Origin of the sequence: Leclercia adecarboxylata, from assembly GCF_006874705.1 — a bacterium.
GTDB lineage: Bacteria > Pseudomonadota > Gammaproteobacteria > Enterobacterales > Enterobacteriaceae > Enterobacter > Enterobacter adecarboxylatus_C.
In genome coordinates this window covers 170,646-632,018 of sequence record NZ_CP035382.1, presented here as the reverse complement: position 1 = coordinate 632,018, position 461,373 = coordinate 170,646, and the positions used below count along the sequence as shown (strand labels likewise).

Below are 461,373 nucleotides of genomic sequence, written 5' to 3'. Positions count from 1 at the left end.
CCGATAACCCGCGCTTCCTGTTTGAGCTCGATTATCTACATAAACTCACCGGCCAGCCGGTGGCGAAACGCCTCGCCATGCTTACCGAGCGAGAGAAAGTGGCGCTGAAGCGCGATGATTTGACCGCGGAACTGCTGAGCCTGTGGAACGGTTCCGGGCGCTACGACGCTGCGGCGCAGGTGCTTCAGGCGCGTCAGTTCCATCCGTGGGAAGGCGGCGAAGGTAAGGTGACCGGGCAGTATCTGCTCAACCAGCAGCACCGCGCGTTGCAGCACATCGCCCGTGGCGAGTTCCGTGAGGCGATGGCCCTGCTGCAGGCGGCGCTGCACTATCCGCATAACCTGGGGGAGGGGCGTCTGCCCGGGCAGACCGATAACGATATCTGGTATCTGCTGGGCTACTGCCATGCCCGCAGCGATGCGCATGCCGAGGCGCAGCGCTGTTTTACCCGGGCAGCACAGGGGGGCTCGACCCTCGATGCCGGGCGCTACTACAACGATCAGCCTGCGGATTACCTGTTCTGGCAGGGGATAGCTCTGCGCCAACTGGGTGACAGCGCCGCGGCGGAGCGCCACTTCCAGGGGTTCCTGGCCTGGGTGGAGGCGCATCGTGACGACGTCCCGGAAGCCGATTTCTTTGCGGTCTCGCTGCCGGATCTGGTGGTGCTGGATACCCCAGCCGGTCAGCAGCATCAGCAGCACTGCCTGTTTATTGAGGCGCTGGGCCATGCCGGGCTGGGTGACCTGGCGGCCTGCAAACGCCAGCTGGGTGCCTTACTGGCGCTCCATCCGGCTCATGACAAAGCGCATCTGATCCAGCATGCGCAAGCCACCGGTATTTTCCATTAACTGACCTGCAGGTGGGGAGACCCACCTGTTAACCCTCTGTACCCTGCGTTTCCCTTAAAGAGGAATCAACATGAATAATAGTGCGCAGACACAACTGAAAATGGGCTACGTCTGGACAATTTGTCTGGTCGCCGCCTGCGGTGGTTTACTGTTCGGCTACGACTGGGTGGTGATTGGCGGGGCCAAGCCCTTCTATGAAGCCTGGTTCTCGATCACCGATCCGGCGCAGTCCGGCTGGGCGATGAGTTCGGCGCTGGTGGGCTGTATCTTCGGGGCGCTGGTTTCCGGCTGGTGTGCCGATAAATTTGGCCGCAAATGGCCGCTGATCCTCTCGGCGGTGCTGTTCAGCGCCTCGGCGTGGGGCACGGCGGTGGCGAGCAGCTTTGACATGTTCGTGGTCTATCGTATCGTCGGCGGGGTCGGGATTGGCATCGCCTCCGCGCTCAGCCCGCTCTATATCGCCGAGGTCAGCCCGGCGGATAAGCGCGGTCGCTTCGTGGCCATCAACCAGTTGACCATCGTCGTGGGTGTGCTGGCGGCGCAGCTGATTAACCTGATGATCGCCGAGCCGGTGGCGCCTGGGGCGACCCAGGAGGCCATCGTCCAGACCTGGAACGGACAAACCGGCTGGCGCTGGATGTTCGGTGCCGAGCTGGTTCCGGCCCTGGCATTCCTGGTGCTGATGTTCTTTGTTCCTGAATCCCCGCGCTGGCTGATGAAGGCCGGTAAGCCGGATCGTGCCCGCGCCATGCTGGAGCGTATTGGCACCCCGGAATACGCCAGCCAGACTTTAAAAGAGATCGCCCACACCCTGGAAAAAGACACCCAGAAAGTGGCGTTCTCCACCCTGCTGCAGCCGCAGGTCAAACCGATTGTGATCATCGGCATGGTGCTGGCGATGTTCCAGCAGTGGTGCGGGATCAACGTCATCTTCAACTATGCCCAGGAGATCTTCGCCTCCGCCGGGTTTGATATCAACGATACCCTGAAGTCGATTGTGGCGACCGGCATTATCAACCTGGTCTTTACCCTGGCGGCGCTGCCGCTGGTGGACAAGATTGGCCGCCGCAAGCTGATGCTGCTGGGCGCATCTGGCTTGACCATCATCTACGTGCTGATTGCCAGCGCCTACGCGATGAACATCATGGGTTGGCCGGTTCTGCTGCTGGTGCTGGCGGCGATTGCCATCTATGCCCTGACGCTGGCCCCGGTGACCTGGGTGTTGCTGTCGGAGATCTTCCCCAACCGTGTGCGCGGTCTGGCGATGTCGATGGGGACGCTGGCGCTATGGATCGCCTGCTTCCTGCTGACCTACACCTTCCCGCTGCTCAATGCCGGGCTGGGTGCGGCGGGGAGCTTCCTGCTTTATGGGGTGATCTGCGCCGCCGGGTATCTCTACATCCTGCGTAAGGTCCCGGAAACCAAAGGCGTAACGCTGGAGGCGCTGGAGGAGCAGCTGGAGAAACAGCACAGCAAAGTGACCGCGACGGCGGATGCCGGGCGCGCGCACTGATGGCGACGCTGTTGATAGAAAACGCGCATCTGCGGATGCGCGTCAATCCGCAGGGCGGCGGGTTGCAGGAGCTCTTCTCACACACGCATGGGCAGCCCGTGCTGTGGGACGAGGTGGACAGCGCGCTGTTTCCGATGGTGCCGCTGGCTAACCGGGTGGCAGGCAATCGCTTTGCCTTTCAGGGACAGGAGATCGTTTTGCCGCAAAGCCCGGTGGACGAGCGTTTCTTCTTGCACGGGGATGGCTGGCAGGCACTCTGGCAGGTGGAGTCACGCACGGAGACGGAGTGTGTGCTCACCCTGCGCCGCCAGCATGCGTGCGGCTTTGATTATCAGGCGGTGCTGCGCTATCAGCTGCGCGGAAACGTGCTGTGGGCGGAACTGATGCTCACCCATCTCGGCACGCAGCCGATGCTGTATGGCCTGGGCTTTCACCCGTGGTTTTACTTTGATGCCCGCAGCCGCCTGCAATTTTCCGCCAGCGGCTACTGGCCGGAAGGGGAGCACCATTTACCCCTGGCGTGGCAGAGCCCTGTCCCGCCGGATATCGATTTCAGCACGGCGCAGCAGGGGAGCGATGGCTGGCTGAATGTCGGCTATTCCGGCTGGAACGGCGTGGCGACCATTCAACGTGATGTGATGAGTATCACAATTACCGCGCAAACTCCCTGGCTGATGCTGTTCAGAATGTCGGGTAAATCATTCTTATGCCTCGAGCCGCAGAGCCATCCGGTCAACGCCCACAACATGCCCGGACAGCCTGGGCTGGTGGTTTTACGCCCCGGCGACAGCACCCAGTTTGCGATGAAGATTGCCGTCGAAAGCGCCGTCGGTGGTTGTTAATAAGCGGTTAATACCCGCTTGCGCCAGTCAGTTTTTACCGCCAGACTATCGCCTCCAAAACGGGAGGGATTCATGGTTTTGCATTCCACACGCTGGCTGGCGCTCAGCTACTTCACCTACTTTTTTAGCTACGGTATTTTTCTGCCTTTCTGGAGCGTCTGGCTCAAGGGAATCGGCCTCACCCCGGAGATGATAGGCGTCCTGCTGGGCTCGGGCCTGGTGGCGCGTTTTCTCGGTAGCCTGCTTATTGCGCCGCGCGTCAGCGATCCCTCCCTGTTAATCAAAGCCGTGCGCGTGCTGGCCCTGCTCACCCTGGTGTTTATGGCGGGATTCTGGGTCAGCCAGCAGTTTGCCTGGCTGGTGGTGGTGATGGTGGGCTTCAACCTCTTCTTCTCGCCGCTGGTGCCGCTGACCGACGCGCTGGCCAATACCTGGCAGAAGCAGATCACCATGGATTATGGCCGGGTGCGGCTGTGGGGCTCGATCGCCTTTGTGATTGGCTCGGCGCTGGTGGGCAAGCTGGTGAGCCTGTACGACTATCGCGCCATTCTGGCTCTGTTGAGCCTGGGCATTATGTCGATGCTGCTCGGAATGCTGCTGCGCCCATCGGTGATGCCGCAGGGCGAAAGCCGTCAGCAGGAGAGCGCAGGCTGGCCGGCATGGCGCTCGCTGGTGGCCCAGAGCTGGCGTTTCCTCGCCTGCGTCTGCCTGTTGCAGGGGGCGCATGCCGCCTACTACGGCTTCAGCGCGATTTACTGGCAGGGGGCCGGGTATTCGGCTTCGGCGGTCGGTTATCTCTGGTCGCTTGGCGTGGTGGCAGAAGTAATCATCTTTGCCCTCAGTAACCGGCTGTTCCGCCGCTTTGGCGCCCGGGATCTGCTCCTGCTCTCCGCCGTCTGCGGTATCGCCCGCTGGGGGATCATGGGCTGGACCACCGAACTGCCGTGGCTGATTGTCGCCCAGATCCTGCACTGCGGCACCTTCACGGTGTGCCATCTGGCGGCGATGCGCTATATCTCGGCGCGCGAAGGCAGCGATGTGATCCGCCTCCAGGCGGTCTACTCGGCGGTGGCAATGGGGGGCAGTATTGCGATCATGACCGTCTTCGCCGGCTTCCTGTACCAGCATCTCGGTCACGGCGTATTCTGGGTGATGGCGCTGGTGGCGCTGCCCGCGGTTCTGCTGCGTCCGCGGGTAGCAGCGCGCTAAGATTCCAGCATGGCGCGAATATGTTCCTGCTGCTGCGCATTCAACGCCTCGACGGCGTGGATGAGCGGCGGCGAGAACAGGGGCAGGGCGGTGGTATAGGGCGTGACCACCAGGGCGGCCTCGCGCGGGGCCCCCTCCTTCTGAAAGGCCTGTAGCGTCACATAGCGAATGTTCAGCGGCAGCAGGGTCAGCTCCCGCAGCTGCTGTTCAATCAACTCCTCGCAGGCTTTATCCTCCCCGGTCAGTAACACCACCTGCTTTTCATGCAGATCGTTCTCCTGCATCAGCCAGGCGCCAAAGATCACCGCCACCAGGCTCGACTCCTCCTCAGAAAACCGCAGGCCAAACTCCGCCTCCAGCTCGAACAGCACCTCGCGGGTGGTACGCATCAGGCGCGGATAGAGGCGATGGATCTCTTCGGGCAGGCTGTTGTCGATGCCGATGCCAAACAGCGAGCGGTCAAGAGCCTGCGCCAGATGAATATAGAGCTGATCGATAAGCCCCTGCTCGTCGCTGAACTGCATGCCGGTTTGCCCATGAAAGCGGGCGATCATGCGGGTGATGGTGCGACGCAGACGGTCATCTTCCAGGTGCGTATCGCGAAGGGGATCCGGCGTGCGGAGCATCATAAACAGCAGCGCCAGAAAAGGTTGCTCATCGGCGTGAGGCGCCTGCGCCACGCGGCGCTGCCAGTGGCGAATAATCTCCTGCGCCATCAGATATTCGCTGCGCGACTGGGTCCAGTTACGCTGAACCACCGAAAATTCGGGGCTCTGGCCCAGCTGGTGCTGGAGCAGACAGTACTGCAAATAGAGCTGCAAAAACTGCGTGTCCCGGCATTCAAACTGGCGCTGCAGGCGGCGGGAGCAAAAGTTAATCAGCGCCCGCAGGTTGGTATCGTCATATAAAGTGCGGGCGATGCCGAGCTGCTTTAGCGCGATTTTCAGAGATGGGGTAAACTGCTGCGCGACGAAGTGGGGGCAGAGGCGTAACGCCCGGCGCAACCAGTGCAGCAGGCACAAGCGTTGGTTCAGGTGGCTACCTTCCAGCAGGTAGCAGCCATCATGCTGTGTCGCAATGTCGAGCTGGTGATAGCGCTGGATCTCCATGCGCATCTCGTCGATATCCTGCCGGCAGAGGGCATCATCGACACCGTTGATTTCACCGATGCTTTGCAGGGTGGCGCGAAAGCCTGGCACATAGAGCATCAACAGAACCTGGCAGCGGCGCTGCGAACTGGAAAGTGCAGATGGCATTTCGAGAGTCGTCATCATCTGTCGGGTTCCAGTGAGTGTGTTTGATAAGAATAGCTAAAGGATGTACGCCATAGCACGTGATGCCGGGCTTTCCTTCAGGAATGCGGGTGAACATCACAGAATTTTTGACGTGAGGATGAGATGCAAACAGTGAAACGCAGCGCAACGACGCTTTTTTTGGCGGTTTTGTCTTTTACCGCCGCCGCGCACCCTCACAGCTTTATCACCCTGAAAACGCAGATCATGGTGAAAGACAACCAGCTTACCGGGCTGAAGATGCGCTGGGCGATGGATGAGCTGACCTCCGCCGATCTGCTTTACGATGCCGGAAACGCAAAGCCGGGGGATGAGATCTGGAAAAAGCTGGCGGCGGAAGTCATGGCCAACGTGCTCGGTCAGCACTACTTTACCGAGTTCTGGCATAACGGGCAGAAGGTGAAATTCCTCAACCGGCCGACCCAGTACGGCATGACCCGTCAGGAGCATCAGGCGGTGCTGACCTTTATTTTGCCGCTGGCGGAGCCTCAGCCGCTGGCCGGACAAAAATATACCTTCTCCACCTTCGATCCCTCCTATTACGTGGACATGAGCTACGCCGAGGATGACGATGTGTCGCTGCCTGCTGAGCTGCAAAAAAGCTGTTCCGTCAGCGTGGACACCCCGGAGCCCAGCGATGAGACGCTGAACTTTGCCAGCTCGCTGGATAAAGACGATGCGCCCCCGGAAGACATGGATCTCGGCAAACAGTTTGCCCAGACGGTGACCCTGCAATGTCAGTAGTACGCGCGCGGCGCGGGTGGGATCTCTGGCCGCTGGGGCTGTTTCTGGTTGCGGCGGTGGCGGGCGCTGTCTGGCTCTGGCAGGCGTGGCCGCAGGTGATGCGCCAGAGCATTCTCTGGCAGCGGGACGTCAACCAGCAGATGAGCGGCCTGCTGAAGGCGGTGGCCGACAATCCGACGGCGGCGGGTGGGTCGCTGCTGCTATTCAGCTTTGTATACGGCGTGTTGCACGCCCTGGGGCCGGGCCACGGCAAAATTGTCATCGCCACCTGGCTTGCCACCCATCCCTCAAAACTGAAATCGAGTATCGGCTTAACCCTGGCCTCCTCTTTGTTACAGGGAGTGGTGGCGATCGCCCTGGTGGTAAGCGTGTTAACGCTGCTGCAGCTCCCGGCGCGGGATCTGCATATGAGCAGCTTCTGGCTGGAGAAGGGAAGCTATGCCCTGGTGGGCGTGCTGGGGCTGATGCTCTGCTGGCGGGCGCTGAAAAAACTGCGCGGCCTGCTGCGTAAACCGACCTTTAAAGCCTTTACTCCGCATCACGTCCACGATGCAAACTGCGGCTGCGGCCATCAGCATCTGCCGAGCCCGACGCAGATCCAGCGCGCTGACGACTGGCGGGCGCGGATGATGATTATCCTGTCCATGGGCATGCGACCCTGTTCCGGGGCGATTATGGTGCTGCTGTTCAGTAAGGTGATCGGCGTGTTCAGCTGGGGCGTGGCTTCGGCGCTGGCGATGGCGGCGGGAACGGGATTAACCATCTCTTCGCTGGCGCTGCTGGTGCACGGCTTTCGTCAGCTGGCGGTCAGGCTTAGCGGCAACAAAGCGCCGGTACTGTGGCGACAGATCGGATGGACAACGCTGGCATTAGCGGGTGGAGTGGTATTGCTGGTAGCGGCGGTGATGATGTGGATCAGTGCGGTGCCGGTGGGCAGGGGAATGCGGCCGTTTTAAAATGCCGGGCGGCACTTCGTTGGCCCGGCCTACGGTCTTGTAGGCCCGGTAAGCGCGAGCGCCACCGGGCAAGACAACCAGAATTAACGCTTCAGCGCTTCACTCAGTTCGTCACGCATGTTCGCCAGCATCGCTTTCACAACGCGTGGGTTACCTGCAACGATGTTGCCGGACAGCATGTAGTTGTGGCCACCGGTGAAATCGCACACCAGGGCACCCGCTTCACGGGCAATCAGTTCGCCAGCAGCGAAGTCCCACGGCTTCAGGCCAATTTCAAAGTAACCGTCCACGCGGCCAGCGGCAACGTAGGCCAGGTCCAGCGCAGCGGAACCGGTGCGGCGGAAGTCAGCGCACTCGGTAAACAGTTTGCCCAGAATTTTCATGTAGGCAGGTGCGTGCTGTTTGGCTTTGAACGGGAAACCGGTCGCCAGAATGGTGCCGTCGAGGTCGCGAGCGTTGGTGCCGCGCAGACGGTAGCCGTTCAGCTGTGCGCCCTGACCACGGGTTGCGGTGAAGAGTTCGTTACGCATTGGATCGTAAACCACAGCCACTTCAGTACGGCCTTTGATGCGTACGGCGATAGAGACAGCGAAGTGTGGCAGACGTTTAACGAAGTTGGTGGTGCCATCCAGAGGATCGATAACCCACTGAACATCCTGATCTTCGCCTGCATGCTCACCGCTTTCTTCGGTGATGATGGTGTGCTGCGGGTAAGATTTGCGAATGGTTTCGATAATAATCGCTTCTGCGGCTTTATCGACGTTAGTCACAAAGTCATTGCTGCCTTTCTGGCTGGTTTCTACGGAATCTGGGGTCTCGTAGTGTTTGGCAATTACATTACCCGCCTTGCGCGCTGCGCGCACGGCGATGGTCAACATAGGATGTTGCATCGGTTACTCTCACTGGATGTTAAAGAACGGGGATACGAAAACGGCGCAGAGTATAGCAGTGGGATCGGAATATGTCTTCCGTTTATGATAACATCACCGAATATTCTCCAGACTCAGAAAAATTATGCTGCAAAATATCCGAATCGTGCTGGTCGAAACATCGCATACCGGCAATATGGGCTCCGTGGCCCGTGCTATGAAAACCATGGGCTTAACCAATCTCTGGCTGGTTAACCCGCTGGTCAAACCCGACTCGCAGGCCATTGCGCTCGCCGCAGGTGCCAGCGACGTGATTGGCAATGCGCAGATCGTCGATACCCTGGATGAAGCCTTAGCCGGTTGCAGTCTGGTAGTCGGAACCAGCGCGCGTTCGCGCACCCTGCCGTGGCCGATGCTGGATCCGCGTGAATGCGGGCTGAAAAGCGTTTCCGAAGGCCAGCATGCGCCGGTGGCGCTGGTGTTTGGCCGTGAGCGCGTGGGGCTGACCAACGACGAGCTGCAGAAGTGTCATTATCACGTCGCCATTGCCGCTAACCCGGAGTACAGCTCGCTGAACCTGGCGATGGCCGTGCAGGTTATTGCCTACGAAGTGCGGATGGCGTGGCTGGCAACGCAGGAGAAAGAGACTTACGCTGCGCCGGAAGAGACCCCGTATCCGCTGGTGGATGACCTGGAGCGTTTCTATGGCCATCTGGAGCAGACCCTGCTCGCCACCGGCTTTATCCGCGCCGGGCATCCGGGGCAGGTGATGAACCGACTGCGCCGCCTCTTTACCCGCGCGCGTCCGGAGAGCCAGGAGCTGAACATCCTGCGCGGTATTCTGGCGTCGATTGAGCAGAAGAATAAAGAGTAGTGCCGTTTGCTTGCCGGGTGGCGCTGCGCTTACCCGGCCTACAAGACCGTAGGCCCGTGCAAGCGAAGCGCCGCCGGGCAAAACTCATGAGCGCACAGAAGGTTAAATACCTGACTAAAACAGTCAAGTAAATAGTTGACCAAATTAGTCGGGAATGTCAGACTTGGCCCTGCTATGCAATACCCCCACTTTACAATAAAAAACCCCGGGCAGGGGCGAGTTTGAGGTTAAGTAAGACATGAGACTGACATCTAAAGGGCGTTATGCCGTGACCGCGATGCTGGACGTTGCGCTCAACTCCGAATCGGGCCCGGTTCCGTTGGCTGATATTTCTGAACGTCAGGGAATTTCCCTCTCTTATCTGGAACAGCTGTTCTCCCGACTGCGTAAAAATGGCCTGGTTTCCAGCGTCCGCGGTCCTGGCGGCGGATATCTGTTAGGTAAAGACGCGGGCAGTATTGCCGTTGGCGAAGTCATTAGCGCAGTTGACGAATCCGTCGACGCGACCCGTTGCCAGGGTAAAGGCGGCTGTCAGGGCGGCGATAAATGTCTGACTCACGCGCTGTGGCGCGATCTGAGCGACCGTCTGACCGGCTTCCTGAATAACATCACCATTGGTGAACTGGTTAACAACCAGGAAGTGCTGGACGTCTCAGGTCGTCAGCACTCGCACGAGTCCCATCGTAATACCCGCACGCAAGACGCTATCGACGTTAAACTGCGCGCGTAATAAAAAACGATAAGTATTTTAGAATCAGGCCGGGGCGTTCGCGCGCCCCGATGACCCGGTCGTACATCCAGCCGGTTGCCTGGTTCCTTGCATTGAAGCGATGTACGGAGTTTAAAGAGCAATGAAATTACCTATCTATCTCGATTACTCCGCAACCACGCCGGTGGACCCGCGTGTTGCCGAGAAAATGATGCAGTGTCTGACCCTGGACGGAAACTTCGGTAACCCGGCTTCCCGCTCCCACCGTTTTGGCTGGCATGCTGAAGAGGCGGTAGATATCGCCCGTAATCAGATTGCCGAGCTGGTTGGCGCCGATCCGCGTGAAATTGTTTTCACCTCAGGCGCGACCGAATCCGATAACCTGGCGATCAAAGGTGCGGCCAATTTCTATCAGAAAAAAGGCAAGCACATCATCACCAGCAAAACCGAACACAAAGCCGTGCTGGACACCTGTCGCCAGCTGGAGCGTGAAGGGTTTGAAGTGACCTACCTCGCGCCGCAGCGCAACGGTATCATCGACCTGAAAGAGCTCGAAGCGGCAATGCGTGATGACACCATTCTGGTCTCCATCATGCACGTCAACAACGAAATCGGCGTGGTGCAGGATATCGCCACTATCGGCGAACTGTGCCGTGCGCGCGGTATCATCTACCACGTTGATGCGACCCAGAGCGTGGGCAAACTGCCTATCGACCTGAGCCAGCTGAAAGTGGACCTGATGTCCTTCTCCGGCCACAAAATCTATGGCCCGAAAGGCATTGGCGCGCTGTACGTGCGTCGTAAGCCACGTATCCGTATCGAATCCCAGATGCACGGCGGCGGTCACGAGCGCGGCATGCGTTCCGGTACTCTGCCTGTTCACCAGATCGTGGGTATGGGTGAAGCCTACCGTATCGCCAAAGAAGAGATGGAAACCGAGATGGCGCGCCTGCGTACGCTGCGCAACCGTCTGTGGGAAGGCGTGAAGGATATGGAAGAGGTCTACCTGAACGGCGATCTCGAGCAGGGCGCACCGAACATTCTTAACGTCAGCTTCAACTATGTTGAAGGCGAGTCGCTGATCATGGCCCTGAAAGATCTGGCCGTCTCTTCCGGTTCTGCGTGTACTTCCGCAAGCCTGGAGCCGTCCTACGTACTGCGTGCGCTGGGCATGACCGACGAACTGGCACACAGCTCTATCCGCTTCTCTTTAGGTCGTTTCACTACCGATGAAGAGATTGACTACACCATCAAACTGGTTCGCAACTCCATTGGCCGTCTGCGTGAACTCTCTCCACTGTGGGAAATGTTCAAAGAAGGCGTGGATCTGAACAGCATTGAATGGTCACATCACTAATCGGTTTGTAAGGAGAATTCAACATGGCATACAGCGAAAAAGTTATCGATCATTACGAGAATCCACGTAACGTGGGCTCCTTCGACAACAGCGACGACAGCGTAGGCAGCGGCATGGTGGGTGCACCGGCCTGTGGCGACGTGATGAAGTTGCAGATTAAAGTCAACAATGAAGGTATCATTGAAGACGCGCGCTTCAAGACTTACGGTTGCGGTTCCGCAATCGCCTCCAGCTCCCTGGTCACCGAGTGGGTGAAGGGCAAATCTCTGGACGAAGCGCAGGCGATTAAAAATACCGATATTGCTGACGAACTCGAACTGCCGCCGGTGAAAATTCACTGCTCTATCCTGGCGGAAGATGCGATTAAAGCTGCAATCGCGGATTACAAAAGCAAACGTGAAGCAAAATAATTAGTTGAGGTTGTTATGTCGATTACCCTTAGCGACAGCGCTGCCGCGCGAGTAAGCTCCTTCCTGGCAAACCGTGGCAAAGGCTTCGGCCTGCGACTGGGTGTACGCACCTCCGGCTGTTCCGGTATGGCGTATGTACTGGAATTTGTTGACGAACCTGCGGCGGAAGATACCGTATTCGAAGACAAAGGCGTGAAGGTGGTGGTCGATGGTAAAAGCCTGCAGTTCCTGAACGGCACTCAGCTGGACTTTGTAAAAGAAGGCCTCAACGAAGGGTTTAAATTTACTAACCCGAACGTTAAAGACGAGTGCGGCTGCGGCGAAAGCTTCCACGTTTAATTGCGTATCACCTGCTAACCCCACCGCAGCCAGACTGTGTGTGGGGTTTGTTTTAATCAGCTAACCCTGAGATTGTTATGGATTACTTCACCCTCTTTGGGTTACCAGCCGGGTATGAAATTGATACTCAGGCGCTGGCGGCCCGTTTCCAGGATCTGCAACGTCAGTATCACCCGGATAAGTTCGCCAGCGGTACGCAGGCGGAACAGCTGGCGGCGGTGCAGCACTCTGCGACCATCAATCAGGCGTGGCAAACCCTGCGCAATCCGCTGAGTCGGGCAGAATATCTGCTTTCGCGCCACGGGTTTGATCTCTCCAGCGAGCAACACACCGTCCGCGACACCGCCTTCCTGATGGAACAGCTGGAGCTGCGTGAAGAGCTGGATGAGATCGAACAGGCCAAAGACGAAGCCCGTCTTGAGCGCTTTATTAAGCGCGTAAAAGGGATGTTCGATACCCGCCATCAACAGATGGTTGACCAATTGAATAACGAGACGTGGGACGTGGCGGCGGACAGCGTTCGCAAGCTGCGTTTTCTCGATAAACTGCGAAGCAGTGCTGAACAACTCGAAGAAAAGCTGCTCGATTTTTAATTTCGGAAGCAATTATGGCCTTATTACAAATTAGTGAGCCGGGCTTAAGTGCCGCACCGCACCAGCGTCGTCTGGCGGTAGGCATCGACTTAGGCACCACCAACTCGCTGGTGGCGACCGTGCGCAGCGGCCAGGCTGAGACGCTGGCGGATGCGCAGGGTCAACACCTGCTGCCCTCTGTGGTCCACTATCAGCCCCAGGGCCACAGCGTGGGCTTTGATGCCCGCGCCAACGCAGCCCAGGATCCGGCCAACACCATCAGCTCGGTAAAACGCATGATGGGCCGCTCGCTGGCAGACATCCAGAGCCGTTATCCGCATCTGCCGTATCAGCTGCAGGCAAGTGAAAATGGCCTGCCGATGATCGCCACCGCCGCGGGTTTACTGAACCCGATCCGCGTCTCTGCCGATATCCTTAAGGCGCTGGCCGCCCGCGCAACCGCGACCCTGGAAGGCGAGCTGGATGGCGTAGTGATCACCGTTCCGGCCTATTTCGATGACGCCCAGCGTCAGGGCACCAAAGACGCGGCGCGTCTGGCGGGCCTGCACGTGCTGCGTCTGCTTAACGAGCCGACGGCTGCCGCCATTGCCTATGGCCTCGACTCCGGTCAGGAAGGGGTGATTGCGGTCTTCGATCTCGGCGGCGGGACCTTTGATATTTCGATTCTGCGCTTAAGCCGCGGGGTGTTTGAAGTGCTGGCGACCGGCGGCGACTCTGCCCTCGGTGGCGACGACTTTGACCATCTGCTGGCGGATCACATCTGCGAGCAGGCGGGGATATCCGATCGCAGTGACGCGCGTCTGCAACGTCAGCTGCTGGACGCGGCCATTGCCGCCAAAATCGCCCTCAGCGATGCTGCCTCCGTGACCGTTGAGGTCGCGGGCTGGAAAGGCGACATCAGCCGTGAACAGTTCAATGCGCTGATCGCCCCGCTGGTGAAACGCACCCTGCTGGCCTGCCGTCGCGCGCTGAAAGATGCGGGCGTGGAAGCAGAAGAGGTGCTGGACGTTGTCATGGTCGGCGGTTCGACCCGCGTTCCACTGGTACGCGAACGCGTGGGCGAATTCTTTGGCCGCACGCCATTAACCTCTATCGATCCGGATAAAGTGGTCGCCATTGGCGCCGCCATCCAGGCCGATATCCTGGTCGGTAACAAGCCGGACAGCGAAATGCTGCTGCTGGACGTGATCCCGCTGTCCCTCGGGTTAGAAACCATGGGCGGCCTGGTGGAGAAAGTGATCCCGCGTAACACCACCATTCCGGTGGCGCGCGCGCAGGAGTTCACCACCTTTAAAGACGGCCAGACCGCGATGTCGATCCACGTGCTGCAGGGCGAGCGCGAGCTGGTCCAGGACTGCCGTTCGCTGGCGCGTTTCGCGCTGCGCGGGATCCCGGCACTGCCTGCGGGCGGGGCGCATATCCGCGTCACCTTCCAGGTGGATGCAGATGGCCTGCTGAGCGTCACGGCGATGGAAAAATCGACCGGTGTCGAATCCTCCATCCAGGTGAAACCGTCCTACGGTCTGACCGATGGCGAAATCGCCACCATGATTCAGGACTCAATGAGTTTTGCTGCGCAGGATGTGAAGGCGCGTATGCTGGCGGAACAGAAAGTTGAAGCCGCACGCGTGCTGGAAAGCCTGAACAGCGCACTCACTGCTGATGCCGCGCTGTTAAGCGCCGCAGAACGTCAGGCCATTGACGACGCCGTCGCGCAACTGAGCGCGGTGGCGGTTGGCAATGACGCTGACGCCATAGAACAAGCGATTAAAAACGTTGATAAGCAAACCCAGGAGTTCGCCGCTCGCCGCATGGACCAGTCTGTCCGTACCGCGCTGAAAGGCCACTCCGTGGACGAGGTTTAATATGCCAAAGATTGTTATTTTGCCTCATGCGGACCTCTGTCCGGATGGCGCAGTTCTGGAAGCTGAGACCGGCGAAACCATCCTTAACGTTGCCCTGCGTAACGGTATCGAAGTGGAACACGCCTGTGAAAAATCCTGTGCCTGCACGACCTGCCACTGCATCGTCCGCGAGGGTTTTGACTCTCTTGCGGAGAGCACAGAAGATGAAGACGACATGCTGGATAAAGCATGGGGTCTGGAGCCGGAAAGCCGTCTGAGCTGTCAGGCGCGCGTCACCGATGAAGATCTGGTGGTCGAACTTCCGCGTTATACGCTTAACCACGCACGCGAGCATTAATATGGGACTGAAGTGGACTGACAGCCGTGAAATCGGCGAGGCGCTGTACGACGCTAATCCGGATCTCGATCCGAAGACCGTACGCTTCACCGATATGCATCAGTGGATTTGCGATCTGGAAGAGTTTGACGACGATCCCAACGCATCCAATGAAAAAATTCTGGAGGCGATTCTGTTAGTCTGGCTGGACGAAGCAGAATAAAAACGTAACGGGCTGCCTTCAGGCGGCCCGTTTGCTTGTTGCTAATAAGGATAAATAAAAATGACCGAAGCGATGAAGATTACGCTCTCTACTCAGCCTGCCGATGCGCGCTGGGGTGAAAAAGCCACTTACAGCATCAACAATGACGGTATTACCCTGCACCTGAACGGCAGCGACGATGTCGGTCTGATCCAGCGCGCGGCGCGGAAAATTGACGGCCTGGGCATTAAACATGTGTGTCTCGACGGCGAAGGCTGGGACACCGATCGCAGCTGGGCATTCTGGGCGGGCTATAAAGGTCCAAAAGGCACCCGTAAGATTGAGTGGGCGAACCTCGACGACGCAGGAAAGACAGAGCTGGAAAGCCGTCTGACCATCATCGACTGGGTGCGCGATACCATCAACGCCCCGGCGGAAGAGTTAGGCCCGGAACAGCTGGCGCAGCGCGCGGTGGATCTGCTGAGCAAAGTCGCTGGCGACAAGATGTCTTACCGCATCACCAAAGGCGAAGATCTGCGCGAGCAGAACTACATGGGCATCCACACCGTTGGCCGCGGCTCCGAGCGTCCTCCTGTGCTGCTGGCGCTGGATTACAACCCAACCGGTGATAAAGCGGCACCGGTATTCGCCTGCCTGGTCGGGAAAGGTATCACTTTCGATACCGGCGGTTACAGCCTGAAGCAGAGCGCGTTCATGGACTCGATGAAGTCCGACATGGGCGGCGCGGCTACCATTACCGGCGCGCTGGCTTTTGCCATCACCCGCGGCCTGAATAAACGCGTGAAGCTGTACCTGTGCTGCGCCGACAACATGGTCAGCGGTAACGCCTTCAAGCTGGGCGACATCATTCGCTACCGCAACGGCAAGAACGTCGAAGTGATGAACACCGACGCCGAAGGCCGTCTGGTGCTGGCCGATGGCCTGATTGACGCTTGTGCGCAAAAACCAGAGCTGATCATAGATATGGCAACCCTGACCGGGGCGGCGAAAACCGCGCTGGGCAACGACTACCACGCGCTGTTCAGCTTTGACGACAAGCTGGCGAACCGTGTGCTGGCAAGCGCTGCCGCCGAGAACGAACCGTTCTGGCGTCTGCCGCTGGCCGAGTTCCACCGCAGCCAGCTGCCGTCGAACTTCGCCGAACTGAACAACACCGCCAGCGCGGCCTACCCGGCAGGGGCGAGCACCGCCGCCGGTTTCCTGTCGCACTTCGTTGAGAACTATCGTGAAGGCTGGCTGCATATCGACTGCTCCGCTACCTACCGCAAAGCGGCGGTTGAGCAGTGGTCCGCCGGTGCGACCGGTCTGGGTGTGCGGACCATCGCGAACCTGTTGACCGCAGAGTAATTGACTTGCCCGGCGGCGCTGCGCTTGCCGGGCCTACAGATTACCGTCTTGCCGGGTGGCGCTGCGCTTACCCGGCCTACAAAACCCGTAGGCCCGTGCAAGCATAGCGCCGCCGGGCGATTTTGAAGTAACGAAACTATGTCAGAAACCAAAAACGAATTAGAAACTTTGCTGGAAAAAGCGGCCACCGAGCCTGCCCATCGTCCGGCATTTTTCCGCACGCTGCTGGAGTCCACCGTCTGGGTGCCTGGCACCGCCGCGGAAGGTGAGCAGGTTGTTGAGGACAGCGCCCTGGATCTGCTGCACTGGGAAAAAGATGACGGCACCTCGGTGATCCCGTTCTTCTCCTCCCTTGAAGCCTTACAGGAAGCGGTTGAAGATGAGCAGGCGTTCGTGGTGATGCCGGTGCGCACCCTGTTTGAGATGACGCTGGGCGAAACCCTGTTTCTGAACGCCAAACTGCCGACCGGGAAAGAGTTCACCCCGCGCGAAATCAGCCACCTGATTGGCGAAGAGGGTAACCCGCTCAGCACCCAGGAGGTGCTGGAGGGCGGTGAGTCGCTGCTGCTGTCGGAAGTGGCCGAGCCACCGGCACAGATGATCGACTCCCTGACCACCCTGTTCAAAACCATCAAACCGGTCAAGCGCGCGTTTCTCTGCTCGATCAAAGAGCAGGCCGACGAACAGCCGGTACTGCTGATTGGCATTGAGGCGGATGGCGAGATCGACGACATCATCCAGGCCGCGGGCAGCGTGGCGACCGACACCCTGCCGGGCGACGAGCCCATCGATATCTGCCGGGTAGTAAAAGGCGAGAAGGGCATCAGCCACTTTATCACCGAGCACATCACGCCCTTCTATGAGCGCCGCTGGGGTGGCTTCCTGCGCGATTTCAAAAACAACCGTATTATCTGAGCCTTTGCGGGGTGAACACTCACCCCGTTGCCTCCAGCAGCAGTAAATCCATCAGCAGCACCAGGTTCGACTCAAACGATGTCACTCCTGCGGCCTCGGCAGCGAAATGCACCGCTTCGTCGTATAAGGCAAAATGCAGATCCGCCATCCCCGCCAGGGTATTCGCCGACGCCCGGGTAAAAGCCACCACCGTCATCCCCACGTTCTGCGCGATCCGCGCCTTATCCAGCACCTGCTCCGTTTCCCCGCTGCGCGAGACCGCGATGAACACCTGATAGCGCGAGGCGTTGCTGAGAAAGATGTTGCGGCTGTCGCCAGGGCCGGAGATAAATGCCGTCTTGCCCAGCACCTGCAGTTTCTTGGTCAGGTACTCGGCAAACAGATAGGAGAAGCCCGCGCCGTAGAGGAAAAAGCTCTCCTTGTCGCGCAGCAGCCCGGCAAACCGGCGGCGTTTCTCCGCCGTTGCCCACTGAAAGGTCTGCTGATAATTGGCGATAAACTGATTAAACAGGGCGGGTAATTCCGCAGGTTGCCGGGTTTCGGCGGCAATGTGCGGGGTATCGCTCAACAGCTGCTTGCAGTGCCAGATAAACTCGCTAAAGCCGCTGAACCCCAGCTTGCGGCACAGGCGCATAATAGTGGCGGTGGAGACAAAGGTCGCCTGAGCCAGCTCCCGTACGGTGATCTGGCCCACCAGCAGCGGATGCTCGGTGAGATGGGCCAGCACGCGATACTCTGCGCGGGTCAGAGACTCCCCGCGCGTTAACAGTGTCGCCAGACGGTTATCCATTACCGGGACGGTTCAACCGGCAGATCGTCCCGGGCACCCCATTCACTCCACGCGCCGTCGTACAGCGTGACGTCGGTTTTGCCGAGGGTCGCCAGCGCCAGAATAACGACACAGGCGGTGACGCCGGAGCCGCAGCTGGCAACGACCGGCTGATGCAGATCCACGCCCTGGCGAGAGAAAATTTCACGCAGCTCGTCGGTGGTTTTCAGTTCACCCTCAAACACCAGATCGCCCCAGGGCACGTTACGCGCGCCAGGGATATGGCCGCGCTTAAGGCCCGGGCGCGGCTCGTCGGCTTCCGCGTTAAAGCGCGGGGCCGGGCGGGCATCGACAATCTGCGCGGTCTGCTCGTGGCTTGCCAGCAGCACGTCGGTGACACGCTTGATCGCCCCGGCATCGAAGGTGGCTTCAAAGTCGCCGTCCGGCAGGGAGACATCGCCCTGCTGGAGAGGTAACTCGGCCCGCTGCCAGCCGGCAAGACCGCCTGCCAGAATCGACACCTTTTCCACGCCGAAGGTTTTCAGCATCCACCACGCCCGTGGAGCGGAGAAGAGATTCCCTTCATCGTAAATCACCAGATGCTTGTCGTGGCTGACGCCCAGCTCGCGCATTGCCACCGCAAAAGCTTCCGGGCGCGGCATCATGTGCGGCAGGGGAGAGGTATGATCGGAGAGGGCTTCAATATCAAAAAATACCGCCCCCGGCAGATGCCCGGCGCGGTATTCGGCAGAAACGTCACGATGCTCCTGGCCAGGCGGCGCCATGCGCGCGTCGAGGATCTGGACTTCAGGGTCATCACTGTGCTCAATCAGCCAGTCGGCTGCGACAAAATATGAGGTGGACATGGGTGCCTCCATAAATGAATCCATTGATGGATTGTCGGTGTTTTTTCTGACACCGACAAGCGAACCACGTTCAACTCGGGAGCAAGCCCTTATTTTTTCACCGCTTCCCCATCCTGCCAGGCTTTTTGCAGCGCAGGCCAGTATTCCCGGTTGGCCTCAATCATCTCATCCAGAATCGCTTTGGCATGTTCCATGGTTGGCACGGTGCGGTTCAGGGTGAACGCCTGTAAGGCTTTCTCATAGCTGCCTTCGATGGTGGCTTCCACCAGCAGCTGCTCCGAGGCCAGCTGCTGTTGCAGCAGAGTCTGGTGGAACAGCGGCACCCGGCCGATGCGGATCGGCTCTGGACCTTCGCTTGTAATATAGGCCGGGACCTCAACCATCGCGTCGTACGGCAGGTTGACGATCGCCCCCCGGTTTTCCACCATCACCAGATGGCGCTGGCGCAGGTTAAACGCCAGCGAGCGGGCCACATCCACGATAAACTCGCCGTGCACCCCCACGTGGAATGCATCCGGCAGGATCCCGGTCTGTTTATACTCTTGTGCGGCGGCAAACAGCTTTTTCTCGCGACCGTTCATCACTTCGTTGGCGCGGGTATAGTCCGGATTCTGGTGATCCACGATCTGATTCGGCATCAGGTAGTACTGCAGATACGGGTTCGGCAGATACTCCGGGAAGTTATCCATGATCGGTTTGATGTTGCGCCAGGTTTTCACCCACGACGGATCCGAGTGCTGCGGGTCAGTTTTGGCCGCATCTTCGGTCAGCAGACCAAATTTTGCGACATGGCGACGCAGCTCCGGCAGTTTATCCTCGCCGTCCACCAGCACGCGGGTAAACCAGCCGAAATGGTTCAGACCGAAGTAGTCCACCTCCAGCTTGTGGCGATCCACACCCAGAATGGCCCCCATGTTACGCATCGCCGCTACCGGCATATCGCAAATGTTCAGTACCCGGGCGTCCGGACGCAGGCGACGTACGCCCTCGGCGACGATGGCCGCCGGATTGGAGTAGTTGACGATCCACGCCTTCTCATGGGCATAGCGGTCAACCATGTCGATCAGCTCAACCATCGGCAGGATAGTACGCAGGCCATAGGCCAGCCCGCCCGGGCCGCAGGTCTCCTGACCGACCACCCCATGACGCAAGGGGATCTTCTCATCCTGCTCGCGCATTTTGTACTGGCCGACGCGCATCTGGGCGAAGACGAAATGGGCCCCGCTGAACGCCACTTCCGGGTCGCTGGTAACGGTAAATTTGATGCTCTGGCTGTGATCGCGAATGACCTTCTCCACCACCGGCGCGATGGTGTTTTGCCGCGCGGCATCAATGTCGTAGAGGCGAATTTCCGCCAGCGGGAATTTATCCAGCTGTACCATCAGGCTTTTCACAATCCCGGGCGTATAGGTGCTGCCGCCACCGGCGATAGAGAGAATAAATGGGGGTGTAATCATGTTTATCTCCTTCAGAGAACCGTCTCGACCGCTTCTCGCATTTTTTTGACATGCAGCCCGTAGACCACCTGAACGTTGTTACCTTGCTTGATAATGCCTTTCGCGCCCGTCGCCTTAAGCCGTGGCTCGTCGATGATGGCAACGTCTTTCACCGTGACGCGAAGACGGGTGTAGCAGTTATCCACCACCTCGATGTTTTCGCGTCCGCCGAGGCCGACCACAATCGCCTCGCCCAGACCATCATTGCTGCCTTTCGCCTGGTACTCCTGCTTGCTGTACAGACGGGTCTCCTGATCCTCTTCTTCGCGTCCCGGCGTCTTCATGCGGAAATGCAGGATCAGGAAGCGGAAGATCGCGAAGTAGAGGGCGAACATGATCAGCCCGACCAGGATGTACATCGGCCAGTTGGATTTTTCGGTGCCCAGCGGCAGGTTATAAAGAATGAAATCGATGATGCCGTTGGCCCCGATGGCGTGCACCCCCAGCAGATAAAAGAGCATCATGCCGATCCCGGTCAGCACCGCGTGCACCACAAACAGCAGCGGGGCGACGAACAGGAAGGAGAACTCGATCGGCTCGGTCACCCCCACCAGCAGGGAGGTGAGCGCCGCCGGGATCAGAATCGCTTTCGCTGCGGCTTTACGCTCCGGTTTGGCGGTGACATACATCGCCAGCGCGGCGGCAGGCAGGCCAAACATTTTGCTGATGCCGCGGGCATCCCACACCGCGGTGCTGCTGAGCTGCTTCACCTCCGGGCAGGCCATCTCGGCAAAGTAGATATTGCGCGCGCCCTGATAGGTTGCGCCGCAGACCTCCTGGGTGCCGCCCAGCTCGGTATAGAGGAATGGGGTGTAGACCAGATGGTGCAGGCCGGTCGGCACCAGGATGCGCTCAAGGAAGCCGTAAATCGCTACCCCAAACGCCCCGGAGCCTTTAATGGCTAAGGCCATGGCGCTGATCCCGTTCTGGGCAAACGGCCATAGCTCACTCATCACCACCCCCAGCAGCATGGAGACCGGGAGCATAATGATGGCGACGAAGCAGTGCCCCGAGTAGATCGCCATCGCGCCGTTGAACTGCACGCCGGAGTATTTGTTATACAGATAGCCCGACAGCGCCCCGGTGAGGATCCCGGCAAACACGCCCATCTCCAGCACCTGCACGCCTAACACCATGCTCTGTCCGGCGGCTTTCATCTGGTCCGCCGGGGCCAGCGCGCCCTGCAAATTCAGGGTCACGTTCATGGCGTTAATAAACACCACGAAGGTCACCAGGCCTATCAGCGCCGCGTAACCTTTGTCACGCGTTGCCAGACCGATGGGGATGCCCACGGCAAACACCAGCGCCAGGTTCACCAGCACCGAGACGGCGGATTTTGAAATCAGCTGGCCGATGCTCTGGATCAGCGGATGGCCGAGGAACGGCAGATAACCGGCAAGGGCGCCGTTACCCAACACATTACCAAAAGCAATGAAAAGACCGACAATAGGCAGGATAAGTACCGGTCCGTACAGTGATTTTCCGAAATTTTGTAGGGCGTTCACGGCTCGTTTCATGACGTTCTCTCTTATTGAACCGCGCACTCAGGGTGCGTCATAACGTTAAAATTAGCAGGGCAAACGCGAACTTAGCCAGCTATCTTGTTGTTTTAAAAACAAATGACGTTAAAGGTTACATGTAACCTTTAACGCTGTGATCGCGCCAGCAGCCAGAATGTTATCCACGCAGAAAACTTTGCGAGACGCTGTCCAGAATTGAAATCGACACTTTTGTATTAATGAAACTTGCGGATAATACTTATCCCGACGACGACCAACAGGCCCGCAAGGCCAGGGATAAAGGATGAAACCGTTTCGCCTTGCCGCGCTGTCATTAGCGCTGCTTACCACCATCACGCTTGTCGGCTGTGATGACAGTGACGACAAGACCTCTTCAGCGGCACCCGCCACAGCTACCGCTTCCACCTCTACGCCAGCGCCTGCCTCTGCGCCGGCAAAGCCGGACAACGCCACGCTGGAGAAACTGGCCGCGCAAAGCATGGGTAAAACGCTGACCCTGCTGGATGCGTCTGAGATCCAGCTGGACGGGGCCGCTGCCCTGGTGCTGACCTTCTCGGTGCCGCTCGATCCATCGCAGGATTTCGCCCGGACGGTGCACGTGGTCGACAAAAAAAGCGGCAAGGTTGATGGCGCCTGGGAGCTGGCGCCGAATCTGAAAGAGCTGCGCCTGCGCCATCTGGAGCCGAACCGCAACCTGGTGGTCACCGTCGAGCGCGATCTGCTGGCGCTGAACAAAAACACCTTTGGCAGCGACGTCGAAAAAGCCATTACCACCCGCGACATTGAGCCGAGCGTCGGTTTTGCCAGCCGCGGCTCGCTGCTGCCGGGTAAGGTGGTGGAAGGGCTGCCGGTGATGGCGCTGAACGTGAATAACGTCGATGTGAATTTCTACCGGGTTAAACCTGAATCATTAGCCGCCTTTGTCAGCCAGTGGGAGTACCGCAACTCGCTCACCAACTGGGAGTCCGACAATCTGCTGAAGATGGCGGATCTGGTCTACACCGGCCGTTTCGACCTTAACCCGGCGCGTAATACCCGTGAAAAACTGCTCCTGCCGCTGGCGGATATCAAGCCGTTACAGCAGGCGGGCGTCTATATCGCGGTGATGAATCAGGCCGGGCATTACAACTACAGTAACGCCGCCACCCTGTTTACCCTCAGCGATATTGGTCTCTCCGCACACCGCTACCATAACCGGCTGGATATCTTTACCCAGAGCCTGGAGAACGGTGCGGCGCAATCGGCAATCGAAGTGCAGCTGCTCAACGATAAAGGGCAGACGCTGGCGCAGGCCACCAGTGACGCTGACGGCCACGCGACGCTGCAGACCGACAAAGAGGCGGCGCTGCTCCTCGCCCGCAAGGACGGGCAGACCACGCTGCTGGATCTCACTCTTCCGGCGCTGGATCTGGCGGAGTTTGCCATCTCCGGCGCGCCTGGCTTCACTAAACAGTTCTTTATGTTTGGCCCGCGGGATCTCTACCGCCCGGGCGAAACGGTGATCCTCAACGGCCTGCTGCGCGACAGCGACGGCAAACCGCTCCCCGACCAGCCGGTGAAGCTGGAGGTGCTGCGCCCGGACGGCCAGGTGGCGCGCACCCTGGTCAGCCAGCCTGCAAACGGCCTTTACCGCTTTGACTATCAGCTTGATAGCGGGGCGCAAACCGGGATGTGGCATGTCCGCGCCAGCACCGGGGATAACCAGCAGCGGATGTGGGATTTCCACGTCGAAGACTTTATGCCAGAGCGCATGGCGCTCAATATTGCCGGGCAAAAAACGCCGGTTTCACCGCAGGATCCTGTCGCGTTCGATGTGACGGGGTATTACCTGTACGGTGCGCCCGCCAACGGCAACAGCCTGCAGGGGCAGCTCTTCCTGCGTCCGCTACGGGAAGCCGTGGCCGCCCTGCCGGGCTTCCAGTTCGGGGATATTGCCGAAGAGAACCTGAGCCGCAGCCTCGATGAAGTGCAGCTGACCCTCAACGATCGGGGGCGCGGGCAGGTGAGCAGCGACAGCCAGTGGAAAGAGACTCACTCCCCGTTGCAGGTGGTTTTGCAGGCCAGCCTGCTGGAGTCCGGCGGCCGACCTGTCACCCGACGGGCGGAGCAGGCCGTCTGGCCAGCGGCGACCCTGCCGGGCATCCGTCCGCAGTTCGCCAGCAAAGCGGTCTATGACTACCGCACCGATACCACCGTCAACCAGCCGATTGTCGAGGAGAACAGCCAGGCCGGGTTCGATATTGTTTATGCCGATGCCAGCGGGGCGAAAAAAGCGGTCTCTGGCCTGCAGGTGCGCCTGATCCGTGAGCGCCGCGACTACTCCTGGAACTGGTCCGAGAGCGACGGCTGGCAGTCGCAGTTTGATCAAAAAGATCTGATTGAGGGCGAACAGGCGCTGGACCTGGCCGCCGACGAGACCGGAAAAGTGAGCTTCCCGGTGGAGTGGGGCTCCTATCGTCTGGAGGTGAAAGCCCCGGATGAGGCGATCAGCAGCGTGCGCTTCTGGGCAGGCTACAGCTGGCAGGACAACAGTGACGGCACCGGGGCGGCACGTCCGGACCGGGTGACGATGAAGCTGGATAAACCGGCCTATCAGCCCGGGGAGACCATCAAGCTGCACATTGCCGCTCCGGCGGCAGGGAAAGGCTATGCGATGATCGAATCCAGCGAAGGGCCGCTGTGGTGGAAGGAGATCGACGTCCCGGCTGAGGGGCTGGATATGACCATCCCGGTGGATAAAGCCTGGAAACGTCACGATCTCTATCTTTCCACGCTGGTGGTTCGCCCTGGCGATAAATCCAAATCGGCCACGCCAAAACGGGCGGTGGGCCTGCTGCATCTGCCGATGGGCGATGAGAGCCGTCGCCTGAGTATTGCCCTGGACAACCCGCAAAAAATGCGGCCAAACCAGACCCTTGCGGTCAAAGTGAAAGCCAGCGTGAAAGAGGGGGCGACCCCGCAGAAAATCAACGTGCTGGTCTCGGCGGTGGACAGCGGCGTACTCAACATTACCGATTACGTCACCCCCGATCCGTGGCAGGCATTCTTTGGTCAGAAGCGCTATGGCGCGGACATCTACGATATCTACGGCCAGGTAATTGAAGGTCAGGGGCGGCTGGCATCGCTGCGCTTTGGCGGTGATGGCGATGAGCTCAAACGTGGCGGTAAACCGCCGGTCAACCATGTCACCATCATCGCCCAGCAGGCACAGCCGGTGGAGCTGGACGCCAATGGCGAGGGCACCGTTTCGTTGCCGATTGGCGACTTTAACGGCGAGCTGCGTCTGATGGCCCAGGCCTGGACCGATGACGATTTCGGCAGCAGTGAGAGCAAAGTGGTCGTTGCCGCACCCGTGATTACCGAGCTGAATACCCCGCGCTTCCTTGCCAGCGGCGATAACGCCAGGCTGACGCTGGATCTGACCAACCTTACCGATCGCCCTCAGACCCTGAACGTGGCGCTGACCGCCGGCGGCAATCTGGCGCTGGAAGGCGCCCAGCCGCAGCCGGTGCAGCTGGCGGCCGGTGAACGCACGACGCTGTTTATTCCGGTGCGGGCGCTGGAGGGTTACGGCGAGGGCGAAGTCGCCGCCCAGGTCAGCGGCCTGACGCTCCCGGGTGAAACCTTTGCGCCACAGCAGAAGAGCTGGAAAATCGGCGTGCGTCCGGCGTTCCCGGCGCAAACGGTGAATACCGGTACGATGCTCAAACCGGGTGAAAGCTGGCACGCGCCGGAACAGCATCTCGCTAATTTCTCACCGGTGACGTTACAGGGGCAGCTTATGCTCAGCGGCAAGCCGCCGCTCAACCTGGCCCGTTACATTCGTGAACTGCAGGCCTATCCGTATGGCTGTCTGGAGCAGACCGCCAGCGGCCTGTTCCCGTCGCTCTATACCAGTGCCGCACAGCTGAACGCGCTGGGTATTAAGGGCGACAGCGACGAGAAGCGTCGGGCAGCCATTGAGATCGGCATCTCCCGCCTGCTGCAGATGCAGCGTAACGACGGCGGCTTCGCCCTGTGGGATAACGAGGGGCCGGAAGAGTACTGGCTCACCGCCTACGTCACCGATTTCCTGGTGCGCGCGGGTGAGCAGGGCTACAGCGTGCCGGCGGATGCCGTTAACAATGCCAACAACCGCCTGCTGCGCTACCTGCAGGATCCGGGCATGATGGCGGTCCGCTACAGCGACGATATTCAGGGCAGCAAGTTTGCGATCCAGGCCTATGCTGCGCTGGTGCTGGCACGTCAGCAGAAAGCCCCTCTCGGGGCATTGCGCGAAATCTGGGAGCGTCGTGCGCAGGCAAAATCGGGCCTGCCGCTGATGCAGCTGGGGCTGGCGCTGAAGCTGATGGGCGATGCGCCGCGCAGCCAGCAGGCGCTGGATCTGGCCCTCAAAACACCGCGCAGCGAAACGCAGAGCTGGATGGCCGATTACGGGAGTCCACTGCGTGATAACGCGATGATGCTGAGCCTGCTGGAAGAGTACAACCTGCTGCCGGATGCCCAGAGCACGCTGCTGAACGTCCTGTCTCAGCAGGCGTTCAGCCAGCGCTGGCTCTCTACCCAGGAGAGCAATGCCCTGTTCCTGGCGGGTCGTTCCCTGCAGACTCTTTCCGGGGCGTGGCAGGCCACTACCACGCTGGCGGAAGGCAACGTCCGTGGTGACAAACCGCAGGTGCAGAACCTCGATGCCGATCGGCTGGCCGCCCTGCAGGTTACCAATACCGGCACTGCGCCGCTGTGGGTGCGCCTGGACAGCAGCGGCTATCCACAATACGCGCCGCAGCCTGCTTCTAACGTGCTGAAAATTGAACGTCAGATTCTGGCGACCGATGGCAGCAGTAAATCCCTCTCCTCCCTGAAGAGCGGCGAGCTGGTGCTGGTCTGGCTGAACGTGACCGCCAGCCAGAACGTGCCGGATGCCCTGGTAGTTGACCTGTTGCCTGCCGGGCTGGAGCTGGAAAACCAGAACCTGGCCAGCAGCAGCGCCAGCCTGCAGGAGAGCGGCAGCGAGGTGCAAAACCTGCTCAGCCAGATGCAGCAGGCCGACATTCAGCATATGGAGTTCCGCGACGATCGCTTTGTCGCCGCCGTGCCGGTCAATGAAGGCCAGCCGGTGACGCTGGTCTATCTGGCCCGCGCCGTCACGCCGGGAACCTATGCGGTGCCCGTGCCGCTGGTGGAATCGATGTACGTGCCGCAGTGGCGGGCAACGGGTGCGGCCAGCGGCCCGCTGATCGTCGTTCCGTAACGTGCAGTATCGGAAATGGACAGGCTCCCGCTGGCTATGGCTGGCGGGGGCGATACTTCTGCTGTGGGGCGGCGTCATTGCTGCCGATCGCCTGTGGCCACTGCCGCTACACGAGGTCAATCCCGCCCGGGTGGTAGTGGATGAAAAGGGGATCCCGCTGTGGCGATTTGCCGATCGCGACGGGATCTGGCGCTATCCGGTCACCATCGAAGAGGTCTCGCCGCGCTATCTCGAGGCCCTGATCCAGTATGAAGATCGCTGGTTCTGGGATCATCCTGGCGTTAACCCGTTCTCGGTGCTGCGTGCCGCCTGGCAGGATCTGACTGCCGGGAAGGTGGTGTCGGGCGGCAGTACGCTGACCATGCAGGTAGCCCGCCTGCTGGATCCCCATCCCCGCACCCTGGGCGGCAAAGTGCGTCAGCTCTGGCGCGCGCTCCAGCTGGAGTGGCACCTCTCCAAACGTGAAATCCTGACCCTCTATCTGAACCGCGCCCCCTTTGGCGGCACGCTGCAGGGGGTGGGAGCCGCCAGCTGGGCCTACCTGGGGAAAGCCCCTGCGCAGCTGAGCTATTCCGAAGCCGCGCTGCTTGCCGTCCTGCCGCAGGCCCCGAGCCGTTTGCGCCCGGATCGCTGGCCGGAGCGCGCCGAGGCGGCACGTAATAAAGTCCTCAAACGCATGGCCTCGCAGGGCGTCTGGCCCGCGCGTCAGGTAAGCGAGTCGCAGGAGGAGCCGGTATGGCTGGCCCCCCGGCAAATGCCGCAGCTGGCGCCGCTGTTCTCACGCATGATGCTCGGCAAAAGCCGTGACACCAAAGTGGTGACAACCCTTGATGCCACGCTGCAGCGCCAACTGGAGGAGCTGGCGCTGAACTGGAAATCCCGGCTACCGCCCCGCAGTTCGCTGGCAATGATCGTTGTCGATCACAGCGATATGAAGGTGCGCGGCTGGGTTGGATCAGTCGACATTACCGACGACAGCCGTTTCAGCCATGTGGATATGATCTCGGCGATCCGATCTCCGGGATCGGTGCTTAAGCCTTTTGTCTACGGCCTGGCGATGGACGATGGGCTGATCCACCCGGCCTCGCTGCTGCAGGATGTTCCGCGCCGCACCGGCGATTATCGTCCCGGGAATTTTGACAGCGGTTTTCATGGCCCGATCAGCATGAGCGAGGCGCTGGTGCGATCCCTTAACCTGCCCGCCGTGCAGGTGCTGGAAGCCTACGGGCCGAAAAAGTTTGCCGGAATGTTGCGCAATGCCGGATTACCGCTGCTGCTTCCCGCAGGCGCTCAGCCGAACCTCTCCCTGATCCTGGGCGGCGCCGGGGCACGTCTGGAAGATATCGCCGCGGCATACAGCGCCTTTGCCCGTCAGGGACGGGCAGGAAGACTGCGCATGCAGCCGGGCGACCCGCTGGTTGAACGGCCCCTGCTGTCGCCCGGTGCGGCGTGGATCATCCGCCGTATTCTGGCCAACGAGGCACAGCCGCTGCCGGACAGCGCGCTTGCCCAGGTGGTGCCTCTGGCGATAAAAACCGGTACCAGCTATGGCTACCGCGATGCCTGGGCGATAGGGCTGAATGCGCGCTACGTGATCGGCATCTGGACCGGCAGACCGGACGGCACGCCGGTGGCCGGGCAGTTTGGTTTTGCCAGCGCGGTTCCGGTGTTAAATCAGGTCAACAACCTGCTGCAGTCGCGCTCGGCGCTGGATGAGGCGCGCCTGCCGCGCGATCCGCGTCCGGCCTCGGTGAGCCGCGGCGTGATTTGCTGGCCGGGCGGGCAGTCCCTGCCTGACGGGGACAGCAACTGTCGCCGCCGCCTCGCGACCTGGCTGCTTGAGGGGAGCCAGCCGCCGACGCTGTTGCTGCCGGAGCAGGAGGGCATCCGCGGGATTCGGTTCCCTGTCTGGCTGGATAACAGCGGTCAACGCGTGGCGGCGGATTGCCCGCAGGCACAGGAACGCACCCTCGACGTCTGGCCGCTGCCGCTGGAGCCGTGGCTACCGCAGGCGGAACGGCGGTCTGCGCGTATCCCGGCGGCATCTGCAACCTGCCCGCCGCTCGGCCAGGCCTTCCCGGCACCGCTGATCCTTTCAGGCATTCGCCAGGGAGCGGTGATTAAGCGTCTGCCGGGGGAGGCGCGCGTGTCCTTACCGCTGCAGGCCAGTGGAAGCGACGGGGCCCGCTGGTGGTTCCTCAATGGTGAACCGCTGAATGCGCAGGGGCGGACGTACACACTGCATCTTGAAAATGCAGGTGATTATCAACTGCTGGTGATGGATGAGGCGGGGCAGGTGGCAACCGTAGATTTTACGTTGCAGTAAATAAAACAGGTTTTAGCCACGATCTGTTGTTAAAACTCGTCTTATTTTAAAAAAATGTTACATGCATCCATAGGCAATGGCGTGAATGCTCATTATAATCCGCGCCATATATTTCGCATGAATGCAAAACAACAGAACAAATCACAGAGGTAATCATGGCTATTGAACGTACTTTTTCCATCATCAAACCAAACGCGGTGGCAAAAAACGTTATTGGCAGCATCTTTGCTCGCTTTGAAGCGGCAGGGTTCAAAATCGTTGGTACCAAAATGCTGCATCTGACCGTTGAGCAGGCTCGCGGTTTCTATGCTGAGCACGAAGGTCGCCCATTCTTCGACGGCCTGGTTGAGTTCATGACCTCTGGCCCAATCGTGGTTTCCGTACTGGAAGGCGAAAATGCCGTTCAGCGTCACCGCGATCTGCTGGGTGCAACCAACCCGGACAACGCTCTGGCGGGTACTCTGCGCGCCGATTACGCTGACAGCTTCACCGAGAACGGCACCCACGGTTCCGACTCCGTAGAATCTGCTGCGCGCGAAATCGCGTTCTTCTTCGCAGAAGGCGAAGTGTGTCCGCGTACCCGTTAATTTAACGGTTTCGTTTACACATTATTTTCGTAAATGCCGCGTGCAGACGTGGCATCCCTGCGCCAGACTTTGTACAATGCAACGCCCCGGATGAGCAGACTGCTTGCCGGGGCGTTTCTTTTTAACCCTCCACGGGCCATAACGTGTAACAACGAGGCCGGAATATATTATGTCTGAACTAGTTAATACCTCCGAAGTCGCCGTTCCTGCGGTTCCAAATAAAAATGGAAAAATCAACCTGCTGGACCTGAACCGTCAGCAGATGCGCGAGTTCTTCAAAGAGATGGGCGAGAAGCCGTTTCGTGCCGACCAGGTTATGAAATGGATGTATCACTATTGCAGCGATAACTTTGATGACATGACAGACATCAACAAGGTCCTGCGCAACAAACTCAAAGAAGTAGCCGAAATCCGCGCCCCGGAAGTGGTGGAAGAGCAGCGTTCAGCTGACGGCACCATCAAATGGGCGATTGCCGTAGGCGATCAGCGCGTTGAAACGGTCTATATCCCGGAAGATGACCGCGCCACGCTGTGCGTCTCTTCCCAGGTCGGTTGTGCGCTGGAGTGCAAGTTCTGCTCCACGGCGCAGCAGGGCTTTAACCGTAACCTGCGCGTGTCGGAAATCATCGGCCAGGTCTGGCGTGCGGCGAAGATCGTCGGCGCGGCAAAAGTGACCGGCACCCGTCCTATCACTAACGTGGTGATGATGGGGATGGGCGAACCGCTGCTGAACCTCACTAATGTGGTTCCGGCGATGGAAATCATGCTCGATGACTTCGGTTTTGGCCTGTCCAAACGTCGCGTGACGCTCTCCACCTCAGGTGTTGTACCTGCGCTGGACAAGCTCGGCGATATGATTGACGTTGCGCTGGCGATTTCGCTGCATGCGCCGAACGATGCCATCCGTGATGAGATCGTGCCAATCAACAAGAAGTACAATATCGAAACCTTCCTGAACTCGGTGCGGGGCTACATTTCGAAGTCCAACGCTAACCAGGGACGCGTCACCATTGAGTACGTCATGCTGGACCACGTCAACGACGGCACCGAGCATGCGCACGAGCTGGCGGCACTGCTGAAAGATACGCCATGCAAGATCAACCTGATCCCATGGAACCCGTTCCCGGGCGCGCCGTATGGCCGTAGCTCAAACAGCCGTATCGACCGTTTCTCCAAGGTACTGATGGAGTACGGCTTCACCACTATCGTGCGTAAAACCCGCGGTGACGATATTGATGCCGCCTGTGGTCAGCTGGCCGGTGATGTTATCGACCGCACCAAGCGCACGCTGCGTAAACGTATGCAGGGCGAAGCTATCGACGTTAAGGCCGTGTAATTATTACGCTGCCACGGCGCATTATCTGCGCCGTGGCAGCGTAAGATGCGAATAAACAGTCATTGCACCAGTGTATGGGTAATAATTACGGTGCGTTTTATATGACTTTAAGGCAGTATGTAACGACGCAACAACAGTTTAGCCTCACTAACAAGCCGCTTCTGTCAACGAAAACCTGACAGTATTGTGCTGTCTTACTAAGGTTAACTGACCAGAAGTTTCGCGGTGCGGGTGGCATTGTGACACCGGCGCCAGGATCCTCAATTTTCACGTACCAGTAGTTGTAGCGAATGAATACTGAAGCCACTCACGACCAAAATGCAGCACTTTCCACTGGCGTTCGTCTTCGCAACGCCCGTGAACAACTCGGACTAAGCCAGCAAACCGTTGCGGAACGCTTATGTCTGAAGGTTTCCACGGTCCGCGATATTGAAGAAGATAAGGCACCTGCCGATCTTGCTTCAACGTTTCTGCGTGGTTATATCCGCTCCTATGCGAAACTGGTGCATATCCCTGAAGACGAACTGCTGCCGATGATGGAAAAACAGGCACCGGTCAGAGCGGCGAAAGTCGCGCCGATGCAGAGTTTTTCGCTGGGCAAACGTCGTAAAAAACGTGATGGCTGGCTGATGAGCTTTACCTGGCTGGTCTTGTTTGTGGTTATCGGCCTGACGGGCGCCTGGTGGTGGCAGAACCACAAAGCGCAGCAGGAAGAGATCACCACCATGGCCGATCAGTCCTCCGCCGAGCTGAATAACTCAGCGGGCGAGGGCGCTCAGAGCATCCCACTGAATACCGACGCCTCAGCAAACGCCAGCGAACCGCAGGCCCCTGCTGCTGGCACCACGGATGTGGCAACGGCGCAGGCAACTGCGCCAGTGGCTAATCAAACAGCCCAGGCTCCGGCTGACAGTGCCGTCGTTTCGCCTTCCCAGGCGAACGTCGAGACTGCCCTGGCAGCCACCGCGGATAACGCGGTTCAGCCCCTGCCATCCGATCCGGCTGGCGTCGCGGCGGCACCGGCCGACCCAAACGCGCTGGTGATGAACTTCAGCGCCGACTGCTGGCTGGAAGTGACCGACGCGACCGGCAAAAAGCTGTTCAGCGGACTGCAGCGTAAGGACGGCACGTTAAATCTGGCAGGCCAGGCGCCCTATAAGCTCAAGATTGGTGCTCCGGCAGCGGTCCAGATCCAGTTCCAGGGTAAACCTGTCGATCTGAGCCGTTTTATCAGAACTAACCAGGTTGCGCGTCTGACCCTCAATGCCGAACAATCAGCAGCACAGTAAGTAACAGACAGGCAACGCGGGAGATTTTCCATGCATAACCAGGCTCCTATTCCACGTAGAAAATCGAAACGTATTTACGTCGGGAATGTGCCAATTGGCGATGGTGCTCCCATCGCCGTTCAGTCGATGACCAACACCCGTACCACCGATGTGGCGGCAACGGTCAATCAGATCAAAGCGTTAGAACGTGTGGGCGCAGACATTGTCCGCGTTTCCGTGCCGACAATGGATGCGGCAGAAGCGTTTAAACTCATCAAACAGCAGGTCTCCGTTCCGCTGGTTGCCGATATTCACTTCGATTACCGTATCGCGCTGAAAGTAGCGGAATACGGCGTCGATTGCCTGCGTATCAACCCTGGCAACATCGGTAGCGAAGAGCGCATCCGCGCGGTCGTTGATTGCGCCCGCGACAAAAACATCCCCATCCGTATCGGCGTGAATGCCGGTTCGCTGGAAAAAGATCTGCAGGAAAAATACGGTGAACCGACCCCGCAGGCGCTGCTCGAATCGGCCATGCGTCATGTGGACCATCTCGATCGTCTGAACTTCGATCAGTTCAAAGTCAGCGTGAAAGCCTCGGACGTTTTCCTCGCCGTTGAATCCTATCGTCTGCTGGCGAAGCAGATCGATCAGCCGCTGCACCTCGGGATCACCGAAGCCGGCGGCGCGCGCAGCGGTGCGGTAAAATCAGCGATTGGCCTTGGTCTGCTGCTGAACGAAGGCATTGGCGACACTCTGCGTGTCTCGCTGGCCGCCGATCCGGTGGAAGAGATCAAAGTCGGTTTCGATATCCTGAAGTCACTGCGTATTCGTTCCCGCGGCATCAACTTTATCGCCTGTCCGACCTGTTCGCGTCAGGAGTTCGACGTCATCGGTACGGTGAATGCGCTCGAGCAGCGTCTGGAAGATATCATCACCCCGATGGACGTTTCGATTATCGGTTGTGTGGTGAACGGTCCGGGTGAGGCGCTGGTGTCGACGTTGGGCGTTACGGGTGGTAACAAGAAAAGTGGTCTCTATGAAGATGGCGTCCGCAAAGATCGTCTGGATAATAACGACATGATCGATCAGCTTGAAGCCCGCATCCGCGCCAAAGCCACCATGCTGGATGAAGCGCAGCGCATTAGCGTGCTACAGGTAGAAAAATAACGAGATGGGAAGCGGTTCGCTTCCTGTGTATGATTGAACCCTTCGGTTATGAACCCCAGGGTTCATTTTTGTCTATAGAAAGAGAACAAACGTGGCAAAGAACATTCAAGCCATTCGCGGCATGAACGATTATCTGCCTGCCGAGACCGCCATCTGGCAGCGCATTGAAGGCACCCTCAAGCAGGTGCTCGGCAGCTACGGTTACAGTGAAATCCGTTTGCCGATTGTAGAGCAGACCCCGTTATTCAAACGCGCTATCGGTGAAGTCACCGATGTGGTTGAAAAAGAGATGTACACCTTTGAGGATCGTAACGGCGACAGCCTGACCTTACGTCCGGAAGGTACGGCGGGATGTGTACGCGCCGGCATCGAGCATGGTCTCCTGTACAATCAGGAGCAGCGCCTGTGGTATATCGGCCCAATGTTCCGTCACGAACGTCCTCAGAAAGGTCGCTACCGTCAGTTTAACCAGCTGGGTGTCGAAGCCTTTGGTCTGCAGGGCCCGGATATCGATGCGGAGCTGATTATGCTCACCGCCCGCTGGTGGCGCGCGCTGGGTATTGCCGATCACGTCTCCCTGGAGCTGAACTCCATCGGTTCTCTTGAAGCGCGTGCAAACTACCGCGATGCGCTGGTGGCCTTCCTCGAGCAGCATAAAGAGAAGCTGGACGAAGACTGCAAGCGTCGTATGTACAGCAACCCGCTGCGCGTGCTGGATTCCAAAAACCCGGACGTGCAGGCCCTGCTGAACGACGCGCCTGCCCTGGGCGATTATCTGGACGAAGATTCCCGCGAACACTTTGCCGGTCTGTGCAAACTGCTGGAAGCTGCCGGTATTGCTTACACCGTTAACCAGCGCCTGGTACGCGGTCTGGACTACTACAACCGTACCGTGTTTGAGTGGGTTACCACCAGCCTCGGTTCACAGGGAACGGTCTGTGCGGGCGGTCGTTACGACGGTCTGGTGGAGCAGTTAGGTGGTCGTCCTGCACCGGCAGTAGGCTTCGCCATGGGTCTTGAGCGACTTGTTTTGTTAGTTCAGGCAGTTAATCCGGAATTTAAAGCCGATCCTGTTGTCGATATATACCTGGTGGCCTCAGGCGCGGAAACGCAGTCTGCGGCAATGCAGCTTGCCGAACGCGTGCGCGATGCGCTGCCAGCGGCTAAGCTGATGACCAACCACGGCGGCGGCAACTTTAAGAAACAGTTCGCCCGTGCCGATAAGTGGGGCGCGCGTATTGCACTGGTACTTGGCGAGTCAGAAGTGGCTAACGGCGAAGTGGTGGTGAAGGATCTGCGCTCTGGTGAGCAAACAACGGTAACGCAGGACGGCGTTGCGGCGCACTTGCGCACTCTACTGGGCTAAGGAGAAGGACTGCGTGGAAATGTACGAGAACGAAAACGACCAGGTTGATGCGATTAAACGCTTCTTTGCTGAAAACGGCAAAGCGCTGGCTGTTGGGGTCATTTTAGGTGTTGGTGCCCTGGTGGGCTGGCGTTACTGGAACAATCATCAGGTCGATTCCGCGCGTGGCTCCTCCTTACAGTATGAAAATACCGTGAGCGCCATTCAGGCCGATCGGCCGGAAACCCTGGCGGCAGCAGAGAAATTTGCCGCCGACAATAAAAATACCTATGGCGCGCTGGCGTCATTGGAAGTGGCTCAGCAGTTCGTTGATAAAGGCGAGCTGGACAAAGCGGCAGCTCAGCTGCAGCAGGGTCTGGCAGCCGCAGGCAACGATAACCTGAAAGCGCTCATCAATCTGCGTCTTGCCCGTATTCAGGTGCAGCAGAAGAAAACAGACGAAGCGCTGAAAACCCTCGACTCTGTTAAGGGTGAAGGTTTTGCCTCGATTGTTGCTGACCTGCGTGGTGAAGCACTGCTGAGTAAAGGTGACAAACAAGGCGCGCGCAGCGCATGGGAAGCGGGCGTGAAAAGCAACGCCTCGCCAGCGCTGAGCGAAATGATGCAGATGAAAATAAATAATTTGTCCGTCTGAGAGGGACCCGATGCAATTGCGTAAATTACTTCTGCCAGGACTGCTTTCCGTTACGTTATTGAGCGGCTGTTCACTGTTCAGCGGCGAAGAAGATGTTGTCACCATGTCTCCACTGCCAACGGTTGAAAACCAGTTTGCGCCGTCTACCGCATGGAGCACTTCCGTCGGTGACGGTATTGGCGACTTCTACTCCAACCTGCATCCGGCTTCTGCGGACGGCGTTGTCTATGCGGCTGACCGCAAAGGCATCGTCAAAGCCGTAAACGCCGATGATGGCAAAGAGGTGTGGTCGATTAATCTGGCAGAAAAAAGCGGCTGGCTGTCACGCACGCCGGCTCTGCTGTCAGGCGGTGTGACGGTTGCCGGTGGTCATGTCTATATCGGCAGCGAGAAGGCCCAGGTCTACGCCCTTAACGCCAGCGACGGCTCCATCGCATGGCAGACCCGTGTCGCGGGCGAAGCGCTCTCCCGTCCGGTGGTCAGCGACGGCATGGTGCTGGTGCATACCGCCAACGGTCAGCTGCAGGCGCTGAATGAAGCTGACGGTGCGGTGAAGTGGACGGTTAACCTCGATATGCCGGCGCTCTCCCTGCGCGGTGAATCTGCGCCAGCCACTGCCTTTGGCGCGGCTATTGTCGGCGGTGATAATGGTCGCGTTAGTGCCGTATTGATGCAGCAGGGCCAGATGATTTGGCAGCAGCGTATCTCTCAGGCAACCGGTCCGACCGAAATCGACCGCCTGAGCGATGTGGACACCACGCCGGTCATCGTCAATGGCGTGGTTTACGCTCTGGCCTATAACGGCAACCTGACTGCGATGGATCTGCGTAGCGGCCAGGTGATGTGGAAACGCGAGCTGGGCTCCGTGAATGATTTCGTGGTGGACGGCAACCGCATCTACCTGGTCGATCAGAACGATCGCCTGCTGGCGCTGAGCACCGAGGGTGGCGTGACGCTGTGGACGCAGAGCGATCTGCTGCACCGTCTGCTGACCGCACCGGCGCTGTATAACGGCAGCCTGGTGGTAGGTGATAGCGAAGGCTATATGCACTGGATTGACCCGAGCAACGGTCGTTTTGTCGCCCAGGAGAAAGTCGACGGTTCCGGTTTTCTGACCGAGCCGGTGGTGGCTGACGGCAAACTGCTGATCCAGGCAAAAGACGGTACGCTGTACGCGATCACGCGTTAATCACCGCGGTTGTAGTATACTCAACGGCTCCTGTTGCTTCAGGGGCCGTTTTGATTTTTTAAAAAACGCCGCAAACGCGACGTGATATCGAATTTTATGAGGCTTTAAACATGGTACCTGTGGTCGCGCTTGTCGGGCGCCCGAACGTTGGAAAATCCACTCTTTTTAACCGTTTAACACGCACCCGTGATGCGCTGGTTGCGGATTTCCCGGGGCTCACGCGTGACCGTAAGTACGGTCGTGCAGAAGTGGAAGGTCGTGAGTTTATCTGTATCGATACCGGTGGTATCGACGGGACAGAAGACGGCGTTGAAACTCGCATGGCGGAACAATCTCTGCTGGCGATTGAAGAAGCGGACATCGTGCTGTTTATGGTTGATGCGCGCGCGGGCCTGATGCCTGCCGACGTTGCCATCGCTAAGCACCTGCGCTCACGTGAAAAATCCACCTTCCTGGTGGCGAACAAAACGGACGGTATCGATCCCGATCAGGCGATGGCCGATTTCTGGTCATTAGGTCTGGGCGATATCTACCCGATCGCCGCCTCTCACGGTCGTGGCGTGACCAGCCTGCTGGAAACCGCGCTGCTGCCGTACGTTGACGAGATCAACCCGCCGGAAGAGGTCGACGAAGACGCCGAGTACTGGGCGCAGTTTGAAGAAGGCGAAGAGGGTGAAGAGGAGCCGGAAGACGACTTTAACCCGCAGGATCTGCCGATCAAGCTGGCCATTGTCGGTCGTCCGAACGTCGGTAAGTCAACGCTTACTAACCGCATCCTCGGTGAAGACCGCGTGGTGGTGTATGACATGCCGGGCACCACCCGCGACAGCATCTACATCCCGATGGAGCGTGACGAGCGTGAATACGTTCTGATCGACACCGCGGGCGTGCGTAAGCGCGGGAAAATCACTGATGTGGTCGAGAAATTCTCGGTCATCAAAACCCTGCAGGCGATTGAAGACGCCAACGTGGTGATGCTGGTTATTGATGCCCGCGAAGGCATCTCCGATCAGGATCTCTCCCTGCTCGGCTTTATCCTTAACAGCGGTCGCTCGCTGGTTATCGTCGTCAACAAGTGGGACGGCCTGAGCAACGAAGTGCGTGAGCAGGTCAAAGAGATGCTGGACTTCCGTCTGGGCTTCATCGACTTTGCCCGCGTCCACTTTATCTCTGCCCTGCACGGCAGCGGCGTCGGCAACCTGTTCGAATCCGTGCGTGAAGCCTACGACTGCTCAACGCGTCGTGTCGGTACCGCAATGCTGACCCGTATCATGACCATGGCGGCAGAAGACCATCAGCCACCGCTGGTGCGCGGTCGTCGCGTGAAGCTGAAATATGCCCACGCCGGCGGTTACAACCCGCCTATCGTGGTTATCCACGGTAACCAGGTGAAGGATCTGCCGGATTCTTACAAACGCTACCTGATGAACTACTTCCGTAAATCGCTGGAAGTGATGGGTACGCCGATCCGTATCCAGTTCAAGGAAGGGGATAACCCGTTTGCCAACAAACGTAACACCCTGACGCCAAACCAGATGCGTAAGCGTAAGCGTTTGATTAAACACATCAAGAAAAGCAAATAATCCTTGCTGCTCTGCCGAAAAACCCGCGCCTGTCGCGGGTTTTTTTATGCCTGAAAGGAACGAATAATTATTGATGTGATGTCAATCACTATTCATGTTTATCCAACATAAAATCTAAGAAATAAGACGATTGTCGAACTTTCATCTTTTGGTGGTGGGGTGGGGGCTGGACAAAAGTTGCCTCAGGTTATCAAATGGTTAAATAACATTTCGCTGGATGTAAAAAAGCCGCCCGATTGCTAACCGGGCGGCGGGCTTCCGGTGTTTACAAGTAAGACAACACATCATCTCGGGAGAATTATGCAATCCTCTGTTAATAAAAACGAAAGCCGAACTTTCTTCGGCCATCCTTATCCACTCGGCGCGCTGTTCTTCACGGAGATGTGGGAGCGCTTCTCGTTTTACGGTATTCGTCCACTCCTGATCCTGTTTATGGCGGCCACGGTGTATGACGGCGGCATGGGGCTGGCGCGTGAAAATGCCTCCGCTATTGTTGGTATCTTCGCCGGAACTATGTATCTGGCGGCGCTGCCTGGTGGCTGGCTGGCGGATAACTGGCTCGGCCAGCAGAAAGCGGTCTGGTACGGTTCGATTCTGATTGCACTGGGCCACCTGTCAATTGCGCTGTCGGCGGTGATGGGTAACAACCTGTTCTTTATCGGTCTGATGTTTATCGTCCTGGGCTCGGGCCTGTTCAAAACCTGTATCTCGGTGATGGTGGGCACGCTGTATAAGAAAGGCGATGCACGTCGCGACGGCGGCTTCTCGCTGTTCTATATGGGCATCAACATGGGGTCCTTTATCGCGCCGCTGATCTCCGGCTGGCTGATTAAATCCCACGGCTGGCACTGGGGCTTTGGTATCGGCGGTATCGGGATGCTGGTGGCGCTGGTCATCTTCCGCCTGTTTGCCGTGCCGTCGATGAAGCGCTATGACAGCGAAGTGGGGCTGGATTCAACCTGGAACAGCCCGGTCGCGAAGAAAAACGGCGTCGGCGGCTGGTTACTGACGCTGGCGGCGGGTATCGCCATTATCGTTACCCTGATCGCGCAGGGCGTGATTGTCATTAACCCGGTCGCGGTGGCCAGCGTGCTGGTATACGTGATTGCCGCCTCGGTGGCGCTCTACTTCATCTGGCTGTTTATGTTTGCCGGCCTGAACCGCAAAGAGCGCGCCAGACTGCTGGTCTGCTTTATCCTGCTGGTGTCTGCGGCCTTCTTCTGGTCTGCATTTGAACAAAAGCCAACCTCGTTCAACCTGTTTGCCAACGATTACACCAACCGCATGATCGGTGATTTTGAAATCCCGGCGGTATGGTTCCAGTCAATTAACGCCCTGTTTATTATCCTGCTGGCACCGGTCTTTAGCTGGGCCTGGCCGAAGCTGGCGAGCAACAACATTCGCCCGAGCAGCATCACCAAGTTCGTGATCGGCATTCTGTGTGCGGCAGGGGGCTTTGGCCTGATGATGCTGGCGGCGCAGAATGTCCTGAGTAACGGCGGGGCGGGCGTGTCGCCGTTCTGGCTGGTGGGCAGTATCCTGATGCTGACCCTCGGCGAACTGTGCCTGAGCCCGATTGGTCTGGCGACCATGACGCTGCTGGCCCCGGAAAGAATGCGCGGCCAGATGATGGGCCTGTGGTTCTGCGCCAGTGCCCTCGGCAACCTGGCGGCGGGTCTGATTGGCGGTCATGTGAAGGCCGATCAGCTGGATATGCTGCCGGATCTCTTCGCACGCTGCTCCATCGCGCTGCTGATTTGTGCCGCCGTTCTGACGGTGCTCATTGTTCCGGTGCGTCGTATGCTGGAAAATACGCAGACGAAAAACGAGCCGAAACCGGTAACCAACGCCTGATATCAGCCTGAGCTGGCCGGAGCGTGCGTTACGCTCCGGCCTTGCCAAAACAGAGGTGATATATGCAGATTGGGTTTGTTGGACTTGGCGCGGTGGTTGAAACCGCCTACTTACCCGCACTACAAAACACCTTCGGCGCTTCTCTCCGCTGTCTGGGCTTTGATATCCAGGCGACAAGAACACTGGATGGAATCACCCGCTGCTCAACGCTTGCCGATCTCCTCGCCCAACCCCTCGATACGCTGTTTATCACCACCGCATCGCTGCAGCACCTTGAGGTGCTTGAGCTGGCGCTGGCGTCCTCCATCCCGCGCATTGTGGTTGAAAAGCCGATTGTCGCCACCCTTGCCCAAATCGCCAGGCTGAAAACGCTGCTGGCGAAACCGGAGGCGGCCGCCCGGGTGCTGGCGCTCGATCACTGGATGGCACGCATTAACCTGGTGTCGCTGGGGTTGTTCGAGGCCTTTTCGGATATCGTCCGCATTGAGGGCTTTTTACAGGAGCCGAGCGGGTTTAACGCGGCGGGGGAGCCCATCGCGCTCAACTTTGCCACCGGGGAACCCGATACCCGAACGCTGCGTCATCCTGACGGGGTGATCCTGGATATCGGCACGCACGTGCTGGCGATGATGCGCGAAACGGTGCGCTACCTGGGAGGCAATGGCGATATTGCCTTGCAGGTTGTAACGGCTAAAGACCGTCTGGGGCGCGATATCGCCAAAGGCGATCTGACCACGGCGGAAGGCGAGGCGCATCTTCAGGGGCAGATCGGCGGTGTGCCGGTGAATATCTGGCTCAACAAATATGCCGGGCCGTCCGGGGGGCAAAAAGGGCTGCGGCTGCATCTGCGGGACGGTCGCGTCATCAGCCACGACCGGCGTGGGGCAGAGGATGTGCTTGACCTGATCGATGGCGATAAAATTCAGTCCTGGCGTTTTGGCGGCACGATCTACGAACGCTGTCTGGCGGAGCATATTCTGGGGGAGCAAAGCCTGTTTACACGCGATCCGGACGAGGTGAGCCGCACGACGCAGCGCAGGCTGGAAGAGGTGGAGATCCTGCTGACGTTACAGCAACAGCTACGTGGCCCCCACTAAACGCATCGTGTTAATATCAGGGCAGAACTGAATGTCCTTTGAAGGAGTCATCATGTCGATTACCTGCCCGGATTGCCATGCGGAGATTGAACCGCAAAACGGTGTGGCGCACTGCGAGAATTGCCACAAAGATATCGCCCTGGAAGCGCGCTGCCCGGAATGCCATCAGCCACTTCAGGTGTTAAAAGCCTGCGGTGCGGTGGACTATTTCTGCCAGAACGGCCACGGTCTGATCTCGAAGAAGCGCGTGGAGTTCGTCAGGACTGACGCTTAATCGCATACGCAGCCTTCGCCTTTTTGCCAGAGCTCGACCAACGACTCTGGCGCTTCCTGCTCGGGAACCAGCACAATGATGTCGGTGTATTGCGCCTGATTGTGCCGGGTCCAGATTATCTGGATGCGAAAATAGCGCTGGTCGCCGCCGCCGGGTGACGAGCGCTGGCCGGGCGGCTCTCCCCGCGGAATAGCCTGCTCCAGTATATTTACCACGCGCTGGCGCTGGGCGCTGTTAAGCGTCGAGAGCGCAATTCGCCGCAATCCGCTGAGATGGGGAATATAGGCCACGCCGCCTTCACGCGCCAGCTCGACCACCGCGTCATCCGTCAGTTCCGGAACCTGCATTTACAACACTCCCACCTGTTTCCAGGCTTGCTCAATGGCTGCTGCGACGTCGCCACCCGATCGCTTTTCACCGTGCGCCACCGTCAGTTTCGCAAAGGCGTCAAAATCTGCATCTTGCGCCAGCTGTCGATCGCAAACCGTGTCATACCAGGCATAACCGGCTTTCTCCCAGGCATGGCCACCAATGGCCGTCGCGGCAAGATAAAACGCGCGATTAGGAATACCCGAATTAAGATGCACGCCGCCGTTATCTTCGCGCGTTTTGATAAAGTCTTTCATATGCCCGGGCTGCGGATCTTTGCCGAGCAGGGGATCGTCATAGGCGGTTCCGGGTTCTGACATCGATCGCAGCCCTTTGCCATTAATCCCCTTAGCCAGCAGCCCTTCACCAATCAGCCAGTCGGCTTTATCGGCCGTTTGCTTCAGGTGATACTGTTTCACCAGCGAGCCGAAAACGTCAGATAAAGACTCATTCAGCGCACCCGATTGTTCAAAGTAGATAAGCCCGGCTTCGGTTTCGGTCACCCCATGGCTAAGTTCATGTGCCACAACGTCGATGGCAATAGTGAAGCGGTTAAATATCTCGCCATCACCATCGCCAAATACCATCTGCTGACCATTCCAGAAAGCGTTCTGATATTCCCGCCCATAATGAACGGTGCCCGTCAGTATCAGCCCTTTATTATCCAGCGAGTCGCGATGATAATTTTTCCAGAAAAAATCATGGGTGATACCTAAATAATCATAGGCTTCATCAACAGCAATATCCCTGTTTGACGCCTGTCCCTCATAACGCACCTGGGTGCCCGGCAGTTCCTGGGTCTGTTTTGCATCATAAATATCACGCTCCAGCTGCCCGGCTTTATTAACGTGCGGCGCAGCGGGTTTACCTGGCATATGTGCCATCAGCGTTTGTACATGCGTCAGCGTCTGGCGGGCGCAACGCTGCTGCGGCTCAGAGCCACTCTCAATAATACGACGAAGAATATAGGGCGGGATCACGCTAAAGGTTCGGGTCATGCGTCTCTCCTGTTATGGCAATGCCGAAAAAAGAAACACTTTGAGTGTAAATGATGAAGCCGGGAGCGGGGAGAAGTCAGAGTATTCGTACCGGTAAAAACTGGCACAACGCCTGCTCAGCGTTTAGGTTTTTACTGCGGGTAAAAAGAGGGGCGTAATGAACAGACCGATTGCACTGGGTATAACCGGGTTCTCATTAATCGCGGTGACTTACGGCATGGCGAGATTTTCCTGGGGGCTGATGTTGCCCGATATTCGTCAGGCCATCCCTTTCTCGCCCCAGGTTGCCGGGGGGATTGCAGCCTGTAGCTATGCGGCTTATTGCCTGTCAGTCCTCTTTGCCTCTTTCCTCACTTACCGTTTCGGCTCCCGCGTACCGGCTTTGCTGGCAGCCGTCACGGCAGCAAGCGGGCTGTTTATTCTGGCATTCTCGTCGCTGCCGCTCACCCTTGCGACAGGATTATTTATTGCCGGATTAAGTTCGGGGCTGGCCTCACCCGCGCTTGCCGGAGCCGTAGATGACACCATTGCGCCAGATCGCCAGACCCTGGTGAATACCGTCATTAATGCCGGAACAAGCGCCGGGATTATCCTCTCGGTGCCGGTTCTGTTTTTTATGCCGGGCGGCTGGCGTGCGGCCTGTATCGTCTTTGCCCTCCTGGCACTGCTCTGCCTGCTGGCAGCGTGGCGTTATCTGCCGGGTCGGGCTACGCGCAAGCGTGAACGAACACCCTCCTGGCGCGATTTGCTTCGCAAGACGGGTATGTGCCGTCTGTTAATGATTACTTTCGTGAGCGGCATTGCCAGCGCCGCCTGGTGGAGTTTTGGCCCGGTGTTGCTAACGAGCCATACCGGGCTTGATAGCGCCGTGACGCGGGTTCTGTGGCTGGTGAGCGGCGGGGCAGGGATCGTCGCCGTGTTTACCGGAAGTGCGGCAAAACGTATCGGGATGCGCGGCGTTTATCGAGTTTCGCAGATTTTCATGGCCGCCTCGCTGCTGGCCCTTGCGCTAACAGAAGGGTTTGCCTGGTGGCTGGTCCCGGTGGTGGCGATGAGCGGGGCGGGATACGTGATTTTGTCCGGCGTACTGCTGGTGCAGGGCGCGGTTATCACCCATCCGTCACCTGCTGTGGGTGTCAGTATGGCTTTTCTGATGCTGGCAGCCGGACAGGTTGTCGGCTCCGTAGCGTTTGGCCTGTTACTGGGAATGGCAGGCGCAGCGGTAGCGCTGGTCATTTTTTCCGGGCTGTCCTGGGGGCTGCTTGCCGTCACGCCTGACGGCAAACCATGATCACGCTTTTTTGCGGGCGCGCGTTTTCTTCACTGGCGTCACGCCTTTCACTTCGCTTTCCACCCAGCCGTCTGACAACCGGGTGGTGAGCACATCCCCGGCTTTGACCTGTTTGGTCTGCTTCAGCACTTTGCCATCGTTCGCGGTGGTCACGCTGTAACCGCGAGCCAGCGTCGAGAGCGGACTGACGGCTTCCAGATGGGTGACCGCCTTACCGAAGCGCTCGCGGGTGCTGCTCAGTTGCGCGCGCAGGTTTTCCGCGAGGCGATACTCCAGCTGCTGAATACGCGTTTGCGCGCGCCAGATGCGCGGCTGCGGGTTGTGCTGGTTCAGGCGCTGAGTAGTGCGCTGCTGGCGCTGCACCGCCCGTTTAAGCTGACTGTCCACCGCGAGGTTCATCCGCTGGCGCAGACGTTCCAGTACGGTTTGCTGACGGGCCAGACGCAGCTGCGGGTGCTGCTGCTGCAGGCGATGATGCAGCTGGGTAAAACGACGGGTGCGGTTGGCGAGGAAATAGTCCATCGCCATCTCGAGGCGCTGTTGGCCGTTTTGCATCTGGCGCAGCAGCTCGAGCTGGTTACGGCTCACCACTTCTGCCGCGGCAGACGGCGTCGGCGCCCGCAGGTCGGCGACAAAATCCGCAATGGTGACGTCGGTTTCGTGCCCGACGGCGCTAACCACCGGGATCTGGCTGGCAAAAATTGCCCGCGCCACGCGTTCGTCGTTAAAGCTCCAGAGATCTTCCAGCGAACCGCCTCCGCGCCCGACGATCAGCACATCACACTCCTGACGGGCGTTGGCAAGCTGAATGGCGCGGACAATCTGCCCGGGCGCATCGTCACCCTGCACTGCGGTCGGGTAGATAATGACCGGCAGGGAAGGGTCGCGGCGTTTCAGGACGTGCAGAATGTCATGCAGCGCGGCGCCGGTTTTCGAGGTAATCACCCCTACGCAGTGGGCAGGGGAGGGGAGCGGCTGTTTATATTGCTGATCGAACAGCCCTTCCGCCGAAAGCGTGGCTTTCAGCTGCTCATATTTCTGCTGGAGAAGCCCTTCACCCGCTGGCTGCATGCTCTCAACGATAATCTGATAATCACCGCGCGGTTCGTACAGGGTGATACTGGCGCGAACCAGCACCTGCTGCCCGTGCTGTGGCCGGAAGGTCACCCGACGGTTGCTGTTGCGGAACATCGCGCAGCGCACCTGAGCGGTATTGTCCTTCAGGGTGAAGTACCAGTGACCAGATGCCGGCTGGGTGAAATTGGAGATCTCTCCGCTAATCCACACCTGGCCAATTTCCTGCTCAAGCAGTAAACGGACCGTCTGATTCAGGCGGCTAACGGTATAAATTGAGGGGGATTGAGAGGATAACATGTGAGCGGGATCAAATTCTAAATCAGCAAGTTATTCAGTCGATAGTAACCTGATAAGAGGCAATCGCAAGCATTTTTTATAAAAAAGTGTAGATGCAATCGGTTACGCTCTGTATAATGCCACGGCAATATTTAACCACCCAGGTCAGAGATATTGCCCATGCTACGTATCGCTAAAGAAGCACTGACGTTTGACGACGTCCTCCTCGTTCCCGCTCATTCCACCGTTCTGCCGAATACTGCCGACCTCAGCACGCAGTTGACCAAAACCATTCGCCTGAACATTCCTATGCTCTCCGCGGCAATGGACACCGTGACTGAAGCGCGCCTGGCTATCGCCCTGGCTCAGGAAGGCGGCATTGGCTTTATTCATAAAAACATGTCTATCGAGCGTCAGGCGGAAGAAGTTCGCCGCGTGAAGAAACATGAATCTGGCATCGTTACCGATCCACAGAGCGTTCTGCCAACCACCACCCTGCACGAAGTGAAAGCGCTGACCGAGCGTAACGGCTTTGCAGGCTACCCGGTTGTGACCTCCGATAACGAACTGGTGGGTATCATCACCGGTCGTGACGTGCGTTTCGTCACCGACCTGAACCAGCCGGTCAGCGTCTACATGACCCCGAAAGAGCGTCTGGTTACCGTGCGTGAAGGCGAGTCCCGCGACGTGGTCTTCGCAAAAATGCACGAAAAACGCGTTGAAAAAGCGCTGGTTGTGGACGACAGCTTCCACCTGCTCGGCATGATCACCGTTAAAGACTTCCAGAAAGCAGAACGTAAACCGAACGCCTGTAAAGACGAGCATGGCCGTCTGCGCGTCGGTGCTGCGGTTGGCGCGGGCGCAGGCAACGAAGAGCGCGTTGATGCGCTGGTTGCTGCCGGCGTTGACGTGCTGCTGATCGACTCCTCTCACGGCCACTCCGAAGGCGTGCTGCAGCGTATTCGCGAAACCCGTGCAAAATATCCTGATCTGCAAATTATTGGTGGCAACGTGGCCACCGGCGCAGGCGCTCGTGCCCTGGCTGAAGCGGGTTGCAGCGCGGTGAAAGTGGGCATTGGCCCAGGCTCCATCTGTACCACCCGTATCGTCACTGGCGTGGGTGTTCCGCAGATCACCGCGGTATCCGACGCGGTAGAAGCGCTGGAAGGTACCGGTATTCCGGTTATCGCTGACGGCGGTATCCGCTTCTCCGGCGACATCGCCAAAGCCATCGCGGCCGGTGCGGCAGCGGTAATGGTTGGCTCCATGCTGGCCGGTACCGAAGAGTCCCCGGGCGAAATCGAACTGTTCCAGGGCCGCTCTTACAAATCTTACCGCGGCATGGGTTCTCTGGGCGCGATGTCCAAAGGCTCCTCCGACCGTTACTTCCAGACCGATAACGCTGCCGACAAACTGGTGCCGGAAGGTATCGAAGGTCGCGTGGCCTATAAAGGCTACCTGAAAGAGATCATTCACCAGCAGATGGGCGGCCTGCGCTCCTGTATGGGTCTGACCGGCTGTGGTACCATTGACCTGCTGCGTACTAAAGCGGAATTCGTGCGTATCAGCGGTGCAGGTATCCAGGAAAGCCACGTTCACGACGTGACGATCACCAAAGAGTCTCCGAACTACCGTATGGGCTCCTGATTAATTTCCGCGCCCGGCTTTGAGCCGGGCGCTCTGTTTTTGTTTCACTTGCCTCGGAATTAGCGTCAATGACGGAAAATATTCATAAACATCGCATTCTCATCCTCGATTTCGGTTCTCAATACACTCAGCTGGTGGCGCGTCGCGTGCGTGAGCTGGGCGTTTACTGCGAACTGTGGGCGTGGGATGTTACGGAAGCTCAGATTCGCGAGTTCAACCCAAGCGGTATCATCCTTTCCGGTGGTCCGGAAAGCACCACCGAAGATAACAGCCCGCGTGCACCGCAGTACGTGTTCGAAGCCGGCGTGCCGGTGTTCGGCGTCTGCTACGGCATGCAGACCATGGCGATGCAGCTGGGTGGTCACGTTGAAGGTTCTAACGAGCGTGAATTCGGCTACGCGCAGGTTGAAGTGCAGACCGACAGCGCCCTGATCCGCGGTATCGAAGACTCCCTGACCGCCGACGGCAAAGCGCTGCTCGACGTGTGGATGAGCCATGGCGACAAAGTCACCGCTATCCCATCCGACTTCGTGACCGTTGCCAGCACCGAGAGCTGCCCGTTCGCCATCATGGCTAACGAAGAAAAACGCTTCTACGGCGTGCAGTTCCACCCGGAAGTGACCCACACCCGTCAGGGCCTGCGCATGCTGGAGCGTTTTGTCATCGACATCTGCCAGTGTGAAGCCCTGTGGACGCCAGCAAAAATCATCGACGATGCGGTTGAGCGTATTCGCCAGCAGGTCGGTGATGACAAAGTGATCCTCGGCCTGTCCGGCGGCGTGGACTCCTCCGTGACCGCAATGCTGCTGCACCGTGCCATCGGCAAAAACCTCACCTGTGTCTTCGTGGACAACGGTCTGCTGCGTCTGAACGAAGCCCAGCAGGTTATGGACATGTTCGGTGACCACTTCGGTCTGAACATTGTTCACGTGGAAGGCGAGAAGCGCTTCCTGGACGCGCTGGAAGGCGAAAACGATCCAGAAGCAAAACGTAAAATCATCGGCCGCGTCTTCGTAGAAGTTTTCGATGAAGAAGCGCTGAAGCTGGAAGACGTGAAGTGGCTGGCACAGGGCACCATCTACCCTGACGTGATCGAGTCCGCGGCTTCTGCCACCGGTAAAGCACACGTCATCAAATCTCACCACAACGTGGGCGGCCTGCCGAAAGAGATGAAGATGGGTCTCGTTGAACCGCTGCGTGAGCTGTTCAAAGACGAAGTGCGTAAGATCGGTCTGGAGCTGGGTCTGCCGTACGATATGCTCTACCGTCACCCGTTCCCGGGTCCGGGTCTGGGCGTACGCGTGCTGGGCGAAGTGAAGAAAGAGTACTGCGATCTGCTGCGTCGTGCCGATGCGATCTTCATCGAAGAGCTGCACAAAGCGGATCTGTACAACAAAGTGAGCCAGGCGTTCACCGTCTTCCTGCCGGTTCGCTCTGTCGGCGTAATGGGCGATGGCCGTAAGTACGACTGGGTTGTCTCCCTGCGTGCGGTTGAGACCATCGACTTTATGACTGCCCACTGGGCACACCTGCCGTATGACTTCTTAGGCCGCGTGTCTAACCGCATCATCAACGAAGTTAACGGTATTTCTCGCGTGGTGTATGACATCAGCGGGAAGCCACCGGCTACGATTGAGTGGGAATAATCCCCGCCCGTTAATCGTTCTCTATTCAAGCCCGCATCCTGCGGGCTTTTTATTGCCTGTTTCACTTCACCGCTTGCTCAATCACCCGGGCAATCTCCTCCGGCTGGCTCACCATCGACACATGGCTTGCCGCTACCTCCGTTGTTTTGGCATTAATCGCCTTCGCCATCGCACGCTCAAGATCCGGGTTGATCATCCGGTCATTCTTGCTGACCACATACCAGCTTGGCTTATCGTGCCAGGCCGCATGGGTGATCTTTTCCGCAAAGGCGTCGGCGCGGATCGGGCCCTGAGTGACGGTCAGCGTGCTTTGCTCACCTGCCTTAATATCTGGTGCAAAATCCTGGCGTACCGATTTGGATGGCAAATAGAGAAAACCGTCTGCGGTTTTGGCGATACCTGCGCTGCCCGGCGGGGCGGGATAGCTCCCCGCCAGATCCGCCGTTGACTGGCCCGAGTCCGGGGCAAACGCCGCCACGTAAACCAGCGATTTTACCCGCGCATCGTTGCCCGCTTCGCTAATCACCGTCCCGCCCCAGGAGTGGCCCACCAGCACCACATCCCCGTGAGTCCGGGCGATGGCGCGCTGAGTCGCGGCGACATCCTCTTTTAACGAGGTGAGCGGCAGCTGAACGGCAATAACCTCGGTATGCTGGCGTTGCAGTTTGTCGATCACCCGGTTCCAGCTGCTGCCGTCGGCAAAAGCGCCGTGCACCAGTACCACGGTTTTACTGTTCGCCAGCGCCGTGCCGCTGGCGGCGGCCAGCAGCAGACCCGCCGCTAAGGTATGGATAGACAGTTTTTTCATGGTTACGCCTCAACGATAAATATCCGCAGTGCCTGACAGGGTGTTATTTCCCCCGGCGGAGGTAATGCGAAACGCGCTGGCTCCCGCTTCGGCGGCTTTGGCCTGCAGTTTCGCCTCCAGATCCGCGAGCGACCTTGTGCCGCTGCTGTCGGAAACGGTGCCAATTTTTTGCAGCCCCTGAGGCTGGTTAACTTCCTGGGCGGCGAAAGCGGAAGAGGCCATTGCAGCAGTAAAGGTCAGTACAGCAATCAGTAATGTTCTCATGGTTTAAATCCTTAAAAATAAGTGAGTGGCTGCGTTCAGTGCGTAACCGCGGCATGCGGCGGCACGGTGAATTCGATGGTTTTACGGTCAACAGGTTTATGGGTTGGGTCGGCGAGAATAAGAGTCACTTTGTGAGGGCCTGCGGGCAGCCCCACCAGAATGACCGGCTCGCCGCTGGCATCGGCCCAGTGCCAGGGATTGTCATCCACGATGACGTGGATATGGCCGATGCGCGGCGTTACTTTGAGCGCCTCGGGCCCGAATACGGGTTCAATGCGCATGTTCTCGGTGCGGTATTGAATAAAGACTGCGCCTTTACTCAGCGGGCCCGCCAGCGGCGGATCCACAATCAGCCTGGCCGGGGGCTGAGGCTGATCGAGCGGTGCAACGGCGGCCGGGCCGTTAACATCTGCGGCACTGAGCCCGCTTAACGGTGCGGCCCAGGTGCAGCCAGATGTCAGCGCGAACAGAGTGAGCAGTAAATGTCGACGCATCATTCGGGTATCTCCTCTTCAGGTCATCAATGGCGACAGATACAGAAAACCATTTTTATGTATCGGGTCTGTTTGCTGCGGGTGGCTTTTTTGTATGGCTGCGTAAGCAGGGCGGCGTGGATACAGTGCGATACATTCCACGCATGCGCGGGGCTGTTTCTGCTGGCATGGTGTCTGCCTGGGCACCCGGGTGGGTGCTGAAGCTAACAGGAGAATGACCATCATGAATTACGAAAAAGTAGCGTTAGTTTTCGGCGGCGCGCGCGGTATCGGGGCGGCCATTGCGGCGCGACTGGCGCACGACGGCTATCGGGTTGCCGTCACCTGGGTATCACGCCCGGACCGGGCGCAGGCGCTGGTCTCAATGATTGAGCAACAGGGCGGACAGGCGACAGCCATTGAAGCCGACAGCGCAGACGCGAAGGCTATCCAGAGGGCGGTAGATAAAACATTGCAGCAGTTTGGCAGGCTGGATGTCGCGGTGGTAAATGCGGGCGTGCTTCGGCTCGGGACTATTGAGCAATATTCGCTGGACGATCTGGATGCTACCCTGGCCGTCAACGTGCGCGGCGTCTTCCTTGCTATTCAGGCGGCGGTTAAGCCGATGGCTGAAGGGGGGCGCGTGATCACCATCGGCAGCAATACGGCGGTGCGTACCGGGCATGCAGGCAGCAGCGTTTATGCCATGAGTAAAGCGGCAGTCGCCTCGATGGTGCAAAACCTCGCGCTGGACCTGGCGCCACGCCGCATCACCATTAACAACATTCAGCCAGGACCTATCGCCACCGATATGACTGCCGGAATGGCGGAGCAGATCGTCGGTAGCATTCCGCTGCAGCGGATGGGCGAGCCGGATGAGATCGCCTCGCTGGCGGCATGGCTTGCTGGTGAATCGTCTGGCTATATGACGGGTTCAAGCCTGACCATTGACGGCGGATTCGTACTTTAGTCGCTAAGGGCAGGGATGCCCTGACTGTGATGCGAAGCCTGACCCTTCACGATAGCCATCGCCAGCCCGGCAATCACCAGCGTCAGCCCCCACGACAGCCACATCGCACCGAGGGTCCCGAACGCCCGGTTCAACCACGCATAAGCCAGCGGGGAGGCCGCCGCCATCAGCTGGGCCGGGATCAGCAGTACCCCGGTGCGCCTGGCGTACTCTTCAGGGGCAAACAGCTGCAAGGGCAGGGTGGCTTTCACAATGGTCACCAGCCCGTTTATCGCCCCGTAGCCCAGCACAAAACCGGCGGCAGACCAGAGGAAGAGCGAACTGCTCAGCCCGAGCATAAAGCACACCGGCATGGCAAGGGCGGTGAGCAGCGTCAGGCGCAGCGGGGTGAGTCTCGCCCCGGCAACTACCTCCAGGAACCGCGCCCCGGTCTGCCCAATCCCCCATAGCATGCCGATGGTAACCGGCAGGCCGACGCTGGCGATAAATTCCGGCAGGTGCGTGGAGGTGCCGTTAGAGACAAAGGTGATCAGCGCAATAAAGGCGGCATACAGCCAGCCGTTGCGGCGATCCTGTCCACCGGCAGGCGGGTTGGGTTGCTTTACTGGCGGGAGGGTTTGATTGGGTAATGACAGGGTTAACGCGGCGCTCAGCAAGCCGAACAGAGCATAAACCAGCAGCGCGCTCCGCCAGGTCATAATCGTCAGCAACGCCTCTCCCAGCGGCCAGAACACCACCGAGGCCAGCCCGCCCGCCAGCGTCACGCGGGAAATGGTTCCCCGCGCCTGCTGGCCGTAGAGATTGACCAGCGCCGCGAACAGCGCGTCGTACAGCGACAGGCGCATGCCGATGCCGGTCACCATCCATGCGGCATACCAGACGACAAGCGATTGGGCATAAGCCATCACCACGCAGCTGGCGGAAATCAGCAGCGATCCGAGCATCACCACCCGTTGCCCACCCGCCCGCGCCAGCAGCTTAGCGACAAACGGCGAGAGGGCGGCCATCACCAGCATGGCCAGCGTCAGGCCCGAATAGATCGCCGGTGAAGACCAGCCGCTGTCCGCCGTGATTGCCCGGGCGAACGTGCCCGGCATATAAAAGGAGATCCCCCAGTTGATAAGCTGGTTACAGCCGGTAGTCAGGGGGAGCGCGCGGGGCATGGCCAGGTTTTTCATTATCATTCATTCCTTCAGACAGTTATCCTGAGCATATCCCGCGCATCAGGATGCTGGCAGGCCGGTGCGTTTATGGCTTCTATAAGAGAAACTTTGTGATGACGACGCTGAATCTGGGACAGCTGGCAACCTTTCGACTGGTCGTGCAGCGGGGCAGTTTTTCTGCGGCAGCGGATGTGCTTGGGCTTTCACAGCCCGCAGTAAGTTTGCAGATCCGCCAGCTGGAGCAGTTTCTGCAGGCGCGATTAATCGAGCGTACCGGAAGGGGCGTCAAAGCCACGCCGGCCGGGCTGGCGTTGTTGACCCACGGCGAGCGGATAGAGCAGGCGGTAGACGAGACGATCCGGGCGGTGGCCGCGTTCAGCCATGAGGTGAGCGGAACGATCACTGTCGGGATGGGGGCTACGGCCTGTATCCATCTTTTGCCGCCGCTGTTGCAGCAGCTGCGTCAGGATCACCCCCTGCTGCGGGTCGGCGTCACCACCGGCAATACCCTGGAGATTGTTCGCGCCATAGAAGAGAACCGTCTCGACCTGGGACTGGTGACCTTACCCGCTGCGGGCTCGGCGCTGGCGATCGCGCCGGTGCTGGATGAAGAGTTTGTGTTTATTGCCGCAGAGGATCAGCAGGGGCTGTTTACCACGCTGACCGCCACTGCGCTACAGGCCCACCCCTTTATCGCCTTTGGTGCCGGGAGCAGCACCAGGGCGGTGATCGACGCCTGGTTCCAGGCCAGCGGTGTGGACGTTGAGCCGGTAATGCAGTCGGGCAGTATCGAAGCCATCAAACGTATGGTTCGCGTCGGGCTGGGGTACAGCATTATTCCCCGCATGGCGGTGGATTGTACGGAAGACAGGCAGGGGTTATGCGTGCGATCGCTTACGCCGGTTTTACAGCGTCAGCTGGCCATCGTTATGCGTCAGGATAAAGTGCTGAGTAAAGGCATCAGCGAAATTATTCGATTATTACAAACGGCGAAATAATTTAATTAGCCCATAAAAACAACAGGATTAATTAATTGTTGTGGAGGAACGTTCGACGTATTCGCCAGAGAGGCTGGATTGTTGCGCCTGCTTTTTTTCCTGGTGGTGATACCAGGCACCAATGGAGGAGTAAACGAAGCGGCCCACAAAAAAGAATAAGCTGATAAGGAGTATGATACGCGTCATCCGAGTGTTAAACCGATGTCGTTTTCGCATACGTGTAGCCTGACTCACTGTCGTTTTCCTGAAAATACCCTGCGGGCGATGTGCCATTAAGGCATACGGGGCAACAGGGGTCAATTATTCGGAATGTAAAATTCTGTCAACGATTAAGCCGCCAGATGTTATATATAATAATTAGTTTATTTACGCCATTGATAATTAGCACAAAAGTAGGGTTAAAAAATGTGAATATTCTTTTCTGGAATTAATCTGTTTGATTTAAGTCAAATCTTGCTCGCCATGGCTTACTAAAATCTTTGCTCCTTTCGTGCAAACGTTATTTCGTCTGCACGGCAACGTCGTCAGGTTGGATGCCTGTCAGAACTGCCCCTGGATGAGCGGGTTAACCATGGCATCTATGACTATTTTCTCGTTATACAAAAAATATAAAGACCGCTGGTGGGCGCTGCCGTTGATTTTGCCGGTCGTTCTGCTGCCCGTCGCGCGCCTTGCCACTACCTACACCCAGGTTCAGGGGAATATGGTGGTGCTCTATTACATGCCGCTGGCTTTTTTATTATCGCTGATGCTCTTTTACGGCATGGCGGCGGTGCCGGGCATTGTGCTTGCGCTCTTTGTTCGCTACTACCCTTCGGTGGGCGGTTACGAGACCGCCGTGGCGATTGGCCATTTTTTGATCCCGATAACCCTCAGCTGGGGCGGATATCGGGTTTTTGCCCCTCGCCGCAATAAAGTCTCCTATGGTGACGCACGGTTAATGGCGCAACGGATGTTCTGGCAGATGTTCTGTCCAGCCACGATTTTCCTGCTGCTGTTCCAGTTTGCCATCTATCTTGGCGTCTATAAGACACGCTTTGACCTGGCGGGTATCAGCATCCCCGGGATCCGCTCGCTGATTAACTATCAGGGATTACTGGTCGGGTGCCTGACGGGCGTGCCGTTCTGCTACCTGATCATCCGTACCCTCCGCCATCCCCGCTATTTACGAAGCCTGCTGTCGCAGATTTGGTGCCAGATCGACCGTAAAGTGACGGCGTCGGAGGTGGCTATCTGGCTGGTAGCAACCAGCGCATTGCTGGCTTTGCTTCTGTGGCCCATCACCGAAAACAGCACCATCTTCAGCACTAACTACACGCTGTCGCTGTTGATGCCGGTGATGCTGTGGGGATCGATGCGCTTCGGCTATAAGCTGATGTCCCTGATCTGGACCCCGGTGCTGATTGTCTCAATTCACTTTTTTGACAGCTACATCCCCCGGGCGCAGGGCTATGACATTCAGCTCACCATCACCTCCTCCAGCTATCTGGTCTTTACCTTCGTGGTGGTTTACATGTCGATGCTGGCGACGCGTCAGCGGGCGATCAATATTCGCGCCAGACGACTGGCATTTCTCGATCCGGTGGTGCATATCCCCAACCTGCGGGCGCTCAACCGCGCCCTGGGGAAAAAACCCTGGTCGGTGCTCTGTTTCCTGCGTATCCCGGAGCTGGAAGTGTTAGGGCGTAACTACGGCGTCTTGCTGCGTATCCAGTACAAACAGAAACTGGCCGCGTGGATTAACGGCTATTTGCAGCCGGATGAGTGCGTGTATCAGCTGTCCGGGCACGATCTGGTGCTGCGTCTGAATACCGAGTCGCATCAGTCCCGGATTGACGAGCTGGATTTGCATATCAAGCGCTTTCGCTTCCTCTGGGACGGGATGCCGCTCCAGCCGCAGGTGGGGGTCAGCTATTGCTATGTGCGCTCACCGGTAGTGCATCTTTATCTGCTGCTGGGCGAGCTGAGTACCATCGCCGATCTCTCTCTGGCGACCAATCACCCGGAAAACCTGCAGCAGCGGGGCGCCATCAATCTGCAACGCGGCCTGAAAGACAAAGTCGCGATGATGAACCGCCTGCAGCGTGCGCTTGAAAAGGATGAATTTACTCTGCTGGCGCAGCCCGTGCAGGGGATCCGTGGCGATGACTATCACGAGGTACTGCTCCGGCTACAAAACGATGGCGCCGAGCTGATTTCGCCCGATGAATTTCTGCCCGTCGCGCAGGAGTTTGGCCTCTCCTCGCGTATTGATCTGCTGGTGCTGGAGAAGACGCTGCAGTTTATGGCCGACAACCGGGAGAGTCTGCCGGGACAGCGGTTTGCTATCAACCTGTCGCCCTCATCCGTTTGCCGTGCGCAGCTGCCGCTTGAGGTGAGCCACATGCTGCAAACCTATGCTATTGAGAGCTGGCAGCTGATATTCGAGATCACCGAGAGCAGCAGTTTTGGCAACGCCGGGCTGGCCATGCAGACCATGAACCATTTGCAGGAGATGGGATGCCGGGTCGCCATTGATGATTTTGGCACTGGCTATGCCAGTTACGCCCGTTTAAAAAGCGTGGATGCCGACATCCTTAAGATCGACGGCAGCTTTATTCGTAATATCGTCAGTAACAGCCTGGATTATCAGATAGTGGCCTCGATTTGCCATCTGGCGCGGATGAAGAAAATGCTGGTGGTGGCGGAATATGTCGAGAGCGAAGAGATTCGTTGCGCCGCAGAGGCGCTGGGGATTGATTATTTCCAGGGTTATTTAATCGGTAAACCCGTACCGCTGGACGCTTTACTGCCTCTTCAGGCGCTCACGAAGAGCGCCTGAAGAGGAGATTACGCGGCAACGTTTGGAGAGTGCTCTTCCTCAATTTTCAGGCACCAGCCGGTGACGGCGCTCCAGTACTGCTGCTCTCTTTCCAGATCCAGTAGCACCAGGGCATTCTGGCTAAACCAGTCGTGCGGGAAGCTCAGCGTCCAGTGATTATCATCCGTGGTGAGCGTCAGAGTTGGCGGTGTGGTTGTCGCCTGACGCTGGTTGTTGAGCAGCACACCCAGACGTAACAGCTGGATCAGCGGCAGGAACTGTTTTTTCTTGAACAGCGTAAAGCGCGGCAACTCGTCCAGCTTAACGGCTTTGCGATGATAGCGTACCAGCGAAGCCATCATGGTCTGCTGCTCCTGATTAAAGCCTGGCAGATCGCTGTTTTGCAGAATGTAGGCCGAATGGCGGTGCATCCCGCTGTGATTGATGTTCAGCCCGACTTCGTGCAGCATCGCCGCCCACTTCAGCAGGGCCGCCAGCTGCGGATGCGCCAGTTTGGGGTTCTGGGTTTCCCACTGCTCATACATATGGGTAGTGGTTTCCAGGACCCGCTTCGCCTGCTCGCGGTCGATGTTGTACTGATTCGCCAGGCTCTGTGCGGTACGGCTGCGAATATCCTGGTGGCGGAATCGGCCTTCCATCTCATACAGCACGCCTTCGCGCAGCGCACCGTCAGACAGGCGCAGCTCGCGAATGGCCAGCGCATCGAACACGCCGCACAGGATCGCCAGACCCGGAACAAACACCGCTTTGCGCTCTTCGGACAGGCCAGGCAGGCTCAGAGCTTCAAAGCTCTTATGCTTGATCACCTCTTCCATCAGCATCGACAGACGCTCCGGGGTGATAAAGCCATCTTTTTCGCCCATCTCCACCAGCACTTCATGTGCGGCTTTAATCGTACCCGAGGCGCCAAGCGCCACGTTCCAGCCCTGCAGTCGGTACTGCCAGGCGAGCGACTCCAGCTTCTGCACCGCGGCCATGCGCGCACGCTGGAAGTTTTCCCGGCTGATTGTTCCGCCCGGGAAGTAGATCTGGGCGAAACTGACGCAGCCCATCCGGCGGCTTTCGACCAGATGCGGCTCAAAGTTTTCGCCAATCACCAGTTCGGTAGAGCCACCGCCGATATCGATCACCAGCTTGCGGCCTTTTTCCGGCTGAGTATGTTCCACACCCATGAAGATCAGACGGGCTTCTTCATTCCCCGAAATGATCTCGATAGGGTAGGGGATCACCTGCTCCGCGCGCTTTAAAAAGTCCGTGGCGTTCGCCGCCTGGCGAAGGGTGTGGGTTCCGACAATGCAGACGCTCGACGGGGTGAAGCCCTGCAGGCGTTCGGCAAACAGCGACAGGCAGTTCAGCCCGCGCTCCATCGCCTCTTCGCTGAGCATGTTGTCGGCGCCCAGGCCGTCAGCCAGGTGGACGCGCTGTTTCAGTCGACCGATGATCTGCATTGCGCCATCAACCTCACGGGCAATGACCATGTGGAAGCTGTTAGAACCAAGGTCGACCGCAGCAAACTCCTGCGGTCGTGGGGTCTTATCGTTTATCGGCATAGGTTAATCGGGTTGCTCGAGTGATTTGATATAGTCGTAAATCGCCAGCTGTGACCGCACCTTACGGCGATTGCCGCGCGGCACATAGCGGTTACTCAGTTCTTTATCGATATAGCGTGCTTTTACGGTATCGTTTAACAGTAAATCAATAATATCAAGTACTTGTTGCTTAAGCCGCGGATCGAGCAGCGGCGTCGCTACCTCGATGCGATAGTCGATGTTGCGCGTCATCCAGTCGGCGGAAGAGAGGTAGACCTGTTTATCGCCACCGTTCTCAAAAATATAGGTGCGATCGTGCTCGAGGTAACGGTCAACGATGCTGATGACGCGAATATTTTCGCTGATACCCTCCAGTTCGGGGATCAGGGAGCACATGCCGCGGATCAGCAGATTGACCGGAACGCCTGAGCCGGAGGCGGCATACAGGCGATCCACCAGCCCTTTATCGACCAGGTTGTTGAGCTTCAGCGTAATGCCGGAAGGCAGGCCTTTCTGCGCATTAGCGATCTCACGGTCGATCATGTCATACAGCAGGCGACGGGAGTTCTGCGGCGACACCAGCAGATAGTCGAAGCTGACCGGACGGTACGGGTTCTCAATGAAGTTGAATACCCGGCGCACCTCGTTGGTGATGCGCGCATCGGCGGTGAGCAGCGAGTAGTCGGTGTAAATTCGCGCGGTCTTCTCGTTGAAGTTGCCGGTGCCGATATGGGCATAACGCACCACGTCATCACCCTCTTTACGGGAGATGAGGAACAGCTTGGCGTGGATCTTCAGCCCCGGGGCCGAGAAGATCACGTGTACGCCCGCCTCGGTCAGACGGCGGGCCCAGTGGATGTTCGCCTCTTCGTCGAAACGCGCCTGCAGCTCTACCACCACGGTCACTTTCTTGCCGTTATGGGCGGCATGGATCATCGCATCGATAATGCGGGAGTCTTTCGCCACGCGGTAGATGTTGATTTTGATCGCCAGCACGTTAGGGTCGAACGACGCCTGACGCATCAGCTCCAGCACGTGCTCAAAGGTGTGGTACGGATAGTAGAGCAGGACGTCGCGCTCGCGGATTGCGTCGAAGCCGTTGCGGAACTTATCGAACCAGATATGGCGCAGACGCGGCAGCGGCTTGTTCACCAGGTTGGCCTTGCCGACGTTCGGGAAGCCGATAAAGTCTTTGAAGTTGTGATAGCGACCGCCCGGCACGATGGAGTCGTAGCGGGAGATGGTCAGCTTTTCACGCAGCATCTCGACCATCGCGTCCGGCATATCGCGCTGATAGACAAAGCGCACCGGCTCGGCGGTCAGACGCTGCTTAAGGCTGGAGGACATCAGCTCCATCAGGCTGGCCTCCATCTCGTGCACCAGGTCGTACTCGGCGTCACGGGTCATCTTCATCGAATAGGCGTTCAGGGCATCGTAATCGAAGAAGCCCTTGAAGATGTCGTCCAGGCAGTAGCGCAGGATGTTATCCAGCAGGATCATCGGCTTGCGACGGCGCGGCGTTTCCGGCGGCAGGTTGACGAAGCGCGGCACCTTGTCGGACGGGATCTCCAGCAGCGCATAGCGAATGCTGTCGCCGCGGATAATCTCCACCGCCAGATAGGTGTAGTCGTCCTTCAGGAACTGCACCAGATCGGTTTCACGGTTAATCAGAATAGGGGTGATGTGCTGGCGCAGATACTGTTTGAAATAGTGGCGCAGCCAGCTCTGCTGGTTGACCGAGAGCTGTCGCTCGTTGATCAGGAAGATTTGGTTGCGCGCCATCTCCAGCAGCAGTTCGTTATACAGGCTGTCAAATTCCTGATCGGCTTTCAGGACCCGGGACTGGATCTTGCCCAGCAGATGACGCGAATTCGAGTTTAAACCCTGCTCTTCGCTAATGATGATTCGACGCTTCAGTTCAGCAAAGCGAACTTTATAGAACTCGTCCAGGTTATTGGAGTAAATCCCCAGAAAACGCATGCGCTCAATCAGCGGGTTACTTTTATCCGCCGCTTCCTGAAGCACGCGCTCGTTGAATGCTAACCAGCTTAGCTCTTTCTCGATGTATAACTTTTCCTGACCCATTACTACTCACACTCCAGTTCAATCACAGGACGTGGTAAATCCGTCTCGCCTTTATTATGGCGAGCATTTCCACTATATGTCCAACTGTGTCAGAAAAGTATGACAGTTAAATTTATTCTTGAGGGATAATAGAGGGTTGAAGCGATGGTGCAACGGCTGTCGGGTGGCGCTATCGCTTACCCGACCTACGTACCGTAGGCCCGTGCAAGCGTAGCGCCGCCGGGCAAAAAACTACTCTTCCGCCGCATGTCCTTGCGGAGGTAACGGCGCGCCGTCCAGCCAGGCGGCGCCGTCGCGCATTTCCAGGCGGCCATCAACAAACCAGCTCACCACCAGCGGGTAGATAGCATGCTCCTGGGCCTGAACCCGGGCGGTGACGTCATCTTCGCTGTCGCCTGCAAACACCGGCACTTTCGCCTGCAGGATCACCGGGCCGCCGTCCAGTTCGTCGGTGACGAAATGGACCGAGGTGCCGTGCTCCTCGTCGCCGTTATCCAGCACCTGACGGTGGGTATTCAGGCCGGGATATTTTGGCAGCAGGGAAGGGTGGATGTTCAGCAGACGTCCGGCATAGTGCGCCACAAACGCCGGGCTGAGGATCCGCATATAGCCCGCCAGCACCACCACATCCGGGGCGTAGGCGTCGATCTCCTGCACCAGCTCGCGGTCAAAGGCCTCGCGGCTGGCAAACTGGGAGGCGCTGAGCGCATGGGCGGCAATGCCCGCCTCGCGGGCACGCTCAAGGCCGAAAGCGTCGGCCTTGTTACTGAATACTGCGCGGAGGGTGCCGTTGATTTTCTTCTGTTTGCAGGCATCGATGATAGCCTGCAAATTACTTCCGTTACCGGAAATGAGCACCACTATGTTTTTCATTCAATGACCACACGCTGTTCGGAATCAGACGCTTTGATGATACCGATTTTCCACGCGTTTTCACCTTTCGCCTGCAGCAGCGCCAGGGCATTGTCCACTTCGCTGGCCGGCAGGGCGATCAGCATCCCTACGCCGCAATTGAAGGTGCGATACATTTCGTGATCGCTGACGTTACCGGCATCCTGCAGCCAGTTGAACACCGCCGGCCACTGCCAGGATGACTCGTCGATCACGGCCTGGGTGTTGTCCGGCAGCACGCGCGGAATGTTTTCCCAGAAGCCGCCGCCGGTCAGGTGGGCGATAGCGTGAACGTCCACGTTCTCGATCAGTTCCAGAATGGATTTCACATAGATGCGGGTCGGTTCGAGCAGATGATCGGCCAGCGGTTTGCCTTCCAGCTCGGTCGTCAGCGGGTCACAGCCGCTCACTTCGACAATTTTACGCACCAGTGAATAACCGTTGGAGTGCGGACCGCTGGAACCCAGTGCAATCAGCACGTCGCCGTCGGTCACTTTGCTGCCGTCAATGATCTCTGATTTTTCGACAACGCCCACGCAGAAGCCGGCGACGTCGTAATCTTCGCCGTGATACATCCCCGGCATTTCAGCGGTTTCACCGCCGACCAGCGCACAGCCAGACTGCAGGCAGCCTTCCGCGATACCGCTGATCACGCTGGCTGCGGTGTCAACGTCCAGCTTGCCGGTCGCGTAGTAGTCGAGGAAGAACAGCGGCTCAGCGCCCTGAACCACCAGGTCGTTAACGCACATGGCGACCAGGTCAACACCGATGGTGTCGTGGCGTTTCAGATCCATTGCCAGACGCAGCTTGGTGCCCACGCCGTCGGTGCCCGAGACCAGAACCGGTTCACGGTATTTTTGCGGCAGCGCGCACAGGGCGCCGAATCCTCCCAGCCCACCCATGACTTCCGGGCGGCGGGTTTTTTTAACTACCCCTTTGATACGGTCAACCAGCGCATTACCTGCGTCAATATCCACACCGGCATCTTTGTAGCTGAGAGAAGTTTTGTTGGTCACGGCTCAAGTCCCCACGCGATTGCATTGCGATAGTAAGAAAAATCGGCGCAATTCTAACAGTCCAGGCAAACGTTTGCGAGCCCATTCTGCAACAGAAAAAAGCGCCTCTGAAAATCCAGAGAAAATCGCACTCTGGCGCACAAACTTGAACCCGTTCACGAAAATGAAACCGGGTACATTCTTATTCTTGCAACCCCTTCGCTGAATGCACATCATTTCACTGAAACCGGTTTCTGTACTCTTTTTTGCCGATAATTAACGCTGAATGAGGGATATCGCATGTCAGGATTCAAAGAGGGTTTTCTGTGGGGCGGCGCGGTGGCGGCGCATCAACTTGAAGGCGGCTGGCAGGAGGGCGGGAAGGGCCCGAGCGTCGCAGACGTAATGACCGCAGGCGCGCACGGCGTTCCGCGCGAAATCACCGATGGCGTGCTGCCGGGCAAAAATTACCCCAACCATGAAGCCATCGATTTCTATCACCGGTACAAAGAAGATATCCAGCTGTTCGCGGAAATGGGCTTTAAATGCTTCCGTACCTCGATAGCCTGGACGCGGATTTTCCCCAAAGGCGATGAACAGCAGCCCAACGAAGCGGGCCTGCAGTTTTACGACGATCTGTTTGACGAGTGCCTGAAGCACGGCATCGAGCCGGTTATTACCCTCTCGCATTTCGAAATGCCTTATCACCTGGTGAGCGAATACGGCGGCTGGCGTAACCGCAAACTGATCGACTTCTTTGTGCGCTTTGCCAGCGTGGTGTTTAAGCGTTATCAGCACAAAGTGAAGTACTGGATGACCTTCAACGAGATCAACAACCAGGCCAACTTCCACGAAGATTTCGCCCCGTTCACCAACTCCGGCCTGAAATATCAGCCGGGCGAAGATCGCGAGCCGGTGATGTTCCAGGCGGCGCACTACGAGCTGGTAGCCAGTGCTCTGGCGGTAAAAGCCGGGCGTGATATTAATCCGTCCCTGCGAATCGGCTGCATGATTGCCATGTGCCCGATCTACCCGCTGACCTGCGCCCCGGACGACATGATGATGGCGATGAACGCCATGCATCGCCGCTACTGGTTCACCGACGTACACGTCCGCGGCGCCTATCCGCAGCACCTGCTGAACTACTTCGCCCGTCGCGGTTTTGATCTTGATATCACCGAAGAGGATAAAGCGGCGCTGAAACAGGGCTGTGTGGATTACATCGGCTTCAGCTACTACATGTCGTTTGCCACCAAAGCGACGGCGGATAATCCGCAGCTGGATTACGACGAAAGCAAAAGCCTGGTCTCCAACCCCTACGTGCAGAAATCAGACTGGGGCTGGCAGATTGACCCCGTTGGGCTGCGCTACTCCCTGAACTGGTTCTGGGATCACTATCAGCTGCCGCTGTTTATTGTTGAGAACGGTTTTGGCGCCATCGACGTGCAGGAGAGCGACGGCACGGTGAACGACCAGTACCGCATTGACTACCTCAGCGCCCATATCCGTGAGATGAAGAAAGCGGTGGTGGAAGACGGCGTGGATCTGATGGGCTACACCCCATGGGGTTGTATCGATCTGGTCTCTGCCGGCACCGGCGAAATGAAAAAACGCTATGGCTTTATCTATGTTGATAAAGATAACGAAGGCAACGGTACGCTGAATCGCAGCAAGAAAAAGTCGTTCGCCTGGTATCAGAAGGTGATCGCCAGTAACGGCGAGTCGCTTTAATTTCTTATTGCCGGGTGGCGGCTTCGCCTTACCCGGCCTACAAAATCGTAGGCCCGTGCAAGCGCAGCGCCGCCGGGCACAAAATCCGCCGCTCCCCCTCCAGATTTATTTGTCTGTTTTATAATCTGTAACGGTCTGTTATTCACTTTGGTTGATCCCGGTCAAGCAAGATGGGTATGGCGCTGTCCGAAAAAAGCGGTATAATCCGGCGATTTTTTTTGTGGCTGCCACCCGAAGGAGAAAGAGAATGAAGATTGTGGAAGTGAAACACCCACTCGTTAAACACAAGCTGGGCCTGATGCGTGAGCATGACATCAGCACTAAGCGCTTTCGTGAACTTGCCTCTGAAGTTGGCAGCTTACTGACCTATGAAGCAACCTCCGATCTGGAAACTGAAACTGTCACCATTGAAGGCTGGAACGGCCCGGTACAGGTTGAGCAGATCAAAGGTAAAAAAATTACCGTTGTGCCAATCCTGCGTGCGGGTCTGGGCATGATGGAAGGCGTGCTGGAGCACGTTCCGAGCGCGCGTATCAGCGTGGTCGGTATCTACCGTAACGAAGAAACTCTGGAGCCAGTACCGTACTTCCAGAAGCTGGTGTCCAACATCGACGAGCGTATGGCGCTGGTCGTTGACCCGATGCTGGCGACCGGTGGTTCGATGATCGCCACTATCGACCTGCTGAAAAATGCCGGCTGCAGCAGCATCAAGGTGCTGGTACTGGTTGCCGCGCCTGAAGGCATCGCCGCGCTGGAAAAAGCGCACCCGGACGTTGAGCTGTACACCGCCTCTGTCGATCAGGGGCTGAACGAGCACGGGTATATCATCCCGGGCCTCGGCGATGCCGGCGATAAGATTTTTGGTACTAAGTAATCGCATAACGATAAAGAAGCCGACTTTGATAGTCGGCTTTTTTTTGAATAAAACACACACAACCAATAATACTCAGAGGAAAACATTATGACGCGCCGTGCTATCGGGGTGAGTGAAAGACCGCCGCTTTTACAGACTATCCCGCTTAGTTTGCAGCACCTGTTTGCGATGTTTGGCGCAACCGTGCTGGTGCCAATCCTGTTCCACATTAACCCGGCCACCGTGCTGCTGTTTAACGGTATCGGGACGCTGCTGTACCTCTTCATCTGTAAAGGTAAAATCCCGGCCTATCTGGGCTCAAGCTTTGCCTTTATCTCCCCGGTACTGCTGCTGCTGCCGTTAGGCTACGAAGTGGCGCTGGGCGGTTTTATCATGTGCGGCGTGCTGTTCTGCCTGGTGGCCTTCATTGTGAAGAAAGCGGGTACCGGCTGGCTGGATGTGATGTTCCCGCCTGCGGCAATGGGCGCAATCGTTGCCGTTATCGGTCTTGAGTTAGCCGGTGTTGCGGCGAACATGGCAGGCCTGCTGCCTGCCGACGGTCAGTCGCCGGATACCAAAACCATTATCATCTCGCTGGTAACGCTGGGCGTGACGGTCTTTGGCTCCGTGCTGTTCCGTGGCTTTATGGCGATTATCCCGATCCTGATTGGCGTGCTGGCGGGCTATGCGCTCTCCTTCGCGATGGGCGTTGTCGATACTACCCCGATCGCGCAGGCCCACTGGTTTGCCCTGCCAACCTTCTATACCCCGCGCTTTGAGTGGTTTGCGATTTTCACCATTCTGCCTGCGGCACTGGTGGTGATTGCCGAGCACGTTGGCCATCTGGTCGTCACCGCGAACATCGTCAAGCGCGACCTGATTCGTGACCCGGGTCTGCACCGCTCGATGTTTGCTAACGGCTTCTCGACCATTATCTCCGGTTTCTTTGGCTCCACGCCAAACACCACCTACGGTGAGAACATCGGCGTGATGGCGATTACCCGCGTTTACAGTACCTGGGTTATCGGCGGCGCAGCGATTATCGCTATCCTGCTCTCCTGCGTCGGTAAACTGGCGGCAGCCATCCAGATCATCCCGGTGCCGGTGATGGGCGGCGTTTCGCTGCTGCTGTACGGGGTGATTGGTGCTTCCGGTATCCGCGTCCTGATCGAATCAAAAGTCGATTACAGCAAAGCGCAGAACCTGATCCTGACCTCGGTGATCCTGATTATCGGCGTCAGCGGCGCCAAAGTTCATATTGGCGCAGCAGAGCTGAAAGGCATGGCGCTGGCGACCATCGTTGGTATCGGCCTGGCGCTGATCTTCAAACTGATCTCTGTCCTGCGTCCGGAAGAAGTTGTACTGGACGCCGAAGAGAGCGAAAAAATCTCTCATTGATCGTCCAACCGGGCGGTCGATCCGCCCGGTTCTCTCCCCGCTTGTTCCGTGTTAAACTCTGGGCCGATTCTGAGTAAGACCTGGTTGAGGTATTTCTGAACGCACCGGCACAGCTCTCTTTGCCACTCTATCTTCCCGACGACGAAACTTTCGCGAGTTTCTGGCCGGGTGATAACCCCTCTTTACTGGCTGCACTGCAAAACGTGTTGCGCCAGGAGCACAGCGGTTACATCTATATCTGGTCACGCGAGGGCGCGGGGCGTAGCCATCTGCTCCATGCTGCCTGCGCCGAACTCTCACTGCGCGGGGATGCGGTCGGCTATGTGCCGCTGGACAAGCGCACCTGGTTTGTGCCGGAAGTACTCGATGGGATGGAACAGCTGTCGTTGGTCTGCATCGACAATATCGAATGCGTGGCAGGGGATGAGCTGTGGGAAATGGCGATTTTTGATCTCTATAACCGCATTCTGGAGTCCGGTAAAACCCGGCTGCTGATCACCGGTGATCGTCCACCGCGCCAGCTGAATCTGGGGCTTGCCGATCTGGCTTCACGTCTCGACTGGGGACAAATCTACAAGTTACAGCCGCTTTCCGATGAAGATAAACTCCAGGCTTTGCAGCTGCGGGCGCGGTTGCGGGGGTTTGAACTGCCGGAAGACGTGGGGCGCTTTCTGTTAAAGCGGCTGGATCGCGAGATGCGCACGCTGTTTATGACTCTCGATCAGCTGGATCGGGCATCCATCACCGCCCAGCGGAAACTCACCATTCCCTTTGTAAAAGATATTCTTAATCTTTAGGCCCGGCACAGGCAGACTACCGGGCCACTTCACGCTTACTTCACAATCTCCAGCACCTGTTCAGGCGGACGGCCAATACGCGCTTTGCCGTTTGCCACCACAATCGGGCGCTCGATCAGCTTCGGATTATCCACCATCGCCTGAATTAACGCGTCTTCACCGAGCGCGCTGTCAGCCAGGCCCAATTCTTTGTAAAGCTCCTCTTTCTGGCGCATTAACTCTCTGGCGCTGGCCATTCCCAGCTGGCTTAACAGCGTGCGAAGGGTGTCCGCATCCGGCGGCGTATCCAGATAAAGCACCACCTGCGGCTCAATGCCGTTGGTTTTCAGCAGGGTCAGGGTTTCGCGGCTCTTTGAGCAGCGAGGGTTATGGTAGATCGTAACCGCGTCAGACATCTCTTCTCCTTTTACATCTTTTCATACGGGCGGTAGCGCTGCTGCAGCTGGCGCAGCTGATCGATGCGGGCATCGTAACGGGCCTGCTGCAGGCTACCGAGTTTCACCTGCGAGCTGGCGCTGCTCAGCAGGGAGATGGCCTGGTCCAGGCGTCCGGCCAGGGCGTAGCCTTCGGCGCGGGCCGCCAGCTCCTGATCGCGATGGCCAAGCGCGGCTTCTACCTGGGCCAGCAGATCCCAGCCGTTAGGATCATCTTTATTATTAAAGGTGTAGCGGTTGAGAATGGGGGCGGCTTCCTGCGGCTGTCCACTTTGTAAGTAAGCATTCGCCAGGTTGAGTTGCAGCACCGGATTGGTGCGCAATTCCCGGGCACCTTTCAGACGGTTGATCGCATCCTGGCCTTTTTTCTGGCCTAAATCGATGTCGGTGGCCAGATCGAGATACCAGGCATTGTTCGCCTCTGCGGTCAGCAGCGGCTGCAGATTTTTTCGGGCCTCATCATAGTTGCTGGCCTCCATCGCCTGTAACGCCCGGCCATACTGGGCCGCACGCTGTTCACGCACGTTGCCTTTGGCCAGCGCGTCCAGCAGATCGTTGGTCAGCTGGTTGCGCCCGGAATTGTACATGCCGAGGGTTCTGACCTTCGCCATATAGAAATCTTCCGAGGACTGCACCACCACCGGACGCATCTGGTTGGCGCGGTTGCGGGCATCCGAGAGGCGGCTTTCCGGCAGGGGGTGAGTCAGCAGAATTTCCGGCGGACGCGAAGAGTAGCGCGCCCGGTCGAGTAACTTTTCGAGGAAGTTCGGCATCGCCTGCGGGTCGAACCCGGAGCGTTGCAGTACCTGAATACCGATGCGGTCCGCTTCCTGTTCATTTTGTTGGGTAAAGCTGATCATCCCCTGACGCGTGCCCGCCAGCGTACCGGTCAGCGCCGCCATGCCCGCCTGCGGACTGGCCATCGCCAGCAGAATGGAGCCCAGTGCGCCCACCCAGGTCAGCGGGGCGCTGCGCTTCTGATCTTCCATTGCCCGCGCCAGATGTCGCTGGGTAACGTGAGAAATCTCGTGCGCCATCACCGAGGCAAGCTGGCTTTCGTTATCGGCATAGCGGAATAACGCCGAGTGCAACACCACATTGCCGCCGAAGAAGGCGAAGGCGTTGATCTCATCGTTATTGATTAAAAAGAAGTGGAAAGGGGTCTTCACCGAATCTGCATGGGAGACAAGACGCATCCCCAGGGAATTGATGTACTGCACCAGCAGCGGATCGTTAATCAGCGGCGCACTGCCGCGCAGCTGGCGCACATAATAGTCGCCCATTTGCATCTCCTGACCAATGGAGAGCGTGCTGCCTGCCGAGGTGCCCATGTCCGGCAATGATTCTGCAGAGTCAGCGAACGCGGGCATCATCTGGCCGGCGGTCAGCGCAGCGATGAGCGTCGCAACCAACGTTTTTTTCAACTGCCTGAACATAACCTCTGTCCTGTCTGGTGAGTGTGCTAATTTGACCGAAGAACCCGCATATCGTTCATCTGCGGCTGCTCTGCGAGTGTAGCCGCGTCAGGGCGATAAGAAAATCCCTCTTTTCAGGCTTTTGCGTTTTGTGACAGAGCAAGAAAAAGCGAAAGTCTTTTCATTGACTCTCCGATACAATTCACCCTTTACGTCCAGCCATCATCTTCAGGGAAGGGTTGCATGCTCGAGTTATTAATGCAGTGGTACCGCCGACGCTTTAGCGATCCCGAGGCCATTGCTTTGCTGGTTATTCTGGTTGCCGGTTTTGGCATCCTTTTCTTCTTTAGCGGGCTGCTGGCCCCGCTGCTGGTGGCGATTGTGCTCGCCTATCTGCTGGAGTGGCCGACGGTGCGGCTGGAAAATATCGGCTGTTCCCGCCGCTGGGCCAGCATCATCGTGCTGGTCTTTTTTGTCGGTATCCTGCTGGTGATGTCCTTTGTGGTGCTGCCGATCGCCTGGCAGCAGGGGATCTACCTGATTCGCGACATGCCCGGCATGCTCAGCAAGCTCTCTGATTTTGCCGCTACCCTGCCGCGCCGTTATCCGGCCCTGATGGATGCGGGCATTATTGATGCGATGGCGGAAAACATGCGTACCCGCATCATGACCATGGGGGACACGGTGGTGAAATTCTCCCTCGCATCGCTGGTGGGTCTGCTGACGCTGGCGGTTTATCTGGTGCTGGTGCCGCTGATGGTCTTCTTCCTGGTCAAGGACAAAGAGCAGATGCTGAACGCGGTGCGCCGCGTGCTGCCGCGTAACCGTGGCCTGGCAGGGCAGGTGTGGAAGGAGATGAACCAGCAGATCACCAACTATATCCGTGGCAAAGTGCTGGAGATGATCGTCGTCGGGGTCGCCACCTGGATTGGCTTCTTTATCTTCGGCCTGAACTATTCGCTACTGCTGGCGGTCCTGGTGGGCTTCTCGGTGCTGATCCCCTACATCGGGGCCTTTGTGGTCACCATTCCGGTGGTGTGCGTGGCGCTGTTCCAGTTTGGACTGGGCACCGAGTTCTGGAGCTGTTTTGTCGTCTATCTGATTATTCAGGGGCTGGACGGTAACCTGCTGGTGCCGGTGCTGTTCTCGGAAGCGGTGAACCTGCACCCCATCGTCATTATTCTGTCGGTGGTGATTTTTGGCGGGTTATGGGGATTCTGGGGCGTGTTCTTTGCCATCCCGCTGGCCACGCTGATTAAAGCGGTGGTGCATGCCTGGCCGGATGTGCCGGCGGTTGAGGAGTAATTTTTTCGCCGGGTGGCGCTTCGCTTACCCGGCCTACAAATCCTGTAGGCCCGTGCAAGCGTAGCGCCGCCGGGCGGCAAGCCGAATCAGGCGTTCTCTTTCACCCAGTTCAATACCACGTCGTGGTGATTGCTGGTTTTGAAGTCGTCAAACACGTGTTCAACCTTACCTTCGGCATCGATCAGGAAACTGATGCGGTGGATACCGTCGTAGGTTTTGCCCATAAAGGTTTTTTCACCCCAGATACCAAACTCGCTGCAGACCTGATGGTCTTCGTCGGAGAGCAACGTGAAGTTGAGCAGCTCTTTTTCGGCAAAACGAGACAGCTTTTCAGGCTTATCGGTACTGATACCCAGCACTTCTACACCTGCGTTTTTCAATTCGTCCATGTTATCGCGTAGACCGCACGCTTGTACGGTACAGCCTGGCGTCATGGCTTTCGGGTAGAAATAGACCAGAACACGCTGTCCCTGGAAGTCGGTTAAATTTACTTGCTCACCGTCTTGATCGGGCAAGCTAAATTTCGGTGCGATGTCACCGGCTTTCAGTGGATTCATTACTCAACTCCGTCTTGTTCATGCTGGGAATAATTGACGACGTTTATACTGCCTTGCGCATTTAATTCTGTACAGAGGGCTTTGAACGCTTGCTCGATATTTGACGCATCCTGAGAGGCCGGGCTGTGCGCGGTGATCTGGATGAACAGTTTAGGGATGGTGTCGCCTTCACCCGGCTGGGTACGGGAGACCAGTTCGGCAATGTTCATCTGATGGCTATCAAACAGGGCGGTAAAGCGTTCGATTAAGTGCGGGGAGTCAGTCACTTCCACCTGAACCCAGACGGTTGCCGGCAGGGCCGGCTGCGGGCGCGCGGTGGTGCGCTTCATCACGATCAGCAGATCCAGCTCTGCGCCTTTTAACGGCAGGGTCGATTCAATTAAGGTAATCGCATTCCACGACCCGGAAAGCAGCATGATGAAGGTGAACTCTTCTCCGAGCATTGCCAGGCGGCTGTCTTCAATGTTGCAGCCGCAGCTACTGACGTGGCGGGTGATGGTATTCACGATCCCCGGCCTGTCGGCACCCAGCGCAGTGATAACCAGGTAATGTTGTGATGAGGTTGTCAAACCTGTTCTTCCTTTGCGTGGTTTAGTCTTTCTAAGGAAAGCATAAAAAAAACCGGCATACAATAACCTGGAGGCCTCATGTCCCTTGCTTTTATTACAGCACCAAACGTACCATTGAGACTCTTGTACGCACAGAGGATGGCCCATGTTCACGGGAAGTATTGTCGCGCTTGTTACACCGATGGATGAGAAAGGTAATGTCTGCCGGTCAAGCCTGAAGAAACTGATTGATTATCATGTCGCCAGCGGAACCTCGGCGATTGTTTCGGTAGGGACTACCGGTGAATCTGCTACGCTGAGCCATGAAGAGCATGGTGAAGTGGTCATGATGACCCTCGAACTGGCTGACGGGCGTATCCCGGTTATTGCCGGTACGGGCGCCAATGCGACTGCGGAAGCCATCAGTCTGACCCAGCGTTTTAACGATAGCGGCGTAGTGGGTTGCCTGACGGTAACGCCGTACTACAACCGTCCGACCCAGGAAGGTCTGTTCCAGCATTTCAAAGCCATCGCTGAACATACTGACTTGCCACAAATCCTGTATAATGTGCCGTCGCGCACTGGCTGCGATATGCTGCCAGAAACGGTTGGCCGCCTCGCGAAAGTAAAAAATATTATCGGTATTAAAGAGGCGACCGGGAACTTAAGCCGTGTTCATCAGATCAAAGAGCTGGTTTCAGACGACTTTATTCTGCTGAGCGGTGATGATGCGACCTCGCTGGACTTCATGCAGCTCGGCGGCCACGGCGTAATTTCCGTGACCTCCAACGTTGCAGCCCGCGATATGGCTGAAATGTGTAAACTGGCAGCTGCCGGTCACTACCAGGAAGCGCGCGTGATTAACCAGCGTCTGATGCCGCTGCACAACAAATTATTTGTCGAACCCAATCCGATCCCAGTGAAATGGGCATGTAAGGAGTTGGGACTTGTAGCGACCGATACGCTGCGTCTGCCGATGACCCCGATTACCGACCACGGTCGCGAAACGGTCACCAGCGCGCTGAAGCATGCCGGTCTGCTGTAAAGTTTAGGGAGATTTGATGGCTTACTCAGTACAGAAGTCGCGCCTGGTGAAGGTTGCGGGTGTTTCGCTTGTTATGCTGCTCGCGGCCTGTAGCTCAGATTCACGCTACAAGCGCCAGGTGAGCGGTGACGAATCCTATCTGGATGCTGCGCCGCTTGCTGAACTTCATGCGCCCGCTGGCATGATCCTGCCGATTCAGAATGGCGACTACAATATTCCGGTCACCAACGGGAGCGGCGCGGTAGGCAAAGCGCTTGATATCCGTCCACCAGCACAGCCTCTGGCGCTGGTGAGCGGGGCGCGTACTCAGTTCACCGGCGATACCGCGACGCTGCAGGTTGAGAGCGCGCGTAATGCCACGCTGTGGCCGCAGGTTGTCAGCGTGATTCAGTCGAAGAACTACACAATCACGCAACGCGACGACGCCAGCCAGACGCTGTCGACAGACTGGATCGAATGGACCCGTCTGGATGAAGATCAACAGTACCGTGGACGTTATCAAGTCTCTGTTAAACCTCAGGGTTACCAGCAGGCGGTCGTGGTTAAGCTGCTGAACCTGGAGCAGGCGGGCAAGCCAGTCTCAGATGCCGCGTCCTTGCAGCGCTACAGCACCGAGATGCTTAACACCATCGCTGCGGGCCTCGACAAAAACGCAACCGACGCTGCCAATGCTGCCCAGAGCCGCAATGGCGCAACCTTCGACGTGCAGAGCGCTGCCGACGATACCGGTCTGCCAATGCTTGTCGTACGTGGTCCGTTCAACCAGGTCTGGCAGCGTCTGCCTGCAACGCTTGAGCGCGTCGGCATGAAAGTGACCGACAGCACCCGCTCAACCGGCAGCATGGCGGTGACCTACAAGCCGCTGTCTGACAGCAGCTGGGAAGAGCTGGGCGCACGCGACCCGGGTCTGGCTTCCGGCGACTACAAACTTCAGGTCGGCGACCTGGACAACCGTAGCAGCCTGCAGTTTATCGATCCGAAAGGTCACACCCTGACTCAGTCGCAGAACGATGCGCTGGTGGCTGTCTTCCAGGCAGCATTCAGCAAATAAAAAAGAGGGCTGGTTAATCCAGCCCTTTTTATTTTAGTGCTACGCAAACGTGTGCGTGGCATAATATCTCCAGTTTTGAACACAAATCATCACACCAGGAGTAATGAAGATGCAGAAGCAAGCTGAGTTGTATCGTGGCAAAGCGAAAACCGTATACAGCACGGAAAACCCGGATCTGTTGGTGCTCGAGTTCCGCAATGATACGTCAGCAGGAGATGGCGCGCGCATTGAACAGTTCGATCGTAAAGGGATGGTGAACAACAAGTTCAACCACTTCATTATGAGCAAGCTGGAAGAAGCGGGTATCCCGACGCAGATGGAAGCGTTGCTGTCCGATACCGAATGTCTGGTGAAAAAGCTGGATATGGTGCCGGTGGAATGTGTCGTCCGTAACCGCGCCGCAGGCTCCCTGGTGAAGCGTCTGGGTATTGAAGAGGGCATCGAGCTCAACCCGCCGCTGTTCGACCTGTTCCTGAAAAACGACGCCATGCACGATCCGATGGTCAACGAATCTTACTGCGAAACCTTTGGCTGGGTAAGCAAAGAGAACCTGGCGCGTATGCAGGAGCTGACCTTTAAAGCCAACGACGTGCTGAAGAAGCTGTTTGATGACGCGGGCCTGATCCTTGTCGATTTCAAACTGGAATTCGGATTGTTTAAAGGTGAGGTGGTTCTGGGTGATGAATTCTCCCCGGACGGCAGCCGCCTGTGGGACAAAGAGACTCTGGATAAAATGGACAAAGACCGCTTCCGCCAAAGCCTGGGCGGTCTGATCGAAGCGTACGAAGCCGTAGCCCACCGTCTGGGCGTCAAACTCGATTAATACCGCCTTACCGCCAGGGGAACCTCTGTTCCTCTGGCATCTCACCCCTGTTTGCAGTGGTAATCTTGCCCCGAACCGCCTACGATCATACTTATTATCAAGATGATATTTTCGAGGTGGTTATGCGCTGGCAAGGGCGTCGTGAAAGTGACAATGTGGATGACAGACGCAGTAGCGGGGGCCCATCGATGGGCGGCCCGGGATTTCGCCTGCCGGGAGGCAAGGGCGGCATCATTATTCTGCTGGTAGTGGTGGTGGCCGGCTACTACGGCGTCGACCTGAGCGGATTGCTGACCGGGCAACCGATGCAGCAGCAGCAGTATCAGTCGCCGCGCTCCATCAGCCCGAATGAAGATGAAGCGGCGAAATTTACCTCAGTGATCCTCGCTACCACGGAAGATACCTGGGGCCAGCTGTTTGATAAAATGGGCCGGACCTACCAACAGCCGAAGCTGGTGATGTACCGCGGCGCCACGCGTACCGGCTGCGGGACCGGGCAGTCGGTAATGGGACCGTTCTACTGTCCTGCCGATTCGACCGTCTATATCGATCTCTCCTTCTACGATGACATGAAACGCAAGCTGGGCGCCGATGGCGACTTTGCTCAGGGCTACGTTATCGCCCATGAAGTGGGCCACCACGTACAGAAACTGCTTGGCATCGAGCCTAAAGTCCGTCAGCTGCAGCAGAACGCCAGCGAGAAAGAGGTTAATGCGCTGTCGGTGCGTATGGAGTTACAGGCCGACTGTTTTGCCGGCGTCTGGGGCCACAATATGCAGCAGGAGGGCGTGCTGGAAGCAGGCGATCTGGAAGAGGCCCTCAACGCCGCCCACGCCATTGGCGATGACCGTTTGCAACAGCAAAGCCAGGGGCACGTTGTACCGGACAGCTTTACACACGGAACCTCGGAACAGCGCTATAGCTGGTTCAAAAAAGGTTTTGACGGCGGCGATCCGGCACAATGCAACACCTTCGGTAAGGCCATGTAATTCTCAATGTCAGGGATGAATTTATCAGGATTGCCTGAACAACTGGCGCGAAAAGGGCACCGGCGATTGCTGGTGCTGAGCGGTGACGAGGCGTGGACACAGCAGCAGGCGCTGCTGCTGAAGGGGGATTATCCTGGCGACTGGCTGTGGGTAGGCGACGATGCCCCACAGCTCCCCTCATGTTCGCCCCAGGCGCTGAATCAGCTGCTGGGCCGCGAGTTTCTCCATGTCATCTTCGATGCCCGTCACGGCTTCGACGTCTCGGCCTTTGCGGCCGTAGGCGGCACGCTGCGTGCCGGAAGCCTGCTGGTATTACTTACGCCAGCCCTGGAACATTGGCCGGAGAAAGCCGACCAGGATTCGCTGCGCTGGAGCGACAGCCCAGACCCGATCCCCACGCCACGCTTTATCGAACATTTTTGCCGCCACGTTTCGCGCGATCCGCAGGTTATATGCTGGCAGCAGGGCGCACCTTTTCCTCATCTGCGCAATGCATATGCCCCCGACTGGCACCCGGCCAGCGGTGAGCCGCAGCGCGAGCAGGCCGGGATTCTCCATTATCTGACAACGATGCCAGAAGGGGTGGCCGCCGTGACCGCAGCGCGCGGACGCGGAAAGTCGGCGCTGGCGGGCATGCTGCTGCAACGCATTACCGATCATGCCATTGTGACGGCCCCCGCCAGAGCGGCGACGGAGGTTATCGCCCGCTTCGGTGGCGACCGCTATCACTTTATGGCTCCTGACGCGCTGCTGGCCTCTGACCAGCGCGCCGACTGGCTGATCGTCGATGAGGCGGCGGCGATCCCCGGCCCGCTGCTGGCGCGGTTGGTGACGCGCTTCCCCCGGGTGCTGCTGACTACCACCGTGCAGGGGTATGAGGGCACCGGCAGGGGATTCCTGCTGAAATTCTGCGCCCGTTTTAGCGGGCTGCGATACTTTACCCTCAGCGAACCGGTGCGCTGGGCGGCGGGCTGTCCGCTGGAGCGCATTATTGCAGAGGTACTGCTGTTTGATGATGCGCCCGACGACAGCCTCCCGCAGGGGGAGATCGTATGTACGCCGCTGGAGCAGGAGGCCTGGAGCCGCGACCCTGAACTGCCGGCGGTGGTCTATAAACTGCTCTGCGCCGCTCACTACCGGACCTCACCCCTCGACCTGCGGCGCATGATGGACGCTCCCGGGCAGCATTTTTCCGTGGCCCGGGCCGGCGAGCGCGTCTGCGGCGCGCTGTGGCTGGTGGAGGAGGGCGGTCTGAGCCCGGCGCTCAGTCAGGCGGTGTGGGCGGGCTATCGCCGCCCACGCGGCAATCTGGTGGCGCAGTCGCTGGCGGCCCACGGCGGCTCACCGCAGGCCGCCACCCTTACCGCCCGACGAGTGACGCGCGTTGCCGTCCAACCTGCCCGCCAGCGCGAAGGCATTGGCCGGGCGCTGGTTGCCGCTGCCAGCCAGCAGGTGAACATTGACTACCTTTCCGTCAGCTTCGGCTACACCGAAGAGCTCTGGCGCTTCTGGCAGCACTGTGGCTTTGTGCTGGTGCGCATGGGAAGCCACCGCGAGGCCAGCAGCGGCTGCTACACGGCGATGGCGATCCTGCCCCTCAGCGCGGCGGGGCAGGCGCTGTGCCAGCGCGAGCATCAGCGGCTCTGTCGTGATGCGCCGATCGTTGAACGCTGGAACGGTGAAAAGATCCCGGTAGTGCCAGCAGGTGGGGCTACCCTTAATGATGATGACTGGCTGGATCTGGGCGGGTTTGCCTTTGCGCATCGCCCCCTTCCTGCGGCGATGGCCAGCCTGACGCGGCTGCTGCAGGCGACGGATCTGCCGCTGGCAGGACTGCGGGGCAGGATTGAGCAGGGGCTGGACGATAGCGCCCTGAGTCGCGCGTTGTGTCTTAGCGGGCGCAAAGCCTTGCTGAACCATCTGCGTACCGAGACGGGCCAGGCGCTGACGCAGCTGGACAACGAACGTTGTCAGAGGCTGAAGCACCGCGTTTTGCAATGGCAATTTTTTCAATGACTTCATCAGTAAACCGGCATGTTCATTCTGCCTGTCAGGCGTAGAATCCCGCTTATCAATCAAGGAGACTGCCATGAAACATGACCATTTTGTTGTCCAGAGCCCCGATCGCCCGGCTAAACAGCTGTTGCTGCTGTTTCATGGCGTCGGCGATAACCCGGCTAATATGGCGCAGATTGGCAGCTGGTTTGCGCCTCTGTTTCCCGATGCCCTGGTGGTGAGCGTGGGCGGCGTTGAGCCGTGCGGTCCGAATGGCCGTCAGTGGTTTTCGGTGCAGGGCGTGACCGAAGAGAACCGTCAGGAGCGTGTGGATGCGATCATGCCGACCTTTGTTGACACGGTGCGTTACTGGCAGCAGCAAAGCGGTGTCGGGGCAAATGCCACCGCGCTGATCGGTTTTTCTCAGGGCGCGATCATGGCGCTGGAGAGCGTGAAGGCCGAGGCGGGATTAGCCTCCCGGGTGATTGCATTCAATGGCCGCTATGCGACCCTGCCCGAGCGGGCGACCACCGAGACCACTATCCATCTTATCCACGGCGGAGAAGATCGCGTAATTGAGCTGTCTCATGCGGTTGCCGGTCAGGAGGCGCTGATCCGCGCGGGCGGCGATGTGACGCTGGATATTGTCGACGATCTGGGACATGCCATTGACGACCGCAGCATTCAGTTCGCGCTGGACCATCTGCGTTTTACCGTGCCGAAACACTATTTCGATGAAGCGCTCAGCGGCGGCAAGCCGAACGACGACGGTATTGTCGAGTTTTTCTGAGGATAACCCTCTCCCCGTAAGGAGAGGGTAAAAGCGTTACTTCTTCTGGTCCTTTTTCGGCCAGTCGTCTTCGTCGTCCCACTTGTCGTTAAAGTCACGATGCGGAGGGAGGTCAGGTTTGTTGGCGAGGAATTTCTTGTGGTCAACGCGCTTGAGATCCTTGATCACGTTCAGCAGCACGCCTACCAGAAAAACCAGTACCAGGATCCACCAATATTTAGCCAGCCAGTCCATTCGCTTATCCTTCTTGGGGCAACCGTCAGGCGACGAGCTGCTCCATGATTCGTTGATACATACGGGCCAGCAGCTGCAAATCAGCGGCATTCACGCATTCATTGATTTTATGAATCGTGGCATTTACCGGCCCAAGTTCCACCACCTGCGCACCCATACGGGCAATAAAACGTCCGTCGGATGTGCCGCCCGTGGTCAGCAGTTGCGGTTTAATTTCATTATAGTGCGCGATAGCGTTAACCACCGCATCCACCAGCTTACCGCGTCCGGTCAGGAACGGCTGACCGGAGATCCACCAGTCCACGCTGTAGCGCAGCTGGTGTTTCTCCAGCAGTGCCGCGACGCGGGCTTTAATCATCTCGTCCGTCAGCTCGGTGCTGAAGCGGAAGTTAAACTGCACAAACAGATCGCCGGGGATGACGTTGTTGCTGCCGGTGCCGGCCTGGATATTGGCAATCTGCATACTGGTTGGCGGGAAATAGTCGTTGCCCTTGTCCCACTCGATACCCACCAGCTCGTTGAGCATCGGCGCGGCGCGGTGCACCGGGTTATCTGCCAGATGCGGATAGGCTACGTGGCCCTGAACGCCGTGAATAGTGAGGTTACAGGTCATGGAGCCGCGACGGCCATTTTTGACCACGTCACCCACCACTTCGGTGCTGGACGGTTCGCCCACCAGGCAGTAATCCAGGCGTTCGTTACGCGCCATCAGCGTTTCTACCACCTTCACGGTGCCGTTTTTGGCACTGGCCTCTTCATCAGAGGTGATCAAAAACGCCAGACGGCCTTTATGATTCGGGTATTGCGCCACGAAACGTTCGGCGGCAACCACCATCGCTGCCAGAGAACCTTTCATGTCCGCCGCGCCGCGACCAAACAGCATGCCGTCGCGGATCGTCGGTTCGAAAGGAGGATTGATCCAGCGGTCAGCGTCACCGGCTGGCACCACATCAGTATGTCCGGCAAACGCCAGCGTTTCGCCCTGACCACGCCAGGCCCAGAAATTTTGCGTATCGCCAAAATCCATAGGTTCGACGGTAAAACCAATCGCCCGCAGGCGTTCGATCATCAGCGCCTGACAACCCGCATCGTCCGGGCTCAGGGAGGGGCGGCGAATAAGCTGCTGAGTCAGCTCAATGACCGGGCATGACATAGACTACACCTCAATAAAATAGGTTTGGTATTGGTTTTCGTTGAAACCCAGCAGCATAGGCTTACCGGGCGCCCAGAGCAATGGGCGTTTAATGATTGCTGGCATTTCAACCATTAAGGCGGCGGCGCTGGCGGCATTGTCGATGCTGGCGCGCAGGCTCTCATCCAGTTTGCGCCAGGTGGTACCGCGGGTGTTCAGCAGGGCTTCCCAGCCCAGTTCCGCGATGAATTTCTGCATTAAATCCGCATCAAGACCGTCGGCGCGATAGTCGTGAAAACGGTAATCAACTTTGTTTGCCTCCAGCCAGCGGCGGGCCTTTTTGATGGTGTCGCAATTTTTGATGCCGTAAAGGGTAATCATGGTGAATCCTTTTGTCTTAACAGGGAGCGATTGCTCAGTATTTTCGATGTTTAAGCGATTGCGAAAATATAACACATTTGTTTTATTACTTAATTTTATATTGAGGGGTGGTATAAATAATGTACAGCGCATGAATATTATTTCACCTTTATCGCATAGAAGTCCAGGTGCTAAAAAGTCGTGTAAGAACAGCCGCTAATTATTTTTTTCGTCGTTAATTAAGGTTATTTCAAAATATTGCAGTTGGTCACATAAAATTTATCGGACTGGACCCATATTATCTACAAGCCAGTCGTACCAACGGGGGTAGAGCAGTATCACTGATTAAAAAGTCTTCACAATGATGATATATTCTCGTAGAATGGCCATAATAATAAGAGAGGTAGTTATGATTGAACGTGAACTGGGGAACTGGAAAGATTTTATCGAAGGCATGCTTCGTAAATGACATTCAGGAAGAACTGCAAGAGCACTTAATTAGCTAAATAACAATAATGTGAAAATAAACACATAAAAAAGGCGGCCGGTAAGGACGCCTTTTTCATTTTCAATATCTTATTTCTGTTTTTCCTTTAGCGGGAAACGTCGGCGGACCAGCACAAAGAACAGCGGAACAAAGTAAATGGCGAGGATGGTGGCGGAGATCATCCCGCCCATTACCCCGGTTCCCACCGCGTGCTGGCTGCTCGATCCCGCCCCAGAGCTGGTGGCCATCGGCAGCACGCCGAAGACAAACGCCAGCGAGGTCATCAGGATCGGACGCAGGCGCTGGCGACAGGCGTCAAGGGTCGCAGCCATCAGCTCCTGGCCTTTCTCATTCATCTCGTTAGCAAACTCGACGATGAGAATGGCGTTCTTCGCGGAGAGGCCAATGACCGTTAACAGCCCGACCTGGAAGTAGACGTCATTCTCCAGCCCGCGCATCCAGGTGGCGAGCAGGGCACCGATTACCCCCAGCGGCACCACCAGCATGACCGAGAACGGCACTGACCAGCTCTCATACAGGGCGGCCAGACAGAGGAACACCACCAGCAGCGACAACGCATAGAGCGCCGGCGCCTGGGCACCGGAGAGGCGCTCCTGATAGGACATCGCGGTCCACTCAAGGCCAAACCCGGCAGGCAGCTGCCGCACCAGATTTTCCATCACGTCCATGGCGGTGCCGGTACTGACCCCCGGCGCGGCCTCACCGACAATCTCTACCGCTGAATAGCCGTTGTAGCGTTCCATACGCGGAGATCCGGTCTCCCAGCGCGAGGTGGCGAAGGCCGAGAAGGGCACCATGCCGCCGTCTTTGTTGCGCACGTACCACATGTTGATATCGTCCGGCAGCATGCGGTATTTGGCTGCCGCCTGCACGTAGACCTTTTTCACGCGGCCCCGATCCATAAAGTCGTTCACGTAGCTCGAGCCCCAGGCGGTTTGCAGGGTGTCATTGATATCGTCAATGTCCACGCCCAGCGCCTGCGCCTTACGCTGATCAATATCAATCTGCAGCTGCGGGCTGTCATCCAGACCGTTGTGGCGCACGCGCGTGAGGGAAGGATCCTCCCCGGCCAGCTCCAGCAGTCGGTCGCGGGCGGCCATCAGCGCCACATGCCCGGCTCCGGCGTGATCCTGCAGCTCCATATCAAAACCTGCCGAACTGCCGAGCCCGCTGATGGCCGGTGGGCTGCTGGCGAAGACCCGCGCCTCTTTGATGTGGCTGAAGGCTTTGGTGGCGCGCTCGATGATGGCGAACGAACTGCCGGTTTTGGCATCGCGCTCATCCCAGTCTTTCAGGCGCACGAACATACGCGCCACGTTCTGCCCGTTCCCGCCAGGGCCAGAGCCCACGGTAGCAAACACCGACAGCACGTTGTCTTTCTCTTTGGTGAAGAAGTAGGACTCCACCTGCTGAACCACCTTCAGGGTCTGCTGCTGGGTAGAGCCGCTGGGCAACTGCACCGAGGTGATAAACATGCCCCGGTCTTCAAGGGGCAGGAACGAGGTCGGCAGACGCAGGAACAGGAACACCATACCGCCCAGCAGAAGGACGTAGATCAGCACCCAGCGCAGGCTGCGGTGCAGGATCCGCCCGACGCCCGCCTCATAGCGCGCGGCGTTGCGGTTAAACATGCGGTTGAACCAGCCAAAGAACCCTTTCTGGCCGTGCTGTTCGCCCTTATGCAGCGGTTTAAGCAGAGTGGCGCAGAGGGCCGGGGTGAGGATCATCGCCACCAGTACCGACAGCACCATGGCTGAGACGATGGTAATGGAGAACTGGCGGTAGATTGCGCCGGTGGTACCGCCAAAGAAGGCCATCGGCACGAATACCGCAGACAGCACCATGGCAATACCTACCAGCGCCCCCTGAATCTGTTTCATCGATTTTCGTGTCGCTTCGCGCGGGGAAAGCCCCTCTTCGCTCATGATACGCTCGACGTTCTCCACCACCACGATGGCGTCATCCACCAGCAGGCCTATCGCCAGCACCATGGCAAACATGGTGAGGGTGTTGATGCTATAGCCAAAGGCGTAGAGCACCGTAAAGGTGCCCATCAGTACCACCGGCACGGCGATGGTCGGGATCAGCGTGGCGCGGAAATTTTGCAGGAACAGGTACATCACCAGGAACACCAAAGCGATGGCTTCCAGCAGGGTTTTCACCACATCTTCAATCGAGGCCTTCACGAAGGAGGTGGTTTCATAGGCGATTTTGTACTCGAGCCCGTGAGGGAAATAGTGCGACAGCTCATCGAGGCGGTTAATGACCAGTTCTGCCGTGGCCATCTCGTTGGCGCCGGAGGCCAGCTTTACCCCCAGGCCGGAGGCCGCTTTGCCGTTAAAGCGGCTCAGGTAATCGTACTTCTCGGCGCCCATTTCGACGGTGGCGACATCGCCCAGCCGCACTTCCGAACCATCCTGGTTGACGCGCAGGGTGATATCGCGGAACTGCTCCGGGGTCTGTAACAGCGACTGGGAGTTAATGGTGGCGTTCAGCGCCTGCTTATCAATGGACGGCGTACCGCCCAGCTGGCCGACCGCAATCTGCGCATTTTGTGATTCGATGGCGTCGGTAACATCTTTCGCCGTCATCTGAAAACTGTTCAGCTTCGCCGGGTCGAGCCAGATGCGCATCGAGTATTGTGAGCCGTAGGCGTCGATATCCCCCACGCCGTTGATGCGGCTGAGCGGATCCTGAATATTACTGGCGACATAGTCAGCGATATCCTGCTTATCCATCGATCCGTCATTGGAGACAAAGGCGATGGTCAGAATGTTGGTATCGCCGGTTTTACGCACCGTCACGCCCTGATTCTGCACCGCCTGCGGCAGCTTACGCAGCGCGGACTGCAGCTGGTTTTGCACCTGCTGCACCGCTTCATCCGGGTCAGCGCCCGCGGTAAAGCTCAGCGTAACCGTCGCCTGCCCGGTGGCGCTGCTCTGGGAAGACATGTACATCAGGTTGTCGAGGCCGGTCATGTTCTGCTCGATCACCTGGGTGACGGTGTTCTCCAGAGTTTGCGCGGATGCCCCCGGATAGTTAGCCGTGATCCGCACGTTAGGCGGGGCCAGATCCGGGTACTGCTCAACAGGAAGGGAAAAAATGGCCAGCGTGCCGGTCAGGCACAACAAAATTGCCAGCACCCAGGCAAAAATGGGGCGATCGATGAAAAAATTCGCCATTAAAATAAGACCTCGTTTTGCTGCGCGTCGTCATTGTACATTGCCCGCATAACTCTAGCGGCAAGGCGGATGCCAAACGTGGAGAAATAAAGGAGATAATGTAAATTATCATGCGCTTTATTCGCGTCGTTGCCCGTTGTGAAGCGGTGAGTATTGTCTATCCGCATGGCTGACTGGTGACATTCCCCCCCGTTTTTACCGTTATTTACCCTCGGTAGCGGCTGACGAGCGGAAACAGACGCTGACCTGCGTCCCTCCGCCGGGCGGCTGCGAGAAGTGCAGGGTGCCCCCCAGCCTGTCGGCGCGCTCGCGCATGATGTTCAGACCGTAGTGACCCGGCGGCTCGCTGGCGTCGCCAATCCCGATACCGTTGTCGCAAATGTTCACCCTATGGCTACCGTCCGGGGCGGTAACGCAACTGACCTCAATGTCGCTGGCCTGGGCGTGCTTGATGGCGTTTAGCACCGCCTCGCGCACAATTTGCAGCAGGTGGACCTGCATCTGGGCGTCCAGCGCCAGGGAGGAGAGCTGGCAGTCGAGGCGCAGTGTTGCGCCGGTCTGCTTCTGGAGATCCTCCAGAGTCTCCTGTAGCGCAGCGGGCAGGTTGGCCTGGTTCAGCGTCAGGCGGAAGGTGGTAAGCAGCTCGCGCAGCTGACGGTATGCGGCATTCAGCGCCCGGGAGAAATCGGTAATGATCGCCTGCGCTGCCTCGTTTTCCTCCGGCACCGCATGTTTAAGCAGCGTCAGCTGAATGCGCAGATACGACAGCACCTGCGCCAGCGAGTCGTGCAGCTCGCGGGCGATGGTGGCGCGCTCCTCCATCAGCAGCAGCTGGTGGTAGTGCTTTTGCGCCTGGTTGGAAAAGAGGCCGCGCCCGAGCATGGTGGCGACGCTTTTCATCAGCGGGATCGGCACGGCGCGCTGCTCGCTTTGCCAGCGTAGCTCACCGAACCGGGTCTCCAGCATAATGACCGGCAGCACCTGCGTCTCCAGGTGCTCGGCGGCCTCGCCCTCCTGCATTTTCCAGCCGTCGCTGGTATGCAGCGCCAGCCAGGCGATCCCGGTGTATTCGCGCACGGTTTGCAGGATATGACGGAAGCAGTGGCTGTCGATCTTGCTGGTGTTCATCTCCTGTGAGCAGGTAAACAGCATCTCCAGCTGCTGGTGGGCCTCGTGCAGATGGTGCGTCTTCTCTTCAACCGAAATTTCCAGAGAGCGGTACAGGGTGTGCAGCTCGGCGGCCATATGGTTAAAGGTGCGGGAAAGCAGGCCAAGCTCGTTCGGCAGATCGGTATCCGGCACCGGGATATCAAACCGGCCCTGTTCGATGTGCAGGCTGGAGGCGACCAGACGATTGAGCGGGGCGACCACCTGCTGGCGGATCCGCCGCAGCGTGCTGAGCGCCAGCAGAATGATGCCGATCGCGCCGGCAAAGGAGATGGCGAACACCAGCTGGATTTTATGTTCGGCGTAATGCTGCAGGGAGAGAACAAAGGCGTCGATACGCGCCACATACTCATCCATATGGTTCTGATACCAGGCGTAATCACCCTGATCGAGTTTCTCGTTAACACCCTGCCACGCGAGCTGCAGCAGGTGATAACGCTGTTGAACCTCATCCGGCACGTACCAGCTTTTCAGGGTGAGCAGGGCGGGGGCATTCAGCGTTTGCTGCCAGGCCTGTCGATGAGGCAGCAGATCGGCGCTGCCCCGTTGTATATCGTAACCCAGGCGATAGCTCTGCATCCGCAGTGACCCCGCCAGGTTGATCGCTTCGGCGTCGCGCTGGCTGCTGGCGAGGGTAAACAGCGCAATGGCGCTCGTCAGCAGCGACAGGGCAATGATGGCGAAAAAGGCCCGGGCAAGGCTGCGTGAAACCGGTTGTTTAACTATCACAAATCGCGTCCTGAGCTAATACGAAACAGACCTGAACAACGTTTCCGTAGGGGGAATGAAACGTAATTTCATCAGGAATGAAATTAATTGATCTGACACAGGTTCAGGCGAAATAGTTCGCGTTCCTGGGCAATTGAACATTGCCTCAACCCGTTGCGGTGGGTAAATACATTATTCATACAAAGAATAAGGTTATTTGGGCCAGCAGGGGAACCGTGATGAATCATTTTATTATGGCTAATAGCCAGTTATGCATTGGATGTCGAGCCTGCGAAGTGGCGTGCGTCATGGCGCATCATAATGAACAGCATGCCCTCAGCGCGCGCCATTTTACCCCCCGTATCACCGTGGTGAAAGAGGGCAATAAGCACAGCGCTGTTACCTGCCACCACTGTGAAAACGCCCCCTGTCTACAAAGCTGCCCGAATGGCGCCATCAGTCGGATGCGCGACAGCGTGCAGGTTGATGAGCAGAAGTGTATCGGCTGTAAAGCCTGCGTGGTGGCTTGCCCGTTTGGCACTATGGAGGTGGTCACCGGGGCGCAGTCGGCCACCGCGCAGAAGTGCGATCTCTGCCTGGATCGCCCCGAGGGGCCGGCCTGCGTGGCGAACTGCCCGGCGGATGCCTTATCAAGGGTCACGCCCGATACCCTGAATCAGCTGACCCGTACGCGGCAGGTGCGCACGGCGCGCCATGAGGCGCAGCCGTGGCAGACCGGGGCGGCGGTGACTCCCCGGACGATCGGCAAGCGCGAGCGGATGTATGCCCTGGCCGCGCGCGGCGAGCCGGATAAACTCTCCCCCGAGGCGCGGGCGGGTAATTTCGACGAAATCTATCTGCCGTTCCGTCCGGCGCAGGCGCAGCGTGAAGCCGACCGCTGCCTGACCTGCGGGGAACATTCGGTATGCGAATGGACCTGCCCGCTGCACAACCACATTCCCCAGTGGATTGAGTGCGTCAAGGCCGGGGATATCGACGCTGCGGTGGAGTTATCCCATCAGACCAACTGCCTGCCGGAGATAACCGGCCGGGTCTGTCCCCAGGACAAACTGTGCGAAGGGGCCTGCACGGTGCGCGACGTTGCCGGGTCGGTGACCATCGGCAACATCGAACGCTATATCTCCGACCAGGCGCTGGCCAAAGGCTGGCGGCCCGATCTGAGCCAGGTCACGCCCGTCAATAAGCAGGTCGCCATCATCGGGGCCGGGCCCGCCGGACTGGCCTGCGCCGATGCGTTAATCCGCCGCGGCGTTAGCGTCACGGTCTTTGACCGCCACCCGGAGATCGGCGGCCTGCTTACCTTCGGCATTCCGGCCTTTAAGCTGGATAAATCGCTGCTGGCCCGCCGTCGGGAGATCTTCACGGCGATGGGCATCCGCTTCGAGCTGAACTGCGAGGTGGGTAAAGATCTCCCGCTGGCGCAGCTGCTTAGCGAATACGATGCTCTGTTTGTTGGCGTGGGCACTTACCGTTCGATGAAGGCGGGCATTCCCCATGAGGATGCGCCCGGGGTCTACGATGCCCTGCCGTTCCTGGTGGGCAACACCCGGCAGCTGATGGGGCTGGCCCCGTCGGTAGAGGAGCCCTTTGTCGATACCGCCGGGCTGAACGTGGTGGTGCTGGGCGGCGGCGATACGGCGATGGACTGCGTGCGCACCGCGCTGCGTCACGGGGCCGCCAGCGTCACCTGCGCCTACCGCCGGGATGAAGCCAACATGCCGGGCTCGAAAAAAGAGGTCAAAAACGCCCGGGAAGAGGGGGCCGCCTTTGAGTTTAACGTGCAGCCGGTGGAGCTGACCCTCGACGAGACCGGGCGGGTTAACGGCATTCGCCTCCTGCGCACCCGGCTGGGCGAGCCTGATGCCCAGGGCCGCCGCCGTCCGGTGCCTGTCGAGGGTAGCGAGTTTGTCATGCCTGCCGATGCGGTGATCATGGCCTTTGGCTTCAACCCGCATGCCATGCCCTGGCTGCAGGCCCAGGGGGTCGAGGTGGATGACTGGGGGCGGATCGCCGCCAGCGTCGAGACGCGCTACCGCTATCAGACCAGCAACCCGCAGATCTTTGCCGGTGGCGACGCGGTGCGCGGCGCCGATCTGGTGGTCACGGCAATGGCGGAAGGGCGGCATGCCGCCAAGGGCATCGCTGACTGGCTTGGGGTCGAGGCACCCGCCCCGCATTAACCTGACGGACGACAACGCGGGCTTCTCAGCGTAGTATGACCAGCATGACGCGTAACGGAGCCCGTATAAACTTGAAAATTGAACTGATTAAAGACAAGTGCCTCTCGGATAACTATTTCATTCTGCGCAACCTGACCTACGATCTGACGCGGCGTAACGGCGAAGTGGTGCGCCACAAACGTGAAGTCTACGATCGGGGTAACGGCGCTACTGTCCTGCTCTACAACACTGAGAAGCAGAGCGTGGTGCTGATCCGCCAGTTCCGCATCGCCACCTGGGTGAACGGCAATCCCGACGGGCGACTGATCGAAACCTGCGCCGGGCTGCTGGATAACGATGAGCCGGAAGTCTGCATTCGCAAAGAGGCGATCGAAGAGACCGGTTTTGTCGTCGGTAACGCGCGCAAGGTGTTTGAGCTGTACATGTCCCCCGGCGGCGTGACGGAAATCGTCCATTTCTTCGTGGCGGAATACAGTGACGCCCAGCGCGCAGGCAAGGGCGGTGGGATAGAGGACGAAGAGATCGAGGTCCTGGAGCTGCCCTTCAGCGAGGCGTTATTGATGGTTCAATCGGGTGAAATACGGGACGGCAAAACGGTGATACTCTTACAGTATTTGCGCAGCTCCGGGTTAATGGATTGATATTATTATTCTTAATAAGATGTATTTCATATAAATCTATCCGATAAATCTGATTGAGTAACCCCGGCCTGAGCAGGAAGATACGGTCTGTTTGTCTGTCTTTGCTTCCGGGATCCTGCTATTCATGCGTCACAGCCTTTTTCTTATCTTTATGCTCAGCGTGCTGCCCGCGGCTCTGGTTCAGGCGGCACCTGCACAGCAGTCGTTTACTGACTGGCAGGTGACCTGCAACAACCAGAACTTTTGTATCGCGCGCAATACCGGTGAGCATAACGGGCTGGTGATGACGCTGAGCCGCAGCGCCGGGGCAAAAACCGATGCGGTGCTGCGCATCGATCTCGGCGGGCTGGCCACGCCCGACCCTAAACAGCCCGCTATCGCGCCCCGCCTTATGCTTGACGGCGAGCCGCTGCAGCTTGCTCCACCGCACTGGCAGGTGACTCCCTGGCGTCTGACCACCGATCATGCCGCCACTATTACTGCTCTGTTGACCACGCTTCAGCAGAAAAAGGCCATCACCCTGGCGGATGGCAAGCAGGTCATCTCCCTGGATGGTCTGAAAGAGGCCCTGCAGTTTATCGATGCCCAGCAAAAGCGTGGCGGGAGTGAAACCGCGTGGATCAACAAAGGCGCGCAACCGCCGCTGAGCGTACCGCCCGCACCGGCGCTGAAAGAGGTTGCCGTAGTCAACCCGACCCCCACGCCGTTAACCCGCGAAGAGCGCAGCGATCTGACCGACTATGGCACCTGGCGCATCAACAACAGCCAGTGCTCACTCGACCCGGCGCGTCGTGAAGTGCGGGTCACCGCCTTAACCGATGACAAAGCGCTGCTGATGATTAGCTGTGAGGCCGGGGCCTATAACACCGTCGATCTGGCCTGGCTGGTGTCGCGTAAGAAGCCGTTTGCCTCCCATGCGGTGCGCCTGCGCCTGCCGTTTGTGCCGTCGAGCGACAGCAGCGAGATGGAGTTGATGAACGCCAGCTTCGATGAGAAGAGCCGCGAGCTGACCACCCTCGCGCTGGGACGCGGCATTGCCGATTGCGGGATCCAGACGCGCTGGCGCTTTACCGGACAGCGTTTCCGTCTGGTGCGTTATGCGGAAGAGCCGAGCTGCGATAACTGGCATGGACCCGATTCCTGGCCCACGTTGTGGATCACAAGATAAAAGCAAAACGGTAACCATAAGGTTACCGTTTTTTGGTTTTGTAGGCCCGTGCAAGCGTAGCGCCGCCGGGCAAGGCTCTTACAGTAAGGCCTGCGCCTTCTCTACCACGTTCTCAACCGTAAAGCCGAAGAACGGGAACAGCTTGTCGGCAGGCGCCGATTCACCATAGCCGGTCATCCCGACAATCTTCCCTTTCAGCCCGACATACTTGTACCAGTAGTCCGCAATACCCGCTTCGACCGCCACGCGCGCCGTAACGTCCGACGGCAGCACCGACTCGCGGTACGCCTCATCCTGAGCATCAAAAATATCCGTTGAAGGCAGGGACACCACCCGCACCGCGTGGCCTTCCGCGGTCAGCTTCTCCGCCGCCTTGACGGTGATCTCCATCTCCGATCCGGTGGCAATCAGAATAATATCCGGCTTGCCGCCGCTGTCTTTCAGGATGTATCCCCCGCGGGCAATATTTTTTACCTGGTCCGGGGTACGCTCGATCTGCGCCAGGTTCTGACGGGAGAGGATCAATGCCGTCGGGCCGTTGTGCCGCTCTATTGCCAGCTTCCAGCCCACCGCGGCTTCAACCTGATCGCACGGACGCCAGGTGCTGAAGTTCGGCGTCAGACGCAGGCTGGCCAGCTGCTCCACCGCCTGGTGGGTCGGGCCATCTTCCCCCAGCCCGATGGAGTCGTGAGTATAGACCATGATCTGCCGGGCCTTCATCAGCGCCGCCATACGCGCGGCGTTACGCGCATACTCCACGAACATCAGGAAGGTGGCGGTATAGGGCACAAATCCGCCGTGATGGGCGATACCGTTGGCAATGGCGGTCATGCCGAACTCGCGCACCCCGTAGTGGATGTAGTTCCCGGCGATATCTTCTTTAAGCGAGGTTGAGCCCGACCATATGGTCAGGTTGCTCGGGGCCAGATCCGCCGAGCCGCCCAGCAGCTCCGGCAGGATCGGGCCAATGGCGTTGAGGGTATTCTGCGAGGCCTTACGGGTGGCGATCTTCGCCGGGTTGGCCTGCAGGTTTTCGATCAGCGCTTGGGTAGTCTCTTCCCAGTTCTCGGGAAGCCCGCCGCTCATGCGACGGCTAAACTCGGCCGCCAGCTCCGGGTGCGCTTTCTGGTAGGCAGCAAATTTGTCGTTCCAGGCCGCCTGCGCTTTTTCGCCCTCTTCGCGGGCATCCCAGGCTTTGTAGATCTCTTTCGGGATCTCAAAGGCCGGGTATTTCCAGCCCAGCTTCTGGCGGGTCAGGGCCACTTCCTCTTCGCCCAGCGCGGCGCCGTGCGACTCCTCTTTACCGGCTTTGTTCGGGGAACCAAATCCGATGACCGTGCGACAGATAATCAGCGACGGTTTATCGGTCACGCTTTGCGCTTCCTGGATGGCCGCCTTCAGCGCCTCAGGATCGTGACCGTCAATCTCATGCACCACATGCCAGTGGTAGGCTTCAAAGCGTTTTGCCGTGTCGTCAGTGAACCAGCCCTCGGTCTCGCCGTCGATGGAGATACCGTTGTGATCGTAGAAACCAATCAGCTTGCCCAGCCCCAGCGTGCCCGCCAGGGAGCAGACCTCGTGGGAGATCCCCTCCATCAGACAGCCGTCGCCCATAAACACATAAGTATTGTGATCGACAATCTCATGTCCCGGCTGGTTAAACTGCGCCGCCAGCGTGCGCTCGGCAATCGCCAGCCCGACCGCATTCGCCAGCCCCTGACCCAGCGGGCCGGTAGTGGTCTCCACCCCAGGGGTGTAACCCAGCTCCGGGTGACCCGGGGTTTTCGAGTGCAGCTGGCGGAAGTTTTTCAGCTCCTCAAGCGGCAGGTTATAGCCGGAGAGGTGCAGCAGGCTGTAGAGCAGCATCGACGCGTGACCGTTAGAGAGAATAAAGCGGTCGCGGTCGTACCACGTCGGATCGTTGGGGTTGTGCTTCAGGAAATCATTCCATAACACTTCTGCGATATCGGCCATACCCATTGGTGCGCCTGGATGACCGGAATTGGCTTTTTGCACGGCATCCATGCTGAGGGCGCGAATGGCATTGGCTAACTCTTTACGGGACATAGTTCACTCCATGGCAAGGTTACAGTTTGGCGGCGAGCAGATCTTCGAGTTTGCGTTGGTCGACCGCGAAAAGACGGATCCCTTCTGACAGCTTATCGACCGCCATGGCGTCCTGATTATGCTCCCAGCGGAATTCGGCTTCGGTCATTGGTTTTGGTTTTGGCAACACCGTTGAAGAAGGCACCAGGCGACGGACCACCTCTTCCTCTTTCTCCTGTAACTCCTGCAGCAGGTTAGGGGAGATGGTCAGGCGGTCGCAGCCGGTAAGGGCAAGGATCTGCTCGGTGCGGCGGAAGCTGGCGCCCATCACGATGGTTTCGTAGCGGTGCTGCTTATAGTAGTCGTAGATATTGCGAACGGATTTTACGCCCGGATCTTCCTCTACTACGTAGGGGTCCATCGGCTGGCGGGCCTGATACCAGTCGTAAATACGCCCGACGAACGGTGACACCAGGAACACCCCGGCTTCGGCGCAGGCGCGTGCCTGAGCAAAGGAGAACAGCAGCGTCAGGTTGCAGTTAATTCCCTCTTTCTCCAGCACTTCGGCGGCGCGGATCCCCTCCCAGGTGGAGGCCAGCTTGATCAGAATGCGCGATTTTTCGACGTCCTGCTCCTCGTAGAGCTTCACCAGATGGCGCGCTTTGGCGATGCTTTTCTCCTGGTCAAAGGAGAGGCGTGCGTCCACTTCGGTAGAGACCCGTCCCGGAATGCTTTTCAGAATTTCGCTACCAATATTGACCGCCAGCTTATCGCTGGCCTCAGCGACCTGTTGCTCTTTGGTTTTCCCCCGTCCTTTACCGTACGCAATGGCGTCGTCAATCAGGTGCGAGAAGTGCGAGAGCCCGGCGGCTTTCAGCAGCAGCGATGGGTTGGTGGTCGCATCCTGTGGCTGGTAGTGGCGGATGGATTCGATATCACCGCTGTCAGCAACGACCGTGGTGAATTGTTTGATGCCGTTTAGTTGGTTCATAAGTAATGACTCCTTGAAAATAAAAGAGTTGGTGGAGTGTGTTAGATCACACTTCTGTGAAATTCGCGATGTACTTAACAAAAAAGCATAGCAGACGGACATGGTCTTGCTTTGATGGGCAGGTAACATGATTGTTATAAATTGATAACAATTTTTGTTTTTTGATGGTGAGAGTTTGGCAGCCTTCAAAGTTTGAGCGGCGGGCAGCAGCGATACTATCCGCCATCCAGGGTGAACTCAGACCATAACAACATCACCCATTTTGAACGATACGTGAAAGGAACCTTACAATGGACGAGCAGTTACGACAGAGTGCCCTCGATTTTCATGAATTCCCCGTACCTGGCAAAATTCAGGTCTCTCCGACCAAACCCCTCGCCACCCAGCGCGACCTGGCGTTAGCCTATTCGCCGGGCGTGGCCGCGCCCTGTCTCGAAATCGAAAAAGATCCGCTGGCGGCCTACAAATACACCGCCCGCGGCAATCTGGTGGCGGTGATCTCCAACGGCACTGCGGTGCTGGGGCTGGGCAATATCGGGGCGCTGGCCGGTAAACCGGTAATGGAAGGCAAGGGCGTGCTGTTCAAGAAGTTCGCCGGTATCGACGTGTTTGATATTGAAGTGGATGAACTCGACCCGGACAAATTCATCAACGTGGTGGCCGCGCTGGAGCCGACCTTTGGCGGCATCAACCTCGAAGACATTAAAGCGCCGGAATGTTTTTATATCGAGCAGAAGCTGCGCGAGCGAATGAACATTCCCGTGTTCCACGATGACCAGCACGGAACGGCGATCATCAGCACCGCCGCTATTCTGAACGGCCTGCGGGTGGTGGAGAAGAACCTCTCTGACGTGCGGATGGTGGTCTCCGGCGCGGGCGCGGCAGCCATCGCCTGTATGAACCTGCTGGTGGCGCTGGGGATGCAGAAGCACAACATCGTGGTCTGCGACTCCAAAGGGGTGATTTATAAAGGCCGCGAAGCCAATATGGCGGAGACCAAAGCTGCCTACGCCGTGGACGACGACGGCAAGCGCAGCCTGGCGGATGTGATGGACGGGGCGGATATCTTCCTCGGCTGTTCGGGCCCGAAAGTGCTGAACGAAGAGATGGTGATGAAGATGGCGCGCGCGCCGCTGATCCTCGCCCTGGCGAACCCGGAGCCTGAGATCCTGCCGCCGCTGGCAAAAGCGGTCCGCCCGGATGCGATTATCTGTACCGGCCGTTCCGATTACCCGAACCAGGTGAACAACGTCCTCTGCTTCCCGTTCATTTTCCGCGGAGCGCTGGACGTCGGCGCGACCGCCATTAACGAAGAGATGAAGCTGGCGGCGGTTCACGCCATTGCCGAGCTGGCCCATGCCGAGCAGAGCGAAGTGGTGGCTTCCGCCTATGGCGATCAGGATCTGAGCTTCGGCCCGGACTACATTATTCCGAAACCGTTCGATCCGCGTCTGATTGTCAAAATCGCCCCGGCGGTCGCCAAAGCGGCGATGGACTCCGGCGTGGCGACGCGGCCTATCACCGACTTCGATGCCTATGTCGATAAGCTGACCGAGTTTGTCTATAAAACCAACCTGTTCATGAAGCCGATCTTCTCCCAGGCGCGCACGGACGCCAAACGTGTGGTGATGGCAGAAGGGGAGGAGGCGCGCGTCCTGCACGCCACTCAGGAGCTGGTGAGCCTGGGGCTGGCGAAGCCGATCCTGATTGGTCGTCCGAGCGTGATCGAGATGCGTATCCAGAAGCTGGGGCTGCAAATTAAGCCGGGCGTGGACTTCGAGATCGTCAACAATGAGTCCGATCCGCGCTTTAAGGAGTACTGGAACGAATACTATGCCATCATGAAGCGCCGGGGGATCACCCAGGAGCAGGCCCAGCGGGCGGTGATCGGCAACACCACGGTGATCGGGGCGATCATGGTTCACCGCGGTGAAGCCGACGCGCTAATCTGCGGCACCATTGGAGACTATCACGAGCATTTCAGCGTGGTGCAGGAGATCTTCGGCTATCGCGAGGGGGTACATACCGCCGGGGCGATGAATGCCCTGCTGCTGCCAAGCGGCAACACCTTTATTGCCGATACCTACGTCAACGACGATCCTACCCCGGAGCAGCTGGCGGAGATCACGGTGATGGCAGCGGAAACGGTGCGTCGCTTCGGTATCGAACCGAAGGTGGCGCTACTGTCGCACTCCAACTTTGGCTCCTCCAAATCGGCGGCCGCGTGCAAAATGCGCCAGACCCTGGAGCTGGTGCGCGCGCGCGCGCCGGAGCTGATGATCGACGGAGAGATGCACGGCGACGCCGCGCTGGTGGAGAGCATTCGTAACGAGCGGATGCCGGACAGCCCGCTGAAAGGCTCTGCCAACGTGCTGATCATGCCGAACGTCGAAGCGGCGCGTATCAGCTACAACCTGCTGCGCGTCTCCAGTTCGGAAGGGGTGACCGTTGGGCCGGTACTGATGGGCGTGGCGAAACCGGTGCATGTGTTAACCCCGATTGCGTCCGTGCGTCGTATTGTGAACATGGTGGCGCTGGCGGTGGTAGAGGCGCAGACCCAGCCGCTGTAATGGGGATGTGTCGGGTGGCGCTTTCGCTTATCCGACCTACAGGTTTTGTAGGCCGGGCAAGCGAAAGCGCCGCCCGGCAATTAAATCCAGTCCCGAACCTTAATAAACTCCTTCAGGGCAGCCTCGCGGCTGCCTTCTTTCGGATCAAAGTTATACTCCCAGCGCACCAGCGGCGGCATCGACATCAGAATCGACTCCGTGCGCCCGCCGGTCTGCAGGCCGAACAGCGTGCCGCGGTCCCACACCAGATTGAACTCCACGTAACGCCCCCGACGATAGAGCTGGAACTCGCGCTCGCGCACGCCGTAATCGTGGCTTTTACGCCGCTCGACAATGGGTAAATAAGCGTCGGTATAGCCGTTGCCCACCGCCTGCATAAAGCTAAAGGCGGTATCAAAATCCGGGGTGTTCAGATCGTCAAAGAACAGCCCGCCAATGCCGCGCTGCTCGTCACGGTGCTTCAGATAAAAGTACTCATCGCACCATTTCTTGTATTTCGCGTAGACGTCCTCACCAAAGGGCTGGCACAGGTCGTGCGCGGTCTGGTGCCAGTGGATTGCGTCTTCCTCAAACCCGTAGAAAGGCGTTAAGTCGAAGCCGCCGCCAAACCACCACACCGGATCGGCACCCGGTTTTTCGGCGATAAAAAAGCGCACGTTGGCATGGCTGGTGGGCACCCAGGGGTTATGGGGATGCACCACCAGCGAGACCCCCATCGCTTCGAAGCTGCGGCCCGCCAGCTCCGGGCGGTGCGCGGTGGCCGAAGCGGGCATGGCATCGCCGTGAACGTGGGAAAAGTTAACCCCGGCCTGCTCGAACACGCCGCCGTTACGCAGCACGCGGCTGCGCCCGCCGCCGCCGGCTTCGCGCTGCCACTCATCCTGCTGAAATTCACCGCCATCGACGGCACTCAGTTTCTGGCAAATTTCATCCTGCAACTGCAGCAGAAAGGTTTTGACCAGCTGTGCATTGGGTTTCATTAACGTTTCCTGGAGTGCGCTTTCTGGTTATCGAACCAGTTGAAGTAACTGATGATCCCGGAGGCGATGGCGTTGGCGATCTTCTGGCGAAACGCCCTGGTGCCCAGCAATCGCTCTTCTTCCGGGTTGGTGATAAAGGAGGTTTCCACCAGCACAGAGGGAATCGACGGGGATTTCAGCACCACAAACGCCGCCTGCTCGGTACCCTTGCTGTGCAGACGGTGCACCGGCTTAATCTTCTTCAGAATATGCGAGCCGAGGGTCAGGCTATTCTTGATGGTGTCGGTTTGCACCAGGTCAAACAGCACCTGCTGGAGCAGATGATCTTTGTCGGTGGTCTTCTTTCCGGCAACTTCATCCGCACGGTTTTCACGGTCGGAGAGGTATTTTGCCATGGCGCTACTGGCGCCACGATTGGAAAGGGCAAATACCGAAGCACCCGCCGCCGAGGGGTTAGTAAAGCCGTCAGCGTGGATCGACATAAACAGATCGGCGCCGTGCTGGTGGGCAATCTCCACCCGGTCGTACAGCGGAATAAAGGTGTCGCCGGAGCGGGTCAGGCGGGCGTCAATGCCGTTGCTGCGTAAAATCGCCCGAACGTTTTTTGCAATCGCCAGCACGACATGTTTTTCTTTAGAGCCGTTACGGCCTATGGCGCCGGTATCGATGCCGCCGTGGCCCGGATCGAGCATCACCAGACGCTTCGCACCGGGTTTTTTAGTTTTCGGCTTGCTGTGTCCGTTACTGGTTTTAAGGGTGCTTTCGTCTTTTGCCTGAGCCTGCTTTGCAATGCCCGTTAACGTTAAGGCCGCCAGCCCCGCTTTGAGAACCTGACGACGCGATGTGAGTGCTTTTAATGGTTTGAATGTGCTCATGCGGCCTGAATTGTAAAAATTGGGGTCCTGGTGTTATATCGTATCGTCTTTTCCGTTACGACAGTCCATGTGGCGAATTGTTTTACTTTTCATTTCAATACGTGACAAAGTGCCATTATGCCAAATTTCCTGACCTTTTTCGCTGGATATTGGCGAAAGAGGGCGTTCGCGTCATAATCACTGTTTTTAAACCCAAAAAGGCGGTTAATACCATGGAGATACGCGTTTTTCGCCAGGCAGACTTCGAAGAGGTGATCACCCTTTGGGAGCGCTGCGATCTACTGCGACCGTGGAACGATCCGGAGATGGACATCGAGCGCAAGCTCAACCATGACGTCAGTCTGTTTCTGGTCGCGGAAGTGAATGGCGAAGTAGTGGGCACGGTGATGGGCGGCTACGACGGGCATCGTGGTTCGGCGTACTACCTGGGGGTTCACCCGGAGTTTCGCGGGCGTGGCATTGCCAACGCGCTGCTCAATCGTCTGGAAAAGAAACTGATCGCCCGGGGCTGTCCGAAGATTCAGATCATGGTGCGTGAAGATAATGACGTGGTGCTGGGTATGTACGAGCGTCTCAACTATGAACATGCCGACGTGCTGACGCTGGGCAAACGCCTGATAGAAGATGAAGAGTATTGATTTTCACCCCGGGGACTATGACAGCCACGGTCGGGTTCGCCTGCCGTTTCTGTTCTGGTGCGTGCTGCTGCTTCAGGCGCGCACCTGGGTATTGTTCGTGCTGGCCGGGGCCTCCCGCGATCAGGGCAATACCCTGCTGAACCTGTTTTATCCCGATCACGATAACTTCTGGCTCGGGCTGCTGCCGGGGATCCCGGCGGTGCTGGCCTTTTTACTGAGCGGGCGGCGCCATCTCGTGCCGCGCCTGTGGCGCGCGCTGCGCTGGCTGTTGATCCTCGCCCAGGGCGTGCTGCTGGGCTGGCAACCCCTGCTGTGGCTCAACGGTGAGGCCGTGAGTGGGCCGGGCATTGCGCTGCTGGTAGCCGATATCGTGGCGCTGCTGTGGCTGCTGACCCATCCCCGCCTGCGCGCCTGTTTTACGCCTGAAAAAGATTAAACGGCACTTTTTAGCGATGCTGCACTCCAACAAGCGTCAAATTAACCAGAAAGGATCTCCCGATGAAATCGCTGCGTTTACTGTTATGCGCGCTCCCCGTTGTCCTGACGGGCTGTTCAACGCTCTCCGCCGTGAACTGGTCTGCGGCCTACCCCTGGAACTGGTTCGGTTCATCCACGGAGGTGACCGAGCAGGGCGTGGGGAATCTCACTGCCGCTACGGCGCTGGAACAGAGCGCCATCGAATCGGCGTTAGGCGGCGATTACCGTCTGCGTAGCGGCATGAAAACGCAGAACGGTACCATCGTGCACTACTTTGAAGCGATGAAAGATGACCAGCTGGCGCTGGTGATTAACGGTGATAAATCCACTGTCGGGCGCATTGAGGTGCTGGACAGCGAGATCGAAACCGACAATGGCGTGAAGATCGGGACCCCGTTCAGCGACCTGTATCAGAAAGCCTACGGCAACTGCGTCAGCGTGGCGGGTGATGACAGCGTGACGGTGGAGTGTAAGGCCGACGGCAGCCAGCATATCAGCTACCAGTTCAGCGGAACCTGGAGCGGCCCGGAGGGGTTGATGCCGTCTGACGACACGCTGAAGAACTGGAAAATCAGCAAAATTATCTGGCAGCAGTAAATTGCGCCTGGACAAGCCGCCTCGCTGAAAAAGCGGGTATAATCGCCGCCAACAATGCCACGACGTCGTGGCATCTTTTTTTCAGGAGGAGCGATGTCTCAGGTTCAGAGTGGCATTTTGCCAGAACATTGCCGCGCGGCGATTTGGATTGAAGCCAATGTCAAAGGGGATATTGATGCCCTGCGTGCGGCCAGCAAAGTTTTTATCGATAAACTGGCCACCTTCCAGGTCAAATTCCCGGATGCCCACTGCGGCGCGGTGGTGGCGTTCGGCCACAACGTCTGGCGTCAGCTGAGCGGTGGGGAAGGGGCCGAAGAGCTGAAAGACTTTGTCCCTTACGGCAAAGGTCTGGCCCCGGCCACCCAGTATGACGTGCTGATCCATATTCTCTCCCTGCGTCACGATGTGAACTTCTCCATTGCCCAGGCCGCGATGGCCGCCTTTGGCGATTGCGTCGAAGTGAAAGAAGAGATCCACGGTTTCCGCTGGGTGGAAGAGCGCGATCTGAGCGGCTTCGTTGACGGCACCGAAAACCCGGCAGGGGATGAGGTCCGTCGTGACGTGGCGGTTATTAAAGAGGGCGTGGACGCCGGCGGCAGCTACGTTTTCGTCCAGCGCTGGGAGCACAACCTCAAACAGCTTAACCGTATGAGCGTACACGATCAGGAGATGATGATTGGCCGCACCAAAGAGGCCAACGAGGAGATCGACGGCGATGACCGTCCGGCGACCTCGCACCTGAGCCGTGTGGATCTCAAAGAAGACGGCAAAGGGCTGAAGATTGTGCGCCAGAGCCTGCCGTACGGCACCGCCAGCGGTACGCACGGTCTCTACTTCTGCGCCTACTGTGCGCGTCTGTATAACATCGAACAGCAGCTGCTGAGCATGTTCGGGGATACCGACGGCAAGCGTGACGCCATGCTGCGCTTCACTAAGCCGGTCACCGGCGGCTACTACTTTGCGCCGTCCGTTGAGCGTCTGCTTGCACTGTAATTCCCTCAGCCTGACCCTCTCCCCACAGGGGAGAGGGGAGTAATGCCTTATTCCCTTTTCTGCTTCTAAATCACCAAACGGTATATAAAACCGTTACTCCTTTAGTACTCGTTATAAATATGATGACCCTAAGAAAATCATCACAACTCTTAGGGTGCGCAATGGCCGTTACTGTACTGAAAAAAGGATCTCTGGTGCTGGCAGCTTCAGTGTTGCTGGTCGCTCAGGCGCAGGCAACCGAGCTGCTGAACAGCTCTTACGACGTCTCCCGCGAGCTGTTTGCCGCCCTGAACCCGCCGTTTGAACAGCAGTGGGCGAAGGATAATAACGGCGACAAGCTGACCATCAAACAGTCTCACGCCGGTTCGTCCAAACAGGCGCTGGCGATCCTGCAGGGGCTGAAAGCGGATGTGGTGACCTACAACCAGATTACCGACGTGCAGATCCTGCACGACAAAGGCAAGCTGCTCCCGGCCGACTGGCAGAGCCGTCTGCCCAATAACAGCTCGCCGTTCTACTCCACCATGGGCTTCCTGGTGCGTAAGGGAAACCCGAAGAACATTCATGACTGGAACGACCTCGTGCGTTCTGACGTGAAGCTGATTTTCCCGAACCCCAAAACCTCCGGCAACGCCCGCTATACCTATCTGGCCGCCTGGGGGGCTGCGGATAAAGCTGACGGTGATGATAAAGCCAAAACCGAGCAGTTCATGACCCAGTTCCTGAAAAACGTCGAAGTGTTTGATACCGGCGGACGCGGCGCGACCACCACCTTCGCCGAGCGCGGTCTGGGCGATGTGCTGATCAGCTTTGAATCGGAAGTGAACAACATTCGCAAACAGTATGAAGCGCAGGGCTTCGAAGTGGTTATCCCAAAAACCAACGTGCTGGCGGAGTTCCCGGTCGCCTGGGTGGATAAAAACGTGCAGGCAAACGGCACTGAGAAGGCGGCAAAAGCCTATCTCAACTATCTCTACAGCCCGCAGGCGCAGACCGTGATCACCGATTACTACTATCGCGTGAATAACCCGGACGTGATGAACAAGCTGAAAGATAAGTTCCCGCAGACCGAGCTGTTCCGCGTGGAAGACCATTTTGGCTCCTGGCCTGAGGTGATGAAAACGCACTTCGCCAGCGGCGGTGAGTTGGACAAATTGTTGGCGGCGGGGCGTAAGTAATGTTTGCAGTTTCCTCCAGACGTGTGCTGCCGGGCTTTACCTTAAGCCTCGGGACCAGCCTGCTGTTCGTCTGTCTGATTTTGTTGTTACCGCTCAGTGCGCTGGTGGTCCAGCTCTCTGAGATGAGCTGGTCCCAGTACTGGGAGGTGATCAGCAACCCGCAGGTGGTGGCGGCCTATAAGGTGACGCTGCTGTCGGCGTTTGTCGCCTCCATCTTCAACGGCGTGTTCGGCCTGCTGATGGCGTGGATCTTAACCCGCTACCGCTTCCCGGGCCGCACGCTGCTGGATGCGCTGATGGATCTGCCGTTTGCGCTGCCTACCGCCGTGGCCGGTTTAACCCTGGCCTCGCTGTTCTCGGTGAACGGGCTTTACGGCGAGTGGCTGGCGAAGTTTGATATCAAAGTGACCTATACCTGGCTCGGCATTGCGGTGGCGATGGCCTTTACCAGCATCCCGTTTGTGGTGCGTACCGTGCAGCCGGTGCTGGAGGAGTTGGGTCCGGAATACGAAGAGGCGGCAGAAACCCTCGGCGCGACGCGCTGGCAGAGCTTCTGCAAAGTGGTCATGCCGGAGCTCTCTCCCGCGCTGCTGGCGGGCGTAGCGCTGTCGTTTACCCGCAGCCTCGGTGAATTTGGCGCGGTAATTTTTATCGCCGGTAATATCGCGTGGAAAACGGAAGTCACCTCGTTGATGATTTTTATCCGGTTGCAGGAGTTTGATTACCCGGCGGCAAGCGCGATTGCCTCGGTGATCCTGGCGGCCTCGCTGCTGCTGCTGTTCTCAATTAACACTCTGCAAAGTCGCTTTGGTCGACGCGTGGTAGGTCACTGATGGCGGAAGTTACTGAATTGAAACGCTACGACGCGCCCCGTATTAACTGGGGGAAATGGTTCCTGATAGGGACGGGCGTGCTGGTGTCCGCCTTTATTCTCGTTGTGCCTATGGTGTACATCTTTGTCCAGGCGTTCAGCAAAGGGATCATGCCCGCGCTGCAAAATCTGGCCGATCCGGACATGCTGCATGCCATCTGGCTGACGGTAATGATTGCCCTGATTACCGTGCCGGTGAACCTGGTTTTCGGCGTTTTGCTGGCCTGGCTGGTGACGCGCTTTAACTTCCCGGGCCGCCAGCTGCTGCTGACCCTGCTGGATATTCCGTTTGCGGTGTCGCCGGTGGTGGCCGGTCTGGTCTATCTGCTGTTCTACGGCTCCAACGGTCCGCTGGGCGGCTGGCTGGATGAACATAACTTACAGATCATGTTCGCCTGGCCGGGCATGGTGCTGGTGACGGTGTTTGTGACCTGTCCGTTTGTGGTGCGCGAGCTGGTGCCGGTGATGCTCAGCCAGGGCAGCCATGAAGACGAAGCGGCGGTACTGCTGGGCGCATCCGGCTGGCAGATGTTCCGTCGCGTGACGCTGCCCAACATCCGCTGGGCGCTGCTGTATGGCGTGGTGCTGACTAACGCCCGCGCGATTGGTGAGTTTGGCGCGGTGTCGGTGGTTTCCGGCTCGATCCGCGGCGAAACCCTGTCGCTGCCGTTACAAATTGAATTGCTGGAGCAGGACTATAACACCGTCGGTTCCTTTACCGCCGCAGCCCTGCTGACGCTGATGGCTATTTTGACCCTGTTTTTAAAGAGTATGGTGCAGTGGCGTTTAGAGAATCAGGCCAAACGCCAGCATCAGGAGGGAAATCATGAGCATTGAGATTGCCAATATTAAGAAGTCCTTTGGTCGCACCCAGGTGCTGAACGATATCTCGCTGGATATCCCTTCCGGACAAATGGTGGCGCTGCTGGGGCCGTCTGGCTCCGGTAAAACCACGCTACTGCGTATTATTGCCGGTCTGGAGCATCAGACCAGCGGGCATATTCGCTTCCACGGTACCGACGTCAGCCGCCTGCATGCGCGCGATCGTAAGGTGGGCTTCGTGTTCCAGCATTACGCCCTGTTCCGCCATATGACGGTGTTCGACAACATCGCCTTCGGCCTGACGGTACTGCCGCGTCGTGAACGTCCGAACGCCGCCACCATCAAAGCGAAAGTGACCAAACTGTTGGAGATGGTGCAGTTGGCACACCTGGCGGACCGTTATCCGGCCCAGCTCTCCGGTGGACAGAAACAGCGCGTGGCGCTGGCCCGTGCCCTGGCGGTTGAGCCGCAGATCCTGCTGCTGGATGAGCCCTTCGGCGCACTGGATGCACAGGTGCGTAAAGAGCTGCGTCGCTGGCTGCGTCAGCTGCATGAAGAGCTGAAATTCACCAGCGTCTTCGTCACCCACGATCAGGAAGAGGCGATGGAAGTTGCCGACCGGGTAGTGGTAATGAGCCAGGGGAATATCGAACAGGTTGATGAGCCAGAGCACCTCTGGCGCGAACCGGCTACCCGCTTTGTGCTGGAGTTTATGGGCGAAGTGAACCGTCTGCACGGCCATATTCGCGGCGGTCAGTTCCACGTTGGCGCCCATCGCTGGCCGCTGGGTTACACGCCTGGCTATCAGGGGCCGGTGGATCTCTTCCTGCGCCCGTGGGAAGTGGACGTCAGCCGTCGCACCAGTCTGGATTCCCCGCTGCCGGTACAGGTGCTGGAAGCCAGTCCAAAAGGCCACTACACCCAGCTGGTCGTGCAGCCGCTGGGCTGGTACAACGAACCGTTGACGGTGGTCATGCGCGACGAGGAGCCGCCATACCGCGGCGAACGTCTGTTTGTCGGGCTGCAACATGCGCGCATTTATCACGATAAGGATCGTATCGAGACGCGTGGAGATCTTGCTCTGGCGGAATCTGCCTGATAGGTTAAGCCCACGTAGTTTTGCCGGGTGGCGCTGCGCTTACCCGGCCTACCATATGCTCTCTGTAGGCCCGGTAAGCGTAAGCGCCACCGGGCTTTTTATTGGACAGCGATCATGAATACATTAGAACAAACCATCGGCAACACCCCTCTGATCAAACTGCAGCGCATGGGACCGGACAACGGCAGCGAAATCTGGATCAAACTGGAAGGCAATAATCCGGCGGGATCGGTCAAAGACCGCGCCGCGCTGTCGATGATCGTTCAGGCGGAAAAGCGCGGCGAAATAAAACCCGGCGATGTGCTGATCGAGGCGACCAGCGGTAACACCGGCATTGCGCTGGCGATGATTGCTGCTCTCAAAGGCTACCGCATGAAGCTTCTGATGCCAGATAACATGAGCCAGGAGCGCCGTGCCGCAATGCTGGCCTATGGCGCCGAGTTAATTCTGGTCAGTAAAGAGCAGGGGATGGAGGGGGCCCGCGATCTGGCCCTCGAGATGGCGAACCGGGGCGAAGGCAGGCTGCTGGATCAGTTCAACAACCCCGATAACCCTTATGCGCACTACACCACCACCGGCCCGGAAATCTGGCAGCAGACCGGGGGCCGCATCACCCATTTCGTCTCCAGTATGGGCACCACCGGCACCATCACCGGCGTCTCCCGCTTTCTGCGCGAGCAGGAAAAGGCGGTCACTATTGTTGGTTTGCAGCCCGAAGAGGGCAGCAGCATTCCGGGTATTCGCCGCTGGCCTGCGGAGTACATGCCGGGCATTTTTAATGCCTCGCTTGTGGACCAGGTGCTGGATATTCATCAGCGCGAGGCGGAAAATACCATGCGTGAACTGGCCGTGCGCGAAGGGGTTTTCTGCGGCGTCAGTTCTGGCGGCGCGGTAGCCGGCGCTCTGCGGGTAGCCGCGGCAACGCCGGGGGCAGTGGTGGTGGCGATTATTTGCGATCGCGGCGATCGCTATCTGTCTACCGGCGTCTTTGGTGAGGAGAGCTATGCGCAGGGCGCAGGGATCTAAACGCTATGGAAATGATTTTATTCCGGGACAAAACCCGGGCGCAGCAGACCGACATTGTGGCGGTGCAGTCGCAGGTGGTGTACGGCAGCGTCGGTAACAGCATTGCGGTGCCCAATATTCGCCAGCATCACCTCAACGTGACGGCGATACCGACGGTGCTGTTCAGCAATACCCCGCACTACGACACTTTTTATGGCGGGGTGATACCCGACGAGTGGTTCAGCGGCTACCTGAAAGCGCTGGGCGAGCGCGATGTGTTGCGTGAGCTGAAAGCGGTCACTACCGGCTATATGGGCAGCGCGAGCCAGATTGCTCTGCTGGCGGAGTGGCTGGGTGCGGTCAAGGCGCAGCATCCCGATCTGCTGATCCTGGTGGACCCGGTGATTGGTGACACCGACAGCGGAACCTACGTCAAACCAGAGATACCGGAAGCTTACCGCCAGCACCTGCTACCGCTGGCGCAGGGAATTACGCCGAACGTCTACGAACTGGAAGTTCTCAGCGGCAAGTCGTGCCGGGACAATGCCAGCGCCATTGCCGCCGCCAAAGGCCTGTTATCCGATACGCTACAGTGGGTGGCGATCACCAGCGCGCCGGTTGTCGGTGATGCTGACAGCATCCACGTGGTGCTGGTTTCACACGACAACGTGACGGTCAGCGCCCACCCGCGCATTAAAGCCGATCTGAAAGGTACCGGAGATCTGTTCTGCTCTGAGCTGGTGAGCGCCCTGGTGCAGCGCGAAAGCGTGGCCGCAGCGATAAGCCGGGCAGGTGATCGGGTAACGCAGGTGATGCAGCACACCCAGGAGAAAGGGTACGACGAGCTGGTTCTGCCGGCCTGACAAACAAAAATGGCGCCCGAAGGCGCCATTTTTCTGTGCGGCAAGAAATTACTTCTTGATGCGGATAACCGGGGTTTCACCCACGGTAACGCTGCCGGACAGTTTGATCAGTTCTTTGATTTCGTCCATGTTGGAGATAACAACCGGAGTCAGGGTAGACTTGGCTTTCTCTTCCAGCAGTGGCAGATCGAATTCAATAACCGGGTCGCCAACTTTAACGCGCTGGCCTTCTTCAGCGATACGCTTGAAGCCTTCGCCTTTCAGCTCGACGGTGTCGATACCGAAGTGAACGAACAGCTCAATACCGCTATCAGATTCGATAGAAAATGCGTGGTTGGTTTCAAAAATCTTACCGATGGTACCATCAACCGGCGCAACCATTTTGTTACCGGTCGGTTTGATAGCAATGCCATCACCAACAATTTTCTCTGCAAACACGACATCCGGCACGTCTTCGATGTTGACGATTTCACCAGACAGCGGAGCAACAATCTCAATAGTTCCGGTGTCGCTGTTGCCTTTGTCACCGAACAGTTTACTAAATAACCCCATTAGCCATCTCTCCTAAGCAGTAAATTGGGCCGCATCTCGTGGATTAGCAGATTGTTTTTTCTTCAATGAACTTGTTAACCAGCGTCATTAACTCGTCCGTTGTCGGTTGAGCAAGAGCCTGCTCTGCTAATACCTTCGCATCTTCGAAGTTCGTGTTACGGATAATCTTCTTGATGCGCGGGATGGAAATGGCGCTCATAGAGAACTCGTCCAGACCCATACCCAGCAACAGAAGTGTAGCACGTTCGTCGCCTGCAAGCTCACCACACATGCCAGTCCATTTGCCTTCGGCATGAGAAGCATCAATAACTTGCTTGATAAGCGTCAGCACGGACGGTGACATTGGCTGGTAAAGATGTGAAATCATATCATTACCACGGTCAACTGCCAGAGTGTACTGGGTTAAATCGTTGGTACCAATACTAAAGAAATCGACTTCTTTCGCTAAGTGACGGGCAATCGTCGCTGCGGCTGGGGTTTCCACCATGACGCCAACTTCGATAGCTTCGTCGAAGGCTTTACCTTCGTCGCGCAGTTCCTGTTTGTAGATTTCGATCTCTTTCTTCAGTGCACGCACTTCTTCAACAGAGATGATCATTGGGAACATGATGCGCAGTTTACCGAAAGCGGAAGCACGCAGGATGGCGCGAACCTGGTCGCGCAGGATCTCTTTACGATCCATGGCGATACGCACTGCACGCCAGCCCAGGAACGGGTTCTCTTCTTTCGGGAAGTTCATGTACGGCAGCTCTTTGTCGCCGCCGATGTCCATGGTACGGACGATAACCGCCTGTGAGCCACAGGCTTCAGCTACCGCTTTGTAAGCAGCAAACTGCTCTTCTTCGGTTGGCAGGGCGTCACGGTCCATGAACAGGAATTCGGTACGGTACAGGCCTACACCTTCCGCGCCGTTGCGCTCTGCGCCATCAACGTCGCGTACGGTGCCGATGTTGGCACAAACTTCAACCTGATGACCATCCAGCGTAATTGCCGGCAGATCTTTCAGTTTTGCCAGTTCGGCTTTCTCGGTCGCAACCTGTTCCTGAACGGCACGCAGCTGTTCAATTTGGTCGTTGGTTGGGTTGACGTAAACCAGATTGTTTACGGCATCCAGAATCAGATAGTCGTCGTTTTTAACCTGTGCGGTCACGCTACCGGTACCCACGATGGCAGGCAGTTCCAGAGAACGCGCCATGATAGAGGTGTGGGAGGTACGGCCGCCGGCGTCAGTGATGAAACCCAGCACCTTGTTCAGGTTCAGCTGTGCGGTTTCTGACGGGGTCAGGTCAGCAGCAACCAGGATCACTTCGTCCTGAATCGCGCTCAGATCGATGATGGCCAGGCCGAGGATGTTGCGCAGCAGGCGCTTACCGATATCACGCACGTCAGCCGCACGTTCTTTCAGGTACTCATCGTCCAGCTCTTCCAGGGCAGTCGCCTGACCTTCGATAACTTCATGTGCAGCCGCATCGGCCGTCATGCCTTTATCTTTAATCAGGGCTATGATTTCCTGCTCCAGCTCCTCATCTTCGAGCAACATGATGTGCCCTTCGAAGATGGCTTCTTTTTCTTCACCGAAAGTTTCGCCAGCTTTAGTTTTGATCGTTTCCAGCTGCGCAGATGCTTTTGCACGGCCACTCAGAAAACGCTCAACTTCCTGATTTACCTTATCAGCAGAAATTTTTTTCCGGTCGATGACGATCTCGTCTTCTTTCAGCAGCAGTGCTTTGCCGAAAGCGATACCCGGGGATGCTAAAATGCCTGAAATCATAACCCTACCTTACTTGTGACTGATTTTTACAAAGAACCCGGAAACTTACTCGAGCTCAGCCATCAGTTTTACCAGATGCTCAACTGCTTTCTGCTCGTCTTCGCCTTCAGCGGAGATGGTCACAACAGTGCCCTGAGTCAGACCCAGAGTCTGCAGTTTGAACAGGCTTTTTGCGCTGGCGCTTTTGCCGTTGGAAGTCACAGTGATCTCAGAAGTGAAGCCTTTCGCTTCTTTAACAAACTGAGCAGCAGGGCGGGTGTGCAGACCGTTCGGAGCGGTAATGGTAACTTCTTGCTGGAACATTGTATTTCCCCAACTTATTGGTTTAGTGTTGTGGAACTAAAGTCTAGCCTGGCGGCAGGACTTTAGCCTGTATTGTTAGCACCGGCTTAACGGCACGAGGCACAGATGTGTCAAACGTATTTTCGGTACTGGCATGTCAGGCTGCTGACGTCTCGTTCGACATTAAACATTATGCCGCGAAAGCAAGACTTGAACCAAATCATAAAATCGATTCAGCAGCGGGAATTCGTGTATCGATTAATTTCGAGCTTCAAAATAATTGTCAGCTTAAATACCAGAGCTAACAGGGTGAAGCAATGCCAGACGAGATAAAACTTTGAAGCAGGCCACAAAAAAGCACCCGGATGGGTGCTTTTTTACGCGATATTTACATTCTGGCACTACTGTTGCAGTTCTTTCTCTGTGAAGAGATCGGCAAACAGTGCAGTACTTAAATAACGCTCACCCGACGATGGAAGAATAACCACGATATTCTTATTGGTAAAGGTTTCATCTTCGAGTAATTGCAGCGCCGCGGCTACAGCAGCACCGGAAGAGATACCAGCCAGAATACCTTCTTCTTCCATCAGACGACGGGCGGTAGAGATGGCTTCATCGTTGGTGATAGCCACCACTTTATCAATCAGTTTCAGATCCAGGTTGCCCGGAATGAAGCCTGCGCCGATACCCTGAATTTTATGCGGGCCTGGTTTCAGCTCTTCACCTGCCAGCGCCTGGGCAATCACCGGGGAGTCTGTTGGCTCAACGGCAACGGTAATCAGATCTTTTTTACCTTTTGTGCCTTTAATATAGCGAGACACGCCGGTGAGCGTACCGCCGGTACCCACACCTGAAATAAAGACATCAACCTGACCGTCAGTATCTTCCCAGATCTCCGGGCCGGTGGTCTTCTCGTGAATTTCCGGGTTAGCCGGGTTGCTGAACTGCTGGAGCAGCAGATATTTAGCCGGATCGCTGGCAACAATCTCTTCAGCTTTCTGGATAGCGCCCTTCATCCCTTTTGCGCCTTCAGTTAACACCAGGTTCGCACCCAGCGCCTTCAGCAGCTTGCGACGTTCAATACTCATGGTTTCCGGCATGGTCAGCGTCAGCTTGTAACCGCGCGCGGCGGCCACGTAGGCCAGAGCAATACCGGTGTTACCGCTGGTTGGCTCAACCAGCTCAACGCCAGGTTTCAACACGCCACGCTTTTCCGCATCCCAAATCATATTGGCACCGATACGGCATTTTACGCTGAAGCTTGGGTTACGAGATTCTACCTTCGCCAGGATGCGTCCATTACCGATACGGTTCAGTCGAACCAGGGGCGTGTGACCGATAGTCAGCGAGTTGTCTTCAAAAATCTTACTCATGGCCTGTCCTTAACTGTTTGAAATTGGGATACCGACCCAGCATACCTGTTGAATAAGTATGGGGAAGTAAGGAATTCGCATATCTATATGCTGCGTGGAAATAATGGGGATCAGTATGGAATAAGGGATGGCATAAGCCATCCCTCGTTTACACATTTTTGCATTATTTCCATAACGCGTGTTTATCACGGTAACAGTCAACCCACATCGCCGTTGCGCCGCAAACCGCAACCGGCATGATGAACAGGTTCAGGAACGGGATCATGGTGAACAGGCTGGTCAGCGCGCCAAACTGCATATTGGTCATTTTGCGGGCACGCAGGGCGGTACGCATCTCTTTGAACGGGACTTTGTGGTTATCGAACGGGTAGTCGCAATACTGGATCGCCAGCATCCACGCGCTGAACAGGAACCATAGCACCGGGGCAACCGTCTGCCCGATCCCCGGAATAAAGTAGAGGATCAGCAGCACGATAGCGCGGGGCAGGTACCAGGCGAACTTCTGCCATTCACGTTTCATAATGCGCGGCAGATCTTTCATGATGCCCAGAACGCCGGTGTCCGGCGGCGTAGCGCCCGTCAGACGCGCTTCAAGCTGTTCAGCCAGCAGGCCGTTAAAGGGCGCGGCTATCCAGTTAGCCAGGGTTGAGAAAAAGTAGCCAAACACCAGCAGCACCGAAACGATCGCCACGGGCCACAGGAGATAGCTCAGCCACTGCAGCCAGTCGGGAACGTGGCTCATGAGCGCCGGGATCCAGGTGTCCAGGCGGGTAAACAGCCACCAGAAGGCACCCCCCATCAGCAAAATGTTAATCAGCAGCGGGAGGATCACAAAGCGCCGGATACCCGGCAGCGAAACCAGTTTCCAGCCCTGAGAAAAGTACCAGACGCCGCTGCGGGGAGGGGAAGATGTTGATGAAACCATAACCAGGTTGAGCTCCTTTTATCACAACCAGTGAAATTGCCTGCCTATATTAGCCAGTTGCGGCGCGTTGACCAGTTCGGAAATGTTCGAAAAAACAGCATAAAGCACGATTTAGTTCATCTTTATGCTGCGAATGCTCCCCATACACTTGCACTTGACGTAATCGGCAAATACTCTTAGTGAGTAAATGTTTGCCGTGGTGGCAAGGTGTTAGAACAACAGAGAATATAATGATGCAGGATTTGCGTCTGATATTAATCATTGTTGGCGCGATCGCCATAATCGCTTTACTGGTACATGGTTTCTGGACCAGCCGTAAAGAGCGCTCTTCTATGTTTCGCGATCGCCCACTGAAGCGCATGAAGTCTACTCGTGACGACGATAGCGATGACGATATCGAAGAAACGGAAGACGAGGGTGTGGGTGAAGTACGCGTTCATCGGGCCAATACTGCGCCCGGCGCAGGCCATGGGGAGCAAGAAGCGCCTCGTCAGCCTCCGCAGCATCAGTACCAGCCGCCTTACGCATCTGCTCAGCCACGTCCTGCTGCACCGCAGCCGGTGGTCGAGCCGGTACACCAGCCGCAACCGCAGCAGCATGAGCCTGTGCGCCAGCAACCTGTGCAGCAACCCCAGTATGCCGCTCAGCCTGAACCGCAGCCGGTGGTGCAGCAGGCACCTCAGCCTGTCGCACCAGCGCCGCAACCGCAGCCGGCCCCTGCACCTGCACCTGTTGTCGAGCCGGAACCGGTAGTTGAAGCTGCGCCAGTGGTTGAAAAGCCGCAGCGCAAAGAGACGGTTATTGTCATGAGCGTGGCGGCCCACCAGGGCACGACCATCAATGGCGAAGTGCTGCTTAACAGCATCCACCAGGCGGGCTTCAAATATGGCGATATGAACATCTTCCATCGCCATCTGAGCCCGGACGGAAGCGGCCCATCGCTGTTCAGCCTGGCGAATATGGTTAACCCTGGAACCTTTGATCCGGAGATGACCGGTGATTTCACTACCCCGGGCATTACCATCTTTATGCAGGTGCCGTCTTATGGCGATGAACTGCAAAACTTCAAGCTGATGCTGCAGTCTGCCCAGCATATCGCGGACGAAGTCGGTGGTATGGTGCTCGACGATCAGCGTCGAATGATGACGCCGCAGAAACTGCGCGAGTATCAGGACCGCATCCGCGAAGTTAAAGAAGCTAACGCGTAAATTTCCGCGTTTTGTTTCACACCTCTTCAACCCCCGCATGTCGGGGGTTTTTCTCATTAATGGTGCGACACATGGACTCAATCGAACAACAACTTACCGAACTGCGAACCACGCTTCGCCACCATGAATATCTTTATCATGTGATGGATGCGCCCGAAGTGCCGGACGCGGAATATGACCGTTTGATGCGTGAACTGCGCGAGCTTGAAGCGCAGCGTCCCGATTTAATTACCCCGGACTCACCGACTCAGCGTGTCGGCGCCGCGCCGCTGGCCTTTTTCAGCCAGGTGCGTCATGAAGTGCCGATGCTGTCGCTGGATAACGTGTTCGACGAAGAGAGCTTCCTCGCCTTCAACAAACGCGTCCAGGATCGCCTGAAGCAGACCGATGCCCTGAGCTGGTGCTGCGAGCTGAAGCTGGATGGTCTTGCCGTCAGCATTCTGTATGAAAACGGTGTGATGACCCGGGCCGCCACTCGCGGCGACGGCACCACCGGCGAGGACATTACCACCAACGTGCGCACCATCCGCGCTATCCCGCTTAAGCTGCATGGTGAAAACATTCCGGCACGTCTGGAAGTGCGCGGGGAAGTGTTCCTGCCGCAGGCGGGCTTTGAAAAAATTAACGAAGAGGCGCGCCGCACCGGTGGCAAAATCTTCGCCAACCCACGCAATGCTGCGGCAGGATCGTTGCGCCAGCTGGATCCGCGCATTACCGCAAAACGCCCGCTGACCTTCTTCTGCTATGGCGTAGGTATCCTGGAGGGGGGCGAGCTGCCCGATACCCATCTGGGCCGCCTGCTGCAGTTTAAGGCATGGGGGCTGCCGGTGAGTAACCGTGTGCAGTTGTGCGACTCACCGGAAGCGGTACTGGCGTTTTATCGGCAGGTCGAAGCAGATCGTCCGACGCTGGGCTTTGATATCGACGGGGTGGTGATCAAAGTTAACTCCCTCGCGCTTCAGGAACAGCTGGGCTTTGTCGCCCGTGCACCGCGCTGGGCGGTAGCCTTTAAGTTCCCGGCGCAGGAGCAGATGACCTTTGTGCGCGACGTGGAGTTCCAGGTGGGTCGTACCGGGGCAATAACGCCGGTTGCGCGTCTGGAGCCCGTTCAGGTGGCAGGGGTGCTGGTCAGCAACGCGACCCTGCATAACGCCGATGAGATCGACCGTCTGGGGCTGCGTATTGGCGATAAGGTGGTTATCCGCCGTGCCGGGGACGTGATCCCGCAGGTGGTGAACGTGGTGGAGTCAGAACGTCCTGAAGATACGCGCGCGGTTGAATTCCCAACCCACTGTCCGGTGTGCGGTTCAGACGTTGAACGCGTTGAAGGCGAGGCTGTGGCCCGCTGTACCGGCGGTTTAGTCTGCGGCGCTCAGCGCAAAGAGTCGCTGAAGCACTTCGTCTCTCGTCGGGCGATGGACGTTGACGGCATGGGTGACAAAATCATCGATCAGCTGGTTGAGAAAGAGTACGTTCATACGCCGGCTGACCTGTTCCGCCTGACGCCGGGTAAGCTGACCGGACTGGATCGGATGGGGCCGAAATCCGCGCAGAACGTGGCCGACGCGCTGGAAAAATCCAAAGACACCACCTTTGCCCGTTTCCTCTATGCACTGGGTATCCGTGAAGTGGGCGAGGCGACCGCGGCGGGGCTGGCAGCGTATTTTGGTACGCTGGAGGCGCTTGAAAAGGCCACGATTGACGAACTGCAAAAGGTGCCGGACGTCGGCATTGTGGTCGCCACTCACGTCTTTAATTTCTTCTCGGAAGAGAGCAACCGCGAGGTGATCGGTCAGCTGCTTAACGAAGGCATTCGCTGGCCGGCGCCGCAGGTGATCAATGCCGAAGAGATCGACAGCCCGTTCGCCGGGAAAACCGTCGTGCTAACCGGTAGCCTGAGCCAGCTTTCTCGCGATGATGCCAAAGCGCGTCTGACGGCGCTGGGGGCTAAAGTGGCCGGCAGCGTGTCGAAGAAAACTGACCTGGTGATTGCCGGGGAAGCGGCGGGCTCCAAGCTGGCAAAGGCTCAGGAGCTGGGTATTGACGTGATTGATGAAGCAGAGATGCTGCGTCTGTTGGGAGAGTAACGTGGATAAAGCGCAGCTTATCGAGATAGCCAATACCGAAATGCCCTTCGGGAAGTATAAAGGCCGTCGACTGATTGATGTGCCGGAAGAGTATCTGCTGTGGTTTGCCCGTAAGGATGAGTTTCCTGCCGGGCATCTTGGCGAGCTGATGGCGCTCACGTTGCTGATTAAAACCGAAGGGCTGACCCAGCTGGTTCAGCCCCTGCGTCGTCCTTAAACTTTTGCCGTGCGGGCCTGCTCCTGGGCCTGCAACTCGTCGGTCTGGCGTTTGTAGCGACGCGCCATGACCGCGCAAATCATCAGCTGTAGCTGGTGGAAGATCATCAGCGGCAGCACCATCATCCCAATCACCGAGGTTGGAAACAGAATATTGGCCATCGGGATCCCGTTTGCCAGGCTCTTTTTCGAACCGCAGAAGACAATGGTGATCTCATCGGCTTTGTTAAACCCGAAGCGGCGCGCGGCAAACACGTTGATACCAATAATAATTGCCAGCAGCACCAGGCTGACCACCACGATAAACAGCAGCGATCCGATCCCGACTTTATGCCAGATGCCATTGACTACGGCTTCGCTGAAGGCGGAGTAAACCACCAGCAGAATCGATGACTGATCGGTTTTGGCAATCCACTTCTTATGCTTCGCCACAAAGGCTCCGATCCACGGACGGGAAAGATGTCCCAGCACAAACGGCAGCAGCAGCTGCAGCATGATTTTGCCCACCTGCTCCAGACTGCCTTCCGCCCCGTGCATGTCCATCACCAGGCCAACCAGCAGCGGCGAGAGGAAAATCCCCAGCAGGCTGGAGGCGGACGCCGAGCAGACGGCCGCCGCCACGTTGCCACCCGCCATTGAGGTAAAGGCGATGGCTGACTGCACCGTAGCCGGCAAAATACAGAGATACAGGAAGCCGGTATAGAGTGCCGGATCGACATTGACCGGCGCCCACCAGGCAAAGAGCACGCCCAGCACCGGGAAAACGACAAAGGTGCTGCACATTACCCACAGATGCAGTCGCCAGTGGCTACCGCCGGAGATAATTGCTTCCCGGGAGAGCTTTGCCCCGTGCATAAAAAACAGCAGCGCGATGGCGGCGGTGGTAAGGCCTTCAAAAAACGGCACAAAGCCACCCTCGGCGGGGAAGAAGGAGGCGAGCAGGACAACCACGATAAGGGTGATGGTGAACGGATCGAGAATGCGGAAAAGTTTCATAAACACTCCTGAAAACAGATAGCGCTATTGTGCTTTCTTCCTTTTGAGAAATAAAATTGATTTATTGCATCAATTCATGAGTAAAACAGATGAATTACTCGTTACGACAGTTGCGTGTTTTTGTTACCGTCGCGCAGGCGAAAAGTTTTAGCCGTGCAGGGGAAATTATCGGCCTGAGCCAGTCGGCGGTCAGCCACAGCGTGAAAGAGCTGGAGCAGCAGACCGGCGTGCGGCTGATCGACAGAACCACCCGAGAAGTGATGCTGACCGAGGCGGGTCATCAGCTGGCGGCCCGGCTGGAAAGGATCCTCGATGAACTCTCCAGCACTTTGCGGGACGTGGGCCGGGTAGGGCAGCAGCTCTCCGGGACGGTGCGCGTCGCTGCCAGCCAGACCATTTCGGCACATCTCATTCCTCACTGCATCGCGCAGAGTAATCAGCAATATCCGGATATCAATTTTGTGCTGCACGACCGACCGCAGCAGTGGGTACTGGAGAGCATCCGTCAGGGGGAAGTAGATTTCGGCATCGTTATCGATCCGGGGCCGGTCAGCGACCTCGAGTGCGAAGAGGTGCTCTCGGAGCCCTTCTTACTGCTCTGCCGTGACGACGATCCTCTTGCCGCTCATGAGCAGGTCACCTGGCAGGCGCTACAGGGGGCAAAGCTGGTGTTACAGGATTACGCCTCTGGCAGCCGGCCCCTTATTGATGCAGCCCTTGCAGAACAGCAGGTAAAGGCGACGATTGTGCAGGAGATCGGCCATCCCGCCACGCTCTTTCCGATGGTGGAAGCCGGGATTGGCATCAGCGTACTTCCTGCACTGGCGCTGCCGTTGCCCCAGGGGAGCCGGTTAACGGTCAAACGTTTCACGCCGATTGTCGAGCGTAAGCTGATGCTGGTACGGCGTAAGAACCGTTCTTTGTCAGGGGCGGCACAGGCACTGTGGGAGGTGGTTCGTATGCAGGCGCAGCGGCTGACCGAGGCCCGCATACGGGATCCACTGTTTACTGCCGGGGAGCATTAAACGTAGATATCAATCTGGTGATCGGCAGAAGGGGTATTAATCCCTTCCGCTTTGGCCTGATTTTGTTCTTGTTTCTGTTGTGCTTCTTCAGCCTGACGATGTTGCAGTTGGGCCAGCTGCGCCTCCAGCATGGCGATCTGATTCTGAATAAGCTCTTGCTGTTTCTTTTTTTCCTCAGCGCTACCGCTTCCATCGGCAAGTTCTTTGAGCTGCTGGGTCAGTTTAGTTATCTGGGCCGTGATGCGGCTGATCTGAGAAGCGATATCGTTGCCGCCGGAACTGCTGCTGCCACTGCTTTGAGTTTGTATGGAAGGTGTGGAGGCCTGGATGGTGGTCATGCGTATTTCCTCTGCCAAAGAAAGAGATATCGGCAGGGAATAGAAGGACTTGAGTGAAACTACCTGTATTGGCAGAAATCGCAGATAGCAAAAAAGCGCCTTTAGGGCGCTTTTTTACATTGGTGGGTCGTGCAGGATGACTCGCTTCGCTCGCCCTTCGGGCCGTCGCCGTACGGCTCCGGTGCCTCACTGTGTTCGGCTCGAACCTGCTGCAGGTTCGAATCGTCTATATCGCAGACAGCAAAAAAGCGCCTTTAGAGCGCTTTTTTACATTGGTGGGTCGTGCAGGATTCGAACCTGCGACCAATTGATTAAAAGTCAACTGCTCTACCAACTGAGCTAACGACCCGAAATGGTGGGCGATGACGGGCTCGAACCGCCGACCCCCTCCGTGTAAAGGAGATGCTCTACCAACTGAGCTAATCGCCCATTTCGGAACTGCTATCGATAAAGTGAGAATGGTGGGCGATGACGGGCTCGAACCGCCGACCCCCTCCGTGTAAAGGAGATGCTCTACCAACTGAGCTAATCGCCCATTCTCAATTCTTATCTACACTGCGGCATCTATCGAAGTAGATGGTGGGTGATGACGGGCTCGAACCGCCGACCCCCTCCGTGTAAAGGAGATGCTCTACCAACTGAGCTAATCACCCCCGCTGTGTGGAGTCGCATTATAGGGAGAGTTGAAAATGAGTCAACGGCTTTTCTAAAGATTTTGTTCGTTCGTCGTAAAATTAAACAAAACGATCGCGAAACCACCAGTGATGCATGATTTCTAAACAAAAACGGCTATGAATAAGGATCTGACAGCAACAAGATTGAGGAATCAGGCGGGAGTGATAGAATATTGCCCACTTTAGTTTCCAGGATATGCCGGTTGTCGGCATCTTTATCACTGTAAGGCCACTTCATGAAAATCAAAACTCGCTTCGCGCCAAGCCCGACCGGCTATCTGCACGTCGGCGGCGCGCGTACTGCTCTCTATTCCTGGCTGTTTGCTCGCAACCAGGGCGGTGAGTTTGTGCTGCGTATCGAAGACACCGATCTCGAACGCTCCACGCCGGAAGCAATCGAAGCCATTATGGATGGTATGAACTGGCTTAACCTGGAGTGGGATGAAGGCCCATATTTCCAGACCAAACGTTTTGATCGCTATAACGCGGTTATTGATGAGATGCTTGAAGCGGGCACGGCGTATAAGTGCTACTGCTCGAAAGAGCGTCTGGAAGCCCTGCGTGAAGAGCAGATGGCAAATAATGAAAAGCCGCGTTACGACGGTCGCTGCCGCCACGATCACCAACATCACGCCGCGGACGAGCCATGCGTGGTGCGTTTCGCAAACCCGCAGGAAGGTTCGGTCATTTTTGACGATCAGATCCGCGGCCCGATCGAATTCAGCAACCAGGAGCTGGACGATCTGATTATCCGCCGTACCGACGGTTCTCCAACCTATAACTTCTGCGTCGTGGTCGATGACTGGGATATGGCGATCACCCACGTGGTGCGTGGCGAAGACCATATCAACAACACCCCACGTCAGATCAACATCCTTAAAGCGCTGAATGCCCCGGTTCCGGTTTACGCGCACGTGTCGATGATCAACGGCGACGACGGTAAAAAACTGTCCAAACGCCATGGTGCAGTCAGCGTGATGCAGTACCGTGACGACGGCTATCTGCCGGAAGCCCTGCTCAACTATCTGGTGCGTCTGGGCTGGTCCCACGGCGATCAGGAGATCTTCAGCCGTGAAGAGATGATCCAGCTCTTCACCCTGAGTGCGGTGGGTAAGTCTGCCAGTGCGTTCAATACCGATAAACTGCTGTGGCTGAACCATCACTACATCAATACTCTGCCACCAGAGTACGTTGCGACCCAGCTGCAGTGGCACATCGAGCAGGCAAACATCGATACCCGCAACGGTCCTCAACTGGCCGACCTGATTAAACTGCTGGGTGAACGTTGTAAGACCCTGAAAGAGATCGCGGAAAACTGCCGCTACTTCTATGAAGAGTATGACGAGTTCGATGCCGACGCCGCGAAGAAACACCTGCGTCCGGTTGCGCGTCAGCCGCTGGAAGTGGTTCGCGACAAGCTGGCCGCCATTACCGACTGGAGCGCTGAGAATGTGCATCATGCTATTCAGGCGACAGCGGATGAGCTGGAAGTCGGAATGGGTAAAGTTGGCATGCCGCTGCGCGTAGCCGTTACCGGTGCCGGTCAGTCTCCTGCTCTGGACGTTACGGTACACGCGATTGGTAAAACCCGCAGCGTGGCGCGTATTAACAGAGCGCTCGACTTTATTGCTGAGCGCGAAAGCCAGCAGTAATCAGGAAGTAAAAAATAAAACGGCAGGTTTCCCTGCCGTTTTTTAATTCTCAGGCTGATGAATGCTCAGCCGCACGAGAAAACCTTGTATCCCTTCCCGTGTAAGCAGCGTTTCAAGCCGCTCCTGTTCCGTTAAGGTCATATTCTCCAGCGCGTTGATGATCCCAGGAAGCACGGCAACCGGCTTGGCGTCACCGTAGCTGGCCGTGCTCTCTGCCAGCTGGTAGAGGGCCTGTCGTTTACGAATGGCGGGAATATTCATGATGTGCGCACGCACCTGCGCATCAATATAGATAAGGCGCGCCCGCCCACCTTTTACGCCATTGATCCCTTCCGTCTTCCAGTCATTTTTGCGCACCCAGCGGTTTACGGTCTGTCTGGCGACGCCCAGCGTATCCGCCAGCTCCTCGGTGGTCATTTTGCTACGTAATCTTTTCATATCAGTTCTGATCGCGAATCCCTAAGCGTTGCAACAATCCGGTGATCCCTTCCCGGAGTAATAAAGAGGTAAGTTGTTTCTGTTCTGTCGGTGTCATTTCGTTGGCCAGCGTGATCAGCAGGGCCTGCAGCGAGTTATCCGGGGTTGCTTCCAGTAAGGTCGCCACATCCGGGGCTCGACGCGCATTGCGAATAAATTCCCGTACTTTCTCATTAACATGGACCAGACGCGCTTTACCGCCCTGAACACCAGGTTTTGGCGATGTGGACCATCCCTCTTTACGCACCCATTTATTGATGGTCTGTCGGCTATAGCCAGTGAGCCGGGCCAACTCTTCTGGCGTCATTCGTTCCTTGATCATGCAATTTCCTGAGTAAGAGTGTGGGTAATGAGTGGTTCATTTTATAACACCGTTTTACTGGAAAACGTGACAAGATTAACTCATGACTGCGAGCATTCTCGCAATGTGATTCATTTGCATGAATTTTCAGCGGTTGAACGCCAGAGTGATAATTTGCCGTTGACACTCAGCAAGGGAATTCATATTATGCCGCCCGTCAACACGACACGCTTTACGCGATGGGGCTATAGCTCAGCTGGGAGAGCGCTTGCATGGCATGCAAGAGGTCAGCGGTTCGATCCCGCTTAGCTCCACCAAACTCTGAACCCAACAGAGTCTGGCGCGTAAACAAAATTGTGGGGCTATAGCTCAGCTGGGAGAGCGCTTGCATGGCATGCAAGAGGTCAGCGGTTCGATCCCGCTTAGCTCCACCAAAATTTGAACCCTCGCCGAATGGCGGGGGTTTTTTTATGCCTGCAATAAATCCTTTACTATCACCACGTTGACAAATACATCGCTTTTTTGGGTAAAAACTTTACTTTATGTAATGACTTTTCCTGGCCTGGAATGTTGAATCACGGTTTTAAAGAATCTATTATTAATATGGATTTAATTTCGCCAGGTAAACAGTTAAATAAAATTAATGAAAAACATAATTGATATTAACGGAAAGAGCTTCCTGCTTGCTCTGGCGTTATGCATGATTGTCGTGCCTTTTTCCCGCCTTATTTCACCCAAATCTGTTGTCGATGGCTTTGAGGTTTATCTTGCTTGGATGCCGCTGAGCGTCATGCTGGCGATCGTATTATTATTTGGTCGTCAGGCCATCCTGCCGATTATTATCAGCTTTGCCATCCTTAACGAATGGAATTTACAGCTGTCGGCAAAGCAGGATCTTATCCTGCTTTTTTGCCAGGTATTTAGTACTTTAGCGGTATGCGCCATACTCCGCTGGCAGGTGGGGTCGCGCTGGCGCTACCATGTTCCCAGCCGGTTCATGGCGGCGCGCATTGCGTGGCTGGGGTTTGTTCTGCCGCTGGCAATAAAACTGTCGATGTACCTGGCAGGCTATATTTGCGATTTTCCCGTTACCCTCGCCAATTTCACCGACCGGGGCTCAGTAATATATCATGTTGTCGATGTTCAGAGCCTGGTTTGCGCCGTTATCATCTTTACCATGCTGTTCTATTATCCGTTAAGAATGATTATTAATCCGAATTATGCGCGCGCCTTCTGGCGAAGAAATATACATAATTCCTTTTCGTCCCGAAACCAGTTATTTACATCTGCATTACTTATTTGCCTTATTGTTGGGCTTCTTCTGCTCTGTTTACCCTTTACGTCAGATATTATTGCCGGCTATCTGGTGCCTGTTATTTTCATTTTATTTACAATTGGCATCAGTCGATTTCGCTATCCGCTGATAATCCTGGGTTGGGCGTTGAGCGCATTGATGCTGCTGACCTATAACAGCAATTTTTTGCAGGGCGTGCAGAATGGTTACTCGCTGGCGTTTGTGCTGTCGGTACTTATCTCATTCGCCATCTGTCTGGCTTATATGTCGCGCATTTATCAGCGCAGCGAATGGCTTAAGCGTGGCTGGCAGGAGAGGGCGCTGGTCGATCCGCTGACCGGCTTGCGTAACCTGCGCGCCCTGGAGTCCTTTCTGACTGACAACAAGGGCATCACCCTCTGCTGTTTGCGAATGGATAACCTGGAGTTTCTGAGTCGTCATTATGGCCTGATGATGCGGGTGCAGTGTAAACGCGCCATCATTCGTGAGTTGCAGCCGTTGCTGATGCCTAATGAATATGTTTTCCAGATCCCCGGTAATGAACTGGTGGTGGTGCTCAGCGGCCCGGAAACGGGGGCGCGGTTACAGCACATTGTTGATCATCTGAATAGCCGTAAAATCTACTGGAACAACACCGGGCTGGATATTGAGTTTGGCGGCGCCTGGGGAGGCGTGGAGTACAAATGCGGTGAAAGTCTTTACCATACGCTGGGTCAGCTCAGCTGGCTGGCCGAAAAGTCCTGCCCGGCGCATCAGGTTCTGTCGCTGAATAACAGTCTGGAGACGGTCTCAGGGCAGACGACGGAGCGCGTGCTAATGCTCAGCCGGGTCAAACGGGCGCTGGATGAGGGCGACTTACGCCTGTATGCGCAGCCCATCCAGAGAGGCGATGGCGTGGGCTACCACGAAATCCTTTCGCGTCTGGAGAGCGAAGGGGAGATCCTGACCCCCGATAAGTTTCTGCCGCTGGTGGCGCAATTTAACCTGAGTCGGCGCTTCGATATCAGCGTGGTGGAGGCGTTGCTGGCATGGCTGCGGGATCATCCCTCGGAAAATTGCTGTGCGCGTTTCTCGGTGAACCTGATGCCCTTGACGCTGATGCAGAAAGAGGTCGCGACGGAGATCATTGCCCTGTTTGAACGCTACGGGATAAGGCCGCAGACGGTGATCATCGAGGTGACCGAAGAGCAGGCGTTCTCTAATTCGGAAGTCAGTATCGCCAACATTCAGCAGCTGCGTCACTACGGCTTCAAGCTTGCCATCGACGATTTCGGTACCGGTTACGCCAATTATGAACGTCTCAAGCGCCTGCAGGCGGATGTCATCAAAATTGATGGCTGCTTCGTGAAGGATATTTGTAGTGACAGTATGGATGCGATGATCGTGAAGTCCATCTGTAACCTGGCGAAGACCCGGTCCCTGTGTGTGGTGGCGGAGTATGTCGAAACGGAGGAGCAGCGCGAGATGTTGCTCGCCTCGGGGGTAGATTATCTTCAGGGGTATTTAGTGGGCAAACCGCGCCCGCTCAATGAATTACAGGCGTAAAAAAACCGGGGAGGATAAGTCCCCGGTTTTTTTAGCTGATTACAGAACCAGTGCAGCGATAGACGCAGACAGGACGCTGACCAGCGTGGAGCCGTAAACCAGTTTCAGACCGAAGCGGGAAACCACGTTACCCTGCTCTTCGTTCAGGCCTTTAATCGCACCGGCGATAATACCGATAGAAGAGAAGTTGGCGAAGGAGACCAGGAAGACGGAGAGAATGCCTTCGGCGCGCGGGGAGAGGGAACCGGCGATTTTCTGCAGATCCATCATCGCGACGAATTCGTTAGAAACCAGTTTGGTTGCCATAATACTGCCCACCTGCAGCGCTTCGCTTGCCGGCACACCCATTACCCAGGCTACCGGGTAGAAGATGTAACCCAGAATGCCCTGGAAGGAGATGCCCAGCACGGCAGCAAACAGGGCGTTCAGCGCGGAGATCAGGGCGATAAAGCCGATCAGCATCGCCGCAACGATAACCGCTACCTTGAAGCCTGCCAGGATGTATTCACCCAGCATTTCGAAGAAGCTCTGACCTTCATGCAGGTTAGCCATCTGCAGGTTCTCTTCACTCTCATCCACGCGGTACGGGTTGATCAGTGACAGAACGATAAAGGTGCTGAACATGTTCAGAACCAGCGCAGCAACCACGTATTTTGGCTCAAGCATGGTCATGTACGCGCCCACGATAGACATGGAAACGGTGGACATTGCCGTGGCCGCCATGGTGTACATGCGATTGCGGGACATTTTGCCGAGGATGTCTTTATAGGCGATAAAGTTCTCAGACTGACCAAGGATCAGGGAACTTACGGCGTTGAAAGATTCCAGTTTGCCCATGCCGTTCACTTTAGACAGCACGGTACCGATAGCGCGGATCACAATTGGCAGAATGCGAATGTGCTGCAAAATACCGATCAGGGCAGAGATGAAGACGATAGGGCACAGCACCTTCAGGAAGAAGAATGCCAGACCTTCATCGTTCATTTTACCGAACACGAAGTTGGTCCCTTCGTTAGCGAATCCGAGCAGTTTTTCGAACATCTCGGAGAAGCCTTTCACAAAGCCCAGCCCCACGTCTGAGTTCAGGAAGAACCAGGCGAGCAATACTTCAATAACCAGTAACTGAACAACATAGCGAATGCGGATCTTTTTGCGATCGCTGCTGACCAGCAACGCAAGCACGGCAACAACAACGAGTGCCAGGACAAAATGTAGGACGCGGTCCATATTTGCTCCAAATATGAGGCAGGTTTAATTTCGCTGCACATTCTATGAAACAAGCGTAAAGAAAACGAGATCAAAGCCACACTATAGTCACGTCCTGTGACGAGACTCAAAAATAGTGACATACGATACATTTTCGTTATGTTGTGTAAATGAATTAAAAGTTAAGTTTCTGTGCTACGCTTCACAAAGGTTGCGTGCATTTTTTGCCCGTCAGCCTATCCACGAGTCCAGCCTGCTTATTGTTCTTCGCTATCACTGTAATCAATACAAACAAACTAAATGAACTTGATAATCATTCGCATTTTGATAGCATTAAACATAGCAAAGGCTATATTTCTGAGGCAAAAATGACCAATAGTCGCGTTGATGAGAGTAGCAGTGGCAGAGCAGCACGCAAAATGCGGTTTGCATTAATGGGACCTGCGTTTATTGCCGCCATTGGCTATATCGATCCCGGTAATTTTGCGACCAACATCCAGGCCGGGGCCAGCTTCGGCTATAAGCTGCTGTGGGTGGTGGTGTGGGCCAACCTGATGGCGATGATGATCCAGGTGCTGTCGGCCAAACTGGGCATTGCCACCGGTAAAAACCTCGCAGAACAGATCCGCGACCACTATCCGCGTCCGCTGGTCTGGTTTTACTGGGTGCAGGCCGAGATAATCGCCATGGCGACCGACCTTGCAGAATTCATCGGAGCCGCGATCGGCTTTAAGCTGATTCTGGGCGTATCGCTGCTGCAGGGCGCGGTTTTAACCGGTATCGCCACCTTCCTGATCCTGATGCTGCAACGACGCGGGCAGAAGCCGCTCGAAAAGGTGATTGGTGGCCTGCTGCTGTTCGTAGCGGCGGCCTATATTGTTGAGCTGATTTTCTCCCAGCCTGACTTCGTACAGTTAGGTAAAGGGATGGCGATCCCGAGCCTGCCCACCACCGAAGCGGTCTTCCTGGCGGCCGGGGTTCTGGGGGCGACGATTATGCCGCACGTGATTTACCTGCACTCCTCGCTGACCCAAAACCTGCACGAAGGGTCGCGCCATGAACGTTACTCTGCAACCAAATGGGACGTGGCGATCGCCATGACTATCGCCGGTTTTGTTAACCTGGCGATGATGGCCACCGCTGCGGCGGCATTCCACTTCAACGGCCATACCGGTGTTGCCGATCTCGATCAGGCCTATCTGACGCTGGAACCTTTACTCAGCCACGCGGCGGCCACCATTTTTGGCCTGAGCCTGGTGGCGGCGGGACTCTCGTCGACGGTGGTCGGAACCCTGGCGGGGCAGGTTGTGATGCAGGGATTTGTGCGCTTCCATATTCCCTTATGGGTGCGTCGCGCCGTCACTATGCTGCCGTCCTTTATTGTGATCCTGATGGGGCTGGATCCAACCCGCATTCTGGTCATGAGTCAGGTGCTGCTGAGTTTTGGTATTGCGCTGGCGCTGGTGCCGCTGCTGGTGTTTACCAGCGACAAGACGTTGATGGGCGATCTGGTGAACAGTGCATTGGTCAAACGGGCAGGGTGGGCGATAGTGGTGCTGGTGGTAGCCCTGAACCTGTGGCTGCTTATCGGCACGGCGTTGGGGTTATAAAAAAAGGCGCCGCGAGGCGCCTTTTTTATATTAGTGACGATGACCGTGTCCGTGACCTTTGCGGCCGCGATGGTCATCACGATCCCGCCAGCCTTCGCGGTAGCCGCGCTCATAGGCGTTACGTTTATCCCAGCCACGATGGTAGCCGTTGTCATGTTTGTGCCAGCGTTTGCCACGCCATTCATAATTACGATGCCAGTAGCCGCGGTCACGCCAGCCGCCACCGTCCCAGTAGTTACCGTAATTATCGCGATCGCCAATTTGTAATTTTACTGATGGCAACAGGGTGATTTCGCCAGCATTAGCGACCAGCGGAGCTGAAGCCATTAATACTGCTGCCAGAATCAGGGACCTGAACATTATTATTCTCCTTCACGATCGGAGCCGTAATCGGCTTGTTAACGCAATATTAAGGGGCGGTAAAGCCCCGGATAATCGCTTTAACTCCTAATTCAGAAGGCATAGCACTTTTTGCTAAAAGTGCTTTTAATTCGCGCTGCTCAGGATAGATTCTATTTCGTTCAGTTCCTCAGGCGTGAAGTGACGATTCGCCAGCATACCTACGGCGTCGTCGATTTGCGCCGTTTTGCTGGCACCAATCAGCACTGAGGTGATAGCTTCGTGATGTAATACCCAGGCCAGCGCCATCTGCGACAATTTCTGATTACGGCGTTCGGCCAGCGCATTGAGTTTACGGACCTTCACCAGCTTTTCTTCCGTGATCTGATCCGGGTTCAGGAAGCGGCTGCCGCTGGCCGCGCGGGAATCTGCCGGGATCCCGTTCAGATAACGGTCGGTCAGCTGGCCACCTGCGAGCGGCGAAAATGCGATGCATCCCACCCCCTTCTGCTTAAGCACATCCAGTAATCCCTCCTCAGGCGCGCGTTCCAGCATCGAAAATTTAGGCTGGTGGATCAGGCAGGGGGTGCCTAAATCATCGAGGATCTCGATAGCCTGTTGGGCCAGCTCTGCCGGGTAGTTGGACAGCCCGACATACAGCGCCTTGCCCTGACGCACGACGTGGTCCAACGCTTTCATCGTCTCCTGCAACGGCGTTTCCGGATCCGGGCGATGATGATAGAAGATGTCGACATACTCCAGTCCCATCCGTTTCAGGCTTTGGTCGAGGCTGGCAATCAGGTATTTACGCGAGCCCCAGTCGCCGTAAGGCCCGTCCCACATGGTATAGCCCGCTTTGCTGGAGATGATCAGCTCATCGCGCAGGGCGCTGAAATCTTCCTGCAGGATCCGCCCGAAGTTACGCTCTGCCGATCCCGGCGGCGGACCGTAGTTGTTGGCAAGGTCGAAATGGGTAATGCCCAGATCGAAGGCACGATGTAAAAGTTGACGGCTGTTTTCAATCAGGGTGGCGTCGCCAAAGTTGTGCCACAGCCCGAGGGAGATGGCGGGCAGCTTAAGACCACTTTGCCCACATCGTTGATACACCATTGATTGATAACGGTTTTGATCTGCCTGGTAACCCATGAGTTTTTCCCTCTGCGTCAGAAAGTCATTCAGTGTATACGTTTACACCACGACCGAAGCAAACAGATTACCGCGCAAAAATACGTAAAGCATGGTTTCCACGCTCTGATTATAACCATTCCTGGACAGCTATCACGCTTCTTCAATACTCAAAGTGAAGTCAACATTATAAGGATAATAGTCATGCTTACCCCCTACACCGTCGCCGATTACCTGCTGGACCGCCTTACAGATTGTGGTGCCGATCATCTGTTTGGTGTGCCAGGCGACTACAACTTACAGTTCCTCGATAACGTTATCGCCAGCCCGGATATTGGCTGGGTGGGTTGTGCTAACGAATTGAACGCCGCCTACGCCGCGGATGGCTACGCGCGCTGCAAAGGGTTTGCCGCGCTGCTGACCACCTTTGGAGTGGGCGAGCTTAGCGCCATGAACGGTATCGCGGGCAGTTTCGCCGAGCACGTACCGGTTCTGCATATCGTGGGTGCGCCGGGAAGCGCCTCGCAAAAAAGAGGGGAGTTGCTGCACCATACCCTCGGTGACGGCGAGTTTCGTCACTTCTATAAAATGAGTGAGCCCGTGACCGTCGCGCAGGCGCACCTCACCGAACAAAATGCCTGCTATGAAATCGACCGGGTATTGACCGAAATGCTCCGGGAGCGCCGTCCCGGCTACATCATGCTACCTGCTGATGTGGCCAAAAAACCTGCCAGTCCGCCTGTAAGCGCTCTCATTGACCGTCTTTATGAAAGCGACAGCTTCCGCCTCGATGCCTTCCGCCAGGCGGCAGAGAAACGGCTGGCTGCGAGCGACCGCACCGCGCTGCTGGCCGATTTCCTGGTCCTGCGCTACGGTCTGAAAAACCAGCTCCAGCGCTGGGTGGAGCAGACGCCAATGGCGCACGCCACCCTGCTGATGGGGAAAGGAATTTTTGACGAGCGCAAACCGGGCTTCGCGGGCACCTATAGCGGTTCTGCCAGTGCGGGCGACGTCAACGAGGCCATTGAAGGCGCCGATACGGTGATCTGCGTGGGGACACGATTTACCGATACGCTTACCGCCGGGTTCACCCATAAGCTTACGCATCAGCAGACGATTGACGTTCAGCCCCACGCCTCGCGGATCGGGGATGTCTGGTACACAGGGATCCCAATGTCCCAGGCGATTGAGGTGCTCTCGAGCCTGTGCCATCAGTACGTCAGCGCCACCGCGGCGAACCGTCCGGCACGGCAGCTGCATGCGGTCCATCCCGGCACGCTGACGCAGGATAGTTTCTGGAAAACGCTGCAAACCTTTATTCGCCCCGGGGATATTATTCTCGCCGATCAGGGCACCTCGGCCTTTGGTGCCGGCGCGCTGCGTTTACCCGAAGACGTGAATTTTATCGTTCAGCCGATCTGGGGCTCGATTGGCTATACCCTTGCCGCCGCCTATGGCGCGCAGACGGCCTGCCCGGATCGCCGCGTGATTGCCATCACCGGCGACGGCGCGGCGCAGCTCACGATTCAGGAGCTGGGCTCGATGCTGCGGGATAAACAGCGCCCGGTGATCATGGTCCTGAACAACGAAGGCTACACGGTGGAGCGTGCCATTCACGGCCCGAATCAGCGCTATAACGACATTGCGCTGTGGAACTGGACGCAGATCCCGCAGGCCCTCAGCCTGGATTGTCAGGCCGAGTGCTGGCGGGTGAGTGAGACGGTGCAGCTGGAAGAGGTGCTGGAGAGAGTGGCGCACCCGGAACGGCTTTCGCTGATTGAGGTCATGCTGCCGAAAGCCGATGTTCCGCCGCTGTTGAGCGGCATCATCCAGGCGCTGGAAGCGCGTAAAAGCGCCTGATTACTTATCTTCGCGCCAGGCAATCATCATCGGTCTGCCCGCCAGCAACAGCCAGGCGGGCAGCATCACGATACAGAGCAATGGCAGCAGGGTGGTGTCTGGCACCACCACTGCCGCCATAAACAGGCTCAGCCAGGCATCCCGGGTAACAACCAGCACCAGCCCCAGAATTGAACAGGAGATGGTGATCGCCGCCGGTACCGCCTCGACGTGCTCATGCAGCATCAACCCCAGGGCGACGCCGATAAAGACCGCCGGGAAAATGCGCCCCCCGCGAAAACCGCAGGCCGCTGCCACCACCAGCGCCGCCAGTTTGATCAGCGCAAAGAGCAGATAATCTGAGACGCTGAACAGCTGGCCGAACGCCATCTGCTGCATCTCATCCAGTCCTTTGAACAGCGTAATGTTGCCCCCGATAGCACCGAGGATCCCCAGTATCAGCCCACCCACACCAAGAATAAGTACCGGGTGCTTCAGGCGATGCATCAGCCGGTGCAGGCGCGGCAGACACCAGACCGCCACCATCCCCAGCGCGATGGCAATGGCGGCGACAATCGCCCCGCTAAAAATATCCACCAGCTGCATCTGGCTGTAGTGGGCGAGGGGCAAGGAGAAGTGGGGATGGAAAAACAGGCTGGTGGTCAGAGCGCCGGCGGCCGCAGACAGCAGCGGGGCGAACAGGCGATCCCAGAGGGGGATCTCGGCGTTGCCGCTCAGGGTCTGGGAGAATATCAGGGCCGCTGCGACGGGCGTGCCGAACAGCGCGCCTATGGTGCCCGCCGAGGCGAGGATGGTCCAGTCCAGGGCGTTAACTCGGGGAAAGACACGCGAACCCACGGCAACGGCGAGGGCGATATTCACCGCCATCACCGGATGCTCTGGCCCGAGGCTGACGCCCCCCGCGAGTCCGATAATCAGGGCGATAATCAGCCCGGGCAGGGCTGCGGCGTCCACCGGCGCGCCAATCAGCGGTTCTGTCGCCGGGTCCGGCCCGGCGTGGCCCGGGCTGTAGCGGATCACCAGCCCTACGGCGATACCGGTCAGGGTCAGGGTCAAAATCACCCAGGTCGGGGAGCTCGCGCTGAGGCCGACCGTGGAAGGCAGTGACGTCCACAGAATTGACTGTAATACTGAGGCGACTTTCATAATCACAATCAGAATCAGGCTGGAGGCGACGCCAATAATCAGCGCGGGAGGGGCCAATAGCAGCATCGTTCTGGCTCGCGGATGGAGCATGATGATTTCCTTGTAAAAATTGGCGGTCTTTACTTTGCACGCTCAGACTGATGCTAATAGTGCAAATGGTGCTGAAACGGTAAAGTGAATCTGTGACGAAGATCGATAATCCTGGGGTGCTTTTATTCAGGTCGTTGTTGTTATCGGGCCTTGAATTTAGAGTGTGCCAAAGAGTTATTTTGACTTTAGCGGAGCAGTAGAAGAATGACAAAGTATGCTTTGGTAGGTGATGTAGGAGGCACTAACGCGCGTCTGGCGTTATGTGACGTCAACTCGGGGGAGATCTCCCGCGCCAAAACCTATTCCGGGCTGGATTATCCCAGCCTTGAAGCGGTGGTTCGTGTCTATCTGACCGAGCATGATGTCAGCGTTGAGGATGGCAGTATCGCCATTGCCTGCCCGATTACCGGTGACTGGGTGGCGATGACCAACCACACCTGGGCGTTTTCCACGGCGGAGATGAAAGCCAACCTTGGCTTTGCGCATCTGGAAATTATTAACGACTTTACCGCGGTGTCGATGGCGATCCCGATGTTAAAACCGGAACATCTGATCCAGTTCGGCGGTACCCAGCCAGTGGAAGGTAAGCCGATCGCCGTTTACGGTGCCGGCACCGGTCTTGGCGTCTCGCATCTGGTACACGTCGACAAGCGCTGGATCAGCCTGCCAGGCGAAGGCGGCCACGTGGATTTCGCGCCTAACAGCGAAGAAGAGGGCATTATCCTCGAAGAGCTGCGCGCAGAGCTCGGCCACGTGTCGGCGGAGCGCGTGCTCTCGGGCCCGGGGCTGGTGAATCTCTACCGGGCAATCGTCAAGTCTGACGGGCGTCTGCCGGAAAACCTGCAGCCGAAGGACGTAACCGAACGCGCGCTGGAAGATAGCTGCACCGACTGCCGTCGTGCGCTGTCGCTGTTCTGCGTCATCATGGGGCGTTTTGGCGGCAACCTGGCGCTGAATCTGAGCACCTTTGGCGGGGTCTACATCGCGGGTGGGATCGTACCGCGCTTCCTCGACTTCTTTAAATCCTCCGGCTTCCGCGGCGGGTTTGAAGACAAGGGCCGCTTCCGCGACTACGTTCGGGACATCCCGGTATACCTGATCGTGCATGACAACCCGGGCCTGCTGGGTGCCGGGGCGCATCTGCGCCAGACCCTCGGCCAGGTGCTGTAATCCTTCCTCCCCGGTGAACGTCCGTTCACCGGGGATCGCCTTCACAGGTGCATCAGCTGGCGAAAATCTTTCACCTTGCTGCGACTTACCGGCACCTGAAAATCCAGATCCTTCAGCCGCAAAATGTAGGTGTTGTTAAACCAGGGCTCGATCTCGCGGATCTTGTGCAGGTTTACGCAGAACGAACGGTGGCAGCGGAAAAAATGGCTCGTCGGCAGCTTGCTGCAGAACTCGGTGATGTTCATCGGCATCACGAACGACTCGCGACGGGTATAGACAAACGTCATCTTCTCATGCGCTTCGGCGTAATAGATATCGTCCACCGGCGTCACGATGATGCGCTCGTCCTTGATCAAATTGATGGTGTCGTTTTCACGCGTTACCGGTGAGGCTGCGACCTGTCCCGCGCCCGACTGCTGGTGCCAGGCTTGCTCAAGCTTTTGCAGCATGCTGACGATCCGCGACTCCTGATACGGCTTCAGAATATAGTCGAAGGCTTCCAGCTCGAACGCCTCCACCGCATGCTCTTTCCATGCGGTAACAAAGACGATAAAAGGCTTACTGGCAAACTGGCTGATGTTTTGCGCCAGCAGCACGCCGTCCAGCGACGGAATATTAATATCCAGAAATATGGCGTCGACCCTGTTGTGCTGAAGGTATTTCAGCACGTCCAGCCCGTCCTCAAAGGTGCCGACAATCTCCATCTGGCTATGTTCTTTGATAAGCCAGCTCAGCTCCTGTTGAGCGAGTATTTCATCTTCCACAATGATGACTTTCATGGGCACTCTCTCTACGACAATAACAACGTCTGCGCATGAACGGCGGAGCGTTCATTAGGCACATAAAAGGCGATCTCGGTACCCGGCTCAAGGCGGCGAATGTGCAGCCCTTCACCATAGAGCAACTTCACGCGGTGGTGAACATTCAGCAGGCCAATTTTATTGCCGGGCATTTCGTTCGACTCCACCCGCTCAATCACTTTCGGATCGATACCGTGGCCGGTGTCGCGTACCGCCACCCGCACGCGGTTACCGCACTCCGCCACGCTTATCGTCACTACGCCTTTACCCTTACGCGGCTGAATACCGTGGACAATGGCGTTCTCCACCAGCGGCTGGATCAGCAAACTCGGGATCACACAGTTCACCTCTTCATCTATGTCATAGATGACGGTGAGCTTATCGCCAAACCGCGCCTGCTCGATGGCGATGTAATCCTTAATCTGGTAGAGCTCTTTTTTGATGTCGATCTGCTCATCATCCTTCAGCTCAATGTTGTAGCGCAGGTAGCGCGACAGATTAAAGATCAGCTGACGGGCGGTGTCCGGATTCAGGCGGATCGATGAGGAGATGGCGTTCAGGGCGTTGAACAGGAAATGGGGATTAATTTTACTCTGCAGGGCGCGTAGCTCGGCTTTGTTGGCCATCTCCCGCAGCTGCTCGGCACGGGACACCTCCAGCTGGGTGGAGATAATCTGCGACAGCCCGACCGCCATCTCCTGCAAGGATGAGGTGATCTGGTGCGCGTGGCAGTAGTAAATTTTTAGCGTGCCGGTGACGATCCCTTTCTCCCACAGCGGGATCACCAGCATGGAGTGGATCTCCGGGGTGCGGTGGGCTTCATCGTTATTCTTGATGATGATTTTGCCGTCGCTGATGGCCTGTCGGGTGGTGGGGCTAACGGTATCGTCATTATCCCGGTAGTTATGCTCGCCCACGCCCACGTAGGCCAGCACCCGGTCAATATTGGTAATGGCCACCGCATCGGCGTGAATATCGCTGCGGATGATGTCGCACACCTGACGCAGGGATTCGGCATTAATATCGCGAAACAGCGGCAGGGTTTTATTGGCAATATCCAGCGCCAGCTTGGCCTGCCGGGCGGCGCTGGCCTCTTTTTCACCCTCCACGCTCTGCACCAGCAGCACGATAAAGCCGATGCAGACAGTGCCGAGGATCATCGGGATGCCGATTTTCGACACAATATCCAGCCCCAGTTCGGCGGTCGGCGCCCAGGCCACCACCAGAATCATGGTCATCGTTTCACAGACCATCCCGCCGATAATGCCCGCCCGCCAGTGCTGCTTTTTGGGGAATTTGCGGTTGATCCAGCCCGACATCGCGCCCGCGATGACGCAGGTGATAAGGCAGGGAACAGCCGTCACGCCGCCGATATCGATCAGGTAACGGTGAAGCCCGGCGATGACGCCGGTGATAATCCCCACCCAGGGGCCAAACAGGATCCCGCCTGACATCACGGCAATAATACGCACGTTGACCAGGGAGCCTTCCACCGGCACCCCGGACCAGGTGCTGAACAGGGCAAACATCGAAAAGATGACGGTGACCGCCAGCAGCTCGCGCGGCGAGTGGGCTGATTTATGCAACAGCTCGCGGAACAGGCGGATACGGATCAGGAAGAACAGGCAAATCAGCATTAATGCCGCGCGATCGAAGACCGCCAGCAGCATATTGAATATTTCGTGCACGGGTAAACCTGGGAAAACGGGAAAGAACCATGATAAAAAACCTGACGCCCAATGACCAGCCATCCGTAGAATTTATGAAATGAGGATAAACCATACAGTTCAAAGGGGATAAATTGAGGTTCACCTGAAAGTTGTACTTGTGAGAAAAACCACCCAAAAGTCGTAAATCCATTGATATTAAAATGTTAAGAAAAAGGCATCAGAGATGCCTCTTTTTATTATCACTTCCCGTTTTAGCTGCAGCAGTGTTCCCGTTTTAGCGCTACGTTTTTTTTATTTTTGCCTCTCGACAAGTCGATTTTTTTCAGGTTATTTTCTAAGCACGCCACACATCGTGGCGACGTCGCTCGGACGGTCCGGGCGCTAACGTTATCTGAGGTAGGTATGGCTGATTCCAGTCCTGAACGCCGTTTTTCGCGTATCGATCGTCTCCCCCCGTATGTGTTTAATATTACCGCTGAACTGAAAATGGCTGCGCGTCGGCGCGGCGAAGACATTATTGATTTCAGTATGGGCAACCCGGACGGCGCCACGCCGCCGCATATCGTGGAAAAACTCTGCACGGTCGCCCAGCGCCCGGATACGCATGGCTACTCCACCTCCAAAGGGATCCCGCGTTTACGCCGTGCCATCTCGCGCTGGTATCAGGACCGCTATCAGGTTGATATCGATCCCGAGAGCGAAGCCATCGTTACCATCGGCTCGAAAGAGGGGCTGGCGCACCTGATGCTGGCGACGCTGGATCATGGCGACACGGTGCTGGTGCCGAACCCCAGCTACCCGATCCACATTTACGGCGCGGTCATTGCCGGCGCGCAGGTACGCTCCGTGCCGCTGGTGGAAGGTGTCGACTTTTTCAACGAGCTGGAACGCGCTATCCGCGAAAGCTATCCGAAGCCGAAGATGATGATCCTCGGTTTCCCCTCCAACCCGACCGCCCAGTGTGTCGAACTCGATTTCTTTGAAAAGGTGGTGGCCCTGGCGAAGCGTTACGATGTGCTGGTGGTCCATGACCTGGCCTACGCCGATATCGTCTATGACGGCTGGAAAGCCCCGTCGATTATGCAGGTTCCCGGCGCACGCGACGTGGCGGTGGAGTTCTTCACCCTGTCGAAAAGCTACAACATGGCGGGCTGGCGTATCGGCTTTATGGTCGGCAACAAAACGCTGGTGAACGCCCTGGCGCGCATTAAAAGCTATCACGACTACGGCACCTTTACCCCGCTGCAGGTGGCGGCCATTGCTGCCCTGGAAGGGGATCAGCAGTGCGTGAAAGATATCGCCGCCCAGTACAAACGCCGTCGCGATGTGCTGGTTAAAGGGCTGCATGAGGCGGGCTGGATGGTCGAGATGCCGAAAGCCTCGATGTACGTCTGGGCAAAAATCCCGGACGCCTACGCCGGAATGGGCTCGCTGGAGTTCGCCAAGAAACTGCTGCAGGACGCGAAGGTCTGCGTCTCACCGGGCGTGGGCTTTGGCGAGTACGGCGATACGCACGTGCGTTTCGCGCTGATTGAGAATAGCGACCGTATTCGTCAGGCGGTGAGGGGGATCAAGAGCATGTTCCGTGCCGACGGGCTGTTGCCCCAGGCGACAAAAACCTCGCCAGAGCAGGCCGGTCAGTAAGCGCCAAAAAAAACAGGAGCCAGTGGCTCCTGTTTTTTTAACTGCATTTTCTTCGCTCAGTTCATCATCAGGGCAAAAGTGCCGACCCAGGCGAACACAATAACCGAAAAACCCATAAAGAAATATTTCACGTTCATCGCTCCGCGTATATCGTGATACGCATTAAATACAGAGTCCAACTGAGTATAGAGAGGTGAAGTCAGGCCAGGACGGAAATGAGAATTATCCCCGTTATGGCGTCAACTCCAGCTCAGAATTCTGCGCTTCCCGCTGCCAGACGGCGCTAATGTACGCCTAAATTTCAGGGGTGACAAGATGCATTTTTTTAAATAATTTCCGCGACTTACGAGTGTCGTGGAACGGCGACAGTTTAATTTCGTGGGGTAATAAATCGCGCTTGAGCAACATAGCGTGCTAACGATAAAGCGGGGTGATTACAGGTGATTGAAAAGGTTAGTCTCAAGGCGAAACTAACCTTCGGCAGAGGCTTAACGATAGAGGGACGCCTCGCCCTCGGGACGAGTTTTGAAGCGGCGATGCACCCACAGATACTGTTCTGGCGCACGCATGATCTCTTTCTCGATCACCTTATTGATCCAGGCTGCGGCAGCAACCTCTTCCTGCGGATAGTTTTCCAGTTCTGGCATGATAAACAGGCGATAACCGCTATTATCCGTTTTTCTCACCATTGTGACGGTCAGCATCGTGGCTTTGGACAGGCGTGAAATCACGAAGGTTCCGTTAGTCGTCGCGACATCTTTCACCGCAAAGAACGGGGCGAAGCTGCTGCCATTGCGGCCATAATCCTGGTCCGGGGCAAACCATACCGCTTCCCCTTTTTTCAGGGCGCTGACCAGTCCGCGTAAATTATTACGGCTGATCATCGCCTTATTAGACCGCATACGACCGCGGGTCTGTACCCACTCCATCAGCGCGCTGTTGTGCGGCCGATAGGTGGCCATCATGGGCTGGCACAGCCCCATCACGCGACCGCCCAGTTCCAACGACATAAAGTGCACGCCGATCACCATCACTCCACGGTTTTTGGCCTGCGCACGCTGTAAATTTTCCAGACCTTCGACATCGAACCACTTGCGTACCCGTTTGTCCGGCCAGAACCAGGCCATCCCCGTTTCCAGTAACGCCATGCCGATGGATTTAAAGTTTTCAGTAATCAGATGTTCGCGCTCTTCGGGCGATAAGGCCGGAAAACAGAGCTCGAGGTTTCTGCGGCCAATGGATTCCCGACGTTTCAGAAAACGACGCGAGAGACTACCAAGGGTGGCACCCAACCAGAGCAGCACCGGGTAGGGAAGTTGTACGAGCAGCCACAGAACACCCAGACCAAACCACGTAAACCAGTAACGGGGATGCAGAAGGGTGAGTGTGAATTTGCATTGAGACAAGATAAGACAACCTTTATGAAGAGTGTGGAGGTAGCGCCAGACGGGCGATACGCCGTACTGCTTTTATGACCCGTATTAATACTAACGGTTCCGGGCTGTTACCGTACAGGTCGACTGGTCTGATAATGCGAGTTGCCGTTGGGCGGCGTAATGTAGCACTGAATATATCTTAACTGCTATCACTACTTTGTGCTCAAAAAACAGCAGTAAAAGGCGTCGAAAACGGGCCGATTCATTGTCCCAAAAAAGACATTAGTTTTCATGTGTTTCATAGCCAAAATCAAAGCCCATCAGCAGGTTCTGGCGCAGGGCGTGATTCAACGGATAGCTGTAACTTTGTCCGATGCTGACCGCATGAATAACCCGTAACAGTGTCCCGCCGCCCAGCCTCGAGGGTTCGTCGGTGATCGCCACCTCCGCCCCCTGCAAGCCATGACGTAAGGCGTGATAAGCCGGAGAGGCCGTGATGCTGTTATTCATCATGCTAAACACGCCCGGCAGCAGGCAAATCGTCAGCACCGGGAAGGTCAGCGGATGGCGATTGAGCAGGCGAACCGGCCGCCAGGAGGTGATATAGAGCAGGGCCGCGCTCAGGGGGAGCAGCAGCAGGTAGAGCAGTTTTGCCAGATGGGTGAGGGCACCGAGCAGCGAGAACATTAACGCAATCGGCGGGACAATCACCGCCCGCGCCGCATCCTCTCCCTGCTTTTCATTCGCGCCGCCCGCGCCGTAGCTTGCCAGCTCGGCCTGCAGGCGCGGGATCTGCTGTTGCACAGCGTAATCAAGATGGGGTGCCTGTAGCTCAAGCGCAAACAGTTTCAGGGCGTCGTCTTTGGGGTACTCAAAAAGGATCCTGCTCTGGCGGGGGAGGGACAGCTTGTCACGCAGCGTTTTCTGCACCACCTCCAGCATGAAAAACGCCTCCCAGTCGAGCCGGGCAGGGATTATCTCCCCCTGATAACGCACCTCTTTCTGTGAAACATCGTAGTAGTCGAGATAGTCCCTGTAAATTTCCGCGCGCGCCGCCAGCCAGGCTTTGTAATAGCCGAGGAGCCCCCCCTCCTGGACGCTGATGCTGTCACGCAGGTTCTGCGCCGCCTCGCTTTCGAGCAGGTCGTGATAGCGGCTGACCGAGCTCATCAGAAGCGGCAGCATAGCTAAAAACGCTTTCCCCGACGGGCTGGTCCAGGTCTGCCGCTGCCCGCCGTCGGGATCCAGCGGGATCCCCTCCAGCGTCTGATGCCCGTCAATTAAGGATTGCTGGTAGAGCTGCGCCAGCAGCGCCTTATGCCGAAATTCGCCGGTGCTTTGCGCAACCTGATGCTCAATCACCCGTTCCACCGTCTGCCAGGTCACCACGCCGGCCAGCAGGCAGAGCGAAAACACCATGCTTGCCACATACAGTGCGGGAAAATCGATGCCACGTTTTTTCAGCCAGGCGTTGCCGCCCAGCACCAGCTGCAGTATCAGCAGGGACGCGGCGATGGCGGTTAACGCCCGGCCGTAGCGTTCCATACTGTGGATTTCATCGGGCGTGGAGAGACTTCCCACCAGATCCAGCAGGCGCGAGTTGAATGCCAGCTCGCAGATGAGATAGGTGAGGGTGAGGATAATTACCAGGACGTTCTGCCAGAGAGGCAGCGTCGGGCGCTTGATCTCAGGGCGGCTGCTCAGTTCACCGATGACGCGTTCCGTCATGATTTCAGCTCCAGACTCGTCTGACGGGTTATCGCCGGTTGCCAGATCTGCTCGGGCAACGAATTGTCCAGCACCGGCATTGCCCTGGGCTGTGGTTGGTCTGCGGCTTTGATCTGCGGCCGTTTTTTCACTTTCACGGGTGGCGGCTCGTCCTCTGGCATTTCGCTGAACGATTCCTGCACGCGCTGCACGGGCATCACCGGGGGATGAACGTACCCAGGGCGATAGTATTTTTGTACCGGCCGTGCCCGGCTGGAGGCATTTTCATGGGAAGAGCACCCGCTTACGCCCAGGAGTAGCGCTAACAGCATCAGCCCGCAGCGGGGTATTTTTTGCAGTGGCACGCTCATCAGTTTGTCCTGACCCTGTTCACAGCGGAGGGATGTCTCCTTAACTGTAATCGGGAATTTTAAATCAGGCAGTTGTATCGCCTGAAAATTCGCCCTTTGCGCCGCTCCGGTGAGGCGGCGACATGGTCAGTATGTATTCAACGCCAACATTTATTCCTCATGATTTTTTATTATTCATTTCAGGACCATCAGCCTGGGTGATGAGACCAAAGCTCATGGTCAGCCTGCGTTTATCACTACCACGGGCGGGGGCGCAGGGTTGTATCCTCAGGATTTTGGGATATGTCCGCGCTGCGGACAAAGACGAATGGCGTTGACCGCGGCATTACCCAGCAGATTGTGGTACATCGGCGGGGCGGCGGGGCGTTCCAGCAGTTCCACCCGGTGGCCATGTTCCCGCAGCGCAGCGGCAAAGCGCGCCTGCAGATCGAACGGCGTATTGCGGTCCTGTGGGCTGCCGATCACCATGATCAGCCGCAGAGGATCGGCGGCGATCCCGTCAAGATGATCGAGCGGATCCCATGGGTGCGGGAGCCCGGTGGTGTCCAGTGCCGGTGTCAGAGCTTTGCCCTGGCGCAGACGTAAACGCTGCGCCCGCTCCAGCAATCCCCAGGCGCCGGAGGAAAGTACCGCGCAGTCGATATCGCGACGGCCGGTGGTCAGCAGCGCCGAGGCGGCGGTTGAGCCGCCGCTGTGACCGCTGAGGATAAAACGCTGAATACCGTAGCGGGCTTTGATGGCGTCAAGGGCGGCCGCGATCGCCTGAAACTCTTCCAACTGACGACGACGGTAGTGGTTGCCGCTGGAGCCGTAGGTGCCGGGGCGGGCGATAACAATCGTCGGCAGCCCGGTCTGGCGCAGCATGGTGCGGGCCAGTCGGCGCTGGGCACCGGCAGTGTTGCCGGGGATGGCGTCGGGTGAACGCTTTATCTGTGAGACCCGGTCGCCTTTCAACACCACCAGCGCCAGCGGGGCGTCACGCAGATTTCCGGCGCTGAAATAGCGCATGCAGGCCTCGCCGCTCGGGTACTGCACCCAGGCGGCGTCGTTGCTGGAGGGGCAGTGTTGTCGGCTGGCCGGTTGGTTCCACAGCAGCGGCTCTTCAGCGTGAGCGAAAGCGCTTATCAGCAGCAGAAACCCTACCCTGGAACATCGACTCACAATACCTCCCCGGCAGAAACAATAGACATACAGAATACACAACGCATTACACATAATGTTATCATCGGTTAGGATTTTTCTGACAGGGTTCCTCTGGCGTTATCAGGAGTTAACATGCCGCTCAGTGACTTACTTGCGCAGACCCGCCCGGCGATGGAATTGCTGGACGTTGCGCCTAAACCGCCCGTTTGCCCCTCCTGGGCGATCTTTTTTAGTGCTTCCGACAGTCAAAACCGTGCGCACATTGTGCAGGGTCATGGCGATACCTTTGATCAGGCCTGGCAGCAGGGCGCCGGGGCGCTACAACAGTGGCAACAGCAGAGCGGAGCTGACGTCCGCTGGCTGCGGGTTGACCTCGTCGATAAAGTGAAAGCGCTGCGCTGGGACACGCTGCAAGCCCAGTTAGCCAAAACAAAACGTAACTATTTTCGCTATGGCCTGAGCTTCGATCCGGCATTTCGCTACGCCATGCTGGAGCAGGAAATTGCCGCCAACGCGCTGCTCTATCACGGCGATCACGGCGTCGCCACGCCGAATGCCAACAACCTGGCCCATTTTACCCGTCGTCGCTTCGGGGCGGTGCTGAGCTGGCCCGAACAGCCTGACCAGGCGCTCTGGCGTTTCACCACCCGGGCCTTTTTCTGCGATGGCGAGCAGCTGTTGCCTGTCGAGTCGATCGGGCGTAACAGCGGTTACCGCCAGCTACCCGACTGGCAGGCGACGGCGCTGGATCCGATGATCGCCTCGGCCACTGATTATCTGGCGCGCCAGATTACCCCTTCCGGGCGCTACCAGTACGGCTGGTTCCCCTGCTTCGATCGCGCCATTCCGACCTATAACGCCCTGCGCCACGCCAGCTCAACCTATGCGCTGCTCGAAGGCTGGGAGGTGACGCGACAGCCTGCGCAGTTCGCGGCGATCGAGCGGGCGCTGGCCGATCTCTGCACCAGCTTTATTCGCACTTATACCCTGCCGGATGGCAGCGAAGCCGATTTCCTGGTGGATACCGGGGATGAGATCAAGCTGGGCGGCAACGCGGTATGCATCCTGGCGATGGCGAAATACAGCGAGCTGACCGGCGATCCCCGCTACCTGGAGCAGATGGCGCGGCTGGCGAACGGGATTGGCTTTATGCAGGATCCCCAGACGGGTGGGTTTGTGCATGTGCTGAACGGCCGGGATCTCTCCCTGAAGGCGGCGCACCGCATTATCTATTACGACGGTGAAGCGGCTTTCGCGCTGATGCGTCTCTACGGGCTGACAAAGGCGCCGCGCTGGCTGGCAATGGTCGAGCGGGCAATGGATCACTTTATCGAACAGAAGCACTGGCAGGCCCACGATCACTGGCTCAGCTACTGCGTGAACGAGCTGACGCTGTACCGGCCGCTGGAGCGTTATTACCAGTTTGGGCTGGATAACGTGCGCGACCACCTCGATTTTGTCCAGAACCGGGTTACTACCTATCCCACGCTGCTGGAGCTGATGATGGCGGCATCGCGGATGATCGCGCGGCTTGAAACCTCGCCGCATAAACACCTGCTGGCGGGCTTCGACATGGCGGTATTCAATCAGGCGCTGGAGACCCGCGCCCGCTACCTGGCTAATGGCTTTTTCTGGCCGGAGCTGGCGATGTTCTTTAAAAACCCGCCACGTATCGTCGGCAGTTTTTTTATTCGCCACCATAGCTACCGGGTGCGGATCGACGATGTTGAGCACTACCTGTCTGGCTATGTCGCGTATCGTCAACGCTGGCGCGCCCGGTCAGGCGAGCAGTAAGCCGCTCCCATGCGACCTCCGCGTTCCTTCATCTCAGTGCAGTGTCGACGTTGGTTGTCGCTCTGGCTGGTGGCATTGCTGGTTATCTCCCCCGGGCTCGGCGCCGGGTGGGATTTCAGTGCCATCAGCACCCGCACCGAGCGGCTGTATGGCCCAGCCACCCCCGCCGCGCGGCAGCGGATCGATGAGTGGGCGGCCTTGCTTAACAACCCAGCGCAGGGCACGATCCAGGACAAGTTAAAGCAGGTTAATCAGTTTTTTAACGCCAGAATGGCCTTCCGGGATGATATCGTCGTCTGGAAGCAGCAGGATTACTGGGCAACGCCGATTGAATTTCTCCGTAAAGGGGCAGGGGACTGCGAGGACTTTGCGCTGGCGAAATATTTTACCCTGCGCGAAATGGGCGTTCCTGCGAACCAGTTACGTATTACCTATGTAAAAGCACTCGAACTGAATCAGGCGCATATGGTGGTGACATGGTATTCCACCCCCACGGCGATCCCGCTGGTTCTGGATAATCTTAAAACCGCCATCCTGCCGGCCACCCAGCGTACTGACCTGCTTCCGGTGTACGCGTTTAACGGCGAAGGGCTCTGGCTGCCGCAGTCCGGCGGCAACAAACGCGTGGGCGACAGCAAAAGGCTCTCCCGCTGGCAGGATCTTCTCACCCGAATGCGTGCAGAAGGATTTGTAATTAATGAATAGGATAGGGCCATGTCTCTTTATAAACAGCTACTGATTGGCATCTGTTTATTTACGTTCGTCATTTTCTGCGGGAACTTCGTGGTGACCCTGGAAAGCTCACGGGAGCAGTACCGCAACCAGCTCAGCGCCCACGCGCAGGATGCGGCGACGGCGCTGGGGCTGTCGCTGACCACCCATATCGACGACCCGACCATGACCGAGCTGATGGTGAACTCCATCTTCGACAGCGGCTATTTCTATCGCATTCGCGTGATCGACATTAAGACCAATAAGCCGATCATCGAGCGCAGCGATGTGCCCCAGGATACCCGCGTCCCGCAGTGGTTCGTGCGGCTGGTGCACCTTAGCCCTGGCGAAGGCGATGCCATCGTGATGCGCGGCTGGACCCAGGTCGCCCGGGTCGAAGTGGTCAGCCATCCGATGTTTGCCCTGGCGCGCCTGTGGAACGGCATTGTCGCCAGCTTTTTGTGGCTGACCGGCTGTAGCCTGCTGTTCCTGCTCGCCGCCACCCTGCTATTACGCCGCAGGCTGCGCCCGCTTAACTATATTGTCGACCAGGCGATGGCCATCTGCCGCCGCGAGTTCCTCAATGTGCCGGCCCTGCCGAAGACCCCGGAGCTGCGCCGGGTCGTTGAGGCCACCAACATGATGGTGACCCAGCTTAAAGCGTTATTCAGCGAGCAGGCCCGGCGCACCGAGTCCCTGCGTCAGGAGGCCTATCATGACAGCCTGACCGGTCTGAGCAACCGCCGCGCGTTTGATATGCAGCTACAGTCGCGCCTGAGCGATGAAGAGAACGCCGGCGGCCACATCCTGCTGCTGCGGGTCCAGGATTTGATGGGCCTCAACCAGCGTCTTGGCGGGGCGAAATCCGATCGGCTGCTGGTGGCGGTGGCGGATATTCTGACCGGCCTGCAGCGCAACTATTTTCACAACGAAGGCTTTGTCGCCCGCGTGCGCGGCGGGGAGTTCGCCATTATCGCCCCGCAGATCCTCGGGCAGGATCTCGATAACCTGAGCAACACCCTCAGCACCCAGCTGAAGGCGCTGTCTGAGACGGGCATGAGCGACGTGACGCCGGTCGCCCACTTCGCGCTGGTTCCTTTTAACGTGGGCGATACCCCCCAGGCGGTGCTGGCGCAGGCGGACCAGGCGCTGGCGAGAGCGGAAACCGAGATGCGCTTCTTTGCCAGCTCCGATACCGTACCGACCGGAGAGCGCGAAGAGGATCATCACAGCTGGTACACTCGCCTGGATACCGTGCTGACCAATGGCACCTTTGAGCTGTTCTCGCAGCCGGTGTATGAGTGCAACAACGCGCATGTGGTGCTGCACCATAAGATCCTTGCCCGCATTAAAACCCGTGAGGGTGAGCTGGTGCCGGCGGGGCGCTTTATGCCGTGGATCCACCGTCTCGATCTCAGCCGTCGCATGGACATCGTGATGCTGCAACAGACCCTGCAAGAGCTGGCAAAATCGCCGCGCCCGCTGGCGCTCAGTATCAGCGGTGCCAGCGTCAGAGACGACCAGAGCCTGAACGCTCTGCTGCAACCGCTGAAAGGTGCACCGCAGCTGGCTACCTGGCTGACTCTTGAGCTGGATGAAAATGAGCTTCCCGATGTTGAGCGCGTAAACGTGCTGGTCAGTCGTCTGAAGGCATTGGGTTGTCGTCTGGGGATCCAGCATTTTGGTGGTCGTTTCCACCTTATCGGCAATTTACCGCAGTGGGGTCTGGCCTGGATTAAAGTTGATGGCAGTTATATTCGCGATATAGACAGCGAGGACGATAAAAAACTGTTTATTGAGGCAATTTACTGGGCGACACGCCAGATTAACCTGCCGCTTATTGCCGAACGTGTGGAAACAGCTGGTGAACTGACGATTCTGGAAAAAATTGGCCTTCATGGCGCGATGGGTCGCTATTTCGCTGACGCCAGTACGCTGGGCGGAAATTAACCTCACAGGCTGAACGGAGGCTGAAAATGTATTACGTAGAACGCGATACGGAAAGACGAATTATTCGGGTGGAGCTGACCCCTTTTTCCACGATGACGGAACAGCATGACCTGTGCACACCCGAGATTGACGAGTGGATGCGTCAGCGAGAGATCCGCGAAGCCACGCTGTATCAACTGCGGCAGAGCGACCTTGAAATGGTGCGCGTGCTTGAAGACTTGATCGAGGTGCTGATGAGCAAAGGCGTGATCACCATTACCGATCTGCCGCCAGCTGCGCAGGCGAAACTCACCAGCCGTGCGCAGGCGCGCCGCTCGCTGAGTGGTCTGGAAGGGTTAATCGCAGAGGATGATGAAGGGCTTATTTAATCCCTATCGTTACGTGAAGGGATTAATCAACAATGACCAGGGGGCGATGGCCTGGCTCCCTGTTTTGATAGGCATACCTTTTAAAATTTCTATTCATTCATGTCATCTATTAATATAAGGCCCTGACTCGGGCCTGCATCAATAAATTTGTTGCTGAAAGGCGTATCGTAGTCAGAGTTGCACAGCAAATTACTAATACAGATTTAATTCTCTTTTAGCATTCTAAGCCTGAGCAATGGATGAATTGGGCGTGAAAAGGATTGAGGGATAAATATATGAGCGGCGTATCCGGGATCGTCAAAGCAGTAATAGGGCAGGTATTCGCAGTCAGTCCTGATGGCAGCACGCGGTTGCTGACGGAAGGTGACAGGGTCCTCGACGGGGAACAAGTCCAGACGGGAGCAACTGGTGCGATTACCTTATCGCTGGCGAACGGCAAACAGTTAGATCTGGGCCGTGACAGCCACTGGGACAGCGCAGGGCATGTGGCCACCGATGCCACAGCGGCCCAGCAGCAGGACGTTGCAGCTATTCAGCAGGCCATTGCCGACGGGCAGGACCCGACGCAAACCCTGGAGGCGCCGGCCGCAGGTCCTCAGCCCGGTGATTCTGGGGGTGAGCCAGGCGGCAGCGGCGGAGGGTCGCATACCCACGTCGTGCTCGATTTAACCGCTGAGATTGTCGACCCTAATGCAGGTTACCCGACGATCGGCCTTGATTTTCCTGATGATGAGCCCCCGGAAGAATTAACGCTGCTCGATACTGACGATTCGGATTCGGATGCAGATGCAGACGCAGACGCTGATGCCGACGCGGATGCCGATGCCGACGCCGACGCAGATGCCGATGCCGATTCTGACGCGGATGCCGATGCAGACTCTGACGCCGATGCCGATGCCGATGCCGATGCGGACGCAGACTCTGACGCGGATGCAGATGCAGATGCAGATGCCGATGCGGATGCAGACGCTGACGCTGATGCCGATGCCGATGCCGATGCCGATGCCGATGCCGATTCTGACGCCGATGCCGATGCTGATGCCGATGCTGATGCGGATTCTGATGCGGACGCCGACGCCGACGCAGATGCCGATGCTGATTCTGACGCGGATGCCGATGCAGACTCTGACGCCGATGCCGATGCCGATGCGGATTCTGATGCGGACGCCGACGCCGACGCCGACGCCGACGCCGATGCGGATGCAGATTCCGATTCTGACGCTGACGCGGATGCGGATGCGGACGCCGATGCCGATGCGGACGCCGATGCGGATGCGGACGCCGATGCGGATGCAGACGCCGATGCTGATGCCGATGCCGATGCCGATGCTGATGCTGATGCTGATTCTGACGCCGATGCAGATGCGGATGCCGACGCGGATGCTGATGCTGATGCTGATGCGGATGCGGATGCGGATGCGGATGCGGATGCGGATGCGGATGCGGATGCGGATGCGGATGCGGATGCCGATGCCGATGCCGATGCCGATGCCGATGCCGACGCGGATGCCGATGCCGATGCCGATTCTGACGCCGATGCGGATGCAGACGCTGATGCCGACGCAGATGCTGATGCAGACGCGGATGCGGACTCTGATGCAGACGCAGACGCCGATGCGGATGCCGATGCCGACGCCGATTCCGATGCTGATGCTGATGCTGATGCTGATGCTGATGCTGATGCTGATGCGGATGCTGATGCCGATGCCGACGCGGATGCCGATGCGGATGCAGATGCTGATTCTGACGCCGATGCGGATGCAGACGCTGATGCCGATTCTGACGCTGACGCGGATGCGGATGCCGATGCGGATGCAGATTCCGATTCTGACGCTGACGCGGATGCGGATGCCGACGCTGATGCCGATGCTGATTCTGACGCCGATGCAGACGCAGACGCAGACGCAGATGCCGATGCCGACGCCGACGCCGATGCAGATTCTGACGCTGACGCCGATGCGGATGCAGATTCCGATTCTGATGCTGACGCGGATGCCGACGCAGATGCCGATGCCGATGCCGATGCCGATGCCGATGCCGATGCCGATGCTGATGCCGATGCTGATGCCGATGCCGATGCTGATGCCGACGCGGATGCCGATGCGGACGCTGACGCTGATGCCGATGCTGATGCGGACGCCGACGCCGACGCAGACGCCGATGCGGATGCAGATTCCGATTCTGATGCTGACGCTGATGCCGATGCGGATGCCGATGCCGACGCTGACGCGGATTCTGATGCGGACGCCGACGCAGACGCCGATGCGGATGCAGATTCCGATTCTGATGCTGATGCCGATGCGGATGCCGATGCCGACGCTGACGCGGATGCCGATGCCGATGCCGATGCGGATGCTGATGCAGATTCTGACGCTGATGCCGATGCGGATTCTGATGCGGACGCCGATGCAGATGCCGACGCAGATGCCGATTCTGACGCCGATGCCGATGCCGATGCTGATGCCGATGCTGATGCCGACGCCGACGCCGATGCTGATGCCGATGCGGATGCGGATGCGGATGCAGATTCCGATTCTGACGCTGACGCTGACGCTGATGCAGATGCAGACGCTGATGCTGACGCGGATGCCGATGCAGACGCTGATGCTGACGCGGATTCTGACGCGGATGCAGACGCGGATGCCGATGCCGATGCCGATGCCGATGCAGACGCTGATGCCGATGCGGACGCGGACGCAGACGCTGACGCAGACGCAGATGCCGATGCCGACGCCGACGCTGACGCGGATGCCGATGCGGATGCGGACGCCGATGCGGACGCTGACGCAGATGCCGATGCCGATGCCGACGCGGACGCTGACGCAGATGCCGACGCGGACGCCGATGCGGATTCGGATTCGGATGCCGATGCGGACGCTGATGCAGACTCTGACGCGGATGCCGATGCGGATGCAGATTCTGATGCGGACGCCGATTCCGATGCCGATGCCGATGCGGACGCGGACGCCGATGCAGATTCTGACGCAGATGCCGATGCCGATGCTGATGCCGATGCAGACGCAGATGCGGATGCCGATGCCGATGCCGATGCCGACGCAGACTCTGACGCGGATGCAGACGCCGATGCCGATGCGGATTCCGATGCGGACGCCGATGCAGACGCTGACGCCGATTCCGATGCCGATGCCGACGCAGACTCTGACGCGGATGCAGATGCAGATGCCGATGCGGATGCTGACGCCGATGCCGACGCAGATGCCGATGCCGATGCCGATGCAGATGCAGATGCAGATGCCGATTCCGATGCGGACGCCGATGCGGACGCCGATGCGGACGCCGACGCGGATGCAGATGCCGATTCTGATGCTGATGCTGATGCTGATGCTGATGCTGATGCCGATGCGGACGCTGATGCCGATGCGGACGCTGATGCCGACGCCGACGCGGATGCCGATGCGGATGCCGATGCGGACGCTGATGCAGATGCAGATGCAGATGCGGACGCCGATGCTGATGCTGATGCGGACTCCGATGCGGACTCCGATGCGGACTCCGATGCGGATTCTGACGCCGATGCGGATGCGGACTCCGATGCGGATTCTGACGCCGATGCGGATGCGGATGCCGACGCGGATGCCGATGCCGATGCGGATGCCGATTCTGACGCTGATGCGGATGCAGATTCAGACTCTGATGCCGACGCGGATTCGGATGCCGACGCGGACGCGGATGCAGATTCTGATGCGGATGCCGATGCCGATGCAGATGCCGACGCAGATGCCGATTCTGACGCTGATGCGGATGCAGATTCAGACTCTGATGCCGACGCGGATTCGGATGCCGATGCGGATGCCGACGCCGATGCTGATGCTGATGCTGATGCCGATGCGGACGCCGACGCCGATGCGGATGCAGATTCTGACGCCGACGCAGATGCCGATGCGGACGCCGACGCCGATGCGGATGCAGATTCTGACGCGGATGCGGATTCTGATGCGGACGCCGATGCCGATGCCGATGCCGATGCAGATGCCGACGCAGATGCCGATTCTGACGCTGATGCCGATGCGGACGCTGACGCGGATGCAGATTCTGATGCTGATGCTGATGCGGACTCCGATGCGGATTCGGATGCAGACGCGGATGCTGATGCCGATGCGGACGCCGATGCGGATGCAGATGCTGATGCAGATGCGGATGCAGATTCTGACGCGGATGCAGACGCCGATGCCGATGCGGACGCGGACGCAGATGCCGACGCGGATGCCGATGCGGATGCAGATTCTGACGCCGATGCCGACGCAGACTCTGACGCCGACGCAGATGCGGATGCGGATGCGGATGCTGATGCGGACTCTGACGCGGATGCAGATGCGGATGCAGATTCTGACGCCGACGCCGATGCAGATTCTGACGCTGATGCCGACGCGGATGCCGATGCGGACGCTGACGCAGATGCCGACGCGGATGCCGATGCGGATGCTGACGCCGATGCCGATGCCGACGCAGATGCCGATGCTGATGCTGATGCCGACGCCGACGCCGATGCTGATGCCGACGCCGATGCTGATGCTGATGCTGATGCGGATGCAGATTCTGACGCCGACGCCGACGCCGACGCGGATGCTGATGCGGACGCAGATGCGGATGCCGACGCGGATTCTGATGCTGATGCCGATGCCGATGCCGATGCCGATGCCGATGCCGATGCGGATGCGGATTCTGATGCGGATTCTGATGCGGACGCTGATGCCGATGCCGATGCTGATGCTGATGCGGATGCGGATGCAGATTCTGACGCTGACGCTGACGCTGACGCCGACGCCGACGCCGATTCCGACGCAGATGCTGACGCCGATGCAGACGCAGATGCCGATGCCGATGCCGATGCCGATGCGGATTCTGATGCGGATTCTGATGCGGATTCTGATGCGGACGCTGATGCCGATGCCGATGCTGATGCTGATGCGGATGCGGATGCAGATTCTGACGCTGACGCTGACGCCGACGCCGACGCCGATTCCGACGCAGATGCTGACGCCGATGCAGACGCAGATGCCGATGCCGATGCCGATGCCGATGCCGATGCCGATGCGGACGCTGACGCTGACGCTGACGCTGACGCTGATGCCGATGCCGACGCCGATGCTGATGCGGACGCTGATGCCGATGCTGATGCTGATGCTGATGCGGACGCTGATGCCGATTCTGACGCTGATGCCGATGCCGATGCCGATTCCGATGCGGACGCCGATGCGGACGCCGACGCCGATGCGGATGCGGATGCGGACGCTGATGCCGATGCTGATTCTGACGCCGACGCCGACGCCGATGCTGATGCGGACGCCGATGCGGACGCCGACGCGGATGCCGATGCCGATGCGGACGCTGATGCCGATGCGGACGCCGATGCCGATTCGGATGCGGACGCTGATGCCGATTCGGATGCGGACGCTGATGCCGATTCGGATGCGGACGCTGATGCCGACGCGGATGCAGACGCCGATGCAGACGCAGACGCTGATGCCGACGCGGATGCCGATGCCGATGCGGATTCTGATTCTGATGCCGATTCCGATGCCGATGCCGATGCGGACGCGGACGCCGATGCAGACTCTGACGCTGATGCCGACGCGGATGCCGATGCGGACGCTGACGCAGATGCCGATGCCGATGCGGACGCCGATGCGGACGCAGATTCCGATTCTGACGCTGACGCGGATGCGGATGCCGACGCGGATGCCGACGCGGATGCCGACGCGGATGCGGATGCAGATTCTGACGCCGACGCAGATGCCGATGCTGATGCAGATGCGGATGCTGATGCGGACTCCGATGCGGATTCTGACGCTGACGCCGACGCGGATTCTGACGCGGACGCCGATGCAGATGCCGACGCAGATGCCGATTCTGACGCGGATGCCGATGCAGACTCTGACGCCGATGCCGATGCCGATGCCGATTCTGACGCCGACGCCGACGCAGATGCCGATGCCGATGCTGATTCTGACGCGGATGCCGATGCAGACTCTGACGCCGATGCCGATGCCGATGCCGATGCCGATGCCGATGCCGATGCCGATGCCGATGCGGATTCTGATGCGGACGCCGACGCCGATGCGGATGCAGATTCCGATTCTGACGCTGACGCTGACGCTGATGCGGATTCTGACGCTGATGCGGATGCGGATGCAGATACGGACGCCGATGCAGATGCGGATGCTGATGCAGACGCTGACGCCGACGCAGATGCTGATGCCGATGCCGATGCCGATACCGATGCGGACGCAGATGCAGATGCAGATGCTGATTCCGACATCAAACTGACCGTTACCGTCACGCCAGGCAGTAAAACGACCGAGACGTCAGATGACAAGATCATCCACATTAACGGCGGCAGCGGCGATCCGAACGGTTACGATATTCAGAACGGCGTGATCGTGGCGATCGGCAGTAATGTGCACGTCTGGCTGACCCCGGATAGCCCGGACGGCAAGGTGCAGGGCGACTTCGTGCCGAAGGCTGACAGTGCGGATCAGATCCACTACTACAACAGCCAGGGTAACGCTAACGCCAATAATGGTGATAAGACCCATACCGATATCTTTGTGGTCGGTGACCATACGGGTGGCTACTACCAGCAGAGCGACTGGCCGCAGGATCGCTATGACTTCCGGCCGCTCAACGGCATTACCGGCAACCAGGGCTTACCGCAGAGCAGCGTAGGTAAGGACTATATCTTTGTTCAGGGTAATGAGGCTGACTACACCGTCACCGGGGTCGATCATCCACAGAACGGCAAAAACAACGACATAGATAACCTGCATGTGGTTGATAATGAGACCGGGAAGTCGCCGTTCCAGAACGCCAACGGCATTGAGGGCGTTATTTTTGGTGACGGGCCATCCTCTTCGCACGGGGGCAGTACCACCGTTACCACAACGGCTACCCTGAACCTTGACGTGAATCTCGAAAGCTCAGACAGCACCGACCACCTGAGGAGCATCACGCTGGACGGTATTCCTGAAGGTGCGACCTTTACGGGTAACCACACCAGCGTCACTTACGATGCGGAAAAAGGGGTCTACATCCTGACCTTTGATAACGATACCTCGCACTATACCGGCCAGGTCAGCGTCGAACTTCCGGCCGGTAGCAGCGATTTTGGTAAGGTCACGCTGGAAGTGGACTCTACCGCTGTCGAACAGCACGAAACCGAATTCACGGTTGACGGCAAAGAGGGCGGAACCTTCGTCAGCGAAAGCCACGGTGGGGAAGAGCATGCCGATGACGCTGTTGACGACGATCGTTCTCTGATGGCCAGCCACAGCGTTGAGGAGAGTCATCCCGATCATGACGGTGAGGAGAGCGATAAGCAGACGCACACCAGCAGCCTGGATGCTGACGATCGCGCCGCCTCGTTAATCGATGACGACAATCTGATGCTCAACACCACGAACGCAGAGCACAGCGAGACGTCGACGGCATCGGCCGATCATGCCAGTGATGCGTTGTTGGGCGATGCGCAGAGCGAGTCCCTCGCCACGCTGCAAAGCGCCAGCCCGGGTCAGGAGGAGCAGCTGAACTTCAGCGATCTCATCCACGACGAGGAGCATAACGATCTCAGCAATCTGATTCAGGCCGGTCCGCAGAGCGATGCGGCAGAGGGCCCGGGGGAGGTCGAACATGTTCCCGCTGAAGGCGGTGAGATAGCCGGAGCGGACGGTTACGATGCCGGTAACGACGCGATGCTGGATAATCTGATCGCGAAACCGGAAGAGCACGTCTGATCCGCCGCCGCGCAGGGTGCAGTTGGGCTCTGCGCGGCAACAAAAATGAGATGAATTCAGGTCAGACGAGGGATCCCGTCCGATCATAAACTCGCAGGATGCATTTTTTCCCTCGGTCTAATGGGATTTTCTCTGGTGGGTATTGACCAACAATCAAGGGATATGAAGGAAAAACAGCAAGATGAAACAGTATAGTCAGATTGTGATGGGTGCGGCGCTGGTGTTGAGCGCCACGCAGAGCCAGGCCACTACCCTGGAGCAGGCCGTAAAAGATAGCCTGTTATGGCACCCGGAAGTTAACGCGTCGGTCAACAGCCGCTATTCCGCAGATCAGGATCTCCGCGCCGCCAAAGGCGGTTATCTGCCGACGCTGGATCTCACGGCCGGTACCGGCTGGGAGCAAACCGATAACGCCAGCACCCGTGCGGCAGGGGATCATCTGCGTGATTTGCACCGCAGCGAGTCCGCCATCAACCTGCGGCAGAACGTCTTCAATGGATTTGCGACCACCAGCGAAGTGGGCCGCCAGAAAGCGACGGTCAACTCGCGTGCCTGGACGGTGCTGAATACCAGCGAATCTACCGCTCTGCAGGCGATCCAGAGCTATCTCGATGTCCTGATGCGCCAGCAGATGGTGGCGCTGGCAGAAGATAACCTGAAGAATCACGAGCGGGTGTTCGATCAGATCCGCCTGCGTACCGAGCAGGGCGTGGGCCGTCAGGCAGACTTCGATCAAGCGGAAGCACGCCTGGCGCAGGCGCGCAACAACCTGCTGACCGAGCAAACTAACCTCGAAGACTCCCGTGCCAACTACCAGAGCATTACCGGCAAAGAGCCTGATACGCTGGTGATGCCCACTAAAATCGTGGTTCCTGCCTCGCTGGACGCCGCGCGTTCGGTGATGCTGGAAAATAACCCGCTGCTGAAGCAGGCCGATGCCGATGTGGAAGCGACCCGCCAGCAGTACGAGGCGGCAAAATCGCGCTTCTACCCGGATGTGAATGTTGAAGTCGGTCGTACCATGGATAACAACATCGATGGCACCCGCGGGCACAGCCAGGAGTGGCAGGCGATGCTGCGTATGCGCTACAACCTGTACAACGGCGGCAGCGACCAGGCCACGCTCACCTCTTACGCCTACAAAATGAAAGAGGCGCAGGATGTGAAAAATAACGCCCAGCGTCAGCTGAACGAAGAGCTGCGTCTGGCCTGGAACGCCCTGAAAAACGCCAGGCAACAGGTGCCTATCGCCAAAGACTATGCCGATCGCAGCGTGAAGGTGCGGAGCGCCTATCAGGAGCAGTTCAGCCTGGGCGACCGTACCTTGCTCGATATGCTGGACAGCGAAAACGAAGTGTTCAGCGCCCAGCGCCGTTACGTCGAGCTGCAGTTTGTGGACATGTTTACCACCTACCGCATCAACGCCCGAACCGGCGAACTGCTTAAGAGCCTGAACATTCAGGCGCCGTCGGCAGCGCAACCGCTCGATCAGGCACAGCGTTCACAGACGGAGCTGCCTGAATTAAAATAAGCCGCCCTTAAAGGCTGACGGGGTTATTGCCGACACAACGACCGGTAATAACCCTCTTTTTTTTACCTGCGGCAGACGTCTGCAGAACACTGAGGCAGAGAATGACGCCTGACATTGACTCCCCCGATCGCATCGAGATGACCCCGCAGGCGCAGGGCAGACAGGATCCGCGGCAAAGCCATGACGATCCGCTGCTGGATGCGCTGATGATCGTCTGTAAACTGCATAACATTGCCACCAGCCGCAACGTCCTGACCACCGGTCTGCCGCTGGAAGCCCACACCCTGACGATTGAGAGCTTTCCGCGCGCCGCCGGGCGGGCAGGGCTCAAGGCGCGGGTGGTGCAACGTCCGCTGGAAAACATCACCGCGATGTCACTGCCCGCCGTTCTGCTGCTGAAAAACAATCAGACCGCGGTGTTGATTGGCTGGGATCAACAGCAGCGCGCGCGTCTGCTGCCCAGTGAAACGGAAGGCGGTGAGATTACCGTCTCGCCCGAGACGCTGGCGGAGAACTACAGTGGCCGGGTGATTTTCATCTCCCCGGAACATGAGTTTGATGCGCAACCGACGGCCACGCTGCCGCGCACCAAAGCCTGGTTCCAGGACACGCTCAAACTGTCGAAATTCCTCTACCTGGATGCGGTGGTCGCCAGCTTCCTCGTTAACCTGGTGGCACTTGCCGCCCCGCTGTTCGTGATGAACGTCTATGATCGGGTGGTGCCCAACCAGGCCACCGCTACCCTGTGGGTGCTGGCGATCGGCATCAGCATCGCGTTTGTGTTCGACTTTGTGCTGAAGATCCTGCGGGGCATTTGCCTCGACCTGGCGGGTAAAAAGACCGACCTGGTGGTCTCCTCGGCGCTGTTCGAGCGGCTGCTGGGGATGAAGATGAAGCTCCGCCCGCAGCGGGTGGGGAGCTTCGCGCAGAACTTTCAGGAGTTCCAGTCGATCCGAGACTTCCTGTCATCGCTGACGCTGACCGCCTTTATCGACCTGCCGTTTACCCTGCTGATCCTGCTGGTTATAGGCATCATCGGGGGGCCGCTGGTCTTTATCCCGCTGCTCTGCTATCCGCTGGCGCTGCTGGTGAACTGGCTGATCCAGCGCCCGCTGATGTCGCGGGTCAAGAAAACCTATCAGCTCTCCAACGAACGCCAGGCGATGCTGGTGGAGACGCTCACTGGCCTGGATGCCATCAAGATCAACAACGCCCAGAGCGAGCGCCAGTATCAGTGGGAACACCTCACCGGTCAGCTCAGCAAGCTGGAGTTACGGGTGAAGTCGCTCTCCTATGTGGCGGTGAACTTTACCGCCTGGCTGCAGCAGTTCAGCGGGGTGGCCATTATCGTGGCCGGGGTCTACATCATTATTGGCGGCAACCTGAGTATGGGTGGGCTGATTGCCTGCTACCTGCTGCACCGTCGCGCCATGATGCCCATCGGCCAGCTTTGTAGCCTGATCACTCGCTATCAGCGGGCAAGAATGACCAAAGGCACCATTGACCGGATGATGGGCCTCGAGCAGGAGGTGCAGGACAACGAGGTGCCGCTGAAGCGGGAAACACTCTCCGGTGCCATTGAGCTGCGCGACGTCACCTTTATCTACCCGGGCAATCAGTATGCCTCGCTCAGCAATGTCTCGCTGACGATCCAGCCCGGCGAGAAGGTAGGGATCATCGGCCGCAGTGGGTCGGGCAAAAGCTCGCTGGCGAAACTGCTGGTCGGCTTTTATCAGCCGGACAGCGGCAACGTGCTGATCGACGGCATTGATGCCCGCCAGATAGACGTCCACGATCTACGCCATAACATCGGCTATGCCCCTCAGGATATCCACCTGTTCAGCGGTACCCTGCGGGAGAATCTGGTCTACGGCGCCAGCTACGTTGACGACGAGACCATGCTGCGGGTCGCCACCCTGACCGGGGTACATGAGTTCGCCCGTCGCCATCCGTCCGGTTACAACATGCAGGTGGGCGAGCGGGGGATGAGTCTCTCCGGCGGCCAGCGGCAGGCGGTGGCGCTGGCGCGCGCGCTGCTGCTCGATCCCCCGGTGCTGCTGATGGATGAACCTACCAGTTCGATGGATAACACCAGCGAAGATCTGATTAAAAAAGCGCTGATACCGGTCATCAGCAACAAAACGCTGCTGATGGTGACGCATCGTGCCTCGCTGCTGACGCTGGTGGATCGTCTGATTATCGTCGACAACGGCAAAATCATTGCCGACGGTCCAAAAGAGAGCGTTATGAGCGCGCTGAAGAAAGGACAAATTCATGCGAATCGTTGAGTCGCTTAGCCGTCTGATGAGCTGGCTGTCAGGAGATAAACAGCCGGCACCGTTCACCACCAATGAGGTGAACAAAGCCTTGCTGGATGATGCCCCGCGGGTGGTACGCGTGACGCTGTGGGCAATTCTCGTCTTCTTTATCGCTATGATCCTCTGGGCCTCGCTGGCCAGTATTGATGAAGTGACGCGTGGGGAAGGGCGGGCTATTCCCTCCTCCCGTTTGCAAAAAGTGCAGAACCTCGAAGGGGGGATCGTGGCCGAGGTCTTTGTGCATGAAGGCGAGGTGGTGAAAGCCGGGGCGCCGCTGCTGCGTCTGGATGATACCCAGTTTCGCTCCAACGCCGGGGAAACCGATGCCGATCGACTGGCGCTGCAGGCGCGGATCCAGCGTCTGACCGCACAGCTTAACGATGCCACCACCCTGACCCTGGCGCCGGAAATTGTTCAGCAGGCACCGGATATCGCCAGTGGCGAGATGGAGCTGTTCACCAGCGTTAACAAACGCATTCAGAGCGAGCTGGCCGGGCTTAACGAACAGCTGGTACAGAAGAAGCAGGAGCTGCTCGACTTCCAGGGCAAGGTCAGCCAGTACCGCCGTAGCCTGGGGTTGCAGCAGCAGGAGGTCAGCATGTCTGAACCGCTGGTGGCCAAAGGGGCAATCTCAAAAGTAGAAGTGCTCCGTCTGCGTCGTGGCGTGGTGGAAACTCAGGGGCAGCTGGACTCGGTGCTGCTTGCCATCCCCCGGGCGGAAGCGGCCATCAAGGAGATTGAGAGCAAGGTCAGCGAAACGCGGGGCCGTTACCGCAGCGAGGCGCTGGGGCAGCTCAACGAGGCGCGAACCGATCTCAGCAAAATAGAGGCTTCGGGTAAGGCGATTACCGACCGGGTGAATCGCACCCTGGTGACGTCTCCGGTGCGCGGCGTCGTCCAGCAGCTGCTGGTGAACACCATCGGCGGCGTGATCCAGCCGGGTAACGACCTGGTGGAGATTGTACCGCTGGACGACAAGCTGCTGGTGGAGGCCAAGATCCGTCCGCAGGACATTGCGTTTTTGCGTCCGGGTCAGGAGGCGACGGTGAAGTTCACCGCCTACGACTATACGATCTATGGCGGGCTGAAGGGCACGCTGGAGCAGATCAGCCCCGATACGGTGACCGACAAAGACGGGAAGAGTTTTTATATCATTCGTCTGCGCACCGACAAAAACCATCTCGGCACGGATGAGAAGCCGCTGCTGATTATTCCGGGGATGGTGGCCTCGGTGGATATCATTACCGGCAAGAAAACGGTGATGGCCTATCTGCTGAAACCGATCCTGCGGGCGAAAGCGGAGGCGTTCCGCGAGCGTTAAGAAGGGAGAAAGACCACCTCTCCGGGAGGTGGTCTCTCAGGGTTACCACATCAAATCATCAGGCACGACAAAATCAGCATAGGGATCGTCTTCGTCCTTCGCTTCCTGAGTCAGCTCGCTGCTTAACACGATATAGCTCGCATCACGCTGGGAAATTTTCTCGGCAACGATGGCGGGGATAATTGCATATTCGCTCTCACGGCCCGCTTCGGCAACCAGTCGCGCAATGGCGAGACGGCCATTGATCAGCTGCGCCTGGGTGGTCTTATCGACATAGATTTTTTTAATCAGATTATTGTCGGTGAAGTTAAAACCGATATCGCCTTTTGCCACTACGACCCGGTTCATCTCAATTAACTGCTTGATCTGCGCCTTATACTCTTTCGCCAGCGTGGCCTGCTTCTGCTGCTCGCTCAACTCTTTATCACGTTCAAGTTGCGCCTGCTTGTTTACTTCCACCGCTTCGCGCGCCTCGCGGGCCTGCACGCGGGATTTTTTGGCGGTGCGCTGCACTTTCGCCATTTTTTTGCTGGAGACTAAGCCAGCTTTAAGCATCTGCTCTTGTAGTGTGAGTTTGGTCATGTTCGTTTCTGAAATCTGTCAAATGATTGGCAGATTATACCCTGGAGGACGGCACAGGGCACAGTATTCAGGACAGCTGCAACGCGGTGGCGTCGGTAACCTGCGCAAAACCGGCCTCAAGCAGCGCCAGAGTGACATCATGAATGGCCTTCGCGCTGAGCTGAGATTTTTCCAGCTCAAAGCTGAGCACCGCATCTTTTAGCACCGTCATCTTTAACCCCAGATCGGCACCCATTCTGACGGTGGAGTTAACACAAAATCCTGCAACGGCACCGATAACCACCACCTCTGAAATATTTGCCTCCTGGAGATGAGCCAGTAATCCCGTTGAGCTGAACGCAGAAGAGGTGTGTTTGATAAATACCGGCTCGCTCGGGCGTTCCTCAAATGAGGCAAGGGGCTGGCTTGAGGGGGAACCGTGATGAAGAGGCGAACCCTGCTCAGGCGTCTGGTGTCGCACATGGATGACAGGTCGGCCAGAGGTTCTGAATTGTTCAATTACAGAGGTCATGTTTTCAATGCTGTTCTGAGGGAAGTAATCCACACCCTGTTGAATTCTATCCGTTACAAAATTCTGCATATCGATAATCAGTAGTGCTTTTGACATGATACTTTCCTTAAACCGTGCCGTTGGCAGGGCTAATCGCCGTTGAAAGGCCTCACCGTAACCCTGAAGCCAATTAACATATCCGGTGTTAAGTAAGGTGCGCGCCTACTAAATTTGGTTAAGGCCCAAAAAAATCATCAACTAATCCAGAGTATGACCGATAACAACTCCAGAGAAACCTGAACGGGTACATGGGAATGTTAAGCCTGAATACCAATTTAACTGCGTTAACGATCCAGGGGAAATCCTCACAAAATACGTCTGCCCTCTCGCAGGCCATCCGCAATCTTTCTTCTGGCATGCGTATCAACAGTGCTAAGGATAATGCGGCTGGTCAGGCGGTGGCTAACCGTATGACCAGCGAGCAGAATGCGCTGCAACAGACGCAGCGTAACGCCGGGGATGGTTTGTCGCTGGTGCAGACTGCCGAAGGTGCGATGAGTGAAATTAATAACAGACTGCAGCGCATCCGGGAGCTTACGGTAAAAGGGCTAAGTGAAACCAACAACCTGGTGGATGCGGATGCTATTCAGGCTGAAATTAATTTAAACCTGAAAGAGATCGATCGGTTAAATACGTCCGTCGACTTTAACGGTATTAATCTGCTGGACGGCAGTGCGGGCACGGTCGGTTTTCAGGTCGGCTCCCGTGATAATGAAAAAATCTTCCTCGATTTATCGAAAAACTTCAGCGTGGAGAATATCGGGCTGAAAGATTTGGTTATTCGGGGTATCAGCGGGTCGGTATCCGATATTAACAAGGTTACGGGCGTTGCGAATAATATCGACCTTACCAGCAGCAATGTGAGCGTAACCTGGTCTCCGACAGGCACCTTTAATTTGCCGCAGCTGGTGCACAACGGCATGAACGGGCAGACGTATATTCAGGATACGGGAGGCGATGGCAAGCCTGTTTATTATCAGGCCACGTATAACGCTAGCTGGGATACTGCCAGCGGAACCGGCAGCGTGAGTATTGGCGCGACCACTGGAACACCGCTCTACAGCGATGTGCCTCAGTACAGCGGCCTACCGATAACTTCCGTGAACTATCTTGATACGAACGGCGGTGCATTAAGTAACAGCCCGGTGCCATCGCTGAGAGAATCCAACGGCCAGTATTATATTGAGCAGGATGAATTGTATTATCCTGCCGTCCTGACATACGGTTCAACCGGTGCGGTTAGTGCGCAAATGACCAGTACCAGTTGGGTAACGGATACAAGTTTCTCTGTTATCCCTGCGGTCGTAGCGTCTACACCCAATATTGATACCACGACGGCAACGCTGAGCTTTGTGGACTCCAGTAATAATTCGGTCTCAGAAGATAAAGCCAGGCTGCTGAAATCCGGTAGCCAGTACATTATGGAGGTGGACGACGGCAGCGGTAATTTTCGCTACTACAATGCCTCAGTGTCTGTAACGACCGATGGCAACGACAGTTCGCTTGTCGTCAAGGCGAATAGCGCCACCAGCCTGAATAATTTCTCTGCCGTTACCCTTGTGGATGGAACATCAACCGTCACGATGGATCCCGCAAAGGTCAATGTGCGTTATACCGATGCTGAGGGCAATGTATCGGATGATGTATTGCGCAAGGATTCAGACGGCAATTACTACATGGACGTGGTGAAGGGCACGGACTCAAAAAGAGTCACCCTGGTTGTGCCCGATGATAACGTCAGCCAGATCATGCTAAAAACGCAGAACGGCGTGGGCGATCTCCTGCTCTATTATAACGCTTCTCATGGGGCGTCTACGGATACCGAAACCAACTATACGACCTTGAATATTTTTGAAGTCGGTAATGAAATACGGCTGAAAAAACCGGAAAATCCCCTGGCGGCAATCGACAATGCCATCAAGCAGGTTGATACCAGTCGCAGTACGCTGGGTGCCATGGCCAACCGTCTGGCGTCAACGCAAAATCAACAGGCGACTATGTCAGTCGCGGTCAACGCTTCCCGCTCACGTATTGAAGATGCTGATTACGCCCTCGAAATGTCAAATATGGTACGGGCGCAGATATTCCAGGAATCACTTGGCTCGATGTTGTCGAAAGCCAATCAGATGCCACAGGTCGTGTTGTCATTACTGAATGGTGCGATCAAATAAGATCCTCAGAGATGAAATCGAGCTCCGGTATTCCGGAGCCCTGTACTTCTTATCGAATCACGTTACCGTGCTGTACGCAGCGTCCATCGTTGCAGTTAACGGCATCCACTCTGGCGGCACGGTGGTTTCTTGCCTGCGCGGTGACCGTCGCGGCAGCAACGGGGTGATCGGAATTCGCTACCACGGCAGCGCGCTCAACCGGGTGAAAGATAACCCCGGCAAAGGCTGAGCAAGGGGCGATTAATGCCATAACGATGAGGATTCTTTTCATTCCATTTCTCCGTTGTTTTTTTGAGGCGTGAATGCGTTTAACGGCGGGAGAGTACAGCACAGCGGCACATAACGTTGTGTGTATGGGTGCTATTGGTTGGAAAGGGGTTATAAAGCCGGTAAGGAAGGTAGGCAAATGTCCCCTGCAGGAATAATTAATGATTTTAAATAATTGATTTAAATTAATATTTTATGGTTATGGCTTAAGGGGGGATACTGCGAGGGATATGCTATTTATAAGGACTGGCAACGATACTCATATGAATTAGCCGCGATTTGGACTGACATACGACCTTTAACGGCTGGCAGTTACCAGTTTTGATATGGGTGTCGAATCCTTGTGCAAATAACCAAGTACTCCCATGCTTCGTACTACCCATCTGGTTATCAAGCATGAAGCTAGTTTACTCAATCGGGTGAAGAACTGAGCAACGTATAGCAAATCTGTAAAATCATAGGTGTTTCATGTGGCACGGTTTACCATTATCTCGAACTGGCCGATGAGGGTGGCATAGATGCGCTGAGTAATCGTAGTCGTCGCGCCCCTTACATTAAAATCTGGACTTTTGTGGCGATTCCATAGGTTCGGGCAGCGACGGCACTTCGAGCATTGGGGCATTCTGTGTTTAAAGCCAACCATAAAACATCATTCATTTTATTACCGAGCGCCATAACAATAAATTGCATAGATTATCGCCGTAGATTAATTTCGGTTAGGTGCTTTTTTTTACTGCATACCGCTAACTTGTTGAGAACCTGGGGTTTAGTGCATCCAGTAAAACCTAGAATGCATAAAGTTGTAAGTTCAAAAGAATTTTGACCTTAGACATTGTTTCTGATTATAAACACTGATAATGTGCATTCAGCTCAGGCGTTTCGCTTTGAATGCTGCAACCATTTTTACAATTTGCTAGCTTTGCCTCCTTCTGGGGGCGTCTGGTTTACCAGACTCGATCCGAGGCCCCACCGTCGCCACCGACGGCTGGCGCCGTAGCTGTCGGGCATTACTTACGGTCGTAGAACGCAGAGGCTGTTGCTAGCAATGTTTGGTGTATGCATCTCTGTCTTTCTGCACCCTTGATCATGGGGAGACCGTAAGTAACTTTGCCTCAGAGGTTTTTATCATGTCTAATGATCTTCCTTCGAACAAAAGCAATTCCGGCATATCAACTTTGACTTCACTTTCTAAGGCATTGGGTTTTTCAATTGATGAACTCGTAGAAATAAGAAGCATTCCATTGGATAGAAGATACCATAAATTAGAAAAGCCTAAATCTGATGGTTCAATGAGAATTGTATATCGTCCTCATCATAAGTTGAAAAGATTGCAGCGCAGAATTAATAATAGAATATTTCGCGAGTTGGTAATATGGCCTAATTTTTTATTTGGTTCTGTGCCCAATGACAATGATGGTGAAGACTCGCTGAATAGAGATTATATAACTTGTGCCAATCAACACTGTGGTGCTAAGACTCTCCTTAAAGTAGATATCAAAAATTTCTTTGATAATATTCATAAAGAATTGGTAAGTGATATTTTTAGTGACTTTTTCTATATAAACGCAGAGGCGAATGATTACATCACGGATATTTGTTGTGCTGGTGAGTTTATCGTTCAAGGAGCGTTGACGTCAAGCTATATCGCATCATTATGTTTGCACGATGTTGAAACAACGGTTTATAGAAGAGCAAAAAGAAAAGGTTTGGTCTATACAAGACTGGTAGATGATATAACTGTTTCATCAAAGGTGTATGATTATGATTTTTCTCAAATAAAAAAACATATAGAGGATATGCTCGCCGAGAAAGATCTTCCAATTAATATTGTTAAATCGGGTGTTTTCCAAGTTTCTACAAAACCACTTCTAGTGCATGGTTTGAGAGTAGACCACAATAAACCTAGACTTCCTTCTTATGAAGTGAGAAAAATTAGAGCGTCCCTGAATAATTTAATTGGGAACTCTATTAAAAATAATAATAAGACATCGTTGGCATATAGAGTTGAATACAACAGATGTATGGGAAGGATTAACAAACTTGGGCGATTGGGCCATGAAAAACATGCTGTTTTTATGGGGAGAATTAAAAAAGTCAGGCCCATGCCATCTTTTCAAGATGTTAGGGAGTGTAAAAAGAAAATAAAATGGCTTGAGATACAGTATTCTAAAGGTTTTAACAAGTCGGATAAATACTTTCGAGTATTTCAGATAACAGGTCATGTTATATCTCTTATCAATAGAAGTGATGCATTTTCCACGATAGCAAAAGAGTTAAGGACAAGGTTGAACAAGGTAAAGCCAGATGTTGAAAAATAGAATGAGTAATACGGATAAATTCATTGTGTCTGTGGCTTTTGTTTGTTTGCTTTCTATTTTGTTTTTATTTGTTTCATTGGTTGCAACTATATATTCAACTAAGATATATAAATTTGATTTTTGTATACAAAGCCAATGTATTGATTACTTTGCAAATAAAATTACAGGGGTTGTGGTTCTTGCTCAATTTTTTGGATGGTTTATTACTTTAGTCGCAGCATTAGGGGGGGCGATAATTGCTCTTCGAACTTATGTTACAGGTGTTGGAAATAGTAACATAACAAATCATATTGCACATTTTTCAATGTTTAGAGATTTTCTTAATTCTGAAATTAATAAGAGGAAAAAAATATCACCAGATAGTGTTGATGTACATCTTTGGTATAATGTCATTTTTCCTGAATCTAAATCAGGTCGTTTGGAATGTAGCCAAAACTATAGGGATCATTTGAATAATATTAAGGAAGTTGTTGATGAAGCCAATTCTCATATGTCAACTCTTTCAGGTAAGTATAAATACCAAACACATCAGCGTAAAATAATAGAGGCTTTTGCTAATTTTGGGGTAGTCATGAATAATGGTCCAAAAAACATTTTTATTGACATAGAGTACGAGGTTTTCGGGTTGATTGATTCAGTTAACTCGACTTTTGTGAATGAATCCCCTGTATTCTGTAAGATGGAGAGAAGATACAGTTAGGTGTAAACATTAACAAAATACCAAAGATCATTCTTGTTCATGCAAATAATTCGCATGATGCGGTTTCCACGAATTGAATTTATATCAATGGGGAGCAGAAAAATTTAGGCTCTTGATGCTATAGGGTATATTAATGACAAGTAGTTGGCCGCTAACAGTATTCAATCAAGGTGGTGATTAATAGCAAGGTAATTTTATGGTCGTTCTGATTTTGCACGTGCCAGTGTTTTGTGCAGTCGTGCCTCTGGCTGTCTGGCATATAAGAGCCCACCTATGAGTGAAGTAATGAAGTTGTCCGTTTCCTCGTCAATCCCATACCAGAGGCTTTGCTGCGCGATGCCAAAATGCGAACTGTAGACGTTGCACGAAGCGATAGGGGATGCGTGTTCCGGCATTTCGTTGTCGGGGTATTCCTCTGCATACTCTTCCGGGTCAATGTACCGCCACCATTCTTCATGCGTCAGGCCGCAATTTTTATAAGGCTCAACCATATTGACGCAAGCGCACTCCACCAGCTCTGACGCCTCACGAATGATAAGCCCGGCAATCATTGGCGGGAGTTCGTCCGTATCGACACTGCGAAGGATGGTGTATGCATATTCCTGATACCGTTCATCCAATCCCTCATAACGGTACTCACTGATATGCTCCACAATATGACAAAGCGTGTCGGAAATTTCCCGCCTGTCCTTCTCTGCGCTTCTCCTGAAAGGAATATCCATCAAGCCTGTGAGAATATTCAAATAGTGGGGCTTAAGGCCATAGCACCGCGCTGGAAGCGTTTCTACGGCGTTCCTGATGTAAGCCTCATATTTCTTCTTTCCCTCGATGTTAAGAACGTCACGCGCCGCTATGAGCTGACTCCTGACATAGCCTAACCCATGAAGATATTTAGCGAGGGTGTCATGGCATAGCTTGTCATACATCTGTTGAATCGAATGAGCGCGTATGCCGAGCACGTTGTATGGCGCAAGGTCAAACTCTTCGAATTTAACCTTGTCATATAACGAGGCGTGTGACCATCCGTTGGCTTTTTCCTCTTTACGGAGTTCATGAAATTGTTGCAGGCCGTCAGCAAGTGACCATTCACGAACCGCATGGCGTCCATGGCGTTGTTCCTGAGCCTGATGCTCGCGAAGCCTTTGCATGGCCTCGTTCAGTTTTCTGACGTTCTCACTGGTTTCATTATTTGCATGTACGGTATCGCTCATAAACACGGGGTTATTGGTCGGCATTGTGGCTCCTTGGCGGTAACGGGAAAGGGCGTTTAACGTTTAAAGCGATAGATTGTGGTCTTACCCGCTTTGATATCTTTGGAAGCAAGCTCGGCTACTATTTGCGGGTAACTCAAACCTTCCGTCCACAAAGACGCGATCAATTCACCATGCTCGTACTTGGGGCGACCCATATGAACACCCTCGGCTTTTGCCCGCGCTATGCCCGCAGTGCGACGCTCTGCGATAAGGTTTTTTTCCATCTCAGCAAAACCCGCCATCATATGAAGCATCATTTTCCCGGCTGGCGTGCTGAGGTCGAATCCTTCCCGAAGGCTGACAACTTTAACGCCTTTAGAGTCGAGGGTTTTAACTGTGGTTAGAACATCAACGGCATCGCGTCCGAGGCGGTCAATGGCGACCACAACAAATACGTCGCCTTTACGAGCTGTTTTGATTGCTTCATTCAGGGCGGGGCGCTTTTGGGCGGGAACCGCACCGCTAACTCCCTCATCATAAAATTCGAAGTCCTGTTCCACCTGATAACCGGCTTCCTGAATCTGACGGCGCTGGTTATCTATGCTTTGATCGTTGGTTGAAACTCGAAGGTAGGTGATAAGCGCCATCAGAGATATCCGTGTTCATAAAGTTAGTTCGTAAACTATATCGTTCGTAAATACTCAAAACAATCTTTATGAACACTTACTGAGTGGCTTTTAGTGCTGTTCGTAAAGGAGTACCTTTATGAACAGCTTTTGGTTTTTACATGATCGGAGTAAACAGGCTGCTATTTCTCTTCATGACATACTAAAGAAGTGAATGCTTCATAACCTAAGGTATGCAACATTGTTGTTGTTGCAAGTCCCGTCAGTTCAGATATCTGTAATATTTCTTCTCCGCCATTAGGTGCCTTAAACTTATATTGTCTGGATACCCTTGTTTGGTCATCAATGGCTGTAAGAGTAATTGTAATCGGTTTGGGGGCGTTTTCTGCCACGAGGATTTGGTTAGCACCACCAGCATATTCCTGCACAGTAAGCACAGCAGCTCTTCCAGTACTTACACCCATACAGTTGTAATCATGGGTTATGCTTTCCTTACCGTTTAAAGGTGCATCCTTGGCTGATGCCTCAAAGCAGGCTAGCGTCAATAATATAATTAATAATCTTTTCATAATCCCTCGCAGTCAAAATAAACCTGTTGATCATGAATGAACTGGATATGGAGTTTTGTTCTAAGGATGCTTAGTGGTGAATAGTCAGAGGCATTTTCTGTATCAGAATCTTGCTGCATTTGGTGCGATTTTGATTCTATGCGAGGTTAGAGCCGCAACCTGAATGACTTCCCATCAACACATCATTAATCAACTGTAGTGTTCTAAGAATTTATTCATCCCTCATACCCGGATACAGAAGCGGATTTCTCCGCCAGAAATATGCGTTAACTCACTAGCGAGGACGGAAAAGGGCGGCAAAACGCTGAGGCGGTAAGTAATTTGTCTGCACACGAGCTGCTTTGTCTGCATGGAGGAGGAATTTGTCTGCATGAAATGATTTCCAGGAAGATCTTTTGAATGTCACGCAATTCCTCGTGCAGACATGCAGACAATGCAGACAACCAAAAATACCTATATACGTACACGCAATGGCTTGACGCTGTATTAAAAACGCACAGGGTGGCGCGTTATGATTTTCCCATACGCGAGAAAACACATGTCTGCATTGTCTGCATGTCTGCAAGGGTGTTTATATTCATATATGACAAGCGGTTATGACTATTTTTATGCAGACATCATGCAGACAAAATGCTTGTCATGCAGACATTTGAATATTAAATGAACTACGACCTACATCGATTTGTATGCAAAGTGAGCATAAAAAATAAAAAAAGTTGTAGTGAGGTAAAAGATAGTGTGGCTGTGAACGAAAATTAAGCCCTATTCCGTTAGGGCTTGGTTTTTGCTTTTGGGGTTTTATAGAGGTGAGGTTGTTAGGGGGAGCCCGCTGAAACGATAGGTGGTTAAATCTCACCTATCTCCTCTGGCGCGGAAATTTTTATTACCCTCACATTAGTTGTCGCCGACCCGCTTCTGACGCGGCGCTGTACTGTTCCGTCCCTTTCGCCACGAGTGTCCAGCGGTATTTCGTGGTAGCCGTATTTTGTGAGTATCGACAACATGTCTCCACCAGACATCCCGCAGGCTTCTTTTGCGGCGTTGTTGAGTTGGCGCTTGTTGAGGTAGAACACCGGGCGACATTCATCACCGTTGCCAGATTCAACCATATCGAGCCATCCCGCTGACTCATCGCCACCTCGCTGGAGGTTAGCTTTGTTTCCCTCTCTGGCTATAGCCCCCATGCGACCAGTTGCACCTGTCAGGTAATCCCAAAGCTCGACGGCCGCAGCCATATCACGAGCATGGCCTACATCGTTGCTTGCCATCTCCTTAATCATGTTTTCCCTTACCGCATCAAATATCTCATCCGGGCTGTAACCTGTGATACCCGTTGACATCATCCCGGCAGCATAAATAATTCCATACAGAGAGTGCGCTCTAACTTTATGACCCTCTCGGGCATTCATCACATCCGGGTACAGATCGCACATCAGGAATTCGAACCGCTCGGAATAGCTCTTTAGCTCGGCTTGAATCCTACCCCATCCAAGCTCAGCAAGGTGCTTGAGCCATTCAATCCCAGCCACGCCGTTATATGACAGCATAGCCGACGTAAGAGAGCTGGCGAACGCCCTTATATCTCTGTTTCCTTTGAGGTCTTCCGTCTCAATGAATGGTTGTTCGATTAGACGACCTTCAGCACCAGCTTTAAATCTGTGCTTCTCTTTTTGCCAGAGTTCGTCGGCGATGGTCTTTTCGGCGGTCATCAGACAGATGGTGCTAAATGAAGTTACAGGCAGATTCTTTCCGTCCTGTCCGCTGCGGCCTTTAGCTTTGCCGTTTGCGATTGAGTAAACAAGGTTCTCAAAATCAGCACCTCGGAGGTTAGGCATTGCTGACAGGTCATCGATACGCATCGCGGAGCCGCTGGAGTTCACCGCGCTATTAATTATCGCTGTATATGTGGCGTTTGCGCTTTCTGTGAGCTGGTCAGGGTCGCCCCATAAGCTTGCGCCGAGCTTCATAGCCAGTGTTTTACCTTTGCCTGAGCGCCCATATACATTGACCGTGATACCTTCAGCCTTGATTGAGCCATTACGGACAGGAAACAGGACTGAAGCCAGCTCAAGCAATAATTGAAACGTAAGGCCGTGGTTGCCTTTGGTTAACTCAATAACATTCTCTCGATAATCTGAAATGGATCCTGATGGGGAGGCCCTGTATTTGCTTTCAATGGGGCTATCGAACTCAAAAAGTACGCTGTCAGCCAGGTATGTTTTCCCCGCCTGTGATACGTAGAATTTTTTGCCTTCATGCTCATGCCAGCCAGGAGCCGAGCCATAGACGGCAAATGGTAAGTCCTGCTCTACCAGATAAGCATTGCGGTAGAAGTCAATATAGGCACCGTCAACTACGACCTCCGAGCCAAGCGAGCGCAATGCAGCAGCCAAGCGCTTAGCATCACTTGACCACGGCAACGATACGCGGCGTGAGGAGGCTCCAGTATTTTCGAAGGTTATATAGGCTTCATGGTCTTTGTAACCTTTAAGGACGGGCTTAACTCCGCGCAGAATTTCTGACGTTCTTGCATGCTTGAATACTCCTGATTGCCCATCCTCGCCACGCCCGGTCATCGGGTCGACCAATGCAATTGACCTATCTTCGCGTTCGACAATGAAATCAGTTCCGTCAGGTTGCTGGTCTTGCGGAGTAACCTTGTCTGAATAGTATTTTTTGTAGTGGTCGGGGGTGCGGAACTTTGCAATATTTACCGTTGCTGGGACGCGCGGAATACTTGCAATGGGCAGGTTTAGCGATGGTTTTCCTGCCGTTACATTTGATACGTTGCCCTTCCAGGGAAGTGGGTTATTATCGACGCCGATATTCTGCGTATTACCCAATGAAGCCTCTTGCACGGAGGCTTTTTCTTTTCTGACCTTCTCAAGTTCACGGTTAAATTCTTCTGTCATCCGTTCAACTCCCAGCTCCATGCGCACATCATCCCAATCCTGTTTTTTTCTACCCAGGCAAAGCGGGGCTATCACCAGACCATTAACAGCCCTAGCGGCTTCATTGGCTTTCACCAGCCCAGTGTTTTGCTTTGGTCTACCATTCGCATCAACATCACTAGGCGCGTGATAGTCATTATCAGCTGCAATGATAATATCTAGCGCAGGAAAACGATCTCTAAAGGTCGTAGCGACGTTTTGTAGGTTGCTGGCGTTAATAGCTGCAATAATGTGCGCGTATGGCTCAGCAAGCGATACGCTGCGCGCAGTGGCGTATCCCTCGGTAATGATGAGAGTATTGGTTTTATCATTTGGCAGCACATCGACAAATGCACCTGATGTGGGAGCGTCTTTCATTAGGCTTTTAGGGCGCTTATTGCCCTCGCCATCGAAAGAGCCAGGCGCGGGCAGATATTGCACTGACCGGGCGCAACCATCGATATCAACCAGCTCTAACACACCGTCACCCCATGCCGTAACGGGAAGAATGCAGTCCTCAAAGCCCTTAGCCTTGAGGTATGCGCATTCAGAGGGTTTAGCCTTTGCCAGAATTTCCCGGACTCGCAGCGCTGCCTCTATTATCTTCTGCGATTCCTCTTCGGCTGCATCATGCTGACGGCGTTCACGGGCTTCTTTCTGTTCCCGCTCTCTTGCTGCCCTTTCTTCAGCGCTTGGTGGTGTGTAGCTCTCGTCCGCTGCGAAAAATCCAAGGCCCATGCGCTCATCCACCAGCTTAGCGGCTTGGCGAATGAGGGGCCCTGGTACTTTCTCATCTGTAGGTGCGCCCAGTTCTTTACGTGCTATAAGGTCGAGGACACCGAAGCCGCAGCCTTTTACGCCGCACGTGCAAATGTAAGTTCCGGCTGTAGCCCCAGTCATGCGAACCCGGAATTTGCTCTTGCCGCATAGCGGGCATTCATGCTCTTTGCTGGATGATTCACATGGGATTGAAAACGCCGCACAAGCGGCGGCGTAATTGGTTTTTATCCAGCGTTTTACTTCGTCGAGGGCGCTCATTTGTACTTCCCTCTAACCGGCTTAATTTTTGGCACTCGGGCTGTAACCTTTCCCTCCCGTAATGAAGTGCAGCGAGTATTTTTCTGGCTCTTTTTCTTTGGCTTTGCGGGCTGGTAATCAGTAGTGAAATTGTGATTAGCCGATGCATAAGAGTGCGTTCCCTTGTCCACAACATAAACGCTTGAAAGCTCAACTGTGATTCTATCGGGAATGACCCCCACCGACTCAGCGTGGAAAGATTTAACGTACAGTGTAATTATTTCACCTGCACAACCACCCGCAACACAGTAGTTATCAACAAGAAATCGGCGGCTCACACCGTCAGTTGTGTGAGAAGTTTTGCCTACAAACTCTCCAACCAGCGATACCGTCACCCCTGACGATTGCCTGCCAGGGTGGGTAATTTTTTTGCTATCGGCTGACATAGAAGAAGGGCGGTTATTCATTGGTTACACCCTCCACAACGCCTGAACCGATGCGTTTTGCGGTTTCAATCAGGTAGTTTTCCACGTCCTCCACGCGCCAAACGCACAGGCAAGGGGAAATCTTTACGGATGCAGGAAAACTTCCTTTCTTCATCTCAGCGTAAATCCATGACGTAGAGCGCCAGACCATTTCGCGAACTTCTTTTATGCGAATGTGTTTTTTGGATGGGTCGAAAGGTTTGTGGTGAAAATTAATCGCGGATGCTGCCATTGGATGATGCCCTCTAAGTAATTCCAATTTGGTGGAGGGCATTCTGATTAGTTAGAGCCTATGGTTATTTTTTTTACTAGCTGTAAATTGTCAATTTATTGATTTAAGTGATTTTTTATTGTGGACCGTATTTTGCTTTCAGTTGGAGTATCCTCCCAATCAAGACGTTCAATGTATCTTATGAAGTCAGCTATGGTTGCCCATCGATTTGGGTGTGCATTCCACTCACAAATTATCTTAATCTCCAAAATACGCATTGATTCATTTTTGTTCTTTTTAGATCTCTGGGCATATTCCAGTTTCGCCCAATGGCGAATAATTTCGCACCCTACCTGAAAAGACAGTTCAAGAGGCCAGCCATTCATAATTGATTGGATAACATCGTATTTTTCGCTTTCGTTTTTTGTACTGACTTTTTCGCCCCATAGAGCCTCAAATAATGCTGCTTGTCTCTCGTTGGTTCCAGGGGTGGTGTTATTGCCATCCCGATTTGTCATGAGACGCAGTACGTCAAGGTTGGCCCGGTCTTGTTTTGCAATAACACGTACAAGATCAACTATCAGGCGGCATAACTCTATTCTCTCTGTTGGAAAGTCACACAACATGTTTTCGGTAAGTACAGGATATCCCTGAAGTGGTCAACAAAAACTGGCCACGGCTTTAGAGTTTTTCCAGAACAATCGCTCTGATTCATTGGGTGTTAAGCCACCGTTATATTGGTGGGGTCTGAGCTGGCTGTAATAACCAATGATGTAATTCGTTATTGATCTATTTGCTTCGCTAAAATTAGCGTATCCACAGTTCGGTACCCATTCTGATTTCAGGCTGCGAAAAAATCGTTCCATTGGGCTGTTGTCCCAGCAGTTCCCACGTCGACTCATGCTTTGCTTTATACGATAACGCCACAGTAACCGTCTGAACTCCCTGCTGGTATAGTGACTTCCCTGGTCAGAATGATACATAACGTCAGCCGGTTTTCCCCTGGCTTCCCAGGCCATCGTTAATGCTTTTCCTGTCAGAGCTGTGTCCGGAGAAAACGACATCGCCCAGCCTATTGGCTTGCGGGAAAATAAATCCAGAACAACCGCCAGATAAGCCCACCGTTTGCCCGTCCAGATGTAGGTCACGTCGCCGCACCAGGTCTGATTAGGTTCCGTTACTGCAAACTGGCGATCCAGATGATTAGGGATATCCACATGCTCTTTTGTGGCTTTTTTGTAGCGATGCTCCGGTTGCTGGCAACTAACAATATTCAGCTCTTTCATTATCTTACTGGCCCGCCAGCGACTCAACGGAACACCTTTTGCGCTGACCATATCGGCAATGCTCCGGGCCCCCGCAGAGCCATTACTGGCATGATGAACTTCACGAACCAGGCTAAGTATAACGATATGTTTTGCATCAGGTTTCTGCGGTCGGCTTAGCCAGTACCGATAGCTACTGCGATGGATCCCGAACACATTGCAAATAAAGGCAACAGGAAACCGCGTCCTGAGTTTCTCAACTAACGAGAATTGTTCAGGGAGTCTGACATCAAGAGCGCGGTAGCCTTTTTTAATATATCGTTTTCCATTTCAACACGTTGCAGTCGTTTTTCTAATTCACGAATGCGAAGTTGCTCAGGCGTCATCGGAGAGGCCTTTGGGGATTTACCTGCGCGTTCTTCTTTAAGCTGGCGAACCCATTTATCCATCGTGGATTTACCAACATTCATTGCCGTTGCAGCGGCGGCAACGGTGTAGTGCTGATCGAGTACAAGCTGGGCAGCCTCAAGTCGGAACTCGGGGCTAAAATTGCGTCTGTTACGTCCGGTCATAATGTCACCTGTTTTGACTATGAGGTGATGATATCACCTCTATTCAGGTGGCCAAATTCAGTAAACCACTTCACCCCCACCACGACGATACTCCCCGATAAGCCTTTCCATCCACCAATCAGTGGCATGCTTTGGCTCGTCAGTGTCAGAAGCAATTAGAGCCTCAAGCTCTACCTTCTCGTCATCTGTCATGGGTGGCGGCGAGTGAGGCTCGACTGGCGCGGTGTTAAATTTTGCGCGGGCTTTCCCCACATCGCGCCCCCTCGCTTTCAAATATGCATCTTTAGCCGCTTTGGCCTCAATGCAGGCTACTTTCCATTTGGCGTGAAGCTCCATCGCAGCTTGTGCTTTGCGGTTTCTATCTTGTTCTAAATCTTTTAGTGTATCGGTCATAGTATTGACGGTTACGGAAGAAGGGCGGTTTTAATGAGTGGAGAAGCCCAGTTCGTCCGTGTTGGTTTCATATTTCTGCCGAACTCAGCTCAAGGCTGTGTCCGCAGGTGTGGGATCCGCTGTTTTGCTACAGCTACGGCATACTCTCGCATAGGTTCAGCAATCAGGCCGCGTGTTATGGCTATTTGTGCGAATTGCGCTGGGGTATATTTAATACCCGGCAATCCGTATTCATCTACCAGTTCCTCAATGGCATCCACGGCGGCGGTCTCAGTGTTAAGATATGCACTACGCGCAGTCATAGCATGATTGACTTTATAAGCTTCGGCCTCAACTTTGCCCATATACTCAGCGGCGGCGACATGTACAGCGTTGATGAGTGCGGCGCGGTAACTATCAGGTGCTTGTGCCTGCTTGTGTTGTAGCTCCATAACCTCCGGCGTACGCTGGTAATTAATCATGTAAGTCATGAAGCGCTCAGCGGCAGCGCTGCGCTGCCTGTGTGTGTTTGACTCCATAATCAATGTAATGGCTTCCCCCTCGTCATATCCGGTTAACGGATCGCGCTGGCCGACAAAGAAGGTCACTCGGTAAGGGGGGAGTGTTCTTGGGTGTGCGCTGACGCTCACATATAGGTTATTCAGTTTCATTGGTTAAAGCCTTTGAAATGTAGTCGGCATACCATTGCATCATCTTTCTGCGGCCATCCAGATACTGTGCCCGGTTGTATGTACCGCGAATGGTATTTTGGTCAACGTGGGCAAGCTGTAGCTCAATCCATGCGCTGTTAAACCCTCGCTCATGCAAAATGGTGCTCATCATGTGCCTGAATCCATGCCCGGTCAGCTTATCCCCGTAACCGCAGCGCTTGATAAGCTGGTTCATTGCCATATCTGACATAGGGTGGCTAACATCATTTCTGCCGGGGAACATCAGCCCATAGTTGCCACTGATGGCGTGAACGGAACGAAGCAATTCGATTGTTTGGGTAGACAGTGGCACAAGGTGTGGGCGGCGTGCTTTCATTCGCTCGGCGGGAATTTCCCAGAGCGCGTTATCGAAATCGACCTCACTCCATTCGCCTTTGCGCAGTTCGCCGGGGCGTAAGCCGGTAAGCATCAGCAAGCGAACAGCAAAGTTCACCATGATGTTTCCGGTAGTTGTGTCCAGTACCGCCAGGAATGCAGGCAACTCAGATGCATTAAGAGATGGATAATGCCCGCGCTGGAAACGTTGCATAGCAGTGGCGAGGTCGCGTGCAGGGTTGTATTTGGCTCTCCCGGTTACGATAGCGTAAGCATAAACCTCACCGCAGCGGCGGCGAACTTTGGTTGCGAGTTCGTTAGCGCCGCGATTTTCTATCTTTCGCAGCAACTCCAGCAGTTCTAATGGCTCAATGTCCCCTATAGGACGTTTACCCAATACCGGAAACACGTTGCGTTCAAACAGGCGCTTTGTATCGTCTGCATACACTTCCGACCATGTTGCTTTCCGGGTGGCTTGCCATTCGAGGCAAACACCCTCAAACGAGTTAATAACCTTGCTTGCCTCTTTCTCTTCGCGGCGTTCATCTACCGGGCTAATCCCTTGAGCCAGCTTTGCACGGGCATCAGCGGCCTTACTTCGTGCCTGAGACAAGGTGATTAACGGATATGCGCCTAACGAGAGACGACGCAACTTACCCTCGCGGCGATAGCGGAAACGCCAGAGCTTTGAGCCGTTAGGCTTGATTATCATGAATAAGCCAGAGCCATCGGTGAGGGTATAGTCCGTCTCACCGGGCGTCGCGCTTTTAATCTGAAGGTTGGTTAATGCCATGAGTATCTCTCGCGAAGTTCTAACGGCGCGAGAGTAACGAAAAGAGATACTTTTGATCGTGGCTTAGAGTGCTATTCGCTGGAAATGGCTGGATAACAAAATCGGCTTAAAGCCTTGTGTCATGCGGGTTTGGTGGATTTTGCTAGAAGGAGAAAAAGAAGGTCATGGTGTCCCCTGCAGGAATCGAACCTGCAACTAGCCCTTAGGAGGGGCTCGTTATATCCATTTAACTAAGGGGACGAAGCGGCACGAGTATAACGCCATTTGTACCAGGCGTTAAGCACGCCGCCGCCTGACTGCTTAAAGTGTCGCCATTCAGGCCGAATTTTTATTTTCTTCCGCTTCCTCCTGCTGGGCCTGCTCTTTTGCTTTTAGCTCGGCTTTGCGCTTATTCGACATATCGTTACGGATTTGCGCATGGCTCAGCAGGGCAAATATAAAGGTGCCGCCGCAGATGTTTCCAGCCAGGGTAGGGATGGCGAAGGGCCAGAAAAACTCGCTCCAGTGAATGGTGCCGTTAAAGACCAGATATAAAATCTCCACCGTGCCCACCACGATATGGGTGGTATCGGCCAGTGCGATAAGCCAGGTCATCAGGATGATAACCACGATTTTGGCCGAACCGGCAGCCGGGAACATCCATACCATGGTGGCGACGATCCAGCCGGAGATAATGGCGTTGGAGAACATTTCGAGAGGGCTGTTTTCCATCACCCCCGTCCCGATTTTTACAAACGCGTCGCGGGTAGCCTCGTCAAAAATCGGCATATATTCAAACGCCCAGGCTGCGACGCCGGTTCCGATAATATTCCCGAACAACACCACGCTCCACAGGCGCATCAGCAGGCCGAAATTGCCCCATGTCGGGCTCTGCATCACCGGCAATACCGCGGTGACGGTATTCTCGGTAAACAGCTGCTGGCGCGCCATGATCACGATAATAAAGCCAAAGGTATAACCCAGGTTTTCCAGTACCATCCCGCCGGGGATACCTTCAAACTGAACGTGAAAAATCCCTTTGGCCAGAAAAGAGGCGCTCATTGATAACCCGGCAGCGATAGCCGACCACAGCAGGGCCATGGCATCGCGTTCCAGCTCTTTTTCACCGTCCTGGCGAATATGTTCGTGGATGGCCATCGCGCGTGAGGGGAGTTGGTCCTCATCGACCTCAATCTTCTTTCCCCGGCGCTTCTCCTCGCTTTCAACTTCCAGTTCTTCGGTATGGTTATCTATTTTCTCTTCTTTGAGTTCGTCCATTATGGTGCTCCAGAGGTGGCTGATACCTTTAAGCGTAGCGGTTTTTGTCCCAACGCCCGTGGGTATGCTCTTAAATTCCTGCAATGACAATAAAGGCGATACATCTTCGGCAAAGGCCGTATAAAATTGCCAGCCAAACGAAACTGCAAAGCCAGGCTATTCTGAGATCATAAAGAGGGTGTTTATTGCCCTGATTTGTGGTCGTAGACATCAGTAAGCGTGCTGATACAATCACTTGCACATCTACAGACGGAGCGCGAAAGCTCCAGTACGGATGGCTTTCGAAGATAGCCATACTTAACAGGGAGAAAGATATGAAACTTCAGCTGTCGGCGGTTGCGCTGGGCACCACGTTGCTGATGGGCTGCGCCAGCTCTGGCGAGCAGCAGGGGCGCTCCGATCCTCTGGAAGGATTTAACCGCACCATGTACAACTTCAACTATAACGTGCTGGATCCCTATCTGGTGCGTCCGGTTGCGGTGGCATGGCGTGATTATGTTCCACAACCTGCCCGTAACGGGCTGAGCAACTTCACCAGCAACCTTGAAGAGCCTGCGGTGATGGCGAACTACTTCCTGCAGGGCAATCCCTATCAGGGGATGGTCCACTTCACCCGCTTCTTCCTGAACACCCTGTTAGGGATGGGCGGCTTTATAGACGTTGCCGGGATGGCGAATCCGAAGCTGCAACGTGAGCAGCCCCACCGTTTTGGTAGTACCCTGGGTCATTACAATGTGGGTTATGGCCCATATGTGCATTTACCGTTCTACGGCAGCTTCACCCTGCGTGATGATGGTGGTGATGCGGTCGATACCCTCTATCCGGTACTGTCGTGGCTGACCTGGCCGCTGTCGGTGGGTAAATGGACGCTGGAAGGTGTCGAGTCGCGCGCGCAACTGCTGGATTCAGACGGACTGCTGCGTCAGTCTTCCGATCCGTACATCATGGTGCGTGAAGCCTACTTCCAGAACCATGACTTTATTGCTAACGGCGGCAAACTGAAACCGGAAGATAACCCGAACGCGAAAGCAATCGAGAATGAACTCTCCGAGATTGATGCGGAATAAAAAAGAAAAGGTGAGCACGAGGCTCACCTTTTTTTATCGCTACGTGATTAGAACGCGTAGTTGAAGTTCATGCCATACAGCCAGGCTTTACCTTCAGAAGAGAACTCATACGGACCTTCCTGGAACGTCACTTTCTGACCATGCATATAAGAGACACCCGCATCGATTGAGGCATCTTTGTTGAATGCATAGGTCGCGCCGGCGCTCAGCCAGAAGCGATCCTGATCCGGAATGGAGATAGAACGTTTGTCTGCCGGAACCGGGCTGTCATCGAAGGCAATACCGGTACGGAACGTCCAGTTATCGTCCATATAGTAGGTGGTACCCAGAGCGATGCGGTAAGCGTCACGGAAGCTTTCGTCTTTAAAGAACAGCGTATCACCGCCGCTGTTGGTCGCTTTCAGCTCCTGGAACTGGCTCCAGCTCGTGTAGGTCAGGCTATAGTGGATGGCCCATTGCGGCGCGACTCTGTTGTAACCGGACAGTTCCCACATCTCAGGTAAGTTCAGGGTCAAAGAACCGCCAGTGGTGCGGCCATCCGTCCCCATTGGCAGACCAAAGTTGCCGAGGATCTGGTTGTAGGCTGAAGGCAGGCTGCTCTTATAGTCGCCATCGAAATCGATTTTTACTTCAGAACGGTAGGTAAAGCCATAGCGGTTATTCTTGTCGATTTCATACAGAATACCGGCGTTCCAGCCAAAGCCCCACTCATCACCCTTCAGGTAGGCAATCTGGGTATCTCCAGGGATCCCCGCGACCGGTCTTGCCAGGGCTGGAGGTAATGCGCCGGAGCCTGCGACGATTCGACCCAGGTCACCCGCGTAGCGCTCAATTTTCGCTTTCGCATACACCGCATCAAAGCCAACACCGAAACTCCAGTGATTATCCAGGCGATAAGCACCGCTCAGGTTCAGGTTGAGGGTTTCCAGGTCGGTTTTACCGCCGTATGCCCCTGCTGCGTAGTTGTTATTGAACTCGGTCGCCAGTCCGTAGTTAGAGGTAACGGACGCGCCCCAGCCAAATTGTTCATTGATTGGCGCGACAAAGTGCAGGTTTGGAACCCATGCTGTTGGCGCGATGTTATCCGCGTTCAGGCTTGCGCCCGTTGGTGAACGTCCGGTGATATCTACGCCAGGGTCAACAAAAATGGCACCCGCGGAGAAGGTTGGACGATCAAACATCATGATCAGGGCAGGGTTACGGCTCGCATTTCCTGCGTCATCAGCGATAGCGCCTTCCCCGGAATAGGCGCGGCCCAGGCCTGAGGAAGAGAACTCATTTAGCTGAAAGCCCGCTGACCAGGCGGAGGTGGAGACGATTGCCACTGCGATTGCGAGCGCAGTTTTTTTGAACAGGGTTTTCTGGCTCATGACCATAACCTCATTGAGTTATTTTTATTCAATATTTGTTACACACCGTAACAGGAGCGCGAAGTGTAGGGTCTGTGGTAACACTTAGAAATCAGACCAGTGGCGAGAGTATAGGTCTGACCAGATAGAATGTTGCAAGTCTGTTTATTAATATTTACTGATATGTTTTTCGAAACGGGATCTGGTTGGCAAAATTGTGACCAGTTCGCTTACTCCAAACGGGTGATTTTTGTTTTAGATCATTTTTACGTGTGATATTGCTCACTTACCGGCTTTTACGCCATTAACGACTGGAGCCGCTTTCGGGCGGGGCGTAAAATATCAGCATCGTGTCTATTTCGCGCCGTGCGCGACTACAGAGGAAATCTACTATGAGTAAATGCAGTGCTGATGAAACCCCGGTTTGCTGCTGTATGGATGTGGGTACCATCGTGGATAACACGGATTGCACCGCCTCTTACAGCCGTGAGTTCGCCAGCCGTGCCGAAGCCGAAGAGACGCTGGCCGCACTGACTGCGAAAGCCCGCGGCGTTGAGTCTGAACCGTGCGATATCACCTCCACCTTCACCGAAGTAAACGGCGGGGTGCGCTTGGACATCGATTTCGTGTTCAGCTGCGAAGCTGAGTCCCTGATTTTCCAGCTCGGTCTGCGTTAATTTCCCTTCAACGCCTCCATTCATGGGGGCGTTTCGTTTGTGCTCTGTGGCTTCGCTCGCAATTTTTCTTCTCCCCGATTGGCTAATGTAAAAATTTGGTTAAGACTGTTATCAGGTCAGACCACTTTGCGCATTTGTTATTCACAGGGGAGCGTTATGAGTCAGGCATTACCGCTAATCACCCATCAGGGCGATCGCATTGCCATTGTCAGTGGATTACGTACGCCATTTGCCCGTCAGGCGACGGCGTTTCATGGCATACCTGCCGTCGATCTGGGAAAAATGGTGGTGGGGGAGTTGCTGGCTCGCAGCGAAATACCTCCTGAGGTGATTGAACAGTTGGTCTTCGGCCAGGTGGTGCAAATGCCGGAAGCGCCGAATATCGCCCGTGAGATCGTGCTGGGCACCGGAATGAATGTCCACACCGATGCCTACAGCGTCAGCCGCGCCTGCGCCACCAGCTTTCAGGCGGTGGCGAACGTTGCGGAAAGCCTGATAACGGGCACCATTCGCGCCGGAATTGCCGGGGGGGCCGACTCATCGTCTGTCCTGCCGATCGGCGTCAGCAAAAAGCTTGCCCGCGTGCTGGTGGACGTCAATAAGGCCCGCACCACCGGGCAGCGCTTATCCCTCTTCTCGCGTCTGCGTTTGCGCGATCTCCTCCCCGTGCCGCCTGCGGTTGCGGAATACTCCACCGGCCTGCGGATGGGCGATACCGCCGAACAGATGGCGAAGACCTACGGCATTACCCGCGAACAGCAGGATGCGCTGGCGCACCGCTCGCACCAGCGCGCCGCTCAGGCCTGGGCGGAGGGCAAGCTGGCGCAAGAGGTGATGACCGCCTACACCCCGCCGTACCGTGAGCCCTTAAGCGAAGATAACAATATCCGGGGCACTTCGACGCTGGCGGATTACGCGAAACTGCGTCCGGCATTCGACCGTAAGCACGGCACCGTGACCGCCGCCAACAGCACGCCATTAACCGATGGCGCGGCGGCAGTGATCCTGATGACCGAATCCCGGGCCAAAGAGCTGGGTCTCACCCCGCTCGGCTACCTGCGCAGCTATGCCTTTACCGCCATTGATGTCTGGCAGGACATGCTGCTGGGGCCGGCCTGGTCCACGCCGCTGGCGCTGGAGCGTGCCGGGCTCACTATGAACGACCTGACGCTTATCGACATGCATGAAGCCTTTGCCGCCCAGACCCTGGCCAACCTGCAGCTTCTGGCCAGCGAACGCTTTGCCCGCGACGTGTTAGGGCGTGCCCATGCCACGGGCGAGGTGGATGAAAGCAAATTTAACGTGCTGGGGGGCTCCATTGCCTACGGCCACCCCTTTGCGGCAACCGGGGCGAGGATGATCACCCAGACGCTGCACGAGTTGCGCCGTCGCGGCGGCGGGTTTGGCCTGGTCACCGCCTGTGCGGCGGGTGGCCTGGGCGCCGCAATGGTTCTGGAGGCAGAATAATGGAGATGACAACGGCGTTTACCCTCAATGTGCGTCCGGACAACGTGGCGGTGGTCACCATCGATGCGCCAGACGAAAAGATGAATACCCTGAAAGCCGAGTTTGGCGGTCAGGTCCGCGCGATCCTGAAGCAGGTGCGGGAAAACAAAACCCTGCGCGGGCTGGTATTTATCTCGGCCAAGCCGGACAACTTTATCGCCGGGGCCGATATCAACATGATTGCCCGCGCCAACAGCGCGCAAGAGGCGGAAGATCTTGCCCGTCAGGGGCAGCAGATCATGGCCGAAATTCATGCTCTGCCGATCCCGGTGATTGCGGCGATCCACGGCGCCTGCCTCGGTGGGGGTCTGGAGCTGGCTCTGGCCTGTCACGGACGAATTTGTACCGACGACGGCAAAACGGTGCTGGGTCTGCCGGAAGTGCAGCTCGGCTTACTGCCCGGCTCAGGTGGCACCCAGCGTCTGCCGCGGCTGGTGGGCGTCAGCACGGCGCTGGAGATGATCCTCACCGGCAAGCAGCTGCGTCCGCGTCAGGCCCTGAAGGTGGGGCTGGTGGACGAGGTGGTCCCGCATGCCATCCTGCTGGAGGCCGCAGTAGCGCTGGCTCTGAAAGACAAACCGGCCGGTCGTCAATTACCGGTGCGCGAGCGCGTGCTGGCAGGCCCGCTGGGCCGCACGCTGCTATTTAAGATGGTAGCGAACAAAACCGAACAAAAAACGCAGGGGAATTACCCGGCGGCAAAACGCATTCTCGAAGTTATCCATACTGGTCTGACACAGGGCAGCAGCAGCGGCTATGCCGCAGAAGCCAAAGCCTTTGGCGAGCTGGCGATGACCCCGCAGTCACAGGCGCTGCGCAGCCTCTTTTTTGCCAGCACCGAGGTCAAAAAAGACCCGGGTAGCGAGGCAGATCCTGCCCCGCTCGACGCCGTCGGCGTGCTGGGTGGCGGGCTGATGGGGGGCGGTATCGCCTTCGTAAGCGCCAGTAAGGGCAAATTACCGGTGCGGATCAAGGACATCAACCCGAAGGGGATCAACCATGCCCTGCAGTACAGCTGGCAGCTGCTTGATAAGAAGGTCAAACGCCGCCATATCAAAGCCAGTGAGCGCGATCGCGAGCTGGCGCTGATCTCCGGCACCACCGATTACAGCGGCTTTCGCCATCGCGATGTGGTGATTGAGGCGGTATTTGAGGATCTGGCGCTGAAACAGCAGATGGTGGCCGAGGTTGAAGCGCACTGCGCGCCGCACACCATCTTTGCTTCTAACACCTCGTCGCTGCCGATTGGCGATATTGCAGCGCAGGCTGCGCGTCCTGAACAGGTGATCGGGCTGCATTTCTTTAGCCCGGTTGAAAAAATGCCGCTGGTGGAGGTCATTCCGCACGCTGGCACCAGCCCGCAGACCGTTGCCACCACTGTTAAGCTGGCAAAAATGCAGGGCAAAACGCCGGTGGTGGTGGCCGATAAAGCCGGGTTCTACGTCAACCGCATCCTGGCACCCTATATCAATGAAGCCATGCGCCTGCTAACCGAAGGGGAGAAGGTGGATCACATTGATAATGCGCTGGTGAAGTTTGGTTTCCCGGTCGGCCCAATCCAACTTTTGGATGAGGTGGGAATAGATACCGGCACTAAAATTATACCTGTGCTGGAAAGGGCTTACGGGGAACGATTTAGCGCCCCTGCAAACATTGTTTCTGCAATTTTGAATGACGATCGCAAAGGCAGAAAAAATGGACGCGGTTTCTATCTTTACGATCCAAAAGGGCGTAAAAGCAAGAAGCAGGTAGACCCGGCGGTTTATGGGCTTATTAAGCCCACCGGCGAGGGCAAACTCTCTGCACAGCAGTGTGCAGAACGTTGCGTCATGATGATGCTCAACGAGGCGGCGCGCTGCTTTGATGAGCGGGTAATCAGAAACGCTCGCGACGGCGATATTGGCGCGGTGTTTGGCATTGGTTTTCCACCTTTCCTGGGTGGCCCGTTCCGCTATATGGATAGCATTGGCGCGGGTGAAGTTGTTGCGATTTTACAACGACTGGCTGTGCAATATGGGCCGCGGTTTACACCGTGTGACACATTGTTGCAAATGGCGGATCAGGGGCTGCGATTTTGGCCAGCAAAGGAAACTGACCCGGTAAATTAAGGTCAAATAAGAGTAAATCCGCCGTTGAAGGGTCTGGTCCTGTCTAATTTGTAAACTGACATTGACTATACTTACGCCGTTGAGGTAAAAAACAGCGTTTCATTCAACGGATGGATCAGGCACAATGCCCGGCCATCGGGTTTTCTACCTCGTGATGTGTTCACGCGGGGTGTTAACGCCGGTGATCCTGGTCAACAAAAGCGGTGCAATATGCAAGTTTTTATCATGCGTCACGGTGACGCGGCACTCGATGCTGCCAGTGACTCTGTTCGTCCTCTTACGCCTTGCGGCTGTGACGAGTCCCGTCAAATGGCAACCTGGCTGAAAGGGCAAAAAGTGGATATTGAACGTGTCCTCGTCAGCCCGTTCCTGCGTGCTGAGCAGACACTGGAAGTGGTAGGGGAGTGTATGAACCTGCCTGCCGGTGTCGATGTTCTGCCCGAGCTGACCCCCTGTGGCGATGTGGGTCTGGTCAGTGGCTATCTTCAGGTGCTGTGCAATGAAGGCGTCGCCTCTGCGCTGGTGATTTCCCATCTGCCGTTAGTCGGCTACCTGGTATCTGAACTCTGTCCGGGCGAAACGCCGCCGATGTTCAGCACTTCCGCCATTGCCAACGTCACTCTCGATGAAAAAGGTGTCGGCGTGTTCAACTGGCAAATGAGCCCCTGCAATCTGAAGATGGCGAAAGCTATCTGACGTAAACCACATCCAGGCGGGTAGCCTCAGCCACCCGCCTGCCTGTCAGGGCAGCTCAGGCGGTTGCCACTCTTCCACTTCAATCAGCACCAGCAAGGCGGCATCACCGCCGTACTCTTTGGGTGCCTGATGAAAAGCCATCACGTGCGGATGCTGGGCAAGCCATAGTGGGGTTTGCTGCTTGAGGATATGCTTTCCGTGGCCGTGCATCACGCAGGCGCAAAAGACATGTTCCCGGCGGCAGGCCGCAATCAGCGCGCCCAGCTCCTGTTTGGCCTGCATCTGCGTTAAGCCGTGCAGATCGAGAAACAGTTCCGGCGAATAATCCCCACGACGTAATTTTTTCAGCTCGAAATGGCTGACGTCCGATCGCACATACTTTACCGCGCCCTCGGTATTCAGCAGCGGCTGGAACTCATCGGAAAAATAGTGGCTGGCGTCTGCCTGCTCCTGGATCAGCCGTTTTACCGGAACTTCACTCACCTTTTTGCGTAACGGAGGGTGGACGATGGTGTCCTGCTTGATTTTACGCGTGCCGGTCATCAGCTGACGAAACAGCGTTTGATCCTCCTCGCTCAGCGATGTTTTCTTTTTCATGGGTCCGTCTCATCTCTTATTTCCCACAGTGTACCTGACTCGCCGCGCGGCAAAACGCATTTTTTACCCGCAAGGCGTTAGCGACAGTGCTGATTTATCGCCGTCTTCGTGGCACACTAGCCGCCGAAAATTTAGCGAGCATGCCCTGGAGAATATAGTGGATAAAATTTTTGTCGATGAAGCGGTGAATGAGCTGCAAACCATTCAGGACATGTTGCGTTGGGCGGTCAGCCGTTTCAGCGCGGCCAATATCTGGTACGGTCACGGTACCGATAACCCGTGGGACGAGGCGGTGCAGCTGGTTCTGCCGTCCCTCTATCTGCCGCTGGATATCCCGGAAGATATGCGCTCTGCGCGCCTGACCTCCAGCGAGAAACACCGCATCGTTGAGCGCGTGATCCGCCGCGTTAACGAACGTATCCCGGTGGCCTACCTCACCAATAAAGCCTGGTTCTGCGGCCATGAGTTCTTTGTCGATGAACGCGTGCTGGTGCCGCGCTCGCCGATCGGAGAGCTGATCAACAACCATTTCGCCGGCCTGATTGACCATCAGCCGGAGCACATTCTGGATATGTGTACCGGCAGCGGCTGCATCGCCATTGCCTGCGCCTACTCCTTCCCGGAGGCGGAAGTGGACGCGGTGGACATCTCACCTGATGCGCTGGCGGTAGCGGAACATAATATTGAAGAGCACGGCCTGATCCATCACGTGACGCCGATTCGTTCCGATCTGTTCCGTGACCTGCCAAAAGTGCAGTACGACCTGATCGTCACCAACCCGCCATACGTTGACGCAGAAGATATGTCCGACCTGCCAAACGAGTATCGCCATGAACCTGAGCTGGGTCTGGCGTCCGGCTCCGACGGCCTGAAGCTGACCCGCCGCATCCTTGCCTGTGCACCGGATTATCTGACCGACAACGGCATTCTGATTTGTGAAGTGGGTAACAGCATGGTACATCTGATGGAGCAATATCCGGATGTGCCGTTCACCTGGCTCGAGTTCGACAACGGTGGCGACGGCGTCTTCATGCTGACCAAAGCGCAGCTTCTCGCCGCGCGCGAACACTTCAGCATCTACAAAGATTAATCCAACGGGCTTCGGCCCGTTTCACATTGCGCAAACACAGAAAGCTCAAACACAGAACAACGAAAACGGAGCCGTGATGGCAGGAAACAGTATTGGACAATTATTCCGCGTGACCACCTTTGGTGAGTCGCATGGTCTGGCGCTGGGTTGCATCGTTGATGGCGTACCGCCAGGCATCGAACTGACCGAAGCCGATTTACAACATGATCTCGACAGACGTCGTCCAGGGACATCGCGCTACACCACCCAGCGCCGCGAGCCGGATCAAGTCAAAATCCTGTCAGGCGTCTTTGAAGGACGCACCACCGGCACCAGCATTGGCCTGCTGATTGAGAATACCGATCAGCGTTCGCAGGACTACGGCGCCATCAAGGACGTGTTCCGTCCGGGCCATGCCGACTACACCTACGAGCAAAAATACGGTTTTCGCGACTATCGCGGCGGCGGACGCTCCTCCGCCCGTGAAACTGCCATGCGCGTTGCCGCAGGCGCTATCGCCAAAAAATATCTGGCGCAGAAATTTGGCATCACTATTCGCGGCTGTCTGACCCAGATGGGCGATATCCCGCTGGCGATCGCAGACTGGGATCAGGTCGAGCAGAACCCGTTCTTTTGCGCGGATGCGTCAAAGCTGGAGGCGCTGGACGAACTGATGCGCGGCCTGAAGAAAGAGGGCGACTCCATCGGCGCCAAAGTCACGGTCGTGGCTGACGGTGTACCGCCGGGCTGGGGTGAGCCGGTCTTTGACCGCCTCGACGCCGACATCGCCCATGCAATGATGAGCATCAACGCGGTGAAAGGGGTAGAGATTGGCGACGGTTTTGACGTTGTGGCCCTGCGCGGCAGCCAGAACCGCGACGAGATTACGAAAGAGGGCTTCCAGAGCAACCACGCGGGCGGCGTGCTCGGCGGGATCAGCAGCGGGCAGCAGATTGTCACCCATATTGCGCTGAAACCGACCTCCAGCATTACCGTACCGGGGCGCACCCTTAACCGTGCGGGCGAGGAAGTCGAGATGATCACCAAAGGACGTCACGATCCGTGCGTCGGGATCCGCGCGGTGCCGATCGCAGAAGCGATGCTGGCAATCGTGCTGATGGATCACTTCCTGCGCCAGCGTGCGCAGAATGCGGATGTGACGACCCCACTTCCACGCTGGTAACCATGAAAAAAACCGCAATTGCTCTGCTGGCGCTGCTTGCCAGCGGGGCCTCGCTGGCGGCAACGCCGTGGCAGAAAATCACCCACCCGGTCGCGGGGAGCGCCCAGTCGATTGGTGCGTTTTCCAATGGCTGCATCGTCGGCGCCCAGGCGCTGCCGCAACAGTCCAGCACCTACCAGGTGATGCGTACCGATCAGCGCCGCTATTTTGGCCATCCGGATCTGGTGCTGTTTATTCAGCGGCTGGGCAATCAGGTGCATAACCTGGGGCTGGGCACGATGCTGATTGGCGATATGGGGATGCCAGCAGGCGGTCGCTTCAACGGCGGCCACGCCAGCCATCAGACCGGGCTGGATGTCGATATCTTCCTCCAGCTGCCGAAAACGCGCTGGAGTTCAGCACAGCTGATGAAACCGCAGGCGCTGGATCTGGTGGCGCGGGACGGCAAAAACGTCGTGCCGTCCCTCTGGTCACAGGATGTCTCCAGCATGATCAAACTGGCGGCAGAAGATAACGACGTCACGCGCATCTTCGTCAACCCGGCCATCAAGCAGCAGCTCTGCCAGGATGCAGGCACCGACCGCGACTGGCTGCGCAAAGTGCGACCGTGGTTCCAGCATCGCGCGCATATGCACGTGCGTCTGCGCTGTCCGGCGAACAGCCTCGAGTGTGAAGATCAACCGTTACCGCCGCCAGGAGATGGCTGCGGCGCGGAATTACAAAGCTGGTTTGAGCCAGCAAAACCTGGACCCAAGCCTGAGAAGAAGACACCGCCTCCGTTGCCGCCTTCCTGCCAGGCGCTACTGGATGAACATGCCCTGTGATGGACCAATTTACTGAGTTGTTTATGGTGTCGCCGCTGCTGCTGGTGGCGCTGTTTTTTATCGCCATGCTGGCCGGTTTTATTGATGCTCTGGCCGGCGGCGGCGGGCTCCTGACCGTTCCGGCGCTGCTGGCGGCAGGGATGAGCCCGGCGCAGGCGCTGGCGACCAACAAGCTACAGGCCTGCGGTGGTTCGTTATCGGCGTCGATCTACTTTATCCGCCGCAAGGTGGTGAGCCTGGCCGATCAGAAGCTCAATATTCTGATGACCTTTATCGGGTCGACCTCCGGCGCGCTGCTGGTTCAGCACGTGCAGTCCGACATACTGCGCCAGATTTTGCCGATCCTTGTGATCTGTATTGGTCTCTACTTTTTGCTGATGCCCAGGCTCGGGGAAGAGGACCGTCAGCGCCGCCTGCACGGACTGCCGTTTGCCCTGATCGCTGGCGGCTGCGTCGGCTTCTATGACGGCTTTTTCGGTCCCGGCGCCGGGTCGTTCTATGCCCTGGCCTTTGTGACGCTGGCCGGGTTTAACCTCGCTAAATCCACCGCCCACGCCAAGGTGCTGAACGCCACCTCTAACCTGGGCGGCCTGCTGCTGTTTATCATCGGCGGGAAGGTGATCTGGGCAACCGGCTTTGTGATGATGGCCGGCCAGTTCCTGGGCGCACGGGTGGGATCGCGCCTGGTGTTAAGCAAAGGGCAACAGCTCATCCGTCCGATGATTGTCATTGTCTCGGCCGTCATGAGCGCTAAACTTCTTTATGACAGCCACGGACAGGAGATCCTCTACTGGTTGGGGATGAACTAATGAACAGTACGCATAAATATGAACAGCTGATCGCGATTTTCGACGGCTGTTTTGCCGATGATTTTAATACCCGTCTGATTAAAGGCGACGACGAACCGATCTATCTTCCTGCAGATGCTGAGCTTCCGTTCAACCGGATCGTTTTCGCACACGGATTTTATGCCAGCGGTTTGCATGAAATATCGCACTGGTGTATTGCCGGAAAAGCGCGTCGCGAGCTGGTGGACTTTGGCTACTGGTACTGCCCGGACGGGCGAGACGCAGCGACCCAGGGGCAGTTTGAAGATGTGGAAGTGAAACCCCAGGCGCTGGAGTGGCTGTTCTGCGTGGCGGCAGGATTTCCGTTCAACGTCAGCTGTGACAACCTTGAAGGGGACTTCGAGCCAGACCGTATTGTCTTCCAGCGCCGCGTTCACGCGCAGGTGATGGACTATCTTGAGAACGGCATCCCGGAACGTCCGGCGCGCTTGATCAAGGCTTTACAGAATTATTACCACACGCCGGAGATCACGGCGGAATGCTTCCCGTGGCCGGAAGATCTTTAATAGAGGAAAGAAGATGATCGCAGAGTTTGAATCACGCATTCTGGCGTTAATTGATGACATGGTAGAACACGCCAGTGACGATGAGCTGTTCGCCAGCGGTTATCTGCGTGGACACCTGACGCTGGCCGTTGCCGAGCTGGAAGCCGGTGATGACCATTCACCACAGGCGGTGCACGCTGAAGTGTCCCGCAGCCTGGAAAAAGCCATTCTGGCGGGCGAGCTCTCTCCGCGCGACCAGTCGCTGGTGCTGGGGATGTGGGAAACCTTGTTTCAGAAAGCCAGCCTGACGTCATAAGTTAGCGCCTGTAGGCCGGGCAAGCGCATGCGCCGCCCGGCGTGAAAACGGCTCCTCTGCCAGACGCCCGGTGGCGCTACGCATACCGGGCCTACGCTTTCACCATCTTCCCTTTCAACAACTTCCTCACCCATAACCGGTTCGGATTCAGCGCCGCCAGCGTATGCGCATCCAGCGGGATCGGCTCGTGGCTCATCTGCGCGGCGAGTATTTCCGCCGTCAGCGGTGCCGTACAGAGCCCGCGTGAACCCAGTCCGCCCAGCATAAACAGATTGCGGAATTCCGGGGCATTCACTGCCTGGTCCTTGTTGTGGGCTAAATCCTGATACGCCGCCAGGGTGGCGTCATAGTCCGGCACCGCCCCGGTCATCGGCAGGTGATCGCGGGTGGCGCAGCGAATACCGTTGCGCGCCTCTCCGGCGCTGACGTCTACCTCTTGTGCCCATGTCGCCTGGGGTAAACAGTCGATCAACCGCTGGCGGTTATGCTGCTGATCCTCGTCGCTGTACTGCGGCTCCGTCTGTCCACGGTGATAGCTCGCACCGATACAGTGGTGGCCGTTGGTCGGATTTTGCGGCGTCAGATACCCGTCGTAGCAGAGTACCTGGCGCAGCTGGCTCAGCTGCGGGGCGGCCGGGATATGGCTCACCTGACCACCCACCGGATAAACCGGCAGCTGTGCGGTCTGGCTGAACTGGCTGATGCCATGTCCGTTGGCCAGCACCACGCTGCCGTGTTGCACGTGCTCGCCCCCGGCGAAGTGCAGCGTCCAGCGCGCGTCGGTCTGCTCAAGCGACGTCACTTTGCGACCGTACTGCACCTGCAGGCCGAGCGTTTGCGCCTCGGCAATCACCGCCGCGGTAAGCTGCGCCGGACACAGCCAGCCGCCGAGCGGGTACTGGATCCCGCCGCAGCCGGTCGGCACCCCGATACTCTCTTCCACCTGTTGGGCGTTGACCGCAACGGCGATCTGCTCGGGCAGGCCCAGGGCAAGCATCTGGTTGATTTTCTGCTGACTCTTCTCGTCCCAGCCAAGCTGGGTGACGCCGCACCAGGTATGATCAAACGCGACCGGCAGGGCATCGTACAGACGACGGGCAAAGGTAAATGCCGTCGGGAAAAACTGGCTGAGCGCCGCATCGTGCGCGCTCAGCAGGGGATAGAGCGCGCCCTGGCGATTGCCGGAGGCACCCGTCGCCGGGGCCAGGTCGGCGCAGTAGAGCGTCACCTGCCAGCCGCGGCGCAACAGCGCCAGCGACAGCAGGGCGCTGGCGATCCCGCCGCCCACCACGGCGGTTTCCCGTCCGTCGCTGGCCGTACGGGCAAACCACGGCCAGCGGGCAGGGGAGGGGCGATCCTGCTCCATCACCCCGACGAGCATTTCGCGCTTGCGGCCAAAGCCTTTGGTTTTTTGCATGGTGAAGCCAGCTTCCTGCAGGCCACGACGGACAAATCCGGCGCAGGTGAAGGTGGCAAGCGTAGCCCCGGGGCGGGCCAGGCGGGCCATTGCGGCAAACAGCTCCGGGCTCCACATATCCGGGTTTTTGGCCGGAGCGAAGCCGTCAAGGAACCAGGCGTCGACCTGCTGATTGAGGGAGTCATCCAGCTTGTCAGTCAGCTCGTTGATATCACCCAGCCAGATATCGAGGGTGACGCGCCCGCCATCCAGCAGCAGACGATGGCAGCCCGCGATAGGCAGCGGCCACTGGGCCTGGAGCTGCTCTGCCCAGGGCGCTAATTCCGGCCAGTGCTGATGCGCCAGACGCAGGTCGGCGGCGGCCAGCGGGAATTTCTCAAAACTGATGAAATGTAACCTTTGCAGCGTAGCCTCAGGGTGAGCCGCACGGAAGCGATCGAACGCCTGCCAGAGGGTAAGAAAGTTCAGGCCGGTGCCAAAACCGCTCTCCGCCACCACGAACAGATCGCGGGGATGTACCGGGAAACGGGCGTTCAGCTGATTTCCATCGAGGAAAACATAACGTGTCTCTTCCAGTCCGTTATCATTAGAGAAGTAGACATCATCAAAATCTCGGGAAACAGGTGTACCCTCAGCGTTGAATTCGAGGTTGGCAGGTTGTATGGCGTTTTGTTTCACGTAAGTTACTCGTCTGACAGGCTGTGCCGCGATCTTAACGATGTGCGTCTGTTGGTGCAAATTTCCGCAGAAATTGGCTGATCGGACTTGTTCGGCGTACAAGTGTACGCTATTGTGCGACTCGAAACTTAAAATAGTGCGACTTACAGAGGTATTGAATGAAACGTGCAGTGATTACTGGCTTGGGCATCGTTTCCAGCATCGGTAATAACCAGCAGGAAGTCCTGGCATCTCTGCGTGAAGGACGCTCCGGGATCACCTTCTCTGAAGAGTTTAAAGATTCTGGCATGCGCAGCCACGTCTGGGGTAATGTCAAACTGGACACCACGGGCATGATCGATCGCAAAGTGGTCCGTTTCATGAACGATGCCTCTATCTACGCCTACCTCTCCATGCAGGAAGCCATTGCTGATGCTGGCCTGAGCGAAGACGTTTATCAGAACAACCCACGCGTGGGTCTGATTGCTGGCTCCGGCGGTTCGTCAAAAGCGCAGGTCTTCGGTGCTGACGCTATGCGTAGCCCGCGCGGCCTGAAAGCGGTGGGTCCATACGTGGTGACCAAAGCGATGGGCTCAGCGGTATCCGCCTGCCTCGCCACCCCGTTCAAAATTCACGGCGTAAACTACTCCATCAGCTCCGCATGTGCCACCTCCGCACACTGTATCGGTAACGCGGTAGAGCAGATCCAGCTGGGCAAACAGGACATCGTGTTTGCTGGCGGCGGCGAAGAACTGGGCTGGGAAATGGCCTGTGAGTTCGACGCGATGGGCGCACTGTCCACCAAATATAACGAAACGCCAGAAAAAGCCTCCCGTACTTACGATGCAAGCCGCGACGGCTTCGTTATCGCCGGCGGTGGCGGTATGGTTGTGGTTGAAGAGCTGGAACACGCTCTGGCCCGTGGCGCGCACATCTATGCTGAGATCGTGGGCTACGGCGCAACCTCCGACGGTGCAGACATGGTTGCTCCATCCGGTGAAGGCGCAGTGCGCTGCATGAAGATGGCGATGCACGGCCTGGATACCCCAATCGACTACCTGAACTCCCACGGCACCTCTACTCCGGTAGGCGACGTGAAAGAGCTGGGTGCTATCCGCGAAGTGTTTGGCGACAACAGCCCGGCCATCTCCGCGACCAAAGCCATGACCGGTCACTCTCTGGGTGCGGCTGGCGTACAGGAAGCTATCTACTCCCTGCTGATGCTGGAACACGGCTTCATCGCCCCAAGCATCAACGTGGAAGAGCTGGACGAGCAGGCTGCTGGCCTGAACATCGTTACCGCGACAACCGAGCGCGAGCTGAATACCGTGATGTCCAACAGCTTCGGTTTCGGCGGCACCAACGCCACGCTGGTCATGCGTAAGCTGAAAGCATAAGCGTTTGATGTATAGTAAGAGGGAGCCTGTGGCTCCCTTTTTTTATGCCTGAACATGGAGTTATGCATGACGGCCGTTACATCAGATAAAAACGCCTCCTCCGGAAACGTCTCGCTGTTTCGTATCGCCTTTGCGGTATTCCTGACCTATATGACCGTTGGCCTGCCGCTGCCGGTGATCCCGCTGTTTGTTCACCAGGGGCTGGGCTATGGCAATACCATGGTGGGTATCGCCGTGGGTATTCAGTTCTTAGCCACGGTGTTAACCCGCGGCTACGCCGGACGGCTGGCGGATCAGCATGGTGCCAAACGCTCGGCGCTGCAGGGCATGTTTGCCTGCGGGCTGGCGGGCGGCGCATGGCTACTGGCCGCGCTGCTGCCGGTGGATGCTGCCTGGAAATTCGCGCTGCTGGTGGTGGGACGCTTAATCCTTGGTTTTGGTGAAAGTCAGCTGCTGACCGGCACCCTGACCTGGGGGATGGGGCTGGTAGGGCCCGCACGTTCCGGCAAAGTGATGTCCTGGAACGGGATGGCCATCTATGGGGCGCTGGCCGCTGGCGCACCGCTGGGGCTGTTGATTAACAGCCAGTTTGGCTTTGCGGCACTGGCTGCCACCACCATGGCTCTGCCGCTGCTGGCATGGGCGTTTAACGGCACGGTGCGTAAAGTTCCGGCCCATAAAGGCGAACGACCCTCCCTGTGGAGCGTTGTGGGGCAAATCTGGCAACCGGGTCTGGGCCTTGCCCTGCAGGGTGTCGGCTTTGCGGTGATTGGTACCTTCGTCTCGCTCTACTTTATGAGCCGCGGCTGGGCGATGGCAGGGTTTACGCTTACCGCCTTTGGCGGCGCGTTTGTTCTGATGCGGGTGCTGTTCGGCTGGATGCCGGATCGTTATGGTGGCGTGAAGGTGGCGGTGGCCTCGCTGGTGATTGAAACCCTTGGCCTTGTGCTGCTCTGGCAGGCCCCAAACGCGCCGGTGGCGCTGCTGGGCGCAGCCCTGACCGGCTGCGGCTGTTCACTGATCTTCCCGGCACTCGGTGTCGAGGTCGTTAAACGCGTTGCCCCGCAGGTACGCGGCACGGCGCTGGGCGGTTATGCCGCGTTTCAGGATATCTCATACGGGGTCACCGCGCCGCTGGCAGGCCTGTTAGCGACGTCATTTGGTTATCCATCGGTCTTCCTGGCAGGGGCGGTTTCTGCGGTGGTGGGAATAGTGGTGACGCTGGTGGCGTTTCGTAAATCTTAGCGGTTTGTTGCCGGGTGGCGGCTACGCCTTACCCGGCCTACAGGTTGTCTTTTTGTAGGCCCGGTAAGCGTAGCGCCACCGGGCAAAATATCAGACGACCAACCAGAAAATCGCCAGCGCAATGATTAACGCAATTAACATCAGTCCCGGACGGGCGGAGAGCGTTCTGAAGGTTTCCACCACCGGGGCAAACAGCGGGCTGTAGATCGGCTGGATATTGCGCACTTCAATTACGCCAGCTTCACGCTCGGTGCGGCGGGTAAAGATCGCATTAAGCAGATCCTGAACCTGCGCGGTGGTCAGCACCGTCTGCGGCGTCGCCTGCCAGTTCTGGTGGGCATAATCCTGAATGCTGTCCCACTCCTGCGGCTCCAGCGGCTGTTTCAGCGCTGCCTGCAGGGTGTGCAGGGTTGGCGCGCTCTGGCTGCTCAGGGTCTGGCGTGCCTGCAGCCAGGTGGCAAGATGGGTAAACTGTCTGGCCGGGATCAACTCTCCCGCTTTTACACCGGACAACTCCAGCATCGACTGCCAGATCAGTTTGGTCGGCTCACCCGTAGCGGCGGCCAGCTTGGTCACCATCTGCTTGAGCGTATTGTGTTCAGCAGGCAGCAGCGGGCGCTCAGTGGCCGGACGCTGTTGCGGCTGCGGAATGGCGAGCTGGTTATTTTGCAGCAGCGTCAGCACCGTCTTAAGCTGCTCGGGCGTCAGTTGGCTAAGTGCCGTCTGACCGTACTGCTGACGAATAAAATCGCTGGTCGCCTGACGGTTATTCCCCTGGCTTAACAGCTCCGTCAGCTGCGAGACCATCTGCCGGGTGGTGTGGTTTTGCTGCGCGGTATTCAGGCGCTGGTTCAGGTTTTGCTCTGCAGCAGGGAAGTGACGCGACAGCATGGGCGCATCGCCCTTCAGGCCCAGATCGTGTTTGACCCCAGCCCACACTTCCGCATTCTGCTGCGACGTCAGGGCAATCAGCCGGGTGATCAGGCGTTCCAGTACGGTGCGCTGCTGTGTGGAGAGGGGCTGTTCGCCTGCGACATGAGACGGACGCGGGCCGTCACCCGGAGGTTGCGGCGGCGTACCTGAAATGGGCTGCATCGTCAAAAAATCCTTAAGGTCGTTACTCTGCGTAAACCAGGTTACGTATATGCCTGGCGGCCAGATTATGGCACACTTGACCGGTTAACTTCCTCTCAAACAGGTACTCAGACGTGAAAATCCTCGTTGATGAAAATATGCCTTACGCCCGCGAGCTGTTCAGCCGCCTGGGTGAGGTTAAGGCCGTTCCCGGACGCCCGATCCCGCTCGCTGAGCTGGATGATGCCGACGCGCTGATGGTGCGCTCAGTGACCAAAGTGAATGAGGCGCTGTTGTCTGGTAAAGCGGTGAAGTTTGTCGGTACGGCAACCGCGGGAACCGATCATGTGGATGACGCGTGGCTGAAGCAGGCGGGGATCGGTTTTTCCGCCGCGCCGGGCTGTAACGCCATCGCCGTCGTGGAGTATGTTTTCTCTTCCCTGCTGATGCTGGCCGAGCGTGACGGGTTTAGCCTGGCCGATCGCACTGTCGGTATTGTCGGAGTGGGTAACGTCGGCAGTCGCCTGCAAAAGCGCCTCGAGGCGTTAGGTATCCGCACGCTGCTGTGCGATCCCCCGCGTGCCGATCGTGGCGATGAGGGCGATTTCCGCAGCCTGGACGAGCTGGTGGCGGAATGTGACGTCCTCACCTTCCATACTCCGCTGTTTAAAGACGGGCCGTATAAATCCCTGCATCTGGCCGATGAGGCGCTGATGAGCCGCCTGAAGCCGGGCACTATCCTGATCAACGCCTGTCGTGGCCCGGTGGTGGACAACGCCGCGCTGCTGAAGCGTCTGGACGCTGGTCAGGATCTCAGCGTGGTGCTGGACGTCTGGGAGCCGGAGCCGGATCTCAACGTGGCCCTGCTGAATAAAGTGGATATTGGCACCGCACACATCGCCGGCTACACCCTGGAAGGCAAAGCGCGCGGCACCACCCAGGTGTTTGAGGCTTACAGCGCCTTTATTGGCAAATCGCAGCAGGTGGCGCTGGATACCCTGCTGCCGACGCCGGAATTTGGCCGCATTACCCTGCATGGCCCGCTGGATCAGGCAACGCTGAAAAGGCTGGTGCATTTAGTGTATGATGTGCGCCGCGATGACGCGCTGCTGCGAAAAGTAGCGGGTATGCCGGGTGAGTTCGACAAGCTGCGCAAGCACTATGTGGAGCGCCGCGAATGGTCTTCCCTGTATGTGATGTGTGATGACGCTGCGGCGGCATCACTGTTACATAAGCTGGGTTTCAACGCCACTCATCATCCGGTTCGTTAATGTCTTCTTAATGCTCCCTGGCGGATAACCCGCCGGGGACGCTTTTTTATTTCTGGAGTAAACCACCATGTCTGAAGGCTGGAACATTGCCATACTGGGCGCAACGGGCGCCGTGGGCGAAGCCCTGCTCGAAACCCTTGCCGAGCGTCAGTTCCCGGTGGGGGAGATTTTTGCCCTGGCGCGTAATGAGAGCGCAGGTGAGCATCTGCGTTATGAGGGCAAATCGGTACGCGTTCAGGATGCGGCTGAATTTGACTGGACCCAGGCGCAGCTGGCCTTTTTCGTCGCCGGTGCTGAAGCTTCCGCAACCTATATTGAAGACGCCACCACTGCGGGCTGTCTGGTGATTGACTCCAGCGGCCTGTTCGCTCTTGAGCCGGACGTGCCGCTGGTGGTGCCGGACGTCAACCCGTTCGTGCTGGCCGACTACCGCAACCGTAACGTTATCGCCGTCCCGGACAGCCTGACCAGCCAGCTGCTGACCGCCCTGAAACCGCTGATCGATGATGGCGGCTTATCCCGTATCACCGTCACCAGCCTGCTGTCGGCCTCCGCTCATGGTAAAAAAGCGGTGGATGCGCTGGCCGGGCAGAGCGCGAAGTTGCTGAACGGTATTCCGGTAGACGAAGAGGACTTCTTTGGTCGTCAGCTGGCCTTCAACATGCTGCCACTATTGCCGGATCGCGAAGGCAGCGTTCGTGAAGAGCGCCGTATCGTCGATCAGGTACGCAAGATCCTACAGGATGAAGGGCTGATGATCTCCGCCAACTGCGTGCAGTCGCCGGTGTTTTACGGCCATGCCCAGATGGTGAGCTTCGAAGCGATGCGCCCGCTGGCGGCGGAAGAGGCGCGCGACGCCTTTGCCCGCGGTGAGGACATCGAACTGTCCGAAGAGAGCGAGTTTCCGACCCAGGTGGGCGACGCAACGGGCAACGCCCGCCTCTCCATCGGCTGCGTTCGCAACGATTACGGTATGCCGGAGCAGATCCAGTTCTGGTCGGTGGCCGATAACGTTCGTTTCGGCGGTGCGCTGATGGCGGTGAAAATTGCCGAGAAACTGGTGCAGGAGTATCTGTACTGATGTCAGAAGTGGAACAAAAGCCGGTCCATAAAATTGCTCTCGGGATTGAGTACGATGGCAGTAAATATTATGGCTGGCAGCGTCAGAACGAAGTGCGCAGCGTCCAGGAGAAACTGGAGAAGGCGCTCTCTCAGGTGGCGAATGAGCCCATAAATGTCCTGTGCGCGGGGCGTACCGACGCCGGAGTCCATGGTACGGGGCAGGTGGTTCATTTTGAAACCACCGCGGTGCGTAAAGACGCGGCCTGGACGCTGGGAGTAAATGCGAATTTGCCTGGTGACATCGCAGTGCGTTGGGTCAAAACTGTGCCGGACGATTTTCACGCCCGCTTCAGTGCCACCGCGCGCCGGTACCGTTACATCATCTATAACCAGCGTCTGCGGCCGGCGGTGTTAGGCCAGGGCGTAACGCATTTCTACGAGCCGCTGGATGCCGGGCGCATGCATCGCGCAGCGCAGGCGCTGATTGGCGAAAACGACTTTACCTCGTTTCGTGCGGTGCAGTGCCAATCGCGCACCCCGTGGCGCAACGTGATGCACATTAACGTCAGCCGGTATGGCGCGTATGTGGTGGTGGATATCAAGGCCAACGCCTTTGTACATCATATGGTGCGGAATATTGTTGGCAGCCTGATGGAAGTGGGCGCCGGACACCAGCCGGAGAGCTGGATTGCAGAGTTGCTGGCAGCGAAGGACAGAACCCTGGCAGCAGCAACGGCGAAAGCGGAAGGGCTGTATCTGGTCTCGGTCGATTACCCGGATCGTTTTGACCTTCCGAAACCGCCAATGGGCCCGCTGTTTTTAGCGGACTGATAGCCGTGCAATAAAGGTTTAGACAATATGGATTTTATTCGCTTTCTGATTGATTTCATTCTGCATATTGATGTTCACCTGGCAGAGCTGGTCGCTGATTATGGCGTCTGGGTGTATGCCATTCTGTTCCTGATCCTGTTTTGTGAAACCGGACTGGTGGTGACCCCGTTCTTACCGGGCGATTCGCTGCTGTTCGTGGCGGGGGCGCTGGCCTCCCTGGAAACCAACGACATCAACGTTCACCTGATGGTGGTTCTGATGCTCATCGCCGCGATCCTTGGCGATGCGGTGAACTACACTATAGGGCGGCTGTTTGGCGAGCGGTTATTCAGTAATCCGGACTCGAAGATTTTCCGTCGCAGCTATCTCGATAAAACCCATGCGTTTTATGAGAAACACGGCGGTAAAACCATTATTCTCGCGCGTTTCGTGCCGATCGTCAGAACCTTTGCCCCCTTTGTTGCGGGAATGGGACACATGTCGTACCGTCATTTCGCACTCTATAACGTGACGGGCGCGCTGTTATGGGTGCTCAGCTTTACCTACGCGGGATATTTCTTCGGTACCATTCCTATGATTCAGGAAAATCTCAAGCTACTGATCGTAGGGATTATTGTGGTCTCCATCCTGCCGGGCGTGATCGAAATTATTCGTCACCGGCGCGCGGCGGCAAAACAAGCAAAATAAAAGCACGACTGCGGTTCGACCACTTTTTTATCCAAAGTTTCGGGCTGTTATGTTTTAATGTGCAACATTCATGGTCTGTCGGGGGCAAAAATGGCATTATGCGCCCCTTGCAGCAAACCTGGTTCAGGCAGAAAGGTTATCAATGAGCTGGATTGAACGAATTAAAAGTAATATCACCCCAACCCGCAAAGCGAGTATTCCTGAAGGGGTATGGACCAAATGTGACAGCTGTGGCCAGGTCCTGTACCGCGCCGAGCTGGAGCGTAATCTGGAAGTTTGTCCGAAGTGCGATCACCACATGCGTATGTCGGCGCGTAACCGCCTGCATAGCCTGCTGGATGAAGGTTCTCTGGTTGAACTGGGCAGCGAGCTTGAGCCGAAAGATGTGCTGAAGTTCCGCGACTCCAAGAAATACAAAGACCGTCTGGCCTCTGCGCAGAAAGAGACCGGCGAGAAAGACGCCCTGGTGGTGATGAAAGGCACCCTGCACGAGATGCCGGTTGTCGCAGCGGCATTTGAGTTCTCCTTTATGGGCGGCTCAATGGGTTCCGTGGTTGGTGCGCGCTTTGTGCGTGCGGTTGAGCAGGCGCTGGAAGACAACTGTCCGCTGATCTGCTTCTCTGCCTCCGGCGGTGCCCGTATGCAGGAAGCGCTGATGTCGCTGATGCAGATGGCAAAAACCTCCGCAGCGCTGGCGAAAATGCAGGAGCGCGGTCTGCCGTACATCTCCGTACTGACCGACCCAACCATGGGCGGCGTATCGGCGAGCTTCGCGATGCTGGGCGATCTGAACATCGCTGAACCGAAAGCGCTGATCGGCTTTGCCGGCCCGCGCGTTATCGAACAAACGGTACGTGAGAAACTGCCGCCGGGCTTCCAGCGCAGTGAGTTCCTTATTGAGAAAGGCGCTATCGACATGATCGTTCGCCGTCCGGAGATGCGCCTGAAGCTGGCAAGCATCCTGGCGAAGCTGATGAACCTGCCGTCGCCGAGCCCGGATGAACCGCGCGAAGGCGTGGTAGTACCGGATCAGGAACCCGAGGCCTGATAACTGAAAAGGGCAGGGCCAATGGCGCTGCCCTTTTGCTTTCTAACCGTAACTGAAAAGCGCGCAACATGGAAAATATCACTCTTCCCCAAGCCACGTCGCCTCTGGCCGCGTGGCTTTCTTATCTGGAAAGCCTGCACAGTAAAGCCATCGACATGGGGCTTGAGCGCGTCAGCCAGGTCGCGGCGCGCCTTGACGTTCTGAAACCGGCCCCCTTTGTCTTCACCGTGGCGGGTACTAACGGCAAAGGCACCACTTGCCGCACGCTGGAGTCCATGCTGATGGCGGCGGGCTACAAGGTGGGTGTCTACAGCTCGCCGCATCTGGTGCGCTACACCGAGCGCGTGCGGGTGCAGAACGCAGAGTTAGCCGAATCAGCACATACTGCCTCGTTCGCAGAGATCGAAGCCGCGCGCGGCGACATTTCGCTGACCTATTTCGAATATGGCACCCTGTCGGCGCTGTGGTTGTTCAGGCAGGCGCAGCTGGACGTGGTGATCCTTGAAGTCGGCTTAGGCGGGCGTCTGGACGCCACCAACATTGTGGATCCGGATGTCGCCGTGGTGACCAGCATCGCGCTGGATCATACCGACTGGCTGGGGCCCGATCGCGAAAGCATCGGCCGTGAAAAAGCCGGTATTTTCCGCGCGGGTAAACCGGCGATTGTCGGTGAGCCGGAGATGCCGCACACCATCGCTGACGTGGCGCAGGAGAAAGGGGCGCTGTTGCAGCGTCGCGATGTCGACTGGCGCTACAGCGTGACACAGAGCGGCTGGCGCTTTGAAGATGCCAAAGGCGCGCTGGACAACCTGCCGCTGCCGCAGGTGCCGCAGCCGAACGCGGCGACGGCACTGGCCGCCCTGCGCGCCAGTGGTCTGGCCGTAGACGAGCAGGCCATTCGTGACGGCATTCAGCAGGCGATCCTCGCCGGGCGTTTCCAGATTGTCAGCGAATCACCGCGTCTGATTCTGGATGTGGCGCATAACCCTCATGCCGCGGCTTACCTCGCCGGACGTCTCAAATCATTGCCAAAAACCGGGCGCGTGCTGGCGGTAATCGGTATGCTTCATGATAAAGATATCGGCGGCACGCTGGCCTGCATGGAGACTGTGGTCGATAGCTGGTATTGTGCACCTCTGGAAGGCCCGCGCGGGGCAACGGCTGAACAGCTGATGGAACACCTCGGCCAGGGCCAGACCTTTGCCAGCGTGGAGCAGGCATGGCGCGAGGCGATGGCGGACGCCAGACCAGAAGATACCGTGCTGGTGTGTGGATCCTTCCACACGGTGGCACATGTCATGGACGTAATGGATGCGGGGAGAACCGGTGGCAAGTAAGTTTCAGAACCGTTTAGCAGGCACCATTGTGCTGGTGGCGCTGGGGGTGATTATTCTCCCCGGGCTGCTTGATGGACAGAAAAAACATTATCAGGATGAGTTTGCGGCGATCCCGCTGGTGCCTAAACCCGGCGACCGGGATGAGCCGGACATGCTGCCGGCTGCGACCCAGGCATTACCTGCTCAACCGCCTGAAGGGGCGGCTGAAGAAGTGCGGGCTGGCGATGCCGCGGCGCCATCTTTAGATCCGTCGCGTCTGGCGGCCGGAAATAACAACGAGCTGGATCCAGCCCCGGTCGAGCAGTATGCGCCGAAACCGGTGCAAAAACCGAAACCGGTTGAGAAACCGCAGCCGAAACCGCAGCGCGACAACACCAGCCAGCAGCTGGCGGCGGCTACGGAAACCCCGCCGGCTAAACCGGCTGCAGAAGAGAAGCCGGCCCCGACCGGTAAAGCCTACGTTGTGCAGCTTGGTGCGTTGAAAAATGCCGATAAGGTCAACGAAGTGGTGGCCAAACTCCGTGGCGCGGGGTATCGCGTTTACACTTCGCCTTCGACGCCGGTACAGGGTAAAATCACCCGTATTCTCGTGGGCCCGGATGCATCAAAAGATAAGCTGAAGGGGTCGCTTGGGGAGCTGAATCAACTCTCCGGCCTGAGCGGCGTGGTGATGAACTACAGCGTGAATTAATGTACGTATTATTCTCCTCCTACCGACGTTTTTCCTGAAAGGAGAGGGCCGGGGGAGGGCGAGGCAGGCGTCCGAAGAGACGTAACGGCCTGGGGCGTTGATTATTTTTTCAGCGCCTTTTTTATTTACGCGCGGGAAGGAAATCCCTACGCAAACGTTTTCTTTTTCTGTTAGAATTCGCCCCGAACTGGATGACAGGGCGTTTAATCGTGGGACGTATATGGTCTGGATTGATTACGCCATCATTGCGGTGATAGGTTTTTCCTGTCTGGTTAGCCTGATCCGTGGCTTTGTTCGTGAAGCGTTATCGCTGGTAACCTGGGGCTGTGCCTTCTTTGTTGCCAGTCATTACTACACTTACCTGTCTGTCTGGTTCACGGGCTTTGAAGATGAACTGGTTCGAAACGGAATCGCCATCGCGGTGCTGTTTATCGCGACGCTGATTGTCGGCGCCATTGTTAACTACGTGATAGGCCAGCTGGTTGAGAAAACCGGTTTGTCGGGAACGGACAGGGTGCTTGGGATCTGCTTCGGTGCATTGCGCGGGGTGTTGATTGTCGCCGCGATACTGTTCTTCCTTGATACCTTTACCGGGTTCTCAAAAAGTGAAGACTGGCAGAAATCGCAGCTGATCCCGCAGTTCAGCTTCATCATCAGATGGTTCTTTGACTATCTGCAAAGCTCGTCGAGTTTTTTGCCCAGGGCATAAACCCTGAGATGTGGCTTAACGAGGAAATGACGAATGTGCGGTATTGTCGGTATCGCCGGTTTCATGCCGGTAAACCAGTCTATTTATGACGCATTATCGGTGCTTCAGCACCGTGGGCAGGATGCTGCGGGTATCATCACCATTGATGCACACAACTGCTTCCGTTTACGTAAGGCTAACGGCCTGGTAAACGATGTGTTTGAAGCCCGCCATATGCAGCGTCTGCAGGGTAACATGGGTATTGGTCACGTTCGTTACCCTACCGCAGGCAGTTCCAGCGCCTCTGAAGCGCAGCCTTTCTACGTTAACTCCCCGTATGGCATCACGCTTGCCCACAACGGCAACCTGACCAACGCCCACGAGTTACGTAAAAAGCTGTTTGAAGAGAAGCGTCGCCACATTAACACCACTTCTGACTCTGAAATTCTGCTTAACATCTTTGCCAGCGAACTGGATAACTTCCGTCACTATCCGCTGGAAGCTGACAACATTTTTGCTGCCGTGGCGGCCACTAACCGTCTGATTCGTGGGGCCTATGCCTGCGTCGCGATGATTATCGGCCACGGTATGGTCGCGTTCCGCGATCCGAACGGGATTCGCCCGCTGGTGCTGGGTAAACGCGATATTGGCGATGGCCGCACCGAATATATGGTGGCCTCCGAAAGCGTGGCCCTGGACACCCTGGGCTTTGAGTTCCTGCGTGACGTTGCTCCGGGCGAAGCGGTTTACATCACCGAAAAAGGCCAGCTGTTTACCCGTCAGTGTGCGGAAAACCCGGTCAGCAACCCGTGCCTGTTCGAGTACGTCTACTTTGCCCGTCCGGACTCCTTCATCGACAAGATCTCCGTCTACAGCGCCCGTGTGAATATGGGCACCAAGCTCGGCGAGAAGATTGCCCGCGAGTGGGAAGATCTGGATATCGATGTGGTCATCCCGATCCCGGAAACCTCCTGCGATATCGCGCTGGAGATGGCGCGCATCCTGGGTAAACCCTATCGCCAGGGCTTCGTGAAGAACCGCTATGTTGGCCGCACCTTTATCATGCCAGGCCAGCAGCTGCGCCGTAAATCGGTGCGCCGCAAGCTGAACGCCAACCGCGCTGAGTTCCGCGATAAGAACGTGCTGCTGGTGGATGACTCCATCGTGCGTGGCACCACCTCTGAGCAGATTATCGAGATGGCCCGTGAAGCGGGTGCGAAGAAGGTTTATCTGGCCTCTGCGGCACCGGAAATTCGCTTCCCGAACGTCTACGGTATCGACATGCCGACCGCCAACGAGCTGATCGCTCACGGTCGTGAAGTGGATGAGATCCGCCAGATCATCGGCGCCGATGGCCTGATTTTCCAGGATCTGAACGATCTGATCGACGCGGTGCGCGCAGAGAACCCGGATATCCAGCAGTTCGAGTGCTCGGTGTTCAACGGTATCTACGTCACCAAAGATGTGGACCAGAAGTATCTGGACTACCTCGACTCTCTGCGTAACGACGATGCGAAAGCCGTGCAAATGGCGAACGATCTCGAAAGCTTAGAGATGCACAACGAAGGTTAATCCTTATCACAGGCGAGGGCGTCTGCCCTCGCTTGCAACTCCCGCCAAAATCCTGCACAGTCTGCCCTGTTACAGCAAGGGCGATAATCATGAAACGATTGATAGTAGGGATCTCAGGGGCCAGCGGCGCGATTTACGGTGTCCGTTTGCTGCAGGTATTACGCGACGTCGCTGACGTTGAAACCCATCTGGTGATGAGCCAGGCCGCGCGTCAGACTCTCTCTCTCGAAACTGATTACTCCCTGCGCGACGTTCAGGCCCTGGCCGACGTGGTGCATGATGCCCGCGATATCGCCGCCAGCATCTCCTCCGGGTCGTTTAAGACTTCGGGTATGGTGATCCTGCCCTGTTCCATTAAAACCCTCTCCGGCATTGTTAACAGCTATACCGATACCCTGGTGACCCGCGCCGCCGACGTGGTGTTAAAAGAGCGCCGCCCGCTGGTGCTCTGCGTGCGCGAAACTCCGCTTCATCTGGGTCACCTGCGGCTGATGACTCAGGCTGCTGAGCTGGGCGCGGTGATCATGCCGCCGGTCCCGGCGTTTTACCACCGTCCGCAAAGCCTGGACGACGTCATCAATCAAACCGTAAACCGGGTTATTGACCAGTTCGACATTGAACTGCCGGACGATCTCTTCGCCCGCTGGCAGGGCGTCTGACGGGAAAGGTGTCCTGCCCTGGAGCAGGTCAGCGCAACGTGCCCTGTTTCAGGGCAATTCTGCAACCGCGATCATATCCTCAACATTTAATTCCTTTTTTCCATTCTTCCCACTGCGGTTCGTTTGGCAGACCTGCTATCTTTCACCATTAAGGCAATCTTGCAACCTTTCGTTAACATATTTAACGCCGTAATTTTGCGCCACACGCAATCTGGCACAAGACCTGCAAGGGATCGCCTGCAACAACACACAACATCATCTATTACAAAATAAAATCACGACACTTGAGGGTAATGTATGAAGAAGACGGTTCTGGCTCTGTCTTTGCTGGTGGGATTAAGCGCAGCGGCAAGCAGCTATGCAGCGCTCCCACAGACCGTACGTATCGGTACTGACGCGACCTATGCGCCATTCTCATCGAAAGATGCGAAGGGCGATTTTGTCGGGTTTGATATCGACCTGGGGAATGAGATGTGCAAACGCATGTCCGTGAAATGCACCTGGGTGGGCAGCGACTTTGATGCGCTGATCCCATCGCTGAAAGCCAAGAAAATCGATGCGATTATCTCTTCACTCTCCATCACTGAGAAACGCCAGCAGGAGATCGCCTTCTCTGAGAAGCTGTACGCAGCAGACTCGCGCCTGATTGCGGCGAAGGGCTCGCCTGTCCAGCCCACTATTGATTCGCTGAAAGGCAAACACGTTGGCGTCCTGCAGGGCTCCACGCAGGAAGGCTTTGCCAATGCCAACTGGCGCGAGAAGGGCGTCGATGTCGTGGCTTACCAGAACCAGGATCTGATCTATTCCGATCTGGCGGCAGGGCGCCTGGATGCAGCTTTCCAGGATGAAGTTGCGGCAAGCGAAGGCTTCCTGAAACAGCCGGCAGGGAAAGAGTTTGCCTTTGCGGGCCCGTCGGTTAAAGACAAAAAATACTTTGGCGACGGTACCGGGATTGGCCTGCGCAAGGACGACGCCGAGCTGAAAGCGGCCTTTGATAAAGCCTTTACCGAACTGCGTAAAGACGGCACCTACGACAAACTGGCGAAGAAATATTTCGACTTCAATGTCTACGGCGACTAACTCTAACTGACGGTGCGCACCATAATGGTTCACCGTTATGGTGCGTTGATTGCCTTTGCGAACCACGATGGTGCAAATCCTGCGCCGCGTTGGTTATAAAGTGAATAGTTAAGCACTGATAATGCACTTTTTCGCGTCAGCCGGGCATAATCTTTTGCCTTGCCGCGGCGATTAATGGCACATTAAAGGCAACCCCCGTCGGCGTTAAAATCCCGTAAGAAGACAGTCTGTTGAGGATAGATATGAAAAAACTGGTGTTGTCACTTTCCCTGGCTCTGGCATTTTCCAGCGCTACTGCGGCATTCGCAGCAATTCCGCAAAAAGTACGTATTGGTACTGACCCGACTTATGCCCCCTTCGAATCGAAGAATGCACAGGGCGAACTGGTAGGATTTGATATCGATTTGGCAAAAGAACTGTGCAAACGTATCAAAACAGAGTGTACCTTCGTTGAAAACCCTCTGGATGCGCTGATCCCTTCGCTGAAAGCGAAAAAAATCGACGCTATTATGTCTTCACTCTCTATCACCGAAAAACGCCAGCAGGAGATTGCCTTCACTGACAAACTTTATGCAGCGGATTCCCGTCTGGTGGTAGCAAAATCCTCTGATATCCAGCCGACCCTGGAGTCACTGAAAGGCAAACGCGTAGGCGTGCTGCAGGGCACCACCCAGGAGACCTTCGGTAACGAGCACTGGGCACCGAAGGGGATCGAAATCGTCTCTTATCAGGGCCAGGAGAATATCTACGCTGACCTGACCGCAGGCCGTATCGATGCCGCTTTCCAGGACGAAGTCGCAGCCAGCGAAGGCTTCCTGAAGCAACCGGTAGGTAAAGATTACAAGTTCGGCGGTCCGTCCATTAAGGACGAGAAACTCTTCGGCGTGGGCACCGGTATGGGGCTGCGTAAAGAGGACAACGAACTGCGCGAAGCGCTGAACAAAGCCTTTGCCGAGATGCGCGCGGACGGTACTTACGAAAAAATGGCGAAGAAATACTTCGACTTTGATGTCTACGGTGGCTGAATACCCCACTGAATAACGTGCGGCCCCTCCCGCTACGGGAGGGGAAAAGACACGGCGTCACCACTCACGACACGACAGGGCAGGCGGTATGCTGTACGGATTTTCTGGCGTAATTTTACAAGGCGCACTCGTCACCCTTGAACTGGCTCTCAGTTCGGTGGTGCTGGCGGTGTTGATAGGCCTGGCGGGCGCGGGCGCGAAGCTGTCGACCAATCGGGCGATGGTTCTGCTGTTTGAAGGCTATACCACCCTGATCCGTGGTGTGCCTGACCTGGTGCTGATGTTGCTGATTTTCTACGGTCTGCAAATCGCGCTGAATGGCGTCACGGATGCCATCGGTATGGCGCAGATTGATATCGATCCTATGGTGGCCGGTATCATTACCCTGGGCTTTATCTACGGTGCCTACTTTACTGAAACCTTCCGCGGAGCCTATCTCGCGGTGCCGAAAGGGCATATCGAAGCGGCCACGGCATTCGGTTTTACCTCCTCTCAAACATTCCGCCGTATTATGTTTCCGGCCATGATGCGCTTTGCGCTGCCGGGCATCGGCAACAACTGGCAGGTTATCCTCAAAGCGACGGCGCTGGTCTCGTTATTGGGACTGGAAGATGTGGTGAAAGCCACGCAGCTGGCGGGCAAAAGCACCTGGGAACCGTTCTACTTCGCCATCGTGTGCGGGGTCATTTATCTGGTGTTTACCACCGTCTCCAATGGTGTGCTGCTGCTGCTCGAGCGTCGCTACTCCGTGGGTGTGAAGAGGGCTGACCTGTGATCGAGATTATTCAGGAATACTGGAAATCGCTGCTGTGGACCGACGGATACCGTTTTACCGGTGTGGCGATCACCCTCTGGCTGTTGATTGCATCCGTGGTGATGGGCGGCATTCTGGCGATATTTCTCGCCATTGGCCGCGTGTCGAACAACAAATACATTCGCTTTCCCATCTGGCTGTTTACCTATATTTTCCGCGGTACGCCGCTCTATGTGCAGCTGCTGGTCTTCTACTCCGGGATGTACACCCTGGAGATCGTGAAAGGCACCGAGATGCTGAACGCCTTCTTCCGCAGCGGGCTGAACTGTACCGTCCTGGCGTTGACGCTGAACACCTGCGCCTATACCACCGAGATTTTCGCGGGGGCGATCCGTTCCGTTCCCTATGGCGAGATTGAGGCGGCGCGGGCCTATGGCTTCTCCTCCGTGAAGCTCTACCGCTGCATTATTCTGCCGTCGGCGCTGCGCATTGCGCTGCCTGCCTACAGCAACGAAGTGATTTTAATGCTGCACTCCACCGCGCTGGCCTTTACCGCCACCGTGCCGGATCTGCTGAAGATTGCCCGCGACATCAACTCGGCAACCTACCAGCCGTTTACCGCCTTCGGGATCGCGGCGGTGCTCTATTTAATCATTTCTTACGTCCTGATTAGCCTGTTCCGTAAAGCGGAAAAACGCTGGTTGCAGCACATAAAACCTTCTTCGACGCACTGAGAATTAAGATGGCTGAGAACAAATTAAACGTTATCGATTTGCACAAACGCTACGGCGAACATGAAGTGCTGAAAGGGGTGTCGCTGCAGGCAAATGCAGGCGATGTGATCAGTATTATCGGCTCGTCAGGGTCGGGTAAAAGTACCTTCCTGCGCTGCATTAACTTCCTCGAAAAACCGAGTGCCGGCAAGATTGTGGTCAGCGGCGAGAACATCAATCTGGTGCAGGACAAAGACGGACAGCTCAAGGTGGCGGATAAGCACCAGCTGCGGATGTTGCGTACCCGTCTGACGATGGTGTTCCAGCACTTCAACCTCTGGAGCCACATGACGGTGCTGGAGAACGTGATGGAAGCGCCGGTGCAGGTTCTGGGCTTAAGCAAGCAGGAAGCCCGCGCCCGTGCGGAGAAATACCTGGCGAAGGTGGGTATCGACGCGCGTCAGCAGATTAAATATCCGGTGCATCTGTCCGGCGGCCAGCAGCAGCGCGTCTCCATCGCCCGTGCGCTGGCGATGGAGCCGGAAGTGCTGCTGTTCGACGAACCGACCTCCGCGCTCGATCCCGAGCTGGTGGGTGAAGTGCTGCGCATCATGCAGCAGCTGGCCGAAGAGGGGAAAACGATGGTGGTGGTCACCCACGAGATGGGCTTCGCCCGTAACGTCTCTAACCACGTCATTTTCCTGCATCAGGGCGTAATCGAAGAGCAGGGGCACCCGGATGAGGTGCTGGCGAATCCGAAGAGCCCGCGCCTGCAGCAGTTCCTGAAAGGGTCGTTGAAGTAGTTTTTGCCCGGTGGCACGACGCTTTCCGGGCCTGGGGGTTTTGTAGGCCGGGCAAATGCAGTGCCGCCCGGCATTCAGGCCGCACCCAACTCCAGCCGGTACACCCAGTCGTCATACCGCACGCCGTTAATCTCATACGCCTGTTCCAGCACCTGGGTGCGCACAAAGCCCGCTTTTTCTAATACCCGCACCGAACCGCCGTTATCCGCCAGCACATAGGCATTAACCGCCTTTATTCCCATCCGGATAAAGGCATATTCACACACGGCATGCAGCGCCTCGCTGGCAATCCCCCGGCCCTGCGCGGCAGGGATCACCGTGTATCCAATATCGGCCTCTTCAGGATACTGAGCGCTGATTTGCAACCCAATATCCCCCAGCGGGGTGTCATCATCGTGGGTGCGGATCACAAAGGTATGCGGGGTCGTCAGGCGGGCGGCAAACAGTCGCCGGGTCTCTTTTTCCGGGGCGATAGCGGCCATATAGCGCATGATCTCGGGCGATTCGCGAAGCCGCAGAAAGAAGGGCCAGTCGGAGGGCTCAAAAGGGGAGAGCGTCAGCCTGGAAGTGGTGATTGTGGCCATCGTAACGCCTTAAACGGGGATCGGGCATAGTAATTTAACACAGCCGACCGGGCAGATTTAACCTACCACATCTCCCAGGGCTTCTTCTAAATCGTACCACCGGAAGGCAAACCCGGCCGCCTCCAGACGCTTCGGCAGCGCGCGCTGGCCGCCCAGCACCAGCACGGCGGACTCTCCCATCAGCAGGCGAATTGCGGTGGCCGGAGCGCGAACCACGGCGGGGCGATGCACCGCATGCCCCAGGGCATGGGCGAACTGTTCGTTGCGAACCGGGTAGGGAGAGACCATGTTGAACGGGCCCCGCAGGTCGTTATCCAGCAGCCAGATAATGCCATTCACCATATCGTCGATATGGATCCACGCCAGATACTGACGGCCATTGCCGACCGGCCCGCCGAGACCCAGCTTAAAGACCGGCAGCATCTTCCCCAGAATCCCGCCTTTCGGTGCCAGCACTACGCCGGTGCGCAGCAGGCAAACGCGGGTCCGATCACTCTGCGCTCCGCAGGCGATCTGCTCCCAGCGGGCGCACAGCTTATGGGTAAATTCGTTGTGCGGCGGCTCCTCTTCGGTGACCACCACTTCGCCTAAATCGCCGTAATAGCCCGATGCTGAACCGGAGATAAACACCGACGGCGGCGTGTCGCTGGCCTTGAACATATCCACCAGCCGCTGGGTGATAGTCCAGCGGCTGTTGCACAGCCGCTGCTTATGTTCTTCCGTCCAGCGTTTATCGGCGATGGGTTCCCCCGCCAGATTGATTACGGCGTCAAAGCCGTTGAGATCCTGATGCTCGGTGAGCCCTTTCCAGATATCGATGCCGGAGCCGAGTGTCTGACGCGCTTTCTCGGGACTGCGCGTCACCACCGTCAGCTCATGGCCCAGCGTCTGCAAGCGGGGGATCAGATGCCGGCCAATCAGGCCGGTACCGCCGGTTACCAGGATCTTCATACAACCTCCGGGGGTTGCGCTTAGCGTTGCCAGCTTAACGTCATTGAGACGGAGTCGGCATAGCGCAGCGCGTGAAGTTTATCGATCTCTACTTCAGCATAGGTGACCCAGTGATGTTCGCGTGCGATATCCAGCACATCCTGAGTTAATTTTTCCAGCAAAGAGAAGCGGTTACTCTCGACATGTTGAATGATGCTTTTGGTGACGGTGCGATAGTTCAGGGCGTCATTGATATCCTCACTGTCCCGCGCCTTATCGGCCGGGTAGTGGATCACCACATTAACCACGATATCCTGACGGTTAGCGCGCTCCTCCTCTTTGATGCCGATATAGGTGCGCAGGCGTAAATTTTTAATACGAATAATCGCGTCTTGCTGGGACATTGCAGGCTTCCTCCGTGTCATTATCGCCACCATAATACATGAGGAAACCGTTTATAGCTGCTGCGCTTTTTGCATGGCGCGCTCGGTTGCCGGACGGGTACGAATGCGCTCAAACCAGTTGTTTACTGCGGGCCACGACGCCAGGTCGACGCGATGGTTTTCATGAGTATTGACCCACGGCCAGCAGGCGATATCCGCAATGCTGTAGTGATCGCCACCCAGCCACGGCGATTTTTCCAGCCGCTTGTTCAGCACGTTATAGAGCCGCTGCGTCTCGACCTGGAAGCGTTCGATGGCGTAGGGGATCGGCTGCGGCGCAAAGTGGTTAAAATGGGTGTTCTGACCAATCATCGGTCCCAGCCCGCCCACCTGCCAGAAGAGCCACTGTAGGGTGACGTGGCGTTCCCGTAATTCGCCGCTCAGCAGCTTGCCGCTTTTTTCCGCCAGATAGAGCAGGATCTCGCCGGACTCAAACAGGCTCAGCGGCGCACCGCCATCGTCCGGTTCATGATCGACAATGGCCGGGATTTTATTGTTGGGAGAAATGGCGAGAAACTCAGGGCGAAACTGTTCGCCTTTGCTGATATCCACCGGCAGGATGCGGTAATCCAGCTGGGCCTCCTCCAGAAAAAGCGTGATCTTATGCCCGTTGGGGGTAGGGGCGTAGTAAAGGTCAATCATCGCAACTCCTGTCATAACGATTATCGCGGCATAGGATCGAGTATAGGTGGTGATGATAAATCGTGAGTTTTCATCAAGTGACAGCCGGGGCCGGAGGTTATATTTTGGATATAAACCCATCCCCTGAAGCGTTACGAGGATCTTATGAGCGAACCTGCAATTACCCTGTGGTCAGATGCTGATTATTACTCCCCTTACGTCATGAGCGTGTATGTTGCGCTGGCCGAGAAAGGATTGCCCTTTACCCTGAAGACCGTGGATCTCAGCCGGGGTGAAAACCGGCAGCCGCAGTGGCGAGGCTATGCTCTGACCCGTCGCGTACCGGTGCTGGAAATCGACGGCTTTGAACTCAGCGAATCCTCCGCCATTACGGAATTTCTGGAGGAGAAATTTGCGCCGCCGGAGTGGGAGCGGATCTACCCCCTGGATCTGCAAAAACGCGCCCGCGCGCGCCAGATCCAGGCGTGGCTGCGCAGCGATCTGGTCCCGATCCGCACGGAGCGCTCTACCGACGTGGTGTTCGCCGGGGTGAGAAAACCGGCCCTGAGCGAAACCGCGCAGCGGGCGGCAAACCAGCTGTACGATACTGCCTCCTCGCTGCTTGCCCACGGCCAGCAAAACCTGTTCGGGGAGTGGTGTATTGCCGATGCGGATCTGGCCCTGATGCTCAACCGTCTGGTGCTCAATGGCGATGACGTGCCGCAGCAGCTGGTGGATTACGCAAACTTCCAGTGGCAGCGTGCCTCCGTGCAGCGCTACGTGGCGTTGTCGGCGAAGCGGGCGGGCTGATATTCCGGTATGATGGGGCCGCTTTTCGACATAAGGAGTCTCTGATGAAGTTAATGTTTGCATCGGACATCCACGGCTCGCTGCCGGCGACCGAACGGGTGCTTTCGCTGTTTGACCAGAGCGGGGCAAAATGGCTGGTGATCCTCGGGGATGTGCTGAACCACGGCCCGCGCAACGCCCTGCCCGAAGGCTATGCGCCTGCTGAGGTCGCCGATCGGCTCAACGCTTACGCGTCGCGAATTATCGCCGTGCGCGGCAACTGCGACAGCGAAGTTGACCAGATGCTGCTGCACTTTCCCATCACCGCCCCCTGGCAGCAGATCCTGCTGGAGAACAGCCGCCTGTTTGTGACCCACGGCCATTTGTATGGACCGGATAAGCTGCCCGCGCTGAATGCTGGCGATGTGCTGGTTTACGGTCATACTCATATTCCGGTAGCCGGGAAACGGGGCGACCTTATACATTTCAATCCTGGCTCGGTCAGCCTGCCCAAAGGCGGCTTTCCCCCCAGCTACGGCATGCTGGAAGGAAACCATTTGTGCGTTATGACGCTGAATGACGGCCAGGTTATTGCGCAGTCAGAGATTAATCCGTAATTTACTCCTCAACAGTAAACGCGCCGCGAGAGCGCTTTAAAGAGAAGGTTTCCCGATGGTGGAGCACAGTCATTTGGCAAGTACGGAATGGGTGGATATTGTCAACGAAGACAATGAGGTAATCGCACAGGCGAGCCGCGAGCAGATGCGGGCGCAGCGCCTGCGTCATCGCGCGACCTATATCGTGGTGCATGATGGGATGGGCAATATTCTGGTTCAGCGCCGTACCGAAACGAAAGACTTCATGCCCGGCATGCTCGATGCGACCGCTGGTGGCGTGGTGCAGGCCGATGAGCTGTTGCTCGATTCCGCCCGCCGTGAAGCGGAAGAGGAGCTGGGGATCGCCGGCGTGCCGTTTGCCGAACATGGCCAGTTCTATTTCGAAGATAGCCACTGTCGCGTCTGGGGAGGCCTTTTCAGCTGCGTCTCCCACGGTCCGTTTGCGCTGCAGGAGGAAGAGGTGAGTGAAGTCTGCTGGATGACCCCGGCTGAGATCACCGCCCGTTGCGACGACTTCACGCCAGATTCGCTGAAAGCGCTGGCCCTGTGGATGAGCCGCAATGCCAGCAACGAGCCGGCGAAGCACGAAGAAGCGTAACGAAGCGAATAAAAAAAGGCGACCCGGGGGTCGCCTTTTTACGTTGGGGTGCTGCTTACTGCTGGGAAGACTGGATCGCGGTCAGTGCGATGGTGTAGACGATATCGTCTACCAGCGCGCCACGAGACAGGTCGTTCACTGGCTTGCGCATACCCTGCAGCATCGGCCCGATGGAGATCAGGTCGGCTGAACGCTGTACCGCTTTGTAGGTGGTGTTACCGGTGTTCAGATCCGGGAAGATGAACACGGTAGCACGACCGGCAACCGGGGAGTTAGGCGCTTTGGATTTAGCAACGTCAGCCATCACTGCGGCGTCATACTGCAGCGGGCCATCGATAACCAGATCCGGGCGTTTTTCCTGGGCAATACGGGTCGCTTCACGCACTTTCTCTACGTCGCTACCTGCACCAGAGGTACCGGTGGAGTAGGAGAGCATCGCTACGCGCGGTTCAATACCGAAGGCAATCGCAGAGTCAGCAGACTGGATCGCGATCTCGGCCAGCTGTTCAGCGGTTGGATCCGGGTTGATCGCACAGTCACCGTAAACGTAAACCTGTTCCGGCAGCAGCATGAAGAACACAGAAGAGACCAGGGAGCTGCCTGGTGCTGTTTTGATCAGCTGCAGCGGCGGGCGGATAGTGTTCGCGGTGGTGTGAACGGCACCGGAAACCAGACCGTCAACTTCATCCTGCTCCAGCATCAGGGTACCGAGAACCACGTTGTCTTCCAGCTGTTCGCGGGCAACGGCTTCAGTCATGCCTTTGCTCTTACGCAGCTCGACCAGACGGGCAACGTAGCTTTCACGCACCACTTCCGGGTCAACGATTTCGATACCAGAACCCAGCTCAACGCCCTGAGAGGCGGCTACACGGGTGATCTCATCCGGGTTACCCAGCAGCACGCAGGTCGCGATACCGCGCTCGGCACAGATGGCAGCGGCTTTAACGGTACGCGGTTCGTCGCCTTCTGGCAGCACAACGCGTTTGCCCGCTTTACGCGCCAGCTCGGTGAGCTGATAACGGAAGGCTGGAGGAGAGAGGCGACGGCTACGCTCGGAGGTTGCGGTCAGGGATTCAATCCACTCAGGATTGATACAACCGGCAACGTATTCCTGCACTTTCTCGATACGCTGATGGTCATCAACCGGTACTTCCAGGTTGAAGCTCTGCAGGCTCAGAGAGGTCTGCCAGGTGTTGGTGTTCACCATGAAGACCGGCAGGCCGGTAGCAAATGCACGTTCGCACAGCTTGCTGACGCGTGGGTCCATTTCATAGGCACCGGTCAGCAGGATCGCACCGATTTCCACGCCGTTCATCGCCGCCAGACAGGCTGCAACCAGCACGTCTGGACGGTCAGCGGAGGTCACCAGCAGGGAACCTGCACGGAAGTGCTCCAGCATGTGCGGAATGCTGCGCGCACAGAAGGTCACAGACTTCACGCGACGGGTGTTGATATCGCCTTCGTTGACGATGGTCGCGTTCAGGTGACGCGCCATGTCGATCGCACGGGTCGCGATCAGGTCGAAGCTCCAGGTCACCGCGCCCAGTACTGGCAGAGAACTGTATTCCTGCAGCTTAGCCGGATCGATTTTCACCACTTTCGCTTTGGAAGAGTCGTCGAAAATTTCAGACAGGTCAGGGCGGGTACGGCCTTGCTCATCCACCGGAGCGTTCAGTTTGTTGACGATAACGCCGGTGATGTTGGCATTTTTCGCGCCGCCGAAGCTGCTGCGGGTCAGCTCAATACGCTCTTTCAGCTGTTCCGGGGTGTCGGTACCCTGGGACATCACGAACACGATTTCCGCGTTCAGCGTTTTGGCGATTTCGAAGTTCAGGGACTGGGCAAACTGATGCTTGCGCGTTGGAACCAGGCCTTCAACCAGCACCACTTCCGCATCCTGTGCGTTAGCGTGATAGTTAGCGATGATCTCTTCCATCAGCACGTCTTTCTGGTTGCTGGAGAGCAGAGACTCAACGTGGCTCATCTTCAGCGGTTCAGCGGCTGGCAGATTGGAGTTCGCACGAACGATAGTGGTGGTCTGGTCTGGGGCATCGCCACCAGCACGTGGTTGAGCGATTGGCTTAAACACGCTCAGACGAACGCCTTTGCGTTCCATCGCACGGATCACACCGAGGCTGACGCTGGTCAGGCCTACGCTGGTTCCGGTCGGGATCAGCATAATAGTACGGGACACGATTTATCCTCTTTCGTTACCGCCGACATCAGGCGGGCTACAAAACAGCACCGCCAGCATTGCTGGCGGTGTGGAATCAGGCAGTCAGACGGCTCGCGTCTTGTGCGATAACCAGCTCTTCGTTGGTTGGGATAACCATCGCAAGACGGGTGCCTTCTTTGTTGATGAAGCCAGACTTACCGAAGCGCGCGGCCAGGTTACGTTCATGGTCAACGTCAAAGCCCAGCACGCCCAGTTTGCCCAGGGACAGTTCGCGCACCATTGCCGCGTTCTCACCGATACCGCCGGTGAAGACCACGCCGTCCAGACGACCGTCCATCAGCGCAGTGTAAGAACCGATGTACTTCGCCAGACGGTGGCAGTAAACGTCCATTGCACGTTTAGCGTCTTCTTTCTCTGCGTAGTTGTCTTCAACGTAACGGCAGTCGCTGGTGACTTCGGTCAGACCCAGCAGGCCAGACTCTTTGGTCAGCATTTTGTTGATATCTTCAACGCTCATGCCCAGGGTATCGTGCAGGTGGAAGATGATCGCCGGGTCGATATCACCGGAGCGAGTACCCATCACCAGACCTTCCAGCGGGGTCAGACCCATAGAGGTATCAACGCATTTGCCGTTACGGATAGCAGAAACGGAACCGCCGTTGCCCAGGTGGCAAGTGATGATGTTCACTTCTTCAACCGGCTTGTTCAGCATTTTCGCGGCTTCTTGCGTCACGTAGAAATGGCTGGTGCCGTGGGCGCCGTAGCGGCGAACGCCGTGCTCTTTGTACAGTTTGTACGGCAGGGCATAGAGGTAAGACTCTTCCGGCATGGTCTGGTGGAACGCGGTGTCGAATACGGCCACGTTTTTGTCTTTCAGATGCGGGAAGGATTTCAGCGCTTCAGCGATACCGATCAGGTGAGCCGGGTTATGCAGCGGTGCAAAAGAAGCGGAGTCTTTAATGCCCTGAATAACGGAGTCATCAATAACCACGGACTTGGTGTACTTCTCGCCACCATGAACGATACGGTGACCGATAGCGGTCAGCTGAGCGGACAGTTCTGGTTTTTGTGCCAGAATAGTGTTAACGATAAAGTTCAGCGCTTCGCTGTGAGCGGCGCCTGCACCTAAAGCCGCTTCCTGTTTGCTGCCGTCCATTTTCCACTTAAGACGTGCTTCTGGAAGATGGAAACATTCGGCCAAACCAGAAAGGTACTCTTCACCGTTGATCGCATCGATGATGGCGAATTTAAGTGAGGAGCTACCGCAGTTCAGAACCAGTACTAACTTACTCGACATGGAAGTACCTATTATTGATACGTGGCTAAAAAAACGTCAGTGAGTCAAGGATCGTAGCGCAAGATATCGCTGACATTTATGATTAACATCATGCCCGAAGTACATTTCGGCATGACGAAAGGAATACATATGATTTTATGCCATTTTGCGCATTTTTCCGGCAATGGCATAATGTGCGATAATTTGACGAGTGAACGTTCCTCGTCTAAGGCCTTTGCAGGCCGGCACAGGATACCTGATACTGGGTAGTGCTGACAAAAGTTTTTGAACGTTGTCATGACCAGTTGTGGTTTTGCACGAATTTTTTAATCTTTATATGTGAAGTTGAGGTAAGCCATGTCGACACCCGTGAACCCTTCCGTGAGCTTTTTCAGCCTGTTTCGCCGGGGACAGCATTATTCGAAGACGTGGCCACTGGAAAAGCGCCTGGCGCCCGTCTTTATTGAAAACCGCGTGATCCGCGCCACCCGGCACGCGATCCGTCTGATGCCGCCCATTGCGGTCTTCACCCTGTGCTGGCAGATTGCGCTGGGCGGGCAACTCGGGCCTGCGGTGGCTACCGCCCTGTTTGCCCTGAGCCTGCCGATGCAGGGATTGTGGTGGCTGGGCAAACGCTCGGTCACGCCGTTGCCGCCGTCGGTGTTGTCCTGGTTCTATGAAGTTCGCGGCAAGCTGCAGGATGCCGGTCAGGCGCTGGCGCCGGTCGAGGGCAAACCCGACTATCAGGCGCTGGCAGATACTCTGAAGCGGGCATTCAAGCAACTTGATAAAACATTCCTCGATGACTTGTGATTGATCATCGAAACGATGACTAAAAGAAGGCACAGTAACTGACCGTTACCGTGTCTTTTTTTTAAGCTGCCATGTGCAACAGGAGTCGAAAGATGGAAATGACCCACGCTCAGCGTCTGATTTTGTCCAATCAGTACAAAATGATGACGATGCTTGATCCCGACAACGCCGAGCGCTATCGCCGCTTGCAGACTATCGTCGAACGTGGTTTCGGTTTACAGATGCGCGAGCTGGATCGCGAGTTTGGCGAACTTAAGGAAGAGACCTGTCGTACCGTTATCGACATCATGGAGATGTACCACGCCCTGCATGTCTCCTGGACTAACCTGAAAGATGCCCAGACCATCGACGAACGTCGTGTCACTTTCCTGGGCTATGATGCGGCCACTGAATCCCGTTATCTGAGCTATGTCCGCTTTATGGTCAATGTGGAAGGGCGCTACACCCATTTCGATGCCGGTACCCATGGCTTTAACGCCCAGACCCCGATGTGGGAAAAGTATCAGCGCATGCTCAGCGTGTGGCACGCCTGCCCGCGTCAGTACCATCTGAGCAGCAATGAGATTCAACAAATTATTAACGCCTGACGGAGGTTGATGTGCAGTGTAAAGGTTTTCTGTTTGATCTGGACGGTACGCTGGTAGATTCATTACCGGTGGTGGAGCGCTCCTGGTGTCGCTGGGCCGACAGGCACGGCATTGACCATCAGGAGGTGCTGAATTTTATCCATGGCAAACAGGCCATAACCTCTTTACGGCACTTTCTCCAGGGAAGAAGCGAAGCAGATATTCAGGCCGAGTTTACCTGGCTTGAGCAGGTCGAGGCCACCGATACCGAGGGCATCACCGCGCTGCCGGGGGCGCTCGAGCTGCTCAGACATCTGAATGAAGCGGGGATCCCGTGGGCTATCGTCACCTCCGGCTCTGTTCCTGTGGCCCATGCGCGCCATAAAGCGGCAGGGTTGCCGGTGCCGGAGGTATTTATCACTGCGGAGCGGGTGACGCGCGGCAAGCCGGAGCCCGATGCCTTTTTACTGGGCGCGAAGCTGCTGGGGCTGGCGCCGGAAACGTGCGTGGTGGTGGAAGATGCTGCCGCCGGCGTACTGGCGGGCCTCAACGCTGGCTGTCACGTCATCGCCGTCAATGTTCCGGCCAACTCGCCGCGTCTGGACGAGGCGGATCTGGTGCTTAACACGCTGGAGTCCGTTGCTGTCAGCCGCACCGCTGACGGGAATGTAACAGTCTCACGAAAAATGTAATCCCATGATATAGCCCCACATTGTTGGGGCTTTTTTATGGCACTATCGGCTTCACTCTCTTCTGACAAGGATCTGTTTTGAACGGTGAACTTATTTGGGTCTTAAGCCTGCTCCTTATCGCGATTATTCTGTTTGCGACCGGCAAAGTCCGCATGGATGCCGTGGCCCTGCTGGTGATTGTGGCCTTTGTGCTCAGCGGCACCTTAACCCTCCCGGAAGCCTTTTCAGGCTTTAGCGATCCCAACGTTATCCTGATTGCCGCCCTGTTTATTATCGGCGACGGCCTGGTGCGTACCGGCGTGGCGACCAGTATGGGCTCCTGGCTGGTCAGCGTGGCGGGCAACAGCGAAACCAAAATGCTGGTCTTTTTAATGCTCACCGTTGCCGGGCTGGGGGCATTTATGAGCTCCACCGGGGTGGTGGCGATCTTTATTCCGGTGGTGCTGAGCGTCTCGATGCGCATGCAGATCTCGCCCTCGCGCCTGATGATGCCGCTCAGCTTCGCCGGGCTGATCAGCGGCATGATGACGCTGGTGGCGACGCCGCCGAACCTGGTGGTTAACAGTGAACTGCTGCGTGAGGGCCTGGAAGGCTTCGGCTTCTTTAGCGTCACGCCGCTGGGGCTGGTGATCCTGGTGCTCGGTATTGTTTATATGTTGCTGACCCGCTTTGCCCTGAAGAGCGATAAGCAAGATAAACCCCGCGACGGCTGGAAGCGCCGTACCTTCCGCGATCTGATCAAAGAGTATCGTCTCACCGGACGGGCCCGCCGCCTGGCGATCCGTCCGGGCTCACCGCTGATCGGGCAGCGTCTGGACGATCTGAAACTTCGTGAACGTTACGGCGCCAACGTTATCGGTGTGGAGCGCTGGCGCCGTTTTCGCCGGGTCATCGTTAACGTTAACGGCGTATCGGAGTTCCGCGCCCGGGACGTGCTGCTGATCGATATGTCCTCGGCGGATGTCGACCTGCGCGACTTTTGCAGCGAACAGCTGCTGGAGCCGATGGTTCTGCGCGGCGAGTATTTTTCCGATCAGGCGCTGGACGTGGGGATGGCGGAAGTGTCGCTGATCCCCGAGTCGGAGCTGCTCGGCAAAACCATCCGCGAAATCGGTTTTCGTACCCGTTACGGTTTAAACGTGGTGGGCTTAAAACGCGACGGCGTGGCGATGGACGGTTCGGTGGTGGACGAACCTCTGGAGCTGGGGGATATCTTCCTGGTGGTGGGCAACTGGAAGCTGATCACCCAGCTGGGCCAGCGAGGCCGTGACTTTGTGGTGCTGAACTTACCCATCGAGGTCAGCGATGCCTCTCCCGCCCACAGCCAGGCGCCGCACGCCATTTTTTGTCTGGTGCTGATGGTCGCCCTGATGCTGACCGACGAGATCCCGAACCCGGTGGCGGCGATCGTTGCCTGTCTGCTGATGGGCAAATTCCGCTGCATTGACGCTGAAAGCGCTTACAAAGCGATCCACTGGCCGAGCATCATTTTAATTGTCGGCATGATGCCCTTCGCGCTGGCGCTGCAAAAAACCGGCGGTGTGGATCTGGTGGTGAAAGGGCTGATGGAACTGGGGGGCGGCTATGGCCCCTATATGATGCTGATGTGCCTGTTTATCATGTGCGCCACTATCGGGCTTTTTATCTCCAACACCGCGACCGCCGTACTCATGGCGCCTATTGCGCTGGCGATGGCGAAATCGATGGGCGTATCGCCTTATCCGTTTGCGATGATGGTGGCGATGGCCGCCTCCGCCGCCTTTATGACTCCAGTCTCGTCACCGGTGAATACCCTGGTGCTTGGGCCGGGTAAATACAGCTTCAGCGACTTCGTGAAGCTCGGCGTGCCCTTCACGATCCTGGTGATGGTGGTGTGCGTGGTGATGATCCCGGTCTTGTTCCCGTTCTGACAGTTTTGCCCGGCGGCGCTACGCTTGCCGGGCCTACGGTTTGGTAGGCCGGGTAAGGCGCAGCCGCCACCCGGCAAAAAACTCACAAGGGGGAATCCTGGCTGATCTCATCCAGCGACAGCTGGAAGCTCGGGACAAAGACTTCCATAAAGTAATCCATCTCCTGGCTACGGCGCGCCTCGAGCGTCTTTTCCAGCCGGGTTTTCGCCAGTAAAAATTCGTGATTACCGGCAGACAACTCTTCCAGACACTTCAGGTAGGCGCAGAGCGCGTCGGCCTGCTTGACGATCGATCGCTCCTCTTCGCTGTAGCTCTGCTCGTCAATCAGCGGCTCGAAGATATCCCGCAGCTCATCCGGCACCATATCGACCAGTTTTTGCTGGGCGATTTTCTCGATCGCTTTGTACTCCTGGGCGATTTGCGAATTGAAGTACTTCACCGGCGTCGGCAGATCGCCTGTCAGCACTTCGGAGGCATCATGGTACATCGACAGCAGGGCGATACGTTCGGCATTGACCTGGCCGTTGAACTTGCGGTTCTTGATGGCGGCCAGCGCGTGGGCGACCATGGCAACCTGCAGGCTGTGCTCGGAGACGTTCTCGGTGCGGACGTTACGCATCAGCGGCCAGCGGTTAATCAGTTTCAGACGGGAAAGATGGGCGAAAAAATGACTCTGACTCATAAGTTACCTTTTGTCTTGCACTGCGACAGGTTTCATTGTGAGGGGAGGGGCGGTGAGATGCAAATCGGGCTGCCAGTGGCAGCCCGAAGGTGTTATTACTGATGGTATCCGCCGAGGAAACGCCCGAAGCGGCTGATGGCCATCTCCAGCTCATCCTCACGCGGCAGCGTAACGATGCGCACATGGTCCGGCCACGGCCAGTTAAAAGCGGTACCCTGTACCAGCAACACTTTTTCCTGCAGCAGGAAGTCGAGCACCATCTTCTGGTCGTCAAAGATGTTGAAGCGTTTGATATCGATTTTGGGGAACATATAGAGCGCGCCGTTTGGCTTCACGCAGGAGACGCCCGGAATATCGTTAATCAGCTCCCAGGCGCGCTGACGCTGCTCGTACAGACGCCCACCAGGCACGATAAATTCACTGATGCTCTGATAGCCGCCCAGCGCCGTCTGGATCGCGTGCTGAGCCGGTACGTTGGCGCACAGACGCATCGAGGCCAGCATCTCCAGACCTTCGATATAGCCTTTGGCGTGTTTTTTCGGCCCGTTCAGCACCATCCAGCCCTGACGGAAACCGGCAACACGGTAGGTTTTCGACAGGCCGTTAAAGGTGACGGTCAGCAGATCCGGCGCCAGCGCGGCAATGGAGTGGTGCTGCGCCGCGTCGTACAGAATTTTGTCGTAGATCTCGTCCGCGAAGATGATCAGATTATGCTGGCGGGCCAGCTCGACAATCTCCAGCAGCAGTTCTTTAGAATAGACGGCACCGGTCGGGTTGTTCGGGTTGATGATGACGATCCCGCGGGTGCGCGGCGTAATTTTGGCGCGAATGTCATCCAGATCCGGGAACCAGTCAGCCGATTCATCACACAGATAATGCACCGCTTTACCGCTGGAGAGCGATACTGCTGCCGTCCAGAGCGGGTAATCCGGGGCTGGAACCAGCATTTCGTCACCGCTGTTCAGCAGGGCCTGCATCGCCTGGACGATCAGTTCGGAAACACCGTTACCAATATAGATATCTTCGACGGTCACATCGCGCATGCCCTGCGCCTGATAGTGCTGCATGATGGCTTTACGGGCAGAGTAGAGACCTTTGGAGTCGCTGTAGCCTTGCGCCGTCGGCAGGTTGCGGATCACATCAACCAGAATTTCATCCGGTGCATCAAAACCAAATGGCGCCGGGTTGCCGATATTGAGCTTAAGTACTTTATTACCTTCTTCTTCGAGACGCTTTGCCTCTTTAAGAACCGGGCCACGAATGTCGTAACAAACGTTATCTAACTTGCTGGATTTTTCGATGGGTGACATGAATCTTTAACCTTTTCACTGTTATTGCTACTTCCTGCCGTGGAAGTCAGCACGAAACAATGTACTCCTCGCTTGGCCAATTTTGAAGCGTCGGCAGAAGAAGATTTTGTTCATGCCCGAAAAGCCAAGTTGAAGTTTTTAACTGTTTTATAGGTTTGGTTACATTTTATGGTCCATATTTATGTTGTTATTTGGTGATTTATTTTGGTTGTTGCATATTAAAATGGATTTTACGCTGTAAAAAAGCCGCATGTTGAGAGGCTTACGGTGGTAGTGCTACAGTTTCCTTGAGGAACATTTCGTAAAAGCTGAATGAAATTGAGTAGCGTTTGCGGTCCGGCCTCTTTATATAAAGGTTGCCCGTGTGAAATTAATGTTAAGTATAATTAATCATTAAGTCCTGGTTGAATTATTAGTTATTTCCAAATAAAGGCGAAATCGCAACTTTCGTTAATATAAATAAAATTAGTTTAGCGAGTTATCAATCAGGTTAAATGCCTGGAAACACGATAAGGCTTATAAATAAAAAGGTTTTAGGGTAAGATGTCACCGGGTTTAGCGATAAAAGATAACAGGCCACCAGAGGTCTTGATGCCTGGACCTTTAATAGTTTATTGTTATTGTTAGAATTATCTCTGCCTTGAGAAGTTAAGTGACACCATTGCTGCTTAACCTGTACTGCGATAAAGTTGACGCTGGAAATGCATCTTCTTTAATGGAATTTACATCATCCGACAATCATCTATATATCTCGATCGCTTTTGAGAATAAAAATATCGTCAGATAAGTTGTTTCTGACCACTGATATACCCAGCACAATTACATTATGCAGGCACACTGCCAGACCGGGACGTCAGAGGATTTTGTTCAGAAGGAACTGTATTACTTTTACGCACACAGCTTAAACCCGGGGCAGCTCCGTACGAGCAACCTGTAAGTGAAAAGATATGATTAATGCAAATCGTCCGATACTGAATCTCGACCTCGATCTGCTGAGAACCTTTGTGGCGGTCGCCGATCTGAACACCTTTGCTGCTGCCGCGGCCGCAGTTTGCCGTACCCAGTCCGCGGTCAGTCAACAGATGCAACGACTGGAGCAGCTGGTGGGTAAAGAGCTTTTTGCCCGTCATGGTCGCAATAAGCTGTTAACGGAACACGGTATTCAGCTGCTGGGTTACGCCAGAAAAATCCTGCGCTTCAATGATGAAGCATGTACATCATTAATGTTTAGTAACCTGCAGGGAGTCTTAACCTTAGGCGCGTCTGATGAATCGGCCGATACCATTCTGCCGTTCCTGCTTAATCGGATTAGTTCGGTTTATCCGAAGCTTGCGCTGGACGTCAGGGTAAAACGCAATGCCTTTATGGTCGATATGCTGCAGGAGCAGGAGGTCGATCTGGTGGTTACAACCCACCGCACCGGCCTGTTTGAGAGCCTGACGCTGCGTACATCGCCAACGCACTGGTACTGCGCCGCAGAATTTTCTCTGCAGCGCGGCGAGCCGGTTCCGCTGGTGCTGCTGGACGATCCCAGCCCGTTCCGCGACATCGTGCTGGCCACGCTTAACGCCGCCAATGTGCCATGGCGACTCGCCTATGTGGCCTCCACGCTGCCTGCGGTTCGCGCAGCGGTGAAAGCAGGGCTTGGCGTGACGGCACGCCCGGTTGAGATGATGAGCCCGGATTTACGGGTGCTAGGCAAAGCGGATGGTTTGCCTGCCCTGCCGGATACGGAGTATATGCTGTGTCATAACCCACTCAGCAACAATGAGCTGGCGCAGACCATTTTTAACGCGATGGAAAACTACGACAACCCCTGGCAGTACAACAATGTTACTCCGGAAGGGGGGGATGACTCCCTGGTGATTGAGAGCGATTTCGAGTAAACGAATCTCTAATGATCTGATAACAAATTCGTCCCGGTAAAAAAGAACCACGGAGGCTGATGACCAGCAAAGTGGTTCTTTTTTTGCATTGGGATCGGTGCAGTTTACCTTAGGTGTTTTACAATCCTCTTCTTTATCAACTTGATAGTCATTAATCCTCCCCTGTCTACCCCGCTCACGCGCTTCTTTCCAATGTCAATGGGCATGTTAAAAAAGCAGCAAAGATGTTGCCGTTTTTTTGATTGAATTAACAAAAGCGTGTCACAGATCAAGAAAATACTCCTCTTTGGGGGGAGGAATCAGCGGCAAATCCTGTCAAAATAGACGGGTAATCTTTGTGTTAGTTCATTACGGACTCGATTCAACACCCCTACGCAGGAACGCGCCTCACAGTTTTTGAGGGTAAAGGGCATTAAATGTTAATGAAGTTCGAACGATGTAATTTAATGTGAAGAAACTTTTGTTAAAGTTGACAAAAGGTTATAGAAAGGAGTAAAAAACCACATCATTTTGCTGTCTATGTCTCATTTTTCGACAGTTAGTGTACGGTTATTTGTTCCTCCCCATGAATCGATGTGATGCCCATCTGCCAGAAAGAGCAGGGTTTACAGGTATCACTTTTGATGAGTAAGCAATGAGTATGTCAACATCCACAGAAGTCATCGCTCATCACTGGGCATTCGCAATCTTTCTTATCGTTGCCATTGGCCTGTGCTGCCTGATGTTAGTCGGCGGCTGGTTCCTCGGCGGTCGCGCCCGGGCAAGGCACAAAAACACGCCATTTGAATCGGGTATCGATTCGGTAGGGACCGCGCGTTTACGCCTGTCCGCCAAGTTCTATCTGGTGGCCATGTTCTTCGTCATCTTTGACGTGGAAGCGCTTTACCTGTTCGCATGGTCGACCTCCATTCGCGAGAGTGGCTGGGTAGGCTTTGTCGAGGCCGCAATTTTCATTTTAGTGTTACTGGCCGGTCTGGTTTATCTGGTGCGTATTGGCGCGCTGGACTGGACACCTGCACGTTCACGCCGTGAACGTATCAACCCGGAAAACAGTATCTCTAATCGTCAGCAGTAACAGCGAGGCAATAAGATGGATTATACGCTCACCCGCATAGATCCTAACGGTGAGAATGACCGTTACCCCCTGCAAAAGCAGGAGATCGTAACCGACCCCCTGGAGCAAGAAGTCAACAAAAGCGTGTACATGGGCAAGCTCGAAAATGCCATGCACGATATGGTCAACTGGGGTCGTAAGAACTCCATCTGGCCATATAACTTTGGCCTTTCTTGCTGCTACGTTGAAATGGTGACGTCATTCACTGCGGTGCATGACGTTGCGCGTTTTGGTGCAGAAGTACTGCGTGCCTCTCCGCGTCAGGCTGACCTGATGGTGGTGGCGGGTACCTGCTTTACCAAAATGGCGCCGGTCATTCAGCGTCTGTACGACCAGATGCTCGAGCCAAAATGGGTTATCTCCATGGGTGCTTGTGCAAACTCTGGCGGCATGTACGACATTTATTCTGTCGTGCAAGGTGTAGATAAGTTCATCCCGGTGGACGTTTACATCCCGGGCTGTCCACCGCGTCCAGAAGCCTACATGCAGGCGCTGATGCTGTTGCAGGAGTCGATTGGCAAAGAACGCCGTCCGCTCTCCTGGGTTGTGGGCGACCAGGGTGTTTACCGCGCTAACATGCAGTCCGAGCGCGAGCGTAAACGCGGCGAACGTATTGCAGTGACCAATCTGCGTACACCAGACGAAATTTAATTTGCGCCTGTGGGCATGGAGATAACCTTCGCATATCACTATTCAAATAGCGCGAAGCCACGCCCGACAGTCACCACGGACCTTTTGCAATGGTGAACACTATGACCGACTTAACCGCGCAAGACGCCGCCTGGCAAACACGGGATCATCTGGATGACCCGGTCATTGGCGAACTGCGCAACCGTTTTGGGCCGGATGCCTTTACTGTTCAGGCCACCCGCACCGGGGTACCCGTTGTTTGGGTGAAGCGTGAGCAGTTACTGGAAGTGGTTGATTTCCTCAAGAAACTGCCTAAACCTTACGTCATGCTGTTTGACTTACACGGCATGGACGAACGTCTGCGAACTCACCGCCAGGGTCTCCCTGCTGCGGATTTTTCCGTTTTCTACCACCTGATCTCAATAGACCGCAACACGGATATCATGCTCAAGGTGGCATTGTCTGAAAACGACATGCATCTGCCGACCATCACTAAACTTTTCCCGAACGCCAACTGGTATGAGCGTGAGACCTGGGAAATGTTTGGCATGACTTTCGACGGTCACCCGCACCTGACGCGCATCATGATGCCGCCAACCTGGACCGGTCACCCGCTGCGTAAAGACTACCCGGCGCGCGCCACCGAATTCGACCCGTTTGAGCTGACTAAAGCCAAACAGGATCTGGAGATGGAAGCGTTGACCTTCAAGCCGGAAGACTGGGGCATGAAACGCGGTACCGACAATGAGGACTTCATGTTCCTCAACCTCGGTCCAAACCACCCGTCTGCGCACGGTGCATTCCGTATTATTCTTCAGCTTGATGGCGAAGAGATTGTCGACTGCGTTCCTGACATCGGCTACCACCACCGTGGTGCTGAGAAGATGGGCGAGCGTCAGTCCTGGCACAGCTACATTCCGTATACCGACCGTATCGAGTACCTCGGCGGCTGCGTAAACGAAATGCCATACGTGCTGGCCGTTGAGAAACTGGCAGGTATCACCACGCCGGATCGCGTTAACGTGATTCGCGTTATGCTGTCAGAACTGTTCCGTATTAACAGCCACCTGCTGTACATCTCCACGTTCATTCAGGACGTCGGCGCGATGACCCCGGTCTTCTTCGCCTTTACCGATCGTCAGAAAATTTACGATCTGGTGGAAGCGATTACCGGTTTCCGTATGCACCCGGCCTGGTTCCGTATCGGCGGTGTGGCACACGATCTGCCGCGCGGCTGGGACCGCTTGCTGCGTGAATTCCTCGACTGGATGCCGAAACGTCTGGCCTCCTACGAGAAAGCCGCACTGCGTAACACCATTCTGATTGGTCGTTCTAAGGGCGTTGCGGCCTATGGCGCGAAAGAGGCGCTGGAGTGGGGTACAACAGGTGCAGGTCTGCGTGCCACCGGTATTGATTTCGACGTGCGTAAAGCCCGTCCTTACTCTGGCTATGAGAACTTCGACTTTGAGGTCCCGGTTGGCGGCGGTGTTTCCGACTGCTATACCCGCGTGATGCTGAAAGTGGAAGAGCTGCGCCAGAGCCTGCGCATCCTTGAGCAGTGCCTCAACAACATGCCGGAAGGCCCGTTCAAGGCGGATCACCCGCTGACCACGCCGCCACCGAAAGAGCGCACGCTGCAGCATATCGAAACCCTGATCACGCACTTCCTGCAGGTTTCCTGGGGCCCGGTCATGCCGGCGCAAGAATCCTTCCAGATGATCGAAGCGACCAAGGGTATCAACAGTTACTACCTGACCAGCGACGGCAGCACCATGAGCTATCGTACCCGTGTACGTACGCCAAGCTTCCCGCACCTGCAGCAGATCCCGGCCGCCATTCGCGGCAGTCTGGTCTCCGACCTGATTGTGTATCTGGGTAGTATCGATTTTGTTATGTCAGATGTGGACCGCTAATTATGCACGAGAATCAACAACCACAAACCGAGGCTTTTGAGCTGAGTGAAGCAGAGCGTGCCGCTATTGAGCACGAGATGCACCACTACGAAGACCCGCGTGCGGCGTCCATTGAAGCGCTGAAAATCGTACAGAAACAGCGTGGTTGGGTGCCGGATGGGGCGATCTATGAGATCGCAAAAGTGCTGGGTATCCCGGCAAGTGACGTAGAAGGCGTGGCGACGTTCTACAGCCAGATCTTCCGTCAGCCAGTGGGCCGCCATGTGATCCGCTACTGTGACAGCGTCGTTTGTCACATCACCGGTTATCAGGGCATCCAGGCCGCTATCGAGAAAAAACTCGATATCAAGCCAGGGCAGACCACCTTCGATGGGCGCTTTACCCTGCTGCCAACCTGCTGCCTGGGTAACTGCGACAAGGGGCCGACCATGATGATTGATGAGGATACTCACAGCTATCTGACGCCGGAAGCCATTCCTGACCTGCTGGAGCAGTACAAATGAAAACTGTAATTCGTACTGCTGAGACTCATCCGCTGACCTGGCGTCTGCGTGATGACAAACAGCCGGTATGGCTTGAAGAATACGAAAGCAAAAACGGCTATGCCGGGGCGCGTAAAGCCCTGAGCGGTATGGCGCCGGATGAAATTGTTAATGCGGTAAAAGACGCTGGCCTGAAAGGGCGCGGCGGCGCAGGCTTTTCCACCGGTCTGAAGTGGAGCCTGATGCCGAAAGACGAATCCATGAACATCCGTTACCTGCTGTGTAACGCCGATGAAATGGAGCCGGGCACCTATAAAGACCGCCTGCTGATGGAGCAGCTGCCGCACCTGCTGGTGGAAGGCATGCTGATCTCCGCCTTCGCGCTGAAAGCCTACCGCGGCTACATCTTCCTGCGCGGCGAGTATATCGAAGCGGCAGAGAACCTGCGTCGCGCGATTGCCGAAGCCACCGAAGCGGGCCTGCTTGGCAAAAACATTCTCGGCACCGGTTTTGACTTCGAACTGTTCGTGCATACCGGTGCAGGGCGTTATATCTGCGGTGAAGAGACCGCGCTGATTAACTCCCTCGAAGGTCGCCGTGCGAACCCGCGTTCCAAGCCACCGTTCCCGGCAAGCTCCGGCGTGTGGGGTAAACCGACCTGCGTAAACAACGTCGAAACCCTGTGTAACGTCCCGGCTATCCTCGCTAACGGCGTGGAGTGGTATCAGGGCATCTCTTCAAGCAAAGATGCCGGTACCAAGCTGATGGGCTTCTCCGGTCGCGTGAAGAATCCTGGCGTCTGGGAGCTGCCGTTCGGCACCACCGCACGTGAAATTCTGGAAGACTATGCCGGCGGCATGCGCGATGGTCTGAAATTCAAAGCCTGGCAGCCGGGTGGGGCAGGGACTGACTTCCTGACCGAAGCCCACCTCGATCTGCCAATGGAATTCGAAAGCATTGGTAAAGCAGGCAGCCGTCTGGGTACGGCGCTGGCGATGGCCGTCGACCACGAGATCGGCATGGTACCGCTGGTGCGTAACCTGGAAGAGTTCTTCGCCCGTGAGTCCTGCGGCTGGTGTACACCGTGCCGTGACGGTCTCCCGTGGAGCGTGAAGATCCTGCGTGCTATCGAGCGTGGCGAAGGCCAGCCTGGTGATATCGAGACACTTGAGCAACTGTGTCGATTCCTGGGCCCAGGTAAAACCTTCTGTGCGCATGCGCCAGGTGCGGTCGAGCCACTGCAAAGCGCGATTAAATATTTCCGCGAAGAATTCGAAGCAGGCATCAAGCAGCCGTTCAGCAATACCCATTCAATCAATGGTATTCAGCCGAACCTGCTGAAAGCGCGCTGGTAAAAACAGAATTTTGATTAACGCTCGGTTTCGACCGAGACAACTGGAAGCATGCTAATGGCTACGATTCATGTAGACGGCAAAGAATACGAGGTCAACGGCGCGGACAACCTGCTGGAAGCTTGTCTGTCCCTCGGCCTTGATATTCCGTATTTTTGCTGGCATCCGGCGCTGGGGAGCGTCGGTGCTTGCCGCCAGTGTGCGGTGAAGCAATATCAAAACGCGGAAGACACGCGTGGTCGCCTGGTGATGTCCTGTATGACGCCAGCCACCGAAGGTACCTTTATTTCTATCGACGACGCGGAAGCTAAACAGTTCCGCGAAAGCGTGGTGGAGTGGTTGATGACCAACCACCCGCACGATTGTCCGGTCTGTGAAGAGGGCGGTAACTGCCACCTTCAGGATATGACCGTGATGACCGGGCACAGCTTCCGTCGTTACCGTTTCACCAAACGTACCCACCGTAACCAGGATCTGGGGCCGTTCGTCTCTCACGAAATGAACCGCTGCATCGCCTGCTACCGCTGCGTGCGTTACTACAAAGATTACGCCGACGGCGAAGATCTGGGCGTCTATGGCGCGCATGACAACGTCTACTTCGGTCGTCCGGAAGATGGCACCCTGGAGAGCGAGTTCTCCGGTAACCTGGTTGAAATCTGCCCGACCGGCGTCTTCACGGATAAAACGCACTCCGAGCGTTACAACCGTAAGTGGGACATGCAGTTTGCGCCAAGCATCTGCCAGCAGTGCTCCCTCGGCTGTAACACCAGCCCGGGTGAACGCTATGGCGAACTGCGTCGTATCGAAAACCGTTACAACGGCACCGTTAACCACTACTTCCTCTGCGACCGCGGTCGTTTCGGCTATGGCTATGTGAACCTGAAAGACCGTCCGCGTCAGCCGGTTCAACGTCGCGGCGACGACTTCATCACCCTGAACGCTGAACAGGCGATGCAGGGCGCAGCAGATATTCTGCGCCAGTCGAAGAAAGTGATCGGTATCGGCTCCCCGCGCGCCAGCATCGAAAGCAACTTCGCGCTGCGTGAGCTGGTGGGTGCGGATAACTTCTACACCGGTATCGCTCAGGGCGAGCAGGAACGTCTGCAGCTGGTGCTGAAAGTGCTGCGCGAAGGCGGAGTCCATACTCCGGCGCTGCGCGAAATCGAATCTTATGATGCGGTTCTGGTATTGGGTGAAGATTTAACCCAGACCGGCGCTCGCGCTGCCCTGGCGGTTCGTCAGGCGGTGAAAGGTAAAGCGCGTGAAATGGCCGCAGCCCAGAAAGTGGCTGACTGGCAGATCGCGGCGATCCTCAACATCGGTCAGCGCGCCAAGCATCCGCTGTTTGTGACTAACGTCGACAACACCCGTCTGGACGACATCGCGGCCTGGACCTACCGTGCCCCGGTTGAAGATCAGGCGCGCCTCGGATTTGCTATCGCTCACGCGCTAGACAACAGCGCCCCGGCCGTTGAAGGCATGGATCGCGATCTGCAGAACAAGGTTGACGTGATCGTGCAGGCGCTGGCCGGTGCGAAGAAACCCCTGATTATTTCCGGTACTAACGCCGGTAGCGCAGAGATCATTGAAGCGGCAGCCAACGTGGCTAAAGCGCTTAAAGGTCGCGGTGCTGACGTTGGCGTAACCATGATTGCCCGTGCGGTAAACAGCATCGGTCTGGGCATGATTGGCGGCGGCTCTCTGGAAGAAGCGTTAAGCGAACTGGAATCCGGTTCCGCTGACGCGGTTGTGGTGCTGGAAAACGACCTCCATCGTCATGCTTCCGCTGCCCGCGTGGACGCAGCCCTGTCTAAAGCGCCGCTGGTGATGGTTATCGACCATCAGCGTACGGCGATCATGGACAAAGCGCATCTGGTGCTCTCTGCGGCAAGCTTCGCAGAAAGCGACGGTACCGTTGTGAACAACGAAGGCCGTGCCCAGCGCTTCTTCCAGGTTTATGACCCGGCGTACTACGACAACAGCATCGTGATGCTGGAAAGCTGGCGCTGGCTGCACTCCCTGCACAGCACCGTGCTGAGCCGTGAAGTGGACTGGACCCAGCTCGACCACGTGATCGACGCTGCCGTGGCAAAACTGCCACAGCTGGCAGGCATTAAAGATGCGGCACCGGAAGCGAGCTTCCGTATTCGCGGCCAGAAACTGGCCCGTGAACCGCACCGCTACAGCGGTCGTACCGCAATGCGTGCCAACATTAGCGTGCACGAACCGCGTCAGCCGCAGGATAAAGACACCATGTTCGCCTTCTCAATGGAAGGGAACAACCAGCCGTCTGCGCCGCGTTCACAGATCCCGTTTGCATGGGCGCCAGGCTGGAACTCCCCGCAGGCATGGAACAAGTTCCAGGCTGAAGTGGGCGGTTCTCTGCGTCACGGCGATCCGGGCGTGCGTCTGATTGAAGCAAGCGAAACCGGTCTGGCGTTCTTCTCCACCGTTCCGGCAAGCTTCCAGGCGGAAGAGGGCAACTGGCGTATCGCGCCGTACTACCATCTGTTCGGTAGCGACGAAATGTCCCAGCGTTCCCCGGTCTTCCAGACCCGTATGCCGCAGCCTTACATCAAGCTCAACCCGGCTGATGCCGCTAAGCTTGGCGTGAACGCAGGCGCGAACATCAGCTTTAGCTACGAAGGCCAGACAATCAGCCTGCCGCTGATTATCTCTGAAGGTCTGACAGCAGGGCAGGTGGGTCTGCCGATGGGTATGCCTGGCATCGCGCCGGTACTGGCGGGTGCGCGTCTTGATAACCTGCAGGAGGCAAAAGCATGAGTTGGTTTACGCCCGATCTTATCGACATCCTGCTGAGCATCCTGAAAGCGGTTGTTATTCTGCTGGTGGTGGTCACCTGCGGCGCGTTCATGAGCTTCGGTGAACGTCGTCTGCTCGGTCTGTTCCAGAACCGTTACGGACCGAACCGCGTGGGCTGGGGTGGTTCACTCCAGCTGGTCGCGGACATGATCAAGATGTTCTTTAAAGAGGACTGGGTCCCGCGTTTCTCGGATCGCGTGATCTTTACTCTGGCACCGATGATCGCCTTTACCTCGCTGCTGCTGGCGTTTGCTATCGTTCCGGTCAGCCCGACCTGGGTTGTGGCGGATCTGAACATCGGGATCCTGTTCTTCCTGATGATGGCAGGCCTCGCGGTCTACGCGGTGCTGTTCGCCGGCTGGTCCAGTAACAACAAATACTCGCTGCTGGGTGCGATGCGTGCGTCTGCGCAGACCCTGAGCTACGAAGTGTTCCTGGGTCTTTCCCTGATGGGCGTGGTGGCGCAGGCCGGTTCATTTAACATGACCGACATCGTCAACAACCAGGCCGATATCTGGAACGTGATCCCGCAGTTCTTTGGTTTTGTGACCTTTGCTATCGCGGGCGTGGCGGTGTGTCACCGTCACCCGTTTGACCAGCCAGAAGCCGAACAGGAACTGGCCGACGGTTACCACATTGAATATTCCGGTATGAAATTCGGTCTGTTCTTCGTGGGCGAGTACATCGGTATCGTCACCATTTCCGCGTTGATGGTAACGCTGTTTTTTGGTGGCTGGCATGGCCCGTTCTTACCGCCGTTCATCTGGTTCGCGCTGAAAACCGCGTTCTTCATGATGATGTTCATTTTGATTCGCGCAGCGTTACCGCGTCCGCGTTATGACCAGGTAATGTCCTTCGGCTGGAAAGTGTGCCTGCCGCTGACGCTCGTCAACTTGTTGGTAACGGCGGCTGTCATTCTCTGGCAGCAGCCATAAGGGGCTTTGAGATCATGACCTTGAAAGAATTATTGGTAGGTTTCGGCACCCAGGTACGCAGTATCTGGATGATCGGCCTGCACGCGTTTGCCAAACGCGAAACCCGGATGTACCCGGAAGAGCCGGTATATCTGCCGCCGCGCTACCGTGGCCGTATCGTGCTGACGCGCGATCCGGACGGTTCGGAGCGCTGCGTTGCCTGTAACCTGTGTGCGGTAGCCTGTCCGGTAGGCTGTATCTCTCTGCAAAAAGCCGAGACGGTAGACGGTCGCTGGTACCCGGAGTTCTTCCGCATCAACTTCTCACGCTGCATCTTCTGCGGTCTGTGTGAAGAAGCGTGCCCGACCACGGCGATTCAGTTGACCCCGGACTTCGAGCTGGGCGAATACAAGCGTCAGGACCTGGTGTACGAAAAAGAGGATCTGCTGATTTCCGGTCCGGGCAAATACCCGGAATATAACTTCTACCGGATGGCGGGTATGGCAATCGACGGCAAAGATAAGGGCGAAGCAGAGAACGAAGCCAAGCCTATCGACGTCAAGAGCCTGTTACCGTAAGGAGAGGGGCAATGGAATTCGCTTTTTATATCTGTGGCCTGATCGCCATCCTGGCTACGCTGCGAGTGATTACGCACACCAACCCGGTGCATGCGCTGCTCTATTTAATCATTTCGCTGCTGGCTATTTCCGGGGTGTTCTTTGCGCTGGGCGCACACTTTGCGGGTGCGCTTGAAATCATCGTTTACGCCGGGGCCATCATGGTTCTGTTCGTTTTCGTGGTGATGATGCTGAACCTGGGCGGCTCGGAAATCGAACAGGAACGTCAGTGGCTGAAGCCGCAGGTGTGGATTGGTCCGGCGATTCTGTCGGCCATCATGCTGGCGGTGATCGTTTACGCCATTCTGGGTGTGAACGATCAGGGTATCGACGGTACGCCAATCAGCGCCAAAGCGGTGGGTATCACCCTGTTTGGGCCATACGTACTGGCGGTTGAACTGGCCTCGATGCTGCTGCTGGCAGGCCTGGTCGTGGCATTCCACGTCGGTCGCGAAGAGCGTGCCGGCGAGGTGCTGAGCAACCGCAAGGACGACAGCGCGAAAAGAAAAACGGAGGAACGCGCATGATCCCTTTACAACACGGACTGATCCTCGCAGCGATTTTATTCGTGCTGGGCTTAACCGGTCTGGTTATCCGCCGCAATCTGCTGTTTATGCTGATTGGCCTGGAGATCATGATCAACGCTGCCGCGCTGGCCTTTGTGGTCGCCGGTAGCTACTGGGGCCAGACCGATGGTCAGGTGATGTACATTCTCGCCATCAGCCTTGCGGCTGCCGAAGCGAGTATTGGCCTGGCGCTGTTACTGCAGCTCCACCGTCGCCGCCAGAACCTGAACATCGATTCAGTAAGTGAGTTGCGTGGATGAACATGCTTGCCTTAACCATTATTTTTCCGCTGATCGGCTTCCTGCTGCTGGCGTTTTCTCGCGGCCGCTGGTCTGAGAATCTGTCTGCCACCGTCGGCATGGGCTCTATCGGTCTTGCTGCGCTGGTTACGGCGTATGCGGGTATCGACTTCTTCAGTAACGGACGTCAGGCTTACAGCGTGCCGCTGTGGACCTGGATGTCGGTCGGTGATTTCAATATCGGTTTCAACCTGGTGCTGGATGGTCTTTCCCTGACCATGCTCTCCGTGGTCACCGGCGTGGGCTTCCTGATCCACATGTTCGCCTCCTGGTATATGCGCGGTGAAGAGGGTTACTCCCGCTTCTTCGCCTACACCAACCTGTTTATCGCCAGCATGGTGGTTCTGGTGCTGGCCGATAACCTGCTGCTGATGTATCTGGGCTGGGAAGGCGTGGGTCTCTGTTCTTACCTGCTGATCGGTTTCTACTACACCGATCCGAAGAATGGCGCAGCGGCCATGAAAGCGTTCGTCGTGACCCGTGTGGGTGACGTCTTCCTCGCCTTCGCGCTGTTCATTCTCTACAACGAACTGGGCACGCTGAACTTCCGCGAAATGGTGGAACTGGCGCCGGCGCACTTCGAAGCAGGCAACAACATGCTGTGGTGGGCAACGCTGATGCTGCTGGGCGGTGCTGTGGGTAAATCCGCGCAGCTGCCGTTGCAGACCTGGCTTGCCGACGCGATGGCGGGTCCAACCCCTGTCTCCGCGCTGATCCACGCCGCGACCATGGTGACCGCCGGTGTTTACCTGATTGCGCGTACCCACGGTCTGTTCCTGATGACCCCGGAAATCCTGCACCTGGTCGGTATCGTTGGTGCGGTGACGCTGGTGCTGGCAGGCTTTGCCGCACTGGTGCAAACCGACATCAAACGCGTTCTCGCTTACTCCACCATGAGCCAGATTGGCTACATGTTCCTGGCGCTGGGCGTACAGGCGTGGGACGCGGCGATTTTCCATCTGATGACGCACGCGTTCTTTAAAGCGCTGCTGTTCCTCTCGTCCGGTTCGGTGATCCTCGCCTGCCATCACGAGCAGAACATCTTCAAGATGGGCGGTCTGCGCAAATCCATTCCGCTGGTTTACGTCTGCTTCCTGGTCGGCGGCGCGGCGCTGGCGGCACTGCCGCTGATTACCGCTGGCTTCTTCAGTAAGGACGAAATCCTTGCGGGCGCCATGGCGAATGGTCATATCAATCTGATGGTTGCGGGTCTGGTCGGTGCATTTATGACCTCCCTGTATACCTTCCGTATGATTTTCATCGTCTTCCACGGTAAAGAACAAATTCACGCTCACGCAGGGAAGGGGATCACCCACCACCTGCCGCTGATTGTGCTGCTGGTACTCTCCACCTTCGTTGGCGCGATGATTGTGCCACCGCTGCAGGGCGTACTGCCGGACACCACCGAGCTTGAGCACGGTCGCGTTCTGACGCTTGAAATCACCTCCGGTGTGGTCGCGATTGCGGGCATCCTGATTGCTGCATGGCTGTGGCTGGGCAAACGTACGCTGGTGAATGCCGTTGCCAACAGTGCGCCAGGCCGTCTGCTGGGCACATGGTGGTACAACGCGTGGGGCTTCGACTGGCTGTACGACATGATATTCGTGAAACCCTTCCTCGGTATTGCGTGGCTGATTAAACGCGATCCGCTGAACTCACTGATGAACACCCCGGCGATCCTCTCCCGCTTTGCAGGTAAAGGCCTGCTGTTCAGCGAGAACGGGTACCTGCGCTGGTACGTGGCGTCCATGAGCATCGGTGCGGTTGTGGTGCTGGCGCTGCTGATGGTGTTGCGTTGATCGTCGTTAAGTGAATTTTATTCGAATTCGTTGAAAATCAGGCCCCTGCTGGGGGCCTTAAAAAGGAATGCAAATCGCCATGTTACTACCCTGGCTAATATTAATTCCCTTTATCGGTGGGTTCCTGTGCTGGCAGACCGAACGCTTTGGCGTGAAGATGCCGCGCTGGATTGCGCTGATCACTATGGGATTGACGCTTGCGCTTGGCCTGCAACTCTGGTTGCAGGGCGGCTACTCTCTGACCCAGTCCGCTGGGATCCCACAGTGGCAGTCTGAATTCATTCTGCCGTGGATCCCGCGTTTCGGTATTACCATTCACCTGGCGATTGACGGTCTGTCGCTGCTGATGGTGGTGCTGACCGGTCTGCTCGGCGTTCTGGCGGTACTGTGCTCCTGGCGAGAAATCGAAAAATACCAGGGCTTCTTCCACCTGAACCTGATGTGGATCCTGGGCGGCGTGATCGGCGTGTTCCTTGCCATCGACATGTTCCTGTTCTTCTTCTTCTGGGAGATGATGCTGGTGCCGATGTACTTCCTGATCGCGCTGTGGGGCCATAAGGCGTCCGACGGTAAAACGCGTATCACGGCGGCAACCAAGTTCTTCATCTACACCCAGGCGAGTGGTCTGGTGATGTTGATTGCCATCCTGGCGCTGGTATTCGTGCACTACAACGCGACCGGTGTCTGGACCTTCAACTATCAGGACCTGCTGAAGACGCCGATGTCCCACGGTGTTGAATACCTGCTGATGCTGGGCTTCTTCATTGCCTTTGCGGTGAAAATGCCGGTGGTTCCCCTGCACGGCTGGCTGCCGGATGCGCACTCCCAGGCACCAACGGCGGGTTCCGTTGACCTGGCGGGCATCCTGCTGAAAACTGCGGCCTACGGCCTGCTGCGTTTCGCACTGCCGCTGTTCCCGAATGCCTCCGCAGAGTTCGCGCCAATTGCCATGTGGCTGGGTGTGATCGGTATCTTCTACGGTGCATGGATGGCCTTCACGCAGTACGACATCAAACGTCTGATTGCTTACACCTCCGTTTCCCACATGGGCTTCGTGCTGATTGCGATCTACACCGGCAGCCAGCTGGCGTACCAGGGCGCGGTGATCCAGATGATTGCCCACGGTCTGTCCGCAGCCGGTCTCTTCATCCTGTGTGGCCAGCTGTATGAACGTCTGCACACCCGTGACATGCGTCAGATGGGGGGGCTGTGGGGCAAAATGAAATGGCTGCCAGCGATGTCGATGTTCTTCGCGGTTGCTACCCTGGGGATGCCAGGCACCGGTAACTTCGTTGGCGAATTCATGATCCTGTTCGGCAGCTTCAAAGTGGTTCCGATGATTACCGTCATCTCCACCTTTGGTCTGGTGTTCGCTTCCGTGTACTCGCTGGCGATGCTGCACCGCGCCTACTTCGGTAAAGCGAAGAGCGAAATCGCTGCCAAAGAGCTGCCGGGGATGTCGCTGCGCGAGCTGTTCATCATCCTGCTGCTGGTCGTACTGCTGGTGCTGCTGGGCTTCTATCCGCAGCCGATTCTGGATACCTCGCACTCCGCGATGGGTAACATCCAGCAGTGGTTTGTTAATTCTGCTTCTACTACAAGGCCGTAAATCGCCATGACAATAACTCCACAACAACTGATTGCGCTGCTACCGCTGCTGATCGTCGGATTGACGGTGGTGGTTGTGATGCTCTCCATTGCGTGGCGACGCAATCACTTCCTGAATGCCACGCTGGCGGTTCTGGGTCTGAACGCTGCGTTAGTCTCCCTCTGGTTTGTTGGCCAGGCGGGTGCGATGGATGTCACTCCGCTGATGCGCGTTGATGGCTTCGCCATGCTGTACACCGGGCTGGTGCTGTTAGCCAGCCTGGCGACCTGTACCTTTGCTTACCCGTGGCTGGAAGGCTACAACGACAACAGAGAAGAGTTTTACCTGCTGGTTCTGATTGCTGCCCTCGGCGGTATTCTGCTGGCGAATGCTAACCATCTGGCGGCGCTGTTCCTCGGCATTGAGCTGATCTCTCTGCCGCTGTTCGGCCTGATTGGTTATGCCTTCCGTCAGAAGCGCTCTCTGGAAGCGAGTATCAAGTATACGATCCTGTCTGCTGCTGCTTCGTCCTTCCTGCTGTTTGGTATTGCGCTGATCTACGCTCAGTCCGGTAACCTCTCCTTCATGGCGCTCGGCAAGAGCCTCGGCGACGGCATGCTGCATGAGCCGCTGCTGCTGGCGGGTCTGGGCATGATGATTGTTGGCCTCGGCTTTAAACTCTCTCTGGTGCCGTTCCATCTGTGGACGCCAGACGTTTACCAGGGTGCTCCGGCGCCGGTATCCACCTTCCTGGCGACGGCGAGCAAAATCGCTATCTTCGGCGTGGTGATGCGTCTGTTCCTGTACGCACCGGTAGGCGAGAGCGAAGCGGTGCGCGTGGTGCTGGGTATTATTGCCTTCGTCTCCATCATCTTCGGTAACCTGATGGCGCTGAGCCAGACCAACATCAAGCGTCTGCTCGGTTACTCCTCCATCTCGCACCTGGGCTATCTGCTGGTAGCGCTGATTGCGCTGCAGAGCGGCTCCATGTCGATGGAAACCGTGGGTGTCTACCTGGCCGGTTACCTGTTCAGCAGCCTCGGCGCGTTCGGCGTGGTGAGCCTGATGTCCAGCCCGTACCGTGGCCCGGATGCAGATTCCCTGTTCTCCTACCGTGGTCTGTTCTGGCACCGTCCGATCCTGTCTGCGGTCATGACCGTGATGATGCTGTCGCTGGCGGGTATCCCGATGACGCTCGGCTTTATCGGTAAGTTCTACGTGCTGGCTGTCGGTGTGCAGGCCGGTCTGTGGTGGCTGACGGCGGGTGTCGTTATCGGCTCCGCGATTGGTCTCTACTACTACCTGCGCGTTGCCGTGAGCCTGTACCTGAGCGCGCCTCAGCAGCTCAACCGCGATGCGCCAGGCAACTGGCAATACAGCGCTGGTGGTATTGTGGTGCTGATCTCTGCCCTGCTGGTACTGATCTTCGGTATCTATCCGCAGCCGCTGATCACCATCGTGCAGCACGCGATGCCGCTGATGTAAAAACAAAAAACCCGCTTCGGCGGGTTTTTTTATTGCCCAGCGGCGCTGCGCTTGCAGGGCCTACGGGTATTGTAGACCGGGTAAGCGCAGCGCCACCCGGCAAAAGAGCGCCAATCAGGCCAACTGCTTACGGCTAATCAACGGCCCATCAATCTTCTTCGTTGCCCGATCCAGTACCTCTTCAATCACCGATGACAGCTCGTTCAGCTCAAACTTCGCCACATAGCCATCGGCTTTCACCTTGCGGATATGATCTTCGTTGGCGTTGCCGGAAAGGGAAGAGTGGATTACCACCGGAATGTCCTTCAGGATGGCGTCGGTTTTGATCTTGCGCGTCAGGGTAAAGCCGTCCATCTCCGGCATCTCAAGGTCGGTCAGCACCAGCGCAATCTTATCGGTGATCGGCACGCCTTCCGCCTGGGCCTGGGCCGACAGGACGTTAATCTTCTCCCACGCCTCTTTGCCGGTGAGGTGCATCAGCGCCGGGATCTGCATTGCCTGCAGCCCTTTCTCCAGCATCGAGCGCGCCACTTTGGAGTCTTCCGCCACAATCGCCACGGCACCCGGCTTGATATTGAATTTGGTGGTCTTCAGGTCGGTAGCATGCAGGTCGTGGTTGGCCGGGGTGATGTCATACAGGATCTGCTCAACGTCCAGTACCATCGCCAGATCGTTGGTATCGGTCTTCTCGTCCAGGCAGGCAATGCTGGTGATATAGCGTCCGCTGACGGCGGTTTCTGCCGCGTGCACCTGTTTCCAGTCCAGTCGCATAATGTTTTCGACCGACTCCACGGCAAAGGCCTGCACGCTACGGGCATACTCGGTGATCAGCAGAATATTCAGCCCCGTCGTCGGCTTGCAGCCTGCGACGGCTGCGAGGTCGATAACCGGGATCACCTGGTCACGAATATTGACCATTCCCATCAGGGGTGATTTCATCCCCGCCGGTTTGGTGAAGGCTGGCATGGGCACAATCTCGCGAAGCTTAAAGACGTTGATGCCGAACAGCTCAGATTTGTTTTCATTCAAAGATGTGCCGAGACGAAACAGCAGCAGCTCAAAACGGTTCGACAGGGTCAGATTTGCCCTGTCATCAATGTCTTTCTGGAAGTTATCCATTTTTGCCCCTAAGTGAAAAATACCTGCATGGTAGGGTTATCGGCAGAGTCGGGGAAAAATAGAGCGTTAAACGCGCACCGTAGCAAAATCTTCTGCCAGCTGGCTGTTGGCAAACAGGGCGCGGCACTCGGCCAGCAGCATGGCGCAGCCTTCGGCGTCATAGCGGGAGCTGACGTGGGTGACGAGCAGCCTTTTTACCTGCGCATCGCAGGCAAGCCTGGCCGCCTGACGCGTTGAGCTGTGGCCGCGGCTGTTGGCTTTCTCCTCCATCGCCGCCTCAAGCGTGGCCTCATGCACCAGCAGATCGACGCCCTGAGCCAGCGCAAGGGCGCTTTCGCAGGGGGCGGTATCCCCGAAGATGGCCAGCTTCTTACCGGGGCGGGGCGGGGAGAGATAGTCTGCGCCATCGATTATCCGGCCATCGTCCAGGGTGACGCGCTCCCCGCGCTTGAGCTGCTGGAACAGCGGGCCGAAGGGAACCCCGGCGGCAACAAGCGCTGCGCCATCCAGAGCGCCGGGCTTATCCTGCTCCTCCACGCGATAGCCGTAACACTCTACCGGGTGATTCATCGCCGCTGCGGTCACGGTCCAGGCGTCATCGCTGAACACCACCCCGGCGCTAATCTCGACAATCTCGAGAGGGTAATCGGTCCAGGAGCCGCTGATCCGCAGGCTGGTTTCAACAAACTCACAAATGCCGGGCGGGCCGTAAATGGTCAGCGGGTGGATGTTGCCCGCCATCGAGCGGCTGCACAGCAGGCCCGGCAGGCCAAAAAGGTGATCGCCATGCAGGTGGGTAATGAAGATTTTATCCAGCTTGCCGGGATGGCTGGTGGTGCGCAGCAGCTGGTGCTGCGTGCCTTCGCCGCAGTCAAACATCCACAAACCGCCGCGGGTCGGGTGCTGTAAATCCAGCAGAATTGAGGTGACGTTGCGCGTACGGGTGGGCACGCCAGCGGATGTTCCTAAAAAAAGCAGCTCCATAATGCACTCAGCCTCTGTGCCGGGGACGAAAAGTCATTAGTATAACGGCTACCGACACGATAAGGAGACCCCAATGATCCAGTGGCAAGATCTGCACCATAGCGAGCTGACCGTTCCCGCGCTTTACGCGTTACTCCAGCTGCGCTGCGACGTCTTTGTCGTCGAACAAACCTGTCCCTACCAGGACATCGACGGCGAGGATCTGGTGGGGGAAAACCGGCACATCCTCGGCTGGAAAGATAGTCAGCTGGTGGCGTATGCGAGGATTCTGAAAAGCGACGACGATTTTTCCCCCGTTGTGATTGGCCGGGTGATTGTCAGCAGCCAGGCGCGTGGCGAAAAGCTTGGATACGCCCTGATGGAGCAGACGCTGCGTTCCTGCCAAAAACAGTGGCCTGACAAGGCGTTATACCTGGGTGCGCAGGCGCATTTGCAGGCATTTTATGCCCATTTTGGCTTTCTTCCGGTGACCGACATCTACGATGAAGATGGCATCCCGCATATCGGCATGGCGAAAGAGATACAACAAGCGTAGCAGGCAGAATCGGCAGGTATTGTCTATAGTTAGCGAACTGATGCAACCACAAGGAGAAAACTATGTCCTTCCAATCTTCGGAAACGCATGTTGATGACGATCTGACGCTGTTAAGTGAAACGCTGGAAGAGGTCCTCCGTTCTTCAGGCGATCCGGCCGATCAAAAGTACATTGAGCTGAAGGCGCGTGCCGAACAGGCACTGCACGACGTGAAAACACGCGTCAGCCAGGCGTCGGACACTTACTATTATCGGGCTAAAAAAGCGGTCTATCGTGCAGACGATTATGTCCGTGAAAAACCCTGGCAGGGTATTGGGGTAGGTGCCGCCGCCGGTCTGGTGCTCGGTATTCTTCTCGCCCGCCGTTAACGCTACACACGCACGCTTCTCCCTGCCAAATAGGGGGTACTGCTTTTTCAGGCAACTACCCCGTATAATGTGAGGTTTTTGAGCTGGGAGAAGTTCGCGTGCACTCGATTTCCACCGCGCTGGCAGGCCTTTGCCACCAGTTAGCCGCCGATTTTCCTGATGCACCCGGCCTGCATCATCTCGATGTCTCCTTTGCGCTCAACGATGCGTTTGACCCGCTCGCCTGGCTGAATGCCCAGCATTTTTTCCCCCATTTCTACTGGCAACAGCGTAACGGCGACGAAGAGTACGCCGCGCTGGGAGCGACCCAACACTTCTCCTCTCTCTCTGCCGCCCGTCATTTTTTACAGGGTTATCCGCAGTTCCCTGACCTTCGGGTCGTGGGCATTAATGCGTTCGAGCCTGTGCAGGGCGACCTGTTCCTGCCGCGTCTGCTGTGGCAACGCAACGGCGGAACCGCGACGCTGCGGCTGGTTCTCTGCAGCGCCACCTCGCTGAAAAACGATGCCCGGCACGCGCGCGAATTTATTGGCGCCCTTAAAGAGAGCCAGCCTGTTGACGCTGTTGTCCAGCCGGTGACGAGCGAAACCCAGCGGCAGGAGAAATCCGGCTGGCTGGCGTTAGTCCGCCGCGCAACCGACGCTATTGCTCAGGGGGACTTTGACAAAGTGGTGCTGGCCCGGGCAACGGACCTGCACTTCAGCCTGCCGGTCAATCCTGCCGCCCTGATGGCCGCCAGCCGTCGGGTGAACTTCCAGTGCTACCACTTTTTGATGCGCCTTGATGCCACTCATGCCTTTCTCGGTTCGTCGCCGGAACGGCTGTGGCGGCGGCGCGGAACCCTGCTGCGCACCGAAGCGCTGGCCGGTACGGTCGCCAGCCATTCGGATGAGGTGCAGGCCGCTCACCTGGGCGACTGGTTGATGAACGACGATAAGAACCAGCGTGAAAATATGCTGGTGGTCGAGGACATCTGTCAGCGCCTGCAGCGCGAGGGCGGAGTGCTTGACGTCCTGCCGCCGCAGGTCGTGCGCTTGCGCAAGGTCCAGCATTTACGCCGCTGCATCTGGACCACGCTGCAACAGCCGGACGATGAACAGTGCCTGACGCTGCTCCAGCCCACCGCGGCGGTCGCCGGTCTGCCGCGTCAGGCGGCACGGGAGTTTATCGCCCGCAATGAACCCTTTGATCGGGAGTGGTATGCCGGTTCCGCCGGCTATCTGTCATTAGCGCAAAGCGAGTTTTGCGTGGCGTTGCGCTCGGCCAGGGTGCAGGAGACCTGCGTGCGCCTGTACGCCGGGGCGGGGATCGTCAGCGGTTCCGATCCCGAGCAGGAGTGGCAGGAGATTGAAAATAAAGCCGCCGGGCTGCGCTCTCTGCTCCTAAAGGATTAATACTGAGTCGTACATACCCGATTCATATCAAAATTACATCTTTTCCTATTATTTATACTAAGTCGCAATATTGATACCGGACAATTCCATGTCAGTGAGTTCTTTTAACCGGCGCTGGGCGGCGGTGATCCTTGAAGCCCTGACCCGCCATGGCGTCAGGCACATTTGCATCGCACCCGGCTCGCGTTCGACGCCGCTGACCCTGGCCGCTGCGGAAAACCGCGCCTTTATTCATCACACCCATTTTGATGAGCGCGGTCTCGGGCATCTGGCGCTGGGGCTGGCCAAAGCCAGTAACGCCCCGGTGGCGGTGATTGTCACCTCCGGTACCGCGGTGGCGAACCTCTATCCGGCGCTGATTGAAGCCGGGCTGACCGGCGAAAAACTGGTGCTGCTGACGGCGGATCGTCCCCCGGAGCTGATCGACTGTGGTGCAAACCAGGCCATTCGCCAGCCGGGGCTCTTTGCCTCTCATCCCACGGAAACGCTGTCATTGCCGCGTCCGACCCGGGATATTCCCGCCCGCTGGCTGGTGTCGACGGTGGATAACGCGCTGGGCGCGCTGCGTGCGGGCGCGCTGCACATCAACTGTCCTTTTGCCGAGCCGCTGTATGGCGAAATGGATGATACCGATCTTGACTGGCAGCAGGCGCTGGGCGACTGGTGGCAGAGCGATAAACCCTGGCTGAGCGCTCCCGCAGAGCTTTCAAGCCCCAAACAGCGCGACTGGTTCTTCTGGCGGCAAAAACGCGGGGTGGTGCTCGCGGGCAGAATGAGCGCTGCGGAAGGGAAAAAGGCGGCGGAGTGGGCGCAAACCCTGGGCTGGCCGCTGATTGGCGACGTGCTCTCCCAGACCGGGCAGCCGCTGCCGTGCGCCGATCTGTGGCTGGGCAATGCGAAAGCCGTGACCGAACTGGAGCAGGCGCAGATTGTGGTCCAGCTGGGCGGCAGCCTGACGGGTAAACGACTGCTGCAATGGCAAACCACCTGCACACCCGAAGAGTACTGGCTGGTGGATCCACGGGAAGGACGGCTTGATCCGGCGCATCATCGCGGTCGTCGGCTGATCTCGAATGTGGCCGACTGGCTGGAACTCCATCCGGCGGAAAAACGCGTCCCCTGGGCCGCGGCGATCCCGGAACTCTCCCGTCAGGCCTGGGAGCTGACGGCGCAGCACAGTGAAGAATTTGGCGAGGCGCAGCTGGCGCACCGTATTCGTCACTATCTCCCCGAGCAGGGGCAGCTGTTTGTCGGCAACAGTCTGGTGGTACGTCTGATTGATGCCTTTTCCTGCCTGCCGGCAGGTTATCCGGTGTTCAGTAATCGCGGCGCCAGCGGCATTGACGGGCTGATCTCCACCGCTGCCGGGGTCCAGCGCGCCAACGCCCGCCCGACGCTGGCGATCATTGGCGATCTCTCGGCGCTGTACGATCTCAACGCGCTGGCGCTGTTACGCCAGGCCTCTGCACCCTTTGTTCTGCTGGTGATCAACAATAACGGCGGACAGATTTTCTCCCTGCTGCCGACGCCCCAGAGTGAGCGTGAACGCTTCTATCTGATGCCGCAAAACGTGCAGTTTGAGCATGCGGCGGCGATGTTCAGCCTCCGCTATCAGCGCCCGACCAGCTGGACGGAGCTGGAGAGCGCTCTGAATACGGCGTGGAGCAAACCCCGCGCAACGCTGATCGAAGTGGTGGTTAACGACAGCGACGGGGCGCAGATGCTGCAGAACCTGCTGGCGCAGGTAAGCCACCTGTGATCCTGCAGGGGACGCACTGCGCCGGCTCGGCAGGAAAACCCTGGCTGGTGTTCCTGCACGGCTTTTCCGGCGATCGCCGCGAATGGCAGCTGCCCGGAGAAGGGCTGGGCGATTTTCCCCAGCTGTATCTCGATCTGCCGGGACACGGCGACTCGGCGCATATTGCGGGGCGTGATTTCAGTGACGTAAGTGGTCTGCTGAATCGCACTCTTGTTAGTTACAACATACTTAAATACTGGCTGATAGGGTACTCCCTCGGCGGCCGCATTGCGATGTATCACGCCTGCCAGCGCCCGGAAGGGCTGCAGGGGCTGATCGTTGAGGGGGCGCATCCAGGGCTGCGTGATGATCATGAACGCGCAAGCCGCCGTGCCTCCGATGCCCACTGGGCCGCACGTTTTCGCCATGAACCCTTAGAGGCGGTGTTTGCCGACTGGTATCAACAGCCGGTATTTGCTTCGTTAACCGAAGCGCAACGTCAGGCGCTGGTTACCCTGCGCAGCCGCAATAACGGCGCAACGCTGGCCGCAATGTTGCAGGCGACGTCCCTGGCCGAACAACCCGATTTACGGGCTGCGCTCGCTGAGTGCGTGGTCCATTTTTTCTATCTGTATGGCGAGCGGGATGACAAGTTCAGGGCAATTGCCCGGGAACTTCCCGCGATCGGCCATCCAATACCCCAAGCCGGACATAACGCCCATCGGGAAAACCCCGGTGCGGTGGCTGAGCGTCTGGCTCAGATACTCCGTCAATCCATAAAGGACACTCTATGATCTACCCTGATGAAAACATGCTCTACGCACCGGTGGAATGGCAAGACTGCTCCGAAGGCTACACCGACATTCGTTACCATAAATCGGCGGACGGGATCGCCAAAATCACCATTAACCGTCCCGAGGTGCGTAACGCGTTTCGTCCGGTTACCGTCAAGGAGATGATCAATGCCCTGGCGGATGCGCGTTATGACGATAATATCGGCGTGATTGTCCTGACCGGGGAGGGTGAAAAAGCCTTCTGCGCCGGTGGCGATCAGAAAGTGCGCGGCGACTACGGCGGATACCAGGACGACTCTGGCGTACACCACCTGAACGTGCTCGACTTCCAGCGCCAGATCCGCACCTGTCCGAAACCGGTAGTGGCGATGGTTGCCGGTTACTCTATCGGCGGGGGTCACGTGCTGCACATGATGTGCGACCTGACGATTGCCGCAGAGAACGCCATTTTCGGCCAGACCGGCCCGAAAGTGGGCTCCTTCGACGGCGGCTGGGGTGCGTCCTACATGGCCCGCATCGTCGGTCAGAAAAAAGCGCGTGAGATCTGGTTCCTGTGCCGTCAGTACAACGCCCAGGAAGCGCTGGACATGGGCCTGGTTAACACCGTGGTGCCAATTGCCGATCTGGAGAAAGAGACCGTGCGCTGGTGCCGTGAAATGCTGCAAAACAGCCCGATGGCGCTGCGCTGCCTGAAGGCGGCCCTGAACGCCGACTGTGATGGGCAGGCGGGGCTGCAGGAGCTCGCGGGTAACGCCACCATGCTGTTCTACATGACCGAAGAGGGTCAGGAAGGACGTAACGCCTTTAACGAGAAGCGCCAGCCGGACTTCAGTAAATACAAACGGAATCCGTAATGCGCGGCGTACAGATCTACCGCTGGCAGGTACCGATGGACGCGGGTGTGGTACTGCGCGAACGGCGGTTAAAAACCCGAGACGGTCTGTTCGTGCATCTGCAGCAGGGCGATCGGCACGGGTGGGGAGAAGTTTCCCCCCTGCCGGGCTTCAGCCGCGAATCGCTGGAGGAGGCTGAAGCCTCGCTGCGGGCGTGGAGTATCGCCTGGGGTGAAGGGGCAGAGCCTCTGTTGCCCGGCCTGCCTGCGGTGGATTTTGGCATCAGCTGTGCGCTGGCGGAGCTCGACGGCTCCCTGCCGGAAGAGGCCGACTATCGCGCGGCCCCGCTCTGTACAGGGGATCCTGACGAACTCTTTGCCGTACTGGCCGCCATGCCGGGCGAAAAAGTGGCGAAGATTAAGGTTGGTCTCTATGAAGCGGTGCGCGACGGCATGGTGGCGAATCTGCTGCTGGAGGCCATCCCGGATTTGCGTCTGCGCCTCGACGCTAACCGAGCCTGGACTTCGCTGAAAGCGCAGCAGTTTGCGAAGTACGTTAACCCGGCCTACCGGGATCGTATTGCCTTTCTGGAAGAACCCTGTAAAACGCGCGCGGACTCGCTGGCGTTTGCCCGGGAGACAGGGATTGCCATCGCCTGGGATGAAAGCCTGCGCGAGGACGATTTCGAATGGATTGCCGAGCCGGGCGTTCGGGCGGTGGTGATCAAACCCACGCTCACCGGCAGCATCGCGAAGGTGCGTGAGCAGGTGACGGCGGCCCACGCCCTCGGGCTGACGGCGGTGATCAGCTCGTCGATTGAGTCGAGCCTCGGTCTGACCCAGCTGGCGCGCATTGCCGCTCAGTTCACGCCGGATACCGTTCCCGGCCTGGATACCCTGAACCTGATGCAGGCGCAACTGCTGCGGCCCTGGCCGGGCAACACCTTGCAGTGTCTGGAACGCGAGGCGCTGGAGCCGCTGCTATGATCTTTTCCGACTGGCCGTGGCGGCACTGGTGCGCGCGCAAAGCTGAACAACCGGCTCTGCGGCTTAACGGTGCATGCCTGACCTGGCGCGAACTCTGCCAGCGTACCGATGCCCTGGCGAGCGGCTTTGTGCAGCAGGGGGTAAGGGAAGGGGACGGGGTGATGCTGCAGGCGCATAATCATCCCGACACGCTGCTGGCGTGGCTGGCGCTGCTCCAGTGCGGGGCGCGGATCCTGCCGGTGAACCCGCAACTGCCGCGTTCCGTACTGAAGATCATGCTCCCGCCTCTGACGCTGCGCTTTGCGCTGGTACTCAACGGCGATGGCGGTTATTCGGGCCTCTCAGCCCTGTCGCTGGATCAGTTGCAGGGGAGTGCGGGCGCGGAGTGGCAGCCGGACCGGCTGGCGACCATGACCTTAACCTCGGGCTCGACGGGGCTGCCGAAAGCGGCCGTGCACACCTGTGCCGCCCACCTTGCAAGCGCCGAAGGCGTGCTGGCCCTTCTGCCCTATGCCGGAGAAGACGACTGGCTGCTCTCGCTGCCGCTGTTCCATGTCTCCGGGCAAGGGATCCTGTGGCGCTGGTTGCTGGCAGGTGCCCGCCTGACCGTCTGCGAAAAACAGCCCCTGGAACAGATGCTCCAGGGGTGCACCCACGCCTCGCTGGTGCCGACCCAGCTCTGGCGGCTGCTTAACGGCGGAGACGAGGTGGCGTTAAAAGCGGTGCTGCTGGGCGGCGCGGCGATCCCCGGAGAGTTAACCCAGCGGGCTGCCAGCCGGGGCATTCGCAGCTGGTGCGGGTATGGCCTGACGGAGTTCGCCTCCACGGTCTGCGCCAAAGAGGCGGATGGCCTGGCGGATGTCGGCTATCCGCTGCCGGGCCGGGAAGTGAAGCTGGTGGAGGGTGAAGTGTGGTTAAAGGCTGCCAGCATGGCCAGCGGCTACTGGCGTGACGGTCAGCTTGTCACCGTCGCCAACGCGCAGGGCTGGTTCGCCACCCGCGATCGCGGTGAGATTATTGACGGACGCCTGACGATCCTTGGTCGCATGGATAACCTGTTTTTCAGCGGCGGAGAAGGGATCCAGCCCGAGGAACTGGAGCGAGTGATCGGCACTCATCCTCAGGTCAGCCAGGTGTATGTGGTTCCCCTCGATGATGTCGAGTTTGGTCAGCGTCCGGTGGCGGTCGTCGAGTGCGAAGCGGAGGCAGATATCGCGCAGCTGCCGCACTGGGTCGCTGATAAGCTGGCGCGCTTTCAGCAGCCGGTGCACTGGCTGGTCCTTCCCGCTGAACTCAAAAATGGCGGGATTAAGATCTCCCGACGCGCCCTGCAACAGTGGGTTCATCAGTCGCTAAGAGGGTGATTTGCGAGCCTGCTCGGGAAAGAAACTCAACAAGCTTACCTGCAGCACGCGCTGTGCTATTTTCCGGCGAAAGGAACTGACGCAAGGGAAAATATGCACAGCCCATCAACACCCACGCCGCATGACGCGGTGTTTCGTCATATTCTGTCGCAGGCAGAGACGGCGCGTGATTTTTTAGCGATTCACTTACCTGAAAAATTACGCGCCCTCTGTGATTTGTCGTCGTTGCGGCTGGAGTCTGGCAGCTTTGTCGAAGAGGATCTTCGTCTCAGCTACGCCGATCTCCTCTGGTCCGTGAAAACCGCTTCCGGCGCCGGGTATATTTATGTGCTGATCGAGCATCAAAGCTCCCCGGATCGGCACATGGCCTTTCGCCTGATGCGCTATGCGATTGCCGCCATGCAGCGGCATCTCGACAAAGGGCACCGGGAGCTACCGCTGGTGATCCCAATGCTGTTTTATCATGGCCGGATCTCGCCTTACCCATGGTCGCTGCGCTGGCTTGATGGCTTTCAGGTGCCTGAACAGGCGGAATCGCTCTACACCGGGGCCTTTCCCCTGATTGACATCACCTGTCTACCCGACGAAAGCATCATGCAACACCGGCGGATTGCGATGCTGGAACTGCTGCAAAAGCATGTCCGGCAGCGGGACATGCTGGAACTCCATGAGCAACTGGTCAGGCTCCTGGCGCTGGGATACACTGGCAACGCCCAGCTTAAAACGTTGCTCAACTATCTTCTTCAGGCCGGCCATACCGCCGATCCTGCAGCGTTTTTGCAGGCATTAGCACACAGGACGAAGGATCATCAGCATAAGGAGACGTTAATGAATATTGCGCAATTTCTCCGGGAAGAGGGCATGGCTCAGGGATTAAGTCAGGGGTTAAGTCAGGGGAGAGCGGAAGGCATTGAACAGGAGGCGCTTCGCATCGCGAAGGCTATGCTGGAAAAGGGCCTGCCGCCCGAGATCGTCACCCAACTGACCGGGCTGGCACCCGAGATTGTCGAGCAGGCCAGACATTAGTCATGCAATAAAAAACGGGAGCCTGAGCTCCCGTTCTGTTTTTACTTCTCTTCGGCTAAGCGCATCAGTGCCGCCTGGACACCCGCTCCGTAGTCAGGATGAACCTCACTGAACAGGGCAATCTGGCGTGCCTGAATAAACGCCGGTACATCCTGCATATCCCCGGCGATACGTTCAAACATTCGCTGGTGCTCTTCCGGGCTCAGCAGTTCAAACAGCTTGCGCGGCTGGCTGAAATAGTCGGCATCTTCACGATGGTTCCAGTGGTCTGCGGCACCCTCAAGCGACAATGGCGGCTCGCTAAAGTCCGGCTGTTCCTGGAACACGCCAAAGCTGTTTGGCTCATAGGTGGCGCCGTTGCCGCTGTTGCCATCCACGCGCATCGCGCCGTCGCGATGGTAGTTATGGAACGGGCAGCGCGGGGCGTTCACCGGGATCTGGTGATGGTTTACCCCTAAACGGTAGCGGTGGGCATCGCCGTAGGAGAAGAGGCGCCCCTGCAGCATGCGATCCGGCGAGAAGCCAATCCCCGGGACCACGTTAGCGGGCGACATCGCCACCTGCTCAACTTCCGCAAAGTAGTTATCCGGGTTACGGTTCAGCTCCAGCACACCCACCTCCATCAGCGGATAGTCGCCGTGCGGCCAGACTTTGGTCAAATCGAACGGATTGTAAGGCACCTTCGCGGCATCGCTTTCCGGCATGATCTGCACGTAAAACGTCCAGCGCGGGAAGTTGCCTTTTTCAATAGAGGTAAACAGATCCCGCTGTGAGCTCTCGCGATCTTCTGCAACCAGGCGTTTGGCTTCATCGTCCTGCAGGTTAGCAATACCCTGCTGGGACTTGAGGTGGAATTTCACCCAGAAGCGTTCGTTGTTGTGGTTAATAAAGCTGAACGCATGGCTGCCAAAGCCGTGCATGGTGCGATAGGAGCACGGCAGGCCGCGATCGCTGAAGTCAATGGTCAGCTGGTGCAGCGTTTCCGGCAGTTGAGAGAAGAAATCCCATTTGTAAGTCGGGTTACGCAGGTTGGTACGCGGATCGCGTTTCACCACGTGGTTAAGATCCGGGAACTTCAGCGGATCGCGCAGATAGAAAATAGGGGTATTATTGCCGACCAGATCCCAGTTACCTTCCTCGGTGTAAAACTTGATGGAGAAGCCGCGGATATCACGTTCCGCATCGGCGGCGCCGCGTTCACCGGCCACGGTGGAGAAGCGCACAAAGAGATCGGTTTTTTTACCGACAGCGGAGAACAGCTTTGCACGGGTAAAGGCGGTGATGTCCCGGGTAACGGTAAAGGTGCCGTAGGCGCCTGAGCCTTTGGCATGCATCCGACGTTCCGGGATCACCTCTCTGTCGAAATGCGCCAGTTTTTCCAGGAACCAGACATCCTGCAGCAGCATCGGTCCGCGTGGGCCCGCGGTGGCAACATTATTGTTGTGAACAACGGGGCAGCCGGATGCGGTGGTTAAACCTTTCTTGCTCATATTTTCTCCCTGATGTGTGAGTATTAGTCGGTAAATTTCCGTTTTGAGCAAAAGTTAATCTAAAGAAATGCGTCAGGGCAGGTATTGATCGGACGCAAGGTAACCGGGCGTAACCTGTTTCTCAGGATTTAACATTGTTAAATCCTGTAAGTATCAACTCGTTACAAACTTATTTTTTTATTATCTCACCACAGCGTTGATCGCAGGCTGACTCACGTTAAAATCACGCGTTTTTGGAAGTTATCTAAATAATTGTGCGGGATCACGACAATGAAAAAAGTGGCATTACTGGGCCTCGGCGGCCTGATGTTCGTTTCTGCGGCAGCGAACGCAATTTCCATCAGCGGCCAGGCCGGTGAGGACTACACCAACGTTGGCGTCGGTTTTGGCACCGAAACGTCGGGTCTGGCCGCGAGCGGCAACTGGACCAATAACGACGATGAGGGTGACGTGGCCAGCATCGGTCTGGGTCTGAACGTGCCTCTCGGTCCGTTCCTTGCCACCGTGGGCGGTAAAGGCATCTACACCAACCCGAAAGACAGCGATGAAGGCTATGCGGCAGCGGTAGGCGGTGGTCTGCAGTGGAAAATTGGCAACAGCTTTGGTCTGTTTGGCGAGTACTACTACTCTCCGGACTCCCTCTCCAGCGGTATCGATAGCTACGAAGAGGCCAACGCGGGTGCGCGCTGGACCATCATGCGTCCTGTCACCATTGAAGCGGGCTACCGTTACCTTAACCTGGCGGGCAAAGACGGCAACCGCGACAACGCCGTCGCTGATGGCCCGTACGTGGGCGTAAGCGCAGGCTTCTGATCTCCCGGCGCGGCGTTCTGCCGCGCCTGTTTCTCTCTTCCCCCCACAGCCGATTGCGCTATAGTGTTTTCACCACAAATGCGGGAGAACACAATGATAAACGTGGAGATGCTGTCCACTGGCGATGAAGTGCTGTATGGACAAATCACTGATACCAATGCGGCCTGGCTGGCGGATATTTTCTTTGAGCAAGGATTACCCCTAACGCGGCGTAACACGGTGGGCGACTCGCTGGAGTCGCTGGTCAACGTCCTGCGTGAACGTAGCGAACAGGCGGATGTGCTGATTGTAAATGGGGGCCTCGGCCCCACCAGCGATGACCTGAGCGCGCTGGCCGCCGCCACGGCGAAAGGCGAAGAGCTGGTGCTGCATACCGAGTGGCTCAGCCATATGGAGCATTTCTTCAGCGATCGCGGCAAAGTGATGGCTCCCAGCAACCGCAAACAGGCAGAAATTCCGGCCAGCGCGGAGTTGGTTGATAACCCTGTCGGTACCGCCTGCGGCTTTGCCGTTCAGCTTAATCGCTGCCTGATGTTCTTCACCCCCGGCGTTCCGTCCGAATTTAAGGTGATGGTGGAAAAAGAGATCCTGCCGCGTCTGCGGCAGCGTTTTACCTTACCGGAACCCCCGATCTGTTTACGACTCACCACTTTTGGCCGCTCGGAGAGCGACCTGGCGCAGAGTCTCGATCATCTGGTGTTACCGCCAGGCGTGACGATGGGCTACCGCTCCTCCATGCCGATTATCGAACTGAAATTAACCGGCCCGGCCACCGAGAAGGCCGCAATGCTGGCCCTGTGGCCTGAGGTGCAGCGCGTGGCGGGTGAGAACCTGATCTTCGAAGGCACCGAAGGACTCCCGGCGCAAATCGCCCGCAATCTACAGGCCCGCCAGCTGAGCCTGACCCTGAGCGAGCAATTTACCGGTGGCCTGCTGGCGTTACAGCTCTCGCGGGTAAGCGCTCCACTGCTGGCAAGCGAGGTGGTGCCTTCCCAGGAGGAGACCCTGGCGCAAACTGCCCACTGGGTGGCCGAGCGGCGCGTGAAACATTTTGCCGGTCTGGCGTTAGCGGTGTCGGGTGCGGAAGAAGATCATCTCAACTTTGCCCTGGCTACCCCGGAAGGCACCCACGCCCTGCGGGTGAAGATGAGCACAACGCGCTACAGCCTGGCAGTCCGTCAGGAGGTCTGCGCGATGATGGCGCTTAACATGCTGCGTCGCTGGCTGAACGGCAAGCCGGTGGCCACTGAACATGGCTGGATCAACGTCGTCGAGACGCTGTTCCTGCCGTGATTTTTGCGCGCCGGGCTCCCGTCCGGCGCGTTGTTGTCCAACCTGTTGTACTCGCTCTGTTTTTTTCTGCGCTGTTCGTCACAATTTTATCCTGCTGTTTGTCCAGCTGGCTGGAACCCTCCGGCGATTTGAACTCGCTCACAAATAAACCCGCCCTCAGCCGCAACACTGATTCCAGTATTCAGGACTGGAGTCCAGCATGTTGGAATCAACCAAAGTACCGGCGCTGACCCGCGCCATCGATATTCTCGACACCATTGCCCGTCTGGGGCCCTGTAGCGCCGCGACTATTATCGACGCGCTGGGGATCCCGAAAAGCACTGCCTATCTGTTGCTGGGTGAACTGAGAAGACAGCGTTTTCTCAGCCTCGACAGCCAGGACAACTACTGCCTGTGGACCCGGCTGGTGGAGCTGGCGGGCCATGCGGTCAGCCGGATGGATCTGCGTGAGATGGCGCGCCCGCGCCTGACGCAGCTGATGGACGAGAGCGGCCTGCTGTGCCATCTCGGCATTATCGATAACGGCAGCGCTTACTACATCCTCAAAATCGAGTCGCCCGCAACCATCAGCGTGCGTTCCCACGAGGGGAAAAGCCTGTCGCTCTCCCGCTCGGGGATTGGCAAATGCCTGCTCGCCTGGCAGCCCGAGCGGGTGCAGGAGGCCATTATTGCCAGCCTGGACTGGGAGCGGGTCACCCCTACCACTATCACCAGCGCCGGGCAGATGCGCGACGAGCTGGCACGCATTCGCGCCAGAGGCTGGAGCTTTGACAACGGGGAAGACTACCCCGACGTGCGCTGCGTGGCGGCGCCGGTCTTTAACGCCAGCAACGACCTTACCGCGGCAATCTCGGTGGTGGGTACCCGGCTGCAGATCAACGAGGACAACCGCGATTACCTGGCCGGTAAAGCGATTGCCTGCGCGAAAGATATTTCCCGTTTACTGGGCTGGAAAAGCCCCTTCGATCAAGCCTTATAATATGGAGAACATCATGACCCTACCGAAGATTAAACAGATCCGTGCCTGGTTTACCGGCGGCGCTACGGCAGAGAAGGGCGCAGGCGGTGGTGATTATCACGACCAGGGGGCCAACCACTGGATCGACGACCACATTGCCACCCCAATGAGTAAATATCCGCAGTATGAACAGTCGCGTCAGTCCTTCGGCATTAACGTCCTCGGCACGCTGGTTGTCGAAGTGGAGGCCGACAACGGCCAGACCGGTTTTGCGGTCTCCACCGCCGGAGAGATGGGCTGCTTTATCGTTGAGAAGCACCTCAGCCGCTTTATTGAAGGCAAGTGCGTCAGCGACATCAAGCTTATTCACGACCAGATGCTCGGGGCGACCATGTATTACGCTGGATCCGGCGGGCTGGTGTTGAACACCATCTCCTGCATCGACCTGGCGCTATGGGATCTGTTCGGCAAGGTGGTCGGCTTGCCGGTCTACAAGCTGCTCGGCGGTGCGGTACGGGATGAGATCCGCTTTTATGCTACCGGCGCGCGGCCGGACCTGGCGAAAGAGATGGGCTTTATCGGCGGCAAAATGCCGACCCACCGGGGGCCGCACGATGGCGACGCCGGGATCCGCCAGGACGCGGCAATGGTGGCGGAGTACCGCGAGAAATGCGGTCCGGACTTCTGGCTGATGCTCGACTGCTGGATGAGCCAGGACGTGAATTACGCCACCAGACTGGCCCACGCCTGCGCGCCCTATAACCTGAAGTGGATTGAGGAGTGCCTCCCGCCGCAGCAGTACGAAGGCTATCGCGAACTGAAGCGCAATGCCCCGCCGGGAATGATGGTGACCAGCGGCGAGCACCACGGCACCCTGCAATCCTTCCGCACGCTCTCCGAAACCGGGATCGATATCATGCAGCCGGACGTTGGCTGGTGCGGCGGCTTAACCACCCTGGTGGAGATCGCCGCTATCGCTAAAGCGCGGGGACAGCTGGTGGTGCCGCACGGCTCGTCGGTTTACTCCCACCATGCGGTGATCACTTTCACCAACACGCCGTTCAGCGAGTTCCTGATGACCAGCCCGGACTGCGCGACGCTGCGTCCGCAGTTTGATCCGATCCTGCTTGATGAACCGGTGCCGGTGAATGGCCGCATCCACAAATCGGTGCTGGATAAACCCGGCTTCGGCGTCGAGCTGAACCGCGATTGTGCCCTGAAGCGTCCTTACAGCCACTAATCCGTCGCGCCGCGCTTCGGCGTGGCGTCACCTTTTACTGAGGATTGTCCATGAGTATGACTCTGCTCGACAGCGTGGTCAGGAAAAACCGCGCCCGCCTGATCCCGTTCATGCTGGCGCTCTACGTGCTGGCATTTCTGGATCGCTCTAATATCGGCTTCGCCAAAGAGAGCTACCAGATTGATACCGGGCTCAGTAACGAAGCCTATGCCCTGGGCGCCGGGATCTTCTTTGTGGTTTACGCCCTGCTGGGGGTGCCCGCTAACCTGCTGATGCGCAAGTTTGGCGCACGGACATGGATTGGCACCACCACGCTGCTGTGGGGGTTCCTCTCCGCGGCGATGGTGTGGGCCGACACGGAAAGTAAGTTTCTGCTGATCCGCACCCTGCTGGGGGCAGCGGAGGCAGGCTTCTTCCCCGGCATGATCTACCTCACCTCCCAGTGGTTCCCCCAGCGCAACCGCGCCAGCATCATGGGGCTGTTTTACATGGGCGCGCCGCTGGCGTTGTCGCTCGGATCGCCGCTCTCCGGGGCGCTGCTGGAAATGCACGGCTTTATGGGCCATCCCGGCTGGTTCTGGATGTTTATTATCGAAGGGCTGATTGCCGTGGGGGCAGGGGTCTTTACCTTCTTCTGGCTGGACGATACCCCGCAGCAGGCGCGGTTCCTCACTGCTCAGGAGAAGCAGGTGCTGATTAATCAGCTGGCGGGGGAGGAACAGAGCAAGGCCACGTCCCGGCTGAGCGATGCCCTGCGCAACGGTCGGGTCTGGCAGCTGGCGTTTATCTACATGACTATCCAGATCGCCGTCTACGGGCTGATCTTCTTCCTGCCGACCCAGGTGGCGGCCCTGCTCGGCACCAAAGTGGGCTTCACCGCCTCGGTGGTGACCGCTATTCCGTGGGTTGCGGCGCTGTTTGGCACCTGGCTGATCCCGCGCTACTCCGACCGCACCGGCGAGCGGCGCAACATCGCCACGCTGACTTTGCTGGCCGCCGGTATTGGAGTGGGCGTCTCAGGGCTGGTATCGCCGTGGCTTGCGATGGTGGCGCTGTGCGTGGCCGCGGTCGGGTTTATCGCCGTGCAGCCGGTCTTCTGGACCATGCCGACGCAGCTGCTCTCCGGCACCGCGCTGGCGGCGGGGATTGGCTTCGTCAATCTGTTTGGCGCAGTGGGTGGTTTTCTCGCTCCGCTTATCCGGGTGAAAGCCCAGACCGTATTTGGCAGCGATGCTGCCGGGCTGCTGGCGCTGGCCGGGATTGCGATCCTCGGCGCACTGGCGATTCTGGTGCTGGGCGTGACCCGCAGCGTGCCGCAGGCCGATCGCGTACATCATTAATATCAGGGACTTATTATGCAAAACGTTCTTTCCAACCCCTTTAAGCAGGCTCTGCGTAACGGGGAAACGCAGATCGGGCTGTGGCTGAGCTCCACCTCATCTTATATGGCGGAGATCGCGGCGACCTCTGGCTACGACTGGCTGTTAATCGACGGGGAGCATGCGCCGAACACGGTGCAGGATCTCTACCACCAGTTGCAGGCGATTGCCCCTTATGCCAGCCAGCCGGTGATACGCCCGGTTGACGGTGACCGCAGCCTGATCAAACAGGTGCTGGATATTGGGGCCAGGACGCTGCTGATCCCAATGGTCGACAGCGCCGAACAGGCCCGGGAGATCGTCTCCGCTACGCGCTATCCGCCGCTGGGCGTACGCGGCGTGGGGGCCGGCGTGGCGCGGGCGGCGCGCTGGGGACGGGTGGAGAACTACATGGCCCGGGCCAACGACGAGCTGTGCCTGCTTATTCAGGTGGAGAGCAAAGCCGCACTGGATAATCTGGATGCGATTCTGGAGGTGGAAGGAATTGACGGGGTGTTTATCGGTCCGGCCGATCTGTCGGCTTCGCTGGGCTATCCCGACAACGCCGGTCATCCGCAGGTGCAGGCCATTATCGAGCAGGCGATCCGCCGGATCCGACACACGGGTAAAGCCGCGGGCTTCCTGGCGGTGGAGCCTGAGATGGCGACGCGTTGTCTGGCGTGGGGGGCGAACTTTGTTGCCGTCGGGGTCGATACCATGCTCTATACCGGAGCGCTGGACGAGCGGCTGGCGCTGTTCAGATCCGGCAGCGCCCGGGCCAGTAAAAGCAGCTACTGACCGGGTTACATTTCGATTTCGATATCACCTTTTGCCCGGCAGCAGCAGGGCAAAATTTCCCCTTCGTTGATGAAGGCCAGCGGTTCGGTGATCCAGTCGACCTGACCGGTCACCAGGCGGCAGCGGCAGGAGCCGCAATAGCCTTCACGACACTGGTATTCGACCTCAATCTGGTGGGATTCCAGCGCAACGAGCAGGGAAGGGTGTTCTTCCTGGCACAGGAGTTCTGTGCCAGTAAGACGAAGCGTCACGCGGCTCATCAGAGCTGGAAGTCGCTCAAATCGTCGGTGTTGACTTCGGAGTCAATCTGACCGACCAGGTAGGAGCTGACTTCCACTTCCTGCGGCGCCACCTGAACGTTATCGGACACCAGCCAGGTGTTGATCCACGGGATTGGGTTGGAGCGGGTCTGGAACGGCAGGTCGAGGCCCACAGCCTGCATGCGGATGTTGGTGATGTACTCCACGTACTGGCAGAGAATATCTTTGTTCAGGCCAATCATGGAGCCGCCCTGGAACAGGTATTCCGCCCACTCTTTCTCCTGCTGTGCCGCCTGGACAAACAGGTCATAGCTCTCCTGCTTGCACTCTTCAGCAACCTCGGCCATCTCCGGATCGTCCACGCCGCTGCGCAACAGGTTCAGCATATGCTGGGTGCCGGTCAGGTGCAGGGCTTCATCACGGGCGATCAGACGGATGATTTTGGCGTTGCCTTCCATCAGCTCGCGTTCCGCGAAGGCGAAGGAGCAGGCGAAGCTGACGTAGAAGCGGATCGCTTCCAGGGCGTTAACGCTCATCAGGCACAGGTAGAGCTTTTTCTTCAGCTCACGCAGGTTCACGGTGACGGTTTTACCGTTCACGGTATGGGTGCCTTCACCCAGCAGATGCCAGTAGCTGGTCATCTCGATCAGGTCGTCATAGAAGTGGGCAATACCCTGCGCGCGCTTCAGGATCTGATCGTTGGTAACGATATCATCGAACACAATCGCCGGATCGTTGACGATATTACGGATGATATGGGTGTAGGAGCGGGAGTGGATCGTCTCGGAGAACGCCCAGGTCTCGACCCAGGTTTCCAGCTCAGGGATAGAGATCAGCGGCAGCAGCGCCACGTTCGGGCTACGACCCTGGATGGAGTCCAGCAGCGTCTGATACTTCAGGTTGCTGAGGAAAATGTGCTTTTCATGTTCCGGCAGGGCCTGGAAGTCGATGCGGTCGCGGGAAACGTCAACTTCTTCCGGACGCCAGAAGAAGGAGAGTTGCTTTTCAATCAGCTTTTCGAAGATGTCATATTTTTGCTGATCGTAGCGTGCCACGTTGACCGGCTGGCCGAAGAACATCGGCTCTTTGAGCTGGTCGTTTTTCGTCTGTGAAAAGGTGGTGTATGCCATGAGTGTGTCCTGTGAGAGATTTTGTAGGTCGGGCAAACAAAATCGTAGGCCGGGTAAGCGTAGCGCCACCCGGCATTTACATTAAATCTTACATGCGCCGCTTTCGCAGCCATCATCCTGAATGGACGGGGCCAGATCGTCCTGCGCATCTTCCGCACCGTCACGGGTGTTTTGATAGTACAGGGTCTTCACGCCGAATTTATAGGCGGTAAGCAGGTCTTTCAGCAGCTGCTGCATCGGCACTTTCCCGGACGGGAAGCGTGACGGATCGTAGTTGGTGTTCGCAGAGATCGACTGGTCGATAAACTTCTGCATGATGCCCACCAGCTGCAGGTAGCCGTCGTTATTTGGCATTTCCCACAGCAGCTCGTAGTTGTTTTTCAGCAGCTCGTAGTCCGGCACCACCTGACGCAGGATCCCGTCTTTCGAGGCTTTGATGCTCACGTGGCCGCGCGGCGGCTCGATGCCGTTGGTGGCGTTGGAGATCTGCGAGGAGGTCTCGGACGGCATCAGGGCAGAGAGCGTGGAGTTACGCAGGCCGTGGGTTTTAATGGACTCACGGAGCGCTTCCCAGTCCAGGTGCAGCGGCTCGTTGGCGATCGCGTCCAGGTCTTTCTTATAGGTGTCGATCGGCAGAATGCCTTTGGCGTAGGTGGTTTCGTTGAACCACGGGCAGGCACCCTGCTCGATAGCCAGATCGTTGGAGGCCTTCAGCAGGTAATACTGAATGGCTTCGAAGGTCTGGTGCGTCAGGTTGTTGGCGCTGCCGTCGGAATAACGCTTGCCGTTTTTCGCCAGCCAGTAGGCATAGTTGATCACGCCAATGCCGAGGGTACGACGACCCATTGCACCGCGTTTTGCCGCCGGGATTGGGTAATCCTGATAATCCAGCAGCGCATCCAGGGCACGTACCGCCAGCACCGCCAGCTCTTCCAGCTCGTCGAGGCTGTTAATCGCACCCAGGTTGAACGCGGAGAGCGTACAGAGGGCGATCTCGCCGTTTTCGTCGTTCACATCTTCCAGCGGTTTGGTCGGCAGGGCGATCTCCAGGCACAGGTTGGACTGGCGCACTGGGGCAACGACCGGATCGAACGGGCTGTGGGTGTTGCAGTGGTCAACGTTCTGGATGTAGATACGGCCAGTGGAGGCACGCTCCTGCATCATCAGCGAGAACAGCTCAACCGCCTTCACGCGCTGCTTGCGGATGCTGTCGTCGTTTTCGTATTGAACGTACAGGCGCTCAAACTCATCCTGATCGGCAAAGAAGGCGTCATACAGGCCCGGAACGTCGGATGGGCTGAACAGGGTGATGTCGCCGCCTTTCAGCAGACGGGTGTACATCAGCTTGTTGATCTGAACGCCGTAGTCCATGTGACGCACGCGGTTTCCTTCCACGCCACGGTTGTTTTTCAGTACCAGCAGGCTTTCAACTTCCAGGTGCCACATCGGATAGAACAGGGTCGCTGCACCACCGCGCACGCCGCCCTGAGAGCAGGATTTCACCGCGGTCTGGAAGTGTTTGTAGAACGGAATACAGCCGGTGTGGAACGCTTCACCGCCGCGAATTGGGCTGCCCAGCGCGCGAATGCGACCGGCGTTGATGCCGATACCGGCGCGCTGGGAAACGTATTTCACGATGGCGCTGGAGGTGGCGTTAATGGAGTCCAGGCTGTCGCCGCACTCGATCAGCACACAGGAGCTGAACTGGCGGGTTGGGGTGCGCACGCCGGACATAATTGGCGTAGGCAGAGAAATCTTGAACGTGGAGACCGCATCGTAGAAACGCTTCACGTATTCCAGACGGGTTGCACGCGGGTAGTTAGAGAACAGGCAGGCGGCGACCAGAATGTAGAGGAACTGGGCGCTCTCGTAGATTTCGCCGGTCACACGGTTCTGGACCAGGTATTTACCTTCCAGCTGTTTTACCGCGGCGTAGGAGAAGTTCATATCACGCCAGTGATCGATAAACCCGTCCATCTGCTTGAACTCTTCTTCCGTGTAGTCTTCCAGCAGATGCGTGTCGTATTTGCCCAGCTCAACCATCTTCACCACATGATCGAACAGCGCTGGCGGCTCAAACTGGCCGTAGGCTTTTTTACGCAGGTGGAAAATGGCCAGACGGGCAGCGAGGTACTGATAATCCGGTGCTTCGCGGGAGATGAGATCCGCTGCCGCTTTGATGATGGTTTCGTGGATATCAGAGGTCTTGATGCCGTCGTAGAACTGGATGTGGGAGCGCAGTTCAACCTGGGAGATAGATACGTTGTTCAGTCCTTCTGCTGCCCAGTCGAGAACACGATGGATTTTGTCCAGATTGATACGCTCGGTAGCACCGTCGCGCTTTGTCACCAGCAGACTCTGATTCATGTGGGTTTTTACCTGTCCGTGAAAAAAAGAAATATCCCCCGTTTATCCACAGGTTGTTGTGGATAAATACTATATATAGGGGTTTCGCATTAAGCATAACGCAAGATGGTGAGTATTCTAGTAAGGATTCTTTTCAGTACAAGAGTTGATTTTGAGGTTAAATTGAGGTTGTCAAAGCGTAAAAAAGCGTAAGTCCTCGTACCGTAAGGCCTGGACGTGATGTCAATAATTTAGAAAAAAAAATGAAAATTTGATCGACTGCTGATTTCTTCAACGGGTGGTCAAAAATGCGCAACGGGGGGTTGCGCATTCGTTAGAAAAAGAGTGGATATTCTTAGTCTTTTTTTGCGGTGGTATGGAGCATGTAGTTCACGTCCACGCCCGGCGCCAGTTTGAACTTGTCGGTCAGAGGATTGTAATGCAGACCGGTCATGTGCTGCTCTTTCAGCCACGTGCCGTCAACCCAGCTCAGTAATTCCGCCGGTTTGATGAATTTTTTCACGTCATGCGTACCTTTTGGCACCATCCGCAGCACGTACTCCGCGCCGACCACCGCCATCAGCCACGCCTTACCGTTGCGGTTGATAGTGGAGAAGAACACCTGACCGCCCGGCTTTACCAGCGCCGCACAGGCTTTGACTACCGATTGCGGGTCGGGAACGTGCTCCAGCATCTCCATGCAGGTGACGACGTCAAACTGATGGGCATGCTTTGCGGCGTGCTCCTCAACCGTTTCCTGCATATACTCTACCTGAATGCCGCTTTCCAGCGCATGCAGTCGCGCCACCTGCAGCGGCTCGAAGCCCATATCCAGTCCGGTCACCGTGGCGCCTTCGCGCGCCATGCTCTCGGCGAGAATGCCGCCGCCGCAGCCTACATCGAGCACCTTTTTACCGAACAGGCCGCCGGAACGCTCCGCGATATAGCCCAGACGCAGGGGGTTAATGCGGTGCAGGGGTTTGAACTCACCTTCAAGATCCCACCAGCGCGAGGCGACGGCTTCGAATTTAGCGATCTCTTCATGGTCAACGTTGGGAGCCACCGGGGATTTTTCCGCATTCATGGACGCTTTTACTCCGTAATTTAAAGACGAGGAAGTATATCAGGATAACAAAGCAAATTAGTTTAAACCTGAGCGGGTGTGTTATAATTTCCGACCTTTGAATCCGGGATACAGTAGAGGGATAGCGGTTAGATGAGCGACCTTGCGAGAGAAATTACACCGGTTAACATCGAGGAAGAGCTGAAGAGCTCCTATCTGGATTATGCGATGTCGGTCATTGTTGGCCGTGCGCTGCCGGATGTCCGCGATGGACTTAAGCCGGTACACCGTCGCGTACTATACGCCATGAACGTATTGGGCAATGACTGGAATAAAGCCTACAAAAAATCTGCCCGTGTCGTTGGTGACGTAATCGGTAAATATCACCCCCATGGTGATACTGCAGTTTATGACACCATCGTCCGTATGGCACAGCCATTCTCACTGCGTTACATGCTGGTTGATGGTCAGGGTAACTTCGGTTCTGTCGACGGCGACTCCGCCGCGGCGATGCGTTATACGGAAATCCGTATGTCGAAAATCGCCCATGAGCTGATGGCCGATCTGGAAAAAGAAACCGTTGATTTCGTCGATAACTACGACGGCACCGAGCGCATTCCTGATGTGATGCCAACCAAGATCCCTAACCTGCTGGTAAACGGTTCTTCCGGTATCGCCGTAGGTATGGCCACCAACATTCCACCGCACAACATCACGGAAGTGATCAACGGCTGTCTGGCCTATATTGACGATGAAGAGATCAGCGTTGAAGGGCTGATGGAACACATCCCGGGCCCGGACTTCCCGACCGCCGCCATCATTAATGGCCGTCGCGGTATTGAAGAAGCGTACCGTACCGGTCGCGGCAAGATCTATATTCGTGCCCGCGCCGAAGTCGAAGCCGACGCGAAAACCGGCCGTGAGACTATTATCGTCCACGAAATTCCGTATCAGGTGAACAAAGCGCGCCTGATCGAGAAGGTTGCCGAGCTGGTTAAAGAGAAACGTATTGAAGGGATCAGCGCGCTGCGTGATGAGTCTGACAAAGACGGCATGCGCATCGTGATTGAGATCAAACGTGACGCGGTAGGGGAAGTGGTTCTTAACAACCTGTACTCCCTGACTCAGCTTCAGGTCTCCTTCGGCATCAACATGGTTGCGCTGCACCATGGTCAGCCGAAGATCATGAACCTGAAAGACATTCTGAGCGCGTTCGTGCGTCACCGCCGTGAAGTGGTGACCCGTCGTACCATTTTCGAACTGCGTAAAGCCCGCGATCGCGCGCACATCCTTGAAGCGCTGGCGGTTGCGCTGGCGAACATCGATCCGATCATCGAGCTGATTCGTCGTGCACCAACCCCTGCCGAAGCGAAAGCGGGCCTGATCGCGCAGCCGTGGGATCTGGGCAACGTCTCTTCCATGCTGGAGCGTGCCGGTGACGACGCCGCGCGTCCTGAGTGGCTGGAGCCGCAGTACGGTATTCGCGATGGCAAATACTGGCTGACCGAGCAGCAGGCTCAGGCGATTCTGGATCTGCGTCTGCAGAAACTGACCGGCCTTGAGCACGAAAAACTGCTCGACGAGTACAAAGAGCTGCTGGCACAGATTGCTGAACTGCTGCATATCCTGGGCAGCGCCGATCGTCTGATGGAAGTGATCCGTGAAGAGCTGGAGCTGGTCCGCGATCAGTTCGGCGATGAGCGTCGCACCGAAATCACGGCGAACAGCGCTGATATCAACATCGAAGACCTGATCAACCAGGAAGACGTTGTTGTGACCCTGTCTCACCAGGGCTACGTGAAGTACCAGCCGTTAACCGACTACGAAGCACAGCGTCGTGGCGGTAAAGGCAAGTCAGCGGCACGTATTAAAGAAGAAGACTTTATTGACCGCCTGCTGGTGGCCAACACCCACGACACCATCCTCTGCTTCTCCAGCCGGGGTCGTCTGTACTGGATGAAGGTTTATCAGCTGCCGGAAGCGAGCCGTGGCGCGCGTGGACGTCCAATCGTCAACCTGCTGCCGCTGGAGCAGAACGAGCGTATCACCGCTATTCTGCCGGTTCGCGAGTACGCGGAAGGCGTGAACGTGTTTATGGCGACCGCCAGCGGCACGGTGAAGAAGACCGCCCTGACCGAATTCAGCCGTCCGCGTTCTGCCGGCATTATTGCCGTCAACCTGAACGAAGGCGACGAACTAATTGGTGTGGATCTGACCTCCGGTTCCGACGAAGTGATGCTGTTCTCTGCCGCCGGTAAAGTCGTGCGCTTCAAAGAGAGCGCAGTGCGCGCCATGGGTCGTACCGCGACCGGCGTGCGCGGCATCAAACTGGCGGGCGAAGACAGCGTCGTCTCCCTGATTGTTCCGCGCGGCGAGGGAGCGATCCTGACCGTTACGCAGAATGGCTACGGTAAACGTACTGCCCAGGACGAGTATCCAACCAAGTCCCGCGGCACGCAGGGCGTTATCTCGATCAAAGTGACCGAGCGTAACGGCTCCGTTGTTGGTGCGGTGCAGGTTGATGATACCGACCAGATCATGATGATCACCGATGCGGGTACGCTGGTGCGTACCCGCGTGTCAGAGATCAGTGTGGTGGGCCGTAACACCCAGGGCGTGATCCTCATCCGTACCGCGGAAGATGAAAACGTGGTGGGTCTGCAGCGCGTTGCTGAGCCGGTGGATGACGAAGAGCTCGACTCTATCGACGGCAGCGTAGCGGAAGGTGATGATGAGATCGCACCCGAAGCCGACACCGACGACGATGTAGCGGATGACGCTGAAGAGTAATGTCATCTGACGATAAAGGGCCGGTCTCCGGCCCTTTTCTTTTGCAGCTACACGCAATTGCAGACAACCGAACATTGCGACCGCGCCCGTTTACCGCTACCTTAAGCCATTCCTTTTGACCCTGATGGCGGAGCCTCGCCCCCTTGAAATACCTCGTCTCCTTTCGAACCACGCTGAAAGTCTCTCGCTATCTATTTCGGGCGCTGGCGCTCCTGATCTGGGTGCTGATCGCCCTGTTTTCGGTGTTTTACATCGTCAACGCGCTGCACCAGAAGGAGTCGGAGATCCGTCAGGAGTTCAACCTCAGTTACGATCAGTCCCAGCGCTATATTCAGCGCACCGCCGACGTCATGAAGGAGCTCAAGTATATCGCTGAGAACCGTCTGACGGCAGAAAATGGCGTACTGGCCAGCCGCGGGCGCGACAGCAAAACCGAGGTGCCCAATTTTGAGCCGCTGTTCCCCGATTCTGACTGCTCGGCGATGGGTTCAGCATGGCGAGGTTCGCTGGAGTCGCTGGCCTGGTTTATGCGCTACTGGCGCGACAACTTCTCGGCAGCCTACGATCTGAACCGGGTCTTTCTGATTGGCAGCGAAAACCTTTGTATGGCCAACTTTGGCCTGCGTGACGTGCCGGTGGATCGTGACAACGCCCTGAAAAGCCTGCACGAGCGGATCATGAAATACCGGAATGCCCCGCAGGATGAGCGCAGCAATAATCTGTTCTGGATCAGCCAGGGCCCACGTCCAGGAGTAGGGTACTTCTACGCGATGACGCCGGTCTACCTGGCAAACCGCCTGCAGGCGATGCTCGGCACCGAGCAGACTATCCGCATGGAAAACTTTTTCACCCCTGGCAATTTGCCAATGGGCGTGACCATTCTCGATGAAAACGGCCATGCGCTTATCTCGCTGGCGGGGCCGGAAACCCGCCTCAAGGTTGACCCTCGCTGGATGCAGGAGCGTTCCTGGTTTGGTTATACCTCCGGTTTCCGCGACCTGGTGCTGAAAAAGAGCCTGCCGCCTTCGTCGCTGAGCATCGTCTATTCCGTGCCGGTGGATCTGGTGCTGGAGCGTATCCGCATGCTGATCCTCAACTCGGTGTTGCTGAACGTGCTGGTGGGGATTGCCTTGTTTACTCTCGCGCGGATGTACGAGCGCAAAATCTTTATCCCGGCGGAAATCGACGCCCAGCGCCTCGAAGAGCATGAGCAGTTTAACCGCAAGATTGTTGCCTCTGCGCCGGTAGGGATCTGTATTCTGCGCACCCTGGACGGCACCAATATCCTCAGTAACGAGCTGGCGCATAACTACCTGAATATGTTGACTCATGAGGACCGGCAACGGCTGACGCAAATTATCTGCGGGCAGCAGGTCAACTTCGTCGACGTGCTGACCAGCAGCAACACCAACCTGCAGATCAGCTTTGTGCACTCGCGCTATCGCAATGAGAACGTCGCCATCTGCGTGCTGGTGGATGTCTCCGCGCGCGTCAAAATGGAAGAGTCGTTGCAGGATATGGCTCAGTCGGCTGAACAGGCCAGCCAGTCGAAATCGATGTTCCTCGCCACCGTCAGCCACGAGCTGCGCACCCCGCTATACGGGATTATCGGTAACCTCGATCTGCTGCAGACCAAAGAGCTGCCGCGGGGCGTTGACCGTCTGGTGACGGCGATGAATAACTCCTCCAGCCTGCTGCTGAAAATCATCAGCGATATTCTCGACTTTTCCAAGATCGAGTCCGAGCAGCTGAAAATTGAACCGCGTGAATTCTCCCCACGCGAGGTGATGAACCATATCAGCGCCAACTACCTGCCGCTGGTGGTGCGTAAGCAGCTGGGGCTGTACTGCTTTATTGAACCGGACGTGCCGGTATCGCTGCAAGGCGATCCAATGCGCCTGCAACAGGTGATCTCCAACCTGCTCAGCAACGCCATTAAGTTCACCGACATGGGCTGCATTGTAATGCATGTCTCCAGGGCAGGGGACTACCTGAGCATTCGCGTGCGTGACACCGGGGTAGGTATTCCGGCCAAAGAGGTGGTCAAACTCTTCGACCCGTTCTTCCAGGTGGGGACGGGAGTTCAGCGAAACTTCCAGGGTACAGGGCTGGGGCTGGCGATTTGTGAAAAACTGATCAGCATGATGGACGGCGATATCTCGGTGGATACTGAGCCGGGTATGGGCAGCCAGTTCACCATCCGCATTCCGCTCTATGCGGCGCAGTCACCGACCACTGGGCTGGTGGATGGATTAAGCGACAAACGCTGCTGGCTGGCGGTCAATAACGCCTCGCTGTATGCCTACCTGGAATCCCTTCTGACGCCGCACGGTATTCGCGTGGCGCGCTACGCCGGACAAACGCCGGACGCGGAAGATATGCTCATCACCGACGATGAGCTGAAGCAGCCGTGGCAGGGCAAAGCAGCGGTGATCTTCTGCCGTCGCCATATCGGTATTGCCCAGGAGCGCGCCCATGGTGAGTGGGTGAACAGCGTAGCCTCGCCGCACGAACTGATTGCGCTGCTGGCGCGGATCTACCGCGTGGAAATGGATGCAGGCGATGGCTCGACGGCGCTGCCGTCGCCGGAATCGGCGCAGTCGCTGAATGAAGACATGATGATCCTGGTGGTGGATGACCATCCAATTAACCGTCGTCTGCTGGCCGATCAGCTGGGCTCGTTGGGCTATCAGTGCAAAACCGCTAATGATGGTGTGGACGCGCTGAACGTTCTGAGTAAAAACCACATCGACATCGTTCTGAGCGATGTGAACATGCCGAACATGGACGGCTATCGCCTGACCCAGCGTATTCGCCAACTGGGCCTGACCCTGCCGGTGGTGGGCGTCACCGCTAACGCGCTGGCGGAAGAGAAGCAGCGTTGCCTGGAGTCGGGAATGGATAGCTGTCTTTCCAAGCCGGTAACGCTGGACGTGCTCAAACAGACGCTGTCGGTGTATGCGGAGCGGGTGAGGAAGACGCGGGGATAAAAAAAAGCCCATTTCTGGGCTTTTTTTATTGCCCGGCGGCGCTTCGCTTGCGCGGGCCTACGGGCAGTGTAGGCCGGGTAAGCGTCAGCGCCACCCGGCGTTTTGCACAACTACTCTTTATCAGCAGGACTCAGCGTCACGGAAGAGAGGTAGTTCAGCAGGGCGATATCGTTTTCTACGCCCAGTTTCATCATCGCGGATTTTTTCTGGCTACTGATGGTCTTGATGCTGCGGTTCAGCTTCTTGGCAATCTCGGTAACCAGGAAACCTTCGGCGAACAGACGCAACACTTCGCTCTCTTTCGGCGACAGACGTTTGTCGCCGTAGCCGCCAGCGCTGATTTTTTCCAGCAGGCGGGAGACGCTTTCCGGGGTAAATTTCTTCCCTTTCTGCAGCGCGGCCAGCGCTTTTGGCAGATCGGTTGGTGCGCCCTGTTTCAGGACAATCCCTTCAATATCGAGATCCAGAACGGCACTTAAAATTGCCGGGTTGTTGTTCATGGTCAGCACGATGATCGAAATACTTGGGAAGTGACGCTTGATGTATTTGATAAGCGTAATCCCGTCACCGTATTTATCTCCAGGCATGGAAAGGTCGGTGATGAGCACGTGCGCATCAAGTTTTGGCAGGTTATTAATCAGTGCTGTGGAATCTTCAAATTCGCCGACTACATTCACCCACTCGATCTGTTCAAGTGATTTGCGAATACCGAACAGTACAATCGGATGGTCATCGGCAATAATTACGTTCATATTGTTCATGTATAGGGCTACCTTGCTACAGCAAGCTTTTGACATAGTCGTCAATGTCGCTGATGTATTTTTCTATGCTGGCGGCATCTTTCTCACGAATAAGATGTTCCAGCGTTTCACATAATTGCTTGCCTGGAACCAGATTAAGCATGGCAAACACCCCTTTGAGCCGGTGTGCTGTCTGAGCCAGCGCTGCGAAGTCGTTCGCGGCGGATTCAGTATACAACCTCTTAACATCATCTGGTACTGTGTCTACGAAGAGAGAATAATAGCCGCTGGCCTGCAGTTCGGCATTTTCATTGCCGCCCAGTGGGGATTCCGGGATCGTTTCCTGCGCCAGCTGCTCCTCTATTAGTTGTAGTACAGCTTCCTGCATCGCATTGCTCATATTAAAGTTGACGCGCACCTGGCCGGGGCCAATTTTTCGCACGCCAGGCTCATCATCGCTTAAAAGCAAGCCTGAGGCAGTAAGATTAGACGGATTATCCGTTAAAAAGAGATCATATTCTTGACTTGCCAGCCTTTCGTCCGGGGAAATACAGGTCGCACCCCAGTTTTCCAGCTGGCGAACCACGATACTGCGGATCTCATTCGACGTCACATCCACCATGATCACTACCTCGTCCAGCAGGCCCTCATCATCCTCTGCTTCCTGCGGCGTGGCCGGCATTTTGACGTGCAGTGAATAACGGGTGCCCAGCGATTCACGGGCTTTAATATTCAGGTGGCCGCCAAGCTTACGCGCCAGCTGATCGCACAGCCAGAAGGTGAGAGCGTTGGCTTTGCCGTAATTATCGCTCTGAGTATCATTCAGGAACGGGAAGTGCAGGTTGTCGATTTCACTGGCCGTAACCCCTTCACCGGTATCAAGGATACGGAAGGTGAGACGGTCATCGGCTGATTCATCGCTGCTCACCTCAAGCGTAATTTTGCCGATCTGGGTGGTGGTCACCGCGTACTGGATCAGCATCAGCAGAATACGACGCAGCGCGTCACGGTCGCCGTGGCGTTCATCATTGGCCCGCAGCGGGTTGTTAATCAGCAGCTGCAGTCCCTTACGCTTGATCACCGGCAGCACTTCCGGCACCACTTCATCAATCAGATCCTGAATCGAGAACAGCGTTGCGGTGCTCTTCCAGCTGTCATTTTCCAGCATATTGGCGAGCTGGATCTCATCCACCAGCCGCACCAGCGTATCGGCATGCCCCGACAGCTGCAGGCTTTCCGGGCTGGTTAACTGGGCCGCTTCGCTGGCCAGCGCCTTCAGAGGCAGTTTAAAGGCATCGCCAATATTCTGCATAAAGGCCGCGCGGCCCTGCTGGTTCTTCTCATACAGCCTTTGCGCCTGTTTGAGCTTTTTATTCACCAGCACCTCGCGATCCTGATCGCGAATGATAAAGATCTGCGTGCGTGACGCCACCTGGCTGCGGAACTGGCGGATCTCATACAGCTCATTATTAATGGTGGCCTGAATCACGCCCTGATGCTGATCGGCCATGCTGGTGATGTTCTGCAGATTCAGGTGCGGCAGCAGGTGATCGGCGATTTTGTTGCTGATCACCGTGCGGTTGGCTTCCTGGTCGTGTACCAGCAGGCCGAGCGGCAGCACCGAGACAATCTCTTCATTGAGCGCGCGCAGCACGCGCAGCTCGTTGCTGGTACCTGCGGCGACGGGGGCATCGCTCTGGCGGCCTGGCTGCGAGCGGAAGGTGGTGTAACCAAACAGCGCCAGCGCCAGCAGGCCGATATTAAGCAGCAGCGGCAGCAGGATATTTTGCAGGGTGTCCAGCAACAGGGTACCAAAAGGGACCTGCCAGACCAGGCGCATACCGGTCGTGTTCAGCGAGGAGGCAATCTCGATTTTCGATCCGTTAAAGGAGATCGAGACGCTTTCGGGGCTCTCTTTGTCCGTCGGCGCGCGCAGGTTTTGCCCCGAGGAATCCTGTTCCAGGCGGAAGCTCTCAAGCGGCATATCCGGGGGGATCAGATCGTTGATCGGCAGATCGAAGGCCACCACCGTTGCCAGATGCCCTGGCTGATTGAAGGTAGTGCGCAGGGTAAAGTAGTAGCCATTTTGCCAGGCCAGGCGGCGCAGGGAAGAGAAACTTTCACGCTCATCCAGGGCATTGGCCTGCTGCAGCATCTCTGCGCGACGGGAGTCGACAACGGTGCCCACCGACGACTCTTTAAAACCGGAGGAGAGATCTTTTAGCGGCAGGGTGGAGATCAGGATCATGCTGTTGTCCTGACCATTGAGATAGTACATCGACCAGGGAACGGTCTCCGCTCCCCATAGCGTATCAAGATAGGTCGACATGCGCTGGGTCATTTCCAGCGTGGCGCTGTCGTGCGAACCGAAAATCAGGGCTTCGGTTTTGCGCCGCGTTTTCTCCAGATAATACACATCCTGCTTCAGCCGCGTCTCCTGCAGCCCTTCTGCGGATGCGGTTGTCGGCGTGGCGGCGATGTTGTCGTAAATCTGCCAGGTTGCGTAGCGCCAGGTGTCGATACGTTTATGCAGCGCGTGGCTGATATCGACAATCTGATAGCTTTTATCTTTTAACCAGGTGTTCACCGCGCTCTGCACCATCACGCCCATGGTCACTAACAGCACAACGATCAATAGAAGAAAGAAACGGGTAATGCTGCCCGGAAGCAGGGAGAATTTGTTCGCGGCTGTGGTTTCAGACTGACTCATTGATGTGGTTAACCCGTTATGGCTGCGCTTCAGGCGAATAGGGCAGTATAAAGCGTAATAATCGAATTTCCAGCCTCACGCTACTTCCGGGGCTGACTTTTTCGTCCTGTTGCGCAAGACGAAAAGGATTGTCTTAAATCTGTACGGTTAAACCATAATTGTACAAATAACTAACAATATAGTGGAAAAATAGCACGAATAAACAAGAAATTAAATTACCCGTTCAATTTTCAGGACTAAAAATAGCACCCTAAGATTTAATTAATAGTCGTTATAGTTTCGGGTGGGTAGCACAGATATTTTAAATTTGCGTAAAGAAGGGTAAAAAAAAACCGAATGCATTGCATTCGGTTCAATTCGGGATAAACAGACATTCAAATTTGAATGACGGTAATAAATAAAGTTAATGATGATAGCGAGAGATATTTTAGTAGCCGGCTGCCTTTTTGTTTTGGCAATCAGTGCTATAATAAATTTTTTGTTAAGTTAATGATTTTAAATATTAATTTTAAGATTTTGATTTATGGTGCTTTATTTTTTAACTTATTGTGCGGCAAAAAAGTTCCCTCAAATTTACAAAATGAAACATCTATACGGCAATATGAAACATCTTAAAAGTTTTCGTATCATATTCTTGTTGGATTATTCTGTATTTTTGCGGAGAATGAACTTGCCGACTGGTTAAGAGGGTTAATCAGTAAGCAGTGGTAATAAAAGACATATAACAGAGGGTTAAAATAATGAAAGTTAAAGTACTGTCCCTCCTGGTACCAGCACTGCTGGTAGCAGGCGCAGCAAATGCGGCTGAAATTTATAACAAAGACGGCAACAAATTAGATCTCTACGGCAAAGTAGACGGTCTGCACTATTTCTCTGATGACGATAGCGCTGATGGCGATCAGACCTACATGCGTCTCGGCTTCAAAGGCGAAACTCAGGTTAACGATCAGATCACTGGTTACGGTCAGTGGGAATACCAGATTCAGGGCAACACCACCGAGAGCGACGACCAGTCCTGGACTCGTGTGGCCTTTGCAGGTCTGAAATTCGCTGAAGCAGGTTCTTTCGACTACGGTCGTAACTACGGCGTGATTTACGACGTCACTTCCTGGACCGACGTTCTGCCAGAATTCGGCGGCGACACCTACGGTTCCGACAACTTCATGCAATCCCGTGGTAACGGTGTTGCTACCTACCGTAACCAGGACTTCTTCGGTCTGGTTGATGGCCTGAACTTTGCTCTGCAGTACCAGGGTAAAAACGGCAGCGTCAGCGGTGAAAACGACACCGGTCGTAGCACTCTGAAACAGAACGGTGACGGCTTCGGCGGCTCCCTGACCTATGATCTGGGCGAAGGCTTCAGCGTCGGTGCGGCAGCAGCGTCTTCCAAACGTACCGCAGACCAGAATGCCTTTGGCGTTTACGGCGAAGGTGACCGTGCTGACGTGTACAGCGGCGGCCTGAAATATGACGCGAACAACCTCTACCTGGCCGCGCAGTACTCCCAGACTTACAATGCGACCCGTTTCGGTGACTCTAAGTCCAGCCGTAGCGATGCAATCTATGGTTTTGCTAACAAAGCCCAGAACTTCGAAGTGGTTGCGCAGTATCAGTTCGACTTCGGCCTGCGTCCATCCGTGGCTTACCTGCAGTCCAAAGGTAAGGACATCGATAACTATGGCGACCAGGATCTGCTGAAATATGTTGATGTTGGCGCGACTTACTACTTCAACAAAAACATGTCCACCTATGTGGATTACAAAATCAACCTGCTGGATGATAACTCCTTCACCGACCGTGCAGGCATCAGCACTGATGACATCGTAGCCCTGGGTCTGGTTTACCAGTTCTAAGTCTTACGCAGTATTGCAAAAGGGGCCAACTGGCCCCTTTTTTTGGTCTTACTATCAGCCCCTTACAAAGCCTGCTTTTTAGTGTACTCTTGCCGGTCTCAGGCTTGAGGATAATAACGAATGGAAATTACTTTTCTGCGTGTCGGCTTTCTGGCGACACTGTTTATGTTGTCTGCGTGCGATGCCCCCGCTCCTCCGGCTAAGGCCGACACCGCCGCAACGGTGCTGGAAGGGAAAACCATGGGCACCTTCTGGCGCGTCAGCGTGATTGATCTCTCTGCTGCCCGGGCTGAAGAGCTACGCGGTAAGATCCAGTCCCAGCTGGATGGTGACGACCAGCTGATGTCCACCTATAAAAATGACTCTGCCCTGATGCGTTTTAACCAGTCCCAGAGCACCTCCCCCTGGCCGGTGAGCGAAGCGATGGCGGATATTGTCACCGAATCGCTGCGGGTGGGCTATAAAACCAACGGCGCGATGGATATCACCGTCGGCCCGCTGGTTAACCTGTGGGGCTTTGGCCCGAACAAGCAGCCGGTGAAAACTCCCGACCAGGCGCAGATTGACGATGCCCGGGCGCAAACGGGCCTGCAGCATCTGACGGTGATAAATCAGTCCGGCAAGCAATACCTCGAAAAAGATATCCCCGATCTGTTTGTCGATCTCTCAACGGTGGGTGAGGGCTATGCTGCCGATCACCTGGCCCGGCTGATGGCCGAAGAGGGGATCTCGCGCTATCTGGTGTCAGTTGGCGGGGCGCTGGTCAGCCGCGGCATGAACGCCAGCGATAAGCCCTGGCGCGTGGCGATCCAAAAACCCACCGATCGGCAAAATGCCGTCCAGGCCATTGTCGATATCAACGGCCACGGCATCAGCACCTCCGGCAGCTACCGTAACTATTATGAGCTGGACGGAAAACGCATCTCCCACGTCATTGATCCCCAGACCGGTCGCCCGATTACGCACAATCTGGTGTCGGTGACGGTAATCGCCCCTACGGCGCTGGAAGCCGATGCCTGGGATACCGGTCTGATGGTGCTGGGGGCTGAGAAAGCCAAAGAGATCGCGCGTGAGCAGGGGCTGGCGATCTATATGATCGTCCGCGAAGGGGAGGGCTTTAAAACCTGGATGTCTCCGCAGTTCTCCAGCTTCCTCGTCAACGGGGCGAATTAAAAAGCAAGGTTGCGGGTTTTTGTCGGGTGGCGTTCAGGCAGGCTAGGCGTATGCTTATATAAGGAGCCGATCATGAAAAAGCCGAACCTGATGAATGACGATCAACGCTGGCTGGCGGTGCTGGCCCGCGATGGCCATGCCGATGGTCAGTTTGTGTTTGCCGTACAGACCACCGGCATCTTCTGCCGTCCCTCCTGCCGGGCGCGCCACGCCCTACGTGAAAACGTTCGCTTTTACCCCGATGCCCGCCAGGCAGTGCAGGCGGGTTTTCGCCCCTGCAAACGCTGCCGCCCGGATCAACCGGATCCCCAGGCGCAGCGGATCGCCACCATCGAAAAAGCCTGCCGGTTACTGGAGCAGGAGCAGCCCCTGACCCTCGAGAGGCTGGCGCAGGAGGTGGCGATGAGCCCCTGGCATCTTCATCGTCTGTTCAAATCCTTCACCGGGATGACGCCGAAAGCCTGGCAGCAGGCGGCCAGGGCGAAACGGCTGCGCGACGCCCTGACGCAGGGTGAAAGTATTACCGACTCCGTGCTGGCAGCAGGTTTTCCCGACAGCAGCAGCTATTACCGCAACGCCGATGCCACCCTGGGAATGACCGCGAAGCAGTACCGCAGCGGCGGGGAGGAAACCACCGTGCGCTATGCTTTGAGCAACTGCACGCTGGGACGTTGCCTGGTGGCGGAGAGCACGCGGGGCGTCTGTGCGATTCTACCCGGGGATGATGACAGCGCCCTGATTGCCGAGCTGGAAACGATCTTTCCTCACGCCCGGCGAGAACGGGCGGATGCCGCCTTCGCCGCGCGCGTCGCCCAGGTGATCGCCAGCGTGGATAACCACGCCGTGGCGCTCGCCCTGCCGCTGGATATTCGCGGCACCGCCTTTCAGCGTCAGGTCTGGCAGGCCCTGCGCGCTATACGTAGCGGAGAGACGGCAAGCTATCAGCAGGTGGCCAACGCCATTGGTCATCCCGGTGCGGTGCGGGCGGTGGCCCGGGCCTGCGCCGCCAACAAGCTGGCGATTATTATTCCCTGTCACCGGGTGGTACGGAGCGACGGCGGGCTGTCGGGCTACCGCTGGGGTACGGCCCGTAAAGCGGCACTGCTGCGTCGCGAAGCCAAAAAAGAGGAGGTGTGATGCTCGATTTGTTTGCAGATGCTGAGCCCTGGCAGGAGCCGCTGGCGCCGGGGGCGGTGATCCTGCGCCGCTTTGCCCTGACGCGGGCCACCGCCTTAATGCAGGGGATCGAACAGGTCGCCAGCGCCTCGCCGTTCCGCCAGATGGTCACCCCCGGGGAATACACCATGTCGGTGGCGATGACCAACTGCGGCGGGCTGGGCTGGACCACTAACCGGCACGGCTACCTCTATTCAGCGGACGATCCGATCACAAATGCGCACTGGCCGCCGATGCCGGACGCTTTTGCTGCCCTGTGCCACGATGCCGCCTGCGCGGCGGGTTATCCCGACTTTCAGCCGGATGCCTGTCTTATCAATCGCTACGCCGTCGGGGCTAAACTGTCGCTGCATCAGGATAAGGATGAGGCCGACCTGCGGGCGCCGATTGTCTCAGTCTCGCTCGGCCTGCCCGCGGTGTTTCAGTTCGGCGGATTACGCCGTAACGATCCGCTTCAGCGCCTGCTGCTGGAGCATGGTGACGTGGTGGTGTGGGGTGGACCATCCCGCCTGTTTTATCATGGCATTCAGCCGCTTAAACCCGGAGAGCACCCTCTGACCGGCGACTGTCGCTACAACCTCACCTTCCGCCAGGCGGCGAATAACGAATAAAAATAAGAATTATTCTTGATGTAAGTGGCGAGCAGTTTACACTGCTGGCTGATTTTTCTTGTCTGGATTGCTCTGCATGGAACTCCTGTTACTGGTCTGGCGCCAATACCGCTGGCCGTTTATCGCGGTGATGGCGCTCAGCCTGCTCAGCGCCGCGCTGGGTATTGGGCTTATTGCCTTTATTAACCTGCGTTTAATTGAAACGGTGGACACCACCCTGATGGTGCTGCCGGAATTTCTCGGCCTGCTGGTGCTGCTGATGGCCGTCACCCTGGGTTCGCAGCTGGCGCTCACCACCCTCGGCCACCACTTCGTCTACCGCCTGCGCAGCGAGTTCATCAAGCGTATTCTGGATACCCAGGTTGAACGCGTCGAGCAGCTGGGCAGCGCCTCGCTGCTGGCCGGGTTGACCAGCGATGTACGCTCAATCACCATCGCCTTTGTGCGTCTGCCGGAGCTGGTGCAGGGGATTATTCTGACCTTCGGATCGGCCGCCTATCTGGCCTGGCTCTCCACCAAAATGCTGGCGATCACCGCTCTGTGGATTGCGATCACCATCTGGGGCGGCTACCTGCTGGTGTCGCGCGTCTACAAGCACATGGCGGTGCTGCGCGAAACCGAAGATAAGCTCTATAACGACTATCAGACAGTGCTGGAAGGGCGCAAAGAGCTGACCCTTAACCGCGAGCGCGCCGAGCACATCTTCAATAACCTCTATATCCCGGATGCCCGTGAATATCGCCACCACATTGTGCGGGCCGATACCTTCCACCTGAGCGCGGTCAACTGGTCCAATATCATGATGCTGGGAGCGATTGGCCTGGTCTTCTGGATGGCCAACAGCCTGGGCTGGGCAGATACCAATGTCGCCGCGACCTACTCGCTGACCCTGCTGTTCCTGCGCACGCCGTTGCTCTCCGCCGTCGGCGCGCTGCCGACCCTGCTCAGCGCCCAGGTAGCCTTTAACAAGCTGCGCAAGTTTGCCCTCGCACCGTACAAAGCCGAGTTCCCGCGACCTGAAGCCTTCCCGGACTGGCAGACCCTGGAGTTGCGCAACGTCACCTTCAAATATCAGGACAACGACTTCTCCGTCGGGCCGGTGAACTTAACCCTTAACCGCGGCGAGCTGCTGTTCCTGATTGGCGGTAACGGCAGCGGGAAATCAACGCTGGCAATGTTGCTGACCGGCCTGTATCAGCCCCAGTCGGGCGAGATCCTGCTGGACGGTAAGCCGCTGAGCGCCGAAAAACCGGAAGATTACCGCAAGCTGTTCTCTGCGGTGTTTACCGACGTCTGGCTGTTCGATCAGCTGCTGGGCCCGGAAGGCAAGCAGGCCGATCCGGCGCTGGTGGAGAAGTGGCTGGCGCATCTGCAAATGTCGCACAAGCTGGAGTTGCAGGATGGCAAGATCCTCAACCTGAAGCTGTCGAAAGGGCAGAAGAAGCGCGTGGCGCTGCTGCTGGCGCTGGCGGAAGAGCGCGACATCATTCTGCTGGATGAGTGGGCCGCCGATCAGGACCCGCATTTCCGCCGCGAGTTCTACCAGGTGCTGCTGCCGCTGATGCAGCAGATGGGCAAAACCATTTTTGCCATCAGCCATGACGATCACTACTTCATCCATGCCGACCGCCTGCTGGAGATGCGCAGTGGACAGCTGACCGAGCTGACCGGCGCCGAGCGTGATGCCGCGTCGCGTGATGCGGTGGCACGTACCGCCTGAGTGTCAAAATGCCGGGTGGCGGCTTTGCCGCCCCCGGTCTGCAACTGCCGATTTTTTGCTCTTCCCGCCGATTCGTTTATTAAAATTTACACAACCCCGCGCTATGCTTAATGCCAACTCATTTAATGGATTTATGATTAATGTCTGCATTAAGCAAAAACAGCGCACGGCTGCGCGATGAAGAGCGTGCGCGCCTGATCTGGCTGATGACCACCGACAAAGCGCTCACCTCCACCCTGCTGGGTAAACTGACCCTGGCTGAGCAATATGATGTCGGGACCTTAGCCGACGATATTGCTGAGGTAGGGGCGCTGGTGGCGCATTTGCCGCCGCCGGATCTGGCCGACACCCTCGAAGCCTTACCCTCGGAAGAGCGCCATGCCCTGTGGCGGCTGGTGCAGGATCACGAGCGCGGTCAGGTGCTGGTAGAGGCGTCCGAGAACGTCTGGGAAGATCTGATCGATGAGATGAGCGACAACGCGATCCTCGACGCGCTGCGTACCCTGGATATCGACGATCAGATTTACCTCGTTCAGCACCTGCCGCGCAACCTGACCGGACGCCTGCTGGCGTCGCTGCCGCCTCAGGAGCGCGCCCGCGTCCACCAGGTCATGCATTATGAGCAGGATCGCGTCGGGGCGATCATGGAGTTCAGCGTGATCACCGTGCGCCCGGACGTAACCCTGGGCACGGTCCAGCGCTACCTGCGTCGGCTCGGCAAAATGCCGAAGAACACCGACAAACTCTTTGTCACCTCCCGGGATAAAACCCTGCTCGGCGAGCTGGAGCTGCAGACCATCCTGCTCAACAGCGCCCAGAGCAAGGTCAGCGAGGTGATGGACCCCCAGCCGATGCTCTTCTCCCCGGAAGATGATGCCGAGAAAGCCGCCCGCACCTTTGAGCGTGACAACCTGCTCAGCGCCGCGGTGGTGGACGCGGTGGGCAAGCTGTTGGGGCGACTGACCATCGATGAGATCGTCGATGTGGTCTATAAAGAGACCGATAACGATATGCGCGCCCTCGGGGGACTCAGCGCGGAAGAGGATGTTTATGCTCCGGTGAGCAAGGCGGTGAAAACCCGCTGGGCGTGGCTGGCGATCAACCTCTGCACCGCCTTTATCGCCTCGCGGGTGATTGACGGGTTCGAACACACCATCTCGCAGCTGGTGGCGCTGGCTTCCCTGATGCCCATCGTGGCCGGCATTGGCGGCAATACCGGCAACCAGACCATCACCATGATCGTGCGCGCCCTGGCGTTGCAGCATATTCAGCCGGGCAACTTTACCTTCCTGATTTTGCGTGAGCTGGGCGTGGCGCTGATCAACGGCCTGGTGTGGGGCGGGATTATGGGGGGCGTCACCTGGTGGCTGTACGACGATATGGCGCTGGGCGGGGTAATGACCCTGGCGATGGTACTAAACCTGCTGGTGGCGGCGCTGATGGGAGTGATCATTCCGATGGTGATGACCCGCCTCGGGCGCGACCCCGCAGTGGGGTCGAGCGTGATGATCACCGCCATCACCGATACCGGCGGGTTCTTTATTTTTCTTGGGCTGGCGACGCTGTTTCTGCTGTAGCGGCGCTGCTGCGTCGCAGGCGGGCAGGGAGGATCGCCATGACGATAATCCCGCCCAGCACGCCAATTGCCAGATTGCCGGTTGAAACGGTGGCCGCAACGGTCACCAGCATGACCAGGGTTTCCGCGACGGGCGCGCCTTTCACCGCGGCAGGGCGAATGCTCTGCCAGTTGAAGGTCTTAATGGCAACAATCGCCATGATCCCCGCCAGCACCGCCATCGGGATTTTAGCCATCACGTCGCTCAGGGCAGTGACCAACAGCAGCAGCACCAGCCCGGCGGCGAAAGTGGAGACGCGGCTGCGCCCCTTGCCCATTTCAACGTTAACGATGGTCTGACCGATCATCGCGCATCCGGCGATCCCGCCGAAGAAGCCGGCCATGATATTGGCCACGCCCAGCCCCATGCTCTCGCGGCGCTTGCTGGACGGAGTAGCGGTCAGCTCATCCACCAGTTTTGCCGTCAGCAGCGACTCCATCAGGCCGACAAAAGCAATACTTAGCGCGCAGGGCCAGATAATGCTCAGGGTTTGCAGATTGAGGGGCACCAGCATCTGGGTGATCCCCGGCAGGCCGCCGCCGATAGAGCCTTCGTCGCCGACGGTCGGCAGCAGCTGGCCGCTGGTGACGGTAAAAAGGGTCAGAACCACAATCGCAATCAGCGGGGAAGGAATACTTTTAATGTAGCGGGGCGCCCACAGCACAATCAGCAGGGTCAGGACAAACAGGCCGACAATCAGCGGACTTTTGCTCCAGAAGTGGGGCACCTGGGCAAAGAAAATTAAAATCCCCAGCGCGTTCACAAAGCCGGTCATCACCGCCTGAGGAATAAAGCGCATCAGGCGCGCCATCCCCAGCGCGCCGAACAGGATCTGGATCAGCCCCGCCAGCAGCACCGCCGGCAGAATATACTGCGCGCCATGCTGATGAACCATCGGCCCAATCACCAGCGCCACTGAACCCGCGGCGGCGGTCACCATCGCCGGACGTCCGCCCATTACCGACAGCGCCAGACACAGCACCACCGACGCGAACAGGCTCACTTTCGGATCGACGCCCGCCACCACGGAGAAGGAGATCACCTCCGGAATAAGCGCCAGGGCGGTGATCACACCGGCCAGGATTTCACGCGTCAACAGCGACGGAGAACGCAGAACGGCAAGAGTATGGGGAGAAGCGTGTGTTGGAGACATAGTTTTTCGCAGGTTAGTGGCGGTGGGCAGGATCTGTGCGGCCGATCACAAAGGGCAGCATAGTAGCGGGAAAACGCGCGCGTTTCCAGCGCAGCACGTGCCATGTCCCTACAAATACCGCGACATTAATTATCATAATTACAATAATTATTTAACCTTTAAACAATATTTAAATATTGCTACCGTGGCGCCGCACTCGACTTCATCTGCATAAATAGCGAACAATACGCTTATTACGAAGGCATTAATTATGAAAAAAATGACTGCCCTGTTGCTGGCTGCGGCGGCAAGCCTTAGTGCTGCCCCGATGGCGGCGAAGGCTCAGGCATCGCAGGATCAGGAAACGGACGTTCTGTTAATTGGCGGCGGGATCATGAGCGCCACGCTCGGAACCTATCTGCAGGAGCTTCAGCCGGACTGGTCCATGACCATGGTGGAACGTCTGGACGGCGTGGCGCAGGAGAGCTCCAACGGCTGGAATAACGCCGGGACCGGTCACTCGGCCTTAATGGAGCTGAACTACACCCCGCAGAAGAAAGACGGCTCCATCAGTATTGAGAAAGCCGTGGAGATCAACGAAGCGTTCCAGATCTCCCGTCAGTTCTGGTCTCACCAGGTGAACAGCGGCGTGATGCACGATCCGCATAGCTTTATTAACACCGTGCCGCACATGAGCTTTGTCTGGGGCGACGACAACGTTAACTTCCTGCGCGGCCGTTATGCTGCCCTGCAGCAAAGCTCGCTGTTCCGCGGGATGAAGTACTCCGAAGATCACGCCCAGATCAAGGCGTGGGCACCGCTGGTCATGGAAGGGCGTGACCCGAACCAGAAAGTGGCCGCGACCCGTACCGAAATCGGTACCGACGTTAACTACGGCGAAATCACCCGCCAGCTGGTGGGCTCTCTGCAGAAAAAAGAGAACTTCAACCTGTCGCTGAACAGCGAAGTGCGCGGCTTTAAGCGTAACGCGGACAACTCCTGGAGCGTGACCGTTGCCGATCTGAAGCACAATGAAGAAGAGCACGTCATCAAGGCGAAGTTCGTCTTTATCGGTGCGGGCGGCGCGGCGCTGAAGCTGCTGCAGGAGACCGGCATTCCGGAAGCGGATAACTATGCGGGCTTCCCGGTTGGCGGCCAGTTCCTGGTGTCGGAAAACCCGGAAGTGGTGAACCGCCATCTGGCGAAAGTGTATGGCCAGGCCTCCGTGGGCGCGCCGCCGATGTCGGTCCCGCACATCGATACCCGTATCCTTGACGGCAAGCGCGTGGTGCTGTTCGGGCCGTTCGCCACCTTCTCGACCAAGTTCCTGAAGAACGGCTCGCTGTGGGATCTGCTGAGCTCAACCACCACCTCGAACGTGGGGCCAATGGTCGATGTTGGTCTGGATAACTTCGATCTGGTGAAGTACCTGATTAGCCAGGTAATGCTCTCCGATGACGATCGCTTCGAGGCGCTGAAAGAGTACTACCCGGATGCGAAGCAGGCGGACTGGCGTCTGTGGCAGGCGGGTCAGCGCGTGCAGATCATCAAGCGTGACGAAGAGAAAGGCGGCGTGCTGCGTCTGGGCACCGAAGTGGTCAGCGATAAAGAGGGCACCGTAGCCGCGCTGCTGGGGGCATCCCCGGGCGCATCCACTGCGGCACCTATTATGCTGCATCTGATGGAAAAAGTGTTCAAAGACAAAGTCGCCAGCCCGGAATGGCAGGCGAAACTGAAGACCATTATTCCGTCTTACGGTACGGCGCTGAACGGTAACGTTGACGCCACCGAGCAGGAGCTGGAGTACACCAGCCGCGTGCTGCAGCTGAAGTATGAAAAGCCGCAGGCACCGGATGCGGCGCCTCAGGCTCAGCCGCAGGCGACATCCCAGCCGGAAAGCAAACCGGTCGCGGATATCGCGCTCTGATGCAAAAAAGCCGGGTTAACTAACCCGGTTTTTTTTTAACGCACAACGGCGTTTTCGACCTTCTCATCTGCCTGCCAGACGCGGTATTTCACCTCAACGTTGTCCGGCGTATAGACCACAATCGGCAGCTTACTGTTGTAGCGCAGCAGGCTATGCTCACCCAGATTCGCGGTCACAAATTTGGCGGTCTTTTTCCCTTCCGGGCAGGCCATCATGGTGGAGACCGGCGAGGTAACCTTATCAAAGACGTAATAGTCATAGCCCCAGCCTTCCAGCGTCTTGCTGGTTAACTGTCCGCCGAGGCGGTGCACGTTGCAGTCCACTTCCAGCGTCTGGCCGATCAGCAGCTCAACTTTATAATTCGCTTCATCTTTCTGCGCGGGCAGGTCGATAACCTGGCGCTTCATCCCATGCTCCGCCTGCGGATACGGGGCCGTTTTCTCAAGCGGTTGAGCGGCAGGGGCGGCATATGCGCTGGCGCAGGCCAGTGCCATCAGGGCGACGATGCTTTTAGATGCGTTTTTCACAGTCATTCCTTTTTATGTCAAACGGGTCATGCCTACACTATCATATCTGGTGTTTTTTGCCTGTATTTTATTTTTATCTGGTGTATATCACTGACAATTTGCCTTTGTTGTGGTTTTAAATTCTGGGTTGGTGCCGGAGGGCCGATCGTGGTAGGGTGAGCGGCAATCATTGTTATTCATCTGTGAAGGAATAAATGCATGGTACGCCAAAAACTTAACACCCCGGCGGGGAAAAAATTTCTGCTGGCACTGCTGACGGTGTTTCTGATTGCGGTGATTGGGGTGGGGCGTGTGACGATCGTCGGCGTGGTTGAGCAGTACAACATTCCGTTGACGGAGTGGACCACCAGCATGTTCGTTCTGCAATCGGCGATGGTGTTGGTCTACAGCACGGTCTTTACCGTTCTGCTGGCTATCCCGCTGGGGATCTTTTTCCTCGGGGACAGCGAGAAGCACTGAGTTTTCCCGCTTCGATATTAACGATATTTATTCGCATTCCCTCCTGCGCCGTTTTCGGGTTAAATACCTGTTTTCCCGATAGCAGGAGTGGAGCATGGACTCCCGGTTTTCCACGCTGAGCCGGATCCCAAAAGGGGTCTGGGTCGTTGGCGGCGTCAGCATGTTGATGGATATCTCCTCGGAGATCATCCATAGCTTATTACCGCTGTTTATGGTGACCACGCTGGGCGCCAGCGTCATCTTCATTGGCCTTATCGAAGGGCTGGCGGAAGCCACGGCGCTGATCGTCAAGGTCTTCTCCGGCGCCATCAGCGACTATCTGGGGAAACGCAAAGGTCTGGCGCTGCTGGGCTACGGGCTGGGTGCCGCCAGCAAGCCGCTGTTTGCGCTCGCCTCCTCGTCGGGAATGATCCTCGGGGCACGCTTAATCGACCGGGTGGGGAAGGGGATCCGCGGCGCGCCCCGTGACGCGCTGGTGGCCGACGTGACGCCGCCTGAACTGCGCGGTGCAGCCTACGGGCTGCGGCAGTCGATGGACACCCTCGGCGCTTTCCTTGGCCCGCTGCTGGCCGTGGGCATGATGCTGTTGTGGAACGACGATTTCCGCACTATTTTCTGGATCGCCGTTATTCCCGGCGTGCTTGCCGTCGCGCTGCTCTTTTTTGGTCTCCATGAACCCGCCTCTCCGATTGCGCACAAGCGTACTAATCCGATTAAAAAAGAGAACCTGAAGCGCCTCGGCGCCAGCTGCTGGTGGGTGATTGGTCTGGGCGCGGTCTTTACCCTGGCCCGCTTCAGCGAGGCATTTCTGGTGCTCCGGGCCCAGCAATCCGGTATTCCGCTGGCGCTCATCCCGCTGGTGATGGTCGCCATGAACCTGCTTTACGCCTTTTCGGCCTATCCGTTCGGCAAACTCTCCGATGCCATGAGCCACACCCGTCTGCTGCAGTGGGGGCTGGCGGTGTTGATCGCGGCGGATATTGTACTGGCGCTGAGCACCCACTGGGCGGGGATCATCATCGGCGTGGCGCTGTGGGGCATCCATATGGGAATGACTCAGGGGCTGCTGACCGCGATGATTGCAAAAACGGCACCCGCCGACCTGCGCGGTACCGCCTTTGGCCTGTTCAGCATGGTGAGCGGCGTGGCGCTGCTGATTGCCAGCCTGGGGGCGGGCATTATCTGGGAGACGTGGGGCGCGGAATACACCTTCTATGCCGGAGCGGCGATTTGCATCGTGACGCTGGCGTACCTGTTCAGGCGTCCGGCGACCTTGTAAAGCGCACAATAGCGGAAAAGTATTCAGTAAAAAATTCGGCGAGTTAGCACCGTTTTGTTACCAATGTGGTCCTTTCTATCAGGAGATTTTTATGAAAAGGACCACACTTTATACTGCGCTGGCGTCAGCCCTGCTGCTGTCGTCACTATACGCCCATGCCGGCCCGCAGGCGCACGTCGTCTGCGCTTACAACCACACCCTGGGCGATGACGCCATCATGATGTTTGGCAAAGTCAATCAGGCGATGTGGCACGACTTTTTCGGTAATACCCACACCGATGCTTACTCCTCTTATGATTTGCTGCGCCAGCAGCCAGAAACCACCTGTGATAACAAAGCCGACAGCTCGGCTTACTGGGTGCCCTCCCTGCGTCTCCCGGACGGCACGGTGGTGAAGCCGGCGTATCAGAAAACCTATTATCAGGCCAATAACGTCGATCAGTATCCGCTCAGCCCATTCCCCGCCGGGCTGGAGATGCTGGCAGGCGATCACCATGGTACGAAACCCAACTCGCGGATCACCTTTTTATGCGCCAACGGTAAAGGTTACACAAATACAGTGGGTGAAGTCTGTGGGCTGAGAAAAGCCAATGATGCCGTACAGTTTAATATCGGGATCCAGTTCCCCAACTGCTGGGACGGCATCAACCTGAAGCCGCACCACGGGATGGCCAATGCCGTTTACGATGTGAAAGGGCAGTGTCCTTCCGGCTTCCCGGTGAAGCTCCCGACGGTGAACATGAACGTGGCCTGGGTGCTGCACGGCATCACCTCTCTGGATACGGCGAAAGCGCAGCTGTCGCTTGATCCCACCATGAATGGCGATGCGCGCGAGGAGCACTGGGGCAGTCTCTATACCGCTCATGCCGACTTTATGAACGGCTGGACTGAAGATGCGGCGCGCTTTATGACCGAGATGTGCATGAATCAGGGCATGGATTGCGGCACCAACGTGCCTTACGGCTATTCGAAGGCGCTGGCGAACGTCTGGGTGAGCAGCGAGACGCCGACCACGCCGGTTCCGGCGGCGCAGACCCTGTTAATCCAGGATAACTGGAAAAACGGCGGCCGTACCCGTAACGTGGAGACCATGAGCCTGGTGAAATTTAAGATCCCTGCGCTGCCGGCCGGCCAGGATCCCGCCCTCTTCAAATACAAGATCCGCATCTATGGTGGGAAAGTCGAAGCCAACGGCGCGGATCAGATCTTCTTCTATCCGGCTAGTAACGACTGGGATCCGGCTACCGTCACCTGGAAAACCCGGCCTTCCTGCAACTACAGCTCGGATGCTGTCCTGTATCTCAACAACAAGCGTGAGTACCGGATGGTGGATGTCGATAAGGCGGTGCGTAAAGCCCTTGCCGCAGGCAAGACGGAAATCACCTGGTACATCGGTGGCGACCGTCAGGGCAACCACTATCAGTTCAGCCCGGCAGATTCAAAAGAGAGCCTGCTGCTGATGCTGACCGGGTATAAACATACCCCGGAAATCTAACCAGCAGGATGCCATGCAGCAGCCGGCCCGCTGACGGGCCGGCTTTGTCTTCCTTTACAAATGCTTACACTTATCGCGAGGGTAAGCAAAAGCCATTCAATTCAGTTGGTTACAAATACGACCGGCTCACGCTTATTTCATCTGAAACACCCATCAAACGCGTTGAAATCAAAAAATACTCTTTAATCATCAATGACCTGGCATCTCTCCCTGATTCATATCAATAACTTATTAGTTTCCCTTTAAAACAATTTCGTTTGTGAATCACAGCACGCAATGCTAATTTTCATCGCGAATTAACACTGTGTGGTTTTTAAACAGCGTAAAGCACTGTTCAGAGTGCGGCTGACTCTCTGTTTTTCAGCATCTTTCTTTATATTTGGTGGGTACGGGTATGGTTAAAAAATTACTGATCGCTGTTGTGCTTTCCTCGTTAGTCTCCGGGCCAGCAATGGCAATTAACGCCAGTTTCCGCGAGCAGCTTATCCGCTCCGGGTGTAATCAGCAGACTGAGATGGACGGCAGCTGTGATGTTCATAAAACCAAAGCGGAGAACCAGAAATCCGCAGAGCTGAACAACTTTCTGCGCGACAGCGTTCGAGGGCAAAAGGTTGATGCAGCTTACAGCGCGCTTGAGGGATATGGTTTTAAAAATACGCAGCCTTTGACCTGGATAAAGGGTAAGCAAAAGGTGATCCTGAAAATCGATAACGCTGATGTGGTGACCAGCGCCACCGTCGCGCACTGATTCAGTCTGAAAAATTGAATGCCCTCACAGCCCCTTTAGGGCTGTTGCTCAGGCATAAAAAAACCAACCGCAACGGGTTGGTTTTTTTTTGGGATTTTTGGTCGGCACGGAGAGATTTGAACTCTCGACCCTCGCCACCCCATGACGATGCGCTACCAGGCTGCGCTACGTGCCGACACGTAAAATTTATACTACCCATTTCCGCGTTTAATGCAAGGCCAGTTCAGGCTAACTGATTAATTTTAAATCAATTAGCAATAAACCGTTTTTCATCCGTCAGCACCTGTAACAGCAGGCTGAGCTGTGGTGTCTGGTCGTTAAGTTTCTCACCCTGCGGGTTATAGGTTTTGTAGCTGCCGTTGCTGTTCAGTACCAGCGTCAGGGCTGGCGTCGTGACGGCCAGCGTATTGTTGCTGGCGGCCGTCACCCAGTTATGGCGACGTGTGGCGCTGAACAGATCCTGACCCTGGGAATACTCGTTGGCAGGCGTACTGACGTGGAGCAGACGCTGCATCAGGGTGGTCATCACATCCTTATGATCGGTCAGCATGTTAATACGCTGCGATGGCGTGCCCGGCCAGTGGATCACCAGCGGAACGTGCAGGCGAGGGCGCGACCAGTCGACATCATTGCCCTCGTTGCCCAGCGGCACGCCGTGACCGGCAGTGATCACCACCACCGTATTCTCCAGCTTGCCGGACTCACGCAGGGCATCCAGCACCCGGGCAATCTGCGCATCCACATCACCTGCCGCCTTAGCGTAGCGGCGAGCAAAGGTTTTCTGGTTGCTGTCATCCAGGGTGGTGCCGTTGAGGGCAACCCACGAGAACCAGCGGTTATCGTCCTGCGCATAGCGGTTCAGCCAGTTGATCCACTGCCCGGCGGTCTGTGCGTCGGACTGGCTCTGCGTCGTCGGCAGCGAGAAGTCGGACAGCAGCGCCTGGCGGTACAGCGGGCTGCTGAAGCCATCAGACGAGAACAGCCCCAGCTGATAACCCTGCTGGTTCAGGCCGGTGATCAGCGCCGCCGGGATACGCGACGACAGCACGCCGTCCATATAGCCCGGCGAAATACCGTAGAACAGGCCGAAGATCCCGGTATCGGTGGCGTTACCGGAACTCATATGCTGGGTAAAGTTGATGTTCTTATCGGCAAACTCCGCCAGCGTCGGCATCTGCTTCTCAAAGCGCGAGTAGTTCAGGCCGTCAACGGTGATCAGCAGGACGTTCTGACCCTGGCCCATATCACGGTAGCGCAGATCGCTGAGCGGATACTGCACCGATACCGCTTCGGGATCGCCTTGCTCAATCAGGCGGCGCTGATACTCCTGCGCATCCAGCAGGCCGTGTTTCTCGAGGAAGCGGCGGGCGGTCATCGGATAGGAGAGCGGCAGGTTTGCGCGCTGCATAGTGATCGGCCGATAGAAGTTGGCATCAGCCCAGATATACATGAAGTGCGAGCCGATAAAGGCCACGAAGAACAGAGCGGCAACCGGTTTGGCGTAGCGACGACGACGCGTCAGGCTGCGCAGCTTTTGCCAGCTCCAGGTGGCAAACAGCATCTCAATCAGCAGGATAATGGGCACGCTGATAAACATCAGCTGCCAGTCACGCGCGGTTTCGTTCTGGTCGGGGTTAATCACCAGTTCCCAGACGACAGGATTAAGATGCAGGTGGAAACGGGTAAAGACTTCGCTGTCGATAAGCAGCAGCGTCATGCCCACAGTGGCCAGGATCGCGGAGACAAACCGCATCAGCCGCTGCGACATGACGACAAAGGTCAGCGGGAAGAGGATCAGTAAATAGATGGCGAAGACCAGAAAGCTGAAATGGCCTATGACGCTCATCCACGAATAGACGCGTCCGGCCAGTGTTGTCGGCCAGTCGGCGACAAACAGATAACGACTGCCCAGCACCATCGCCAGCAGAATGTTAAACAGGGCAAACCAGTGCCCCCAGCTAACCATCTGGGAGACTTTTTCACGGTAGCGCTGACGATTCGTCACCATAAACTGTCGTTCGTTTCCCTTAGTGCGCCTGGTCGTCGTTAACCGAGGACTGTAAGGCCTGGGCGAAAGATTTCGCGATCGCCTGGCGCTGGGCCGGCGCAACGCTGGTATTGATAAGGTTCGTCACCATATTTCCCAGAACCATCAGGGAAAGGTCGGTTGGCGCCTTATGTTTTTCCAGTACGTTGAGCAGCTCACTGAGCATTTGTTCAACGTGTTCATCACTATAGCGGGAGAGTTGTGGCATAAATCGAAATCTGTTTGTGGAGGAAAGGGCAACATATTACCGTAGCAACAGCTTTTTTTCCCCTTTTTTATCTTCGGTTGCATACATGACTGGCGGGTGGTTGAATACGGCCCGGTCTAAAAGGAGAGTTTATCATGAGTCTGGATATCAACCAGATTGCCCTGCACCAGCTTATCAAGCGTGATGAGCAAACCCTTGAGCTGGTGCTGCGCGATTCGTTACTGGAACCTACGCCTACTGCGGTTGACATGATCGCGGAGCTGCACCGGGTTTACAGCGCCAAAAACAAAGCCTATGGCCTGTTCAGCGAAGAGAGTGAACTGGCGCAGACGCTGCGCCTACAGCGTCAGGGCGAAGAGGATTTCCTCGCCTTCAGCCGGGCCGCTACCGGCCGCCTGCGCGATGAGCTGGCTAAATACCCGTTTGCCGATGGCGGGATCGTCCTGTTCTGCCACTATCGCTACCTGGCGGTGGAGTATCTGCTGGTGGCGGTGCTGAACAACCTGAGCAGCATGCGCGTCAATGAGCAGCTGGATATCAGCTCCACCCACTATCTGGACATCAACCACGCGGATATCGTGGCGCGGATCGATTTGACCGAATGGGAAACCAATCCGGAATCGACCCGCTATCTGACCTTCCTGAAAGGGCGGGTAGGGCGCAAGGTTGCCGACTTCTTTATGGATTTCCTCGGTGCCAGCGAAGGTCTGAACGCCAAAGCGCAAAACAAAGGCCTGCTGCAGGCGGTGGATGACTTCACTGCCGAAGCCGAGCTGGACAAGTCCGAGCGCCAGAACGTGCGTCAGCAGGTGTACGCCTACTGCAACGAGCAGCTGCAGGCAGGGGAAGAGATCGAGCTGGAGTCGCTGTCAAAAGAGCTGGCAGGCGTCAGCGAGGTGAGTTTCCAGGACTTTACGGCGGAGAAGGGCTACGAGCTGGAAGAGAGCTTCCCGGCGGATCGCAGCACCCTGCGTCAGCTCACTAAGTTTGCCGGCAGCGGCGGTGGGTTAACCATAAACTTTGATGCCATGCTGTTGGGCGAGCGCATCTTCTGGGATCCGGCGACCGACACGCTGACCATTAAAGGCACCCCGCCGAACCTGCGGGATCAGCTACAGCGTCGCACGTCCGGCGGTAAATAACGGCCATAAAAAAACCCCGCAATGCGGGGTTTTTTCTCAACCTGTTAGCGATTACGCGCGAACGAAGTCGATGTGAGACAGTTTTGGCTTGAACGGGTGACGCTGAACAGCCTGAACCTTCACTTTTTCTTCTTTACCGTCAACAACCAGGGTCAGAACTTCGCCGTAAAAACCAGGCTTGTCCTGCAGGTTCCACACTTTGTCGTGGTCCAGTTCGATTGCGATCGGAGCAGCTTCGCCGCCATAGATGATGGCAGGGAATTTGTTTGCTACGCGCAGGCGGCGGCTCGCACCCTTGCCCTGCTCTTTACGTGCTTCTACATTGATAGTTAACATTGATTTCTCTCTGTACATATTATTCCTGCTACAGGCGACCCAGCAGCAGGTAAGTGTTCTGCCTCACGGATGTGAAGCGGGCGGCATTTTATACTCAAATGGCCCGCACATCAATGAAAAGTCCCTTTATCCACGTAATTCGTTGGCCCGGCGATAGCGGCCTTCATAATCGAAAACCTTCTCGCGTACCTGCCAGAACTGCCCTTTTTTGCGCGCAACCACAAAGTCAGGGTGGCGCAACAACGGCTGCTGATGGACGATGTCCGCCGCGGTGATCCAGCGCAGCGGCACCCCCGGCGTGCGGGTATGCGGGCGGATAAACAGCTGCTCAAAGGCGGTACGCTGGGCGGGCGTCTGCAGACGGAAGCGCTCACTCACATCGGCTCCATCCTCATCGTAATAGGTGATTTTCAGCCATTCGCCTTTCTCATCCGCGCCGTGGGCCAGCACCATCCCGCTGCAGCGCAGCACCAGCGCATCCTTCAGCTTCAGGGCCGCTTTCAGCATATCGTCGGGATCGACCAGCACCGTGTCGCAGGCGCGGCAGCGGCGAGCGGCAATGTCGTTTTCGGCGTTGCACTGGGGGCAGTTTTTAAAGCGGAAGCGGTAGTCGCACTGTTCGCGATGGCCCTCGTCATCTTCAAACCAGCCCTGACAGCGGCGGCCAAAGTGCTCAATCAGGGTGCCGTCAGCAGTGGTTTTGCCCCAGAAGGTGTTGGCAAACCCGCAGCCGGGACAAAATACCTGCACGGGAACGTTGTCACTTTTTCCCTTCGGCGCGCCTACTTCCGGGGCGTACAGGTCGTGAGGGTTCCCGGCGTAATCCAGAATCAGGCAGTCGGTTTTGCCGGGGGCTAAGCGCAGGCCGCGGCCCACGATCTGCTGATACAGGCTGACGGATTCGGTCGGACGCAGAATAGCGATCAGATCGACGTGCGGAGCGTCAAAGCCGGTCGTCAGCACTGACACATTGACCAGATAGCGGAACTGCTGCGCCTTAAAATCTTCTATCAACCGGTCGCGCTCGCTGCCCGGCGTTTCGCCGGTGATAAGCCGGGCCTCGCTGGCGGGCAGAAGGCCGGTGATTTCCCGGGCGTGCTCGACGGTGGCGGCAAAAATCATCACCCCTTTGCGTTCGGCGGCAAACTCCATAATCTGGCTGATGATGTGTGGGGTAATGCGATCCTGCTTTTTCAGCTCGCGGTTGAGATCCGCCTCGCTGAACAGGCCGTTGCTCTGCACCTGTAAACGGCTGAAGTCGTACTGCACCACCGGCATGTCCAGCCGCTCCGGCGGCGTCAGGTAGCCGTGTTTGATCATGTAGCGCAGCGGCAGCTCGTAAATGCAGTCGCGGAACAGCGCCTTTTCATTGCCGCGGACCATGCCGTGATAGTGAAAGCGGTAGATCCAGCCTTTGCCGAGGCGGAACGGGGTGGCGGTGAGGCCCAGCAGACGGATTTGCGGATTCACGCTCTTCAGGTGAGTCAGGATCTGCTGGTACTGGCTGTCGTCGTCGTCGCTGATGCGATGGCACTCGTCCACGATCAGCAGCGAGAACTCGCTCTGAAATTTGTCCAGATTGCGCGCCACCGACTGCACGCTGCCAAACACCACCTTGCCGTGGCTTTCTTTACGCTGTAAACCGGCGGCAAAAATATCGGCCTCCAGGCCCAGCGCCAGATACTTGGCATGGTTCTGCGCCACCAGCTCTTTGACGTGCGCCAGCACCAGCACGCGGCCGCGCGCCAGGCGTGCCAGTTCAGCGATCACCAGGCTTTTTCCCGCACCCGTGGGCAGGACGATGGCGGCCGGTTCTTTATGCTGGCGAAAGTGGGCGAGGGTGGCGTCCACGGCTTCCTGTTGATAGGGGCGAAGTGTAAAGGTCATGGTTACTCAGCTTTGTTATCCCGCATATAGTATGCCACGAAACTTTTTCCCTTGAGTGGCGCACAGAGCCCGTTATACTGGGCTGTTGTTAACTGCTTCTTTTCCGGGCGCCCCGTCCGGCTCCCGGCACCTTTAAGGCTAAAATTATTTCATGCGACTTGATAAGTTTATCGCTCAGCAACTCGGCGTAAGCCGCGCTATTGCTGCGCGTCTGATTCGCGGCAGCCACGTTACCGTGGATGACGACATTGTGCGAGACAGCGCGTTCAAACTCCAGCCTGAGCATCAGGTAGAATATGAAGGCAATTCGCTGACTCAGCAGAACGGCCCGCGCTACTTCATGCTCAATAAGCCGCAAGGCTATGTCTGCTCGACCGATGATCCCGATCATCCGACCGTGCTCTATTTCCTCGACGAACCCGTGGCGCACAAGCTGCACGCTGCCGGGCGTCTGGACATCGACACCACCGGCCTGGTGCTGATGACCGACGACGGCCAGTGGTCGCATCGTATTACCTCCCCGCGTCACCACTGCGAGAAAACCTACCTGGTGACTCTGGAATCCCCGGTGAGCGACAGCACGGCAGAACAATTCGCCCATGGCGTCCAGCTGCATAATGAAAAAGATCTGACCAGGCCTGCCGTGCTGGAAGTGATCACCCCTACCGAAGTGCGTCTGACCATCAGCGAAGGGCGCTACCACCAGGTAAAACGCATGTTTGCTGCCGTGGGAAACCACGTTGTTGGTCTGCATCGCGAACGGATCGGAGAGATTGCTCTCGACCCGGAACTTGAGCCAGGCGAATACCGCCCGTTGACGGAAGAAGAAATTGCCAGCGTTGGCCTCTCTTCTCGCTAATTTCAGGAGCTAACTGTGACCACCAGGCCACACTCGTCGTTCAGCATTGTCTTTATCCTTGGCCTGCTGGCCATGCTGATGCCGCTGTCCATCGACATGTATCTGCCCGCGCTGCCGGTGATCGCTGAGCAATTTGGCGTACCGGCCGGTAGCGCCCAGATGACCCTCAGCACCTATATCCTCGGCTTTGCCCTCGGCCAGCTGCTGTACGGACCGATGGCCGACAGCCTGGGCCGCAAACCGGTAATACTGGGCGGGACGCTGGTGTTTGCCGGCGCGGCGGCGGCCTGTGCGATGTCGCAGTCCATCGATCACCTGATTGTGATGCGTTTCTTCCACGGCCTGGCGGCAGCGGCGGCCAGCGTGGTCATCAATGCCCTGATGCGTGATATCTACCCGAAAGAAGAGTTCTCCCGCATGATGTCCTTCGTCATGCTGGTCACCACCGTTGCGCCGCTGGTGGCGCCGATGGTCGGGGGCGCGGTGCTGGTGTGGTTCAGCTGGCATGCGATTTTCTGGATCCTGGCGCTGGCGGCCCTGCTGGCCTCGGCGATGATCTTCTTCTTTATAAAGGAAACCCTGCCCGCTGAGCATCGGCAGAAGTTTCATATCCGCACCACGCTCGGCAACTTTGCGTCACTGTTTCGCCACAAGCGCGTGCTGAGCTATATGCTGGCCAGCGGCTTCAGCTTTGCCGGGATGTTCTCCTTCCTCAGCGCCGGGCCTTTTGTCTACATCGAGCTTAACCACGTCTCACCGCAGCATTTTGGCTACTACTTTGCGCTGAACGTGGTGTTCATCTTTGTGCTGACGATGATTAACAGCCGCTTCGTTCGCCGGGTAGGGGCGCTGAACATGTTCCGCATCGGGCTGTGGATCCAGTTCGTGATGGCGATGTGGATGGTGGTGACCGCCTTCTTCGACGTGGGCTTCTGGACCCTGGTAGTGGGTATCGCGGCCTTTGTCGGCTGTATATCGATGGTGTCGTCCAACGCGATGGCGGTGATCCTTGATGAGTTCCCGCATATGGCCGGGACCGCCTCTTCCCTTGCGGGGACTTTCCGCTTCGGTATCGGGGCCATTGTCGGGGCGCTGCTCTCCCTGGCGACCTTTACCAGCGCCTGGCCGATGCTGTGGTCAATTGCCCTGTGCGCTACCGGTTCTATTCTTTTCTGCCTCTACGCCAGCCGACCACGAAAAGCGGTCAAATAAGGCACAAAAAAGGGTCCCGACGGGGCCCTTTTTTGATGCCGGTCAACCAAAACAGGTTTCGTTGACGCCATGTTTGTTTCTTTTATGTAAAATATATTTGTGTAAATAGTCACAGCTTTGTACCTAAAAAGGTTGTGTTAGATCACAGAAACGGGTACATATAGCGCCGCCATCGATCTGAAACACTGACAAAAAGCCCTGAGAAATAAGACGCCAGAGCCCGTGGTAACTGGGTGTAAGCGTTTTCTTACTCAAAATAGAGCAAGTGTTTAATGATGTGTTACTATAAATGTAAATAGATTGTGAAGTATATTTTGCTTCCGGGGAACAAACGTGAATACATTACAGCTCTCCATTATCCATCGCTTGCCGCAGAGCTATCGCTGGTCGGCGGGTTTTGCAGGCTCGAAGGTTGAACCGATTCCGCAAAACGCTGCGAACAGTGACAACTGTCTGGTGGCGCTCAAGCTGCTGGGGCCGGAAGAGGGCAACGCATGGCCGGTGATGGAAAAGCTGAGCCAGGCGCTGACGGATATTGAGCTTTACAGCTCGGTCCTGGAGTGCGAAGGCGAGCCGTGCCTGTTCGTGAAAAGCCAGGACGAATTTGCGGCAACCTGCCGTCTGAAAAACTTCGGTGTGGCGATTGCCGAATCCGTAGCAGGTCAGGATCCTGTCTGAGCGTCAGCGTAACGCTAATAGCTGACGCGTGTACTCCTGCGTCGGCGCGGCAAACACGCGCTGACACTCCCCTTGCTCGACCACCTCTCCCTGCCGTAACACAATCACCTGGTGACAAAGCGCCCGTACCACCTGTAAATCGTGGCTGATAAAGATATAGGCCAGCCGGTGCTTTTGCTGGAGCTCCTTCAGCAGCGCCAGAATCTGCGCCTGCACGGTTTTATCCAGCGATGAGGTGGGTTCATCCAGAATAATGAGCTCCGGGCGCAGGATCAGCGCGCGGGCAATGGCGATGCGCTGACGCTGGCCACCGGAGAAGGCGGCAGGATAGCGATGCCGGGTCTGCGGATCCAGCCCCACTTCGCCCATTACCCGAATCACTTCCTCTTCCCGCGCCTTAAGGCTGAGCTCGGGTTGATGCACCCGCAGACCCTCCTCAATAATTTGCTGCACGTTGAGACGTGGATTCAGGGAGGAGTTCGGATCCTGAAACACCACCTGCATCCGGTGGCGGACGGGCAGCATCTGTCGGCGATCCCAGCGGTGCAGCGGCCGCTCGTCAAACACAATCTCCCCTTTCGAGGCGATCAGGCGCAGCAGCGCCAGCCCGGTGGTGCTCTTGCCGGATCCGGATTCGCCCACCAGCCCCAGAGTTTCGCCGGGGCGTAACGTAAAGCTGACGTTGTTCAGCACCTGCTTGTTGTCCACCACCCGCCGCAGGAGGCCTTTGCGCACCGGAAACGCTACCGAGAGATCTTTTACGCTCAATAGCGGTTGCGCAACGTCCGGCAGCGGAACGGGATCCCCGGCGGGCTCGCTGTTGAGCAGCCGCTGGGTATAGGGGTGCTGGGGGGCGGCAAGCAGCGTCGCGGCCCGGTTCTGTTCCACGCAGCGGCCGTTTTGCATCACCGCCACCCGGTCGGCCAGCTTTTTCACGATGCTAAGATTGTGGGTGATAAACAGCAGGCTCATGTTCAGTTCGTCGCGCAGCTCGCGTAACAGCTGCAGGATCTGCGCCTGCACCGTGACGTCCAGCGCGGTAGTCGGTTCATCGGCAATCAGCAATTCCGGGCGGGTCAGCAGCGCCATGGCGATCATCACCCGCTGGCGTTCACCGCCGGAGAGCTGATGCGGAAAATCACCGAGCCGTTTTGCGGCATTGCGGATCCCGGTGCGTTCGAGGCAGTCGAGCATCTCCCCGCGCGCCGCCTCTTTACGCATCCCGCGGTGCAGGGAGAGCACCTCATAGAGCTGTTTTTCCAGGGTATGCAGCGGGTTAAGCGATACCATCGGCTCCTGGAAAATCATGGCGATCCTGTTGCCCCGCACCCCGCGCAGGGTACGCTCGTCGGCATGCAGCAGCGACTGGCCATGGAACAGGATATCGCCCTGGGGATAGACCACCGGCGGGGCGGGGAGCAGACGCAGAACCGAGAGGGCGGTGACGCTCTTCCCGGAGCCCGATTCCCCCACCAGCGCCAGCGTTTCCCCTGCATCTATTTGCAGGGAGATATCGTTGACCACGGTGCGCAGCTCGCCCTGCTGGCGAAAAGCGATGGAGAGAGCGTCGATGTGAAGCAGAGGCTGGGTCATCTTAAACCGCCTTATTCGGATCAAAGGCATCGCGGACCGCTTCGCCAATGAAAATCAGCAAAGAGAGCAGCACGGCGACGGAGAGAAAGGCGGCAATCCCGAGCCACGGTGCCTGGAGATTGTTTTTTCCCTGTAACAGCAGCTCGCCCAGCGACGGCGACCCCAGCGGCAGGCCGAAGCCGAGGAAATCGAGCGAGGTGAGGGTGGTGATGGAGCTGCACAGAATAAACGGCAGGAAGGTCAGGGTTGCCACCATGGCGTTCGGCAACATATGGCGGAAGATGATCCCGCGATCGCTCACCCCCAGCGCCTGAGCGGCGCGGATGTAGTCGAAGTTGCGGGTGCGCAGGAATTCCGCCCGCACGACGCCCACCAGCGCCATCCAGCCAAAGAGCACCGTAATAGCCAACAGCCACCAGAAGTTGGGCTGAACCACGCTGGAGAGCAGAATAATTAAGAACAGCGTCGGCATCCCGGACCAGACTTCGATAAACCGCTGCCCCCAGAGGTCAATCTTCCCGCCGTAATAACCCTGAATCGCTCCGGCCAGTACGCCCATCACGCTGGAAAACAGGGTCAGCAGCAGGCCAAACAAAATGGAGATCCGCGTCCCGTAGAGAATACGCGCCAGCACATCCCCACCGTTGGCATCGGTGCCGAGCCAGTTTTGCGCCGAGGGCGGAGACGGGAACGGCGTGATGGTGGCAAAGTTAATGCTGGTGGCGCCAAAGCGGACCGGCGTCCACAGCACCCAGCCGTGCTCGCTAAGCTGCGCCTGCAACCACGGGTCCTGATAATCCGCTGCGGTGGCAAAAGGGCCGCCAAAATCGCTTTCGCTGTACTCTTTCACCACCGGAACGTACCAGCGATCGTTAAAGTGCACCAGCAGCGGCTTGTCGTTGGCAATGAGTTCCGAACAGAGGCTCAGGGCGAAAAACAGGGCGAAAATCCACAGCGACCAGTAGCCGCGGCGATTGTCACGAAAGCGAGCCCAGCGGGCCTGGTTGATGGGGCTTAAGCGCGGCATCAGCGACCCTCAAAATCAATACGCGGATCGACCAGCGTATAGCAGATATCGCTGAGGATATTCAGCAGCAGGCCAATCAGGGTGAAAATATAGAGCGTGCCAAACATCACCGGATAATCCCGCGAGACGGTGGCCTCGTAGCCCAGCAGCCCCAGGCCATTGAGCGAGAACATCACCTCAATGAGCAGGGAGCCGGTAAAGAACATGCTGATAAAGGTGGCAGGAAAACCGGCGATCACCAGCAGCATGGCATTGCGAAAAATGTGTTTCCACAGGATACGCCGCTCGCTCACCCCTTTGGCGCGGGCGGTGACCACGTACTGCTTGCGGATCTCGTCGAGGAAAGCGTTTTTGGTCAACATGGTCAGGGCCGCAAAGCCGCCGATCACCGTCGCCAGCACCGGCAGGGTGATGTGCCACAGATAGTCGGTGATCTTCTTGTACCACGGCAGGCTGCTGAAATCGGTCGACACCAGCCCGCGCAGCGGGAAGATATCGAAGTAGCTCCCGCCGGCAAAGAAGACGATCAGCAGCACGGCAAACAGGAACGCCGGGATCGCATAGCCAACAATAATGAAGGTGCTGCTCCAGATATCGAACCGGCTGCCGTTATCCATCGCTTTGCGGATGCCGAGCGGGATCGAGACCAGATAGATAATCAGGGTGCCCCATAGCCCCAGGGTGATGGAAACCGGCAGGCTCTCTTTAATCAGATGCAGCACCGAGGCGCTACGGAACAGGCTGTCGCCAAAATCAAAGCGCAGATAGTCCCCCAGCATTTTGAAGTAACGTTCGTGGATCGGCTTATCAAAGCCGTAGCGCTGGGTGATCTCGGCGATCACCTCCGGATCCAGGCCGCGCCCGCCGCGATAGTGGCTCTCATTGATATTGCCGACCCCGGTGCGGGCGTGGCTGGCGCGCATGCCTTCATCGCCCCCGCCGGGCATCGTCCCGCTGTTACCGAATTCGACGGCGGCAATCGCCTGATCCACCGGGCCGCCCGGGGCGATCTGCACGATAAAAAAGTTGATGGTGATGATCGCCCACAGGGTGGGGATCACCAGCAGTAAACGACGAAGTAAATAAGCGCCCATTGCGTATCCTTAACGCCGTTCGGCGGGTAATTTCGCCGCTCTGTTAACGTCATACCACCAGTTTTCAAACCCGAGAGCATAGACCGGGCGCTGGGCAGGAAGGGCGAACTTATCCCAGCGGGCCACCCGGTCCTGGCCCATAAACCACATTGGCAGCATGTAATAGTTCCAGGTCAGGACCCGATCCAGCGCCCGCCCGAGGGGTAGCAGCTTCTCTTTATCGCCCTGCGCGGCAACGATCTGCGCAATCAGGGCATCGACCGCCGGGTTTTTCACCCCCGGCGCATTATAGGTTGAGTCAATGTATTCTGAGGACCATGAGATCTGCAGGTCAGTCCCGGGCCAGGGCATCGCCCGCCACAGGCGCGGCATCATATCGTAATCGCGGTTGCGCATCCGGTTGGTGGCTTGAGAATTATCCACCTGGCGGATGTTCATGGTAATGCCCAGCCGCTCAAGGTTGTGCTGGAACGGCAGCACCCACTGGTTATTGCCGCCGGAGGCCAGCAGCAGTTCAAAGCTGAGCGGTTTACCGGTTTGCTTGTTGACCCGCTGCTTATTTTTGATTTCCCATCCGGCCTCATCCAGCAGCTGGCTGGCCTTCAGCAGGTTGTTGCGATCGTAGCCGTCGCCTCCAGAGACGGGAGGCCGGAAGACGCGGGTAAAGACCTCCGGTGGAATAGCGCTTTTCAACGGCGCGAGAAGCGTCAGTTCTGCGGCATCCGGGTAGCCCTTCGCCGCATACTCCGTGTTCTGGAAATAGCTGTTAACCCTGCTGTAGGCACCGTAGAACAGCGCCTTGTTCATCCACTCAAAATCAAAGGCGAGGGTAATGGCCTCGCGGACGCGGCGATCGCTGAATACCGGGCGCTGAATATTAAACGCCAGCCAGCGCGTGTCCTGAGCGGAGTCGTTTTTCAGCGCCTCTTTCACGATAAAGCCGCGGTCAAAGTTTTTCCCGGTGTAGCGCGTGGCCCAGTTTTTGGCGCTGCTTTCGACCCGCATATCAAAGGCACCCGCTTTAAAGGCTTCGAAGGCCACATTGTCGTCCAGATAGTAGTCGTAGCGCAGGGTGTCAAAATTCCAGCGGCCCCGGTTCACCGGCAGGTTGGCCGCCCAGTAATCTTTCACCCGGGAGTAGATCAGATACTGTCCCATCCGCCAGTGGGTGATGCGATACGGCCCACCCGCCAGCGGTGGGGTGGCGAGCGGATCGCTGAGCTTGTGGTCTTTCCAGAACTTTTCGGGCATCACCGGCAGGGTCAACAGGCTCAGCATGTCCTCTTTATTGGGTTTAGGCAGCGTGATGCGCACCGTCAGCGGGGCGATGGCCGTCACCATCGCCCCTTTATAGACCAGCCGGAACTGCGGCACTCCTTCGGTCATAAATTTATGGAAGGTGAAGGCCACGTCGCTGGCCTTCACCGGCGTGCCGTCATGAAAGCGCGCCAGCGGGTTGATGGTCAGCTCCATCCAGGAAAAATCATCGGCGTAGCGTGCCTGCTCTGCCACCAGCGGATAGTAGCTGCCGGGCTCATCGTCAGAGGTGGTAAAGAGGGTATCGTAAAGGGCATCGGTGCGCTCGGCCGCCACGCCGCGCAGGGCGTAGCGGTTGAAGTTGTCGAAGGTGCCAATGGCTGCAAGAGTAACGCTGCCCCCTTTGGGCGCGGCAGGGTTGACGTAGTCATAGCGATCGAAATTGATGGCATATTTCGGCTCGCCAATCACCGCGAACGCGTAGCTCTCTTTGATGGTTTGCGCCTGGCCGAGTCCACTCATCATCGCCATCAGCAGCACTACTATGCGCACAATCATTCCGCTACGTTTTCCTCTTACAGTCTGGCCGGGCCGGATACCTGAATAATAAGTGACGTAGCGGTGGTTGGGAAATTATTCGCGGTCCAGGTGAACATCAGGCTGCCAGACCTGTAGCTGCTCCAGGCGCATCGGGCGGCTGATCCAGTAGCCCTGCAGCATATTGACGCCGTGATCGCGCAGCCACTTCGCCTGCTCGGGGGTCTCGACCCCTTCGGCGATGGTCACCATGTTGAGTCGTTGGGCGAGGGTCAGCACCGTATCCAGCACCGGGGAGGTGACGGTTTCCATGCCGATGGCGTTAACGAAGCCCCGATCGATTTTGAGATAGTCCATGGTAAAACGCTCAAGGTAGATCAGGGCGCTGTGCCCGGTGCCAAAGTCATCCACCGCGATTTCAAACCCTTCCAGGTGCAGCCACTCAAACAGCTTTGTTGCTTCCCGCTGATTCAGCATATCGCGCTCGGTAATTTCGAGCACAAGCTGGAAATGATCCGGTGGCAGCGAGGCGGCAAACTTACGCATATCGTCCTTGAAGCTGTCGGCATGCAGGTGACCCGGGGAGATATTAATCCCCAGTTTGGAACCCGGGGGGAGGCGTTTTTTCAGCGCCGGGGCGTCGCGCAGGATCAGGTCGAAGAGATGCAGGGTCAGCGGCACAATTAATTTCTGCGCTTCCGCAAAGCTAATAAAGGCATCCGGCGGGATCTCGCCAGCGCCTGGATGGTGCCAGCGCATCAGCACCTCCACGCCGCCCATTTGCATGTTAGTCGCGTCCACGACCGGCTGATAGACGACGTAAAACTGATTCTGCTTAATGCCGGTGAGGATCTCTTTACGCGGGTTGGCGCGGTTCATCAGCCCGTAGAAACAGAGAACCCCGATGCTTGAGCCGCACATCAGTCCAAACAGCAGCGCAAATTGCAGATCGGCCAGCGTCCAGGTTTCGGCGTACAGATGAATGGTGAGCGGCAGCCCCTCAATCTGGCTGGCGCGTGCAGGGTGCTCCTTCAGATCCGAAACAGGGATTAACTGGTTTGAATAGGTCGAAAAAGCGGTCTTGCCGATAATAAGGGCAATACCCGCAAATTCATCCTGGCGGGCGGTATATAACAGATAGGGGGTCAGGTTGAGATTAATAGAGGTAAATACCCCGCCGTTATTCAACAGCGGATTTCGGTGCCATAACACAATGGCCGGTTTTTTCGGCATCATCGGGGTACCGGGCAGCAGGACCATATCGACCTCTTTATTAATGTCGACATCCGGCACCAGCTCGCTGAGGGGCACATGCAATGGCCCGGTTGCTGACGAGCAGAAGGCGATTTTATCTTTTACCAGCAGGAAGGCTCGGACGTTAAGGCTGAATGCGGCGCGGGAGGTTAATTCGGCGCTGACCTCGTGGCACTGGCTCAAGATCAACGGCTGCAGTTCATCAACGGAGACGCGCAGCTCTTTGAAATAATCCGCCATATAGTCATGGAGGTCGGTAATCAGGTTATCGAATTTCACTTCCCGTTTGTGATAATTGAAAAAAAACTGCATACCGCCGCAGAGCAGGACGACAAGAAGACCGACAAGCACGCTGAGCATCAGCACTTTGCGGCGGGTTGATAAACGGCGGGTAAACATAAATGGTATCGGATCCTGATGTGCCGCCCGCGTTATCATGACGGCTAAACTCACGCAACTATCAGACTATAGCCTGGAACGACCAGACCTGATTTCAATGTTGAGGTACAAAAAAAAAGCACTGCATAAGCAGTGCTTTTTTACCATGCTGTCAGCCAAGGGAAACGGACAGCACAGGTGGTTAACTGCGAGTCAGTACACGACGCGCTTCATTGTAGCGCTTCTTCCAGTAGGGCTCGTTCATACTGGAGATCGTTACACCACTGCTGGTGGACGCGTGGACAAACTGGTCGTTACCAATATAGATGCCGACATGACGGCCGGTTGAACCCGCACGGAACAGAACTAAATCGCCGGTGCGTAAGCTGCTACGCGAAATCGATTTGCCCATTTCCTGTTGTTCATAGGTTGAACGCGGAAGTTCTAAACCAAACTGTTCGCGGAAAGTACGCTGTACGAAACCGGAACAATCAATCCCTTTACGTGTTTCGCCGCCAAGGCGATAGCGCACGCCTTTCCAGCTAGCATACTGGTCCATTAATCGGGATTTAATATCCAGATTGCTGACCATTTTTTCAAATTCATCCTGAGAAGCTTGCAGTGAAGAGGCGTCTTCCGACCCCACAACACGCGTCTCAGGATGCATATTCTTTGCGGTATTCGATGCGCTACAAGCTGAAAGCAGAACCGCTACTGCAATCGCCGGGATCACCCGTGAGAAGTATCTCAAAATCGGTTGAGATTTGACCATGTTGTTTATTATCCCTTGAAGTCCTTAACGACAAATATCGTTATAAAAAATGCCAAGCGAGACGAGACTAAATACCTGCGCACTATCAGACAATTCTTTATGGTCAAATCTGTGGCGAATCGCACAAATTTATTTACAACGATAATAATTGTAGCGCTGAGGTAAAACGAGTCTGAGAGTACCCGATCGGGCCAGCCATTGCGAGCAAAAATATCCAATTTTTTATAAGAAAATGTGATACCGAAAGTTTGCTGTCGGGATAGCAATATCAGGGAGTAATTTAGGTTAAGGATTGTACAACGCGTTAATTTCTAACGTGATTAATATGACAGGAAGATGACAAGAGCGGGGAGGGCAAGCCGATAATCCATCAGAGATCGGCAATGATCCCTGATGGATACTGTTAATTTCGGTGAGTAACTTGTTTTAAGATTGTTGAATTACCCGGGGCAGGTAGCGATCAAAAAAGGTTATTAAGCGCTCACTCAATGGGGTCATCAGACACCATGGAAGCCCAATCAACGCCACCGAAAGGGATCCGACGGCAATATCGCTGAACCAGTGCGCGCCGATCATTACCCGTGGGAAAGAGAAAACCATAAAAATAATCAGGGCTAATGCGAAAGTCTTATGACCAAAATAGCGCCACATAAACGCGGTGAAAATAAGCAGCATCATCCCGTGATCGCCCGGGAAACTGTCCTTCGAAGCGTCCTTTGTCGAAATATGCAGCAATTCACTGACGCGGTAGATATCCGGGAAAAATAGCGTCGGACTCGCGCGTTTTACCGGAATAAGGGCCTGCGCCAGCTGGTTCAGAACCACCGCGGCCAGCAGCATCACCAGGCCGATCATCAGAATGCGTCGCCGTCCGGCAGCGCTTTCGTTGCGCCAGAAGGTGAGCATCAGGTAGCCCATCGCCAGCAGGGAGCAGACGTCAAAGGCGCGGTTGTTGGTGATCGCCACCAGCCACAGGAAGGCGCGACTCTCCACCAGCTGGTGGTTGAAGAAGTGAAATATCCCGCTGTCCAGCGGGAACCAGAAACCGTGGTTGGCCGGCAGATACCAGGATAAAAAGAGGGCCAGGCCAGCCAGGTTGAGTAATAAAATGGGTAATAGTCGGGTTTTCATCATCATGCCGTCAGCAGTTAAATCAGGGCAACGTTAGTTGCCCGAACTTAAACGAAGCTTCAACAAGCTCGACTGTAAGGCGTTCCAGTCGGTGTTAACCGCACTAATTAACTCTATTCGGCTATCCGGCGGCGCCACGCCCTGCGTCTCGATGTGAAAATCGGCCCCCTGACGATTGACCTGTAAGAGCCCCTCGGGAATACGCATTACCCCTTTCACGCGCTCAACCGGTGCCAGCCGCACCCACTCGAGCAAACCGATAGTGTCGAAGCAGGTGTCGGCGTCGAACACCCAGCCGCAGGCCTGATGCCCCTGGCCGCTGTTCAGGCTGCGACGCCAGCGCTGATGCGCAGGCAGGCTCAGCGCGGCCAGCCCCTGTTTTTCGCCGTGGCTGTGGGTATGGGCAGCGCTGGCGGGCAACGCATTCAGATTACGCCTCGGCAGGTCAAGCAGGGTATTGTCGATATTCCCCTGAGTGGTATACGCGAGCTGGCGTTCACCGCCGAAGTGCTGCCACCAGATATCCAGCGCGGCGCGGCTTTCCGCGGTGGCACGATCCTCTTTATTGGCGATGATGACGTCGGCGGCGGCAAGCTGATCGCGGAAATTCTCGTTCTGGACATATTTCTCGTCCAGCAGCTGACGCGGGTCGAGCAGACACAGGGTAGCGCGCAAATCGATCCACGGCTCATAGACCGGGGCGGTGAGCAGGTCGAGGATCTGCTTCGGATGGCCCAGCCCGGTGGGTTCAATCAGCAGCCGGTCGGGCTTGCCCTGACGCAGCAGGGTGTTCAGCCCCACCTGCATCGGCAGACCGTTCACGCAGCACATGCATCCCCCCGGGATCTCCTTCACCAGCGCCCCGTTATCGGCCAGCAGCGCGCCATCAATGCCGATCTCGCCAAACTCATTGACCAGTACGGCCCATTTTTCAGCAGGATCTTTATTCGCCAGCAGGTGCAGTATCGACGTGGTTTTCCCGCTGCCGAGAAAGCCAGTAATGAGATTGGTTTTAGTCACAGATGCTCCAGGGGTGATAAATGTAATGCTATAACAATTATCAGTAATCCTGACGCAAAAGAACAGCCATTGGAAGGGGAGGGCGAACGGGAGGCTTCCCGCTCGCCTGAAACGCACCGGTTAAAACTGGAGCGTATCGATAATAGCCTGGCGCGCGCCCGTCTGGCGGATGCGCTGGTAAGCTGCGGTGACGGCCGCCACGAACTGCGGATCCTGCGGCAGGTCGGTGCCGAAAATTTCAGTGAGCGTCAGCAGGGCGACGACGCGCTCCTCTTCGCTGCTGGTTTCGACGATGGTGCGAATTTTATCGCTCAGCGGATCGCGGACATCAATGGCGTTACCCGCATCGTCCACGCCGCTAACATAGCGCATCCAGCCTGCCACACCGAGCGCCAGCAGCGGCCAGGCGGTGTCGCGCTGGCGGTGAAGACGGATACTCTCCAGCATGCGCTGAGGCAGTTTCTGGCTGCCGTCCATCGCAATCTGCCAGGTGCGGTGCTGCAGCGCCGGGTTGGCGAAGCGGTCAATCAGGCTGTCCGCGTAGGCGGTGAGATCCACCCCGGTGATGCGCAGCGTCGGGGCCTGTTCATCGAGCATCAGGCGACGGGCAGCGTCACGCAGCGCGCTGTCCGCCATGCAGTCGTTGATATGGGCGAAACCGGCCAGATAGCCGAGATACGCCAGGAACGAATGGCTGCCGTTGAGCATGCGCAGCTTCATCTGCTCCCACGGCAGGACGTCCTGCACCATCTGTACTCCGGCTACTTCCCACTCCGGGCGGCCAGCGACAAAGTTGTCCTCGATCACCCACTGGATAAAGGGCTCGCAGCTGATGGCGCACGGATCCTCGACACCCACCTCACGGGCGATTTCTGCAAGAGAGTCGTCTGTGGCAGCGGGCACGATCCTGTCCACCATGGTGCCCGGGAAGCTGACGTTAGCGGCGATCCACTCCGCCAGCTCAGGCGAACGCTTGTGGGCCATGCCCAGCACCGCGTTTTTCACCACGTGGCCGTTATCGGGAATGTTATCGCAGGAAAGCACGCTGAACGGCGAAAGACCCCGCTCGCGACGGCGATGCAACGCTTCGACCAGGATCCCCGGCGCGGAGTGCGGTTCATCGGGATAGTCCAGATCGTGAATGATGCGTTCATTACGGGTATCCAACTTGCCGGTGGCCGGATCGATGCAGTAGCCCTTTTCGGTAATGGTCAGGGAGACAATCGCCACCTGCGGCTCGCAAAACTTCTCAATAATGGCCGCCAGCGAATCCAGCTTTGCGTTCAGGCATTCATGCACCGCCCCCACGATAATCGGCTGATTACCTTCAGCGCCTTTTTCCAGCACCGTAAACAGATGATCCTGCGCGCGCAGCTGGCTCATCAGCGTATCGCCGCTAAACAGGCTAATCTCACATATCCCCCAGTCGCCGCCTTTGGCGTTCAGCACCCGATCGGTCAGGAGCGCCTGATGGGCGCGATGAAAGGCACCAAAGCCGAAATGGACGATACGGGAGCGTAACGCCTGACGATCGTACTGCGGCTGTAATACATTAGCGGGTAGCGTGGTGGAGGCAATTGTCTTCATGAAATACACACCTGATTAACCATTAATTAACAATGCTAGTGTAAAGTTATATGACAACAAATTGAATTGGTGAGCCGTAATTATCCGGGAACTGTGAGATGGATCAATCAATATAGCGAGACACGTTGACCTCTCTGGTCATGCATGTATGGTAGTCGTCATCTCGATAGATAATATTGGTATAACAACTTTAGAGGGTGAATCAATGGAACAAACCTGGCGTTGGTACGGGCCGAAAGACCCGGTTTCTCTTGATGATGTGCGTCAGGCTGGCGCAACGGGCGTCGTCACCGCACTGCACCATATTCCCAACGGTCAGGTGTGGCCGGTGGAAGAGATCAAAGCGCGTCAGGCGCTGCTGGCAGAGAAAGGGCTGACCTGGTCGGTGGTCGAAAGTATTCCGGTTCACGAAGAGATCAAAACCCACTCCGGTGATTACCAGACCTGGATTGCCAACTACCAGCAGAGTATCCGCAACCTGGCGGCCTGCGGTATTGATACCGTGTGCTACAACTTTATGCCAATCCTCGACTGGACGCGTACCGACCTCGAATACGAAATGCCGGATGGCTCAAAAGCGCTGCGCTTTGACCAGATCGCCTTTGCCGCCTTCGAGCTGCACATCCTGAAGCGCGAAGGCGCAGCGGCAGATTACACCGCACAAGAGCAGCAGCAGGCGCAGGAATGGTTCAACAACGCCAGCGATGCCGAGATTGAAAAACTGACCCGCAACATTATCGCCGGCCTGCCGGGTGCGGAAGAGGGCTACACCCTCGACCAGTTCCGCGCGCGTCTGGCGGAGTATGGCAACATTGATAAAGCCCAGCTGCGGGAAAACATGGCCGTCTTCCTGCGCGCTATCGTGCCGGTGGCGGAAGAGGTGGGCGTGCGTCTGGCGGTCCACCCGGACGATCCACCGCGTCCGATCCTCGGCCTGCCGCGTATCGTCTCCACCATTGAGGATATGCAGTGGCTGAAAGAGACGGTCGACAGCATCTATAACGGCTTCACGATGTGTACCGGTTCCTACGGCGTGCGTGCCGATAACGACCTGGTGCAGATGATCGAGACCTTCGGCGACCGGATCCACTTCACCCACCTGCGGGCCACCTGCCGGGAAGATAACCCGAAAACCTTCCACGAAGCGGCGCATCTTGGCGGCGACGTGAACATGGTGGCGGTGGTCGATGCGATTCTGGGTGAAGAGCAGCGCCGCAAGCGGGCGGGCGATCTGCGTCCGATTCCGTTCCGCCCGGATCACGGGCACCAGATGCTGGACGATCTGCGTAAGAAAACCAACCCGGGTTATTCCGCGATTGGGCGTCTGAAGGGGATGGCGGAAGTGCGCGGTGTGGAGCTGGCGCTGAAGATGACGAAGTATTCAGAACTCCTGTAGGTTCAGCTGCCGGGTGGCGGCTTCGCCTTACCCGGCCTACAACAGCACGAATAAAAAACCGGCCCAATGGCCGGTTTTTTTGTAGGCCCGGTAAGCGCAGCGCCACCGGGCAAATGCCACATTAGTCAGCACGACCCATATAGCGTTTTTCTTCGATATGGATGCGGATTTTCTCGCCTGCGGAGAGGTATTCCGGCACCTGTACGACCAGACCGGTGGTCAGGGTCGCCGGTTTGTTACGCGCGGAAGCGGACGCACCTTTGATGCCCGGTGCCGTTTCCACGATCTCCAGATCGACGGTCTGCGGCAGCTCCAGCGCCAGCAGGACGCCGTCCCAGGTCAGGACCTGCATATCCGGCATCCCGCCTTCCGGGATAAACAGCAGCTCTTCTTCAATCTGATCTTTGGTGAAGATGTACGGGGTGTAGTCTTCTTTATCCATAAAGACGTATTCGTTGCCGTCAACGTAGGAGAAATCGACATAGCGACGGGTCAGGGTAACGGTATCCACGATATCGTCGCCTTTGAAACGTTCTTCAACTTTCAGACCGGTACGCACATCAGCAAAACGCATTTTGTACAGCGTTGCTGCGCCACGGGCGCTGGGTGCCTGAATATCGATGTCTTTCACAATCAGCAGCTTGCCGTTGTAATTCAGCACCATACCTTTCTTAATTTCGTTCGCTCTTGGCATTGCAGTCATCCTGTTTACGGGAAGGTCAAAAATATCGCGTCAAAGTACTCGCGCGCGGCATTTCAGGCAAGTGGATTTCGTGGCTTTTGCTATCAATACGCAAAAGGTGTTACTGTGCGCGTCACGCCCGCGGGAGCGGCTTTCTTTCAGGTAAAGTACGTTTATGGATTGCCGTCCGGACTGCGGCGCATGTTGCACTGCGCCTTCCATCTCCAGCCCCATTCCCGGGATGCCCAACGGCAAGCCTGCCAATACGCCTTGCGTCCAGCTGGACGCACAGCAGCGCTGCAAAATCTTCGGCTCGAGCTTGCGGCCCAAAGTCTGTGCCGGGCTCCAGCCTTCGCTCGAGATGTGCAGCACCTCGCGCGGGCAGGCCATGACCTGGCTGCTCGAACTCGAGGCGCTCACCGCGCCTTAAATGTCCTTAATGCGCGTCAGGCAGAGCGTGGTGAGGATGCACATCCCCAGCGCAATCCAGAATACCGCGTGATAGCTCCAGAACTCGGCCACCACCCCGGCCACAGAACCGGCGATAATCCAGCCCACACGGGTGGTATTGGTGTACAGCGTCGTCGCGGCACCCGCCTGGCCTGGCATCAGATCCTGGAAGTAGAGCATGCCGATCCCGGCGAGAATGCCAATATAAATGGCGTTCAGCAGCTTTAATCCCAGCAGCACCACCGGTGAGTGGGCGGTAAGCATTCCGACGTAAAACAGCAGGCCCGCGACGGCGGCAACGCGCATCAGGAAACGTTTACCGAAGCGTTTTGCGTAGTAGCCCGCAATCAGCATCGTCGGGATCTCCAGCCCGGCGGCGGTTCCCATCATCACCCCCGCCAGCTTCTCGGACAGATGCAGTTCATTAATGATAAACAGCGGCATATTGATGATGTACAGGCTGTTGGTGCCCCACATTAAGGTGCAAACCGTAAACAGCAGCAGGGCATCGCGCCGGTTGCGGCGAGGGGATTCCAGCACTCCGGTCGCCAGCTTCGGCTCTTTGCGCATCGTCGGCAGGAAAAACCACACCATCGCGCCACAGACCACAAAGGCCACGGCGGCGCTGAGATACATCGCCGTGAAACCAAACCCCATCGCCAGGGCGTAGGCCAGCGGCGGCCCGACCACCCATGCCAGGGAGACCTGGGCGCGCAGGATCGAGCTGAACATCACCGCCTCGCGGCCGGTATGGTCGGCATGCTCCCGGGCGAGGGCGAACAGCTGGGGGTTGGCGGTGGAGCCGAAGCTGCTGAGAAACACGCCGACAAACAACAACACGAAATAGTTACGGTTCCAGGCGAATAGCAGGCAGGCAAACACGCCCATCAGGCAGCAAAAGACGATCAGGGATTTGCGGTCGCCTTTCTTGTCCGAACGCCCGGCCAGAAACTGGCTGACCAGGATGCCGATGATGGCGCTTCCGGTAAAGAAGAAACCGACCATGGCCGGACGGGCATGAACCTCGTTAGTAAGGAACAGGCTCAGGGTTGGAGTTTGTAACGCACCGGCAATCCCGGTAAGGAAGGCAACAATCTAAAACGCCGATGAGGTTAAATCAAATGACTTTGGCGAGGCGGCGGCGGGGGTCGTATGCATGTTTCTGTATCAGTGATATGAAGAGAGGCGGAGTTTACGCCGCTTGTCAGAAAATAGACAGCGCGCAAGGCCACTCACCCCACGAAAAATAAAAATCCCCTTTCAGATTGTTATATGCGTTTGCTGAAGTAGCTGAAACACAGCGGTGAAATTCAAAACAGATAAGAAAAAAAGCTTTGTCTGGCAATAAAATGTGCTGCACATCTAAATTTTGTATGCTGAATTGTAACTTTACTTGCAAGCTTTTGTAGAAAGAGCAAGACTTCTTGAAACGTTTCAGCGCTATCGGGTACCTCTGATTCAACCGGAATAGCGTATTTTTTTTCATGTTAGCTGAAACGATTCAATTTCAGCAGGAGTGGAGAACCATGTTCCAGTTATCCGTGCAGGACATTCATCCCGGCGAACAGGCCGGTACTAAAGAAGAGGCCATCCGGCAGATCGCTGCCGCGCTGGTGCAGGCGGGCAACGTCGCCAACGGCTACGTTGACGGCATGCTGGCGCGCGAGCTACAGACCTCAACCTTCCTTGGCAATGGCATCGCCATTCCGCATGGCACCACAGATACCCGCGACCAGGTGCTGAAAACCGGCGTTCAGGTTTATCAGTTCCCGCAGGGCGTGCTCTGGGGCGAAGGCCAGGTGGCTTATGTCGCCATCGGGATTGCCGCCAGCAGCGATGAACACCTCGGCCTGCTGCGTCAGCTGACGCACGTCCTGAGCGACGACGCGGTGGCTGAACAGCTGAAATCCGCCACCACTGCCGAAGAGCTGCGCGCGCTGCTGATGGGTGAAAAGCAGAGCGAAGCCCTGAAGCTGGATAACGACACGCTGACTCTCGACGTAGTGGCATCCGATCTGGTGACCCTGCAGGCGCTGAACGCCGGTCGCCTGAAAGAGGCCGGTGCGGTGGATACCGCCTTCGTGGCCCACGCCGTTAACGACAAACCGCTGAACCTCGGTCAGGGCGTCTGGCTGAACGACTGTGCTGAAGGCAACCTGCGCAGCGCTATCGCGGTCAGCCGTGCGGCCACCGCTTTTGACACCGCCGGGGAAACCACGGCCCTGCTGGTCACCGTCGCCATGGCGGATGACCAGCCGGTTGAGGTGCTGAAGCGCCTCGGCGATCTGCTGCTGAACAAAAAAGCTGAACAACTGCTGAAAGCCGATGCCGCAACCCTGCTGGCGCTGCTGACCAGCGATGATGTGAATACCGATGAACTGCTGAGCGCCGAATTTGTGGTGCGTAACGAACATGGTCTGCACGCTCGTCCGGGCACCATGCTGGTCAATACCATTAAGCAGTTCAACAGCGACGTCACCGTCACCAACCTCGACGGCAGTGGCAAACCGGCCAACGGTCGCAGCCTGATGAAGGTTGTCGCGCTGGGCGTGAAGAAAGGCCATCGCCTGCGTTTTACCGCGCAGGGTGCAGATGCTGAACAGGCGCTGAAAGCGATTGGCGAGGCCATCGCGGCCGGTCTGGGGGAGGGCGCATAATGAGCAGACGTGTTGCCACCATTACGCTGAACCCGGCTTACGACCTCGTGGGCTTTTGCCCGGAAATTGAACGCGGCGAAGTTAACCTCGTGCGTACCACTGGCCTGCACGCGGCAGGTAAAGGGATTAACGTTGCGAAAGTGCTGAAGGATCTCGGGATCGACGTCACCGTCGGCGGCTTCCTCGGCAAAGATAACCAGGATGGTTTCCAGCAGCTGTTCAGCGAGCTGGGGATCGCCAACCGTTTTCAGGTGGTGCAGGGCCGTACCCGCATCAACGTGAAAATGACCGAAAAAGATGGCGAAGTGACCGACCTGAACTTCTCCGGTTTTGAAGTCACCCAGGCCGACTGGGAGCGTTTTGTGAATGACTCCCTGACCTGGCTGGGTCAGTTCGACATGGTCTGCGTCAGCGGCAGCCTGCCGTCCGGCGTCAGCCCGGAAGCCTTTACCGACTGGATGACGCGCCTGCGCAGCCAGTGCCCATGCATCATCTTTGACAGCAGCCGCGATGCGCTGGTGGCGGGTCTGAAAGCCGCGCCGTGGCTGGTGAAACCGAATCGTCGCGAACTTGAGATCTGGGCTGGCCGTAAGCTGCCAGACTTAAAGGATGTCATTGATGCCGCCCATGCCTTACGTGAGCAAGGTATCGCGCATGTGGTGATCTCGCTGGGTGCAGAGGGCGCGCTGTGGGTTAACGCCTCCGGCGAATGGATCGCCAAACCGCCGTCGATGGAAGTGGTCAGCACCGTGGGTGCAGGCGATTCGATGGTGGGCGGGTTGATTTACGGCCTGCTGATGCGTGAATCCAGTGAACACACGTTACGTCTTGCCACCGCCGTTGCTGCCCTGGCCGTCAGCCAGAGCAATGTCGGGATCACCGATCGTACCCAGTTAGCCGCGATGATGGCGCGCGTTGACTTGAAACCCTTTAACTGACAGCAGGAGAGGCATAATGAAAACGCTGCTGATTATTGACTCTGCACTCGGACAGGCCCGCGCCTATATGGCGAAAACCTTGCTGGGTTCGGCGGGACATAAAGCACACCTTGATTTCATCGACAACCCGGGCGATGCCGAACTGGTTATCGTCCTGGGCGACAAGATCCCGGCCGACAGCTCGCTGAACGGCAAAAAAGTGTGGCTGGGCGATATCAATCGCGCGGTCGCTCACCCGGAACTGTTCCTGAGCGAAGCGAAAGGCCATGCGGCGCTGTATACCGCTCCTGTCGCAGAAGCGGCGGCAACGACTGTTACCAGCGGTCCGAAACGCGTGGTGGCGGTGACCGCCTGCCCGACCGGCGTGGCGCACACCTTTATGGCCGCAGAAGCCATTGAAACCGAAGCCAAAAAACGCGGCTGGTGGGTGAAGGTTGAAACCCGCGGCTCGGTGGGCGCAGGCAATGCCATCACCCCGGAAGAGGTGGCGGCAGCGGACCTGGTGATCGTGGCCGCGGATATCGAAGTGGATCTGGCGAAGTTCGCCGGTAAGCCGATGTACCGCACCTCAACCGGTCTGGCGCTGAAGAAAACTGCCCAGGAGCTGGACAAAGCCCAGGCGGAAGCGAAAACCTTCCAGCCGGCGGGCAACACCGCCTCCTCGGCCTCCGAAGGCAAGAAAGAGTCCGCCGGGGCTTACCGTCACCTGCTGACGGGCGTCTCCTATATGCTGCCGATGGTGGTGGCGGGCGGTCTCTGTATCGCGCTCTCCTTCGCCTTTGGTATCGAGGCCTTTAAAGAGCCGGGTACCCTGGCGGCGGCATTGATGCAGATTGGCGGCGGCTCGGCGTTCGCGCTGATGGTGCCGGTACTGGCAGGTTACATTGCGTTCTCCATCGCTGACCGTCCGGGTCTGACCCCTGGCCTGATCGGCGGTATGCTGGCCGTGAGCACCGGCTCTGGCTTTATCGGCGGGATCATCGCCGGCTTCCTTGCCGGCTACGTGGCGAAGCTGATCAGCTCGAAGCTGAAACTGCCGCAGAGTATGGAAGCGCTGAAACCGATCCTGATCATTCCGCTGTTCTCCAGCCTGGTTGTTGGTCTGGCTATGATCTACCTGATCGGTAAGCCGGTCGCAGGTATCCTCGAAGGCCTGACCCACTGGCTGCAGACCATGGGCACCGCCAATGCGGTCCTGCTGGGTGCGATCCTCGGCGCCATGATGTGTACCGATATGGGTGGTCCGGTGAACAAAGCGGCTTATGCGTTCGGCGTTGGCCTGCTGAGTACCCAGACTTATGCTCCGATGGCGGCGATTATGGCTGCAGGTATGGTGCCACCGCTGGCGCTGGGCCTGGCGACTATCATTGCTCGTCGTAAGTTCGACAAGGCGCAGCAGGAAGGCGGTAAAGCGGCGCTGGTTCTGGGCCTGTGCTTTATCACCGAAGGGGCGATTCCGTTCGCTGCCCGTGACCCGATGCGCGTTCTTCCGTGCTGTATCGTCGGCGGTGCGGTGACCGGTGCTATCTCCATGGCGGTGGGCGCAAAACTGATGGCGCCGCATGGCGGTCTGTTTGTTCTGCTGATCCCGGGTGCGATTACGCCGGTGCTGGGTTACCTGTTCGCGATTATCGCCGGTACGCTGGTGGCAGGTCTCTCTTACGCGGTGGTAAAACGCCCGGAAGCTGAAGCGATCGCCGCGAAAGCAGCATAATTTCTCTTAAAGATAAAAGGCAGAGGAAACTCTGCCTTTTTATTGTAATAAGACAATCGCCGCGAAAGCGGCGATTTTTTTATACCGTTACTTCTGCCGTCTGCTGTGCCTTCAGCCAGGCGATCTCTTCCGCCCAGATATCCGGGTTGATGGTTTCCAGCACCAGCGGAATGCCGTCGAAACGCGGGTCCTGCATGATAAAGCGGAACGCGTCGTGGCCGATGTTGCCTTCACCCAGGCTGTGATGGCGGTCAACGCGGCTGCCAAAAGCGCTTTTCGCATCGTTGAGGTGCATGCCGCGCAGGTACTTGAAGCCCACAATGTGCTCGAATTCCGCGAAGGTTTTGGCACACTCTTCACTGCTGCGCAGGTCGTAACCCGCCGCAAAGGCATGGCAGGTATCAATGCAGACGCCGACGCGGGTTTTATCTTCCACGCCATCGATAATGGCCGCCAGATGCTCAAAGCGGAAACCGAGGTTGCTGCCCTGTCCGGCGGTATTCTCAATCACCGCCGTTACCCCTTGAGTCTGTTCCAGCACGATATTGATCGACTCGGCGATCCGTGCCAGACAGGCGTCTTCGTCGATCTGCGTCAGATGGCTGCCAGGGTGGAAGTTCAGCAGCGTCAGGCCGAGCTGCTCGCAGCGCTGCATCTCATCCAGGAAGGCCTCGCGGGATTTATCCAGCGCCTCCTGAACCGGGTGACCGAGGTTAATCAGGTAGCTGTCGTGGGGCAGGATCTGGCCGGGAGTGAAATGGTATTTTTCGCAGGCCGCTTTGAACTCATCAATCACCTGAGTCGTTAAGGGTGCGGCGCGCCACTGGCGCTGATTTTTGGTGAACAGGGCGAAGGCGGTCGCCTCAATTTCGGCGGCACGAATGGCGGCATTCGCCAGACCGCCAGCAGCGCTGACGTGCGCTCCAACATATTTCATAAAGGGATTCCTGTTAACCCGCAAACGCTTATGATAGCGGGTTAACAGGAGAAGTTTGAAGTGGTTTATGCCAGCAGGCTATGAACCGCCAGGTTAATGGCACCGCCGCCAACAATCAGCCAGACAAAGAGCAGCAGCGCCATCAGCAGCGGTTTCGCCCCGGCTTTTTTCAGGGCGCTGACGTGGGTGGTTAAGCCCAGCGCCGCCATCGCCATCGCCAGCAGCACCGTATCCAGCGTCACCAGCATATCGACGACTGTTTTGGGCAGCAGATGGAACGAGTTAAACACCGCCACCACAATAAACAGGATCGCAAACCACGGAATGGTAATTTTGCTCTTCTCGCCGTTGCCCGCCGGAGCGAGCTGTTTCACCCGCGCCGCCAGGATCAGCAGGAAGGGCGCCAGCATCATTACTCGCAGCATTTTGGCGATCACCGCCGCATTCTCCGCGTCCGGGCTGATGGCATGACCGGCTGCTACCACCTGAGCGACCTCATGCATCGTCGAGCCAATATAAATCCCGTAGGTTTCCGGGCTAAACCAGTGCGCCACCAGGGGATACATCGCCGGATAGAGGAAGATCGCCAGGGTACCAAAGATCACCACCGTCGCGACGGCAACCGTCACCTTGCTGGCCTCGGCCTTGACTACCGGCTCGGTCGCCAGTACCGCCGCGGCACCGCAAATGCTGCTGCCCGCGCCAATCAGCCAGCTGGTCTGTTTGTCGAGCCCGAACACCTTCTGGCCGATAAAGCAGGCCAGCAAGAAGGTGCTGGTCAGGGTTAACACGTCGATGGCGATCCCGCTGACCCCAACGTCAGCAATCTGCGCAAAGGTCAGGCGAAAGCCATACAGGATGATCCCGAGGCGCAGCAGGTGCTGCTTAGCGAAGATCACGCCGCTATCGCAGGGCTTGTAGATGTGCGGATAGACCGTATTCCCGACGACCATCCCCAGCAGGATGGCCAGCGTCAGGGCACTGAAGCCCGCCCCGGCTACCGCCGGAATACTGCCGCCCCATAATGCCACGCCGGTGACCAGCGCGCTCAGCGCCAGGCCGGGAATGTAGTGCCACACTGTACGATTATGCTGCAGGGTGAGTGTTGTCATAACCTTCTCCTTTTCTCTGGCTAAAGGTTACGGCGTGCTGGCTTAAAAATAAAATTGATTATATATTTATAATTAATCTTTATAAGTGGTAAGCAGAGCGCTTACCGTACCGGATGGCAACTATGCACATTACGTTACGCCAGCTTGAAGTCTTTGCCGAAGTGCTGAAAAGCGGGTCGACTACCCAGGCTTCCCAGATGCTGGCGCTATCCCAGTCCGCGGTCAGCGCCGCGCTGACCGATCTTGAAGGCCAACTGGGGGTTCAGCTCTTTGACAGGGTAGGGAAGCGGCTGGTGGTTAACGAGCACGGGCGCTTGCTCTATCCCCGCGCGCTGGCGCTGCTGGAGCAGACCGTCGAGATCGAACAGCTGTTTCGCGAGGATAACGGCGCTATTCGCGTCTATGCCAGCAGCACCATCGGCAACTATATCCTGCCGGAGGTGATTGCCCGCTACCGCCGCGATTTCCCGTCTCTGCCGCTGGAGATGAGCGTCGGCAACAGCCAGGACGTGATCACCGCGGTGATCGACTTTCGGGTGGATATTGGCCTTATCGAAGGGCCGTGCCACAACGCCGACATCATTGCCGAACCCTGGCTGGAGGATGAGCTGGTAGTCTTCGCCTCGCCGGCCTCTTCTTTATTGCAGCAGGAGGTGACGCTGGAGCGGCTGGCGCAGGCACCGTGGATTTTGCGCGAGCAGGGGTCGGGCACGCGGGAGATCGTTGATTATCTGCTGCTTTCGCATCTGCCGCAGTTTCATATGGGCATGGAGCTGGGCAATTCGGAGGCGATCAAACATGCGGTGCGCCACGGTCTTGGCATCAGCTGCCTGTCACGCCGGGTGATTGCTGAACAGCTGGAGAGCGGCACGCTTGTGGAGATCCCCGTTCCGCTGCCGACTAAGCTGGTGCGTACCCTGTGGCGCATCCATCATCGCCAGAAGCACCTCTCCAACTCCCTGCAGCGTTTTCTGCGTTACTGCGAAATGTAAGCCCGCCCGGCGGCGATTTACCCGCCGGGATCTGTTTCGCACACCGATGTCATTCTCTGCTTTACTTATAATCCCGGCCCGGTCATGAAGCTCTCTTATAACAGGGCATTTGTGCCGGAAGAGCTGGCGATCGTCTGCTACAATCGCGCCTCATTTTTTGAATGGACAGCATTTTCATATGGTTTCCGAAAATAAAACCACAGAAGCGCCCGCGCTACGTCGCGAACTCAAGGCGCGTCACCTGACGATGATTGCCATTGGCGGTTCTATCGGTACAGGTTTGTTTGTCGCCTCTGGAGCGACCATTTCTGCAGCGGGCCCTGGCGGCGCGCTCTTTTCCTATATCCTGATCGGTTTGATGGTCTATTTCCTGATGACCAGCCTGGGCGAACTGGCGGCGTACATGCCGGTATCCGGTTCTTTCTCCACCTACGGTCAGAAATATGTGGAAGAAGGCTTCGGCTTCGCGCTGGGCTGGAACTACTGGTACAACTGGGCGGTCACCATCGCCGTGGATCTCGTGGCCTCGCAGCTGGTGATGACCTGGTGGTTCCCGGATACGCCGGGCTGGATCTGGAGCGCCATCTTCCTCGGACTGATCTTCCTGCTGAACTACATCTCCGTGCGCGGTTTTGGCGAGGCGGAATACTGGTTCTCGCTGATCAAAGTCGCCACGGTGATCATCTTTATCGCCGTGGGCGTGGCGATGATCTTCGGTATCTTCAAAGGCACCGAACCGGCGGGCTGGAGCAACTGGGGGATTGGCGATGCGCCCTTTGCCGGGGGCTTCTCGGCGATGATTGGCGTGGCGATGATCGTCGGCTTCTCCTTCCAGGGAACGGAGCTTATTGGTATTGCCGCCGGTGAATCCGAAAACCCGGAGAAGAACATTCCGCGCGCGGTGCGGCAGGTCTTCTGGCGTATCCTGCTGTTCTATGTGTTCGCAATCCTGATTATCAGCCTGATCATTCCGTATACCGATCCGAGCCTGCTGCGTAACGATGTAAAAGACATCAGCGTCAGCCCGTTCACCCTGGTGTTCCAGCATGCCGGCCTGCTCTCAGCGGCGGCGGTGATGAATGCGGTGATCCTGACGGCGGTACTGTCGGCGGGTAACTCCGGGATGTACGCCTCTACCCGTATGCTCTACTCCCTGGCCTGCGACGGCAAAGCGCCGCGTATTTTCGCGAAGCTGTCCCGGGGCGGCGTGCCGCGTAACGCGCTGTATGCCACCACCGTAATTGCCTGCCTGTGCTTCCTGACCTCAATGTTTGGCAACCAGACGGTCTACCTCTGGCTGCTGAATACCTCCGGCATGACGGGCTTTATCGCCTGGCTCGGTATCGCCATCAGCCACTACCGTTTCCGTCGCGGCTACGTGAAGCAGGGCTATGACATTAGCAACCTGCCGTACCGCTCCGGATTCTTCCCGCTGGGGCCGATCTTCGCCTTTGTGCTGTGTCTGATCATCACTCTGGGTCAGAACTACGAAGCCTTCCTCGCCGACACCATTGACTGGGGCGGCGTGGCAGCGACCTATATTGGTATCCCGTTGTTCCTGATTATCTGGTTTGGCTACAAGCTGGCGAAGGGAACGAAGTTTGTCAGCTATAGCGAAATGGAATTCCCGAATAGCTTTAAAAAATAACCGCAACGCCTCTCTTTAACCCGCTCACCCGAGCGGGTTTTTTTATTTCTCCACACTATGCACTCTTGACATAACTTTTAACAATTGAATTGATAATAGTTATCGTTTGCTTTATCATTAGCAAAGTAATCAAAGGGATGAAGGAGTCAGCATCGTCGCCCTGGTCAGGGGAGGATGTTGTGCCCACACCTGCAAAGAATTACCCGGCCGACCTGCCAGAGAAGCGGGCGGCATGCAATGCAATTGTGAGCAGTACATATTTGATTTTGCTGTGTTTACCTCATGGAGATAGGAAATGTTTAGGTTGAATCCCTTCGTTCGGGGAGGGCTGTGTGCGTCTGCTCTGTCCCTGGCCCTGCCGGTTGTTGCGGCGGAATCTGGCGATACCATGGTGGTGACCGCCTCGGCCAACGAGCAAAACCTGAAAGATGCCCCGGCCAGTATCAGCGTCATCACTCAGCAGGATCTGCAGCGCAAGCCGGTGCAGAACCTGAAAGATGTATTAAAGGATGTGCCGGGCGTGCAGTTAACTGACGAAGGGGACAACCGTAAGGGCGTCAGTATTCGCGGTCTGGACAGCAGCTACACGCTGATCCTGGTTGACGGTAAACGCGTCAACTCGCGCAATGCCGTTTTCCGCCATAACGACTTCGACCTCAACTGGGTTCCGGTTGACGCCATCGAACGCATCGAAGTGGTGCGCGGTCCGATGTCCTCCCTCTACGGCTCCGATGCCCTGGGCGGCGTGGTCAACATCATCACCAAAAAGATCGGCCAGAAATGGACCGGCACCCTCACCGCCGATACCACCATTCAGGAGCACCGCGATCGTGGCGACACCTATGGCGGCCAGTTCTATACCAGCGGCCCGCTGGTGGATGGCGTCCTCGGCCTGAAGGCCTTCGGCAGCCTGTCTAAACGCGATAAAGACGATCCGCAGGATTCAACCACCAGCGCTACCGGAGAAACCCCGCGCATTGAAGGCTTTACCAGCCGCGATGCCAACGTGGAATTTGCCTGGACCCCGAACGAGAACCACGATTTCACCGCGGGCTACGGTTTTGACCGTCAGGATCGTGACTCCGACTCGCTGGATCAGAACCGCCTTGAGCGCCAGAACTACTCCCTGAGCCACAACGGCCGCTGGGGCGTGGGCAACAGCGAGCTGAAATTCTACGGCGAGAAGGTTGATAACAAAAACCCGGGCAACAGCAACCCAATTACCTCCGAAAGCAACTCCATTGACGGCAAATACGTCCTGCCGCTGGGGGAGATTAACCAGCTCCTGACCTTTGGCGGGGAATGGCGTCACGACAAGCTGAAAGATCCGGTTAACATCACCGGCGGCAGCAGCAGTAATACCTCGGCCAGCCAGTATGCGCTGTTCCTGGAAGACGAATGGCGGATCTTCGAGCCGCTGGCGCTGACCACCGGCGTGCGTATGGATGACCACGAAACCTACGGCGACCACTGGAGCCCGCGTGCTTATCTGGTCTATAACGCCACCGATACCCTGACGGTAAAAGGCGGCTGGGCGACGGCATTTAAAGCGCCATCCCTGCTGCAACTGAGCCCGGACTGGACCACCGGCTCCTGCCGTGGTGCCTGTGAAATTGTCGGTAGCCCGGATCTGAAGCCGGAAACCAGCGAAAGCATCGAGCTGGGTCTCTACTACAACGGGGAAGAGGGCTGGTTAGAGGGCGTGCAGGGCAGCATTACCGCCTTCCAGAACGACGTTGATGACCGCATCAGCATTCTGCGTACCGCGAACGTCAATCAGGCGCAGGGCTACCCGAATTACGTCGGGCTGAATGCCGATGGCGAACCGGTGTTCCGTTACTACAACGTCAATAAAGCGCGTATCCGTGGTCTGGAGACGGAAGTTAAGTTCCCGATTGCCGAAGACTGGCGCATGACGCTGAATTACACCTATAACGACGGGCGTGATATCAGCAACGGCGAGAACAAGCCGCTCTCTGAGCTGCCGTTCCATACCGCGAACGGCACGCTGGACTGGCAGGCAACCCAGGCGTGGTCCTTCTACGTGCAGGGTAATTATACGGGTGAGAAACGCACCGTTACCGATGGCGCCGCAACGCCGGGCGGTTACGTGGTGTGGAACACCGGTGGTGCGTGGCAGGCAACCAAAAACGTCAAGCTGCGTGCGGGGGTTATGAACCTGCTGGATAAAGATCTCAGCCGCGACGACTACAGCTATACCGAAGAAGGACGCCGTTACTTTATGGCGGTGGATTACCAGTTCTGATCGAGGGATCGCCGGAGCGGTGCGGTCTGTTTGCCGGGCGGCGCTGCGCTTGCCCGGCCTACGGGCTGGTGTGGGTTTTGTAGGCCCGGTAAGCGAAGCGCCACCGGGCATGAAGGCTGCACTTACTTCAACAACTGCTGCGCATGGAAGCGCAGATGATCTTCAATAAAGGACGCAATAAAGAAATAGCTGTGATCGTAGCCCGGCTGGATACGCAACGTCAGCGGCCAGGCCTTCTGGCGCGCGGCTTCCGCCAGCACCGCCGGCTGTAACTGGCTCGCCAGGAACTGATCGGCATCGCCCTGATCGATAAGCGTCGGGATCGCCTGTTCCGGCTGGCTGGCCAGCATCAGCGCACAGCTGTCCCACGCCTGCCAGGCCTCTGCATCCTCACCCAGGTAATGGGTGAACGCTTTTTGCCCCCACGGCACCTGGGACGGGTTCACGATCGGCGAAAATGCCGATACGCTGACGTATTTACCCGGATTTTTCAGCGCCATCACCAGTGCACCGTGACCGCCCATCGAATGGCCGCTGATTGCACAGCGATCGGATACCGCAAATTCCGCCTGGATCAGCGCCGGGAGTTCATCGCGCAGGTAATCATACATCCGGTAATGACGCGCCCAGGGTTCCTGGGTGGCATTCAGGTAGAATCCGGCGCCTTTGCCCAGGTCGTAACCGGCATCGTCCGCCACCTCGTCACCGCGCGGGCTGGTATCAGGCATCACCAGGGCGATCCCCAGTTCCGCCGCCACCCGCTGGGCGCCCGCTTTGGTCGTGAAATTCTCATCGTTGCAGGTCAGGCCGGAGAGCCAGTACAGCACCGGCGGTTTTGCTGCGCCGTTAGAGGGGGGCAGAAAGATGCTGAACGTCATCGCACAGTTCAGCACCGCGGAGTCATGACGCCAGCGCTGCTGTCGACCTTCAAAACAGTGGTGCTCTTCGAGCAGTTCCATGCAGGGCTCCTTCAGGAAGGTTGTATAGAGAGATGAAGGTCATAATACAGATAATTCAATAACGAGTGAGTAACTTTCACTTCCGCATTAACGACATATCCTGCATCATGAATTTACGAAACTTTAACAACTGGAGTGGTCATGGCGCTGCGTATCGCGCTCAGCGGATTTGTGGTTCTGGTGGTGGCGATGGGAATAGGGCGCTTTGCCTTTACCCCACAGGTACCGCTGATGATTGCGGCAGGGCAACTCACCCTGACCAGCGCCGGGCTGGTGGCGGCCATGAACTATCTCGGCTATCTGGTGGGGGCATGGGATGCCATGCGCGCGCACCGGTTTGTCGAAGGTCGGCTGTGGCTGGGGATTATTGGCGCGGTGGCGCTGACCCTGCTTTCGGCGGTCGCAGATAATGCCCTGGTCCACGGGCTGCTGCGTTTTGTGATTGGCTGCATGAGCGGCTGGTCAATGGTGCTGGTGGCCGCCTGGACCAACGAGCGGCTGGCCCATTTCGGCAAACCTGGCCTGAGTGCTGCGGTCTTCGCCGGGCCTGGAGCGGGTATTACCATCAGCGGTCTGCTGGCGGTGTGGATCCAGGCGCACGGGTTATCAGCCGGCGCCGCGTGGCAAATCTACGGCGTGCTGGCGCTGGTGCTGATCGCGCTGGTGGCCCGCTATCTGCCGCGTGCCGGGCAACTGCATCGTCCCGGCACCACGCCGGAGCCGCTGACGCTGACCCGCGATCTGCGTCGTCTGGTCTGGAGCTACAGCCTCGCCGGGTTTGGCTACATCCTCCCGGCGACCTTTTTGTCGCAGATGGCGGCGCTGCGCTTTCCCGGCAGCGCGTTTGCCCAGTTTGTCTGGCCGGTGTTCGGCGTGGCCTCGGTGCTGGGCATTGCCCTGAGTATCGCTCTGCGCCATGTTTCCACTACTAACCGCAGGCTGGCGCTGGTGCTCTGGCTGCAGGCGGTGGGGGTGATTGCCGCCTGGCTGATGCCGGGGATGGCCGGTCTGGTGACCGGTGCGCTGCTGGTGGGCGGCGGATTTTTATGTGCGGTCCAGCTCTCGTTGCTCTACGGGCGTGAACTGGCACCGAATCACACGCGTTATATGGCCGGGTTACTGACGACCGGCTATGCGGTCGGGCAGTTGATTGGCCCGATGACCTCGGCGCTGTCGAGCTGGCTCACCCATCAGCTGGAGCCCGCCCTGGGCCTTGCTGGTATCGCCCTTTTCGTGGCGGGTGGGCTGGTCTGGCAGCGTCAGGTTGAAAGGTAACGGCAATTGGAATAATTATCGCGGTGAATACTGGATTATGCTCGCCGCCTCGCGCACAATGAGTGCACATTTTGCCCCACGGAGGGCAGAAGAGCACCGCACCTGCAGGAGAAAAGAATGTCATCAATGAGTAAAGAAGCAGCTCTCGTCCACGAAGCGCTGGTCGCACACGGTCTCGAAACCCCGCTGCGTCCGCCGGTTCAGGATCTGGACAACGAAACGCGTAAACGTCTTATTTCCGGGCATATGACCGAAATCATGCAGCTGCTGAATCTCGATTTGAGCGATGACAGTCTGATGGAGACCCCACGTCGCATCGCCAAAATGTATGTCGATGAGATTTTCTCCGGGCTTGATTACGCTAATTTCCCGAAAATCACCGTCATCGAAAACAAAATGAAGGTAGATGAGATGGTGACGGTACGTGATATCACCCTGACCAGCACCTGTGAACACCACTTTGTGACCATCGACGGCAAAGCGACCGTGGCCTATATTCCGAAAGACTCGGTGATTGGCCTGTCGAAGATTAACCGTATCGTGCAGTTCTTTGCCCAGCGTCCGCAGGTGCAGGAGCGTTTAACCCAGCAGATCCTCATCGCGCTGCAAACGCTGCTTGGCACCAACAACGTGGCGGTTTCCATTGACGCGGTGCATTACTGCGTGAAAGCGCGCGGCATTCGTGATGCCACCAGCGCCACCACGACCACCTCGCTAGGCGGCCTGTTTAAATCAAGCCAGAACACCCGTCAGGAGTTCCTGCGCGCCGTACGTCACCACAACTGATCATCAGGGCAGGATACATGGAAAGAAATGTCACGCTGGATTTCGTTCGTGGCGTCGCTATTCTGGGTATTCTGCTGCTCAATATCAGCGGCTTCGGTCTGCCGAAAGCCGCTTACCTCAATCCCGCCTGGTATGGCGATATTACCCTCAGTGATGCCTGGACATGGGCGGTGCTGGATCTCTTCGCCCAGGTCAAATTCCTCACCCTGTTTGCCCTGCTGTTCGGCGCCGGACTTCAGTTACTGCTGAAACGCGGAAAGCGCTGGATCCAGGCCCGCCTCTCGCTGCTGGTGCTGCTCGGGTTTATTCACGGGCTGCTGTTCTGGGACGGTGACATTCTGTTGGCCTACGGGCTGGTGGGGCTGATCTGCTGGCGCATCATCCGCGATGCCCACGATGTCAAAAACCTCTTTAATACCGGGGTGGTGCTTTTTCTCATCGGCGTTGCCATCCTGCTGCTACTGGGGGTTATCTCGGGCGGCTCTACCAATCGTTCCTGGATGCCGGATGCGGCAAGTCTCCAGTATGAGCAGTACTGGAAACTGGGCGGCGGAATGGAGGCTATCAGCAACCGGGCCGATATGATTGGCAACAGCCTGCTGGCGCTTGGGGCGCAGTACGGCTGGCAGCTGGCGGGGATGATGCTGATCGGCGCCGCGCTGATGCGTACCGGCTGGCTGAAAGGCGAGTTTAGCCTGCGTCACTATCGGCGTACCGGGCTGTGGCTGGTGCTGGCCGGTTTGGCGATTAATCTCCCGGCGGTGATCGCCCAGTGGTATCTGAACTGGGATTACCGCTGGTGTGCGTTTCTGTTACAGGCACCGCGCGAACTTAGCGCGCCGCTGCAGACGATAGGCTATGCCGCGCTGATGTATGGCTTCTGGCCGCAGCTCTGTCGTTTCCGGCTGGTGATGGCGGTGGCCTGCGTGGGGCGGATGGCGCTTAGCAACTATCTTCTCCAGACCCTTATCTGCACGACCCTGTTCTATCAGTTAGGCCTGTTTATGCATTTTGATCGCCTGCAGCTGCTGGGTTTTGTCCTGCCAGTCTGGCTGGTGAACATCCTGTTCTCGGTTTTCTGGCTGCGCCATTTCCGCCAGGGTCCGCTGGAATGGCTGTGGCGGCAATTGACCGCACGTGCTGCAGGGGTTTCATTAAGTAATACATCCGGATAACGATCTGGATCACAATCATTAACAAAACGGATGTAACCGTTTTCATCCTTGTGAGCTTCTTCACGTAGTCCTCCCTTTCTCGCTGCCAGAATAGTCACCTTGCTAAACACAGGGGGTGTCTGTGAGTTGCTGCAATCTAAATAAGGATGGTGAATATGATCACCATTCGTGACGTCGCGCGTCAGGCGGGCGTTTCTGTCGCCACCGTTTCCCGGGTTCTCAATAACAGCGCGCTGGTCAGTCCGGAGACCCGCGAGTGCGTGATGAAAGCCGTCACGGCGCTCGGCTACCGGCCGAACGCCAACGCCCAGGCGCTGGCGACCCAGGTCAGCGACACCATCGGCGTGGTTGTGATGGACGTGTCGGATGCCTTCTTTGGCGCACTGGTGAAAGCCGTGGACATGGTTGCCCAGGAGCACCAGAAAAATGTGCTGATCGGTAACAGCTATCACGAGGCGGAAAAAGAGCGTAATGCCATTGAGGTGTTGATCCGTCAGCGCTGTAACGCCCTGATTGTCCACTCAAAAGCCTTAAGCGATGAGGAGCTGTCTTCTCTGATGGAGCAGATCCCCGGCATGGTGCTGATCAACCGCATCGTGCCTGGCTATGCCCACCGCTGCGTCTGCCTTGATAACGTCAGCGGAGCGATGATGGCGACGCGGATGCTGGTGAACAACGGACATCAGCGCATCGGCTATCTTGCGTCAAGCCACCGCATTGAGGATGACGAAATGCGTCGTGAAGGCTGGCAGAAAGCGTTGCTGGAGCAGGGCATTACCGCATCGGACAGCTGGATTGGTACAGGCGCGCCGGACATGCAGGGCGGAGAGGCGGCCATGGTGGAGCTGCTCGGGCGCAACCTGCAGCTGACCGCGGTCTTTGCCTACAACGATAGCATGGCCGCAGGCGCGCTAACGGCGCTGAAGGACAACGGCATTGCGGTGCCACAGCATCTGTCATTGATTGGTTTCGATGATATTCCGATTGCCCGTTACACGGACCCTCAGCTGACCACGGTGCGCTACCCGATTGCCTCTATGGCACGGCTGGCCACGGAGCTGGCGTTGCAGGGGGCCGCAGGGAAACTGGATATCACCGCAACACACTGTTTTATGCCGACTTTAGTGCGTCGTCACTCGGTAGCCCTGCGGCAAATTGTGGCACCGATCACTAACTAATAATTCGCCGTGATGTAACCGTTTTCAATTTGTGAGTAAATTCACAGTAAGTTAACAATGCGCTGTCTATGATGTCAGCGTTTTAGTGACTGAAACGCTATGTAACGGTGAATAATCACTTTCACTATAGCCAGGGCACATTAAACATCCAAAAAAACGCATTCTGGAGCGTTACCGACCAAGGAAGATAGAAATTTTATAAGTGGACTTCGGCCGGCATTAACGTTTCATTAACATTTGCCCGCCGATCGTTATTCACACGAACTACCCTGCATAAAAAAAACCGGAGATATCATGAATAAGAAGGTGTTGACTCTGTCTGCTGTTATGGCAAGCATGCTTTTTGGTGCAACCGCGCACGCTGCAGATAGCCGTATTGGTGTGACTATCTATAAATACGACGACAACTTTATGTCTGTTGTGCGTAAAGCCATCGAGAAAGAGGGTAAATCAGCTCCAGAAGTGCAGCTGCTGATGAATGACTCCCAGAATGACCAGTCAAAACAGAACGACCAGATCGACGTACTGCTGGCAAAAGGCGTGAAAGCACTGGCAATCAACCTTGTTGACCCGGCGGCTGCAGGCACCGTTATTGAGAAAGCGCGTGGCCAGAATGTGCCAGTGGTGTTCTTCAACAAAGAACCTTCCCGTAAAGCGCTGGATAGCTACGACAAAGCCTTCTACGTGGGCACCGACTCCAAAGAATCCGGCATCATTCAGGGCGACCTGATTGCTAAACACTGGGCTGCTAACCCGAACTGGGATCTGAACAAAGACGGTCAGGTTCAGTTTGTGCTGCTGAAAGGCGAGCCAGGCCACCCGGATGCTGAAGCACGTACCACTTACGTGATCAAAGAGCTGAACGACAAGGGCCTGAAAACCCAGCAGCTGGCATTAGATACCGCCATGTGGGACACCGCACAGGCGAAAGACAAGATGGACGCATGGCTGTCTGGCCCGAACGCTAACAAAATCGAAGTGGTTATCGCCAACAACGATGCGATGGCAATGGGTGCTGTAGAAGCCCTGAAAGCACACAACAAATCCTCTATCCCGGTATTTGGCGTGGATGCTCTGCCAGAAGCGCTGGCACTGGTTAAATCTGGCGCAATGGCCGGTACCGTGCTGAACGATGCCAACAACCAGGCGAAAGCCACCTTCGACCTGGCGAAAAACCTGGCAGAAGGCAAAGGCGCAGCTGACGGCACCAACTGGAAAATCGACAACAAAGTTGTTCGCGTACCGTACGTTGGCGTAGATCAGGAAAACCTGGCGCAGTTCACCGGTAAATAAGTTAAAGCATTCCACTGGGCGCAGTTTCTGCGCCCTTTTATCACGCGACGCGAGGCCGAGAAGGTATAATTATGGTCAGCACAACGACTCAGTCGTCCGGTGAATACTTGTTGGAAATGAGCGGTATCAACAAGTCGTTTCCCGGGGTTAAAGCACTGGATAATGTTAATTTAAAAGTACGGCCTCACTCCATTCACGCCTTAATGGGTGAAAACGGTGCGGGTAAATCAACATTATTGAAATGCTTATTTGGGATCTATCAAAAAGATTCTGGCAGCATTCTTTTTCAGGGGAAAGAGATCGATTTCCATTCCGCCAAAGAGGCACTGGAAAACGGTATTTCGATGGTTCACCAGGAACTTAACCTGGTACTTCAGCGTTCTGTTATGGACAATATGTGGTTGGGTCGTTATCCGACCAAAGGCGTATTTGTCGATCAGGACAAAATGTATCGCGACACCAAAGCAATTTTTGATGAACTGGATATTGATATCGATCCGCGTGCGCGCGTCGGTACATTATCGGTTTCACAGATGCAGATGATCGAAATCGCCAAGGCCTTCTCCTATAACGCGAAAATCGTGATTATGGATGAGCCTACCTCTTCGTTAACGGAAAAAGAGGTGAACCATTTGTTCACCATTATCCGTAAGCTGAAGGATCGCGGCTGCGGCATCGTCTATATCTCGCACAAAATGGAAGAGATCTTCCAGCTGTGTGATGAGATTACGGTACTGCGCGACGGCCAGTGGATCGCCACCCAGCCGCTGGAAGGGCTGGACATGGACAAGATCATCGCCATGATGGTGGGGCGCTCCCTGAACCAACGTTTCCCGAACAAAGAGAACAAGCCGGGCGAAGTGATTCTGGAGGTGCGCAACCTGACTTCACTGCGTCAGCCCTCCATTCGCGACATCTCCTTCGACCTGCATAAAGGGGAGATCCTCGGGATTGCCGGTCTGGTGGGGGCCAAGCGTACCGATATCGTGGAGACCCTGTTCGGTATTCGCGAGAAATCCGGCGGGACCATCACCCTGCACGGGAAAAAGATCAATAACCATAACGCCAACGAAGCCATTAACCACGGCTTTGCGCTGGTGACGGAAGAGCGTCGCTCGACCGGTATTTACGCCTATCTGGATATTAACTTTAACTCCTTAATTTCTAATATTCATAATTACAAAAACAAAATCGGCCTGTTGGATAATTCCCGCATGAAGAGCGATACCCAGTGGGTAATTGACTCGATGCGCGTAAAAACCCCAGGACATCGCACGCAAATTGGTTCGCTCTCCGGTGGTAACCAGCAAAAGGTAATTATTGGACGCTGGTTATTAACCCAGCCTGAAATTCTGATGCTGGATGAACCAACCCGTGGTATCGACGTTGGTGCAAAATTTGAAATTTATCAGCTGATTGCTGAATTAGCCAAGAAAGATAAAGGGATTATTATTATTTCGTCCGAAATGCCGGAATTGTTAGGGATCACAGATCGTATTCTGGTTATGAGCAATGGTCTCGTTGCCGGAATTGTTGAAACCAAAACGACAACGCAAAACGAAATTTTGCGTCTTGCGTCTTTGCACCTTTAAGATTAGGGGCTCCTCATGAGTGCGTTAAATAAGAAAAGTTTTCTTACTTATCTGAAAGAAGGCGGTATTTACGTTGTTCTTTTAGTCTTGCTGGCCATTATTATTTTCCAGGATCCGACATTCTTAAGTCTGCTGAACTTAAGTAACATTCTGACTCAGTCTTCTGTACGTATTATTATCGCCCTGGGCGTGGCGGGCCTGATCGTTACCCAGGGTACCGACCTGTCAGCTGGTCGTCAGGTCGGCCTGGCGGCGGTTGTCGCGGCAACGCTTCTGCAATCCATGGAAAACGCCAACAAGGTGTTCCCGGAAATGGCGACCATGCCCATCATCCTGGTGGTCCTGATTGTCTGTGCTATCGGTGCGATTATTGGTCTGATTAACGGCATCATCATCGCTTACCTGAACGTAACGCCGTTCATCACCACCCTGGGTACGATGATCATCGTTTACGGTATCAACTCCCTGTACTACGACTTCGTGGGTGCATCGCCGATTTCCGGTTTCGACAGCGGCTTCTCCACCTTTGCGCAGGGCTTTATCGCGCTGGGTAGCTTCCGCCTCTCTTACATCACCTTCTATGCCCTGATTGCGGTGGCCTTTGTCTGGGTGCTGTGGAACAAAACCCGCTTCGGTAAGAACATCTTCGCTATCGGCGGTAACCCGGAAGCGGCGAAAGTCTCCGGTGTTAACGTGGCGCTGAACCTGCTGGTGATCTATGCCCTGTCCGGCGTGTTCTACGCGTTCGGTGGTCTGCTGGAAGCGGGCCGTATCGGCTCTGCCACCAACAACCTCGGCTTTATGTATGAGCTGGATGCGATTGCCGCGTGCGTCGTCGGTGGCGTGTCGTTCAGCGGTGGTGTGGGTACCGTACTGGGCGTGGTAACCGGTGTTATCATCTTCACCGTTATTAACTACGGTCTGACCTATATCGGCGTGAACCCGTACTGGCAGTACATCATCAAGGGCGCGATCATTATCTTCGCCGTTGCGCTGGACTCCCTGAAGTACGCGCGTAAGAAATAAGATTGCTGATAACGAAAAAACCCGCGTAATGCGGGTTTTTTTATGCCCGGCGGCGCTACGCTTGCCGGGCCTACGGTATTGCAGGGTTTTGTAGGCCGGGTAAGGCGAAGCCGCCACCCGGCGATGTGGCAGAGGTGCGGCTGATGCCCGGCGGCGCTACGCTTGCACGGGCCTACGGTATTGTGGGGTTTTGTAGGCCGGGTAAGGCGAAGCCGCCACCCGGCGATGTGGCAGAGGTGCGGCTGAGGCCCGGCGGCGCTACGCTTGCCGGGCCTACGGTATTGCAGGGTTTTGTAGGCCGGGTAAGGCGAAGCCGCCACCCGGCGATGTGGCAGAGGTGCGGCTGATGCCCGGCGGCGCTGCGCTTGCACGGGCCTATGGTATTGCGGGGTTTTGTAGGCCGCGTAAGACGAAGCCGCCACCCGGCGATATGGCCGCGGTGCGGCTGATGCCCGGCGGCGCTGCGCTTGCACTGGCCTACGGTATTGCGGGGTTTTGTAGGCCGGGTAAGGCGAAGCCGCCACCCGGCGAGGTTTATTTCTTCTTCTGCATCTCCAGCAGCTGCTCCGGCGTCACTGCCGGATAACCCTGGGCATCTTCCGGCACTTCCAGCATCGCCGGGATCGGCACCAGCGGGCCTAAGAAGCGCGGTTCGCGTTTGAAGACATAGAGATCGGCCAGCGCCCCCAGACGGGCACCAAATTCACGCACCCGCACGGTGAGCATGTCTTTTGGTGACGGGACGGCATAGCACTGCGCCTGAATGCCCATATGCAGGGCAATAAACAGCGCGCGCTCGCAGTGGAAGCGCTGGGTGATGATGATGAAATCGTTGGTATCAAACACCTTACGGGTGCGGACAATGGAATCGAGGGTCCTGAAACCGGCGTAGTCGAGCACGATATCCGCCGGGTCCACGCCTGCGGCAATCAAGTCTTTACGCATGGTGACCGGCTCATTGTAGCTCTGCAGAGCGTTGTCGCCACTCAGCAGCAGGTAGTTGACCTTGCCGCTGTTGTAGGCGTTGAGCGCACCCTGAATGCGGTAGCGGTAATACTGGTTGATCACCCCGGTGCGGTAATACTTGGCGGTGCCAAGCACCACGCCAACCTGGCGGTAGGGCAGATCCTGAAGGTCATCAAAGATATAGGGGGCTGTTTTCCAGCTCATCCAGCGGTCGAGGCCCAGCGCAGTCAACAGCACGATGGCGATCAGGGCAACCAGGCTGTAAAACACGCGCTTTAACATACAGATGACTCTTACCAAAGGTGAAATTTCACTCAGGCTACTTTACCCGTCTGGTAAGCGCAAGAAACGGCGGTTTAATTGGGGGGATTTTCATCAATTATGCGGGCATTGCTGCCCGCATCAGAGGCTTACGCCAGCAGCACGCGGTCGATGCTGGTACAACCCAGCGCGCGCAGCGTGGCCGCGGTGGCATCCCACTGGATCAGTGGAGCATCGGCTTTTTCCGCCAGAATGGCGCGCTGAATATCCGGGTAGTCGTAACCGTTGAGGCTGAGCAGGTTGAGTGCGCCCTGCAGCGGCGGCAGCGTCGGGTTAAAGGCGGCGTTCTCGGCATAGCTGCCGGTGAAGATGCGACCATCGCGACACTCCAGCGCCACTCCGCTCGGGGAGTTGCTGTAGGGGGCGTGCGACTGGTTGGCGGCGCGGATAGCGGCCTGGGCCAGCTCGTCCCCGCTCACGGCGTAGCCATGATCCTGCTCATCCATCAGCAGGGATTTTATCTCCAGATCCTTCGGTCCGAAGGCGTCCGGCAGGTAATCCGCCAGCGTATGCGGATCGCGGCCCGGCAGGTTGATGCGCAGCTGCAAACCGCTGTTAAGTTCGTTCATAAACTGACGGCAGTGGCCGCACGGCGTGTAGTTCACGGTGATGGCCTGCAGGGATTTTTCGCCGCGCAGCCAGGCGTGGCTGATGGCGCTCTGTTCGGCATGCACGGTCTGCTGCATGGTCGCCCCGAGAAACTCCATATTGCCGCCGAAGTACCAGGTACCGCTTACGCCGCGCGCAATGGCACCCACGTTGAAATGGGACAGGTCGGCGCGGGCGCAGGCCGCCGCCAGCGGCAGAAGCGCAAAGGCCAGCGCGTCATCATCCAGATCGGTGGCACGTTTCAGTGCGGTGACCTGTTCAGCCGTCAGCAGGGCGGGGAAGTGTGCATCCGCCAGAACCGGGGCCAGGGCTGACTGCAAATTCTCTGCAAGCTGAGCGAAAGCTGATTGAAAACGTGGGTGCATGGCGTTGCCTCATAAAGGTTAATGGATCGGTAGTGTACGGAGCCGCCGGGGCTTTATATGTGACTCAGATCTCATTATGTGTGCAACTTATGAAACTCAAATTAAAAATGCGCGACGCGTCGCAAATTTTAGCCCATTACCGCCAGAATAATCGGGAACAGGAACGGCGCAATCAGCGAGGTCATGATCCCGCAGATCACCAGCGCCAGGGAGCTGAACGCCCCTTCCTGATAATCCAGCTCCGCGCAGCGGGCGGTGCCGAGGGCGTGAGATGCGGTCCCCATCGCCAGACCACGCGCAGATTTGGTGCGAATACGCATGGCGTTCAGCAGCGTATGGCCTAATACCGCCCCGAGAATACCGACATAAATCACGCACACGGCACTGATTGCCGGGATGCCACCGAGGCTGCCGCCCACCGCCATCGCGATCGGTGTGGTGACGGATTTAGGTAATATAGAGGCCGCAATTTCCGGGGTTGCCCCCATCAGCAGCGCCACCGAGGTGCCGGTGATCATCGCCACCACGCTGCCCACCAGGCAAATGGTAATGATTGACTTCCAGCGGGCGCGGATCTGGTGCAGTTGCTCATACAGCGGAAACGCCAGCGCCACCACCGCAGGTTGCAGCAGGTCGTTGAGGACCTTGCTGCCCTGGAAATATTTTGCGTAGGGGATGCCTGTCAACAGCAGGAACGGAATAATCACTACCATTGCCACCAGCAGGGGGTTAAGCAGCGGGAACTTCAGGCGCACCGCCAGCTTGCGGGCGGCGAAAAATACCGCCACGGTGAGCGGCAGGGACCACCAGATATTGGCCATCATTTTTTCTGTCCTTTTTGCCCAACCACGTTACGTTCCCCGTGCACCAGATGCGTGCTCCAGCTCACCACTAAAAACGCCACCAGCGTGCTGATGGTGCAGGAGACAAATATCGGGCCGAACTGCGCGCTCAGCAGGTCGTAATATTGCATTACCCCCACACCGATCGGCACAAACAGCAGCGCCATATAGCGGATCAGCACCGAGCAGCCGGGCTTAACCCATTTTGCCGGAAGGATTTGCAGCGCGAGCAGTACAAACAGGATCAGCATGCCAATAATGCTGCCGGGAATGGTGATCGGCAGCAGGGAGGCGAGAAAAATACCCGCATACAGGCAGGCATAAATCAGGATGAAGGCGCGCAGGTATTGCCAGACAACGATCAGTGATTTCTTCATGGTGAAAGTCCTTAATGGAACGCATTCATCATACAATTAAAACCGGAAACGTGCTACGGATCACATCATGACTTTTGAGCATACCAGACATTACTTTCTGGAACGTTGGGCAATTCCCCAAACCGCAGGAGACAACGCGGCGCTGACAATATACGATCGGCAGATAAAGATAATGATGCTCAAATCTGGCCCTAACCCTTTACTGGAGGTAATCAATGCCATCAATTGTCATTAAAACCGCCGACGAGCTGGCCCGCCAGCGCCACGCGGGTGAACTGCTGGCCTCGGTGTTCACCATGCTGGACGAATTTATTAAGCCTGGCTTATCAACCATGGAGATCAACAATCGCGCCGAGGCGTTTATCGTCGAGGAGCTTAAGTCCCGTCCGGCCAGCAAAGGGCAGTATGACTACCCCTACGTGCTGAACACCTCGGTCAACGACGTGGTCTGCCACGGTATCCCGAAGGAGTCGGAGCATCTCAAATCGGGTGCCATCGTCAACGTCGACATCACCCTCGAAAACGCGGGCATGATCGCGGACTCCAGTAAAATGTATCTTATCGGCGAGGTTTCGCCCCTGGCCCGCAGGCTGGTGAAAGCGACCTACGAGGGGATGTGGAAGGGGATTAAGGCCGTCAAACCGGGCGCCACGCTGGGCGACATTGGCCACGCTATTCAGTCATACGTTGAAAGCCAGGGCTACAGCGTAGTGCGCGAGTACTGCGGGCACGGCATTGGTAAAGAGATGCACGAAGAGCCGCAGATCCTGCACTACGGCAAACCCGGCGAAGGGCCGGTGTTGCAGGAGGGGATGGTCTTTACCATCGAACCGATGATCAATCAGGGCGACAGCCGGATCAAAACGAAGAAGGACGGCTGGACGGTGGTGACCCGTGACAAAAAGCTGTCTGCACAATGGGAACATACTATCGCCGTAACGGCAGACGGTTTTGAGGTGCTAACCCTGCGCCCTGAAGAGACGCTCCCTGAATAAGACCGCAGCCCCACACGCATATCTTCCCTGACGCTTCCCACCTCTCGCGGGAGCGGCTACTATAGCGCGTCTTTTTTTACGGGTACTGATATGCGTGTATTACTGGCACCGATGGAAGGCGTGCTCGATTCGCTGGTGCGTGAGCTGCTGACCGACGTTAACGACTATGACCTCTGCATCACCGAGTTCCTGCGGGTGGTGGATATGTTATTGCCGGTAAAATCGTTTTACAGACTCTGCCCGGAGCTGCATCACCAGAGCCGCACCCCCTCAGGCACTCTGGTGCGCGTACAGCTGCTGGGACAATATCCCGAGTGGCTGGCGGAAAACGCCGCCCGCGCCGTCGAGCTGGGCTCCTGGGGCGTGGATCTGAACTGTGGCTGTCCGTCGAAAATGGTTAACGGCAGCGGCGGCGGGGCCACGCTGCTCAAAGATCCCGAGCTGATCTACCGCGGCGCGAAAGCGATGCGCGAGGCGGTGCCCTCCCATCTGCCGGTCACGGTGAAGGTGCGTCTGGGGTGGGACAGCGGCGACAGGCAGTTTGAAATTGCCGACGCGGTGCAGCAGGCGGGTGCCAGCGAGCTGGTGGTTCATGGCCGTACCAAAGAGGACGGCTATAAAGCCGAGCGCATTAACTGGCAGGCCATCGGCGAGATCCGCCAACGGCTGACCATACCGGTGGTGGCCAACGGCGAGATCTGGGATCGCGAGAGCGCGCTGGCCTGTATGAAAGAGACCGGCTGCGATTCCATCATGATCGGGCGCGGAGCGCTCAACGTGCCCAACCTCAGCCGGGTGATCAAATACAACGAGCCGCGCATGCCCTGGCCGGAAGTGGTGACGCTGCTGAAGAAGTACTCCCGCCTCGAAAAGCAGGGCGACACCGGTCTGTACCATGTAGCGCGTATCAAGCAGTGGCTGAGCTACCTGCGGAAAGAGTACGACGATGCCCTGGGCCTGTTTCAGGAGATCCGCACCCTGCAAACCTCGGCGGAGATCGCCCGGGTTATTCAGTCAAAATAGGCCAACGTCGATCTGCGTCACGTTTTTTAGCGGGGCGCATTGTGGCATCGAACGAAACTGGTAAAGTGCGCTAACTGGATTGTTACTGCTGCGGCAGGCAAAACCTGATTTTCTGGCATCTGCCGGAGGTCAGGTTTTTTTGTTTCTGGGGCATGAAATGAAAATCGCCAAAATACTGAATAATAATGTGGTGGTTGTTCTGGATGAACAGGGGCGCGAACAGGTCGTGATGGGCCGTGGGCTGGCCTTTCAAAAGCACCCTGGCGACGTGGTCCCGAAAGCGAATATCGAGAAAGTGTTTGCCCTGCAAAGCGACGAGCTGGTGCAACGGCTGGGGGAGTTACTCAGCCAGATCCCGCTGGAAGTGATGACCACCTGCGACCGCATCATCGGGCTGGCGGCGCAGCGGTTGGGGAAACTGCAGGAGAGTTTGTACATCACCTTAACCGACCACTGCTACTTTGCGATTGAGCGGCAGAAGAAAGGGCTGGCGATCAAAAACGTGCTGCTGTGGGACATTAAGCGGCTCTACCCGAAAGAGTTTGAGCTGGGCCAGCAGGCGCGGGCCATCATCGCTCAACGGCTGGGCGTGGAGCTGGGCGAAGATGAAGCCGGATTTATCGCGCTCCATCTGGTCACCGCCCAGCTGCATAGCGAGATGCCGGAGGTCATGCACGTTACCCGGGTGATGCAGGAGATCCTGCAGCTGGTGAAATACAGCTTACAGCTGGAGTATGACGAGGAGTCGCTAAGCTATCAGCGCTTCGTCACCCATCTGAAGTTTTTTGCCCAGCGGATGCTGACCCGCACCGTGGTCGCGGATGACGACGCCTCGCTGCACTCGGCGGTAAAAGATAACTACGCGAAAGCGTGGATGTGCGCCGAAAAGATTGCCCGGCATCTGCAAAAGAGTTATCAGCGCGAGCTGACCACCGAAGAGATTATGTTTCTCACCATTCATATTGAGCGCGTGAGAAAAGAGGGGCGCTAAGCCCCGCTACAAACGGATTGTTACTGCACTATGCAGGCAAAACCTGAGCGCGGCTCCCGAAAGGGCGTCGTTCTCGGGTTTTTTTATTTTTACGACTCGGTCAAACCCTGCCTGCGGGCAGTGAAGAAGGAAAAAGAGATGGAATATCAAGCACTGGCGAAGGATATTCTCGGCCACGTTGGCGGCAAAGAGAACATCGTCAGCCTGGTTCATTGCGCCACCCGGCTGCGTTTCAAACTGAAAGATTCTCAACGTGCGGATGCTGAAGGGCTGAAGAACAATCCCGGGGTGATCATGGTTGTCGAAAGCGGCGGCCAGTTCCAGGTGGTGATTGGCAACCACGTTCATGACGTCTGGCAGGCCGTTTGTCAGGAGGCGGGGCTGGCTGATGATGCGGTACTCGCCGCAGAGGATAAAGGCGAAAAAACCAGCCTCGGCGGCCAGCTTATCGATATTGTCTCCGGCATCTTTACCCCCTTTATCGGCGTTCTCGCCGCCTCGGGGATCCTGAAGGGGATGCTGGCGCTGGCGGTGGTGTGCGGCTGGCTGACCACCGACAGCGGCACCTACAAAATCTGGTTTGCCACCAGTGACGCGCTGTTCTTCTTCTTCCCGCTGGTGCTGGGCTACACCGCCGGTAAAAAGTTTGGCGGTAACCCGTTTATCACCATGGTGATTGGCGGGGCGCTGGTGCATCCGACCATGATTCAGGCCTTTGAGGCCAGTCAGCAGGCGGGCGCGGCGGCCAATGCCTTCCTCGCCATTCCGGTGACCTGGTTTAACTACAGCTCGTCGGTCATTCCGATCATCCTTGCCGCCTGGGTCAGCTGCTGGCTGGAGAAGCAGGGCAACAAACGCCTGCCGTCGGCGATGAAAAATTTCTTCACGCCGCTGATCTGTCTCGGCGTCACGGTGCCGCTGACCTTTCTGGTTATCGGCCCGGTGGCCACCTGGCTCAGCCAGATGCTGGCGAACAGCTATCAGTGGATCTACGTGCTTGCCCCCTGGCTGGCTGGCGCGGCGATGGGCGCGGTATGGCAGATATGCGTCATTTTCGGTCTGCACTGGGGGCTGGTGCCGCTGATGATCAATAACCTCGCCGTGCTGGGTCACGATTCGATGCTGCCGATGTTACTGCCGGCGGTGATGGGGCAGGTAGGGGCCGCGTTCGGCGTGTTCCTGCGTACCCGTGACACAAAGCTGAAGATGCTGGCGGGCTCGTCGGTAACGGCCGGGATTTTCGGTATCACCGAACCGGCGGTCTATGGCGTGAACCTGCCGCTGCGTCGTCCCTTTATCTTCGGCTGCGTGGCCGGGGCGGTCGGCGGCGCGATTGTTGGTTTCTTTGACACTCACGTTTACTCCTTTGGCTTCGGCAATATTTTCACCATCGCGCAGATGATCCCTCCGGGCGGGGTGGACGCCACGCTGTGGGGCGGCATTGCGGGCATGGTGGTGGCGCTGGTGCTGAGCTGTGCCCTGACCCTGATTGCCGGAATGCCTGCCAGCCCGGCCGACGCTTCCCCGGTGGTCGCTAACGTCGATGGCGACACGGTGCTCTCCCCGATGCGCGGCACGGTACTGGCGCTGGACCAGGTGCCGGACGCCACCTTTGCCAGCGGCCTGCTCGGTCAGGGCGCGGCTATCGTTCCTGCAGATAACAAAGTGATTGCCCCCTTTGCGGGGGAAGTGGCCTCGATATTTGCCACTAAGCATGCCATTGGCCTGTTGAGCGACAGCGGCATCGAAGTGCTGATCCACGTCGGGATCGACACCGTGAAGCTCGACGGCAAGCCGTTTACCGCCCACGTGAAGGTGGGTGACAAAGTACAGCCAGGCGATCTGCTGCTGGAGTTCGATCGTCAGGCGATTCTCGATGCCGGATACGATCTGGCGACCCCGATTATTATCAGCAATAGCGACGACTACCGTGATGTCGCGACCGTGGCGGCGACTGCCGTCCAGGCCGGTGCGCCGTTGCTTTGCGTAAGCCATCAATAACAGGAGAACCGAATGAAAACTTTCCCGGACGATTTCTTATGGGGCGGCGCGGTTGCCGCGAATCAGGTAGAAGGCGCTTACCTGGACGATGGCAAAGGATTGTCCACCTCTGACGTTCAGCCGCAGGGGGTATTTGGCCCGGTGGTGGAGCGCGTGGCGGGCGACAGCGGCATCAAAGACGTGGCGATCGATTTCTATCATCGTTATCCGCAGGACATCACACTGTTCGCCGAGATGGGCTTCAGCTGCCTGCGCGTCTCCATTGCATGGACGCGCATCTTCCCGAACGGCGATGAGCAGGAGCCGAACGAGGCCGGACTGGCCTTTTACGACAAGCTGTTTGACGAGCTGGCGGCCCACAACATCACCCCGCTGGTAACCCTCTCGCACTACGAGATGCCGTGGGGGCTGGTGAAGCAGTACGGCGGCTGGGGCAGCCGTCAGGTGATCGGTTTCTTCGAGCGCTATGCCCGCACCGTCTTTGCCCGCTATCAACACAAGGTGAAGCTGTGGCTCACCTTTAACGAGATCAACATGTCCCTGCACGCGCCGATGACCGGCGTCGGTCTGCCGGAAACCAGCAGCAAGGCGGAGGTCTATCAGGCGATCCACCATCAGCTGGTGGCCAGCGCCCTGGCGGTGAAAGCCTGCCACGCGATGATCCCGGACGCCAAAATCGGCAACATGCTGCTGGGCGGCCTGGTCTATCCGCTGACCTGCAAGCCGGACGACGTGCTGGAAGCCCTGCAGGAGAACCGCGCCTGGCAGTTCTTCGGCGATGTACAGTGCCGCGGGGCCTACCCGGGCTACATGCTGCGCTACTTCCGCGATAACGGCATTCAGCTCGAAATCACCGAGGCCGATCGCGAGGCGCTGAAATCGACCGTCGACTTTATCTCCTTCAGCTACTACATGACCGGCTGCGTCACCACCGACGAAGAGCTGAACCAGCAGGCGCGGGCCAACATCCTGAATATGGTGCCGAACCCGCATCTGGCCAGTTCAGAGTGGGGCTGGCAGATCGACCCGGTTGGCCTGCGCACCCTGCTGAACGTGCTCTGGGATCGCTATCAGAAACCGCTGTTTATTGTGGAGAACGGCCTGGGAGCAAAGGACAAGCCGGACGCCGACGGGGTGGTGCAGGATGATTACCGCATCAGCTACCTCAACGACCATCTGGTGCAGGTGCGCGAGGCGATTGAGGACGGCGTGGAGGTGATGGGCTACACCAGCTGGGGCCCGATCGATCTGGTGAGCGCTTCCAAAGCGGAGCTCTCCAAGCGCTACGGTTTTATCTATGTCGATCGTGACGACAGCGGTGCAGGCACGCTGGCGCGCAGCCGTAAGAAGAGTTTTTACTGGTATCAGGAAGTGATTGCGACGAAGGGCGCTTCGCTGAAAGCCTGATGACCGCAGGGGCGCCCGGCGGCATATCGGGCGCCTTTTCTGAATATGTAAAGGTATGACAAATTGTGGATTGCCACCGATTCCTAAAAAAATGAAGCGCAGCGGGCGTATTTTGCCCCCTTCTTTTTTATGTGAATAACCTGATGAAACCTTCACGTTTTTACTGTTTCTGCCTGCCTCTTTCTCTTTTTCTGGTTGCCTGCGCCTCTCAACACGATACGGCGGCATCGCTTAATCAACAGCTCCCCGTCGCGAACATAGAGTCCGGACTGGCGACCGGCCAGTGGCCGAAAAATGCATGGTGGGAAGCGTTTCACGATCCGCAGCTGACTGCCCTGATCGTCAAAGCGCAGGCCGACGCGCCGGATATGCAAATTGCCCGTCAGCGCATTGCCCTTGCCGAAGCCCAGGCCAAAATGGCGATGGCCGCCGACGGCCCGGAGGTGGATTTCTCTGCCGATGCCGAGCGGCAAAAAATGTCCGCAGAAGGGCTGATGGGCCCCTTTGCGATTACCGATCCGGCGGCCGGTACCACCGGCCCCTGGTATACCAACGGCACCTTTGGCTTAACCGCTGGCTGGGATCTGGATTTATGGGGCAAAAACCGCGCCCAGGTTGAGGCCCGCATCGGCAAGGTCAACGCCCAACAGGCGGAGCTGCAACAGACCCGCCAACTGCTCGCCACCAGCGTCGCGCGTCTCTACTGGGAGTGGCAGACTCAGGCTGCGGTCGGGAAGGTATTAACCGCCATCAAGCAGGAGCAGGATAATATTATTCGTACCGATCGGGAGCTCTACCAGCATGGGATCACCTCCTCCGTGGAAGGGGTCGAAACCGACATCAATGCCAGTAAAACCGAGGAGCGGCTGGCGGAGGTGAGCGGCAATATGAAAGCCATTGCCGCGCGCCTGGAAGCCCTCACCAATACCCCGTCGATAACCCTCACCCCGCAGGCCTTACCCGCCGTCGAGACGAAGTTGCCTGCCTCGCTGGGCTACGAACTGCTGGCCCGACGCCCCGATCTGCAGGAAGCCCACTGGTACATCGAAGCGTCTCTGCATGAGGTCGATGCGGCGAAAGCAGCGTTCTATCCCGATGTGAATCTGATGGCGTTTCTGCAACAGGATGCGCTGCACTTAAGCGATCTGTTCCGCTCCTCGGCGCAGCAGATGGGCGTCACCGCCGGCCTGACCCTGCCGATTTTTGACAGCGGACGCCTGAATGCCAACCTCGATATTGCCCAGGCGCAGAGCAATCTGTCGATAGCGAACTACAACAAAGCGGTGGTGGAGGCGGTGAATCAGGTGACCCGGACCGCAAGTGAAGTCGAAACGCTAATGGCGAAAAACCAGCATCAGCAGAGCGTTGAGGCCGATGCCGCGCGGGTGGTAGCTCTGGCGCAGGCGCGTTACAGAGCGGGGATTATCGCCGGTACCCGCGTCAGCGAGGCCAGAATACCCGCCCTGCAGGAACACCTCGCCGGACTCACGCTGCAGGGGCAGTATATCGATGCCACCCTGCAACTCACCTCGGCGCTGGGTGGCGGCTATCAGCACGGGTAGAAAACGAGAATTATCTATACTTACCTCTTTGTGGTTTCAGGAGGTGAGTATGGGTTCAACCAATCGTGTGGCTATTGTGACGGCATCGGATTCGGGGATCGGCAAAACCACGGCGCTGATGCTGGCGGAGCGTGGGTTTGATATCGGCGTAACCTGGCATTCGGATGAAGAAGGGGCGATGAAAACCTGTCGTGAGATCGAGGCGCGGGGGCAGCGGGCAGAGGCCATCCAGCTGGATCTCAGCCAGCTGCCGGACGGGGCTAAGGCGATCGAGAGGTTAATTGAGCGCTTCGGACGTATCGACGTGCTGGTCAATAACGCCGGGGCGATGGTCAAAGCGTCGTTTCTGGAGATGGAGTACGACCAGTGGCGATCCATTTTTAGCGTCGATGTGGATGGCGCTTTTCTCTGCTCGCAGATTGCCGCCCGGCAGATGGTTAAGCAGGGCGAGGGGGGACGGATCGTCAACATCACCTCGGTACATGAGCATACCCCGCTGCCGGATGCCAGCGCTTACACTTCGGCCAAGCATGCCCTCGGCGGCCTGACCAAGTCGATGGCGATGGAGCTGGTGCATCACAATATTCTGGTCAACGCCGTCGCACCCGGGGCCATCGCTACGCCAATGAACGACATGGATGACAGCGAAGTGGAGCCGGGATCCATGCCGAATATCCCGCTGGCAAGGCCCGGGCACACCAAAGAGATCGCCAGCCTGGTGGCCTGGCTGTGCGACAGCGACGCCAGCTACGCCACCGGACAATCCTTTATTGTCGATGGCGGTTTTATGCTGGGCAATCCGCAGTTTAAGCCGGCGGAGTAAGTTAGCTGCGATCCCGGCGTCTGAGCCACCAGCGTATCGCGACGACCAGCACCAGCACCAGGATCAGCCAGATCCAGTGGCGCAGGTGCTGGTTGAGCGAATGCAGCCACGGCTCCAGCACTTCACCACCGACGTAGCCTAAGGTGGTGAAGATCAACGCCCAGGCGATAGCGCCAACAATGTTCAGCGGCAGGAAAATTTTCGGCGGCAGGCGACTGGCGCCGATCAGCAGCGGGCCAATGATACGGAAACCGTACATAAAGCGGGTGCCAATGACAAACAGGTAAGGATGACGCTGGATCAGCTGTTGGGCGCGGTCGATTTTCTTCTGATGGCGGGAAAAACGGCGCAGGATCGTCGGACCAAACCGCACCCCAACCAGGTAGAGCAGCTGGTCACCGATCATCCCGCCCAGCGCCACGGCGGCCACCACCAGCGGAAAACGTAATAATCCCTGATGCGCCGCCACGCCACCCAGCAGGGTGATGGTTTCGCCTTCCGCTATGCTGCCAATGACCAACGCGGCATAGCCATACTGTGCAATGAGAGTATTGATATCCATGGGGTAAGCGTAGCCTCCCTGAGAAACTCTGCATAATCATACACTCCGACATTCAACGAACCGTCAACCGCCATTTCTTGCGCTGTACAAAAAATAATCTCAGGCCTGCATTATACTTGAGTTATCGCTAGCGGGCCGACAACAAGGGGGCGTTATGAACCATGTCTGGGGACTCTTTTCCCATCCCGATCGTGAAATGCATGTGATCAGAGGCGAAAACGAAACGGTCAGTCATCACTATACCCACCACGTGTTGCTGATGGCCGCCGTGCCGGTGATTTGCGCGTTTATTGGTACCACGCAAATTGGCTGGGATTTTGACGACGGCAACATCGTAAAACTCTCGTGGATGACCGGCCTGGCGCTGGCGGTCGTGTTTTATGCCCTGATGCTGGCAGGTGTGGCGGTGATGGGCCGGGTGATTTACTGGATGGCGCGCCGGTATCCGCAGCGGCCTTCGCTGACGCACTGCATGGTGTTCGCCGGTTACGTGGCGACGCCGCTGTTTCTGAGCGGGATTGTGGCGCTTTATCCGATAGTCTGGCTGTGCGCGCTGGTGGGGACGCTGGCACTCTTTTATACCGGCTATCTGCTCTATATCGGTATTCCTACCTTCCTGAGTATCAACAAAGAAGAGGGCCGAAGCTTCTCCGGCTCGACGCTCGCCATCGGCGTGCTGTTGCTGGAAGTGCTGCTGGCGCTGACGGTTATTCTTTGGGGTTATGGATACCGTCTCTTCTGACGTCACTGCATTGCTGGCGTAATTGCCAGCAATGCAGCATCTGTTCACGATTAACTACTGGTAGCAAGGCATCCGGACGGCTATGATGCCTTAGCCAGCCCGCGTTCGCGCCATGACCCGGGCGGTGTACGTTATTACGTGCATGAATAATTATCAGAAATCTCACCATGCTGAAATTCCGCGTTTCTTTACTGAGTCTTGCGCTGTTGCTGGCTGTGCCAGTGGCGACCCCGGCGATCGCCAAACCTGCCGCTGTGGCTACGGCGGCACAGCCGGAGATTGCCTCCGGTAGCGCTATGATCGTCGATCTGAATACCAACAAAGTGATCTATTCCAGCCACCCGAATCTGGTGCGCCCGATCGCTTCGATTACCAAATTAATGACCGCGATGGTGGTGCTGGATGCCCGACTGCCGCTGGATGAAAAACTGCGCGTCGATATCAGCCATACGCCGGAGATGAAAGGGATCTACTCCCGCGTGCGTCTGAACAGTGAAATCAGCCGCAAAAATATGCTGCTGCTGGCGCTGATGTCTTCGGAAAACCGCGCCGCGGCAAGCCTCGCGCACCACTATCCGGGCGGCTATGACGCGTTTATCCGGGCGATGAATGCGAAGGCGAAGGCGCTGGGGATGGTGCAGACGCACTTTGTGGAGCCAACCGGCCTGTCGATTCATAACGTCTCGACGGCGCAGGATCTGACGAGACTGCTGATCGCTACCAAACAGTATCCGCTGCTCGGTCAGCTCAGCACCACCCGCGAAGAGATGGCAACCTTCTCGAACCCGGCGTATACCCTGCCGTTTCGTAATACCAACCATCTGGTCTACCGCGACAACTGGAATATCCAGCTGACCAAAACCGGCTTTACCAATGCCGCGGGCCACTGTCTGGTGATGCGTACGGTCTTTAATGGCAAGCCGGTGGCGCTGGTGGTGATGGATGCCTTTGGCAAATATACCCACTTTGCCGATGCCAGCCGTCTGCGTACCTGGATTGAAACCGGGAAGGTGCAGCCGGTACCGGCCGCGGCCCTGAGCTATAAAAAGCAGAAGGCCGCCCAGATGGCGACCGCGCAAAACGATTGAGTCGTTTGTAATCGCCCGGCGGCGCTTTGCTTGCACGGGCCTACGGGTTGTGTTGGCCGGGTAAGCGCAGCGCCACCCGGCACATACCACATGTTACTCCGGCAGCGTCCAGTCACCGTCGTTGAGGGGGCGCTGCAAAATCAGCGTATCGCGCCAGTCACCTTTCTTGTATCCCACGCTTCTTAGCTGTCCCGCCACTTCGAATCCGTGCTTTTTATGCAGGCGTAAGGAACCGGCATTGTTGGGCCCGTCCCCGACGATAGCGATCATCTGCCGCCACGGCCCCTCTTCACTGCGGGCAATCAGGGCGCTCAGCAGCGCGCTGCCAAAGCCGCGCCCGGGCGTGCTGGCCTCGACGTAAATCGACTCCTCAATGGTGTAACGGTACCCGGGGCGGGGGCGATAGTGGGTGGCATAACAGTAGCCCACCACAATCCCCCGATAGAGCGCCACCAGCCACGGCAAACCCTGGCTGGTCACCGCGTTCATACGCTGGCGCATTTCGTCTACGGTAGGGGGAACCTCTTCAAAGGATGCGCGACCGTGAAGGACGTGCCAGGCGTAAATGCCAGCAATGGCATGCGCGTCCTCCGCCTCAGCATCGCGAACCTGTACGTCAGTTTCAGAGAAAGTTTCAACAGCCGACATAATATGTCCGCTCCTCATCAAAAAAAGCCAGAGAAAAAGTTTCTCTGGCGACCCGTGGCTACTCTAGTACGATTTGTATGGGCTTAACAGCGGGCCCAATCTGGCTAACTGGTTTGATCAGTAGCTTGCAGGTCATTACTCACTGTTTCAGGTTCCCCTTCCCAGTTTTTATGCTTGGTTGTTTTGCCAATGCCCGGGTTCATGCTGTTTGTCGGGTCGTTGGCGCGATAAAACTGCTTTAATGCGGGCGGGGCTTCGTAAATGTGACCGACATTATGTTCCGCCGGATATTGCGCGCCGCGCGCCTGTAGCAGCGTCAGCATCTGCGCCTTCAGGGCGTGGGCATCGACCCCTTTTTTGACGATGTAATCCTGATGGAAGACGTAACACATAAAGTGGCCGTAATAGAGCTTATGCACCAGCTGGCTGTCGATCTCCGGCGGCAGCTTCTCGAACCAGTCGGTGTCGTTGCGGCGCAGGGCGATGTCCAGGGCCAGAATGTCCTCCACCTCGTCGGCGTGCACCGCCTGATAGCGGATCGCGGCCCCGGCAGCGGCAAAGCGGTGTAAAAAGGCCTTGCTGCCCTCTTCAGGCGTACAGGCGAAGAAATCGCCCTCGGCGGTTTTAAAGAATTCGCTCAGCCAGCTCTGCGCTTCGGCAATACCGTCGCCCGCCATCTTCAACAGCAGGTGATGCTCGTACTTATCCCGCCAGCTTTTCATCCGCGGCGGCAGGTGCGCCGGGAAGGCGTTGCCCAGCTTTTGCATAAAGCGGTCGGTAAAGTGCGGCTTAAACAGCGACACCTTCTCCAGCATCGCATCGGTGCGTCCCTTCATGGTGAAGAAGAAAGGCATCTTGTCGGTGCCGAGCTTGTCGATCATCAGGAAGGTATCTTTGCCGTAGCGTTCGGCAATGTCGTAAATATCCCGGTGCATATACTCACCCGCGACCGGCAGGTGGGTGAACTCCCCGAGAATGTGGCGACGGATGGTGGTCAGCACTTCAGGCTGGTTGGTGCCGATGTAGAACACCTGCTGGCGTTTCTCGGCCGGGAAGGTGTCGAGGCGCACGGCGAAAACCGCCAGCTTGCCCGCGCAGCCGGACGATTCAAACAGGCGATCCGGGTCGGCGTTATAGCGCGCCGGGGTGTCGGCGTCGATCTCACGCACGCGGGTAATGTAGTCATGGTCGTGGGCGTGGCGTCCGTCGTGCAGCACATCGCTGTCCTTGACGCGATCGTCATCCAGCTTGCTGAGGATCTGCTCCGGCGTGACGCCCAGATCGATACCCAGATGGTTCACTAAAGTCAGCTTGCCCTGCTCATCAATGCGGGCGAACAGCGACATTTCAGTGTAGGCCGGGCCGCGCTGTACCAGCGAGCCGCCGGAGTTGTTGCAGATCCCGCCGATCACCGAGGCGCCAATACAGGATGAACCAATCACCGAATGCGGCTCCCGGCCCAGCGGCTTCAGCGCCTTTTCCAGGGAGTAGAGCGTGGTGCCCGGGTAGGCCAGCACCTGCTCGCCCTTGTCCAGCAGATGCAGCTTGTCGAGGCGCAGGGTGCTGATAATCACAATGTCGCGGTCGTAATCGTTGCCGTTCGGCGTGGAGCCTTCGGTCAGGCCGGTATTCGCCGCCTGCATCAGAATAATTTTGTCCGCCGCCACGCAGGCGCTGAGCACCCGCCACAGCTCCAGCAGGGTGCCCGGGAACACCACCGCCAGCGCGTCTCCTTGTCCGGAGCGAAAGCCCTTGCGGTAGCGGGCGGTTTTCGCGGCGTCGGTCAGCAGGTGCGCAGGCCCCACCAGTCGCGTCAGGTCATTAATAAAGTCGGTGTTATTGTGCGGTTGTTCAAAAGACATCATCCACCCCTTGTGGTCAGTCGAATACGTCGTCCAAAATCATAGCGCGATTAATGTTTAAGCGAACCAGTATTCACCAGAAAAATCAGAGAATAAACCCTGCAAGGTTCACAGGGTTTATGGCACACTGCGCTTTTCGTACGGTCTGGCCGCGACTATCCGGCGGTTATTGATGAGAGAGTAAACGAGATGAAATGGCTTTGTTCTGTAGGTGTAGCTGTGAGTCTGGCGCTGCAACCCGCGCTGGCTGACGACCTGTTTGGCAATCATCCGCTGACGCCGGAAGCCCGCGACGCCTTTGTCACCGATCTGCTTACGAAGATGTCGGTCGATGAGAAAATCGGCCAGCTGCGTCTGATCAGCGTCGGGCCGGATAATCCGAAAGAAGCCATTCGCGAGATGATTAAAAACGGGCAGGTGGGGGCGATCTTCAACACCGTCACCCGTCAGGACATCCGCAAAATGCAGGATCAGGTGATGGAACTCAGCCACCTGAAAATCCCGTTATTCTTCGCCTATGACGTGGTCCACGGCCAGCGTACCGTCTTCCCGATTAGCCTTGGCCTGGCCTCCTCCTTTAACCTCGAGGCGGTGAAAACCGTCGGCCGCGTGTCAGCCTATGAAGCGGCGGACGACGGTCTGAACATGACCTGGGCGCCAATGGTAGACGTCTCCCGCGATCCGCGCTGGGGCCGCGCCTCGGAAGGCTTCGGGGAAGATACTTACCTGACCTCGACCATGGGTAAAACCATGGTTGAAGCGATGCAGGGCAAAAGCCCGGCCGATCGCTACTCGGTGATGACCAGCGTTAAGCACTTCGCCGCCTATGGCGCAGTGGAGGGCGGGAAGGAGTACAACACCGTCGACATGAGCCCGCAGCGCCTGTTTAACGACTACATGCCGCCGTACAAAGCCGGTCTTGATGCCGGGAGCGGCGCGGTGATGGTGGCCCTGAACTCCCTGAACGGCACGCCTGCGACCTCGGATTCCTGGCTGCTGAAAGACGTGCTGCGCGACCAGTGGGGCTTTAAGGGCATCACCGTTTCCGACCACGGGGCGATTAAAGAGCTGATCAAGCACGGCACGGCCTCTGACCCGGAAGACGCGGTGCGGGTGGCGCTGAAGTCCGGCATCAACATGAGCATGAGCGACGAGTACTACAGCAAGTACCTGCCGGGTCTGGTGAAGAGCGGTAAGGTCACTATGGCCGAGCTGGACGACGCCACGCGCCACGTGCTGAACGTGAAGTATGACATGGGGCTGTTTAACGATCCGTACAGCCACCTGGGGCCAAAAGAGTCCGACCCGGCAGACACCAACGCCGAAAGCCGTTTACATCGTAAAGAAGCCCGCGACGTGGCGCGCGAAAGTCTGGTGCTGTTGAAAAACCGTCTGGACAGGCTGCCGCTGGCAAAATCCGGTACCGTGGCAGTGGTTGGGCCGCTGGCTGACAGCAAGCGCGACGTGATGGGCAGCTGGTCAGCGGCCGGCGTGGCCGATCAGTCCGTGACCGTGTTGACCGGCATTAAAGACGCGCTGGGCGACAAGGGCAAAGTGATTTACGCCAAAGGCGCTAACGTCACCAGCGACAACGACATCGTCACCTTCCTCAACCAGTATGAAGAGGCGGTGAAGGTCGATCCGCGCCCGGCGCAGGAGATGATCGACGAGGCAGTTAACGCCGCGAAGCAGTCCGACGTGGTAGTGGCCGTAGTGGGTGAAGCCCAGGGCATGGCCCATGAGGCCTCCAGCCGCACCGATATTACCCTGCCGCAGAGCCAGAAGGCGCTGATTGCCGCACTGAAAGCCACCGGGAAACCGCTGGTGCTGGTGCTGATGAACGGTCGCCCGCTGGCGCTGGTTGACGAGAACCAGCAGGCTGACGCGATTCTGGAGACCTGGTTCGCCGGTACCGAAGGCGGTAACGCCATTGCCGACGTGCTGTTTGGCGATTACAACCCGTCGGGCAAACTGCCGATGTCCTTCCCGCGCTCTGTCGGGCAGATCCCGGTGTACTACAGCCACCTCAACACTGGCCGTCCGTACAATGCGGATAAACCGAACAAATACACCTCGCGCTATTTCGACGAAGCGAATGGCCCGCTCTATCCGTTTGGCTATGGCCTGAGCTACACCACCTTCACCGTTTCCGACGTGAAAATGTCGGCTCCGACGATGAAAGCGGACGGTAACGTCACCGCCAGCGTCGAAGTGACCAACAGCGGCAAACGCGAAGGGGATACGGTGATCCAGATGTACGTTCAGGATGTCACCGCCTCCATGAGCCGTCCGGTGAAACAGCTGCGTGGCTTCGAGAAGGTGCACCTGAAACCCGGCGAAACCAAAACCGTCAGCTTCCCGATTGACGTGGATGCGCTCAAGTTCTGGAATCAGCAGATGAAATACGCCGCCGAGCCAGGCAAGTTCAACGTCTTTATCGGCGTCGACTCTGCCCGGGTGAACAAGGGCGAGTTCGAGCTGCTGTAAATAACGTCCGGCAGTAAGGTAAAAGCACAGCGGTAACCTCCGGGTTACCGCTTTTTTTGTCAGCCCCCAAAGGTACATCTCCACCCGGCAATACGCTAATACGCCTCGCACCGCGCTAAAACCCCGCTTATCGACTACGCTTTTCTCTCAAGCCACTGAAAACGGCGGCAAAATAATGAGGAAAGTGGGATGACTATCTTAAAGGGGATTGTTGGCTCAACGGCGCTGCTGGCGGCGTTGAGCCTGCCTTTGCAGGCAGCAGAGCCGGTAAAGGTCGGGTCAAAAATTGATACGGAAGGCGCGCTGCTCGGCAACATCATTTTGCAGGTGCTGGAGAGTCACGGCGTAAAAACCGTTAATAAAGTGCAGCTGGGCACCACCCCGGTGGTCCGCGGGGCTATCACCTCCGGCGAGCTGGATATCTACCCGGAATACACCGGCAACGGGGCCTTCTTCTTTAAAGATGAAAATGACCCGGCGTGGAAAAATGCAAAGAACGGATATGAGAAAGTCAAAAAGCTCGACGCCGAGCAGAACAAGCTGATATGGCTTACCCCGGCGCCGGCCAACAACACCTGGACCATCGCGGTACGCAAGGACGTGGCGGAGAAAGGTAAACTCACTTCCCTCGACGATCTCAGCCGCTACCTGAAAGAGAAGGGCGATTTCAAACTGGCCGCCTCGGCGGAGTTTATTGAGCGCCCGGACGCGCTTCCGGCCTTTGAAAAAGCCTACGACTTCAAGCTTGACCAAAGCCAGCTGCTGTCGCTGGCCGGCGGCGATACCGCGGTCACCATCAAAGCAGCAGCCCAGCAAACTTCGGGCGTGAATGCCGCGATGGCCTATGGCACCGACGGCCCGGTAGCGGCGCTGGGTCTGCAAACCCTCACCGATCCAAAAGGCGTTCAGCCGATCTATGCGCCGACGCCGGTCGTGCGCGAAGCGGTGCTGAAGGCTTACCCGGAGCTGGACGCGTGGCTGAAGCCGGTATTTGCAAGTCTGGATGAGAAAACCCTGCAACAGCTGAATGCCAGCATTGCAGTGGAGGGGCTGGATGCCAAAAAAGTGGCGGCAGATTACCTGAAGCAAAAGGGGCTGGTGAAGTAGCCCCGGGATAGCGCTGTGCCGATAAGATGCCATAACCGCGTCCTGCTGCTGCTGACGATGATTGCCCTGGCAGCGGGCGCGTTACCTTTCGTCAATTTCGCCCCTAACCGGCTGGTGTCCGGGGAGGGGCGCGCCCTCTGGCAGGTGTGGTCGTTTTCTCCTGCGCTGCTGCTGTTACCGCTGTGCCTGCTGATTGGGTTAACCGTTGCCCGCGGACGCTGGGCGCTGGCGGCGACGCTGGTGGCGTGCGAACTGCTGTTCGCCGCGCTGGTCTGGAGCGCCGGGCTGGCGGCATCCCACCTCGCCAGCAGCGAAAGTCCGCTGGCGCGCACTGCGGTGGGCAGCGGCCTGTGGTTGTGGCTGGCGCTCTGCCTGCTGGCCTGCAGCGATGCCATCCGTCGTCTCAGCCCGCAGCCGCTCTGGCGCTGGCTGCTACAGGTGCAAATCTGGATCCTGCCGCTGCTGCTGTTATTCAGCGGCGAGCTCAACAGCCTCTCCCTGTTGAAAGAGTATGCCAACCGCCAGGATGTCTTTAACGCGGCCCTCGCGCAACATCTGACCCTGCTGATAGGTACCCTGGTTCCGGCGCTGCTGATCGGCGTGCCGCTGGGGATCCTCTGTTATCGTCGCCCGCCGACGCAGGGGGCGGTGTTTGCGGTATTGAACGTCATTCAGACCGTGCCCTCCGTGGCGCTGTTCGGCCTGCTGATTGCCCCGCTCGCCGGGCTGACCCGTGCCTGGCCATGGCTGTCGTCGCTGGGGATTGCCGGGACCGGCATGACTCCGGCGCTGATCGCGCTGGTGCTCTATGCCTTGCTGCCGCTGGCGCGCGGGGTAGTGGCAGGGCTGAGCCAGGTTCCCACCGAGGTGCTGGAGAGCGCCGATGCGATGGGGATGAATGCCCGGCAGCGCTTCTGGCAGATCCAGCTCCCGCTGGCGCTACCGGTACTGCTGCGCGGCCTGCGGGTGGTGGCGGTACAGACGGTAGGGATGGCGGTCATCGCGGCATTAATCGGTGCCGGGGGCTTTGGCGCGCTGGTGTTCCAGGGGCTGCTGAGCAGCGCGCTGGATCTGGTGCTGCTGGGCGTGATCCCGACCATCGTGCTGGCAGTGGTGGTGGATGCGCTCTTTGCCCTGTGGATCGCCCTGCTGCGAAGGAGAACCGATGATTGAATTTCATGATGTAAACAAAACCTTTGCCGGGGAGCCCGCGGTCAGCGATCTGAACCTGACCTTTGCCGAGGGGGCTTTTTCGGTGCTGATAGGCACCTCGGGGTCGGGCAAATCGACCACCCTGAAGATGATCAACCGGCTGGTGGAGCACGACAGCGGCCTGATCCGCTTTGCCGGGCAGGAGATCCGCAGCCTGCCGGTGCTGGAGCTGCGTCGGCGGATGGGCTATGCCATTCAGTCCATCGGACTGTTTCCGCACTGGACGGTGGCGCGCAATATCGCCACCGTGCCGCAGCTGCAAAAATGGCCCCGGCAAAAAATCAACGATCGGGTGGATGAGCTGATGGCGCTACTCGGGCTGGAGCCGGCGCTGCGCGAACGCTACCCGCATCAGCTCTCCGGCGGACAGCAGCAGCGGGTGGGGGTGGCTCGCGCCCTGGCCGCTAACCCGGAGGTGCTGCTGATGGATGAACCCTTTGGCGCCCTCGATCCGGTGACCCGCAGCGCGTTGCAGCTGGAGATGACTCGCATCCACCGCATCCTGGGCCGCACCATTATTCTGGTCACCCACGATATCGACGAGGCCCTGCGGCTGGCGGACCAGCTGGTGCTGATGGATCACGGCAGGGTGGTGCAGCAGGGAACACCGCTGACCCTGCTGACCCAGCCCGGGAATGGGTTCGTGCGCGAGTTTTTTGGCCGCAGCGAGCTGGGCGTGCGCCTGCTGTCGCTGCGCACGGTGGGTGAATCGATGCGCCGGGAAATCGCACCGGGCGAGGAAACCCCGCTGCGGGCGTCCATGAGCCTGCGGGATGCGCTCTCGGCCTTTGTCAGTAGCGGCTGTGAAAGCCTGCCGGTGGTGGACGACCAGGACAGGCCCTGCGGCACGCTCTGGTTTCGCGATCTGCTGGCCCGGGAGGCGTCATGAGGCGATTACGCGATCCGCTCCTGTGGCTGGTATTGTTGTTCGTGGCGCTGCTGCTGGTGATGCCCTACAGCGCGCCGCTGTTCAGCGCGCTGTTTCCCGAACTGCCGCGCCCGGTCTATCAGCAGGAGAGTTTCGTTAGCCTGACTCTGTCCCATTTCTGGCTGGTGGGAATATCGAGCCTGATAGCGATCGTGCTGGGTGCCGGGGCCGGGATTGCCGTCACGCGTCCGGCTGGCCGCGAGTTTCGCCCGCTGGTGGAGACAATCGCCGCGGTCGGGCAGACCTTTCCGCCGGTGGCGGTGCTGGCGATTGCGGTGCCGGTGATGGGGTTTGGACAACAGCCCGCGATTATCGCGCTGATCCTCTACGGAGTGTTGCCGATTTTGCAGGCGACGCTGGCGGGGCTGGCGTCAGTGCCCGCAGCGGCCATCAGCGTGGCAGAGGGGATGGGGATGAGCGGCTGGCAGCGGCTGCGTAACGTTGAGCTGCCGCTCGCCGCGCCGGTCATGCTGGCCGGGATCCGCACCTCGGTAATCATTAATATCGGGACGGCGGCCATTGCCTCGACGGTAGGCGCCAACACGCTGGGGACGCCGATCATCATCGGCTTAAGCGGTTTTAATACGGCCTATATTATCCAGGGTGCGCTGCTGGTGGCGCTGGCGGCGATTGTGGTGGATCGCGCGTTTGAGCGGCTGGCGCGGAGACTCAGCCGACACCGCCACGGACAATAAACGAATATCCGGCCAGCATCACGCCCCCAATACCGCTAACGGCCATGAGAAAGAACAGGGTGATAACCGCGACTTTGGTTGCCTTCATAATGTGCTCCTGATGTTAACAGAGCGATTATACGGTGAAGCACGGCTGTTAATGAACCATTAATTGCCTTTTAGCGGGAACACGGGATAGCCATGCGCCTGCCACTGGGTGAGCTGCTGCTCCTGCGCCGCCGTGGGTGACTCGCCGCACCAGACCAGCAGCGTCTGTCCATCAAACAGCTCCGGGCGCAGCTGCACCAGCGAGTGTGCCAGCACGTCGACGCGCCAGCCATCCTGCGCGGCAATCCACGCCTCCAGCCAAAGGCGGGTGGTATCCTGCACGTTCCAGCCAACAACCAGCGCATCCTTGCTGTTCTTCTTTCGCGCGGAGGCCAGACAGATGCAGATGTAGTTGATCAGCACCCCATCGAGTGCACTTAGCAGCGCCTGCAGGGTAGGCTGCTGCGACTGTAAACGTCGGCGTAACGGAATAAACAGGTGCGAAATTAACGTTTGCGCAGGGTATTCGCTCCCGCGCTCCTTGAGCCAGACGCGCAGGCGATGCAGATGGCCGGACTGCAGGTAACGCAGCAGCACCTCCTGCTGTTCGCGCCAGATGTCCTGCTCCTCCTGACCCTCCGGGCTCAGTAGCGTTTTAACCTTACCGACCTGAACGCCGTTATCGATCCAGCCCTTGATCTCACGGATGCGGTCGATATCCGCATCGGTAAACAGCCGGTGTCCGCCGTCGGTTCGCTGTGGTTTGAGTAATCCGTAACGTCGTTGCCATGCGCGTAACGTTACAGGATTGATATCACACAGGAGTGCCACTTCCCCAATCGTGTAGAGCGCCATGTTATCCCCCGGCTTGCACATACCCAGATTAAATGTAGACGCAGAATGCCGAACCAGGAAGGATCCCTCTTTTTTTGCCCTGTGAATGTGAATTTCAGATTACATTGGGCGAAAGGTGTGATGCCTGGCACGAAAACACATTTTTATCCTTATGCTGCCAGGAAAGTTAACGCGCTTCGGTGTATGTTACGCGGTTTTACAGTTGTGGTTTGTGGGCATGTACGAATTTAATCTGGTGTTGCTGCTGCTTCAGCAGATGTGTGTGTTTCTGGTCATCGCGTGGCTGATGAGTAAAACACGCCTGTTCATCCCCCTGATGCAGGTCACCGTTCGCCTGCCGCACAAGCTGCTCTGCTACGTCACCTTCTCCATCTTCTGCATTCTCGGCACCTATTTGGGCCTGCATATTGAAGACTCCATCGCCAACACCCGTGCGATTGGCGCGGTGATGGGCGGCCTGCTCGGCGGCCCGGTGGTCGGCGGGTTGGTGGGGCTGACCGGGGGGCTGCACCGCTACTCGATGGGTGGAATGACGGCCCTGAGCTGTATGATCTCGACCATCGTCGAAGGGCTGCTCGGCGGTCTGATCCACAGCGTGATGGTCCGGCGCGGTCGCCCGGATAAAGTCTTTAGCCCGCTCACCGCGGGGATGGTCACCCTGGTTGCCGAGCTGGTGCAGATGCTGATCATTTTGCTGATCGCCCGTCCGTTCGAGGATGCCCTGCATCTGGTCAGCAGCATTGCCGCGCCGATGATGGTCACCAACACCGTGGGTGCCGCGCTGTTCATGCGCATTCTGCTCGACAAGCGGGCCATGTTTGAAAAGTACACCTCCGCCTTTTCCGCCACCGCGCTGAAGGTCGCAGCCTCGACGGAGGGGATCCTGCGCCAGGGCTTCAATGAAGAGAACAGCATGAAGGTGGCCCAGGTGCTGCATCAGGAGCTGGATATCAGCGCCGTCGCTATTACCGATCGCGAAAAACTGCTGGCCTTTACCGGCACCGGGGACGATCACCATCTTCCCGGCAGGCCCATTTCGTCCACCTATACGCTTCGCGCCATTGAGACTGGCGAGGTCGTCTACGCCGACGGTAACGAAGTGCCGTACCGCTGCTCTCTGCACCCGCAGTGTAAGCTGGGTTCGACGCTGGTGATCCCGCTGCGCGGTGAAAATCAGCGGGTGATGGGCACCATCAAACTGTACGAAGCGAAAAACCGCCTGTTCAGCTCCATCAACCGTACCCTGGGGGAGGGGATCGCCCAGCTGCTCTCCGCGCAGATCCTTGCCGGGCAGTACGAGCGGCAGAAGGCGCTGCTGACCCAGTCGGAGATCAAGCTCCTGCACGCCCAGGTCAACCCGCATTTTCTGTTTAACGCGCTGAACACCCTGAAGGCGGTGATCCGCCGTGACAGCGAGCAGGCGACGCAGCTGGTGCAGTTTCTCTCGACCTTTTTCCGCAAGAACCTGAAACGGCCGTCGGAAATCGTCACCCTTGCCGATGAGATCGAGCATGTGAACGCCTATCTGCAAATTGAACAGGCCCGGTTCCAGTCGCGCCTGCATGTCACGCTCTCGGTACCGGACGAACTGGCCTGGCAGCAGCTACCGGCCTTTACCCTGCAGCCGATCGTAGAGAATGCGATCAAGCACGGCACCTCGCAGCTGCTGGGCACAGGAGAAATTGCCATTACCGCCAGCCGCTTCAACCGCTATCTGGTGCTGGATATTGAAGATAACGCCGGGCTTTATACCTCTGCAAAAGAGGGCGGCGGCCTGGGGATGGGGCTGGTGGATAAACGGCTGCGCGCCCATTTCGGTGAGGACTGCGGCATCACCGTGGCCTGCGAGCCCGACAGCTTTACCCGCATAACCTTAAGACTGCCTCTGGAGGAACCCGCATGATGAACGTGCTGATTGTCGATGATGAGCCTTTGGCGCGGGAAAACCTGCGGTTTTTGCTGCAGGAGCAGAGCGATATCGAGATTGTGGGGGAGTGCGCCAACGCCATCGAAGCCATCGGGGCGGTGCACAAGCTGCGCCCCGACGTGCTGTTTCTGGATATTCAGATGCCGCGCATCAGCGGCCTGGAGATGGTAGGGATGCTCGACCCGGAACATCGCCCCTACATCGTGTTTCTCACCGCCTTTGACGAATATGCGGTCAAAGCCTTTGAAGAGCATGCGTTTGACTATCTGCTGAAACCCATCGAAGAGCAGCGGCTGGAAAAGACACTGAATCGCCTGCGCCAGGAGCGCAACGTGCAGGACGTGTCCCTGCTGGCGGAACACCAGCAGCCGCTGAAGTTTATCCCCTGTACCGGCCACAGCCGCATTTATCTGCTGCAGATGGACGACGTGGCCTTTGTCAGCAGCCGGATGAGCGGGGTGTTTGTCACCAGCGGTGAAGGCAAAGAGGGTTTTACCGAGCTGACGCTGCGCACCCTGGAGAGCCGCACGCCGCTGCTGCGCTGCCATCGCCAGTATCTGGTGAACATGGCGCACCTGAAAGAGATCCGCCTGGAAGAGAACGGTCAGGCCGAGCTGGTGCTGCGGGCCGGGCAGACGGTGCCGGTCAGTCGTCGCTACCTGAAGAGTTTGAAGGAGGCGATAGGGCTGTAAAACTGCTACACTGCGCGCCATAGCATCATCGACAGTTAAAGGCACACATGATTAGCAATGACATTCTTCGTAGCCTGCGCTACACCCTGAAAGCAAACAATAACGACATGGTGCGCATTCTTGCGCTTTCCAATATGGAATCCACGTCGGCAGGTTTCGATACCTGGATGACCAAAGAGGATGAGGACGGTTTTGTTCGCTGCCCGGACATTATCCTGTCAGGCTTCCTGAACGGTCTTATCTATGACAAGCGCGGCAAAGATAAGTCCGCGCCTGAACTGGCGCTTGAGCGCCGGGTGAACAACAACACGGTGCTGAAAAAGCTGCGTATCGCCTTTTCCCTGAAGACCGATGATATTCTGGCCATTATGACCGAGCAGAAATACCGCGTCTCGATGCCGGAAATCACCGCCATGATGCGCGCGCCGGATCATAAAAATTACCGCGAGTGCGGGGACCAGTTCCTGCGTAACTTCCTGCGCGGGCTGACCCATCGGGTGCATCACCCGAAAGCGTGATTTTTTTGCCCGGCGGCGCTGCGCTTGCACGGGCCAACGGGTTATGTAGGCCGGGTAAGGCGAAGCCGCCATCCGGCAAAAAGGCATAAAAAAAGCCGGATTTTAATCCGGCTTTTTCGTTTATTTCACCTGCTGACCAGGCTTCGCGCCTTCGTCAGGGCTTAACAGGAAGATATCCTTCCCGCCAGGGCCTGCGGCCATCACCATCCCTTCCGAGATGCCGAAGCGCATTTTACGCGGGGCCAGGTTGGCAACCATCACGGTCTGACGACCAATCAGCACCTGCGGGTCCGGATACGCTGAACGGATGCCGGAGAAGACGTTACGCTTCTCGCCGCCCAGATCCAGCGTCAGGCGCAGCAGCTTGTCAGAGCCTTCCACAAACTCAGCGTTTTCGATCAGCGCCACGCGCAGGTCGACTTTAGCGAAATCGTCAAAGCTGATGGTCTCCTGAATCGGATCGTCCGCCAGCGGGCCAGTTACCGGCGCGGCTGCGGCCTTCACTTCTTCTTTAGAGGCGTCAACCAGAGCTTCAACCTGCTTCATCTCGATGCGGTTGTACAGCGCCTTGAAGGCGTTCAGCTTATGGCCGAGCAGCGGTTGGTTAATGCTGTCCCAGCTCAGTTCGGTATTCAGGAACGCTTCGGTACGCGCGGCCAGCTGCGGCAGAACCGGCTTCAGATAAGACATCAGTACGCGGAACAGGTTGATACCCATGGAGCAGATTGCCTGCAGGTCGGCATCGCGGCCTTCCTGTTTCGCCACAACCCACGGGGCCTGCTCGTCAACGTAGCGGTTAGCCAGATCGGCCAGGGCCATGATCTCACGTACCGCTTTGCCGAACTCGCGGCTTTCCCAGGCTTCGCCAATCACGGTAGCCGCGTCGGTGAAGGTTTTGTACAGGGCTGGATCTGCCAGTTCAGCCGCCATCACCCCGTCAAAACGTTTGGCGATAAAGCCCGCGTTACGGGAGGCCAGGTTCACCACTTTGTTAACGATGTCGGCGTTGACACGCTGGACGAAATCTTCCAGGTTCAGGTCGATGTCGTCAATGCGGGAAGAGAGCTTCGCCGCGTAGTAGTAGCGCAGGCTGTCGGCGTCAAAGTGGTTCAGCCAGGTGCTGGCCTTGATGAAGGTGCCGCGTGATTTGGACATCTTCGCGCCGTTCACCGTTACATAGCCGTGCACGAACAGGTTGGTTGGCTTGCGGAAGCCGCTGCCTTCCAGCATGGCAGGCCAGAACAGGCTGTGGAAGTAGACAATGTCTTTGCCGATGAAGTGATACAGCTCGGCGTCGGAATCTTTTTTCCAGTATTCGTCGAAGCTGGTGGTGTCGCCGCGCTTGTCGCACAGGTTCTTGAAGGAGCCCATGTAACCGATAGGCGCATCCAGCCAGACGTAAAAGTATTTGCCCGGCGCGTTCGGAATTTCAAAGCCGAAGTACGGCGCATCGCGGGAGATATCCCACTGCTGCAGACCGGACTCAAACCACTCCTGCATCTTGTTCGCCACCTGCTCCTGCAGCGCACCGCTGCGGGTCCACGCCTGCAGCATTTCGCTGAACGACGGCAGGTCGAAGAAGAAGTGCTCGGAGTCACGCATCACAGGGGTTGCGCCGGATACCACGGACTTCGGCTCAATCAGCTCGGTCGGGCTGTAGGTCGCGCCGCACACTTCGCAGTTATCGCCATACTGATCCGGAGATTTACATTTCGGGCAGGTGCCTTTCACAAAACGGTCCGGCAGGAACATGCCTTTTTCCGGATCGTAGAGCTGAGAGATAGTGCGGTTTTTAATAAAACCGTTCTCTTTCAGACGGGTGTAGATCAGCTCCGACAGCTCGCGGTTCTCGTCGCTGTGCGTGGAGTGATAGTTGTCGTAGCTGATGTCGAAGCCAGCAAAGTCCGTCTGATGCTCCTGACTCATATCAGCAATCATCTGCTCCGGGCTGATACCAAGCTGCTGTGCTTTCAGCATGATTGGCGTGCCGTGTGCATCGTCTGCACAGATGAAGTTTACCTGATGGCCGCGCATTCGCTGGTAACGGACCCAGACATCAGCCTGGATATGCTCCAGCATGTGGCCGAGGTGGATTGAGCCGTTAGCGTACGGCAGAGCGCACGTCACCAGAATTTTTTTCGCGACTTGAGTCATAGTAGGTATTACTTCTTTTATCTGTAAAAAGGGTTTTTGATGTTACCCGAAAGGTAATAACTACGCCAAGTGATAAGGGCATTAATCCGTAAATGAATAATTGCTGTCTCTGGGGTAAACTTTGTAGTTACATGTCTTTTTCAGAACAACTACAAAGGAGTCGGGATGAGTTCTCAATCCCAGGCCAAATCACCGGAAGCCTTGCGTGCAATGGTCGCCGGGACGCTGGCTAATTTTCAGCACCCCACCCTGAAGCACAATCTCACCACGCTGAAAGCGTTACATCATGTGGCGTGGCTGGATGACACTCTGCATGTCGAACTGCAGATGCCGTTCGTCTGGAACCACGCGTTCGAGACGCTGAAAGAGGAAACCAGCGCTGAGTTGCTGCGCATCACCGGGGCGAAGGCGATTGACTGGAAATTGTCCCACGCCATCGCCACCCTGAAGCGGGTGAAGAACCACCCGGGCATTAACGGCGTGAAGAATATTATTGCCATCAGCTCCGGCAAGGGTGGGGTGGGTAAATCCTCCACCGCCGTGAACCTGGCGCTGGCACTGGCCGCCGAAGGGGCGAAGGTCGGTATTCTGGATGCCGATATCTACGGTCCGTCGATCCCGAACATGCTGGGCGCGGAAAATCAGCGTCCGACCTCGCCGGATGGCACCCATATGGCGCCGATCATGGCCTATGGTCTGGCGACCAACTCGATTGGTTATCTGGTGACCGATGACAACGCCATGGTGTGGCGCGGGCCGATGGCCAGCAAAGCGCTGATGCAGATGTTGCAGGAGACCATGTGGCCGGATCTCGATTATCTGGTGCTGGATATGCCGCCGGGTACCGGTGACATTCAGCTGACGCTGGCGCAGAACATCCCGGTGACCGGGGCGGTAGTGGTCACCACGCCGCAGGACATCGCGCTGATCGACGCCAAAAAAGGCATCGTGATGTTCGAGAAGGTTGAGGTGCCGGTGCTGGGCGTGGTCGAAAACATGAGCATGCACATCTGCAGCAACTGTGGTCATCACGAGGCGATCTTTGGCGCAGGCGGGGCGGAGAAGCTGGCGGCGCAATATCACACCCAGCTGCTGGGCCAGATGCCTCTGCACATTACGCTGCGTGAAGATCTCGACAGCGGGAAGCCGACCGTGGTTAACCGTCCTGAAAGTGAGTTTGCTGAGATGTACCGCCAGCTGGCGGATCGCGTCGCGGCAAAGCTTTACTGGCAGGGGGAAGTGATCCCGGCCGACATCGCGTTCCGCGCGGTGTAACACGTGCCCGGCGGAGCTTCGCTTGCGCGGGCCTGAAGGTAGGGTAGGCCGGGTAAGCGCAACGCTACCCGGCACAATAAGCGATTAACGGTGGTAGAAGATATCGCCGTTATACGCTTTGTAGATCTTGCCGTCGGTGTCGCCGACCAGCACGTAGTTCTCACCCATATAGGTCCAGTGCGTGCCAGCCTGCGGTTCAGGCAGGTTGCGCAGTTTAAATTGCTTGATGGTGTACTCAGGTGTCAGATACTGCGCCGGCGCGAAATCACCAATCTTGAATTTCGTAAAATCGGCTACAAACTCCTGTTCCTCATAGGCCTGGATGCCAGAGGGTGCCGCTGCGGCTTGTGGTGCAGCAAAGGCCGCGCTCGCCAGTGACATCAGTACGCCCAGAAGTAGAATTTTACCTTTCGTCATTTTTTCTCCAGATTAACCATGGCCATCACTCTTGGTCTGCTGTTTCGTGACCGAGCAACAGATAGACATATTTTATGTTTTGCCGGCTGGCTGGGTGCGTAAAAAATGTAACAAATCAACACATCCCTTCACCTGTTGGGGCGGCTTTAATTATTTTTACCATGAATATAATATTATTTAAACGTTATATTATCGATGGTTTCTTTTATAAAATCCGAAACAAACCTCCACTGCTAATATAGTCGTATCCGGACTATGTTATTTCTTTTCGGGAATGATTATGATACGGCTTAATTCATTGATGCTGTTTTTGTTTTTCTCCAATTTAAAGAAGTGACCAGACAATGTTCAGCCCGGCTGGTGCGTTTCTTCTGTCAGGTTATTTTTATTATAACTTTCTGATGTTGCTCTGTATTTTTAATATTGAGTACCTGTGGTTATTATTGGAAGTTATCCAGAAAATAATGGGCTATTAACAAAATTCATAGAGTGTTATTTATTAATGACCATATCATTCCGCACCGGAGCGGGGTTTTTTGTCGCCCTGTTATTGGCAGGTTGCACAATTACGCCCGGCCAACATATAAATACTTCTGGAAAAAATAACGTTGCTGTTGCCGACAATCCGCTTGATTTGGATAAAAAGTGGATGTCTGGCCGTTAACGCCGTCCGTCATTGAACAGCTGCGGGGCGAACGCGAGAAATCTCAGGCAAATCCGAATCTGGATGAAGAATTAAAGCGCTGGGAATACCGGATTGGCCCCGGGGACGTGCTGATGATCACCGTCTGGGATCACCCGGAACTGACCACCCCAGCGGGTCAGTACCGCAGCGCCAGCGACACCGGTAACTGGGTGGGCGCGGACGGTACGCTCTTCTATCCCTATGTCGGTAAACTCCATGTTGCAGGTAAAACTCTGGCCCAGGTGCGCAAAGAGATCACCGCCCGGCTGGACAGGGTGATTGAAAGCCCGCAGGTCGATGTCACTATTGCGGCGTTCCGGTCGCAAAAAGCGTATGTAACCGGCGAAGTGGTGAAATCGGGACAACAGCCGATTACCAATATTCCGCTGACCATTATGGATGCCATTAACGCGGCGGGTGGTCTTTCGCCAGATGCAGACTGGCGCAATGTGGTGCTGACCCATGATGGCAAAGATACGCGGATTTCGCTGTATGCCCTGATGCAGCACGGCGATCTGACACAAAACAGGCTGCTCTGGCCGGGCGACATTCTGTTTATCCCGCGCAACGACGCCCTGAAAGTCTTTGTTATGGGCGAGGTGATAAAACAGAGTACCCTCAAGATGGATCGCAGCGGCATGACGCTGGCAGAAGCGTTAGCCAGCGCCGGCGGTCTGAATCAGGACATGGCTGATGCATCCGGCATCTTCGTGATCCGCTCCACCTCCGGTAAAAGCCGTGACGGCAAAATTGCGCGTATCTGGCAGCTGAACGCCCGCGACGCGTCTGCCATGGTGCTCGGCACAGAATTTCTGCTCCAGCCCTACGATATTGTTTACGTGACCACGGCGCCAGTCTCGCGCTGGAATCGGGTGGTGGCACAGCTGGTTCCGACCATCAGCGGCGTGCACGATCTGACGGAAACCGTGCGCTTTATTAAGTCGTGGCCCGAATAATGATTCAATCCATTCTGGTCGTTTGCACAGGAAATATTTGCCGCTCACCCATTGGTGAGCGGCTTTTACAGCAGAAGCTACCCACCTTTACCATCGCCTCGGCGGGCATCTGCGGCCTCGCCGGACGCCCGGCAGATGCCCATGCGCAGAAAATTGCAGCCATGTATGGCGTATCGCTGGCGGATCACGTTGCACGCCCGCTGACGGCGGCAATGATGCGGGAATACGATCTCATCCTTGCCATGGAGTCAGCACAGATTAATCGGATCTCGCTCATTGCACCGGAGATGCGCGGCAAAGCCTTACTGTTTGGGCAATGGCTAAGGGAGCAGGACATTCCCGATCCGTACGGTAAAAGCATGGAAGCGTTTGAATATGTTTTTCGCCTGCTTGGCGAAGCGAGTCAGGAATGGGCCAACCGACTTACAGTTAAGGGATTATGTACATGTCGTCGAAAAGCGTAAATGCACAGGGTTATTCAGTGGATAATCATGAGCTGGATCTGGCGCGTCTTCTGGGAGAGTTAATCGATCATCGCGTATGTATTTTTAGCTGTACGCTACTTTTTACGTTGTGTGGGGTGTTGTACGCGTTATTTGCCTCACCGTTATATATCGCTGATGCGATGGTGCAAATTGAAGATAAGCAGCAGAACAGCCTGCTTAAATCGTTAAACCAACTTTCGCCCACCTTATCATCCGATTCGTCCGCCGAAATTCCGCTACTGAAATCCCGCATGATCCTCGGTGAAACCGTGAAGGCGTTGCGCTTGCGGGATGAGGTAACCCCGATCCGTTTTCCCTTGATTGGGGAGGGCTGGGCCAGGCTGACCGGCCAGCAACCCGCTATCCTGAGGCTGGACAGGTTGACGCTGCCTCCCGGGCAGGGCAAAGCGATGTCGCTTACGATCACCGCCGAAGACAACGGAAAATATCTGCTGGAAGGAGCAGGGTTGAGCCTACAGGGGACGGTCGGCACGTTGGTACAACGTGCCGGGGTGACGATACGGGTCAGTGAAATGTCGGCTCCCCCCGGAACACGTTTCCGGGTGCAACAGCGCACGCAGCTTGAGGCCATCAATGCCCTGAGCCGTCAGTTTAGCGTCACGGCGCAGGGTAAAGAGAGTGGCATGCTGACGTTGAGCCTGACGGGTACCGATCCCGTCCGGATCGCCAGCACGCTGAACCATATTGCTGAGAGCTATCTGCATCAGAACATTGCCCGACAGGCTGCACAGGACTCACAAAGCCTGGACTTTCTCCAGCGTCAGATGCCGCAGGTGCGCGGTGAACTGGAGCAGGCAGAGGAACGGCTGAACAGCTATCGCAAACAGCGCGATTCGGTGGATTTATCGCTGGAGGCCAAAGCCGTGCTGGAGCAGATCGTCAATGTCGACAACCAGCTGAACGAGCTGACCTTCCGCGAAGCAGAAGTGTCGCAGCACTTTAAAAAAGACCACCCGACCTATCGGGCGCTGCGTGAAAAACGCCAGACGTTAGAGAGCGAGCGGGAGCGGCTGAATAAACGGATAGGGACGATGCCGTCCACACAGCAGGAGATCCTGCGTCTCAGCCGTGACGTCGATTCTGGCCGGGCGGTTTACCTTCAGCTTCTTACCCGGCAGCAGGAGCTCAACATCTCCCGCTCCAGCGCGATCGGCAACGTGCGCATTATCGATTCGGCGGTGACGCAGCCTGCGCCGATCAAACCACGCAAGGCGCTGATCGTGATTATCACGACCCTGTTTGGCTTCTGCGTCTCGGCAGGCGGAGTGCTGGCAAGATCGGCATTGCGGCACGGCATCAACGCTCCGGAACAGCTGGAAAAAGAAGGGATTAGCGTCTATGCCACTTTGCCCCATTCGGAATGGCTGCACGCTAAAACCCGGGTGGGGAACCGCTATTTCTTCCACTACTGCAAACGACACAAAACTCGCGACGTGCCCTTTTTACCGATAGACAGGCCGCTGGATAATTTTGTCGAAGCGGTGCGCGGGTTACGTACCAGCCTGCATTTCGCCATGATGGATGCCGAAAATAACATTCTGATGTTCAGTGGTCCTTCACAGGACTGTGGCAAAACGCTGGTCAGCACCTCGCTCGCGGCGCTGGTGACCCAGGTCGATCGGCGAGTGCTGTTTATCGATGCCGATATGCGTAAAGGCTACGTGCACAATATTTTTGGTCTGCGTAATGACGCCGGTCTGTCGGACATCCTGTCAGGGAAAGCGTCCTTCACTGAGGCGGTTCAGACTTACGCCAGCGGCCAGTTTGATGTAGTGACCTGCGGGCAATATCCACCTAACCCATCTGAGCTGCTGATGCATGACCGTTTTCGGGCGTTTATGACCTGGGCCAGCGAGCAGTACGACATGGTGATTGTTGATACTCCGCCTATTCTGGCGGTCACGGATGCCGCGCTGGTGGGCCGGATTGCGGCCTCCACGCTGCTGGTAGCACGGTTCAACGTTACCAGCGTCCGGGAGATGGCGGTCAGCCAGGGGCGCTTGCAGCAGATGGGGGTCAACATTAAAGGGGCAATCCTGAACGACGTCGTAAAGTCGGCGGCCAGCTATTATGCTTTTGGTTACGATGCGTATGGCTATTCCGCTGCGCAGAGCGAAAACGCGAAGAAAAAAGCGGGATAACGAGGGGATAAAGACCCGGCAGCGAACGCTGCCGGGTTGAACAACTTACTTCGCCAGCAGCTCGTGCGCCGTGCGTTCCACCAGTGACAGCAGGACTTTGACATCCTCCAGCGTCACGATTGGGTTCAGCAGGGTCAGCTTCAGGCAGGTGATACCGTTATGCTCGGTTACACCGACGTTGGCACGCCCCGATTCCAGCAGCGCATCACCAATTTTCTGGTTGAGCAGCGCAATGCCCGCATCGTCCAGATTCAGTTCAGGACGGAAGCGGAACAGCACGCTCGCCAGCTGCGGCGGCATCACCAGCTCCAGCTGTGGCTGTTCGGTAACATACGCGGCAACCTGCTGCGCCATGGTCACACCGTGATCGATGATCTCGGCGTATTTCTTCTGACCCAGCGCTTCCAGGCTCATCCACAGCTTCAGCGCGTCAAAGCGACGGGTGGTTTGCAGGGATTTGGATACCAGGTTCGGTACGCCAGCCTCTTCGTCAAACTCAGAGTTCAGGTACGCCGCCTGATAGCGCATCAGCTCATAGTGACGCGCCTCTTTCAGCAGGAACGCGCCGCAGCTGATGGTCTGGAAGAACTGCTTGTGGAAGTCCAGGGTTACGGAATCCACCAGCTCGATACCGTCGAGGTAATCGCGATACTTCTCAGACATCAGCAGCGCGCCGCCCCAGGCCGCATCCACGTGAACCCAGATATTCTGCTTCGCCGCCAGCTCCGCAATGGCACGCAGCGGATCGATAGCCCCCGCGTCGGTGGTCCCTGCGGTGGCAACGATCGCCAGAATCTGTTCGCCGTTGGCATTACACTGCTCGATTTTCGCCGCCAGATCGGTCAGATCCATACGCGAACATTCGTCAGTTTTTACCTGAATAACGGACTGATAGCCGAGGCCCATCAGCGCCATGTTCTTCTGCACGGAGAAGTGCGCGCTGTCGGAGCACAGCACCCGGATCTTACGCAGATCGCCCACCAGACCATCCTGCTGGACGGAGTGGCCCTGACGCGCGAAGAAAGCATCGCGCGCCAGCATCAGACCCATCATGTTGCTCTGGGTGCCGCCGCTGGTGAAGACGCCGGCGTCGCCAGGCTGGTAACCCAGACGGGTACGCAGCCACTCGATCAGTTTTATCTCGATAATGGTCGCAGACGGGCTCTGATCCCAGGAGTCCATGCTCTGGTTAGTGGCGTTGATCATCACTTCCGCCGCCTGGCTTACCACCAGGCTCGGGCAGTGGAGGTGCGCCACACACTGCGGATGATGCACCGCCAGGCTGTCTTTCAGGAAATATTCAACGGCACGCTCGATGGCGGTCTCGTTGCCCAGCCCTTCCGGGCTGAACTCCAGGTTGATGCGCTCGCGCAGCTCGGCGACCGTTTTACCCTGGTACATTTCCGGCTGTTTCAGCCACTGCATAACCGCCTGAGTGCTCTGCTCGATGGCCTGCTGATAGGCTTCGATGCTTTGCGCCGACGACGACAAAATCGGGTTTAAATCTGACATTGTATCCATTGTCTCCGGTTAGACTGGGCGAACGCCCGCAGCAAGCAGCGCCTGCTCAAATTTGTCCAGGAACACGTTCAGCTCCTGATCGCTGATCAGCAGGGAAGGCAGCAGACGCACCACGTTACCGTTACGGCCGCCACGCTCCAGAATCAGACCGGCTTCGAAGCATTTCTTCTGGATCAGCGCGGACAGCTCGCCGTCGCCCGGGAAGCAGCCCATATGGTCGGCAGCTTCGTGCGGTTTAACAATCTCGATACCAATCATCATGCCCAGACCGCGCACGTGACCAATAACCGGATAGCGTTTCTGCAGCTCAACCAGCTTCGCCTTCAGCCACTCGCCCTGGGCGGCAACTTTATCGGCAATGTTCTGCTCTTTGAGGATCTGCAGGGTGGTGAGTCCGGTCGCCATCGCCAGCTGGTTGCCACGGAAAGTACCGGTATGGTGACCCGGAGACCAGGCATCGAACTGCTTTTTGATACCGAGAACGGCCAGCGGCAGACCGCCGCCGACAGCTTTGGACATCACCACGATGTCTGGCTGGATACCCGCGTGTTCGAAGGCGAAGAATTTACCGGTACGAGCAAAGCCAGCCTGCACTTCGTCGAGGATCAGCAGGATGCCGTGCTCTTCGGTCACTTTACGGATGCGTTGCAGCCACTCAACCGGTGCCGGGTTCACGCCGCCTTCGCCCTGAACGGCTTCCAGGATCACGGCAGCAGGTTTACGCACGCCGCTCTCAACGTCGTTGATCAGGTTTTCGAAGTAGTAGGTCAGGGCTTTCACGCCTGCTTCACCGCCGATACCCAGCGGGCAGCGGTACTCGTGCGGGTAAGGCATGAACTGCACTTCCGGCATCATGCCGTCAACCGCTTCTTTCGGAGACAGGTTGCCGGTCACGGACAGCGCGCCGTGGGTCATGCCGTGATAGGCACCGGAGAAGCTGATAATGCCGCTACGGCCGGTCACTTTTTTCGCCAGCTTCAGCGCGGCTTCAACAGCGTCCGCACCGGATGGGCCGGTAAACTGCAGGCAGTACTCTTTGCCCTGACCTGGCAGCATGGAGAGCAGGTATTCTGAGAACGCGTCTTTCAACGGCGTGGTCAGATCCAGGGTATGTAACGGCAAGCCGCTGGTAATGACACTTTGGATGCTTTTCAGCACATCAGGATGGTTATGACCCAGCGCCAGCGTTCCCGCTCCGGCCAGGCAATCAAGATACTCTTTGTTATCCGCATCGGTGATCCACACCCCATCCGCCTTAGTAATGGCTAAAGGCAGCTTGCGCGGATAACTCCTGACATTGGATTCCATTTCGGCCTGACGGGCCAGATAGGTTTCGTTGGTTTTGAAAGAAGAGGCATTCAAAGTATCAATACGGACTTTATCCGTCATCATATCACTCCTACAACCGCAGCTCAGCACGTGGCCACGATTGAATAATTAATTAAGAAAATGAGAAGGGCATCAAAAATCGCGGCCAATATAGAGCCTTTTTGCGCGGGGCTCAATGGTTAATTGTTTATCGTTTTGTTACGCGCGTTGAAACAACGCGCGTAAGCCGTAACCCCGCATGGCTACTGAGGTTTCCTGGGGAGCGCTCTGCGGAAAAAAGTGGGGTATTTTAGAATGCTTTAGGAGTATTTTGAACGACGTTCAGAATCCCATGATCGCGACCCCTGTTTTTATTCCATGACGCATCGGTGACGCCGTCAATATCAAGGGAGATCGACAGAACGTAACCGGCCCCTTTAATTTCGTAGAAGTTCGCATTCGAACGCTTTACCGTGGCTTTTTTGCCATTGATGGTGGCCTGAGTGAAACCATTGTTGATGGTGGCTTTGATGCCGTTGGCGCTAAAAGAGGCTTCACGCAGCGGGTCGCCAATACGCGCTGCCTGCGCATGCTGTATGGCGGCATGGGCATTCTCCAGGGCCTGTTTCTCAGCGGCGGCATTGATGGTGGCCTGACGGTTCTGGTCGGCGATATAGCACGCATCACGGCTGACGCCTTTTGCCTCACACTGTGCTAACCGCTGTTCTTCAGAGACGCAGCCCGCGAGAAGCGCTGCAACCACACCCACCAACAGAATCTTTTTCATACATTAACCTTTATCTTTGTTCTGGAATTTCGTAGCCGGTTTCTATATTAGTAACGCAATCATTGCGCACGGTTACTATCCCGGAAGGCCAGTACCCTCAGGTTGATGAAGATCACATTTAGCACGAATAGCTAAAGTTATGGGCGTAATCCTGGTGAGGCATCGCGGTAGCAGAAAGGTTCTTGCTATTGCCAGACGCATCCTCTACGCTGCCGTGATTACATCATCTTATGTAATTTGACTCGGGGTGCCCTTCCTTGTGAAGGCTGAGAAATACCCGTACCACCTGATCTGGATAATGCCAGCGTAGTCCTGGCGATTATCCAAGATATAAATCAAATACTTGCACGGTTTTTTCTCTTCATTTTGTTATGTTGTCACTCACAGAGACAAACAAAATGGCACACACATCTATCAATCACACCATCATCCGTAACGGGATCTACTACGTCAGCTTTCGCCTGTCGGGTCATAAATATTTCCGTCGGTCGTTAGAGACTGATAGCCACAGCCACGCGCAACTCCTGATGTCATTTGTTTCTCCAGCCATTCCCTTAGTCAAACGTGGAACCATCCACCCGGATCAGTTTGGTCAACGTCTTTCAGATTTCAGCAACCGCTTAAAGCAGCAGAGTGAACACTGGCTGGTTCAACAATTCATCAATAATGAGCAGAGTAATATTCAGCCGTTGGTTGCTCAGGAATACCGGGAGACTGTTACCCCGGCAGCAGTTACTAAGTCACAAAAGCAAGATGAACCAAAAGAAGTGCTAACGCTGGCTGGTGCGTGGAATATGTACAAAAAGGAGAAGGCTCAGAACTGGACGAAGGCAATTTCACAGGCCAATGAGCGCTTTATGGAAGTCCTGTTCATTGTCCTTGGCGCATCAACCGATGTAACGATCATCACAAAACAAGATATCAAGCAGGTGATGGAAGTTGTTGAAAACTTGCCTAAGCGCGTTGTGCAGCCTTATCGGTCGATGACTGTTCAGCAACTGATTGAGTGTGATGATGTCCCGCCTGAGGATTTAGTAGGCGCTGAGTCTATCCACAAGCATTTGAAGATTTATAAATCTCTGTTCAAAACCTTCCTGACTGACAACAAAGATATTCTGGAAAAGTCTCCCACTGATGGAGTAGTCGCCGCACCGTCAAAAGCGAGGTTTGGCGCATACAGTGTGGCAGAAATGAGAAAGTTTGTGGGGTGGGCGCTCAAGCAGCCTGACGGCTGGCAGAAGTGGATCATTCTGTTGTTGGCGTATACGGGAGCCAGAAGAGGGGAGATCGCCAAGCTGGAGAAGTCGCAGATCAAATTCGATGAAGATAGCCAGCGGCACTATCTCCTAATCGCAGAAGGAGGGCAGGGGAAAACTGAGAACGCAACGCGACAAGTTACCATCCACCCAAAACTGATTGAGTGGGGTTTCCTTGATTTTGTTATCCGTCAGTGGAAAGAGAAAATCTTCTCGCCTGTATCGGGTAAAAACATGCCGAAGATCGGCAAAGTGTTAGCTGATGTTCGCGATCAGCTTGGTATTCCGTATCTTGATGATTATGGACAGCGGCGGCTGGTGCATTCATTTAGACACACCATGATTTCAGCTTCCTTAGCTGGCTGGGTTGGGAACTTGGCGCACTTGCAGCAGGTGGTTGGTCATGAGAAGAGCGGCTCAGGAATCACCAGGCGCTATCTTCATACTTTCCCACTTTCTACGGTATGTTATGTAATTGATGGCTTATGCTGGGAAAAATAATACTAAGATTCCCGAAGGATTGTCTTCATTTTATGAGCAAAAATCGCCCCAAGTAATGGGGCGAAATCAAAGGGAATTACTCTGTTTCTATTTGAGCTTGCTTTTTTATCGTTCTAGTTTTCAGCATTTTAACCTGTCCTGCTTCTGTTAATGACCAGAAAGTATTCATACTACCATTAGTCGTTTTTAAATAGTCTATTTTGATTAAACCGTATGCACGCATTTGCACGCCTATCGTTTTGAGATCCTGAGAGCTAACTCTAGGGGATGTTCCGCCTTGCTCTGCAAGACTTTTCGCTGTTTCAGCAATTGTTGACGACACATTTGATTCCGAATAATACTGAGTGAGGTAGGGAGATATTGTATGAAAAATGTCACTCCATTTCATTGTCACAGACCAGCTTCTTTGCCCATAATGTGGAAAAACTGAAAGACAGTTGAATTCAAAGTCATCATCAAAATCTGCCAAGTTTAAGTCTGGCATTTGGTTGTGATGCGATGTCGTCTTTGACAGTTCCTTTTTCAACAATTCATTTTCTTTTTGCAGTTCGACCATTGCACGTAAATCGTTTTCAGAGCTTGTCAGATTCGCTCTAACCCATCCGACTGCTGGATAGGTTTTTATTGTTTTGCTCATACTCAGAGCGACCAGTCCTGGCAAATCTCGAGCAGTGGACCATGTTTTTCGAAGACGATTAGTTGATGCCTTCTCAATGAATAAGTTGAGTTTTTCTCTGAGAGCAGAGTCTTTTTCTGATTTGGCTAATGGCAGACTTTCCGGATCCTCATGCACTAAAACAACAACACGTAAACCTTTAGAGACTGCATAATCGAATTCCTTTTCGGTGTAACTTAGGCCGTCCTCTGCAACAGAGCCATAACGACCACCGATGATCAGCAAATAATAATCACAGTCATCAATTATTTTTTTTATAAATTCCCACTGCTCTTCATCAATTGCAGGAAACAACTCCATTCCGGCCGGAATACAGTCCATTTCCATTAATGTCTGAATTACATGTTTTCGTTCTTCTTCTAAGTCCGTGAACGTTGAACTTACAAAAACCTGATAGCGTTTGTCCATTTTTATTCCTTAAAAGAGGAAGGGGCATGAAGCCCCTTAATTCAACATTAACCAGCGTGACGGTAGGATTCACGCACACCATCACGATAACCATCAGCAAACGCTGCCTGAGGACTTTTGTGGCGAACGGTTCCCGCCTGACTATCAGGTAAGGCGGCTAAGTCAACCCAAGGTTGGCCTGTACGGGCTAAACCAGCACGGTAACCTTGATCGTAAGCGCATCCACAACATTTATGGCGACCTTCACCACCTTGATCGTGAGGTAAGCTGATGAAAAGAGTGTTGTAACGGTGTGACTGTTTACAAATGGTCATGCAATGCTCCTTGTGAGCGTGATTTTAAGGTTTACATGATCCTCTTTGCCTGGCACAATCAAGCCGTCAGAAATGAAGGCAAGGCTAAGATTCATACGAGTTTGGCGACTCCTATTGGTCATGCTTTGTAAGCCGGATTCGTGAAAATGAATCCGGTTTTTTTATGCCTGTTATTCATACTTAACCACTACATATAGAGAGCGAAGACTATTATATCCCTATATGTGCAATATCTTAGTAAGGATTCTTTTCAGCACAAGAGTTGATTTTGAGGTTAAATTCAGGTTGTGAAAGGATAAAAAAGCGTAAGTCCTCGCCCCGTAAGGCTTGGACAAGATGTCAATAATGTAGAAAAAAAAATGAAAATATGATCGACCGCTGAAAATACTACGGCTCTGAGATGGATCTGCCTAGTGGAGAACGTAAGAGGTCAATAGAAATTGAGATTCTTGGTTAAATATCGTACAGGTCTGCCAGCCATAGCAAGTTGTTATATTTGTTAAATTTTGGTCCTATTTAACATAATGTACGTTATGCGACTAACCAGATCAGCACTCATGATCGAATCAGGTTAAAGGCCTTATTTAGAGAGTTTTGCTTGCAAGAAGACCATAAAAAAGAGTGCATAAATGCTGCATAAATGAGGGGTGTTTTTGCATAGCCTTTTTATCGCCTCTGATGCTTCTTTTCTGATGTTTTCCCACAAAAAAGGGGTTGGATAGAGCCAGTATTATTTAATGTGAAGTCAGTGCAGCCTGAACCATGACAATACACGCATTAGCCCGGTTTCATCACCAGATAACCCCCACCAACAAGCGATATTCGCCCGGCTTGGTTGTCACCGTTCCTTCCTTTTCCACACAAATGTGAACTGCCCCATCAATAGCCCCGTATGCTCCACCAGAAGCCCGTAGCGGCGTTATCCCCCACTAGATGTAAACTGCACACCCACGATCCACGACATCATACAGCGCGATACAGGCGGCTCAATACCTACAGAAATCAAGACATTTTCAGAAGGTTGCGAAGAAAATTTATTTTTGGTTCGAGATGAAGAGGGATGTAAACTGGTTTGACACACATTTGGTTGACAGATTTAACGCATCCAGCACTCGCAAAGCTTCGTTGAATATCCGATACCATATCGGTTATCACATCCCACAGGCTAGCCAGTGACAACAGGCAGGATTTCCTATCAATTAACCGTAATTAACGGGTATTTAAACCCTATTATTTCCCGCCGAAAATCCAACCTATGACGGCACCGATCACCGCTGAACGGCTTTCACCTGCTGCACTTTTGAGGACGTTAATAATTGTATCACCTGAAGTCGGGGCTTTCTGAGTGAGGACACTCAGGCCGGGAGGAGCTAACTTAGCGGCGTAGTCCATATCTGTTGAGGAGATTATTTGGATGTAGCCCATATCCCTTAGTGCATACAGGGTGTTACGCAACAGCTCACTACGCTCGTCATTCCAGCCCCAATCCGAATAGTCAAATTCCGAGTGAGACGGATAGTCCGCAAACAGTTTCACCAGTATTCCGGTTGCCATCTCGTTAAAGCTGTCTTTGCCTTGGATGAATTCCATGTTGCTTCCTTATGTTCGCTGATGGAACGAGGTTACTTACTTACAGCTGGAAGTGCCAGCAAGAAGGGATGACGCTGTGCTGTTAATCACTAGGTAAGGGGGTGTCTTCTGTCAGAGGAGAGGGTGTCTTCTATTGGAAGATACGTGTCTTCCACCAGAGGGGAGGTGTCTTCTGAGAGACGTTGTATAAGAGCATTTATAAAACCACTAATAAAAACACCTATAAGATCTTAAAGACCTTAAATTCAAAAACAGGGTTAAACCTGCGTTTAACTAGTTGGGTTTGTAGTTATTACGTAAACAGCTACGCCTCTTTAGATGTGTGGAAGACAAGCGCAAGCGCGGCAGTACAATGTGAACGGCTTCGATGAAGCCAGGAGCTTTAAACGCGACGTACTCTCCCCCTTGGAGGGGCGGCGGTCCCCCCTCAATCTCGCAAGGCGATAGTGTGCCTAACCAACGGCCCTGTAATTCGGTGGCTATGCCATGATGACCAGCATCACCGTACAGCGGCTTGTATCGCGTTCTGAGAGCCTTTCTCTTGTTGTTGGTGACTTTGTACCGCTTTGTTTGCTGAAAGGCGTATAGAGCGTCTGAGGGCGTTTTGTGATGAAAGGGATTGACAAAGAGATTTGATTCATAGTATAAGACCGCGTTAGATTTAATCTTTACAAAAATAATGTTGACTTATCATTAAACATAAAAACAAGGTTTGACAAAGATTGTTTTAACTGTTAATATGTACATACTGAATTAATAAACACTAAGCTGAATATAGGAGACCATTTGAGAACAGCCGCCATCGACTTTCAAGTCGCAACTGCCGAAGAAATTTTTAACGCCTTAGTCCATAACATCACCACTACCTCTGCGCTTTATAGCTTCCAAAACCGTGTTGGTACGAATAAGCGAAACACCAAGAAAGCCCTTGAAATGCTCCGTCAGCATAAACTGGAGCAGAAGCGTAACGCTCGTTACCGTCAGGCAATAAAAAACATTCTCAAGCCTGTTAATCCCCGTATAGCCGCAGGGGAAGAGATAACTGATATCTTCTCAGATGTCATCAATGGGTATATCTGCCTGTACCGTGATCGCGTTGGAATTGCCCTGCATGAGAAACAGGTATTAGCGCTTATTCTCTCCGAGGCTCGCGAAGATCTTAAGAAGTATGGTGTTGACCCTGAGAAACACCGCTAACCCTCGTTTTTAAGAACCGTTGGCAGCAACGCCACCAAACGAAATCGCCGCAAACACGGCTTCTTACCCCTGATCGCCAACATGATCGCAGGGGCGTACCCGCATATCTGACGTACAGGAGAAAAGATGCATGAACATTTCATTCCCGGATGACACCTACCGCATATTGCTGAAAGAGGCGAACCACCGCGACATGCCAATGGCAAAATTATGTAGTGAACTGCTGCAAACAGCGGCAAAAATCATTGAAAAGAATAAAACAGATAACCAGCGAGGATATTATGACGACCGAGAAAGCAGAAAGTAAACTTTACGAATCCCTACCGCAGCCGAACGAAGACAAACCGATCACGGTTGATACTTTTTCCCCTTGGGTGATTCCGGTTGCTCGCATCAAGCGCTTCAACGGAGTGAAAAACAGCCCAGAAATTATGGCTGTCTACAGTCACCTACTTGGTTGGAAGAAAACGACAGGAGAGATCCGTCCTTCTCAACAATACATTGCTGATTGCTGTTGTATGGGCCTCTCAACTGTTCAGAAAAAAGTGAAGGTGCTCGTAAAAATGGGATGGATTACAGCAACGCCAGCCCGTAAGCCAGGTAGTAAAGAGATCTCCCATACTGACTACACAGTTAAAGATCCTGAGGAAATTTTAGCAGAACAAAACGCTGGGTTGTCACAGCAAGGCGACGCAGTAGTAACCATCGCAAAAAATCAGAAAGTTAAAGCCGAGGAGAGCGGCAAAGATGAGCAGAAACAACAGCAAAAACACGAACAACCAACTACTGTGGCTTCTGAGACTGCCGCGCCTGCTGTTGAACCAACCGGATCTGTATCTTCTGTGGATATTCCTGTCGATGCTTCTTTACCCGCTAATGATGCGGTGACTCGGAGAAATGTTGTTGAGTTCCCTCGCCAGAGAGCTAGTTTTAAATCTGTCGCACCGGATGATGATTTTGATGATAACCGTGTGGTTAATGAGGCTTGTGTGGTTCCTGTTGATCGCCCTACAACAGCTACTTGGCCTGATGCACCATTCTGATACTGGAGGAATAATTGTGTGATATTGCCAACAGCCTGACGGCTGAAAAACCAAACCAAGACTTAAAACGCCTCTTCAAGACACGCCGCCGTGATGAATCAGTCCTTAAAACCGCAAAAACTCTGCTTTCGCATGGGGTATCACCCGGCAAGGTTGCCTTACTATTAAGGATCGATCCTGAGTTTGTAGCTGAACTGGCTAAGACCTGGAATCCTCGATTCCGTAGGGTGGCGTACACCTCCCAATGGACGATGAAACGCACTGTTAGAGAATATTTCGATAGTGGCGCGCTGCTTGAAAAAATCTGTGTTGACCTCCAGTTACCTCTATTTTCTGTGATCAAGTTTCTTCAACGTGACGGAGTGAGCGATCAGGAAATGGCATCACGGATGCCTGCCCAGACCGATCCGCTGTTTATCGAATACCGAAAAACGGTCGCCAGAAAACAGAAGAACCCACAGCGACGTTCACCACGCCTGCATTAGTCCCAATCTTGACCCTACTTGAATACATATCGCTGATCCCATTGTCGGCAATGGTCGCCCATTGTCTGTTATCCGGGATCGGCTTGCTTTGCCGATTACTGAAGGAACACAAATATGACCCTGTACAGCATTAAAAATGCTCTGTTTGCAACGATGCATGGCATGACACCGGAGGAATACGAACTCCAAAAAGCGCGGGACAATCTGAAGAGCGTCACCAATGACTTTCTGACGAAGCATCCGGAGTTGCTCAAATCAGCCCCAGCTGAAACACCCACGGATAAACGGGGCGAAGCCTTCTCGCCAATGCGAGACACCTTTGGTGCTGAACAACGGATTAAAAAATTTCTGGGTGCTGAGAGCCGTCCGGTTGTCTCACATACCGCTGACCATATCGATCCTGAAATGCTGGCGAAAGCTAAAGCAGCGGCTGCTGCTCTCGCAAAATCCGATCCTGATCGTTACGGCAATATCATCAAGCAGCAGGGGGTGTAATGGCTAATGGCAACATTATTGTAACATCTACAATCAACCGTGTTAGCTGGCAGGTTGATCAAAACTCCTTCAACCGTGCCCGCAACAAAATCAAGAGTCTTAAAAAATTTGCTGAGTCAGCGGGAAAATCATTCGATCAGGCGACACGAAAGCTACAACAAACCAACGGCAAGACTCAGCTACAGCAGGCGCGAGCAGAAACGCAGAGATTGAAGCTCAATCAGCGATTAACCGCTGAAGCCCAGAAGCAGGCCGCTATCAATGCCCGTGCAGCGACCAATGAGCAGCGCCGCGCCCAACGTATGGCAAGTATTGCAGCACGCAACCCAGCGGCGGGCGGTCTTATTCCAAAAAGTGTCCGAGGTCTCAGTGAAGCAATCAGAGCACAGCGTGAACAGGCCGACCTAGAGAAGCGAACACAACTGATCCGAGCTAAAGGCATTCGTTTTTCCACTGCGACCAACGGTTATAACCTGACCCCACGCCAGCGAGCACAAGCGATTCAGGATTTTAGCCAACTAACGAAAAAATATCATGCTGGTTCAATGGCGCTTGGAGAGTACAACGCCAGGGTGAGCAAGCTACAACAGGGATTAAGGCAGCAGGGCGGGCTAATCAAAAAGCCGATAACGCTCCCAGTTAAAGCTAAAGTGACGGGCCTGGATACCAGTTTGCTTAACCATGCAGGAACAGCGATCACCATCGGGGCGACCATTGGGATCGGCAAAACTATCATGCAGACCGGGCAAGACTTCGAATCAATGATGTCTGGTCTACAGGCCGTCACTGGTGATAGTCAGAAAGCCGCGCAGGAAATGTCATATCTACAGAAGCAGGCGCTTTCCCTTGGTCTTGACCTGCAACAGACATCGAAAGACTACGTTAAGTTTTACGCCTCAGCCGTTGGAAAAGCGACCGATAGCCAGATCAAAAACCTGTTTGAAGGTGTCAGCCAGTACGGAACCGTATTAGGGGCCACTGGTGAAGAGCAGAGTCGCGCCTTGCTCACTCTTAACCAAATGTATTCAAAAGGCACGGTGCAGGCTGAAGAGCTTAAGGGACAGCTTGGTGATGCACTGCCTAACGCCGTTGGGATCTTCGTCAAGGCACTGAATAAGCTGAAAGGCCGGACAGACCTTACCGAAAAAGACCTCATGGCAATGATGAAAAACGGTGAACTGCTGGCGAAAGATATCCTTCCGCTTGTTGGTGACGAATTCAAAGCAGCAGCACAGAAGGGTGGCGCTTTTGAGAAGTCACTGAAATCTAATCGTGTTGCAATGATGCGCTTACGTACAACGATGCAGCTTGCACAGAAGAATTTCTTTGAATCGGGCTTCGGCAGTCAGCTTACCGATACGTTTAATGGTCTGACAGATGCAATTGACAGCAACCAGGACGCATTTAAGACGCTGGGAAGCATTGCAGGCAACGTGATTAAAGGTTTCACCGATGCTGGTTACACTGTTTATAACAGCTTCATTCTCATTGAAGCGCTGATCAAGAAGTATGTTCCTCAATTGTCCAAGACATTCGAGGGATTCGGCAATACAGCAGCGTACGCGGCAGGAATTGCTATATTCACTGGGGCGCTCTTCAAGTTGGCTGGCGCTCTTCGTTGGCTTGTAAGCTTCGCGAATCCGTTGAAAGGTCTGCTTGGGACTCTCGCCGGGATCGGCGCTCTTGGTGGCATTTCCACACCGGGAACAGATAACACCAAACCAGGGAAAGAGGGCAAACCAGCTAAAGGTGGGGGCATCTCAATCGGTCTACCTGCAATCATGGCAGGTGTTAGCCTAAACAATCAGCTTGATGATATTCAGGCCGATCCACAGGGCTTCCTTGCTAAAGTGCAGGCCAACAACGACAAGCCAACCCTTTGGACTGATATCAAAAACTTCTTTGCTGACCATGCGCAGGGCTTCACTAATGCGTTTTCGGGGATGAATACCTTACCCGGACTTCAGCCAACTACCGCAGGCATGGCACAACTACCGGGCATTGATAATCTTGCTTATGGTATGAACCTTGGCAAGCCATTCAGTGTTGAGGGCAAGGCCGATCTGACTGTGACCAACGAGGTTAAACTCAGCATTGACGATAGCAAATTCAGCGATGCAATTAAGGCTGAGGTACAGGAACAGGACAGGAAAAATACCAACCTTATCTTGGGTATTTCTGGCTAACTAGACAAGGAGCGTTAAATCTGACGCTCCCATATCAAATTTATCGAGAAATCAATAGCTTTCCGTGAAATTTGTTGCAAATGATAATCATTCGTGATAAAATAATTGCATAGGGTGATAATTTAAATTATATGTGCGTACAACAGCCGTTGTCATTCCTTCTCCTTACAAAATATAAAGTGCGCTTCGCCAAGAGCGCCTTTTCTAAATACAGCCAATATCCGCACTCTCTCCGGTCACGAAGTGATGAACCTCTGGTTCACCGCTAAGCGGCCTACTCTCACGGGAAGGTTTTCGCCAACCGCTGGTTGTATTCAGAAAAGACGTACTACTCCGGGTCACCCTGGATTAGGCCATTAATCCGGCGCTCTCCTCGTCGGTCATCTTGCCATGATGCAAACTGGCACCGAGCCAACGCCGCTTTCTAACGGTCGTGGATGTCCGCAATTGGCGGTGTTGCTCCCTCATTCCTACTGTCAGAAATCAATAACATCATCGTTATTTCTCCTACTACCGGGCGGGTTATTTCCCGCCACGGCTTTTTCTGACATGTAAAAAACCGTTAAACGCCTTAATTGGCGTTTTTCTTACCTGCCGTCTGACGAATATGTCGGATGTACAAATAATATAAAAAAACTATGGAGTTAATGATGATTGTAGCTACAGAAGAACGCTCCTTCCGTGACGTAGTAATTTACCGTGACGATCCTGTGTTCTCACATAAGACCCGAGTTTTTACCACTCTGGCAATTGATACTGTTCCTGGCACTCTGTTAGCCAGTGATGGCACCGCTTATGAGTCAGGTAATGACCTGTTGATCGCTCTTGATAGCCACAAGGCAGGCTCGAATGTCCCTGTGATTGTGGTTGACCGTGGTTGTGTACTGAACCGAGCCGGATTGATTGGCACCGATGCAACCGCCGTTACGAATGCTATCGCTCAAATTGAGGCCTCTGGCCTGAATCGTGTTTCTGAATAAGGACAATAAAAATGGATTTTAAATATAACGATTTCACTGGCGTTTTCACTAAGCCTTTCGGAAATAATTTCCTGATTCAGGAATTAGGCATCTTCCAAGAAAAACATAGCGATACACCAAAAATTGAAACGGACGACTTGCGAGCTGGCAAAATCTCCGTTGCGGAGTCTGTGAACCGCTATGGGACGGAACTGGTTGGCACAGAGCGGGATCTGAGTCTGAACCGCTTACTGGAAATTCCACATTGGGTACTATCAGGTGAAGTTGACGCGAGCATGTTCCAGGGGATTCGCCGTCCCGGCACGCAGCGCCAGCAGAATATGGACGAGCTGGTTAGCGATGAATCAATCCGCCAGTATATGAAGTTCCGTACCACAAAAGAAGATGTACTCGCCAGGGCGCTGTTTACTGGTGTCGTTAACACACCATATACTCAACAGCAGGTTGTCGATTTCTCTGAAGAGTTCGGTGAGGATTATTCCAGCGCTGTAATCGATGTTGGTTCAACTGGTCCGCTGGAGTCACTGGACACCGCCGCAACTGCACTACGTGTCAACCTTGGCGGCTGGGTTAAGGCTCTCAAAGGTATCGTGGTTCTGTGTGACCCGACTTTCTATAAGTCAGTGAAATATCACGCCGAGATCCGTACCCTAGTCGCTCATGGCGTTCTACCTCAGTCCACGCTGTTTAATAGTGCTGTACGAGCAAACCTCCCGGCCTTTAGCGCTTTTGAATTGGATGGTCTCGTGTTTGTTAATGTCATCGGCTATGAGCAATATCTATCTGCTGGTAGTGCTGTAATGGTTCCTGTGTTTGCAGACAACATTATTCCGTCAGACCATACCCCACTGGAAGTCGTCTCCGGTCCTGCCTCACGTAATGCGAAGATTGCCGCTGCGGGTACACGAGCTGAGTTTTTCCAGTACAGCTTTGATGACCGCCTGGGTAACAAAACCGTGATGTCAGAATTTGGCGTTCTGCCGCTCATCTATGATCTATCGATGATTACCAAACTGACCACCTCAACGGGTGAGTAAGTAGCGATCAACAACGGATTTCGGGGAGCGATTTGCTCCCCGCCGCATTTATAGATGAAGAGGGGATAGAATGAGAATTACAATTTCAGGTGTCGGTGGAGTGCCTTTGGTTATCTCTCACGTTAAAACGCTGGATGATAACGAACTGATTAATGTTAGTGGGCTATGCAGGGCGCTAGGAGATATTCCGCGCTCTTCATTTCTCGATAAGGTCGAGCGACTAGGGCTTGAGGGGGCTATCAGATACTACCTCAACGAACAGAGACAACGAAAACTGAAAACATAAGAGCCGGGTTAATCCCGGCTTTTTTTATTAACTTTGCTGAAGTCAAACAATTCATCAAATTTAATAATATCTATCCCGGCGATAGCGTAATTAACGCCTTTCATCTGTTCACCATGTTCATCATAAAGATTACGAATTGTCTCGAATTCCTCCGTTGTTATCTGCTCTTTAAGCAAGGCCTGCGTGATGAGGTTTACTAATTTCGATATAGCTATTTGCGTTTCACCAGCAGAGTGTAGAAGAGCGTTAAATGGTTCCCAAGCTGGTTGTTTAATGGCAACGTTATAGTGGCTAACTTTGACGAAACAGCTACCAATACGAAAGGTGTTTTCCGCCATATCTCTCAAGGAACCTTGAATCTGATAGTAGCTTTCTTGATCTACTTTTTGACCAGACTTTGCGAGCGTGTCGATAAAAGTCATTATGCGTGTAAGGTCAAAACGCATACGATTATAACGGCCCCTCGTAGCATCAATCTCACCTTTAAGCGCTATTGCAGAGGCGAAAGCTTGCTCCATTTTCTTGTTTTTCACCATCTCCTGAAGTTTAACCCCGCCGAAGATGACGCCAGCAACCACGCTTAAACCTGTTACAGCATTCGAAGCGATAGAGATAACGTTATCCCATGCTTGTAAATCCATCATGACCTCTTTTTTTATGCGGTAGTTGATAACTTAAGAGCATTCTACATGGCACACATTGTGTCACTCAACCTGTCACACATAGACCAAAAGGGCCGCTTTTGCCGTTTACAAGACTTCCCGCTGGCATTACTATCCTGATCAGGGATTAATGAGGAGCATTAATCGCAAGCTTTTGATTTTGATTTATTTGACTCGGGGTGCCCTTCTTTGTGAAGGCTGAGAAATACCCGTACCACCTGATCTGGATAATGCCAGCGTAGGGAAGTCAGATGCCCTCCGGGCAATCGCTTCTTCGCGCAAGGCAGGAGCGATACCATGCAGCCTGACCTGCTTAATTTACACGCCTTACACCACTTCCGAACCCGTTCCCCGCTGACCCACTGCATGACCAACGACGTGGTGCAGACCTTTACCGCTAACGTACTGCTGGCCCTCGGGGCCTCTCCGGCGATGGTGATTGAAGCCGAAGAGGCCGAACAGTTCTCCGCTATTGCCGATGCGCTGCTGATTAACGTCGGGACCCTGACCTCCTCGCGCGCTCAGGCGATGCGCCGGGCGATTGAAAGCGCGGTGGCGGCGGGTAAACCCTGGACCCTCGATCCGGTGGCCGTGGGCGCCCTGGCGTACCGGACCCGTTTTTGCCAGCAAATCCTCGCCCTGAAACCGGCGGCCATTCGCGGCAACGCCTCTGAAATCCTTGCCCTCGCCGGGATGAGCGCAGGCGGGCGCGGAGTGGACACCACCGACACGGCGGCCAGCGCCCTGCCGGCAGCCCAGGCGCTGGCGCGGCAGACCAATGCCATTGTGGTGGTGACCGGGGAGGTGGATTACGTTACTGACGGACTGCGTACCCAGACAATTACCGGCGGCGATCCGCTGATGACCCGGGTAGTGGGCACCGGCTGCGCCCTGTCGGCGGTAGTGGCGGCCAGCTGCTCGCTGCCCGGGGACCGGCTGGATAACATCGCCGCGGCCTGCGGCTGGATGAAGCGGGCCGGCACGCTGGCGGCGGCGCTTAGTCGCGGCCCGGGCAGTTTTGCCCCGGCGTTTCTGGATGCACTGTGGGAACTGGGGGCGCAACGATGAAACGGATTAACGCGCTTACCATCGCAGGCACCGACCCCAGCGGCGGGGCCGGGATCCAGGCCGACCTGAAGACCTTCTCCGCGCTCGGTGCGTACGGTTGCTCGGTGATCACCGCCCTGGTGGCGCAGAACACCCGCGGGGTGCAGTCGGTCTACCGCATCGAACCTGATTTCGTGGCGGCGCAGCTGGAGTCGGTGTTCAGCGATGTACGCATCGACACCACTAAGATCGGCATGCTGGCCGAAACCGATATCGTCGAGGCGGTGGCGGAGCAGCTCCTGCGTCATCAGGTGAAAAACGTGGTGCTGGATACGGTAATGCTGGCGAAAAGCGGCGACCCGCTGCTGTCACACGCCGCTGTCGACACGCTGCGTAAAAAGCTGCTGCCGCAGGTGGCGCTCATCACCCCCAACCTGCCCGAAGCGGCGGCGTTGCTGGATGCCCCCCATGCCCGTAACGAACAGGAGATGAAAGCGCAGGGTTATGCATTGCTGGCGATGGGGTGCGAGGCGGTGCTGATGAAGGGCGGACATCTGGACGATCCCGAGAGCCCCGACTGGCTGTTTACCCGCGACGGGGCCACGCGCTTTACGGCTCCTCGGGTGAATACCAAAAACACCCACGGCACCGGCTGCACCCTGTCGGCCGCGCTGGCCGCGCTGCGTCCGCGGCACGATAGCTGGGCGGATACCGTCCGCGAGGCCAAAGCCTGGCTCTCCTGCGCACTTGCGCAGGCGGACACGCTGGAAGTGGGGCAGGGCATTGGCCCGGTACATCATTTTCATGCATGGTGGTAGACGGCTGGCAATTTGACGACCCGCAGACCAGGCTTAGGGGGCTTACAATCCTGTGAGCCTGGATAAAACACGCCGACGCTTTGTCGGCACTGACGGGAGGAAAACCATGACTGATATTACGCAATTGCTTGGCAAAGACGCCGACAGCCTGTTACAGCATCGTTGTATGACCATTCCAGCCGACCATCTCTACCTGCCTGGCCACGACTACGTCGACCGCGTGATGGTGGACAACAACCGTCCGCCGGCGGTGCTGCGAAATATGCAGACGCTGTATAACACCGGGCGTCTGGGCGGGACCGGCTATCTGTCGATCCTGCCGGTGGACCAGGGTGTGGAGCACTCGGCGGGTGCCTCCTTTGCCGCCAACCCACTCTATTTTGATCCGAAGAATATCGTGGAACTGGCGATTGAGGCGGGTTGTAACTGCGTGGCGTCCACCTACGGCGTGCTGGCGTCGGTCTCCCGCCGTTACGCGCACCGTATTCCGTTCCTGGTTAAGCTTAACCACAACGAAACCCTGAGCTATCCCACCGAATATGACCAGACCCTGTACGCCAGCGTTGAGCAGGCCTTCAATCTCGGCGCGGTCGCGGTAGGGGCCACCATCTATTTCGGCTCTGAGCAGTCGCGCCGTCAGATAGAGGAGATCTCCGCCGCCTTCGAGCGTGCCCATGAGCTGGGCCTGGTGACCGTGCTGTGGGCGTACCTGCGTAACCCGGCCTTCAACAAAGACGGCACCGATTACCACGTTTCCGCCGATCTCACCGGTCAGGCCAACCATCTGGCGGCCACCATCGGAGCGGATATCGTCAAGCAGAAAATGGCCGAAAACAACGGCGGCTACGAGGCGGTCAAATTTGGTTATACCGACGATCGGGTATACAGCAAACTGACCAGCGATAACCCCATCGACCTGGTGCGCTACCAGCTGGCGAACTGCTATATGGGCCGCGCCGGGTTGATCAACTCCGGCGGTGCAGCAGGCGGCGAAACCGATCTCACCGATGCGGTGCGCACGGCGGTGATCAATAAACGCGCGGGCGGCATGGGGCTGATCCTTGGTCGCAAGGCGTTTAAAAAGTCGATGGCCGACGGCGTGAAGCTGATTAACGCCGTGCAGGATGTTTATCTGGATAAGAAAGTTACGATCGCGTAACCGTACTCGCAGCATGCACAATACGTAGGCCCGGCAAGCGTAGCGCCGCCGGGCATTGCCGCATCTGGTGCGGTGCGGTAAAAAAGCCGGGTGGCGACTGCGTCTTACCCGGCCTAAAAACTTCATTCAAAGATCCCTCCCGATCCACTTCACACTTCCCTGGTCTTTTGTGAAAAGTGTCACTTCCCCCCGTGCAGATGCACAAGAAATGGTCAGCGCTTAGCGGAATTTGTCTAAGGCAGTGGATGAATTTTGCGCTTACAGTTAGTTTCGAAACAGCTTTTCAAAATGACAGAACATGCTGAACCTACGTTGTTTTAAGGACTGAAAATGAAAATCGAATCTGTAAACGTCACCGTCTTTCAGTATCCCACGCGCCGGGTCTCCGACACCGCCGGACACTCCCACCCGGGACCGGAAGGTCTGGCAAAAATGGCGATGCTGACCATTACCGCAGACGATGGCACCAAAGGGTATTCATTTGCACCGCCGGAAGTGGTGCGCCCTTTTGTGGTCAACACCTTCTTTCGTAAAGTGATGGTCGGCCAGGACGCGTTTAATCGCGAGAAGATCTGGCAGGAGCTGGCCCACTGGCAGCGCGGCAGCGCCCACCAGCTGACCGAACGCGCGCTGGGTTTTGTTGAGCAGGCGCTGTGGGATCTGATTGGCCGTAAGCTCAATATGCCGGTGTGGAAACTGCTCGGCGGCTACCGCGACAAAGTCCCGGCCTACGGCAGCACCATGTGCGGGGATGACCTGCCCGGTGGCCTCTCGACGCCGGAAGAGTACGCCAGCTTCGCCGAGACGCTGGTGGCCCGCGGCTATAAGGCGATCAAGCTGCACACCTGGATGCCGCCGGTCTCCTTCGCCCCTAACCCGAAGATGGACGTCAAAGCCTGCGCCGCAGTGCGTGAAGCGGTCGGCCCGGACATTGACCTGATGATCGACGGCTACCACTGGTACAGCCGCACCGAGGCGCTGTACATCGGCAAGGAGCTGGAGAAGCTTAACTTCGCGTGGTTCGAAGAGCCGATGGAAGAGGAGAGCATGTCCTCCTACGCCTGGCTGGCGGAAAACCTCTCCATTCCGATTATCGGGCCGGAAAGCCTGGGCGGTAAGCACCACAGCCGCGCCGACTGGATCAAAGCCGGGGCCTGCGACATCCTGCGCGCCGGATCGAACGGCGTCGGCGGTATCTCGCCGACCCTGAAAGTAGCGAACCTCGCGGAGTCGTTCGGCATGGACTGCGAAGTGCACGGCAACGGCGCGGCGAGCCTGGCGGTGATTGGCGCCATCAAGAACTGCCGCTGGTACGAGCGCGGCCTGCTGCACCCGTTCCTCGATTACGACGAACCAGCGGCCTATCTGCACAGCCTGATCGACCCGATGGATGACGAGGGCATGGTCAGCCTGCCGACGCGCCCGGGACTCGGCGAAGACATTAATTTTGCGTATATCGAAGCCAATACCGTCAGCCACGACTGACAGATAAAAACGTACCCTACAGGCGATATATACATGAAACGAACCTCTCTGGCTGGAGCGTGCTTACTCGCGCTCTCGCTGATGATGGGGAGCGGTGCGGCGTACGCGAAAACGCCGCCCGATCAGCTCATCATCGGTATGAATATGAACAACCTGCTGACCCTCGATCCGGCCGCGATGACCGGTAACGAAGTGGTCGGCATTGTGGTCAATCTCTACGATTCGCTGGTGGAACTGGATCCTAATACTCTCACCAACGTCAAACCGGCGCTGGCGAAGACCTGGGACATTTCCCCGGACGGCAAAACCCTGACCTTCCACCTGCGCGACAACGTGACCTTCCACTCCGGCAATCCGCTCACCGCCGAGGACGTGGTGTGGTCGATGCGCCGCCTGCTGCACCTGAACCTCGCCCAGGCCTCGGTGTGGAAATCTTATGGGTTTTCTAAAAAGAACATCGACCAGCAGATTAAAGCCCTCGATGACTACACCTGCAGCTCACCCTGCCGAAGGCCAACGATCCGCAGCTGGTGATCTACTCCCTCGGCGCGCTGGGCAACCTCGGCGTGCTGGATCGCAAAACGGTGCTCAGCCACGAGGTCAACAGCGACTGGGGCAACCGCTGGCTGACCACCAACGAAGCCGGTTCTGGCCCGTTTATGCTGGAGACCTGGCAGGCAAAAGACGTGCTGCGCATGCAGCGTAACCCGAAATACTGGCGCGAAGCGCCGAAGATGAACCGCGTGGTCCTGCGCCATTTCCAGGAGTCGCAAACCCTGCGCCTGATGGTGGAGAAGGGCGATCTGGATATCGCCAGCAATATGGCGGTGGCCGACATCAACGCCCTGCGTAAGGATCCGCAGCTGACGGTAGAAGCCGTGCAGAAGGGTACGGTCTACTACGTGGCGATGAGCATGAAGGAGGCGCACTTCGCCAACCCGAAAGTGCGCGAAGCGGTGCGCTACCTGATTGACTATCAGGGCATCAACAAGGCGCTGATGCCGGGCTACGGCGTGCTGCACCAGCGGCCTATCAAGGCGGGGATGCCGTCGACCCTGCCGGACCCCGGTTACAAGCTCGACATCCCCCGCGCCAAAAAGCTGCTGGCGGAAGCGGGCTACCCGGACGGCTTCGACACCACCCTGCGGGTGCTGGCGGATCAGCCGTTCCTTAATATCGCCATCGCCGTGCAGTCCACTCTGATGCAGGCGGGCATCAACGCCAAAATCATCACCGGCACCGGGAACCAGATCTACGGCGCGATGCGCGAGCGTAAGTTCGACATGCTGGTCGGGCGCGGCGGCAGTGGGGTAGAGCCGCATCCGCACTCCAGCCTGCGCGCGCTGGTCTACAACCCGGACAACAGCGACGAGGCCCGGCTGACCAACTTCCAGGGCTGGCGCACCGGTTTTTACGACAAGCCGCTGAACGAGATGATCGACAAAGCCCTGCTGGAGCGCGATCCGCAGAAACAGATCGCCGACTATCAGCAGATCCAGGTGCGTTATGACCAGCTGATCCCGGCCCTGCTCCCGCTGTCGCAGATGGTCGACTCGGTGGTGGTGCGCAACGAAGTGAAAAACTTCCAGTCGCACCCGTCGGCCACCACCTTCCTGCGGGAAGTGTACAAAACCGGAGGTGAAAAATGAGCGTTGCGATCCTCGCCCCGGGCTCCCGCACCCGGCGTTTCTCGAAACGATTAACCCAGGTGCTGGTGACCCTGTTCGGCCTGCTGGTGCTGACCTTCTTTATCGGCCGGGTGATGCCGGTGGATCCGGTGCTGGCGATTGTCGGCCCGGATGCCGACCACAGCACCTATCAGCAGGTTTATCAGCAGCTGGGCTTTGATAAATCGTTGCTGACCCAGTTCGGTATCTACCTGAACAACCTGCTGCACGGCGATTTCGGCAATGCCCTGCTGACCGGCAAACCGGTGCTGGACGACATTATGCGCGTCTTCCCGGCGACCCTTGAGCTGGCGACGATGGCGATTATTGTCGGGGCCGGGTTAGGCATTCCGCTGGGGGTGCTGGCCGCCGCACGTCGTAACAGCGTCTCAGATTATGTAGTGCGCATCATCAGCCTCGCCGGTTACTCCACGCCGATCTTCTGGGTCGGGATGATGGGGCTGCTGCTGTTCTACGCCTGGCTCGGCTGGGTGGGCGGCGCCGGACGGCTGGATCTGGGTCTGGATGGCCTGGTCCCGCGTCGCACCGGACTGATGACCATCGATGCCCTGCTGGCAGGCAATAGTGCGGTGTTCTGGAACGCCATTAACCATCTGGTGCTGCCGGCTTCGCTGCTGGGCTTCCACTCCCTGGCCTACATCAGCCGCATGACCCGCAGCTTTATGCTGGCCCAGCTGTCGCAGGAGTTCATCATCACTGCCCGGGTGAAAGGTTTAACCGAGCGGCAGGTGATCTGGAACCACGCGTTTCGCAACATCCTGGTGCAGCTGCTCACCGTGGTGGCGCTGGCCTACGGCTCGCTGCTGGAAGGGGCGGTGCTGATTGAAACCGTCTTCTCCTGGCCGGGCTTTGGCTCCTATCTCACCGGCAGCCTGCTGCTGGGGGACATGAACGCGGTGATGGGCTGCGTCCTGCTGGTGGGGATGATCTTCGTGATGCTCAACCTGCTCTCCGACATGCTGTATCAACTTTTTGACCCGAGGACGAAATCATGACCGTTTCTCTGGATACACCGCTGCAGCCCGTTCGCAGCGAAGGACGCCAGCGCCTGGCGCGGATGGCCCGTCGCAGCTTCGGCTTTGTCGGGCAGATGGCGCGCAACCCGCTGACGGCCATTGGCGGCGGCATCATCCTGCTGCTGTTGATTGTTGCGGCCTTCGCGCCCTGGATTGCACCGTACAACCCGCTGGTGCAGGATCTGAATAACGCCCTGGTGGCGCCGAACGCGCAGCACTGGTTTGGCACCGACGAGTTTGGCCGGGATATCTTCAGCCGCCTGGTGTACGGCTCGCGCATCACGCTCTATATCGTGCTGCTGGTGTCGGTCACCGTCGGTCCGCTGGGGCTGCTGCTGGGGGTTACCGCCGGGTACTTTGGCGGCAAGGTCGACGCAGTGCTGATGCGCGTCACCGATATCTTTATCTCCTTCCCGAGCCTGGTGCTGGCGCTGGCCTTTGTCGCCGCCCTCGGTCCGGGGCTGGAGCACGTGGTGATTGCGATTACCATCACCGCCTGGCCGCCGATTGCTCGCCTGGCCCGCGCCGAAACCCTGTCGTTGCGCCAGGCCGATTTTATCTCCGCCGTGCGTCTGCAGGGGGCCTCCCCGGTGCGGGTGCTGTGGCGTCACATTGTGCCGCTGTGCCTGCCGTCGGTGATTATCCGTATCACCATGAACATGGCGGGGATCATCCTGACCGCCGCCGGTCTCGGCTTCCTCGGTCTCGGCGCACAGCCGCCGGAGCCGGAGTGGGGGGCGATGATCTCCAGCGGGCGAACCTACATGATGGAGTGCTGGTGGGTAGTGACTATTCCGGGGCTGGCAATTCTGATTAACAGCCTGGCGTTCAACTTCTTAGGAGATGGCTTACGTGACATCCTCGATCCTCGCAGCAACTGATGCGCCACTGCTGGACGTGCGCGATCTGCACGTCGACTTTATCAACGGACGCGCGGTGACCAACGCGGTGCGCGGCGTCTCCTTTCAGCTCGGGCGCGAGAAGCTGGCGATTGTCGGCGAGTCGGGCTCGGGGAAATCCACCGTCGGGCGGGCGCTGCTGCGCCTGCACCCGGCAAAGGCGCAGATCGCCGCCACCCGGATGCAGTTCGTCGACGTCGATCTGCGCAGCGTCAGCGAAGCGCAGATGCGCGGCATTCGCGGCAAGCGCATCTCGATGATCATGCAGGATCCGAAATACTCCCTGAACCCCGTGGTCTGCGTTGGGGATCAGATTGCCGAGGCCTGGCTGACCCACCATCCGGGGCGCAAGGCGGAGGCGAAAGCCAAAGTGCTGGAGATGCTGGATGTGGTGCGTATTCGCCAGCCGAAACGGGTGTATCAGCTCTATCCGCATGAGATCTCCGGCGGGCAGGGGCAGCGCATCATGATCGCCATGATGCTGATCACCGACCCGGAGCTGGTGATCGCCGATGAACCGACCTCGGCGCTGGACGTCTCGGTGCGGTTGCAGGTGCTGGGATTGCTGGACGATTTAGTCCAGTCCCGCGGGCTGGGGCTGATCTTTATCAGTCACGATATCAACCTGGTGCGCAGCTTCTGCGACCGGGTACTGGTGATGTACGCCGGGCGGGTGGTGGAGTCGATTGCCGCCTGTGACCTGCACAACGCAAAACATCCCTATACGCAGGGGCTGATCAATGCCCTGCCGGAGATGAACCACCGCCGTCCGGTGCTGCCGGTGTTGCAGCGCCAGGCTAGCTGGCTGACCGAATAAGGAGCGAAGATGATCGAGGTAAAAAACCTGAATCTGGCATTCGGCGAAGGCGAGAAACGCAGCCAGGTTCTGTATGACGTCAATATTAACGTCCAGCCGGGGGAGATTTACGGCCTGGTGGGGGAGTCGGGCTCGGGCAAAACCACGGTGCTGAAGTGCCTGGCCGGGTTATTCACCCACTGGGACGGGGCGCTGGCGATCAACGGCCAGCCGCTGGAGCGGCGCATCAGCCCCCAGCGCTGTCGGCTGGTACAGATGGTGTTTCAGGATCCCTACGGTTCGCTGCACCCGCGGCATACCATCGGCGATATTCTGGAAGAGCCGCTGCAAATCCACGGCATCAACGACCGGGATCGCCGTATTTATGCCCTGCTGGATAAAGTCGGCCTCAACCGTGCCTTCCGCGATCGCTATCCCCATCAGCTTTCAGGCGGCCAGCGCCAGCGCGTGGCGATTGCCCGGGCGCTGATCCTCGAGCCGCAGGTGCTGCTGCTCGACGAACCCACCTCGGCGCTGGATGTCTCGGTGCAGGCGGAGATTTTAAACCTGCTGGCGGAACTGCAGCGCGAGTCGAAGCTCACCTACCTGATGGTGACCCACGATTTGGGCGTGATCGCCCATCTGTGCCAGAAGGTGGCGGTGATGCAGTACGGGAAAATCCTTGAAACGCTGACGGTAGATGATCTGGTGGCGGGGCAGGCGCAAACCGATTACACCCGGATGCTGGTCAACGCCAGCCAGCAGTACTCCCGTGAGATGGCCAGGGAGGTGGCGGTGTATTAGTGCGGTTTGTTTGCCGGGTGGCGGCTTCGCCTTACCCGGCCTACGAAACCCGTAGGCCCGCGCAAGCGCAGCGCCGCCGGGCAAAACTCAGCGCAGAAGGGGACAATCCGGCGGTAGCCGGCACCGGATCGCGCCCGGTAACAGGGCGATGCGGAAATGGTCGCCACTCAGCGGCTCGCCGTCCAGGTTAAAGGTCATCCCGTGCGGAGCGACGACCTCGAACCAGGCGGACTGTCCGTCAATCACGTTCGGGCTCTCCTCCGGTTTAGTCAGGGTGGTCAGCAGGGCCGGGAGCAGTTCATTGGCAGAAAAAATTCGCAGCTGTAGTTGCCCGTCGTTAATCAGCGCATCCGGACAGAGCTGCTGCCCACCGCCCGCCTGACGGCCATTGCCAATACCGATCACCAGCGCATCACCCTGCCAGCGAAAGTTCTCGCCGCGAATTTCACAGGTGTCGGGTTTGAGCAAATCCATGCGTGCCAGACCGTGGATCAGGTACGAAACGCCGCCCAGCGCGGCTTTCAATTTTTCCGGGGTTTCGCTGGTAATACGGGTGCCAAACCCGCCCGTTGCCATATTGATAAAGCAGGTTTCATTGTTCACCCGGGCGATATCCACCGCCGTGGCTTTACCGGCGATTGCCAGCTGCAGGGCTTTATCGAGCGCCTCCGGGATCCCGGCGCTGGTAGCAAAATCGTTGGCGGTGCCCAGCGGCAGAATGCCCAGCGCCGGACGCTGCGCCTCTGGCAGGTCAATCAGCGCTGTCGCCACTTCATTTATGGTGCCGTCGCCGCCACCCGCAATGACGGTCTCCACCCCGAGGTCGCAGGCTTCCTGAATATAACGGGCTGCATCACCTTTCTCCCATGTCACGCGGACATGGATCACCACCCCTTCTTCACGAAGAAGCGTCACGGCCTCGCGCAACAGATCGTTGCCTGTTCCTTTGCCGTTCAGAATTAATAAACTTGCCGGATAGGTCGTCATCCACATTGCTCCTGTGCTGATCTTTCAAAAGTGTATCGCAGCGCGGGAAAAAGCGGGTAAGAAGAGGATGAAAGGAAAAAAATAAATGAGTGGCGAGCCGAAACGTGCGCCACTCGGACCGTAACTTTTATGATGCAATGGCGCCATACGGGCATAACGCGAAAACACAGTCGGGGTGATGTTTGCAGCGGGTCACCAGGGTGCCATCGTTACCGGGGCATCCCGAATTTGCGACAAATGATGACCAAAAGGTGGCGTTATAAGGAAAGGTTCGCAGGATGTGTAGCTTTCTGAGTGTGCCATCAACGGCAATGCCGAAGGGACTGGTAATAAGAACCGAGCCGGTGCTGATAAAGTAATCGCCTTTATACCAGATTATCAATCTAAGATTTTTAACAGTCAGAACGTGAATGAATATTGTTCCGGTACGAGGGCACACCATCCTGTTTTCAACCACCCAGTACATAGATTTCTCCTTCTCCTTAAGTGAAATTTCATTCATAAGAAGAATAGCATTCTGGATGTCTATGAATACCCTACCTTTAATAAATTGATGATTTCAGTTACTTCTCGTTGTAAATAAAGAAAAATTTACGTTAGGGACGCTAATGGTTGTATTGCGACAGCAGAGAGTGAAAGGGGGATGAGAGGAATTTCAGGCAAAAAAATTAGCCTGCGTAAGGGAGATTACACAGGCTAAGGAGGTGGTTCCTGGTACAGCTAGCATTTATGGGTTATGTTTTTCAGCGTCATAGATAATACCCGTATCAAACGCAGCGGTATGTGATCGGATTCTAAGAATCATCTCATAACAAAAAATAACCCTTAATCTTAACCGGCGTGAGGATTACGGGTATTTTCCCCGATGAAGTTACGCATCAGCAGGGCATAGTCCAGCGAGATATCTTCCGGCACCGGCAGCCAGACGGTATGTCCGTCTCCCGGCGCGACCGATACCGCTTCCCCTTTACCATTCTCCATATGTTCGAGGGTGAAATTGACGTTGCCCTGCGGGGTCATCAACTCCAGGCTGTTGCCCACGAGGAATTTGTTTTTCACCGCTACCGCCGCAAGAGGACCTTTGCGCTCGCCGGTGAACTCACCGACAAACTGCTGGCGCTCGGAAAGCGAGTGACCGTAGTCGTAGTTCTGGTAATCGTCGTGAGTATGACGACGCAGGAAGCCTTCGGTATAGCCGCGGTGCGCCAGCCCTTCCAGCGTTTCCAGCAGGGTCGGGTCGAAGGGTTTACCCGCCACCGCGTCGTCGATCGCCTTGCGATAGACCTGGGCGGTACGTGCGCAGTAGTAATAGGATTTGGTGCGGCCTTCAATCTTCAGGGAGTGCACGCCCATCTGGGTCAGGCGCTCAACGTGGGCGATGGCGCGCAGATCTTTGGAGTTCATGATGTAGGTACCGTGCTCGTCTTCGAACGCGGTCATGTACTCGCCCGGACGCTGGGCCTCTTCAATCATAAACACGCTGTCGGTCGGCGCACCGATGCCCAGCGTCGGCTCAATGGTCTGCACCGGAATAGGCTCGTGTTTATGCACGATGTTGCCCACCTCATCCTGCTTACCTTCCTGGACCTTATATTCCCAGCGGCAGGCGTTGGTGCAGGTGCCCTGATTCGGGTCACGCTTGTTGATGTAGCCAGAGAGCAGGCAGCGGCCGGAGTAGGCCATGCACAGCGCGCCGTGGACGAAAATCTCCAGCTCCATTTCCGGCACCTGGCTGCGGATCTCTTCGATCTCTTCCAGCGACAGCTCGCGGGATAAAATCACACGGGTCAGCCCCATCTGCTGCCAGAATTTCACCGTTGCCCAGTTAACGGCATTGGCCTGCACCGAGAGGTGAATGTCCATCTCCGGGAAGTTCTCCCGCACCAGCATGATTAAACCCGGATCCGACATAATCAGCGCATCCGGCCCCATCTCCACCACCGGTTTCAGGTCGCGGATAAAGGTTTTCAGCTTGGCGTTATGCGGCGCGATGTTGACCACCACGTAGAATTTTTTCCCCTGCGCGTGGGCTTCGTTGATGCCGAGCTGCAGATTCTCGTGGTTGAATTCGTTATTACGCACGCGCAGCGAGTAACGCGGCTGGCCCGCATAGACGGCATCGGCGCCATAGGCGAAGGCGTAACGCATATTTTTCAGCGTTCCCGCCGGGGAGAGGAGTTCCGGTTTAAACATGATTGTTCTCGTTCTGATGACAGGTCAGATGCGCACACCAGGTGGGCGCCGGGAGGAGATCCCATACTTTAAGGGCGGGCATTGTAACGCTGCGGGGCAGGGAGGTAAATCCTTCAGATAACAAAACGCCGACGGCAGGACAGTACCGTCGGCGTTTCATTCACCGGGGCGATTAGAGATCGTCCTGGGTATGATCGACAATAATTTCCAGCGTTTTACGGATGATATCGGCTTTGACGACGTCGCGCGTGGACTCAATCTGCTGGATCAATCGTAAAATAATCGCTTTGTTGGTCAGCGGTTCCTTCGCATCCAGAATTGCGCTCATGACAGATTCCAGCAACGCCCACTCTTCGGCTAACAAACCGCCGGCGCTGCGAAAATAGTTAGACAACGCGTCGTTTGGCAGTTCTTCATAAAAGTCTGATTTCTGGAGCATAGCCTGGCTCATAGGTGTCACACCGGTTTAGTTAATAAATTAATGTTACAGCTAGTGTTTTTTGCTGTTGGCTTGCTGGCTATTGCCAAACAGGGGATACACATTACTGTTGTTTCGACCATCCGTGTCCCAATCCTGCTGTTCACTTTTAGGTTCGCGCCGGGAGCCACCCTTGCCGTCGCTGGAAATTTCCAGAATGATTTGGGAAAGCACATTCCGACGCTGGCCGTCTCGCTCTGCCGATAACATCTGTTGCAGCCTCTGCAGCAAGAGCTTCATGCTGATAGGGCCGTTTTCCTTAAGCAGAGAAAGGGTGGCTTCGCCAATAAGTTCATCAGTAAGTCGTTCATGGTCACTTCTGTTCATAACTACGTCTCTGTTGCCACGTCCACCTGCAGGGGGAATCGCGGCATTAAGTCAGTCTGTAGCGACAGTATAAAAAACCTGGCCTGAAGAAAAAACTGACTTGAAAACAATTCAATTAGCGGCTGTGGGCGTACGTCTCTTAACGATCGAACAGCAGGCCAATCAGCGTTTGGTAACGGCTCTCCTCTTCCCGATCCGATGCCTGTTCCATCCGGTAAAGCAGTCGGGTGCAGATGGCTTTTCGGTTGAGGATTTTTCCTTCCCGAAGGATCTCCACCACAATTTGTCCCAGCGTCTCCTGCTGGGAAGGCTGGTTTGCTTTATTAAAATATTGGGCAATGGCATTGGCTGTATTCGGTGCAAACCCGTTCTCGCGCATATGTCACTCCTGAAATTTGCATAGCTAAAAAATGGTTAATGTCTTGTTAACTGGTAAATACTGTACATACTAATTGTACAACTTAACAAATATATTTTGATCATTATGTGCTAACTTATAATTATCAATGTGTTAACTGTAAAAAATTTGGTAAAAAAGAAAAGAAATATTGTACATTTTCGGCGATTTTCGCCATTACTCCCGAAACAGAAAAAGGGCGCGATAGCCCCCGGGTCGGTTAACAAGACGTAGCGCCAACCATCTGATACTGTGGACTTTCATTCACCTCCTCTATTGGAAACCCTATGCTCACTACCATCATTTACCGTAGTCACTTTCGTGACCACGTGCCGGTTACTGTGCTGGAAGACATGGTTGTTGCAGCAAACAAAAAGAACAGCGAAGCCGGGGTCAGCGGCATTCTTCTGTTTAACGGCAAGCTCTTTTTTCAGCTGCTCGAAGGGCCTGAGGAGAACGTAAGAGCCATTTACCGCGCGATATGTGAAGACCCGCGCCACCACAACGTAGTGGAACTGCTGTGTGATTACTCCCCTGCGCGGCGTTTCGGCAAGTGCGGTATGGAACTCTTTGATTTACGCAAATATATTCGGCATGAGGTACTGCAAAGCGTGCTGGATAAAGGCACGACCAGGTACCAGCTTACCTATAACGACAGGGCACTGCAGTTCTTCAGAACCTTCGTCGAGGAGAGTGAAAAAGAGAACTATTTTGAGCTGCCGTCAGGGGATCACTGGGAGTTTATTGCCGATACCGACGCCCCCAGCGTTCGCTCCCTGAAGCAGCGCTACAGCGAGGTGTGCAGCTTCGCCTTTCAGCCGATTATCGATCCGCTGGCACGGGAAATTGTCTCCCTGGAAGCCCTGATCCGCACTGCGGAAGGGGAGGAGTCCCGCCACTGGTTCGAGGGGCTGGTGGGAGATGAACTCTACGAAGCCGACCTCAAAAGTAAGAGCGTTGCCTTTGCAATGGCCAGCGCGCTGGGGCTGGGGGATCAGAGCCTCTCTGTTAACCTGCTCCCGATGACCCTGGTCAAGGTGCCCAATGCGGTGAGCTATCTGATTCAGGAGATAGAGGCCCATGGGCTGGTGGCCGAGCAGATCGTCGTGGAGTTTACGGAGAACGAAGTTATCTCCCGACTCGATGAGTTTACCGGCGCGGTGCGTGAGTTAAAGGCCGCGGGGATCGGCGTGGCGATTGACCACTTCGGCGGTGGGTTTGCCGGGCTGCTGCTGCTGGCACAGTTCCAGCCAGACCGGATTAAGATCAACCGCGACCTGATCCGCGACGTGCATAAGAGCGGCCCGCGTCAGGCTATCGTGCTGGCCATCATCAAATGTTGTACAGCTTTGGAAATTCTGATCTCGGCGGTGGGTATTGAGCAGCCCGAGGAGTGGATGTGGCTCGAATCGGCCGGCGTTTCTCACTTCCAGGGACACCTGTTTGCCCACCCTGAACTGGCCGGGGTCCCGCCAGTTTGCTGGCCTGAGCCGCGCGATACCTTCTGAAACTGATACACCCCAGGCAGTGATACAATTCTGTTGTACAATATAACGGGTTGTACAGCCCGATGAGATTCGTTACTTTGTTTACAGAATATATCGGTCAGGCATGGGGAATTGATGGCCTTTTACAGTATTGGCGACGTGGCAGAACGCTGCGGTATCAACCCCGTCACACTACGCGCATGGCAGCGCCGGTATGGTCTGCTCAAACCGCAGCGCAGTGAAGGCGGGCATCGACAGTTTGACGACGACGACATCCAGCGTATTGAGGAGATCAAGCGCTGGATTGAACGTGGCGTGCCTGTCGGTAAGGTCAAAGCCCTGCTCGATCAGGACAAAGCTCCCGAGCCGGGAGACTGGGGTACGCTGCAGGATGAGATGATGGGCACGTTGCGTCAGGTCAGTCCGGGAAAATGCCGCGCCCAGATCGTGACGTTTTGCCAGCATCACCCTGTAGATGCGCTGATCGACCAGGTATTTATTCCTGTCCGGGAAACCCTCAGCCTCGATCAAAATACCGCGGGCATAATGTGCAGCATGCTGGACGGTATTCTGATTGAGCAGGCGGTCACCAGCCTGAGCGAATCACGCGCCAAAGCGGGCAGGGATGCATTGCTGATTGGCTGGAGCGTTGAGGACCGTACCCGCCTCTGGCTGGAGGCGTGGCGTCTTTCGCAGCGTGGCTGGCGTATTAACGTGTTCGCTGAACCACTAGAGTTACCCCATCCGGAGTTCTTCCCCGGACAGCATATCCTCGTCTGGGCCGGGCAAACGTTAACACCGCAACAGCGCCTGCAGCTGGAGCACTGGCAAAAGCAGGGTTATAGCATTACCGCCCACGGAGCAGCCGAAGCTGCCTGAAAGATCACCCGCCGTAGCGGGTCACTTTTCACCTGTCACGCGCCGATCCGGCACGCATCCGCTTCCCAGCGATAACCCACACCGTATACCGCACGAATAAACGACTGATCCGCGTCGAGGGATTCCAGCTTGCGACGCAGGTTTTTGATATGGCTGTCGATAGTACGGTCGGTCACCACCCGGTAGTCATCATACAGATGGTTCAGTAGCTGCTCGCGAGAGAAGACCTTGCCCGGCTCGTGCGACAGGGTTTTCAGCAGGCGGAACTCGGCGGGAGTCAGGTCCAGCAGCTTGCTGCGCCAGCTGGCCTGGAAACGGCTTTCGTCGATGATTAACGGACTTTCCGCATCCAGCGCCTGCAGCTCGCGCTGCGGCTTGCAGCGACGCAGAATGGTTTTCACCCGGGCCACCACTTCGCGCGGGCTGTAGGGCTTGCAGATGTAATCATCAGCACCGATCTCCAGCCCCAGCAGGCGGTCGATCTCTTCGATTTTAGCGGTCACCATCACAATCGGCACTTCGGAGAAGCGGCGGATCTCGCGGCACAGGGTCAGGCCGTCGGTGCCGGGCAGCATCAGGTCCAGCAGGATCAGATCCGGCGGGGTCTGGCGCACATAGGGCAGGACCCGATCGCCGTGGCTGATTAGCGACGGGGCATAACTCGCCGCCCGCAGATAGTCGATTAATAACTGCCCAAGCTTAGGCTCATCCTCCACGATCAGGATGCGGGGTGTGTTTTCGTCAATGGGTAACTCAGTCATGCTTCTCTCGATAAATCGCGTTCCAGCGGTAGCTCTACTGTAATGCTAACCCCGCCAAAAGGCGAATGGGCGGCGCGGAGGGTTCCCCCGTGGGCCTCGACGATATTCACGCAGATTGCCAGCCCCAGGCCGGATCCGCCGCTGGCACGGTTGCGTGAGCCTTCGGTGCGATAAAAACGTTCAAACAGCTTGCTGAGCTGTTCGTCAGAGACGCCGGGCGCCGTGTCGGCAAAGGTCAGCGCAAAGCGGTGATCTTCGCATTTGCCGGAAATACGCAGCGCGCCGCCCGCGTCGGTATAGCGCAGGCAGTTTTCCAGCAGGTTGTTGAAGAGCTGCATCAGCCGGTCGCGATCGCCAAACACCACCGCGTTCTCCGGCAGCGACAGCTCGATGCGCAGGTCGCGGCTGGCAAAGCGTTCGCGGAAAACGCCGCTCGCCATTTCCAGAATATTAATCACATCCACCGGCGCTTTCTGATAGGCCAGCGCCCCCTCGTCGGACATCGACAGCTGATGCAGGTCCTCCACCAGCTTGGTGAGGGTGCCCACTTCCGCCTGCAGTGAGGTGACGGATTCAGGGGTGAATCTGCGCACGCCGTCCTGGATCGCCTCCAGCTCGCCGCGCAGCACCGCCAGCGGGGTGCGCAGCTCGTGGGAGATATCGGCCATAAAATCCCGGCGCATCTGCTGATTTTTCTCCAGGGTGCTGGCGAGCTGGTTAAAGTCCTGCGCCAGCTTGCCCAGCTCGTCCTCGCTGCGGGTATCCACCCGGGTGGAGAAATTGCCCGCCGCCAGCTGATGGGTGCCGTCCACCAGCCGTTTGACCGGGGCCAGCAGGCCGCGCGCCAGCGGGAAGGTCGCCAGCGCCGCCAGCAGGGTGGAGAGGGCGACAATCAGCCAGCTGGTCTGGCGCTGCTGCCGGTCGAAGTTGATGTCGGTATTGCGCGTCAAGCGTTCTACCGGGGAGGCGATCACCCAGCCGACGGCAGCGCCATTCACGGTGATGGCGCGCTTCGTGCCGTCCGGCGGCACCGGGGCGCGCGGGCCGACCAGCACCCGCATATCCTGGTCGATCACCCAGAACTGGGTGCGCCAGCCGTGGGGCGGCATGCCGGGGCCGGGGCGATCGTCGTCGGTGTCGTGCTCCAGCGAGCGCAGGATCTGGAAAATAAAGCGGTCATTATTGCGTAAAAAACGCCAGTTGCCGTGCAGGGCGTACTGCTCGGCCAGGGCATCGCTTAAGCCCTGTAAACGCTGTTCATTACCGTGTTTGATGTAGTCGATAAAGCCACGTTCAAAGCTGACCCGCACCGCCCAGTGCATGGTGATCAGCAGCACGATGCAGGTAGCAAAGATGGCCAGAAACAGCTTACCGGTAATGCCGGGCCGCCAGAACTTCATGGTTCACTCCTTTTGCGCCGCCTGATGACGACATTCTTGCTGGTATCATCCGGGACCCGGGCGAAAACAAAGGCCGGCAGGGCGATAATCACCGCCATGCTCAGGTAGGTGTAGAGGAACACCTGATGGACAACGGGGCTGTCCGCCGTCAGATGATGCTGGCCGTACATGCCCAGCAGCAGCCCGGCAATGGTGACGCCGACGCTCATCGACAGCTGCATGATCATCGACAGCAGGCTGTTGCCGCTGCTCGCCTGCTCGTCGGGCAGATCCTTCAGGGTCAGGGTGTTCATGGAGGAGAAGCGGATGGAGTTGATCATCCCCTGGCAGAACAGCACCAGCGGCAGGACGTAGTACCAGCCGAGCAGCGCGACGCCCATAAACAGCAGGCTCACCAGCGCCAGCCCGAGGGTTGAGGCCACCAGCACCCGGCGATAGCCGAGAGCGTTCACCACCTGGACCACAATGCGCTTCATCCCCATGCTGCCGAGCACCATCGGGATCATCATCAGCCCGGCGTGGAACGGCGAGAAGCCGAGGCCAATCTGTAAAAATACCGGGGTCATAAACGGCAGCATCCCGCTGCCGATGCGTCCGACAAAGCTGCCGAGCAGCCCCAGCCGGTAAGTGGTATTGCGAAACAGGCTCAGGCTGAACAGGGCGCGATCGTTATCCCGGGCATGCCACAGATACCAGAGAATGGAAATCACCCCGATGGCGACCAGCCCGGCCAGCGAGAGGGTGGAGATCCCCAGCCCCTTCTGACCGTCAAGGGCTAACGTCAGGGTCGCCATCCCTGCCGCCAGCAGGAAGAACCCCACCAGATCGAAACGCCGGGTCTGCATTTTGTAGTTTGGCATCAGCCAGAGGGTGGCTATCGCCCCGATAATGCCCACCGGCAGGTTGATCAGGAAGATCCAGTGCCAGGAAGCATACTCCACCAGCATCCCGCCAAGGGCCGGGCCGAGCAGCGGCCCCACCTGGCCGGGCAGGGTGACGAAGGTCATTGCCGCCATGTACTGCTCACGCGGAACGATCTTCATCACCGTCAGCCTGCCGACCGGGACCATCATCGCCCCGCCGACGCCCTGCAACACCCGGGACATCACCAGCTCGTTCAGCGTTTCCGCCCGGGCGCAGAACAGCGACCCGGCGGTAAACAGCACGATGGCGGTAAAGAAGATATTGCGCACCCCGACCTTGTCCGCCAGCCAGCCGCTGGCGGGCAGCATTACCGCCACCGTCAGCACATAGGCGACGATCACCATATGCATATGCAGCGGGCTCTCCCCCAGGCTCTGCGCCATTGAGGGGAGGGCGGTGTTAACGATGGTCGTATCCAGGGCCTGCATAAAAAAGCCGAAGGCGACAATCCATAGCTGCCAGCGAACGTTGGCGGGGAGATCAGTCATTAGCCGGTTACCGTCTCTTTCTGTTTACGTGAAAAACGCACCCGTAAGCGATCAAAGAACAGATAGACCACCGGGGTGGTGTACAGGGTCAGCAGCTGGCTCATCACCAGCCCGCCGACAATGGTGATCCCCAGGGGCTGACGCAGCTCTGCGCCATCACCGCTGGAGATTACCAGCGGCAGCGCGCCAAACAGCGCCGCCAGGGTAGTCATCATGATCGGGCGAAAACGCAGCAGGCAGGCCTGGAAGATCGCCTCCTGCGGAGTCATGTTGCCGTTGCGCTGTGCCTCCAGCGCAAAGTCGACCATCATGATGGCGTTTTTCTTCACGATCCCGATTAACAGCATAATGCCAATCAGCGCAATCAGGCTGAACGGGGCGCCAAACAGCTCCAGCGCCAGCAACGCCCCCACGCCCGCCGAGGGCAGGGTGGAGAGGATGGTCAGCGGATGGACGTAGCTCTCGTACAGCACGCCGAGAACGATATAGACCGTGGCGATCGCCGCCAGAATCAGGATCACCTGCGAGTTCATGGTCTCCTGGAACACCTGGGCGGTGCCGGCGAAGCTGCCGCGCACCGTTGACGGCACCCCGAGCTGGGTCATGGCGCGGGTGATGGCCTCGCTGGCTTCCGAGAGTGATTTGCCGGTCGGCAGGTTAAACGACACGGTCGACGCCGCCGACAGCCCCTGGTGATTGACCGACAGCGGCGCGTTAGCGGGCTGCCAGCTGGCGAAGTAGGAGAGCGGGATCGCCTTGCCGTCGCTATTAATCACAAACATCTTATCCAGGGCGCTGATGTCCTGGGTATAGCGCGGATCGACCTCCATCACCACCTTGTACTGGTTCATCGGCTGATAGATGGTCGAGATCTGCCGCTGGCCGAAGGCGTTGTTCAGCAGGCTGTTGGCGGCGTTGACATCGATGCCCAGCCGGGACATGGTTTCGCGGTCGTAGGTCAGGGCCATCTCGGCGCCGTTGTCCTGCTGGTCGGAGTTAACGTCCGCCAGCTCCGGCAGGGCCGCCAGCGCCTTGCGGATCTTCGGCTCCCACTCCCTGAGGGCCGCGAGATCGTCCGACAGCAGGGTATACTGGTAGCTGGCGTTCGACTGACGCCCGCCGACGCGGATATCCTGCACCGCCACCAGGAACATGTTCGCCCCGGGCTCTTTGGCGAGCTTCACCCTCAGGCGGTCGATCACCTGCTGGGCGGTTTCGTTACGCTCGTCGCGGGCTTTGAGAGTGATAAACATCATCCCGCTGTTGACCCGCGACCCACCGGTAAAGCCGGTGACGTTATCCACCGCCGGATCTTCGCGGATGATCTTCATGAAGTCCTGCAGCTTGCCGCGCATCGCCTGGAAGGAGATACTCTGGTCGGCCTGAATGCCGCCCATCAGCACCCCGGTGTCCTGCTCCGGGAAGAAGGTTTTCGGGATGGTGATGTACATCCAGACGTTAAGCGCAATGGTACCGACCAGCACCAGGCCGACGATCCGGGTGTGGTTCAGCACCCATTTGAGCGATTTGCCGTAGCCCGCCTGCAGCGCCATCAGCATCCGGCCAAAGCCTTTCTTGCGCGGCTGCGACTGGGGCGGGCTGCGCTTGAGCATCCAGCCGCACATCATCGGGGTCAGGGTTAAGGATACGAGCAGCGAAATGCCGATCGCCACCGACAGGGTGACGGCGAACTCTCTGAGCAGACGCCCCGGCAGACCGTCCATCAGCAGCAGCGGCAGGAACACCGCCACCAGCGACAGGCTCATGGAGAGCACCGTAAAGCCCACCTCCCGGCTGCCCTGCAACGCCGCCTGGAGCGGTTTCATCCCCGCTTCGAGGTGGCGGGAGATGTTCTCCAGCACCACGATGGCGTCATCCACCACAAAGCCGGTGGCGATGGTCAGGGCCATCAGCGACAGGTTGTTGAGGCTAAAGCCGCACAGGTACATGGCGGCGAAGGTGCCGATCAGCGACACCGGGACCGCCACCGCCGGGATCAGCGTCGCGCGCCCGGAGCGCAGGAACAGGAACACCACCAGGATCACCAGCGCCACCGAGATAATCAGCGACTGCTCCACCTCCTCCAGCGAGGCGCGAATGGTGGGGGAGCGGTCCTGGGCGATCTGCAGGTCAATGGCCGCCGGAATAGTCTCCTGCAGCTCCGGCAGCCGGGCGCGGATGCTGTTCACCGTCTCAATAATGTTGGCTTCCGGCAGCTTGCGGATCATCAGCAAAATGGCCGGTTTGGCGTTGGTCATCCCGGCGTTACGCACGTCCTGCACCGAGTCGGTGACGCTCGCCACGTCGCTTAAGCGCACCGCCGCGCCGTTGTTGTAGTGGATGATTAAGGGCTGATATTCCGCCGCGGTTTTCAGCTCGTCGTTGGTCTGGATCTGCCAGCGGTGGCTGCCGTCCTCCACCGACCCCTGGGGTTTACGCACGTTGGCGTTGCTGATGGCGCTGCGCACGTCGTCCAGCGACACGCCCTGGTTAAACAGCGCCTGCGGGTTGAGCCCCACGCGCACCGCGGGCAGGGAGCTGCCGCCGACGTCGACATCGCCCACGCCGTCGATCTGGGCGATGGTTTGCGCCAGCTGGGTGGAGGCGAAGTCGTACAGCTGCCCCTGGGAGTAGGTTTCCGAGGTGAGCGTCAGGATCATGATCGGCGCATCGGACGGGTTGGCCTTGCGATAGGTCGGCCGGCTCGGCATCCCGCTCGGGAGCAGGCTTTGCGCGGCGTTGATCGCCGCCTGCACGTCCCGCGCCGCGCCGTTGATGTCGCGGTTAAACTTGAATTCCAGAATGATGCGCGTGCTGCCGAGGGAGCTGCTGGAGGTCATCTCGTTGACCCCGGCAATGCGTCCCAGGGAGCGCTCCAGCGGCGTCGCCACCGATGAGGCCATGGTCTCCGGCGAGGCCCCGGGGAGTGAGGCGCTGACCATAATCACCGGGAAATCCACCTGCGGCAGCGGGGCCACCGGCAGCAGCCGGAAGCCGAGCACGCCGCAGAGGGTGATGGCGAGCGAAATTAAAATCGTCGCCACCGGGCGGTAAATGAAGAGGGCAAAAAACTTCACTTACGCCTCCTCTTCTTCACGTTTCGGGAAGCGGCTTTTGCTCCACAAGGCCAGGCGGTCAAACAGCAGATAGATCACCGGGGTGGTGAAAAGGGTTAACACCTGGCTCACCAGCAGACCGCCGACCATGCCGATGCCTAACGGACGACGCAGCTCTGCCCCGACCCCGGTGCTGAGCATCAGCGGCAGGGCGCCGAGCAGCGCGGCCAGGGTGGTCATCAGGATCGGACGGAAACGCAGCAGGCAGGCCTGATAGATCGCCTCCCGCGGCGGCATGCCCTGCTCGCGCTCGGCGGCGAGAGCAAAGTCGATCATCATGATGGCGTTCTTCTTGACGATACCGATCAGCAGAATGATGCCGATAATCGCAATCACGTCCAGCTCGCTGCCCGCCAGCATCAGGGCCAGCAGGGCCCCCACGCCCGCGGTCGGCAGGGTTGAGAGAATGGTGATCGGATGGATAAAGCTCTCGTACAGCACCCCCAGCACGATGTACATCGCCACCACCGCGGCCACGATCAGCCAGATGGTACTCCCGAGCGCCGCCTGGAATGCCAGGGTACTGCCCTGGAATTTAGTCTGGATGTCGGTCGGGAAGCTGAGGTTTTTCTCCGCGTCGGTAATTGCCTGCACCGCTTCGCCCAGCGAGTAATCATCCGGGACGTTAAACGAGATGGTGGTGGATGGGAACTGATCCAAATGGTTCACCGCCAGCGGCGTATAGCGCTCCTCCACTTTGGCAATCGCGCTCAGGGGCACAACCCCGCCGTCTTTGCTGGTCAGGCGTACCGAATCCAGTGCCGCCAGGCCTGGCGTCTGCCGGGTGTCGTGCTCGAGCACTACCCGGTACTGGTTGGCCTGGGTGTAGATGGTGGAGATCAGGCGCTGACCGAAGGCGTTGTACAGCGCATTATCCACATCCGCCATGGAGATCCCCAGACGGCTGGCGCTGTCGCGGTCGACGTTGATGTACGCCGCCAGCCCTTTGTCCTGCCAGTCGCTGCTGACGTCGGAGAGCTGCGGCAGCTGCTGTAGCTCATCCACCAGCTGCGGCACCCAGGTGCTGAGGGCGTCGAGGCTGGTGGCCTGCAGGGTGAACTGATACTGGGTGCGGCTCACCGTAGTGTCGATGGTCAGATCCTGAGTCGGCTGCAGGTAGAGCGCCACGCCCGGCACTTTCGCCACCGCACTCTGCAATCGTTCGATCACCGTGTTAACCCGATCGTCACGATCGTCCAGCGGCTTGAGGTTGATCTGCAGGCGGGCGCTGTTCAGCGACGGGTTGGTGCCATCGACGCCGACAAACGACGTCAGGCTCTCCACCGCCGGATCTTTCATGATCGCTTCCGAGACCGCCTGCTGGCGCTGGGCCATGCTGGCGAACGACACCGACTGCGGGGCCTGCAATGTGCCCTGAATAATGCCGTTATCCTGAACAGGGAAGAAGCCTTTCGGGATCATCACCCACAGCAGCACGCTCAGGGCCAGGGTGCCCAGCGCCACGCCGAGGGTGGCCCACGGGTGGTTCAGCACTTTCGTCAGCATGCGGCCGTAGGCGGCAATAATGCGCTCGAACATGCGTTCCGAGGCGCGGGAGAAGCGGTTCTGCTTGCGCAGGGACTCATGGCTCAGCATGCGGGCGCACATCATCGGCGTCAGGGTGAGCGACACCACCGCCGAGATTAAAATCGCCACCGCCAGGGTCACCGCAAACTCGCGGAACAGTCGCCCGACGATATCGCCCATAAACAGCAGCGGGATCAGCACCGCAATTAACGAGAAGGTGAGGGAGATGATGGTGAAGCCGATCTCGCCGGCCCCTTTCAGCGCCGCCGCCAGCGGCTTTTCCCCTTTCTCGATATAGCGGGAGATGTTCTCGATCACCACGATGGCGTCATCCACCACAAAGCCGGTGGCGATGGTCAGGGCCATCAACGTCAGGTTGTTGATCGAGAAGTCGAGGAACACCATCACCGCGAAGGTGCCGACCAGCGACAGGGGCACCGCCACGGCGGGAATAATGGTCGCCGGAACGTTGCGCAGGAACAGGTAGATGATCATCACCACCAGCGCGATGGCCAGCATCAGTTCAAACTGGGTGTCGCTGACCGAGGCGCGAATGTTGGTGGTGCGATCCGACAGCACCTTGACGCTGACCGATTTCGGCAGGCTGTCGATAAGCGTTGGCAGCATGGTGCGAATGCTGTCGGCGGTATCGATGATGTTCGCCCCCGGCTGGCGCTGAACGTTCATCACGATCGCCTGCTGCTTGTTGGCCCATGCGCCGAGCCAGCTATTTTCAGCCCCTTGTTCGACGGTGGCGACATCCCCTAAGCGGATTGCCGCTCCGTTCTGATACGCGACAATCAGCTGACGATATTCGTCGGCAGACTGCATCTGGTCGTTGGCGGAGAGCGTCACTGCCCGGGTCGGGCCATCGAGCGAGCCTTTCGCCGAGTTGACGTTGGCGTTGCTGATGGCGGTGCGGATGGTTTCGCTGGTCAGCCCGAGGGAGGCGATCGCCTGGGCGTTCAGCTTCACGCGAACCGCCGGGCGCTGGCCGCCGGACAGGGTCACCAGCCCGACGCCGGAGACCTGAGAGATCTTCTGCGCCACGCGGGTTTCCACCATGTCTTCGACCTGGGTCATCGGCATGGCGGAGGAGGTGACGGCGAGGGTCATGATCGGCGGATCCGCCGGGTTGACCTTGCTGTAGACCGGCGGGTTAGGCAGGTCGGAGGGCAGCAGGTTAGTGGCGGCGTTGATCGCGGCCTGCACCTCCTGCTCGGCGACGTCCAGCGACAGGCTGAGCTGGAACTGCAACGTCACCACCGACGCGCCGCCGGAACTCTGAGAGGACATCTGCTTCAGGCCCGACATCTGCCCAAACTGGCGCTCCAGCGGGGCGGTAATGGCCGAGGTCACTACATCCGGGCTGGCGCCGGGGTAGAGCGTGACCACCTGAATGGTGGGGTAATCCACTTCCGGCAGGGCGGAGACCGGCAGGAAGCGGTAGCCGATGATCCCCGCCAGCAGGATCGCCACCATCAACAGGGTGGTGGCGACAGGGCGCAGGATAAACAGACGTGACGGCCCGCCTGTAGAGCTCGGGGGCATCACCTGCATCAGGCGTTCTCTCCCTGTTTTTTATGTTCGCGTTTTGCAGGCCCGGCAGGGGTGTCGGCGTGGGCTTCCACCACTTCCACTTTCGCCCCTTCGGTCAGACGGTCGATGCCGTCGGTTACCACGCGGTCGCCTGCCGATAATCCGGCGGCAATCACCACGCTCTGGCTGTCCTGAATCCCCGGTTTCACCAGGTGCTTGCTGACTTTGTTGTCGCTGTTCAGCACCCAGACGAAGTTGCCTTCGTTACCCATCTGCAATGCCGCGGTCGGGATCACCACCGCGTTCTCTTCGGTGGCAACCAGCATCCGGGCGTTAACGAACTGGTTAGGGAACAGGGCGTCGTCCTGATTGTTAAAACGCGCTTTCAGCTTGATGGTGCCGGTGGTGGTGTCGATCTGGTTGTCGAGGCTCAGCAGGGTGCCGTCGCTCAGCTTCTGCTTGTTGGCCCGGTCCCAGGCTTCCACGGCTAAGCTCTGACCCGCTTTCTGCGCCTGGATCACGGTAGCGATATCGCTCTCCGGCAGGGTAAACACCAGATCGATAGGGTGGGTCTGAGTCAGCACCACGATCCCGGTGGTATCTCCGCTGGAGATCTGATTACCGATATCCACCTGCTTCAAGCCGACGCGCCCGTCGATAGGGGCGGTGATGCGGCTCCAGTCGAGCTGGAGTTGCGCGCTGGCAACAGCGGCTTGATCCGCTTTGATCGTGCCAAGGCTTTCGCTGACCAGCGCCTGCTGGGCATCAAGCTCCTGGCGGGAGACGAGATTGGTTTTCACCAGCTGTTGATAACGGGCCAGATCGCGGCGGGCATTGGCGAGGGTGGCGGTGTCTTTCGCCAGCTGGCCCTGGGCCTGAGCCAGCGCCACTTTGAACTGGCTGGGATCGACTTCCGCCAGCAGATCGCCGGCTTTCACCTGTTGCCCTTCCTGGAAGTGCAGGGCGATCAGCTGCCCGTCGACGCGGCTGCGCACGGTCACGGTATTGGCGGCGGTAATGGTGCCAAGCCCGGAGAGGTAGCGCGGCACGGATTTGCTGACCGCGGTCGCGGCCTGCACCGGCGCCAGCGCACCGCCACGCATCCCGTGGCGTCCACCGCCCGCCGGGCGCTGCGCCTGGCTGGTCGCACCGGCAGGGGCCGAAGAGTGTTGATGCCAGTACCACGCGGCGGCAAGGGCCACCACAATGATGCCAGCGGCGATTACCCAGCGGGATTTATTGCGGCCTTTCATCGTTATACGTACTCATCCTGAAACTGTGCGGAAAATAATACTAGTTTAGTGAGGCAATGGAGCAGAAAAATGGAGGAAATATGGAAGACTGTCGGGAATTGTCTGAATGGCGCGGGGCGCGGACGGTGCGGTCTGCATGCCGGGTGGCGGCGTTGCCTTACCCGGCCTACGTGTTGGTGCGGATTTTGTAGGCCGGGCAAGCGCAGCGCCGCCCGGCATTTCCACACTAGCTAAAGACCACCTGCGCCCAGCGGGCCAGCCCGGCGGTGACGGAGCCGAAATCATCGCCCCCGGCAATCGGGATGCCCGGCAACTGCTGCGCCAGCGCTTTTTTAATCAGCGGTGAGCGGGCGCTGCCCCCGGTGAGGTAGATCACGTCCGGCTTTTCGTTGCCGTTATCCAGCGCCAGCTGCACCTGTTCCAGAATGCGCTGTAACGGCTGAGCAAGCGCGGCTTCCAGCCCCTGCTGGCTGATGGCGGTCGCCAGCTCGTCGCTGATAAACGGCAGCGTCACGGCGTGCTCTGCGGCCCCGGAGAGCGCAATTTTGCTCTCTTCCGCGCTGCGCACCATCCGGTAGCTCAGGCGCTGGCGCCAGACTTTATGCAGCAGCGCCACTTTGTCGCCGTCCTGGGCGTCGCGCACCAGATCGTTAAGAAAACGCCCGTTGGCGACGCTGTAGAAATCGCTCTGGGCCGGCACGTCGTTGATCGCCACGGCGTTCCACCACGGCAGAATGGGCAGGGCGGTGCCTTTTTCAGTTTGTCCGCCCATGCCGAGCAGCGGCATCAGGCTTTTGAAGGCCAGGGCGATGTCCAGGTCGTTACCGCCGATACGGCAGCCGCTGTGCCCGAGCAGGCTGGTTTCGCGATCGCGACGCTGGCGCCACTGCGGGCCCATCAGCAGCAGCGAGCAGTCGGTGGTCCCGCCGCCGATATCCACCACCAGCACCCGTTTTTCACTACTCAGGGTCGCTTCAAAATCCAGACCGGCGGCAACCGGCTCATACTGGAACACCACGTCGCGGAACCCGGCGCGCTGTGCGGCACGCTCGAGGATCCCCTGCGCCTGCTGGTTCGCCTCATCGCCCCCCAGCCCCTGGAAGTTGATCGGACGACCAATCACCGCCTGGGCGATCTCCTCCGTCAGCTGGGACTGCGCCTGCTGGCGAATATGCAGCATCATGGCGCAGACCAGATCTTCAAACAGCGCCACCTGCTGCGGCTTCAGGCCGCTGGCCCCGAGGAAGGATTTCGGTGACTTAACGAAGTACACCTCCTCCGGATCTTCAACGTAGTGACTCAGTGACGACAGGCCAAACTGCACGCTCCCCGGGGTGACGTCGATGTCTTCCTCGCGGTTAAAGTTGACCGCGCGGCGCAGCAGCGCCTGGGTTTCCGTACCGGTGGCCGGAACCTGGTGATGGCGGTACAGCCACTCGCTTACCGCCTCGCGGGTCGGTGCGCAGAGCATCGACGGCAGCAGCGTGCTGTTGTTTTCCATTTTCAGCAGCTGCGGCTGCCCGTTCTGCATTACCGCAACTGAGCAGTTGGCGGTGCCATAGTCAAATCCGATAAACACTTCAACGTCCCCATGCCATTGAGAAGGGGCGAGACTTTAGCGAAATGTCAGGCTGGCGACAACAGGAATATGAAAGCAAGGCGCAACCCGCCATCTCCGTTTATGCTGAGACAGGACAAAATAAGGAGCGACGATGTTTACCCTGACCTGGCAGCCGCCCTATGACTGGCAATGGATGTTGAAATTTCTTGGCGATCGTGCGGTCGCCGGGATTGAAATCGTGACCGCCACCGACTACACCCGCAGTTTTGCCTGCGAAGGATACCGGGGAGTGATCCACGTGAAGCCGCAACCCAGGGGCACGCTGGAGGTGGTGCTCAGCGACGGACTGTTGCCGATTGCCGATCTCTGCCTGGCGCGCATCACCCGCCTGTTCGATCTGCACTGCGATCCGCAGCAGATCGCCGCTGCGCTGGGCACTCTGGGAGCCGCACGGCCTGGCCTGCGCCTGCCGGGCTCCGTTGATACCTGGGAGCAGGGCGTGCGCGCGATCCTCGGGCAACTGGTCAGCGTGGCGATGGCCGCGAAGCTGACGGCTAAGCTGGTGGCGCTCTGCGGCGAACCCCTGCCTGAGGCACCGGGCTATCGCTGTTTCCCGACGCCTGCCGCGGTGGCGGGTGCCGACCCGCTGGCGTTGAAAGCGCTGGGCATGCCGCTGAAGCGCGCGGAAGCGCTGATTCATCTTGCGCAGTCGGTGGTGGCGGGGGATTTCCCCCAGGAAACCCCGGAGGATATCGACAGCGCGATAAAAGCCCTCCAGACCCGACCGGGGATCGGCCGCTGGACGGCGAACTACTTCGCCCTGCGCGGCTGGCAGGCCAAAGATGTCTTTCTGGCGGATGATTATGCAATTAAACAGCGCTTTGCCGGGATGACCCCGGCGCAAATACGCCGCTATGCCGAACGCTGGCAGCCGTGGCGTTCGTACGCCCTGCTGCACATCTGGTATACCGACGGCTGGACGCCATCAGTTGATGGCGAAATAAGTGGTATTTAGCAGGAGTTCCAGCGGCTGCGGCTCACCGATTGTATTGCCGAAGATATAGTCAATACCAATGCCGGAAAGGGTATCCATCATGATCGGCTGATTGCTCGGCCCGGCAATGGTCTTAATGCCCAGACGGCGGGCATGGCCCTGAATAATGGTCACCAGCATCTCATCCATCAGATTACCGTGGACGTTAATCACCAGCTCCGGATCGAGGAGCAGATAATCGGCCATCTGCGCGCTCAGGTGGTTGAACACCTCCATATCGCGGCCCACGTGGCTCAGGATAATCTGGCATCCGGCCTGGCGCAGCTTGTCCAGGTTGTTGCGGCTGTGCTCATCCTCCAGCGTCAGCACGCTGACGTGCACCACCAGATGCAGCAGACGCGGCTGTAGCGGGCTGGCGCTCAGCATCTCCAGCAGTTCATCTACCAGCGTGGCGCTGGCGAGACCGGCCATCGACAGCGGCAGGGCGACCCCGGTGCCTTTGCTGGTCAGTGGCGTGGCGAAATTGCGGAAAAACTCCTGCAAAATACGTCTGTCGAGGGCGTGTACCAGCTCAGGCTCTGCCAGCCCGGCCCGGAAGGCTTGCTCTTCCAGCATCTCGCCGTCGTTGGTCCACAGTCGCAGGGCCAGCATCCAGAAGGTGCTGCTTTCAGGGATCCGCGGCGACGCGACGCTGCGGGCGATCATCAACAGATGGTTGTCTTTGATCATGTGCCACTGTTCGTCGAGCGAGATGGTGCCCGGCGCGTCAAGCATCCGTTCCTGCTGCGGTTCATACACCGTCACCACGCCGCGACCGTTGTTTTTCGAGGAGTAGCAGGCGATATCGGCCTGCGACATCACCTCTGAGGCCTGATTGTTGCGCTCGTCGATCTGGGTGATCCCGGCGCTGGCGCCAATCCGGTGCAGGCGGCCCTCCCACATAAAGTGATACTCGTTGATAGCGTCAATGATGCGACCGGCAATGTAGCGCGCGCTTTCGGTATTGCAGTCCGGCAGCAGCAGGCCGAACTCATCCCCGCCGAGGCGCGCCAGCATGTCGGTGGAGCGCAGCATACTGAGCATCAGCGACGACAGCTCCCGGAGCAGCGCATCCCCCGCCGCGTGGCCTGCCGTGTCGTTGACCGCCTTAAAGCGGTCGAGATCGATAAACACCAGCGCATGACGCTGACGGGTATCCTGCACGGTGTGTAACATCCGCTTGAGATAGGCTTCAAAGCTGACGCGGTTCGCCAGGTGGGTAAGGGCATCGTGAGAGGCGTTATAGCTTAGCTCGCGCAGCATTTTGCGCGACTCGGTGACGTCCTGAATGACCAGCACCGAGCCAATGTTTTGCCCGTCGAGGGTGCTCAGCGGGGTAATGCTGTAGTGGATGTCGTAGCTGCCGCCGTTGCGGCTGTGCAGCACCACATCCTGTTCAATATCCGTCCGGGACATATCCCCGCTATGAATATTCTCCATCAGCGGGCCGTTATCCCCGAAGGTAATATGCAGCACCGAGAGGATCGGTTGCCCCAGCGCATCCTGCTGCAGCCAGCCGCTCATTTTCTCCGCCACCGGGTTCATAAAAGTGACGTTCATATTCACATCGGTACAGAGCACCGCTTCACCGATAGAGTCGAGGGTAATATGCAGACGCTCTTTTTCCTGGAACAGCGCCTCATTCAGCTCTTTGACCTCGGTCATATCCATATTGATGCCGAGCAGGCGTTCCACTTCCCCCTGCTTATTGAGAACCCGGTTCGCCAGGGCGCGGATATGGCGAATGCCATCCTTCACCCGGATGCGGAACTCCAGCTTGAACGGAATGCGGGCTGCCAGCGAATCACGTACCACCTGTTCTGCCAGGGCGCGATCTTCCGGCAGCATGCACTCGTGCCACAGCTGCCAGGTAGGTTTGACGTGCGCTGGCACTTCGTACATCTCGAACATGCGTTTGTCCCAGCTGATGACGTTAGGTTTAACGTCCCACTCCCAGATGCCGATACCGCCCGCTTCGTTGGCCAGGGTAATACGCTCCATCAGGCGCTTATTGACCCATTCGGTATGCTTGAGATCGTTAATGTCTTCGATCTGGGCGATAAAATAGAGTGGCGTGCCGTCGGCGTGACGCACCAGCGACACCGCCAGCAGCGCCCAGACCACCTCACCGTTACGGGTGTAATAGCGTTTCTCCAGCGAGTAACTGTTGATTTCGCCGTTCAACAGCTGCTCAAGCTGCTCCAGATCGCTTTCAAGATCTTCCGGCCAGGTTAATTGCTGGAAGTTAAGGGAGCGCAGCTCTGACTGGCTGTAGCCGAGGAACTGACACAGCGCCTTGTTGGCCTGTAGCCATTGGCCGTCGGTGCTGACCAGCGCCATGCCGATAACGGAATATTCCATCGCATTACGGAAACGCTCTTCGCTCTCGGTGATGTGCTTACGCTCTGCGCGAAACGCATACATCACCATGGTCATGATGTTAGCGGGGAGCAGCATCATCAGGAACGGCAGCCAGGGGGCGTTGATCATCGCGCTGGCATATTGTGTCGCCAGCGGGGTGGGGTTTTTGGCGATCATCAACGACACCATCATCACCGTGACCAGGAAGACCAGGAAGGCTTCCAGGCGCGGCAGCCGCACGGCGCTCCACATCAGCAGAACGATAATAGCCGTAAACGGCCACGGCAGAAACTGCAGGGAGATCCAGCTCAGAACCAGCGTTACCGCCATGGTCAGCAGGGTTTCAAACAATAACCGCGGATTGCGGTGACGCAGAAGATAGTGCGGCTTGAACAGCAGGCCTAAAGGCACCAGCGCCAGCGAGCCGATGGACTCCGACAGCACCCAGACCAGAAAACTGCGCAGCGGCTCGTCGCCCGGCACCAGCAGATAAATCAGCACCCCGCCCAGCAGGGGAGGGAGCACGGCGCTGCCGATCGCCAGACGGATCCAGTCGGCCAGATTCTGCAGCGGATTGTAGCTGGGCAGCAGTTTACGCAGCAGCAAGGCCCCAACGAAGGCCTCCGCGATGTTAACGCCGGCATACCAGAAGTTGATCGACGCCCAGGAGAAGATCAGCCAGGACGCCAGAATGTTACCGAGGGTGCAGGCGAAGGCGATCCCGGGCCACATCTTCCCGGCGTGGCGGTAAAACGCCACCATCATAATGGAGGTCGGGAACCATAAAGGTGCCAGAAATGTTCCGAAACGGGTTAGTTCGAGCGAGAAAAGAGTGAAGATGAAGGTAACCAGACCAAGACTGACAAGCCGTAGTAAAGGATGTGGCGTAGTTACCAAAACGCGCTGGTATTTTTTATTCATTACCGCTTTATCCGAAGACGCCATGCCGCCAGGAGCCAACTCCGGACGAGTTCATTTTCTAATTTGGATCATGCTAGTACAAACAATTTACAATTAATATGGTATGTGCTCATAATTTGACATCACAGAGTTATTAAATACTTATCCTGCAAAAATTTCACCTTTGACGCTGGAAAAGTAACCGGGAAAATTTACCAGAGGGACGATCGACACGGACTTTGAACGCGTCTCGCATAACATTTCTATTCGACTGGTATCAGGCCCGTGAAATCCCTATAATTGCCGCGTTTGACGCTCAGGCGTCGTCCTTCCTTACATCCAGGTTACTCAGGTCGCAAAAATTTATGACTGATAAGTCTCATCAGTGCGTCATTATAGGCATCGCCGGCGCATCGGCTTCAGGTAAAAGTCTCATTGCCAGCACACTTTACCGTGAATTACGTGAACAGGTCGGTGATGAGCACATCGGTGTCATTCCAGAAGACAGCTATTACAAAGATCAAAGCCATCTGTCGATGGAAGAGCGTGTTAAGACCAATTATGACCATCCAAGCGCGATGGATCACAGCCTGTTATTCCAGCACCTCCAGGCCCTGAAGAACGGCACCGCCATTGAGCTGCCGGTCTATAGCTATGTCGAACACACCCGTCTGCAGGAAACCGTGCGCATCGCCCCGAAAAAGGTCATCATCCTCGAAGGGATCCTGCTGCTGACCGACGCCCGTCTGCGCGAGTCGATGAATTTTTCGATTTTTGTCGATACGCCGCTGGATATCTGCCTGATGCGCCGCATCAAACGCGACGTGAACGAACGCGGCCGCTCCATGGATTCGGTGATGGCGCAGTACCAGAAAACGGTACGCCCAATGTTCCTGCAGTTCATTGAGCCCTCCAAACAGTATGCCGATATCATCGTGCCGCGCGGGGGTAAAAACCGCATTGCCATTGATATCCTGAAAGCGAAAATCAGCCAGTTTTTTGAATAACACGCGCGAATTGTGTACCGTTCAAAGATAATCGGGTTCGCCCTCCGGCTTTATTGGCCTGAGGGCGCGATGCACGAAAGGAGAAAGTGGCATGCGTCTATGTGACCGAGATATTGAAGCCTGGCTGGACGAAGGCCGTCTGACCATCACCCCGCGCCCGCCGGTCGAGCGGATTAACGGCGTCACTGTTGATGTGCGTCTGGGGAATAAGTTTCGTACCTTCAGCGGACATACTGCGCCCTTTATCGACCTCAGCGGGCCGAAAGATGAAGTCAGCGCCGCGCTCGATCGGGTGATGAGTGATGAAATCGTGCTGGACGACGGCGACGCGTTTTACCTGCACCCGGGTGAACTGGCGCTGGCGGTCACTTTTGAGTCCATCACCCTGCCGGCGGATCTGGTGGGCTGGCTCGACGGCCGTTCCTCTCTGGCGCGTCTGGGGCTGATGGTGCACGTCACCGCGCACCGTATCGATCCAGGCTGGTCCGGACGGATTGTGCTGGAGTTTTTCAACGCCGGTAAACTGCCGCTGGCGCTGCGCCCGGGCATGATGATCGGCGCGTTGAGTTTTGAGCCGTTAACCGGCCCGGCGGCACGTCCGTATAACGCCCGTCAGGACGCCAAATATCGCGACCAGCAGGGTGCGGTCGCCAGTCGTATTGATAAAGATTGAGCTTAAACCCGGTCCATTGAGGAAGCCATGAGAAGAGTTCTGACAACGCTGATGATTTTGCTGGTGGTGCTGGTTGCTGGCCTGTCAGCGTTGGTTCTGCTGGTCAACCCCAATGACTTTCGCGCCTACATGGTGCGTCAGGTCGAGGCGCGCAGCGGTTACGCTCTGAAGCTGGAGGGGCCGCTGCGCTGGCACGTCTGGCCGCAGCTCAGCATCCTGTCCGGGCGTATGTCGCTGACCGCACCGGGGGCGACAGTGCCGTTGGTTGCCGCCGACAACATGCGCCTCGACGTGGCGTTGATGCCGCTCTTTTCGCATCAGCTACAGGTCAATCAGGTGATGCTCAAAGGGGCAGTGATCCAGCTGACCCCGCAGTCTGAAGCGGTACGTAATGCCGATGCGCCGGTGGCTCCGCGTGAAAACACGCTCCCGGATAAAGCGGATGATGCCGGCTGGTCATTCGATATTGGCCGCCTGAAGGTGGCAGACAGCCTGCTGGTATTTCAGCATGAGGGTGACGAGCAGGTCACGGTGCGCAATATCAACCTGCATATGGAGCAGGATGAACATCACAAAGGCAAGATTGACTTTAGCGGCCGCGTTAACCGCAATCAGCGCGATCTGACCCTCTCCTTTGCAGCAAATGTCAACGCCTCTGATTATCCCCACCTGCTCAGCGCCGACATTCAGCAGCTGAGCTGGCAACTGACCGGTGTTGATCTGCCTGCGCAGGGCATCAGCGGGCAGGGTACGCTGCAGGCGCAGTGGCGCGAAGAGCAGAAGCAGCTTGAGCTTAACCAGCTCAGCTTACAGGCCAATGACAGCGCGCTCACCGGACAGGCGAGCGTGATTCTGGGCAAGGAACCGCAGTGGAACATGAACCTGCAGTTCGACAAGCTCAATCTTGAAAACCTCCTTCCGGCGCAGGCCGCCGCAGCCGCCGACGGCGAGGTGGTACAGCAGGGGCAAACTCAGGCTAAACCGCAGCGCCCGGTGATCGCCTCCAGTCTGGAGCAGCCCGATTACAACGGCCTGCGCGGTTTTAGCGCCGATATTCTGCTGAAAGCCAATACCGTTCACTGGCGAGGGATGGATTTTACCCAGGTCTCCAGCCAGATGAGCAACAAAAACGGTCTTCTGACCATTGCTGAACTGAGCGGTAAGCTGGGGGAAGGGCATATCTCCTTACCCGGTACGCTCGATGTGCGTAAAGCCGTTGCCCGGTCGATGTTCCAGCCGCGTCTGGACAACATTGAGATCGGCACCATCCTGAAGGCCTTTAACTACCCGATTTCGCTGACCGGTAGCCTGACCATGGCGGGTGATTTCTCGGGCAGCAAGATTGACGCCGACGCCTTCCGTCACCACTGGCAGGGTCAGGCCCATCTGGAAATGCAGAATACCCGGATGGAAGGGCTTAACTTCCAGCAGCTGGTGCAGCAGGCCGTAGAACGCAGCAGCAATGTGAAGGTGAAAGAGAACGTCGATAACGCGACCCGTCTGGATAGCTTTGTCACCGATCTGAGCCTCGATGAAGGTCAGGTGACGCTGGATGATATGCAGGGCGCCTCGCCAATGCTGACCCTCGAAGGTAACGGCACCCTGGATCTGATCAAGGAGACGGCCGACACCCGCTTCAAAATCCGTGTGCTGGAGGGCTGGCTGGGTGAAGGTAAGCTTATCGATTTCCTCAAAACGACGCCGATCCCCCTGAACGTCTATGGCAACTGGCAGGCGCTGAACTACAGCCTGCAGGTGGATCAGCTGCTGCGTAAACATCTTCAGGATGAGGCGAAACGCCGTCTGAGCGGTTGGGCGGATAAGAATAAAGATTCGCAGAACGGCAAAGATGTGAAGAAGTTACTGGAGAAGCTTCAGTAAGCGCTCATTTCTCTCACACCCCGCCCCGGAAGGCGGGGTGAAAGTATCACAACTCGTAATCCACATCATCCTGCGTCATTAGCGGGATCAGCTGCACCTTCTGCACCCGGTGGTTTTCCACCTCAAGCGTTTTCAGCGCATAATCCCCCACCTGAACCTCTTCGCCCGGCTGCGGGATCCGCTGCAGGTACTCCATCAACAGACCGGCAATGGTGTGATATTCCCGCTTATCGTCCAGCGGCAGCGGCACATACTGGACCAGATCTTCCAGCGGCATATGGCCGTTGGCAGTCCAGCTGCCGTCAGCATTCTTCTGAATATCGTGCCGGGCGTCGATCTCCTCCACTTCGTTCGGCAGGTTCCCGGCGATGGTTTCCATCACGTCGCTGAGGGTCACGAGCCCCTCTACGGAACCAAACTCATCCACCACGAAGGCGAAATGGGTGCGCGCATTACGGAACTGCTCCAGCGCCTGCAGCAGCGGCAGCATCTCCGGGAACACCAGCGGCTGACGGATCAGAACCCGCAGGTTAAGCGGCTCGCCGCGCAGCTGCTGATTGAGCAGGTCGATAACGTGTACCACCCCCAGTAGCTCCTCTTCCTTTTCGCCACCTGTAACCACGATGCGGGTGTGCTGGTTTTTATCCAGCAGCGCACGAATGCTGCTCTCGGGTGTGTTGAGGTCGATATGCTCAATATCGTGGCGCGAGGTCATGATGCTGCTGACTGAGCGCTGATTAAGGTGCAGCACCCGCTCAATCATCCGCCGCTCCTGCGGGGCAAAGATCGGGCTGTCGTCGTGGTCGGCCAGCAGCGAGGCGGCCTGCGCGTCCAGTTCGGCATCCTCTTTTTTACCGCTCAGCAGACGAATAACCGTGTCGGCGGTACGCTGGCGCAGCGTCTGATTAGCGGAGAGGAAGCGGCGGCGGTTGAAGATTGCCAGCTGGTTCAGGGCCTCGATAATCACCGAGAAGCCAATCGCGGCATACAGATATCCTTTCGGAATATGGAAGCCAAAACCGTCGGCCACCAGGCTAAAGCCGATCATCAGCAGGAAGCTGAGACATAAAATCACAATCGTCGGATGGTCATTCACAAAGCGCGTGAGCGCCTTGCTGGCCATCACCATCAGCGCAATGGCGATAATTACCGCAGCCATCATCACCGCCAGGTGATCGACCATTCCCACGGCGGTGATCACCGAATCCAGTGAGAAAACGGCGTCCAGCACCACGATTTGCGCTACCACGGCCCAGAATTTGGCTCCGCGCCGCTGGGTGGGGTTCTCGCTGTCCTTGCCTTCCAGCCTTTCGTTGAGTTCGACGGTGGCTTTGAAAATCAGGAAAAAACCACCAAACAGCATGATCAGATCGCGGGCGCTAAAGCCAAAACCGTGGACGGTAAACAGCGGGCGGGTGAGGGTCACCAGCCAGGAGATAGAGGCCAACAGCAGCAGGCGCATCACCATCGCCATTAACAGGCCGGTGATGCGGGCGCGGTCGCGCTGAGCAGGGGGCAGTTTTTCGGCGAGAATAGCGATAAAGACCAGGTTATCGATACCGAGCACGAGTTCCAGCACCACCAGGGTGACCAGACCGGCCCATATTGATGGATCTGCTATCCATTCCATAGTGTGAGTAATACCTTTCGTTATATGACAATTGTCACATTTCGATCATGGATACTGCGCCTGAAAAATGCAATGCCAGCCGGGCATTTATCTGCATAGATTTTCCTGAATCATGGGGGAAATAAACCCCGCACTCTGTAGGTTAATATTGTGAATAGTCTGTATTCTCGCAAAATAAGAAATATCGCAGGCCGAGATGGCTATCGAATAAAGTCAATATAAAGCTATTCCTAAAAATGCAGAAATGTCGGCGTTAATATTAATCTTAAAAGCCACGCCTTCGTTGATGTTTCCTTGCCTGCTATTCCGTTAGCTGCAACAATTCTTTCAGCATCAAATTGCGCTGCTTCCTGATGCTATTTCTGTGTCGGTTTAATGACGTGAAAAACTTATATCGGGTTCGGAATTTTCCTGCCTTTTATATTTTTCCGTTATGCCATATCAAAGAGGGTGTTTATCCCTAACTTACTGTTTATGCAGTGGATTGGTAACTGAAAGCCAAGGGCGGTAGCGTGCCTGAAGGCGTGATGATCAGCCTCGATTATTCTGTCAATAGCCTTAAGGTGAATAAGCTTCTTTTAGGACTGATGCCAGTTATATTTCTCTTTTATTAACTGCATGCTAAAACTAATACGCCTTTAGCTTATTTAAACGCACAGGGTAATTACCTGCCAAAGTGATAAATAATCAATGATGAAATCCAAAATGAAATTGATGCCATTATTGGTATCTGTGACCTTGATGAGTGGTTGTACCATCTTCCCCGGCAGCAATATCTCAACTTCCGGTAAGGATGTGATTAAACAGCAGGATGCTGATTTTGATATCAACCGCATGGTGAATGTTTATCCAATGACTCCGCAGCTGGTTGAACAATTACGCCCTCGCCCGGTCGTGGCGCGACCTAACGACAGCCTCGACCAGGAGATCGCCAACTACCAGTACCGCGTCGGGCCCGGGGATGTCATTAACGTCACCGTCTGGGATCACCCGGAGCTGACCACCCCGGCGGGGCAGTATCGTAGCTCCAGCGATACCGGCAACTGGGTTCAGGCGGATGGCACCATGTTCTATCCCTATGTCGGCAAACTTCGCGTGGCGGGCAAAACGCTCGCGCAGATCCGTAGTGATATTACCGGCCGTTTAGCGCAATACATCGCTGACCCGCAGGTGGACGTTAATATCGCCGCGTTCCGTTCGCAGAAAGTTTATGTCTCCGGCCAGGTGAATAAATCCGGCCAGCAGCCGATCACCAACGTGCCGCTGACGGTGCTTGACGCCATTAACGCCGCGGGCGGGCTCACCGATGGCGCCGACTGGCGCAACGTGGTGCTGACCCATAAGGGCAAAGAGGAGCGTATCTCCCTACAGGCGCTGATGCAGAACGGCGATCTGAGCCAGAACCGTCTGCTCTATCCGAGCGATATCCTGTTTGTGCCGCGCAATGACGACCTGAAAGTGTTCGTGATGGGTGAAGTGAAGAAACAGAGCACTCTCAAGATGGACTTGAGCGGTATGACCCTGACCGAAGCGCTCGGCAACGCGGAAGGGCTGGATATGAGCACCTCCGACGCCAGCGGTATCTTCGTGATCCGTCCGATTACAGGAAACGCTGGGAAGGGCAAGATCGCCAACGTCTACCAGCTGGATATGTCTGATGCCACCTCGCTGGTGATGGCAACCGGGTTCCGCCTGCAGCCGTATGACGTGGTCTACGTCACCACCGCGCCGATAACGCGCTGGAACCGTGTGATGAACCAGCTGATGCCGACCATCAACAATATCCATACCATGACCGACACGGTACATCAGTACCACAACTGGTGATGACGATGTTTAACAAAATTCTGGTGGTTTGTGTGGGGAATATTTGCCGTTCCCCCACCGCTGAGCGGCTTTTGAAACAGTACCAGCCACAGCTGACCGTCGCGTCAGCCGGGCTGGGGGCACTGGTAGGTAAAGGTGCTGACGAGCGCGCAAGTCAGGTCGCGGCAGAGCATCAGCTTTCGCTCGACGGGCATTGCGCCCGTCAGGTGTCAGCCAGCCTGTGCCGTGACTATGACCTGATCCTCGCCATGGAAAAACGCCACATCCACGCCCTGTGCGATATCGCACCGGAGATGCGCGGCAAGGTGATGCTCTTTGGTCACTGGGATAACGAGCGTGAGATCCCCGATCCGTATCGCAAAAGCCATGAAGCGTTTGAGGCGGTTTACACCTTACTCGACCAGTCTGCCCGCCAGTGGGCACAGGCACTGAACGTTCAGCAGGGATAATAATGACAGCAAACGTAAAACCTTCTGCCGCCCCGAGCGCGGGCAGTGATGAAATTGATATTGGTCGTCTGATCGGCACCGTGGTTGAGGCGCGCTGGTGGGTGATAGGGATCACCGCGGTGTTTGCCGTTGCGGCGGTGATTTACACCCTCTTTGCCACCCCGATCTACAGCGCCGACGCGCTGGTGCAAATTGAGCAGAACAGCGGCAGTTCGCTGGTGCAGGACATTGGTTCGGCGCTGGCGAACAAGCCGCCCGCCTCGCAGGCGGAAATCGAGCTGATTCAGTCCCGCCTGGTGTTGGGTAAAACCGTGGACGATCTGGATCTCGATATCGGCGTCAGCAAAAACACCTTCCCGGTGTTTGGCGCAGGCTGGGATCGGCTGATGGGCCGTCAGAACGATACCGTCAAAGTGACCACCTTTACGCTGCCAGCCGGGGGGGCCAGCCAGGTCTTCACCCTCGAGGTGCTGGGCAAAGATCAGTATCAGCTCACCAGCGACGCCGGGTTTAGCGCCCGCGGCAAGGTGGGTGAAATGTTGACGAAAGACGGCGTGAGCATGATGGTCAGCGCCATTCATGCCGAGAGCGGCAGCGAATTTACCGTCAGCAAATTCTCAATGCTGGGGATGATCAATAACCTGCAGGGCAACCTGACGGTCACCGAAACCGGGAAAGATACCGGGGTGCTGAGGCTGAACTTTACCGGGGAAGACAAGGATAAGATCCGCGACATTCTCAACAGCATCACCCGCAACTACCAGGCACAAAACGTGAAGCGCAAGTCGGAAGAGGCGTCAAAAAGTCTCGACTTCCTTGCCAAACAGCTCCCGGAGGTGCGCGGTCATCTGGATGAGGCCGAGAACAAGCTCAACGCCTTCCGCCAGGATAAAGATTCCGTCGACCTGCCGCTGGAGGCGAAGTCGGTGCTGGATTCGATGGTCAATATCGACGCCCAGCTCAACGAGCTGACCTTTAAAGAGGCGGAAATTTCCAAACTCTACACCAAACGCCACCCTGCCTACCGCACGCTGCTGGAAAAACGCCAGACGCTGGAAGAGGAAAAGGCGAAACTCAACGGTCGCGTCACCGCGATGCCAAAAACCCAGCAGGAGATCCTGCGTCTGACCCGCGACGTGGAGTCCGGCCAGCAGGTTTATATGCAGCTGCTGAACAAACAGCAGGAGCTAAAGATCACCGAAGCGAGCACCGTTGGCGACGTGCGGATTGTCGATCCGGCCATCACCCAGCCCGGCGTGCTGAAGCCGAAGAAAGCGCTGATTATTCTCGGCAGCATCATTCTCGGCCTGATGCTCTCTATCGTTGGGGTCCTGCTGCGCTCCCTGTTTAACCGTGGGATCGAAAGCCCGCAGGTGCTGGAAGAGCACGGCATCAATGTCTACGCCAGCATCCCGCTGTCGGAATGGCAGAAAACCCGTGACAACGTCAAAACCACGAACGGGGTTAAACGTTACAAACAGAGCCAGCTGCTGGCGGTGGGTAACCCGACGGATCTGGCCATCGAAGCCATTCGTAGTCTGCGCACCAGCCTGCACTTCGCCATGATGCAGGCCAGCAACAATGTGCTGATGCTCTCGGGGGTCAGCCCGTCGATCGGTAAAACCTTCGTCTGCGCCAACCTGGCGGCGGTGGTCAGTCAGACCAACAAGCGTGTGCTGTTGATCGACTGCGATATGCGTAAGGGCTACACCCACGAACTGCTGGGCACCAACAACGTAAACGGGCTGTCGGATATCCTGCTTGGCAAGGGGGATATCAGCCAGTGTGCGAAACCGACCTCCATCCCTAACTTTGACCTTGTCTCTCGCGGGCAGGTGCCGCCGAACCCGTCGGAACTGCTGATGAGCGAGCGTTTCACCCAGCTGGTGAAGTGGGGCAGCGAGAATTATGACCTGGTGCTGATCGATACCCCGCCAATCCTGGCGGTGACCGATGCGGCGATTGTTGGTCGCCACGCGGGTACCACTCTGATGGTGGCGCGTTATGCGGTGAACACCCTGAAAGAGGTCGAGACCAGCCTCAGCCGCTTTGAGCAGAACGGCATTGCGGTGAAAGGGGTGATCCTCAACTCCATCTTCCGCCGCGCTACCGGGTATCAGGATTACGGATATTACGAGTACGAATATAAATCGGACAGCAAGTAATGAGCCATTCGGGGAATACCATGACACCACGCCCTTTGATTTCTATTTATATGCCGACATGGAACCGTCAGCAGCTGGCGATCCGTGCGATAAAGTCGGTATTGCGCCAGGATTACGACCACTGGGAATTGATCATCGTTGACGACTGCTCCTCCTCCTGGGAACAGCTGCAGCAGTTTGTCACTGACCTCAACGATCCGCGCGTAGTCTATACCCACAACGCCATCAACTCTGGCGCCTGTGCGGTACGCAATCAGGCGATCCTACAGGCCAACGGCCAGTACCTGACCGGCATTGACGATGACGACGAGTGGACGCCGAACCGGCTCTCGACCTTCCTGGCGCATCAGCACCATCTGGTGACCCATGCGTTCCTCTATGCCAACGACTATGTCTGCGAAGGGGAGGTCTACTCCCAGCCCGCCAGCCTGCCGCTCTACCCGAAATCGCCATACTCGCGCCAGCTGTTCTACAAGCGCAACATCATCGGCAATCAGGTCTTTACCTGGGCATGGCGCTTTAAGGAGTGCCTGTTCGATACCGAACTGAAGGCCGCCCAGGACTACGACATCTTCCTGCGGATGGTGATGGAGTATGGCGAGCCCTGGAAGGTGGACGAGGCGACGCAGATCCTGCACATCAACCACGGGGAGATGCAGATCACCTCCTCGCCGAAAAAGTTCTCCGGCTACTTCCACTTCTACCGCAAGCACCGGGACAAGTTCGACCGCGCCAGCCGTAAGTATCAGCTGTTTACCCTGTATCAGATCCGCAACAAGCGCATGAACTGGCGCACGCTGCTGACGCTGATCTCGGTGCGTAACGGCAAGCGCCTGGCTGACGGACTGCGGGGGAAATAATGGTGCTGGAAGATTGTCGCGCAAACAGCTGGAGCCTGCGCCCCTGCTGCATGGTGCTGGCCTACCGGGTGGCACATTTCTGCTCCGTCTGGCGCAAAAAGAACGTCCTCAACAATCTGTGGGCGGCCCCGGTGCTGGTGCTCTACCGCATCATCACCGAGTGCTTCTTCGGCTACGAAATCCAGGCCGCGGCCACCATCGGACGGCGCTTTACCATTCACCACGGCTATGCCGTGGTGATCAATAAGTTCGTGGTCGCCGGGGATGATTTTACCATCCGTCACGGCGTAACCCTCGGCAACCGCGGCCCGGACAGCCTGGCCTGCCCGGTGATCGGCAATAACGTTGAGCTGGGCGCCAACGTGGTGATGATCGGCGATATCACCGTGGGCAATAACGTTACCGTGGGTGCGGGAAGCGTGGTGCTCGACAGCATCCCGGACAACGCGCTGGTGGTGGGTGAGAAGGCCCGGGTGAAGGTGATCAAATGAATATTCTGCAATTTAACGTGCGTCTCGCCGAGGGCGGGGCGGCAGGGGTGGCGCTGGATCTGCACCAGCGCGCGCTGCAAAAAGGGCTCCAGTCGCGCTTTATCTACGGCTACGGCAAGGGCGGCAAGAAGAGCGTCAGCCACGACCGCTACCCGCAGGTGGTGAAACACACCCCGCGGCTGACCTCGGTGGCGAATATTGCGCTGTTCCGTCTGTTTAACCGCGATCTTTTCGGCAACCTTAACAACCTGTATCGCACCGTGACCCGCACGCCGGGCCCGGTAGTGCTGCATTTCCACGTGCTGCACAGCTACTGGTTGAAGCTGGAGGAGGTGGTGGCCTTCTGTCAAAAGGTGCAGGCGCACAAGCCCGATACCACCTTCGTCTGGACCCTGCACGATCACTGGAGCGTCACCGGTCGCTGCGCCTTTACCGACGGCTGCGAAGGCTGGAAAGACAATTGCCAGAAGTGCCCGACGCTCGGCAACTATCCCCCGGTGAAGGTGGATCGCGCCCACCAGCTGGTGGCGGGTAAACGCCAGCTGTTCCGCGACATGCTGGCGCTCGGCTGCCAGTTTATCTCCCCCAGCCAGCATGTGGCCGACGCCTTTAACAGCCTGTACGGGGCAGGGCGCTGCCGGATCATCAATAACGGTATTGACGTGGCGACGGAAGCCATTCTGGCGGAGCTGACGCCGGTCGCCGTCACGCCGAGCAAACCGAAAATCGCGGTGGTGGCCCACGACCTGCGCTACGACGGCAAAACCAACCAGCAGCTGGTGCGCCAGATCATGGCCCTTGGCGATAAGGTCGAACTGCACACCTTCGGCAAGTTTTCGCCCTTTGACGGCGCCAACGTGATCAACCACGGCTTCGAAACCGACAAGCGCAAGCTGATGAGCGCCCTGAACGGTATGGACGCGCTGGTGTTCAGTTCCCGGGTTGATAACTACCCGCTGATCCTGTGCGAGGCGCTTTCCATCGGGGTGCCGGTGATCGCTACCCACAGTGACGCCGCCCGGGAAGTGCTGGAGAAATCAGGGGGCAAAACCTTCAGTGAAAACGAGGTGCTGCCGCTGGTGCAGCTGTCGAAGGCGGAGATCGCCCAGGCGGTTTTTGGCACTGACCTGGAATCGTTCCGCACCCGCAGCCGCCAGGCCTACAGTGGACAACAGATGCTGGAGGAGTATGTCTCGTTCTATCAGAATCTGTAGCTATCTGCTGCTGCCGCTGATCTACCTGCTGGTCAACGTCAAAATTGCCCAGCTGGGTGAGAGCTTCCCCATCACCATCGTCACTTTTTTACCGCTGCTGCTGTTGCTGTTTGTCGACAAGATCAGCGTGAAAAAGTTGATGATTGCGCTGGGATTGGGCGTCGGGCTGACGGCCTTTAACTACATCTTTGGTCAGTCGCTGGACGCCAGCAAATATGTCACCTCTACCATGCTGTTCGTCTATATCGTGATCATTATCGGGATGGTGTGGAGTATTCGTTTTAAAACTATCTCGCCGCACAATTATCGGAAGATCCTCAGGTTCTTTTATCTGGTCATCGGCATCATTGTTATGATAGCGGCGCTGGAGATGGCGCAAATTATTTTGACGGGCGGCAGTAGCCTGATGGAAATAATTTCGAAATATCTTATTTACAGTAATAGCTATGTACTGAATTTCATTAAATTTGGCGGCAAGCGTACCACGGCACTCTATTTCGAACCGGCATTCTTCGCTCTGGCGTTAATCTCAATTTGGCTCAGCATCAAACAGTTTGGTATCAAAACGCCCAAGAGCGATGCTATGATTCTTGCAGGAATAGTCCTGTCTGGATCGTTCTCCGGGGTAATGACCTTTATTCTTTTTTACCTCCTGGAGTGGGCGTTCCAGTATCTGAATAAAGAGGCCATCAAGAAAAAGTTACCTTTGGCGATCATTTCATTGTCAGTGTTTCTGGTCGGGGTGGTATTCGCCTTCCCGTATATTTCCGAGCGTCTGGGTGATTTAGGAACCGAAGGATCGTCATCCTATTACCGTATTATCGGTCCACTGGTGATGGTGGGTTACTCTTTAACCCATATTGATGGCGTTGTCAGATTTGGCTCACTTTATGAATATGTCGCATCATTCGGAATCTTTAACGGTGCGGATGTCGGAAAAACCATAGACAATGGCTTGTATCTGCTGATTATTTATTTTTCCTGGTTCGCAGTGTTATTAACGGCGTGGTATCTGTTCAAAGTTTTCAAAATGACGATCAGCGCCTTTGGTGATAATCAGAATTTTCGCGTACAGCTTTATCTTTTTACGCCGGTGTCGCTGTTTTTTACCGGGTCAATATTTAGCCCGGAGTACGCATTCTTAATTGTTTGCCCGTTTATTTTGCGCAAGGCGCTTAATATTACGCATTCATAACGAGGTGGTTTATGTTACTCAGCGTTATTACTGTTGCCTTCCGTAACCTTGACGGCGTGGTAAAAACCTGGCGGTCGCTGCGCAATCTGGCCCGCGATCCCAGCCTCAGCTTTGAATGGATTGTGGTGGATGGCGGTTCGAACGACGGCACGGCGGAGTTTCTCGAAAAACTGAACGGGGAGTTCAACTTACGTTACGTCAGCGAGAAGGACCGCGGTATCTACGATGCGATGAATAAAGGCATCGATATGGCCCAGGGGCGCTACGCTATCTTCCTCAACTCCGGCGATATTTTTCATGACGACGTGGCGCAGTTTGTACGCCAGCTCAACCGGGTGCAGGGTAACGCCATGGTCATGGGCGACGCCTTACTCGATTTTGGCGACGGCAATAAAGTCCGCAGGGCAGCGAAGCCGGGCTGGTATATTTACCACAGCCTGCCGGCCAGCCATCAGGCGATTTTCTTTCCCCTGAGTGGATTAAAAACGTACCCCTACGATCTGCAGTATCGCGTCTCGTCAGATTACGCCCTGACCGCCAGAATGTATAAAGCCGGTTATCCGTTTAAACGACTGCCGGGCCTGGTCTCTGAATTTTCGATGGGCGGGGTGTCAACCTCGAATAATCTTGAATTATGCCAGGATGCAAAAAAAGTGCAGCGCCAGATATTGCGCATGCCGGGCGTGCTCGCGGAATTATCTTATTTATTACGTCTGAAAACGACGGGTAAAACTAAAGCCTTATATAACAAAGCCTGAATATAAGGAAACACAATGCAGGAATTAAGTGGCTTCTCTGTGCCAAAAGGTTTTCGTGGCGCAGGCGGTATTAAGGTGCAGTTATGGTGGGCGGTGCAGGCAACGTTATTTGCCTGGTCACCACAAATAATGTACCGCTGGCGCGCCTTTTTATTACGCCTGTTTGGCGCAAAAATCGGAAAAAACGCAGTGATTCGACCGTCGGTAAAAATTACCTACCCGTGGAAATTAACCTTAGGGGATAACGCCTGGGTGGGCGACGACGCGGTGTTATATACGCTGGGTGATATTTCGATTGGTGCCAATTCGGTGGTATCGCAGAAGTGTTATCTCTGTACCGGCAGTCACGATTATATGAGTCAACATTTTGATATTAATGCGCAGCCCATCACCCTGGGTGAGAAATGCTGGCTGGCGACCGACGTTTTTGTCGCGCCCGGCGTTTCCATCGGCGATGGCACCGTTGTGGGTGCGCGCAGCAGTGTTTTTAAATCGCTACCGGCAAATAAGCTTTGCCGTGGCAATCCCGCAGTGGCGATACGCGAACGCGTTGAAACTAAATAACTTCTGATAAGTCTGGAGAAAATAAACATGTCTAAAGTCGCTCTCATCACCGGCGTTACCGGACAGGATGGTTCTTATCTGGCGGAACTCCTGCTGGAAAAAGGCTACGAAGTGCACGGAATCAAACGTCGTGCCTCCTCGTTTAACACCGAGCGCGTGGATCATATCTACCAGGATCCGCATGCAGCAAACCCGAAATTCCACCTGCACTACGGTGACCTGACCGACAGCTCCAACCTGACCCGTATTTTGCAGGAAGTGCAGCCGGATGAGGTCTACAACCTGGGCGCGATGAGCCACGTAGCGGTCTCCTTCGAATCCCCGGAATACACCGCCGACGTGGATGCGATGGGTACCCTGCGTCTGCTGGAAGCCATTCGCTTCCTTGGTCTGGAGAAGAAAACCCGTTTCTACCAGGCGTCCACCTCCGAGCTGTATGGCCTGGTGCAGGAGATCCCGCAAAAAGAGACGACCCCGTTCTACCCGCGCTCGCCGTATGCTGTGGCTAAAATGTACGCCTACTGGATCACCGTGAACTACCGTGAGTCCTACGGCATCTACGCCTGTAACGGCATTCTGTTCAACCACGAATCCCCGCGCCGCGGCGAAACCTTCGTCACCCGTAAGATCACCCGCGCTATCGCCAACATTGCCCAGGGTCTGGAATCCTGCCTGCACCTCGGCAACATGGACTCCCTGCGTGACTGGGGCCATGCCAAAGACTACGTGAAAATGCAGTGGATGATGCTGCAGCAGGAAAAACCAGAAGACTTCGTTATCGCCACCGGCGTGCAGTACTCCGTACGTCAGTTCGTTGAGATGGCGGCAGCCCAGCTGGGTATCAAACTGCGCTTTGAAGGCACCGGCGTGGAAGAGAAAGGTATCGTCGTTTCCGTCACCGGCCATGACGCACCGGGCGTGAAGCCGGGCGATGTGATTGTCCAGGTTGACCCGCGCTACTTCCGTCCTGCTGAAGTGGAAACCCTGCTCGGCGACCCAAGCAAAGCGCATGAAAAACTGGGCTGGAAGCCGGAAATCACCCTCCAGGAGATGGTGTCAGAGATGGTGGCCCACGATCTTGAAGCGGCGAAGAAACACTCCCTGCTCAAGTCCCATGGCTACGAGGTTGCCATCGCGCTGGAGTCCTGAGTATGAGCAAACAACGAATTTTTGTTGCCGGTCATCGCGGGATGGTGGGTTCCGCAATTGTCCGCCAGCTGGAACAGCGCGGCAACGTTGAACTGGTGCTGCGCAACCGTGATGAACTGAACCTGCTGGATGCGGGCGCGGTACAGGCCTTCTTTGCCGAACAGCGTATCGATCAGGTCTATCTGGCGGCGGCAAAAGTGGGCGGTATTGTTGCAAACAATACCTATCCGGCGGACTTCATCTACGAAAACATGATGATCGAGAGCAACATCATTCACGCTGCGCATCTGCATAACGTGAACAAGCTGCTGTTCCTCGGATCCTCCTGTATCTATCCGAAGATGGCGAAACAGCCGATCGCCGAGAGCGAGCTGCTGCAGGGCACCCTTGAAGCCACCAACGAGCCCTACGCCATCGCCAAGATTGCCGGGATCAAGCTGTGCGAGTCCTATAACCGCCAGTACGGTCGCGACTATCGCTCGGTGATGCCGACCAACCTGTACGGCCCGAACGATAACTTCCACCCGAGCAACTCGCACGTGATCCCGGCGCTGCTGCGTCGTTTTCACGAGGCGACCGTCAGCAACGCGCCGGAAGTGGTGGTGTGGGGCAGCGGCACGCCGATGCGCGAGTTCCTGCACGTGGATGATATGGCTGCCGCCAGCATTCACGTGATGGAGCTGGCCCGCGAGGTGTGGCAGGAGAACACCGAGCCGATGCTGTCGCACATCAACGTCGGCACCGGGGTGGACTGCACCATTCGCGAGCTGGCCGAGACCATCGCTCAGGTGGTGGGATACAAGGGGCGCGTGGCCTTCGATGCCAGCAAACCCGACGGCACGCCGCGCAAGCTGCTGGATGTGACTCGTCTGCATCAGCTGGGCTGGTTCCATGAGGTGACGCTGGCCGCAGGGCTGGCCAGCACTTACCAGTGGTTCCTGGAAAACCAGCAGCGCTTCCGGGGGTAGATATGTTTTTAAGTCAGGAAGATTTTGCCACTGTGGTGCGTTCCACGCCGCTGATCTCCATCGATTTGGTTGTGGAGAACGAGCGGGGCGAGTTCCTGCTCGGGCAGCGTACCAACCGTCCGGCGCAGGGCTACTGGTTCGTGCCGGGGGGGCGGGTGCAGAAAGACGAGACGCTGGAAAATGCTTTCGCGCGTCTCACTGAGGCGGAGCTGGGGCTGCGCCTGCCGATGACGGCGGGGCAGTTCTACGGGGTCTGGCAGCACTTCTATGACGACAACTTTTCCGGCACCGGTTTCACCACCCACTACGTGGTGATCGGGTATCGCCTGCAGGTGAATCAGGCAGACCTGCGTCTGCCTGATTCCCAACACGACGACTACCGCTGGCTGAAACCGGACGCCCTGCTGGCAAGCGATAACGTGCATGACAACAGCCGGGCCTATTTCCTGGATCAGGTTGGGGTACCGGGACTATGAAGATCCTCGTGTACGGCATTAACTACTCTCCCGAACTGACCGGTATCGGCAAATACACCGGCGAGATGGTGGAGTGGATGGCCAGACAGGGTCATGAGGTGCGGGTCATTACGGCCCCGCCTTACTACCCGGAATGGAAAGTGGGCGAGCGCTATTCAAGCTGGCGCTACCGCCGTGAAGAGGGGGCTGCCACCGTCTGGCGCTGCCCGCTGTACGTGCCTAAGCAGCCCTCAACCTTAAAGCGTTTGATTCACCTGGGCAGCTTTGCCCTGAGCAGTTTCTTCCCGCTGATGGCGCAACGTCGCTGGAAGCCGGATCGCATTATCGGCGTGGTGCCGACCCTGTTTTGTACCCCGGGCATGCGCCTGCTGGGCAAACTCTCCGGGGCCCGCACCCTGCTGCACATTCAGGATTATGAAGTGGACGCCATGCTCGGTCTGGGCATGGCGGGCAAAGGCAAAGGCGGCAAAGTCGCGAAACTGGCCAGCGCCTTCGAGCGCAGCGGCCTGCACAACGTGGATTATGTCTCGACCATCTCCCGCTCAATGATGAACAAGGCGCAGGAGAAGGGCGTGGCGGCAGAGAAGGTGATCTTCTTCCCTAACTGGTCTGAAGTGGCGCGTTTTCGCGACATCACGCCTGAAGACGTGGCGGCGCTGCGCGCACAGCTGGGTCTGGCTGAAGCGCAAAAGATTGTGCTCTATTCCGGCAATATCGGTGAGAAGCAGGGGCTGGAGAACGTCATCGACGCCGCCGCAGCGCTCAGCGATAAGCCCTGGCAGTTTGTGATTGTCGGCCAGGGGGGCGGCAAAGCGCGGCTGGAGAAAATGGCCCGCGAGCGCGGCCTGCAGAATGTTCAGTTTTTCCCGCTGCAGTCTTACGACGCCTTACCGGCGCTGCTGAAGATGGCCGACTGCCATCTCGTGGTGCAGAAGCGCGGCGCGGCGGATGCGGTTCTGCCCTCCAAGCTGACCAACATTCTGGCGGTGGGCGGCAACGCAGTGATCACTGCCGAAGCCCATACCGAGCTGGGCCAGCTGTGCGACACCCTGCCGGGGATCGCCGTGTGCGTGGAGCCCGAGTCGGTGCCCGCGCTAGTAGCCGGGATTGAACAGGCGCTGACGATGCCCAAAGAGAACAGGGTCGCCCGTGACTATGCCGAACGCACGCTCGAGAAAGAGAACGTGCTGAGCCAGTTTATTGCAGATATTCGGGGATAAATCATGAGTAAAAATACGTTGTACCCGGTGGTAATGGCAGGTGGCTCTGGCAGCCGGTTGTGGCCGCTCTCCCGCGTGCTCTATCCAAAACAGTTCCTCTGCCTGAAAGGGGAACTCACCATGCTGCAGACGACGGTGAACCGTCTGAATGGCGTGAATTGTGAAAGCCCGGTGGTGATCTGTAATGAACAGCACCGCTTTATCGTCGCCGAGCAGCTGCGTCAGCTGAACAAGCTGACCGAAAACATCATTCTTGAGCCTGCCGGGCGCAACACCGCCCCGGCCATCGCCCTGGCGGCGCTGGCGGCGCAACGCAGCAGCCCGGATTGCGATCCGCTGATGCTGGTGCTGGCGGCGGATCACGTGATCCAGCAGGAAGAGGCCTTCCGCGATGCCGTGCGTTCAGCCATTCCCTATGCCGAAAGCGGCAAGCTGGTGACCTTCGGCATCGTGCCGGATCTGCCGGAAACCGGCTATGGCTATATTCGCCGCGGCAACATCACGCCGGGCGAGGGCGACAGCCTGGCCTTTGACGTGGCGCAGTTTGTCGAAAAGCCGAATATGGAAACCGCCCAGGCCTACGTCGCCAGCGGTGAATATTACTGGAACAGCGGCATGTTCCTGTTCCGCGCCGGTCGTTATCTGGAAGAGCTGGCAAAGTTCCGTCCGGATATCCTGGATGCCTGCGAAAAAGCCATGGCAACCGTCGACCCGGATCTGGACTTTATTCGCGTCGATGAAGCCGCGTTCCTCGCCTGTCCGGAAGAGTCGGTGGATTATGCGGTAATGGAACGTACCGCTGATGCGGTAGTGGTCCCGATGGATGCGGGCTGGAGCGACGTTGGCTCCTGGTCATCGCTCTGGGAGATCAGCGCCCAGACCCCGGAAGGCAACGTCCATCACGGGGATGTGATCAGCCATAAAACCGAGAACAGCTACGTTTATGCCGAATCCGGGCTGGTGACCACCGTCGGCGTCAAAGATCTGGTGGTGGTGCAGACCAAAGACGCGGTGCTGATTGCCGATCGCAACGCAGTGCAGGACGTCAAAAAAGTGGTGGAGCAGATTAAGGCCGATGGTCGCCATGAGCACCACATTCACCGCGAAGTTTACCGTCCATGGGGCAAATACGACTCCATCGACGAGGGCGATCGCTACCAGGTCAAACGCATCACCGTTAAACCAGGCGAAGGGCTGTCGGTGCAGATGCACCATCACCGCGCCGAGCACTGGGTGGTGGTGGCGGGTACCGCCAAAGTGACCATCGACGAGGTGGTGACGCTGCTGGGGGAAAACGAATCGATCTACATCCCACTGGGCGCGACCCACTGTCTGGAAAACCCGGGGAAAATCCCGCTCGACCTGATTGAGGTGCGCTCCGGCTCGTACCTGGAAGAGGACGATATTGTCCGCTTTGAGGATCGTTACGGGCGCGTATAGCGCTTACGCATTTGCCCGGTGCCGCTGCGCTTACCGGGCCTACGAAAAGATAAAAATTTAATTGGCCCTGTCAGGGTCGGGCCAACTGTTGCCTGAATAAGGGGTAATGATGCAAAAATTAACCTGTTTTAAAGCCTACGATATTCGCGGCAAGCTCGGTGAAGAGCTGAATGAGGACATTGCGTGGCGCATTGGCCGCGCGTACGGCGAATACTTAAAGCCAAAAACCATTGTGCTGGGCGGCGACGTGCGTCTGACCAGCGAATCCCTGAAGCTGGCGCTGGCGAAAGGGCTGCAGGACGCGGGCGTCGACGTGCTGGACATCGGTTTGTCCGGTACCGAAGAGATCTACTTTGCCACCTTCCATTTAGGTGTCGACGGCGGCATCGAAGTGACCGCCAGCCATAACCCGATGGACTACAACGGCATGAAGCTGGTGCGCGAAGGGGCTCGTCCGATCAGCGGCGACACCGGCCTGCGCGACGTACAGCGTCTGGCGGAAGCCAACAATTTCCCGCCGGTGAACGAGGCGAAGCGCGGCAGCTATAAAACTCTCGATCTGCGTGAGGCCTATATCGACCACCTGCTGGGATACATCAATCTGGCGAACCTCAAGCCGCTCACGCTTGTGATCAACTCCGGTAACGGCGCGGCAGGCCCGGTGGTGGATGCCCTGGAAGCCCGCTTTAAGGCGCTTAACGTGCCTGTCACCTTCATCAAAGTTCACAATACCCCGGACGGTACCTTCCCGAACGGTATTCCGAACCCGCTGCTGCCGGAGTGCCGGGCCGACACCCGCAACGCGGTGATTGAGCACGGCGCGGACATGGGCATCGCCTTTGACGGCGATTTCGACCGCTGCTTCCTGTTCGACGAGAAAGGGCAGTTTATCGAGGGATACTACATCGTCGGCCTGCTGGCGGAAGCCTTCCTCGAGAAAAACCCCGGTTCGCGCATTATTCACGACCCGCGTCTCTCCTGGAACACGGTGGATGTGGTCGCGGCGGCGGGCGGTACCCCGGTGATGTCGAAGACCGGCCATGCGTTTATCAAAGAGCGGATGCGCGAAGAAGACGCGATTTACGGCGGCGAGATGAGCGCCCATCACTACTTCCGCGATTTTGCCTACTGCGACAGCGGGATGATCCCGTGGCTGCTGGTCACCGAACTGCTGTGCCTGAAGGGCCAGTCGCTGGGTGAGCTGGTGCGTGACCGCATGGCGGCCTTCCCGGCGAGCGGGGAGATCAACAGCACCCTCGCGGCCCCGGCCGAGGCGATTGCCCGGGTGGAGAACCACTTCGCTCTGCACGCGCTGGAGATCGACCGTACCGACGGCATCAGCATGACCTTCCCCCAGTGGCGCTTCAATTTACGCTCGTCGAATACCGAGCCGGTGGTGCGCCTGAACGTGGAATCCCGCGCCGATGCGGCGCTGATGGCGGCGCGAACGCAGGACATTATGGCGCTGTTGAATCAGTAATCCTTGCCCCTCTCCCGACGGGGGAGGGGACCCTGAAACAGGAACAACGATGACAAATCTAAAAAAGCGCGAGCGAGCCAAAACGAATGCATCGTTAATCTCTATGGTGCAGCGTTTTTCTGATATCACCATCATGTTCGGTGGCTTGTGGATGGTGTGTAAACTCAGCGGGCTGCCTTTCCTCTACATGCACCTGCTGATGGCGCTGATCGCGCTGGTGGTCTTCCAGATGATCGGCGGGATGACCGACTTCTACCGTTCATGGCGTGGCGTCAAGATCGCCACCGAGCTCCTGCTGCTGTTGCAGAACTGGACCTTAAGCCTGGTCTTCAGCTTCGGGCTGGTGGCGTTTAACAACGACTTTGATAATCGCTTTGCCACCTATTTTGCCTGGTACCTGCTCACCAGCGTGGGGATGGTGGTCTGCCGATCGCTTATCCGCTACGGCGCGGGCTGGCTGCGTAACCGCGGCTACAACACTCGCCGGGTGGCGGTGGCCGGGAGTATGCCCGCGGGACTGGCTTTGCTGGACGGTTTTCGCAAGGAGCCGTGGCTGGGATTTGACGTGGTCGGGGTCTATCACGACGCGCAGCCCGGCGGTGTCTCTGCTGACTGGGCCGGTAATTATTCCCAGCTGATTGACGATGCCAAAGCCGGCAAGATCCACAACGTCTACATCGCCATGCCGATGAGCGACGAAGCCCGAATCAAAACCCTGATGCGCAAACTGGCGGATACTACCTGCTCGGTGATCCTGATCCCTGATGTCTTCACCTTTAACATCCTGCATTCCCGCATTGAAGAGGTAAACGGCGTGCCGGTGGTGCCGCTGTATGACACGCCGCTTTCCGGGCTCAACCGGGTGCTGAAGCGCGCGGAGGACATCGTCCTCTCCTCGATGATCCTGCTGCTGATCTCCCCGGTGCTCTGCGCCATTGCCCTGGCGGTTAAACTCACCTCAAAAGGGCCGGTGATCTTCCGCCAGACCCGCTACGGCATGGACGGGAAGCCGATCATGGTGTGGAAATTCCGCTCCATGAAGGTGATGGAAAACGACGAGGTGGTGACCCAGGCGACGCAAAACGATCCGCGCGTCACCCGCGTCGGTAACTTCCTGCGCCGCACCTCCCTCGACGAACTGCCGCAGTTTATTAATGTGTTAACCGGGGGCATGTCGATTGTCGGCCCGCGTCCGCACGCCGTGGCACATAACGAGCAGTATCGCGCCCTGATTGAAGGCTACATGCTGCGCCATAAAGTGAAACCGGGCATCACCGGCTGGGCGCAGATCAACGGCTGGCGCGGTGAAACCGACACCCTGGAGAAGATGGAAAAACGCATTGAGTTCGATCTGGAGTACATCCGTGAGTGGAGCCTCTGGTTCGATATCAAAATCGTTTTTCTCACCGTCTTCAAGGGCTTCGTGAATAAAGCGGCGTACTAACATGAGCTTACGTGAGAAAACCCTCAGCGGAGCAAAGTGGTCGGCTATCGCCACGGTGATCATCATCGGCCTCGGGCTGGTGCAGATGACGGTGCTGGCGCGCATTATTGATAACCACCAGTTTGGCCTGTTGACCGTCTCGCTGGTGATCATCGCTCTGGCCGATACGCTGTCGGACTTCGGCATCGCCAACTCGATTATTCAGCGTAAGGAGATCAGCCAGCTGGAGCTGACCACCCTCTACTGGCTGAACGTTGGCCTTGGGGTGCTGGTATTTGTCGCACTTTTCCTGCTCAGTGATGTTATTGCTGACGCGCTGAATAACCCGGAGCTGGCCCCGCTGATGCGCGCCCTGTCGTTTGCGTTTGTGGTGATCCCCCATGGGCAGCAGTTCCGCGCCCTGATGCAAAAGGAGCTGGAGTTCAGCAAAATCGGCATGATCGAGACCAGCGCGGTGTTGGCCGGGTTTACCTTTACCGTGGTCAGCGCCCATTTCTGGCCGCTGGCAATGACCGCGATCCTCGGGTATCTGGTGAACTCTGCCGTACGCACCCTGCTGTTCGGCTACTTTGGCCGCAAGATTTACCGTCCTGGCTTCCACTTCTCGCTCTCTTCGGTATCGTCCAACCTGCGCTTCGGCGCCTGGCTGACCGCCGACAGCATCATCAACTACGTCAACACCAACCTTTCCACTTTAGTACTGGCGCGCATCCTCGGGGCCAGCGTGGCGGGGGGCTATAACCTGGCGTACAACGTGGCGGTGGTGCCGCCAATGAAGCTTAACCCGATCATCACTCGCGTGCTGTTCCCGGCTTTTGCCAAAATTCAGGACGACACTGAAAAGTTGCGGATCAACTTCTACAAGCTGCTGTCGGTGGTGGGGATCATTAACTTCCCGACCCTGCTGGGGCTGATGGTGGTTTCCGGAAATCTGGTGCCGCTGGTGTTCGGTGAAAAGTGGGTCAGCATTGTGCCGATCCTGCAGCTGCTGTGCGTGGTGGGGCTGCTACGCTCGGTTGGTAACCCGATTGGTTCCCTGCTAATGGCCAAAGCCCGCGTCGATATCAGCTTCAAATTCAATGTGTTTAAAACATTCCTGTTTATCCCGGCGATCGTCATCGGCGGCCATCTGGCCGGCGCGATGGGGGTAACGCTGGGCTTCCTGCTGGTGCAGATAATCAATACCGTGCTGAGCTACTTCGTAATGATTAAGCCGGTGCTGGGCTCCAGCTATCGTCAGTACATCCTGAGCTTGTGGCTGCCGTTTTACCTGTCGCTGCCGACGCTGGCGGTGAGCTATGGCCTGGGTATCGTCCTTAACGGCCAACTGCCGCTGGCGGCGCTGCTGGCGGTGCAGGTGGCAGCCGGTGCGCTGGCCTTCGCGGTGATGATCGTGCTGTCGCGGAATGCGCTGGTGGTGGAGATCAAGCGTCAGTTCTGCCGCAACGAAAAGATAAAAACGCTGCTTCGCGCAGGCTAATTATTTCCTCCCCCTCACCCTTTGGGGAGGGGAATCTTTTAAGAGGTTATTATGAAATTACTGATTCTGGGCAACCATACCTGTGGTAACCGTGGTGACAGCGCCATTCTGCGCGGCCTGCTGGATGCCATTTACGCTCTGTCGCCGGAGACCGAAGTCGATGTGATGAGCCGCTACCCGGTGAGCTCCTCCTGGCTGCTGAACCGCCCGGTGATGGGCGATCCGCTCTACAGCCAGATGAAACAGCATAACAGTGCCGCAGGGGTAATGGGCCGGGTGAAAAAGGTGCTGCGCCGCCGCTATCAGCATCAGGTCCTCCTCTCCCGGGTGACCGACACCGGCAAGCTGCGCAACATTGCTATCGCTCAGGGCTTTACCGATTTTGTTCGTCTGCTCTCCGGCTACGACGCCATCATCCAGGTGGGCGGCTCCTTCTTCGTTGACCTCTACGGCGTGCCGCAGTTTGAGCATGCGCTCTGTACCTTTATGGCGAAAAAACCGCTGTTTATGGTCGGCCACAGCGTCGGGCCGTTCCAGGATCCGCAGTTCAACCAGCTGGCGAACTATGTGTTTGGCCACTGCGATGCCCTGATCCTGCGTGAGTCGGTAAGTCTGAATCTGATGCAGCGCAGCGAGATCGATACAACCAAAGTGGGGCAGGGTGTGGACACCGCCTGGCTGGTGGATCATCAGGAGGCGAACTTTACCCCGAGCTATGCCGTGCAGCACTGGCTGAACGTGGCGGGGCAGCAAAAAACCGTCGCCATTACCCTGCGCGAACTGGCCCCGTTCGACAAACGTCTGGGCACCACCCAGGCGGCCTACGAAAAGGCCTTTGCTGAGGTGGTCAACCGGGTACTGGACAGTGGTTATCAGGTGCTGGCGCTCTCCACCTGTACCGGGATCGACAGCTACAACAAAGATGACCGCATGGTGGCGCTCAACCTGCGCCAGCACGTCAGCGATCCATCCCGATATCACGTGGTGATGGACGAACTGAACGACCTCGAGATGGGCAAACTGCTGGGGGCTTGCGATCTGACCGTCGGCACCCGTCTGCATTCCGCGATCATCTCCATGAACTTTGGCACCCCGGCCATTGCCATTAACTATGAACACAAGTCTGCCGGGATCATGCAGCAGCTGGGGATGCCGGAGATGGCGGTGGATATTCGCCATCTGCTGGATGGCTCCCTGGGCGCGATGGTGGGCGACACCCTCGGCCAGTTGCCGGCCATCAACGAACGCCTCGCGGTGGCGGTGAAAGCCGAACGTGAGAACGGCATCAGGATGGTGAAATCGGTGCTGGATCGGGTCGGGGAGGGCAAATGAAGGTTGGTTTCTTCTTGCTGAAATTCCCGCTCTCGTCAGAAACTTTTGTGCTGAACCAGATCACCGCGTTTATTGATATGGGTTATGACGTGGAGATCGTCGCCCTGCAGAAGGGCGACACGCAAAATACCCATGCCGCGTGGACGCAATACGACCTGGCCAGCAAAACCCGCTGGCTGCAGGATGAGCCGCAGGGCAAGCTGGCAAAACTGGGCTACCGCGCCCGTCAGACTCTGCGCGGGCTGCATCGCCCCGGCACCTGGAGGGCGTTGAATGTTTCCCGCTATGGCGCCGAATCGCGCAACCTGATCCTCTCCGCCATCTGCGGCCAGACGGCACGGCCCTGGCGCGCGGATGTGTTTATCGCCCATTTCGGCCCGGCGGGCGTCACGGCGGCCAAGCTGCGCGAGCTGGGGGTTATCGAGGGGAAAATTGCTACCGTCTTCCACGGGATCGATATCTCCAGCCGGGAGGTACTGGCGCACTACACCCCGGAGTATCAACGCCTGTTTCAGCGTGGCGATATGATGCTGCCGATAAGCGATCTCTGGGCCGGGCGTCTGAAAAACATGGGCTGCCCGCCCGAAAAAATCACCGTCTCGCGCATGGGCGTGGATATGGATCGCTTTACCCAACGACCGGTGAAGGCCCCGGGAACTCCGCTGGAAATTATCTCAGTGGCACGCCTGACTGAGAAAAAAGGGCTGCACGTGGCGATCGAGGCCTGCCGGCAGCTAAAAGCGCGCGGGGTAGCTTTTCGCTATCGTATTCTCGGCATTGGCCCCTGGGAGCGCCGCCTGCGCACCCTGATCGAACAGTACGAGCTGGAGGAGTATGTCGAGATGCCGGGGTTCAAGCCCAGCCATGAGGTCAAAGCCATGCTCGATGCCGCCGATGTCTTCTTACTGCCGTCGGTCACCGGCACGGATGGCGATATGGAAGGCATCCCGGTGGCGCTGATGGAGGCGATGGCGGTGGGTATCCCGGTGGTTTCCACGGTACACAGCGGCATTCCTGAACTGATCGAACCCGGCCACTCCGGCTGGCTGGTGGAAGAGAACAACCCCGAGGCGCTGGCCACGCAGCTGGAGCGCTTCGCCGCGCTGGATGACCATGAGCTCTCGCCCGTGCTGCACAATGCGCGCCGGAAAGTCGAGAACGATTTTAATCAACACCTGATCAACCGGCAGTTAGCCACTCTGCTACAGACGCTTTAAAAAGGGAGGCGATATGCCGAAAGAGATGACGCGACGCGCGTTTGTCACTACCTGTTCCGTACTGGCCGCCGCATCCATGACAGGCGTGCGTGCCGCCGCGAGCGGCGCCACGGTGGACATCAGCCGGTATAACCATCGTGACTGGATCGCAGCCTTCAAAAAGGCCTTTACCGACGGCGACACCGTGGTGGTACCCGCCGGGCTCACCTGCGATAACATCAACACCGCCATTTTTATCCCCGAGGGTAAAACCCTGCGCATCCGCGGCGCGCTGACCGGCAATGGACGGGGACGGCTGGTATTGCAGGATGGCAGTAAAGTGATTGGGGAAGGGGAGGGGCGCAGCGAAAACATCACCCTCGACGTTCGCGGCTCCGACTGCGTGATCCAGGGGCTGGCCATGAGCGGCTATGGCCCGGTAACCCAGATTTACATCGGCGGTAAAAAACCGCGGGTGATGCGCAACCTGCTGATCGACAATCTGCGGGTCACGAAGGCGAACTATGCGATCCTGCGTCAGGGGTTCCACAACCAGGTAGATGGCGCCAGAATCACCAACTGCCACTTCAGCTATCTACAGGGCGATGCCATTGAGTGGAACGTGGCGATCAACGACCAGAACATCCTGATCTCAGACCACGTTATCGACCATATCGACTGCACCAACGGTAAAATTAACTGGGGGATCGGTATCGGTCTGGCCGGAAGTACCTATGACAATGCCTACCCGGAAGACCAGGCGGTGAAAAATTTTGTGGTGGCTAATATCACCGGCAGCAACTGCCGCCAGTTAGTGCACGTTGAGAATGGTAAACACTTTGTTATCCGTAATGTTAAAGCCCGAAATATCACTCCGGACTTCAGCAAAAAAGCGGGGATCGATAACGCAACGGTAGCGATATATGGTTGCGATAATTTTGTCATCGATAATGTTGAAATGGTCGAGAGCGCGGGGATGTTAATTGGCTACGGGGTGATCAAAGGCGATTATTTGTCGATACCGCAGAATTTTCGCCTGAACAATATTCACATCGAAAATCATAACCTTGCACGAAAATTGCGCGGAATACAGATCTCCTCCGGCAATGCCACTTCGTTTGTGGCGATCACCAACCTCGAGATGAAGCGCGCCACGCTGGAGTTACATAATAAACCGCAGCATCTTTTTATGCGTAATATCAAGGTGATGCAGGACACAGACAGAGGGCCGGCCCTGAAGCTGAATTTCGATCTGCGCAAGGATGTGCGCGGGAAATTTATGGCTCGCGAAGAGACGCTGCTCTCGCTGGCGAACATTAAGGCGATTAATGAGAAGGGGCAAAGTTCGGTAGATATTGACCGCATCGATCAGCATACGATTAATACGGAGCGGCTGAATTTTAGTCTGCCGAAGCGTTAAATATTAACCAGACGGCATTTTGCGAGGATTCCTGGAATTAAAGCGCGCGGATTCAGACTGCATCCATTGGTATTCGTACGGCACCGGCGTAACATCTACGCCTGATTTGTAGCAAATCGTGCTGGCGAAACCAGGCTAAAGAGCTATAATTCGGCAACCATTTTAAGGTGGAAGAAATATGATTAATTTGAAAGCGGTTATTCCGGTAGCCGGTCTGGGCATGCATATGCTCCCGGCCACAAAAGCCATTCCTAAAGAGATGCTGCCGATCGTTGACAAGCCGATGATTCAGTACATCGTCGACGAGATTGTTGCTGCAGGGATCAAAGAAATCGTTCTGGTGACCCATTCTTCGAAGAATGCGGTAGAAAACCACTTCGACACCTCCTATGAACTTGAAGCCCTTCTGGAGCAGCGCGTGAAGCGTCAGCTGCTGGCGGAAGTGCAGTCCATCTGCCCGCCAGGTGTGACCATCATGAACGTGCGTCAGGCGCAGCCGCTGGGGCTTGGCCATTCTATCCTGTGCGCACGCCCTGTCGTTGGCGATAACCCGTTTGTGGTCGTTCTGCCGGACATCATTCTGGACAATGCCTCTGCCGATCCGCTGCGCTACAACCTTGCTGCTATGGTTGCACGCTTCAACGAGACCGGTCGCAGCCAGGTGCTGGCGAAGCGTATGAAAGGCGATCTGTCCGAATACTCTGTCATTCAGACCAAAGAGCCGCTGGATTCAGAAGGTAAAGTCAGCCGTATCGTTGAGTTTATCGAGAAACCCGATCAGCCGCAGACTCTCGACTCCGATCTGATGGCCGTCGGCCGCTATGTGCTCAACGCTGAAATCTGGGCCGAACTGGAACGTACCGAGCCAGGCGCCTGGGATCGTATTCAACTGACGGATGCTATCGCGGAACTGGCGAAGAAGCAGTCTGTCGATGCCATGCTGATGACCGGTGACAGCTACGACTGTGGTAAAAAAATGGGCTACATGCAAGCCTTTGTACAGTATGGCCTGCGTAACCTGAAAGAAGGGCAGAAGTTCCGGGAAAGCATGAAGAAACTATTAACCAACGATTGACGGTTGGTTGCTGGTTGCCTAAACGGCAGTGGATCATTCCTGGCTTTCATTAGCCATGAGAATGACACTGCCGTTTTCTTTTTTAAATTTATTCTTAAATTTCAGTGAGTTAATTGCTGTTTTTTTGTGTTGCTGGCCTACTTTTTTCCCTTGTGTCTGCAAGCATTTAAGACGACAATTATTAATTGCCTTTTACGCTGCCCTGTCAAGATTATGGCGGGGCCAGACGGCAAAATACCTCTATTTTGACCACGTTCAGTGTACTGGTAGCTGTTAAGCCAGGGGCGGTAGCGTGTCTGATTTTTGCCACAGTAGTCACAGACTATGGTGGGACATCACTATCCCGATATATTCAATCAACGGAAACTCACGCGTGAAAATTCTAGTTACTGGTGGTGCTGGTTTTATCGGCTCTGCGGTTGTACGACATATTATTCAAAACACTCAGGATAGCGTTGTTAATGTCGATAAATTGACCTACGCCGGTAACCTGGAATCTCTGGCTGACGTAAGCAAAAGTCAGCGTTACGTTTTTGAATATGCAGATATTTGTGATAAAGCGGCGATGGATCGTATTTTTGCCGAGCATAAGCCTGATGCCGTCATGCATCTGGCGGCGGAGAGCCACGTTGATCGCTCTATTACTGGCCCGGCTGCGTTTATCGAGACCAATATTGTCGGTACCTATGTGCTGCTTGAAGCGGCCAGAGCCTACTGGTCAACGCTTGACGAAGAGGCGAAGCAAGCCTTCCGTTTCCATCATATCTCCACTGACGAAGTGTATGGCGATCTGCCGCACCCTGATGAACACCCGGCGTCAACTGAGCTGCCGCTGTTTACCGAGACGACGGCCTATGCACCAAGCAGTCCATATTCAGCCTCCAAGGCATCTAGCGATCATCTGGTTCGTGCATGGCTGCGTACCTACGGGTTCCCGACCATTGTAACTAACTGTTCGAATAACTACGGCCCTTATCACTTCCCGGAAAAACTGATCCCGCTGGTGATCCTGAACGCCCTGGACGGAAAAGCACTGCCGATTTACGGCAAGGGCGATCAGATCCGCGACTGGCTGTATGTTGAAGATCACGCGCGTGCGCTCTATACAGTGGTAACCCAGGGTAAACCGGGCGAGACCTACAACATCGGCGGCCATAACGAGAAACAAAACCTCGATGTGGTTCACACTATTTGCGATCTGCTGGATGAAATAGTGCCGAAAGAGGGCTCTTATCGCGACCAAATCACCTACGTGACCGATCGCCCGGGCCATGACCGTCGTTATGCCATTGATGCTGATAAAATCAGTCAGACGTTAGGCTGGAAGCCGCAAGAAACCTTTGAGAGCGGGATCCGCAAAACGGTGGAGTGGTATCTGGCTAACGCCCAGTGGGTTGAGAACGTGAAAAGCGGTAACTATCAATCCTGGATTGAACAGAACTACGGGGAACGTCAGTAATGAATATCCTTTTGTTCGGCAAAACAGGGCAGGTGGGTTGGGAGCTGCAACGCTCGCTCGCGCCGTTAGGTAACCTGATTGCCGTCGACGTTCGCTCCAGCGAGTACTGCGGTGATTTCAGTAATCCAGAAGGCATTGCTGAAACTGTGCGTCGCGTTAAGCCGGATGTGATAGTCAATGCGGCGGCGCATACCGCCGTGGATAAAGCCGAGTCTGAGCCCGAGTTCGCGCAGCTGCTGAACGCCACAAGCGTGGAAGCCATTGCCAAAGAAGCCGCTAAAATTGGTGCCTGGGTAGTTCACTATTCTACCGATTATGTTTTTCCGGGTAACGGCGAAAATCCGTGGCGAGAAACCGATGCCACCGCACCACTAAATGTGTATGGTGAAACCAAACTGTCCGGTGAAAAAGCTCTGCAGGAAAATTGTGCGCGTCATTTAATTTTCCGCACCAGTTGGGTTTATGCAGGCAAAGGAAATAACTTTGCGAAAACCATGCTGCGTTTTGCAAAAGAACGCGCGGAGATGTCGGTCATTAACGATCAGTTTGGCGCACCAACAGGCGCTGAGCTACTGGCCGACTGCACGGCGCATGCAATTCGTGTCGCGCTCAAGCAACCCGATGTTGCAGGGCTCTACCATCTGGTTGCGGGGGGCGTGACCACATGGCACGACTATGCCGCCCTGGTATTCGACGAAGCGCGTAAGGCTGGCATTGAGCTGGCAATTACAAAGCTCAACGCTGTTCCTACCAGTGCTTATCCTACCCCTGCATGTCGCCCGAATAACTCCCGTCTGAACACGGAAAAATTCCAGCAAAACTTTGACCTGGTATTACCTCAATGGGATATCGGGGTAAAACGCATGCTGGCCGAGCTGTTTACGACTACTGCGGTCTGACCCTTGAATTTAATGCCCGTTTACGGGCATTTTGCACATTAAGAGATGATGAAATGAAAACGCGCAAAGGGATTATTTTAGCTGGTGGCTCAGGAACACGTCTGTACCCGGTCACTATGGCTGTCAGCAAACAACTGCTGCCCATCTATGACAAACCGATGATCTACTATCCGCTGTCCACGCTGATGCTGGCGGGTATTCGTGACATTCTGATCATCAGTACCCCTCAGGATACGCCACGCTTTGAGCAACTGCTCGGTGATGGCAGTCAGTGGGGCCTGAACCTCCAGTATAAAGTCCAGCCGAGTCCGGACGGCCTGGCGCAGGCGTTTATCCTCGGCGAAGAGTTCATTGGTGACGATGACTGTGCGCTGGTGCTGGGCGACAACATCTTCTATGGCCACGATCTGCCGAAGTTAATGGACTCCGCGGTGAGTAAGGAAAGTGGTGCGACCGTCTTTGCTTACCACGTAAACGATCCTGAGCGCTATGGCGTCGTGGAGTTTGATAAAGAAGGCACGGCTGTCAGTCTCGAAGAAAAACCGGCTGAGCCAAAAAGTAATTACGCCGTAACCGGGCTCTATTTCTACGACAACAGCGTTGTTGAGATGGCGAAAAGCCTTAAGCCTTCTCCGCGTGGTGAACTGGAAATTACAGACATTAACCGTATGTATATGGAGCAAGGCCGTCTGTCTGTTGCGATGATGGGCCGTGGTTTTGCATGGCTGGATACCGGTACACATCAGAGCCTGATTGAAGCAAGTAACTTCATTGCGACCATTGAAGAGCGCCAGGGACTGAAGGTGGCCTGTCCGGAAGAGATCGCCTATCGTAAAGGGTTCATCGATGCGGAGCAGGTTAAAGACCTTGCGAAACCTTTAGCGAAAAATGCCTACGGTCAGTATTTGTTGAAAATGCTAAAAGGTTACTAACCAAAAAAATTAATCGACCATTTCAGAAAGGGTTACAATAAAAATACTTTCATGAATAGAAATTATTAAAATTATGTCACTTTTGAAAAACAGTATATGGAATATGGCAGGGTATGCAATCCCGACGTTGATAGCCATTCCAGCATTTGGAATTATCGCACGAAAGATAGGCGTTGAATTATTTGGCCTGTATACTTTGTCGATGATAGTTATTGGATATGCAAGCATATTTGATGCAGGTTTAACCAGAGCTGTTGTACGAGAAATAGCGCTGTTAAAAGAGAATAAATCAGACAGCAATACCGTTATCATAACATCGCTCGTTGCTATTTTTATATTAGGATTGTTAGGCGGAGGGGCATTATTTATCTTCAGGGATAATATTATCACTTTGCTTAATATAAGCAGTCAGTATTATTCCGATGTATATCTTTCAATTGTTGTTCTTGCCTTACTTATCCCCGTCTTCTTAGTGACGCAAATATTTCTCGCCGAACTTGAAGGGCGCGAATATTTTGGGCATTTAAACATTCAAAAAAGCATTGGTAATTCACTTATTGCTGGTTTACCTGTCTGCTTTGTTTTCTATCAAGAGAGTCTTTTTTTTGCCGTGTTAGGGATAGCTTTGGCGAGAATTATCTGCTTGGTATTAAGTTATTTATACGTCAGAAAAAGAATTACCTTAGGCATAAGCTATTTTTCACTATCTGTATTAAAGCGTATGTTTTATTACGGGGGGTGGGTGACTGTTAGTAACATTATCTCGCCGCTGTTGATCAGCATGGATAGATTTATCTTATCAAATATTGCGGGCGCATCGAAAATTTCTTTTTATACTGTGCCAAATGAACTTGTAAACAGATTGTCTATAATACCTGGTTCATTAGGCAAAGCGATTTTCCCAAAACTTAGCCGCTTGAATAATTATAATGAGTCCATCACGCATCAGAAAAACGCCTACAAGCTGATGACTATTATCTGTCTCCCTTTATGTGTTTTCGTCTATATCTTTGCCGAAAAAATATTAACTATCTGGATGGGTAGCCAATTTGCAGGAACCTCGTCAACAATATTGCAAATTATGATTGTTGGTTTTTTCTTTAATTGCTTTTCACAAATACCATTTGCAAATATACAAGCCTTTGGGAAGGCAAAATATACAGCTTATATTCATATGCTGGAATTTATTCCGTATATGATTTTATTGTTTGTGTTTACTAAGCAATTCGGAATTGTTGGTGTTGCTTTTTTATGGACTGCAAGAGTTATTGTTGATTTCATGCTTTTGTATTATATGAGCCATAGATGTAATATTCTTATGAAGACGCAAAGGTAAAGTAATGGTATATGTAATAGTATTAAACTGGAATGGGGCGAAGGACACATGCCTGTGCGTTAATAGCTTACTCCAAATGAATTATGATAAATTCAGAATTATTATAGTAGATAATAAATCAACGGATGACTCATATACCACGATCAAAAACGAAATGATTAGCAAGGCCAGTGATAATAGTAAGGCTAATATAATTACGTCGGAAGAAATTAATACCTATAAAGTTAAGGCTGATGAAAAAATAATTTACATTCAGTCAGATTACAATCGCGGCTATGCTGGTGGAAATAATCTCGGCGTGAAGTTTTCACTTAATCAGGATGATGCCGATTATGTATGGGTGTTGAATAATGATACAGAAGTCGATGTCAACGCACTTCAATATTTAGTTGATAAATGTAGTAAAGACTCAAGCATTGGTATATGTGGTTCTCGGTTGGTATATTTTGATGATAGAGAAACGCAGCAAGGATTAGGTGGGTTACATAATAAATGGCTGTGTACAACAAAACAGTATGGCATCGGTGAAAGTGCACATGCTAAATATAATGATGAAGTTATTGCTCAGCAAATTGATTATGTCATCGGCGCAGCGATGTTGTTTACTAAAGCGTGCTTAGATAAAATTGGTTTAATGTATGAAGAATATTTCTTATATTACGAAGAATTAGATATTTGTTTGCGAGCGAAAAAGGCTAATTTCAAACTGGGTATTTGCTCTGATAGCATTGTTTATCATAAAGAAGGTGCAAGCACCGGCGGCGGTAAGAGTAAAGTTGCTGATTTTTGCTCCATCAGGAACCGGCTTCTTGTGACTGCTAAGTTTTACCCTCAATGCTTTATCACAGTATGGTTATCTCTGTTCGGTGTTGCTTTTAATAGAGCCAGAAGAAAAGAGTTTAATAAGATGATTGTATGTCTTCTCATTATTTTTAGTTTTGGTAGGAAAAAATTACAACATGGAAAATAATCAAAGTAAAATATTTATTTCCATTGTATCTCATGGTCATGATGATATGATTCGTGAAAGTGGGATTCTTGAACAAGTTAAAAATCATAAGAATATCAATCTTGTCATTAAAAATAATAAAATACATTCTTCATTAAATGAAAAAAATTCAGAATGTATTTATTCTATCAATGAGCAGTTTAATTGTGGTTTTGGAGAGAACAACAATATTGTTTTCAACTTCTGTAAAAGTCATTTAAATATGAAAGGAGAAGATTACTTTATTGTTTTGAATCCAGATGTGTTAATTGATTTAACTGATGTCGTTGAATTATGTCACGCTATGCGTCAAAATGACGAAAAAGCTGCAACAATAAATTTATTTAAAGATGATGCAAAAACCATCTACGATAATTCGATAAGACATTTTCCAAAATTTAAAGACTTTTTTCTTTCATATCTTGGTTTTAAAAATAAAACGATTATCGAAAAAAGTTCTATCAATAATAAATGTATTGTTGATTGGGCCGCCGGTTCATTCCTCGCTTTCCGGGCCGATCATTACGCTAAGCTAGGCGGTTTTGATGAATCATTTTTCATGTATTGCGAAGATATTGATATTTGTTACAGAAGCAAAGTTGAGGGGATGGATCTTGTCTATTACCCGATGATTAGCGCAGTACATAAAGCACAGCATGCCAATAGATCATTATTCTCTAAACATTTTGTTTGGCATGTAAAAAGTATTATTAAATATTGTGCTAAAACAAAAGCTTTTTTTTAAGGGAGTGCTTAGATGAAAGTTGCTTTTTTGTCTTCCTATGATCCCACCTCAACAGGTAGTTGGTCAGGAACGCCTTATTATATGCTGTCTGCGCTTAAAAGGCATAATATTGACGTTAAGGTGCTTGGTCCCGTAAATTCATTTACCAAACCATTTTTGAAAGCATTTAAATTGGTTCTAAGATTGTTTGGAATTAATTATGATTATAGTTACTCTTCGATTTTATCATATGAATATGCGTTTCGGTTTAATAAATCATTGAAAAAATTGTCAGGCGTGGATTTTATTATCGCACCGGCAGGCTCAACACAAATTGCAAAATTAAAAACTATTATTCCAATATTATATTTATCCGACACAACCTACGATCAACTAAAAAATTATTATAGTAATTTTAATTCTATTAATGATTCTTTTCATCACCAAGGGAGTAAGATTGAGAGCGCTGCTTTGAATAACGCTGCAATAATATCGTTCCCCTCAGATTGGGCTGCTAATTTTTGTGTTAAACATTATAAGATACCTGAGTCAAAAGTTAAAAAATTACTCTGGGGCGCTAATATAGTAGAACCTTATACTCATCCCAAAATCAGAACAAAAGATGATGATAAATCGTTTACCTTATTATTTCTGGGTGTCGACTGGGAACGCAAAGGTGGAAAAGTAGCGTTAGAGGCAGTTCAATATTTGCGTGAAAGCAAAAATATTGCCGCTAAACTTATTGTGTGCGGATGTACCCCTGACATCAGCGATCTTCCAGAGTGGGTTGAGGTGACAGGCCGCTTAAATAAAGACATTCCCTCTGACATGAATATTTTTAAAAATGTTCTCATTAAGTCCGATTTGCTTTTATTACCAACGATTGCAGAATGCTATGGCATGGTGTTTTGTGAGGCGGCTGCTTATGGCATGCCAGTTGTTGCAACCAATACGGGCGGGATTAGTTCAATTGTTATCGAAGGTGAAACTGGATTGTTAATTAACGATCCAACAGATTCTCAAGCGTTCGCGATGAGTATTTATGAAATAATTCATAATTTAGATAACTATAATCGATATGCAAATAATGCATTTGAAAGATATCATAGTCATTTAAATTGGGATGCGTGGGCAAAAGAAATAATTGAGTTAATGTATGACTATAAATAATATTAAACCTCACAATACGACTGCTTTTTTATTCTTTCTGATGCTTGTCTTTATCGCTCCCGATTTTATATATTATCGATTAGGACTTGGTAATTTTTCACTTGCAACCTTAGTGGCTTTATCTGTATTATTCGTTTTTTTACGATTGAAATGGATAACCCGTGATTGTCGTTTGGCAATTGCGCTTGTCCTTTTTATATTAGTATTGAATATTATTGCCAGTTTTTTTGTTAATGGTATTGCAGATCTCTTTAATATAAAGGTGTATTTTTCTGTTGTATCATTATTGCTCATGGTTTACTTTGCATCTGGTTTTGCAAATAACGTAAATTATTTTTCTGACTACACTATTAAAAAAGCTTCGTTTAGAATGTTCTATATTCTTTGTGCCATTGGAATGTTGGGAGCGATGCTTATTGTTGGCGGAGTTGTGCAAGATAAAAGCATGGTTTTTTTCTCTGAACCCTCTGCTTTTGCCCTGATATTTTTGCCATTCTTTTCGTTTGCATTGTTTTATGCAAGAGGGACAACCACGATAATAATCCTTATCGTATCGTTGAGTATTGCTCTAGCCGTGCAGAATTTGACCTTACTGGTTGGTTTGGTCTTCTGCGTAATTGCTCTTAAAAAGGTTAGAATTTTACCTTTTGCTATAGCTTTGTGTTTAATGATATTTGTTTGGACTTTTTATCAATTCACTTATGATTATACATACTTTTCCTCGCGCTTAAGTTTTGCCAATTCTACTAACTTTTCTGTACTGGTATATCTTTCTGGGCTTGAACGTGCATTTTTAAACTTTACTGAAAGTTTAGGGTTGGGTACAGGCTTCCAACAAATGGGGTACAATGGCGTGGTTGGAGAAAGCCAAAGGGTTTTAGAAAGTTTAGGTGCCGGGCACTTAAATTTGTATGATGGCTCATTTATAGCTTCAAAATTTATTTCTGAGTTTGGACTGATTGGCTTGATTTTCTGCATTTTATTTACGCTTAAATTTATCAAGGCTTTCATTTATTTCAACTCGAAAAAATCCTATTCTGCTCAGCATGTATTAGCTTATTGTTTCTTACTGTCATTTATTATCCCACTCTATATCCGTGGGGCTGGGTATTTGAATCCATATGTATTTATGATGATGTCGTCAATGTTTATGTATCGTAATTTATATAAAAAAATGTAATCTGGTAGACAGGAATATTTATGTTTATAGTCATTTCAGGCGTTAATCTTGTTGAAGGGGGAACGCTTAAGGTTTTCAGAGATGCATTGATAACATTAGATAAGAATACTTCTACTAATGATACTGTTTATGCATTGATACATAAAAAAGAATTGTTTAGCGATATTGTGTTTCAAAACATCACATTTATAGAGTTTCCAGACATTAAAAAAAGCTGGTTCAAAAGACTCTATTTTGAACTTATAACATGTAAAACTTTGAGTAAAAAGTGGGGCGCGGACGTGTGGTTAGCAATGCATGATATCACACCAAATGTCACAGCAAAAAAACAATATGTTTATTGCCATAATTGCTCCACCGTTTATAAGGCTAATATTAAAGACTTAGTTTACGAGCCTAAGTTCTATCTTTTTTCAAAATTCTATAATTTACTTTATAAAATTAATATCAAAAAAAACGATGCGATCATTGTGCAGCAACGTTGGTTTGGCGAGTATTTAAAAAAACATGTTGGAGCCGAGCGCTACATCGTTTCTCGCCCAGTTAACCCTATCGTTAATCATTTGAAACCTTCCTTTACTTCTAAACATACGACGAATCTTTTCTATCCTGCATTACCCAGAACGTTTAAGAATTTTGAGTTACTGCTTGATGCACTCTCAATATTCAATGAGAAATCCCCTGCGCATAAAGGGAAGCTAACGCTTACGTTAACTTTTTCTGAAAATACGAATAAATTCTCAAAATATTTAATTAATAAATATAGACATGTTGAAGGTGTAAAGTTTTCGGGCATATTAAATTTCACTCAAGTTGAGCAGGCTTATAACCAGTGTGACGTTGTTATCTTCCCGTCGTTGCTGGAAACATGGGGTCTTCCCATTTCAGAGGCGAAGATGCATGCGAAGCCGATTATATTAGCAGATTTACCCTATGCACATGAAACCTTGGGTAACTATGAGTACGCCGCTTTCATAGACCCTTATTCTGCAGATGATTTAGCAGACTTGTTTGTTGATTTAATGAATGGTAAACCAGTATTCAATGAAGTGAATTTGGAAAAAGATGATGCATTTTATGATTGGGATAGAACCATAAAGCACTTATTAATAACAAAAAACTAATATATTAGCTGTTGTTAGTGTTCAAAAATTATCTTTTAAAAAAAACACTCGTTGAGTTAACATCTAAGCCACATTTCAAGCCGCGTATATGTCGCGGTGACCACACCTGACAGGAGTATGTAATGTCCAAACAACAGATCGGCGTCGTCGGTATGGCAGTGATGGGGCGCAACCTGGCGCTGAACATCGAAAGCCGTGGTTATACCGTCTCCGTTTTCAACCGCTCCCGTGATAAAACCGAAGAAGTCATTGCCGAGAACCCAGGCAAAAAACTCGTTCCTTTCTATACGGTTCAGGAGTTCGTTGAATCTCTGGAAACGCCTCGTCGTATCCTGTTAATGGTGAAAGCAGGCGCTGGCACCGATGCAGCCATCGACTCCCTGAAGCCGTATCTGGAAAAAGGCGACATCATCATTGATGGCGGTAACACCTTCTTCCACGACACCATTCGTCGCAACCGTGAACTGTCAGCCGAAGGCTTCAACTTCATCGGTACCGGTGTATCCGGTGGCGAAGAAGGCGCGTTGAAGGGCCCGTCCATCATGCCTGGTGGTCAAAAAGATGCCTACGAGCTGGTTGCGCCAATCCTGACCAAAATCGCCGCCGTGGCGGAAGACGGTGAGCCATGCGTGACCTATATCGGTCCTGACGGCGCGGGTCACTATGTGAAGATGGTTCACAACGGTATTGAATACGGTGACATGCAGCTGATCGCAGAAGCCTATTCTCTGCTGAAAGGCGGCCTGAACCTCTCCAACGATGAACTGGCGCAAACCTTCACCGACTGGAACAACGGCGAGCTGAGCAGCTACCTGATCGACATCACCAAAGATATCTTCACCAAGAAAGATGAAGAGGGTAAATACCTGGTCGATGTGATTCTGGATGAAGCGGCGAACAAAGGTACCGGTAAATGGACCAGCCAGAGTTCACTGGATCTGGGCGAGCCACTGTCACTGATCACCGAATCGGTCTTTGCACGTTACATTTCTTCTCTGAAAGAGCAGCGTGTTGCAGCATCTAAAGTGCTGACCGGTCCACAGGCGCAGCTGGCAGGTGATAAAGCAGAATTTATCGAGAAGGTCCGTCGCGCACTGTACCTGGGTAAAATCGTCTCCTACGCGCAGGGCTTCTCTCAGCTGCGTGCCGCGTCTGATGAGAACAACTGGGATCTGAACTACGGTGAAATCGCGAAGATTTTCCGTGCCGGTTGCATCATCCGTGCTCAGTTCCTGCAGAAAATTACCGATGCGTACGCCGAAAATGCGAACATCGCTAACCTGTTGCTGGCTCCATACTTCAAGCAGATTGCTGATGATTACCAGCAGGCGCTGCGTGACGTTGTGGCTTACGCAGTGCAGAACGGCATTCCGGTGCCAACCTTCTCTGCTGCAGTCGCTTACTACGACAGCTACCGTGCTGCCGTTCTGCCTGCTAACCTGATTCAGGCGCAGCGCGACTACTTTGGCGCGCACACTTATAAGCGTACCGATAAAGAAGGCGTGTTCCACACCGAGTGGCTGGATTAATCTGATTTAACTCAGTCATGTAGCGAGACCCGGTGAACGTCACCGGGTTTTTTTTACCTGTAATATCCCCGTGTTGCCTCAACTGATTCATCCGACAGGTTATACTGCAGCATAAATCACTATAATTGTTCCTTTCTGCAGCCAGCCATTCGCCTTGACAGCAACTCAGCATACGCGGTAAAAACCCCAAAAGTTGCTTATTGCGGTGGGGCGGTTGTCGCTCCCGACACTTAACTTAAAGACGTTAAATCAATGAAAATAACAATCTCAGGAACAGGTTATGTGGGTCTCTCTAACGGGATCCTGATTGCACAGCACCATGAAGTGGTGGCTCTGGATATCGTGCAGGCCAAGGTTGATATGCTTAACCAGAAGATCTCGCCGATTGTGGATAAAGAAATCCAGGATTATCTGACCAATAAACCGCTAAATTTCCGCGCAACCACCGACAAAGTTGACGCCTATAGCGGTGCGGATTATGTGATCATTGCGACGCCAACCGACTACGATCCAAAAACCAACTATTTCAACACTTCAAGCGTAGAGGCGGTGATCAAGGACGTGACGGCAATTAACCCGAATGCCGTGATGATCATTAAATCGACCATTCCTGTCGGCTTTACCCAATCGATTAAAGAAGAGCTGGGTATCGATAATGTCATTTTCTCACCGGAGTTTCTGCGTGAGGGCAGGGCATTGTACGATAACCTGCACCCGTCACGAATCGTCATTGGTGAACGCTCAGAGCGTGCGGAACGTTTTGCTGCTCTGCTGCAGGAAGGCGCCATTAAAAAAGACATCAATGTCCTGTTTACCGATGCGACAGAAGCTGAAGCTATCAAACTCTTTGCCAATACTTATCTGGCAATGCGTGTCGCCTACTTTAACGAGCTGGACAGCTACGCTGAGAGCTTGGGGTTGAACACCCGGCAGATCATCGAAGGCGTCTGCCTTGATCCGCGTATTGGCAACCACTATAACAACCCTTCCTTTGGTTACGGCGGTTACTGTTTGCCGAAAGATACCAAGCAGCTGCTGGCCAACTACCAGGCCGTACCGAACAACATAATCTCTGCGATTGTAGATGCTAACCGCACGCGTAAGGACTTCATCTCCGACTCTATCCTGGCACGACAGCCCAAAGTCGTGGGCGTGTACCGTCTGATTATGAAGAGCGGGTCGGATAACTTCCGTGCTTCATCCATTCAGGGGATTATGAAACGTATTAAGGCGAAGGGCGTTCAGGTCATCATTTATGAACCGGTAATGAAAGAAGATGAATTTTTCCATTCACGTGTGGTTCGCGATCTGGATGCCTTCAAGAAAGAAGCGGACGTGATTATCTCCAACCGGATGGCGGAAGAACTGTCTGACGTGGCGGATAAGGTCTATACCCGCGATCTTTTTGGCAGTGACTGATTGCTCTATAGCATGAAAAAGCCCGGCGTAATCGCCGGGCTTTTTTTAGACTTTGTAAAATTCGCGATACCAGTCAACGAAGTTCTTCACGCCTTCTTTAACCGAGGTCTGCGGCTTAAAGCCTATGACGTCATACAGTGCCGTAGTATCCGCGCTGGTTTCCAGCACATCACCAGGCTGAATCGGCATCAGGTTTTTGTCCGCTTCAATGCCTAACGCCTCTTCCAGCGCCGTGATGTAATCCATCAGTTCGACAGGCGAGCTGTTACCGATATTATAGACACGATAAGGGGCGGAACTGGTGGCCGGGGAGCCTGATTCAACGGTCCACTCGCTGTCAGCCTGCGGGATCACATCCTGCAGGCGAACAATCGCTTCGGCAATATCATCGATATAGGTAAAGTCGCGCTTCATCTTACCGAAGTTATAAACGTCAATGCTTTTTCCTTCCACCATGGCTTTGGTGAATT

395 protein-coding genes, 8 tRNA genes, 1 other RNA gene, 5 pseudogenes and 2 riboswitches (2 of these 411 running past the window's edge) are annotated in these 461,373 nt (G+C 56.5%); of the genes and pseudogenes, 261 read left to right on the top strand and 148 right to left on the bottom strand.

Annotation, left to right across the window (positions count from 1 at the left end):
• From ES815_RS03975 to ES815_RS03960, 4 genes are all read left to right on the top strand, one after another.
• Positions 1 to 848 carry the end of a DUF5107 domain-containing protein gene (locus tag ES815_RS03975; RefSeq protein WP_142486717.1) on the top strand. The gene continues 2,428 nt to the left of window position 1, outside the view, so only the last 848 of its 3,276 coding nucleotides appear in the window; its start codon lies beyond the left edge, outside the window; it ends in the stop codon at positions 846 to 848.
• A 70-nt stretch (positions 849 to 918) separates the two neighbouring features.
• A complete protein-coding gene (locus ES815_RS03970; RefSeq protein WP_142486716.1) occupies positions 919 to 2,361 on the top strand; it encodes a sugar porter family MFS transporter in 1,443 nt (480 codons plus the stop codon).
• On the top strand, positions 2,361 to 3,203 hold the full coding sequence (locus ES815_RS03965; protein ID WP_142486715.1) for an aldose 1-epimerase: 843 nt from the start codon (positions 2,361 to 2,363) through the stop codon (positions 3,201 to 3,203). The genes ES815_RS03970 and ES815_RS03965 overlap by 1 nt, the downstream gene beginning before the upstream one ends.
• A 72-nt stretch (positions 3,204 to 3,275) precedes the next feature.
• Complete coding sequence (locus ES815_RS03960; RefSeq protein WP_142486714.1) at positions 3,276 to 4,412, top strand: 3-phenylpropionate MFS transporter; 1,137 nt, start codon at positions 3,276 to 3,278, stop codon at positions 4,410 to 4,412.
• Here ES815_RS03960 and csiE read toward each other — a convergent pair.
• The gene (gene csiE / locus ES815_RS03955; RefSeq protein WP_142486713.1) at positions 4,409 to 5,686 is read right to left on the bottom strand and encodes a stationary phase inducible protein CsiE; all 1,278 of its coding nucleotides are present in this window, start codon (positions 5,684 to 5,686) and stop codon (positions 4,409 to 4,411) included. The two genes, ES815_RS03960 and csiE, sit on opposite strands and share 4 nt — an antisense overlap.
• A gap of 123 nt (positions 5,687 to 5,809) precedes the next feature.
• On the opposite strand from csiE, the gene ES815_RS03950 reads away from it, so the two are divergent.
• Complete coding sequence (locus tag ES815_RS03950; protein ID WP_142486712.1) at positions 5,810 to 6,448, top strand: DUF1007 family protein; 639 nt, start codon at positions 5,810 to 5,812, stop codon at positions 6,446 to 6,448.
• Positions 6,439 to 7,404: a nickel/cobalt transporter gene (locus ES815_RS03945; RefSeq protein ID WP_142486711.1), complete on the top strand. Its 966-nt coding sequence runs from the start codon at positions 6,439 to 6,441 to the stop codon at positions 7,402 to 7,404. The genes ES815_RS03950 and ES815_RS03945 overlap by 10 nt, the downstream gene beginning before the upstream one ends.
• A gap of 83 nt (positions 7,405 to 7,487) precedes the next feature.
• Here ES815_RS03945 and suhB read toward each other — a convergent pair whose 3' ends face one another.
• Positions 7,488 to 8,294: an inositol-1-monophosphatase gene (gene suhB / locus ES815_RS03940; protein WP_142486710.1), complete on the bottom strand. Its 807-nt coding sequence runs from the start codon at positions 8,292 to 8,294 to the stop codon at positions 7,488 to 7,490.
• 124 nt (positions 8,295 to 8,418) lie between these two features.
• On the opposite strand from suhB, the gene trmJ reads away from it, so the two are divergent.
• The 11 genes from trmJ to sseB all read left to right on the top strand — a co-directional run bounded on the left by trmJ (position 8,419) and on the right by sseB (position 17,221).
• Positions 8,419 to 9,147 carry a tRNA (cytosine(32)/uridine(32)-2'-O)-methyltransferase TrmJ gene (trmJ, locus tag ES815_RS03935; RefSeq protein WP_142486709.1) on the top strand — a complete coding sequence of 243 codons (729 nt, stop codon included), beginning with the start codon at positions 8,419 to 8,421 and terminating at the stop codon, positions 9,145 to 9,147.
• Positions 9,148 to 9,385: 238 nt separating this feature from the next.
• Positions 9,386 to 9,877 carry a Fe-S cluster assembly transcriptional regulator IscR gene (gene iscR / locus ES815_RS03930; protein ID WP_142486708.1) on the top strand — a complete coding sequence of 164 codons (492 nt, stop codon included), beginning with the start codon at positions 9,386 to 9,388 and terminating at the stop codon, positions 9,875 to 9,877.
• Positions 9,878 to 9,998: 121 nt separating this feature from the next.
• Entirely contained in the window at positions 9,999 to 11,213 is a 1,215-nt protein-coding gene (locus ES815_RS03925; protein WP_142486707.1) for an IscS subfamily cysteine desulfurase, read from the top strand.
• A 23-nt stretch (positions 11,214 to 11,236) separates the two neighbouring features.
• Positions 11,237 to 11,623, top strand: a complete 387-nt coding sequence (gene iscU, locus ES815_RS03920) for a Fe-S cluster assembly scaffold IscU (RefSeq protein ID WP_004866383.1) — start codon at positions 11,237 to 11,239, stop codon at positions 11,621 to 11,623.
• A 15-nt stretch (positions 11,624 to 11,638) separates the two neighbouring features.
• Positions 11,639 to 11,962: an iron-sulfur cluster assembly protein IscA gene (gene iscA / locus ES815_RS03915; RefSeq protein ID WP_039029731.1), complete on the top strand. Its 324-nt coding sequence runs from the start codon at positions 11,639 to 11,641 to the stop codon at positions 11,960 to 11,962.
• A 77-nt stretch (positions 11,963 to 12,039) separates the two neighbouring features.
• The gene (gene hscB / locus ES815_RS03910) at positions 12,040 to 12,555 is read left to right on the top strand and encodes a co-chaperone HscB (RefSeq protein WP_039029730.1); all 516 of its coding nucleotides are present in this window, start codon (positions 12,040 to 12,042) and stop codon (positions 12,553 to 12,555) included.
• 14 nt (positions 12,556 to 12,569) lie between these two features.
• Positions 12,570 to 14,420 carry a Fe-S protein assembly chaperone HscA gene (hscA, locus tag ES815_RS03905; protein WP_142486706.1) on the top strand — a complete coding sequence of 617 codons (1,851 nt, stop codon included), beginning with the start codon at positions 12,570 to 12,572 and terminating at the stop codon, positions 14,418 to 14,420.
• A gap of 1 nt (position 14,421) precedes the next feature.
• Positions 14,422 to 14,757: an ISC system 2Fe-2S type ferredoxin gene (fdx, locus tag ES815_RS03900; protein ID WP_106994594.1), complete on the top strand. Its 336-nt coding sequence runs from the start codon at positions 14,422 to 14,424 to the stop codon at positions 14,755 to 14,757.
• 1 nt (position 14,758) lies between these two features.
• Positions 14,759 to 14,959 carry a Fe-S cluster assembly protein IscX gene (gene iscX / locus ES815_RS03895; RefSeq protein WP_032613119.1) on the top strand — a complete coding sequence of 67 codons (201 nt, stop codon included), beginning with the start codon at positions 14,759 to 14,761 and terminating at the stop codon, positions 14,957 to 14,959.
• A 60-nt stretch (positions 14,960 to 15,019) separates the two neighbouring features.
• Positions 15,020 to 16,306: an aminopeptidase PepB gene (gene pepB / locus ES815_RS03890; protein ID WP_142486705.1), complete on the top strand. Its 1,287-nt coding sequence runs from the start codon at positions 15,020 to 15,022 to the stop codon at positions 16,304 to 16,306.
• Between the two features lie 138 nt (positions 16,307 to 16,444).
• Positions 16,445 to 17,221, top strand: coding sequence for an enhanced serine sensitivity protein SseB (sseB, locus tag ES815_RS03885; protein ID WP_142486704.1), 777 nt, complete (start codon positions 16,445 to 16,447; stop codon positions 17,219 to 17,221).
• A gap of 19 nt (positions 17,222 to 17,240) precedes the next feature.
• Here the strand turns inward: sseB and ES815_RS03880 are convergent, their stop codons facing one another.
• The 4 genes from ES815_RS03880 to ES815_RS03865 form a co-directional block, all read right to left on the bottom strand.
• Positions 17,241 to 18,011, bottom strand: coding sequence for a MurR/RpiR family transcriptional regulator (locus ES815_RS03880; protein WP_142486703.1), 771 nt, complete (start codon positions 18,009 to 18,011; stop codon positions 17,241 to 17,243).
• The gene (gene sseA / locus ES815_RS03875) at positions 18,011 to 18,856 is read right to left on the bottom strand and encodes a 3-mercaptopyruvate sulfurtransferase (protein WP_142486702.1); all 846 of its coding nucleotides are present in this window, start codon (positions 18,854 to 18,856) and stop codon (positions 18,011 to 18,013) included. Before sseA ends, ES815_RS03880 begins: the two co-directional genes overlap by 1 nt.
• A gap of 89 nt (positions 18,857 to 18,945) precedes the next feature.
• A complete protein-coding gene (locus ES815_RS03870; RefSeq protein ID WP_142486701.1) occupies positions 18,946 to 20,313 on the bottom strand; it encodes a 6-phospho-alpha-glucosidase in 1,368 nt (455 codons plus the stop codon).
• An 11-nt stretch (positions 20,314 to 20,324) separates the two neighbouring features.
• Positions 20,325 to 21,869, bottom strand: coding sequence for a PTS transporter subunit EIIC (locus tag ES815_RS03865; protein WP_142486700.1), 1,545 nt, complete (start codon positions 21,867 to 21,869; stop codon positions 20,325 to 20,327).
• 286 nt (positions 21,870 to 22,155) lie between these two features.
• Here ES815_RS03865 and ES815_RS03860 point away from each other — a divergent pair, with 286 nt between their 5' ends.
• The 13 genes from ES815_RS03860 to ES815_RS03800 all read left to right on the top strand — a co-directional run bounded on the left by ES815_RS03860 (position 22,156) and on the right by ES815_RS03800 (position 41,807).
• Positions 22,156 to 27,123, top strand: a complete 4,968-nt coding sequence (locus ES815_RS03860) for an alpha-2-macroglobulin family protein (RefSeq protein ID WP_142486699.1) — start codon at positions 22,156 to 22,158, stop codon at positions 27,121 to 27,123.
• A gap of 1 nt (position 27,124) precedes the next feature.
• Entirely contained in the window at positions 27,125 to 29,449 is a 2,325-nt protein-coding gene (gene pbpC, locus ES815_RS03855; protein WP_142486698.1) for a peptidoglycan glycosyltransferase PbpC, read from the top strand.
• A gap of 155 nt (positions 29,450 to 29,604) precedes the next feature.
• Positions 29,605 to 30,036 carry a nucleoside-diphosphate kinase gene (gene ndk, locus ES815_RS03850; protein WP_032613104.1) on the top strand — a complete coding sequence of 144 codons (432 nt, stop codon included), beginning with the start codon at positions 29,605 to 29,607 and terminating at the stop codon, positions 30,034 to 30,036.
• Between the two features lie 169 nt (positions 30,037 to 30,205).
• Positions 30,206 to 31,372 carry a bifunctional tRNA (adenosine(37)-C2)-methyltransferase TrmG/ribosomal RNA large subunit methyltransferase RlmN gene (locus tag ES815_RS03845; RefSeq protein WP_142486697.1) on the top strand — a complete coding sequence of 389 codons (1,167 nt, stop codon included), beginning with the start codon at positions 30,206 to 30,208 and terminating at the stop codon, positions 31,370 to 31,372.
• Positions 31,373 to 31,662: 290 nt separating this feature from the next.
• Positions 31,663 to 32,661 carry a cytoskeleton protein RodZ gene (rodZ, locus tag ES815_RS03840; protein ID WP_142486696.1) on the top strand — a complete coding sequence of 333 codons (999 nt, stop codon included), beginning with the start codon at positions 31,663 to 31,665 and terminating at the stop codon, positions 32,659 to 32,661.
• Between the two features lie 30 nt (positions 32,662 to 32,691).
• Positions 32,692 to 33,810: a flavodoxin-dependent (E)-4-hydroxy-3-methylbut-2-enyl-diphosphate synthase gene (gene ispG / locus ES815_RS03835; protein ID WP_106994607.1), complete on the top strand. Its 1,119-nt coding sequence runs from the start codon at positions 32,692 to 32,694 to the stop codon at positions 33,808 to 33,810.
• 91 nt (positions 33,811 to 33,901) lie between these two features.
• Positions 33,902 to 35,176 (top strand): histidine--tRNA ligase, encoded by a 1,275-nt coding sequence (gene hisS / locus ES815_RS03830; RefSeq protein ID WP_142486695.1) that lies wholly within the window; start codon positions 33,902 to 33,904, stop codon positions 35,174 to 35,176.
• Positions 35,177 to 35,189: 13 nt separating this feature from the next.
• Positions 35,190 to 35,810, top strand: coding sequence for a YfgM family protein (locus ES815_RS03825; RefSeq protein WP_142486694.1), 621 nt, complete (start codon positions 35,190 to 35,192; stop codon positions 35,808 to 35,810).
• Positions 35,811 to 35,820: 10 nt separating this feature from the next.
• The gene (bamB, locus tag ES815_RS03820) at positions 35,821 to 36,999 is read left to right on the top strand and encodes an outer membrane protein assembly factor BamB (RefSeq protein ID WP_142486693.1); all 1,179 of its coding nucleotides are present in this window, start codon (positions 35,821 to 35,823) and stop codon (positions 36,997 to 36,999) included.
• Between the two features lie 110 nt (positions 37,000 to 37,109).
• On the top strand, positions 37,110 to 38,582 hold the full coding sequence (gene der, locus ES815_RS03815; protein WP_142486692.1) for a ribosome biogenesis GTPase Der: 1,473 nt from the start codon (positions 37,110 to 37,112) through the stop codon (positions 38,580 to 38,582).
• Between the two features lie 300 nt (positions 38,583 to 38,882).
• Entirely contained in the window at positions 38,883 to 40,436 is a 1,554-nt protein-coding gene (locus ES815_RS03810) for a peptide MFS transporter (RefSeq protein ID WP_142486691.1), read from the top strand.
• Positions 40,437 to 40,498: 62 nt separating this feature from the next.
• Positions 40,499 to 41,533: a Gfo/Idh/MocA family oxidoreductase gene (locus ES815_RS03805; protein WP_142486690.1), complete on the top strand. Its 1,035-nt coding sequence runs from the start codon at positions 40,499 to 40,501 to the stop codon at positions 41,531 to 41,533.
• 52 nt (positions 41,534 to 41,585) lie between these two features.
• Positions 41,586 to 41,807 (top strand): zinc ribbon domain-containing protein, encoded by a 222-nt coding sequence (locus ES815_RS03800; protein WP_142486689.1) that lies wholly within the window; start codon positions 41,586 to 41,588, stop codon positions 41,805 to 41,807.
• On the opposite strand, the gene ES815_RS03795 is transcribed toward ES815_RS03800, so the two are convergent.
• Together ES815_RS03795 and ES815_RS03790 are read right to left on the bottom strand one after the other, a co-directional pair.
• Positions 41,804 to 42,154 (bottom strand): protealysin inhibitor emfourin, encoded by a 351-nt coding sequence (locus tag ES815_RS03795; protein WP_142486688.1) that lies wholly within the window; start codon positions 42,152 to 42,154, stop codon positions 41,804 to 41,806. The genes ES815_RS03800 and ES815_RS03795 overlap by 4 nt on opposite strands.
• Positions 42,155 to 43,174 carry a M4 family metallopeptidase gene (locus tag ES815_RS03790; protein ID WP_142486687.1) on the bottom strand — a complete coding sequence of 340 codons (1,020 nt, stop codon included), beginning with the start codon at positions 43,172 to 43,174 and terminating at the stop codon, positions 42,155 to 42,157. It lies immediately after the preceding gene.
• Positions 43,175 to 43,331: 157 nt separating this feature from the next.
• Between ES815_RS03790 and ES815_RS03785 the strand changes: the two genes are divergently transcribed.
• Complete coding sequence (locus tag ES815_RS03785) at positions 43,332 to 44,465, top strand: MFS transporter (protein ID WP_142486686.1); 1,134 nt, start codon at positions 43,332 to 43,334, stop codon at positions 44,463 to 44,465.
• Here ES815_RS03785 and xseA read toward each other — a convergent pair whose 3' ends face one another.
• Entirely contained in the window at positions 44,466 to 45,839 is a 1,374-nt protein-coding gene (gene xseA, locus ES815_RS03780) for an exodeoxyribonuclease VII large subunit (RefSeq protein ID WP_142486685.1), read from the bottom strand. It lies immediately after the preceding gene.
• Positions 45,840 to 45,998: 159 nt separating this feature from the next.
• Between xseA and guaB the strand changes: the two genes are divergently transcribed.
• Together guaB and guaA are read left to right on the top strand one after the other, a co-directional pair.
• Positions 45,999 to 47,465, top strand: a complete 1,467-nt coding sequence (gene guaB / locus ES815_RS03775; protein WP_142486684.1) for an IMP dehydrogenase — start codon at positions 45,999 to 46,001, stop codon at positions 47,463 to 47,465.
• A gap of 68 nt (positions 47,466 to 47,533) precedes the next feature.
• The gene (guaA, locus tag ES815_RS03770; RefSeq protein ID WP_142486683.1) at positions 47,534 to 49,111 is read left to right on the top strand and encodes a glutamine-hydrolyzing GMP synthase; all 1,578 of its coding nucleotides are present in this window, start codon (positions 47,534 to 47,536) and stop codon (positions 49,109 to 49,111) included.
• Between the two features lie 61 nt (positions 49,112 to 49,172).
• Here guaA and ES815_RS03765 read toward each other — a convergent pair whose 3' ends face one another.
• Genes ES815_RS03765 through ES815_RS03755 form a run of 3 tightly spaced genes read right to left on the bottom strand, consistent with a single transcriptional unit; the run spans position 49,173 to position 50,680 of the window.
• Complete coding sequence (locus tag ES815_RS03765) at positions 49,173 to 49,919, bottom strand: alpha/beta fold hydrolase (protein WP_142486682.1); 747 nt, start codon at positions 49,917 to 49,919, stop codon at positions 49,173 to 49,175.
• Positions 49,920 to 49,928: 9 nt separating this feature from the next.
• Positions 49,929 to 50,183 (bottom strand): YdgH/BhsA/McbA-like domain containing protein, encoded by a 255-nt coding sequence (locus tag ES815_RS03760; protein WP_142486681.1) that lies wholly within the window; start codon positions 50,181 to 50,183, stop codon positions 49,929 to 49,931.
• Positions 50,184 to 50,218: 35 nt separating this feature from the next.
• Positions 50,219 to 50,680 (bottom strand): DUF6130 family protein, encoded by a 462-nt coding sequence (locus tag ES815_RS03755; RefSeq protein WP_142486680.1) that lies wholly within the window; start codon positions 50,678 to 50,680, stop codon positions 50,219 to 50,221.
• A 220-nt stretch (positions 50,681 to 50,900) separates the two neighbouring features.
• Here ES815_RS03755 and ES815_RS03745 point away from each other — a divergent pair, with 220 nt between their 5' ends.
• On the top strand, positions 50,901 to 51,626 hold the full coding sequence (locus ES815_RS03745) for an SDR family oxidoreductase (protein ID WP_142486678.1): 726 nt from the start codon (positions 50,901 to 50,903) through the stop codon (positions 51,624 to 51,626).
• On the opposite strand, the gene ES815_RS03740 is transcribed toward ES815_RS03745, so the two are convergent.
• Entirely contained in the window at positions 51,623 to 52,804 is a 1,182-nt protein-coding gene (locus ES815_RS03740) for an MFS transporter (RefSeq protein WP_142486677.1), read from the bottom strand. The two genes, ES815_RS03745 and ES815_RS03740, sit on opposite strands and share 4 nt — an antisense overlap.
• 98 nt (positions 52,805 to 52,902) lie before the next feature.
• Here ES815_RS03740 and ES815_RS03735 point away from each other — a divergent pair, with 98 nt between their 5' ends.
• Entirely contained in the window at positions 52,903 to 53,787 is an 885-nt protein-coding gene (locus ES815_RS03735; RefSeq protein ID WP_142486676.1) for a LysR family transcriptional regulator, read from the top strand.
• Positions 53,788 to 53,814: 27 nt separating this feature from the next.
• Here the strand turns inward: ES815_RS03735 and ES815_RS03730 are convergent, their stop codons facing one another.
• Entirely contained in the window at positions 53,815 to 54,021 is a 207-nt protein-coding gene (locus ES815_RS03730; RefSeq protein ID WP_142486675.1) for a YfgG family protein, read from the bottom strand.
• Between the two features lie 346 nt (positions 54,022 to 54,367).
• Here ES815_RS03730 and ES815_RS03725 point away from each other — a divergent pair, with 346 nt between their 5' ends.
• On the top strand, positions 54,368 to 56,608 hold the full coding sequence (locus ES815_RS03725) for an EAL domain-containing protein (RefSeq protein ID WP_142490012.1): 2,241 nt from the start codon (positions 54,368 to 54,370) through the stop codon (positions 56,606 to 56,608).
• Positions 56,609 to 56,616: 8 nt separating this feature from the next.
• On the opposite strand, the gene ppx is transcribed toward ES815_RS03725, so the two are convergent.
• From ppx to purM, 4 genes are all read right to left on the bottom strand, one after another.
• A complete protein-coding gene (ppx, locus tag ES815_RS03720; protein WP_142486674.1) occupies positions 56,617 to 58,158 on the bottom strand; it encodes an exopolyphosphatase in 1,542 nt (513 codons plus the stop codon).
• Between the two features lie 3 nt (positions 58,159 to 58,161).
• A complete protein-coding gene (gene ppk1, locus ES815_RS03715) occupies positions 58,162 to 60,222 on the bottom strand; it encodes a polyphosphate kinase 1 (RefSeq protein WP_142486673.1) in 2,061 nt (686 codons plus the stop codon).
• 231 nt (positions 60,223 to 60,453) lie between these two features.
• Positions 60,454 to 61,095: a phosphoribosylglycinamide formyltransferase gene (gene purN, locus ES815_RS03710; RefSeq protein WP_142486672.1), complete on the bottom strand. Its 642-nt coding sequence runs from the start codon at positions 61,093 to 61,095 to the stop codon at positions 60,454 to 60,456.
• Positions 61,092 to 62,129, bottom strand: a complete 1,038-nt coding sequence (purM, locus tag ES815_RS03705; protein WP_106994629.1) for a phosphoribosylformylglycinamidine cyclo-ligase — start codon at positions 62,127 to 62,129, stop codon at positions 61,092 to 61,094. Before purM ends, purN begins: the two co-directional genes overlap by 4 nt.
• 279 nt (positions 62,130 to 62,408) lie before the next feature.
• On the opposite strand from purM, the gene ES815_RS03700 reads away from it, so the two are divergent.
• From ES815_RS03700 to ES815_RS03685, 4 genes are all read left to right on the top strand, one after another.
• Complete coding sequence (locus tag ES815_RS03700; RefSeq protein ID WP_142486671.1) at positions 62,409 to 63,839, top strand: 6-phospho-beta-glucosidase; 1,431 nt, start codon at positions 62,409 to 62,411, stop codon at positions 63,837 to 63,839.
• 247 nt (positions 63,840 to 64,086) lie between these two features.
• The gene (gene upp / locus ES815_RS03695; RefSeq protein ID WP_032613066.1) at positions 64,087 to 64,713 is read left to right on the top strand and encodes a uracil phosphoribosyltransferase; all 627 of its coding nucleotides are present in this window, start codon (positions 64,087 to 64,089) and stop codon (positions 64,711 to 64,713) included.
• A gap of 87 nt (positions 64,714 to 64,800) precedes the next feature.
• The gene (gene uraA, locus ES815_RS03690; protein ID WP_142486670.1) at positions 64,801 to 66,090 is read left to right on the top strand and encodes a uracil permease; all 1,290 of its coding nucleotides are present in this window, start codon (positions 64,801 to 64,803) and stop codon (positions 66,088 to 66,090) included.
• A 95-nt stretch (positions 66,091 to 66,185) separates the two neighbouring features.
• The gene (locus ES815_RS03685) at positions 66,186 to 66,887 is read left to right on the top strand and encodes a DnaA inactivator Hda (protein WP_221888536.1); all 702 of its coding nucleotides are present in this window, start codon (positions 66,186 to 66,188) and stop codon (positions 66,885 to 66,887) included.
• Between the two features lie 35 nt (positions 66,888 to 66,922).
• Here the strand turns inward: ES815_RS03685 and arsC are convergent, their stop codons facing one another.
• Positions 66,923 to 67,282 carry an arsenate reductase (glutaredoxin) gene (arsC, locus tag ES815_RS03680; RefSeq protein WP_142486668.1) on the bottom strand — a complete coding sequence of 120 codons (360 nt, stop codon included), beginning with the start codon at positions 67,280 to 67,282 and terminating at the stop codon, positions 66,923 to 66,925.
• 11 nt (positions 67,283 to 67,293) lie between these two features.
• Positions 67,294 to 68,757 (bottom strand): beta-barrel assembly-enhancing protease, encoded by a 1,464-nt coding sequence (gene bepA, locus ES815_RS03675; RefSeq protein WP_142486667.1) that lies wholly within the window; start codon positions 68,755 to 68,757, stop codon positions 67,294 to 67,296.
• A gap of 222 nt (positions 68,758 to 68,979) precedes the next feature.
• Between bepA and ES815_RS03670 the strand changes: the two genes are divergently transcribed.
• Entirely contained in the window at positions 68,980 to 70,041 is a 1,062-nt protein-coding gene (locus ES815_RS03670; protein WP_032613054.1) for an AI-2E family transporter, read from the top strand.
• A gap of 86 nt (positions 70,042 to 70,127) precedes the next feature.
• Here ES815_RS03670 and bcp read toward each other — a convergent pair whose 3' ends face one another.
• Positions 70,128 to 70,598 (bottom strand): thioredoxin-dependent thiol peroxidase, encoded by a 471-nt coding sequence (gene bcp, locus ES815_RS03665; RefSeq protein ID WP_142486666.1) that lies wholly within the window; start codon positions 70,596 to 70,598, stop codon positions 70,128 to 70,130.
• Positions 70,598 to 71,167 (bottom strand): glycine cleavage system transcriptional repressor, encoded by a 570-nt coding sequence (locus tag ES815_RS03660; protein WP_032613050.1) that lies wholly within the window; start codon positions 71,165 to 71,167, stop codon positions 70,598 to 70,600. The genes bcp and ES815_RS03660 overlap by 1 nt, the downstream gene beginning before the upstream one ends.
• Positions 71,168 to 71,312: 145 nt before the next feature.
• Between ES815_RS03660 and dapA the strand changes: the two genes are divergently transcribed.
• The 6 genes from dapA (at position 71,313) to ypfH (ending at position 77,839) form a co-directional block, all read left to right on the top strand.
• On the top strand, positions 71,313 to 72,191 hold the full coding sequence (gene dapA, locus ES815_RS03655; protein WP_142486664.1) for a 4-hydroxy-tetrahydrodipicolinate synthase: 879 nt from the start codon (positions 71,313 to 71,315) through the stop codon (positions 72,189 to 72,191).
• 16 nt (positions 72,192 to 72,207) lie between these two features.
• The gene (gene bamC, locus ES815_RS03650; protein ID WP_142486663.1) at positions 72,208 to 73,242 is read left to right on the top strand and encodes an outer membrane protein assembly factor BamC; all 1,035 of its coding nucleotides are present in this window, start codon (positions 72,208 to 72,210) and stop codon (positions 73,240 to 73,242) included.
• Between the two features lie 109 nt (positions 73,243 to 73,351).
• On the top strand, positions 73,352 to 74,065 hold the full coding sequence (gene purC / locus ES815_RS03645) for a phosphoribosylaminoimidazolesuccinocarboxamide synthase (RefSeq protein ID WP_142486662.1): 714 nt from the start codon (positions 73,352 to 73,354) through the stop codon (positions 74,063 to 74,065).
• A gap of 122 nt (positions 74,066 to 74,187) precedes the next feature.
• Entirely contained in the window at positions 74,188 to 75,054 is an 867-nt protein-coding gene (locus ES815_RS03640; RefSeq protein WP_142486661.1) for a neutral zinc metallopeptidase, read from the top strand.
• Positions 75,055 to 75,069: 15 nt separating this feature from the next.
• Positions 75,070 to 77,070, top strand: a complete 2,001-nt coding sequence (locus tag ES815_RS03635) for a tRNA(Met) cytidine acetyltransferase TmcA (protein ID WP_409518828.1) — start codon at positions 75,070 to 75,072, stop codon at positions 77,068 to 77,070.
• Positions 77,071 to 77,143: 73 nt separating this feature from the next.
• On the top strand, positions 77,144 to 77,839 hold the full coding sequence (gene ypfH, locus ES815_RS03630; protein ID WP_142486659.1) for an esterase: 696 nt from the start codon (positions 77,144 to 77,146) through the stop codon (positions 77,837 to 77,839).
• Positions 77,840 to 77,875: 36 nt separating this feature from the next.
• Here ypfH and ES815_RS03625 read toward each other — a convergent pair whose 3' ends face one another.
• Genes ES815_RS03625 through ES815_RS03615 form a run of 3 tightly spaced genes read right to left on the bottom strand, consistent with a single transcriptional unit; the run spans position 77,876 to position 79,586 of the window.
• Positions 77,876 to 78,073 (bottom strand): YpfN family protein, encoded by a 198-nt coding sequence (locus tag ES815_RS03625; RefSeq protein ID WP_095453344.1) that lies wholly within the window; start codon positions 78,071 to 78,073, stop codon positions 77,876 to 77,878.
• A gap of 25 nt (positions 78,074 to 78,098) precedes the next feature.
• Positions 78,099 to 79,226 carry a succinyl-diaminopimelate desuccinylase gene (gene dapE / locus ES815_RS03620; RefSeq protein ID WP_142486658.1) on the bottom strand — a complete coding sequence of 376 codons (1,128 nt, stop codon included), beginning with the start codon at positions 79,224 to 79,226 and terminating at the stop codon, positions 78,099 to 78,101.
• A gap of 3 nt (positions 79,227 to 79,229) precedes the next feature.
• A complete protein-coding gene (locus ES815_RS03615; protein WP_142486657.1) occupies positions 79,230 to 79,586 on the bottom strand; it encodes an ArsC family reductase in 357 nt (118 codons plus the stop codon).
• Positions 79,587 to 79,974: 388 nt separating this feature from the next.
• Here ES815_RS03615 and ypfM point away from each other — a divergent pair, with 388 nt between their 5' ends.
• A complete protein-coding gene (gene ypfM / locus ES815_RS03610; protein WP_015572204.1) occupies positions 79,975 to 80,034 on the top strand; it encodes a protein YpfM in 60 nt (19 codons plus the stop codon).
• A gap of 107 nt (positions 80,035 to 80,141) precedes the next feature.
• On the opposite strand, the gene acrD is transcribed toward ypfM, so the two are convergent.
• The gene (gene acrD / locus ES815_RS03605) at positions 80,142 to 83,255 is read right to left on the bottom strand and encodes a multidrug efflux RND transporter permease AcrD (protein ID WP_142486656.1); all 3,114 of its coding nucleotides are present in this window, start codon (positions 83,253 to 83,255) and stop codon (positions 80,142 to 80,144) included.
• Between the two features lie 201 nt (positions 83,256 to 83,456).
• Positions 83,457 to 85,151, bottom strand: coding sequence for a nitrate/nitrite two-component system sensor histidine kinase NarQ (gene narQ / locus ES815_RS03600; RefSeq protein ID WP_142486655.1), 1,695 nt, complete (start codon positions 85,149 to 85,151; stop codon positions 83,457 to 83,459).
• A gap of 218 nt (positions 85,152 to 85,369) precedes the next feature.
• On the opposite strand from narQ, the gene aegA reads away from it, so the two are divergent.
• From aegA to ES815_RS03585, 3 genes are all read left to right on the top strand, one after another.
• Positions 85,370 to 87,331, top strand: a complete 1,962-nt coding sequence (gene aegA, locus ES815_RS03595; protein WP_142486654.1) for a formate-dependent uric acid utilization protein AegA — start codon at positions 85,370 to 85,372, stop codon at positions 87,329 to 87,331.
• Between the two features lie 65 nt (positions 87,332 to 87,396).
• On the top strand, positions 87,397 to 87,972 hold the full coding sequence (gene nudK, locus ES815_RS03590; protein ID WP_142490011.1) for a GDP-mannose pyrophosphatase NudK: 576 nt from the start codon (positions 87,397 to 87,399) through the stop codon (positions 87,970 to 87,972).
• 124 nt (positions 87,973 to 88,096) lie between these two features.
• Positions 88,097 to 89,140 (top strand): DUF1176 domain-containing protein, encoded by a 1,044-nt coding sequence (locus tag ES815_RS03585; RefSeq protein WP_142486653.1) that lies wholly within the window; start codon positions 88,097 to 88,099, stop codon positions 89,138 to 89,140.
• Positions 89,141 to 89,218: 78 nt separating this feature from the next.
• Here ES815_RS03585 and tkt read toward each other — a convergent pair whose 3' ends face one another.
• Both tkt and tal read right to left on the bottom strand, forming a co-directional pair.
• The gene (gene tkt / locus ES815_RS03580) at positions 89,219 to 91,207 is read right to left on the bottom strand and encodes a transketolase (protein ID WP_142486652.1); all 1,989 of its coding nucleotides are present in this window, start codon (positions 91,205 to 91,207) and stop codon (positions 89,219 to 89,221) included.
• Positions 91,208 to 91,226: 19 nt separating this feature from the next.
• Positions 91,227 to 92,177, bottom strand: a complete 951-nt coding sequence (tal, locus tag ES815_RS03575; RefSeq protein WP_142486651.1) for a transaldolase — start codon at positions 92,175 to 92,177, stop codon at positions 91,227 to 91,229.
• A 290-nt stretch (positions 92,178 to 92,467) separates the two neighbouring features.
• On the opposite strand from tal, the gene maeB reads away from it, so the two are divergent.
• Entirely contained in the window at positions 92,468 to 94,747 is a 2,280-nt protein-coding gene (gene maeB, locus ES815_RS03570) for an NADP-dependent oxaloacetate-decarboxylating malate dehydrogenase (protein ID WP_142486650.1), read from the top strand.
• An 80-nt stretch (positions 94,748 to 94,827) separates the two neighbouring features.
• Here maeB and hemF read toward each other — a convergent pair whose 3' ends face one another.
• Both hemF and amiA read right to left on the bottom strand, forming a co-directional pair.
• Positions 94,828 to 95,727: an oxygen-dependent coproporphyrinogen oxidase gene (hemF, locus tag ES815_RS03565; protein WP_142486649.1), complete on the bottom strand. Its 900-nt coding sequence runs from the start codon at positions 95,725 to 95,727 to the stop codon at positions 94,828 to 94,830.
• Positions 95,727 to 96,602, bottom strand: a complete 876-nt coding sequence (gene amiA, locus ES815_RS03560) for an N-acetylmuramoyl-L-alanine amidase AmiA (protein WP_142486648.1) — start codon at positions 96,600 to 96,602, stop codon at positions 95,727 to 95,729. Before amiA ends, hemF begins: the two co-directional genes overlap by 1 nt.
• A 212-nt stretch (positions 96,603 to 96,814) precedes the next feature.
• Here amiA and ES815_RS03555 point away from each other — a divergent pair, with 212 nt between their 5' ends.
• The 10 genes from ES815_RS03555 (at position 96,815) to pdxK (ending at position 105,145) form a co-directional block, all read left to right on the top strand.
• Positions 96,815 to 97,240 (top strand): GNAT family acetyltransferase, encoded by a 426-nt coding sequence (locus tag ES815_RS03555; protein WP_142486647.1) that lies wholly within the window; start codon positions 96,815 to 96,817, stop codon positions 97,238 to 97,240.
• Entirely contained in the window at positions 97,227 to 97,676 is a 450-nt protein-coding gene (locus ES815_RS03550; RefSeq protein ID WP_142486646.1) for a DUF2919 domain-containing protein, read from the top strand. The genes ES815_RS03555 and ES815_RS03550 overlap by 14 nt, the downstream gene beginning before the upstream one ends.
• A gap of 62 nt (positions 97,677 to 97,738) precedes the next feature.
• Positions 97,739 to 98,314: an RpoE-regulated lipoprotein gene (locus ES815_RS03545; protein WP_142486645.1), complete on the top strand. Its 576-nt coding sequence runs from the start codon at positions 97,739 to 97,741 to the stop codon at positions 98,312 to 98,314.
• 93 nt (positions 98,315 to 98,407) lie between these two features.
• Entirely contained in the window at positions 98,408 to 99,307 is a 900-nt protein-coding gene (locus tag ES815_RS03540) for a Dyp-type peroxidase (protein WP_142486644.1), read from the top strand.
• A gap of 161 nt (positions 99,308 to 99,468) precedes the next feature.
• Entirely contained in the window at positions 99,469 to 100,485 is a 1,017-nt protein-coding gene (locus ES815_RS03535) for a sulfate ABC transporter substrate-binding protein (RefSeq protein ID WP_142486643.1), read from the top strand.
• Complete coding sequence (gene cysT / locus ES815_RS03530) at positions 100,485 to 101,318, top strand: sulfate/thiosulfate ABC transporter permease CysT (RefSeq protein ID WP_142486642.1); 834 nt, start codon at positions 100,485 to 100,487, stop codon at positions 101,316 to 101,318. Before ES815_RS03535 ends, cysT begins: the two co-directional genes overlap by 1 nt.
• The gene (gene cysW, locus ES815_RS03525; RefSeq protein ID WP_142486641.1) at positions 101,318 to 102,193 is read left to right on the top strand and encodes a sulfate/thiosulfate ABC transporter permease CysW; all 876 of its coding nucleotides are present in this window, start codon (positions 101,318 to 101,320) and stop codon (positions 102,191 to 102,193) included. Before cysT ends, cysW begins: the two co-directional genes overlap by 1 nt.
• On the top strand, positions 102,183 to 103,277 hold the full coding sequence (cysA, locus tag ES815_RS03520) for a sulfate/thiosulfate ABC transporter ATP-binding protein CysA (RefSeq protein ID WP_142486640.1): 1,095 nt from the start codon (positions 102,183 to 102,185) through the stop codon (positions 103,275 to 103,277). The genes cysW and cysA overlap by 11 nt, the downstream gene beginning before the upstream one ends.
• Positions 103,278 to 103,391: 114 nt before the next feature.
• Positions 103,392 to 104,303: a cysteine synthase CysM gene (cysM, locus tag ES815_RS03515; protein ID WP_142486639.1), complete on the top strand. Its 912-nt coding sequence runs from the start codon at positions 103,392 to 103,394 to the stop codon at positions 104,301 to 104,303.
• 5 nt (positions 104,304 to 104,308) lie between these two features.
• Positions 104,309 to 105,145, top strand: a complete 837-nt coding sequence (pdxK, locus tag ES815_RS03510) for a pyridoxine/pyridoxal/pyridoxamine kinase (RefSeq protein ID WP_142486638.1) — start codon at positions 104,309 to 104,311, stop codon at positions 105,143 to 105,145.
• A 48-nt stretch (positions 105,146 to 105,193) separates the two neighbouring features.
• Here pdxK and crr read toward each other — a convergent pair whose 3' ends face one another.
• The 5 genes from crr to cysZ form a co-directional block, all read right to left on the bottom strand.
• The gene (crr, locus tag ES815_RS03505; protein ID WP_032612978.1) at positions 105,194 to 105,697 is read right to left on the bottom strand and encodes a PTS glucose transporter subunit IIA; all 504 of its coding nucleotides are present in this window, start codon (positions 105,695 to 105,697) and stop codon (positions 105,194 to 105,196) included.
• Between the two features lie 43 nt (positions 105,698 to 105,740).
• On the bottom strand, positions 105,741 to 107,468 hold the full coding sequence (gene ptsI / locus ES815_RS03500) for a phosphoenolpyruvate-protein phosphotransferase PtsI (RefSeq protein ID WP_142486637.1): 1,728 nt from the start codon (positions 107,466 to 107,468) through the stop codon (positions 105,741 to 105,743).
• Positions 107,469 to 107,513: 45 nt separating this feature from the next.
• Positions 107,514 to 107,771 (bottom strand): phosphocarrier protein Hpr, encoded by a 258-nt coding sequence (gene ptsH / locus ES815_RS03495; RefSeq protein ID WP_000487600.1) that lies wholly within the window; start codon positions 107,769 to 107,771, stop codon positions 107,514 to 107,516.
• 380 nt (positions 107,772 to 108,151) lie between these two features.
• Complete coding sequence (gene cysK, locus ES815_RS03490) at positions 108,152 to 109,123, bottom strand: cysteine synthase A (protein ID WP_106994669.1); 972 nt, start codon at positions 109,121 to 109,123, stop codon at positions 108,152 to 108,154.
• A gap of 163 nt (positions 109,124 to 109,286) precedes the next feature.
• The gene (gene cysZ, locus ES815_RS03485) at positions 109,287 to 110,048 is read right to left on the bottom strand and encodes a sulfate transporter CysZ (protein ID WP_032612971.1); all 762 of its coding nucleotides are present in this window, start codon (positions 110,046 to 110,048) and stop codon (positions 109,287 to 109,289) included.
• A gap of 230 nt (positions 110,049 to 110,278) precedes the next feature.
• Between cysZ and zipA the strand changes: the two genes are divergently transcribed.
• The 3 genes from zipA to ES815_RS03470 all read left to right on the top strand — a co-directional run bounded on the left by zipA (position 110,279) and on the right by ES815_RS03470 (position 113,560).
• Positions 110,279 to 111,256 (top strand): cell division protein ZipA, encoded by a 978-nt coding sequence (gene zipA / locus ES815_RS03480; protein ID WP_142486636.1) that lies wholly within the window; start codon positions 110,279 to 110,281, stop codon positions 111,254 to 111,256.
• Positions 111,257 to 111,327: 71 nt separating this feature from the next.
• Entirely contained in the window at positions 111,328 to 113,343 is a 2,016-nt protein-coding gene (gene ligA, locus ES815_RS03475) for an NAD-dependent DNA ligase LigA (RefSeq protein ID WP_142486635.1), read from the top strand.
• 1 nt (position 113,344) lies between these two features.
• The gene (locus ES815_RS03470) at positions 113,345 to 113,560 is read left to right on the top strand and encodes a DUF3820 family protein (protein ID WP_032612964.1); all 216 of its coding nucleotides are present in this window, start codon (positions 113,345 to 113,347) and stop codon (positions 113,558 to 113,560) included.
• Here ES815_RS03470 and ES815_RS03465 read toward each other — a convergent pair.
• Positions 113,557 to 114,555, bottom strand: a complete 999-nt coding sequence (locus ES815_RS03465; protein WP_142486634.1) for a bile acid:sodium symporter family protein — start codon at positions 114,553 to 114,555, stop codon at positions 113,557 to 113,559. The two genes, ES815_RS03470 and ES815_RS03465, sit on opposite strands and share 4 nt — an antisense overlap.
• 89 nt (positions 114,556 to 114,644) lie before the next feature.
• On the opposite strand from ES815_RS03465, the gene ES815_RS03460 reads away from it, so the two are divergent.
• Positions 114,645 to 115,580 (top strand): LysR family transcriptional regulator, encoded by a 936-nt coding sequence (locus tag ES815_RS03460; protein WP_142486633.1) that lies wholly within the window; start codon positions 114,645 to 114,647, stop codon positions 115,578 to 115,580.
• Here the strand turns inward: ES815_RS03460 and ES815_RS03455 are convergent.
• The 6 genes from ES815_RS03455 to ES815_RS03430 form a co-directional block, all read right to left on the bottom strand.
• Positions 115,577 to 115,918 (bottom strand): FlxA-like family protein, encoded by a 342-nt coding sequence (locus ES815_RS03455; protein WP_142486632.1) that lies wholly within the window; start codon positions 115,916 to 115,918, stop codon positions 115,577 to 115,579. The two genes, ES815_RS03460 and ES815_RS03455, sit on opposite strands and share 4 nt — an antisense overlap.
• A gap of 120 nt (positions 115,919 to 116,038) precedes the next feature.
• Positions 116,039 to 116,164: non-coding RNA, RtT sRNA (locus ES815_RS03450), on the bottom strand.
• Positions 116,165 to 116,191: 27 nt separating this feature from the next.
• Positions 116,192 to 116,267 (bottom strand) — tRNA-Lys (locus ES815_RS03445).
• A gap of 4 nt (positions 116,268 to 116,271) precedes the next feature.
• Positions 116,272 to 116,347: transfer RNA gene (locus ES815_RS03440), tRNA-Val, on the bottom strand.
• A 30-nt stretch (positions 116,348 to 116,377) separates the two neighbouring features.
• Positions 116,378 to 116,453 (bottom strand) — tRNA-Val (locus ES815_RS03435).
• Between the two features lie 42 nt (positions 116,454 to 116,495).
• Positions 116,496 to 116,571: transfer RNA gene (locus tag ES815_RS03430), tRNA-Val, on the bottom strand.
• A 257-nt stretch (positions 116,572 to 116,828) separates the two neighbouring features.
• Here ES815_RS03430 and gltX point away from each other — a divergent pair.
• Positions 116,829 to 118,244: a glutamate--tRNA ligase gene (gene gltX, locus ES815_RS03425; protein ID WP_106994676.1), complete on the top strand. Its 1,416-nt coding sequence runs from the start codon at positions 116,829 to 116,831 to the stop codon at positions 118,242 to 118,244.
• Between the two features lie 42 nt (positions 118,245 to 118,286).
• On the opposite strand, the gene ES815_RS03420 is transcribed toward gltX, so the two are convergent.
• Positions 118,287 to 118,682 (bottom strand): YfeC-like transcriptional regulator, encoded by a 396-nt coding sequence (locus tag ES815_RS03420; protein WP_142486631.1) that lies wholly within the window; start codon positions 118,680 to 118,682, stop codon positions 118,287 to 118,289.
• A gap of 1 nt (position 118,683) precedes the next feature.
• A complete protein-coding gene (locus ES815_RS03415; RefSeq protein WP_142486630.1) occupies positions 118,684 to 119,043 on the bottom strand; it encodes a YfeC-like transcriptional regulator in 360 nt (119 codons plus the stop codon).
• 220 nt (positions 119,044 to 119,263) lie between these two features.
• Between ES815_RS03415 and ES815_RS03410 the strand changes: the two genes are divergently transcribed.
• The 3 genes from ES815_RS03410 to ES815_RS03400 all read left to right on the top strand — a co-directional run bounded on the left by ES815_RS03410 (position 119,264) and on the right by ES815_RS03400 (position 121,861).
• Positions 119,264 to 119,339, top strand: a tRNA-Ala gene (locus tag ES815_RS03410).
• A gap of 41 nt (positions 119,340 to 119,380) precedes the next feature.
• Positions 119,381 to 119,456: transfer RNA gene (locus ES815_RS03405), tRNA-Ala, on the top strand.
• A gap of 209 nt (positions 119,457 to 119,665) precedes the next feature.
• Entirely contained in the window at positions 119,666 to 121,861 is a 2,196-nt protein-coding gene (locus tag ES815_RS03400; protein ID WP_142486629.1) for an EAL domain-containing protein, read from the top strand.
• A gap of 39 nt (positions 121,862 to 121,900) precedes the next feature.
• On the opposite strand, the gene ES815_RS03395 is transcribed toward ES815_RS03400, so the two are convergent.
• On the bottom strand, positions 121,901 to 123,088 hold the full coding sequence (locus ES815_RS03395; RefSeq protein ID WP_039032602.1) for a NupC/NupG family nucleoside CNT transporter: 1,188 nt from the start codon (positions 123,086 to 123,088) through the stop codon (positions 121,901 to 121,903).
• A 347-nt stretch (positions 123,089 to 123,435) separates the two neighbouring features.
• On the opposite strand from ES815_RS03395, the gene ES815_RS03390 reads away from it, so the two are divergent.
• Positions 123,436 to 124,677 (top strand): Nramp family divalent metal transporter, encoded by a 1,242-nt coding sequence (locus tag ES815_RS03390; RefSeq protein ID WP_142486628.1) that lies wholly within the window; start codon positions 123,436 to 123,438, stop codon positions 124,675 to 124,677.
• A 30-nt stretch (positions 124,678 to 124,707) separates the two neighbouring features.
• On the opposite strand, the gene ypeC is transcribed toward ES815_RS03390, so the two are convergent.
• Both ypeC and mgrA read right to left on the bottom strand, forming a co-directional pair.
• Entirely contained in the window at positions 124,708 to 125,037 is a 330-nt protein-coding gene (ypeC, locus tag ES815_RS03385; RefSeq protein WP_142486627.1) for a DUF2502 domain-containing protein YpeC, read from the bottom strand.
• A 126-nt stretch (positions 125,038 to 125,163) separates the two neighbouring features.
• Positions 125,164 to 126,162, bottom strand: a complete 999-nt coding sequence (mgrA, locus tag ES815_RS03380) for an L-glyceraldehyde 3-phosphate reductase (protein ID WP_142486626.1) — start codon at positions 126,160 to 126,162, stop codon at positions 125,164 to 125,166.
• Between the two features lie 183 nt (positions 126,163 to 126,345).
• On the opposite strand from mgrA, the gene ipdC reads away from it, so the two are divergent.
• Positions 126,346 to 128,001, top strand: a complete 1,656-nt coding sequence (gene ipdC / locus ES815_RS03375; RefSeq protein ID WP_142486625.1) for an indolepyruvate decarboxylase — start codon at positions 126,346 to 126,348, stop codon at positions 127,999 to 128,001.
• On the opposite strand, the gene ES815_RS03370 is transcribed toward ipdC, so the two are convergent.
• Complete coding sequence (locus tag ES815_RS03370; RefSeq protein ID WP_142486624.1) at positions 128,002 to 129,237, bottom strand: ion channel protein; 1,236 nt, start codon at positions 129,235 to 129,237, stop codon at positions 128,002 to 128,004. It lies immediately after the preceding gene.
• A gap of 204 nt (positions 129,238 to 129,441) precedes the next feature.
• Between ES815_RS03370 and glk the strand changes: the two genes are divergently transcribed.
• Positions 129,442 to 130,407: a glucokinase gene (gene glk / locus ES815_RS03365; RefSeq protein WP_142486623.1), complete on the top strand. Its 966-nt coding sequence runs from the start codon at positions 129,442 to 129,444 to the stop codon at positions 130,405 to 130,407.
• Between the two features lie 41 nt (positions 130,408 to 130,448).
• Here the strand turns inward: glk and ES815_RS03360 are convergent, their stop codons facing one another.
• Together ES815_RS03360 and ES815_RS03355 are read right to left on the bottom strand one after the other, a co-directional pair.
• Entirely contained in the window at positions 130,449 to 131,186 is a 738-nt protein-coding gene (locus ES815_RS03360; RefSeq protein ID WP_142486622.1) for a LytR/AlgR family response regulator transcription factor, read from the bottom strand.
• 11 nt (positions 131,187 to 131,197) lie between these two features.
• A complete protein-coding gene (locus ES815_RS03355) occupies positions 131,198 to 132,895 on the bottom strand; it encodes a sensor histidine kinase (RefSeq protein WP_142486621.1) in 1,698 nt (565 codons plus the stop codon).
• Between the two features lie 384 nt (positions 132,896 to 133,279).
• Here ES815_RS03355 and alaC point away from each other — a divergent pair, with 384 nt between their 5' ends.
• Complete coding sequence (gene alaC, locus ES815_RS03350) at positions 133,280 to 134,521, top strand: alanine transaminase (protein ID WP_142486620.1); 1,242 nt, start codon at positions 133,280 to 133,282, stop codon at positions 134,519 to 134,521.
• A gap of 56 nt (positions 134,522 to 134,577) precedes the next feature.
• Here alaC and ES815_RS24110 read toward each other — a convergent pair whose 3' ends face one another.
• The 5 genes from ES815_RS24110 to ES815_RS03325 form a co-directional block, all read right to left on the bottom strand.
• Positions 134,578 to 134,637 carry a hypothetical protein gene (locus ES815_RS24110; protein WP_223610505.1) on the bottom strand — a complete coding sequence of 20 codons (60 nt, stop codon included), beginning with the start codon at positions 134,635 to 134,637 and terminating at the stop codon, positions 134,578 to 134,580.
• Positions 134,638 to 135,009: 372 nt separating this feature from the next.
• Complete coding sequence (lpxP, locus tag ES815_RS03340) at positions 135,010 to 135,930, bottom strand: kdo(2)-lipid IV(A) palmitoleoyltransferase (RefSeq protein WP_142486619.1); 921 nt, start codon at positions 135,928 to 135,930, stop codon at positions 135,010 to 135,012.
• 249 nt (positions 135,931 to 136,179) lie between these two features.
• The gene (locus tag ES815_RS03335) at positions 136,180 to 137,625 is read right to left on the bottom strand and encodes a hypothetical protein (protein WP_142486618.1); all 1,446 of its coding nucleotides are present in this window, start codon (positions 137,623 to 137,625) and stop codon (positions 136,180 to 136,182) included.
• Positions 137,622 to 137,975, bottom strand: a complete 354-nt coding sequence (locus ES815_RS03330; RefSeq protein WP_142486617.1) for a hypothetical protein — start codon at positions 137,973 to 137,975, stop codon at positions 137,622 to 137,624. The genes ES815_RS03335 and ES815_RS03330 overlap by 4 nt, the downstream gene beginning before the upstream one ends.
• A gap of 267 nt (positions 137,976 to 138,242) precedes the next feature.
• On the bottom strand, positions 138,243 to 139,136 hold the full coding sequence (locus tag ES815_RS03325; protein WP_260609657.1) for an alpha/beta hydrolase family protein: 894 nt from the start codon (positions 139,134 to 139,136) through the stop codon (positions 138,243 to 138,245).
• 114 nt (positions 139,137 to 139,250) lie between these two features.
• Here ES815_RS03325 and ES815_RS03320 point away from each other — a divergent pair, with 114 nt between their 5' ends.
• The 9 genes from ES815_RS03320 (at position 139,251) to ES815_RS03280 (ending at position 156,862) form a co-directional block, all read left to right on the top strand.
• Entirely contained in the window at positions 139,251 to 140,912 is a 1,662-nt protein-coding gene (locus ES815_RS03320; protein ID WP_142486616.1) for a Mur ligase, read from the top strand.
• Positions 140,913 to 140,921: 9 nt separating this feature from the next.
• Positions 140,922 to 141,617 carry a cysteine protease LapG gene (gene lapG / locus ES815_RS03315; protein ID WP_142486615.1) on the top strand — a complete coding sequence of 232 codons (696 nt, stop codon included), beginning with the start codon at positions 140,922 to 140,924 and terminating at the stop codon, positions 141,615 to 141,617.
• 9 nt (positions 141,618 to 141,626) lie between these two features.
• Complete coding sequence (lapD, locus tag ES815_RS03310; protein ID WP_142486614.1) at positions 141,627 to 143,573, top strand: cyclic di-GMP receptor LapD; 1,947 nt, start codon at positions 141,627 to 141,629, stop codon at positions 143,571 to 143,573.
• A 26-nt stretch (positions 143,574 to 143,599) separates the two neighbouring features.
• Positions 143,600 to 143,941, top strand: coding sequence for a tryptophan synthase subunit beta (locus ES815_RS03305; RefSeq protein WP_142486613.1), 342 nt, complete (start codon positions 143,600 to 143,602; stop codon positions 143,939 to 143,941).
• A gap of 780 nt (positions 143,942 to 144,721) precedes the next feature.
• On the top strand, positions 144,722 to 150,229 hold the full coding sequence (locus ES815_RS23725) for a hypothetical protein (RefSeq protein WP_185902380.1): 5,508 nt from the start codon (positions 144,722 to 144,724) through the stop codon (positions 150,227 to 150,229).
• Positions 150,230 to 150,342: 113 nt separating this feature from the next.
• Positions 150,343 to 151,692 (top strand): hypothetical protein, encoded by a 1,350-nt coding sequence (locus tag ES815_RS03295; RefSeq protein ID WP_142486612.1) that lies wholly within the window; start codon positions 150,343 to 150,345, stop codon positions 151,690 to 151,692.
• 181 nt (positions 151,693 to 151,873) lie between these two features.
• Positions 151,874 to 153,223 carry a TolC family outer membrane protein gene (locus tag ES815_RS03290; protein ID WP_142486611.1) on the top strand — a complete coding sequence of 450 codons (1,350 nt, stop codon included), beginning with the start codon at positions 151,874 to 151,876 and terminating at the stop codon, positions 153,221 to 153,223.
• 101 nt (positions 153,224 to 153,324) lie between these two features.
• Complete coding sequence (locus ES815_RS03285) at positions 153,325 to 155,511, top strand: type I secretion system permease/ATPase (RefSeq protein WP_142486610.1); 2,187 nt, start codon at positions 153,325 to 153,327, stop codon at positions 155,509 to 155,511.
• Positions 155,498 to 156,862 (top strand): HlyD family type I secretion periplasmic adaptor subunit, encoded by a 1,365-nt coding sequence (locus tag ES815_RS03280; protein ID WP_142486609.1) that lies wholly within the window; start codon positions 155,498 to 155,500, stop codon positions 156,860 to 156,862. The genes ES815_RS03285 and ES815_RS03280 overlap by 14 nt, the downstream gene beginning before the upstream one ends.
• Before the next feature lie 42 nt (positions 156,863 to 156,904).
• On the opposite strand, the gene ES815_RS03275 is transcribed toward ES815_RS03280, so the two are convergent.
• A complete protein-coding gene (locus tag ES815_RS03275) occupies positions 156,905 to 157,444 on the bottom strand; it encodes a DUF2058 domain-containing protein (protein ID WP_142486608.1) in 540 nt (179 codons plus the stop codon).
• A 67-nt stretch (positions 157,445 to 157,511) separates the two neighbouring features.
• Entirely contained in the window at positions 157,512 to 158,051 is a 540-nt protein-coding gene (locus ES815_RS03270; RefSeq protein ID WP_142486607.1) for an isochorismatase family protein, read from the bottom strand.
• A gap of 197 nt (positions 158,052 to 158,248) precedes the next feature.
• Here ES815_RS03270 and ES815_RS03265 point away from each other — a divergent pair, with 197 nt between their 5' ends.
• Positions 158,249 to 160,165 carry a flagellin gene (locus tag ES815_RS03265; protein ID WP_185902379.1) on the top strand — a complete coding sequence of 639 codons (1,917 nt, stop codon included), beginning with the start codon at positions 158,249 to 158,251 and terminating at the stop codon, positions 160,163 to 160,165.
• Between the two features lie 49 nt (positions 160,166 to 160,214).
• Here ES815_RS03265 and ES815_RS03260 read toward each other — a convergent pair whose 3' ends face one another.
• Complete coding sequence (locus tag ES815_RS03260) at positions 160,215 to 160,436, bottom strand: hypothetical protein (RefSeq protein ID WP_142486605.1); 222 nt, start codon at positions 160,434 to 160,436, stop codon at positions 160,215 to 160,217.
• A gap of 361 nt (positions 160,437 to 160,797) precedes the next feature.
• Here ES815_RS03260 and ES815_RS23940 point away from each other — a divergent pair.
• The 3 genes and pseudogenes from ES815_RS23940 to ES815_RS03245 form a co-directional block, all read left to right on the top strand.
• Positions 160,798 to 160,991 (top strand): annotated as a pseudogene (locus ES815_RS23940) (helix-turn-helix domain-containing protein); the annotation flags it as partial.
• 568 nt (positions 160,992 to 161,559) lie between these two features.
• Positions 161,560 to 162,750: a reverse transcriptase family protein gene (locus tag ES815_RS03250; RefSeq protein ID WP_142486604.1), complete on the top strand. Its 1,191-nt coding sequence runs from the start codon at positions 161,560 to 161,562 to the stop codon at positions 162,748 to 162,750.
• A complete protein-coding gene (locus ES815_RS03245; protein ID WP_142486603.1) occupies positions 162,737 to 163,450 on the top strand; it encodes a retron Ec48 family effector membrane protein in 714 nt (237 codons plus the stop codon). Before ES815_RS03250 ends, ES815_RS03245 begins: the two co-directional genes overlap by 14 nt.
• Positions 163,451 to 163,644: 194 nt before the next feature.
• Here the strand turns inward: ES815_RS03245 and ES815_RS03240 are convergent, their stop codons facing one another.
• The 13 genes from ES815_RS03240 to ES815_RS03180 all read right to left on the bottom strand — a co-directional run bounded on the left by ES815_RS03240 (position 163,645) and on the right by ES815_RS03180 (position 175,786).
• On the bottom strand, positions 163,645 to 164,685 hold the full coding sequence (locus ES815_RS03240; protein WP_142486602.1) for a hypothetical protein: 1,041 nt from the start codon (positions 164,683 to 164,685) through the stop codon (positions 163,645 to 163,647).
• A 32-nt stretch (positions 164,686 to 164,717) separates the two neighbouring features.
• Positions 164,718 to 165,290, bottom strand: a complete 573-nt coding sequence (locus tag ES815_RS03235) for a recombinase family protein (protein WP_142486601.1) — start codon at positions 165,288 to 165,290, stop codon at positions 164,718 to 164,720.
• Between the two features lie 161 nt (positions 165,291 to 165,451).
• On the bottom strand, positions 165,452 to 165,838 hold the full coding sequence (locus tag ES815_RS03230) for a hypothetical protein (protein WP_142486600.1): 387 nt from the start codon (positions 165,836 to 165,838) through the stop codon (positions 165,452 to 165,454).
• 845 nt (positions 165,839 to 166,683) lie between these two features.
• Entirely contained in the window at positions 166,684 to 169,806 is a 3,123-nt protein-coding gene (locus ES815_RS03225) for a DUF927 domain-containing protein (RefSeq protein ID WP_142486599.1), read from the bottom strand.
• Positions 169,803 to 170,252, bottom strand: a complete 450-nt coding sequence (locus ES815_RS03220) for a hypothetical protein (RefSeq protein ID WP_142486598.1) — start codon at positions 170,250 to 170,252, stop codon at positions 169,803 to 169,805. The genes ES815_RS03225 and ES815_RS03220 overlap by 4 nt, the downstream gene beginning before the upstream one ends.
• The gene (locus ES815_RS03215) at positions 170,245 to 170,502 is read right to left on the bottom strand and encodes a helix-turn-helix transcriptional regulator (protein ID WP_185902378.1); all 258 of its coding nucleotides are present in this window, start codon (positions 170,500 to 170,502) and stop codon (positions 170,245 to 170,247) included. The genes ES815_RS03220 and ES815_RS03215 overlap by 8 nt, the downstream gene beginning before the upstream one ends.
• Positions 170,503 to 170,597: 95 nt before the next feature.
• On the bottom strand, positions 170,598 to 171,107 hold the full coding sequence (locus ES815_RS03210) for a hypothetical protein (RefSeq protein ID WP_142486596.1): 510 nt from the start codon (positions 171,105 to 171,107) through the stop codon (positions 170,598 to 170,600).
• A gap of 33 nt (positions 171,108 to 171,140) precedes the next feature.
• Positions 171,141 to 172,318 (bottom strand): IS3 family transposase gene (locus ES815_RS03205; RefSeq protein ID WP_142486209.1). Its coding sequence is split into 2 segments (ribosomal slippage): positions 171,141 to 172,060 and positions 172,060 to 172,318, totalling 1,179 coding nucleotides; the frame shifts between segments, so codons are not numbered across the junction.
• A gap of 57 nt (positions 172,319 to 172,375) precedes the next feature.
• Complete coding sequence (locus ES815_RS03200; protein WP_142486595.1) at positions 172,376 to 172,711, bottom strand: hypothetical protein; 336 nt, start codon at positions 172,709 to 172,711, stop codon at positions 172,376 to 172,378.
• 89 nt (positions 172,712 to 172,800) lie between these two features.
• Entirely contained in the window at positions 172,801 to 173,361 is a 561-nt protein-coding gene (locus ES815_RS03195; RefSeq protein ID WP_142486594.1) for a hypothetical protein, read from the bottom strand.
• A complete protein-coding gene (locus ES815_RS03190) occupies positions 173,348 to 174,529 on the bottom strand; it encodes a tyrosine-type recombinase/integrase (protein WP_142486593.1) in 1,182 nt (393 codons plus the stop codon). The genes ES815_RS03195 and ES815_RS03190 overlap by 14 nt, the downstream gene beginning before the upstream one ends.
• Before the next feature lie 165 nt (positions 174,530 to 174,694).
• Positions 174,695 to 174,769, bottom strand: a tRNA-Arg gene (locus ES815_RS03185).
• Positions 174,770 to 174,844: 75 nt separating this feature from the next.
• Entirely contained in the window at positions 174,845 to 175,786 is a 942-nt protein-coding gene (locus ES815_RS03180) for a formate/nitrite transporter family protein (protein ID WP_142486592.1), read from the bottom strand.
• 314 nt (positions 175,787 to 176,100) lie between these two features.
• Between ES815_RS03180 and mlaA the strand changes: the two genes are divergently transcribed.
• Positions 176,101 to 176,853: a phospholipid-binding lipoprotein MlaA gene (gene mlaA, locus ES815_RS03175; protein ID WP_142486591.1), complete on the top strand. Its 753-nt coding sequence runs from the start codon at positions 176,101 to 176,103 to the stop codon at positions 176,851 to 176,853.
• 47 nt (positions 176,854 to 176,900) lie between these two features.
• Here the strand turns inward: mlaA and fadL are convergent, their stop codons facing one another.
• Positions 176,901 to 178,223: a long-chain fatty acid transporter FadL gene (gene fadL / locus ES815_RS03170; RefSeq protein ID WP_185902377.1), complete on the bottom strand. Its 1,323-nt coding sequence runs from the start codon at positions 178,221 to 178,223 to the stop codon at positions 176,901 to 176,903.
• A gap of 371 nt (positions 178,224 to 178,594) precedes the next feature.
• On the opposite strand from fadL, the gene ES815_RS03165 reads away from it, so the two are divergent.
• From ES815_RS03165 to sixA, 4 genes are all read left to right on the top strand, one after another.
• Positions 178,595 to 178,879, top strand: a complete 285-nt coding sequence (locus ES815_RS03165) for a YfcZ/YiiS family protein (RefSeq protein WP_142486589.1) — start codon at positions 178,595 to 178,597, stop codon at positions 178,877 to 178,879.
• Positions 178,880 to 179,035: 156 nt separating this feature from the next.
• The gene (gene fadI / locus ES815_RS03160; RefSeq protein WP_142486588.1) at positions 179,036 to 180,346 is read left to right on the top strand and encodes an acetyl-CoA C-acyltransferase FadI; all 1,311 of its coding nucleotides are present in this window, start codon (positions 179,036 to 179,038) and stop codon (positions 180,344 to 180,346) included.
• A complete protein-coding gene (gene fadJ / locus ES815_RS03155) occupies positions 180,346 to 182,493 on the top strand; it encodes a fatty acid oxidation complex subunit alpha FadJ (RefSeq protein ID WP_142486587.1) in 2,148 nt (715 codons plus the stop codon). The genes fadI and fadJ overlap by 1 nt, the downstream gene beginning before the upstream one ends.
• A gap of 210 nt (positions 182,494 to 182,703) precedes the next feature.
• Entirely contained in the window at positions 182,704 to 183,189 is a 486-nt protein-coding gene (sixA, locus tag ES815_RS03150) for a phosphohistidine phosphatase SixA (RefSeq protein WP_142486586.1), read from the top strand.
• A gap of 45 nt (positions 183,190 to 183,234) precedes the next feature.
• On the opposite strand, the gene smrB is transcribed toward sixA, so the two are convergent.
• A complete protein-coding gene (gene smrB, locus ES815_RS03145; protein WP_032612873.1) occupies positions 183,235 to 183,786 on the bottom strand; it encodes an endonuclease SmrB in 552 nt (183 codons plus the stop codon).
• A 157-nt stretch (positions 183,787 to 183,943) separates the two neighbouring features.
• Between smrB and prmB the strand changes: the two genes are divergently transcribed.
• The 6 genes from prmB (at position 183,944) to ES815_RS03115 (ending at position 188,511) form a co-directional block, all read left to right on the top strand.
• Complete coding sequence (prmB, locus tag ES815_RS03140; RefSeq protein WP_142486585.1) at positions 183,944 to 184,876, top strand: 50S ribosomal protein L3 N(5)-glutamine methyltransferase; 933 nt, start codon at positions 183,944 to 183,946, stop codon at positions 184,874 to 184,876.
• A 76-nt stretch (positions 184,877 to 184,952) separates the two neighbouring features.
• Positions 184,953 to 186,038 (top strand): chorismate synthase, encoded by a 1,086-nt coding sequence (gene aroC / locus ES815_RS03135; protein ID WP_142486584.1) that lies wholly within the window; start codon positions 184,953 to 184,955, stop codon positions 186,036 to 186,038.
• 2 nt (positions 186,039 to 186,040) lie between these two features.
• Positions 186,041 to 186,862 (top strand): penicillin-insensitive murein endopeptidase, encoded by an 822-nt coding sequence (gene mepA / locus ES815_RS03130; RefSeq protein ID WP_142486583.1) that lies wholly within the window; start codon positions 186,041 to 186,043, stop codon positions 186,860 to 186,862.
• Entirely contained in the window at positions 186,862 to 187,671 is an 810-nt protein-coding gene (locus ES815_RS03125) for a sulfite exporter TauE/SafE family protein (protein ID WP_142486582.1), read from the top strand. The genes mepA and ES815_RS03125 overlap by 1 nt, the downstream gene beginning before the upstream one ends.
• Positions 187,671 to 188,216, top strand: a complete 546-nt coding sequence (locus ES815_RS03120) for an elongation factor P hydroxylase (protein WP_142486581.1) — start codon at positions 187,671 to 187,673, stop codon at positions 188,214 to 188,216. Before ES815_RS03125 ends, ES815_RS03120 begins: the two co-directional genes overlap by 1 nt.
• Positions 188,217 to 188,229: 13 nt before the next feature.
• On the top strand, positions 188,230 to 188,511 hold the full coding sequence (locus ES815_RS03115; RefSeq protein WP_142486580.1) for a YfcL family protein: 282 nt from the start codon (positions 188,230 to 188,232) through the stop codon (positions 188,509 to 188,511).
• Between the two features lie 91 nt (positions 188,512 to 188,602).
• Here ES815_RS03115 and mnmC read toward each other — a convergent pair whose 3' ends face one another.
• A complete protein-coding gene (mnmC, locus tag ES815_RS03110; protein ID WP_185902376.1) occupies positions 188,603 to 190,606 on the bottom strand; it encodes a bifunctional tRNA (5-methylaminomethyl-2-thiouridine)(34)-methyltransferase MnmD/FAD-dependent 5-carboxymethylaminomethyl-2-thiouridine(34) oxidoreductase MnmC in 2,004 nt (667 codons plus the stop codon).
• A 158-nt stretch (positions 190,607 to 190,764) separates the two neighbouring features.
• Here mnmC and fabB point away from each other — a divergent pair, with 158 nt between their 5' ends.
• Entirely contained in the window at positions 190,765 to 191,982 is a 1,218-nt protein-coding gene (gene fabB / locus ES815_RS03105; protein WP_142486578.1) for a beta-ketoacyl-ACP synthase I, read from the top strand.
• Between the two features lie 66 nt (positions 191,983 to 192,048).
• Positions 192,049 to 193,227 (top strand): MFS transporter, encoded by a 1,179-nt coding sequence (locus ES815_RS03100; protein WP_142486577.1) that lies wholly within the window; start codon positions 192,049 to 192,051, stop codon positions 193,225 to 193,227.
• Between the two features lie 90 nt (positions 193,228 to 193,317).
• Here ES815_RS03100 and flk read toward each other — a convergent pair whose 3' ends face one another.
• Positions 193,318 to 194,322 (bottom strand): flagella biosynthesis regulator Flk, encoded by a 1,005-nt coding sequence (gene flk, locus ES815_RS03090; RefSeq protein ID WP_142486576.1) that lies wholly within the window; start codon positions 194,320 to 194,322, stop codon positions 193,318 to 193,320.
• 113 nt (positions 194,323 to 194,435) lie between these two features.
• Between flk and pdxB the strand changes: the two genes are divergently transcribed.
• The 15 genes from pdxB to hisP all read left to right on the top strand — a co-directional run bounded on the left by pdxB (position 194,436) and on the right by hisP (position 208,522).
• On the top strand, positions 194,436 to 195,572 hold the full coding sequence (gene pdxB / locus ES815_RS03085) for a 4-phosphoerythronate dehydrogenase PdxB (RefSeq protein WP_142486575.1): 1,137 nt from the start codon (positions 194,436 to 194,438) through the stop codon (positions 195,570 to 195,572).
• 67 nt (positions 195,573 to 195,639) lie between these two features.
• Complete coding sequence (locus tag ES815_RS03080; RefSeq protein WP_142486574.1) at positions 195,640 to 196,653, top strand: aspartate-semialdehyde dehydrogenase; 1,014 nt, start codon at positions 195,640 to 195,642, stop codon at positions 196,651 to 196,653.
• Positions 196,653 to 197,465: a tRNA pseudouridine(38-40) synthase TruA gene (gene truA / locus ES815_RS03075; RefSeq protein ID WP_142486573.1), complete on the top strand. Its 813-nt coding sequence runs from the start codon at positions 196,653 to 196,655 to the stop codon at positions 197,463 to 197,465. The genes ES815_RS03080 and truA overlap by 1 nt, the downstream gene beginning before the upstream one ends.
• Positions 197,466 to 197,492: 27 nt before the next feature.
• Positions 197,493 to 198,152, top strand: a complete 660-nt coding sequence (locus tag ES815_RS03070; RefSeq protein WP_059307463.1) for a DedA family protein — start codon at positions 197,493 to 197,495, stop codon at positions 198,150 to 198,152.
• Positions 198,153 to 198,294: 142 nt separating this feature from the next.
• Positions 198,295 to 199,200, top strand: coding sequence for an acetyl-CoA carboxylase, carboxyltransferase subunit beta (gene accD, locus ES815_RS03065; RefSeq protein WP_103825166.1), 906 nt, complete (start codon positions 198,295 to 198,297; stop codon positions 199,198 to 199,200).
• Positions 199,201 to 199,268: 68 nt separating this feature from the next.
• Complete coding sequence (gene folC, locus ES815_RS03060) at positions 199,269 to 200,537, top strand: bifunctional tetrahydrofolate synthase/dihydrofolate synthase (RefSeq protein WP_142486572.1); 1,269 nt, start codon at positions 199,269 to 199,271, stop codon at positions 200,535 to 200,537.
• Positions 200,527 to 201,228: a cell division protein DedD gene (dedD, locus tag ES815_RS03055; protein ID WP_142486571.1), complete on the top strand. Its 702-nt coding sequence runs from the start codon at positions 200,527 to 200,529 to the stop codon at positions 201,226 to 201,228. The genes folC and dedD overlap by 11 nt, the downstream gene beginning before the upstream one ends.
• A gap of 220 nt (positions 201,229 to 201,448) precedes the next feature.
• Positions 201,449 to 201,937 carry a colicin V production protein gene (cvpA, locus tag ES815_RS03050; protein ID WP_032612840.1) on the top strand — a complete coding sequence of 163 codons (489 nt, stop codon included), beginning with the start codon at positions 201,449 to 201,451 and terminating at the stop codon, positions 201,935 to 201,937.
• Positions 201,938 to 201,970: 33 nt separating this feature from the next.
• Complete coding sequence (gene purF / locus ES815_RS03045; RefSeq protein ID WP_142486570.1) at positions 201,971 to 203,488, top strand: amidophosphoribosyltransferase; 1,518 nt, start codon at positions 201,971 to 201,973, stop codon at positions 203,486 to 203,488.
• Between the two features lie 89 nt (positions 203,489 to 203,577).
• Positions 203,578 to 204,147, top strand: a complete 570-nt coding sequence (locus ES815_RS03040) for a UbiX family flavin prenyltransferase (RefSeq protein WP_142486569.1) — start codon at positions 203,578 to 203,580, stop codon at positions 204,145 to 204,147.
• A 297-nt stretch (positions 204,148 to 204,444) separates the two neighbouring features.
• Positions 204,445 to 205,227: a lysine/arginine/ornithine ABC transporter substrate-binding protein ArgT gene (gene argT / locus ES815_RS03035; RefSeq protein ID WP_142486568.1), complete on the top strand. Its 783-nt coding sequence runs from the start codon at positions 204,445 to 204,447 to the stop codon at positions 205,225 to 205,227.
• A gap of 242 nt (positions 205,228 to 205,469) precedes the next feature.
• Positions 205,470 to 206,252, top strand: coding sequence for a histidine ABC transporter substrate-binding protein HisJ (gene hisJ, locus ES815_RS03030; protein WP_142486567.1), 783 nt, complete (start codon positions 205,470 to 205,472; stop codon positions 206,250 to 206,252).
• 88 nt (positions 206,253 to 206,340) lie between these two features.
• A complete protein-coding gene (locus ES815_RS03025) occupies positions 206,341 to 207,027 on the top strand; it encodes a histidine ABC transporter permease HisQ (protein ID WP_142486566.1) in 687 nt (228 codons plus the stop codon).
• Positions 207,024 to 207,740 carry an ABC transporter permease gene (locus ES815_RS03020; protein ID WP_032612827.1) on the top strand — a complete coding sequence of 239 codons (717 nt, stop codon included), beginning with the start codon at positions 207,024 to 207,026 and terminating at the stop codon, positions 207,738 to 207,740. Before ES815_RS03025 ends, ES815_RS03020 begins: the two co-directional genes overlap by 4 nt.
• Positions 207,741 to 207,748: 8 nt before the next feature.
• Complete coding sequence (gene hisP / locus ES815_RS03015; protein ID WP_106994731.1) at positions 207,749 to 208,522, top strand: histidine ABC transporter ATP-binding protein HisP; 774 nt, start codon at positions 207,749 to 207,751, stop codon at positions 208,520 to 208,522.
• A 74-nt stretch (positions 208,523 to 208,596) separates the two neighbouring features.
• Here hisP and ES815_RS03010 read toward each other — a convergent pair whose 3' ends face one another.
• From ES815_RS03010 to yfcG, 4 genes are read right to left on the bottom strand one after another with little or no spacing between them, the layout of a single operon-like run.
• Positions 208,597 to 209,106, bottom strand: a complete 510-nt coding sequence (locus tag ES815_RS03010; RefSeq protein WP_142486565.1) for a GNAT family N-acetyltransferase — start codon at positions 209,104 to 209,106, stop codon at positions 208,597 to 208,599.
• Positions 209,107 to 209,163: 57 nt separating this feature from the next.
• On the bottom strand, positions 209,164 to 210,057 hold the full coding sequence (locus ES815_RS03005; protein ID WP_142486564.1) for a TIGR01777 family oxidoreductase: 894 nt from the start codon (positions 210,055 to 210,057) through the stop codon (positions 209,164 to 209,166).
• A gap of 20 nt (positions 210,058 to 210,077) precedes the next feature.
• The gene (gene folX, locus ES815_RS03000; RefSeq protein WP_142486563.1) at positions 210,078 to 210,440 is read right to left on the bottom strand and encodes a dihydroneopterin triphosphate 2'-epimerase; all 363 of its coding nucleotides are present in this window, start codon (positions 210,438 to 210,440) and stop codon (positions 210,078 to 210,080) included.
• A 51-nt stretch (positions 210,441 to 210,491) separates the two neighbouring features.
• Complete coding sequence (gene yfcG / locus ES815_RS02995) at positions 210,492 to 211,121, bottom strand: GSH-dependent disulfide bond oxidoreductase (RefSeq protein ID WP_142486562.1); 630 nt, start codon at positions 211,119 to 211,121, stop codon at positions 210,492 to 210,494.
• Positions 211,122 to 211,265: 144 nt separating this feature from the next.
• On the opposite strand from yfcG, the gene yfcF reads away from it, so the two are divergent.
• Genes yfcF through yfcD form a run of 3 tightly spaced genes read left to right on the top strand, consistent with a single transcriptional unit; the run spans position 211,266 to position 213,104 of the window.
• The gene (gene yfcF / locus ES815_RS02990; RefSeq protein ID WP_142486561.1) at positions 211,266 to 211,910 is read left to right on the top strand and encodes a glutathione transferase; all 645 of its coding nucleotides are present in this window, start codon (positions 211,266 to 211,268) and stop codon (positions 211,908 to 211,910) included.
• A 44-nt stretch (positions 211,911 to 211,954) separates the two neighbouring features.
• Complete coding sequence (yfcE, locus tag ES815_RS02985; RefSeq protein ID WP_142486560.1) at positions 211,955 to 212,506, top strand: phosphodiesterase; 552 nt, start codon at positions 211,955 to 211,957, stop codon at positions 212,504 to 212,506.
• A 55-nt stretch (positions 212,507 to 212,561) separates the two neighbouring features.
• A complete protein-coding gene (gene yfcD, locus ES815_RS02980) occupies positions 212,562 to 213,104 on the top strand; it encodes an NUDIX hydrolase YfcD (protein WP_142486559.1) in 543 nt (180 codons plus the stop codon).
• A 55-nt stretch (positions 213,105 to 213,159) separates the two neighbouring features.
• Here yfcD and pta read toward each other — a convergent pair whose 3' ends face one another.
• Positions 213,160 to 215,298: a phosphate acetyltransferase gene (pta, locus tag ES815_RS02975; RefSeq protein WP_142486558.1), complete on the bottom strand. Its 2,139-nt coding sequence runs from the start codon at positions 215,296 to 215,298 to the stop codon at positions 213,160 to 213,162.
• 76 nt (positions 215,299 to 215,374) lie between these two features.
• On the bottom strand, positions 215,375 to 216,577 hold the full coding sequence (ackA, locus tag ES815_RS02970; RefSeq protein WP_142486557.1) for an acetate kinase: 1,203 nt from the start codon (positions 216,575 to 216,577) through the stop codon (positions 215,375 to 215,377).
• 336 nt (positions 216,578 to 216,913) lie between these two features.
• On the opposite strand from ackA, the gene yfbV reads away from it, so the two are divergent.
• The 4 genes from yfbV to ES815_RS02950 all read left to right on the top strand — a co-directional run bounded on the left by yfbV (position 216,914) and on the right by ES815_RS02950 (position 220,537).
• On the top strand, positions 216,914 to 217,369 hold the full coding sequence (yfbV, locus tag ES815_RS02965; RefSeq protein ID WP_032612804.1) for a terminus macrodomain insulation protein YfbV: 456 nt from the start codon (positions 216,914 to 216,916) through the stop codon (positions 217,367 to 217,369).
• 92 nt (positions 217,370 to 217,461) lie between these two features.
• The gene (locus ES815_RS02960; RefSeq protein ID WP_142486556.1) at positions 217,462 to 217,956 is read left to right on the top strand and encodes a YfbU family protein; all 495 of its coding nucleotides are present in this window, start codon (positions 217,462 to 217,464) and stop codon (positions 217,954 to 217,956) included.
• Between the two features lie 11 nt (positions 217,957 to 217,967).
• A complete protein-coding gene (locus ES815_RS02955; protein ID WP_142486555.1) occupies positions 217,968 to 218,627 on the top strand; it encodes a sugar phosphatase in 660 nt (219 codons plus the stop codon).
• Between the two features lie 77 nt (positions 218,628 to 218,704).
• Positions 218,705 to 220,537, top strand: coding sequence for an SLC13 family permease (locus ES815_RS02950; RefSeq protein WP_142486554.1), 1,833 nt, complete (start codon positions 218,705 to 218,707; stop codon positions 220,535 to 220,537).
• 82 nt (positions 220,538 to 220,619) lie between these two features.
• Here the strand turns inward: ES815_RS02950 and yfbR are convergent, their stop codons facing one another.
• The gene (yfbR, locus tag ES815_RS02945; RefSeq protein WP_142486553.1) at positions 220,620 to 221,219 is read right to left on the bottom strand and encodes a 5'-deoxynucleotidase; all 600 of its coding nucleotides are present in this window, start codon (positions 221,217 to 221,219) and stop codon (positions 220,620 to 220,622) included.
• A gap of 95 nt (positions 221,220 to 221,314) precedes the next feature.
• A complete protein-coding gene (locus ES815_RS02940) occupies positions 221,315 to 222,529 on the bottom strand; it encodes a pyridoxal phosphate-dependent aminotransferase (protein ID WP_032612793.1) in 1,215 nt (404 codons plus the stop codon).
• Between the two features lie 947 nt (positions 222,530 to 223,476).
• On the opposite strand from ES815_RS02940, the gene lrhA reads away from it, so the two are divergent.
• From lrhA to nuoN, 14 genes are all read left to right on the top strand, one after another.
• The gene (lrhA, locus tag ES815_RS02935) at positions 223,477 to 224,415 is read left to right on the top strand and encodes a transcriptional regulator LrhA (protein WP_142486552.1); all 939 of its coding nucleotides are present in this window, start codon (positions 223,477 to 223,479) and stop codon (positions 224,413 to 224,415) included.
• Positions 224,416 to 225,049: 634 nt separating this feature from the next.
• The gene (nuoA, locus tag ES815_RS02930; RefSeq protein WP_032612789.1) at positions 225,050 to 225,490 is read left to right on the top strand and encodes an NADH-quinone oxidoreductase subunit NuoA; all 441 of its coding nucleotides are present in this window, start codon (positions 225,050 to 225,052) and stop codon (positions 225,488 to 225,490) included.
• Between the two features lie 15 nt (positions 225,491 to 225,505).
• Positions 225,506 to 226,180, top strand: coding sequence for an NADH-quinone oxidoreductase subunit NuoB (gene nuoB / locus ES815_RS02925; RefSeq protein WP_032612787.1), 675 nt, complete (start codon positions 225,506 to 225,508; stop codon positions 226,178 to 226,180).
• 89 nt (positions 226,181 to 226,269) lie between these two features.
• Positions 226,270 to 228,072 carry an NADH-quinone oxidoreductase subunit C/D gene (nuoC, locus tag ES815_RS02920; protein WP_142486551.1) on the top strand — a complete coding sequence of 601 codons (1,803 nt, stop codon included), beginning with the start codon at positions 226,270 to 226,272 and terminating at the stop codon, positions 228,070 to 228,072.
• A 2-nt stretch (positions 228,073 to 228,074) separates the two neighbouring features.
• On the top strand, positions 228,075 to 228,575 hold the full coding sequence (gene nuoE, locus ES815_RS02915) for an NADH-quinone oxidoreductase subunit NuoE (protein ID WP_142486550.1): 501 nt from the start codon (positions 228,075 to 228,077) through the stop codon (positions 228,573 to 228,575).
• Positions 228,572 to 229,909, top strand: coding sequence for an NADH-quinone oxidoreductase subunit NuoF (nuoF, locus tag ES815_RS02910; protein ID WP_142486549.1), 1,338 nt, complete (start codon positions 228,572 to 228,574; stop codon positions 229,907 to 229,909). The genes nuoE and nuoF overlap by 4 nt, the downstream gene beginning before the upstream one ends.
• A gap of 54 nt (positions 229,910 to 229,963) precedes the next feature.
• A complete protein-coding gene (gene nuoG, locus ES815_RS02905; protein WP_142486548.1) occupies positions 229,964 to 232,690 on the top strand; it encodes an NADH-quinone oxidoreductase subunit NuoG in 2,727 nt (908 codons plus the stop codon).
• Positions 232,687 to 233,664 carry an NADH-quinone oxidoreductase subunit NuoH gene (gene nuoH / locus ES815_RS02900; RefSeq protein ID WP_142486547.1) on the top strand — a complete coding sequence of 326 codons (978 nt, stop codon included), beginning with the start codon at positions 232,687 to 232,689 and terminating at the stop codon, positions 233,662 to 233,664. Before nuoG ends, nuoH begins: the two co-directional genes overlap by 4 nt.
• A gap of 14 nt (positions 233,665 to 233,678) precedes the next feature.
• The gene (gene nuoI / locus ES815_RS02895; RefSeq protein WP_003861491.1) at positions 233,679 to 234,221 is read left to right on the top strand and encodes an NADH-quinone oxidoreductase subunit NuoI; all 543 of its coding nucleotides are present in this window, start codon (positions 233,679 to 233,681) and stop codon (positions 234,219 to 234,221) included.
• An 11-nt stretch (positions 234,222 to 234,232) separates the two neighbouring features.
• Positions 234,233 to 234,787: an NADH-quinone oxidoreductase subunit J gene (nuoJ, locus tag ES815_RS02890; RefSeq protein WP_106996022.1), complete on the top strand. Its 555-nt coding sequence runs from the start codon at positions 234,233 to 234,235 to the stop codon at positions 234,785 to 234,787.
• The gene (gene nuoK, locus ES815_RS02885) at positions 234,784 to 235,086 is read left to right on the top strand and encodes an NADH-quinone oxidoreductase subunit NuoK (RefSeq protein WP_032612773.1); all 303 of its coding nucleotides are present in this window, start codon (positions 234,784 to 234,786) and stop codon (positions 235,084 to 235,086) included. The genes nuoJ and nuoK overlap by 4 nt, the downstream gene beginning before the upstream one ends.
• Positions 235,083 to 236,924, top strand: a complete 1,842-nt coding sequence (gene nuoL, locus ES815_RS02880; protein ID WP_142486546.1) for an NADH-quinone oxidoreductase subunit L — start codon at positions 235,083 to 235,085, stop codon at positions 236,922 to 236,924. The genes nuoK and nuoL overlap by 4 nt, the downstream gene beginning before the upstream one ends.
• Before the next feature lie 79 nt (positions 236,925 to 237,003).
• Entirely contained in the window at positions 237,004 to 238,533 is a 1,530-nt protein-coding gene (nuoM, locus tag ES815_RS02875) for an NADH-quinone oxidoreductase subunit M (RefSeq protein ID WP_032612768.1), read from the top strand.
• Between the two features lie 6 nt (positions 238,534 to 238,539).
• Complete coding sequence (gene nuoN / locus ES815_RS02870) at positions 238,540 to 239,997, top strand: NADH-quinone oxidoreductase subunit NuoN (RefSeq protein WP_106996019.1); 1,458 nt, start codon at positions 238,540 to 238,542, stop codon at positions 239,995 to 239,997.
• Positions 239,998 to 240,111: 114 nt separating this feature from the next.
• Here the strand turns inward: nuoN and ES815_RS02865 are convergent, their stop codons facing one another.
• Together ES815_RS02865 and rnz are read right to left on the bottom strand one after the other, a co-directional pair.
• Complete coding sequence (locus ES815_RS02865; protein WP_142486545.1) at positions 240,112 to 241,116, bottom strand: chemotaxis protein; 1,005 nt, start codon at positions 241,114 to 241,116, stop codon at positions 240,112 to 240,114.
• Positions 241,117 to 241,182: 66 nt separating this feature from the next.
• Entirely contained in the window at positions 241,183 to 242,100 is a 918-nt protein-coding gene (rnz, locus tag ES815_RS02860; RefSeq protein WP_142486544.1) for a ribonuclease Z, read from the bottom strand.
• 73 nt (positions 242,101 to 242,173) lie between these two features.
• On the opposite strand from rnz, the gene ES815_RS02855 reads away from it, so the two are divergent.
• The 9 genes from ES815_RS02855 to ES815_RS02815 all read left to right on the top strand — a co-directional run bounded on the left by ES815_RS02855 (position 242,174) and on the right by ES815_RS02815 (position 251,138).
• Positions 242,174 to 242,635, top strand: coding sequence for a GNAT family N-acetyltransferase (locus tag ES815_RS02855; RefSeq protein ID WP_142486543.1), 462 nt, complete (start codon positions 242,174 to 242,176; stop codon positions 242,633 to 242,635).
• A 62-nt stretch (positions 242,636 to 242,697) separates the two neighbouring features.
• Positions 242,698 to 243,003, top strand: a complete 306-nt coding sequence (gene elaB, locus ES815_RS02850; protein WP_142486542.1) for a stress response protein ElaB — start codon at positions 242,698 to 242,700, stop codon at positions 243,001 to 243,003.
• 98 nt (positions 243,004 to 243,101) lie between these two features.
• A complete protein-coding gene (gene menF, locus ES815_RS02845; RefSeq protein ID WP_142486541.1) occupies positions 243,102 to 244,397 on the top strand; it encodes an isochorismate synthase MenF in 1,296 nt (431 codons plus the stop codon).
• A gap of 88 nt (positions 244,398 to 244,485) precedes the next feature.
• Entirely contained in the window at positions 244,486 to 246,156 is a 1,671-nt protein-coding gene (menD, locus tag ES815_RS02840; RefSeq protein ID WP_142486540.1) for a 2-succinyl-5-enolpyruvyl-6-hydroxy-3-cyclohexene-1-carboxylic-acid synthase, read from the top strand.
• Positions 246,153 to 246,929 carry a 2-succinyl-6-hydroxy-2,4-cyclohexadiene-1-carboxylate synthase gene (gene menH / locus ES815_RS02835; RefSeq protein WP_142486539.1) on the top strand — a complete coding sequence of 259 codons (777 nt, stop codon included), beginning with the start codon at positions 246,153 to 246,155 and terminating at the stop codon, positions 246,927 to 246,929. Before menD ends, menH begins: the two co-directional genes overlap by 4 nt.
• Entirely contained in the window at positions 246,926 to 247,783 is an 858-nt protein-coding gene (gene menB, locus ES815_RS02830) for a 1,4-dihydroxy-2-naphthoyl-CoA synthase (protein ID WP_142486538.1), read from the top strand. The genes menH and menB overlap by 4 nt, the downstream gene beginning before the upstream one ends.
• Positions 247,783 to 248,748, top strand: a complete 966-nt coding sequence (gene menC, locus ES815_RS02825) for an o-succinylbenzoate synthase (RefSeq protein ID WP_142486537.1) — start codon at positions 247,783 to 247,785, stop codon at positions 248,746 to 248,748. Before menB ends, menC begins: the two co-directional genes overlap by 1 nt.
• Positions 248,745 to 250,112 (top strand): o-succinylbenzoate--CoA ligase, encoded by a 1,368-nt coding sequence (gene menE, locus ES815_RS02820; RefSeq protein WP_142486536.1) that lies wholly within the window; start codon positions 248,745 to 248,747, stop codon positions 250,110 to 250,112. Before menC ends, menE begins: the two co-directional genes overlap by 4 nt.
• 93 nt (positions 250,113 to 250,205) lie before the next feature.
• Positions 250,206 to 251,138 carry an Rpn family recombination-promoting nuclease/putative transposase gene (locus ES815_RS02815; RefSeq protein ID WP_142486535.1) on the top strand — a complete coding sequence of 311 codons (933 nt, stop codon included), beginning with the start codon at positions 250,206 to 250,208 and terminating at the stop codon, positions 251,136 to 251,138.
• 41 nt (positions 251,139 to 251,179) lie between these two features.
• On the opposite strand, the gene ES815_RS02810 is transcribed toward ES815_RS02815, so the two are convergent.
• Positions 251,180 to 252,628 (bottom strand): catalase, encoded by a 1,449-nt coding sequence (locus tag ES815_RS02810; RefSeq protein WP_142486534.1) that lies wholly within the window; start codon positions 252,626 to 252,628, stop codon positions 251,180 to 251,182.
• 270 nt (positions 252,629 to 252,898) lie between these two features.
• Here ES815_RS02810 and ES815_RS02805 point away from each other — a divergent pair, with 270 nt between their 5' ends.
• The 6 genes from ES815_RS02805 to yfaU all read left to right on the top strand — a co-directional run bounded on the left by ES815_RS02805 (position 252,899) and on the right by yfaU (position 259,088).
• Positions 252,899 to 253,441, top strand: coding sequence for a YfaZ family outer membrane protein (locus ES815_RS02805; RefSeq protein ID WP_142486533.1), 543 nt, complete (start codon positions 252,899 to 252,901; stop codon positions 253,439 to 253,441).
• Positions 253,442 to 253,534: 93 nt separating this feature from the next.
• Positions 253,535 to 254,734: a nicotinamide mononucleotide deamidase-related protein YfaY gene (locus ES815_RS02800; RefSeq protein WP_142486532.1), complete on the top strand. Its 1,200-nt coding sequence runs from the start codon at positions 253,535 to 253,537 to the stop codon at positions 254,732 to 254,734.
• Between the two features lie 199 nt (positions 254,735 to 254,933).
• The gene (locus ES815_RS02795; protein ID WP_142486531.1) at positions 254,934 to 255,713 is read left to right on the top strand and encodes an IclR family transcriptional regulator; all 780 of its coding nucleotides are present in this window, start codon (positions 254,934 to 254,936) and stop codon (positions 255,711 to 255,713) included.
• Positions 255,714 to 255,726: 13 nt separating this feature from the next.
• On the top strand, positions 255,727 to 256,932 hold the full coding sequence (gene rhmD / locus ES815_RS02790; RefSeq protein ID WP_142486530.1) for an L-rhamnonate dehydratase: 1,206 nt from the start codon (positions 255,727 to 255,729) through the stop codon (positions 256,930 to 256,932).
• Between the two features lie 50 nt (positions 256,933 to 256,982).
• On the top strand, positions 256,983 to 258,272 hold the full coding sequence (locus tag ES815_RS02785) for an MFS transporter (protein ID WP_142486529.1): 1,290 nt from the start codon (positions 256,983 to 256,985) through the stop codon (positions 258,270 to 258,272).
• A 15-nt stretch (positions 258,273 to 258,287) separates the two neighbouring features.
• Positions 258,288 to 259,088 carry a 2-keto-3-deoxy-L-rhamnonate aldolase gene (gene yfaU / locus ES815_RS02780; protein WP_142486528.1) on the top strand — a complete coding sequence of 267 codons (801 nt, stop codon included), beginning with the start codon at positions 258,288 to 258,290 and terminating at the stop codon, positions 259,086 to 259,088.
• 5 nt (positions 259,089 to 259,093) lie between these two features.
• Here the strand turns inward: yfaU and yfaE are convergent, their stop codons facing one another.
• The 4 genes from yfaE to ubiG form a co-directional block, all read right to left on the bottom strand.
• Positions 259,094 to 259,348 carry a class I ribonucleotide reductase maintenance protein YfaE gene (gene yfaE, locus ES815_RS02775; RefSeq protein ID WP_142486527.1) on the bottom strand — a complete coding sequence of 85 codons (255 nt, stop codon included), beginning with the start codon at positions 259,346 to 259,348 and terminating at the stop codon, positions 259,094 to 259,096.
• Positions 259,348 to 260,478, bottom strand: a complete 1,131-nt coding sequence (nrdB, locus tag ES815_RS02770) for a class Ia ribonucleoside-diphosphate reductase subunit beta (RefSeq protein ID WP_142486526.1) — start codon at positions 260,476 to 260,478, stop codon at positions 259,348 to 259,350. Before nrdB ends, yfaE begins: the two co-directional genes overlap by 1 nt.
• A gap of 81 nt (positions 260,479 to 260,559) precedes the next feature.
• On the bottom strand, positions 260,560 to 262,845 hold the full coding sequence (nrdA, locus tag ES815_RS02765) for a class 1a ribonucleoside-diphosphate reductase subunit alpha (RefSeq protein WP_142486525.1): 2,286 nt from the start codon (positions 262,843 to 262,845) through the stop codon (positions 260,560 to 260,562).
• Positions 262,846 to 263,179: 334 nt separating this feature from the next.
• A complete protein-coding gene (ubiG, locus tag ES815_RS02760) occupies positions 263,180 to 263,908 on the bottom strand; it encodes a bifunctional 2-polyprenyl-6-hydroxyphenol methylase/3-demethylubiquinol 3-O-methyltransferase UbiG (protein WP_142486524.1) in 729 nt (242 codons plus the stop codon).
• Between the two features lie 132 nt (positions 263,909 to 264,040).
• On the opposite strand from ubiG, the gene gyrA reads away from it, so the two are divergent.
• The gene (gyrA, locus tag ES815_RS02755) at positions 264,041 to 266,677 is read left to right on the top strand and encodes a DNA topoisomerase (ATP-hydrolyzing) subunit A (protein ID WP_142486523.1); all 2,637 of its coding nucleotides are present in this window, start codon (positions 264,041 to 264,043) and stop codon (positions 266,675 to 266,677) included.
• A 143-nt stretch (positions 266,678 to 266,820) separates the two neighbouring features.
• Positions 266,821 to 269,667 carry a two-component system sensor histidine kinase RcsC gene (gene rcsC, locus ES815_RS02750; RefSeq protein WP_142486522.1) on the top strand — a complete coding sequence of 949 codons (2,847 nt, stop codon included), beginning with the start codon at positions 266,821 to 266,823 and terminating at the stop codon, positions 269,665 to 269,667.
• A gap of 110 nt (positions 269,668 to 269,777) precedes the next feature.
• On the opposite strand, the gene rcsB is transcribed toward rcsC, so the two are convergent.
• On the bottom strand, positions 269,778 to 270,428 hold the full coding sequence (gene rcsB, locus ES815_RS02745; protein WP_032612710.1) for a response regulator transcription factor RcsB: 651 nt from the start codon (positions 270,426 to 270,428) through the stop codon (positions 269,778 to 269,780).
• 16 nt (positions 270,429 to 270,444) lie between these two features.
• Positions 270,445 to 273,117 (bottom strand): phosphotransferase RcsD, encoded by a 2,673-nt coding sequence (gene rcsD, locus ES815_RS02740; RefSeq protein WP_142486521.1) that lies wholly within the window; start codon positions 273,115 to 273,117, stop codon positions 270,445 to 270,447.
• A gap of 740 nt (positions 273,118 to 273,857) precedes the next feature.
• Here rcsD and ES815_RS02735 point away from each other — a divergent pair.
• The 6 genes from ES815_RS02735 (at position 273,858) to mgtE (ending at position 281,227) form a co-directional block, all read left to right on the top strand.
• Positions 273,858 to 274,970: a porin OmpC gene (locus ES815_RS02735; RefSeq protein WP_142486520.1), complete on the top strand. Its 1,113-nt coding sequence runs from the start codon at positions 273,858 to 273,860 to the stop codon at positions 274,968 to 274,970.
• Between the two features lie 120 nt (positions 274,971 to 275,090).
• The gene (apbE, locus tag ES815_RS02730; protein ID WP_142486519.1) at positions 275,091 to 276,143 is read left to right on the top strand and encodes an FAD:protein FMN transferase ApbE; all 1,053 of its coding nucleotides are present in this window, start codon (positions 275,091 to 275,093) and stop codon (positions 276,141 to 276,143) included.
• 72 nt (positions 276,144 to 276,215) lie between these two features.
• Positions 276,216 to 277,280 (top strand): bifunctional DNA-binding transcriptional regulator/O6-methylguanine-DNA methyltransferase Ada, encoded by a 1,065-nt coding sequence (gene ada, locus ES815_RS02725; protein WP_142486518.1) that lies wholly within the window; start codon positions 276,216 to 276,218, stop codon positions 277,278 to 277,280.
• A complete protein-coding gene (gene alkB / locus ES815_RS02720) occupies positions 277,280 to 277,930 on the top strand; it encodes a DNA oxidative demethylase AlkB (RefSeq protein WP_142486517.1) in 651 nt (216 codons plus the stop codon). Before ada ends, alkB begins: the two co-directional genes overlap by 1 nt.
• A 76-nt stretch (positions 277,931 to 278,006) precedes the next feature.
• Positions 278,007 to 279,650 (top strand): multidrug ABC transporter permease/ATP-binding protein, encoded by a 1,644-nt coding sequence (locus ES815_RS02715; RefSeq protein WP_142486516.1) that lies wholly within the window; start codon positions 278,007 to 278,009, stop codon positions 279,648 to 279,650.
• A 140-nt stretch (positions 279,651 to 279,790) separates the two neighbouring features.
• Positions 279,791 to 281,227, top strand: a complete 1,437-nt coding sequence (gene mgtE, locus ES815_RS02710) for a magnesium transporter (RefSeq protein ID WP_142486515.1) — start codon at positions 279,791 to 279,793, stop codon at positions 281,225 to 281,227.
• Here mgtE and ES815_RS02705 read toward each other — a convergent pair.
• Positions 281,190 to 282,480 (bottom strand): annotated as a pseudogene (locus ES815_RS02705) (SulP family inorganic anion transporter). The gene mgtE and the pseudogene ES815_RS02705 sit on opposite strands and share 38 nt — an antisense overlap.
• Before the next feature lie 189 nt (positions 282,481 to 282,669).
• On the opposite strand from ES815_RS02705, the gene mqo reads away from it, so the two are divergent.
• Complete coding sequence (gene mqo, locus ES815_RS02700; RefSeq protein WP_142486513.1) at positions 282,670 to 284,325, top strand: malate dehydrogenase (quinone); 1,656 nt, start codon at positions 282,670 to 282,672, stop codon at positions 284,323 to 284,325.
• A 35-nt stretch (positions 284,326 to 284,360) separates the two neighbouring features.
• Here mqo and eco read toward each other — a convergent pair whose 3' ends face one another.
• Positions 284,361 to 284,819: a serine protease inhibitor ecotin gene (eco, locus tag ES815_RS02695; protein ID WP_231600461.1), complete on the bottom strand. Its 459-nt coding sequence runs from the start codon at positions 284,817 to 284,819 to the stop codon at positions 284,361 to 284,363.
• A 231-nt stretch (positions 284,820 to 285,050) separates the two neighbouring features.
• On the opposite strand from eco, the gene ES815_RS02690 reads away from it, so the two are divergent.
• The 4 genes from ES815_RS02690 (at position 285,051) to ES815_RS24105 (ending at position 288,833) form a co-directional block, all read left to right on the top strand.
• Positions 285,051 to 285,311 carry a DUF2534 family protein gene (locus ES815_RS02690; RefSeq protein ID WP_142486511.1) on the top strand — a complete coding sequence of 87 codons (261 nt, stop codon included), beginning with the start codon at positions 285,051 to 285,053 and terminating at the stop codon, positions 285,309 to 285,311.
• 94 nt (positions 285,312 to 285,405) lie between these two features.
• On the top strand, positions 285,406 to 286,590 hold the full coding sequence (locus tag ES815_RS02685; RefSeq protein ID WP_142486510.1) for an MFS transporter: 1,185 nt from the start codon (positions 285,406 to 285,408) through the stop codon (positions 286,588 to 286,590).
• Between the two features lie 91 nt (positions 286,591 to 286,681).
• Positions 286,682 to 288,085 (top strand): DUF1996 domain-containing protein, encoded by a 1,404-nt coding sequence (locus ES815_RS02680; RefSeq protein ID WP_142486509.1) that lies wholly within the window; start codon positions 286,682 to 286,684, stop codon positions 288,083 to 288,085.
• Positions 288,086 to 288,479: 394 nt separating this feature from the next.
• Positions 288,480 to 288,833: a hypothetical protein gene (locus ES815_RS24105; protein WP_142486508.1), complete on the top strand. Its 354-nt coding sequence runs from the start codon at positions 288,480 to 288,482 to the stop codon at positions 288,831 to 288,833.
• Between the two features lie 98 nt (positions 288,834 to 288,931).
• On the opposite strand, the gene ES815_RS02670 is transcribed toward ES815_RS24105, so the two are convergent.
• The 3 genes from ES815_RS02670 to ES815_RS02660 form a co-directional block, all read right to left on the bottom strand.
• Positions 288,932 to 289,008, bottom strand: a tRNA-Pro gene (locus tag ES815_RS02670).
• 72 nt (positions 289,009 to 289,080) lie between these two features.
• Positions 289,081 to 290,841 carry an LPS biosynthesis-modulating metalloenzyme YejM gene (gene yejM / locus ES815_RS02665; protein WP_142486507.1) on the bottom strand — a complete coding sequence of 587 codons (1,761 nt, stop codon included), beginning with the start codon at positions 290,839 to 290,841 and terminating at the stop codon, positions 289,081 to 289,083.
• A gap of 19 nt (positions 290,842 to 290,860) precedes the next feature.
• Positions 290,861 to 291,088: a YejL family protein gene (locus ES815_RS02660; protein WP_032612681.1), complete on the bottom strand. Its 228-nt coding sequence runs from the start codon at positions 291,086 to 291,088 to the stop codon at positions 290,861 to 290,863.
• Between the two features lie 134 nt (positions 291,089 to 291,222).
• On the opposite strand from ES815_RS02660, the gene yejK reads away from it, so the two are divergent.
• Positions 291,223 to 292,230 carry a nucleoid-associated protein YejK gene (yejK, locus tag ES815_RS02655; protein ID WP_106995381.1) on the top strand — a complete coding sequence of 336 codons (1,008 nt, stop codon included), beginning with the start codon at positions 291,223 to 291,225 and terminating at the stop codon, positions 292,228 to 292,230.
• 51 nt (positions 292,231 to 292,281) lie between these two features.
• Here the strand turns inward: yejK and rplY are convergent, their stop codons facing one another.
• Complete coding sequence (gene rplY, locus ES815_RS02650; RefSeq protein WP_106995380.1) at positions 292,282 to 292,566, bottom strand: 50S ribosomal protein L25; 285 nt, start codon at positions 292,564 to 292,566, stop codon at positions 292,282 to 292,284.
• 126 nt (positions 292,567 to 292,692) lie between these two features.
• Complete coding sequence (locus ES815_RS02645) at positions 292,693 to 294,453, bottom strand: DEAD/DEAH box helicase (RefSeq protein ID WP_142486506.1); 1,761 nt, start codon at positions 294,451 to 294,453, stop codon at positions 292,693 to 292,695.
• A gap of 151 nt (positions 294,454 to 294,604) precedes the next feature.
• Here ES815_RS02645 and rsuA point away from each other — a divergent pair, with 151 nt between their 5' ends.
• The 3 genes from rsuA (at position 294,605) to ES815_RS02630 (ending at position 297,202) form a co-directional block, all read left to right on the top strand.
• On the top strand, positions 294,605 to 295,312 hold the full coding sequence (gene rsuA, locus ES815_RS02640) for a 16S rRNA pseudouridine(516) synthase RsuA (RefSeq protein ID WP_142486505.1): 708 nt from the start codon (positions 294,605 to 294,607) through the stop codon (positions 295,310 to 295,312).
• A 15-nt stretch (positions 295,313 to 295,327) separates the two neighbouring features.
• Entirely contained in the window at positions 295,328 to 296,524 is a 1,197-nt protein-coding gene (locus ES815_RS02635; RefSeq protein WP_142486504.1) for a Bcr/CflA family multidrug efflux MFS transporter, read from the top strand.
• Between the two features lie 333 nt (positions 296,525 to 296,857).
• Entirely contained in the window at positions 296,858 to 297,202 is a 345-nt protein-coding gene (locus ES815_RS02630; protein ID WP_142486503.1) for a YejG family protein, read from the top strand.
• A 3-nt stretch (positions 297,203 to 297,205) separates the two neighbouring features.
• Here ES815_RS02630 and yejF read toward each other — a convergent pair whose 3' ends face one another.
• The 9 genes from yejF to ES815_RS02585 all read right to left on the bottom strand — a co-directional run bounded on the left by yejF (position 297,206) and on the right by ES815_RS02585 (position 308,852).
• A complete protein-coding gene (yejF, locus tag ES815_RS02625; RefSeq protein ID WP_142486502.1) occupies positions 297,206 to 298,795 on the bottom strand; it encodes a microcin C ABC transporter ATP-binding protein YejF in 1,590 nt (529 codons plus the stop codon).
• Between the two features lies 1 nt (position 298,796).
• A complete protein-coding gene (locus tag ES815_RS02620; RefSeq protein ID WP_142486501.1) occupies positions 298,797 to 299,822 on the bottom strand; it encodes an ABC transporter permease in 1,026 nt (341 codons plus the stop codon).
• Positions 299,822 to 300,916: a microcin C ABC transporter permease YejB gene (locus ES815_RS02615; protein WP_142486500.1), complete on the bottom strand. Its 1,095-nt coding sequence runs from the start codon at positions 300,914 to 300,916 to the stop codon at positions 299,822 to 299,824. Before ES815_RS02615 ends, ES815_RS02620 begins: the two co-directional genes overlap by 1 nt.
• Before the next feature lie 9 nt (positions 300,917 to 300,925).
• On the bottom strand, positions 300,926 to 302,731 hold the full coding sequence (locus ES815_RS02610) for an extracellular solute-binding protein (protein WP_142486499.1): 1,806 nt from the start codon (positions 302,729 to 302,731) through the stop codon (positions 300,926 to 300,928).
• Between the two features lie 75 nt (positions 302,732 to 302,806).
• Entirely contained in the window at positions 302,807 to 304,363 is a 1,557-nt protein-coding gene (locus ES815_RS02605) for a cyclic di-GMP phosphodiesterase (RefSeq protein ID WP_142486498.1), read from the bottom strand.
• 181 nt (positions 304,364 to 304,544) lie between these two features.
• Complete coding sequence (gene mepS, locus ES815_RS02600; RefSeq protein WP_039031038.1) at positions 304,545 to 305,114, bottom strand: bifunctional murein DD-endopeptidase/murein LD-carboxypeptidase; 570 nt, start codon at positions 305,112 to 305,114, stop codon at positions 304,545 to 304,547.
• 426 nt (positions 305,115 to 305,540) lie between these two features.
• The gene (locus ES815_RS02595) at positions 305,541 to 306,245 is read right to left on the bottom strand and encodes a phosphatase PAP2 family protein (protein WP_142486497.1); all 705 of its coding nucleotides are present in this window, start codon (positions 306,243 to 306,245) and stop codon (positions 305,541 to 305,543) included.
• Positions 306,246 to 306,278: 33 nt separating this feature from the next.
• Positions 306,279 to 307,265 carry a CobW family GTP-binding protein gene (locus ES815_RS02590; RefSeq protein ID WP_142486496.1) on the bottom strand — a complete coding sequence of 329 codons (987 nt, stop codon included), beginning with the start codon at positions 307,263 to 307,265 and terminating at the stop codon, positions 306,279 to 306,281.
• A 120-nt stretch (positions 307,266 to 307,385) separates the two neighbouring features.
• A complete protein-coding gene (locus ES815_RS02585; protein ID WP_142486495.1) occupies positions 307,386 to 308,852 on the bottom strand; it encodes a mannitol dehydrogenase family protein in 1,467 nt (488 codons plus the stop codon).
• 205 nt (positions 308,853 to 309,057) lie between these two features.
• Here ES815_RS02585 and uxuA point away from each other — a divergent pair, with 205 nt between their 5' ends.
• A complete protein-coding gene (gene uxuA / locus ES815_RS02580) occupies positions 309,058 to 310,248 on the top strand; it encodes a mannonate dehydratase (RefSeq protein ID WP_142486494.1) in 1,191 nt (396 codons plus the stop codon).
• A 121-nt stretch (positions 310,249 to 310,369) separates the two neighbouring features.
• On the opposite strand, the gene yeiP is transcribed toward uxuA, so the two are convergent.
• Positions 310,370 to 310,942, bottom strand: coding sequence for an elongation factor P-like protein YeiP (gene yeiP / locus ES815_RS02575; RefSeq protein WP_014884579.1), 573 nt, complete (start codon positions 310,940 to 310,942; stop codon positions 310,370 to 310,372).
• 163 nt (positions 310,943 to 311,105) lie between these two features.
• On the opposite strand from yeiP, the gene ES815_RS02570 reads away from it, so the two are divergent.
• The gene (locus tag ES815_RS02570; protein WP_142486493.1) at positions 311,106 to 311,360 is read left to right on the top strand and encodes a YkgJ family cysteine cluster protein; all 255 of its coding nucleotides are present in this window, start codon (positions 311,106 to 311,108) and stop codon (positions 311,358 to 311,360) included.
• Here the strand turns inward: ES815_RS02570 and setB are convergent.
• Positions 311,357 to 312,538: pseudogene (gene setB, locus ES815_RS02565) on the bottom strand (sugar efflux transporter SetB). The gene ES815_RS02570 and the pseudogene setB overlap by 4 nt on opposite strands.
• Before the next feature lie 368 nt (positions 312,539 to 312,906).
• Between setB and fruB the strand changes: the two are divergent.
• The 3 genes from fruB to fruA are packed head-to-tail and all read left to right on the top strand — an operon-like array spanning position 312,907 to position 316,689.
• Positions 312,907 to 314,037 carry a fused PTS fructose transporter subunit IIA/HPr protein gene (gene fruB, locus ES815_RS02560; protein WP_142486492.1) on the top strand — a complete coding sequence of 377 codons (1,131 nt, stop codon included), beginning with the start codon at positions 312,907 to 312,909 and terminating at the stop codon, positions 314,035 to 314,037.
• The gene (fruK, locus tag ES815_RS02555; RefSeq protein ID WP_142486491.1) at positions 314,037 to 314,975 is read left to right on the top strand and encodes a 1-phosphofructokinase; all 939 of its coding nucleotides are present in this window, start codon (positions 314,037 to 314,039) and stop codon (positions 314,973 to 314,975) included. The genes fruB and fruK overlap by 1 nt, the downstream gene beginning before the upstream one ends.
• Positions 314,976 to 314,991: 16 nt before the next feature.
• The gene (gene fruA / locus ES815_RS02550) at positions 314,992 to 316,689 is read left to right on the top strand and encodes a PTS fructose transporter subunit IIBC (protein ID WP_142486490.1); all 1,698 of its coding nucleotides are present in this window, start codon (positions 314,992 to 314,994) and stop codon (positions 316,687 to 316,689) included.
• A 79-nt stretch (positions 316,690 to 316,768) separates the two neighbouring features.
• Here fruA and nfo read toward each other — a convergent pair whose 3' ends face one another.
• Together nfo and ES815_RS02540 are read right to left on the bottom strand one after the other, a co-directional pair.
• Positions 316,769 to 317,626 carry a deoxyribonuclease IV gene (nfo, locus tag ES815_RS02545; protein ID WP_142486489.1) on the bottom strand — a complete coding sequence of 286 codons (858 nt, stop codon included), beginning with the start codon at positions 317,624 to 317,626 and terminating at the stop codon, positions 316,769 to 316,771.
• Between the two features lie 65 nt (positions 317,627 to 317,691).
• The gene (locus ES815_RS02540) at positions 317,692 to 318,738 is read right to left on the bottom strand and encodes a YeiH family protein (RefSeq protein ID WP_142486488.1); all 1,047 of its coding nucleotides are present in this window, start codon (positions 318,736 to 318,738) and stop codon (positions 317,692 to 317,694) included.
• 122 nt (positions 318,739 to 318,860) lie between these two features.
• Here ES815_RS02540 and yieE point away from each other — a divergent pair, with 122 nt between their 5' ends.
• The 3 genes from yieE to cirA all read left to right on the top strand — a co-directional run bounded on the left by yieE (position 318,861) and on the right by cirA (position 323,644).
• The gene (yieE, locus tag ES815_RS02535; RefSeq protein ID WP_142486487.1) at positions 318,861 to 319,730 is read left to right on the top strand and encodes a DNA-binding transcriptional regulator YeiE; all 870 of its coding nucleotides are present in this window, start codon (positions 318,861 to 318,863) and stop codon (positions 319,728 to 319,730) included.
• Between the two features lie 178 nt (positions 319,731 to 319,908).
• Positions 319,909 to 321,378 (top strand): amino acid permease, encoded by a 1,470-nt coding sequence (locus ES815_RS02530; protein ID WP_142486486.1) that lies wholly within the window; start codon positions 319,909 to 319,911, stop codon positions 321,376 to 321,378.
• 295 nt (positions 321,379 to 321,673) lie between these two features.
• Positions 321,674 to 323,644 (top strand): catecholate siderophore receptor CirA, encoded by a 1,971-nt coding sequence (cirA, locus tag ES815_RS02520; RefSeq protein WP_142486485.1) that lies wholly within the window; start codon positions 321,674 to 321,676, stop codon positions 323,642 to 323,644.
• A gap of 122 nt (positions 323,645 to 323,766) precedes the next feature.
• Here the strand turns inward: cirA and fghA are convergent, their stop codons facing one another.
• Positions 323,767 to 324,603 (bottom strand): S-formylglutathione hydrolase, encoded by an 837-nt coding sequence (gene fghA, locus ES815_RS02515; protein WP_142486484.1) that lies wholly within the window; start codon positions 324,601 to 324,603, stop codon positions 323,767 to 323,769.
• 141 nt (positions 324,604 to 324,744) lie between these two features.
• Between fghA and ES815_RS02510 the strand changes: the two genes are divergently transcribed.
• From ES815_RS02510 to mglC, 7 genes are all read left to right on the top strand, one after another.
• Positions 324,745 to 325,878 (top strand): YbfB/YjiJ family MFS transporter, encoded by a 1,134-nt coding sequence (locus tag ES815_RS02510; protein ID WP_142486483.1) that lies wholly within the window; start codon positions 324,745 to 324,747, stop codon positions 325,876 to 325,878.
• A gap of 117 nt (positions 325,879 to 325,995) precedes the next feature.
• Positions 325,996 to 326,664 (top strand): GTP cyclohydrolase I FolE, encoded by a 669-nt coding sequence (gene folE, locus ES815_RS02505; RefSeq protein WP_032612616.1) that lies wholly within the window; start codon positions 325,996 to 325,998, stop codon positions 326,662 to 326,664.
• A 17-nt stretch (positions 326,665 to 326,681) separates the two neighbouring features.
• Complete coding sequence (gene yeiB / locus ES815_RS02500; protein WP_142486482.1) at positions 326,682 to 327,839, top strand: DUF418 domain-containing protein YeiB; 1,158 nt, start codon at positions 326,682 to 326,684, stop codon at positions 327,837 to 327,839.
• A 155-nt stretch (positions 327,840 to 327,994) separates the two neighbouring features.
• Entirely contained in the window at positions 327,995 to 329,017 is a 1,023-nt protein-coding gene (galS, locus tag ES815_RS02495) for an HTH-type transcriptional regulator GalS (RefSeq protein WP_142486481.1), read from the top strand.
• A 294-nt stretch (positions 329,018 to 329,311) separates the two neighbouring features.
• Positions 329,312 to 330,310: a galactose/glucose ABC transporter substrate-binding protein MglB gene (gene mglB, locus ES815_RS02490; protein WP_142486480.1), complete on the top strand. Its 999-nt coding sequence runs from the start codon at positions 329,312 to 329,314 to the stop codon at positions 330,308 to 330,310.
• 71 nt (positions 330,311 to 330,381) lie between these two features.
• The gene (mglA, locus tag ES815_RS02485; RefSeq protein WP_142486479.1) at positions 330,382 to 331,902 is read left to right on the top strand and encodes a galactose/methyl galactoside ABC transporter ATP-binding protein MglA; all 1,521 of its coding nucleotides are present in this window, start codon (positions 330,382 to 330,384) and stop codon (positions 331,900 to 331,902) included.
• A 15-nt stretch (positions 331,903 to 331,917) separates the two neighbouring features.
• Positions 331,918 to 332,928 (top strand): galactose/methyl galactoside ABC transporter permease MglC, encoded by a 1,011-nt coding sequence (mglC, locus tag ES815_RS02480; RefSeq protein WP_142486478.1) that lies wholly within the window; start codon positions 331,918 to 331,920, stop codon positions 332,926 to 332,928.
• Between the two features lie 534 nt (positions 332,929 to 333,462).
• Here mglC and sanA read toward each other — a convergent pair.
• The 4 genes from sanA to ES815_RS02460 all read right to left on the bottom strand — a co-directional run bounded on the left by sanA (position 333,463) and on the right by ES815_RS02460 (position 336,408).
• On the bottom strand, positions 333,463 to 334,176 hold the full coding sequence (sanA, locus tag ES815_RS02475; protein WP_142486477.1) for an outer membrane permeability protein SanA: 714 nt from the start codon (positions 334,174 to 334,176) through the stop codon (positions 333,463 to 333,465).
• A 128-nt stretch (positions 334,177 to 334,304) separates the two neighbouring features.
• Positions 334,305 to 335,189 (bottom strand): cytidine deaminase, encoded by an 885-nt coding sequence (gene cdd, locus ES815_RS02470; protein ID WP_142486476.1) that lies wholly within the window; start codon positions 335,187 to 335,189, stop codon positions 334,305 to 334,307.
• Between the two features lie 128 nt (positions 335,190 to 335,317).
• The gene (locus tag ES815_RS02465) at positions 335,318 to 336,013 is read right to left on the bottom strand and encodes a CidB/LrgB family autolysis modulator (RefSeq protein WP_142486475.1); all 696 of its coding nucleotides are present in this window, start codon (positions 336,011 to 336,013) and stop codon (positions 335,318 to 335,320) included.
• Positions 336,010 to 336,408, bottom strand: coding sequence for a CidA/LrgA family protein (locus ES815_RS02460; RefSeq protein ID WP_142486474.1), 399 nt, complete (start codon positions 336,406 to 336,408; stop codon positions 336,010 to 336,012). The genes ES815_RS02465 and ES815_RS02460 overlap by 4 nt, the downstream gene beginning before the upstream one ends.
• Positions 336,409 to 336,623: 215 nt before the next feature.
• Between ES815_RS02460 and map the strand changes: the two genes are divergently transcribed.
• The 7 genes from map (at position 336,624) to ES815_RS02425 (ending at position 345,210) form a co-directional block, all read left to right on the top strand.
• Positions 336,624 to 337,403, top strand: a complete 780-nt coding sequence (gene map / locus ES815_RS02455; protein ID WP_142486473.1) for a type I methionyl aminopeptidase — start codon at positions 336,624 to 336,626, stop codon at positions 337,401 to 337,403.
• A 90-nt stretch (positions 337,404 to 337,493) separates the two neighbouring features.
• Complete coding sequence (gene dusC, locus ES815_RS02450; protein ID WP_142486472.1) at positions 337,494 to 338,426, top strand: tRNA dihydrouridine(16) synthase DusC; 933 nt, start codon at positions 337,494 to 337,496, stop codon at positions 338,424 to 338,426.
• Positions 338,427 to 338,583: 157 nt separating this feature from the next.
• Entirely contained in the window at positions 338,584 to 339,417 is an 834-nt protein-coding gene (gene licT, locus ES815_RS02445; protein WP_142486471.1) for a BglG family transcription antiterminator LicT, read from the top strand.
• 138 nt (positions 339,418 to 339,555) lie between these two features.
• Positions 339,556 to 341,418, top strand: a complete 1,863-nt coding sequence (gene bglF / locus ES815_RS02440; RefSeq protein WP_142486470.1) for a PTS beta-glucoside transporter subunit IIABC — start codon at positions 339,556 to 339,558, stop codon at positions 341,416 to 341,418.
• Between the two features lie 12 nt (positions 341,419 to 341,430).
• Complete coding sequence (locus ES815_RS02435) at positions 341,431 to 342,825, top strand: glycoside hydrolase family 1 protein (protein WP_142486469.1); 1,395 nt, start codon at positions 341,431 to 341,433, stop codon at positions 342,823 to 342,825.
• Between the two features lie 143 nt (positions 342,826 to 342,968).
• Positions 342,969 to 344,387: a multidrug resistance outer membrane protein MdtQ gene (gene mdtQ, locus ES815_RS02430; protein WP_142486468.1), complete on the top strand. Its 1,419-nt coding sequence runs from the start codon at positions 342,969 to 342,971 to the stop codon at positions 344,385 to 344,387.
• A 49-nt stretch (positions 344,388 to 344,436) separates the two neighbouring features.
• Positions 344,437 to 345,210 (top strand): SDR family oxidoreductase, encoded by a 774-nt coding sequence (locus ES815_RS02425; RefSeq protein WP_142486467.1) that lies wholly within the window; start codon positions 344,437 to 344,439, stop codon positions 345,208 to 345,210.
• A gap of 1 nt (position 345,211) precedes the next feature.
• Here ES815_RS02425 and ES815_RS02420 read toward each other — a convergent pair whose 3' ends face one another.
• On the bottom strand, positions 345,212 to 345,772 hold the full coding sequence (locus ES815_RS02420) for a DedA family protein (RefSeq protein ID WP_142486466.1): 561 nt from the start codon (positions 345,770 to 345,772) through the stop codon (positions 345,212 to 345,214).
• A 154-nt stretch (positions 345,773 to 345,926) separates the two neighbouring features.
• Between ES815_RS02420 and ES815_RS02415 the strand changes: the two genes are divergently transcribed.
• On the top strand, positions 345,927 to 346,514 hold the full coding sequence (locus tag ES815_RS02415) for a Yip1 family protein (RefSeq protein ID WP_142486465.1): 588 nt from the start codon (positions 345,927 to 345,929) through the stop codon (positions 346,512 to 346,514).
• A 167-nt stretch (positions 346,515 to 346,681) separates the two neighbouring features.
• On the top strand, positions 346,682 to 347,602 hold the full coding sequence (pbpG, locus tag ES815_RS02410) for a D-alanyl-D-alanine endopeptidase (protein WP_142486463.1): 921 nt from the start codon (positions 346,682 to 346,684) through the stop codon (positions 347,600 to 347,602).
• Positions 347,603 to 347,695: 93 nt separating this feature from the next.
• Here pbpG and ES815_RS02405 read toward each other — a convergent pair whose 3' ends face one another.
• Positions 347,696 to 348,250: a GNAT family N-acetyltransferase gene (locus ES815_RS02405; RefSeq protein ID WP_142486462.1), complete on the bottom strand. Its 555-nt coding sequence runs from the start codon at positions 348,248 to 348,250 to the stop codon at positions 347,696 to 347,698.
• 104 nt (positions 348,251 to 348,354) lie between these two features.
• Positions 348,355 to 350,112 carry a D-lactate dehydrogenase gene (gene dld, locus ES815_RS02400; RefSeq protein WP_142486459.1) on the bottom strand — a complete coding sequence of 586 codons (1,758 nt, stop codon included), beginning with the start codon at positions 350,110 to 350,112 and terminating at the stop codon, positions 348,355 to 348,357.
• Positions 350,113 to 350,301: 189 nt separating this feature from the next.
• Here dld and bglX point away from each other — a divergent pair, with 189 nt between their 5' ends.
• The 5 genes from bglX (at position 350,302) to ES815_RS02375 (ending at position 356,541) form a co-directional block, all read left to right on the top strand.
• Positions 350,302 to 352,599 (top strand): beta-glucosidase BglX, encoded by a 2,298-nt coding sequence (gene bglX, locus ES815_RS02395; protein WP_142486457.1) that lies wholly within the window; start codon positions 350,302 to 350,304, stop codon positions 352,597 to 352,599.
• A 189-nt stretch (positions 352,600 to 352,788) separates the two neighbouring features.
• Positions 352,789 to 353,706: an ABC transporter substrate-binding protein gene (locus ES815_RS02390; RefSeq protein ID WP_142486455.1), complete on the top strand. Its 918-nt coding sequence runs from the start codon at positions 352,789 to 352,791 to the stop codon at positions 353,704 to 353,706.
• A 15-nt stretch (positions 353,707 to 353,721) separates the two neighbouring features.
• Positions 353,722 to 354,879: an ABC transporter permease gene (locus ES815_RS02385; protein WP_312845892.1), complete on the top strand. Its 1,158-nt coding sequence runs from the start codon at positions 353,722 to 353,724 to the stop codon at positions 354,877 to 354,879.
• Complete coding sequence (locus tag ES815_RS02380) at positions 354,872 to 355,807, top strand: ABC transporter ATP-binding protein (RefSeq protein ID WP_142486453.1); 936 nt, start codon at positions 354,872 to 354,874, stop codon at positions 355,805 to 355,807. Before ES815_RS02385 ends, ES815_RS02380 begins: the two co-directional genes overlap by 8 nt.
• Entirely contained in the window at positions 355,804 to 356,541 is a 738-nt protein-coding gene (locus tag ES815_RS02375) for an ABC transporter permease (RefSeq protein WP_142486451.1), read from the top strand. The genes ES815_RS02380 and ES815_RS02375 overlap by 4 nt, the downstream gene beginning before the upstream one ends.
• Here the strand turns inward: ES815_RS02375 and ES815_RS02370 are convergent.
• Positions 356,516 to 356,629, bottom strand: coding sequence for a protein YohO (locus ES815_RS02370; protein ID WP_072036698.1), 114 nt, complete (start codon positions 356,627 to 356,629; stop codon positions 356,516 to 356,518). The two genes, ES815_RS02375 and ES815_RS02370, sit on opposite strands and share 26 nt — an antisense overlap.
• A gap of 59 nt (positions 356,630 to 356,688) precedes the next feature.
• Complete coding sequence (gene mlrA, locus ES815_RS02365; protein WP_142486450.1) at positions 356,689 to 357,423, bottom strand: HTH-type transcriptional regulator MlrA; 735 nt, start codon at positions 357,421 to 357,423, stop codon at positions 356,689 to 356,691.
• A gap of 217 nt (positions 357,424 to 357,640) precedes the next feature.
• Here mlrA and ES815_RS02360 point away from each other — a divergent pair, with 217 nt between their 5' ends.
• Genes ES815_RS02360 through ES815_RS02350 form a run of 3 tightly spaced genes read left to right on the top strand, consistent with a single transcriptional unit; the run spans position 357,641 to position 360,560 of the window.
• Complete coding sequence (locus ES815_RS02360; RefSeq protein ID WP_142486448.1) at positions 357,641 to 359,326, top strand: sensor histidine kinase; 1,686 nt, start codon at positions 357,641 to 357,643, stop codon at positions 359,324 to 359,326.
• The gene (gene btsR, locus ES815_RS02355) at positions 359,323 to 360,042 is read left to right on the top strand and encodes a two-component system response regulator BtsR (RefSeq protein ID WP_106995315.1); all 720 of its coding nucleotides are present in this window, start codon (positions 359,323 to 359,325) and stop codon (positions 360,040 to 360,042) included. Before ES815_RS02360 ends, btsR begins: the two co-directional genes overlap by 4 nt.
• A gap of 47 nt (positions 360,043 to 360,089) precedes the next feature.
• Positions 360,090 to 360,560 (top strand): DUF1456 family protein, encoded by a 471-nt coding sequence (locus ES815_RS02350; protein ID WP_142486446.1) that lies wholly within the window; start codon positions 360,090 to 360,092, stop codon positions 360,558 to 360,560.
• Positions 360,561 to 360,680: 120 nt separating this feature from the next.
• On the opposite strand, the gene metG is transcribed toward ES815_RS02350, so the two are convergent.
• The gene (metG, locus tag ES815_RS02345; RefSeq protein ID WP_142486444.1) at positions 360,681 to 362,714 is read right to left on the bottom strand and encodes a methionine--tRNA ligase; all 2,034 of its coding nucleotides are present in this window, start codon (positions 362,712 to 362,714) and stop codon (positions 360,681 to 360,683) included.
• A 165-nt stretch (positions 362,715 to 362,879) separates the two neighbouring features.
• On the opposite strand from metG, the gene apbC reads away from it, so the two are divergent.
• Complete coding sequence (gene apbC / locus ES815_RS02340; protein ID WP_142486443.1) at positions 362,880 to 363,989, top strand: iron-sulfur cluster carrier protein ApbC; 1,110 nt, start codon at positions 362,880 to 362,882, stop codon at positions 363,987 to 363,989.
• Positions 363,990 to 364,073: 84 nt separating this feature from the next.
• Here the strand turns inward: apbC and ES815_RS02335 are convergent, their stop codons facing one another.
• Complete coding sequence (locus ES815_RS02335) at positions 364,074 to 364,406, bottom strand: RcnB family protein (protein WP_142486441.1); 333 nt, start codon at positions 364,404 to 364,406, stop codon at positions 364,074 to 364,076.
• 502 nt (positions 364,407 to 364,908) lie between these two features.
• On the opposite strand from ES815_RS02335, the pseudogene ES815_RS02330 reads away from it, so the two are divergent.
• The 3 genes and pseudogenes from ES815_RS02330 (at position 364,909) to ES815_RS02320 (ending at position 368,694) form a co-directional block, all read left to right on the top strand.
• Positions 364,909 to 366,047: pseudogene (locus ES815_RS02330) on the top strand (polysaccharide export protein).
• Positions 366,047 to 366,511, top strand: coding sequence for a protein tyrosine phosphatase (locus tag ES815_RS02325; RefSeq protein WP_285130262.1), 465 nt, complete (start codon positions 366,047 to 366,049; stop codon positions 366,509 to 366,511). Before ES815_RS02330 ends, ES815_RS02325 begins: the two are co-directional and overlap by 1 nt.
• Positions 366,493 to 368,694, top strand: coding sequence for a polysaccharide biosynthesis tyrosine autokinase (locus tag ES815_RS02320; protein WP_142486438.1), 2,202 nt, complete (start codon positions 366,493 to 366,495; stop codon positions 368,692 to 368,694). The genes ES815_RS02325 and ES815_RS02320 overlap by 19 nt, the downstream gene beginning before the upstream one ends.
• A 45-nt stretch (positions 368,695 to 368,739) precedes the next feature.
• On the opposite strand, the gene ES815_RS02315 is transcribed toward ES815_RS02320, so the two are convergent.
• The 3 genes from ES815_RS02315 to ES815_RS02305 form a co-directional block, all read right to left on the bottom strand.
• Positions 368,740 to 370,206, bottom strand: a complete 1,467-nt coding sequence (locus ES815_RS02315) for a pyridoxal phosphate-dependent decarboxylase family protein (protein ID WP_142486437.1) — start codon at positions 370,204 to 370,206, stop codon at positions 368,740 to 368,742.
• A gap of 18 nt (positions 370,207 to 370,224) precedes the next feature.
• Positions 370,225 to 371,607, bottom strand: a complete 1,383-nt coding sequence (locus ES815_RS02310; RefSeq protein ID WP_039031094.1) for a diaminobutyrate--2-oxoglutarate transaminase — start codon at positions 371,605 to 371,607, stop codon at positions 370,225 to 370,227.
• Between the two features lie 226 nt (positions 371,608 to 371,833).
• Positions 371,834 to 372,310, bottom strand: a complete 477-nt coding sequence (locus tag ES815_RS02305; RefSeq protein WP_142486435.1) for a hypothetical protein — start codon at positions 372,308 to 372,310, stop codon at positions 371,834 to 371,836.
• A gap of 233 nt (positions 372,311 to 372,543) precedes the next feature.
• Positions 372,544 to 372,640: riboswitch (TPP riboswitch) on the top strand.
• 68 nt (positions 372,641 to 372,708) lie between these two features.
• On the opposite strand from ES815_RS02305, the gene ES815_RS02300 reads away from it, so the two are divergent.
• The gene (locus ES815_RS02300) at positions 372,709 to 374,067 is read left to right on the top strand and encodes an integrase (protein WP_142486433.1); all 1,359 of its coding nucleotides are present in this window, start codon (positions 372,709 to 372,711) and stop codon (positions 374,065 to 374,067) included.
• A gap of 76 nt (positions 374,068 to 374,143) precedes the next feature.
• On the opposite strand, the gene ES815_RS02295 is transcribed toward ES815_RS02300, so the two are convergent.
• The 3 genes from ES815_RS02295 to ES815_RS02285 form a co-directional block, all read right to left on the bottom strand.
• Complete coding sequence (locus ES815_RS02295; RefSeq protein WP_142486431.1) at positions 374,144 to 375,151, bottom strand: DUF4062 domain-containing protein; 1,008 nt, start codon at positions 375,149 to 375,151, stop codon at positions 374,144 to 374,146.
• 47 nt (positions 375,152 to 375,198) lie between these two features.
• Positions 375,199 to 375,465 (bottom strand): hypothetical protein, encoded by a 267-nt coding sequence (locus ES815_RS02290; protein WP_142486430.1) that lies wholly within the window; start codon positions 375,463 to 375,465, stop codon positions 375,199 to 375,201.
• Between the two features lie 1,230 nt (positions 375,466 to 376,695).
• Positions 376,696 to 377,055 carry a hypothetical protein gene (locus tag ES815_RS02285; protein ID WP_142486428.1) on the bottom strand — a complete coding sequence of 120 codons (360 nt, stop codon included), beginning with the start codon at positions 377,053 to 377,055 and terminating at the stop codon, positions 376,696 to 376,698.
• Between the two features lie 786 nt (positions 377,056 to 377,841).
• On the opposite strand from ES815_RS02285, the gene ES815_RS02280 reads away from it, so the two are divergent.
• From ES815_RS02280 to ES815_RS02245, 9 genes are all read left to right on the top strand, one after another.
• Positions 377,842 to 378,252, top strand: coding sequence for a hypothetical protein (locus ES815_RS02280; protein WP_142486427.1), 411 nt, complete (start codon positions 377,842 to 377,844; stop codon positions 378,250 to 378,252).
• A 130-nt stretch (positions 378,253 to 378,382) separates the two neighbouring features.
• Positions 378,383 to 378,559, top strand: a complete 177-nt coding sequence (locus tag ES815_RS23720) for a hypothetical protein (RefSeq protein ID WP_185902375.1) — start codon at positions 378,383 to 378,385, stop codon at positions 378,557 to 378,559.
• Entirely contained in the window at positions 378,534 to 379,295 is a 762-nt protein-coding gene (locus tag ES815_RS02275) for a hypothetical protein (RefSeq protein ID WP_142486426.1), read from the top strand. The genes ES815_RS23720 and ES815_RS02275 overlap by 26 nt, the downstream gene beginning before the upstream one ends.
• Before the next feature lie 14 nt (positions 379,296 to 379,309).
• Positions 379,310 to 379,780: a hypothetical protein gene (locus tag ES815_RS02270; protein ID WP_142486425.1), complete on the top strand. Its 471-nt coding sequence runs from the start codon at positions 379,310 to 379,312 to the stop codon at positions 379,778 to 379,780.
• A gap of 114 nt (positions 379,781 to 379,894) precedes the next feature.
• Positions 379,895 to 380,275: a hypothetical protein gene (locus tag ES815_RS02265; protein ID WP_142486423.1), complete on the top strand. Its 381-nt coding sequence runs from the start codon at positions 379,895 to 379,897 to the stop codon at positions 380,273 to 380,275.
• On the top strand, positions 380,275 to 382,461 hold the full coding sequence (locus ES815_RS02260) for a tape measure protein (RefSeq protein ID WP_142486421.1): 2,187 nt from the start codon (positions 380,275 to 380,277) through the stop codon (positions 382,459 to 382,461). The genes ES815_RS02265 and ES815_RS02260 overlap by 1 nt, the downstream gene beginning before the upstream one ends.
• 647 nt (positions 382,462 to 383,108) lie before the next feature.
• Positions 383,109 to 383,441 carry a hypothetical protein gene (locus tag ES815_RS02255; protein WP_260609656.1) on the top strand — a complete coding sequence of 111 codons (333 nt, stop codon included), beginning with the start codon at positions 383,109 to 383,111 and terminating at the stop codon, positions 383,439 to 383,441.
• Between the two features lie 11 nt (positions 383,442 to 383,452).
• Complete coding sequence (locus ES815_RS02250) at positions 383,453 to 384,478, top strand: major capsid protein (protein ID WP_142486420.1); 1,026 nt, start codon at positions 383,453 to 383,455, stop codon at positions 384,476 to 384,478.
• A gap of 70 nt (positions 384,479 to 384,548) precedes the next feature.
• Positions 384,549 to 384,764 carry a hypothetical protein gene (locus tag ES815_RS02245; protein WP_142486419.1) on the top strand — a complete coding sequence of 72 codons (216 nt, stop codon included), beginning with the start codon at positions 384,549 to 384,551 and terminating at the stop codon, positions 384,762 to 384,764.
• A gap of 8 nt (positions 384,765 to 384,772) precedes the next feature.
• Here ES815_RS02245 and ES815_RS02240 read toward each other — a convergent pair whose 3' ends face one another.
• On the bottom strand, positions 384,773 to 385,408 hold the full coding sequence (locus tag ES815_RS02240; RefSeq protein WP_260609655.1) for a hypothetical protein: 636 nt from the start codon (positions 385,406 to 385,408) through the stop codon (positions 384,773 to 384,775).
• Positions 385,409 to 385,591: 183 nt separating this feature from the next.
• A riboswitch (TPP riboswitch) is annotated at positions 385,592 to 385,688 on the top strand.
• A 35-nt stretch (positions 385,689 to 385,723) separates the two neighbouring features.
• On the opposite strand from ES815_RS02240, the gene thiM reads away from it, so the two are divergent.
• The 9 genes and pseudogenes from thiM to ES815_RS02195 all read left to right on the top strand — a co-directional run bounded on the left by thiM (position 385,724) and on the right by ES815_RS02195 (position 395,138).
• Positions 385,724 to 386,494 (top strand): hydroxyethylthiazole kinase, encoded by a 771-nt coding sequence (gene thiM / locus ES815_RS02235; protein ID WP_142486418.1) that lies wholly within the window; start codon positions 385,724 to 385,726, stop codon positions 386,492 to 386,494.
• Positions 386,491 to 387,291, top strand: coding sequence for a bifunctional hydroxymethylpyrimidine kinase/phosphomethylpyrimidine kinase (gene thiD / locus ES815_RS02230; protein WP_142486417.1), 801 nt, complete (start codon positions 386,491 to 386,493; stop codon positions 387,289 to 387,291). Before thiM ends, thiD begins: the two co-directional genes overlap by 4 nt.
• Before the next feature lie 106 nt (positions 387,292 to 387,397).
• On the top strand, positions 387,398 to 388,450 hold the full coding sequence (fbaB, locus tag ES815_RS02225; RefSeq protein WP_142486415.1) for a class I fructose-bisphosphate aldolase: 1,053 nt from the start codon (positions 387,398 to 387,400) through the stop codon (positions 388,448 to 388,450).
• A gap of 330 nt (positions 388,451 to 388,780) precedes the next feature.
• Complete coding sequence (locus tag ES815_RS02220) at positions 388,781 to 389,935, top strand: mandelate racemase family protein (protein WP_142486414.1); 1,155 nt, start codon at positions 388,781 to 388,783, stop codon at positions 389,933 to 389,935.
• Positions 389,936 to 389,968: 33 nt separating this feature from the next.
• Positions 389,969 to 391,584: pseudogene (locus tag ES815_RS02215) on the top strand (ABC transporter substrate-binding protein).
• Positions 391,581 to 392,618, top strand: coding sequence for an ABC transporter permease (locus ES815_RS02210; RefSeq protein WP_142486413.1), 1,038 nt, complete (start codon positions 391,581 to 391,583; stop codon positions 392,616 to 392,618). Before ES815_RS02215 ends, ES815_RS02210 begins: the two are co-directional and overlap by 4 nt.
• Positions 392,615 to 393,520: an ABC transporter permease gene (locus ES815_RS02205; protein WP_142486412.1), complete on the top strand. Its 906-nt coding sequence runs from the start codon at positions 392,615 to 392,617 to the stop codon at positions 393,518 to 393,520. The genes ES815_RS02210 and ES815_RS02205 overlap by 4 nt, the downstream gene beginning before the upstream one ends.
• Positions 393,492 to 394,355 (top strand): ABC transporter ATP-binding protein, encoded by an 864-nt coding sequence (locus ES815_RS02200; RefSeq protein WP_142490004.1) that lies wholly within the window; start codon positions 393,492 to 393,494, stop codon positions 394,353 to 394,355. The genes ES815_RS02205 and ES815_RS02200 overlap by 29 nt, the downstream gene beginning before the upstream one ends.
• Before the next feature lie 9 nt (positions 394,356 to 394,364).
• Positions 394,365 to 395,138, top strand: a complete 774-nt coding sequence (locus ES815_RS02195) for an ABC transporter ATP-binding protein (RefSeq protein ID WP_142486411.1) — start codon at positions 394,365 to 394,367, stop codon at positions 395,136 to 395,138.
• Between the two features lie 87 nt (positions 395,139 to 395,225).
• On the opposite strand, the gene yegS is transcribed toward ES815_RS02195, so the two are convergent.
• The 6 genes from yegS to ycgZ form a co-directional block, all read right to left on the bottom strand.
• Entirely contained in the window at positions 395,226 to 396,125 is a 900-nt protein-coding gene (yegS, locus tag ES815_RS02190; protein ID WP_142486409.1) for a lipid kinase YegS, read from the bottom strand.
• Positions 396,126 to 396,252: 127 nt separating this feature from the next.
• Positions 396,253 to 396,591 carry an anti-adapter protein iraM gene (locus tag ES815_RS02185; RefSeq protein ID WP_142486408.1) on the bottom strand — a complete coding sequence of 113 codons (339 nt, stop codon included), beginning with the start codon at positions 396,589 to 396,591 and terminating at the stop codon, positions 396,253 to 396,255.
• A 365-nt stretch (positions 396,592 to 396,956) separates the two neighbouring features.
• Positions 396,957 to 398,318: a tRNA 5-hydroxyuridine modification protein YegQ gene (gene yegQ, locus ES815_RS02180; RefSeq protein WP_142486407.1), complete on the bottom strand. Its 1,362-nt coding sequence runs from the start codon at positions 398,316 to 398,318 to the stop codon at positions 396,957 to 396,959.
• Between the two features lie 172 nt (positions 398,319 to 398,490).
• The gene (locus ES815_RS02175; protein ID WP_185902374.1) at positions 398,491 to 398,769 is read right to left on the bottom strand and encodes a biofilm development regulator YmgB/AriR family protein; all 279 of its coding nucleotides are present in this window, start codon (positions 398,767 to 398,769) and stop codon (positions 398,491 to 398,493) included.
• Positions 398,770 to 398,808: 39 nt separating this feature from the next.
• Positions 398,809 to 399,123 (bottom strand): hypothetical protein, encoded by a 315-nt coding sequence (locus ES815_RS02170; protein ID WP_142486406.1) that lies wholly within the window; start codon positions 399,121 to 399,123, stop codon positions 398,809 to 398,811.
• 139 nt (positions 399,124 to 399,262) lie between these two features.
• A complete protein-coding gene (gene ycgZ / locus ES815_RS02165) occupies positions 399,263 to 399,502 on the bottom strand; it encodes a regulatory protein YcgZ (RefSeq protein ID WP_142486404.1) in 240 nt (79 codons plus the stop codon).
• A gap of 305 nt (positions 399,503 to 399,807) precedes the next feature.
• Here ycgZ and ES815_RS02160 point away from each other — a divergent pair, with 305 nt between their 5' ends.
• The gene (locus tag ES815_RS02160; protein ID WP_142486403.1) at positions 399,808 to 401,028 is read left to right on the top strand and encodes a diguanylate phosphodiesterase; all 1,221 of its coding nucleotides are present in this window, start codon (positions 399,808 to 399,810) and stop codon (positions 401,026 to 401,028) included.
• Positions 401,029 to 401,142: 114 nt separating this feature from the next.
• Positions 401,143 to 401,886 carry a MerR family transcriptional regulator gene (locus ES815_RS02155; protein ID WP_142486401.1) on the top strand — a complete coding sequence of 248 codons (744 nt, stop codon included), beginning with the start codon at positions 401,143 to 401,145 and terminating at the stop codon, positions 401,884 to 401,886.
• A gap of 35 nt (positions 401,887 to 401,921) precedes the next feature.
• On the opposite strand, the gene baeR is transcribed toward ES815_RS02155, so the two are convergent.
• The 7 genes from baeR to yegD all read right to left on the bottom strand — a co-directional run bounded on the left by baeR (position 401,922) and on the right by yegD (position 414,473).
• Positions 401,922 to 402,647 carry a two-component system response regulator BaeR gene (gene baeR / locus ES815_RS02150; RefSeq protein WP_142486400.1) on the bottom strand — a complete coding sequence of 242 codons (726 nt, stop codon included), beginning with the start codon at positions 402,645 to 402,647 and terminating at the stop codon, positions 401,922 to 401,924.
• Positions 402,644 to 404,047, bottom strand: a complete 1,404-nt coding sequence (gene baeS, locus ES815_RS02145; protein ID WP_142486399.1) for a two-component system sensor histidine kinase BaeS — start codon at positions 404,045 to 404,047, stop codon at positions 402,644 to 402,646. Before baeS ends, baeR begins: the two co-directional genes overlap by 4 nt.
• On the bottom strand, positions 404,044 to 405,459 hold the full coding sequence (locus tag ES815_RS02140) for an MFS transporter (RefSeq protein ID WP_142486398.1): 1,416 nt from the start codon (positions 405,457 to 405,459) through the stop codon (positions 404,044 to 404,046). The genes baeS and ES815_RS02140 overlap by 4 nt, the downstream gene beginning before the upstream one ends.
• Complete coding sequence (gene mdtC, locus ES815_RS02135) at positions 405,459 to 408,536, bottom strand: multidrug efflux RND transporter permease subunit MdtC (protein ID WP_142486397.1); 3,078 nt, start codon at positions 408,534 to 408,536, stop codon at positions 405,459 to 405,461. Before mdtC ends, ES815_RS02140 begins: the two co-directional genes overlap by 1 nt.
• Positions 408,537 to 411,662: an MdtB/MuxB family multidrug efflux RND transporter permease subunit gene (locus tag ES815_RS02130; RefSeq protein ID WP_142486396.1), complete on the bottom strand. Its 3,126-nt coding sequence runs from the start codon at positions 411,660 to 411,662 to the stop codon at positions 408,537 to 408,539.
• On the bottom strand, positions 411,662 to 412,894 hold the full coding sequence (locus ES815_RS02125) for an MdtA/MuxA family multidrug efflux RND transporter periplasmic adaptor subunit (RefSeq protein WP_142486395.1): 1,233 nt from the start codon (positions 412,892 to 412,894) through the stop codon (positions 411,662 to 411,664). The genes ES815_RS02130 and ES815_RS02125 overlap by 1 nt, the downstream gene beginning before the upstream one ends.
• Positions 412,895 to 413,120: 226 nt before the next feature.
• Positions 413,121 to 414,473, bottom strand: coding sequence for a molecular chaperone (gene yegD / locus ES815_RS02120; RefSeq protein ID WP_142486394.1), 1,353 nt, complete (start codon positions 414,471 to 414,473; stop codon positions 413,121 to 413,123).
• A 133-nt stretch (positions 414,474 to 414,606) separates the two neighbouring features.
• Here yegD and alkA point away from each other — a divergent pair, with 133 nt between their 5' ends.
• Entirely contained in the window at positions 414,607 to 415,470 is an 864-nt protein-coding gene (gene alkA / locus ES815_RS02115) for a DNA-3-methyladenine glycosylase 2 (RefSeq protein WP_142486393.1), read from the top strand.
• Here alkA and ES815_RS02110 read toward each other — a convergent pair.
• Positions 415,441 to 418,770 carry a diguanylate cyclase gene (locus ES815_RS02110; protein ID WP_142486392.1) on the bottom strand — a complete coding sequence of 1,110 codons (3,330 nt, stop codon included), beginning with the start codon at positions 418,768 to 418,770 and terminating at the stop codon, positions 415,441 to 415,443. The two genes, alkA and ES815_RS02110, sit on opposite strands and share 30 nt — an antisense overlap.
• A 344-nt stretch (positions 418,771 to 419,114) precedes the next feature.
• Between ES815_RS02110 and udk the strand changes: the two genes are divergently transcribed.
• The 3 genes from udk (at position 419,115) to asmA (ending at position 422,310) form a co-directional block, all read left to right on the top strand.
• Positions 419,115 to 419,756 carry a uridine kinase gene (gene udk / locus ES815_RS02105; protein WP_032612454.1) on the top strand — a complete coding sequence of 214 codons (642 nt, stop codon included), beginning with the start codon at positions 419,115 to 419,117 and terminating at the stop codon, positions 419,754 to 419,756.
• Between the two features lie 91 nt (positions 419,757 to 419,847).
• Positions 419,848 to 420,429, top strand: coding sequence for a dCTP deaminase (gene dcd / locus ES815_RS02100; RefSeq protein WP_142486391.1), 582 nt, complete (start codon positions 419,848 to 419,850; stop codon positions 420,427 to 420,429).
• A 27-nt stretch (positions 420,430 to 420,456) separates the two neighbouring features.
• Complete coding sequence (gene asmA, locus ES815_RS02095) at positions 420,457 to 422,310, top strand: outer membrane assembly protein AsmA (protein ID WP_142486390.1); 1,854 nt, start codon at positions 420,457 to 420,459, stop codon at positions 422,308 to 422,310.
• Positions 422,311 to 422,356: 46 nt separating this feature from the next.
• Here asmA and ES815_RS02090 read toward each other — a convergent pair whose 3' ends face one another.
• Positions 422,357 to 423,940, bottom strand: coding sequence for a TerC family protein (locus tag ES815_RS02090; protein ID WP_142486389.1), 1,584 nt, complete (start codon positions 423,938 to 423,940; stop codon positions 422,357 to 422,359).
• 690 nt (positions 423,941 to 424,630) lie between these two features.
• Here ES815_RS02090 and ES815_RS02085 point away from each other — a divergent pair.
• The 32 genes from ES815_RS02085 to ugd all read left to right on the top strand — a co-directional run bounded on the left by ES815_RS02085 (position 424,631) and on the right by ugd (position 460,903).
• Positions 424,631 to 425,767, top strand: coding sequence for a polysaccharide export protein (locus ES815_RS02085; RefSeq protein WP_142486388.1), 1,137 nt, complete (start codon positions 424,631 to 424,633; stop codon positions 425,765 to 425,767).
• 5 nt (positions 425,768 to 425,772) lie between these two features.
• Positions 425,773 to 426,216 carry a low molecular weight protein-tyrosine-phosphatase Wzb gene (wzb, locus tag ES815_RS02080; protein ID WP_142486387.1) on the top strand — a complete coding sequence of 148 codons (444 nt, stop codon included), beginning with the start codon at positions 425,773 to 425,775 and terminating at the stop codon, positions 426,214 to 426,216.
• Positions 426,217 to 426,218: 2 nt separating this feature from the next.
• On the top strand, positions 426,219 to 428,381 hold the full coding sequence (wzc, locus tag ES815_RS02075) for a tyrosine-protein kinase Wzc (RefSeq protein WP_142486386.1): 2,163 nt from the start codon (positions 426,219 to 426,221) through the stop codon (positions 428,379 to 428,381).
• 20 nt (positions 428,382 to 428,401) lie between these two features.
• Positions 428,402 to 429,241: a colanic acid biosynthesis glycosyltransferase WcaA gene (wcaA, locus tag ES815_RS02070; RefSeq protein ID WP_142486385.1), complete on the top strand. Its 840-nt coding sequence runs from the start codon at positions 428,402 to 428,404 to the stop codon at positions 429,239 to 429,241.
• A gap of 2 nt (positions 429,242 to 429,243) precedes the next feature.
• The gene (gene wcaB, locus ES815_RS02065; RefSeq protein ID WP_142490002.1) at positions 429,244 to 429,732 is read left to right on the top strand and encodes a colanic acid biosynthesis acetyltransferase WcaB; all 489 of its coding nucleotides are present in this window, start codon (positions 429,244 to 429,246) and stop codon (positions 429,730 to 429,732) included.
• Positions 429,729 to 430,946, top strand: a complete 1,218-nt coding sequence (gene wcaC, locus ES815_RS02060; protein ID WP_142486384.1) for a colanic acid biosynthesis glycosyltransferase WcaC — start codon at positions 429,729 to 429,731, stop codon at positions 430,944 to 430,946. The genes wcaB and wcaC overlap by 4 nt, the downstream gene beginning before the upstream one ends.
• The gene (wcaD, locus tag ES815_RS02055; RefSeq protein ID WP_142486383.1) at positions 430,921 to 432,141 is read left to right on the top strand and encodes a colanic acid polymerase WcaD; all 1,221 of its coding nucleotides are present in this window, start codon (positions 430,921 to 430,923) and stop codon (positions 432,139 to 432,141) included. Before wcaC ends, wcaD begins: the two co-directional genes overlap by 26 nt.
• An 11-nt stretch (positions 432,142 to 432,152) precedes the next feature.
• Positions 432,153 to 432,899, top strand: coding sequence for a colanic acid biosynthesis glycosyltransferase WcaE (wcaE, locus tag ES815_RS02050; RefSeq protein WP_142486382.1), 747 nt, complete (start codon positions 432,153 to 432,155; stop codon positions 432,897 to 432,899).
• Positions 432,900 to 432,914: 15 nt separating this feature from the next.
• On the top strand, positions 432,915 to 433,463 hold the full coding sequence (gene wcaF, locus ES815_RS02045) for a colanic acid biosynthesis acetyltransferase WcaF (protein ID WP_142486381.1): 549 nt from the start codon (positions 432,915 to 432,917) through the stop codon (positions 433,461 to 433,463).
• 27 nt (positions 433,464 to 433,490) lie between these two features.
• Positions 433,491 to 434,612 carry a GDP-mannose 4,6-dehydratase gene (gene gmd, locus ES815_RS02040; protein WP_106993498.1) on the top strand — a complete coding sequence of 374 codons (1,122 nt, stop codon included), beginning with the start codon at positions 433,491 to 433,493 and terminating at the stop codon, positions 434,610 to 434,612.
• Positions 434,613 to 434,614: 2 nt separating this feature from the next.
• Positions 434,615 to 435,580: a GDP-L-fucose synthase family protein gene (locus ES815_RS02035; RefSeq protein WP_142486380.1), complete on the top strand. Its 966-nt coding sequence runs from the start codon at positions 434,615 to 434,617 to the stop codon at positions 435,578 to 435,580.
• A gap of 2 nt (positions 435,581 to 435,582) precedes the next feature.
• Positions 435,583 to 436,056, top strand: a complete 474-nt coding sequence (locus ES815_RS02030; protein WP_142486379.1) for a GDP-mannose mannosyl hydrolase — start codon at positions 435,583 to 435,585, stop codon at positions 436,054 to 436,056.
• A complete protein-coding gene (gene wcaI, locus ES815_RS02025) occupies positions 436,053 to 437,276 on the top strand; it encodes a colanic acid biosynthesis fucosyltransferase WcaI (RefSeq protein ID WP_142486378.1) in 1,224 nt (407 codons plus the stop codon). The genes ES815_RS02030 and wcaI overlap by 4 nt, the downstream gene beginning before the upstream one ends.
• A gap of 3 nt (positions 437,277 to 437,279) precedes the next feature.
• Positions 437,280 to 438,716, top strand: a complete 1,437-nt coding sequence (gene cpsB / locus ES815_RS02020; RefSeq protein ID WP_142486377.1) for a mannose-1-phosphate guanyltransferase — start codon at positions 437,280 to 437,282, stop codon at positions 438,714 to 438,716.
• A gap of 109 nt (positions 438,717 to 438,825) precedes the next feature.
• A complete protein-coding gene (gene cpsG, locus ES815_RS02015) occupies positions 438,826 to 440,196 on the top strand; it encodes a colanic acid biosynthesis phosphomannomutase CpsG (RefSeq protein WP_142486376.1) in 1,371 nt (456 codons plus the stop codon).
• Between the two features lie 49 nt (positions 440,197 to 440,245).
• Positions 440,246 to 441,640: an undecaprenyl-phosphate glucose phosphotransferase gene (wcaJ, locus tag ES815_RS02010; RefSeq protein WP_142486375.1), complete on the top strand. Its 1,395-nt coding sequence runs from the start codon at positions 440,246 to 440,248 to the stop codon at positions 441,638 to 441,640.
• A gap of 1 nt (position 441,641) precedes the next feature.
• Positions 441,642 to 443,120 (top strand): colanic acid undecaprenyl disphosphate flippase WzxC, encoded by a 1,479-nt coding sequence (gene wzxC / locus ES815_RS02005; protein WP_142486374.1) that lies wholly within the window; start codon positions 441,642 to 441,644, stop codon positions 443,118 to 443,120.
• A 51-nt stretch (positions 443,121 to 443,171) separates the two neighbouring features.
• Positions 443,172 to 444,452: a colanic acid biosynthesis pyruvyl transferase WcaK gene (gene wcaK, locus ES815_RS02000; protein WP_142486373.1), complete on the top strand. Its 1,281-nt coding sequence runs from the start codon at positions 443,172 to 443,174 to the stop codon at positions 444,450 to 444,452.
• Positions 444,449 to 445,669: a colanic acid biosynthesis glycosyltransferase WcaL gene (wcaL, locus tag ES815_RS01995; protein ID WP_142486372.1), complete on the top strand. Its 1,221-nt coding sequence runs from the start codon at positions 444,449 to 444,451 to the stop codon at positions 445,667 to 445,669. The genes wcaK and wcaL overlap by 4 nt, the downstream gene beginning before the upstream one ends.
• A 13-nt stretch (positions 445,670 to 445,682) precedes the next feature.
• Positions 445,683 to 447,068 carry a colanic acid biosynthesis protein WcaM gene (gene wcaM / locus ES815_RS01990; RefSeq protein WP_142486371.1) on the top strand — a complete coding sequence of 462 codons (1,386 nt, stop codon included), beginning with the start codon at positions 445,683 to 445,685 and terminating at the stop codon, positions 447,066 to 447,068.
• Between the two features lie 178 nt (positions 447,069 to 447,246).
• Positions 447,247 to 448,143 (top strand): GalU regulator GalF, encoded by an 897-nt coding sequence (galF, locus tag ES815_RS01985; protein ID WP_142486370.1) that lies wholly within the window; start codon positions 447,247 to 447,249, stop codon positions 448,141 to 448,143.
• A gap of 373 nt (positions 448,144 to 448,516) precedes the next feature.
• A complete protein-coding gene (gene rfbB, locus ES815_RS01980) occupies positions 448,517 to 449,602 on the top strand; it encodes a dTDP-glucose 4,6-dehydratase (protein WP_142486369.1) in 1,086 nt (361 codons plus the stop codon).
• Positions 449,602 to 450,501, top strand: a complete 900-nt coding sequence (rfbD, locus tag ES815_RS01975) for a dTDP-4-dehydrorhamnose reductase (RefSeq protein ID WP_142486368.1) — start codon at positions 449,602 to 449,604, stop codon at positions 450,499 to 450,501. Before rfbB ends, rfbD begins: the two co-directional genes overlap by 1 nt.
• Before the next feature lie 53 nt (positions 450,502 to 450,554).
• Positions 450,555 to 451,433, top strand: a complete 879-nt coding sequence (rfbA, locus tag ES815_RS01970) for a glucose-1-phosphate thymidylyltransferase RfbA (protein ID WP_142486367.1) — start codon at positions 450,555 to 450,557, stop codon at positions 451,431 to 451,433.
• A gap of 103 nt (positions 451,434 to 451,536) precedes the next feature.
• Entirely contained in the window at positions 451,537 to 452,769 is a 1,233-nt protein-coding gene (locus tag ES815_RS01965) for a flippase (protein WP_312845891.1), read from the top strand.
• Positions 452,770 to 452,773: 4 nt separating this feature from the next.
• Positions 452,774 to 453,739 carry a glycosyltransferase family 2 protein gene (locus ES815_RS01960; protein ID WP_142486365.1) on the top strand — a complete coding sequence of 322 codons (966 nt, stop codon included), beginning with the start codon at positions 452,774 to 452,776 and terminating at the stop codon, positions 453,737 to 453,739.
• Positions 453,729 to 454,502 carry a glycosyltransferase family 2 protein gene (locus ES815_RS01955; protein WP_142486364.1) on the top strand — a complete coding sequence of 258 codons (774 nt, stop codon included), beginning with the start codon at positions 453,729 to 453,731 and terminating at the stop codon, positions 454,500 to 454,502. Before ES815_RS01960 ends, ES815_RS01955 begins: the two co-directional genes overlap by 11 nt.
• A gap of 12 nt (positions 454,503 to 454,514) precedes the next feature.
• Positions 454,515 to 455,651, top strand: a complete 1,137-nt coding sequence (locus tag ES815_RS01950; protein WP_142486363.1) for a glycosyltransferase family 4 protein — start codon at positions 454,515 to 454,517, stop codon at positions 455,649 to 455,651.
• On the top strand, positions 455,638 to 456,831 hold the full coding sequence (locus ES815_RS01945) for a hypothetical protein (protein ID WP_142486362.1): 1,194 nt from the start codon (positions 455,638 to 455,640) through the stop codon (positions 456,829 to 456,831). The genes ES815_RS01950 and ES815_RS01945 overlap by 14 nt, the downstream gene beginning before the upstream one ends.
• Positions 456,832 to 456,851: 20 nt before the next feature.
• Complete coding sequence (locus ES815_RS01940) at positions 456,852 to 457,955, top strand: glycosyltransferase (protein WP_142486361.1); 1,104 nt, start codon at positions 456,852 to 456,854, stop codon at positions 457,953 to 457,955.
• 122 nt (positions 457,956 to 458,077) lie between these two features.
• Positions 458,078 to 459,484 carry an NADP-dependent phosphogluconate dehydrogenase gene (gene gndA / locus ES815_RS01935; RefSeq protein WP_142486360.1) on the top strand — a complete coding sequence of 469 codons (1,407 nt, stop codon included), beginning with the start codon at positions 458,078 to 458,080 and terminating at the stop codon, positions 459,482 to 459,484.
• A gap of 252 nt (positions 459,485 to 459,736) precedes the next feature.
• Positions 459,737 to 460,903 (top strand): UDP-glucose 6-dehydrogenase, encoded by a 1,167-nt coding sequence (gene ugd, locus ES815_RS01930; RefSeq protein ID WP_142486359.1) that lies wholly within the window; start codon positions 459,737 to 459,739, stop codon positions 460,901 to 460,903.
• Between the two features lie 45 nt (positions 460,904 to 460,948).
• On the opposite strand, the gene ES815_RS01925 is transcribed toward ugd, so the two are convergent.
• Positions 460,949 to 461,373, bottom strand: partial view of an NAD-dependent epimerase gene (locus ES815_RS01925; protein ID WP_142486358.1) — the 3' end only. Its footprint extends 580 nt past the window's final position; the window shows 425 of its 1,005 coding nt (coding positions 581-1,005); the start codon falls outside the window, past its right edge — the gene reads right to left on this strand; the stop codon is at positions 460,949 to 460,951.

Coding starts and splice junctions, on each gene's coding strand:
- ES815_RS03970 (WP_142486716.1), top strand. CDS start 919: ATGAATAATAGTGCGCAGACACAACTGAAAATGGGCTACGTCTGGACA.
- ES815_RS03965 (WP_142486715.1), top strand. CDS start 2,361: ATGGCGACGCTGTTGATAGAAAACGCGCATCTGCGGATGCGCGTCAAT.
- ES815_RS03960 (WP_142486714.1), top strand. CDS start 3,276: ATGGTTTTGCATTCCACACGCTGGCTGGCGCTCAGCTACTTCACCTAC.
- csiE (WP_142486713.1), bottom strand. CDS start 5,686: ATGATGACGACTCTCGAAATGCCATCTGCACTTTCCAGTTCGCAGCGC.
- ES815_RS03950 (WP_142486712.1), top strand. CDS start 5,810: ATGCAAACAGTGAAACGCAGCGCAACGACGCTTTTTTTGGCGGTTTTG.
- ES815_RS03945 (WP_142486711.1), top strand. CDS start 6,439: ATGTCAGTAGTACGCGCGCGGCGCGGGTGGGATCTCTGGCCGCTGGGG.
- suhB (WP_142486710.1), bottom strand. CDS start 8,294: ATGCAACATCCTATGTTGACCATCGCCGTGCGCGCAGCGCGCAAGGCG.
- trmJ (WP_142486709.1), top strand. CDS start 8,419: ATGCTGCAAAATATCCGAATCGTGCTGGTCGAAACATCGCATACCGGC.
- iscR (WP_142486708.1), top strand. CDS start 9,386: ATGAGACTGACATCTAAAGGGCGTTATGCCGTGACCGCGATGCTGGAC.
- ES815_RS03925 (WP_142486707.1), top strand. CDS start 9,999: ATGAAATTACCTATCTATCTCGATTACTCCGCAACCACGCCGGTGGAC.
- iscU (WP_004866383.1), top strand. CDS start 11,237: ATGGCATACAGCGAAAAAGTTATCGATCATTACGAGAATCCACGTAAC.
- iscA (WP_039029731.1), top strand. CDS start 11,639: ATGTCGATTACCCTTAGCGACAGCGCTGCCGCGCGAGTAAGCTCCTTC.
- hscB (WP_039029730.1), top strand. CDS start 12,040: ATGGATTACTTCACCCTCTTTGGGTTACCAGCCGGGTATGAAATTGAT.
- hscA (WP_142486706.1), top strand. CDS start 12,570: ATGGCCTTATTACAAATTAGTGAGCCGGGCTTAAGTGCCGCACCGCAC.
- fdx (WP_106994594.1), top strand. CDS start 14,422: ATGCCAAAGATTGTTATTTTGCCTCATGCGGACCTCTGTCCGGATGGC.
- iscX (WP_032613119.1), top strand. CDS start 14,759: ATGGGACTGAAGTGGACTGACAGCCGTGAAATCGGCGAGGCGCTGTAC.
- pepB (WP_142486705.1), top strand. CDS start 15,020: ATGACCGAAGCGATGAAGATTACGCTCTCTACTCAGCCTGCCGATGCG.
- sseB (WP_142486704.1), top strand. CDS start 16,445: ATGTCAGAAACCAAAAACGAATTAGAAACTTTGCTGGAAAAAGCGGCC.
- ES815_RS03880 (WP_142486703.1), bottom strand. CDS start 18,011: ATGGATAACCGTCTGGCGACACTGTTAACGCGCGGGGAGTCTCTGACC.
- sseA (WP_142486702.1), bottom strand. CDS start 18,856: ATGTCCACCTCATATTTTGTCGCAGCCGACTGGCTGATTGAGCACAGT.
- ES815_RS03870 (WP_142486701.1), bottom strand. CDS start 20,313: ATGATTACACCCCCATTTATTCTCTCTATCGCCGGTGGCGGCAGCACC.
- ES815_RS03865 (WP_142486700.1), bottom strand. CDS start 21,869: ATGAAACGAGCCGTGAACGCCCTACAAAATTTCGGAAAATCACTGTAC.
- ES815_RS03860 (WP_142486699.1), top strand. CDS start 22,156: ATGAAACCGTTTCGCCTTGCCGCGCTGTCATTAGCGCTGCTTACCACC.
- ndk (WP_032613104.1), top strand. CDS start 29,605: ATGGCTATTGAACGTACTTTTTCCATCATCAAACCAAACGCGGTGGCA.
- ES815_RS03845 (WP_142486697.1), top strand. CDS start 30,206: ATGTCTGAACTAGTTAATACCTCCGAAGTCGCCGTTCCTGCGGTTCCA.
- rodZ (WP_142486696.1), top strand. CDS start 31,663: ATGAATACTGAAGCCACTCACGACCAAAATGCAGCACTTTCCACTGGC.
- ispG (WP_106994607.1), top strand. CDS start 32,692: ATGCATAACCAGGCTCCTATTCCACGTAGAAAATCGAAACGTATTTAC.
- bamB (WP_142486693.1), top strand. CDS start 35,821: ATGCAATTGCGTAAATTACTTCTGCCAGGACTGCTTTCCGTTACGTTA.
- der (WP_142486692.1), top strand. CDS start 37,110: ATGGTACCTGTGGTCGCGCTTGTCGGGCGCCCGAACGTTGGAAAATCC.
- ES815_RS03810 (WP_142486691.1), top strand. CDS start 38,883: ATGCAATCCTCTGTTAATAAAAACGAAAGCCGAACTTTCTTCGGCCAT.
- ES815_RS03805 (WP_142486690.1), top strand. CDS start 40,499: ATGCAGATTGGGTTTGTTGGACTTGGCGCGGTGGTTGAAACCGCCTAC.
- ES815_RS03800 (WP_142486689.1), top strand. CDS start 41,586: ATGTCGATTACCTGCCCGGATTGCCATGCGGAGATTGAACCGCAAAAC.
- ES815_RS03795 (WP_142486688.1), bottom strand. CDS start 42,154: ATGCAGGTTCCGGAACTGACGGATGACGCGGTGGTCGAGCTGGCGCGT.
- ES815_RS03790 (WP_142486687.1), bottom strand. CDS start 43,174: ATGACCCGAACCTTTAGCGTGATCCCGCCCTATATTCTTCGTCGTATT.
- ES815_RS03785 (WP_142486686.1), top strand. CDS start 43,332: ATGAACAGACCGATTGCACTGGGTATAACCGGGTTCTCATTAATCGCG.
- xseA (WP_142486685.1), bottom strand. CDS start 45,839: ATGTTATCCTCTCAATCCCCCTCAATTTATACCGTTAGCCGCCTGAAT.
- guaB (WP_142486684.1), top strand. CDS start 45,999: ATGCTACGTATCGCTAAAGAAGCACTGACGTTTGACGACGTCCTCCTC.
- guaA (WP_142486683.1), top strand. CDS start 47,534: ATGACGGAAAATATTCATAAACATCGCATTCTCATCCTCGATTTCGGT.
- ES815_RS03765 (WP_142486682.1), bottom strand. CDS start 49,919: ATGAAAAAACTGTCTATCCATACCTTAGCGGCGGGTCTGCTGCTGGCC.
- ES815_RS03760 (WP_142486681.1), bottom strand. CDS start 50,183: ATGAGAACATTACTGATTGCTGTACTGACCTTTACTGCTGCAATGGCC.
- ES815_RS03755 (WP_142486680.1), bottom strand. CDS start 50,680: ATGATGCGTCGACATTTACTGCTCACTCTGTTCGCGCTGACATCTGGC.
- ES815_RS03745 (WP_142486678.1), top strand. CDS start 50,901: ATGAATTACGAAAAAGTAGCGTTAGTTTTCGGCGGCGCGCGCGGTATC.
- ES815_RS03740 (WP_142486677.1), bottom strand. CDS start 52,804: ATGAAAAACCTGGCCATGCCCCGCGCGCTCCCCCTGACTACCGGCTGT.
- ES815_RS03735 (WP_142486676.1), top strand. CDS start 52,903: ATGACGACGCTGAATCTGGGACAGCTGGCAACCTTTCGACTGGTCGTG.
- ES815_RS03725 (WP_142490012.1), top strand. CDS start 54,368: ATGACTATTTTCTCGTTATACAAAAAATATAAAGACCGCTGGTGGGCG.
- ppx (WP_142486674.1), bottom strand. CDS start 58,158: ATGCCGATAAACGATAAGACCCCACGACCGCAGGAGTTTGCTGCGGTC.
- ppk1 (WP_142486673.1), bottom strand. CDS start 60,222: ATGGGTCAGGAAAAGTTATACATCGAGAAAGAGCTAAGCTGGTTAGCA.
- purN (WP_142486672.1), bottom strand. CDS start 61,095: ATGAAAAACATAGTGGTGCTCATTTCCGGTAACGGAAGTAATTTGCAG.
- ES815_RS03700 (WP_142486671.1), top strand. CDS start 62,409: ATGTCAGGATTCAAAGAGGGTTTTCTGTGGGGCGGCGCGGTGGCGGCG.
- upp (WP_032613066.1), top strand. CDS start 64,087: ATGAAGATTGTGGAAGTGAAACACCCACTCGTTAAACACAAGCTGGGC.
- uraA (WP_142486670.1), top strand. CDS start 64,801: ATGACGCGCCGTGCTATCGGGGTGAGTGAAAGACCGCCGCTTTTACAG.
- arsC (WP_142486668.1), bottom strand. CDS start 67,282: ATGTCTGACGCGGTTACGATCTACCATAACCCTCGCTGCTCAAAGAGC.
- bepA (WP_142486667.1), bottom strand. CDS start 68,757: ATGTTCAGGCAGTTGAAAAAAACGTTGGTTGCGACGCTCATCGCTGCG.
- ES815_RS03670 (WP_032613054.1), top strand. CDS start 68,980: ATGCTCGAGTTATTAATGCAGTGGTACCGCCGACGCTTTAGCGATCCC.
- bcp (WP_142486666.1), bottom strand. CDS start 70,598: ATGAATCCACTGAAAGCCGGTGACATCGCACCGAAATTTAGCTTGCCC.
- dapA (WP_142486664.1), top strand. CDS start 71,313: ATGTTCACGGGAAGTATTGTCGCGCTTGTTACACCGATGGATGAGAAA.
- bamC (WP_142486663.1), top strand. CDS start 72,208: ATGGCTTACTCAGTACAGAAGTCGCGCCTGGTGAAGGTTGCGGGTGTT.
- purC (WP_142486662.1), top strand. CDS start 73,352: ATGCAGAAGCAAGCTGAGTTGTATCGTGGCAAAGCGAAAACCGTATAC.
- ES815_RS03640 (WP_142486661.1), top strand. CDS start 74,188: ATGCGCTGGCAAGGGCGTCGTGAAAGTGACAATGTGGATGACAGACGC.
- ES815_RS03635 (WP_409518828.1), top strand. CDS start 75,070: ATGAATTTATCAGGATTGCCTGAACAACTGGCGCGAAAAGGGCACCGG.
- ypfH (WP_142486659.1), top strand. CDS start 77,144: ATGAAACATGACCATTTTGTTGTCCAGAGCCCCGATCGCCCGGCTAAA.
- ES815_RS03625 (WP_095453344.1), bottom strand. CDS start 78,073: ATGGACTGGCTGGCTAAATATTGGTGGATCCTGGTACTGGTTTTTCTG.
- dapE (WP_142486658.1), bottom strand. CDS start 79,226: ATGTCATGCCCGGTCATTGAGCTGACTCAGCAGCTTATTCGCCGCCCC.
- ES815_RS03615 (WP_142486657.1), bottom strand. CDS start 79,586: ATGATTACCCTTTACGGCATCAAAAATTGCGACACCATCAAAAAGGCC.
- acrD (WP_142486656.1), bottom strand. CDS start 83,255: ATGGCGAATTTTTTCATCGATCGCCCCATTTTTGCCTGGGTGCTGGCA.
- aegA (WP_142486654.1), top strand. CDS start 85,370: ATGAATCATTTTATTATGGCTAATAGCCAGTTATGCATTGGATGTCGA.
- ES815_RS03585 (WP_142486653.1), top strand. CDS start 88,097: ATGCGTCACAGCCTTTTTCTTATCTTTATGCTCAGCGTGCTGCCCGCG.
- tkt (WP_142486652.1), bottom strand. CDS start 91,207: ATGTCCCGTAAAGAGTTAGCCAATGCCATTCGCGCCCTCAGCATGGAT.
- tal (WP_142486651.1), bottom strand. CDS start 92,177: ATGAACCAACTAAACGGCATCAAACAATTCACCACGGTCGTTGCTGAC.
- maeB (WP_142486650.1), top strand. CDS start 92,468: ATGGACGAGCAGTTACGACAGAGTGCCCTCGATTTTCATGAATTCCCC.
- hemF (WP_142486649.1), bottom strand. CDS start 95,727: ATGAAACCCAATGCACAGCTGGTCAAAACCTTTCTGCTGCAGTTGCAG.
- amiA (WP_142486648.1), bottom strand. CDS start 96,602: ATGAGCACATTCAAACCATTAAAAGCACTCACATCGCGTCGTCAGGTT.
- ES815_RS03555 (WP_142486647.1), top strand. CDS start 96,815: ATGGAGATACGCGTTTTTCGCCAGGCAGACTTCGAAGAGGTGATCACC.
- ES815_RS03550 (WP_142486646.1), top strand. CDS start 97,227: ATGAAGAGTATTGATTTTCACCCCGGGGACTATGACAGCCACGGTCGG.
- ES815_RS03545 (WP_142486645.1), top strand. CDS start 97,739: ATGAAATCGCTGCGTTTACTGTTATGCGCGCTCCCCGTTGTCCTGACG.
- ES815_RS03540 (WP_142486644.1), top strand. CDS start 98,408: ATGTCTCAGGTTCAGAGTGGCATTTTGCCAGAACATTGCCGCGCGGCG.
- ES815_RS03535 (WP_142486643.1), top strand. CDS start 99,469: ATGGCCGTTACTGTACTGAAAAAAGGATCTCTGGTGCTGGCAGCTTCA.
- cysT (WP_142486642.1), top strand. CDS start 100,485: ATGTTTGCAGTTTCCTCCAGACGTGTGCTGCCGGGCTTTACCTTAAGC.
- cysW (WP_142486641.1), top strand. CDS start 101,318: ATGGCGGAAGTTACTGAATTGAAACGCTACGACGCGCCCCGTATTAAC.
- cysA (WP_142486640.1), top strand. CDS start 102,183: ATGAGCATTGAGATTGCCAATATTAAGAAGTCCTTTGGTCGCACCCAG.
- cysM (WP_142486639.1), top strand. CDS start 103,392: ATGAATACATTAGAACAAACCATCGGCAACACCCCTCTGATCAAACTG.
- pdxK (WP_142486638.1), top strand. CDS start 104,309: ATGGAAATGATTTTATTCCGGGACAAAACCCGGGCGCAGCAGACCGAC.
- crr (WP_032612978.1), bottom strand. CDS start 105,697: ATGGGGTTATTTAGTAAACTGTTCGGTGACAAAGGCAACAGCGACACC.
- ptsI (WP_142486637.1), bottom strand. CDS start 107,468: ATGATTTCAGGCATTTTAGCATCCCCGGGTATCGCTTTCGGCAAAGCA.
- ptsH (WP_000487600.1), bottom strand. CDS start 107,771: ATGTTCCAGCAAGAAGTTACCATTACCGCTCCGAACGGTCTGCACACC.
- cysK (WP_106994669.1), bottom strand. CDS start 109,123: ATGAGTAAGATTTTTGAAGACAACTCGCTGACTATCGGTCACACGCCC.
- cysZ (WP_032612971.1), bottom strand. CDS start 110,048: ATGGTTTCATCAACATCTTCCCCTCCCCGCAGCGGCGTCTGGTACTTT.
- zipA (WP_142486636.1), top strand. CDS start 110,279: ATGATGCAGGATTTGCGTCTGATATTAATCATTGTTGGCGCGATCGCC.
- ligA (WP_142486635.1), top strand. CDS start 111,328: ATGGACTCAATCGAACAACAACTTACCGAACTGCGAACCACGCTTCGC.
- ES815_RS03465 (WP_142486634.1), bottom strand. CDS start 114,555: ATGAAACTTTTCCGCATTCTCGATCCGTTCACCATCACCCTTATCGTG.
- ES815_RS03460 (WP_142486633.1), top strand. CDS start 114,645: ATGAATTACTCGTTACGACAGTTGCGTGTTTTTGTTACCGTCGCGCAG.
- ES815_RS03455 (WP_142486632.1), bottom strand. CDS start 115,918: ATGACCACCATCCAGGCCTCCACACCTTCCATACAAACTCAAAGCAGT.
- gltX (WP_106994676.1), top strand. CDS start 116,829: ATGAAAATCAAAACTCGCTTCGCGCCAAGCCCGACCGGCTATCTGCAC.
- ES815_RS03420 (WP_142486631.1), bottom strand. CDS start 118,682: ATGAAAAGATTACGTAGCAAAATGACCACCGAGGAGCTGGCGGATACG.
- ES815_RS03415 (WP_142486630.1), bottom strand. CDS start 119,043: ATGATCAAGGAACGAATGACGCCAGAAGAGTTGGCCCGGCTCACTGGC.
- ES815_RS03400 (WP_142486629.1), top strand. CDS start 119,666: ATGAAAAACATAATTGATATTAACGGAAAGAGCTTCCTGCTTGCTCTG.
- ES815_RS03395 (WP_039032602.1), bottom strand. CDS start 123,088: ATGGACCGCGTCCTACATTTTGTCCTGGCACTCGTTGTTGTTGCCGTG.
- ES815_RS03390 (WP_142486628.1), top strand. CDS start 123,436: ATGACCAATAGTCGCGTTGATGAGAGTAGCAGTGGCAGAGCAGCACGC.
- ypeC (WP_142486627.1), bottom strand. CDS start 125,037: ATGTTCAGGTCCCTGATTCTGGCAGCAGTATTAATGGCTTCAGCTCCG.
- mgrA (WP_142486626.1), bottom strand. CDS start 126,162: ATGGGTTACCAGGCAGATCAAAACCGTTATCAATCAATGGTGTATCAA.
- ipdC (WP_142486625.1), top strand. CDS start 126,346: ATGCTTACCCCCTACACCGTCGCCGATTACCTGCTGGACCGCCTTACA.
- ES815_RS03370 (WP_142486624.1), bottom strand. CDS start 129,237: ATGCTCCATCCGCGAGCCAGAACGATGCTGCTATTGGCCCCTCCCGCG.
- glk (WP_142486623.1), top strand. CDS start 129,442: ATGACAAAGTATGCTTTGGTAGGTGATGTAGGAGGCACTAACGCGCGT.
- ES815_RS03360 (WP_142486622.1), bottom strand. CDS start 131,186: ATGAAAGTCATCATTGTGGAAGATGAAATACTCGCTCAACAGGAGCTG.
- alaC (WP_142486620.1), top strand. CDS start 133,280: ATGGCTGATTCCAGTCCTGAACGCCGTTTTTCGCGTATCGATCGTCTC.
- ES815_RS03335 (WP_142486618.1), bottom strand. CDS start 137,625: ATGACGGAACGCGTCATCGGTGAACTGAGCAGCCGCCCTGAGATCAAG.
- ES815_RS03330 (WP_142486617.1), bottom strand. CDS start 137,975: ATGAGCGTGCCACTGCAAAAAATACCCCGCTGCGGGCTGATGCTGTTA.
- ES815_RS03320 (WP_142486616.1), top strand. CDS start 139,251: ATGCCGCTCAGTGACTTACTTGCGCAGACCCGCCCGGCGATGGAATTG.
- lapG (WP_142486615.1), top strand. CDS start 140,922: ATGCGACCTCCGCGTTCCTTCATCTCAGTGCAGTGTCGACGTTGGTTG.
- lapD (WP_142486614.1), top strand. CDS start 141,627: ATGTCTCTTTATAAACAGCTACTGATTGGCATCTGTTTATTTACGTTC.
- ES815_RS03305 (WP_142486613.1), top strand. CDS start 143,600: ATGTATTACGTAGAACGCGATACGGAAAGACGAATTATTCGGGTGGAG.
- ES815_RS23725 (WP_185902380.1), top strand. CDS start 144,722: ATGCAGATGCAGACGCAGACGCTGATGCCGACGCGGATGCCGATGCCG.
- ES815_RS03290 (WP_142486611.1), top strand. CDS start 151,874: ATGAAACAGTATAGTCAGATTGTGATGGGTGCGGCGCTGGTGTTGAGC.
- ES815_RS03285 (WP_142486610.1), top strand. CDS start 153,325: ATGACGCCTGACATTGACTCCCCCGATCGCATCGAGATGACCCCGCAG.
- ES815_RS03280 (WP_142486609.1), top strand. CDS start 155,498: ATGCGAATCGTTGAGTCGCTTAGCCGTCTGATGAGCTGGCTGTCAGGA.
- ES815_RS03275 (WP_142486608.1), bottom strand. CDS start 157,444: ATGACCAAACTCACACTACAAGAGCAGATGCTTAAAGCTGGCTTAGTC.
- ES815_RS03270 (WP_142486607.1), bottom strand. CDS start 158,051: ATGTCAAAAGCACTACTGATTATCGATATGCAGAATTTTGTAACGGAT.
- ES815_RS03265 (WP_185902379.1), top strand. CDS start 158,249: ATGTTAAGCCTGAATACCAATTTAACTGCGTTAACGATCCAGGGGAAA.
- ES815_RS03260 (WP_142486605.1), bottom strand. CDS start 160,436: ATGAAAAGAATCCTCATCGTTATGGCATTAATCGCCCCTTGCTCAGCC.
- ES815_RS03250 (WP_142486604.1), top strand. CDS start 161,560: ATGTCTAATGATCTTCCTTCGAACAAAAGCAATTCCGGCATATCAACT.
- ES815_RS03245 (WP_142486603.1), top strand. CDS start 162,737: ATGTTGAAAAATAGAATGAGTAATACGGATAAATTCATTGTGTCTGTG.
- ES815_RS03240 (WP_142486602.1), bottom strand. CDS start 164,685: ATGCCGACCAATAACCCCGTGTTTATGAGCGATACCGTACATGCAAAT.
- ES815_RS03235 (WP_142486601.1), bottom strand. CDS start 165,290: ATGGCGCTTATCACCTACCTTCGAGTTTCAACCAACGATCAAAGCATA.
- ES815_RS03230 (WP_142486600.1), bottom strand. CDS start 165,838: ATGAAAAGATTATTAATTATATTATTGACGCTAGCCTGCTTTGAGGCA.
- ES815_RS03225 (WP_142486599.1), bottom strand. CDS start 169,806: ATGAGCGCCCTCGACGAAGTAAAACGCTGGATAAAAACCAATTACGCC.
- ES815_RS03220 (WP_142486598.1), bottom strand. CDS start 170,252: ATGAATAACCGCCCTTCTTCTATGTCAGCCGATAGCAAAAAAATTACC.
- ES815_RS03215 (WP_185902378.1), bottom strand. CDS start 170,502: ATGGCAGCATCCGCGATTAATTTTCACCACAAACCTTTCGACCCATCC.
- ES815_RS03210 (WP_142486596.1), bottom strand. CDS start 171,107: ATGTTGTGTGACTTTCCAACAGAGAGAATAGAGTTATGCCGCCTGATA.
- ES815_RS03200 (WP_142486595.1), bottom strand. CDS start 172,711: ATGACCGATACACTAAAAGATTTAGAACAAGATAGAAACCGCAAAGCA.
- ES815_RS03195 (WP_142486594.1), bottom strand. CDS start 173,361: ATGAAACTGAATAACCTATATGTGAGCGTCAGCGCACACCCAAGAACA.
- ES815_RS03190 (WP_142486593.1), bottom strand. CDS start 174,529: ATGGCATTAACCAACCTTCAGATTAAAAGCGCGACGCCCGGTGAGACG.
- ES815_RS03180 (WP_142486592.1), bottom strand. CDS start 175,786: ATGGACGAACTCAAAGAAGAGAAAATAGATAACCATACCGAAGAACTG.
- mlaA (WP_142486591.1), top strand. CDS start 176,101: ATGAAACTTCAGCTGTCGGCGGTTGCGCTGGGCACCACGTTGCTGATG.
- fadL (WP_185902377.1), bottom strand. CDS start 178,223: ATGAGCCAGAAAACCCTGTTCAAAAAAACTGCGCTCGCAATCGCAGTG.
- ES815_RS03165 (WP_142486589.1), top strand. CDS start 178,595: ATGAGTAAATGCAGTGCTGATGAAACCCCGGTTTGCTGCTGTATGGAT.
- fadI (WP_142486588.1), top strand. CDS start 179,036: ATGAGTCAGGCATTACCGCTAATCACCCATCAGGGCGATCGCATTGCC.
- fadJ (WP_142486587.1), top strand. CDS start 180,346: ATGGAGATGACAACGGCGTTTACCCTCAATGTGCGTCCGGACAACGTG.
- sixA (WP_142486586.1), top strand. CDS start 182,704: ATGCAAGTTTTTATCATGCGTCACGGTGACGCGGCACTCGATGCTGCC.
- smrB (WP_032612873.1), bottom strand. CDS start 183,786: ATGAAAAAGAAAACATCGCTGAGCGAGGAGGATCAAACGCTGTTTCGT.
- aroC (WP_142486584.1), top strand. CDS start 184,953: ATGGCAGGAAACAGTATTGGACAATTATTCCGCGTGACCACCTTTGGT.
- mepA (WP_142486583.1), top strand. CDS start 186,041: ATGAAAAAAACCGCAATTGCTCTGCTGGCGCTGCTTGCCAGCGGGGCC.
- ES815_RS03125 (WP_142486582.1), top strand. CDS start 186,862: ATGGACCAATTTACTGAGTTGTTTATGGTGTCGCCGCTGCTGCTGGTG.
- ES815_RS03120 (WP_142486581.1), top strand. CDS start 187,671: ATGAACAGTACGCATAAATATGAACAGCTGATCGCGATTTTCGACGGC.
- ES815_RS03115 (WP_142486580.1), top strand. CDS start 188,230: ATGATCGCAGAGTTTGAATCACGCATTCTGGCGTTAATTGATGACATG.
- fabB (WP_142486578.1), top strand. CDS start 190,765: ATGAAACGTGCAGTGATTACTGGCTTGGGCATCGTTTCCAGCATCGGT.
- ES815_RS03100 (WP_142486577.1), top strand. CDS start 192,049: ATGACGGCCGTTACATCAGATAAAAACGCCTCCTCCGGAAACGTCTCG.
- flk (WP_142486576.1), bottom strand. CDS start 194,322: ATGCAGCCCATTTCAGGTACGCCGCCGCAACCTCCGGGTGACGGCCCG.
- ES815_RS03080 (WP_142486574.1), top strand. CDS start 195,640: ATGTCTGAAGGCTGGAACATTGCCATACTGGGCGCAACGGGCGCCGTG.
- truA (WP_142486573.1), top strand. CDS start 196,653: ATGTCAGAAGTGGAACAAAAGCCGGTCCATAAAATTGCTCTCGGGATT.
- ES815_RS03070 (WP_059307463.1), top strand. CDS start 197,493: ATGGATTTTATTCGCTTTCTGATTGATTTCATTCTGCATATTGATGTT.
- accD (WP_103825166.1), top strand. CDS start 198,295: ATGAGCTGGATTGAACGAATTAAAAGTAATATCACCCCAACCCGCAAA.
- folC (WP_142486572.1), top strand. CDS start 199,269: ATGGAAAATATCACTCTTCCCCAAGCCACGTCGCCTCTGGCCGCGTGG.
- cvpA (WP_032612840.1), top strand. CDS start 201,449: ATGGTCTGGATTGATTACGCCATCATTGCGGTGATAGGTTTTTCCTGT.
- purF (WP_142486570.1), top strand. CDS start 201,971: ATGTGCGGTATTGTCGGTATCGCCGGTTTCATGCCGGTAAACCAGTCT.
- ES815_RS03040 (WP_142486569.1), top strand. CDS start 203,578: ATGAAACGATTGATAGTAGGGATCTCAGGGGCCAGCGGCGCGATTTAC.
- argT (WP_142486568.1), top strand. CDS start 204,445: ATGAAGAAGACGGTTCTGGCTCTGTCTTTGCTGGTGGGATTAAGCGCA.
- hisJ (WP_142486567.1), top strand. CDS start 205,470: ATGAAAAAACTGGTGTTGTCACTTTCCCTGGCTCTGGCATTTTCCAGC.
- ES815_RS03025 (WP_142486566.1), top strand. CDS start 206,341: ATGCTGTACGGATTTTCTGGCGTAATTTTACAAGGCGCACTCGTCACC.
- hisP (WP_106994731.1), top strand. CDS start 207,749: ATGGCTGAGAACAAATTAAACGTTATCGATTTGCACAAACGCTACGGC.
- ES815_RS03010 (WP_142486565.1), bottom strand. CDS start 209,106: ATGGCCACAATCACCACTTCCAGGCTGACGCTCTCCCCTTTTGAGCCC.
- ES815_RS03005 (WP_142486564.1), bottom strand. CDS start 210,057: ATGAAGATCCTGGTAACCGGCGGTACCGGCCTGATTGGCCGGCATCTG.
- folX (WP_142486563.1), bottom strand. CDS start 210,440: ATGTCCCAGCAAGACGCGATTATTCGTATTAAAAATTTACGCCTGCGC.
- yfcG (WP_142486562.1), bottom strand. CDS start 211,121: ATGATTGACCTTTACTACGCCCCTACCCCCAACGGGCATAAGATCACG.
- yfcF (WP_142486561.1), top strand. CDS start 211,266: ATGAGCGAACCTGCAATTACCCTGTGGTCAGATGCTGATTATTACTCC.
- yfcE (WP_142486560.1), top strand. CDS start 211,955: ATGAAGTTAATGTTTGCATCGGACATCCACGGCTCGCTGCCGGCGACC.
- yfcD (WP_142486559.1), top strand. CDS start 212,562: ATGGTGGAGCACAGTCATTTGGCAAGTACGGAATGGGTGGATATTGTC.
- ackA (WP_142486557.1), bottom strand. CDS start 216,577: ATGTCGAGTAAGTTAGTACTGGTTCTGAACTGCGGTAGCTCCTCACTT.
- yfbV (WP_032612804.1), top strand. CDS start 216,914: ATGTCGACACCCGTGAACCCTTCCGTGAGCTTTTTCAGCCTGTTTCGC.
- ES815_RS02960 (WP_142486556.1), top strand. CDS start 217,462: ATGGAAATGACCCACGCTCAGCGTCTGATTTTGTCCAATCAGTACAAA.
- yfbR (WP_142486553.1), bottom strand. CDS start 221,219: ATGAGTCAGAGTCATTTTTTCGCCCATCTTTCCCGTCTGAAACTGATT.
- ES815_RS02940 (WP_032612793.1), bottom strand. CDS start 222,529: ATGTCACCCATCGAAAAATCCAGCAAGTTAGATAACGTTTGTTACGAC.
- lrhA (WP_142486552.1), top strand. CDS start 223,477: ATGATTAATGCAAATCGTCCGATACTGAATCTCGACCTCGATCTGCTG.
- nuoA (WP_032612789.1), top strand. CDS start 225,050: ATGAGTATGTCAACATCCACAGAAGTCATCGCTCATCACTGGGCATTC.
- nuoB (WP_032612787.1), top strand. CDS start 225,506: ATGGATTATACGCTCACCCGCATAGATCCTAACGGTGAGAATGACCGT.
- nuoC (WP_142486551.1), top strand. CDS start 226,270: ATGGTGAACACTATGACCGACTTAACCGCGCAAGACGCCGCCTGGCAA.
- nuoE (WP_142486550.1), top strand. CDS start 228,075: ATGCACGAGAATCAACAACCACAAACCGAGGCTTTTGAGCTGAGTGAA.
- nuoF (WP_142486549.1), top strand. CDS start 228,572: ATGAAAACTGTAATTCGTACTGCTGAGACTCATCCGCTGACCTGGCGT.
- nuoG (WP_142486548.1), top strand. CDS start 229,964: ATGGCTACGATTCATGTAGACGGCAAAGAATACGAGGTCAACGGCGCG.
- nuoH (WP_142486547.1), top strand. CDS start 232,687: ATGAGTTGGTTTACGCCCGATCTTATCGACATCCTGCTGAGCATCCTG.
- nuoI (WP_003861491.1), top strand. CDS start 233,679: ATGACCTTGAAAGAATTATTGGTAGGTTTCGGCACCCAGGTACGCAGT.
- nuoJ (WP_106996022.1), top strand. CDS start 234,233: ATGGAATTCGCTTTTTATATCTGTGGCCTGATCGCCATCCTGGCTACG.
- nuoK (WP_032612773.1), top strand. CDS start 234,784: ATGATCCCTTTACAACACGGACTGATCCTCGCAGCGATTTTATTCGTG.
- nuoL (WP_142486546.1), top strand. CDS start 235,083: ATGAACATGCTTGCCTTAACCATTATTTTTCCGCTGATCGGCTTCCTG.
- nuoM (WP_032612768.1), top strand. CDS start 237,004: ATGTTACTACCCTGGCTAATATTAATTCCCTTTATCGGTGGGTTCCTG.
- nuoN (WP_106996019.1), top strand. CDS start 238,540: ATGACAATAACTCCACAACAACTGATTGCGCTGCTACCGCTGCTGATC.
- ES815_RS02865 (WP_142486545.1), bottom strand. CDS start 241,116: ATGGATAACTTCCAGAAAGACATTGATGACAGGGCAAATCTGACCCTG.
- rnz (WP_142486544.1), bottom strand. CDS start 242,100: ATGGAGCTGCTTTTTTTAGGAACATCCGCTGGCGTGCCCACCCGTACG.
- ES815_RS02855 (WP_142486543.1), top strand. CDS start 242,174: ATGATCCAGTGGCAAGATCTGCACCATAGCGAGCTGACCGTTCCCGCG.
- elaB (WP_142486542.1), top strand. CDS start 242,698: ATGTCCTTCCAATCTTCGGAAACGCATGTTGATGACGATCTGACGCTG.
- menD (WP_142486540.1), top strand. CDS start 244,486: ATGTCAGTGAGTTCTTTTAACCGGCGCTGGGCGGCGGTGATCCTTGAA.
- menB (WP_142486538.1), top strand. CDS start 246,926: ATGATCTACCCTGATGAAAACATGCTCTACGCACCGGTGGAATGGCAA.
- menC (WP_142486537.1), top strand. CDS start 247,783: ATGCGCGGCGTACAGATCTACCGCTGGCAGGTACCGATGGACGCGGGT.
- menE (WP_142486536.1), top strand. CDS start 248,745: ATGATCTTTTCCGACTGGCCGTGGCGGCACTGGTGCGCGCGCAAAGCT.
- ES815_RS02815 (WP_142486535.1), top strand. CDS start 250,206: ATGCACAGCCCATCAACACCCACGCCGCATGACGCGGTGTTTCGTCAT.
- ES815_RS02810 (WP_142486534.1), bottom strand. CDS start 252,628: ATGAGCAAGAAAGGTTTAACCACCGCATCCGGCTGCCCCGTTGTTCAC.
- ES815_RS02805 (WP_142486533.1), top strand. CDS start 252,899: ATGAAAAAAGTGGCATTACTGGGCCTCGGCGGCCTGATGTTCGTTTCT.
- ES815_RS02800 (WP_142486532.1), top strand. CDS start 253,535: ATGATAAACGTGGAGATGCTGTCCACTGGCGATGAAGTGCTGTATGGA.
- ES815_RS02795 (WP_142486531.1), top strand. CDS start 254,934: ATGTTGGAATCAACCAAAGTACCGGCGCTGACCCGCGCCATCGATATT.
- rhmD (WP_142486530.1), top strand. CDS start 255,727: ATGACCCTACCGAAGATTAAACAGATCCGTGCCTGGTTTACCGGCGGC.
- ES815_RS02785 (WP_142486529.1), top strand. CDS start 256,983: ATGAGTATGACTCTGCTCGACAGCGTGGTCAGGAAAAACCGCGCCCGC.
- yfaU (WP_142486528.1), top strand. CDS start 258,288: ATGCAAAACGTTCTTTCCAACCCCTTTAAGCAGGCTCTGCGTAACGGG.
- yfaE (WP_142486527.1), bottom strand. CDS start 259,348: ATGAGCCGCGTGACGCTTCGTCTTACTGGCACAGAACTCCTGTGCCAG.
- nrdB (WP_142486526.1), bottom strand. CDS start 260,478: ATGGCATACACCACCTTTTCACAGACGAAAAACGACCAGCTCAAAGAG.
- nrdA (WP_142486525.1), bottom strand. CDS start 262,845: ATGAATCAGAGTCTGCTGGTGACAAAGCGCGACGGTGCTACCGAGCGT.
- ubiG (WP_142486524.1), bottom strand. CDS start 263,908: ATGAATGCGGAAAAATCCCCGGTGGCTCCCAACGTTGACCATGAAGAG.
- gyrA (WP_142486523.1), top strand. CDS start 264,041: ATGAGCGACCTTGCGAGAGAAATTACACCGGTTAACATCGAGGAAGAG.
- rcsB (WP_032612710.1), bottom strand. CDS start 270,428: ATGAACAATATGAACGTAATTATTGCCGATGACCATCCGATTGTACTG.
- rcsD (WP_142486521.1), bottom strand. CDS start 273,117: ATGAGTCAGTCTGAAACCACAGCCGCGAACAAATTCTCCCTGCTTCCG.
- ES815_RS02735 (WP_142486520.1), top strand. CDS start 273,858: ATGAAAGTTAAAGTACTGTCCCTCCTGGTACCAGCACTGCTGGTAGCA.
- apbE (WP_142486519.1), top strand. CDS start 275,091: ATGGAAATTACTTTTCTGCGTGTCGGCTTTCTGGCGACACTGTTTATG.
- ada (WP_142486518.1), top strand. CDS start 276,216: ATGAAAAAGCCGAACCTGATGAATGACGATCAACGCTGGCTGGCGGTG.
- alkB (WP_142486517.1), top strand. CDS start 277,280: ATGCTCGATTTGTTTGCAGATGCTGAGCCCTGGCAGGAGCCGCTGGCG.
- ES815_RS02715 (WP_142486516.1), top strand. CDS start 278,007: ATGGAACTCCTGTTACTGGTCTGGCGCCAATACCGCTGGCCGTTTATC.
- mgtE (WP_142486515.1), top strand. CDS start 279,791: ATGTCTGCATTAAGCAAAAACAGCGCACGGCTGCGCGATGAAGAGCGT.
- mqo (WP_142486513.1), top strand. CDS start 282,670: ATGAAAAAAATGACTGCCCTGTTGCTGGCTGCGGCGGCAAGCCTTAGT.
- eco (WP_231600461.1), bottom strand. CDS start 284,819: ATGGCACTGGCCTGCGCCAGCGCATATGCCGCCCCTGCCGCTCAACCG.
- ES815_RS02690 (WP_142486511.1), top strand. CDS start 285,051: ATGGTACGCCAAAAACTTAACACCCCGGCGGGGAAAAAATTTCTGCTG.
- ES815_RS02685 (WP_142486510.1), top strand. CDS start 285,406: ATGGACTCCCGGTTTTCCACGCTGAGCCGGATCCCAAAAGGGGTCTGG.
- ES815_RS02680 (WP_142486509.1), top strand. CDS start 286,682: ATGAAAAGGACCACACTTTATACTGCGCTGGCGTCAGCCCTGCTGCTG.
- ES815_RS24105 (WP_142486508.1), top strand. CDS start 288,480: ATGGTTAAAAAATTACTGATCGCTGTTGTGCTTTCCTCGTTAGTCTCC.
- yejM (WP_142486507.1), bottom strand. CDS start 290,841: ATGGTGACGAATCGTCAGCGCTACCGTGAAAAAGTCTCCCAGATGGTT.
- ES815_RS02660 (WP_032612681.1), bottom strand. CDS start 291,088: ATGCCACAACTCTCCCGCTATAGTGATGAACACGTTGAACAAATGCTC.
- yejK (WP_106995381.1), top strand. CDS start 291,223: ATGAGTCTGGATATCAACCAGATTGCCCTGCACCAGCTTATCAAGCGT.
- rplY (WP_106995380.1), bottom strand. CDS start 292,566: ATGTTAACTATCAATGTAGAAGCACGTAAAGAGCAGGGCAAGGGTGCG.
- ES815_RS02645 (WP_142486506.1), bottom strand. CDS start 294,453: ATGACCTTTACACTTCGCCCCTATCAACAGGAAGCCGTGGACGCCACC.
- rsuA (WP_142486505.1), top strand. CDS start 294,605: ATGCGACTTGATAAGTTTATCGCTCAGCAACTCGGCGTAAGCCGCGCT.
- yejF (WP_142486502.1), bottom strand. CDS start 298,795: ATGACCCAGCCTCTGCTTCACATCGACGCTCTCTCCATCGCTTTTCGC.
- ES815_RS02620 (WP_142486501.1), bottom strand. CDS start 299,822: ATGCCGCGCTTAAGCCCCATCAACCAGGCCCGCTGGGCTCGCTTTCGT.
- ES815_RS02615 (WP_142486500.1), bottom strand. CDS start 300,916: ATGGGCGCTTATTTACTTCGTCGTTTACTGCTGGTGATCCCCACCCTG.
- ES815_RS02610 (WP_142486499.1), bottom strand. CDS start 302,731: ATGATTGTGCGCATAGTAGTGCTGCTGATGGCGATGATGAGTGGACTC.
- ES815_RS02605 (WP_142486498.1), bottom strand. CDS start 304,363: ATGTTTACCCGCCGTTTATCAACCCGCCGCAAAGTGCTGATGCTCAGC.
- mepS (WP_039031038.1), bottom strand. CDS start 305,114: ATGGTCAAATCTCAACCGATTTTGAGATACTTCTCACGGGTGATCCCG.
- ES815_RS02595 (WP_142486497.1), bottom strand. CDS start 306,245: ATGAAAACCCGACTATTACCCATTTTATTACTCAACCTGGCTGGCCTG.
- ES815_RS02585 (WP_142486495.1), bottom strand. CDS start 308,852: ATGAAGACAATTGCCTCCACCACGCTACCCGCTAATGTATTACAGCCG.
- uxuA (WP_142486494.1), top strand. CDS start 309,058: ATGGAACAAACCTGGCGTTGGTACGGGCCGAAAGACCCGGTTTCTCTT.
- yeiP (WP_014884579.1), bottom strand. CDS start 310,942: ATGCCAAGAGCGAACGAAATTAAGAAAGGTATGGTGCTGAATTACAAC.
- ES815_RS02570 (WP_142486493.1), top strand. CDS start 311,106: ATGGATTGCCGTCCGGACTGCGGCGCATGTTGCACTGCGCCTTCCATC.
- fruB (WP_142486492.1), top strand. CDS start 312,907: ATGTTCCAGTTATCCGTGCAGGACATTCATCCCGGCGAACAGGCCGGT.
- fruK (WP_142486491.1), top strand. CDS start 314,037: ATGAGCAGACGTGTTGCCACCATTACGCTGAACCCGGCTTACGACCTC.
- fruA (WP_142486490.1), top strand. CDS start 314,992: ATGAAAACGCTGCTGATTATTGACTCTGCACTCGGACAGGCCCGCGCC.
- nfo (WP_142486489.1), bottom strand. CDS start 317,626: ATGAAATATGTTGGAGCGCACGTCAGCGCTGCTGGCGGTCTGGCGAAT.
- ES815_RS02540 (WP_142486488.1), bottom strand. CDS start 318,738: ATGACAACACTCACCCTGCAGCATAATCGTACAGTGTGGCACTACATT.
- yieE (WP_142486487.1), top strand. CDS start 318,861: ATGCACATTACGTTACGCCAGCTTGAAGTCTTTGCCGAAGTGCTGAAA.
- ES815_RS02530 (WP_142486486.1), top strand. CDS start 319,909: ATGGTTTCCGAAAATAAAACCACAGAAGCGCCCGCGCTACGTCGCGAA.
- cirA (WP_142486485.1), top strand. CDS start 321,674: ATGTTTAGGTTGAATCCCTTCGTTCGGGGAGGGCTGTGTGCGTCTGCT.
- fghA (WP_142486484.1), bottom strand. CDS start 324,603: ATGGAACTGCTCGAAGAGCACCACTGTTTTGAAGGTCGACAGCAGCGC.
- ES815_RS02510 (WP_142486483.1), top strand. CDS start 324,745: ATGGCGCTGCGTATCGCGCTCAGCGGATTTGTGGTTCTGGTGGTGGCG.
- folE (WP_032612616.1), top strand. CDS start 325,996: ATGTCATCAATGAGTAAAGAAGCAGCTCTCGTCCACGAAGCGCTGGTC.
- yeiB (WP_142486482.1), top strand. CDS start 326,682: ATGGAAAGAAATGTCACGCTGGATTTCGTTCGTGGCGTCGCTATTCTG.
- galS (WP_142486481.1), top strand. CDS start 327,995: ATGATCACCATTCGTGACGTCGCGCGTCAGGCGGGCGTTTCTGTCGCC.
- mglB (WP_142486480.1), top strand. CDS start 329,312: ATGAATAAGAAGGTGTTGACTCTGTCTGCTGTTATGGCAAGCATGCTT.
- mglA (WP_142486479.1), top strand. CDS start 330,382: ATGGTCAGCACAACGACTCAGTCGTCCGGTGAATACTTGTTGGAAATG.
- mglC (WP_142486478.1), top strand. CDS start 331,918: ATGAGTGCGTTAAATAAGAAAAGTTTTCTTACTTATCTGAAAGAAGGC.
- sanA (WP_142486477.1), bottom strand. CDS start 334,176: ATGTTAAAGCGCGTGTTTTACAGCCTGGTTGCCCTGATCGCCATCGTG.
- cdd (WP_142486476.1), bottom strand. CDS start 335,189: ATGCACCCACGTTTTCAATCAGCTTTCGCTCAGCTTGCAGAGAATTTG.
- ES815_RS02465 (WP_142486475.1), bottom strand. CDS start 336,013: ATGATGGCCAATATCTGGTGGTCCCTGCCGCTCACCGTGGCGGTATTT.
- ES815_RS02460 (WP_142486474.1), bottom strand. CDS start 336,408: ATGAAGAAATCACTGATCGTTGTCTGGCAATACCTGCGCGCCTTCATC.
- map (WP_142486473.1), top strand. CDS start 336,624: ATGCCATCAATTGTCATTAAAACCGCCGACGAGCTGGCCCGCCAGCGC.
- dusC (WP_142486472.1), top strand. CDS start 337,494: ATGCGTGTATTACTGGCACCGATGGAAGGCGTGCTCGATTCGCTGGTG.
- licT (WP_142486471.1), top strand. CDS start 338,584: ATGAAAATCGCCAAAATACTGAATAATAATGTGGTGGTTGTTCTGGAT.
- bglF (WP_142486470.1), top strand. CDS start 339,556: ATGGAATATCAAGCACTGGCGAAGGATATTCTCGGCCACGTTGGCGGC.
- ES815_RS02435 (WP_142486469.1), top strand. CDS start 341,431: ATGAAAACTTTCCCGGACGATTTCTTATGGGGCGGCGCGGTTGCCGCG.
- mdtQ (WP_142486468.1), top strand. CDS start 342,969: ATGAAACCTTCACGTTTTTACTGTTTCTGCCTGCCTCTTTCTCTTTTT.
- ES815_RS02425 (WP_142486467.1), top strand. CDS start 344,437: ATGGGTTCAACCAATCGTGTGGCTATTGTGACGGCATCGGATTCGGGG.
- ES815_RS02420 (WP_142486466.1), bottom strand. CDS start 345,772: ATGGATATCAATACTCTCATTGCACAGTATGGCTATGCCGCGTTGGTC.
- ES815_RS02415 (WP_142486465.1), top strand. CDS start 345,927: ATGAACCATGTCTGGGGACTCTTTTCCCATCCCGATCGTGAAATGCAT.
- pbpG (WP_142486463.1), top strand. CDS start 346,682: ATGCTGAAATTCCGCGTTTCTTTACTGAGTCTTGCGCTGTTGCTGGCT.
- ES815_RS02405 (WP_142486462.1), bottom strand. CDS start 348,250: ATGTCGGCTGTTGAAACTTTCTCTGAAACTGACGTACAGGTTCGCGAT.
- dld (WP_142486459.1), bottom strand. CDS start 350,112: ATGTCTTTTGAACAACCGCACAATAACACCGACTTTATTAATGACCTG.
- bglX (WP_142486457.1), top strand. CDS start 350,302: ATGAAATGGCTTTGTTCTGTAGGTGTAGCTGTGAGTCTGGCGCTGCAA.
- ES815_RS02390 (WP_142486455.1), top strand. CDS start 352,789: ATGACTATCTTAAAGGGGATTGTTGGCTCAACGGCGCTGCTGGCGGCG.
- ES815_RS02380 (WP_142486453.1), top strand. CDS start 354,872: ATGATTGAATTTCATGATGTAAACAAAACCTTTGCCGGGGAGCCCGCG.
- ES815_RS02375 (WP_142486451.1), top strand. CDS start 355,804: ATGAGGCGATTACGCGATCCGCTCCTGTGGCTGGTATTGTTGTTCGTG.
- ES815_RS02370 (WP_072036698.1), bottom strand. CDS start 356,629: ATGAAGGCAACCAAAGTCGCGGTTATCACCCTGTTCTTTCTCATGGCC.
- mlrA (WP_142486450.1), bottom strand. CDS start 357,423: ATGGCGCTCTACACGATTGGGGAAGTGGCACTCCTGTGTGATATCAAT.
- ES815_RS02360 (WP_142486448.1), top strand. CDS start 357,641: ATGTACGAATTTAATCTGGTGTTGCTGCTGCTTCAGCAGATGTGTGTG.
- btsR (WP_106995315.1), top strand. CDS start 359,323: ATGATGAACGTGCTGATTGTCGATGATGAGCCTTTGGCGCGGGAAAAC.
- ES815_RS02350 (WP_142486446.1), top strand. CDS start 360,090: ATGATTAGCAATGACATTCTTCGTAGCCTGCGCTACACCCTGAAAGCA.
- metG (WP_142486444.1), bottom strand. CDS start 362,714: ATGACTCAAGTCGCGAAAAAAATTCTGGTGACGTGCGCTCTGCCGTAC.
- apbC (WP_142486443.1), top strand. CDS start 362,880: ATGAGTTCTCAATCCCAGGCCAAATCACCGGAAGCCTTGCGTGCAATG.
- ES815_RS02335 (WP_142486441.1), bottom strand. CDS start 364,406: ATGACGAAAGGTAAAATTCTACTTCTGGGCGTACTGATGTCACTGGCG.
- ES815_RS02325 (WP_285130262.1), top strand. CDS start 366,047: ATGATTCAATCCATTCTGGTCGTTTGCACAGGAAATATTTGCCGCTCA.
- ES815_RS02320 (WP_142486438.1), top strand. CDS start 366,493: ATGTCGTCGAAAAGCGTAAATGCACAGGGTTATTCAGTGGATAATCAT.
- ES815_RS02315 (WP_142486437.1), bottom strand. CDS start 370,206: ATGTCAGATTTAAACCCGATTTTGTCGTCGTCGGCGCAAAGCATCGAA.
- ES815_RS02310 (WP_039031094.1), bottom strand. CDS start 371,607: ATGATGACGGATAAAGTCCGTATTGATACTTTGAATGCCTCTTCTTTC.
- ES815_RS02305 (WP_142486435.1), bottom strand. CDS start 372,310: ATGAAAAAGATTCTGTTGGTGGGTGTGGTTGCAGCGCTTCTCGCGGGC.
- ES815_RS02300 (WP_142486433.1), top strand. CDS start 372,709: ATGGCACACACATCTATCAATCACACCATCATCCGTAACGGGATCTAC.
- ES815_RS02295 (WP_142486431.1), bottom strand. CDS start 375,151: ATGGACAAACGCTATCAGGTTTTTGTAAGTTCAACGTTCACGGACTTA.
- ES815_RS02290 (WP_142486430.1), bottom strand. CDS start 375,465: ATGACCATTTGTAAACAGTCACACCGTTACAACACTCTTTTCATCAGC.
- ES815_RS02285 (WP_142486428.1), bottom strand. CDS start 377,055: ATGGAATTCATCCAAGGCAAAGACAGCTTTAACGAGATGGCAACCGGA.
- ES815_RS23720 (WP_185902375.1), top strand. CDS start 378,383: ATGAACATTTCATTCCCGGATGACACCTACCGCATATTGCTGAAAGAG.
- ES815_RS02275 (WP_142486426.1), top strand. CDS start 378,534: ATGACGACCGAGAAAGCAGAAAGTAAACTTTACGAATCCCTACCGCAG.
- ES815_RS02265 (WP_142486423.1), top strand. CDS start 379,895: ATGACCCTGTACAGCATTAAAAATGCTCTGTTTGCAACGATGCATGGC.
- ES815_RS02260 (WP_142486421.1), top strand. CDS start 380,275: ATGGCTAATGGCAACATTATTGTAACATCTACAATCAACCGTGTTAGC.
- ES815_RS02255 (WP_260609656.1), top strand. CDS start 383,109: ATGATGATTGTAGCTACAGAAGAACGCTCCTTCCGTGACGTAGTAATT.
- ES815_RS02250 (WP_142486420.1), top strand. CDS start 383,453: ATGGATTTTAAATATAACGATTTCACTGGCGTTTTCACTAAGCCTTTC.
- ES815_RS02245 (WP_142486419.1), top strand. CDS start 384,549: ATGAGAATTACAATTTCAGGTGTCGGTGGAGTGCCTTTGGTTATCTCT.
- ES815_RS02240 (WP_260609655.1), bottom strand. CDS start 385,408: ATGATGGATTTACAAGCATGGGATAACGTTATCTCTATCGCTTCGAAT.
- thiM (WP_142486418.1), top strand. CDS start 385,724: ATGCAGCCTGACCTGCTTAATTTACACGCCTTACACCACTTCCGAACC.
- thiD (WP_142486417.1), top strand. CDS start 386,491: ATGAAACGGATTAACGCGCTTACCATCGCAGGCACCGACCCCAGCGGC.
- fbaB (WP_142486415.1), top strand. CDS start 387,398: ATGACTGATATTACGCAATTGCTTGGCAAAGACGCCGACAGCCTGTTA.
- ES815_RS02220 (WP_142486414.1), top strand. CDS start 388,781: ATGAAAATCGAATCTGTAAACGTCACCGTCTTTCAGTATCCCACGCGC.
- ES815_RS02210 (WP_142486413.1), top strand. CDS start 391,581: ATGAGCGTTGCGATCCTCGCCCCGGGCTCCCGCACCCGGCGTTTCTCG.
- ES815_RS02205 (WP_142486412.1), top strand. CDS start 392,615: ATGACCGTTTCTCTGGATACACCGCTGCAGCCCGTTCGCAGCGAAGGA.
- ES815_RS02195 (WP_142486411.1), top strand. CDS start 394,365: ATGATCGAGGTAAAAAACCTGAATCTGGCATTCGGCGAAGGCGAGAAA.
- yegS (WP_142486409.1), bottom strand. CDS start 396,125: ATGACGACCTATCCGGCAAGTTTATTAATTCTGAACGGCAAAGGAACA.
- ES815_RS02185 (WP_142486408.1), bottom strand. CDS start 396,591: ATGTACTGGGTGGTTGAAAACAGGATGGTGTGCCCTCGTACCGGAACA.
- yegQ (WP_142486407.1), bottom strand. CDS start 398,318: ATGTTTAAACCGGAACTCCTCTCCCCGGCGGGAACGCTGAAAAATATG.
- ES815_RS02175 (WP_185902374.1), bottom strand. CDS start 398,769: ATGAGCCAGGCTATGCTCCAGAAATCAGACTTTTATGAAGAACTGCCA.
- ES815_RS02170 (WP_142486406.1), bottom strand. CDS start 399,123: ATGAACAGAAGTGACCATGAACGACTTACTGATGAACTTATTGGCGAA.
- ycgZ (WP_142486404.1), bottom strand. CDS start 399,502: ATGCGCGAGAACGGGTTTGCACCGAATACAGCCAATGCCATTGCCCAA.
- ES815_RS02160 (WP_142486403.1), top strand. CDS start 399,808: ATGCTCACTACCATCATTTACCGTAGTCACTTTCGTGACCACGTGCCG.
- ES815_RS02155 (WP_142486401.1), top strand. CDS start 401,143: ATGGCCTTTTACAGTATTGGCGACGTGGCAGAACGCTGCGGTATCAAC.
- baeR (WP_142486400.1), bottom strand. CDS start 402,647: ATGACTGAGTTACCCATTGACGAAAACACACCCCGCATCCTGATCGTG.
- baeS (WP_142486399.1), bottom strand. CDS start 404,047: ATGAAGTTCTGGCGGCCCGGCATTACCGGTAAGCTGTTTCTGGCCATC.
- ES815_RS02140 (WP_142486398.1), bottom strand. CDS start 405,459: ATGACTGATCTCCCCGCCAACGTTCGCTGGCAGCTATGGATTGTCGCC.
- ES815_RS02130 (WP_142486396.1), bottom strand. CDS start 411,662: ATGCAGGTGATGCCCCCGAGCTCTACAGGCGGGCCGTCACGTCTGTTT.
- ES815_RS02125 (WP_142486395.1), bottom strand. CDS start 412,894: ATGAAAGGCCGCAATAAATCCCGCTGGGTAATCGCCGCTGGCATCATT.
- alkA (WP_142486393.1), top strand. CDS start 414,607: ATGTTTACCCTGACCTGGCAGCCGCCCTATGACTGGCAATGGATGTTG.
- ES815_RS02110 (WP_142486392.1), bottom strand. CDS start 418,770: ATGAATAAAAAATACCAGCGCGTTTTGGTAACTACGCCACATCCTTTA.
- udk (WP_032612454.1), top strand. CDS start 419,115: ATGACTGATAAGTCTCATCAGTGCGTCATTATAGGCATCGCCGGCGCA.
- dcd (WP_142486391.1), top strand. CDS start 419,848: ATGCGTCTATGTGACCGAGATATTGAAGCCTGGCTGGACGAAGGCCGT.
- asmA (WP_142486390.1), top strand. CDS start 420,457: ATGAGAAGAGTTCTGACAACGCTGATGATTTTGCTGGTGGTGCTGGTT.
- ES815_RS02090 (WP_142486389.1), bottom strand. CDS start 423,940: ATGGAATGGATAGCAGATCCATCAATATGGGCCGGTCTGGTCACCCTG.
- ES815_RS02085 (WP_142486388.1), top strand. CDS start 424,631: ATGATGAAATCCAAAATGAAATTGATGCCATTATTGGTATCTGTGACC.
- wzb (WP_142486387.1), top strand. CDS start 425,773: ATGTTTAACAAAATTCTGGTGGTTTGTGTGGGGAATATTTGCCGTTCC.
- wzc (WP_142486386.1), top strand. CDS start 426,219: ATGACAGCAAACGTAAAACCTTCTGCCGCCCCGAGCGCGGGCAGTGAT.
- wcaA (WP_142486385.1), top strand. CDS start 428,402: ATGACACCACGCCCTTTGATTTCTATTTATATGCCGACATGGAACCGT.
- wcaC (WP_142486384.1), top strand. CDS start 429,729: ATGAATATTCTGCAATTTAACGTGCGTCTCGCCGAGGGCGGGGCGGCA.
- wcaD (WP_142486383.1), top strand. CDS start 430,921: ATGTCTCGTTCTATCAGAATCTGTAGCTATCTGCTGCTGCCGCTGATC.
- wcaE (WP_142486382.1), top strand. CDS start 432,153: ATGTTACTCAGCGTTATTACTGTTGCCTTCCGTAACCTTGACGGCGTG.
- wcaF (WP_142486381.1), top strand. CDS start 432,915: ATGCAGGAATTAAGTGGCTTCTCTGTGCCAAAAGGTTTTCGTGGCGCA.
- gmd (WP_106993498.1), top strand. CDS start 433,491: ATGTCTAAAGTCGCTCTCATCACCGGCGTTACCGGACAGGATGGTTCT.
- ES815_RS02035 (WP_142486380.1), top strand. CDS start 434,615: ATGAGCAAACAACGAATTTTTGTTGCCGGTCATCGCGGGATGGTGGGT.
- ES815_RS02030 (WP_142486379.1), top strand. CDS start 435,583: ATGTTTTTAAGTCAGGAAGATTTTGCCACTGTGGTGCGTTCCACGCCG.
- wcaI (WP_142486378.1), top strand. CDS start 436,053: ATGAAGATCCTCGTGTACGGCATTAACTACTCTCCCGAACTGACCGGT.
- cpsB (WP_142486377.1), top strand. CDS start 437,280: ATGAGTAAAAATACGTTGTACCCGGTGGTAATGGCAGGTGGCTCTGGC.
- cpsG (WP_142486376.1), top strand. CDS start 438,826: ATGCAAAAATTAACCTGTTTTAAAGCCTACGATATTCGCGGCAAGCTC.
- wcaJ (WP_142486375.1), top strand. CDS start 440,246: ATGACAAATCTAAAAAAGCGCGAGCGAGCCAAAACGAATGCATCGTTA.
- wzxC (WP_142486374.1), top strand. CDS start 441,642: ATGAGCTTACGTGAGAAAACCCTCAGCGGAGCAAAGTGGTCGGCTATC.
- wcaK (WP_142486373.1), top strand. CDS start 443,172: ATGAAATTACTGATTCTGGGCAACCATACCTGTGGTAACCGTGGTGAC.
- wcaL (WP_142486372.1), top strand. CDS start 444,449: ATGAAGGTTGGTTTCTTCTTGCTGAAATTCCCGCTCTCGTCAGAAACT.
- wcaM (WP_142486371.1), top strand. CDS start 445,683: ATGCCGAAAGAGATGACGCGACGCGCGTTTGTCACTACCTGTTCCGTA.
- galF (WP_142486370.1), top strand. CDS start 447,247: ATGATTAATTTGAAAGCGGTTATTCCGGTAGCCGGTCTGGGCATGCAT.
- rfbD (WP_142486368.1), top strand. CDS start 449,602: ATGAATATCCTTTTGTTCGGCAAAACAGGGCAGGTGGGTTGGGAGCTG.
- rfbA (WP_142486367.1), top strand. CDS start 450,555: ATGAAAACGCGCAAAGGGATTATTTTAGCTGGTGGCTCAGGAACACGT.
- ES815_RS01965 (WP_312845891.1), top strand. CDS start 451,537: ATGGCAGGGTATGCAATCCCGACGTTGATAGCCATTCCAGCATTTGGA.
- ES815_RS01960 (WP_142486365.1), top strand. CDS start 452,774: ATGGTATATGTAATAGTATTAAACTGGAATGGGGCGAAGGACACATGC.
- ES815_RS01955 (WP_142486364.1), top strand. CDS start 453,729: ATGGAAAATAATCAAAGTAAAATATTTATTTCCATTGTATCTCATGGT.
- ES815_RS01950 (WP_142486363.1), top strand. CDS start 454,515: ATGAAAGTTGCTTTTTTGTCTTCCTATGATCCCACCTCAACAGGTAGT.
- ES815_RS01945 (WP_142486362.1), top strand. CDS start 455,638: ATGACTATAAATAATATTAAACCTCACAATACGACTGCTTTTTTATTC.
- ES815_RS01940 (WP_142486361.1), top strand. CDS start 456,852: ATGTTTATAGTCATTTCAGGCGTTAATCTTGTTGAAGGGGGAACGCTT.
- gndA (WP_142486360.1), top strand. CDS start 458,078: ATGTCCAAACAACAGATCGGCGTCGTCGGTATGGCAGTGATGGGGCGC.
- ugd (WP_142486359.1), top strand. CDS start 459,737: ATGAAAATAACAATCTCAGGAACAGGTTATGTGGGTCTCTCTAACGGG.